Origin of the sequence: Vallitalea guaymasensis (assembly GCF_018141425.1) — a bacterium.
GTDB lineage: Bacteria > Bacillota > Clostridia > Lachnospirales > Vallitaleaceae > Vallitalea > Vallitalea guaymasensis.
This window is the reverse complement of the sequence record NZ_CP058561.1, coordinates 4902075-5363447: the sequence shown is the minus strand read 5'-3', so window position 1 is coordinate 5363447 and position 461373 is coordinate 4902075. Positions and strand designations below refer to the sequence as shown.

415 protein-coding genes, 5 pseudogenes, 3 riboswitches and 2 other annotated features are annotated in these 461373 nt (G+C 30.8%); of the genes and pseudogenes, 68 read left to right on the top strand and 352 right to left on the bottom strand.

Features of this window, described 5'->3' with window-relative positions; genetic code table 11:
* The first annotated feature begins 55 nt into the window (after window positions 1-55).
* From HYG85_RS23205 to HYG85_RS23180, 6 genes are all read left to right on the top strand, one after another.
* The gene (locus tag HYG85_RS23205; RefSeq protein WP_212691619.1) at window positions 56-2116 is read left to right on the top strand and encodes a cell division protein FtsA; all 2061 of its coding nucleotides are present in this window, start codon (window positions 56-58) and stop codon (window positions 2114-2116) included.
* A gap of 11 nt (window positions 2117-2127) precedes the next feature.
* Window positions 2128-3789 carry a sensor domain-containing diguanylate cyclase gene (locus tag HYG85_RS23200; RefSeq protein ID WP_212691618.1) on the top strand — a complete coding sequence of 554 codons (1662 nt, stop codon included), beginning with the start codon at window positions 2128-2130 and terminating at the stop codon, window positions 3787-3789.
* A gap of 97 nt (window positions 3790-3886) precedes the next feature.
* Entirely contained in the window at window positions 3887-4687 is an 801-nt protein-coding gene (locus tag HYG85_RS23195) for an MBL fold metallo-hydrolase (protein WP_113675003.1), read from the top strand.
* A 23-nt stretch (window positions 4688-4710) separates the two neighbouring features.
* The gene (locus HYG85_RS23190; RefSeq protein WP_212691617.1) at window positions 4711-4983 is read left to right on the top strand and encodes an ACT domain-containing protein; all 273 of its coding nucleotides are present in this window, start codon (window positions 4711-4713) and stop codon (window positions 4981-4983) included.
* Between the two features lie 36 nt (window positions 4984-5019).
* Entirely contained in the window at window positions 5020-6378 is a 1359-nt protein-coding gene (locus HYG85_RS23185; RefSeq protein WP_212691616.1) for a PFL family protein, read from the top strand.
* A gap of 54 nt (window positions 6379-6432) precedes the next feature.
* A complete protein-coding gene (locus HYG85_RS23180) occupies window positions 6433-7884 on the top strand; it encodes an aminoacyl-histidine dipeptidase (protein WP_212691615.1) in 1452 nt (483 codons plus the stop codon).
* Window positions 7885-7975: 91 nt separating this feature from the next.
* On the opposite strand, the gene HYG85_RS23175 is transcribed toward HYG85_RS23180, so the two are convergent.
* From HYG85_RS23175 to tyrS, 3 genes are all read right to left on the bottom strand, one after another.
* Window positions 7976-8734: a TSUP family transporter gene (locus HYG85_RS23175; protein WP_113675007.1), complete on the bottom strand. Its 759-nt coding sequence runs from the start codon at window positions 8732-8734 to the stop codon at window positions 7976-7978.
* A gap of 123 nt (window positions 8735-8857) precedes the next feature.
* Window positions 8858-11158: a discoidin domain-containing protein gene (locus tag HYG85_RS23170; protein WP_212691614.1), complete on the bottom strand. Its 2301-nt coding sequence runs from the start codon at window positions 11156-11158 to the stop codon at window positions 8858-8860.
* Between the two features lie 351 nt (window positions 11159-11509).
* Window positions 11510-12736: a tyrosine--tRNA ligase gene (gene tyrS / locus HYG85_RS23165; RefSeq protein WP_212693824.1), complete on the bottom strand. Its 1227-nt coding sequence runs from the start codon at window positions 12734-12736 to the stop codon at window positions 11510-11512.
* 222 nt (window positions 12737-12958) lie between these two features.
* On the opposite strand from tyrS, the gene asnB reads away from it, so the two are divergent.
* From asnB to HYG85_RS23140, 5 genes are all read left to right on the top strand, one after another.
* Window positions 12959-14800, top strand: a complete 1842-nt coding sequence (gene asnB / locus HYG85_RS23160; protein WP_212691613.1) for an asparagine synthase (glutamine-hydrolyzing) — start codon at window positions 12959-12961, stop codon at window positions 14798-14800.
* 56 nt (window positions 14801-14856) lie between these two features.
* On the top strand, window positions 14857-15132 hold the full coding sequence (locus HYG85_RS23155) for a hypothetical protein (RefSeq protein ID WP_113675011.1): 276 nt from the start codon (window positions 14857-14859) through the stop codon (window positions 15130-15132).
* Window positions 15133-15324: 192 nt separating this feature from the next.
* On the top strand, window positions 15325-17178 hold the full coding sequence (locus tag HYG85_RS23150; RefSeq protein ID WP_212691612.1) for a TIGR03960 family B12-binding radical SAM protein: 1854 nt from the start codon (window positions 15325-15327) through the stop codon (window positions 17176-17178).
* Window positions 17168-17842, top strand: a complete 675-nt coding sequence (locus tag HYG85_RS23145) for a TIGR03936 family radical SAM-associated protein (protein WP_212691611.1) — start codon at window positions 17168-17170, stop codon at window positions 17840-17842. The genes HYG85_RS23150 and HYG85_RS23145 overlap by 11 nt, the downstream gene beginning before the upstream one ends.
* A gap of 10 nt (window positions 17843-17852) precedes the next feature.
* Window positions 17853-19043, top strand: a complete 1191-nt coding sequence (locus HYG85_RS23140) for an Rne/Rng family ribonuclease (protein ID WP_212691610.1) — start codon at window positions 17853-17855, stop codon at window positions 19041-19043.
* Between the two features lie 176 nt (window positions 19044-19219).
* On the opposite strand, the gene HYG85_RS23135 is transcribed toward HYG85_RS23140, so the two are convergent.
* Complete coding sequence (locus HYG85_RS23135; RefSeq protein WP_212691609.1) at window positions 19220-19903, bottom strand: metal-dependent hydrolase; 684 nt, start codon at window positions 19901-19903, stop codon at window positions 19220-19222.
* A gap of 151 nt (window positions 19904-20054) precedes the next feature.
* Window positions 20055-20128, top strand: a sequence feature (ribosomal protein L21 leader region).
* 10 nt (window positions 20129-20138) lie between these two features.
* Here HYG85_RS23135 and rplU point away from each other — a divergent pair.
* From rplU to yqeK, 8 genes are all read left to right on the top strand, one after another.
* The gene (rplU, locus tag HYG85_RS23130) at window positions 20139-20450 is read left to right on the top strand and encodes a 50S ribosomal protein L21 (RefSeq protein ID WP_113675016.1); all 312 of its coding nucleotides are present in this window, start codon (window positions 20139-20141) and stop codon (window positions 20448-20450) included.
* Between the two features lie 8 nt (window positions 20451-20458).
* Window positions 20459-20785: a ribosomal-processing cysteine protease Prp gene (locus HYG85_RS23125; protein WP_212691608.1), complete on the top strand. Its 327-nt coding sequence runs from the start codon at window positions 20459-20461 to the stop codon at window positions 20783-20785.
* A gap of 2 nt (window positions 20786-20787) precedes the next feature.
* Window positions 20788-21072: a 50S ribosomal protein L27 gene (gene rpmA / locus HYG85_RS23120; RefSeq protein WP_113675018.1), complete on the top strand. Its 285-nt coding sequence runs from the start codon at window positions 20788-20790 to the stop codon at window positions 21070-21072.
* A 318-nt stretch (window positions 21073-21390) separates the two neighbouring features.
* Window positions 21391-22668, top strand: coding sequence for a GTPase ObgE (gene obgE / locus HYG85_RS23115; RefSeq protein ID WP_212693823.1), 1278 nt, complete (start codon window positions 21391-21393; stop codon window positions 22666-22668).
* 35 nt (window positions 22669-22703) lie between these two features.
* A complete protein-coding gene (yhbY, locus tag HYG85_RS23110; protein WP_113675678.1) occupies window positions 22704-22991 on the top strand; it encodes a ribosome assembly RNA-binding protein YhbY in 288 nt (95 codons plus the stop codon).
* Between the two features lie 54 nt (window positions 22992-23045).
* Window positions 23046-24764: a helix-hairpin-helix domain-containing protein gene (locus tag HYG85_RS23105; protein ID WP_212691607.1), complete on the top strand. Its 1719-nt coding sequence runs from the start codon at window positions 23046-23048 to the stop codon at window positions 24762-24764.
* Between the two features lie 30 nt (window positions 24765-24794).
* Window positions 24795-25406: a nicotinate-nucleotide adenylyltransferase gene (gene nadD, locus HYG85_RS23100; protein WP_212691606.1), complete on the top strand. Its 612-nt coding sequence runs from the start codon at window positions 24795-24797 to the stop codon at window positions 25404-25406.
* A gap of 41 nt (window positions 25407-25447) precedes the next feature.
* Window positions 25448-26416 carry a bis(5'-nucleosyl)-tetraphosphatase (symmetrical) YqeK gene (gene yqeK, locus HYG85_RS23095; protein ID WP_212691605.1) on the top strand — a complete coding sequence of 323 codons (969 nt, stop codon included), beginning with the start codon at window positions 25448-25450 and terminating at the stop codon, window positions 26414-26416.
* 82 nt (window positions 26417-26498) lie between these two features.
* Here the strand turns inward: yqeK and lexA are convergent, their stop codons facing one another.
* A complete protein-coding gene (gene lexA / locus HYG85_RS23090; protein ID WP_113675021.1) occupies window positions 26499-27110 on the bottom strand; it encodes a transcriptional repressor LexA in 612 nt (203 codons plus the stop codon).
* A 217-nt stretch (window positions 27111-27327) separates the two neighbouring features.
* Between lexA and HYG85_RS23085 the strand changes: the two genes are divergently transcribed.
* Window positions 27328-27624 (top strand): LysM peptidoglycan-binding domain-containing protein, encoded by a 297-nt coding sequence (locus HYG85_RS23085; protein WP_212691604.1) that lies wholly within the window; start codon window positions 27328-27330, stop codon window positions 27622-27624.
* Between the two features lie 4 nt (window positions 27625-27628).
* Here the strand turns inward: HYG85_RS23085 and HYG85_RS23080 are convergent, their stop codons facing one another.
* The 12 genes from HYG85_RS23080 to HYG85_RS23025 form a co-directional block, all read right to left on the bottom strand.
* A complete protein-coding gene (locus HYG85_RS23080) occupies window positions 27629-28693 on the bottom strand; it encodes a tyrosine-type recombinase/integrase (protein WP_212693822.1) in 1065 nt (354 codons plus the stop codon).
* Window positions 28694-28744: 51 nt separating this feature from the next.
* Window positions 28745-29461, bottom strand: a complete 717-nt coding sequence (locus HYG85_RS23075) for a tRNA lysidine(34) synthetase (protein ID WP_212691603.1) — start codon at window positions 29459-29461, stop codon at window positions 28745-28747.
* A 634-nt stretch (window positions 29462-30095) separates the two neighbouring features.
* The gene (locus HYG85_RS23070; RefSeq protein WP_212691602.1) at window positions 30096-30359 is read right to left on the bottom strand and encodes a hypothetical protein; all 264 of its coding nucleotides are present in this window, start codon (window positions 30357-30359) and stop codon (window positions 30096-30098) included.
* Window positions 30343-31956, bottom strand: coding sequence for a glycoside hydrolase family 43 protein (locus HYG85_RS23065; RefSeq protein WP_212691601.1), 1614 nt, complete (start codon window positions 31954-31956; stop codon window positions 30343-30345). The genes HYG85_RS23070 and HYG85_RS23065 overlap by 17 nt, the downstream gene beginning before the upstream one ends.
* Before the next feature lie 213 nt (window positions 31957-32169).
* A complete protein-coding gene (locus HYG85_RS23060; RefSeq protein ID WP_212691600.1) occupies window positions 32170-35388 on the bottom strand; it encodes a carbohydrate binding domain-containing protein in 3219 nt (1072 codons plus the stop codon).
* A gap of 363 nt (window positions 35389-35751) precedes the next feature.
* Complete coding sequence (locus HYG85_RS23055; protein WP_212691599.1) at window positions 35752-36672, bottom strand: hypothetical protein; 921 nt, start codon at window positions 36670-36672, stop codon at window positions 35752-35754.
* 63 nt (window positions 36673-36735) lie between these two features.
* Window positions 36736-37812, bottom strand: coding sequence for a uroporphyrinogen decarboxylase family protein (locus HYG85_RS23050; protein WP_212691598.1), 1077 nt, complete (start codon window positions 37810-37812; stop codon window positions 36736-36738).
* 73 nt (window positions 37813-37885) lie between these two features.
* Window positions 37886-38725: a carbohydrate ABC transporter permease gene (locus HYG85_RS23045; protein ID WP_212691597.1), complete on the bottom strand. Its 840-nt coding sequence runs from the start codon at window positions 38723-38725 to the stop codon at window positions 37886-37888.
* 31 nt (window positions 38726-38756) lie between these two features.
* Complete coding sequence (locus HYG85_RS23040; protein WP_244971250.1) at window positions 38757-39557, bottom strand: carbohydrate ABC transporter permease; 801 nt, start codon at window positions 39555-39557, stop codon at window positions 38757-38759.
* A 161-nt stretch (window positions 39558-39718) separates the two neighbouring features.
* Window positions 39719-41056, bottom strand: a complete 1338-nt coding sequence (locus HYG85_RS23035) for an extracellular solute-binding protein (RefSeq protein WP_212691595.1) — start codon at window positions 41054-41056, stop codon at window positions 39719-39721.
* A gap of 84 nt (window positions 41057-41140) precedes the next feature.
* The gene (locus HYG85_RS23030) at window positions 41141-42748 is read right to left on the bottom strand and encodes a response regulator transcription factor (RefSeq protein ID WP_212691594.1); all 1608 of its coding nucleotides are present in this window, start codon (window positions 42746-42748) and stop codon (window positions 41141-41143) included.
* A complete protein-coding gene (locus tag HYG85_RS23025; RefSeq protein ID WP_212691593.1) occupies window positions 42748-44514 on the bottom strand; it encodes a sensor histidine kinase in 1767 nt (588 codons plus the stop codon). The genes HYG85_RS23030 and HYG85_RS23025 overlap by 1 nt, the downstream gene beginning before the upstream one ends.
* A gap of 528 nt (window positions 44515-45042) precedes the next feature.
* Here HYG85_RS23025 and HYG85_RS23020 point away from each other — a divergent pair.
* From HYG85_RS23020 to HYG85_RS23010, 3 genes are all read left to right on the top strand, one after another.
* On the top strand, window positions 45043-45903 hold the full coding sequence (locus HYG85_RS23020) for a hypothetical protein (protein ID WP_212691592.1): 861 nt from the start codon (window positions 45043-45045) through the stop codon (window positions 45901-45903).
* 70 nt (window positions 45904-45973) lie between these two features.
* Entirely contained in the window at window positions 45974-46621 is a 648-nt protein-coding gene (locus HYG85_RS23015) for a hypothetical protein (RefSeq protein ID WP_212691591.1), read from the top strand.
* A gap of 141 nt (window positions 46622-46762) precedes the next feature.
* The gene (locus HYG85_RS23010; RefSeq protein WP_113675026.1) at window positions 46763-47464 is read left to right on the top strand and encodes a hypothetical protein; all 702 of its coding nucleotides are present in this window, start codon (window positions 46763-46765) and stop codon (window positions 47462-47464) included.
* Window positions 47465-47550: 86 nt separating this feature from the next.
* Here the strand turns inward: HYG85_RS23010 and HYG85_RS23005 are convergent, their stop codons facing one another.
* The 8 genes from HYG85_RS23005 to HYG85_RS22970 form a co-directional block, all read right to left on the bottom strand.
* A complete protein-coding gene (locus tag HYG85_RS23005) occupies window positions 47551-48660 on the bottom strand; it encodes a GerAB/ArcD/ProY family transporter (protein ID WP_212691590.1) in 1110 nt (369 codons plus the stop codon).
* A 16-nt stretch (window positions 48661-48676) separates the two neighbouring features.
* The gene (locus tag HYG85_RS23000) at window positions 48677-49861 is read right to left on the bottom strand and encodes a Ger(x)C family spore germination protein (protein WP_113675028.1); all 1185 of its coding nucleotides are present in this window, start codon (window positions 49859-49861) and stop codon (window positions 48677-48679) included.
* Between the two features lie 24 nt (window positions 49862-49885).
* On the bottom strand, window positions 49886-51397 hold the full coding sequence (locus tag HYG85_RS22995; RefSeq protein ID WP_212691589.1) for a spore germination protein: 1512 nt from the start codon (window positions 51395-51397) through the stop codon (window positions 49886-49888).
* A gap of 201 nt (window positions 51398-51598) precedes the next feature.
* Window positions 51599-52156, bottom strand: coding sequence for a 6-phospho-3-hexuloisomerase (hxlB, locus tag HYG85_RS22990; protein WP_212691588.1), 558 nt, complete (start codon window positions 52154-52156; stop codon window positions 51599-51601).
* Window positions 52157-52182: 26 nt separating this feature from the next.
* Complete coding sequence (locus HYG85_RS22985; RefSeq protein WP_113675031.1) at window positions 52183-53229, bottom strand: ABC transporter permease; 1047 nt, start codon at window positions 53227-53229, stop codon at window positions 52183-52185.
* 21 nt (window positions 53230-53250) lie between these two features.
* On the bottom strand, window positions 53251-54285 hold the full coding sequence (locus HYG85_RS22980) for an ABC transporter permease (protein ID WP_202975250.1): 1035 nt from the start codon (window positions 54283-54285) through the stop codon (window positions 53251-53253).
* 5 nt (window positions 54286-54290) lie between these two features.
* Complete coding sequence (locus HYG85_RS22975) at window positions 54291-55808, bottom strand: sugar ABC transporter ATP-binding protein (protein ID WP_212691587.1); 1518 nt, start codon at window positions 55806-55808, stop codon at window positions 54291-54293.
* A 77-nt stretch (window positions 55809-55885) separates the two neighbouring features.
* On the bottom strand, window positions 55886-56980 hold the full coding sequence (locus HYG85_RS22970) for an autoinducer 2 ABC transporter substrate-binding protein (RefSeq protein WP_212691586.1): 1095 nt from the start codon (window positions 56978-56980) through the stop codon (window positions 55886-55888).
* Window positions 56981-57226: 246 nt separating this feature from the next.
* Here HYG85_RS22970 and HYG85_RS22965 point away from each other — a divergent pair, with 246 nt between their 5' ends.
* Window positions 57227-58264 carry a LacI family DNA-binding transcriptional regulator gene (locus HYG85_RS22965; RefSeq protein WP_212691585.1) on the top strand — a complete coding sequence of 346 codons (1038 nt, stop codon included), beginning with the start codon at window positions 57227-57229 and terminating at the stop codon, window positions 58262-58264.
* A 172-nt stretch (window positions 58265-58436) separates the two neighbouring features.
* Here HYG85_RS22965 and HYG85_RS22960 read toward each other — a convergent pair whose 3' ends face one another.
* From HYG85_RS22960 to HYG85_RS22925, 8 genes are all read right to left on the bottom strand, one after another.
* Entirely contained in the window at window positions 58437-59807 is a 1371-nt protein-coding gene (locus HYG85_RS22960) for an MATE family efflux transporter (RefSeq protein WP_212691584.1), read from the bottom strand.
* 146 nt (window positions 59808-59953) lie between these two features.
* Window positions 59954-60553 (bottom strand): TetR/AcrR family transcriptional regulator, encoded by a 600-nt coding sequence (locus tag HYG85_RS22955; protein ID WP_212691583.1) that lies wholly within the window; start codon window positions 60551-60553, stop codon window positions 59954-59956.
* Window positions 60554-60875: 322 nt separating this feature from the next.
* Complete coding sequence (locus tag HYG85_RS22950) at window positions 60876-61808, bottom strand: alpha/beta fold hydrolase (protein ID WP_212691582.1); 933 nt, start codon at window positions 61806-61808, stop codon at window positions 60876-60878.
* 15 nt (window positions 61809-61823) lie between these two features.
* Window positions 61824-62597, bottom strand: coding sequence for an ABC transporter ATP-binding protein (locus HYG85_RS22945; protein ID WP_113675037.1), 774 nt, complete (start codon window positions 62595-62597; stop codon window positions 61824-61826).
* Window positions 62597-63631 carry a FecCD family ABC transporter permease gene (locus HYG85_RS22940; protein ID WP_212691581.1) on the bottom strand — a complete coding sequence of 345 codons (1035 nt, stop codon included), beginning with the start codon at window positions 63629-63631 and terminating at the stop codon, window positions 62597-62599. The genes HYG85_RS22945 and HYG85_RS22940 overlap by 1 nt, the downstream gene beginning before the upstream one ends.
* A gap of 4 nt (window positions 63632-63635) precedes the next feature.
* Window positions 63636-64709 (bottom strand): ABC transporter substrate-binding protein, encoded by a 1074-nt coding sequence (locus HYG85_RS22935; RefSeq protein WP_212691580.1) that lies wholly within the window; start codon window positions 64707-64709, stop codon window positions 63636-63638.
* 21 nt (window positions 64710-64730) lie between these two features.
* Window positions 64731-65180 (bottom strand): MarR family winged helix-turn-helix transcriptional regulator, encoded by a 450-nt coding sequence (locus tag HYG85_RS22930; protein WP_113675040.1) that lies wholly within the window; start codon window positions 65178-65180, stop codon window positions 64731-64733.
* A 28-nt stretch (window positions 65181-65208) separates the two neighbouring features.
* The gene (locus HYG85_RS22925) at window positions 65209-66204 is read right to left on the bottom strand and encodes a methyltransferase (RefSeq protein ID WP_212691579.1); all 996 of its coding nucleotides are present in this window, start codon (window positions 66202-66204) and stop codon (window positions 65209-65211) included.
* 226 nt (window positions 66205-66430) lie between these two features.
* On the opposite strand from HYG85_RS22925, the gene HYG85_RS22920 reads away from it, so the two are divergent.
* Complete coding sequence (locus HYG85_RS22920; RefSeq protein WP_212691578.1) at window positions 66431-67417, top strand: AraC family transcriptional regulator; 987 nt, start codon at window positions 66431-66433, stop codon at window positions 67415-67417.
* Between the two features lie 263 nt (window positions 67418-67680).
* On the opposite strand, the gene HYG85_RS22915 is transcribed toward HYG85_RS22920, so the two are convergent.
* From HYG85_RS22915 to HYG85_RS22905, 3 genes are all read right to left on the bottom strand, one after another.
* Window positions 67681-68124: a MarR family transcriptional regulator gene (locus HYG85_RS22915; RefSeq protein ID WP_212691577.1), complete on the bottom strand. Its 444-nt coding sequence runs from the start codon at window positions 68122-68124 to the stop codon at window positions 67681-67683.
* A gap of 17 nt (window positions 68125-68141) precedes the next feature.
* A complete protein-coding gene (locus HYG85_RS22910) occupies window positions 68142-68963 on the bottom strand; it encodes an EFR1 family ferrodoxin (protein WP_212691576.1) in 822 nt (273 codons plus the stop codon).
* 318 nt (window positions 68964-69281) lie between these two features.
* The gene (locus HYG85_RS22905; protein WP_212691575.1) at window positions 69282-71381 is read right to left on the bottom strand and encodes a choice-of-anchor J domain-containing protein; all 2100 of its coding nucleotides are present in this window, start codon (window positions 71379-71381) and stop codon (window positions 69282-69284) included.
* Window positions 71382-71699: 318 nt separating this feature from the next.
* On the opposite strand from HYG85_RS22905, the gene HYG85_RS24545 reads away from it, so the two are divergent.
* Window positions 71700-71831 carry a hypothetical protein gene (locus tag HYG85_RS24545; RefSeq protein ID WP_276515016.1) on the top strand — a complete coding sequence of 44 codons (132 nt, stop codon included), beginning with the start codon at window positions 71700-71702 and terminating at the stop codon, window positions 71829-71831.
* 101 nt (window positions 71832-71932) lie between these two features.
* Here the strand turns inward: HYG85_RS24545 and HYG85_RS22900 are convergent, their stop codons facing one another.
* The 7 genes from HYG85_RS22900 to HYG85_RS22870 form a co-directional block, all read right to left on the bottom strand.
* Complete coding sequence (locus HYG85_RS22900; RefSeq protein ID WP_212691574.1) at window positions 71933-73213, bottom strand: dihydroorotase; 1281 nt, start codon at window positions 73211-73213, stop codon at window positions 71933-71935.
* Window positions 73206-74138 carry an aspartate carbamoyltransferase catalytic subunit gene (locus HYG85_RS22895; protein WP_113675047.1) on the bottom strand — a complete coding sequence of 311 codons (933 nt, stop codon included), beginning with the start codon at window positions 74136-74138 and terminating at the stop codon, window positions 73206-73208. The genes HYG85_RS22900 and HYG85_RS22895 overlap by 8 nt, the downstream gene beginning before the upstream one ends.
* A gap of 99 nt (window positions 74139-74237) precedes the next feature.
* Window positions 74238-75854: an S-layer homology domain-containing protein gene (locus tag HYG85_RS22890; protein ID WP_212691573.1), complete on the bottom strand. Its 1617-nt coding sequence runs from the start codon at window positions 75852-75854 to the stop codon at window positions 74238-74240.
* Window positions 75855-76064: 210 nt separating this feature from the next.
* Entirely contained in the window at window positions 76065-77354 is a 1290-nt protein-coding gene (locus tag HYG85_RS22885) for a uracil-xanthine permease family protein (protein ID WP_212691572.1), read from the bottom strand.
* A 99-nt stretch (window positions 77355-77453) separates the two neighbouring features.
* Window positions 77454-77972 (bottom strand): bifunctional pyr operon transcriptional regulator/uracil phosphoribosyltransferase PyrR, encoded by a 519-nt coding sequence (gene pyrR / locus HYG85_RS22880; RefSeq protein ID WP_113675050.1) that lies wholly within the window; start codon window positions 77970-77972, stop codon window positions 77454-77456.
* 272 nt (window positions 77973-78244) lie between these two features.
* Entirely contained in the window at window positions 78245-78988 is a 744-nt protein-coding gene (locus HYG85_RS22875; protein ID WP_212691571.1) for an acyl-[acyl-carrier-protein] thioesterase, read from the bottom strand.
* Between the two features lie 147 nt (window positions 78989-79135).
* A complete protein-coding gene (locus tag HYG85_RS22870) occupies window positions 79136-80326 on the bottom strand; it encodes a MalY/PatB family protein (RefSeq protein ID WP_212691570.1) in 1191 nt (396 codons plus the stop codon).
* A gap of 186 nt (window positions 80327-80512) precedes the next feature.
* Here HYG85_RS22870 and HYG85_RS22865 point away from each other — a divergent pair, with 186 nt between their 5' ends.
* A complete protein-coding gene (locus HYG85_RS22865) occupies window positions 80513-80659 on the top strand; it encodes a hypothetical protein (protein WP_193774704.1) in 147 nt (48 codons plus the stop codon).
* A gap of 148 nt (window positions 80660-80807) precedes the next feature.
* Here HYG85_RS22865 and HYG85_RS22860 read toward each other — a convergent pair whose 3' ends face one another.
* Together HYG85_RS22860 and HYG85_RS22855 are read right to left on the bottom strand one after the other, a co-directional pair.
* Window positions 80808-81572: an alpha/beta fold hydrolase gene (locus HYG85_RS22860; protein ID WP_212691569.1), complete on the bottom strand. Its 765-nt coding sequence runs from the start codon at window positions 81570-81572 to the stop codon at window positions 80808-80810.
* A gap of 2 nt (window positions 81573-81574) precedes the next feature.
* Window positions 81575-81757 carry a hypothetical protein gene (locus HYG85_RS22855; protein WP_212691568.1) on the bottom strand — a complete coding sequence of 61 codons (183 nt, stop codon included), beginning with the start codon at window positions 81755-81757 and terminating at the stop codon, window positions 81575-81577.
* A 178-nt stretch (window positions 81758-81935) separates the two neighbouring features.
* Here HYG85_RS22855 and HYG85_RS22850 point away from each other — a divergent pair, with 178 nt between their 5' ends.
* Complete coding sequence (locus tag HYG85_RS22850) at window positions 81936-83252, top strand: helix-turn-helix domain-containing protein (protein ID WP_212691567.1); 1317 nt, start codon at window positions 81936-81938, stop codon at window positions 83250-83252.
* A 5-nt stretch (window positions 83253-83257) separates the two neighbouring features.
* Here the strand turns inward: HYG85_RS22850 and HYG85_RS22845 are convergent, their stop codons facing one another.
* From HYG85_RS22845 to HYG85_RS22745, 21 genes are all read right to left on the bottom strand, one after another.
* Window positions 83258-85549, bottom strand: a complete 2292-nt coding sequence (locus tag HYG85_RS22845) for a DNA gyrase/topoisomerase IV subunit A (RefSeq protein WP_212691566.1) — start codon at window positions 85547-85549, stop codon at window positions 83258-83260.
* A 16-nt stretch (window positions 85550-85565) separates the two neighbouring features.
* A complete protein-coding gene (locus HYG85_RS22840) occupies window positions 85566-87542 on the bottom strand; it encodes a DNA gyrase/topoisomerase IV subunit B (protein ID WP_212691565.1) in 1977 nt (658 codons plus the stop codon).
* 208 nt (window positions 87543-87750) lie between these two features.
* A complete protein-coding gene (locus tag HYG85_RS22835; RefSeq protein WP_113675057.1) occupies window positions 87751-87939 on the bottom strand; it encodes an H-type small acid-soluble spore protein in 189 nt (62 codons plus the stop codon).
* An 82-nt stretch (window positions 87940-88021) separates the two neighbouring features.
* Complete coding sequence (locus HYG85_RS22830; protein ID WP_113675058.1) at window positions 88022-88402, bottom strand: ribosomal maturation YjgA family protein; 381 nt, start codon at window positions 88400-88402, stop codon at window positions 88022-88024.
* Between the two features lie 264 nt (window positions 88403-88666).
* Window positions 88667-91021 carry a bifunctional glutamate--cysteine ligase GshA/glutathione synthetase GshB gene (gene gshAB / locus HYG85_RS22825; RefSeq protein WP_212691564.1) on the bottom strand — a complete coding sequence of 785 codons (2355 nt, stop codon included), beginning with the start codon at window positions 91019-91021 and terminating at the stop codon, window positions 88667-88669.
* Between the two features lie 218 nt (window positions 91022-91239).
* Complete coding sequence (locus tag HYG85_RS22820) at window positions 91240-91944, bottom strand: permease (protein WP_212691563.1); 705 nt, start codon at window positions 91942-91944, stop codon at window positions 91240-91242.
* Entirely contained in the window at window positions 91941-92417 is a 477-nt protein-coding gene (locus tag HYG85_RS22815) for a permease (RefSeq protein WP_212691562.1), read from the bottom strand. The genes HYG85_RS22820 and HYG85_RS22815 overlap by 4 nt, the downstream gene beginning before the upstream one ends.
* A 147-nt stretch (window positions 92418-92564) precedes the next feature.
* Complete coding sequence (locus HYG85_RS22810; RefSeq protein WP_212691561.1) at window positions 92565-93239, bottom strand: Crp/Fnr family transcriptional regulator; 675 nt, start codon at window positions 93237-93239, stop codon at window positions 92565-92567.
* 224 nt (window positions 93240-93463) lie between these two features.
* Window positions 93464-94507, bottom strand: a complete 1044-nt coding sequence (locus HYG85_RS22805) for a tyrosine-type recombinase/integrase (protein ID WP_212691560.1) — start codon at window positions 94505-94507, stop codon at window positions 93464-93466.
* A 501-nt stretch (window positions 94508-95008) separates the two neighbouring features.
* On the bottom strand, window positions 95009-95614 hold the full coding sequence (locus HYG85_RS22800) for a pentapeptide repeat-containing protein (protein WP_212691559.1): 606 nt from the start codon (window positions 95612-95614) through the stop codon (window positions 95009-95011).
* Window positions 95615-95641: 27 nt separating this feature from the next.
* Entirely contained in the window at window positions 95642-96559 is a 918-nt protein-coding gene (locus tag HYG85_RS22795; protein ID WP_212691558.1) for an RluA family pseudouridine synthase, read from the bottom strand.
* Entirely contained in the window at window positions 96559-97044 is a 486-nt protein-coding gene (gene lspA / locus HYG85_RS22790; protein WP_212691557.1) for a signal peptidase II, read from the bottom strand. The genes HYG85_RS22795 and lspA overlap by 1 nt, the downstream gene beginning before the upstream one ends.
* Window positions 97045-97055: 11 nt before the next feature.
* Window positions 97056-98135 (bottom strand): 3-dehydroquinate synthase, encoded by a 1080-nt coding sequence (aroB, locus tag HYG85_RS22785; protein ID WP_212691556.1) that lies wholly within the window; start codon window positions 98133-98135, stop codon window positions 97056-97058.
* A gap of 141 nt (window positions 98136-98276) precedes the next feature.
* On the bottom strand, window positions 98277-98825 hold the full coding sequence (locus HYG85_RS22780; RefSeq protein WP_212691555.1) for a DivIVA domain-containing protein: 549 nt from the start codon (window positions 98823-98825) through the stop codon (window positions 98277-98279).
* Between the two features lie 10 nt (window positions 98826-98835).
* Complete coding sequence (locus HYG85_RS22775) at window positions 98836-99603, bottom strand: YlmH family RNA-binding protein (protein ID WP_212691554.1); 768 nt, start codon at window positions 99601-99603, stop codon at window positions 98836-98838.
* Window positions 99604-99612: 9 nt separating this feature from the next.
* Window positions 99613-99885: a YggT family protein gene (locus tag HYG85_RS22770; protein WP_113675070.1), complete on the bottom strand. Its 273-nt coding sequence runs from the start codon at window positions 99883-99885 to the stop codon at window positions 99613-99615.
* A 37-nt stretch (window positions 99886-99922) separates the two neighbouring features.
* A complete protein-coding gene (locus HYG85_RS22765) occupies window positions 99923-100411 on the bottom strand; it encodes a cell division protein SepF (RefSeq protein ID WP_113675071.1) in 489 nt (162 codons plus the stop codon).
* Between the two features lie 6 nt (window positions 100412-100417).
* Window positions 100418-101119 (bottom strand): YggS family pyridoxal phosphate-dependent enzyme, encoded by a 702-nt coding sequence (locus tag HYG85_RS22760; protein ID WP_212691553.1) that lies wholly within the window; start codon window positions 101117-101119, stop codon window positions 100418-100420.
* A 58-nt stretch (window positions 101120-101177) separates the two neighbouring features.
* Window positions 101178-102647, bottom strand: a complete 1470-nt coding sequence (locus tag HYG85_RS22755) for an HlyD family efflux transporter periplasmic adaptor subunit (RefSeq protein WP_212691552.1) — start codon at window positions 102645-102647, stop codon at window positions 101178-101180.
* 115 nt (window positions 102648-102762) lie between these two features.
* Window positions 102763-103728: a TIGR01212 family radical SAM protein gene (locus HYG85_RS22750; RefSeq protein WP_212691551.1), complete on the bottom strand. Its 966-nt coding sequence runs from the start codon at window positions 103726-103728 to the stop codon at window positions 102763-102765.
* 129 nt (window positions 103729-103857) lie between these two features.
* A complete protein-coding gene (locus HYG85_RS22745) occupies window positions 103858-104808 on the bottom strand; it encodes a hypothetical protein (protein WP_212691550.1) in 951 nt (316 codons plus the stop codon).
* Window positions 104809-105044: 236 nt separating this feature from the next.
* Here HYG85_RS22745 and HYG85_RS22740 point away from each other — a divergent pair, with 236 nt between their 5' ends.
* Entirely contained in the window at window positions 105045-105749 is a 705-nt protein-coding gene (locus HYG85_RS22740; protein WP_212691549.1) for a type II toxin-antitoxin system Phd/YefM family antitoxin, read from the top strand.
* Between the two features lie 124 nt (window positions 105750-105873).
* On the opposite strand, the gene HYG85_RS22735 is transcribed toward HYG85_RS22740, so the two are convergent.
* From HYG85_RS22735 to HYG85_RS22705, 7 genes are all read right to left on the bottom strand, one after another.
* Complete coding sequence (locus HYG85_RS22735; RefSeq protein ID WP_244971249.1) at window positions 105874-106782, bottom strand: carbohydrate ABC transporter permease; 909 nt, start codon at window positions 106780-106782, stop codon at window positions 105874-105876.
* Window positions 106783-106795: 13 nt separating this feature from the next.
* Window positions 106796-107758 carry an ABC transporter permease gene (locus HYG85_RS22730; RefSeq protein ID WP_330619193.1) on the bottom strand — a complete coding sequence of 321 codons (963 nt, stop codon included), beginning with the start codon at window positions 107756-107758 and terminating at the stop codon, window positions 106796-106798.
* Between the two features lie 44 nt (window positions 107759-107802).
* Window positions 107803-109482, bottom strand: coding sequence for an extracellular solute-binding protein (locus HYG85_RS22725; RefSeq protein ID WP_212691548.1), 1680 nt, complete (start codon window positions 109480-109482; stop codon window positions 107803-107805).
* A gap of 128 nt (window positions 109483-109610) precedes the next feature.
* Complete coding sequence (locus HYG85_RS22720) at window positions 109611-111245, bottom strand: response regulator transcription factor (protein WP_212691547.1); 1635 nt, start codon at window positions 111243-111245, stop codon at window positions 109611-109613.
* Entirely contained in the window at window positions 111238-112896 is a 1659-nt protein-coding gene (locus HYG85_RS22715) for a sensor histidine kinase (protein WP_212691546.1), read from the bottom strand. The genes HYG85_RS22720 and HYG85_RS22715 overlap by 8 nt, the downstream gene beginning before the upstream one ends.
* A 140-nt stretch (window positions 112897-113036) precedes the next feature.
* Complete coding sequence (locus tag HYG85_RS22710; RefSeq protein WP_212691545.1) at window positions 113037-114431, bottom strand: endo-alpha-N-acetylgalactosaminidase family protein; 1395 nt, start codon at window positions 114429-114431, stop codon at window positions 113037-113039.
* Window positions 114432-115085: 654 nt separating this feature from the next.
* Entirely contained in the window at window positions 115086-117155 is a 2070-nt protein-coding gene (locus tag HYG85_RS22705) for a thioredoxin domain-containing protein (RefSeq protein ID WP_212691544.1), read from the bottom strand.
* A gap of 310 nt (window positions 117156-117465) precedes the next feature.
* On the opposite strand from HYG85_RS22705, the gene HYG85_RS22700 reads away from it, so the two are divergent.
* The 5 genes from HYG85_RS22700 to HYG85_RS24640 all read left to right on the top strand — a co-directional run bounded on the left by HYG85_RS22700 (window position 117466) and on the right by HYG85_RS24640 (window position 122660).
* Window positions 117466-118647 carry an agmatine deiminase family protein gene (locus tag HYG85_RS22700; protein ID WP_212691543.1) on the top strand — a complete coding sequence of 394 codons (1182 nt, stop codon included), beginning with the start codon at window positions 117466-117468 and terminating at the stop codon, window positions 118645-118647.
* 11 nt (window positions 118648-118658) lie between these two features.
* Window positions 118659-119456 (top strand): MerR family transcriptional regulator, encoded by a 798-nt coding sequence (locus tag HYG85_RS22695; protein ID WP_212691542.1) that lies wholly within the window; start codon window positions 118659-118661, stop codon window positions 119454-119456.
* 196 nt (window positions 119457-119652) lie between these two features.
* On the top strand, window positions 119653-120966 hold the full coding sequence (locus tag HYG85_RS22690) for an IS4 family transposase (protein ID WP_212691541.1): 1314 nt from the start codon (window positions 119653-119655) through the stop codon (window positions 120964-120966).
* 271 nt (window positions 120967-121237) lie between these two features.
* Window positions 121238-121702 carry a MarR family winged helix-turn-helix transcriptional regulator gene (locus HYG85_RS22685; RefSeq protein WP_212691540.1) on the top strand — a complete coding sequence of 155 codons (465 nt, stop codon included), beginning with the start codon at window positions 121238-121240 and terminating at the stop codon, window positions 121700-121702.
* A 4-nt stretch (window positions 121703-121706) separates the two neighbouring features.
* Complete coding sequence (locus tag HYG85_RS24640) at window positions 121707-122660, top strand: VOC family protein (protein ID WP_330619192.1); 954 nt, start codon at window positions 121707-121709, stop codon at window positions 122658-122660.
* 89 nt (window positions 122661-122749) lie between these two features.
* On the opposite strand, the gene HYG85_RS22670 is transcribed toward HYG85_RS24640, so the two are convergent.
* Both HYG85_RS22670 and HYG85_RS22665 read right to left on the bottom strand, forming a co-directional pair.
* The gene (locus HYG85_RS22670; protein ID WP_113675083.1) at window positions 122750-123049 is read right to left on the bottom strand and encodes a hypothetical protein; all 300 of its coding nucleotides are present in this window, start codon (window positions 123047-123049) and stop codon (window positions 122750-122752) included.
* Window positions 123050-123205: 156 nt separating this feature from the next.
* On the bottom strand, window positions 123206-124462 hold the full coding sequence (locus HYG85_RS22665) for a M14 family metallopeptidase (protein ID WP_212691539.1): 1257 nt from the start codon (window positions 124460-124462) through the stop codon (window positions 123206-123208).
* A gap of 195 nt (window positions 124463-124657) precedes the next feature.
* Here HYG85_RS22665 and HYG85_RS22660 point away from each other — a divergent pair, with 195 nt between their 5' ends.
* Window positions 124658-124867 carry a DUF378 domain-containing protein gene (locus HYG85_RS22660; protein WP_212691538.1) on the top strand — a complete coding sequence of 70 codons (210 nt, stop codon included), beginning with the start codon at window positions 124658-124660 and terminating at the stop codon, window positions 124865-124867.
* A gap of 537 nt (window positions 124868-125404) precedes the next feature.
* A complete protein-coding gene (locus HYG85_RS22655; RefSeq protein ID WP_113675086.1) occupies window positions 125405-125824 on the top strand; it encodes a twitching motility protein PilT in 420 nt (139 codons plus the stop codon).
* 101 nt (window positions 125825-125925) lie between these two features.
* Here the strand turns inward: HYG85_RS22655 and HYG85_RS22650 are convergent, their stop codons facing one another.
* From HYG85_RS22650 to HYG85_RS22430, 46 genes and pseudogenes are all read right to left on the bottom strand, one after another.
* Complete coding sequence (locus HYG85_RS22650; protein WP_113675087.1) at window positions 125926-126324, bottom strand: methylglyoxal synthase; 399 nt, start codon at window positions 126322-126324, stop codon at window positions 125926-125928.
* Between the two features lie 14 nt (window positions 126325-126338).
* Window positions 126339-127451, bottom strand: coding sequence for a rod shape-determining protein RodA (gene rodA / locus HYG85_RS22645; protein ID WP_212691537.1), 1113 nt, complete (start codon window positions 127449-127451; stop codon window positions 126339-126341).
* A 42-nt stretch (window positions 127452-127493) separates the two neighbouring features.
* On the bottom strand, window positions 127494-127757 hold the full coding sequence (minE, locus tag HYG85_RS22640) for a cell division topological specificity factor MinE (RefSeq protein WP_113675089.1): 264 nt from the start codon (window positions 127755-127757) through the stop codon (window positions 127494-127496).
* A 12-nt stretch (window positions 127758-127769) separates the two neighbouring features.
* Window positions 127770-128567 carry a septum site-determining protein MinD gene (gene minD, locus HYG85_RS22635; protein ID WP_113675090.1) on the bottom strand — a complete coding sequence of 266 codons (798 nt, stop codon included), beginning with the start codon at window positions 128565-128567 and terminating at the stop codon, window positions 127770-127772.
* A complete protein-coding gene (locus HYG85_RS22630; RefSeq protein WP_212691536.1) occupies window positions 128560-129315 on the bottom strand; it encodes a septum site-determining protein MinC in 756 nt (251 codons plus the stop codon). Before HYG85_RS22630 ends, minD begins: the two co-directional genes overlap by 8 nt.
* Window positions 129316-129379: 64 nt before the next feature.
* Window positions 129380-132196 (bottom strand): penicillin-binding transpeptidase domain-containing protein, encoded by a 2817-nt coding sequence (locus HYG85_RS22625; RefSeq protein WP_212691535.1) that lies wholly within the window; start codon window positions 132194-132196, stop codon window positions 129380-129382.
* Entirely contained in the window at window positions 132193-132708 is a 516-nt protein-coding gene (gene mreD, locus HYG85_RS22620; protein WP_193774708.1) for a rod shape-determining protein MreD, read from the bottom strand. The genes HYG85_RS22625 and mreD overlap by 4 nt, the downstream gene beginning before the upstream one ends.
* Before the next feature lie 30 nt (window positions 132709-132738).
* Window positions 132739-133569 carry a rod shape-determining protein MreC gene (mreC, locus tag HYG85_RS22615; RefSeq protein ID WP_113675094.1) on the bottom strand — a complete coding sequence of 277 codons (831 nt, stop codon included), beginning with the start codon at window positions 133567-133569 and terminating at the stop codon, window positions 132739-132741.
* 56 nt (window positions 133570-133625) lie between these two features.
* Window positions 133626-134663 carry a rod shape-determining protein gene (gene mreB, locus HYG85_RS22610; RefSeq protein WP_113675095.1) on the bottom strand — a complete coding sequence of 346 codons (1038 nt, stop codon included), beginning with the start codon at window positions 134661-134663 and terminating at the stop codon, window positions 133626-133628.
* Between the two features lie 181 nt (window positions 134664-134844).
* Window positions 134845-135546, bottom strand: a complete 702-nt coding sequence (gene radC / locus HYG85_RS22605) for a RadC family protein (protein ID WP_113675096.1) — start codon at window positions 135544-135546, stop codon at window positions 134845-134847.
* Between the two features lie 295 nt (window positions 135547-135841).
* On the bottom strand, window positions 135842-136432 hold the full coding sequence (locus HYG85_RS22600; RefSeq protein ID WP_113675097.1) for a Maf family protein: 591 nt from the start codon (window positions 136430-136432) through the stop codon (window positions 135842-135844).
* A gap of 17 nt (window positions 136433-136449) precedes the next feature.
* Complete coding sequence (locus tag HYG85_RS22595; RefSeq protein ID WP_113675098.1) at window positions 136450-136713, bottom strand: DUF4321 domain-containing protein; 264 nt, start codon at window positions 136711-136713, stop codon at window positions 136450-136452.
* 269 nt (window positions 136714-136982) lie between these two features.
* Window positions 136983-137789, bottom strand: coding sequence for an RnfABCDGE type electron transport complex subunit B (locus HYG85_RS22590; RefSeq protein WP_113675099.1), 807 nt, complete (start codon window positions 137787-137789; stop codon window positions 136983-136985).
* A 130-nt stretch (window positions 137790-137919) separates the two neighbouring features.
* On the bottom strand, window positions 137920-138495 hold the full coding sequence (gene rsxA / locus HYG85_RS22585; protein WP_113675100.1) for an electron transport complex subunit RsxA: 576 nt from the start codon (window positions 138493-138495) through the stop codon (window positions 137920-137922).
* 13 nt (window positions 138496-138508) lie between these two features.
* Window positions 138509-139126, bottom strand: a complete 618-nt coding sequence (rsxE, locus tag HYG85_RS22580) for an electron transport complex subunit RsxE (protein ID WP_113675101.1) — start codon at window positions 139124-139126, stop codon at window positions 138509-138511.
* 1 nt (window position 139127) lies between these two features.
* Window positions 139128-139700, bottom strand: a complete 573-nt coding sequence (locus HYG85_RS22575) for an RnfABCDGE type electron transport complex subunit G (RefSeq protein ID WP_212691534.1) — start codon at window positions 139698-139700, stop codon at window positions 139128-139130.
* Window positions 139690-140631: an RnfABCDGE type electron transport complex subunit D gene (locus HYG85_RS22570; protein WP_113675103.1), complete on the bottom strand. Its 942-nt coding sequence runs from the start codon at window positions 140629-140631 to the stop codon at window positions 139690-139692. Before HYG85_RS22570 ends, HYG85_RS22575 begins: the two co-directional genes overlap by 11 nt.
* A 54-nt stretch (window positions 140632-140685) precedes the next feature.
* A complete protein-coding gene (gene rsxC, locus HYG85_RS22565; protein ID WP_113675104.1) occupies window positions 140686-142005 on the bottom strand; it encodes an electron transport complex subunit RsxC in 1320 nt (439 codons plus the stop codon).
* Between the two features lie 350 nt (window positions 142006-142355).
* Window positions 142356-142916, bottom strand: coding sequence for an ATP-binding protein (locus HYG85_RS22560; protein ID WP_212691533.1), 561 nt, complete (start codon window positions 142914-142916; stop codon window positions 142356-142358).
* Between the two features lie 27 nt (window positions 142917-142943).
* A complete protein-coding gene (locus HYG85_RS22555) occupies window positions 142944-143285 on the bottom strand; it encodes a DRTGG domain-containing protein (protein ID WP_212691532.1) in 342 nt (113 codons plus the stop codon).
* The gene (locus HYG85_RS22550) at window positions 143282-144628 is read right to left on the bottom strand and encodes a [Fe-Fe] hydrogenase large subunit C-terminal domain-containing protein (protein WP_113675107.1); all 1347 of its coding nucleotides are present in this window, start codon (window positions 144626-144628) and stop codon (window positions 143282-143284) included. Before HYG85_RS22550 ends, HYG85_RS22555 begins: the two co-directional genes overlap by 4 nt.
* Before the next feature lie 39 nt (window positions 144629-144667).
* Window positions 144668-145084: an ATP-binding protein gene (locus HYG85_RS22545; RefSeq protein WP_113675108.1), complete on the bottom strand. Its 417-nt coding sequence runs from the start codon at window positions 145082-145084 to the stop codon at window positions 144668-144670.
* Window positions 145068-145436, bottom strand: coding sequence for a hypothetical protein (locus HYG85_RS22540; protein WP_113675109.1), 369 nt, complete (start codon window positions 145434-145436; stop codon window positions 145068-145070). Before HYG85_RS22540 ends, HYG85_RS22545 begins: the two co-directional genes overlap by 17 nt.
* A 59-nt stretch (window positions 145437-145495) precedes the next feature.
* Entirely contained in the window at window positions 145496-146749 is a 1254-nt protein-coding gene (hydF, locus tag HYG85_RS22535) for a [FeFe] hydrogenase H-cluster maturation GTPase HydF (protein ID WP_212691531.1), read from the bottom strand.
* Window positions 146750-146782: 33 nt separating this feature from the next.
* Window positions 146783-151090: a 2-hydroxyacyl-CoA dehydratase gene (locus tag HYG85_RS22530; RefSeq protein ID WP_212691530.1), complete on the bottom strand. Its 4308-nt coding sequence runs from the start codon at window positions 151088-151090 to the stop codon at window positions 146783-146785.
* 151 nt (window positions 151091-151241) lie between these two features.
* Window positions 151242-151889, bottom strand: a pseudogene (gene hisIE / locus HYG85_RS22525) (bifunctional phosphoribosyl-AMP cyclohydrolase/phosphoribosyl-ATP diphosphatase HisIE); the annotation flags it as partial.
* 50 nt (window positions 151890-151939) lie between these two features.
* Window positions 151940-152701: an imidazole glycerol phosphate synthase subunit HisF gene (hisF, locus tag HYG85_RS22520; protein ID WP_113675112.1), complete on the bottom strand. Its 762-nt coding sequence runs from the start codon at window positions 152699-152701 to the stop codon at window positions 151940-151942.
* 73 nt (window positions 152702-152774) lie between these two features.
* Window positions 152775-153494: a 1-(5-phosphoribosyl)-5-[(5-phosphoribosylamino)methylideneamino]imidazole-4-carboxamide isomerase gene (gene hisA / locus HYG85_RS22515; protein ID WP_212691528.1), complete on the bottom strand. Its 720-nt coding sequence runs from the start codon at window positions 153492-153494 to the stop codon at window positions 152775-152777.
* Between the two features lie 32 nt (window positions 153495-153526).
* Window positions 153527-154126, bottom strand: coding sequence for an imidazole glycerol phosphate synthase subunit HisH (hisH, locus tag HYG85_RS22510; protein ID WP_212691527.1), 600 nt, complete (start codon window positions 154124-154126; stop codon window positions 153527-153529).
* A 54-nt stretch (window positions 154127-154180) separates the two neighbouring features.
* Window positions 154181-154768 (bottom strand): imidazoleglycerol-phosphate dehydratase HisB, encoded by a 588-nt coding sequence (gene hisB / locus HYG85_RS22505; RefSeq protein WP_212691526.1) that lies wholly within the window; start codon window positions 154766-154768, stop codon window positions 154181-154183.
* A gap of 32 nt (window positions 154769-154800) precedes the next feature.
* Window positions 154801-155856: a histidinol-phosphate transaminase gene (gene hisC, locus HYG85_RS22500; protein ID WP_212691525.1), complete on the bottom strand. Its 1056-nt coding sequence runs from the start codon at window positions 155854-155856 to the stop codon at window positions 154801-154803.
* Window positions 155849-157144: a histidinol dehydrogenase gene (hisD, locus tag HYG85_RS22495; protein WP_212691524.1), complete on the bottom strand. Its 1296-nt coding sequence runs from the start codon at window positions 157142-157144 to the stop codon at window positions 155849-155851. Before hisD ends, hisC begins: the two co-directional genes overlap by 8 nt.
* A gap of 96 nt (window positions 157145-157240) precedes the next feature.
* Window positions 157241-157873: an ATP phosphoribosyltransferase gene (hisG, locus tag HYG85_RS22490; RefSeq protein WP_212691523.1), complete on the bottom strand. Its 633-nt coding sequence runs from the start codon at window positions 157871-157873 to the stop codon at window positions 157241-157243.
* Entirely contained in the window at window positions 157870-159138 is a 1269-nt protein-coding gene (gene hisZ / locus HYG85_RS22485; RefSeq protein ID WP_212691522.1) for an ATP phosphoribosyltransferase regulatory subunit, read from the bottom strand. Before hisZ ends, hisG begins: the two co-directional genes overlap by 4 nt.
* 200 nt (window positions 159139-159338) lie before the next feature.
* The gene (locus HYG85_RS22480; RefSeq protein ID WP_212691521.1) at window positions 159339-159869 is read right to left on the bottom strand and encodes a Holliday junction resolvase RecU; all 531 of its coding nucleotides are present in this window, start codon (window positions 159867-159869) and stop codon (window positions 159339-159341) included.
* A gap of 14 nt (window positions 159870-159883) precedes the next feature.
* Entirely contained in the window at window positions 159884-160984 is a 1101-nt protein-coding gene (gene queG, locus HYG85_RS22475) for a tRNA epoxyqueuosine(34) reductase QueG (RefSeq protein ID WP_212691520.1), read from the bottom strand.
* A 10-nt stretch (window positions 160985-160994) separates the two neighbouring features.
* Window positions 160995-161963 carry an RluA family pseudouridine synthase gene (locus HYG85_RS22470; protein WP_212691519.1) on the bottom strand — a complete coding sequence of 323 codons (969 nt, stop codon included), beginning with the start codon at window positions 161961-161963 and terminating at the stop codon, window positions 160995-160997.
* Window positions 161964-161977: 14 nt separating this feature from the next.
* Window positions 161978-162547 carry a hypothetical protein gene (locus HYG85_RS22465; RefSeq protein ID WP_212691518.1) on the bottom strand — a complete coding sequence of 190 codons (570 nt, stop codon included), beginning with the start codon at window positions 162545-162547 and terminating at the stop codon, window positions 161978-161980.
* A 48-nt stretch (window positions 162548-162595) separates the two neighbouring features.
* On the bottom strand, window positions 162596-163144 hold the full coding sequence (locus HYG85_RS22460; RefSeq protein WP_212691517.1) for a GNAT family N-acetyltransferase: 549 nt from the start codon (window positions 163142-163144) through the stop codon (window positions 162596-162598).
* Between the two features lie 150 nt (window positions 163145-163294).
* Window positions 163295-163837: a hypothetical protein gene (locus HYG85_RS22455; protein ID WP_212691516.1), complete on the bottom strand. Its 543-nt coding sequence runs from the start codon at window positions 163835-163837 to the stop codon at window positions 163295-163297.
* Window positions 163838-163919: 82 nt separating this feature from the next.
* Complete coding sequence (thiC, locus tag HYG85_RS22450; RefSeq protein ID WP_244971354.1) at window positions 163920-165227, bottom strand: phosphomethylpyrimidine synthase ThiC; 1308 nt, start codon at window positions 165225-165227, stop codon at window positions 163920-163922.
* 42 nt (window positions 165228-165269) lie between these two features.
* Window positions 165270-165854, bottom strand: a pseudogene (gene thiE / locus HYG85_RS24705) (thiamine phosphate synthase); the annotation flags it as partial.
* Entirely contained in the window at window positions 165844-166668 is an 825-nt protein-coding gene (thiM, locus tag HYG85_RS22445; RefSeq protein WP_212691514.1) for a hydroxyethylthiazole kinase, read from the bottom strand. The pseudogene thiE and the gene thiM, both read right to left, overlap by 11 nt.
* A gap of 4 nt (window positions 166669-166672) precedes the next feature.
* A complete protein-coding gene (gene thiD, locus HYG85_RS22440) occupies window positions 166673-167452 on the bottom strand; it encodes a bifunctional hydroxymethylpyrimidine kinase/phosphomethylpyrimidine kinase (protein ID WP_212691513.1) in 780 nt (259 codons plus the stop codon).
* The gene (gene thiW, locus HYG85_RS22435; RefSeq protein ID WP_212691512.1) at window positions 167449-167952 is read right to left on the bottom strand and encodes an energy coupling factor transporter S component ThiW; all 504 of its coding nucleotides are present in this window, start codon (window positions 167950-167952) and stop codon (window positions 167449-167451) included. Before thiW ends, thiD begins: the two co-directional genes overlap by 4 nt.
* 132 nt (window positions 167953-168084) lie before the next feature.
* Window positions 168085-168192: riboswitch (TPP riboswitch) on the bottom strand.
* Between the two features lie 60 nt (window positions 168193-168252).
* On the bottom strand, window positions 168253-169734 hold the full coding sequence (locus HYG85_RS22430) for an alpha-L-fucosidase (RefSeq protein ID WP_212691511.1): 1482 nt from the start codon (window positions 169732-169734) through the stop codon (window positions 168253-168255).
* A gap of 107 nt (window positions 169735-169841) precedes the next feature.
* Between HYG85_RS22430 and HYG85_RS22425 the strand changes: the two genes are divergently transcribed.
* A complete protein-coding gene (locus HYG85_RS22425) occupies window positions 169842-170678 on the top strand; it encodes a helix-turn-helix domain-containing protein (RefSeq protein WP_212691510.1) in 837 nt (278 codons plus the stop codon).
* A gap of 130 nt (window positions 170679-170808) precedes the next feature.
* Here HYG85_RS22425 and HYG85_RS22420 read toward each other — a convergent pair whose 3' ends face one another.
* The 9 genes from HYG85_RS22420 to metG all read right to left on the bottom strand — a co-directional run bounded on the left by HYG85_RS22420 (window position 170809) and on the right by metG (window position 184694).
* A complete protein-coding gene (locus HYG85_RS22420) occupies window positions 170809-171642 on the bottom strand; it encodes an MBL fold metallo-hydrolase (protein ID WP_212691509.1) in 834 nt (277 codons plus the stop codon).
* Window positions 171643-171821: 179 nt separating this feature from the next.
* Entirely contained in the window at window positions 171822-173828 is a 2007-nt protein-coding gene (locus HYG85_RS22415) for a glycoside hydrolase family 30 protein (RefSeq protein WP_212691508.1), read from the bottom strand.
* A 151-nt stretch (window positions 173829-173979) separates the two neighbouring features.
* The gene (locus HYG85_RS22410; RefSeq protein ID WP_244971353.1) at window positions 173980-176349 is read right to left on the bottom strand and encodes a glycoside hydrolase family 2 TIM barrel-domain containing protein; all 2370 of its coding nucleotides are present in this window, start codon (window positions 176347-176349) and stop codon (window positions 173980-173982) included.
* A gap of 26 nt (window positions 176350-176375) precedes the next feature.
* Entirely contained in the window at window positions 176376-177908 is a 1533-nt protein-coding gene (locus tag HYG85_RS22405) for a response regulator (protein WP_212691507.1), read from the bottom strand.
* A gap of 15 nt (window positions 177909-177923) precedes the next feature.
* Window positions 177924-179684: a sensor histidine kinase gene (locus HYG85_RS22400; RefSeq protein ID WP_212691506.1), complete on the bottom strand. Its 1761-nt coding sequence runs from the start codon at window positions 179682-179684 to the stop codon at window positions 177924-177926.
* A gap of 80 nt (window positions 179685-179764) precedes the next feature.
* The gene (locus HYG85_RS22395; RefSeq protein ID WP_212691505.1) at window positions 179765-180595 is read right to left on the bottom strand and encodes a carbohydrate ABC transporter permease; all 831 of its coding nucleotides are present in this window, start codon (window positions 180593-180595) and stop codon (window positions 179765-179767) included.
* Window positions 180595-181455 (bottom strand): carbohydrate ABC transporter permease, encoded by an 861-nt coding sequence (locus HYG85_RS22390; RefSeq protein ID WP_212691504.1) that lies wholly within the window; start codon window positions 181453-181455, stop codon window positions 180595-180597. Before HYG85_RS22390 ends, HYG85_RS22395 begins: the two co-directional genes overlap by 1 nt.
* 56 nt (window positions 181456-181511) lie before the next feature.
* Window positions 181512-182846 carry an ABC transporter substrate-binding protein gene (locus HYG85_RS22385; RefSeq protein ID WP_212691503.1) on the bottom strand — a complete coding sequence of 445 codons (1335 nt, stop codon included), beginning with the start codon at window positions 182844-182846 and terminating at the stop codon, window positions 181512-181514.
* 216 nt (window positions 182847-183062) lie between these two features.
* On the bottom strand, window positions 183063-184694 hold the full coding sequence (gene metG / locus HYG85_RS22380) for a methionine--tRNA ligase (protein WP_212691502.1): 1632 nt from the start codon (window positions 184692-184694) through the stop codon (window positions 183063-183065).
* Window positions 184695-184804: 110 nt separating this feature from the next.
* Window positions 184805-185067 (bottom strand) — a binding site (T-box leader).
* A gap of 200 nt (window positions 185068-185267) precedes the next feature.
* Here metG and HYG85_RS22375 point away from each other — a divergent pair.
* Complete coding sequence (locus HYG85_RS22375; protein ID WP_113675150.1) at window positions 185268-185543, top strand: DUF503 domain-containing protein; 276 nt, start codon at window positions 185268-185270, stop codon at window positions 185541-185543.
* A gap of 24 nt (window positions 185544-185567) precedes the next feature.
* On the opposite strand, the gene HYG85_RS22370 is transcribed toward HYG85_RS22375, so the two are convergent.
* From HYG85_RS22370 to ptsP, 12 genes are all read right to left on the bottom strand, one after another.
* Entirely contained in the window at window positions 185568-186365 is a 798-nt protein-coding gene (locus HYG85_RS22370; protein WP_212691501.1) for an HAD-IIA family hydrolase, read from the bottom strand.
* 77 nt (window positions 186366-186442) lie between these two features.
* Window positions 186443-188617 carry a beta-galactosidase gene (locus tag HYG85_RS22365; RefSeq protein ID WP_212691500.1) on the bottom strand — a complete coding sequence of 725 codons (2175 nt, stop codon included), beginning with the start codon at window positions 188615-188617 and terminating at the stop codon, window positions 186443-186445.
* Window positions 188618-188629: 12 nt separating this feature from the next.
* Window positions 188630-189967: an L-fucose/L-arabinose isomerase family protein gene (locus HYG85_RS22360; protein ID WP_212691499.1), complete on the bottom strand. Its 1338-nt coding sequence runs from the start codon at window positions 189965-189967 to the stop codon at window positions 188630-188632.
* 2 nt (window positions 189968-189969) lie between these two features.
* Window positions 189970-190821 (bottom strand): class II fructose-bisphosphate aldolase, encoded by an 852-nt coding sequence (locus HYG85_RS22355; protein WP_212691498.1) that lies wholly within the window; start codon window positions 190819-190821, stop codon window positions 189970-189972.
* 12 nt (window positions 190822-190833) lie between these two features.
* Window positions 190834-191832 carry a dihydroxyacetone kinase subunit DhaK gene (locus HYG85_RS22350; protein WP_212691497.1) on the bottom strand — a complete coding sequence of 333 codons (999 nt, stop codon included), beginning with the start codon at window positions 191830-191832 and terminating at the stop codon, window positions 190834-190836.
* 16 nt (window positions 191833-191848) lie between these two features.
* Window positions 191849-192481 carry a dihydroxyacetone kinase subunit DhaL gene (dhaL, locus tag HYG85_RS22345; protein ID WP_212691496.1) on the bottom strand — a complete coding sequence of 211 codons (633 nt, stop codon included), beginning with the start codon at window positions 192479-192481 and terminating at the stop codon, window positions 191849-191851.
* Between the two features lie 12 nt (window positions 192482-192493).
* Entirely contained in the window at window positions 192494-193339 is an 846-nt protein-coding gene (locus HYG85_RS22340; RefSeq protein ID WP_212691495.1) for a sugar phosphate isomerase/epimerase family protein, read from the bottom strand.
* A 180-nt stretch (window positions 193340-193519) separates the two neighbouring features.
* Window positions 193520-194827, bottom strand: coding sequence for a PTS ascorbate transporter subunit IIC (locus HYG85_RS22335; protein WP_113675158.1), 1308 nt, complete (start codon window positions 194825-194827; stop codon window positions 193520-193522).
* Between the two features lie 151 nt (window positions 194828-194978).
* Window positions 194979-195266 carry a PTS sugar transporter subunit IIB gene (locus HYG85_RS22330; protein WP_242986518.1) on the bottom strand — a complete coding sequence of 96 codons (288 nt, stop codon included), beginning with the start codon at window positions 195264-195266 and terminating at the stop codon, window positions 194979-194981.
* Window positions 195267-195308: 42 nt separating this feature from the next.
* A complete protein-coding gene (locus tag HYG85_RS22325) occupies window positions 195309-197339 on the bottom strand; it encodes a BglG family transcription antiterminator (RefSeq protein WP_212691494.1) in 2031 nt (676 codons plus the stop codon).
* Between the two features lie 43 nt (window positions 197340-197382).
* Window positions 197383-197652, bottom strand: a complete 270-nt coding sequence (locus HYG85_RS22320) for an HPr family phosphocarrier protein (RefSeq protein WP_212691493.1) — start codon at window positions 197650-197652, stop codon at window positions 197383-197385.
* Between the two features lie 26 nt (window positions 197653-197678).
* Window positions 197679-199394, bottom strand: coding sequence for a phosphoenolpyruvate--protein phosphotransferase (gene ptsP / locus HYG85_RS22315; RefSeq protein ID WP_212691492.1), 1716 nt, complete (start codon window positions 199392-199394; stop codon window positions 197679-197681).
* Window positions 199395-199787: 393 nt separating this feature from the next.
* Here ptsP and trhA point away from each other — a divergent pair, with 393 nt between their 5' ends.
* Window positions 199788-200444: a PAQR family membrane homeostasis protein TrhA gene (trhA, locus tag HYG85_RS22310; RefSeq protein ID WP_212691491.1), complete on the top strand. Its 657-nt coding sequence runs from the start codon at window positions 199788-199790 to the stop codon at window positions 200442-200444.
* A gap of 20 nt (window positions 200445-200464) precedes the next feature.
* Here the strand turns inward: trhA and HYG85_RS22305 are convergent, their stop codons facing one another.
* The 90 genes from HYG85_RS22305 to lgt form a co-directional block, all read right to left on the bottom strand.
* A complete protein-coding gene (locus tag HYG85_RS22305) occupies window positions 200465-201064 on the bottom strand; it encodes a thermonuclease family protein (RefSeq protein ID WP_113675164.1) in 600 nt (199 codons plus the stop codon).
* 96 nt (window positions 201065-201160) lie between these two features.
* Entirely contained in the window at window positions 201161-201922 is a 762-nt protein-coding gene (locus HYG85_RS22300; protein ID WP_212691490.1) for an SDR family NAD(P)-dependent oxidoreductase, read from the bottom strand.
* Window positions 201923-201939: 17 nt separating this feature from the next.
* A complete protein-coding gene (locus tag HYG85_RS22295) occupies window positions 201940-203856 on the bottom strand; it encodes a YgiQ family radical SAM protein (RefSeq protein WP_212691489.1) in 1917 nt (638 codons plus the stop codon).
* Window positions 203857-203858: 2 nt separating this feature from the next.
* Window positions 203859-204971, bottom strand: coding sequence for a sensor histidine kinase (locus tag HYG85_RS22290; RefSeq protein ID WP_212691488.1), 1113 nt, complete (start codon window positions 204969-204971; stop codon window positions 203859-203861).
* A complete protein-coding gene (locus HYG85_RS22285; protein WP_212691487.1) occupies window positions 204961-205656 on the bottom strand; it encodes a response regulator transcription factor in 696 nt (231 codons plus the stop codon). Before HYG85_RS22285 ends, HYG85_RS22290 begins: the two co-directional genes overlap by 11 nt.
* Before the next feature lie 48 nt (window positions 205657-205704).
* Complete coding sequence (locus HYG85_RS22280; protein WP_212691486.1) at window positions 205705-206376, bottom strand: HAD family hydrolase; 672 nt, start codon at window positions 206374-206376, stop codon at window positions 205705-205707.
* A gap of 107 nt (window positions 206377-206483) precedes the next feature.
* On the bottom strand, window positions 206484-207851 hold the full coding sequence (locus tag HYG85_RS22275) for an RsmF rRNA methyltransferase first C-terminal domain-containing protein (RefSeq protein ID WP_212691485.1): 1368 nt from the start codon (window positions 207849-207851) through the stop codon (window positions 206484-206486).
* Window positions 207852-207885: 34 nt separating this feature from the next.
* Entirely contained in the window at window positions 207886-208575 is a 690-nt protein-coding gene (locus HYG85_RS22270; protein ID WP_212691484.1) for a metallophosphoesterase, read from the bottom strand.
* Window positions 208576-208612: 37 nt separating this feature from the next.
* Complete coding sequence (locus tag HYG85_RS22265) at window positions 208613-209419, bottom strand: GTP pyrophosphokinase (RefSeq protein ID WP_113675172.1); 807 nt, start codon at window positions 209417-209419, stop codon at window positions 208613-208615.
* A gap of 92 nt (window positions 209420-209511) precedes the next feature.
* Entirely contained in the window at window positions 209512-210357 is an 846-nt protein-coding gene (locus HYG85_RS22260) for a M23 family metallopeptidase (RefSeq protein WP_212691483.1), read from the bottom strand.
* 137 nt (window positions 210358-210494) lie between these two features.
* Entirely contained in the window at window positions 210495-210974 is a 480-nt protein-coding gene (rnhA, locus tag HYG85_RS22255; protein WP_212691482.1) for a ribonuclease HI, read from the bottom strand.
* A 187-nt stretch (window positions 210975-211161) separates the two neighbouring features.
* Entirely contained in the window at window positions 211162-211269 is a 108-nt protein-coding gene (locus HYG85_RS24850) for a MetS family NSS transporter small subunit (protein WP_113675175.1), read from the bottom strand.
* The gene (locus HYG85_RS22245; RefSeq protein ID WP_113675176.1) at window positions 211269-212771 is read right to left on the bottom strand and encodes a sodium-dependent transporter; all 1503 of its coding nucleotides are present in this window, start codon (window positions 212769-212771) and stop codon (window positions 211269-211271) included. The genes HYG85_RS24850 and HYG85_RS22245 overlap by 1 nt, the downstream gene beginning before the upstream one ends.
* Before the next feature lie 94 nt (window positions 212772-212865).
* The gene (locus tag HYG85_RS22240; RefSeq protein ID WP_212691481.1) at window positions 212866-217188 is read right to left on the bottom strand and encodes a PolC-type DNA polymerase III; all 4323 of its coding nucleotides are present in this window, start codon (window positions 217186-217188) and stop codon (window positions 212866-212868) included.
* Between the two features lie 21 nt (window positions 217189-217209).
* Window positions 217210-218292: a flavodoxin-dependent (E)-4-hydroxy-3-methylbut-2-enyl-diphosphate synthase gene (ispG, locus tag HYG85_RS22235; RefSeq protein ID WP_276515015.1), complete on the bottom strand. Its 1083-nt coding sequence runs from the start codon at window positions 218290-218292 to the stop codon at window positions 217210-217212.
* A gap of 81 nt (window positions 218293-218373) precedes the next feature.
* Window positions 218374-219399 carry an RIP metalloprotease RseP gene (gene rseP / locus HYG85_RS22230; protein ID WP_113675179.1) on the bottom strand — a complete coding sequence of 342 codons (1026 nt, stop codon included), beginning with the start codon at window positions 219397-219399 and terminating at the stop codon, window positions 218374-218376.
* A gap of 32 nt (window positions 219400-219431) precedes the next feature.
* Window positions 219432-220574 carry a 1-deoxy-D-xylulose-5-phosphate reductoisomerase gene (locus HYG85_RS22225; RefSeq protein WP_212691479.1) on the bottom strand — a complete coding sequence of 381 codons (1143 nt, stop codon included), beginning with the start codon at window positions 220572-220574 and terminating at the stop codon, window positions 219432-219434.
* Window positions 220575-220695: 121 nt separating this feature from the next.
* Window positions 220696-221502 (bottom strand): phosphatidate cytidylyltransferase, encoded by an 807-nt coding sequence (locus HYG85_RS22220; protein WP_193774714.1) that lies wholly within the window; start codon window positions 221500-221502, stop codon window positions 220696-220698.
* Window positions 221503-221524: 22 nt separating this feature from the next.
* Entirely contained in the window at window positions 221525-222247 is a 723-nt protein-coding gene (locus tag HYG85_RS22215; RefSeq protein WP_113675182.1) for an isoprenyl transferase, read from the bottom strand.
* Window positions 222248-222362: 115 nt separating this feature from the next.
* On the bottom strand, window positions 222363-222917 hold the full coding sequence (gene frr / locus HYG85_RS22210) for a ribosome recycling factor (protein ID WP_113675183.1): 555 nt from the start codon (window positions 222915-222917) through the stop codon (window positions 222363-222365).
* Window positions 222918-222989: 72 nt separating this feature from the next.
* The gene (pyrH, locus tag HYG85_RS22205; protein WP_113675184.1) at window positions 222990-223694 is read right to left on the bottom strand and encodes a UMP kinase; all 705 of its coding nucleotides are present in this window, start codon (window positions 223692-223694) and stop codon (window positions 222990-222992) included.
* A 127-nt stretch (window positions 223695-223821) separates the two neighbouring features.
* Complete coding sequence (tsf, locus tag HYG85_RS22200) at window positions 223822-224742, bottom strand: translation elongation factor Ts (protein ID WP_212691478.1); 921 nt, start codon at window positions 224740-224742, stop codon at window positions 223822-223824.
* Window positions 224743-224938: 196 nt separating this feature from the next.
* The gene (rpsB, locus tag HYG85_RS22195) at window positions 224939-225673 is read right to left on the bottom strand and encodes a 30S ribosomal protein S2 (RefSeq protein ID WP_113675186.1); all 735 of its coding nucleotides are present in this window, start codon (window positions 225671-225673) and stop codon (window positions 224939-224941) included.
* Window positions 225674-225810: 137 nt separating this feature from the next.
* The gene (locus HYG85_RS22190) at window positions 225811-226365 is read right to left on the bottom strand and encodes a hypothetical protein (protein WP_212691477.1); all 555 of its coding nucleotides are present in this window, start codon (window positions 226363-226365) and stop codon (window positions 225811-225813) included.
* Window positions 226366-226379: 14 nt separating this feature from the next.
* A complete protein-coding gene (locus HYG85_RS22185) occupies window positions 226380-226925 on the bottom strand; it encodes a DUF6115 domain-containing protein (RefSeq protein ID WP_212691476.1) in 546 nt (181 codons plus the stop codon).
* Window positions 226926-226971: 46 nt separating this feature from the next.
* Complete coding sequence (locus tag HYG85_RS22180; RefSeq protein ID WP_212691475.1) at window positions 226972-227289, bottom strand: hypothetical protein; 318 nt, start codon at window positions 227287-227289, stop codon at window positions 226972-226974.
* 29 nt (window positions 227290-227318) lie between these two features.
* On the bottom strand, window positions 227319-228923 hold the full coding sequence (locus HYG85_RS22175; protein ID WP_212691474.1) for a DUF342 domain-containing protein: 1605 nt from the start codon (window positions 228921-228923) through the stop codon (window positions 227319-227321).
* A 19-nt stretch (window positions 228924-228942) separates the two neighbouring features.
* Entirely contained in the window at window positions 228943-229710 is a 768-nt protein-coding gene (locus HYG85_RS22170) for a FliA/WhiG family RNA polymerase sigma factor (protein ID WP_113675191.1), read from the bottom strand.
* A gap of 20 nt (window positions 229711-229730) precedes the next feature.
* Window positions 229731-230039, bottom strand: a complete 309-nt coding sequence (locus HYG85_RS22165) for a hypothetical protein (protein ID WP_113675192.1) — start codon at window positions 230037-230039, stop codon at window positions 229731-229733.
* A gap of 14 nt (window positions 230040-230053) precedes the next feature.
* Window positions 230054-230539, bottom strand: coding sequence for a chemotaxis protein CheD (locus HYG85_RS22160; RefSeq protein WP_113675193.1), 486 nt, complete (start codon window positions 230537-230539; stop codon window positions 230054-230056).
* A gap of 3 nt (window positions 230540-230542) precedes the next feature.
* Complete coding sequence (locus HYG85_RS22155; RefSeq protein WP_113675194.1) at window positions 230543-231166, bottom strand: chemotaxis protein CheC; 624 nt, start codon at window positions 231164-231166, stop codon at window positions 230543-230545.
* A gap of 73 nt (window positions 231167-231239) precedes the next feature.
* Complete coding sequence (locus HYG85_RS22150) at window positions 231240-231686, bottom strand: chemotaxis protein CheW (RefSeq protein WP_113675195.1); 447 nt, start codon at window positions 231684-231686, stop codon at window positions 231240-231242.
* A 14-nt stretch (window positions 231687-231700) separates the two neighbouring features.
* Window positions 231701-233758 (bottom strand): chemotaxis protein CheA, encoded by a 2058-nt coding sequence (locus HYG85_RS22145; RefSeq protein WP_212691473.1) that lies wholly within the window; start codon window positions 233756-233758, stop codon window positions 231701-231703.
* A gap of 1 nt (window position 233759) precedes the next feature.
* Window positions 233760-234833: a protein-glutamate methylesterase/protein-glutamine glutaminase gene (locus HYG85_RS22140; protein WP_202975253.1), complete on the bottom strand. Its 1074-nt coding sequence runs from the start codon at window positions 234831-234833 to the stop codon at window positions 233760-233762.
* A 13-nt stretch (window positions 234834-234846) separates the two neighbouring features.
* Window positions 234847-235518, bottom strand: a complete 672-nt coding sequence (locus tag HYG85_RS22135) for a flagellar brake protein (RefSeq protein ID WP_212691472.1) — start codon at window positions 235516-235518, stop codon at window positions 234847-234849.
* Between the two features lie 10 nt (window positions 235519-235528).
* Entirely contained in the window at window positions 235529-236416 is an 888-nt protein-coding gene (locus HYG85_RS22130; RefSeq protein WP_212691471.1) for a MinD/ParA family protein, read from the bottom strand.
* Between the two features lie 2 nt (window positions 236417-236418).
* Window positions 236419-237570, bottom strand: a complete 1152-nt coding sequence (gene flhF / locus HYG85_RS22125; RefSeq protein ID WP_113675200.1) for a flagellar biosynthesis protein FlhF — start codon at window positions 237568-237570, stop codon at window positions 236419-236421.
* Complete coding sequence (gene flhA, locus HYG85_RS22120) at window positions 237567-239609, bottom strand: flagellar biosynthesis protein FlhA (RefSeq protein ID WP_244971247.1); 2043 nt, start codon at window positions 239607-239609, stop codon at window positions 237567-237569. Before flhA ends, flhF begins: the two co-directional genes overlap by 4 nt.
* A 5-nt stretch (window positions 239610-239614) precedes the next feature.
* Window positions 239615-240745: a flagellar biosynthesis protein FlhB gene (gene flhB, locus HYG85_RS22115; RefSeq protein ID WP_113675201.1), complete on the bottom strand. Its 1131-nt coding sequence runs from the start codon at window positions 240743-240745 to the stop codon at window positions 239615-239617.
* 4 nt (window positions 240746-240749) lie between these two features.
* Entirely contained in the window at window positions 240750-241532 is a 783-nt protein-coding gene (fliR, locus tag HYG85_RS22110; protein ID WP_113675202.1) for a flagellar biosynthetic protein FliR, read from the bottom strand.
* 10 nt (window positions 241533-241542) lie between these two features.
* Window positions 241543-241815 (bottom strand): flagellar biosynthesis protein FliQ, encoded by a 273-nt coding sequence (gene fliQ / locus HYG85_RS22105; protein WP_113675203.1) that lies wholly within the window; start codon window positions 241813-241815, stop codon window positions 241543-241545.
* Window positions 241816-241854: 39 nt separating this feature from the next.
* Window positions 241855-242652 (bottom strand): flagellar type III secretion system pore protein FliP, encoded by a 798-nt coding sequence (gene fliP, locus HYG85_RS22100; RefSeq protein WP_212691470.1) that lies wholly within the window; start codon window positions 242650-242652, stop codon window positions 241855-241857.
* Between the two features lie 24 nt (window positions 242653-242676).
* Entirely contained in the window at window positions 242677-243042 is a 366-nt protein-coding gene (gene fliO, locus HYG85_RS22095) for a flagellar biosynthetic protein FliO (RefSeq protein ID WP_113675205.1), read from the bottom strand.
* A gap of 4 nt (window positions 243043-243046) precedes the next feature.
* Complete coding sequence (locus tag HYG85_RS22090) at window positions 243047-243409, bottom strand: response regulator (RefSeq protein WP_113675206.1); 363 nt, start codon at window positions 243407-243409, stop codon at window positions 243047-243049.
* Window positions 243410-243432: 23 nt separating this feature from the next.
* Complete coding sequence (fliY, locus tag HYG85_RS22085) at window positions 243433-244584, bottom strand: flagellar motor switch phosphatase FliY (RefSeq protein WP_212691469.1); 1152 nt, start codon at window positions 244582-244584, stop codon at window positions 243433-243435.
* Between the two features lie 3 nt (window positions 244585-244587).
* A complete protein-coding gene (fliM, locus tag HYG85_RS22080) occupies window positions 244588-245571 on the bottom strand; it encodes a flagellar motor switch protein FliM (RefSeq protein ID WP_113675208.1) in 984 nt (327 codons plus the stop codon).
* A 30-nt stretch (window positions 245572-245601) separates the two neighbouring features.
* Complete coding sequence (locus HYG85_RS22075) at window positions 245602-246114, bottom strand: flagellar basal body-associated FliL family protein (protein WP_113675209.1); 513 nt, start codon at window positions 246112-246114, stop codon at window positions 245602-245604.
* Between the two features lie 10 nt (window positions 246115-246124).
* Entirely contained in the window at window positions 246125-246946 is an 822-nt protein-coding gene (locus HYG85_RS22070) for an OmpA family protein (RefSeq protein ID WP_212691468.1), read from the bottom strand.
* Window positions 246939-247745 (bottom strand): motility protein A, encoded by an 807-nt coding sequence (locus HYG85_RS22065; protein WP_408647975.1) that lies wholly within the window; start codon window positions 247743-247745, stop codon window positions 246939-246941. The genes HYG85_RS22070 and HYG85_RS22065 overlap by 8 nt, the downstream gene beginning before the upstream one ends.
* Before the next feature lie 153 nt (window positions 247746-247898).
* Complete coding sequence (locus tag HYG85_RS22060; RefSeq protein WP_113675212.1) at window positions 247899-248090, bottom strand: flagellar FlbD family protein; 192 nt, start codon at window positions 248088-248090, stop codon at window positions 247899-247901.
* Between the two features lie 78 nt (window positions 248091-248168).
* The gene (locus tag HYG85_RS22055) at window positions 248169-249500 is read right to left on the bottom strand and encodes a flagellar hook protein FlgE (RefSeq protein ID WP_212691467.1); all 1332 of its coding nucleotides are present in this window, start codon (window positions 249498-249500) and stop codon (window positions 248169-248171) included.
* Window positions 249501-249582: 82 nt separating this feature from the next.
* Window positions 249583-249975 carry a TIGR02530 family flagellar biosynthesis protein gene (locus HYG85_RS22050; protein ID WP_113675214.1) on the bottom strand — a complete coding sequence of 131 codons (393 nt, stop codon included), beginning with the start codon at window positions 249973-249975 and terminating at the stop codon, window positions 249583-249585.
* A gap of 19 nt (window positions 249976-249994) precedes the next feature.
* Window positions 249995-250570: a flagellar hook capping FlgD N-terminal domain-containing protein gene (locus tag HYG85_RS22045; RefSeq protein ID WP_244971246.1), complete on the bottom strand. Its 576-nt coding sequence runs from the start codon at window positions 250568-250570 to the stop codon at window positions 249995-249997.
* A gap of 13 nt (window positions 250571-250583) precedes the next feature.
* Window positions 250584-251882: a flagellar hook-length control protein FliK gene (locus tag HYG85_RS22040; RefSeq protein ID WP_212691466.1), complete on the bottom strand. Its 1299-nt coding sequence runs from the start codon at window positions 251880-251882 to the stop codon at window positions 250584-250586.
* A 46-nt stretch (window positions 251883-251928) separates the two neighbouring features.
* Window positions 251929-252687 (bottom strand): MotE family protein, encoded by a 759-nt coding sequence (locus HYG85_RS22035; protein ID WP_212691465.1) that lies wholly within the window; start codon window positions 252685-252687, stop codon window positions 251929-251931.
* A 94-nt stretch (window positions 252688-252781) separates the two neighbouring features.
* Window positions 252782-253219 (bottom strand): flagellar export protein FliJ, encoded by a 438-nt coding sequence (fliJ, locus tag HYG85_RS22030; protein WP_212691464.1) that lies wholly within the window; start codon window positions 253217-253219, stop codon window positions 252782-252784.
* On the bottom strand, window positions 253219-254544 hold the full coding sequence (gene fliI / locus HYG85_RS22025) for a flagellar protein export ATPase FliI (RefSeq protein ID WP_113675219.1): 1326 nt from the start codon (window positions 254542-254544) through the stop codon (window positions 253219-253221). The genes fliJ and fliI overlap by 1 nt, the downstream gene beginning before the upstream one ends.
* Window positions 254545-254557: 13 nt before the next feature.
* Complete coding sequence (locus tag HYG85_RS22020) at window positions 254558-255310, bottom strand: FliH/SctL family protein (RefSeq protein WP_212691463.1); 753 nt, start codon at window positions 255308-255310, stop codon at window positions 254558-254560.
* Window positions 255303-256310, bottom strand: a complete 1008-nt coding sequence (gene fliG, locus HYG85_RS22015) for a flagellar motor switch protein FliG (RefSeq protein ID WP_113675221.1) — start codon at window positions 256308-256310, stop codon at window positions 255303-255305. Before fliG ends, HYG85_RS22020 begins: the two co-directional genes overlap by 8 nt.
* 7 nt (window positions 256311-256317) lie before the next feature.
* Window positions 256318-257913 (bottom strand): flagellar basal-body MS-ring/collar protein FliF, encoded by a 1596-nt coding sequence (gene fliF, locus HYG85_RS22010; protein WP_212691462.1) that lies wholly within the window; start codon window positions 257911-257913, stop codon window positions 256318-256320.
* A gap of 71 nt (window positions 257914-257984) precedes the next feature.
* Window positions 257985-258290: a flagellar hook-basal body complex protein FliE gene (fliE, locus tag HYG85_RS22005; RefSeq protein WP_113675223.1), complete on the bottom strand. Its 306-nt coding sequence runs from the start codon at window positions 258288-258290 to the stop codon at window positions 257985-257987.
* 37 nt (window positions 258291-258327) lie between these two features.
* Window positions 258328-258765 (bottom strand): flagellar basal body rod protein FlgC, encoded by a 438-nt coding sequence (gene flgC, locus HYG85_RS22000; RefSeq protein ID WP_212691461.1) that lies wholly within the window; start codon window positions 258763-258765, stop codon window positions 258328-258330.
* Between the two features lie 58 nt (window positions 258766-258823).
* A complete protein-coding gene (gene flgB / locus HYG85_RS21995; RefSeq protein WP_212691460.1) occupies window positions 258824-259198 on the bottom strand; it encodes a flagellar basal body rod protein FlgB in 375 nt (124 codons plus the stop codon).
* 319 nt (window positions 259199-259517) lie between these two features.
* Window positions 259518-260285, bottom strand: coding sequence for a GTP-sensing pleiotropic transcriptional regulator CodY (gene codY, locus HYG85_RS21990; protein WP_113675225.1), 768 nt, complete (start codon window positions 260283-260285; stop codon window positions 259518-259520).
* A gap of 201 nt (window positions 260286-260486) precedes the next feature.
* Window positions 260487-262562: a type I DNA topoisomerase gene (gene topA / locus HYG85_RS21985; protein ID WP_212691459.1), complete on the bottom strand. Its 2076-nt coding sequence runs from the start codon at window positions 262560-262562 to the stop codon at window positions 260487-260489.
* Between the two features lie 12 nt (window positions 262563-262574).
* The gene (dprA, locus tag HYG85_RS21980) at window positions 262575-263672 is read right to left on the bottom strand and encodes a DNA-processing protein DprA (protein WP_244971245.1); all 1098 of its coding nucleotides are present in this window, start codon (window positions 263670-263672) and stop codon (window positions 262575-262577) included.
* A 16-nt stretch (window positions 263673-263688) separates the two neighbouring features.
* Entirely contained in the window at window positions 263689-264918 is a 1230-nt protein-coding gene (locus HYG85_RS21975) for a lipid II:glycine glycyltransferase FemX (RefSeq protein ID WP_212691458.1), read from the bottom strand.
* Complete coding sequence (gene alr / locus HYG85_RS21970) at window positions 264918-266021, bottom strand: alanine racemase (RefSeq protein WP_212691457.1); 1104 nt, start codon at window positions 266019-266021, stop codon at window positions 264918-264920. Before alr ends, HYG85_RS21975 begins: the two co-directional genes overlap by 1 nt.
* 84 nt (window positions 266022-266105) lie before the next feature.
* Window positions 266106-267644: a YifB family Mg chelatase-like AAA ATPase gene (locus HYG85_RS21965; protein ID WP_212691456.1), complete on the bottom strand. Its 1539-nt coding sequence runs from the start codon at window positions 267642-267644 to the stop codon at window positions 266106-266108.
* A 497-nt stretch (window positions 267645-268141) separates the two neighbouring features.
* Window positions 268142-268543: a DUF6241 domain-containing protein gene (locus HYG85_RS21960; protein ID WP_212691455.1), complete on the bottom strand. Its 402-nt coding sequence runs from the start codon at window positions 268541-268543 to the stop codon at window positions 268142-268144.
* A 272-nt stretch (window positions 268544-268815) separates the two neighbouring features.
* Complete coding sequence (gene nrdR, locus HYG85_RS21955) at window positions 268816-269271, bottom strand: transcriptional regulator NrdR (RefSeq protein WP_113675231.1); 456 nt, start codon at window positions 269269-269271, stop codon at window positions 268816-268818.
* Between the two features lie 119 nt (window positions 269272-269390).
* Window positions 269391-269654, bottom strand: a complete 264-nt coding sequence (locus tag HYG85_RS21950; protein WP_113675232.1) for a YlmC/YmxH family sporulation protein — start codon at window positions 269652-269654, stop codon at window positions 269391-269393.
* Window positions 269655-269712: 58 nt separating this feature from the next.
* Complete coding sequence (gene sigG, locus HYG85_RS21945; RefSeq protein WP_113675233.1) at window positions 269713-270489, bottom strand: RNA polymerase sporulation sigma factor SigG; 777 nt, start codon at window positions 270487-270489, stop codon at window positions 269713-269715.
* 82 nt (window positions 270490-270571) lie between these two features.
* Window positions 270572-271291 carry an RNA polymerase sporulation sigma factor SigE gene (sigE, locus tag HYG85_RS21940; protein ID WP_330408070.1) on the bottom strand — a complete coding sequence of 240 codons (720 nt, stop codon included), beginning with the start codon at window positions 271289-271291 and terminating at the stop codon, window positions 270572-270574.
* A 142-nt stretch (window positions 271292-271433) separates the two neighbouring features.
* Window positions 271434-272351 (bottom strand): sigma-E processing peptidase SpoIIGA, encoded by a 918-nt coding sequence (spoIIGA, locus tag HYG85_RS21935; protein WP_212691454.1) that lies wholly within the window; start codon window positions 272349-272351, stop codon window positions 271434-271436.
* A gap of 240 nt (window positions 272352-272591) precedes the next feature.
* The gene (gene ftsZ, locus HYG85_RS21930; protein ID WP_212691453.1) at window positions 272592-273710 is read right to left on the bottom strand and encodes a cell division protein FtsZ; all 1119 of its coding nucleotides are present in this window, start codon (window positions 273708-273710) and stop codon (window positions 272592-272594) included.
* A gap of 191 nt (window positions 273711-273901) precedes the next feature.
* Window positions 273902-274657 (bottom strand): cell division protein FtsQ/DivIB, encoded by a 756-nt coding sequence (locus tag HYG85_RS21925; RefSeq protein WP_212691452.1) that lies wholly within the window; start codon window positions 274655-274657, stop codon window positions 273902-273904.
* A 10-nt stretch (window positions 274658-274667) separates the two neighbouring features.
* Entirely contained in the window at window positions 274668-275924 is a 1257-nt protein-coding gene (gene murA, locus HYG85_RS21920; RefSeq protein ID WP_113675238.1) for a UDP-N-acetylglucosamine 1-carboxyvinyltransferase, read from the bottom strand.
* Between the two features lie 164 nt (window positions 275925-276088).
* Window positions 276089-277243 carry an FtsW/RodA/SpoVE family cell cycle protein gene (locus tag HYG85_RS21915; protein ID WP_212691451.1) on the bottom strand — a complete coding sequence of 385 codons (1155 nt, stop codon included), beginning with the start codon at window positions 277241-277243 and terminating at the stop codon, window positions 276089-276091.
* A gap of 9 nt (window positions 277244-277252) precedes the next feature.
* The gene (murD, locus tag HYG85_RS21910; protein ID WP_212691450.1) at window positions 277253-278605 is read right to left on the bottom strand and encodes a UDP-N-acetylmuramoyl-L-alanine--D-glutamate ligase; all 1353 of its coding nucleotides are present in this window, start codon (window positions 278603-278605) and stop codon (window positions 277253-277255) included.
* A 20-nt stretch (window positions 278606-278625) separates the two neighbouring features.
* Entirely contained in the window at window positions 278626-279594 is a 969-nt protein-coding gene (gene mraY, locus HYG85_RS21905) for a phospho-N-acetylmuramoyl-pentapeptide-transferase (protein WP_212691449.1), read from the bottom strand.
* 44 nt (window positions 279595-279638) lie between these two features.
* The gene (locus tag HYG85_RS21900) at window positions 279639-281027 is read right to left on the bottom strand and encodes a UDP-N-acetylmuramoyl-tripeptide--D-alanyl-D-alanine ligase (protein WP_212691448.1); all 1389 of its coding nucleotides are present in this window, start codon (window positions 281025-281027) and stop codon (window positions 279639-279641) included.
* 27 nt (window positions 281028-281054) lie between these two features.
* A complete protein-coding gene (locus tag HYG85_RS21895) occupies window positions 281055-282512 on the bottom strand; it encodes a UDP-N-acetylmuramoyl-L-alanyl-D-glutamate--2,6-diaminopimelate ligase (RefSeq protein WP_212691447.1) in 1458 nt (485 codons plus the stop codon).
* A gap of 88 nt (window positions 282513-282600) precedes the next feature.
* The gene (locus HYG85_RS21890) at window positions 282601-284526 is read right to left on the bottom strand and encodes a penicillin-binding transpeptidase domain-containing protein (protein WP_113675244.1); all 1926 of its coding nucleotides are present in this window, start codon (window positions 284524-284526) and stop codon (window positions 282601-282603) included.
* A 97-nt stretch (window positions 284527-284623) separates the two neighbouring features.
* Window positions 284624-286504, bottom strand: coding sequence for a peptidoglycan D,D-transpeptidase FtsI family protein (locus HYG85_RS21885; RefSeq protein WP_212691446.1), 1881 nt, complete (start codon window positions 286502-286504; stop codon window positions 284624-284626).
* Between the two features lie 5 nt (window positions 286505-286509).
* A complete protein-coding gene (locus HYG85_RS21880; RefSeq protein WP_212691445.1) occupies window positions 286510-287043 on the bottom strand; it encodes a hypothetical protein in 534 nt (177 codons plus the stop codon).
* Window positions 287044-287988 (bottom strand): 16S rRNA (cytosine(1402)-N(4))-methyltransferase RsmH, encoded by a 945-nt coding sequence (gene rsmH / locus HYG85_RS21875; RefSeq protein WP_212691444.1) that lies wholly within the window; start codon window positions 287986-287988, stop codon window positions 287044-287046.
* Between the two features lie 33 nt (window positions 287989-288021).
* Entirely contained in the window at window positions 288022-288453 is a 432-nt protein-coding gene (gene mraZ / locus HYG85_RS21870; RefSeq protein WP_113675248.1) for a division/cell wall cluster transcriptional repressor MraZ, read from the bottom strand.
* 396 nt (window positions 288454-288849) lie between these two features.
* Window positions 288850-289020 carry a Spo0E family sporulation regulatory protein-aspartic acid phosphatase gene (locus tag HYG85_RS21865; RefSeq protein ID WP_113675249.1) on the bottom strand — a complete coding sequence of 57 codons (171 nt, stop codon included), beginning with the start codon at window positions 289018-289020 and terminating at the stop codon, window positions 288850-288852.
* A gap of 53 nt (window positions 289021-289073) precedes the next feature.
* Window positions 289074-289931 (bottom strand): prolipoprotein diacylglyceryl transferase, encoded by an 858-nt coding sequence (gene lgt / locus HYG85_RS21860; protein ID WP_113675250.1) that lies wholly within the window; start codon window positions 289929-289931, stop codon window positions 289074-289076.
* A gap of 276 nt (window positions 289932-290207) precedes the next feature.
* Between lgt and HYG85_RS21855 the strand changes: the two genes are divergently transcribed.
* A complete protein-coding gene (locus HYG85_RS21855; protein ID WP_193774716.1) occupies window positions 290208-290381 on the top strand; it encodes a hypothetical protein in 174 nt (57 codons plus the stop codon).
* A gap of 150 nt (window positions 290382-290531) precedes the next feature.
* The gene (gene ychF, locus HYG85_RS21850; protein WP_212691443.1) at window positions 290532-291629 is read left to right on the top strand and encodes a redox-regulated ATPase YchF; all 1098 of its coding nucleotides are present in this window, start codon (window positions 290532-290534) and stop codon (window positions 291627-291629) included.
* A 69-nt stretch (window positions 291630-291698) separates the two neighbouring features.
* Here ychF and HYG85_RS21845 read toward each other — a convergent pair whose 3' ends face one another.
* From HYG85_RS21845 to HYG85_RS21720, 26 genes and pseudogenes are all read right to left on the bottom strand, one after another.
* Complete coding sequence (locus tag HYG85_RS21845; RefSeq protein ID WP_212691442.1) at window positions 291699-292322, bottom strand: GyrI-like domain-containing protein; 624 nt, start codon at window positions 292320-292322, stop codon at window positions 291699-291701.
* A 90-nt stretch (window positions 292323-292412) separates the two neighbouring features.
* Complete coding sequence (locus HYG85_RS21840) at window positions 292413-293087, bottom strand: hypothetical protein (protein WP_212691441.1); 675 nt, start codon at window positions 293085-293087, stop codon at window positions 292413-292415.
* Window positions 293080-294522 carry a sensor histidine kinase gene (locus HYG85_RS21835; protein ID WP_212691440.1) on the bottom strand — a complete coding sequence of 481 codons (1443 nt, stop codon included), beginning with the start codon at window positions 294520-294522 and terminating at the stop codon, window positions 293080-293082. Before HYG85_RS21835 ends, HYG85_RS21840 begins: the two co-directional genes overlap by 8 nt.
* Window positions 294523-294524: 2 nt before the next feature.
* Entirely contained in the window at window positions 294525-295181 is a 657-nt protein-coding gene (locus HYG85_RS21830; protein ID WP_113675275.1) for a response regulator transcription factor, read from the bottom strand.
* A gap of 120 nt (window positions 295182-295301) precedes the next feature.
* Window positions 295302-295886, bottom strand: a complete 585-nt coding sequence (locus HYG85_RS21825; protein ID WP_113675276.1) for a DUF1062 domain-containing protein — start codon at window positions 295884-295886, stop codon at window positions 295302-295304.
* A 235-nt stretch (window positions 295887-296121) separates the two neighbouring features.
* Complete coding sequence (locus tag HYG85_RS21820) at window positions 296122-296400, bottom strand: CD3324 family protein (RefSeq protein ID WP_113675277.1); 279 nt, start codon at window positions 296398-296400, stop codon at window positions 296122-296124.
* Window positions 296401-296580: 180 nt separating this feature from the next.
* Window positions 296581-298272, bottom strand: a complete 1692-nt coding sequence (locus tag HYG85_RS21815; protein WP_212691439.1) for a BatD family protein — start codon at window positions 298270-298272, stop codon at window positions 296581-296583.
* A complete protein-coding gene (locus HYG85_RS21810; RefSeq protein WP_244971244.1) occupies window positions 298262-299224 on the bottom strand; it encodes a tetratricopeptide repeat protein in 963 nt (320 codons plus the stop codon). The genes HYG85_RS21815 and HYG85_RS21810 overlap by 11 nt, the downstream gene beginning before the upstream one ends.
* Window positions 299221-300207 (bottom strand): VWA domain-containing protein, encoded by a 987-nt coding sequence (locus HYG85_RS21805; RefSeq protein ID WP_212691438.1) that lies wholly within the window; start codon window positions 300205-300207, stop codon window positions 299221-299223. The genes HYG85_RS21810 and HYG85_RS21805 overlap by 4 nt, the downstream gene beginning before the upstream one ends.
* Window positions 300208-300244: 37 nt before the next feature.
* The gene (locus HYG85_RS21800; protein WP_244971243.1) at window positions 300245-301216 is read right to left on the bottom strand and encodes a VWA domain-containing protein; all 972 of its coding nucleotides are present in this window, start codon (window positions 301214-301216) and stop codon (window positions 300245-300247) included.
* Entirely contained in the window at window positions 301213-302004 is a 792-nt protein-coding gene (locus tag HYG85_RS21795) for a hypothetical protein (RefSeq protein ID WP_212691437.1), read from the bottom strand. The genes HYG85_RS21800 and HYG85_RS21795 overlap by 4 nt, the downstream gene beginning before the upstream one ends.
* Window positions 302001-302822 carry a DUF58 domain-containing protein gene (locus tag HYG85_RS21790; protein WP_113675282.1) on the bottom strand — a complete coding sequence of 274 codons (822 nt, stop codon included), beginning with the start codon at window positions 302820-302822 and terminating at the stop codon, window positions 302001-302003. The genes HYG85_RS21795 and HYG85_RS21790 overlap by 4 nt, the downstream gene beginning before the upstream one ends.
* Before the next feature lie 15 nt (window positions 302823-302837).
* A complete protein-coding gene (locus tag HYG85_RS21785) occupies window positions 302838-303791 on the bottom strand; it encodes an AAA family ATPase (RefSeq protein WP_193774718.1) in 954 nt (317 codons plus the stop codon).
* A gap of 233 nt (window positions 303792-304024) precedes the next feature.
* Window positions 304025-304144: an AAA family ATPase gene (locus tag HYG85_RS21780; RefSeq protein WP_212691436.1), complete on the bottom strand. Its 120-nt coding sequence runs from the start codon at window positions 304142-304144 to the stop codon at window positions 304025-304027.
* A gap of 121 nt (window positions 304145-304265) precedes the next feature.
* Entirely contained in the window at window positions 304266-304979 is a 714-nt protein-coding gene (locus HYG85_RS21775) for a M48 family metallopeptidase (protein WP_212691435.1), read from the bottom strand.
* A 9-nt stretch (window positions 304980-304988) separates the two neighbouring features.
* Window positions 304989-308126 carry a type I restriction endonuclease subunit R gene (locus HYG85_RS21770; protein WP_212691434.1) on the bottom strand — a complete coding sequence of 1046 codons (3138 nt, stop codon included), beginning with the start codon at window positions 308124-308126 and terminating at the stop codon, window positions 304989-304991.
* Between the two features lie 50 nt (window positions 308127-308176).
* The gene (locus tag HYG85_RS21765) at window positions 308177-309442 is read right to left on the bottom strand and encodes a restriction endonuclease subunit S (protein ID WP_212691433.1); all 1266 of its coding nucleotides are present in this window, start codon (window positions 309440-309442) and stop codon (window positions 308177-308179) included.
* Between the two features lie 15 nt (window positions 309443-309457).
* Window positions 309458-310976 (bottom strand): annotated as a pseudogene (locus tag HYG85_RS24845) (type I restriction-modification system subunit M).
* 170 nt (window positions 310977-311146) lie between these two features.
* Window positions 311147-312496 carry a glucosidase family protein gene (locus HYG85_RS21755; protein ID WP_212691432.1) on the bottom strand — a complete coding sequence of 450 codons (1350 nt, stop codon included), beginning with the start codon at window positions 312494-312496 and terminating at the stop codon, window positions 311147-311149.
* Between the two features lie 17 nt (window positions 312497-312513).
* Entirely contained in the window at window positions 312514-313416 is a 903-nt protein-coding gene (locus HYG85_RS21750) for a carbohydrate ABC transporter permease (protein WP_244971242.1), read from the bottom strand.
* Between the two features lie 12 nt (window positions 313417-313428).
* Entirely contained in the window at window positions 313429-314388 is a 960-nt protein-coding gene (locus HYG85_RS21745) for an ABC transporter permease (protein ID WP_113675291.1), read from the bottom strand.
* A 72-nt stretch (window positions 314389-314460) separates the two neighbouring features.
* The gene (locus HYG85_RS21740; protein ID WP_212691431.1) at window positions 314461-316122 is read right to left on the bottom strand and encodes a type 2 periplasmic-binding domain-containing protein; all 1662 of its coding nucleotides are present in this window, start codon (window positions 316120-316122) and stop codon (window positions 314461-314463) included.
* An 85-nt stretch (window positions 316123-316207) separates the two neighbouring features.
* Window positions 316208-317167, bottom strand: coding sequence for a helix-turn-helix domain-containing protein (locus HYG85_RS21735; RefSeq protein WP_212691430.1), 960 nt, complete (start codon window positions 317165-317167; stop codon window positions 316208-316210).
* Between the two features lie 104 nt (window positions 317168-317271).
* Window positions 317272-317616: a response regulator gene (locus HYG85_RS21730; protein WP_212691429.1), complete on the bottom strand. Its 345-nt coding sequence runs from the start codon at window positions 317614-317616 to the stop codon at window positions 317272-317274.
* Window positions 317617-317736: 120 nt separating this feature from the next.
* Window positions 317737-319488: a sensor histidine kinase gene (locus tag HYG85_RS21725; RefSeq protein WP_212691428.1), complete on the bottom strand. Its 1752-nt coding sequence runs from the start codon at window positions 319486-319488 to the stop codon at window positions 317737-317739.
* A 283-nt stretch (window positions 319489-319771) separates the two neighbouring features.
* Window positions 319772-320815, bottom strand: coding sequence for an amidohydrolase family protein (locus HYG85_RS21720; RefSeq protein ID WP_212691427.1), 1044 nt, complete (start codon window positions 320813-320815; stop codon window positions 319772-319774).
* 356 nt (window positions 320816-321171) lie between these two features.
* Between HYG85_RS21720 and HYG85_RS21715 the strand changes: the two genes are divergently transcribed.
* The 3 genes from HYG85_RS21715 (at window position 321172) to HYG85_RS21705 (ending at window position 322518) form a co-directional block, all read left to right on the top strand.
* A complete protein-coding gene (locus HYG85_RS21715) occupies window positions 321172-321762 on the top strand; it encodes a recombinase family protein (RefSeq protein ID WP_113675297.1) in 591 nt (196 codons plus the stop codon).
* Window positions 321763-322012: 250 nt separating this feature from the next.
* A complete protein-coding gene (locus HYG85_RS21710; RefSeq protein ID WP_113675298.1) occupies window positions 322013-322300 on the top strand; it encodes a hypothetical protein in 288 nt (95 codons plus the stop codon).
* A complete protein-coding gene (locus HYG85_RS21705) occupies window positions 322285-322518 on the top strand; it encodes a hypothetical protein (RefSeq protein WP_212691426.1) in 234 nt (77 codons plus the stop codon). Before HYG85_RS21710 ends, HYG85_RS21705 begins: the two co-directional genes overlap by 16 nt.
* A 120-nt stretch (window positions 322519-322638) precedes the next feature.
* On the opposite strand, the gene HYG85_RS21700 is transcribed toward HYG85_RS21705, so the two are convergent.
* The 4 genes and pseudogenes from HYG85_RS21700 to HYG85_RS21685 all read right to left on the bottom strand — a co-directional run bounded on the left by HYG85_RS21700 (window position 322639) and on the right by HYG85_RS21685 (window position 326682).
* Complete coding sequence (locus tag HYG85_RS21700; protein WP_212691425.1) at window positions 322639-323502, bottom strand: AraC family transcriptional regulator; 864 nt, start codon at window positions 323500-323502, stop codon at window positions 322639-322641.
* Window positions 323503-323710: 208 nt separating this feature from the next.
* Window positions 323711-323857: pseudogene (locus HYG85_RS21695) on the bottom strand (GntT/GntP/DsdX family permease); the annotation flags it as partial.
* 49 nt (window positions 323858-323906) lie between these two features.
* A complete protein-coding gene (gene ilvD / locus HYG85_RS21690; protein WP_212691424.1) occupies window positions 323907-325631 on the bottom strand; it encodes a dihydroxy-acid dehydratase in 1725 nt (574 codons plus the stop codon).
* 373 nt (window positions 325632-326004) lie between these two features.
* Window positions 326005-326682, bottom strand: a complete 678-nt coding sequence (locus HYG85_RS21685; RefSeq protein ID WP_113675303.1) for a FadR/GntR family transcriptional regulator — start codon at window positions 326680-326682, stop codon at window positions 326005-326007.
* Between the two features lie 288 nt (window positions 326683-326970).
* On the opposite strand from HYG85_RS21685, the gene HYG85_RS21680 reads away from it, so the two are divergent.
* Window positions 326971-328374 carry a sulfatase-like hydrolase/transferase gene (locus tag HYG85_RS21680; protein WP_212691423.1) on the top strand — a complete coding sequence of 468 codons (1404 nt, stop codon included), beginning with the start codon at window positions 326971-326973 and terminating at the stop codon, window positions 328372-328374.
* 423 nt (window positions 328375-328797) lie between these two features.
* Here HYG85_RS21680 and HYG85_RS21675 read toward each other — a convergent pair whose 3' ends face one another.
* The 8 genes from HYG85_RS21675 to HYG85_RS21640 all read right to left on the bottom strand — a co-directional run bounded on the left by HYG85_RS21675 (window position 328798) and on the right by HYG85_RS21640 (window position 336381).
* On the bottom strand, window positions 328798-329646 hold the full coding sequence (locus tag HYG85_RS21675; protein WP_212691422.1) for a patatin-like phospholipase family protein: 849 nt from the start codon (window positions 329644-329646) through the stop codon (window positions 328798-328800).
* Window positions 329647-329747: 101 nt separating this feature from the next.
* Complete coding sequence (gene hypE, locus HYG85_RS21670; protein WP_244971241.1) at window positions 329748-330785, bottom strand: hydrogenase expression/formation protein HypE; 1038 nt, start codon at window positions 330783-330785, stop codon at window positions 329748-329750.
* Entirely contained in the window at window positions 330751-331824 is a 1074-nt protein-coding gene (hypD, locus tag HYG85_RS21665) for a hydrogenase formation protein HypD (protein ID WP_212691421.1), read from the bottom strand. Before hypD (HYG85_RS21665) ends, hypE begins: the two co-directional genes overlap by 35 nt.
* On the bottom strand, window positions 331817-332047 hold the full coding sequence (locus HYG85_RS21660; RefSeq protein ID WP_212691420.1) for a HypC/HybG/HupF family hydrogenase formation chaperone: 231 nt from the start codon (window positions 332045-332047) through the stop codon (window positions 331817-331819). Before HYG85_RS21660 ends, hypD (HYG85_RS21665) begins: the two co-directional genes overlap by 8 nt.
* Window positions 332048-332049: 2 nt before the next feature.
* Window positions 332050-334302 (bottom strand): carbamoyltransferase HypF, encoded by a 2253-nt coding sequence (hypF, locus tag HYG85_RS21655; RefSeq protein ID WP_244971240.1) that lies wholly within the window; start codon window positions 334300-334302, stop codon window positions 332050-332052.
* Window positions 334303-334554, bottom strand: coding sequence for a hypothetical protein (locus HYG85_RS21650; RefSeq protein ID WP_212691419.1), 252 nt, complete (start codon window positions 334552-334554; stop codon window positions 334303-334305).
* Complete coding sequence (locus HYG85_RS21645; RefSeq protein ID WP_212691418.1) at window positions 334547-335008, bottom strand: hydrogenase maturation protease; 462 nt, start codon at window positions 335006-335008, stop codon at window positions 334547-334549. Before HYG85_RS21645 ends, HYG85_RS21650 begins: the two co-directional genes overlap by 8 nt.
* The gene (locus tag HYG85_RS21640; RefSeq protein ID WP_212691417.1) at window positions 335008-336381 is read right to left on the bottom strand and encodes a nickel-dependent hydrogenase large subunit; all 1374 of its coding nucleotides are present in this window, start codon (window positions 336379-336381) and stop codon (window positions 335008-335010) included. The genes HYG85_RS21645 and HYG85_RS21640 overlap by 1 nt, the downstream gene beginning before the upstream one ends.
* Window positions 336382-336705: 324 nt before the next feature.
* Here HYG85_RS21640 and HYG85_RS21635 point away from each other — a divergent pair, with 324 nt between their 5' ends.
* Window positions 336706-337497 (top strand): polysaccharide deacetylase family protein, encoded by a 792-nt coding sequence (locus HYG85_RS21635; RefSeq protein WP_212691416.1) that lies wholly within the window; start codon window positions 336706-336708, stop codon window positions 337495-337497.
* Between the two features lie 95 nt (window positions 337498-337592).
* On the opposite strand, the gene HYG85_RS21630 is transcribed toward HYG85_RS21635, so the two are convergent.
* From HYG85_RS21630 to HYG85_RS21610, 5 genes are all read right to left on the bottom strand, one after another.
* Window positions 337593-338417, bottom strand: coding sequence for a hydrogenase small subunit (locus tag HYG85_RS21630; protein ID WP_212691415.1), 825 nt, complete (start codon window positions 338415-338417; stop codon window positions 337593-337595).
* A 32-nt stretch (window positions 338418-338449) separates the two neighbouring features.
* Window positions 338450-338758: a cytochrome b5 domain-containing protein gene (locus HYG85_RS21625; protein ID WP_212691414.1), complete on the bottom strand. Its 309-nt coding sequence runs from the start codon at window positions 338756-338758 to the stop codon at window positions 338450-338452.
* Window positions 338759-339016: 258 nt separating this feature from the next.
* Window positions 339017-339853: a TrmB family transcriptional regulator gene (locus tag HYG85_RS21620; RefSeq protein ID WP_113675312.1), complete on the bottom strand. Its 837-nt coding sequence runs from the start codon at window positions 339851-339853 to the stop codon at window positions 339017-339019.
* A 94-nt stretch (window positions 339854-339947) separates the two neighbouring features.
* Window positions 339948-340253: an AzlD domain-containing protein gene (locus HYG85_RS21615; RefSeq protein ID WP_212691413.1), complete on the bottom strand. Its 306-nt coding sequence runs from the start codon at window positions 340251-340253 to the stop codon at window positions 339948-339950.
* Window positions 340246-340956, bottom strand: coding sequence for an AzlC family ABC transporter permease (locus HYG85_RS21610; protein WP_212691412.1), 711 nt, complete (start codon window positions 340954-340956; stop codon window positions 340246-340248). Before HYG85_RS21610 ends, HYG85_RS21615 begins: the two co-directional genes overlap by 8 nt.
* A gap of 354 nt (window positions 340957-341310) precedes the next feature.
* On the opposite strand from HYG85_RS21610, the gene HYG85_RS21605 reads away from it, so the two are divergent.
* The gene (locus tag HYG85_RS21605) at window positions 341311-341736 is read left to right on the top strand and encodes a hypothetical protein (RefSeq protein ID WP_212691411.1); all 426 of its coding nucleotides are present in this window, start codon (window positions 341311-341313) and stop codon (window positions 341734-341736) included.
* 188 nt (window positions 341737-341924) lie between these two features.
* On the opposite strand, the gene HYG85_RS21600 is transcribed toward HYG85_RS21605, so the two are convergent.
* The 4 genes from HYG85_RS21600 to HYG85_RS21585 are packed head-to-tail and all read right to left on the bottom strand — an operon-like array spanning window position 341925 to window position 344891.
* Window positions 341925-342917 carry an MBL fold metallo-hydrolase gene (locus tag HYG85_RS21600; protein ID WP_212691410.1) on the bottom strand — a complete coding sequence of 331 codons (993 nt, stop codon included), beginning with the start codon at window positions 342915-342917 and terminating at the stop codon, window positions 341925-341927.
* Window positions 342918-342919: 2 nt separating this feature from the next.
* Entirely contained in the window at window positions 342920-343330 is a 411-nt protein-coding gene (locus HYG85_RS21595) for a hypothetical protein (protein ID WP_212691409.1), read from the bottom strand.
* A 9-nt stretch (window positions 343331-343339) separates the two neighbouring features.
* Window positions 343340-344392 (bottom strand): DUF6064 family protein, encoded by a 1053-nt coding sequence (locus tag HYG85_RS21590; RefSeq protein WP_212691408.1) that lies wholly within the window; start codon window positions 344390-344392, stop codon window positions 343340-343342.
* 52 nt (window positions 344393-344444) lie between these two features.
* Window positions 344445-344891, bottom strand: coding sequence for a MarR family winged helix-turn-helix transcriptional regulator (locus HYG85_RS21585; RefSeq protein WP_113675319.1), 447 nt, complete (start codon window positions 344889-344891; stop codon window positions 344445-344447).
* Window positions 344892-345264: 373 nt separating this feature from the next.
* On the opposite strand from HYG85_RS21585, the gene HYG85_RS21580 reads away from it, so the two are divergent.
* Complete coding sequence (locus HYG85_RS21580) at window positions 345265-346617, top strand: hypothetical protein (RefSeq protein WP_212691407.1); 1353 nt, start codon at window positions 345265-345267, stop codon at window positions 346615-346617.
* A gap of 149 nt (window positions 346618-346766) precedes the next feature.
* Here the strand turns inward: HYG85_RS21580 and HYG85_RS21575 are convergent, their stop codons facing one another.
* Both HYG85_RS21575 and HYG85_RS21570 read right to left on the bottom strand, forming a co-directional pair.
* Window positions 346767-347510, bottom strand: coding sequence for a hypothetical protein (locus tag HYG85_RS21575; RefSeq protein WP_212691406.1), 744 nt, complete (start codon window positions 347508-347510; stop codon window positions 346767-346769).
* A 28-nt stretch (window positions 347511-347538) separates the two neighbouring features.
* Window positions 347539-347946, bottom strand: a complete 408-nt coding sequence (locus HYG85_RS21570; protein ID WP_244971239.1) for a helix-turn-helix domain-containing protein — start codon at window positions 347944-347946, stop codon at window positions 347539-347541.
* A gap of 179 nt (window positions 347947-348125) precedes the next feature.
* Here HYG85_RS21570 and HYG85_RS21565 point away from each other — a divergent pair, with 179 nt between their 5' ends.
* Together HYG85_RS21565 and HYG85_RS21560 are read left to right on the top strand one after the other, a co-directional pair.
* Window positions 348126-348347, top strand: a complete 222-nt coding sequence (locus HYG85_RS21565) for a helix-turn-helix transcriptional regulator (protein WP_212691404.1) — start codon at window positions 348126-348128, stop codon at window positions 348345-348347.
* Between the two features lie 68 nt (window positions 348348-348415).
* Entirely contained in the window at window positions 348416-348574 is a 159-nt protein-coding gene (locus HYG85_RS21560; protein ID WP_193774722.1) for a hypothetical protein, read from the top strand.
* Window positions 348575-348667: 93 nt separating this feature from the next.
* Here the strand turns inward: HYG85_RS21560 and HYG85_RS21555 are convergent, their stop codons facing one another.
* Complete coding sequence (locus HYG85_RS21555; protein ID WP_212691403.1) at window positions 348668-349054, bottom strand: hypothetical protein; 387 nt, start codon at window positions 349052-349054, stop codon at window positions 348668-348670.
* A gap of 93 nt (window positions 349055-349147) precedes the next feature.
* Window positions 349148-350473: a hypothetical protein gene (locus HYG85_RS21550; RefSeq protein WP_212691402.1), complete on the bottom strand. Its 1326-nt coding sequence runs from the start codon at window positions 350471-350473 to the stop codon at window positions 349148-349150.
* A 394-nt stretch (window positions 350474-350867) separates the two neighbouring features.
* On the opposite strand from HYG85_RS21550, the gene HYG85_RS21545 reads away from it, so the two are divergent.
* Together HYG85_RS21545 and HYG85_RS21540 are read left to right on the top strand one after the other, a co-directional pair.
* Window positions 350868-351761 (top strand): AraC family transcriptional regulator, encoded by an 894-nt coding sequence (locus HYG85_RS21545; RefSeq protein ID WP_212691401.1) that lies wholly within the window; start codon window positions 350868-350870, stop codon window positions 351759-351761.
* A 96-nt stretch (window positions 351762-351857) separates the two neighbouring features.
* Window positions 351858-352934, top strand: a complete 1077-nt coding sequence (locus HYG85_RS21540) for a hypothetical protein (protein WP_212691400.1) — start codon at window positions 351858-351860, stop codon at window positions 352932-352934.
* 37 nt (window positions 352935-352971) lie between these two features.
* Here HYG85_RS21540 and HYG85_RS21535 read toward each other — a convergent pair whose 3' ends face one another.
* The 3 genes from HYG85_RS21535 to HYG85_RS21525 are packed head-to-tail and all read right to left on the bottom strand — an operon-like array spanning window position 352972 to window position 356069.
* Window positions 352972-354309, bottom strand: coding sequence for an MATE family efflux transporter (locus HYG85_RS21535; protein ID WP_212691399.1), 1338 nt, complete (start codon window positions 354307-354309; stop codon window positions 352972-352974).
* A gap of 58 nt (window positions 354310-354367) precedes the next feature.
* Window positions 354368-355183, bottom strand: coding sequence for a MerR family transcriptional regulator (locus tag HYG85_RS21530; RefSeq protein ID WP_212691398.1), 816 nt, complete (start codon window positions 355181-355183; stop codon window positions 354368-354370).
* Window positions 355184-355202: 19 nt separating this feature from the next.
* Window positions 355203-356069 (bottom strand): AraC family transcriptional regulator, encoded by an 867-nt coding sequence (locus HYG85_RS21525; protein WP_212691397.1) that lies wholly within the window; start codon window positions 356067-356069, stop codon window positions 355203-355205.
* 169 nt (window positions 356070-356238) lie between these two features.
* Between HYG85_RS21525 and HYG85_RS21520 the strand changes: the two genes are divergently transcribed.
* Window positions 356239-358713 carry a glycoside hydrolase family 31 protein gene (locus HYG85_RS21520; RefSeq protein WP_212691396.1) on the top strand — a complete coding sequence of 825 codons (2475 nt, stop codon included), beginning with the start codon at window positions 356239-356241 and terminating at the stop codon, window positions 358711-358713.
* A gap of 89 nt (window positions 358714-358802) precedes the next feature.
* On the opposite strand, the gene hypD (HYG85_RS21515) is transcribed toward HYG85_RS21520, so the two are convergent.
* From hypD (HYG85_RS21515) to HYG85_RS21440, 16 genes are all read right to left on the bottom strand, one after another.
* Window positions 358803-361163, bottom strand: coding sequence for a trans-4-hydroxy-L-proline dehydratase (gene hypD / locus HYG85_RS21515; RefSeq protein WP_212691395.1), 2361 nt, complete (start codon window positions 361161-361163; stop codon window positions 358803-358805).
* A gap of 5 nt (window positions 361164-361168) precedes the next feature.
* Entirely contained in the window at window positions 361169-362068 is a 900-nt protein-coding gene (locus HYG85_RS21510; RefSeq protein ID WP_212691394.1) for a trans-4-hydroxy-L-proline dehydratase activase, read from the bottom strand.
* A gap of 234 nt (window positions 362069-362302) precedes the next feature.
* Window positions 362303-364396, bottom strand: a complete 2094-nt coding sequence (locus HYG85_RS21505; RefSeq protein WP_212691393.1) for a right-handed parallel beta-helix repeat-containing protein — start codon at window positions 364394-364396, stop codon at window positions 362303-362305.
* A gap of 73 nt (window positions 364397-364469) precedes the next feature.
* Window positions 364470-366923: a carbohydrate-binding protein gene (locus HYG85_RS21500; protein WP_212691392.1), complete on the bottom strand. Its 2454-nt coding sequence runs from the start codon at window positions 366921-366923 to the stop codon at window positions 364470-364472.
* Window positions 366924-366970: 47 nt separating this feature from the next.
* Window positions 366971-368503 (bottom strand): extracellular solute-binding protein, encoded by a 1533-nt coding sequence (locus tag HYG85_RS21495; RefSeq protein WP_212691391.1) that lies wholly within the window; start codon window positions 368501-368503, stop codon window positions 366971-366973.
* Window positions 368504-368582: 79 nt separating this feature from the next.
* A complete protein-coding gene (locus HYG85_RS21490; RefSeq protein ID WP_113675337.1) occupies window positions 368583-369476 on the bottom strand; it encodes a carbohydrate ABC transporter permease in 894 nt (297 codons plus the stop codon).
* A gap of 52 nt (window positions 369477-369528) precedes the next feature.
* Window positions 369529-370440: an ABC transporter permease gene (locus tag HYG85_RS21485; protein WP_212691390.1), complete on the bottom strand. Its 912-nt coding sequence runs from the start codon at window positions 370438-370440 to the stop codon at window positions 369529-369531.
* A 382-nt stretch (window positions 370441-370822) separates the two neighbouring features.
* Window positions 370823-372607 carry a sensor histidine kinase gene (locus HYG85_RS21480; protein ID WP_212691389.1) on the bottom strand — a complete coding sequence of 595 codons (1785 nt, stop codon included), beginning with the start codon at window positions 372605-372607 and terminating at the stop codon, window positions 370823-370825.
* Window positions 372597-374207 carry a response regulator transcription factor gene (locus HYG85_RS21475; protein ID WP_212691388.1) on the bottom strand — a complete coding sequence of 537 codons (1611 nt, stop codon included), beginning with the start codon at window positions 374205-374207 and terminating at the stop codon, window positions 372597-372599. The genes HYG85_RS21480 and HYG85_RS21475 overlap by 11 nt, the downstream gene beginning before the upstream one ends.
* A gap of 110 nt (window positions 374208-374317) precedes the next feature.
* Window positions 374318-375652: a diguanylate cyclase domain-containing protein gene (locus HYG85_RS21470; protein WP_212691387.1), complete on the bottom strand. Its 1335-nt coding sequence runs from the start codon at window positions 375650-375652 to the stop codon at window positions 374318-374320.
* Window positions 375653-375881: 229 nt separating this feature from the next.
* Complete coding sequence (locus tag HYG85_RS21465) at window positions 375882-376535, bottom strand: hypothetical protein (RefSeq protein ID WP_212691386.1); 654 nt, start codon at window positions 376533-376535, stop codon at window positions 375882-375884.
* A 17-nt stretch (window positions 376536-376552) separates the two neighbouring features.
* The gene (locus HYG85_RS21460) at window positions 376553-380488 is read right to left on the bottom strand and encodes a glycoside hydrolase family 2 protein (protein ID WP_212691385.1); all 3936 of its coding nucleotides are present in this window, start codon (window positions 380486-380488) and stop codon (window positions 376553-376555) included.
* Window positions 380489-380751: 263 nt separating this feature from the next.
* Entirely contained in the window at window positions 380752-382287 is a 1536-nt protein-coding gene (locus HYG85_RS21455) for an ABC transporter substrate-binding protein (RefSeq protein ID WP_212691384.1), read from the bottom strand.
* Between the two features lie 80 nt (window positions 382288-382367).
* Window positions 382368-383258 carry a carbohydrate ABC transporter permease gene (locus tag HYG85_RS21450; RefSeq protein WP_113675343.1) on the bottom strand — a complete coding sequence of 297 codons (891 nt, stop codon included), beginning with the start codon at window positions 383256-383258 and terminating at the stop codon, window positions 382368-382370.
* Window positions 383259-383276: 18 nt separating this feature from the next.
* Window positions 383277-384230 (bottom strand): ABC transporter permease, encoded by a 954-nt coding sequence (locus HYG85_RS21445; RefSeq protein ID WP_212691383.1) that lies wholly within the window; start codon window positions 384228-384230, stop codon window positions 383277-383279.
* 309 nt (window positions 384231-384539) lie between these two features.
* Complete coding sequence (locus tag HYG85_RS21440; RefSeq protein ID WP_212691382.1) at window positions 384540-386807, bottom strand: AraC family transcriptional regulator; 2268 nt, start codon at window positions 386805-386807, stop codon at window positions 384540-384542.
* Window positions 386808-387173: 366 nt separating this feature from the next.
* Here HYG85_RS21440 and coaBC point away from each other — a divergent pair, with 366 nt between their 5' ends.
* From coaBC to panD, 5 genes are all read left to right on the top strand, one after another.
* Window positions 387174-388370, top strand: coding sequence for a bifunctional phosphopantothenoylcysteine decarboxylase/phosphopantothenate--cysteine ligase CoaBC (gene coaBC, locus HYG85_RS21435; protein ID WP_212691381.1), 1197 nt, complete (start codon window positions 387174-387176; stop codon window positions 388368-388370).
* A 145-nt stretch (window positions 388371-388515) separates the two neighbouring features.
* Entirely contained in the window at window positions 388516-389418 is a 903-nt protein-coding gene (locus HYG85_RS21430; protein ID WP_212691380.1) for a Rossmann-like and DUF2520 domain-containing protein, read from the top strand.
* Complete coding sequence (gene panB, locus HYG85_RS21425; RefSeq protein ID WP_212691379.1) at window positions 389372-390220, top strand: 3-methyl-2-oxobutanoate hydroxymethyltransferase; 849 nt, start codon at window positions 389372-389374, stop codon at window positions 390218-390220. The genes HYG85_RS21430 and panB overlap by 47 nt, the downstream gene beginning before the upstream one ends.
* On the top strand, window positions 390217-391074 hold the full coding sequence (gene panC / locus HYG85_RS21420) for a pantoate--beta-alanine ligase (protein ID WP_212691378.1): 858 nt from the start codon (window positions 390217-390219) through the stop codon (window positions 391072-391074). Before panB ends, panC begins: the two co-directional genes overlap by 4 nt.
* Entirely contained in the window at window positions 391068-391418 is a 351-nt protein-coding gene (gene panD, locus HYG85_RS21415; RefSeq protein ID WP_212691377.1) for an aspartate 1-decarboxylase, read from the top strand. The genes panC and panD overlap by 7 nt, the downstream gene beginning before the upstream one ends.
* Before the next feature lie 135 nt (window positions 391419-391553).
* Here the strand turns inward: panD and HYG85_RS21410 are convergent, their stop codons facing one another.
* The 19 genes from HYG85_RS21410 to HYG85_RS21320 form a co-directional block, all read right to left on the bottom strand.
* Complete coding sequence (locus tag HYG85_RS21410; protein WP_212691376.1) at window positions 391554-395711, bottom strand: non-ribosomal peptide synthetase; 4158 nt, start codon at window positions 395709-395711, stop codon at window positions 391554-391556.
* 33 nt (window positions 395712-395744) lie between these two features.
* The gene (locus tag HYG85_RS21405; RefSeq protein ID WP_212691375.1) at window positions 395745-397115 is read right to left on the bottom strand and encodes a sensor histidine kinase; all 1371 of its coding nucleotides are present in this window, start codon (window positions 397113-397115) and stop codon (window positions 395745-395747) included.
* A gap of 16 nt (window positions 397116-397131) precedes the next feature.
* On the bottom strand, window positions 397132-397833 hold the full coding sequence (locus HYG85_RS21400; RefSeq protein ID WP_212691374.1) for a response regulator transcription factor: 702 nt from the start codon (window positions 397831-397833) through the stop codon (window positions 397132-397134).
* A gap of 139 nt (window positions 397834-397972) precedes the next feature.
* Window positions 397973-398431 carry a hypothetical protein gene (locus HYG85_RS21395; RefSeq protein WP_212691373.1) on the bottom strand — a complete coding sequence of 153 codons (459 nt, stop codon included), beginning with the start codon at window positions 398429-398431 and terminating at the stop codon, window positions 397973-397975.
* 77 nt (window positions 398432-398508) lie between these two features.
* The gene (locus HYG85_RS21390; RefSeq protein WP_212691372.1) at window positions 398509-399399 is read right to left on the bottom strand and encodes a damage-control phosphatase ARMT1 family protein; all 891 of its coding nucleotides are present in this window, start codon (window positions 399397-399399) and stop codon (window positions 398509-398511) included.
* Window positions 399400-399519: 120 nt separating this feature from the next.
* Window positions 399520-399834 (bottom strand): YbjQ family protein, encoded by a 315-nt coding sequence (locus tag HYG85_RS21385; protein WP_113675360.1) that lies wholly within the window; start codon window positions 399832-399834, stop codon window positions 399520-399522.
* Window positions 399815-400048 carry a hypothetical protein gene (locus tag HYG85_RS21380; protein ID WP_113675361.1) on the bottom strand — a complete coding sequence of 78 codons (234 nt, stop codon included), beginning with the start codon at window positions 400046-400048 and terminating at the stop codon, window positions 399815-399817. Before HYG85_RS21380 ends, HYG85_RS21385 begins: the two co-directional genes overlap by 20 nt.
* Window positions 400049-400146: 98 nt before the next feature.
* The gene (locus HYG85_RS21375) at window positions 400147-400977 is read right to left on the bottom strand and encodes a stalk domain-containing protein (RefSeq protein WP_212691371.1); all 831 of its coding nucleotides are present in this window, start codon (window positions 400975-400977) and stop codon (window positions 400147-400149) included.
* 146 nt (window positions 400978-401123) lie between these two features.
* The gene (locus HYG85_RS21370; protein WP_113675363.1) at window positions 401124-401522 is read right to left on the bottom strand and encodes a GerW family sporulation protein; all 399 of its coding nucleotides are present in this window, start codon (window positions 401520-401522) and stop codon (window positions 401124-401126) included.
* Between the two features lie 37 nt (window positions 401523-401559).
* Window positions 401560-402429, bottom strand: coding sequence for a DUF2953 domain-containing protein (locus HYG85_RS21365; RefSeq protein WP_212691370.1), 870 nt, complete (start codon window positions 402427-402429; stop codon window positions 401560-401562).
* Window positions 402430-402461: 32 nt separating this feature from the next.
* On the bottom strand, window positions 402462-403151 hold the full coding sequence (locus HYG85_RS21360; RefSeq protein ID WP_212691369.1) for a TIGR01906 family membrane protein: 690 nt from the start codon (window positions 403149-403151) through the stop codon (window positions 402462-402464).
* Window positions 403152-403193: 42 nt separating this feature from the next.
* Window positions 403194-403508 (bottom strand): hypothetical protein, encoded by a 315-nt coding sequence (locus HYG85_RS21355; protein ID WP_212691368.1) that lies wholly within the window; start codon window positions 403506-403508, stop codon window positions 403194-403196.
* Between the two features lie 185 nt (window positions 403509-403693).
* The gene (locus HYG85_RS21350) at window positions 403694-403864 is read right to left on the bottom strand and encodes a hypothetical protein (protein ID WP_212691367.1); all 171 of its coding nucleotides are present in this window, start codon (window positions 403862-403864) and stop codon (window positions 403694-403696) included.
* A 115-nt stretch (window positions 403865-403979) separates the two neighbouring features.
* On the bottom strand, window positions 403980-405407 hold the full coding sequence (locus HYG85_RS21345) for a hypothetical protein (protein WP_212691366.1): 1428 nt from the start codon (window positions 405405-405407) through the stop codon (window positions 403980-403982).
* Window positions 405408-406640 (bottom strand): ABC transporter permease, encoded by a 1233-nt coding sequence (locus HYG85_RS21340; RefSeq protein ID WP_212691365.1) that lies wholly within the window; start codon window positions 406638-406640, stop codon window positions 405408-405410. It abuts the gene before it with no gap.
* A 39-nt stretch (window positions 406641-406679) separates the two neighbouring features.
* Complete coding sequence (locus tag HYG85_RS21335; RefSeq protein ID WP_212691364.1) at window positions 406680-407891, bottom strand: ABC transporter permease; 1212 nt, start codon at window positions 407889-407891, stop codon at window positions 406680-406682.
* A gap of 1 nt (window position 407892) precedes the next feature.
* Complete coding sequence (locus HYG85_RS21330; protein WP_212691363.1) at window positions 407893-409470, bottom strand: zinc ribbon domain-containing protein; 1578 nt, start codon at window positions 409468-409470, stop codon at window positions 407893-407895.
* 271 nt (window positions 409471-409741) lie between these two features.
* Window positions 409742-411001: a 30S ribosomal protein S1 gene (gene rpsA, locus HYG85_RS21325; protein WP_242986529.1), complete on the bottom strand. Its 1260-nt coding sequence runs from the start codon at window positions 410999-411001 to the stop codon at window positions 409742-409744.
* A 130-nt stretch (window positions 411002-411131) separates the two neighbouring features.
* Window positions 411132-411290, bottom strand: coding sequence for a hypothetical protein (locus tag HYG85_RS21320; protein ID WP_193774729.1), 159 nt, complete (start codon window positions 411288-411290; stop codon window positions 411132-411134).
* A gap of 146 nt (window positions 411291-411436) precedes the next feature.
* Here HYG85_RS21320 and HYG85_RS21315 point away from each other — a divergent pair, with 146 nt between their 5' ends.
* Entirely contained in the window at window positions 411437-411616 is a 180-nt protein-coding gene (locus HYG85_RS21315; protein ID WP_113675371.1) for a hypothetical protein, read from the top strand.
* Window positions 411617-411632: 16 nt separating this feature from the next.
* Window positions 411633-411887: a spore coat protein gene (locus HYG85_RS21310; RefSeq protein WP_113675372.1), complete on the top strand. Its 255-nt coding sequence runs from the start codon at window positions 411633-411635 to the stop codon at window positions 411885-411887.
* A gap of 66 nt (window positions 411888-411953) precedes the next feature.
* On the opposite strand, the gene HYG85_RS21305 is transcribed toward HYG85_RS21310, so the two are convergent.
* From HYG85_RS21305 to HYG85_RS21295, 3 genes are read right to left on the bottom strand one after another with little or no spacing between them, the layout of a single operon-like run.
* Entirely contained in the window at window positions 411954-414110 is a 2157-nt protein-coding gene (locus tag HYG85_RS21305; RefSeq protein WP_212691362.1) for a DNA topoisomerase III, read from the bottom strand.
* An 18-nt stretch (window positions 414111-414128) separates the two neighbouring features.
* Window positions 414129-414806, bottom strand: a complete 678-nt coding sequence (locus HYG85_RS21300; protein WP_212691361.1) for a uracil-DNA glycosylase — start codon at window positions 414804-414806, stop codon at window positions 414129-414131.
* 21 nt (window positions 414807-414827) lie between these two features.
* Window positions 414828-416045, bottom strand: a complete 1218-nt coding sequence (locus HYG85_RS21295; RefSeq protein WP_212691360.1) for a mechanosensitive ion channel family protein — start codon at window positions 416043-416045, stop codon at window positions 414828-414830.
* 175 nt (window positions 416046-416220) lie between these two features.
* Here HYG85_RS21295 and HYG85_RS21290 point away from each other — a divergent pair, with 175 nt between their 5' ends.
* Both HYG85_RS21290 and HYG85_RS21285 read left to right on the top strand, forming a co-directional pair.
* Window positions 416221-416616 (top strand): hypothetical protein, encoded by a 396-nt coding sequence (locus tag HYG85_RS21290; RefSeq protein ID WP_212691359.1) that lies wholly within the window; start codon window positions 416221-416223, stop codon window positions 416614-416616.
* Window positions 416617-416778: 162 nt separating this feature from the next.
* A complete protein-coding gene (locus HYG85_RS21285) occupies window positions 416779-417090 on the top strand; it encodes a hypothetical protein (protein WP_212691358.1) in 312 nt (103 codons plus the stop codon).
* Window positions 417091-417114: 24 nt separating this feature from the next.
* On the opposite strand, the gene HYG85_RS21280 is transcribed toward HYG85_RS21285, so the two are convergent.
* The 4 genes from HYG85_RS21280 to HYG85_RS21265 form a co-directional block, all read right to left on the bottom strand.
* Window positions 417115-417474, bottom strand: a complete 360-nt coding sequence (locus HYG85_RS21280; RefSeq protein ID WP_202975256.1) for an MmcQ/YjbR family DNA-binding protein — start codon at window positions 417472-417474, stop codon at window positions 417115-417117.
* Between the two features lie 25 nt (window positions 417475-417499).
* Window positions 417500-419440, bottom strand: coding sequence for an endonuclease MutS2 (locus HYG85_RS21275; protein ID WP_212691357.1), 1941 nt, complete (start codon window positions 419438-419440; stop codon window positions 417500-417502).
* Window positions 419441-420150: 710 nt separating this feature from the next.
* On the bottom strand, window positions 420151-421236 hold the full coding sequence (locus HYG85_RS21270; protein WP_212691356.1) for an acyltransferase: 1086 nt from the start codon (window positions 421234-421236) through the stop codon (window positions 420151-420153).
* A 43-nt stretch (window positions 421237-421279) separates the two neighbouring features.
* Window positions 421280-422506, bottom strand: coding sequence for a glycosyltransferase family 2 protein (locus tag HYG85_RS21265; protein ID WP_212691355.1), 1227 nt, complete (start codon window positions 422504-422506; stop codon window positions 421280-421282).
* A 505-nt stretch (window positions 422507-423011) separates the two neighbouring features.
* On the opposite strand from HYG85_RS21265, the gene HYG85_RS21260 reads away from it, so the two are divergent.
* On the top strand, window positions 423012-423206 hold the full coding sequence (locus HYG85_RS21260) for a hypothetical protein (protein WP_212691354.1): 195 nt from the start codon (window positions 423012-423014) through the stop codon (window positions 423204-423206).
* 82 nt (window positions 423207-423288) lie between these two features.
* Here the strand turns inward: HYG85_RS21260 and HYG85_RS21255 are convergent, their stop codons facing one another.
* The 15 genes from HYG85_RS21255 to HYG85_RS21185 all read right to left on the bottom strand — a co-directional run bounded on the left by HYG85_RS21255 (window position 423289) and on the right by HYG85_RS21185 (window position 444577).
* Window positions 423289-425964 (bottom strand): discoidin domain-containing protein, encoded by a 2676-nt coding sequence (locus tag HYG85_RS21255; RefSeq protein WP_212691353.1) that lies wholly within the window; start codon window positions 425962-425964, stop codon window positions 423289-423291.
* A gap of 308 nt (window positions 425965-426272) precedes the next feature.
* Window positions 426273-427079: a rhomboid family intramembrane serine protease gene (locus HYG85_RS21250; protein WP_212691352.1), complete on the bottom strand. Its 807-nt coding sequence runs from the start codon at window positions 427077-427079 to the stop codon at window positions 426273-426275.
* 549 nt (window positions 427080-427628) lie between these two features.
* Window positions 427629-429113, bottom strand: a complete 1485-nt coding sequence (gene xylB, locus HYG85_RS21245) for a xylulokinase (protein ID WP_330619179.1) — start codon at window positions 429111-429113, stop codon at window positions 427629-427631.
* A gap of 35 nt (window positions 429114-429148) precedes the next feature.
* Complete coding sequence (locus HYG85_RS21240; protein WP_212691351.1) at window positions 429149-430327, bottom strand: ROK family transcriptional regulator; 1179 nt, start codon at window positions 430325-430327, stop codon at window positions 429149-429151.
* Window positions 430328-430508: 181 nt separating this feature from the next.
* Window positions 430509-431819 (bottom strand): xylose isomerase, encoded by a 1311-nt coding sequence (xylA, locus tag HYG85_RS21235; RefSeq protein ID WP_330619178.1) that lies wholly within the window; start codon window positions 431817-431819, stop codon window positions 430509-430511.
* A 209-nt stretch (window positions 431820-432028) separates the two neighbouring features.
* Window positions 432029-432646 carry a lactate utilization protein gene (locus HYG85_RS21230; protein ID WP_212691350.1) on the bottom strand — a complete coding sequence of 206 codons (618 nt, stop codon included), beginning with the start codon at window positions 432644-432646 and terminating at the stop codon, window positions 432029-432031.
* A gap of 103 nt (window positions 432647-432749) precedes the next feature.
* Window positions 432750-433316, bottom strand: a complete 567-nt coding sequence (locus tag HYG85_RS21225; protein WP_212691349.1) for a GNAT family N-acetyltransferase — start codon at window positions 433314-433316, stop codon at window positions 432750-432752.
* A gap of 254 nt (window positions 433317-433570) precedes the next feature.
* Complete coding sequence (gene ald, locus HYG85_RS21220; protein WP_212691348.1) at window positions 433571-434689, bottom strand: alanine dehydrogenase; 1119 nt, start codon at window positions 434687-434689, stop codon at window positions 433571-433573.
* Window positions 434690-434794: 105 nt separating this feature from the next.
* Window positions 434795-435256, bottom strand: coding sequence for an Lrp/AsnC family transcriptional regulator (locus HYG85_RS21215; protein WP_212691347.1), 462 nt, complete (start codon window positions 435254-435256; stop codon window positions 434795-434797).
* 455 nt (window positions 435257-435711) lie between these two features.
* Window positions 435712-437106 (bottom strand): dihydrolipoyl dehydrogenase, encoded by a 1395-nt coding sequence (gene lpdA / locus HYG85_RS21210; protein ID WP_212691346.1) that lies wholly within the window; start codon window positions 437104-437106, stop codon window positions 435712-435714.
* 24 nt (window positions 437107-437130) lie between these two features.
* Window positions 437131-438585, bottom strand: a complete 1455-nt coding sequence (gene gcvPB, locus HYG85_RS21205; protein ID WP_212691345.1) for an aminomethyl-transferring glycine dehydrogenase subunit GcvPB — start codon at window positions 438583-438585, stop codon at window positions 437131-437133.
* On the bottom strand, window positions 438586-439926 hold the full coding sequence (gene gcvPA, locus HYG85_RS21200) for an aminomethyl-transferring glycine dehydrogenase subunit GcvPA (protein ID WP_212691344.1): 1341 nt from the start codon (window positions 439924-439926) through the stop codon (window positions 438586-438588). It abuts the gene before it with no gap.
* A 29-nt stretch (window positions 439927-439955) separates the two neighbouring features.
* Window positions 439956-440333, bottom strand: a complete 378-nt coding sequence (gene gcvH / locus HYG85_RS21195; RefSeq protein WP_113675393.1) for a glycine cleavage system protein GcvH — start codon at window positions 440331-440333, stop codon at window positions 439956-439958.
* Window positions 440334-440403: 70 nt separating this feature from the next.
* Window positions 440404-441510, bottom strand: coding sequence for a glycine cleavage system aminomethyltransferase GcvT (gene gcvT / locus HYG85_RS21190; protein ID WP_212691343.1), 1107 nt, complete (start codon window positions 441508-441510; stop codon window positions 440404-440406).
* A gap of 320 nt (window positions 441511-441830) precedes the next feature.
* Window positions 441831-441905, bottom strand: a riboswitch (glycine riboswitch).
* A 3-nt stretch (window positions 441906-441908) separates the two neighbouring features.
* A riboswitch (glycine riboswitch) is annotated at window positions 441909-442010 on the bottom strand.
* Between the two features lie 176 nt (window positions 442011-442186).
* Window positions 442187-444577 carry a glycoside hydrolase family 38 N-terminal domain-containing protein gene (locus HYG85_RS21185; RefSeq protein ID WP_212691342.1) on the bottom strand — a complete coding sequence of 797 codons (2391 nt, stop codon included), beginning with the start codon at window positions 444575-444577 and terminating at the stop codon, window positions 442187-442189.
* Window positions 444578-444832: 255 nt separating this feature from the next.
* Here HYG85_RS21185 and HYG85_RS21180 point away from each other — a divergent pair, with 255 nt between their 5' ends.
* Window positions 444833-445138, top strand: coding sequence for a hypothetical protein (locus HYG85_RS21180; RefSeq protein WP_113675396.1), 306 nt, complete (start codon window positions 444833-444835; stop codon window positions 445136-445138).
* Between the two features lie 9 nt (window positions 445139-445147).
* Window positions 445148-446596 carry a spore germination protein gene (locus tag HYG85_RS21175; RefSeq protein WP_212691341.1) on the top strand — a complete coding sequence of 483 codons (1449 nt, stop codon included), beginning with the start codon at window positions 445148-445150 and terminating at the stop codon, window positions 446594-446596.
* Window positions 446597-446628: 32 nt separating this feature from the next.
* Here HYG85_RS21175 and HYG85_RS21170 read toward each other — a convergent pair whose 3' ends face one another.
* The 3 genes from HYG85_RS21170 to HYG85_RS21160 are packed head-to-tail and all read right to left on the bottom strand — an operon-like array spanning window position 446629 to window position 448470.
* Window positions 446629-447360: a class I SAM-dependent methyltransferase gene (locus HYG85_RS21170; protein WP_212691340.1), complete on the bottom strand. Its 732-nt coding sequence runs from the start codon at window positions 447358-447360 to the stop codon at window positions 446629-446631.
* 8 nt (window positions 447361-447368) lie between these two features.
* Window positions 447369-447734: a DUF4363 family protein gene (locus tag HYG85_RS21165; RefSeq protein WP_212691339.1), complete on the bottom strand. Its 366-nt coding sequence runs from the start codon at window positions 447732-447734 to the stop codon at window positions 447369-447371.
* A 31-nt stretch (window positions 447735-447765) separates the two neighbouring features.
* A complete protein-coding gene (locus tag HYG85_RS21160; RefSeq protein ID WP_212691338.1) occupies window positions 447766-448470 on the bottom strand; it encodes a DUF421 domain-containing protein in 705 nt (234 codons plus the stop codon).
* A 274-nt stretch (window positions 448471-448744) separates the two neighbouring features.
* Here HYG85_RS21160 and HYG85_RS21155 point away from each other — a divergent pair, with 274 nt between their 5' ends.
* Window positions 448745-450106 (top strand): aminotransferase class V-fold PLP-dependent enzyme, encoded by a 1362-nt coding sequence (locus HYG85_RS21155; RefSeq protein ID WP_212691337.1) that lies wholly within the window; start codon window positions 448745-448747, stop codon window positions 450104-450106.
* Window positions 450107-450145: 39 nt separating this feature from the next.
* Here HYG85_RS21155 and HYG85_RS21150 read toward each other — a convergent pair whose 3' ends face one another.
* Genes HYG85_RS21150 through HYG85_RS21140 form a run of 3 tightly spaced genes read right to left on the bottom strand, consistent with a single transcriptional unit; the run spans window position 450146 to window position 454742 of the window.
* Window positions 450146-452542 carry a PASTA domain-containing protein gene (locus HYG85_RS21150; protein WP_212691336.1) on the bottom strand — a complete coding sequence of 799 codons (2397 nt, stop codon included), beginning with the start codon at window positions 452540-452542 and terminating at the stop codon, window positions 450146-450148.
* 3 nt (window positions 452543-452545) lie between these two features.
* Window positions 452546-453220, bottom strand: a complete 675-nt coding sequence (locus tag HYG85_RS21145; protein WP_113675403.1) for an ABC transporter ATP-binding protein — start codon at window positions 453218-453220, stop codon at window positions 452546-452548.
* 13 nt (window positions 453221-453233) lie between these two features.
* A complete protein-coding gene (locus tag HYG85_RS21140) occupies window positions 453234-454742 on the bottom strand; it encodes an ABC transporter permease (RefSeq protein ID WP_244971352.1) in 1509 nt (502 codons plus the stop codon).
* A gap of 689 nt (window positions 454743-455431) precedes the next feature.
* On the opposite strand from HYG85_RS21140, the gene HYG85_RS21135 reads away from it, so the two are divergent.
* Entirely contained in the window at window positions 455432-457201 is a 1770-nt protein-coding gene (locus tag HYG85_RS21135) for a hypothetical protein (protein ID WP_212691334.1), read from the top strand.
* A gap of 242 nt (window positions 457202-457443) precedes the next feature.
* Window positions 457444-458119, top strand: a pseudogene (locus HYG85_RS21130) (transposase).
* A gap of 377 nt (window positions 458120-458496) precedes the next feature.
* On the opposite strand, the gene abc-f reads toward HYG85_RS21130, so the two are convergent.
* The 3 genes from abc-f to HYG85_RS21115 form a co-directional block, all read right to left on the bottom strand.
* Complete coding sequence (gene abc-f, locus HYG85_RS21125; protein WP_212691333.1) at window positions 458497-460425, bottom strand: ribosomal protection-like ABC-F family protein; 1929 nt, start codon at window positions 460423-460425, stop codon at window positions 458497-458499.
* A gap of 101 nt (window positions 460426-460526) precedes the next feature.
* On the bottom strand, window positions 460527-460673 hold the full coding sequence (locus HYG85_RS21120; protein WP_193774736.1) for a hypothetical protein: 147 nt from the start codon (window positions 460671-460673) through the stop codon (window positions 460527-460529).
* A 94-nt stretch (window positions 460674-460767) separates the two neighbouring features.
* Window positions 460768-461292 (bottom strand): hypothetical protein, encoded by a 525-nt coding sequence (locus HYG85_RS21115; protein WP_212691332.1) that lies wholly within the window; start codon window positions 461290-461292, stop codon window positions 460768-460770.
* Window positions 461293-461373: the final 81 nt, after the last annotated feature.

Genomic DNA, 461373 nt, shown 5'->3' with positions numbered 1-461373 from the left:
ATAAAGATATGTGTTTTAAATTTCTGTAATAAGCATTTGAGGTGATTTTTAAGCTATGACATCAGAAGAGATATTACATATTAACGAGTATGTTTTTGGACTAGATATAGGAACTAGAAGTATAGTAGGAATTGTAGGTTACATGGACAACGATAAGTTTAACATAATTGGTAATTATACAGCTTTACATAATACAAGAGCTATGATTGATGGACAGATACATGATATAGAAAAAGTTGCTGAAACAGTTAACTTGGTTAAATCAAAACTGGAAAAGCAAATAGGATTTCAGTTGAAAAACGTGTGCATCGCTGCCGCAGGACGAGTTTTGAAGACCTATCAAGTTCATGTGGAAGAACAAATGGAAACTAATCAAGTAATAAATAAAGACCATATCCATCTGTTAGAACTTATGGCTATGGAAAAAGCCCACGAAAAATTAAACAAAGAATTAATTGAAGGTAATGCATACCATTGTGTAGGATATAGTGTAATTAAATATTATTTAAATGATTATACATTCTCAAATTTGGAAGGGCATAAAGGTAATAAAATAGGGGTAGATCTACTTGCAACATTTTTACCTCAGGAAGTTGTAGATAGTCTGTATTCAGTTATTGATAAATGCAATCTAAAAATATCAAGTCTTACATTAGAACCAATTGCAGCCATAAATATTGCTATTCCCGAACAATATAGATTATTGAATATTGCTTTAGTTGATATTGGGGCAGGTACATCGGATATTGCTATTACAAAAGAAGGCAGTATAATCGCATATGGTATGATACCAATGGCAGGTGATGAAATCACAGAACAGATTGTACATGATTATTTAGTTGACTTTGAGACTGCTGAGAAAATTAAACTTAAGCTTAATAAGGTGAAGACAATAGTTTTCAAAGATATCATGGGAATCACACATAAAGTCAGTTCTGATGAGATTTATAACAAGATAAGACCAACTATGGACTCTCTTGCTGAAAATATAAGTAGTAAAATAATGGAACTTAACGGTGGAAAAACCACAAATGCAGTTTTCTGTGTTGGTGGTGGAGGAAGGCTTAAGAAATTTACTAATATATTATCTGAGAAACTTGAACTACCAAATGAACGTGTTGCTCTTAGAGGATATGAAGTTCTCAATAATGTATATTTCAAAAATAAAAGTTCCAAAAATCCTGAAATGGTAACACCTGTTGGTATATGCTTGAGTGGCATTAATAAAGATAATAATGATTTTATTAATGTTTCTTTGAATGGTGAGAAATTGAAGATATTCAACAATAATAATTTAACTTTAGTGGATATAGTAGCCTATAAGGGATTTAATCATAAAAATCTTATTTGTAGACGTGGAAAAGATCTGCACTATAAGTTAAATGGCGAAGAAAAAAAATTAAGAGGTACTACTGGAGAACCTGCCGTTATACTTGTCAATGATAAAGTGGTAGGTCTTAACCATCCTATTAGTGCTAACGATAATATTATACTTAGAGAAGCTAAACATGGAATAACACCAAAGTTATTGCTTATAGATATAATTGATAAATATGAACCATATAATATTTATATCAATGATACTAAACTTAATTTGCCTTATAAGATTCTGGTTAATAACACAGATAAAAATATGGATTATAGTATAGTTGATAAAGATGATATCAAGATCTATACAGATTATTCTATTGCTGACATATTAAAAATTGCGGATATAAGTGTAGATGATACTGATATCTATGTTAATGGTGACATCAAGTCTTTTCAATACAAAGTGAATAAAAATGACAGAATAACTATTAAAATTGAAGAAGAACAAGTAAAGGATACGGATGATGATATAAGTAATAATAGTGCTTCTATGAATGAGGCAGCTATTACACAAGAAGAAAAAGTGGAAGTGGACAATGCTTTACAAATAAAAGTTTATGTAAATGGCGATGAGATATTATTGGATGGGAAAAAATCCTACATATTTGTTGATATTTTTAATTACATTGATTTTGATTTGAAAAATCCACAGGGCAAAATTGTATGTTTGATAAATGGGAAAAACGCATCTTACATGGAAAAGATAGGTATAGGAGATAAAATTGATATATATTGGGACAAGTGAGGGGATAGGCCTTGGAACGAACACTAAAATATGAAAAGAAATTTATTTATATATATACTATAATAACGTCAATGATAATAATATATTTTTTAGTATCCAAGATACTATATAAATGCGATAGATATATTATATATGGATTGACAATGGTTATAGTAATATATATCATTAATATTATTTTTCACCGGTTAGACTATTTGAAAAATATTCGTGTGTTTTATTTTACCAAACTTGTTCAATTAATTATAACTTCTTTTGTTGTTTTAGAAAGAAACAGATTCCTTTCTAATTCAGCTTGCATCATGTATATTATGTTATGTGTTGAGGTTATCACCATCCTAGGGTTCAAGAGTAAACTTATAAGATATCATACATATGTTTTGGTTATACTACCTTTAGCGATTACCAGTATATATCGTGGAATCACAGGATATTTAAACTTCGTACCACTACTATTCATGTTACAAATTATAATAGTAATAATAGGGGTATACATAATTTTTTACGGGTCTACCGAAGACTTGAAGAATCAAGTAAATATCCAAAAAAAGCTTTGGTTAAGGGCTAAAAATAAAAATGAGGAATTAGTTGTATCAGGACAACAAATTCAATTAGTTCATGACCAGCTAGTTAAGCAGAAGATGGAATTGGAAGAAGCTAATGAAAGATTGAATAGATTTACTGCAGAAATGTATATCCAGAATGAATTACTTAGTTACATAAGTTCTGTTTTGGATATTGATGAATTGATGGAATTGGTTACTGATTCAATACTTGGTGCTATAGGTGTAGATACATGCTCATTAGTTATTTATGATGTTAACCTTAATGCATATCATTACAAAGTTAAATCTACACATGGGAAAGACTATCTAAAATCTTTTATAGACAATATGAAATCGGGTAAATTAGATAAATACTTTAGTATTCGTGACCCTTATATTGATAATGAGGTCATTAAAGGAAAGTACGATTTTACATCTGAGAGAGATGTTGGTTCTATTGTTATAATACCAATACTTAATGACAAAAATACATATGGATTATTAATTGCTGAACATACATCGACTCAAATGATAAATGAAAATAGCATTCAATTTTTTCAAGGTATAGCAAATCAGATTAATATTGCTATAAATAACGCTAATCTATATACTAAAATGGAAGAAATGGCTAAGAGAGATGGTTTGACTTGTGTATACAACAGGAACTACTTACAAAAAATTTTCCATGAGCTTTATGAAGATGCCCGTATCAATCAAAAAGTTTTGTCACTGGCACTTTTTGATATTGATAAATTCAAAAAGGTCAATGATACATATGGACATATATTCGGCGACCAAGTATTAAAAATCATTGCAGACATTTCAGAAAAATATGCCAATAGAAATGGTAGTATCGTTGGGCGTTATGGTGGAGAAGAGTTTGTTATAATATTTCCTAATAAAACGTTGGATGAAGCATACAAAATAATGGAAGAAATCCATAACAGTATTATTAATCAGAAAATATCCCATGATGATAAATTGATTAATATAAATATCAGTACCGGTATTTCTTCTTATCCAAAAGTTTGTAAGAATCCGAAAGATTTATTGAAAAGAGCTGACAATGCAATGTACATCTCAAAAGCGAATGGAAGAGGAAGAATAACTATTGATAATATTAATTTATAATGTATAATATAAGCTATAAACTTTATATGGTTTAAGCCTACTAATCTTTTCTTATAGTATTTAAGAATGAAGATAATATAGAGATAGGAGATTTCAAATGGCACTTAAAATATGTAGTATTGCCAGTGGCAGCAGTGGCAATTGTATATATGTTGGAACAGATAATGTAAATCTGTTAGTTGATTCTGGCATCAGTAAAAAGAAAGTAGAAATTGGTTTGAATGCAATAGGCGTAGATCCACATACTATAGATGGTATATTAATTACTCATGAGCATTCTGACCATATAAAAGGTATTGGTGTATACGCTAGAAAGTACAAAATGCCTATTTATGCCACTAAGAAAACATGGGACGCTACACTTAACTATAGTTCTTTAGGAAAAATTCCAGAAGGTTTGCATGTTGAAATTTTTCCCAATGAGGATTTCATGATAAAGGATATGACTATTCATCCTTTTAATTCATTTCATGATGCCATTGATCCAGTATGCTATACATTTAAGAGCGAAGATAAAAAGATAAGTGTTGCAACAGATTTAGGATGTTATGATGAGTACATAATAGATAATTTGAATGGTTCCAATGTATTATTTATTGAGGCAAACCATGATGTAAAACTTTTAGAAGTTGGAAAATATCCTTATTTCCTTAAAAAAAGGATTATGAGTGATGTAGGGCATTTATCTAATGAAACATCTGGAGAATTAATATCTACATTATATAATGAAACATTATCACATGTGATTTTGGGCCATCTTAGTTTGGAGAATAACTTTCCTGAGTTAGCCTATGAATCAGTTAAAACAGTATTAGCTAATTGTTCACATGTAGATTGTGATAAATTTAATTTATCGGTAGCTTCAAGAAGCAGTCATTCAGAACTAGTTGTAGTATAAGACAGAAAGGAGTAATTTAAGTTATGAAAAGAGGAATTATTACAGTAGTAGGTAAAGATAGAGTAGGAATTATATCGGAGGTTTGTAGCTATCTTGCAAAAGATAATATCAATATTCTTGATATTTCTCAAACAATTGTACAAGGTTTTTTTAACATGATGATGATAGTTGATGTCAATGATATAACAAAACCTTTTGGAGAAGTTGTAGATGAATTGGATAAACTAGGAAATAAGATAGGTGTAACTATAAAACTTCAACATGAAGAGATCTTTAATAAGATGCATAGATTATAACTATTAAATACTACCTGAGAGGATTGAGAATTTTACATGATTAATTCATTAGAAGTACTAGAAACGAATACAATGATATTAAAAGAAAATTTAGATGTCAGGACTATTACAATGGGTATTAATCTTATGGATTGTGCCGATTCTGATATTGATAGATTTAATGAAAATATTTATAATAAAATTACAACTAAGGCTAAAGACCTTGTTAAAGTTGGAGAAGATATTGAGAAAAAATATGGTGTTCCTATAGTAAATAAAAGAATCTCAATAACACCTATAGCAATTGCTGCATCAAGTACTAAGACTGATTCTTATGTATCTATTGCTAAAACATTGGATAAAGCTGCAAAAGAAGTTGGTGTCAATTTTATAGGTGGTTTTTCAGCTATAGTTAGTAAAGGTATGACAGAAAGTGATAAAAAATTAATTAAATCTATTCCAGAAGCTCTTGCTACTACAGAAAGAGTTTGTAGTTCAGTTAATGTAGGATCTACAAAAACTGGAATTAACATGGATGCAGTTAAATTACTTGGAAGTACTATAAAAGAAACAGCAGTTTTAACTAAGGATAGTGATTCAATAGGATGCGCAAAATTTGTTGTCTTTTGTAATGCGCCTGATGATAATCCATTTATGGCTGGTGCTTTTCACGGTGTAAGTGAAGCTGATGCTATTATTAATGTTGGTGTAAGTGGACCTGGTGTTGTCAAAAAGGCTTTGGAAACTTGTAGAGGTAAGGATTTTGAAGAACTATGCGAGACTATCAAGAAGACTGCTTTCAAGATTACTAGAGTTGGACAATTAGTTGCTAAAGAAGCATCTAAAGCTTTAGATGTTCCATTTGGTATAATAGACTTATCACTAGCACCAACACCTGCTATCGGTGATAGTATTGCAGATATTTTACAAGAAATTGGTGTAGATTATGTAGGTGCACCTGGGACTACAGCAGCCCTTGCATTATTGAATGACCAAGTTAAAAAAGGCGGGGTTATGGCATCTTCATATGTTGGTGGACTAAGTGGTGCTTTTATACCAGTTAGTGAAGACCAAGGTATGATAAATGCAGTTAACAAAGGAGCTTTAACAATAGAGAAGCTTGAAGCTATGACATGTGTTTGTTCAGTTGGTCTAGATATGATAGCTATACCAGGAAAAACCAAAGAATCTACAATTTCAGGAATAATTGCAGATGAAATGGCTATTGGTATGATTAATCAAAAGACTACTGCTGTTAGAGTTATACCAGTTATAGGAAAAGATGTTGGCGACCAAGCTGAATTTGGTGGTTTACTAGGTTATGCGCCATTAATGCCAGTAAATGAATTTGGTTGTGATAGACTTATTAATAGAGGCGGTAGAATACCAGCTCCAATCCATAGTTTTAAGAATTAAACTATTAATGGTAAACTTCTCTATGAGCTAAATTAGATTGGGAAGGTGAAAAGGATGAGTAAAATAATAGAAGGTCTAGAACCTAAAAGTGTATTAGAGTATTTTGAGAAGATAAATAATATCCCTAGAGGATCAGGAAATGAAAAAGAGATTAGTGATTATCTTTTGAGTTTTGCTAAAGAAAGAAATCTTGAAGTAATTCAAGATGAAGAACTAAACGTTATTATTAAAAAACCTGGAACAAAAGGTTATGAATCAAGTCCTACTGTAATTCTCCAAGGACATATGGATATGGTTTGTGAGAAGAATTTTGATGTAGAACATGACTTTTTGAAAGATCCTATTGAATTAGTAGTTGATGGAGACTATATCAGTGCTAATGGTACAACATTAGGTGCTGACAATGGTATTGCAGTAGCGTATTGTCTTGCAATTCTTGACTCTAGTGAAATTGAACATCCTCCAATTGAAGTATTTATTACATCAAATGAAGAAGCTGGAATGAATGGAGCTATTGGAGTTGATCCATCCAATTTTTCAGGTAGGATACTAGTGAACCTTGATAGTGAAGAAGAAGGAGAATTTCTAGTAAGCTGTGCTGGAGGTTTAAAAGCTTGTATAAATGTTCCTATCAAGTGGGAACAAGCAGAAGGTACTGCTTATAAAATTATGGTTAAAGGTCTAAAAGGTGGACATTCAGGTAGTGATATCGATAAGAACAGAGCTAATTCTAATCGTATCCTAGGTAGAATATTATATGATTTGAATGATGCTATGGATATTCATGTAGTTGATATATTCGGAGGTTCAAAAGATAATGCTATCCCACGTGAAGCATATGCTAATGTAATTATTCCTGATGGAGAATTTGATAAATTCAATGATATAGTTGATAAGATATCTTCAGATATCAAAAATGAGTTTAAGACAAGTGACAGTGGACTTACTGTAGTTATAACAAAAGAGAATATGGATGAAATTAAAGTAATGGCTAAAGATACTTTAAACAATCTTATTTTCTTATTAACATGCTTGCCAAATGGAATACAGACTATGAGCGCTGATATTGAGGGGCTAGTTGAAAGTTCTCTTAACCTAGGTGTTGTAGTTACTAAGGATGATTCTGTTAAATTAACTATAGCTGTAAGAAGTTCAGTAGGCTCATTGAAAAAAGTAATGGCATATCAATTAGGTTTATTTGCAGAATATGGACATTCTGAGTTTAAAGTAACTGGTGAATATCCAGAATGGGAATATAGAAAAGAATCTAAGGTCAGAGATATATTCGCTAAAACATATGAAGATATGTATGGAAAAAAACCATTAATCAAAGCAATTCATGCTGGTCTTGAATGCGGTGTATTCGATGAAAAGATAGAAGGACTTGATATGATTTCTCTTGGACCTAATATGTATGATGTTCATACACCAGATGAGAGATTGAGTATTTCTTCCACAAAGAGGACTTGGGAATTCTTATTAAATGCTCTAAAAAATATAAAATAGTAAAATATAAATAATAGTAGGGAATAGGATTAATCGTCTTATTCCCTTTATTTTTCTATAATATTTCCTGAACAAATATTAAAAACAGATATTATATTAAATGCAAAACATCTACAATCAATAACTTTAGTGATAGAAGTAAAGACATGGTTATAAAGATAGGTTTTATGATTTTTGCACCTTTTTTTAGAGCAAAAGAAGTTCCTAATCTTGCACCTAGGATACTGAATATTGCTACTGGTATACCATAGGTGAAATTTATTTTCATATTTATCGCAAATAAAAATAATGAAGTAATATTACTTACAAAATTCATTACTCTAGCATTAGCCGAGGCTCTGGTAAACTCAAAACCAAAGAGCTGTATCAATCCAAACATTAAAAAAGAACCTGTACCTGGTCCAAAGAATCCATCATAAAAACCAAGACATAGAGCTAATAATATAAGTAATAAAATTCTTAGTTTAGTTACTTTTTTTAGATTTTCTTTCATTCCTAGAGATTTAGAAAATAATGAATAAACTCCTATGATTAGTACCATTACAAGTATGATACTACTTAGTGTCTGCTCATTGATTTGAAGAGCCACAGTGACACCTATACATGCACCAACCAGTGTAAATGGAATAGCATATTTCAGCAGATTTTTGTTACCATGTCCACTTCTAAGGTATTTTATTGAGCTTGTCAACGAACCACATGCAGCTGAGAATTTATTTGTGCCAAGAACTATATGGGAAGGTAATCCTGCCATATAATATGCTGGTACACTAATTAATCCACCACCTCCTGCAATAGAATCAACAAAGGCTGCAATAAACCCAGCAAAACATAATAATACGATTTTCATTAGTTAAACACTCCTAATTTTAGCAATATAAGAATATTATAAATGATTATAGTAAATAAAGAAAGAAAAAGAATTCATTTAGTCTAATTTTGACTAAATGAATTCAATACATAAGAGATAAATTTAATTATAAACTTCAAATTCCCATATTGAATAACCCCACTTAGTTGCTCGTTCTATGCCTTGCATCTTGATATATCTTCCTTGTTGATTGATAGGTATAGTATCTAGACCACCATCACTGTCACTTTCAGTATATATATCTATCCAGTCAGTTGCATCATCTGAAATTTGTATTTTATATTTTTTACCGAATGCACTTTCCCAATGTATAAGTACCTTACTAATATCTGTTATTTCACCTAAATCAACATAGCACCATGAATTATCATCATAATCACTAGCCCATCTTGTAAGTTTGTTTCCATCAACAGCTAAAGATCCATTAAATGAAGTTGCTGGTTCTACACCTGATACAAAAAATGGCTTGTCTACAGCTAGATTCACAGGTTGATCTATAGTTTCATAAACACAGAAATCATATAAAGAATATCCCCAATTGGTTTTTCTCTCAACACCTTGCATCTTGACATAACGTGCATCTACTCCTGAGAAATCAATAATATCTTCATTTCCGTCAGAATCAACTTCGCTATAGACATCTATCCAGTTTATGGCATCAGTAGATACCTGTATTTTATATTTCTTTCCATATGCAGTTTCCCAGTGCAGTTTAACTTTATTGATATTATAAGTATCAAGTAAATCTACATATATAAATTCATTATCATTGTGATTACTGGACCAACGAGAAGAGGAAAAGCGGTCTACTGCTTTTTCAGGAGTAAAATATGTACCATCTTCTGTTGAAGATGCAGTAACAGGTTTGTTATAAGCTAGATTATTAGGGTCAATAGGAGGTAACTGTTCAGTAGGGGTAAGATTGATACCTGGCGCATTACCAACTTCAAGAGTTCTATTTACAAACTCCTCATAAGTATTAGAATTTTTACCACCCCACAGTTTTTCTGATAAAATCTTTAATGGAGGTTGAATCAGTTTGTCACAATCTTGTTGTGACACAATATTTCTCTTGCCATCTAACCAAATATGAAGTTTAGCACCTAAAAGTTTTTTATGGTTAGGGGTTAACTTATTAGTTTTTGCTCTATTAAAAATATGAGGCTCCCATTGCTCATAGAGAACTGGTAAATCAGGTAACCAGCTGGTATCAGGTACGATATATAGATAGTCGCCAGAAGAATTAATTAATTTGTTACCTCTATTCACATAATTATTTACATCAAAACCACCTTCCCAAACATCAATAATGATATCAGAGTCAGGTACAGTGGTTCCACTTTCGTGATGCCATCCAGTCCATACACGTACATTTTTACCTAGATTCTGAACATAATCAGCCATAGTATTATAGTACTGACGATATTTTTCACCGCCGCCATCATATTCATCACATCCAATATGGAAATCTGGTGCTCGAAATAGAGGGATATATTCATCATATATGGATTGCATAAAGGTATATGTATCTGGATTATGAAGATCTAGATAACGATCACCTTTTGCTGTATTAATTAGGTCAGGGCGAATCTTAGTATAGGGTCTAGCATGGGATGGGGAATCAAATTCAGGAGTTATGGTTATACCATATATATCTCCTAAATCCTGGAGAGCGATTACTTCCTGCTTTGTATAACTGCCATCTGTTGCTGTTATATTAGGATAAGTTGTACTTTCGATTCTAAAAGCCCAATAGCCATCATACCAGTCATCTGTCCAGTGAATATGAAAGTCATTCATCTTAAACCATGACATTAGTTTTACATAGTCTCTTAGGAAATCCATTGTAAAATATTTTCTGGATACATCAATCATAAAAGCACGTTCTTCATACATAGGGTAATCCCTAATATCACCTTTAGGAATAGAATCTTTTGTATTATCTGCCACTAATATTTGAAGAAGAGACCGTGTTCCGTAGAAGGCACCATCAGCTGTATTAGCTTTTATGGTCAATATATTGTCTATATCCATAAGATAACCTTCTGTACCAATATTTGTGTCCTGACAATCTAGAGTAATATATATGTCCGAATCAGTTGGATTATTAGAAGTTAGTATAGATAAATCTAAATCATTATTGATAAGCTTTATTTCATCTTTAAATGAGGTCATTCTAGTTAATAATTCTGTTTCATAATTTGGATCAATACATATACGTGATTGTGGGGTAAGGGTAAATAAACCTGTATTTCCAATCCATTCTCGTAGTGCAGGAATTACATTAGGTTGAGGATTGGTGCTGTTCGCTGATGTTGGTAGTGAATTGAATAGAGAAAAAACTAGTAATAGAATTAATAATAAGTAGGTATAACGTCTGGAAATTTTTTTGGAAAATCTCATATTATAATACCTCCATATAATTTTATATACAAAAACTGTTTTACAAAATGATTATAAGAATAAAAGTGGAGTATAATTTTGGCAGTAAAACAATTTTTGATTTTGTGTATAAATAAAGCATTAGCATTACATATATGTACAACATGGGTACATAATATATAAAGCTAATGCCTATAAATCATAGTAACACGCTTAGATATAATATTATTTATCTGTAATTATAAATAACCTATTGAAGTAATTTATAATTCTAAATATTAAGGTTTATATACTAAATCTACTATATTATTAAGATAGTGTCAAGAATTTTGTGTGAACAATTACTTAAACTTTTAGTTTTTTAGTAGAGTATTAGATTTTAAATTGGTGGAAACCTTTTTTACCTTTTTTAATTAACAAGGTTCCATCTTCTTTGAAATCATCCACTGTGATCATTCTATCTATACCATCAACTTTAATATCATTCACCCTAACGCCACCTTGTTGAACCATACGACGTCCTTCAGAACGAGTAGGTACAAGTTTCGCTTTTATAAGGGCTGATATAATATCCATTCCTTCACCTTCAAATTCATCTTTCATGACTTCAGTAGTAGGGATGGAACCGCTCTTAGCGCCACCAGTAAATAATGCTTTTGCTGCTTCCATAGCTTGTTTTGCAATCTCTTCACCATGTACTATTTTAGTGATTTCAAAAGCAAGAACTTCTTTTGCTTTATTTATTTCTGCGTCTTTTAATGCACCAAGACGTTTAACTTCATCCATAGGTAAAAATGTCAGAAGGCTAAGACATTCTTGAACTTTTGCATCTTCTACATTTCTCCAATATTGATAGAACTCATAAGGTGTTGTTTTTGCTTTATCCAACCATACTGCACCTTTTTCAGTTTTACCCATTTTTTTACCTTCACTTGTAGTAAGAAGTTTGAAAGTCATTCCAAATGCAGGTTTTTGCTCTTTACGTCTTATTAACTCAACACCACCTAGAATATTAGACCATTGGTCGTTACCGCCTAATTGAAGGGAACAGTTATATTCTCTATTAAGTGCCAAAAAGTCATAAGACTGCATTAACATATAATTGAATTCCAAGAAAGTAAGTCCTTTTTCCATTCTGGATTTATAACATTCAGCAGTTAACATTCTATTAACTGAAAAATTAACCCCGATTTCACGTAAGAAATCAACATAGTTAAGATCAAGAAGCCAATCAGCATTATTGACCATGATTGCTTTATCATCTTCAAAATCAATAAACTTGGATAATTGTTCTTTGAATCTTTCTGCATTACTATTGATTTGATCTTTAGTCATCATTTTACGCATATCAGATTTACCAGTTGGGTCACCAACCATTGTTGTTCCACCACCAATAAGAATAATTGGTCTATGTCCAGCTCTTTGCATATGAGCCATTGCCATTACTGGTAAAAAGTGACCTACAGTTAAACTATCAGCAGTTGGATCAAATCCTATATAAAATGTGACTTTCTCATTTTCTAACAATTCTTTTATTTCTTTTTCATGGGTTGTTTGTTCAATAAACCCTCTTTCCATTAACACATCGTATGCGCTCATTACGAATCCTCCTAATGTTTCTTTTTTCATTATTTATAATCCTATCATAAGTTATGTCATGATTCAAGTATTTTTAGAATACACTATAACTCATAAAAGCTGTACTTTTGCATATATATAGATAAAGAAAGTTAAACAAGTTATCTTATGAGATAAAAATAATATTTTATTATAGTTTTATTATTGATCTAGATAAGTATTGAGGTAAGAGGGGATGATTAGATGTGTGGAATTGCTGGATGGGTTAATTATAATAAGAATATTAGTGAAAAAAGAAGTGTTATCCATAACATGACAAACCAATTGGTTCATAGGGGACCAGATGAATATGGTTTCTATTATAAAACCAATGTCTTGTTGGGTCATAGAAGATTAGTAGTTATTGATCCTGATGGTGGCAAACAGCCAATGACCAAAAAAATAGGAGAACATGAATATACTATTGTTTATAATGGAGAAATATATAATACTAATGAATTAAGAGAAAAACTATCTCAAAAGGGTTATAAGTTCGAGTCTCATTGTGACACTGAAGTGGTTTTAGTTTCTTATATAGAATGGGGTGAAGATTGTACTACATACCTTAATGGAATATTTGCTTTTGGTATATGGGAAGAAAAATCAAAATCCCTGTTCCTAGCAAGAGACAGGTTAGGTGTAAAACCTTTATTCTATGCTTATATCAATGGGTCATTCATATTTGGCTCTGAAATAAAAGCTTTATTGGAATTCCCTGGATTAGAACCTGTAATTAATGAAAATGGGCTATTAGAGTTGTTCAGTCTTGGACCAAGTAGAGTACTTGGCAGTGGTGTTTTTAAAAATATCTATGAGTTGAAACCTAGCGAATTTATTATTTTAACTTCAAAGAATTTGTATAAGCATATATATTGGAAGCCAATAACCAGTTATCATACAGAAAATGATGAAGACACTTTTGAACATACAGCATATTTAGTTGAAGATTCAATAAAGAAACAACTTATTTCAGATGTACCTATATGTACATTTTTATCTGGAGGACTAGATTCAAGTGGTATTTCATCTATAGCCTCTGAGTTTTTTAAGAATCAATCTAAAAAGCTCACTACTTATTCTATAGATTACGAAGACAACGATAAGTTTTTTGTAGCCTCTGATTTTCAACCAAGCAATGATAATATCTGGGTTAAGCGTGTCAATGAATACATTGGTTCCCAGCATAAAAAAATCACTATAAATAACGATATGCTGGTAAAAGCACTACAAGATGCTGTTATAGCGTATGATCTGCCTGGTATGGCTGATATCGATTCATCGCTTATGCTATTCTGTGGCAAGGTAAAAAATGATCATACAGTGGCATTATCTGGAGAATGTGCTGATGAGATATTCGGGGGATATCCTTGGTTCAGGAAACAGGAAGATGTATATTATGATGGTTTCCCATGGAACAGATACATAAATGAAAGAAAATCCTTCCTATCAAAAGAATTAAATAAGTTAAAATTAGAGGAATTTGCCAATACTAAATATATGGACACTATCAGCGATATTGAATTCTTGGATAATGAAACAGAGCATGAGAAAAGAATCAAGAAACTTACATATATTAATCTAAAATGGTTTATGCTAACATTATTGACACGTAAGGACAGGATGAGTATGTATAAGAGCCTAGAGGTCAGAGTACCATATGCTGATCATAGAATAGTAGAATATACTTGGAATATACCTTGGCGAATCAAAAACCATAATAATATAGAAAAAGGTTTATTAAGAAAAGTTCTTAGCTCATATTTGCCAGAAGATGTAACCTATAGGAAGAAATCACCTTATCCTAAAACTTATAATCCTGAATACAGTAATTCAGTAAAATCATTACTAAAAAATATATTAGATGATAAAAATAGTCCTATTCATAATCTTATTGATACTAAAAATGTATATAATCTAATTAATAATGATGGAGAAACATTTATAACACCATGGTTTGGACAATTGATGAAAGAACCACAATTCATTGCTTACCTGATTCAACTTAACTATTGGCTTGAACACTATAAGATAAAAATTGATTATTAAACGGATTTTGAGATGATTAGTTAATTTGGTTGATATGTGAAGGGAATGAGATATAAATGAAAAAAAAGAATGTCAGAAGAAGGAACAACAGATATAATTCAAGAAACCGAAAAAAAGAAGACACCTATTCAAGTAAACTAGCTATAAAGATTTTTATATCTTTCGTAATACTGCTATCAACACTTTATCTAAAAAAATATGAAATAAAAATCGGTGAATTTGATGTAAACAGTATTTATGAAGTATTGTATTATAATGAAGACTTTGCTGAGTTATCAAATAAAGTGTTAAAAATCGGTGATGAAACTGCGGTCAAAGATTTTTTGAATTAATATTATAAGTCAAAATTAATTATAGTGGGGCTGCCTTAAAATACATTTATAATACCTATTAATAATAGATGTATTCTTAAGCAGTCCTTTTATATTTAAATTATAGTTGTTATATTTCGGGTTTTATTATATTATTATATAAGTTAAATAAACTAATATAATACTCATAGATTAAAGGAGTTAACCAATAAAATGGATAAAAAGTTAAAACTTACAGATGATATTTTACTTAGTGTGGAAAAACCTGCAAGATATTTAGGTAATGAAATTAATGTTGTAGGTAAAGATATTAATGACATAGATATTAGATTTGCTTTATGTTTTCCTGATGTCTATGAAATAGGTATGTCCCATGTTGGATTATCTATACTTTATGATTTCCTTAATAAAAGGGAAGATACTTTTTGTGAACGTGTATTTTCTCCTTGGGATGACCTTGAAAAAATAATGAGAGAAAAAAATATTGAGCTTTTCAGTTTGGAATCACAAGATGATATAAAAGCTTTTGATTTTCTTGGATTCACAGTTCAATATGAAATGAGTTATACTAACATATTAAATACCATAGATTTATCAGGTATGGCAGTGTACAGTAAGGATAGATCAGAAGATGATCCTATTGTATGTGCTGGTGGTCCATGTACTTATAATCCTGAACCAATAGCAGATTTTATAGACTTTTTCTATATTGGAGAGGCAGAGACTACATTATCAGAAATCCTTGATCTATATAAGATTCATAAGAACAATGGAGGTACTAAAGAAGAATTCTTAATTAAACTGTTAGATATAGAAGGGGTATATGTTCCAAAATTCTATGATGTCACTTACAAAGAAAATGGTGAAATCAAAGATTTTAAGCCTAATCATAAAAATGCTAAGGCTAAGATTAAGAAGCAAATAGTGATGGATTTAACTAATGCACCTTATCCAAGCAAACCTTTAGTCCCACTTATTCAGACTGTTCATGATAGAGTAGTTTTAGAATTATTTAGAGGATGTGCTAGAGGATGCAGATTCTGTCAAGCAGGTATGATATATCGTCCTCTAAGAGAAAAAGATGTAAATGTTCTTAAGAAACAAGCTACTGAATTAATTAAAAATACAGGACATGATGAAATATCACTTATTTCATTAAGTTCAAGTGATTATACAGGTTTAGAAGAATTAACTAATTATTTGATAGATGAATTCGGTAATGATAAGCATGTCAATCTTTCTTTGCCATCACTTAGAATTGATAAATTCTCATTAGATATTATGAGCAAAGTACAAGAGTTAAGAAAAAGCAGTATTACCTTTGCTCCTGAAGCAGGCTCACAAAGATTAAGAGATGTAATAAACAAAGGTATCACAGAAGAAGATATATTGTCAGGTTCTTCACAGGCATTTAAAGGTGGTTGGACAAGAGTAAAATTATATTTTATGCTTGGACTTCCAACTGAAAATTATGAAGATATAGAAGCTATTGCAAAACTTGGACAAGATATAGTAGAAGAGTATTATAAATTGCCAAAAGAAGTTAGAAAAAGAAAACCACAAATAGTTGTGAGTACATCTTTTTTTGTTCCAAAAGCTTTCACACCATTTCAATGGACAGCACAGGATACTTATGAGACTTTTATGGAAAAGCAAACATTTCTCAATAAGAAGATAAATAAAAAGAGTATCAAATATAACTGCCATGATGCAAAAACCAGTATGTTGGAAGGTGTAATGGCTAGAGGTGATAGGAAAATATCAAAAGTCATATACAGCGCATGGAAAAATGGTGCTACATTCGATGCTTGGTCAGAATTCTTCAGATTTGAAAACTGGGAGAATGCTTTTGAAGAAAATGATATAGATCCGTTATTTTACTCTTCAAGAGAAAGAGATTTTGAAGAAATATTACCTTGGGATTTCATAGATACAGGAGTTACAAAAGAATTTTTATATAGAGAATACTTACGTGCCAAAGAAGGAATCGTTAGTGAAAATTGTATTGATTCTTGTATGAATTGTGGAGCTAAAAGTTTTGGTGGAGGTATTTGCTATGTTGATTAGAATAAAATTCGCAAAAGAAGGTACAATGAAATTTATTGGACATTTGGATTTGATAAGAAACTTTCAAAGAGTATTCAAGAAAGCTGAATTTCCAATTGCATATTCAGAAGGGTTTAACCCACATCCAATTATGTCTATAGGAGCACCACTTTCTGTAGGTATAACCAGTGAGGCGGAATACTTGGATGTTAAGATTAAGGAAGACATTGATATAAATTATCAAATCAAAAATCTTGATTTACATGCACCGGAGGGAATTAAAATTCTTGATATTACTGTACTCCCTGAGAAAGCTAAAAGTGCTATGGCATTAATTGATGCTGCTAAATATAAGATTACCGTTAATAATATTACTATTACTGATGACATGATAAATAACCTAATGTCCAAGAATAATATAATTATTACTAAAAAAAATAAAAAGAATGTTCTAAAAGAAATAGATATAAAACCAGGAATCTTCAATATCGCATTAGGAGAAGATGGCGATTTATTATTGCTAATTGCTACTGGTAGTAGAATGAATGTTAAACCTGAAATCGTGTTGGATAATCTATGTAAGGTTAATGATATAGAGTACAATAAGTTTGATTTCAAAATTCACAGACAGGAAATATATTATATCAGTGACAATAAGTTTCTTCCCTTGGATAAGATATTATAGGAGTGTTAAAATGCCATATAAATTAGTTGTTGCAAAAGATGAAGATATTGTATACAGTGCATTATTGGATGGAAATAGAAGATTGATAGAGCTTGGTATAAATGAAGAAGACAGTAATGATCTTATTGGGAAAATATATATAGGTAAAGTCGTCAATGTAATAAAAGGTATGAATGCAGCATTCATCAATATTGGACGAAGCAAAAATGCTTATATGTCCCTTGATAACAGTTCAGATATATTTTATACCAAGAGTAATGCATCTAATAAGCTCTCAAATGGTGATGAGATAATGGTTCAAATAATAAAAGAAGAGCATGGTAGTAAGGGATGTGTTGTATCACCAAATATATCTCTTACAGGTCGTTATGTGGTGCTTACTAAAGGGAAAAATTTCATTGGATTATCAGGTAAGATAAAGGGAGAAAATGAAAGGAAACGTCTTAAGGATATATTAGAAAAATACGTTACGGAATCTTATGGTTTTATTATTAGAACCAATGCTTATAAAATACAAGAAGAGCTTATTGAAAATGAAGTGGAAGAACTAGTTACAAGATATAATTCTATCATAGATACTGCTAAGTATAGAACATGTTATACGGAGATATATAAAGGTATTAACTCGGTGCTGAAATTTGTTAGAGATATGTACGATATTGATATAGTCGAATATATATTTGATGATAAAGAATTATATCAAGAAGTTAGGTCTTATTTCGAAAAAACTAATCCAGAGCTGATGGATAAAATAAGGTTGTACAAAGATAAAAATCTTTCTTTGATGAATCTATATGGATTGAATGATAAGATTAGAAAAGCTTTGTGCGAAAGAGTTTGGTTAAAATCTGGAGGTTGTATCGTTATTCAGCCTACTGAAGCATTGGTTTCTATTGATGTAAATACAGCCAAATTCACTGGTAAAAAGAATCTTGAAGAAACTATATTCAAGACCAATATTGAAGCTGCAAAGGAAATAGCTCATCAGATAAGACTTAGAAACCTATCGGGTATAATTGTTGTTGATTTCATTGACATGAAAAATAAAGAACATAATCAACAGCTTTTGAGAGAACTAAGTTCATATGTTAAAAAGGATAGGAACAAAGTTTTTGTGGTAGGAATGACAGGATTAGGTCTTGTTGAGATGACAAGAAAGAAAACTAATAAACCTCTGTATCAACAATTAGCCAATAAATAAGATAAACTCTGTTTAGAGGATATATATAACATAATATCCCTAAACAGAGTCCTTATTATTTTACTTGCATTTTATATCATATAGTACAATAACACATATATGATAATAGTGTAAAATCTGATATGCAGATTATAAACCAGCTGTATTTATATTCATCCAATAGATATTCTTTTAATCTATATTGTAATGACTTGGTTGATATCCATTACCTTGACTTTACAAGAAGCTGATTCTTGAAATTTATATGGATCTGCCTTAATAGGTGGAAAAGTATTATAGTGCATAGGTATCGCCAAATCAGGTTTTACAAAGTCTACTGCTTTACAAGCATCAGGTATATCCATTGTAAAATTACCCCCTATGGGTAACAAAGCTGCATTGACATGTTCATCTTCTAACAGTTTCATATCTAGTGTGAGTCCTGTGTCACCTGCATGATATATTTTGATACCATCATAATTAATTAAAAATCCACATGGATTCCCTGCATAAATGATTTCTTGGTCAGTTGTGATTACACAGGAACCATGAAGAGCATTAGTCATTTTGATGGATACATCATCTATTATTGCACTTCCTCCAATATGCATAGTATGTACAGATATGTTTTTGTTGTTAAATAATAGATAGTTGCCTAATTCAAAATTGGTAATGATAGTTGCATTAGTCTTTATAGCTAGTTCAACAGCATCACCTAAATGGTCTCCATGACCATGGGTTACAAATATATGATTAAGATTTTTAAAGTCATCAACTGTAGCTGTACATTGTGGGTTATCTGTTATGAAAGGGTCAATTATGGCACTGTAATTCCCAGCTTCCATATAAAAAGCAGAATGCCCTAGATACTTTATGTTCATACTAATCGCTCCTTACTTAATTTTTAATAATATCTCCAAAATTTATTTTACCATAAAAATGTATTTATGACCTAAAATAATATAATTTTCCAGTTTTAAGCTTAAAACCGTAAAAATCCTTGACATTTGTAGTGAATTATGGTAAAGTTTTTGAGTGGTATAGCCGCACGAAGAGGTTATAAGATTTCTTAGGAAACACCGAATTCGGCGAGTCTTGATAAAAGGAGGTGCCAAAATGTACGCAATTATTGAAACTGGTGGAAAGCAATATAAAGTTGCTGAAGGTGATTCAATTAGAATCGAAAAATTAGGAGTAGCTGCTGGCGAAACTGTAACATTTGACAAAGTTTTAATGATATCTAATGACAATGGTTTAACTGTTGGTAATCCAACTGTTAGCAATGCTACTGTAACTGCAACTGTTGAAGCAGAAGGCAAAAACAAAAAAGTTATAGTTTACAAGTACAAAGCTAAAAAAGGTTATCATAAAAAGCAAGGTCATAGACAACCATTTACTGAAGTTAAAATCGAAAAGATTAACGGGTAATTATTATTATGATTGCTGTTAATGTATTTACGAGTAACGAGATAATAAACGGTTTTGAATTAAGTGGTCACGCAGGTTATTCTGAATATGGTAAAGATATAGTATGTGCTGCACTGTCAGTATTGACTATAAATGCTATTAACTCAATTGAGAATTTTACAGATGATTTATATGATTGTTCTACAGACGAACAGATAGGATATATGTCATTTAAAATATTGGATAAAGTCAGTGATGAATCTCATTTATTGCTGAAATCAATGATATTAGGTATAGAATCAATGATAGAAGAATACGGTAGTGATTATATAACTCTTGATATCAAGGAGGTGTAAGCATGTTAAGAATGAACCTTCAATTCTTTGCTCATAAAAAAGGAGTTGGTTCTACTAAGAACGGTAGAGACTCTGAGTCAAAGAGATTAGGCGCTAAAAAAGCTGATGGACAAACTGTAAAAGCTGGAAATATTTTATATAGACAACGTGGAACTAAAATTCATCCAGGTGAAAATGTAGGTAGAGGTGGCGATGACACTTTATTTGCATTAGTTGATGGAGTAGTTAAGTTTGAAAGAAAAGGCAGAGACAAGAAGCAAGTTTCTGTATATCCAAAAGCTCAATAAGTTTACTGAAAAGTTTCAAATGGTTTCATTTGAAACTTTTTTTTATGGTTTTATAAGGAAAATATATTGAACTTATTGAGAATGCTTAATAGATGTTTGAATTCAATATATAATAACAAGTTTTTTAGAATAGGTATATAGACAGTATAATTAATAAATACTATAATTAAAGGTAATTTAGTCTACAAAGTTAAATATCACTTTAAATTATAGTAATTTTATAATATAATACACATAGATTAATAAGTATTAAACTAAAATAAGATTAATAATTAAGACTCAATTAATTTTCCTAATGGGAAAGGATAGATGCAAATGATATTTGTAGATCAAGCTAAGATATATATAAAATCAGGTGATGGCGGTAACGGTTGTGTAAGTTTCAGAAGAGAAAAATATGTACCTAACGGTGGACCTGATGGAGGAGACGGTGGTAAGGGCGGAGACATTATCTTTCGAGTGGATAATGATCTAAATACACTATATGATTTTAGACATAAAAAACATTTCAAAGCCCGTAACGGAGAACCTGGCAAAGGTAATAGAATGCACGGCAAGAATTCTGATGATCTAATAATAAATGTACCACTTGGTACTATTATAAGAGAAGCTGAAACAGGAAAAGTAATTATTGATATGGCTCATCCTGGTATGGAAGAAGTTTTATTAAATGGTGGTCGTGGTGGTAAAGGAAATCAGCATTATGCCACTCCAACCATGCAGATACCTAAGTATGCCCAACCTGGTAAATCAGGCAGGGATCTTTGGGTCGTTTTAGAATTAAAAACAATTGCTGATGTTGGTCTTGTAGGTTTTCCTAATGTTGGTAAATCAACTTTTCTATCAAGAGTAACTAATGCTAGACCTAAAATTGCTAATTATCATTTTACAACACTAAACCCAAATCTAGGAGTTGTCGATATAAGTGATGGAAAAGGTTTTGTTATAGCAGATATTCCAGGTCTTATCGAAGGTGCTTCAGAGGGCGTTGGACTAGGTCATGAATTTTTAAAACATATTGAACGTACAAAAATCATTGTTCATATAGTGGATGTAGCTTCAACAGAAGGAAGAAATCCTGTAGAAGATATTAATAAGATAAATTATGAACTAAAAACATTCAATCCAGAGCTAGTTAAAAGACCAATGGTAATAGCTGCCAACAAAATTGATGTAATGCAAGATGATAAATATTTATTGGAATTAAAAGATGAATTTGAAGATAAAGGAATTAAAGTATACCCTATCTCTGCAGTTACAGGTCAGGGAGTGAAAGAGTTATTATACCATATTCATGACCTATTAAAAGGTTTAGATGATGAAACATTAGTCTATGAACAAGAGTATTTCATTGATAGTGAAGAAGTTAAGGAAGATGCATTTACTGTAGAGGTATTAGAAGATAATACTTTCCTAGTAGAAGGACCTAAAATAGAAAAAATGCTAGGATACACTAATCTTGAAACTGAAAAAGGGTTTGCTTTCTTCCAAAAGTTCTTAAAGGAAAATGGTATAATCGAGGAATTAGAACGCCTTGGTATAGAAGAAGGGGATACTGTTAAGATGTATTACCTTGAATTCGATTTTTATAAGTAGAAGAGAAATTACAAAAGGAGAATATGATGGAAAGAATAACAAGTAAACAAAGAGCCTATCTAAGACGATTGGCCAATGATATAGAACCAATATTCCAGGTTGGTAAGTCAGGGGTAACTCCTGAAATAACAGAAGCCATATCTGATGCATTAGAAGCTAGAGAATTAATTAAAATTAATGTATTAAAGAATTGTTTATACACACCAAAGGATATATGTTATGTTTTAGCAGAAAGAACAAGATCAAGTGTAGTACAGCAGATTGGAAGAAAGATTGTACTATATAGAGAATCTAAGGAAAACGCTAAGATTATATTGCCATAACAATTATGGTACAGCTGATTTTATACTAATGATTAAAAGAAACGAGGGGTTTACATGAAAAAATATTTAAGATTTATTTCGATAACAATGATGTTGTTAATAATAATTAATTTAAGTAATTTTTCTAGTTTAGCAAGACCGATAACCTTCAATGATATGGACATAACTCTTGCAAAAGTTGTGGAAGTAATTAGTGGTGAGGCCATCAAAGTAATTGAAGAAGATAGTAATTCTAACAAAACTGTTAAACTTATTAAAATGATAGGTATTGATACTGATTCTTCTACTGAAGCTATGGAATATACTTATAACCGTTTGTTAGGCAAACGAGTTATGCTGTTGCCGGATTCTAAGGATTCAACATTTGACAAGTTAGAGGGTTGGAGTTATAAATATGTTTATTTGCTATCAAGTAAATCTCTAAGTGAAGAATTATTGGAACAGGGATTAGCTAATTTGGATGATTCATATAATCAAGCTGAACAGTATAGTGATTTAGATAAAGCCATGCTAAAAGCAAAAGAAGAGAAAAAAGGTATTTGGGAAAATTATAATAACAAAAACGCTACTATAGGAGTTAACATCAATACTGCTACTTATACTGATTTAGTAGATGTATTGGAGGATACTACTAGTTCAATGGCATATTCTATTGTTAATTATAGAAAATATAATCCATTCAATTCTGTTGAGGAGATTAAGTTTTGTAACACAGCCTTTACGAAAGAATGGTTTGATAAAAATAGAAACAAGATGTCTGTTATAAGTAATATCAGTACAGCATCATTTGAAGAATTGAAATCATTGTTTAATGATACTGAATTAGGCGATAAGATGGCAAAGAATATTGTAGAATATAGATTATATAACCTAATTAATAGCCTATATGAAGTTAGAAGAATACCTGGTATGTATCATAACTATTCCAAGGTAGAAGAATTCATAGCTCTAAAACCAGTTAATGACTATGTGGAAAAAGAAATTAAAGTAGTTAATCTTAATACTGCTTCTATCAAACAGATTAGAAGAACTTGCTTTTTCTCAGTAAATAGAGCTGACCAAATAGTAAAAGAAAGAAATAATCAAAAATATATTATTAAATCTTTAGGTGAATTAGAGAAAAAAGGTTATATAAGCAGATACGAGATCAATCGCTATAGTGACAATTTTTCATTGCTTACCAATATTAATACTGCTAAAGAATATGAATTGGAATCTTTATTTGGTTTTATTGATATAAAGGAAGAAACAAGAGACAACATTGTCAAGCGTATAGTTGATAATAGACCATATACAGCCAAAAATGAAGTTGAAAGTATTATGACTTCAGCTTATTATGATAAGTTAAAACCTTATATATATGCTGTGGATTCTGAAATTCCTGAGTATATTAATATTAATATCACTGATAGATATAATGCAGTTGAATTATTTAATATGAACGATAAAGAAGCTGAAAAATATCTTAAAAATAGGATTAGATATACGTTCAGTAAGAACATCAATTTTGATTATGCTAATTACGTTTCTGACTTTTCGCTATTTACTAATCTGAATACCGCATCAAGATATGAACTGGAAAATATCTATGGAAGAGTGTGGAAAGACAGTAAATATCAATATGTTAGAATACCAAAAGAAATTATTGATGATATAATAAGCTTTAGGGAAGATCAACCATTCTGTTCTTTGGATGAAGTTTCAGAGATATTCTCTAAACATAAACAAAAGACTATATATAATAATATTAAAGATTACCTGGTATTTTATTAAATACAACTAATCTGATAGAAGGGTTTATTTATGAATAATGAATCAATCGGTATTATGGGAGGAACATTCGATCCCATACACTACGGTCATTTGATATTGGCTCAGCACGTATTAGATGAGATGGGTTTGAAAAAAATAATGTTTATACCTTCAGGTATATCTTATCTGAAATCAAACAAAGGAACATCTGATAAAAAGCATAGGTTCAATATGACTAAGCTTGGTATAATTAATAATAAAAGATTTGAAGTATCAACTATAGAGATTGATAGAGAAGGTAATACTTATACCGTTGATACTATTGAGGAATTAAATGAAAAATACCCCAATAACACCTATTATTTTATAATAGGTGCTGATTCTTTATTTGATCTAGTTAAATGGAAGAATTATAAAAGATTATTTGAAATCTGTAATTTTGTTGTTACTAATAGAGGTTCCACTTATACTGATGAACAATTACAACAGGAGATTCATAGATTGAAAAGCAAATATGATGCTACAATAAATCTGATTTGTATTCCAGATATTGAAATTTCTTCATCTGAGATAAGAAGAAGGGTAAAAAATAGACTATCAATCAAATATTTATTACCTGAAGATGTTGAAAAATATATTCATGATAATGAACTCTATATATAGTTTGCCTGTAACATTTTTATTGTAAAGAAGGGATAAATATCATGCAAAATAACTATAATATTACTGGAATTAGAAATCACCTACTAAAACAGCTTAGTGAAAATAGATATGAACATACATTAGGAGTAGAAAAAACAGCTGTTTCCTTAGCCAAGCTGTATAATGTAGATATTGAAAAGGCTAGAGTGGCTGCTCTGTTACATGATTGTGCAAAAAACTTATCTGATGATAAGAAATTGGAGTTATGTGAAAAATATAATATTGAAGTAACAGAAGAACAGAAAAAGAATCTTGACTTGATTCATGCTGAAATAGGTTCTGTAATGGCTAAATATGAATATGAAATTGATGATGAAGACATTCTTAATGCAATTACCTATCATACTACTGGTAAACCCAATATGTCCAATCTTGAAAAGATTATTTATGTATCAGATTACATAGAACCTGGGAGAACAAAAGCACCTAATCTAGATGAAATCAGAAGAGTAGTTATGAAAGATTTGGACAAAGCATTATATATGATTTTATCTGATACAATCAATTATTTAAAAACAAGTAAAAAGTATATAGTACCTACTACTATGGAAGCTTATGAGTACTATAAAAATATTTTGGATACTACAGGAGAGATAAATATGGAAAAGAATACAGACAATTCAATGGATCTATTAAAAACTGCATTGAAGGCTTTAGATGACAAACTTGCAGAGGATATACAAGTTCTTGATATAAGAGATCTAACAGTTATAGCAGATTATTTTATAATAGCTCATGGTAATAATAAGAGTCATATAAAAGCTCTTATTGATAGAACAGACGAAGTTTTATCTAAGAATGGTTACGAACCTAAACAAGTAGAAGGTTATAACTCAGCTAGCTGGATATTATTGGATTATGGCAATATCATTATCCATATCTTCAGTAAAGAAGATAGATTATTCTATGATCTTGAAAGAATATGGAGTGATGGTAAGAAAATAGACGTTAAGAGTTTAATTGAAGATTAGTTCTATCTACCTTAAGAAATAAAATTATTATCATAATAAGAGGTTTGCTATTACACACTTTAATAGCAAACCTCTTTTCTTATTAAAATCTTCTAAAAAGCCCTATTACTTTACCAATAATCTTTACATCGTCTACGATTATAGGAGTCATTGAACTATTCTCAGGTTGTAACCTAATATGGTCTGGTTCTCTAAAAAACCGTTTTACAGTAACAGAGTCATCAAGTAATGCAACCACAATATCTCTATCTACAGCTTGATTTTGTTGTTGTACCAAAATTAAATCCCCATCATAAATTCCTGCTTCAATCATACTGGTGCCATTAACATTTAGCATAAAAGTCTGTTTGTTGGGTATAAACTCAGCAGGTATAGGAAAATATTCTTCTATATTTTCTACTGCTAATAATGGTTCTCCAGCTGCAACTCTACCTACGATAGGTACACTTACCAATTCTCTTCTTGTAGGTGAAAAGGATTCATCAATTATTTCTATTGCTCTTGGTTTGGTCGGATCTCTTCTAATGATTCCTTTTTTCTCTAATCTCTCAAGATGGCCATGTACTGTTGATGTTGATTTCAAGCCTACAGCATCGCATATTTCTCTTACGGCTGGTGGATATCCTTTATTTAAAATTTCACTTTTTATAAAATTAAGTATCTTGATTTGCTTTTCGCTCAAGTCATTACTCATAATAATTCACCCCTATAATATTATTTACCAGTTATATGTATTGTAATTACATGCAAGTAAAATCTTTATTACTAAAAATAATGCATACATTTATTAACAATTATAGCATATTAACCTAATAATATCAAACAAATGTTCGGATAATTAAAAAATATTATTGACACAGAACATTTGTTCGGGTATAATAAATACAAACAAATGTTCGGGGTGATGATAAATGTATAGAAACAAAAGATTTTATGTCTTGGTAATATGTATGTGTGTATCGCTTTTTATTGTTTGTGGTTTTTTATTAGGATCAAATTATGTTAAGGGGTTAGAAATTAAACCTAACAAGATTTATATGTCTATCAAGATTGAGAAAAATGATACTTTATGGTCCATTTCAAGGGAAAATATGAATAAAGAGTATTATAACACTAAGGAGTATATAAAAGAGTTAAAACACATAAATAACTTGTCTAGTGATATAATACTTCATGGAGATCATATTATTGTTCCTATTATTAATTAGAAAACTAGTCTTTTCTTAACTTAATAACTTTTGCTGCTTGTCTTCGTCTAGCATCTTCTATTTGTGCATAATGCTTTTTAGTTGTATTTACATCCTTATGACCTAGAACATCAGCAACAAGGTATATATCACCAGTTTCTCTATATAGATTGGTTCCATAGGTACTTCTGAGCTTATGAGGGGAGATATTTTTTAAGTTAGTTACAAGCTTAGAGTATTTTTTTACTAGGTTTTGGACAGATCTTACACTTAATCGTTTATGTTGTAATGAAAGAAATAGTGCATCTTCATGACCTGAAACGGGTATAATATGTTTTCTATTATCCAAATATGCCATTAATGCACTTTCAACCTCATCTCCAAAATATATGATAACTTCGTTACCACCTTTTCTTACAATCCTAATACCATTAACATTGAAATCAATATCAGAAATGTTAAGACCAACGCATTCAGAAACACGTATACCAGTTCCAAGTAATAACGTCATCAATGCTAAATCTCTGTCTTTTGTTAATTTATGATATTTCTTTTGAGATTGTGTTAGCTTATCACCAGATTCAACTTCATCTAATAATCTAGCTACTTCATCAATTTCTAAACGTGTTATGTTTTTATTATGTATCTTAGGTAGATCGACCAGCAAAGCAGGGTTGTTAGTTATTTTTTGCTTTTTATAAAAATATGTAAAAAAAGACCTTAGGCTTGCAAGCTTTCTGGATTTACCTCTTTCAGTATTTTTATGTTCAATAATATGACCTTTTTTATCTTCTTTTTTATAATAACTTAGGTATTCTAAATACATTTCAATATCATCTGGTGTTATATATGAGAGTTCTTTTAGTTCTATGTGTGTTATATCTTTATCTTTGAAATCCTTGTGATACTCAAGTATAAATTCAAAAAACAGTCTAAGATCATATGCGTAAGCAATCCTAGTTTTGGATGAAGTAGTCTGTTCTATGCCTCTAAAAAATTCAAATGTAAAAGAGGGTAGAGAGTACATAATTTCTCTTAATATAACTGAGTTTTTAATATTTTGTTGTTCATGGTAATCATTATTTTTTATCATTAGTATACACCTCATTTACTTACCTTCATTAATGCCATATTATAAATATTAGAACTTCCAACCTTTGATATCTGAACCTTCAATAGCTCTATATAGCCTTTGTACCAAACCAGGGTTCTCTTTTTCTAAATTGGAGAGAAGATTTTTCATATATTCACGCTTAGTATTTCCGTCGGCAGGGCAAGGGCTCTTTACAACAGGTAGATTATATTTATTTTTAAATCCTATCAAATCTTTTTCTGCAACATACATAAAAGGTCTAATAGAATATAGTTTCATCCTGTCAAGATATGTCACTGGAGAAAATGTATAGAATCTACCTTCAAAAAACAATGACATCATCATAGTTTCAACAATATCCTCTTTATGATGACCAAGAGCGATTTTATTACATCCTAACTTATCTGCCATTTCATTTAAGGCACCTTTACGCATTTTAGCACATAATGAACATGGATTTTTTTCCTTTCTCTCGTTGAATATGATTTCACCAATATCAGTATCAACAATTGTATAATTTATATCTAATTCTTTGCATAGATTTTTGACTCCTGTTAAATTAAAATTATCAAAGCCAAGAGAAACAGTAATAGCTTCAACTTCAAATTTCTTTGGATAGAATCTCTGCAGTCCTTTTAACGCATAGAGTAGTGCTAAACTATCTTTTCCTCCGGAAACACCTATCGCTATTTTATCTCCATCATCTATCATATTGTAAGTATCTACAGCTTTTCTAGTATGGCTAAGTAGTTGTTGTAATTTCATTATATATAAACCTTTCTTATTTTTAGTATAGTTTTAACGAATATTAATAAATTGCAATATATTAATATTTGATTATTAATTAAATCTATATAATATAAATTATCCATAGTCATAATAATTAACTGGTATATATTTTATTATCATAATATAGCAATATAAAACCTTTTAAATATAAGTATAATATATATTAATAGGAGTTAATCTATATTATAGTAGAGCATAATTTAGTATATTATATCATAAAACAAATGGGTTAAATAGTGGTTAGTATTAATAATTTAGATTTATTATCTATAATGGATTATGCTGTAGTTGTATATAAAAGTTAATATTTTAGTTAAATGTCATATTATAATTATTTCCTATAAGATCTTGCAAAATAATAAGAATAAGATGTAATAATAGTGATATTGAACACAATATAAAACAAGAAGTATAAGAAGATAAAAATTATGAAAGTTTGTTAATATTTTCACGTATAGTATATATTACTTATAACATTTCGTTAAAGTTGTGTTTTGCGCATAGTTAAATTGAGTATTATAAGAAGTGTTCAGCATTATAACTATTATAACTTTTGTAAGAATACATAATTATCTACAAAGAATATTACAAAAAGTAGAGAGATATAAATCTAATCATATCTCTCTAGCTTTGTTAACAATATCTTATGTTCTATTATGTCAAAACCATCCGAATCCATTTCTCCACTAAACCCAATAAAGCTTTCTCTATCCTTAACCTCACCTACTTCATTTACATAAGCTAATTCATTAGGACAAACAGTATAGCTTCTAAAGGGACATTCATTATCAAAACAATAATAGCTTGGGTTAAAAGCTATGCGATTTAAATATTTTAAATCATAGTTGATCAAGTAATCATAAATTTTCTTCATACTCAAAATAATCGAAGTCGGCATTAATGTGTAATCCGGTCAAATCCTGACAGCATAAACCTACAAATGCGCCTGTAAATCTTTCTTCTTTTATATAAGTAAAATACTCATCCGACAATGTGCTTGCGTCAAAAACAGGACCTATGGCTTTCCAGTCAAAACCATCTCCCGAATAATAGAACTGTAGCTTGACATAATTTACTTCTACCTTTAAATAACACTTTTCATCTTTATGAATGGATATTCCCTCATCTATCGGGTAATCGAAAGTTCCATTATCACAAACGATAATTGTCAAGACTTTACCAATGTTTTCATTATGAGTAATACTTAGGTAATAAAAGTTCAAGGAGTCATACATACATATAAGCCCTGCCATCTGCTGAAATGAATAGGGGTCGAATTCAACACAGGTTACTGCAGTGTATTTGAAAGACTGCTGACGTCTCGCAATCAAACTTTGTTTATGCATTGAACTTAGTGATTCCCAACCTTTTAACCTGAGATAACCGGGGCGCTCTGTGAGTGAAAGCATATCCTCACCAAGAGGGATTCTAAGACTTTGAAAATGTATACTCAAGGTTTCAGAGTCAAAATTATCCCGAATACAGGATTTTTCCCATGGATGCTCCAACAAATCTGGAGACTTAATATTAACCAAGGGGGTATTCCCTCCGTTATCAAGCCTAAGCCAATAATCTTCGGTCCAGTCCATTTTTTGTATCGCTGTTTCTCTTCCAAGAATACACCGTCCTTTAGAAGGAAGTGGTCTTCCGCACAAGTGAACCATGTACCAGTCTCCATTTTGTGTTTCTACCAAGCTTGCATGCCCTGCTCTCTGCAATTCAAGCTTACAATCATACCTAGATGTAAGAATAGGATTTTTCGGGTCCACCTCATAAGGTCCTGTAATTGATTTTGATCTTGCCATGGTTACTGCATGATCAAGGAAAGTACCACCTTCAGCTGTAAGCAGATAATAGTATCCATTTTTCTTATATAAATGGGGTCCCTCCGTAAGACCTAACTCTGTTCCCTTAAAAATATTTGTAATTGGACCGACAAGGCGTTTTTTCTTCACGGAATACTCTTGAAGTAATATTCCTCCAAACCTGTTATTCCCTTTACGGTGATCCCAAATCATATTAACAAGCCATTTTCGTCCATCATCATCATGAAAAAAGGAAGGGTCAAACCCACTACTGTTTAAATATATTGGGTCAGACCACTCTCCACAGATGTTACTAGCTGTCACAAGATAATTATGAGCATCCTTAAAAATTCCTGAAAAGCTTTTTACATCGGTATAAATCAAATAAAATATACCATCATGGTAAGACAAGCATGGTGCCCATATCCCACCCGAGCTTGGATTACCTCTCATATCAAGCTGAGAGATCCTGTTCAATGGACGTGTAATCAGTTTCCAGTGTATCAAGTCCTTGGAGTGATGTATTTGCACACCAGGAAACCACTCAAATGTAGAAGTTGCAATGTAGTAATCATCACCAACTCTTAAAATCGATGGATCAGGATTAAATCCTCGAAGTATAGGATTATCAACCTCTTTCAAAACAACTTTTTTGATATCATGCATATAATAATTCCTCCATACTCAATTTGTTAGTGTAAAGTATTTTATTTTATCCTTTATTGCTCTTTTTAATTAAACTACTTCTAATTTTTTATAAAAGTAAAAAAAACGAGTATAATTGGAGCAGCTTATAACTAGAGCTGCTCCAATAGGACCCATTATGGTATCAACCACATCTAGGTGTTTTCTTTGAACAAGAAAAACATCGCCAATTATTTAATTAATCTTTTGTAAAGTACAATCATCAGCATATATATCCGCAGTCGAAGTATCGGTACATATGTAGAATTTAGCACTAGTTAGTGTTCCTGTCCATGTTACATTTACTATCCCTGATAGATTAGTATACGATGTATTATTAACTAAACCGCTAACAAAGAAATAATGTGTTCCTGAAGAATCTATAGTTTGAATGACTACATTACCAATATCACTTCCAGATGATAGTTGTACAAATGCCCCAATATCATAGCTTCCTTGACCGTTAGCATTAAGAGATGAAAGAATATCTTGTGATGGTCCATTCCAAGCTGCAGTCCTTCCAGAGTATATACCTGCTTTTGTACCAGAGTATACAGGTGAAGTTACTGTTGCAACTGAACCAGAACCAAATGATGCCCAAGATGCGGTACCACTTTCAAAACCATCATTTTGTAATAACTCTATCTCAGTCTTTTGTAAAGTACAATCATCAATATATATATCCGCAGTCGAAGTATCGGTACATATGTAGAATTTAGCACTAGTTAGTGTTCCTGTCCATGTTACATTTACTATCCCTGATAGATTAGTATACGATGTATTATTAACTAAACCGCTAACAAAGAAATAATGTGTTCCTGAAGAATCTATAGTTTGAATGACTGCATTACCAATATCACTTCCAGATGATAGTTGTACAAATGCCCCAATATCATAGCTTCCCTGGCCGCTAGCATTAAGAGATGAAAGAATATCTTGTGATGGTCCATTCCAAGCTGCAGTCCTTCCAGAGTATATACCTGCTTTTGTACCAGAGTATACAGGTGAAGTTACTGTTGCAACTGAACCAGAACCAAATGATGCCCAAGATGCGGTACCACTTTCAAAACCATTATTTAGTATTATCTCGTAATCTGAGTTTTGATCTTCACCAGTCCAAGTTTTCCATTGTTCAAAGGTCTTTGAGGTAATAAGATCAGAAAATGGTGCATCACCACTATAAGTATTATAGTCACAAGCAAACGTATTAAGCAAGTCAGACCAGTTTGGTATTTCAATCATATAACCACTTGCATCTTGAGTTATTTTATTGTTGTTTATATCAATATCCCTGACTCTATTTTTTTGTAATTTTACAACTGGAACAGCACTAAAATTATAACTATCATCTCTATATGCCCAATCCCACACATTTATTTGATTGCGTAAATTGTTTTCTATAACATTGTTTTGAATGGTTATATCATCACATAATTCAATAACCAATCCTCCTTCTTTAACAGAATAAGTACCTGATTTTCCTGTATTAGTATATCTTATTTGTGAATCCTTAATTAAAAATGGTCCTGGTGAATATTCAAAGAAAACACCTCTTAAGTAATTGTTAGCAACATTAACTGAATCAATAATTATGTCATAGTTATCTACATCCATCCATAATCCTGTTGCATAATTATCAAAAAAGTTTACATTGTAAACCTTACATATATTTGTATGCATGAATTTAAAGCCTCCACTTGCCCATCCATCCAAGTAGTCACACCATTTAAGCCTCCATACATTATACGATACTTCTGAGTTGCTCATCAATATATTTTGTACTCCATAAGTCCACATTCCGATATGACCATTGTAATTAACTTTTGTATTATTTACGGTAATATTTTTTGAGTAATCATATTTACCATTAGTTGAATTAATAATTTCTCCCCAATTTGCGCTAACACAAGTTTCTCCCCATATTGTTAATCCATAAAAATTAGAATAATTAATTTCACAATTATCTATTAATAAGTTGTCTGTCTTGTAGAAGTTGACTGCTCCAAAATAACCTGATGAATGCCTACTACTATTGTTTGCGTGTTGGAATACTATACCTCTTAAAACAATATTTTTTCTCCCTGGCATTACATCCAGAAGTTGATCCCTTTCGGATACCTCAACAGTATGCCCATTCAAATCAGACCATGAAGAAGGTATTTGTAAGTATATCCTATCATTTGCTTCGTCAACATAATAGGTTTTATCAGTCATATTCTCAAGAGACAGTGTCTGAGTATACAGCTCACCATCTACAAATAGCATTTCTCGTCTTCTTGAAAGCTCAGGGAATTGAGGTGCTCCTATACCTTCATATTCATAATAATATGCAGGAGCTGTTCCCCAGTCATAATTCCATGTAGCATAATATCTCTTACTTGTTCCATCCTGTGTCCAATTACTCCAAACATCTGATCCTGAAACTATTGCATTTTTTGCATTTTCCGCTTCAATTATAAGAGATGCTGATTGATCTACTTCTATATTTTTTGCCACATAAAGATCATATATACTTCCATTAAAATAACATTCCCATCCTGTTAAACCTCTTCCTATATATAATTCTCCATCAGATGCTACAGTTGAATCCGTATTGGTTACACTTCCAGCAGATGAAAGAATAATGTTATCGCTATCTTTATAATAGAAATCAACCTTACTGCCGTCATGGGTAATCTTAATTGTATATATTTTCGTATTATCCCATGTTATTGCATTACTTTCAATCCATTGTCCATTCCAATAAAGACCTATTTTTGAATTAGATCCTATTCTTACTGAATAAGGGGTATCATTAGCTGAACCTTTAAGTTTTTCAAGTATTTTCATATCACGATTTCCAATTGTTTCGTTAAACTTAACAGTCATATTTATAGTTATTTTACTGGTAATATCAAAATCATCACTGTCTGGAACTGAAACATATCCTGCTTTTCCATCAAATTCAAGTGCACCATCATTTGCATTCCATGTAGTACCACTAAATAAAGTACCACTGTTACCTCTTCCAGAATAATCAAATGCAGTATTTCCAGATCTATCGTCCATTCTATACCACGCAGCATAATTAGAGTTTTGTAATATTACTTCTTCATTATAAGTCCCATCTTTAAGTATAACTTTGGTATTATACCCTGCATCCTTTTTAACTACTGCTTTATCCAATGCTTTTTGAAAGGTTTTATAGGGATTTGAAGAAGAACCATTCCCATTTACATCATCACCATTAACAGGATCAGCATAATAAGTATATGAAACAACTTCAGATATTGTCGGTGCACCAGTGGCATCTTGGGGCAAATCAGGCGCAGCAAACACCTCTACTTGAAACATCAAACTTAATGTAAACATACTAATTAAAACTACTAATAAACCTACTAATAAACCTATTGTACTTTTAATCTTTTTCATCATAACAAATCCTTCCTTTTTAATTTGGTTTGTTTTATGTGTTTACCCAGTTCTGGCAATTACCCCTTTACTCTGCCTAATAGTCAACTAACAAAATATCTTTGTAAGAAAAGATATTTTGTTAATATTGGAGTTGTTGCAACCATTGTCATACTTGCATATATCATCCAGAGGTAAATGCGTATCCGAGTAATTAAAATCAATCTTTTTTTGGATCAGCCAGTTACTGAATCTCATTGATATAATTATCTTCATTCCAATTGGAGGTTCCGTAGTCTACGTGCTTAAAGACTTTCAATCTTACAATTTGAAGCTATTCTGTTGCCGCGAAAGTATCAGCTTGCCATACCGCTGAATTCTTACATTTTATATCTGTCGTTGACACATAAGATTATCAAACAAAGGCATTATACAAGTCATCACTTCGGACTCAGTTTTGGGATAAGGAATATTAGGAAATAAATACCAAGCTTCGGTGTGTGATGTTGATGACTTTGGATTAAGTGTCATATATGGACCAAGGCTTTCAAGTTCAAGTGTGTGCTCATTGACATATGTTTGATAGTCTGATGAATAATCTGCATAATCTGCATCATTAACAATATCATATTTTTTTATAAATAGTGTGTTGTGATTGTTGTAACCAGCAATCCCATGTGATGATGAGATACCAATTTTAAACTCATCCTTGATTATTGGATTGTGGTCCAGCAATATAATTTTTTTACCAAGATAAAACCTGCTATCACTAGGATTTGTAAAAGGCCAGAAAGCCAATGAATAGCTTGCCAATAAGCGACTGTCCACCTTGGGCAAAGGAATTATTTCTCTGCCACCAGGAGACATACATGTCAATGCCCATACGCATAATTTGATAGGCTGGCAACTGTGATTGGTTATTTTGTGATTAATAGTGACTTTAGCCAATTTGGGATCCATATTGATTATAATTTCTTTTTGAATACCTGTCGTTTTTTCAATTTCCTGAGTTAAAATTAGGGTGCTTTCTATGCATCTCCACTTTACAGATTGATTATCCGGATAGAGATATCTATCATCTATTTGTGGTCCATACCAAAGACGATGACCACCGTAGAAATGCCACACATCCCCTTTGGTATCATTGCAAGAAGGTGTTTCTTCATATAGCATATTGACCCCATTCACATAACTAAAAAGAATAATTCTAGGTCCAAAATCAGTTGTTGCAATCAACTCAATTTTCTGATTAGACAGTTTTATACACTTGCCCCAATTTAAAGTATTTATAACGTTTACTGATATCATGGTACATATTCCTTTCAGAAGAAATCAAATAATATGAGATATAACTAATGTTTATTTTTAGTTTCAATAATAACCTGACAGTAAATGTTCAAGGGCTTCGTAGTTCTTCGCTGCTGTATAATCGTCTATATAATTTGGATGAATAATTAATTTCAAGTCCGGATGCAACAAATCTTTAGCTTGCTCCAGCATAACATCGGTTTTCCCTGAAAGACGTGCATGTATAGCTATTCCTGAACCTGCCATTGCATCCCTGACTTCTGATGGGGTATTGGGATTTGGATCCCATGACTCATCAATTGCACAATCAATAGATACACATGAAGGCACCAATTCTTTGATAAAAGGCATGGTGTGGGTCCAATTTCCGCAGGAATGTATGGCTACTCCTCCCAAAGCTTGACCGATATGTTCATTGAGCGGTAAATTAAATTGGCGGTTAACTGATGGTGAGCCTACAGCCAAATTGTCATCTGAAATGGAGTAGCCTGAAAAATTATCTTGACAAAGCATTATGTGACCCGGTTTTAGCAAAGCATTTCCAATCAGCTCCGATTGGACTTGAGTGAATTCAATAACACATTGATTGATATCGTTCATAAATTGATACATGATCTCTGGCTCTAGTAGACAACCTATAAACACTTCACTTGCATCTAGCAGTAAAGTGGCAGTATCGCTCGCAGATTGGGTATCAGTACAAATAATGGGTATTGCATCACCTGTCTTGGATTTGAAGTATCTAATTGTATCTAGGATTAGGTGAGCTATTTCGCTGTCATTCCAATTGGGTTTTTTTAAGTTTTTAACTTCATCAATATTTGAGAACATATAGTGTGTTGCTGGTGCTTCCCCATCTCTCCATACATATTTACTTCCATACATATTGGCATAAACACCCGTTCCAAACCATGGTTCCAAAACAGGTAAGTGATCACTGGCAACAGTCAATGATGCCTCAATATACTTTATATTGGCATTAAAGCACTGTTCAGGTGTACGATTATCCCCCCATATATCACCATCTGGTGTTTGGAAGATCATATAGGGACGTTCATCATTTAAAAATTTTTTTGGTGCAGATTGACGATCAGTTCGCAATTTAATATAATTGTCAACTATTTTAGACAAATCCAACATTTTATTCCTCCTATCATTAGTCCAATTCAAAAAACATATATCTTTGACGTTATTCTCTAGAGAGTCTATTCATTTAACCTTTAACCGCACCAGCCGTTAAACTCTTTTGAATATCTTTGCTCATTAAAATATATGCAATAACCGTTGGCACTGTAGCAACAACAAGACCTGCTCCAATCGGTCCCCAGTTTGTAGAATACTGACCAACCATTGACATAATACCGACAGTTAATGTTCGAAATTCTTTTTTACTGACAAAGGTTACTGCAAACATCAGTTCATTCCATGAAGCAATATATGTAAATATTGATGCTGCAGCAAGCACAGGTTTAAGCAACGGGAGCATTATCAATCCAAATGTTTGATAGATATTTGCTCCATCAATTGATGCTGCTTCTTCAAGTTCTTTAGGTATTGTTGCAAAGAAATTCACCATTATGTTGATTGACAACGGCATTGCAAAGCCGACATACGGTATGATCAATGCCCAGTAAGAATTAAGAATGCCAGCATACTTTAACATTAGAAATAGTGGCAACAATGCAGCATGTATTGGCATCATTAAACCCAATGTGAAATACAAAAGTGTTACATTTCCATATTTCCAGTTCATTCTTCCGATGACATAAGATACCATCGAAGAAAGCAATCCGCTTATGAGTATTGTTGCACTTGTTACAATAACACTGTTACTAAAGTAAAGCCCCACACTGCCATTCACCAATGCGGATTGATAATTCTGCCATAAAAACCGTTGAGGTAAACCTAACACATTTCCTCCGAAAATTTCACTGTTATCCTTTAGTGAAAATAAAATTAGCCAAAAAAAAGGATATATTTGGATTACTGCAAATCCAATAAGTATAATGGCCAATATAACTTTATATAGTCTAGAAATTTTAATATGTTCCAAAATAACACCTCACCATTTTCTTGAAATCTAATTAGTATGTATATTGTCTGGTTTTGAAAGCTTTTTGCAAAATCAAAGTCAAAATCAAACATTCAACGATTATGAATACAGCCATTGAACTTCCATAACCATACTTGCTTTTGTGAAATATTGTCTGAAACATTAAAGTACTCGGTACTTCACTGGCATGCAACGGTCCACCGCCAGTCAAAAGATATACTTGATCGAATATTTTGAGTGCTCCTATCAAAGCCAAAGTAATACAGGTTTTAAGCATTGGTCTAATAAGCGGGATTGTTATTCTAAAAGATATCTGTGAATTGGAAGCACCATCAATATATGCCGCCTCATAGATATCTTTTGGAATTGACTTTATAGACGTATACAGCAATAGCATATGATAGCCAATGTATTGCCATATAATTGGCACTATGACGGCAACTAGGGCTGTATCTCGATTACCTAACCATTGATTGATTAAGTTTTCAAGCCCTATTTTTTCCAAGCCAAGATTTAACAATCCATAATGTGGATGATATATTTTCATCCAAAGCTGACACACAACTACCGTTGAAATAATAAACGGTATAAAATAAATATTACGTAACAGTGATTCACCTTTTATGCCTCTTGCTAATATCAGAGCAAAAAACAGACCAATTGGAATCTGAAACATAATGGATGATGCCGCAATAACCAGTGAATTGATGACTGCTTTAATAAATCCATCCTCAACAACCAAGTCTCTATAATTTCTAATCCCAACAAAAACAGATTCTCCAATACCATTCCATTCATTTAAACTGTAACATATTGTGAAAAAAATTGGCACAATAACCACTAGTGTATAAAACAACAACCCAGGTATTACAAATACACCAATAGCCACAGATTTTTGTTTATCTTTTTTTTTTTCATTGAAAGCTCCTCCTAGAAATCAAAGAATTAAAGATTTATTATCATTAATTCTTTGTGAATAGAATAAATATATTGTTACTCGTTCATTTTTTGCATTCCTTGAGCAAATTCTTCTGGTGTAATATCTCCAACCATTGCTTGCAATAACAAGTCCATATGATTTTCGCCATCTTCACCTTCAAGGAATGTGTTCCACCAAACCACAAATCCGGTTGAATCATCTAACAACTCAGTAATTTGATTTAGAATTGGATTAATATCTGAGGTATCATAATCCACTTTCCATGTCGGAAGTCCACCGCCGAACAAATAGAATTCTTTAGACAAATGTTCACACAAATATTTTTGGAACTTAATTGTTGCATCTAAATTATCAACTTTCGAATTTACCATAAATGTGTCTACTGCACCACCATAGAATTCATTTGGATCTCCATTGGCACCTTCTATAATAGGGAAGTTGACCACTTTGATTTTCCCTTTGACTGGTACACCATCTTTTTCTAGATCACCCGCAAACCAACTACCATGAAAATACATTGGTATCTCGCCAGCTTTAAATGGTTCTTGAGATTCATCTCTATTCAAGCCGAGAACACCTTCATCAAAAGCACCCAAGTCATACAATTCTTTCAATTTGGCTGCAGAGTCCACGATTTCAGGTGTGTCAAAAGATTCCATCTTGTTAAGTGCACTGTTATTGGCTTCTGCACCAGCAATCTTAAGCGCTAAGGCATTATGATAAAACATCACAGGCCATCTGTCCTTACCCCCTGCTGCAAAAGGTACAATGTCTTTTTCTCTGAACGCTATAACTGCCTCTTTTAACTCACTGTAAGTTTCAGGAATTTTGATGCCATGTTCCTCAAACAACTCTTCATTACAATACATGATTCCAACATTCAAAGTTAATGGTAGTCCATATATCTTGCCATCATATGTAAAGTTTGTTAACGCACCTCCAATCAGCTTGTCTGTTGTACCATCATGGATATAGTCGTCAAGAGGTAATACCATTCCAGATTCTACAAATGACTTAGACCATCCAGCTCCCCATGAAAAGAATAAATCCGGTGCTTCTCCTGCTGCAATAGCAGTTTTAATTTTAGTCTTATATGTTTCATTTTCTGTAGCATCAGCAATAATTTTAATATTAGGGTTCTCCGCTTCAAAATCAGCAATTACCTTACTTACAGCTTCTGACTGAGCGCCTGTTCCTTCTGGCCATAAATGCCAAAATGAGATTTCTATCATGTCATCACTCTGATCAGCCGTTTTTGATGCTTCAGCTTCTGTTTGTGATTCAATGACTTTGACCGTTTCTCCATCATTCTTCTCCCCACACCCGGTTAGACTAATCATCAGTGTTAAGGCTAACATGATAGATATCAATTTCTTATAACTTACATTCATTTTAAAACCTCCCTATGAAATAGTTAATGTTTACAATACAAGTATAGGTTCTTACTTGGAAAATATCAACGTACAGGTTTTACTTTAAGAAGTAAGATTTTTACTATTATTTCTATAATCACTGACAGAACAACCAACGTGCTTTTTAAAACATTTACCAAAATAGTTTGGATTTGGAATCCCGACTTTTTCACAGACTTCATAAGACTTCAGATCGGTAGAATTCAGCAATTCCAATGCTTTGTCAATTCTAAGCTTGGTTAAATATTCTATAAATGTTGCACCATATTCCTGCTTGAAAGCACGACTTAGATAACTTGAATTGAAATAGAATTTTTGCGCAACACCAGATAAGGAAATATTAGCATCTAACATATTTTCTTTTAAGTAAACTGCTATCTCATGAATTGTATTCTTAGACCTTTGATTTCTAGATTGTTTGATATAGGCTATACTCTTTGAAGTTATTGACTGCAAGTGATTAATCATATCCGGCAATGTTTCGATGTCCATGACAGACTTATAGTTAGCGATTTCATCTTCAATAAAAAGATTACCGTCATATCCTAACTCTTTTCTAGCATTATTGATTATTGTTATCATTTTTATAGCCAGAACTTTCATGTTCTGTGTAGCGTCATCGTTGCTAAAACTGTCCTTTCCAAATAATTCTTCTATTAGAACACTGGCTTTATCTTCCATCTCTGCTTTAATGCAAAGAGCTATTTCGTCCATTGGATCAAATAAAACTTCGCATTCATTATTCCCAAGCTTAATATCTTCATATCGAATCAATTGATTGTTTCCATATATTACTTTACATGCCAATGCTTCAATAGCTTCACGGTATCGACGATGGATATTTATCGAATAATGAATTGAATTGCTAATCCCTATAGAAACACTACAATTTTCAATGCACATTAATGTGTTCATAACCTTGTTCATATCATTGTAAAGATTGTTCGTTTTACTCATACTAACAACAACGATGTTCTGTAAATTATCTTCACACAGTACTACCGATTTGTTGTTCTTATAATATTCTTTTATGACATCTAATCCCAAAAATTTGACAATATAGCCTTCTTCTTCAGCCTTCACAACATTTGCATTCAGTTCAATGACCGCAACTTCAGCGTATTTTTTCAACTCATTCAAGTCAAAATAATTTAGCTGTTGATCAATCTTGTTAAAGTTGCATTGATTGTGTATCAATTGCTTAAGAAAATTATTTTTAAGAACAGGGTAACTATCTTCCAATCGTTCCTTCATCATTTGATAGTCATTTCTCGATTGTACCTCACTTTCTACAATTCCCTTAATTTTGATTAATGATTTTACAAGCTCACTTCTTTTTATTGGTTTTAATAAAAAATCCGATACACCCAGTTCAATACCTTTTTTTGCATAATTGAAATCATTGTAGGCTGTAAGAATCATTACTTTCAATAATGGATTTCTCTCGAGTGCATGTTTACATAGTTCTAGACCATCCATAAAATCCATTGAGATGTCTGTAATAATAAGGTCAGGCTTTAAATCCTCCAGTATATCAAGTGCTTCATGGCCACTGCTGGCCTCTCCAACTATTTCAAAACCTATACTTTGCCAATCAAGACAAAGTTTAAGTAACCCCCTTATCTTTTCCTCATCATCAACAATTAGAACTCTCAGCAACTTAACTTCCATTATGCGACTCCTCCATTCAAATATGGTATTTTTAATAGCACCATTGTCCCAATCCCTCTTTTACTGACTATATTAAATTCGCATTCCGAACCATAATATAGTCTTAACCGTTCAAATGTACCTCTTAACCCAAAGCTGCTTTTTTCACTGCTCTTGTCCTTATTCAAAATACAATTAATGGTTTCCTGGCTCATTCCAACACCATCATCTTCAATAATCAGTTTCACAAAACCATCAATGAGTCTAGCTGAAATCACAATTGTGCCCTGTTCGCCTTTATGCTTTATGCCATGCACAATAGCATTTTCCACAATAGGCTGTAATATCAACTTCAATGTATGAATATCGCATACTTCTGGATCCAGATCATAATAAACTTCAAACATATTACCAAAACGTATTTTTTGCATATAAATATACCCTTTAACGATATCAAGCTCTTCCTCAAAAGTAATGATATTACTCCCCTTACTCAAACTGGTTCTGTAGTAATTCCCCAGCACTTCCAATGCTTCATAGACTTCTATGCAATTATCACTCAGAGCCATGTAACCAATTGCATCAATTGTATTGTACAAAAAATGGGGTTTGATTTGTTCATACAAAACATTGAGCTCTATCTTTCTTTTTGACTTTTCGTCCGCCTTGGTTTTTTTTATTAATTCTTCAATTTCAAAAATCATAATATTGAAATCTTCACCCAACTCAATCACTTCACTATTACCTTTATCTAGAAGTATTTTGTCAAAAATGCCACTTCTTACTTTTTTCATTGACTTCACTAGTTTTTTTATTGGTCCTGCGATAAACTCAGAAATGAAAATTGATCCAAACAAAATAAAGATACAATTACCGATGATGATAATGATTGATAGATAATTAAAAGTATTCATTTCCTCTTCAAGTTCCTCAAAAGGAATTATACTGATAATTTTCCAATTGTATCTATCAAGTTTCAGATATGAAGTCAGCATATCTTTGTTGGAATCTCTCTTAATGACTGAATAATATTTCATACCTGCAGCACTTTGAGCAAACTCCCGTATAACTGTGGCATTATGAAACTCATCACTAACCAATGCATTGTTGTTGTCATCCAGCAAAAGTATATTCAATTTATACTCGCTATGTATTTTTTTGTAAGAGGCTTTTAGCTTGGATTCAGGTATATTGACTATGATAATCCCTAGAGGTTCCATCGTATCTAGATTATTAATCACTCTTATTACCGATATGTAATTAATTGTTTCATCACCAAATATGCCACCGGCATTTTTCACAAGCAAAGAACTGCCCTTTAGTTCTAATACTTCATTGTACCAATACGCTGAAGAAATATTTTCTATAGATAATGTTTTAACCATTACATCATCAACAGCATATTTTTTGCCTCTATTATCAAATATGTATATCGATGAAATTGTTGGCATTGTTTGAAGGGTATTTATCAGATTCTTATTAATTTCTTTTCGAACTAGTACATTTGCATCATTTATCCCGCTTAAGTCTTTCTGAAGCTGTTCATTTGAACTAATCATTTTGGAATACTCGTTAACATTATCAATCACGGTAAAAATATTTTCTTCAATGGAGTATAATGTTTGTTTAGAAGTACTACTGACTTTTTTTGTCAAAAAATCTTCACTTACACTCTTAAACAATAAATTAATAGTAATTATTGAAATTAATGATAACAACATATAGAATGAAAAAATTTGAGATCTAATCTTTAGATTTGAAAATGAAAACCAAATGATTCTAGCCATACGCTCCTCCAAACTCATATAGAACTATCTTCCTATGATTTTATTTAATATAATTATTATAGTATATCACACTTTTTTTGCCAAAGATACTGTTACCTTTTGTCAAAAGTTTAAATACAAAATGCTTGTTTCAAAGTAAGCGTAAAATAGTACACACATAGACCAATGATAAATATTATGCTCCTATTGTTCTGAACTCTTTTTGACAAATCTGCATGTCTTTGGGATTAACTTTACAGTTAATTTGTTTAATTCTAATATTTATAACATTTTTCTCCATATATTATTTATTAAATAAATAATATACAAAATATATTGACTAATTATTTTTATAATGTTAAAATTTATTTGATTATTTGATTTTGTTTTAAAATTTTTATTCTTTGTTCCGCTTTAAATATAATTTTTTCATTATATATTATTTATAGCTAATTATTTTCAACATATATTTTTCATGATTTAGTTCTCAATTTTATACTTATATATATACTAATCAATTATAAAATATATAAAAAGGAGGTGTTATTTATGAAAAAATTTTTTTTAGTTTTATTAATGCTATCTATCATAATCACAACTAACTATAGTAGTAGTTATGCTTATAGCTCTAATGTAAGTAGCTCAAAATTTAGAATAGTTTCTTTCTCAAAAAGTAGTAGTGGACAAGTTCTTAAGAGATCTACAATTAGATCTAATAATTCAAAATCAGAAGATAATATTATTACTGGTATTAAAAAATTTGAGAATACTGTAGATTCTAATCTTTATTTTAATTACTCAAAAGCTCTTAGTATAGCAAATAATGATCCACATTTAAAACTTGTCTCATCACTAAACAAAACTATAAAAAAAAGACATCCTGATGTTGATGGTATAACTAATGAAATTATGTATCTTATAACACAAAAATTAGGTACATCTATTCCAGCACATGAGCTTAATTTTTATCGTAATGCTGTTTATGAAGAGATTAGATTAGCTTTTTCAAATCTTAAAAAATCTAGCAGTGGTAATTTTATATTCTCAAGCAAAAAATCTTATAGCAAAAATAATTACTATAATTTATTTTTTGCATTTGAAAATGATTCCCAATTAACACTTATACCTGTTGGCTTAAATGTTAATGTATACAAAAAAGATAAACGTGTTTTTGGAATTAGAGTAAGCAAAAAAAGAGAATATAAAGCTACTGTTCAAGGTTTAAAAGTTGTGTATAGTTCAACACCAATAAAAAAACGTCCTGTAAGAAGACAACCTATAAGAAGGCAGCCTATAAGAAGACAACCTATAAGAAGACAGCCTATAAGTAGTCAGCCTATAAGAAGACAGCCTGTGCCTAGAAGATATGCACCACATGAATATTTAGATAATTATACATATAGAATGTAATAATTTATTATTTTTTCTTATCTATATTTCAAATAATTGCAATAATATATATTATACTGGAGGTATTAAAATGAAAAGATTTATCTTCATTTTTATTAGTACATTGATTTTATCTAACATAACTTCATTTGCTAAATCCAATACAAATGATAATTCAAATTTGAAATTTAATGAATATATTTTTGTATCTGATGGTCTTATTGAATCGGCAAAAACATTATCTTCTGATTTGCAGATGTTGGTAAATAATGATAATTTACAATTTCAAACAAAGAAGATGTTGAATTTCATAAAAGAACAAGAAAACTTAGGTTTGATGGGCACTTTGAAACATAGTATTGATGAAGAAAACATTAAAACTTCAGACCTAATAGAAAAAATTACACTTTTAACTATTGAAAATCTAAAACTTGAATCAAATGATACGAATGTAGAAAAATACAAAGCCATCATTTCAAACATATTTTTAAATTTAATAGTTCAAAATGATTGTGGTTGGTTAGTTATAGATTCAAACTACTCAGAATTTAATCCAATAACAACCTATACATATAATGTTTTATTTACAGTTGAAAAAAATGGCATTATATTTTCATTACCTTTAAATTTCAAAATTACAATTAATGGTTCTACAGATGATGTATTAACTATTTCTAATGACGATAAATTTGATTACAAATTAGAAATTAATGGATTAAAAATATTAAAGATTAAATAATGACCTATTGAATAACGTTTAATTATTTATTACTCAATTTACTCAATAGAAGTTAAGGATATCTATAATTAAATATGTCACTTAATTTTAACTATAGTTATTCTTAAAATTTATAAAATATTATTTTAGGAGGGTTTCACCATGAAAAAATTTTTAACAATCTTTATTTCTGCACTATTATTATTCAATACTTATTCTGTATCATTTGCTTCTGCTAATGCACCTGTAGTAAAATCTGATTCTTTAAACACAAGAAAAATGCCAGCTATAATACTCAAACAAAATGGCACAATAGAATTTCAAGACGCTTGGGATTTACCTTATGAGTACATAATGCCAGCTATAGAAATGTCTGATAAATTCACACCAGCTATTAATGATAAAACTTTAGAACTTAATTTTGCTGAAGCTTTATCTATTGTTAAAAGCGACAAGACTATGGGGCTTATCGGTACTCTTAATCAAAACATTCACCAACAAAGTGCTGATGTAAACTTAATGAGTTCTAAATTATTATCTCTCTTCACTAAAGCATTAGGAGTAACTTTAACTGGAGCAACTTTAGATAGTTATAAAGAAGTTATGAAACAAACTTTCACTAATTTAAGTTCATCAAATAGCGGATGGCTTTTATGGAAATCTTCTAGCGCTAGTAATGTAACATATCAGTATAACTTATTTTTTGCTGTAGAAAAAGCAAAAGGTATTTTAGTAGGTATGCCAGTAGGTTTAACTATAAGTGCTAATTGTTCGAAAAAAGAATTTCTAGGTATGACTACTTCTTCTAAGAAGAATTATAGTGTTAAAGTAAAAGCAATAAAAGTTATGAAACTTGTAAGATAATTTTCCATACTTTAAGTTATATATAAAAAGAGTTGTTTGTTTTTAATGTATGAAACGACTCTTTTTATATTTTTTACGCAGCACTTCTACTTTTTTTTCTTTTTCTTCCCCCTACCTTTTTTGAAAAAATGCACTATTAATGCTAATACAGGAAAAGTAATAAACAAATTAAAGAATATCCAAGGTGTTATATTCATTCCAATATGTAAATGATATGGATAATCTTCCGCAATAATTATGCTGGCTATAAATATCAATATACCAAATGGAATGGATAACCACTTAACTTTAGTATCTTTTATTTTCAATAATTGTGAGGTACCAAGCATCGCAGCGTACAAATGTAATGTTATCTTAAAGAATAACCCTACCATTAATGCAAGAATGGTTAAAATATCTATACGATCAATAGAACCTACTTTAACAAATCTCATTGTCTCTAGCAAAGGAAATAATGATGACAAAGCAAAATCCACACCAAGAGTCGAGATAATCATTATAGTATTAAAAGCCAATATGATACCAACAAAAATAACAACATATATAGTTGTTTTTCTTACTTTCTCAGGTTTATTTACAAAAGGAAATATCATTGTGAAAATAACACTTACTCCATATGGAAATTCAACTCCTAATGGAAATACTTCCATTAATATAGGTTTCATACCACTTTCAAAAACAGGTAATATATTATTTAGATTAACTGCACCTTGTGTCAAAAAAAGCAAGATATATTCTATAAAAAACAAACTAAGATATATTGGTAAAATTATTTGTGCCAATCGACATATAATCTCAATACCTGAATATATACTATAAGTGACTACAACAGTAATTATTAATATAATTATATATAGTGAAGCTCTTGGATTAACCGCTACAAGAGTAAGTTCACCAAATTCTCTCAAAATCCTTGCTCCATTATAAAAAAAACGAAGAATGTAAAAAACACAAATAACAGTTCCTAAATATTTACCAAATATTTTAATCATATAGCCAATAAGTGTATCATTAGGATATTTGTAGAATAATGAAGTATATAATATAACTTCAAATATCCCTACTGGTATACCAAAGATCAGAGCTAACCATGCATCTTGTCTTAACTTTCCTCCTAGCAAAAACAGAACGGCACTACCCATTAAAGATAATGTCATTGCAGAAAACAATTGTAATGCAGATATTTTATATTTCAAATTATTACCCTCCTCATCAAATAGCAGGTTTTGAAATTAGTCCTGGTCTTTTTATGCTTGATTTTACCTTAACTTCTACTAAAATATGTGGAAATATCTCATCCCATTCTTCTTTGATAACCTTCCAATGTTTTGGGTATTTTCTGTGGATGACCTCTCCAAAGTTAAAAATATCCACATCGTAGTCTTTTTGTACTTTTTTAATAACATTCTTAACATCTTCTTCTATGCGCTTATCAAGTACTTTTTCTAGTTCATCAAGCACCTTATGATCATTCATCGGATCATGTTCCCCAACCATACTTACGATATTACTCCGTTGAGTTATATCAAGCTTTATTGAATAGTTATTTCCATCAAATATAGGAGTTGTTTTACATTTTGAATCCAATATTTCTAAAGTGATTTTTTCTTTTTCATCTTCAGGAGAGTTAATAACTACATCTCCTGACTCAACTTTAGTCTTGATCCACATCAATGCCCTGGATTCTTCTTTATTTAGAAAACCTATTAATTTATCATCTTTAAAAATTGCTATCTCGTCTACTATAAATATGTTTCCATTGTGAGCTATGTCAGCTTCATCTGCTACATATATAACTCCAGTTGTAATACCAGCAGTTTTTATTGCTAGTCCATTATACATATCTTTAAGATTAGTTATTACTGTCAATCCTTTTTCAAATTGATTTATAATGATATTTTCAATAGTATTTGCAGGAATAGTATCCATAGGTGTTAACTGCTTAATAATTTCACTGGCTTCACCTTTTGCAACAAGTAAAGGTGTATTGGGTCTAACTTCATGTCCTCTGAGATTACTGTCAATAACCAAATCTATTCCTTTTTCAGCTAATTTTTTCCCTATGACAATAAACTTATTATGAGAAAAATAGGGTTCTTGACCTAATGATGATGTAAGATTATCATAAGCTTTGTTTATGGTTTCTCCTATACTAGTATAAATAACTACTTCAGAAGGTAAAGATTGTTTTTTATCCATACCATTTGTAGCGCCGCCTGTTTGTTCTCTTGAAATTTTTAATACCTGTATTGTAAGCTTATATTTGTTTTCTTCTGTAAAATCATATCCTGTGCTTAAGACCATAGCATATTTCTCAATATCTCTTTTTACATTTTTGCAGCCTGAGCATGATATCATTATTACAAATAAGACTATTATATATAGATATTTCTTCATCTCTAACCTTCTTCTATTTATTAATTATTTATTTTTTAACTTCTTCTTAACAAGGTTCATGAATCCTTTATTACTTTTATCTCTAGATATTGGTTTTCTATAAATAGTATCTTTTAGTTTCTCTGAATCCAATGGACCAAAAGGAGATAAATAAGGAACTCCAAAGGAACGTAGGGATAATAGGTATACTAAGAAAAATAACATACCTGATAATAAACCTATCAATCCGAAACTACCTCCCAAAAGAAGAAAAGCATATTTGGGAAATATTATACTTCTAGTCAATTCTACAGAAGGTATAACATAGGTAGCTATACCTGTTACAGCAATAACTATTACCATAGGAGTACTTACTAATCCAGCAGATACGGCAGATTGTCCAAGTACTAATGCCCCTACAACACTTATGGCCTGCCCTATTGATTCTGGCATCCTTATACCAGCCTCTTTAATGATTTCATAGGCGGCTAGCATAAAAAATGCTTCTACTAGAGTTGGAAATGGTAGTCCACTCCTTGTTTTTATGACTGTTACTACTAAAGATGTGGGAATAAGCTCATGATGAAATGTACTTATTGAAACCCAAAATGCTGGTAATAGAAGAGCTAATAAAAAGGAAATAAACCTGATTACTCTATCTATAGTGGCCAGTACATGATTATTGTAATAATCTTCCTGTGCTTGAAGATGTTCAATAAAAGTGCATGGAACAACTAAGACAGTAGGACTCCCATCTACCAGTATAGCAACTTTCCCCTGTAATATTTTCCTTGAAGCAGTATCTGGTTTCTCAGTATGAAATGCTGTTGGAATAAAATTAAAGGTACCACCATCAGATATACATTCCTCAACATTTGAAGTATCTACTATAGAATCTAAATCTATTTTTTTGATTCTAGTCCTAACTTCATCGACAATTTCTTTATCTGTGATATTATCTAGATAGACAATCTTCAGATCTGTTTCAGTTTGTTTTCCAATAATGAAATGCTCCACTTTCAAGTCAATATTTTTGATTCTCTTTCTTAATAAACAAACATTGATAGTCAAGGACTCGGTAAATCCTTCTCTAGGACCTCTTATATTAATTTCTATACTTGGTTCACTAATATCTCTTTTGGGTGGATTCTCAAAATTCAATACCAAAGCAAAATTAATTTTGTCTATTAATAATACGGCTTTACCTTGTAGAATTGATTTAAAAATAACATCCATTTCAGATGTTACATCTTTATCATTAATACCAAATAAATGTTTGAAATATTCTTTGCTTCTAATCTTGCAAGTACAATTGTTAAGCTTATTCATTATTGATAATTCAATTACCTCAGTATTAATCATTCCGTCTATATAAATAAGTGCTGCCTTTAGATTATATTTATCTCCAATACTTAAATCTCTAATAATAATATCATCGCAATTAACAAATCCCTTTTTTATAATATCAACATTAGAAATTATATTTTCACATAATTTAATATTATGGTTTAGGAATTTATTACTTGATTTAATTTGAGTGCTACTAATGTTTTCCATATTTTACACCATATTCTATAATGAATTCTAATAATAATATTACCCATAAATAATATTTTATTCATATCTGCTTATGTAAAACAGTCTTAATTTCCCTATTTTCCTATATTCTTGGAGATTTATCTAATATGAACAGACAAAATAAAAAAGCCTCTATATTTAAAGGCTTTGTATATTGGTATATCAGCTAATTCTACTTAATTATTCAAAGTTTCTATGTCTGACAGACATCTTTTTGAATGAATTATTTGATTTATCTACTAACATAATGATTATCATATCCAGTAATATGAATAATGATTGTTCAAATAAATTGCCCATGGGTTGTATAGATGGTACAACATTATCTTTACCTTTATAAACACTTGCTGGAACCCAAACTATAATATCTGCTAATAAAGCTGTTTTTCTATCTGGTACACCAGTCATCAAGGCTATAGTTGCATTAGTCTTTTTTACTTCTTCAACTACATAATGAATATGACCTATTTCACCAGAACCGGATGTGAATATAAATAAATCATCTTCTGTAACACTTGGAGTAGTATCATCCCAACACCAATGAACTTCTTTACCAAAATGCATTAATCTCATTGCAAATCCTTTAGTAGCTAATCCTTCACGACCTACTCCCATTAGAAATATTCTTTTATGTTTTTCTATGGCAGAAATTAAATCTCTAACTTGATCTAAGTTGATTCTATCAAAAACTTGATCTAATTCATTTAATATTGTCTTATACATATTATTATATTCCATGACAGTACCTCCATATTAAAATCATACTATTTTTTAGAAACTTCTTTGACAGCTACTTTTCTAGGCTTTCTTTCTTTATTTAAAAAATAATTTATGATCATGACAATAAGTAACATAGAACCCCATATCAGTTTCTTTGAATATGGAGTGAAATTTAATATAGTAAAAGCACTTTGTAGAAATTGTAGTAATGTAATACCTAAGACTACTCCTAGTACTTTTCCTTTACCTCCATTTGGATCATAACCAGCTAATACAGCAACTAGAATAGCCTGTAATTGATAAGTATCACCAAATCCCATACGAGCAGAATTTACACGTGAAATCATAATTAATGATGCAATACCTGATAAAAAACCTATAATCATATATATTCTAATAATTATTCTTTCAGTATTTTGTCCTGAAAATAATGATGCAATTTTATTCTCTCCAATTAGATATATTTGCTTACCTAATTTATGTTTGGACAGGAAAATGTTTATTAGAATCATAGTTATTACCATTATAATAAAAATATACGGTATTACCCCTATTGTAGATGTACCAAATTTCCAATAATCATCAACTAATAATCCTACACTTTCCCCATTAGTCAGTGCCATACCTATGCCATTAAATAATATCATTGTACCTAATGTTGCAATAATTGGAGGTACTGATATTTTGGCAATCAACACTCCATTAACTAAACCGCATAATATTGAATTGGTAATTGCAACTACTATTGCTAAAATAATAATGAACATTTGATTACTATCTGTAATGGGAATAATTTTACCTGACATTACAAATGCTGCTAGTACACCTGAAAGACCAGCATTGGATACTATTGATAAATCTATTCCACCAGTTAACATAGCAATAGACATTCCTAAAGCTAAAAAACCGAATTCACTTATTTGAAACATCATAGATTGAAAGTTGTTAATTGAAAAAAATGATTTTCCTAAAGTGATGCTTAAAATAAAGGTAACCATTATAGTTGCAATTCCTAAAACACTTAATCCTACATCTTTTTTTGAATATTTTAGAAGTATATCTATTCTACTTTTTAGTTGAACATTTTCCATATTTCAATCTCCTCTTTTTGATTATTGGTTACTGAATCTTAATTCTTTTTGATTTCTTAATTTCTCTTTATATGATATAATGCATACGCTAAAAATTAAGATGCATCCAATAAATAAATCGTTCCACGATGTTGATAAACCTAGGAAAACCAAAGTACTTTTGAATAGTTGAATTAATAATACTCCAAGTACCGTACCTAATATGGTACCGTGTCCACCTGTTAATTTAACACCACCAATAACAACTGCTGCAATAATCATGAGTTCTGAACCAACTAAAGTTACGGGATTTACTATTTTTAAATCACTGAAGTAAATAATTCCCATTATGCCTGACAACAGCCCCATATAACAATAAATGAACAATTTTGTCTGTAATATATTTACACCAATACGTTTCGCAAACTCTTCATTATTTCCAATAGCAATTATTTTTCTTCCAAGCATTGTTTTTTGCATTATGAACCATGTTATGAATAATAAGATCACAATAATGATAATAAATACTGATAAACCATAATTACCATGTTCACTTGATAGAGTCAATATATTTTTAGACCCAAAATCAACAAGACTACTTGGCATTTGAGCTAGAGGAATAGATTTTGTTCCAATAAATGTTGTCATAAACCCATAGAATACACTTGATGTACCTAGAGTTACAATTAATGTTGGCAATTTGAAAAAATAGATGATAATTGCATTAATAGAACCTAAAAATATCCCTATACTTCCTGATACTAAGAATGCAAAATAAATATTGTTAATATTGAATTTTAACATTAAATTAATAGCACAATATGCTCCAATGATTGCAATAGAAGTAAATGAAACATCAATCCCTCCAGATATAATCACAATCATTACTCCAAGTGCTAATATCATAGTTCCAGAACCACTTCTGAACATATCAAATAATGTTTCAAAACTTAAAAACATAGGATTGACAAAACTTACTAATATGATATATCCAATCATAATAATAAGTAAGTATTTTTCCATATCCGTCAATTTTCTCTTATTCATTTTTATATTACCCTGTTTTGTACTATCCATATTATTTAGACCTCCATATTAACTGGGTTATTTATTTGATTTATAAGTATTGTTTTTATATTAGGATCTTGCATTTCTTCTTCGTTATATGATTTAATAATATGACCATTATACATAACCAATAATTTATTTGCATTTGCTAAAATTTCTTCTATTTCATCTGATATTAGGATAACTCCCATACCTTGATTAGCATAATCATGAATCTTTTTATATATTTCAGCTTTTGAACCAATATCTATTCCAACTGTTGGAGAATCCAATATAAAAATTTTAGGTTCTCTGACTACCCATTTTCCAATAACAATTTTTTGTTGGTTTCCTCCTGATAGATTTTTGGATAATAAGTTTATATTTTTTGTATTAACATTCATGCCATACACTACATCTGTTGCATATTTGGTATTTTTACTCTTATTGATGAATCCAAAACTTGATTTCAGACTATCTAATATTGTTGAACTTACATTTTCTTTGATACTTTGATTCAGGAATAATCCTTGGGTATGTCTATCTTCAGGCAATAAGGCAATACCATATTCAACTGCATTTTCTGGTTTCTTAATTACAACTTCTTTTTTATCTATTAATATTTTGCCTTCATCAGGTTTGTTTAAACCAAATAATGATAAAGCGAGTTCTGTTCTACCTGAACCTAATAACCCGGTAATTCCTAGTATATCACCTTTATTAAGGGTGAAATTAATATTCTCGTAGTTATCTTTTTTAGTCAATTCTTTTACTTCCAGTAATTGCTTGTTTTCTTTTACATTTCTTATATATTTAGGGTATTCTACTTCTCTACCAGTCATGTAAAAACTTAAACTCTTCTCATTTAGTTCATTTGTTGCAAAATCTCCTACTTTTATTCCGTCTCTTAATATTGTAATTTGGTCTGCTACTTCAAATACTTCGTTAAGCTTATGACTAATAAAAACAATACCTAGCCCTTTTTTCTTCAGTTCAACAACAATAGATAATAAGCGATCCACTTCCGTTTTCGTTAAGGCTGTAGTTGGTTCATCCATGAATAAAATTTTTGCATTTAACATAAGTGCTCTAGAAATAGCTGTCAATTGACGGTTAGCAATAGATAAACTACCAACAGGTGCATCCAGGTCCAGATCAACACCAATCTGTTCTAATTGCTTAGAAACTAATTTTTTGACTTCTTTCCAATTCATATAATGCTTTTTTTCATAGATTTGCTTATTAAAAGCTATATTTTCTGCTACACTCATATGATTAAATAATGATAAATCTTGATATATGACTTGTATACCTTCATTGATACTTGTAATAGGATTCAATTCTTCATACATGTGCCCGTTAATTTGAATTGTACCAGAGTCCGCTTTATAAACACCACTTGCTATTTTAACGATTGTAGATTTGCCGCATCCATTCTCACCTGCTATACACCTAATTTCTCCTTCGTTAATGTTTAAATCAACACCTTTTAGAGCTTTTATCCCTCCAAATGACTTGTATATATTTTTCGCAATTAGTATTGGTTTTGACACATTAATTGCCTCCTTCAATTACATAAAATTGTAGAGACATTAACTGAGAACAATCTCAGTTAATGTCTTGAATCTAATTAGAAAGGATAATTTCCATCCTCATATTGACCTTCTTTAAGAATCATAGGAGCATCACCATAAATTATTTTCTTTTCTTCATCAATTACTATATTTTCATATCCAGGTGCCTCTAAATTAGTATCATTATCTATTGTATCACCTTGAAGAATTTTTAATGCAGCAGCGCAACTAGCATAACCTACATCTGCTGGTCTCCAACATTGTGCATGATTCATATAACCTTCATTTATGTAAGCGGATGAAACTGATGGTATACCTAAACTGACTACAGCTACATCTTTTCTATTTTTTTCTTTTAATACTGCAGCAAAATTACTTCCAGATGAAACTGATGTTCCAACAAAGCCTTTTATATCTGGATAAGCTTTTAATATTTCTAATGCCTTATCTCTTGCTATTGTATCATCATTTTTGTCTTCATAAGGTTGATCAGATACTGCTTCCATCTCTGGATAGTTTTCTGCAAGATATTCCATTCCTGCATTATACCATTCCATATGTGTTTGCATTGTTAATCCTCCAACCATTGCCACAAATTTTCCTTTACCTTCCATTGCTGTTGCAAGATTTTCAAACATAAGTCTACCGAAATCTTCATTTTTGAAAGCTTCAATATCATAATCTACAACATCTGTTAAATTAGTAGCTTCATGGCTAATAGTGATAATTCCTTTATCCTTAGCTTTTTGAAGTACCGGTTTCATTGATTGAGGGTCATTTGGAACTACTATAATAGCATCTACTCCTTGAGCAATAAGATCTTCAACCATTTGAACTTGTTTAGCTGGGTCGCCACCTTCAGGGGCAATTTGTTTAGCCTCAACCAAATCAGCATATTTTTCACCAAAATCATTAACGCCTAATCGCATATCATCAAACCATGGAATTCCTTCATGTTTAGCAACCATTACAATTTTAAATTTCTCTTTTTTACTAGTAGTAGTGTCTTTTGACTTATTGTCTTTGTTTTCTTCTGATTTACTAGCATTAGTATCATTTTTTGAAGTTTCATTCTTAGAGCAAGCCCCCAATATACTTACCATTAACATCATACTAACTATCAAACATAAAACTTTAAAGCTTTTTTTCATATTTTCCTTCCTCCTTTGGTCAATAATAATATTTGACGTCTCCGTTCACGTGCACGGATTGTGTATATTATACAACCATACCTATTGATTGTCAATAGTGTTTTATTTACACAAACACTTGCAAATTTATTATTTAATGCTATAATTTAATATGATAGTCAAAAACATTTGATATAAATGTTTTGTGTTATATGGATGATAGTTATGTGTTCTCGTACACGTAATAATAATTAAGGAGGCAAATTTATGGCAATTACTTCGGAACAAATAGCTAAACTTGCCAATGTATCTAGAGGAACGGTTGATAGAGCACTTCATAATAGAGGTGGCGTTAGTCCAGAAGTTAGTGCAAGAATTAAAAAAATAGCTGCAGAGCTTGGGTATACACCAAATACAGCTGCATCAGCATTAGCTAGAACAAAAAAACGAACTACTGTAGGTATTATAATACCTGCAAATCAAAATTATTTTTTTGATAATATGAAATCAGGTTTGTTATTGGCTCAAGAAGAATTCAGCAATTATGGTATTCAATTGGAGATTTTTCAAACCTATGGACTTGACGAATATAACCAACTAAAATATATAGAGGAATTAGAAAAAAAAGGTATGAATGGATTATTGATATCTCCAGTTAATACAGAAAAAATAAAAAATAAGATAATCCAATTGACTGAAAACAAAATTCCTGTTATTACACTTAATTCTGATATTGAAAAATCTAAACGCCTATGCTATGTTGGTCACGATTATTATCAAAGTGGGAAAACAGCTGAAGGCATGATGGCACTCATTAATAATAGAAAGTTCAAATTAGCAATTATTACTGGTTCTACCAAATCACTAAGCCAAAGTCAGCGTGTAGAAGGATTTATAAATAATGCCAAAAAAAGAAGTCACGATTTTGATATAGTTGAGATTTGTGAAAATAATGACGACGATATAGATTCTTATTTACAGACACTTAGAATACTCAAGGAGTATAAAGATCTTAATGCCCTTTACATAACAGGTAGTGGTATTTATGGAGTAGTTAAAGCATTGAAAGAATTAAAGTTAGAAAGAAAGATATGTGTAATAACTTTTGGTGATTTGCCAAGAACCCTTGAATATGTCATTGAAGATACTATTGATGCTACTATATGCCAGAATGTCTTTGATCAAGGTTATGTGTCTGCAAAACTTATGTTCAATTATATTATTAAAAATGAATATCCTAACAAAGATAAATATTACACTAAGATAGATATAAGAATAAAAGAAAATATTCTACCAAACTACTGATGATTTATGCTATATGATATAGATGAGGATTCTAATTGATACTTACAAAAGCTAACAAGAAAAACTGATAAGATTATTAAAAATCTATCAGTTTTACCTTTAATAAATATAACGTTTTTATTATCATTAAAATATAATTTGAAATAAAATCTATTAACTTTTATTACATATCTTATTTAGCTAATTCTGTCTTATACCCTTTTATCTGACGATTTAGAATTCCAAATTCTCCTATAGTGAAAATACCAGCTAAACTAATAGTCAAAAAGTCACCAATAGGCAATGATAACCATACACCAGTTTCTTTCATGAATAATGGTAAAATCAGTGATATTGGGATGAAGAACAGTACTTGTCTTCCCATAACTATCAATGCAGCTTTACCTGCTTTACCAAGTGCTTGGAAAAATGTGATAGCTGTAATCATGAATCCGTATAGTACAAATACACTTAAAAACATTCTAAAGCTATTGGCACCAGATGATACCAAAGCTTGGTCTGTAATAAACCAGCTTAGTATGAACTTTGGTAATAACATGAATAATAACCATAATACACCTGATATTCCAGTAGCTATCTTTGTAAATGATGAAAATGCTTCTTTTACCCTTGCATATTGTTTAGCACCATAGTTGGCTCCCAGTACCGGCTGTAATCCTTGACCTATCCCCCACATTGGTATAAAAGCAAACATCATTATTCTTTGAGCTGAACTAAGGACAATAATACTATCATTACCCCCATATGATGACATTAACCTAAGTAATATAGCTAATTGTATTGCGGACATAAATTGCATTAACATTCCTGAAAAACCGACACTTAATATCTTAGGCATAATATCCATGGAAAGCCTAAAACTTTTTTTCCTTAGCTTAATGACGCTTCTTCCAGATTTGAAGTAAATTAAATCACCTATCAAATATATGATTTGACTGATAACTGTGGCTATTGCAGCACCCTCTATTCCCATATCAAATACCTTAATAAAAATAGGGTCCAAGATAATATTGATAACCATACCAACAAAAACTATTGTCATTGCAGATTTCATCTTACCCTCACCACGGATAAGCATATTGAGAGCTGGTCCTATACCAGCAACTATGAATCCTAAAGAAATTATTTTTATGTATTTTTCACCTAAAACCAAGATATCATCTCTAGCACCCAAAAAATGCAGTATGGGGGTTGCAAAATTATAGACTACAAGAGTTAGTATTACTGATAATATGGCTACACCTATAAAAACATTTCCAAATAGTTTATCAATAGTTTCTTCATCTTTTTCTCCGATTGCTCTTGATAAAAGGGACATTGCTCCTGTTGCAAATAAAGTAAGTATAGCTTGGTTAACTAATACAACATTATAAGCCATAGTTATTGCTCCAACTCCTGCCCCACTTACAAACTGTCCTACAAATATTGCATCCACCATATTGTATAATCCTACGGCTAACATTCCAATAATACCTGGTACAGCAAGTTTCATGAATAACTTGCCCATGTTAAGTTCCAATAATGCTTTTCTGTTTTCGCTCATATAAACTTCCTCCTTCATTAAATAATCAACTGATTATAAGTAAAAATACTAAGTAATCATAAAAAATTAAATAACTATAAATATGTTGGTGACGTCAACGTCACTTAAAAAGCAAAAATTTTTCTACCTTAATTAAAGCTAGTTTTTTATAAATACTCATTATAAAAATCAAAGAATATTTTATGAAGATAATCCTTATTACTTTCTAAAATTTGTTTATCAGAAAAAAGAGCATGCACAAATAACAAAGCATTTATCAATCTACTCATAAAGAGTCTATTCATTTCTTGATTTTTATCCTTGAAAAAAGATATTTTATCACCAAATAAATTTTCCAGTTGTATAAAAGTCTGTTTTTCAAATCCTAAAAATATATTCTCTAGTTTTTTATCGTATAATATTTCATATATAAACATTAGATATAATTTTTTTTGTGGGGATGTACTTAATATTTTATCTAAAGATCTATCAGCTAATAAATTACAAATGTCCTCTTTGCTGTTAATTTCTTGGCGAATTTCTCTAAAGAATTTATTATCGACATCGTTACCATCTCGCATAATAGCAATCATTATTTCTTTAGGACTAGAAAAATATCTATATACTCCACCTTTTGAAAGGGTTGTTCCAGCAATAATATCTTCCATGGTTGTATTACGATAGCCTTTGTTAACAAATACATCCAGTGCTGCTTCTTTTATTTCTGTCTCTCTTTCTTGCCGAGTTTTTCTTTGGAATTTTGCCATTTTCTCACTCCATGTTATACTTTTTTGATAATATTAACATATATAATTATGCTTTTCAATAAGTGAGATGCAAAACTATTAATTATCAAGTTATAACCATAAAATATTATTAATAATGAATATCAATTTCAATACAAAGTATATCATATAAATTTATCAATGTCTATAATTACTTTTATATTTCTGTATCTATAATTTTATAGCACAGGATTGGTCTATAATATCAATCCCGTGCTATCTTCTTCAACTAAATATATTGAACTTAACAATTGATAAATTAAAACAAATAAATTCAATACTTTTTCTTTGTTTGACAGTAGTTTTATTGATTCAGATAATCAATTAACAGTTTATTGATTACCTCTGGAAATTCATAATGTGCTAAATGAGACGCTTTCTCTATCTCATGGTATTGTATTTTTGGAATTAACTGCTGTAATTTTTCCATGGATTCTTTTGTGTTTTTCTTATCGTTTTCTCCCCAAGTCAACAGAATAGGTATCTCTTGTTCTCCTAGTTTTTCATAGTAGATAGTAGCATCATCTATAGCATTACCTCTCATATTAGCTAAAACTGCTCTTTTTTTCCCTTTAAAACTAATCTGTTTCTTTAATTTATCAGTAAGTTCTTGTTTTTTCTCATCTGAATATAATACCTTTGAAGGGTCTGTCAACATTTTATCTCCACTTACATTCATCATATATTCACCTATAAATCTAGTTTTCAGCAGATTTACTCTGTTTTTGCCAGGAAAAGTATCAAAAAGCGGTGAAAGTAAAGCTACCTTCTCTACCTCTTCAGGGTGTGATGCTGCAAAATAAGTAGTTATGCAGCCCCCTTGAGATGTACCAATCATATAAACAGGTCCTGTTATGTTTAATTTCTCTTTTAGTTCAACCAGCTGTTCATCGTATAATTCTCTATCGTATTTCCTTAGCTTAGGTCTATCAGAATATCCATGACCATACACATCATATCTAAGAACTCTGAATCCAGCATCAGCTAGTGCATCTATATTGTTATCCCATGTAAAATATGGTGCAGCATTACCATGTACTAAGATAATGGTTTTACCGTCCTCAGGTCCTTTCAATTCATAATGAGTATATCCATTTGATAGCTCAATAAAACTTCCTTCTAATCTAGCCCTTGTTTGTTGATTCAATGTTTCTTTTTCTAAGTTACCTGTCAAAATAGGTATTAGAATAATAATTAATACGATTACACTTACTAAGATTAGGATTTTCTTTTTCATTTTTAACCTCCTCCATCAAGTACCTAAAAATACAAATGATGGTACATTTTTATTATTATAATGCAAGTCAATGAGTTTAGAATTAACATAAAAATATTCTTTCATTGTTTTTTCTGTCATTATACTACTGATATCTCCGCAAGTATATTTATCCTTACTTAAAACTAAGCACTTATTTGCAATCTTCATTACATTGTTAGGATAATGTGAATTAATTATTGTACTTATACCCTGCTTCTTAGCTAATTTACTTATTGTGTGCAATACTTTGAATTGATTATAAAAATCTAAATGTGATTCTGGTTCATCTAATATCAATAACTTTGGAAATGAGGACAAAGCCTTGGCTATGAACACCATCTGCAGTTGCCCACCGCTCAATTCATTGCAATAGGAATTTCTTATATGATAGATACCTAATTCATTTAGAATGTCATCTACTATATCGTAATCCTCTTTTTTTGGTGATTGAAAATAATTGTGGGTTCCATTTCTCCCAAATACAACCAAATCTTTTACTAAATAAGAAAATGGTAATTTCCTTGCTTGAGGTACATAACCAATGTCTTTTATACGGTCAGCATCAATAGTATTTTGTCCATTGAATATACAAGTTCCTTTATCCCATTTCAAAATTCCAGCAATACATTTCAACAAGGTAGTCTTACCTATTCCATTACAACCCATTATTGCAAGAATTTCTCCTTCATCCAAAGTAAAACTGATATCTTTTAGTATAGGAACATTAGGTTTATAAGAATAATAGCAATTCTTTAGTTTTAACAGCATTATATCTCACCTCTCTTGTACATAAATAAAAAAGCAAAAATTGGAGCACCTATTAAAGCTGTCAATATACCAATAGGTATTTCTGAAGAACTGATATTTCTTGCTAAACAATCAACTATTATTAAAAAAGCTGCTCCTGTTAAACCTGATAATGGAACCAAATATCCGTGATTATATCCAATTATCTTTCTGCATATATGAGGAATTACTAAACCTATCCATCCAATAATTCCTGCTACTGTAACAGTTGAAGAAACCATGACAGTACATAATATGATAATAATCCACCTAAGCCTCTTAGGATTAATCCCCATTGTAAATGCTTCATCATCACCTAAAGACAATATATTAATCTTCCATCTAAGTATTGTTAACCCTACGATTCCAATCATCACAGGTAATATGATAATTTTAATCTGGTCATAAGAAGCATTAGAAAAACTTCCCATAAGCCAAAAAGTTATAGCTGGCAATTTCTCTTCTGCATCAGCAACATATTTTGTTATTGATATCAAGGATGTAAATACAGAAGATACTATAATCCCACTTAATATGATTGATAGAATAGATTGATCTTTTCTACCTTTTGAAAACAGAAAAACTAAAGCCATACTGGTAATTCCAAATGCAAATGATAAAATCTGTATAGTGATTAAATTATTGGAGGTCAATATAATTCCAAGCGCCGCACCGAATCCAGCTCCTGAAGAAACTCCAAGAACATCAGGACTGACAAGGGGGTTTTGTAATAATCCTTGCATACAGGTACCTGCTATAGCAATACAAGCCCCTACCATTCCAGCTAAAATAATTCGTGGTATCCTTATATCCCATATTATGTAAGAAGAAATTTCTAACTTATCAGGTAAACTGGAGTTATTAATCTTGGCACTGAATATTTTAATGATATCACTTATTGATATGTCATAACGACCTACTAACAAAGATATACAACTCACTATAATCAATAATATTACTACTAGAAAAGCTACATTTTTATAAGATGTCATAGTACTATTTTTTTTTATATTCATTTCTTTATTTTCCTTTTACTTCTTTAGGTTTCAATATGTCCTCAACTAAAGTATCATTTAATTCTATATCATAGATTCTATTGTAATATCCTTTTAAGTAAGTGATGAAATCATCTCTATTCATTAAATCAGGATAAGTTTTTGAAATAAGCCATAATGGCATTACAGGTGAATCTGCACTTGGCGCACCCCAGGAATAAACCGCTTGTGGAATATCATAAATAGCTTTATCCTTATATGCCTGAATCAAGGACCAATCTTGATTTGTTGCTTTATTATTAATAATAGGTGTTGCAGGCATACCTAAAAATATGAAAACAATATCAGGATTCCATTCATAGATTTGTTCCATACTCACTTCTTTACATCCCTGTAGATCCTTAGCTACATTTTCTATTCCTGCTTTATTGAAGAAATTATCTCCATATGAGTTATTCCCACTTGCAGTTATTTTTCCATTTATGTAGCTAAATATATAAAGTCCTTTTTTCTTGGTAGAGTTATCTTTCAATAGTTCATCTGCTTTATTATTTGATCTCTCCCACTCTTTTTCTATAGTATTTTCATTAGAAACATCTAAAGCTTCTTCTAAATGTTTTTCCCATTGAATAGTCATCTGTTCAGGGTCTCTGTCTTTATTAATCATCATATCTACAGATTCAACATTTAATTTATCTAATTCATTCTTTTGATTATCTCCGTAATAGAATATAATATCAGGTGATAATTTTAGCAACTCCTCTGTATTAACAACAAATTCATTATTAATAAAAGAAGTGTTTATATCTTTATAACCAGGATATAATTCTGCAAGAACTTTCTCATTAGCTGTACTAAATGCTCTTCCATTAATGCCTACTACTGTAGTATCTTTTGGTGATGCACTAAGATAGATTGAAAATATGGGCGGAGATATTATAGTGACTCTAGTAATATCTTTGTCCTTTGATCCTGCTTCTTTATTATCTTCATTAACTGTTGTGGCTACTTTATTTTCATTATTAACAGAACAACCTGTTAATTGTACTAATACTAAACTTATTATTGTAATAATGGTTATCATTCTCATTGACTTCATAAAAAAAAACCTCCTCTATCCTTAGAAATGATTATCTATTAATTTATTTGAGTAATTAAGAAATTTTTGTATTAATTGTAATTCGTCTTCGTTAAGACTATCTAAAAAATCAAACAAAGCTTTATCAAAATTGTTATGATATTGTTCATGAAATTTGTAAGCTTTCTCTCCATCTTCAGTTAAAAATAATTTAGTCTTTTTCTTATCTGCCTCATCATTGACCTTAATAATCAATGCTCTTTTTTCTAATTTTAATACTGTTTTATAGACAACAGCTCTAGTTATACCAAATTTTCTAGCCATTTCCGAGCTATAGATGCCAGGATTATCTCCAATCATTTTAATCATATGTATTTCGCCTCGATAAAATTTCATGTTTTCACTACCAAAATCTAAAACATTGGTTTTACCGTTTGCAACTTTCTCTGTCATTGATATAAAAGATTCTAAAACATTGTTCTTGGCATTCATTTAATTAACTCCCTCTGCTCTTATGTGTTTATTTTTGGTAAACCTTTATGCTGTGATTACCACTTTTATCTTGTTTATATAGTCTAAACCCACTATCTGTCATTGCATCTTGAATAACCTTATCAGGTAGAAGTAAATTAAGACCATCCAAATGACTTGACAGCCATCCCAGTATAGTTTCAGAAGGTTCTAGATAATCTTCACTGAATCCATGGGTTATTAGATATATTATACCATTTTTATTAAGAGCGTCATATAGTTTTTTTACAAAATCCTGTAAATGGTCTTTTGCAAAGTCTATAATGCCTGAGGCAATTATTATATCGTAACCACTTCCAATGTCATCTTTTATGAAGTCACCTTTTTGCACAGATACTCTTGTACTTAGATTATTCTTTGAAATTAAATCTTCTGCTACTAGCGAAACTTTAGGTTCTTCAAAAATAACACCTTTTGAGTTAGGGAAAGCTTTACACAACTCTATTCCCATAGCGCCTGAACCTCCACCTAGATCTAATATTTTATTAGGTTCACTATCCTGATATATTGTATTCATAAGATTTATCAATGGTTCTATTCGCCATAGATATATCTCTGGGATGCTTACTTTTGCTAATTTAGTGAAATTATAGACTTTTTGCCCTTGATTATGTTGAGTAATAGCTTTATCTGGACCAAATCTTACTCTGTTCTCAATATTATCTAATGACATCATTTCATTCCTAAATAATATGGCATCTCCAATATAATATTTACTTGATTTTGATAGATAGAATTTCCCCTCCTCTGTATTAACAAACTTGTTTTCATGTTTTTCAATTAGATGTATGGATGCTAAAGCATTCAGTATTAATTTTAAGTTTCTTATATCATATGTACTTTGGTCAGCTATTTCTTCTATTGATATTTCATTATCTAAATATGAAAAAATATCTAGTTTTAATGCTGCAAAAAATAGTTGTGACTCTCTATGGTTGGTTACCATCTTGTAATATGTATTTGCTACCAACTTTTTATTATTCATTTTCTCACTCCTTTGTAACCCTAGCATACATTACGATAATAGTATATAACTAAACATGTTGTATGTCAAGCATACAATCAGCTTTATGATTAATATTCACTAACTAATTATGATTACTAGTTCATTGACATTAATATTCAGCACTGGTAAAATTTTAATAGACAATTGATACTGACACTCTCTATTATGATTTATTTGGTTTTAGTTATAATTTTGGAGGTAATATATGAAACAATATAGAATAAATGATATGAAAGATTACTACTCCCAATTTTCCAGTGATATTTTGTTAGAAAAAAAGAATACTTATACTAATCAATCACAATATAATTTATGTAATGACATCGGTAAAGGTAATTTCGAGCTTATTTCTTTAGATGGCGGTATAGAGGTATGCTTTGCTGATATGAAATTCAAGAACAAATTAGAATACGAGTATCAACTAGATTTTAACTGCTTTGAAATTATTTACTGTATAAAAGGACATATGAAATTTAATAATAAGAAAACGGACACATTACATACTATACAGAAAGAAGATATAAAGTTTATTAGAAATAGCTCCTATGGATGGGAAAGCTTTTCTACCAGCGATGATTGGGAATCTATTTCTATTATTTTTAATAACCAATTTTTTAATCAATTTCCCGAACTTACTGTAGATACTTTGGATGAACAAGCCCTTGAATCCCTTATAAATGATATGATGGTAGAAATCACTATTCCTGACGTCAAGGTTGCATTTAATCAGATACATAGATGTAATCTGCCAAAGGATTCTACATGCAGAATCTTATATCTCCAAAGTAAAGCTATAGAAATAATTTCATTGATATTAAAAGAAATGATTATCAAGAATGAACCTAACCAAAAGCTAATTCTCAAAAATGACGATATAGACAAATTACAATATGCAAAAGAGATCATTAATAATGATTATGTCAATCCATTATCTATAAATGAGTTATCTGAGCATATTGGACTTAATACATTCAAGTTAAAGGTTGGATTCAAACAAATATATAACACAACCATTTATGGATATATAAGAGATCTACGAATGGAAAAAGCTAGAGAATATTTAATTGAAGGTCAAAAAAATGTAATAGAAATAGCTAATATGGTTGGTTATTCAAATCCTAGTCATTTTTCAGCAGCTTTCAAGAAAAAGTTTGGTGTCAATCCCAGTGAACTTAAAAGAAAAACAGGTTAACTATATACTTGACCTGTTTTCCTTATTAAATATAGTAACCCACCCCGACTTAATATGTGAAGGATAACTATTAATAAAAATATCTAAGATATCTATATGTTATATTTTATACTCCCCAATAGTCCTTCACTAAAAAGATTATAATTCATATAATAACTAATATCTACTCTAATAAGTATTTTTTATACCCCTTCAAGTATTTAGCAATTTCAATACGAAATATAGGTCTAATTAATCTTTTATTATCACCTTATTAGCAACGATCATAAAATTCTAGGTAAATGTTCTTCACATATACCAATAAGACCCAAGATACCCTCAACCTGTTCCTTGCTTAACCTCTTTAGATACTCTATTACTTTATCATTAAGTTCCTTATGAAATAACTCGTGATTTTCATAAGCTATCTTACCTTTTTCAGTCAGTTTGAAAAGAACTTCTTTTTTGTTGGAGTCTCTTTTGTATTTTAGTATTAATCCCTTTTTAATCAATTTTTCTGCTACTTGTGTTACTGCTCCATTTGTGATATCTAGCTTTTTAGACAGTGTAGAAGCGTTGATATCTCCAACACCTATAGCCTCAATAAAATGTATTTCTGAATGATAAAGCATCTGGTCTGTACCAAAGCTTTTAGGTTTTCTGTCATTATAATTTATTCTATACTGTACAGCGGACATTCTCTCAAGTATTTCAATGTAATCGTGCATTTTGTCACCTCTCTGTTTTAAATATATATTTTACTTACCATTTTATCAATTCCTTCTTTTGTTGCTTTATGGAATTCTAGCTTTTGTTCCCAAGTATGGGATATATCATTAGTATGTAAAACTTGTTCTGGACAATTAGCTATACATCTAAAACATGCTATACAAGACTCAATATCAGCAATACCTTTTTTAGCGTCCATTGCCTTTGTGGGACATATGTTTTCACATAATCCGCACATTGAACAGGAATCAGAATCTCTTGTAGGAAGTTTAGTAATTACATGAAAACGATATTTCTCTGCTTGATCCAATTGATCAGAGCTGTATAATGGTTTATCATATTCTATAGGTTCATAAGGTTCATTACTGATAAATTTGTTTATTGTTTTAACTGTGTATTCTTCTGCAATATTATAATCTGATTTATTAGGACGATTTTCAGCAGCCAACCATCCGCTATAATTAAAAGTATGAGCACTTACAAATTCTGCTGAAGAAACTAATTTGAAGTTATGTACATCCAATAACTGTTTAATATAATAATGAGCTGGGTCCTTTCCAAATCCACCATAAGTAAAGAAAACTGAACACTTTTTGCCTTTTCCATCTATTCTTTGTAACCATTCTCTGCATATCCTAGGAGCTCTCATAGAATAAATAGGGAATCCAAAAAAAATACCATCATATTCATTAATTATCAATTCTCTTTGTCTACTTGAATAAGAAGTAATATCTAAACTAGTAACATCTACATCAAGTTCTTTTAGTTTGTTTTTAATTACAGTTGCTATTTTTTTAGTGTTGCCCGTTGCCGAAAAAAATGCAATCAATATTTTCAAAATTCATTCCTCCTTCAAATTACTAAGTAATATATTTTAGTAACTAAAAGATTATCACTGTTACTGGAATTTGTCAATATATTTTAGTTGCTAAAACATATTCAAAAGAGAATTTATGCCATTTTTATGCCTTATATGGTATGTTCAATATATGAACATATATTTATAATATAAAGTAATATCCTTTGTATACTTTGTATTAATTAAGAAATTATTAATATTAATTTATAATTAGCGTGTAAAAAGCCTACCAACACTATTGCTTGTTGATAGGCTTTATTTAGATAATAATATTTACTTATGTAAAACTATTATTAATTATCTTGTTTTGAATCCATCAAAAAACTTACTGTATACTATTTCATATGTGAAATCAACTGCTCCTTTTTTACCGATTGGTGCGGCATACCATACTATCATGTAAGTTGTACCATGTTGGAAGAAACAATTTAATTTTACAGAGTCTTGCTCAGTTATATTGAATGGATCAAGGTTATGAATGTTAAATGTTTCTAAATAGAATATATCCCCTTCATTACCAAATGTTTTCTTATTAATGAATGTAACACAATATTCTACTTTTATATCTAATATTTCATCAATACTTTTAAATCCTTCTAAAGAATTACAATCATGATTATAACCTATTTCTTCAATCTGAACATTATCTATGAACCAGCCTGATTCATTAGAAGCTGAATCTGTCATATAACGGAATGCAACTAATATCTCTTGACCAGCATATTGAGTTAAATCAAATTCTTCACTACCCCAAGCTGTATCTTGTCTTGAGAATCCAGGAAGATTTTCATATATTTGTGGCGCTTGTGAATTAAGTGGGAATGTATCTTTATCAATAGTATTATCATTAGCTAGACTTGTCCAAGTTTGTCCTTCATCTGTTGAAACTTGAACCATACAAGCATCCCATAAAGGCTCTGCATCTACAAATGTATCAAATTTCAATAATGGATTAACGGCACTAGATAAATCTGCTCTAAAGATTAATTGATTATCTATATTGTCACCATTGTTACCCCAAAGTACAGTTCCTCTGTTTTCTTTTGGGTCTTCCATTGCTTTCCAAGGATTTGGCATAAATTCAACACCATCGAATTTGATGTTACGTATTCTCTTAGAGTTATCTAATACTTTGTAATCAGCTCCCCATGCAGGTACTCCATCTTTATCATACTCAAGTGCTGATTCAAAATCTACATTAACATCTATGCTGTCGAAATTATAAAAATCGCCACCGAAAAGATCGGTATCTATTGCAGCAGCTATAGTAAATCTTCTAAATAATTCTTCAAAGTCTATACCTGTATTGAATTGATTAAGAACTTGATTAGTACTTTCAATACCATGGGATTCATTCTTAGCTAATGCTTGAATGAAATCATGTCCGAAATGATCGTTCATATATAATACGAATAAGTAAGCTTGACCATAGTCAGCTAACGTTTCTGGTCCTGTTGGAGCATCTACATGCTCATCCCATTCTATTAATGAATTCTCAGGATAATCCAAGAAAGCATTTACATGACTCATTGGATGCATTTCAAAGCATAAGAATTCAGCAAACTCAGACATACCTTCATTTAACCAAGTTGTTTCAGATGAATCATTATCATCATGAATTAAATGTTGGAATTCATGAGCTGTAGTTGGTAACCAGTTACTATCTAATCTATGTTCCCAATCTTTTGCTGATATATTGATAATATTTCTATCAGTATATTCTTCATACATAGGTGAGTAGAATCCACCAATAATCAAAGGATATGTTTTATCGTAGTAATTCACATCTCTGAAGTTATCAACTAGAAGAATAACTCTTTCAACTCCATCTTGAGATACATAATAATCAGCTGGTAAACCAACTTGTCCTGGAAGAGTTGCATTTATTCCAGTATGTGAATCATGCATTCCAAAGAAATCAGTATCTTTAGGATAAACGGTTTCATCAAATACATCTTTCATATGGTCAGCTTGTGCTTGAGTTATTACAGGGGCTTCTCTATCATCGATGTAATCTAAATTATCTGCTATCCATATTTCTACACTATCTCCAATACTTCTTAAAGTATAAGTTTTAAGATAATATCCGTTTTGTTCATCATATGATAGAAAATGCTTAGTTCCACCATTGAATGTAAAGTTAGGATCATCAGCTTCTAGGGCAAATAAGCGATTTTCTGCTAGATTCACAGTTCTTGCAAATTGCTTAATTTGATTAGCAACTTTTTCCTTATACTCATTATCTTTCTCTAATTCTCTGATTTTTGGTCCGATGTCGATAAGATCTCCATATCTTGAAGTATCCCAACCATCTTCTGCATATACTTCGGGTACATTAAAAGCGAAAGTTAGACAAAATACAAGAGCCAATAATGATGTTAATACTTTTTTCTTCATTAAAAAAACCTCCCTGTTTTTTGTTAGACAACCTGTATAAATATTCATATATCTATGATATTTCTTTCAATATTCAGACATGCCATCTACATTACTAGTATATAACATTTTATTGATAATTTCTACAATAATTGTTATGTTTTTGTTAATTAAAACAATTGTAAATAATCACTAATATTAATAGTATCGTATTGGTATTTTTGTCATATTATAATATTCAGAATTAAATATATACAATATTAATTTAACTGTATAATAATAACAAAAGTGTTTTATACTATTTATGTTTAATAAAATTAGATTTAGGAGGTAGTTATTTTGAGAGCATCTGGTCAAGAAAACGGTGAAAAAATCGAAAGAACCATAAAGAATAATGGTAAATATGATAATGATAGCAACATTAAGAAAGAAAAATATGATAAAGAGTCTAAAGATAATAATATAAGGTAATTAATCCAATATATTATATAAAAAACTTGATATCTGTTACTAGGTAAAACTAGAAGCATTATATAATCTTGTTAATGATTATATAATGCTTCTAGTTTTACTTAATCTTCATTATAATTGTAATGGTTTCCTTGAATGATAGTATTTGTTATATCTACCCGAGTTTCATATCCATCATATACGGAGTATTTTGCTTTTGACAAAAACTTTTTGGAATTTATCACATCTTTACTATTTATGTCAATCATAACTAAATCAGCATCGTATCCGGGGGTAATCTTACCTTTATTTATACCCAATATGTTAGCTGGATTATATGACATTTTATTAACTAATTCTTGTAATGTCAAAATACCGTTGTGAACCAAATAAGTATAGGATAGTTTAAATGCTGTTTCAAATGTTGACATGCCAAAGGAAGCAATATCAAATTCCAATAATTTCGAGTCAATTGTGTTAGGTTTATGATCAGAACTGATTACATCAATTGTACCGTCTTTCAATCCGTTGATTATACCCTCAATATCTTCCCTAGTTCTAAGAGGAGGACTTATCTTAGCATAGGTATTATAGTTATCAACATTGGATTCATCCAATATAAAATATCTAGGAGAAGTTTCCGCTGTAATACTAATCCCTTTATCTTTTGCAAGTCTAATTAATTCTACAGACTCTTTTGATGAAACATGTGTGATGTGTAAGTTAATACCATACTCTTTTGCTAAAAATATGTTTCTAGCTAGCTGAATTGTCTCAGCTACTACAGGAAAACCTTTTAATCCTAGCTTTGTAGCCATATAGCCTTCATTGATACCACTTTTATTGGAAATACTAGTATCTTCACAATGCATTATTATAGGCATATCAAACATACTTGCATAACGAAATATTTTTTTTACAACGCTATTATCTTGTATTGGAACATCACCATCAGATAATGCTACTATACCTGATAACTGCATTTCGCCATATTCAGTAAGTTCTGTCCCTTTACATTCTTTTGTCAAGCTTCCATAAGGAAATAAATGTGTAACTGCATCAATTTCTGATTTTGTTTTTATATATTCAACTACTGTTTTATTATCTATACTTGGTAATGTATTAGGACTACAAGTTATACTTGTGAATCCGCCCCTCGCAGCACTTAATGAAGCTGTTACAAGGCTTTCTCTATATTCATAGCCAGGCTCGCATATATCACAATGCATATCAATAAGTCCTGGAATAATAATCTTATCTGTTGCATCTATAGTGTAATAACCATCTATATTAATGTTAGGCATCACTTCACTGATTTTACCACCATCTATCAATATATCTGTATTCACCAATGTTTCTTCAGATGTAACAATCTTTCCATTTTTTATAAGTAAGTTATACATTAAAATTCACCCCACACTTAGATAATACATGAAATAATGCCATTCTCACAGCTACTCCATTGATTTGTTGCCTATTTATTATAGAATTATCTCCATCTATAACCTCTGAAGAGATTTCTATACCTCTATTTATAGGTCCTGGGTGCATAACAATTACATCTTTCTTAGCATATTGCAAGCGATTGACATCTAATTTAAATAACCTCATATATTCATTTATTGATGGTAACAGATTATCTTCTTGCCTTTCATTCTGAATTTTGAGGGTCATGATTACATCTGCATCAATTATTGCTTCTGTAGTATTATTGTGAACTTCTACATTATCTCCAAGGTTACTAGGTATTAGTGTAGGTGGTCCAGCGATTCTTACTTTTGCACCTAGTTTAGTAAGTCCCCATATATTACTTCTTGCCACTCTATTGTGCATGATGTCTCCTATTATTGCCACTTTCAATCCTTTGAATTTATTTTTGATCTCATAGATTGATAATAGATCCACTAACGATTGGCTAGGATTTTCGTTTCTACCATCACCAGCATTAATTACAGAAGCATTTACATACTTAGTAAGATAATGTGGTCCTCCTGACAAAGGATGTCTTATGACAATGAAATCAGCTCCAATCTGGTCTACTGATCTGCCAAGGTCTTTAAGTGATTCACCTCTATATAATTCCTTAGATGTAGTGAGATTAATAACTTTAGCATTTAAGTTTTGAGCTGCAAGTTCAAAAGATAATCTGGAACGAGATTGTTCTTCATAATATAAAGTTGCAACTGTTTTTCCTTTCAATAAAGGGGTTGTAGTGAATTTATTAGATTCTATGGTATATTTCATTTTTTGTGCTGAGTTAAGTATATAGTGAATCTCATCACATGATAAGGATTTCAAATCTAGAAAATGTTTAATATTAAGTAACATTTTGGTACCTCCAAGGGTGATTAATAAAATATATTGTATACCACTATTTGAATTAAATCAATAGCAAACATGAATATTAACATAACTATTACCAGAATATTACTCTATATAAATTGAGATCCTATTAAGGACACAAGCCATTTGAGCCCTTGTTACAGTATCTCTAGGTCTGAATGTATTCTCATCATATCCTTTTAATATACCAGCTGAATTTAAGGCTGTTATAGCCTCATATGACCAACTATTAGGACTTATATCCTTGAAGTTGTTATCTGCCTTTTGTATATCAATATTTGATTCTAATAGATTGTACAGCATTTTAGCCAGTTCTTCTCTAGTTATTGTACTATCTGCATCAAATATTTTTTTGTTTTTACCATTTATTATGTTGCATTTATATGCAGTTTCTATTTCTGATTTTGCCCAGTATGAATCTGGCACATCAACAAAATATGATGAGGTAGAATCTAAATCAATATCAAGGGCTCTAATAAGAGTAACTGCCGCTTGTGCCCTAGTTAAACTAGTATCAGGACAAAATAGTGTGCTGGATGTACCTAACATCCAATCTTTTTCATAGATAGTAGATATGTCTTTTTTTGCCCAATGATTAGATACATCGCTAAAATAATTGCCGTTTAACCATGATATGTAATATTTCCATATTTCTTTGTTTTCTTGACCTAAACTCCAGCTCCCTGTACCTTTTAGATTATACTTACTTACTAGCTTCAATTTCTCTTTTATAGTATAGTCATCGTCATACCATATTTCATAATTACCTACAGTCACTGGTACACCCCAACTATATAGATTCTTCTTTTCATCAGAAGTGTTAACGGTAAATGTAGCTTTCATGCTTTTGGATTCTTTATCATAGATGATACTTCCCTTGTAATATGCTACCAGAGCTTCAATAGTACCCGCAGTAACTCCTTTTCCAAGAATCTTATTATCTTTATCAGAATCATCCATATCATTTATATTCCATATTCTTCCGTAAAAAGGTATACCTAATACTATTTTTTCTGATGGTACACCTATATCAATAGCATTTTTGATAGAATTCTCTACGAATGACATACTTGCTACTGGTCCTGGTTTACTTCCTCTATAACTTTCATCATAAGCCATTATCATTAGATAATCTGCATAAGAAGCTAATGTTTTATAATTATACATACCTTGCCACCCTTTAGATGAACCATAAGGGTTAGCTGCTACCGATATTGATAACTCTTTATTACTATCAAGCTTTTCTCTTAGTAAACAAATAAATTCTGTAAATGGTTCTCTGCTTTGTTCATTCAACCCTTCAATATCAACGTTAATACCATCAAAATTATAGGTTTCTATTATTTTATTGATTTCAGTTGTTACATTTTCCATATCTGCTAATGCAAGTTCACCGGCTTCTCTATTCCAGTGATTACTTAAAAAAGGAGTAACCTTCATGCCTTTATCATGCATGGTCTTTATAAAATCAGTATCAATGTTATTTGTTTCAATATGTCCCTCACTATTTATGTCTATGTAATTAGGTGATACATTGTCTAGAGATTCTTCAGTATCATTAACATAATTTATGTAGGATTTAGGACTGCCGTAATGTAAATATGACATATTGAATCTATCTGTAGTGTAGACAGATGTTGTTGTAACTGTTAATAATGCAGTAAGTAAAATTATACCCAAAACTATTTTAATAATTTTCATTGGTTAATTAGATTCCTTTCTGTAATTTTCATTGGTATCATATTAAAATTAAGTTCAAATATATATATGAATATTTTAACAGATTTTTAGTACTTTTTGTCTAAGAAATTTAACCATAATAAAGTATTTGCTGTTCCATAGTCATATTCTAGTTTTCTTTTGAATCTAAAAAAGCCCCTATTAAGGGACTTTTCATAATCTATATTAAGGTTATATACCTTTTGGCAAAACAAGGTTTAAAATGACTCCAATAAGAGCTGCTATAGCTAATCCTGATATTGTCAATGAATCAACTAGAGGAAAACTATCAACACCAATACCAATTACTAAAACTATTGCTGATATCAATAAGTTTCTACTGTGAGTAAAATCAAGGTTAGAAGAAATTAATATTCTAACACCTACACTTGCTATCATACCAAATAATATGATACTTATACCACCCATAACTGGTCCAGGTATAGTTCTTATAACTGCTCCGAATTTACCGATCATACTTAAGAATATAGCTATTACCGCTGCAATTCTTAAGATAGCAGGATTATATACTTTTGTTACAGCTAAAACACCAGTATTCTCACTATATGTAGTATTAGCAGGAGCTCCCACTAAACCAGCGAATACTGTTGCCACACCATCACCTAGCATAGTTCTATGGATACCTGGATCTTCTAAGAAATTCTTACCAACAACAGCACCGTTAGTAGTTATATCCCCTATATGTTCAATAAATACTACTAGGGCAATTGGAGCTATAGCAATGATTCCTGACATTGTAAAAGATGGTAATGTCAATATCTGTTCTGTTATATGAGAATCACTAACTGAGAACCATGCGGCATTAGTTATTGCAGTTGTATCTAATAATCCAAAAGGGATACATAATAAATAACCGATCGTTACTGATATTAGTATAGGCACCATCTTGAAAAAGCCTTTAGCAAATATTGATACAACAACCATTGTTAATACAACTATTGTTGCAACTAATGCATGAGTACCGTTAAATGCTCTATCACCATTATCATTAATTACTGGGAAGAATGCGCTGTTAGTTGCAACAGTACATAATCTAAGTCCTATTACAATAATCATTGGCCCAGTCACAATTGGCGGGAATAATTTTTTGATTTTATCTACTCCCACAAAGTAAATTATGATAGCCATAGTTACATATACTAAACCAGCTACTATAATTCCACCTTTTACTAGAGAAAGATTATGTAAATATTCTGCTCTTGGCATCTTAGATACATCATCCAGCTGATTAGGATTGAGAGTTAAAGAAATTGCTCCTATAAATGCAAAACTTGAACCTAAGAAAACAGGTACTTTTCCTTTTGCACATAAGTGAAATAAAAGTGTTCCTACACCAGCTGCAAATAAGGCAATAGCTGGGTCAAGTCCTGTTAAAATTGGTACTAAGACTGTTGCTCCGAACATTGCTAAAACATGCTGTAAACCTAAAATTAGTTTTTTGCCTGTTGATATGTTCTCCATAATAAAATTTACCTCCTATTTTGTAATAGATATAAGTTATATTTTTCTAGAAAACTAGACTACTTTATATTTGGTACACACTTTTTAATATGGAAATCTTTAAATTATTTGAACAGTATCTTCGCCATCAACTTCTAATAACTTAACACGAACTACTTCGTTTTTTGATGTAGGTATGTTCTTGCCTATATAATCAGGTGTTAAAGGTAATTCTCTGTGACCTCTATCTATTAATGATGCAAATTGAATCTTATTGGGTCTACCTGTATCTATTACTGCTTCAATAGCAGATCTACAAGTTCTACCTGTATAGATGACATCATCAACTAATATAACATCTTTACCTGATACATCAAAATCTAAAGGATTGTTTATTACAGGTTGAGGAGTTTTCTTTTGTAGATCATCTCTATAGAAAGTGATGTCAATTGTTCCTACAGGAACTTCCACTCCTTCAAATGTTTTGATTTTGTCCGCAATCCTGTTCGCCAAAGGAACACCTCTAGTCTTAATACCTAGAATAACAACATTCTCTACACCTTTATTTTTTTCAATAATTTCGTGAGATATACGTGTTAGCGCCCTTCCAATAGCTTTGTCGTCCATTAATACTTTCATAAGTTCACCTCAAAATATTAATATTTTTATAGCTTGCAAATAACATATTATAAAAATCCGACATATGATAGTCAAATTTTTACATTAAAAAAGGCTTCAAGATACATTCAAGAAGCCATAGTTTACATAACTATGTTACGGTAAAACTTCTTACTAGCATCTCTGTACTAATTTAAAGAAATCTTTTTATTTAATTCTATAATAATCTATCACATTTTTTGATAAATGTCTACTCTTTTTTTATTTTATTGTGTATATGTTTTAATGATAGGTTATTTCTTGTCGGTCCATTTAATTAATGCTTGAAAATATTTCTTTCTACTGTCTTTATCTACACCTTCAACATAATAATTATCAGTTTCTTTATTGTAGCCTTTATGTAGTTCAATAGTTTGTCCATATTTACATTGGTTCAAAAAATTTATATGTAGAATTTGGGGTTGTTTATTTAGATAATAGTCTTCACAAAAACTATCTAATACCATTTCAACATATCTAACGTTGTTGACATGATGATTGATATCAATATCACAGTAACTGATATTTTTGTCAAATACATGTTCTTTATTATCAACGTCAAATATCTTTCCTGGAACTTCTTTTACAGCATATTCATCTTCTAGGTTATCTATTGTTCCATTAAGTATCTTAGGACGTTGTGGTCTCATCTTTTTCCAATCAACGATTACCCAATTGGTTGTAACATTAGCTATTACTCTATCAGATGAATATACTTTGAAATCCCTTAACACAAATATTTTGTCAGTACCTTTTGTCCATGTTTTTACTGTAATCGTATCACCTAATTTAGGGTATTCCAATACATCAATATATGCTCTGGACAAAATCCAAAACAATCCCTCTTCTGTCATCTCTTTTACCCCATAACTTTGACTGTGGGCATGGTTTATAGCACATTCCTGCATATAATTGAATATAGTACTCATTTTGATCCTATTTTCAAAATCAACTGCATAAGTTCCTAATCTGTAAGATTCTGTTCCTATTTTACTCATATATCTTATCACCCTTATAATTAAAAATTGTTAAACTTATAACATACTGTATATTATATCACTATCCAATTACAATGTCTAAAAATAATTTTTCTAGGTGATATTTGATATAAAAGGTATTAAAATATACTTTCTAATTCTTTAAGTTTATTGTAAAGTTCTATTATTAATTGCTGAACATATTCTATCTAAAGCTTCTTTTAATATTGCACGTGGACATGCAAAGTTGACTCTCATAAAACCTGAACCATTATCTCCAAACCAGTTTCCGCTATCCAGAGCAACTTTAGCTTTATGAAAAATCAGGTCTTCAAGTTTTTTATTGTCTTTTTCTATTAGTCTAAAATCCAGCCATGCCAAGTATGTTGCCTGTGGACGTATAAGTCTTACCTCTTTCATGTTATTAATTAAGTAGTTTTCCATAAAATTAAGGTTCTCCTCTAAATAAAGCAACAATTGTTCTAGCCAGTCTTCGCCTTCGTTATAAGCGGCTTTTAGTGCAGCTATACTCATGGGATTATGTCCTGATATAGAGTTTTTGATTAAAATGTGTTTATATTTATCTCTAATCTCTTTGTTTTTAATTATTATATGAGATGTTTCTAGTCCAGGTATATTAAATGTTTTACTAGGAGCAGTACAAATTATTGAGTTATGAGCAAATTCTTCACTAATGTTAGCAAATACTATATGTTCATTATTTCCTAGAATCAAGTCATTGTGGATTTCATCAGAAACAACTAGAACATTATTCTCTATGCATATTTTCCCAATCTTCTCTAATTCTTCTTTTGTCCATACCCTGCCAACTGGATTATGGGGACTGCATAAAATGAATATCTTAACTTCCTCATCTTTTGCTTTTTCTTCGAAATCTTCGAAATCAATATTATATTTTTTACCGTCATATGTTAAAGGATTGTCCACTACTTTGCATCCATTATTTATAATGGATTTTTTAAAAGGATAGTATACAGGTGTTTGGATAATAACTTTATCACCAGTTGAACAAAAGGCTTGAATTATATAATTTATAGCTGGAACAATACCTGGTGTATATACTATGCTATCTTTTTCTATATTCCAATTATGTCTTTTCTTTTGCCAGTTAATAACTGAATCATAATATTCATCTAACCTGACACTATAACCATATATACCGTGTTTTGCTCTTTCAACTATTGTATCAATTATTGGTTGGGGAGTCTTGAAGTCCATGTCTGCAACCCAGAGTGGCAACATATCTTCTTCTCCAAAAAACTCTTTTAACTTATCTGGCTCCCACTTTAGCGAATTAGTTCCTTTTCTATCTATGATAGTATCAAAATTATATTCCATTGAATTTCCTCCTTTTGGAACTGTAAAACAATATGAGTAGCTTAATTATTGTTAATATACTTTGACCTTATCATACTATTAAAAGTTATTCAAGAATTAAATGATAAATTTCTTAAGCTTGATATTTGGGAATAAAACCATTGAAGATAACAATACTATAACTATAACATTGAAAGGATTGATTACATGAAGAAGCAAGAAAATAACCAAGAGATAAAAGATAAGATTCAAAAAAATGATAAATATTCTACTGAATTCGGTAAATCAGAAATGCTGGAATATGAGCATAGAAGCAAACAGATTGATAGAGATGAAGAAAATACAGCATATTAGCAGTATCTATAATTAACATTAAGGGACTGTTCGTAATTCTTTTCATCAATAACATCTATAGTATAATCTTTTTATTAAAAATTATGAACAGTCCTTTATTTATATGTATTACTCCCCTGCATCAATTAAGTATTCAAGTGTTTTGTGGCTACTTCTTATCAATGGTCGCATGCAATATCTCTAATAATACTTTATAAAATTTATCTGGTTCATCCAATTCAGGAAAATGTGCGGAGTTTTCAAACCAAATACATTTTTTTGTAGGGCATTCTATCGTTTCACAATATTTTTCAGTCAATATTTGTGGTGCTACATAATCATATCTTCCCATACAGAAATATACAGGTACCTTCATATCCTTGATAGTTTCAAAAAAATTTATACCATTTTCATATATATCAGCAAATAAATGATTAACTGAAAATTCTTGTCCCTTCATAATGATATCCAATTCTTCTCTAGTACAATTATTAGAAATATATTCAAATACACCAAAGTTCTTTTCAATATATCCTAATAAGCTTAACCACTTTCTCTCTATGCCTATATCATGAATCATATCTTTATATGGTGGATTACCTATTTCTGATAATTCTTTTATAGCTTCAGTATTATTAAGTTTTTTTGCTTCATATAAGATAAGGTTATAGGAGACTTTTTCATTTTCAATAGTATCAACTATTTGTCCTGTACTAATATACCCATAGAACTTATCAGGGAATCTATGTACAGACATAAGTCCATATACACTACCAATTGATTGAGCTGATAAGAATAACTTGTTTTTCTTGTATGTATTCAGTAAATAATCTACTACTTCCATTAAATCAATTATAAATTGTTCTAAATTCATTGTATCTATTGGAATGTTTTCATTATATGATTTTCCTGCTCCCCTTTGATCCCAATTCACAACTAAAAAATCCTGTTCAATTTTTTCCTGAAAACAATCTGATATACAACTATAAGGTATACCAGGCCTCCGTGGATAAATAAAATTATAGGATTCTGTGGATTACCTCTAACCATTATATGCTGCTTTATACAACCTATACTAACTATTTCTGATACATCGATTTTTTTAGAATGTAAATTCATATTTTATAACCTCCTTAGATATAGTTTAATTATATTTAACTTTATTGATAGTATTATAGTATAGCACTCTAACATTGTCAAATATAAAGTTTAATATAATTTAACTTATTAATTTCATGTGTTGATTGTTTAACGAAATTATACTATAATAAATTAATGATGCTGGGAGGTAATTTGAATGTACACAACAATAGGAAATAAAATTAAACAAGTAAGAAAAGAATTGCATATTACTCAAACTCAATTAGCCGGACAAGATATGACCAAAAGCATGATTAGTCAAATAGAAAATGGTATGGCTACCCCTTCCATGAAAAATCTTATAAAGATTGCTGATAGATTAAATAAACCAGTTTCTTTTTTTCTAGAAGAAAATATGGACAATACCACATTACCCATTAAAAAAATACAAGCTAAAATGAATGAAATTACCATACTAATAGATAATCTTGAATATAATGAAGCTGTAGAAGAATTAAAGGATCTCCTTTCAGCCTATAACTTTTATAATCATGGTAAATTACATGGTGACATTTTATTTAAATTAGGTGAATGTTTAGGAGAGCTGAACTTATTCGACGAGAGCGAAAAACACCTTGACAAGGCTATAAAAATCTATGATGAAAACCAATTATATTCTGATTCAGCTATGGCATACATGGAAAAAATGAATAAATACCTAAATGATTTCAATTATGAAGCATGTTTACCTATTCTTGAAAATGCTATGGACAAGTACAATTCAACAATAATTAAAGATTATTTATTTGAACTAAGATTTTTGTTTGTTGAAGCAATGATTTATTCTGGTTTGGGTAACTTTAACTATGCAATTAAAAAGCTTGAAAATGCTGTATCACTTTCTGCTCAAAACCACATATATTATAATTCAGATACAATATATCAGACTTTGGCATGTATTAATCTTATATGCAAGAACTATAGCTCATTTCTATATAATATTAAAAAAGCAGAGCAATTTTCAATTTTTACAGAAGATACCTTTAGATTATCTCTTATATACCTTAATTATGCTGAATATGAAATTATAAATAATAATCCAGATAAAGCCCTAGAATATCTTAATCAAATTAAAGAGCCCCGTAAGGATTTGAAAGTATTCTATACTCTGGAAAAAGCTAAAGTAGCTTATCTCTTACAAGATTATGATGAATCTCTAGCTTTGTTTGAAAGTATAAACTATAAGGAAATAGATGTTAGAAAACTACATAAATATGATTATCTCTTTATGTGGTCTGCAAAAATATATCACGGTCTTACTCTGATGAAAATGGGTAAATTAGAAGAAGCATTGAAGCAAATGAATATAGGAATTTCCAAATTTGAAGTTTTCAGAAATTCCATTTATCATATATTTGCTTATAAAAGTATAAGTGAACTTTACAATCTATTACATGACTACAAAACTGCATTCAAATATTTAAAATTGGCTAATGATATGGAAGAATCTTTAGAAGGATTACCTTATAGGTAACTTCATTACTTCTTCTGAAGGAATCCAATTATATTTTTGCTGCTTGGAATGATTTGTTTACCTTTTGAGTTCCTCTTATGAATACCTATAGCAGATATATTTTTCTTATTAATTTGACCATCAACATCTACCTGTATAGTTTTCTGCTCTGAATCAACAAATGCAATATCAATTATATGGTCATTGTTGCCCAGTTTTATTAGATTAACCCCTTTAGCGTTCCGTTTTTGGTTAGGTATTTCATCGGTACTTATAATTAGTGCATATCCATTAGCTGTAATAGTTATTAATTTGTCTTCGTTGTTCGGTTTAATTATCTTAATTACACTGTCATTGTCATTTAATTTGGTTGCAGCTATTTTAGACCGGGAACTATTGAATTCTTTAGTATCTACATGTTTGATTAGACCATATTTTGTTACAAATAATAATTTATCATTGTCAAGTAGTTTATCAATCATTATTATGTGATCTTCGTTTATACTTGTTAAGACGCTTATAGCGGTTCCTTTATCACTTAATTTAGTTTTTGGTATATCATCAACTTTTATTTTATATAGATATCCTTCCTCATCAAATAGAGAAATTTTATCTTTGGTAGTAGCATCAATTACACATTTCATTTCTGACAGTATTTTCTCTTTATTCTTCTCAAAAATATTAGGGTCTACTGTCTTAATATAATTTTTATCATCAACAAGTACATAAACATCTTCTACTATATCTTCTTCTATTACATTAAAGGTCTCCAGGTTTTTCAACTGGGTTTTACGATTGGTACTGTATTTATCAGAAATTCTTTGTAGTTCAACTATTATAGTTTTGTTTAATTCTTTTTTGTTTCCTAATATTTTTTCATATCGTTTAATTTTTCTCATGATTTCTCTATATTGCTTTTCAACTTCTAATTTCTCAAGACCCACTAATTTATATAATCTCATTTCCAGTATAATTGTTGCTTGTCTCTCTGTATAATCAAATTTCTTAGCTAGATTTTCACTTTTTTTAGTTCTGAAATTAATATCTGTGGTATCCCCAGTCATCAAACATTTTTTTACTGCTTTTGCATTTTTGGCTCCTCTAATTGCTTCAATAATAATATCAATTTCATCATAAGCCCTGAGCAGTCCTTCTGTTCCTTCTTTTTTGTCCAACTCTTTATTTAGAAGGAATTGGTATCTTTTGGTATAGATTTCCTGCTGGAATTCAACGAATTTTTGTAAGCTTGATTTTAGATTGAACAAATATGGTTTTTGCTTATGTAATGCAAGCATATTGACACTAAAATTATCTTCTAATTTTGTTTTACTATATAATTTATTGACTAAGATATCAGGGTCTACATCTTTTTTTGTTTCTATAATTATTTCGATTTCTCCTCTAGAACTTTCATCTCTAATATCTTGTATACCATTTATTTTCTTATTCTTAACTAATTCAGCTAGGTTTTCTATCAGGTTTGATTTATTACCAATAAGAGTATATGGAATTTCTTTTATAATGATATGATGTTTTCCGTTACTATTCTTTTCAATATCTATTTTGGCTCTAATTTTGATTTTACCTTTACCTGTTGTGTATATATCTTCTAGCTGATTTTTATTAGCTATTACTCCCCCAGTAGGAAAATCTGGACCTTTAATATGGGTCATCAACTCTTTTACAGTAATATCTTCATCTTGAATATATGCAATAGTACCATCAATGATTTCACCTAGATTATGTGTTGGGAAATTAGTTGACATCCCTACAGCAATACCAGTCATACCATTTACTAAAGCATTAGGAAACTTGGCTGGTAGAACAGTTGGTTCCATCAATGTTTCATCAAAGTTGGTTTTCATTTCGACTATATCTTTATCTATATCCTCTAACAGCTCCAGAGAAATAGGCTTTAATTTAGCTTCTGTATACCTCATAGCCGCTGCTCCATCACCATCAATTGAACCAAAGTTACCATGTCCATCAATCAATTCTTGTTTATAAGTAAAATCCTGTGCCATTCTAACCATTGAGTTATATATAGAGCCATCTCCATGTGGATGGTATTTACCCATGGTATCTCCCACTATACGTGCACATTTACGGTAAGGTTTATCTGGTGTGACATTAAGGTCTTTCATAGCATACAATGTTCTTCTCTGAACAGGTTTCAGACCATCTCTAATATCTGGTAAAGCTCTAGCTGCAATAACGCTCATTGCATAATCTATATATGATTGTTTCATTTCGTCTTCATAATCAGCAATTAAAATATTTTGATTTGCAAGATCTGGTAGTTTAATGTTTTTCTTCATTATTAGTTTCCTTTCTCTATGAGTCTATATTGGCATTCTCTGCTTCAGCATTAATAAATTCTCTTCTAGGAGGTACTTTTTCGCCCATTAATAATGCTGTTGTTTCTTCTGCCTGAATAATATTTTCTATTTGTACTTTTTTAAGAGTTCTAGTCTCAGGATTCATGGTTGTATCCCATAACTGTTCTGCATTCATTTCACCTAGACCTTTGTAACGCTGAACTTCTATATTTCTTCTACTCATTTTTTTAAGTATTTTTTCTAATTCTCTATCATTATAAGCATATACTTCTTGCTTTGATGATTTTACCTTATATAGAGGGGGCATAGCCAAATATATTTTTCCGTTGATAATTAGATCAGGCATATGCTTATAGAAAAAGGTCAATAATAAAGTTGATATATGCGCTCCATCAACATCACCGTCAGTCATTATTATGATCTTATCATATTTTAACTTGTCTATATTAAAATCTTCACTGGATTTATTACCGAATAAACCATCACCGAATCCAGTTCCAAGTGCATTTATGATTGATACTATTTCTTTATTTTCAAGGATTTTACCCACTTTACTTCTTTCAGTGTTTAATACTTTTCCTTTTAGTGGCAAAATAGCTTGATAACGTCTATCCCTGCCTTGTTTAGCGGAACCACCTGCAGAATCACCTTCCACAAGAAATAATTCAGTTAATACACCTTTTTTTTCATTTAAGGATAATCTACAAGAGGCAAGCTTACCGTTGGAAGATACTTTTGATTGATTTTTCAATATGTTGTTTCTAGCATTAGCTTCTGTTTTTCTAATGTTATGAGACCTAATAGCACTTTCAACAATTTTGGTGATTGTCTTTTCATTCCTATCACAGTATTGTTCTAATTGTGAGAAAGTTATATCTGAGACTATGCCTTTTACTTCTGTATTTCCCAATTTAGTTTTTGTCTGTCCTTCAAATTGAGGTTCTGGTACCTTTACAGAAACAATAGCCGTCAAACCATTTCTGACATCTTTACCATCTAAAGTACCTTTTCCTTTGAAGATGGATAATTCTTTAGCGTATTTATTAACTATCCTAGTTAAAGCTAACTTGAAACCTGAAACGTGCATACCCTCTTCCTGAGTATTTATGTTGTTACAAAAGGAAAATATATTTTCTGTAAAATCATTAGTGAATTGAAATGCGATCTCGACTATAATACCATCCTTGGTATCTGATAAAAAGATTATATCTTCATGTAGACTGTTTTTATTATCATTTATTTCTTTTATGAAACCTACAAGACCATCTTCTTCATGATATACTATTTCTTCTTTAACAGGTGATACATTATCTTTATATACAATAGTTAAACCACTGTTAAGGAAAGCTATCTCTTTCAATCTCTTTTTTATTACATTAGGCTTGAATTTTATCGAATCAAAGATTTCCTTATCCGGTATAAAAGTAATTTTTGTACCTCGTTTTCTAGTTGTTTTAACAGGTGTTAATTCTCCGTTATCGAGAGCAGTTATTGCTTGTCCCCCATTTTTATATTTATCAATATATACTTTTCCACCTCTATATATTTCAACTGTAAACTTAGATGATAACGCATTAACAACAGAAGCACCTACTCCATGTAATCCTCCAGAATATTTATATGTATCTTGATCAAATTTACCTCCTGCATGAAGTACAGTAAATATTATCCTCTCAGTAGTTATCCCATTTGGATAATCAGATTTTGGATAATCTTTTGTGTTATCATGTAAATCTATAGGAATACCGCTACCATTGTCTTCAATACTTATAGAGTTATCCTCATTAAGCGTTATTGTTATTTGGTCACAAACACCTGCTAGATGTTCATCAATACTATTATCTAATACTTCCCATATAAGATGATGTAACCCTCTACTGCCGGTATTACCAATATACATCCCTGGTCTTAATCTAACAGGCTCTAATCCTTCTAGAACCTTAATGTTTTTTCCACTGTATTCTCTAGCCAATTATAAAACTCCTTTCAAAAACAATATTCCATATTATACTAATGACTAATATATCAAATAATCAACTAATTATCAATTTTTTTCTTATATATTAGGAGATTTTAACCATTTTTTTAATTTTAAACAGGTATCAGCCTCTTATTATGCAGTTATATGCGTAAAAATAAATGCAGAGCTAGAACCCTGCATAAACATGATATTTCAATTATTAATCTATAGTTCCTTCATGTAAATCATTAACACTTACAACTTGACTGTTTGATGGAGCATCCAATATTTCTATTTCAGCTGTTTGCTCTTCTTGATTAATATTTTTAATCCATACAGAACATCCATTATAATTTACATCTATAACTCCTTTTGATTCTAATATTTCACTAGCCCTTCCAACATTCATATTATCATGCCTTTCCTATTTAATAATCTTATTATTAGACACTTAGGCAAAAATATGCATTATCAAAGAATTATTATATGTATTAACTATATGATTCTTCCATCTTATTATCAATGAATTTCTTAATAAAATATCCTATAATAATACCTGCTAGATATGCTGCAAGATCTGACCATAAGAACCCTTGGCCTAATAAAATATGACCTATGCTTGTTTTACGGAAGTTGTCAATCCAAGGTCTATGATACAACTGGGTAATTTCAATTATATATGTAATAATTATACTTAAAATGAATATGAAAGAAGAATTTTTATTAAAGAATATAAATGCTAATATAAAAAATACCATCATCGCCCAAAAAATATCACCCATGAATAATGGAATTCCTTTAATTTCCCTAGATAATAAACCTAATATGATAATTATTATAGTTGTTATTATGTATATTATTTTTTTCTTCATAGATTGTACCTCCTATGTACATTGGATTAAATGATTTAACATAAGCTGTTGATGATAGTCACTATGTAAATGACTTATTTAGATGATATTAATTGCATACATAAAATAATTATATATTTGATTGAAATTAGTGTCAATACATATTCCCGACTAATATATATAATTATATAAAAAATCGCAAAAAGCAATTCCATCTATTGTTTTTTGCGATTTTATTTATTTTATTATTGTTATTATACGTTTTTTTAATTCAATATAATTTGTCTAATTGTCATAAGTATGGAATCCTAATAAATCCAATATTTTTTCTCCTAATTTTCTATTATCACCTATATATGGATAACAGTGAATATGAATAGCAGGATTAAAATTCAATTCGATGATTCCATAATTATTGAGAGCATCTCCTTTAATATCCTTAGTTATCAAATCAACACCTACTATAGATGCACCTACTGCTTTTGCAGCTTCTACAGCTATTTCTTTTAAGGAATCAGAGATATCATCAGTATAATCAATACTATCCCCACCTGTACTTATGTTGGAGTTCTCTCTAAGATATACTATCCTATCTTTTTCTAGAATAGAATCGAAATCAAGTTCTTGTTGAGCTAAAAACATTTTTTCTGGAGTACCTAATTTAATTTTCTCAAGAGGTTTTCTATACCCTTTTCCCCTAAGAGGATCTGTATTCTTTTTGGCAACTAGTTCTCTTATGGTACTACTGCCATCTCCTATAACATTAGCAGGAACTCTCCTAAGGACTCCAACTACTTCATTATCAATTACAAAAACTCTATATTCTTTACCTTCAATGAATTCTTCCACTAAAACAGTGTCATCTTTTTCAAATGCTAGTTGCAGAGCTGTTTCATAATCTTGCTCAGTATAGTTGTTCTTGAAAATAGTTATACCGATACCAAAATTAGTGGAGTTTGGTTTTATGACTATATCCATATCTTTGTACTTATAATAATCGTCCAAGGCATTTTCTATATTAGTGTATACATCTCCACCAGGTACTTTTATTCCTGACTTCTCAAGTATTTTTTTTGTTACTAATTTATTTTCCATAATCAATACGGTACTATACGTATCTTTTGATGTTTTTGTTGCTTGTTTCACATATTCTTTTTTGTCTTTATAAGATAATTCAATAAAGTTATCATTCCTATCTAATATATTGACTTTTACTCCTCTTTTTATTGAATTAAGCATAAGAATCTGTGTGGACAGTTCCATATCTTCATATCCAATAAAATTAAACTCTTGGGATTTACTATTCTCCAAGTACTTGATTGCTTTATCCAAATGGAATTTTATAAAACCTTGTTGTTTTATCTCTTTAAATAATATACTTGAGTATAGTTTTTCATGCTCTAATATCATTTCTTCATATTTATCAATGATACCATTTAGAAAATCTTTTTTGGTATCGATTACTGTAACTATTCGTCTTAGAGTATTGATGACCTCTAGGGATAAAGCTTCTACAGATGTATCTTGACCATCAAAAACAATTTTTAGGTTTTCCATCCTGCCTTTATCAGCTACTTTTTGATTGTTTTTAATAGAATCATTGAACAATGTTTCATCCATATAGTCATCATCTAACATTGCTGCAAATATCATGAATAAATGAATCAAATATAAATCGTCTATACTAAATCCTAACTTAAATAATGGATTGATATCCATTAAACGAAGTTCTAGGTAATCAATACCATGTTCCTCTAAACCACTTAAATTACCATTATTGCTCTTAGGACGTATTACACTATAATATTCTTTTGAACTAATTAGATCTCCAGATTCAATGAGTTTTCGAATTCCTTTTATATAATCATCCAGAGTATCTAAGGTAACATAATAGTTATCAATATTATTGTAGCCACATTTACCATTTCTGATAGATGCAGTAAAATTACATGGAGACTTATCTGATTTATTTTGTTTTGAGCATCTTTTACAATAGTCAATATATGATTCATGAATAGCTGGACTACTTCCTAATAGTCTAATAATGAACCAGCTATATTTTGTTATGTTTCTAACCATTTTCATATATAATCTATCTTTAAATTCCCTGAATGTTACATCCGAAGCTGTATTTTTATATAATTTCTTTAATATACCATCTTTGAACGAGAAATTATAATGAATTCCTGAAATCATTTGTTTTTTTCTGCCGTATTTATCAGCTAAATATTCTCTATATAGATTGGCATTATCTTTGACAAGTATTTCATCCGTATTATAATTAGCTAAAGGTATATCTTTTTCAGCTGGTAATATGGGCGGCAGGCTTTGTGGCCATAATAATTCATTCTCCAAGCTTAATGATACTATATTCTGCAAAGTCTCTAGATAGCTGTACACCTCTTCTAATGAATCAACAGTTGGTGTTATCATCTCAACTTGACTTTCAGAAAAATCTGTAGTTATATATGGGTTTTCAGATTTATCACCAAAAACTTTCGGGTGTGGTGTTATTGCCAGTTTCCCATCATAGTTTACACGTACATTTTCCTTTTCTATGCCAAAATTTCCAGATAATAAGTTTTTTCCCTGTTTATTAACTGTTATTAATTCTACCAATTCTTTGTTTAATTCAAGCATTATTTTCACTCCTTAATTAGGGGCATAAATAAAAGTAACTACTTCTTTTTTGTCTAATACTTTTCAGTATACGCCTATTTATGTATATATCTACCTTTATATATTATACATATATATTAATTTATATGAAAGGTTTTTTTGCTAAAAATTCGAATATATTAATATACCGATTATAGGCAAAAGAAAAGTGACTATCCCTAGCCACTTGAAAATATAATTTATTTAATTGCTCCCAAAGGACAACATGTTTTTAACTCTTCAATTTCATCTTTATTCATGAAATTTAGTTGGGTCTTTTCAATAATGACCTCTTTATCTTTTATCATATAGATATCAGGATATTTTCTAGTACAATTTCCACATAATACACATATATGTTTATCTATAATAATCTCTCTATTATCATCCGATTCCATGGTTTTCAAATCATCTTTTTTAATCCATAACTTCATGATCTTAGCCATAATGATGATTGCTATTAGCGTTAATACCCATCTTACAACCATATAGTTGACACCCATGAATTTTGCTTCATTTATAAGCATAGGTATTTTAATTACTGCCCAAGAACTAAGTATTATAACAATATTATCAATACTGGCTCCTTTTTTAGTAAGGGTTTTACATACTGGAAATGCTGCATATATAGGACCAGCCGATAAAGAACCAATAGCAAATGAAATCACTTTACCTCTTATTCCTGAACCATTCCCAAAATTATCTACAATGACTTTAGTTGGAACCCACGTTTGAATGAGAGATGTCAATATAAATATTGGTGGTAGTATTTGAATCATCTCCAAGAAATAATACTTACTTTCTTTTAATGCTTTAATTCCTATTTCGCTATTGATTATAAATACACAGATATAGCCAATAATAGCTATCAATAATATTTTGTGTTTGGATAGTTTCTTTATCATAATATTACCCCCAGACCTAAAGCTATTAAAATGGCAAAGATAAAACTCACTACATTTCTTTTAACCGCAAATTTTCTACCAAAAGTTTTGCTTTCCAAAGGAAATGTTACAAAACCTACCATAGTCAATGTAGTTAAAAAAGCTGTCAAAGTTATTATACCTGCTCCATTAGCCTTAAGTGACCCAATTAGAGGAAAAGCTACAAATGCTGGTATTAGTGTTATTGTACCCACAAGTGCAGCACCCAATGTAGCTAAAAAACCACTGCCGCTTCCTATTAAGCTTTCAATTTTCTCTGGTGGTACAAGAGATAAAATAAGTCCAATCAATAATAATACACCTATTATATCGGATAGCATACCTTTCATCATACCTTTTGCACTTTTTATGGAATTCAATGTTTTTGCTCTATCCTTCACTAAAGATATGATAAGAGCACCTATGGTAATAATAAATAGAATAACAGTAGTCATCGAGTATTCACTCCCTTAATTATCAGATATAAAAATTATAAGGGTTTTTATTTTAAATTACCGTAATAAATATTACAGCTCTCCAGAATATTTTCTAAAGAGCTGCAATGTCTTGATATAATGTATTAATCAAATTGAATCATATATCTATATTTCATCTTTTAATCTATTAAGATCAAGTATTTCTATTATATTGTTATCATATTTTATCAAGCCATCTTTTTTCATATTAATCATTTCATTGGATAAAGCAGGTCTAGTTACCCCTAGTGTCTCTGCCATTTCTTTCCTAGAAATAGATACTCTAATTAATAGACTTTTTTGATTATCATATTCTCTTAACAAATAATTAACAACCTTTTTTCTTATAGTACTGTAGTTAATCATTTTTATCTTATCACTAAGAAAAACTAATTGATTGGAAATTATCTTCAGAAAATTACTAAGTAATAATTTATTAGCATAACATAAGGCAATAATATCTTGATGAGATATAAAGATTATTGTAGTATCCACGCCAGCAATAAGGGTACTTGGATAACATGTTGAATCAGAAAAAACCAGTGCAAATCCAAGAAGATTACCCGATAACATTTGTTTTACATTCATTTGTTTTCCGTCTTGATATAACTTATTGATTGTTAAAGTACCAGACAAAACAATCCCTACATCTTTAGCTTCTTCACCTTCTAAAGCAATAATTTCATCTTTACCATATTCTTTAATATTATAATTGATATCTTGTAATAAATCTTCTATCTCCTGTAGGGTAAATCCATTAAATAACTCACAGCCAGCTAATTGCGTTATAATATTTTCCATAACAATTACCTCCCAATCAAATATTTTTATTACTATTACATCAATTACAAAATGCATAGTTTACATAATTAGTTTATGGTCAACTTACAACTGTATTTCGTTTCTATAATTATTATCAACTAATAATAATTACTGAACAAACTATGAAACGCTCATCATAGTTAACATAATGTATTTATGGTTAACCAGTAATTAAAACTATTATTATCACATTAAAACATATTTTAATATTCTAATTTTTCTATCTCATCAAACATTCTGTTTTTATTGATAATTTGGATATAATTATCAAAAGTAGTACTTGTTCGGCTGTGACCTAGAATATCACTTACAATTCTTACTGGTACACCACTATCTAATAGATAAGTCGCAAAAGTGTGTCTGAAACTATGAGGTGTTATCTTTTTACTATCGTTCCTTTTTGTATTAATCTCTGCTTTATCCAATAGATCTTTTATAATTATGGTAATCCTTCTAGTGGACATAGGCATATCATCATCAATTTTATATAACGATGGAAACAGATATACACTTTTATAAATTAATCTATTCAACTTAACATTTTCTCTGATTACTGCTTTTTCCAAGCGTTCTATGGCTGTTTTGTACTTAAAATACTCAAACATTAATTTACTGTTTAAAGGAATCCACCTTGTTTTATTTCCTTTACCTGTAACAGTCAATAGTTTACTTTCAAGATTAATATCATCCCACATGACTTTCGCAGTTTCAGAAATCCTTAGACCAGTATATAAAAACAGATTGAACAAAAATCTATTCCTTATCTTATAATATATATTATTATATTTGTCTTCTAGAATGTCATACTCTTTCCTAGTCTCAATACTAACTTCATTCTCTAGATATTTTAATATCTTATTGATTTCATCTTTACTAAGTACGGGTTTCTCTCTAGTTGCATCTACCTTAAGTGACTTCAACTTATGAGTCACACTGATATGTATCAATTCTTCCTCATTAGCAAATTTGAATAAACCAGTTAATGTATTTCTTTTGGCATTAATACTTCTTGTTTTATAATTATACTCATCCCTATCCAATTCTTCTAAAAAACTATCAATAATATTTTTGACATTATCTTCTTCAATATATTGTGTACCTCTACTCTCTATTATGAAATTCATAAATTGGTTAAGAGTAACCTTATAATTCTTTATAGTTGCATTAGACAATCTATTTATTTTTAGATGGTTTAAATATTTTTCTATTATCATTGTCATATCAATAATATTGGGTTCTAAATTCATGATTTTTTCTCCTTCATCTATATAAATCGCAACATTGTTTACATAATATATTTATGGTCAACCACATATCTTCCAAGGGGTATTACCATATCCATTTCTATTTTTCGTAGTTTTATGGCACTGTTCATATAGTAAATAATATAAGAACTGCTATAAAACTTCTAAAAACAGCATATTTACTACACTTAAGACTTATTCTTATAATATAAATATGCTATACATTAATCGAGTTCGTATATTTATCTTTGCCGAGTTCGTATATTTTACATTACTATTATCAATCCATTATTAAACACCATAGTTAATTGATATCTAAACATAAGCCATAATAACTCACATACAATAATAATTGACTAAAGAGCAAAAATAGTATAGGGGAATATGTAGCAGTGAGCCATGGACGGTGAACTCAGCCTATTAAACACGGACGTTTAACTGGCTGACGAAATATTCCCCTATACTATTTTCGCGACCGTTAACCAATCATTCAATTTACTCTTTTCACTCTACTTTAGCCCCAAACGATGTAGCCAACAAAATACACCCCGCTATATCCAACTTAACATTATGTAAATCTAACTCCGATAAATTTATTCCTTCAATAATTGCTTCTCTGAAATCACAACCACTCAACTTGGCTTTATGTAAATTAGTATAACTTAATTTTGCTCCATTAAATATTACTTTTTCCAAATTACATCCAGTAAGGTCTGCTCTAGTTAAATTAACCTCACTAAAATCCAACCCCTTGAAATCATGGAACTTCAGATTGGTATACGAAAAATCACCTCTCACTATAACTACCCCTAATAAATTGGATTCATCAAATGTTGAACCTACCATTTTACAATCTGTGAATTTTGCGCCAAATAAATCAGCAAAACCAAATTTACAATTTAGAAATGCTGAATTTTTAATATCAGATACATTTAATCTAGAAGATTTAAAATCACACTTTATAAAATCACAACTCTTAATAATTGATTCATCCAATTTAGCATTTCTAAAAGTGCAGTTAGTAAAAGAAGATTTTTGTATATCCAAAAACTCAAAATTACTATCGTTGAAATCAATATCTTCATATCTTGTGTTACTAGCTATCTTCATTAATTATTCTTTCCTCTCATATCTATGTTACATATTTCTTAATTTCTTTAATAAACCAGTAAAATAATTAGGCAAAGGTGCTTCAAACTCCATATACTCATTAGTAGTAGGATGTACAAATCCTAACACTCTTGCATGTAAAGCCTGTCCTTTCAACTTGAATCTATCACTTTTAGGCCCGTAAACAGGATCACCCAACAATGGATGATTGATACTTGTCATATGAACTCTAATCTGATGTGTTCTACCTGTTTCAAGCTGCAATTCAACGTAAGTATATTGATTAATCCTTTCTAGAACTCTATAATGTGTAATTGCTTCTTTACCATTGATAGGATTAACTGCCATTTGCTTACGATTGACTGGATGGCGACCAATAGGAGCATTAATTTTACCTTCATCTTCTTTTAGATTATTATAAACTATTGCATTATATTTTCTTGTTATTGTATGATCCTTCAACTGTTTAGCTATACTCTCGTGAGCCTTATCGTTCTTACATATTATCAAAACTCCTGATGTATCTTTATCAATACGATGAACTATACCAGGTCTCATTACTCCATTGATTCCTGACAAATCATCTTTACAATGATACATGATGGCATTAACCAATGTTCCTGTATAATGCCCTGGTGCAGGATGAACCACCATACCTTGAGGTTTATTGACCAGTATTACATCTTTATCTTCATATACAATATCCAATGGTATATCCTCTGCTACTATATCAAGTTCTTTCGGCTCAGGTATAACAATATTTATTTCATCCCTAGCTTTTAATTTATAATTAGATTTTATTTCACTATTATTTACAGTAAGATTATTTTCTTTTATCAACTTCTGTATAAATGACCTAGAATAATCAGGCAATCTATCTGAGATGAATTTATCTATTCTCATTCCTGCATCTTCTGCCTCAATCAAAAATGTATAACTGTCCATTATTTAGTACTCCTCTTCATAAAAGCAAAATCTTCGTCCTTATATTTAAAAATCATCAATGCTATCAATAGAATAGCCCCAACAACCACATAGCAATCAGCCATATTAAATACTGGAAAATCTATTAGTTTAAAGTATAACATGTCGACAACATATCTTAATCTAATTCTATCTACAAAATTCCCAATAGCTCCAGCTATAAATAGAATCATTGTGAATCTAATAGGATAGTATCTTTTCTCTTTTGGTATTTTAGCATAAAAATAAAAAATCCCAATTAAAATTATCGTAGTAAATATAATAAATAACCATATTTGTTCTTGTAACATACCAAATGCTGCCCCATTGTTTTTAACATAAGTCAAGCCAAAGACATCATTAAGTATTGGGATATATGTTCTTTCAGGAATATTCAATACTGTTAAATATTTTGTGAATTGGTCTAAACTTATAAGTAATATAACACTTATCAACATTACTATCATTACAAATCTCCTTATAAAATATATTTTATTGCTTTCATTATGTCTTCTTTATCCAAGTCATCCCTTATTTCACATGAGCCAACTCCATTTAATAGTATAAAGTTCAGTTCATTGTTTTTTGTTTTTTTGTCATGATATAGTTCATTATAAATGTCTAGTTCATTAAGTTTATCGATTTTAATTGGTAAATCAAAACTCTGGATACAAGCTTTTATATCGTCTAGTTCACTAGAATCAATCTGCTTCAATAGATAAGATAGGTATGCAGCTGATACCATACCTAGACCTACACATTCCCCATGTAATAGATTGAAATCAAATAGTCTTTCAACAGCATGACCTATTGTATGTCCAAAATTAAGGGTAGCTCTAACCCCTTTTTCTTTTTCATCCATTGAAACAACTTTACTTTTTATAACACAAGATTCATATATAAGTTGTTCCATAATTTCATTATCCAAATTCATTATTTTTGAACTATTGGCTCTAATATAATTAAAATATTCTTTACTGGCAATAAGTCCATGTTTAATTACTTCACCCATACCAGCACTGATTTCTTTTTTAGGCAATGTCATCAATGTACTTGTATTTATATATACTAACTCAGGTTGATGGAAAGCTCCAATAATATTCTTGTAGCCATCAAAATCTACTCCTGTCTTGCCACCTATACTACTATCAACTTGAGAAAGTAGAGTAGTTGGTATCTGAATAAATTTATTTCCTCTCATATACGTTGCTGAAGCATAACCTACCATATCTCCTGTAACACCGCCACCAAGCGCAATTAAGTAAGATTCTCTATCCAGTTTTTCTTCTATCATCTTCTTATAAATTGTGTTGATTGTATCAAGATTCTTATTAGCTTCACCATGAGGGATTACTAAATAAGATAGCTCATCAGTAATTTTAGATATTATATTACATAAATTATCTAAATATAATTTACTAACATTATCATCTGTTATTATGCATACTTTCTTATTGTCCATACCTACTTTTGATAGGTGTTCTTGTAAAGAATCAAAATTATTACTAATAATAATATTGTAGTTATTTGTTTTTGTATTCACTTCAATTCGTTTCATAGTTTAAGTCATTCCTTTTTATACACTTTAAGTGCATTATTAATAATTCTATAATAGTAAAAGAAAAGTCCTAGAGGACAGCCTCTCGAACTTTATTTTAGCATAAGAAAGTTAAATTTACTATAAGAAACATATTTTTTCTTATTCATTATCAATCTGTTTTACTGATATGTCACCTATTTTAGTTGCTGCAGCTTCTTCAATTGAAGTCTGAGCAAGAATATCATCTATATCGATTGGTTTATTTTCTAAAGTATTACTATTAGTCAATTCAAGTTGAGCTTTTAGAAATTGTCTAATTTGTATCTTAGACGCATCATATTGTTGAACAAGTTCCTCTTTCTTTTGACTGATTCTATACACTTCATTTCTAGCATCTTCCACTATTGTTTGAGCTTTGACTTCAGCTTCTTTTTCAATTATCTCTGCTCTTTTATGTGCGTTTGATTTGGTTTCTTCAGCAGTTTTCTCTGCTAATAACAAAGTATTTTGAAGTGTATCTTCAATTGTTTTATAATATTTTATACCTTCATTTAATAAGTTAACTTTATCCTTTAACTCAATGTTTTCTTTATACATTTTTTCATAATCTGTTAAAATTTCTGTTATTGCGTTTTTTACTTCAGATTGAGAATAGCCAAATAATGATTTTTTAAAACTTTTTCCCTCAATGTCTAAAGGTGTTAACATATTATTCCTCCTAAGTATATCGTTTTAATTCAATATAAATTCTATCTTTTTTAGTTCTGCTACCTATATCATGAAATTGGAATTTCCCCATCCCTCTTACTGATACTATGTCTCCCTGAGATAATTTACACGAAGGAGACAAGGTCAATTTACTATTTACATATACGTTTTTATTCTTAATCAACGTAATAGCTTTTCCTCGTGATAAAGGGAATGCTAGAGAAACAACAGAATCTAATCTAATAGACGAAACTGTTCCTTTTATAGGCTGAAAACTTGGAGTTAATATTTCTTGTGGTAAATCATGTATTATTTTAATATCAACTACTGTTTGTTTTACTTTTTCAAGATTAGATATTATAAAATCAGATACAGGTTTTATAACAAACACAATTGCGTAATTATCTTTTACTATAATATCTCCGATTTTAGTTCGTGTAATACCAAGATTCAAAATAGTGCCTAAAAAATCACGATGAGTCAAATTATTAGAAAACTTCTTATTCCTAGGAGAAATTTTCAAGACCTCTATAGGATAATCTATGTTATCAAAGTCAATATAATCTGGATAAAATGCTATAATTTTTCTTTCGCTATATTCGTAACCACCATAAAATATATGATTAATATTTGATAATTGATTTTTATTAGAAATAAATAAGCTTTGTTCATGAATGTTCAAAAAATCTGTAAACATACTAATTTGCCTTAATGATGCAAGTTTACCTTTATCAATAATCTTATTGACAATCAAAATATCTTCATTTTTATCTAACATAATTCTAACCTACTTCATTAAGTTATTTACTAGAGATTGTAAGATTCTAAGTAATAAAAACGCAATCAATGGAGAAAAATCCAATACATTTCCTTTTCCACCGAAGATTGATTTATCTATTAGTTTTCTTATTGGCGCCAATATTGGTTCGGTTATCTGTAATATAAATTTTGCAAAGGGATTATTATATGCTCTTGGAACCCATGATAATAGTACTCTTACTAAAATCAATATTTCTAAGGCATACAAAAATAATTCTATAGTTCTTAATGCGTAATACATGGAATTCACTCCTTAATCAGTCTATTTTCCCGAATAATTATTGTTCACTTTTCCAAGGTAAAATAATCCCATTAGACTTTAGTTCTTCTCCTAAATCACCAGCAATATCAACATTTTCAGGTGCAATCAAAAATATATTATTAGTAACTCTCTGTAAGTTACCATTTAAGGTATAACAAGATCCACTAATAAAATCCATTATCCTCTGTGCTATATTTCTATCCATCTTATCCAAGTTAATAATTACCGGTTTTTTAGATTTAATATGATCACAAATGTCTTGTGCCTCATCATATGTTTCTGGTTGGATAACTACTACTTCCATTTGAACGTTTGCTTGAAAATTTACTATATTAGTAGCATTGCTTTTCTTTTTTGAATAACTTTTAATATTTTTAAGATCCGAAACATTAGATGATGTAGCTGGTTCTTGGTTTTGTTCTTCATCATACTCATAATCTTCGTCATAATCATCATAATCATTTAATTTCATCATATCCATCATCTTATCAATAAATTTTGCCATTCTATATCACCTCTTATTATAATCTCTTTTGCCGAATATGCCTGTCCCTACCCTAACCATAGTTGAACCTTCCTCAATGGCTACCATATAATCGTTTGTCATCCCCATTGACAAGATGTCCATACTAACATTATCAATGTTTTTCCTTTTTATGTCAACAGCTAATTGCTTTATTTCTCTAAAAATATGTCTATTATCCTCACTATTAATTACATAAGGTGCTATTGTCATCAAACCCTTAATTCTAATGTTAGACAACTTGCTGACAGCTATTATAAAATCAGTCACTTCCTTTGTCATTAAGCCAAATTTGGTTTCTTCGTGTGCAACATTGAGTTGAATGAGAATATCCATTATTTTATCTGATTTTACTGCTTCAGCATTAATCTTCTCAGCCAATTTCAATGAATCTACAGAATGGATTAAACTTACTTTATCAATGATATATTTAACTTTATTAGTCTGCAAATGTCCAATCATATGCCACTTGACATTGTTACCTAATACATCATATTTATGTCTTATTTCTTGTACCTTGTTTTCCCCCATATTGACCAAACCATTTTTTAATGCTTCTTCAATACATTCCACAGGCTTAGTTTTTGAGACCGCTATTAAAGTTATGTCTTCTTTGCTTCTACCTGCTTTTTTAGCTGCTATTTCAATATTATCAAGAACAATCTTAATATTGTCTTTAATGTTTTCCATGTAACCGTCTTCCTTTCTTATGTTGCTATACCCTAAACTTTTTCTTAGTATTTATATGTCAATATAAAATTACATCCTCTTTTGCATTACTTGCATCAGCTATAACCCTGTCATATATTCTTATTCCATATGGTGTGTTGGTTTCAACGATAATATAGCTGTCAGCAGAATATATCTCATCAATCAATTTGAAATTCGTATATCCTTTATTAATTATATATACTCCTTTTAAAGACTTCTTTTCTGAAATTGTATAGTTATTGTTTGTGGAATCAACTAAAATATCATTTAACTGTAACCCTTCTTCACTGATAGGTACATAGTAACTCTCTTCTTCAATATGTTTAAAACCTATTTTAATGAATTCAACACTTTCTCCGCCGACAAAATTTTCACCATATGTTTTCTTCAATACACCTTCATTATTACCTTTTTTAGCAATACATGATTTGGGTATTCTTATAAATTCTTTTTCAGCTACTGCTGTCTTTGGAATTTTAATTCCATCATACTGTTCATATACAACTTGGAACTTGATCTTTCTATTTTTAATAAGGTCAAAATATCTGTCTATCTCTAAAATAAGATATTCTTTCTTGTTTTTTTGAACTATGTCATAGACTTTAGTTTTGATTGTTACATCTTTTTCAATTATATTGATAGATATATTATCCTTCCCTTGAATAAAATCAGTTAAATCATCTTTCATTTCACATACAACATACCATTTATCATTATCTATGATTTTAAATAGAGGTGAGTCTTTTTTTATGGTTTCTTGTTTGTATGTATATATTTCTTCTTCGCTTTTGAAATCAAACAAAGATTGGATATCAAGATTATCTATGCTAAAGTTTTCGTATCCATCAATTCTATATGATATTACTCCACTTTTCATTGCCTTTATTATACTGATATTATTGTTGATCTGTGATTCCAACAATTCTTTACTACGTATTGTATCCAGATCTAATTGATCATGTATATATAATGATTGAGTTATATTGGAAACTGTATCCTTCATGTTGTTTTTGAACTCATAAATGTTTCCAAAGGTATCATTATCATAATTCATTGTATATGTATACAAATTCTTTTTAATATCTTCATGTGAATTACAATTGTTTGCATAAGCTAATTTGTCATTTATGTAATTAAGGTCTTTTTTAATTTCAGCAGTATAATTTCCGTTTGAATCTATCATACATACTATACTATCTATATTTATCTTGTCTCCCTCTGGTACATAATAACTAGCCATTCCATCAGAAGTACTTTTGACAACAGTCTCATTTCTTAGTATTATTCCTTCAAATAATTCATCATTGTAAATACTGCCTTTTTCAGCAGAAACATAATTGACATCATTACTGATTAAGAAAGAAATAATATTATATATCAAATACAAGAATATAAAGAAATAAATGAATGTTCCAATCCCTAATCCTTTACTTTTAGGTGCTTTTCGTTTAGGTCGTCTATTTGTCGATCTATTTTGTTGTGCACTATTTCTTCTGTTTTGCTCCAAATTAACACCTCTTATCAAAAATGAATAAGTTTATAACTGTGAATAAATAACTATTACTTAATAATACACCTATTATTTACATAAAAGCAAGTCCTATTAATATAATCCAAAATGCTTATATACTGAATTTTTTAGTTAATGCTCTTCCATTTTGATAAGTACACAATCTGCCTTGGTAAGTATTATTTTCAACCATACTATTCTCAATACCATCTTTTATTTTCCACCAGCTTGTATTCCAATTACAAAATATAGTTTCTTCTTTTGGAGCTCTACTGGCTAATCGCTGAATAGCAATATTGGGGTTCGTATATTCTAAGAATGCAACTACCCTGTCTATATAATCTTCTTTAGAAATAATAGTTATCTTATTTTTATTATATAGTCTAGCCAATTCTGTATTCTTTGCTATATAAAGCGAATGAAGCTTGATTTGGTTAACTTCAAGTACTGTCAATATCTTAGCACCTTCCACTATATCTCTCATATTATCCCACGGTAAGTTTAAGATCATATGTGCACATGTATCAAAATCAAATTTCTTTATTCTAAGGACAGCATCGATGAATTCTGCTAATGAGTGACCTCTATTTATTTTATCTAGAGTATAGTAGTTAACACTCTGTAGACCCAGTTCAATTGTTATATTGACTTTATATTCCTTTTTAAGTTCATTAAGAATCTCTAAATAATCATCATTAATACAATCTGGTCTAGTGGAAATAGCTATTTCTACTATTTTATCTCCGATTGAATCTGTAACAGCATTCTTAAATTCTTTTATAGGCATATACGTGTTAGTAAAGTTCTGAAAATAAGCAATAAATTTTTTTGCATTGTATTTCTTTTCTATATAAGACATATTTTTTCCTAGTTGTTCACTAACAGACATTCTATTGGATAAACTCTCGAATCCGGTACCGACTTCACTACAAAATATGCAGCCATTGTAACCAATACATCCATCTCTATTAGGACAAGTCAAATCCATGTTTATAGGTAACTTATATATTTTTTCACCATATTTATTCTTAAGATAATCAGAATATTTATAGTATAATCGTTTTTCTGTATCAATCATATCTAGTTTGCCTCCAAAGTTAATCAATAAATCACTTATATTATATTGGATTATAAATATTATTTCAACAGTTATAAAGATGTACATTATAATAATTCAAATAATGTTAATAAATTCCTTTTATATAATTTATATTTTGTATAATAATCTCTGCAATCTCAAAGTGCAATCAATTTTTCTTTTTAATGGTACACGCCATGAATCTGATAATGGAAATTGGATATTATCTTTTGATACCTGTCCCATATCCCAGAAACCATCTTCCTGTATATTATCCAATAACCAATCCTTGAATCTTGTTAACTTACTTTTAGAATATGTATATTTACTTAATAATTCATATGCATTAATATATCTGTTAGCTTGTTTAGAGTTAAATTTGTCTGGTTGAATATTTAGAGGTCTATCATATATATAATATATGCCTTGTGTGCTATTCAATATATAGTCAATAAATTTTAACTCTATTTCTTCAGGTAACAATCTAGGTAATAATGCAACTATATAAAAGTTTGTAAAATTCAACATACATTTATCTTTTGAAACCTTATGAATATCATAATAGGCTTCTTTATAGTCACAAGAATTATATGTACTTGATGAGAAAGCACCTGTAATTACATCAGCCCAATCTTTAGCAACTTCGTAAGCAAGTTGATTATCAGGATCTATAATTCTTAACCAAGTTGCTACAATTAAATGAGTAAAAAGTGTCCAATTATGCTTTTTTTCTGGTCTGTCTTTCAATTCAATTTCACCAAGCAAATGTTTTTCCATGTATTCTACTATTTTTTTTATTGGTTTATCACTAGAATCAAGACCAAGTATAATTAACCTTCTTAAAGCTTGTTCTGTGGTCACTTTTGTGTTAATGTTTTGACTCATACTATGAAACGTTCCCCAAGACCCATCATTCAATTGTTGGCTGATAATATGATTGACCCACTTACTTTTCATTACTGCCTTCTTCAAACAGGTTAATTCTACATTATCTTTAGCAGTTTTTTCTAGGTCTCTCAAGATTAAATATTTAGGTATAACATCTAACTCCAGCTTTAATAGATCCACTTGTTTTATCATAATATTATTCTCCTAATATAATTTGATACTACCTTTAAATTATATCATTTTCACTAAGGATTTTATATAACATTATGATTAATTTTTAATTGATTAACTAATATAACCTTTAAGTCTCCATGTTATAATGATTATCAAAACTAATATTATTGATTAATTAAAAACATTATATTGATTAATATTAATCTATGTTATATAATTATATTAAACAATACAAATGATTAGGAGTGTTTATTATGGTAGTTAATTCTACAGATATTAAAACTAATTTTGGCAAATATCTTGACCTTGTACAAAAAGAAGATATAGTAATTACAAGAAACAAAAAACCTGTCGCCATACTAACAAAATATTCCAAGTATAGAGATATAATAAAAGATGGTAGTGGCGACTATATATATGATAACTCGGAAATTACATACGATGAATTTATTGAAGTATACAAAAACACTGATGGAAGGTTTGAATATCTTGATGGAGTCGTTTATCAACTGATTCCACCTAGCCATACACATCAGCATATTATATCCTGTATAATTGGTGAGTTTCATACTTATTTCAAAGATAAGAAATGCAAGCCTTATGTAGGACCATATGATATATATTTTAATAATTCTCCAACAAAAGATATTGTACAACCAGATATATTCGTTATGTGTGACCATGAAAATATACGAAGTGACAGATATTTCGGAATACCTGATTTGATTGTTGAAGTTACTTCTCCATCTACAAGAAACAATGATTTGGTGAAAAAGCTCAATCTATATTTACAATCAGGAATTAAAGAGTATGTTATCTTTGATACCAAAAATAAAAACGTTGTTCAATGGAATTTCAATAATAAGCAAGTTCAAAAATGTAATACAATAGATAAAACTGGTGTATATAGGTCAAATATCTTTGATGGGTTAGAAATCAGCCTATCTATGATCTTTTAATAGGAGCTTACACCACTGGCATTTCATATTTGTTTCATACAACTTAAATAGGGGCTATATAAGCCCCTATCTCAATAATAAGCATTTTATTCATTTATAAATTCATCATTACATATAACTAAGATTATGATTTTACGCTTCCCAAAACAAGTCCTGTTGTATAATATTTTTGTAAGAACGGATATATAATCATAATAGGAATAGTTGAAATAATTATCTGTGCAGCATTATTGGTTCTTCTACTTGCATTACCTAATTCTTGTAATTGATCAGCAGACATGAATCTGGTATCTGGCATAGTCAATATTTGTTGTAAATAAGTTTGTAATGGTATCTTCTCTATATTATTAATGTACATCAAGCCATCGAACCATGAATTCCAATGAAATACAAATATAAACAATACTAATGTAGCTAGAGCAGGTTTTGCAAGAGGTAAGTATATCTTAGTAAGTATAGACGTATGACCTGCTCCATCAATGAGTGCTGCTTCTTCTAATTCTTTTGGCAATTCTCTAAAAAAGTTCATCAATATCAATATATTAAAGACTGATACTGCACTTGGTAGAATTAGAGCCCAAATCTTATTCATTATTCCAGTGGATTTTACAATTATATAAGTTGGTATCAAACCACCATTAAATAACATTGTTATAATGAAAAACCAAACATAAACTTTTCTCGCTGAAAATTTATTCTTTTCCTTTGATAGAGGATAAGCCACTAAAATAGTACATAACAAACTAAAAGGAACCCCTATAAGTACACGTTTTACAGATATCATCAATGCTTTATAGAAACTGGTTTTACCTAATATTGATTCATAGGCCTTAAGTGAAAACTGAACAGGAAGTAAACCTACAAGACCACCTTCTGCCGCTTGTGTTGAACTAAAAGATAATGATATTATATGTATTATGGGAAGTATTGTTATAAAAGTTATTGTTATTAGCAATATAGTATTTATAGTTACAAACACTTTACGTGAAGTAGAATTTCCCATCAATATATCATTCTTTGTTTTCTGCTTCATGGTACTACCTCCTTTAAAATATTCTGTAATCACTATATTTGTTTGCAATCCAATAAGAAATTGTCAACATCACAAATGATACTACTGATTTGAATAATCCTACCGCAGTTGCTAACGAGAATTGTCCATTGTTTATCCCCATTCTATACGTATAAGTATCAATAATATCACCTGTTGAATATACTGATGGACCATACAAAACAAATATTTGATCAAAACCAGCATTCATGATATTTCCCAATCCTAATATAGCTATCAATACAACGATACTTGAAATACCTGGAAGAGTTATATGCAGAGTCTGTTTCAACCTGCCTGCCCCATCAATTGCTGCTGCTTCATACAATGTTGGATCTATTGAAGTCAGCGCTGCTAACAAAATTATAGTATTAAAACCTATATCCTTCCAAAGATCAGTAAGAACAAGCATATAAGGAAATGTTTTTGGGTCACCAAAGAAATATTTGGCTTCCATCCCAAAACAACCAATTATTTGATTTACAATACCCGTACGTGGTGAAAAAATCTCTAATAAAATACCTCCCAATATAACCCATGACAAGAAATAAGGTAAAAATGTTATAGTTTGTACTGATTTCTTGAACCAACTTCTTTTAACTTCATTGAGCAGTAGAGCAAATATCAAAGGGAATATTATCTTTGCAACTATTTTCATTGTAGCAATAAAAAAAGTGTTCCAAACTATAGATGGAAAATCAGGCATCTTGAAGATATATTTAAACATATCAAGTCCTATCCACTTTCCATTTATAAGTGAGTAAAAGAAACCTTTAGTAGATGGTACATAATCTTGAAATGATATTAATATACCTAACATAGGACCATAACAATATATAATTACTAGTATCACTGGAATAAGCATCATCATGTGTAAGGGTAATTGTTTCTTGAATTTACTCTGAGAATAATTTGATCTGTGAGAGAATCTGTTTGCATTTATTTTTTGTCCTATCAAATGTACTACCTCCTAATAAATAATTACCTTATAACTCTAATCTTTTATTTTAATGCATTTTGTACCTCTTCAGTAATTTTATCCCCGCCTAATTCGTTCCATTCATCAACCATCTTATCCCAATCACTAACAGGTGCATTATTGGTTATTATCTTAGTCATAGTTTCTTCAGCGAGCTTCTTGTAAATTGGCAGATATGATAACATTGAATCTGTTGGTAAAGCCCACCATTCATTTTTCTTAAGCATATCTGGCTTGTTAAGACCAAATGTTAAATACCACGCATGACCTTCTTCTGGATAATATGCATTCCAGAATCTCCATAACTCTGGATCTTTTGTATCAATATATTCCATTACTTTATCATAATTATCTACCATATATTTATCTATATTTGTTTTATCTTTCTTTTCCAATGCTTCAAATAAACTTTCATTAGATACTCTTTCATATGATGGATTAGTTATACCAATTATTGATGGACCAGATACAGTAGTATCTCTGAAATCTGGATTAAACATAGGACTTTCAGGATCAGTCATTGCAGTAGCAATATTTAACATTTTAATTACTGCTTCAGGATGCTTACATTTTTTTGATATAGCATATCCTGTATTAACTGGTTGAAATGCAAAGATTGGAGCATGAGAACCATCTTTTGTTGGCATATTCATTGCATACCATTCTGCTTTTGGATCATTAAGTATAGTTTTGTTGATTGCCCACATAGGAAGTCCTCTAACACCGAATACCATACCAGCTTTTCCGCCATTCAAATCTTCCATAACTTTTACCCCATCCATAGTTGGGAAATCTCTAGCAATAGCTCCTTCAATATATAGGTCTTGAAGTAATTGTAATCCCTCTTTAACTTCTGGTCTTGTTCCATCCCACACTACATTTCCATCATCATCCTTAGAATAGAACAACATACCATCATACCAAGTACAAGGTTGGACACCATAGCCACCAAAGAAGCCATATAATCCACCCCAGTCCATTATTAGATTGGTTTGTCCCATTATTGTTAATCCATATGTATCATTCTTGTTATTTTTATCAGGATCATTTTTGGTGAATTCTAATGCTACGTTTTTGAAGTCATCAATTGTTTTAGGTATTTCTAACCCTAGATTGTCAAGCCAGTCTTTCCTTACAAAAAGAGGAAAACAATTGTTTATAAGATCAGTTACATTAGTTGGTATAATACATACTTTACCATCAATGGTTACACTATCTAATGCATCTGCTCCAGCCCCTGTTGTTAACCATTTTTTATTAGTTGTTGATAGATAATCAAATACTTTACTCACATCATATACCATATCGCCTCTAACAAGTGTAGACATAGGTTGAGCTGATATACCTGGTAAGATATCAGGTATGTCTCCTGACGCTATCGACGTGTTTAATCTATTATCGAATTGACTTGCATCCGCTGACCAAGCAATTTCTACATTAATACCATACTCCTTGAACTTTTTATCCCACATTGACCCTTCAAAAGGAATTTGGTTAGTCCCAGCAGTTCTTATAGCTGCTGTAATAGTAACTGGTTCTTCATACTTACCAAAAGGATCAATTTCCTCTGTTACCTTTTTGTTGTCAGTATCCTCTTTGACAGTTTCTTTACCTTCTTCTTTTTTACAACCAGCAAATAAAGTAACCATCATGCAAGTAATAAGAACTAGTGAGATCATTTTAGTAAAAAATTTTCTACCCATTTTAAAACCCTCCTAATTTTTATAATTTTATTTCTCTACAATAAAATTATAGCAAGTTATATATTGAATACACAACGAGCATATGTTTACATTAGTTACCCTTTCTTTACTTACTTTGGAAAAGCCACTTATCCCCTATAGACTGTAGGTGTTTTTCCTGTATATTTTCTGAAAACTCGTGTAAAGGATGGTGCTGATTCATATCCAACTGCTATAGCTATATCTTGTATTTTTTCACCTGTTTTCAATAACATGTCTTTAGCTTTTAACATTCGCATATCTAATATATAATCATATAGATTATTCTGTGTATGACTTTTAAATAACCTTGATAAATAAGAAGGATTAAGATTTACCTGCTCTGCAAGAATAATTAGAGAAAGGTCTTTATTCAAATTTTCCAATATATATTTTTGTACTATTGCTATTGCATTATCTGACCAAATATATTCATTTTTGAAATGAGAATCAAATATTAATTGAGATAGATTTTTTAAGTATTCAATTGCTTCATGCCAAGAATCATGTTCATGTACATTGGTTAACTTACTAAGATTAATCAAAGATTCCAGATCATCGTTCATTTTCCATTCATTAATATATTTTAGAAGAACACAGGATATTCTATAATAAATTTCCAATGCATTAGTGTTATAAAAGTCATCAATATAGACTACCCTATCTGTCATTTTAGCTAATAGTAAAAAGAAATTATCCTGTTGTCCTAGCTCAAGATATCCTTCAAGTTCATTGATTCGATTAAGTTCTTTGGAGCATTTTTCAATATTTTCATTATAAGAACTAGTGGATTCTTTTTTATCATACTCTGCTAATGTGATTATGCTCTCATTGAGTTTTCTTGACCTATAACCCAACCTTCTTTTTATATTACTATAACATCTTGGTATATCATTTAGAGCTATCTGAGATGTTTCATAAACAAATGTAATAGTAATATTGAGATTTTTTCTTATAGTACCTTGAATATATTCTAATAGCCCATTTAACTTGACTTGCTGATTTTTTATAGGTAAACTGATATCTTTCTGTTGAAGCAGCCATATGGAGTATTTTTGCTCGGATATGTAATGTACGTTATTATAGTATTTACTAAAATATTTATCACTTATTGTTTTCAAAGAATATATATTCTTATCCAGCTGAGATAAACTAATATCTGTAGGCAAATCATCAAATATCCCACCTACCATAATTATAGTTTTATTAACCTCAATAGGTATCTCTAACTCCTTAAACCTTTTTTCAACCTCACTATATGAATCACATATTCCATATAGCAAACTTTCTATATAGTTGTTCTGCAATAATGGCAAAGCCTCTCTTATCTGTTTTTGTACTTTTTTCATCTCATCAATTTCTTTATAATTTTGTTCTATTTCTTCAATGACTTCTCTTACTGTGGATATTATTTTCGATGTTGGTTCTAGTTTTGTCAGATATCGAACATCTCTGTTTTGAATTGATTCATATACGTAATCAAATTCTAATACTCCACTTAAAAAGATCACTTTACATTTTGGCCAGCGTTTTTTTATTTCTTCATACATTTGTAATCCATTAATCTTAGGCATCTTTATATCTGATAGAATAATATCAATTCTTGTTCTGTTTAAACATTCTAAGGCTTGAGTTGCATTATAGGAAGTATAAACCTCTAAGGGCAGATTAGCTTTAACTTCAAAAATTCTACGAAAATATTCAGCTACATCTATCTCATCATCTACTATAAGTAATCTATACATTAGTTCCCACCTCGTTTCCTTCAATTGGAATTCTAATAGTTACCTTTAATCCTCCATATCTACTCCTTGAAAGAACCAGTCCATATCTGTCCGAATATATTAACTTCAGCCTTTTATGTATATTAATCATTCCTGTTACTTCAATATCCGTTCTATTTAGATTGTTTTCCATTTGAATAATTTTATCATCTTCTATTTTTCCATTATCAGATATGATAATATCTAGATATTCATCATTCTTTTCATATATCATTTCCAGAATACCCCCTTCTTCCATATTTTCTAGAGTATGTTCAAATGCATTTTCTAATATAGGCTGCAAGATTATCTTTGGTACAAGAAGGTTTTCAAATACTTTTGGAAGGTCATCTAACTTAATAGTCAATCTATTTGAAAAACGGGCATGTTGTATCTTGGAATAGGTTACAGCATGTTCAACTTCGTTTTTTAGGGGTACAATATCTTTTTTATTTCTAGTGATAAACATGAAAAATGAACCAAGCTCACTACAGAATTCAGAAGCAAATTCAATATCCTCAGCTTCAATTCTGTTTTTAAGCATGATAAAACTATTATAAAGAAAATGTGGATTTATCTGTGCCTGCAATTGTTTTAGCTCAGATTTCTGCACTAGAATTTTTTGCTTATACACTTGTTCTATGAGATTATGTAATTTGTAACTCATTTTATTAAAACTATCGTAGATATATTTGAATTCGTCCATTCTATGATGTTCTATAGTCACTACTGATTCTATATGTTCAATTTTATCAAAGGCATCAACAAGTTTTTTTAACGGTTCGTGGATAGTATTATAGAGGGATTTTGAAAATATTATTATTAGAAATATTGAAACCATGGCAAATATCCACATAATGATACTATATATATTAAGATCTCCAAATGCTACATTATCAGGTATGTATCTAACCAGTTTTATATCTTCTACACCTGTATCTGAATAGACTATTAGATATTTTTTACCTTTAATCTTTTCTGTAAGCATATAAGTATCTTTTACATATCTAGTATTAAGGTTAATCTTTTTGCCCTGCTCATCATCTATGAGTTCTTTTATCCTGTAATGTATATCATTATCGCCATTACTTCCCATTAACATCTCTCTACTATCACTGCATATAAAACCATTGCTTTCTTCGTGTATGCTCATATTATCTAAGAACTTATTGATATTTGATGTACTAATAGTTGCAAAGATTAAGAAATTAGGTTGTAACCCTCGTTTATAATATATCTGGGGGTACTCCGATATTAATAACAATTGATTGTCATAGTAAATAATCTGCTTATTATCCATATCTTTGTATGTATTGATTAGTTCAAAACAATCTGGTGTAATTTCACCAATGGTATTTGTTCCTATAGTCTTGTTGATTGATGGGACTACAACTTTTATCCCATCAATCAATTGACTACTTGTTTTAATTGCAGATATCTTATCCCTAACGTGTAAAACAACCTGAGATTTTTCATAGCTGTTAAAACTACCAATACCAGTACTAAGCTTGGTTAAATCCCAATCATTAGTAAGTTCATATTGTAAAGTAATTATTCTTTTGAGTTCATTATTAAGATTATAAGAGAAATTTTGATTGGTGACGCATACATTCTGTATAATCTCATCCCGCACTTTATTGATTCCCCAATTATAAACACTATAACCTATTAAAAAAAGTGTTAGTATAATAAAGAAGAATACAGTACATAGTTTAATAAATATTGATCTCCTAAAATGAATTCTCTCCATATTTTACACTTCCTTTTATTTAGCTACTCTTTAACCGGCTCAATTAAAACCCCTTCTTTTACCTCTAAACTCAATGTTAATAATCTATCTCTAATTGGTACTCTATTAATCAAAGAAATTAGCCCATCACCAGTAATTTTACTTACACTCACTTCTTCTACACTTTTCCAACTTTCAGGTAATCGCCATTGTTTATTTTTATACCCCTCAACACTGTAAGCTATTATTTCTTTATTAGTTGTCCAATACGTTTCCATAAAGATATTGGTGTCTTCTTTTATTACCATATCTCTACAAACAATTTGCTTCTCATTTTCTTTAACAACCACTTCATTATTATAATAAGCTAATCTATTAGGTACTACTCCCTTTACCTGTAATCTCTCTAACTGATTCAAAAAATACCATGGTATTACTTCTAGACAGAATGCTTCAATAAAATCATTTTCCCAATTAGGTTTTATAACTGTAAGGTCGCTTTCATTGATTAGCAATCCTTCTCCATGAATACTTTCACCAAATAGAATACCAAGTTTTTCATCATAATCTTTCAAATCCCTATTGATTCTACCACCTGTTAACAGTGTCGCTGGTCGTTCTAGGTAATCTAGGATATTTTGATTAATATGCCATACCATTGGAACTAAACCAATTAAATCATCAATACCCTTTTCCCTATATATGAATTCACTTGTTACATCAATTCCTTTATCTCTCCAGTATCTAATAATCTTCCTTCTATAAAGCTGCTCTTCATCTAATGAGATGTCATGTCCTTTGCTTTCTCTAGCAAAAAAAGCATCTATATGCACTGTACCAGCTTTTTTAATAGGTAACATTTCTAATAGATCATCAATTCTTTTAACCGCGTATCCACTTTCCCATTCATTCTTGTAACAAACCTGATATGAGTCTTTATGATTCCATGTACCGATTTTCAATAAGGAACCATCTTCATTCTTAGAAATCAAATCATTTTCAATATATGTATCCCATAATGGACTATCTTTGTATGCATCTGTCATATTGATATGTAAACTTACTGTAGTATTATAATTGAAAGCTTCATTCATTAACCATTTCAGACTATCAAATGAAGTATCATCTTCTTCCCTTTTCAAGTCTTCATTTACTTGTGACCAAGATGGATATTTGTCATCATGACCTTGGAACTGCCACCCAACAAGGTAAATTATTTTATCTATCCCTCTAGTAATAACATCTATTTTTTTAATTATTTCTAAGACTTCATCAAATTTACAAGCTACAATACTATTTCCTCTATTATCTGGTATAGAACAAAATAATTTCATTGTCAACGTTTTTGAATAGTTGTGAATATAAGGTCTTTCAGGTTTTTGGGTTTTCTTCCAGTCATAATAATCACCAGATACATTTTTCCAATCATTTTTATTCATAATAAACCTCCTCATAATTTTAAGTTGTCTTTTACTTTCTATAATTTATATGATATCTCCCTCCTGACCTATAGGTTATTCATAATAAATTTATATTAAAATCTATTATTTCCAGCTGAATAAAACTAAATAAAAAAGACATAACACTTGAAATCTATTCCACTTACAAGAAAATTGTTATGTCTTTCGTTATTATATTATCTATGAATATTCTACTTATTAGTCTTGAATTATAGGCATGTTATATAATAATATCATTATCCAATAATGTATTATTATAGGGTTAATTGTTTAATGTTTTTAAATCAAATAACATCTAAACGTTTTACTTTATTTATAATAACATCTAATACATATTTAGTCAATATTAGATATTTTAATTGTAAAATACTAATTTTTATAGTGAAATATGCTATATTTAGGTTGCATCTATTGCTCTTATCTAAATGCTACAAAATAGAACATTATAATTTTAAACATGATATTTTACAATATAATATACTTTGTGGCTAATTCTAATCACAAACAAAACGTTTAACCATTAAATATAGTAATAGCGAATTAAAACAATAAAACATATCCTATATTTATATTTTGAATGTATATAAATATAGGATATACTAGTATTCATACATAGGTAATATTGGTTACTGATTAATTGATACTTCCACCCATGATGTTTTCTTCTGTTATTTTTTCAACTGCTTTACTCAAGTCAGTTAAGGGAGCTTTACAGGAGTAATTTTCACATATATATATTGTGTTTTTATTATTTATTTTTATTTTATCTTTGATACCAGGATTTAATTTAGCAATGTCTTCACTACCATCATTAATCAGTACTGTAAAATAACTGTCATATACATCATTTATCTTCTCAATGAAATCTTTAACTTCATTATCTTCATAACTTCCACATATAACTATATCTTTATTGCTTTTTGCTAGTATCATAACCACTTGCAATATAAAAGTATAGTATCTAGGATAACTATTTATTTGAGCAGAAAAAACTTCAATAATCTTATTTGCTTTTTCTTCCAGAGACGAATCTCCAGTTAATCTGCTTAACTTTAATAAACAATAAGCAGCTACAGAATTACCAGAAGGCATGGCACCATCATATATCTCTTTTGGTCTTGATATTAATTTTTCATTTTTAGTACTGTATAAGAAAAATGCGCCTTCTACATTGTCCCAAAAATTATTTATCATATAATCTTTTAATTCAACAGCCCAATTTAAATAAAATATATTAAAAGTGGATTCATACAATTCTACTAACCCCCAAATCATAAAAGCATAATCATCTATGAATCCATCATTTTTTGTTTCTCCCTCTCTATATCTAACATATAGCCCTCCATCTTCTTTTCTTAAATTGTTATAAATGAAATCAACTGTTTTCTTCGCATATTCAATATACTTATTATTTTTCAGATAACGACCTGATTTAGCTAAAGAAGCTATTATAAGACCATTCCATGCGGTTAATATTTTATCATCTCTGTGGGGTCTAATTCTTCTATTTCTGTAATCAAATAATTTTTGTTTGCCTTTTTTAATTAATTCATCGTGTTCAGTTATCATAGATAATTCAGTATCAATCAAATTTAGGATGTTCTTATTTTCAAAGTTACCTTCATCAGTTACATTAAAAATACTACAAAATGTTTCACCATCTTTTATTCCAAGTACATCCAACACTTCTCTTTTGCTGAAAATATAAAACTTTCCTTCTTCCCCTTCAGAATCCGCATCTTCTGCTGAATAAAATCCTCCATCTTTATCCAACATGTCTCTGATCAGATAATTTATTGTTTGATCAGCTATTATTTTAAAATCTTCTCTTTTGGTACACATATATCCTGATGTATATGCCATTATAAGTAAAGCATTATCATAAAGCATTTTTTCAAAATGAGGTACTAACCATTCTCTGTCAGTTGAATACCTGGAAAATCCGCTACCAAGATGATCATATATCCCACCTCTATACATACCTTCTAATGTTTTCACACACATATTCAGCGCATGCTCATCTTTATATAACTTATATTTCTTCAGTAAATAGAATAAATTGTGGGGTGTTGGGAATTTGGGTGGATTATTAAATCCTCCATATCTCAAATCAAAGCCCTCCATTAATTCTTCATAAGCTGAATCTATTGTATCTTGTTTAATTTCAACCTGTTCATCGTTTTTCACTAAATTGATATGACGTAATATTTCATCACTCTTATTTATTAATTCCTGCTTATTGTCACACCATATCCTTGAGATATTATTAAGCAAATCAATAAAACCTACTCTCCCATACATTGAATGCTTAGGAAAATATGTTCCTGCATAAAAGGGTTTTTGTTCAGGTGTAATAAATATACTCAAAGGCCATCCACCGCTTCCAGTCAATTTTTGACAAACATCCATATATACAGAGTCAATATCCGGTCTTTCTTCTCTATCTACTTTAATAGATATAAAATTATCGTTTAAGATTTTAGCAACTTCATTATCTTCAAATGACTCTCTTTCCATTACATGACACCAATGGCAAGTACTATAACCTATACTAAGAAATATGGGTTTATTTTCTTTCTGTGCTTTTTCTATAGCCTCTTCTCCCCATGGATACCAATCTACTGGATTCATCTTATGCTGCAATAGATAGGGAGATTTTTCATTGGCCAATCTATTTTCTTTTAATCGAACAGTTTGTGACATATTATCCCCTTCCTTCATGCTATTTCTGTATAGTTTGCCACTGGAGAAGTTGGACTATTCATTGATTTCTCAACTACCACATAAAAATGGCAGTTACATTAAACCCCAAATGAATAAATATTTTTTTTGTTGACTTTAACATAATGTCATAGTTTATACTATCCTTAAGTGAGGTGATAAAAAGAATATAGAGATTGTATGTAATCAATATACTTATTACATGAAATTCATTAATCTTTAAACTAATTACAGTGACTTTATATTATTATATTGCTATAATAAATAATACGAATTATAGAAGGAGGACATAATGTATAATAAAATGATATTGTTAAGGTTTTTGTTAATTATCGGCATAACTAGTATGCTATGTATTGGTTGTGCAAAAACCACAAGTAATATAAATGAAAAAGAGTATGAGACAGGAGAAAAATCATTGACTAAACCAGTTAAAACACAAGATGTTGAATATAAGTTTCCTTTTGAAGATGCTAAACATGAAGGAACATGGTTACAATGGCCACATGAATATAACTATGGAAAAAGTTATATGAATAAACTTGACCCCATTTGGATAGAAATGACACGAGGATTAATAAAAGGAGAAAATGTTCACATAATAGTGTATAATGAAAAAGAAAAGAAACGTGTAATAAGTCTTTTAAGCAAAGAAAATATAAATATGGACAAAGTTGATTTTTATATCTACCCAACTGATGATGTTTGGATTCGAGATAATGGACCAATTTTCGTATATGATAGCGAAGATAATCTTGTAATAGCAGATTGGGGATTCAATGGTTGGGGGAATAAAGCCTCTTATAAAAAATGTATGGAAATACCTAAGAAAATTAGTAGTGATCTTAATATCCCTCTTATAGATATACATGATGTTGTTCTTGAAGGTGGAGCAGTTGAATTTGATGGAAATGGTACTTGCATGACTACACGAAGTGCAGTAGTAAATGAAAATAGGAATCCGGATTTGACTGAATCAGAAATTGAAGAATATATAAAAAAATATTATGGAGTAAATAACTTTATATGGCTAGATGGGGTTGCAGGTCTAGAAATTACAGATTTCCATATAGATGGATTTGCAAAATTTTACGATAAAACAACTATTATCACGATGAAAGAAGAAGACCTATTTGAATGGGCGTTAAGCGCTAAGGATATAGATACACTGTATGAAGCTAAAAATAGTGATGGAAATCCTTATAAGTATATTTATCTACCACTATCTAAGGATAACGTTGTACTAGAAAACGGAAAAGATCTAGGATACAAAGGGTCATATGTAAATTTTTTAATCGGCAATAAGGTTATTCTGGTTCCTAATTATAATGATGTAAATGATGAAAAAGCAAACGCTATTTTACAACAGCTATATCCTGATAAAGAAGTTATTGGAATTGATGTTAGGGATCTATATCAATACGGTGGAATGATTCACTGTGTAACACAGCAACAGCCTATCAATAAAAAATAGAAGGTGATTACATGTACTCCATAAGCCGATTTTCAAAACTTACAAGATTATCTCCAAGAATGCTTAGGCACTATGATAAAATAGGTTTATTGAAGCCTGAGACAACTGATACAATGAATAATTACAGATATTATTCTGATTTACAAATAGCAACAGCCATGGAAATAATAAAACTCAAAAAGTACGACTTCTCACTTGAAGAAATCAAAAAAATATTGAATAATGATGATATGTTCTTAAAAAAAATGATAAAAGAGAAAATCAATGTAATCAATGAATCCATAACAGTTAAAACAGATATACTTGAAGAAATGGAAATATACCTTCAAGAAGGAATTGAAAGTATGACCAGTGAAACCCCCTATTCCATTCTCTATGGAACAGTACAAGAGCAGTATGTCATCAAAAAGAACTGTTCAATATCAATAGACGAAATTGACACAGTTATTGATGAAATATTTGATTATGCTTTACAAAACAAACTTTTTCCAGTCAATACACCTGCAATAAGTTTTATTGGTGAAGATTTCAATGATGATGCATTGGATGTGGAGATATTTGTTCCCATAAAATCCAATTCTTTTGGAAAGTTTGATGGAATTCATAAAATACAATCTCATAAAATAGTATCAACTATTCACATTGGGAATTACGAAAGTATTGGTCTTGCCTATCTAGCAATAGAAAAATGGCTAGCAAAATCAAATTTTACTCCAACAGGATTCACCTATGAAATTTACTTAAGAAGCACTGAATCTCTAGTATCTGAAACAGATTACGTGACACAAGTGTGTTATGAAGTAAATTAATACGAAAGATCATAATCTTACAAAATACAGGTCCATTCTTTGGCAATGTCATTTAGTTAAGGAATTTAAGGAGAGTTTTATACTTGAAATAGTATAAGGCTCTCTTTTTTTCTGTAAAATTTTATAAAACCCTTGACAAATTACTAAAAAAATGTGGCGAAGCCCCTTAAATATATGATTTTAAGGAGGTTTCGCTATGAATAACTTTGCTACAGACGTTAAAGATACTTTAATTAAGCTGATTCATGATATATCAAATGTTTCTTTTCTATTTTGTAAAAATTCAAATACAGATTTTACAAGAAATAGAAAATTAAATTTTGAGACTATGATTCATATGATGCTTACTATGGAAGGTGGCTCTCTATCCAAAGAAATGCTTGAATACTTTAATTTTTCCACAGATACAGCTACGGTTTCTGCCTTTAATCAACAGCGAAAAAAGATAATGCCTGCTGCTTTTGAATTCCTTTTTCATGAATTTAACGCTCTTTATTTAGGCACTAAGAAATATGAAGGATACAATCTCATTGCATGTGATGGATCAGATATTAACATTTCTAGAAATCCAAGTGATATAGATACCTACTTTCACTCAAAATCATTCGGTAAAGGGTTTAACCAACTCCATTTAAATGCATTCTATAATATCCTTGAAAGGCGATATACAGATGCTTTAATACAACCAGCCAGAAAGGAAAATGAATACCGTGCTATGGCAACTATGATAGATCGCTCAAATATTAATGACAAAACAATTATCATGGCTGATAGAGGTTATGAAAGTTACAATATTTTTGCACATGCTGAGAAAAAAGGTTGGAATTACTTAATCAGAGTTAAAGATAAAAATAGTAGCGGCATTGTTTCAGGTTTTAAGATTCCAGAAGAAGGCGAATTCGATATAACCATCAGTACAATTCTAACAAGAAAACAAACAAGACAGGTGAAAGAGAATAAAAATACTTATAAATTTCTTCCAAATAACTCAACTTTTGACTACTTAGACTTACATACCAAAAAGTTTTATCCTATGACATTGAGAATAGTGAGGGTAAAATTGGCTGAAGACAGTTATGAATGCTTAATTACCAATCTTAGCAAAGAACAGTTTCCACCCAAAAAATTGAAGGAGCTATATCATTTACGTTGGGGGATAGAAACGTCTTTTAGAGAACTAAAATATGCCATTGGACTTACTAACTTTCATGCTAAAAAGGTGGCTTATATCATCCAAGAAATATTTGCACGCATGATAATGTATAACTTTTGTGAGTTGATTACAACAAATGTAATTATAACCCAAAAAGACACAAAACATTTATATCAAGTAAATTACACAATGGCAATTCATATATGCAGATATTTTTTCAAAATCTTAAAGGATAAGAAGCCACCTGATGTTAGCAAACTCATACAAAAATATATTCTACCTATTAGATTGGAACGAAGCGACCCTCGCAAAGTCAAAGTCCAAAGCTCAATAAGTTTTTTGTACAGAGTTGCTTAATATAAAAATAATATACTATTTTTTGGCAGATGACAATCTGTTTTTTTGTCATGCAAAAAAAGCACCTAAAGAACCACTTTGGCTCTTAGATACTTTTTGGGTACTGATTCTTTTTAAATACAATGCCTTAACTAAATGACATTGCATTCTTTGGGCTTGTTTTTTTATTTAACATTTAGGGATATTTATATATTTTCGTATCTTTTCTATTGACATGTTAAGAATTATATATTAATATTGTGTCCAAGGAAACAATATACAGGAGGCATATATGTCGAATTCGAAATTGTTGATTACTAAATTTACAGAGCTTTATGAAAAGCAGGATATGTTAACAAAACTAACTTCGAGAGAATTTCTCCATGGTTATGGGTATTCAGAAATTCATTGTATTGACTGGATAGGCAAATTAGATAATCCAAATGTAACAAAATTATCATCTAGATTATCAATGACCAGAAGTGCTATTAGTAAAATAATTAAAAAACTAGTTGCCAAAGGAGCTATTACAAGCTATAAGTGCAAAGATAATAAAAAAGAAATTTATTACAAATTAACTGACAAAGGTAAGCTTTTATTTGACGAACACCACAAACGTCACCGTGCATGGGAAGAAAGAGATAATAAGTTCTTTGAAAAACTTGATGATAAGGATTTAGAGACTGTAAATAGATTCCTGACTCAATTCAATAAATATCTTGAAGAAAAGATAAGGGAACTTAATTTTAAGGAGTGATAATATGTTAATTGATTTAAGCATTAAGGTAACAAAAGAATTCAATAAGAACGTATCAGATAGTGGAAAAAATATTCCATTCGGTCATCTTGGAACTCATTTTGATGTAATGAACAAAGAATTTCCATTAGAATTTACAAGAAGAGACGGTATAGTATTTGATGTAAGTAAAGTATCAGACAGTGATATTGATGTGTCAGATATTGACATTAATCTTGTCAATGCTCATATGTTTGTAGCTTTTTACACAGGTTTTATTGAGAAAGAACAATATGGTTCCAAGCTCTATTTTACATCACACCCACAGCTGTCTAATCAATTAATTAAACAGTTACTCGAACGTAAGGTTTCAATAATAGGTATTGATTGTGCCGGTGTGAGACGTGGTGCTGAACATACACCAAAAGATCAATACTGTGCTGACAAAGGTGTCTTTATCATTGAGAATCTCTGCAATTTGGGTAATATTTTAGATAATCATGATTCAGTTACTTTCATAGCTAACACCTATCCAATTAATTTTGCAAATATGACAGGATTACCTTGTCGAGTAGTAGCTGAGAAGATAGTGAAAATTGAACATGTTGCAATATGGACCAATAATCTAGAGAAACTCAAAGATTTTTATGTTAATTATTTTAAAGGAAATTGTGGTACAAAATACATCAATCCTAAAAAAGGATTTGAATCTTATTTCATAAAATTTGAAGATGGCTGTAGACTTGAATTAATGCAGATGAGCTCAATAGTCTCAAATACAACCGATATAAACCAACAATATAAAGGAATAAGTCATATTGCTTTTTCAGTAGGTTCTAAAACCAAAGTTGATGAATTAACAAAGAAATTTGCAATAGAAGGGTTTAATGTTTTAAGTCAACCAAGAACTACTGGTGATGGTTATTATGAAAGCTGTATTACTGATCCTGATGGTAATAGAATTGAGATAACAATTTAGAAAGTATATCCTCCCCTATTGTATTTATAATAATATTATAAATTATAATATTAAAGAGCAAATCCTGACTAACCGGATTTGCTCTTAGTCTACTTATGATTCTCTGTTTTCTTTTTACGGAATAATGATAATCCCCCAAAACCACTAATAACAGCGATATAAAAACCAAAGTCATACCACCAACCTGTATTCACCACTTCATAGATTCTCACATTCTCCTTGAATAATCCAACTATTAATGATATAGGTGCAATCCATCCATGCCAAACACCCCAAAAGAAACCAGCTGGGTCAGATACTGTGTATTTTGGATCTCCAGGCATACAACCAGTCATTAAAAATAATAACATAAGTATCATTATGCTTAACAACATTATTCTTTTTTTCATAATTACCATCATCCTTTACCTATTTTTTTTAATGTACCTTTAGTAAGAATCAAAATTCCAGTATATATATGCATACATAGTCATAATAAATATTATATCAAATATAAATATATATTACAAAAATATTTAATCAATTATATAAATGCCTTCATTCCATTAAATAATACTAGCTAGCAACAATAATTCTTCATTGTTTTCATAAATCATATCAAATTGATCAATTGGTAGAGGATTTTTCCCCTTACCCACTTCTATAGTATAACCTGGTTTTCGGAAATCCAGAATATACCAATCCTTATAGCCTGCAAAACTCTGACTTAAATCTTCTGAAGCTAACTCATATCCACTTGCTTTAGCAAATGTTTCTCCAATATACAAGCTTATTTCTGGCTGAAGATCTTTATAATTCCAAAAAATCACTTGACCTTGTGTATGATATGCCAAGACTAATCTAGTATCAATACTTCTAGTTAAATTAGCCATAGCTAAAGATTCAGGTTCTGATTCTGGTTTAGTTCCACCATATAAAAAAGGACCAGGTCCGTCTACACCGAACTCTTTTTCTAATTCTTTATATTCCTTCCATCCAGCATCATAATTTCTGTTGAGATCAACACCATTAATATTAGATTTCCAATCATTGAAATTTTCATTGCCAAAATTCCATTTTATTAGTTGATCCTTATTGGCAGTAATATTATCTACTCCATCAATAACTAATTCTACTCCATCTGGATTAACCATCGGTACAATATCGATTGTAGCATAATTCCAGATTTGTTCTGTATCATAACCTCTTATAGAGCCTTTTCTAGAATAGACTTCCGAAAAAACTTCTATCCATTTCATAAGCAATGGTGTTGTTATCCATTCATTAGCATGATGAGCACCATTATATATGACATGGTTACTACCATTACCGATTCTTATTCTATATAACTGTCTCCCATCCACACTATTACCAATACTGTCAAATCTCAAAAATGGATATCTTTTACTTAAGCCCATTATATTATTTTCCAATACATTATAGGTGTATGGAATATTAGTAGGTACAATCTGAAAATTCAGCGGTACAATAATACTAGTTCCGATAGTCAAATCAAAAGGATTCACATTTGGATTGGCTGTAATTATTCTCCACACCACTGTATTATATTTTCTTGCGATATCATATAATGTATCTCCATTTTCTATAGTATGAAGTACATATCCCGTCATATAATCATCTATTTTATCTATAGTCGATTGGTCTAATTCACCTGTAATTTTTAAATTGTTATTTTTTTGAAAATTTTTTATAGCATCTATTGTATAATTTTCAATAAAACCATCAATACTATAATTATAATAACCTAATTTATTTAATAAGCTTTGAATTTCTTTTATTTTTGACTTAGAAATATTGTCCAATTTTTATCACCTAAAAAATATTATTTTTATTTATCTTATTATTGCTTTAAGATAAATGTACCTTGTACCAAAATTTTACTAGTTATTTTTTAAAAAATTACAGAAACTAATAGTAAGATTAAACCTTAGAAAAAAGATATAACAACATATACTTTTTTAGGTTAATCATAAATACACATGTTAAGGAGGATGTTTATGAATACTAGAGGTATTGATATAGTTGCTCTCATTTTAGTAATAATCGGCGCTATCAACTGGGGTCTTATCGGCTTCTTTGAGTTTGATTTAGTTGCTGCAATATTCGGAGGAATGTATACAATAGCAAGTAGGATAGTTTATGCTTTAGTTGGTATTGCTGGTATATATTTGTTAACTTTCTTTGGAAGAATTAGAGGAGAGATGTAATAGTATTATAGAGATTATTTTACAATAATCTCTATTTTTTGTATATATCACTCTATAATCAACTGTTTTTAATCTTATATTATTGGATTTTTATTGAATACCACATATAGTATTTAGTGATATTATATTACTATAGATATTGTATTATTACTATTATTTTTTTTATAAATTATTAGGATTATCTTTATTTGTTTTAAATAATGAATTAATGCCAGTTATTTTTATATACTTAGATATTTTTCGAATTTATATAAATATTATTAAGTAATTTTCTAATAATATTTTCTTAATATAAATTGAGAATCTTATTGTAAATAATTCAAGAAAGTTATATAATAAAAGAGTAAAGTTATAATTTTTAAAGAATTTACTAGTATAGTTCTTTAAAATTTATCTTCTGATTGATATGATAACTATTTTCAATTTAATAATACTATATTAGTACATAATACAATATATAGATTAATCATAAGGTTAGTCAATGTATTTTGTAGATACTATCAATTAGGAGCAATAATTAAATAGGAGGAGATTGCTATGATAAGATTAGTTGCAGGTGATACTGGGGAAGGTAAGACAAAAGATTTAATTAAGATGGCAAATGATGCAATAAAAACCGCTAAAGGTCACATAGTTTATCTAGATGGCGACAGTAGTCATATTTACGATTTACACCATAATATACGATATATTAACGTTTCCGAGTTTCCTATTAATGATTATAAAGAATTTTTTGGGTTTATGTGTGGTATACTTTCTGAAGATAGTGATATTGAACAAATCTATGTAGATGGTCTTTTAAGAATGGCTCATTTACCTATAGAGAATAGTAATACAAAAGAATTGATTAGTAAATTAAAAAGCGTATCTGATAATTACAAAGTACGATTTATTATTAGTGTTAACTGTGATACAACTGGACTGCCAGTTGCTTTAAAAGAATATTTAGTTGCTTAAAGTAGAATATTAGCCACCTTTTCAGGTGGCTTTATTAGTTGTTATTTATTAAATTATTAATAATTCTACATTAATAGAAGGAGTATCATACTCCTTCTATTTTATGACCTTATTACACTTCGCCATTCTAAATCTCCACGTTCTAATGCCTTAATCAATAACTCAGCAGTAGCTAAATTAGTGGCAATTGGTATATTATGAATATCACATAATCTAATAACTGACGCAGGGTCAGGTTCATGCTGTTTTGGTGATAATGGATCTCTTAAAAATATAACCATATCAATTTGATTGTGTGCTATTTGGGCACCTAACTGCTGTTGCCCACCTAAGTGTCCTGCTAAATATTTATGGATGGATAGATTTGTTACTTCTTCTATTAATCTGCCTGTTGTTCCTGTAGCGTATAATTCATGCCTATTTAAAATATTACGATAAGCAATACAAAAATTTTGTATCAATTTCTTTTTATTATCATGTGCAATTAAACCAACATTCATAAGCTTACCCCCTTTTAGTAGTAAGTTGTCTTTCTATGCAAACTTATATTAAGTATCACACCAATTCCTATCATATTTGACATTAATGAGCTTAAACCGTAACTAATAAACGGTAGTGGTATACCTGTATTAGGTATCAATCCTGTAGTTACTCCAACATTTACAAATGTTTGAAATGATATTATAGCTACAAAACCACTAATAATAAGCATACCAAATAGATCAATAGAATCTTTAGCAATCCATAAACATTTTATAATTAAAAATAGAAGTAATAATAAAACTATACTGCAACCAATAAATCCAGCCTCTTCACCTATTACTGAAAAAATAAAATCTGTTTGTGGTTCAGGCAAATAGTTATATTTATTAATAGTTCCTTTATACCATCCTTTTCCATTAAGTTGTCCAGATCCAATTGCTTGAATAGAGTTATCAGTTTGCATTGTATCATATTTCTCAGGATACAAAAAACTCATTACACGTTCAACTTGATGGTCACTAAAAACAGTGTCAGGCTGCTGCATATACCACACTGTACCAAAAAACAACGGAACAGCTATGGCTAAAGCAATTAATACATATTTATAACTAATACCTGCTACAAATAGCAAAACAACCAGTATAACTAATAAAACTAAAGATGTTGATAAATCAGGTTGTTTATAAATCAATAATGTAGGTATTATAACTAGTATTCCAAGTTTTATCAAAAATAATAAATTATTAATTTTTTCTTTATTTTTATCAATATACTTGGCTAGGAATATAACCATCATAATTTTTGATAGTTCCGACGGCTGTAATTGTATCCCTGCAATATTAATCCATCTTACAGCACCTTTTACTTTTACTCCAAGAAAAAGAACTGCTATTAATAGTATAATATTAAATGCATAAATAAGCCAGTAAAATTTTCCTATAAAATGATAATCAATCAAAGAAATAATAATCATTAATGCAAAAGTAACAATAAAACCAAACAGTTGTTTATTTCTAACGTATGTAGATCCATCACTATTTATCTGAGTAGCACTACCAATTGCTTTTATGCCAAAAGAAACAAGAGCAATGACAATTAATATTAGGAAAATATCATATTTTTTAAAATTATAATTTCGAAACATTTTTGCACTTCTTTCTATATATATTGGACTAAACTTTATATACTAAGCTTTCTTCTTCATTTTTTTTATTGGTATATTAGCATATAATGCTGGTACTATAGCATCACTAATTTCTGATTTAGTATTACCCATTTTTATGTCTAAGCCCTCTTCATCTATTTCCATATACTTGCTTATGACATTAATGATATCAGTCTTTACCATTTCTAGTAATTCTGGAGAACAATTAGCTCTATCATGTATAAGGACAAGCTTTAATCTGTCTTTAGCTACTCTTTTGGATGTTCTTTTACTTAATAATGGCACATGTACCCCTCCTTAATTACCAAATTTTATCATGTTTCTAAGCTTACTAAATAATCCACCTTCATTATCAAAATTAAGTAATGGAATATCTTCGCCTAAAACTCTTTTTGTTATATTGGCATATGCTTTTCCAGAAATCATATTTCTATTACCAACAATAGGATCACCATTATTAGTTGAAATAACTATATTTTCATCATCTGGAATAGCTCCTAGTAAATCAATTGCCAATATTTCAACAACATCATCAACTGACATCATATCACCTTTTTTAACCATGTCAGTTCTGATTCTATTAATTATTAACTGTGGACTTCTAAGTTCATTAGCTTCTAGTAATCCAATTATTCTATCAGCATCACGAATAGCAGATATCTCAGGCGTTGTAACAACTAGTGCTCTATCAGCACCAGCAATAGCGTTTTTGAATCCTTGTTCTATACCTGCAGGACAGTCTATGACAATATAGTCGAATTCTTCTTTCAAAGTCTCGCATAATTTAAGCATCTGTTCTGGAGTAACAGCATTTTTATCTCTTGTTTGGGCAGCTGGCAGCAAATATAAAGTGGAATATCTTTTATCTTTTATCAATGCTTGTCTAAGTCTACAGTTACCCTCTATTACATCTATTAGATTATACACTATTCTATTCTCTAATCCCATTACAACATCTAAATTTCTTAGTCCTATATCTGCATCAATCAAACATACTTTTTTATTCTCCATAGCAAGTCCAGCACCTAGATTAGCTGTAGTAGTAGTTTTTCCAACTCCACCTTTACCAGATGTTACAACAATTACTTCACTCATTAGAAAATCTCCCCTTTTTATTATTTTTTGCCACTTCATTATTGTAGTATTCAAGTTCTTTATAAATATTATTATTTAATGCCTCAATACATATCCTACCATCTGCTACATATGCTATTTCAGCAGATGAAGTATCCATGGTTATTTCTTTATTATCTGGAGATCTTCCCATTATATCACCTATTTTTAATTGCATAGGCTTCATTGACAATGCAACCACAAAAGGATGTTTACCATCCAGTTCCTTTACATAAACTGTACCCTTTAAAGTACCCAAAACAATTACGTTACCTCTTGCAGTCACTTTTGCACCTGGATTCACATCTCCCATAATTATGACACTATGTTCCACATTCAATTGCTGCCCTGAACGTAAAGTGCCTTTATGAAATGCTGCCATAGGATCTCCCATCGTGTTACCCATGGGATTACCCATCCCTAATATATCATTTTTATCTACTTCATCCTTCTTGGCTGCTACATTTTTACTAGATGTATCAGTTTCATCCATAATACACGTAACTTCCATATCAGAAAAAGTAGTAATAATATCAACTAATTCCTTTTGTTCCTTATCAGAAAGGTATCTTCCAGTAAAAGTAATGGCTACTTTGGCATTTTTAAAGAATTTCTTAGCATCAATTATCTTTTTTTCTAATGTCTGCTTCAAAATCTTAAATGTCACATTCTCATCTAATATAATAGTAAGCCCATATTTATTACCTTTAATCAGTATACAATCGCTCATTATGAGCATCCTCCTAACCAATAAAAGTTATTCAAAATCTTTTGACTTACCCTAATATGTTACATTAATATTCCAATTTATTACTCATTGTAGTTGTTTCACTTGTTCCATATAAATCATAATAGCTACTGATTATCTCCTTAACAACCTTACCAGAATTTTGTGCAGTATATCCATAAGGTATAACTACAACTACTGCAATTTCTGGATTATCATACGGTGCAAAAGCCGTAAAAGTGGCATGGTCAGGTCTACTCTTGCTTTCTTGTGAAGTACCGGTTTTTCCTGCAACTTTTATAGGTATGTCTTTGAAAATACTATAAGCTGTACCTCTTACTCCATTTTGCTTAGTAGTTACCTTTAACATACCTGAATGAACTGTTTTAGTATTTTCAGGATCAAAATTACTCTGAGTAGCTATGTTAGGGGTTCTGTCTTCATATACTTCACCACTATGATTAGATATTTTATCTACAATATTTAATTCAAAATTAGTTCCTCCATTAGCTAAAGTACTAATATATCTAGCTAATTGTACAGGAGTATAGCTATTATTATCTTGTCCAATAGCTGCACGCACTGGATCTTTAGTAGGATTCTTAGGGGAATATTCGGATAACTCTATTCCTGATTTAGTATCTAATCCAAATTTTTCTACATATTTCATTAACTTATTGATTCCTTCAATTGGAATATAATTACCTTCATCATCTTTACCTAATCTTAATCCCACTTCATAAAAGAAATAGTTACATGAATCCCTAAGAGCTTCATCTACTGTCTCATTTCCATGAGTTGAACCATATGCTGTATATATCCAACAATTTGCTGAGGGATATATTTTATTAAATACACCTAAATCTCTAATGACGGTATTCTTATTTATAACACCCTCTTCAAGACCAGCCATTGCAGAAACCATTTTAAATGTAGAACCAGGAGCTCTACGTTCTTTTGTTGCTCTATGGACAAGTGGTTTAGTTGGGTCATTTATCAGTTTATAATAATAACTACTATCAAAATTATTTACAAACTTGTTGTTATCATAACTAGGATAACTTACAAGAGATAAAACTTCTCCTGTTTTAACATCTACTACTACTGCTGAACCAGTACTAGGGTCTAAAGCCAACTGACTAGGTTTAATGTCTAAATTAGTAATTTTACTTTTTATAAAATTAAGAGCTGAGATTTTTCCTCTTTTCAAATCAGACATTTCTTTCTCATTAGAAGTAACAATCCCTTGTTCAATGAGCATAAAACATAAGTCTCTATAATAGAATTTTTCATTTTCTGCCATAGTAGTATAAACCAAACGTTTAAAATCGTTAGTTTCTAATATTTTTGTATTTATATAATCTATTATATAATTATATATTTCTATATCAGAAGGGTTTTCTCCTTCTTTTTTATCAATAATTACACTTTTTTCTTTAATACTAGTGGTTAATAATTCATTTATACTTATTTCATTATTCTTATATTTTTGGTAGACTTCTATCTCAACTTCTGTTTCTTCCTCTTTTTTTCCATCGTCAGTATCTTTATTTTCAACTTTCTTTCGTGTTAATAATATACCATCAGAGACTAAATTGTCAATTATATAGTCTAAATACCTATCTTCTTCTGATAAATATTGATTAACATTGTTTGCTAAATCATAATTAATATCGTCCACTATATTATTATAATGCTTATTAAAAGTACTATATACATTGTTTTGATATTGTTCCTCACTGGAACTTTCTAATTGCTCTAACGATATGATACCATTATTGAATAATGAAGCAAATACATCTTTCAATAAAATAAAGATTCCTTTTTTAGCCGGTTGCTTAGTATACATCTTTTCTACTACAACATTTGCTATTTGCTTTTCTAGAGCATCATAGGTTTTCATTTGAAGTTCTTTATCAATAGTTAAAAATATATCTTTACCTGGTACAGGTTCTTCTGTATTAATAATATTTCTTGTACGTCCAGAAATATCAACATCAATGGTTTGTTTGCCATCAGTCCCTTTTAAGTATATCTCCATTTCTTTTTCTATACCTGCTTGACCAACAATATCTCTAGCATTATATCCATGAACCTTTAATTTTTCTAATTGTCCTGGGCTAATTGTTTTAGTATATCCTATAATATGAGAAAAATATGTTGAATCAATATATTGTCTACGTGGTTCAACAATAATCTTAGCTCCCGGAAATTTGTCCTGATTTTCATTTATCATCGCCAATGTTTTTTCTGAGATATTTACAGCAACTTTTAGAGGTTTGTACTTGGAACCTCTAGTTAGATATAATGCATATCTGATTGCACATATTTTAATGACTTCTTCATCTGAATATTTCTCAACAGGCATATCAAAAAAATCTTCTGACCTAATATATTTTATCATATCCTCAGCGGTTAAACTTTCTTGTACTTTAGATAATCTTTTATCACCAAATATCTCTTTTTTGAATCTTACTATAGATGAATTGGAACCTACAAATTCAAATTCACCCTCTTCATTAAGTTCTATTGGGAATGAAACAATAATACTATCACCATTCTCTTCTATCACATTAATCAAATCACGTATCATCACGCCTCTATCATCAACAATAATACTATCATCCAATGTAACAGAATAAGCTAACTCATTTACAGCAAGAGGTATTCCATTTCTATCATATATATTACCTCTAGTACCCTCTAATACAATATTACGTTTTATCCCTATACTAAATTCATTTGCCAACTCTTGTCCTTTAACAATCTGTAACTCAAATATTCTATTAATCAGTATCCAAAATATTAGTAAAATGCCTACTAATAGAATAAATAATCTATGTTTCACTATTTTCCATACATTCAACAGTAATTCATGAATCAATTGCTATTTGCCTCCTTTTTCTCTCGTGACTCCAATTTATTATTTATCAAATGGAAAAGTTTATAAACAATTACTGCTACAAGTGTTGTATAGACTAATTCTGGCATAATAATATTACCTAAATAATATACGAAATTGAGCTTTCCTCTAAACAAAAATGAAAATATGTATACATAAAGACCATATATAAAATCACAACCAGAAATAACTAATGTGGGTATTAAAATACTTTCTTTGTAAAAACTTCTATATAGATAACCACTAAAAAATCCAATGTACATGTAGATAAGAGCATAGAATCCTAATACTTTACCAAAGAATATATCTTGGAGAAGTCCACATAAAAAGCCAATGATTCCTCCTTCATATTTTCCTCTAAGAAGGGCAAAAGATACAGTAGTTATGACAAGTAAATTAGGTGAAACATTATTGATACTAATATCATTAATAATTGTTGACTGTAACACAATATTAATTATCAATACAATTATCATGATAATCACTCTACGCATACCATTACCTCCCTTCACATTTATCATTTTTTACTTTTCTTTCCATACTTGATTAATAACTAAAACTTCTTCTAAATGTTTAAAATCAACTACAGGCTCAATGACAGCAGATTTATTCAACTTATTAGGATTTTCTTGTATATCTTTTATGATACCTATCAAAATACCTGGTGGGTAGATTTCTGATAAATGTGATGTCACTATTTCATCACCCTTTATTATACTTGCTGATCCTTCAATAAAATCTACTTTACAACTTCCAGAATATTGTTTTTCCCCTTGAACTACACAGGTATCAGAGGTTCTTAATATCTTAGCACTTACCTTACTTGAATCATCAATAATAGATTTAACTTTGGCATAATTCTTACCTACTTCAAAAATGTGTCCAACTAGACCATTTCCTGCAATAACAACCATATTAACTTTTAAACCATCATCAGTTCCTTTATCAATTTCAAAGACATCATACCAATTACCTTCTTTTCCAATTACTGAAGCACCTATTTTAGGGTAACTTGGATACTTTTTATCCAATGCGTATAAATCTCTTAGTCTATCAAGTTCAATCTTATCTTGTTGAAGTATTTTATTTTCATAGCGTAACTTATCTACTTCATCTTGCAATTCTTTATTCATACTCTCAAGAGAGTTAATATTTTTTACAAAATTGACCTTATCAATAACCCAATCACCAAATACATTAACACCTTTTTGTATAGGTACTACAACACTTGCTATACTATTTTCTACAGGACTTACTTTTGAGCGGGATTCCCATGTAAAAATAATAAGAACCAAACATATCAGTGTCATCAATAACAGAATATACTTTACTGGAAACTTTTTCTTCTTGAGCATTTTTTACAATCCCTCCCTCTGTATCACTAAATAGACATATCATATTCATCATAACCCTATCTTAACTTATTTTCACGTTTTGATGATATTAATATCTCTTCGTATTGTTTCATATCTCTAAGAATTGTATCTATTCCATTTACAACACATTCTTTTGGATTTTCTACTAAATTAATTGACAGAGAAGTTTCATTTTTTATTAACACATCTAAATTTCCCAGAAGTGAACTTCCCCCAGTTAGATATACACCTGTTTCCAATATATCAGAAGATAACTCTGGTGGAGTCTTTTCTAAAATGTATTTAATAGCATCTATTATAACATTAATATCCTCTTTCAAAGCAATATCAATATCTTCATTTGTAACAGTTACTCTCTTAGGTAGTCCAGTAACTACATCTCTTCCAACTACTTCAGTAGATATAATTTCTTCTTCTTCATCTATAAAAACATATCCAATTTCTTTTTTGATTTTTTCAGCTGATTTTTTACCAATATAAATACTATATTTTCTCTTGACATAGTTTTTTATATCATCATCAAATTTGTTACCACCTACTTTTAATAATTTACTTATAACAATACCTCCAAGGGAAACAACCGAAACTTCAGTAGTACCTCCACCAATATCAACTATCATATTACCATAAGGTTTTAGAACTTCGATTCCTGCACCTACAGCAGCTGCTACTGGTTTCTCTATAAGATAAACCCTTTTGAATCTAAATCCTGAATGGACAAATAAATCGTATAAAGCTTTTCTTTCAACTTCTGATACATCATTAGGGACACTGACTATTGCAACATTATTAGAGAATTTTTTTCCCATTTTAAGATTTCTCAATTGCATTTTAAGCAGCTTACCCATGTTATCAAAGTCAGCAACTACCCCATATTGAACAGGGCTATTCATAATAATATGAGCTGGTGTCTTTTCCAACATTTCATAAGCTTCTTCTCCTACAGCAACAATGTCTTTTTTACTCTTATCTATAGCAATAATCTCAGGTTCATCTAATACAATGCCCTTATCTCTTTGACTGATATGCATAACTGATGTACCCAAATCAAATCCTAATTCTCTACTAAACATAAAAATCTCCTTTCAAATCCTTGCATCATCTACAGTTACGTTCTTATTATTCTAGTTATATGCATAGTTTAAAAAGCCCAAAATGCCATTTACTATGTATACTCTTTTATATTATCTCCAAATATGGTAAATTATTTTCTTAAATTTTGGTTTACACAGTTAAAGAATAGGACTATTTGTTTTAATTTTGAAATATGCCTTGCTCTTTTAAGCTGATATAATTACCATCTCCAATTATAATGTGGTCTAATAATTTTATTCCAATAATGTCTCCTGCATTAATTATTCTTTTTGTAATCAAAATATCCTCTCTACTAGGAGTCGGATCACCACTAGGGTGATTATGCAACAAGATCACATGTACTGCATTATGTTTTAGCGCTTCAATAAACACCTCTCTAGGATTAATTAATGAAGCATTAACTGTTCCTACTGTAAGAAATTTATCGGATATAATTTGATTTTTAGTATCTAGAAATACAATTTTCAAATGCTCTTGCTTTAGATATCTAAGCTCTTCCATAAAAATGGACGCAATCGTTCCTGGAGAAGAAATCTTGAATTTCGTAACTGCATTATTTTTAGAAATACGCTTTGACAATTCTGCAATAGCTTTGATTTGTATTGATTTAACTCTTCCAATACCAGATACTTTCTGTAAATCTTCTAAAGACAATTCGTATATTCCCCTTATACCTTGTTTTTTGATTCCCAGTATTCTTTGAGCTAATTCAATGGAACGTTCCTTTTTAGAACCACTTTTTATAACAATAGCTAGTAATTCTGCATCAGATAGTGAACCTGGACCACAAGTCTCTAGCTTTTCGTAAGGTCTCTCTGATAAAGGCAGATCTTTAACCCTCATCCTACTGTCGATTTCCATTATTAATACCCCCTAAATATAATAAAAAAATATGGTATTGAGTTAAGACTGTATTAAACTTAAACTATTAGTTTATACCTATTTCTTAACTAAGGAAAATCTATATTGAATAAACAATTTAAATATATATTCATTTAATTTAGATTTTCCTTAATTAATAATAACTTATTGTGTTGAATGTAATATTACACAATATATAAATAGAGTTAAGGTTAATAACTAACTCTCAACTCTAATAGATAAATTTAATTAAGATATATAGTATATAAATATAATTATCTACTTATTTTTTATCTTACTTAACAATCTGAAAATAATTAACCCCTAGTTTACTTAATCCTTTATATAATTTATTTAACGGCAATCCCATTACATTATAATAGTCACCATTTATCTTTTCAATTAAAATTGATCCTACCCCTTGAATACCGTATGCACCAGCTTTATCTAGCGGTTCGCCTGTGCTTATATAACAAGTTATCTCTTCCTCATTCAATTCTTTCATATATACTTCTGTAACTTCATGAGATATATAATTTTCATCAGAGTTCTTGTCCAATATAGCGATACCTGAATAAACTAAATGTTTCTTTCCAGATAATTTTTCCAAGTACTCCCTGGCTTGTCCAGTATCTCTTGGTTTTCCTAGTATCTTGTCTTCATAAACTACTACTGTATCACAACCTATTACCAAAGAATCATTATCAGCTATTTTAGAAACGCTATTAGCCTTTTCATATGCAAGCTTTTCAACAAATTTCCATGGTATATCTTGCTCAAAGCTATCTTCATCCACCTGACTTACTTTTATATCAAAATCTAAATTAAGTCTTTCAAGCAATTCTTTTCTTCTGGGGGATTTGGAAGCTAAAATAATATTTTTCAAAACCTTCACTTCCTATTTTATAATTTTCTATAAACAAGTATACCAGCAATTATACCCAAAATACTTGTAATAGTAATCTTGAAATTCAACTGTAAAACAAGTACTAAAACTTCTAGATTCAATTTTACTGGATTTTCCATCCCGAATTCTAGTCCATAATTAAGCCATCTAAGCCATTCGACATTCTTTGCAAGAGAACCCAAAAATCCTCCTAAAACGATACCAGCTAGTATGAGTAGAAATAGCGCCCATCCATTTTTATTAGTTCTTCTGTAACTCATTACATTCACCCCTTCAAATCTTGTTCAACACTAACTATATCCTTTATTAAGGAGTCCCTTAATGAGATAATTTTATCATATATAGAAAACTTTGTATAGACAAAAAACATTTTTTTTAGAACAATTTCCTAAAGTAGTAAAACCCAGGCTATATATATATTTATTTCCAATATTGTATTTTTTATTGATATAGGAAATAAATGTTGAAAATAGATTAATTTATTGTCTAATAGTAGTAAATTATTTTTGGGCAATAGAAAAGCAGGTATTTAAACCTGCTCTTTTACTGTAATTGCGTGTGTTGGACACTTTTCTACACATTTCATACAACCGGTACATTTATCATAATCAATTTTTGCTAAATTATTTTCAACACTTATTGCATCAAACTCACAAACCTTAGTACATAAGCGACAGCCGATACAACCAACGTCACAACTTAATTTAACATCTTTTCCTTTGTTATTGGAGTTACATTCAACTCTAATATTATTGTCATATGGTACAAGTTCTATCAAGCTCTTAGGACATGCTTCAATACACATACCACATGAAGTACATTTCTCTTCATCAACTTGAGCGATCCCATCTACAATATGAATTGCATCAAACATACATGCATTAACACAACTTCCAAGTCCTAAACAACCATATTCACATGCTTTTGAACCATTTCCTTGTAGAAAGTTAGCATTTTTACAATCCATAACTCCTACATACTCATATTTTTCTCTAGCTTTATCACATGTTCCTTGACATTTTACAAAAGCGACTTTTTTAGCATCATCAGTACTCTCTATACCAAGTAGAGTAGATATTTTTGCCGCAACATCTGAACCGCCTACAGGACATCCATTTGGTTTAGCATTACCTTCAACTACAGCTTTTGCAAATGCATCACAACCTGCATATCCACATCCACCACAGTTAGCACCTGGAAGTATATCTCTTACTTTAGGTACTTTGGGGTCAACCTCAACAGCAAATTTTTTCGCTGCAACTCCCAGACCTAAACCGAAGACAATACCTAGTCCCCCTATACTTAAGGCAGGATATAATATACTAGTCCATTCCATATCCGTATCCTCCATTTCTAATAATTAAAACCATATATACACATGAAACCAATTCTACTGAAAATGTTGTTAAGTTCTAAATTGAACCTTAAGCTTCTCTAATTAAATCACTGTTCATATACTATTACTATTATTTAATAAGACCTGAGAAGCCTAAGAATGCAATTGCCATTAATCCAGCTGTAATAAGTACTATCGGATAGCCTTTAAATGATTTAGGTATATCATTGAATTCAATTCTCTCTCTAATACCTGCTAGAATAACAATAGCAAGAGTAAAACCTACAGCTGTTCCAAATCCATTAATGATACTTTTGATTAATGAATATTCAGCTTGCATATTTATAACAGCAACACCAAGCACAGCACAGTTAGTAGTGATAAGTGGTAAATAAACACCTAATGCTTGGTAGAGTGATGGGCTACTTTTTTGAATAATCATCTCAACAAGTTGTACTAATGAAGCTATTACAAGTATGAATGCAATAGTATATAAGTATTCTATATGGAAAGTCACCAAAATGAATTTATATACTAAATATGATATTATAGACGCTAAAGTCATAACAAATGTAACTGCGAGTCCCATTCCAAATGAAGTCTCTACTTTCTTGGATACTCCTAGAAAAGGACATATTCCTAAAAACCTTGTAAGTACAACATTATTAACCAATATTGCACCAATAAAAAGTAATAATAATTCCATTTAATCCCCTCCTCTACGCTTTCTTAGAATCTTTGTCTTTTATTTTGTTGAATATAGCAAATAATAATCCAAGTACTATAAAAGCGCCAGGAGCTAAAATCATAATTGTAATTGGTTCATAACCTGCTGGCATTACATAAGTCTCAAGAGCAGTACCACTAAGTACAGTTCCAGCACCAAATAGTTCTCTAACGAATCCGATGATTGTTAAGGCAAATGTAAAACCAAGTCCCATTGAAACACCATCAACAATTGCTGGTAAAGCACCATTTTTTGCTGCAAATGCTTCTGCTCTTGCAAGAACGATACAGTTAACAACAATAAGTGGTATAAATAATCCAAGTGCATTATATAATGCAGGTACAAAACCTTGTAAGAACAAATCTACCATTGTAACAAATGATGCTATAATAACAATGAATGCTGGAATCCTAACTTTTGAAGGTATGATATTTCTAAGTAGAGATATTACTAGATTAGAAAACAACAATACCACTGTAGTAGCAAGTCCCATACCAATTCCGTTAAAAGCTGAAGTCGTTACCGCGAGTGTTGGACACATTCCTAATACTTGAACAAAAGTTGGATTTTCATCGATTAATCCATTTTTGAATACTTTACCTAGTTTCATCTTACTGTGCCCCCTTACTAAAATTACTATTAAAATAATCACTAGCTGCATTAACAGCATTAGTTACTGCTCTAGAAGATATTGTTGCACCACTTAGTGCATCTATCTCAGTATCAGTATCCGCTCCATCTTTAACTACAGTCAACTGTTTTGTAGGCTTTGCCACGAACTGATCCTTAAACTTGTCATTATCAGCATTAGCACCAAGACCAGGTGTTTCACTGTGTTTTATGATGTCGATGCCTGAAATGGTACTATCTGCATTAATACCTACGATTAATTCTATATCTCCACCGTAGCCTTCTTTAGTAACTAATTTAAAAGCATAACCAACAACTTCATCATTTCTACTAGCCTCATAGATCTCAGTAATAACTGGCTGCTTTGATAGATCTTCTTCAATCTGTTCAAAATCTGCATCTTTTATTACACTGTTAAGAGCAGCATCTCTAATTTTTATCTGCTGCATCGCTATAGGTTCTTTAGTCACAGTATATGTTAGACCAAGCAGTAAACCAGCACATACTGTAATAGCAAATAGAATCAAGGCATCTTTAACAATATTATTTTTCATTTTTAGCCACCTCCCCAAAAGCTTTAGGGATTGTAAATTTATCAATCAATGGTACAAAAAGGTTCATTATTATTATTGCAAATGATACACCTTCTGGATAACTACCATATATTCTTATAACCGCAGTTAATATACCACATCCAAGACCCATAATGATTTGTCCTGTTTTTGTCATTGGTGATGATGAATAGTCAGTTGCCATATAGATAGCACCTATCATAAGACCACCACTAAAAACTTGATAAGCAGCATAGTTCATATCAAATCCTCTACCACCAATAATTAAAGAAAGTACGAAGACTGAGCCAATATATAATACTGGTATTCTCCAATTTATTATCTTCCTAGCTAATAGATAGATACCACCCAATAATAAAGCTATTGCTGAAGTCTCTCCAATACAACCTCCTATAAAACCGAAAAATGTATCTGCAATGCTTGGAAGACTTCCTGCACCTTCTTTTATTATTCCTAAAGGTGTAGCTGTTGTTACTCCATCAAGTTCCCATCTAGTCATTAATCCTGCAAAGGATATAAGTAAAAATGCTCTTGCTCCTAGAGCGGGATTCATAAAATTCTGTCCTAGTCCACCGAATAATTGTTTAACGATTATTATAGCCACGACACTTCCTAAAACCGGTAGCCAATAAGGAACTGTATGTGGTAGATTAAGCGCTAGTAATATACCTGTTACAACTGCACTATAATCAGATATACTAAGCTTTCTCTTAGTTATATATTGAAATAGCGCTTCTGATGCAACACATGATATAACGCAAATTAAAACTATAATCAATGCTCTCACACCAAAATTATATATTCCAAATAAAGTTGCTGGCATTAAAGCAATAATTACATCCCTCATAATCTTATCAGTAGTCTTATCTGATCGAATATGAGGTGAAGACGATACTATATATTGATCTGTCACAACTAAACCCTCCTACTTAAAACATTAGAAATAATTTATTGATTCTATATATTTTTATTTCTTTTTCTTAGCCATTATAGTCCTTTTTGTTGTTCTTATAGAATGAGTTAAATGTCTATTGGATGGACATATATATGAACAAGCTCCACATTCTATACAATTCATACCTTTATATTTTACAAACAAGTCATCTTCATTGTTTATAGCAAATTTGTTAAGTTCTAAAGGTAATAGATTCATTGGACATATACTTACACACTTACCACATCTAATACAGTTGCTTTCTTCATTCACTACTGCTTCTTTTTTAGTCAGACATAGTATAGATGAAGAACCTTTTATTACAGGTACATCTAGTGAGAACAGTGCCAGTCCCATCATAGGTCCCCCTGAGATAACTTTGGCAGGTTCTTCCGTGAAACCACCAGCAGCCTCAATTAATTCTCTATAGCTAGTACCAATTCTAACCTTAAAATTCTGCGGTTCTTTTATAGCTCCCCCACTCACAGTAACAATTCTTCTCATTAAAGGTCTTCCTCTGAGAACTGCTCTATGAATAGCTACGACTGTATCTATGTTTTGAACAATACAACCAACATCAGCTGGTAATCCTCCAGCTGGAACTTCTCTCTTAGTTATAGAATAGATGAGTTGTTTTTCAGCCCCTTGAGGATATTTTGTTTTCAAAGTTGCAACGCTGATATTACTAATACCTTTAACAGCTTCTTTCATAGCTTTTATGGCATCTGGCTTATTGTCTTCTATTCCAATAACACCTTTGGCATTTGGAAAAAGATGTAGTATTATCTCAAGCCCTTTTACAACTCTTTGTGTTTCTTCAATCATAATCCTATGATCAGATGTCAAATAAGGCTCACACTCAGCACCATTAACAATTATATGATCAATCTTTTTCTCTGGAGGAGGTGATAATTTTATGAATGTTGGAAATGTTGCTCCACCCATACCTACTATACCAGCCTCTTTTATAATATTAATTATTTCTTCCCTTGAAAGGTTCTTATAGTCCTTTCTTTCTTTCATTGTTTCAATTTCCGTATATTCACCATCATTTTCAATAACAATTGCTTGTACTTTTGAACCATTAGGATGAAGTACATCTTTAATAGCTTTGACTGTACCTGAAACTGTTGCATGGATTGGTGAAGAAACGAATCCTTGAGGTTCTCCTATTTTCTGCCCCATTAACACTTTATCGCCTTTTTTAACTAAAGGTTTGCAAGGTGCTCCTATATGTTGTAACATTGGGAAAACCAAATCACCTTTTGGCATATAAATCTTAATAGGTTTCTTTTCTGTGGAATCTTTAGAATGACTAGGATGAATGCCTCTTTTAAAAGTCAATGCTCCCATTAGTATCCCCCTGTCTTTGTTTGTTTTTAATGAATAAATTATTTTTTTACACTTTAGATATATTACTAATAAATATAATTATTAGTATTTAATGTTGTAATAGTATCCATTTCCATATTAATAATAATACAATTACCGCAGTAATACAAGAATTGATAAAAAAAGTACAAAGTAGCAATTCTGTATAATACTATTAATATGGCACTATTGTTTATTGTATACAATATGCCTCCCTTCTTTTCCCCTTTAATTTACTAAAAAAAGTTATAATTATTAGTAAGTTTGTTAATTAGTTAACATTAGCTGAAATCTATAAGATAAAAAAGCTCAAAGATATAATGTTATACCTTTCAGCTTTTGTCTCCGTCGCTCTTAAGCTCATTAATATTTTCTTTTAAGAATTCCTTTAACCATTTGATAACATCTAAATTAGTTAATGGTACTTCATCACCCAAAACTTCTTTAAGTTCTTTTGTAGTTATATCAAATGAGTTCTCATTATAGTAATGCTTATATTGTATATCAATATCACCATTAGATGAAATAAGAGTTGCCATTGTTGCTACCATATCACCTATAGGTGGTCTATCAATATGATTATAATCCATACTGGCTTTTATATAAGTACCTTGTTTGCTAGATGAATCTATCTCCAATCTACCATTACAAATGTTACAAGTATTATCTAACAATGGTATTCCCAAGCCTACACGTCTCATTGTTCTTGATGTAGTGAAAGGATTACGAATGTCTTTTAATATTTCTTCGTCTATTCCTGTCCCATTATCTTTAATACTGAATTCAAAAATATTGTCTTTGATTAATTCTTTTACTATAATAGTAATTATGTTTGCATCAGCTCTTATACTATTCTGTGCAATATCAAGTATATGCATAGATAATTCTTTCATATTTAACAGATTCCTTTCATAAAACCTCTAAATATTTTTGATTCCCTTTGCTACAAGATCGCTAACCATTTCATAAGATGATTTTTTTGTAGTCAATATAGGTATATTTTCCTCATCTGCCTTTGCGATAGCATCTTCTTCAACCTTAAATCCTTCTGATACAATAATACACGCAGAACCAGTAAGTACTGCTACTGCTACTATATTAACATGGCTTTGAATTGTAATCCATACATTACCCTCTTTTGCTTTACCCATTACCACGCTTAATAAATCACCTACAAAACCGCCTTTTATTTCACCTTGTAACCCTTCTTTACCAGCAACCAATTCAAGGTTAAGCTTAATTTTTAATTCTTCAACTGTCATTGTGATGACCTCTTTTCTAATATCTTATTATTTATAGTTTCATTACTAATGGATGGTGGCATTTTTTGTGCTAATGTAACCATTTGTTCAGCCATTTCTCTTACCTTTTGTCTTAACATGAACACACAATCCTCTATATTGGCTTTACCACAGACTATATCTTCGGCTAATGCTCTGCAAGTCGGTGCCCCACAGGAACCACAGTCAATCTTTGGTAAGATATCATAGATTTTTTCTAAGTGTTCTAACTTTTCTATGGCTTTTTCTACATCATCATCAAGCTTCATGACTTGTTTAGTTTCTAATGGTTTAGACCAATACAGATCAATTTTTTCATCAAATAATGGTATATCCCGTTTTTTGCCTTCACCACTATTGTATTTCTTTATTTTATCCATCCTATTACTGGAAACAAAGCAATTCTCTACAGTTAGGGGACCACCAAGACATCCACCAACACATGCTAGACATTCAATGAAATTAACATCATCAAGTTTACCATTTTCTACTTTCTCCAGTATTTTGATAACATTTTCAATACCATCTACAGCTATATGATTCTCAATACCAGATGCATATCCTTCACCACCAGTATGAGCCCAGCCTATACCTGTATTACTACTCATTTGTAGTATCTCAGGTTCTTTTATCGTCTTTATTACTGGAACTAGTTTTAGATATATCTCTTTTAGTGAAATAACACCATCTACATAGGATTCATCAATAACTTGTGGCTGTTTACTATTAGTAACTTTTGCAGCACAAGGTGATATAAAGAATACTCCTATATCTTCTTTTTTGATTCCTTTACCTACCAAGTATTTTTTAGCATATCTTGCCATAGCCTCTTTTGGTGATATGATTGGTAAAATATTAGGTATTAAAGAAGGAAATCTAATTTGAATAAGTTTTACAATTGCTGGACATGCAGAAGATATAACTGGTTTAAGTAAATTACCTTTTTCTAGCATTTTTTTACTTTCTTCAGTTATAATCTCAGCTGCCCTTGCAACTTCAAAAACCTCATCAAAACCTAGTTTTTTTAATCCTGTCAAAATAATATTAGGGTCAACAATACCTCTAAATTGTGTATACAATGTAGGAGCTGGTATAGCTACTTTAAATTTATAGTCGTTTATTTTATCTAATGGTTCTGTTATTGCTTTTTTAGCATGGTTACGACAGACTCTAATGCACATACCGCAATCAATACACCGCTCGTCCATAATATGTGCTTTCCCATTTCTAACTCTTATGGCTTCTGTTGGACAACGCTTAATACAATCTGTACAACCAATGCATTTATCTATATCTAACCTTACAGAATGTAGTACTTCCTCCATACTTAGCCTCCTTAAAACCATTTATTAAATTAATACCTTCTAATTTTTTATGTTAAAAGTTAGTTCAAGTTTTGTTCCTTCTCCCAATTTCGTCTCTATTTCCATGTTATCACTATGTTTCTTTATGTTAGGTAATCCCATTCCTGCACCAAAACCCATTTCTCTAGCTTTTCTTGATGCAGTAGAGTAACCTTCTTGCATTGCCAAATCAATATTTTCTATTCCTGGACCTTCGTCGTTGATAACAACATCTATGGTTTCTGGAGTTATCTCTACATCAATAACTCCTCCATTAGCATGAATTACCATATTTATCTCTGCTTCATACATACATATGGATACTTTTCTAATAATAATAGGAGATATTCCAAGTTGTTTTAAAGTCTTTTTTAATTTACTTGATGCAACTCCTGCAGAAATAAACTCGCCACCTTCAACATCATAATGAATCTTCATCGTGAGCTATCTCCTCTCCTTCTAAACCATTTTTATACAGTAAGCCACATGCTGTAAATAAAGTATGTTTAGTTGTTAACAAAATAATGTTTTTCATTTCAGCCATACGTATCAGTTCACTGCTAGGTCTTTTACCTCTCACAAAAGCTATAGCATTAATATCTAACATCTCAGCTGTTCTAATCACCTGAGGATGAACAAGTCCTGAAAGTAATATGATATCATTTCTGACAAATGCCAATACGTCACTCATTAGATCGCATCCATAACCGTAGTCTATATTCAAATCCAACATGTCTTCCCCAGTCAATATGTCTGCATCTAATATTTCTCTAATTTCACTTACGAGCACTTTACCACCCCCAATTTATTATGTAATATTCATTTTCACATAGATATTATAACAAATTGTTATGAATTTGACAAACTAGACTTCGCATCTTTTAACATTTTATTTGCTATAGGGAATGGTTCTGTAACTCTTTCTAATATACCTTTTACATAAGCAATAAGTACACCATAATTAACTATAGGTATATTATTGTCTAGTGCCACTTTGATTCTATGTTGTACTTCTCTTCTATTCAACATACATCCACCACAATGAACTATTAGGGAATAATCCTTCAGGTTATTAGGATATTTGAATCCACTGGAAAATTCAAATTCTATATCTTTACCTGTATATTCTTTAATCCATCTAGGGATTTTTACAGTACCGATGTCATCTGATTGTCTATGGTGGGTACAACCCTCTGCTATTAATACCTTATCTCCATCTTTTAAAGATTCTAACTTCTTAGCACCTTCTATCAGCTTGATTAAATCTCCCTTGTATCTTGCAAATAATATGGAAAAGGAAGTAAGCATTATATTATCAGGCGTATCCTTTGATACTCTCTCGAAAACTTGAGAATCAGTAATAACAATTTTAGGTTTCTTGCCAATGTTTTCAAGAGTCTCTTTTATTTTGTATTCCTTGGTCACAATAGAGATTGCATCATTATCTAATATATCTCTTATAACTTGCTGTTGAGGTAAAATAAGTCTTCCTTTTGGTGCAGCTGTGTCAATAGGAACTACTAATACTACAAAATCACCTGATTCAATAATATCTCCAACCAATTCATGACCTTTATCATTATCAGGAAGCAGTCTAATAATTTCATTCTTAAGCTCTTCTATACCTTTATTCTCTATGGCTGATACTGGAATTAATTTAAGGGATAACTCTTTTTCCATTGATTTCAATTCATCTTTTGATATATTTTTGATGTCTGTTTTATTGACTACACCTGCCACAGGTATTTTTTTATCTTTTATGCTCTTCAAAATACCTTTTTCAAAATCTGTGATTCCTGATTCTGCATCAATGGTTAATATTGCTAGATCCGTCTTATTAAGAACGTCCAGTGTCTTTTTCTTTCTAAGTTCTCCCAATTCACCTTCATCATCCAGTCCAGCTGTATCAATAATCACAACTGGACCTATTGGAAGTATTTCCATAGCCTTATATACTGGATCTGTAGTAGTTCCTTTTACTGATGATACTAATGCTATATCTTGATTGGTTATAGCATTAATAATACTGGATTTTCCTGCATTCCTTTTTCCAAATAGCGCAATATGCACTCTATCTCCTCTAGGTGTCCTATTCAAACTCATAACCTGCCTCCTTGTGTCCAATATGGATTATATCTATAATGCAAGTAATTCTTTATCGTCTTTCTGTTCTTTGTCCTTCTTGTCTATATATTTATCAATAACTTTACCTTCATTTTTTTCTTCAAGGTTACTCTTAGCTACAGATAACATTAATTTTATTCTATTAAGTTGATTTACTTCACTAGCACCTGGATCATAATCAATAGCTACTATATTAGCTCTCTTATATTTTTTTCTGATTGGTTTGATCATTGATTTACCTACTACATGATTAGGCAAACATGCAAATGGTTGAACACAGACAATATTTTCTACGCCTTCTTTAACTAATTCTACCATTTCTCCAGTCAAGAACCATCCCTCACCAGTTTGGTTACCAAGAGATATCAATTCTTCTGCATATACTGCTTTTTCATCAATTGAAGATGGCGCTCTGAAGCGTTTACTGTTTTCTAAGGCTTTCTTAGATGTTTTCCTGTACATCTCAATAACTTTTATTGCTATTTTACTGAGAGTCCAACCTTTTTTGGTTCCGTTTAGCTTCTCATATTTGAATTTATTGTTATAAGCACAATACAAGAAGAAATCTAATAAATCTGGAACACTAGCTTCAGCACCTTCTTTTTCTAGAGTTTCAACTAGATTGTTATTTCCAATTGGATGATACTTAATAAGTATTTCTCCGACTACTCCAACTTTTGGTTTCAATATATCTCTTATTGGGAGTTCATCAAACTCTTTGACAATGCCTTTCATATTCTTCTTGAATTCATGTATTCTGCCGTTTTCAACATTTTTGAGTGCTTTTTGCTTCCATTTATCATATAGTTTATCAGCTGATCCTTTTACTTTCTCATAAGGTCTTGTTGCATATAGCACTCTCATTAAAACATCACCGTATATTGTTGCTACAAGAGCTCTATGTATCAAAGGTATAGTAAATTTGAATCCTGGATTAGTTTCCAGTCCTGATGCATTAATTGATACAACAGGAACGCTATTAATGCCTAAATCATCTAAAGCTTTTCTTATGAAACCTATATAATTAGAAGCTCTACATCCTCCTCCTGTTTGAGTAATGAATACGGAAGTATTATTCAAATCATATTTACCTGATTTTAATGCCTTTATGATCTGTCCTACAACTAATATAGATGGATAACATGCGTCATTATTTACATGTTTCAAGCCTTCCTCAACTGCACCTGGGTCCACATGTGGAAGTATAACCACATTATATCCCATCTTCTTTAGACCTACTTCAAAAAAGTCAAAATGCATAGGTGACATTTGTGGCGCTAATATAGTATGGTTCTTCTTATCTTCTTTAGTGAATACTACCCTGTCATGGTTAATCTGTTTTTTAACAGGTTGGATACCACTCTTATCCCTTTCATCTAGGGCGGCTTTTAGTGAGCGCATTCTTATTCTTATAGCACCCAAGTTATTACCTTCATCTATCTTGATTAAAGTATATATTTTACCATGCTCGCCAAGTATATCGTGAACTTGGTCTGCTGTAACTGCGTCAACTCCACAACCAAAGGAGGTTAGCTGAACAAGTTCAATATTATCTTTTTTACCAACAAATTCAGCAGCAGCATATAATCTTGAATGATAAGCCCATTGATCCAATACTCTAAGAGGTCTTTTAACATTACCTAGATGACAAATAGAATCCTCTGTCAGTATAGCCATACCTAAATCTGTTATTATATTAGTTAATCCATGATTTATCTCTGGATCTATATGATAAGGTCTTCCAGCTAATACAATTCCTCTATTACCTGTTTCATCCAGATATTTTACAACTTCTTCTCCCTTTTTCCTTATGTCATTTCTGACATTCATCTTTTCTTTCCAGGCTAAACCAGCAGCTTCATAAATCTCTTCTTTGCTAATACCACTGCCTTCTAATTCTTCTGCTAACCTTTCTGCTAGACGTTCTTCCTTATCCATAGGCAAAAATGGGTTAAGAAACTTAATATTTTCATTTTCCAAGTCTTCTACATTATGTTTTATGGTTTCAGGATAAGATGTAACTATTGGGCAATTAAAATTATTGTCTGCACCTTTTATTTCTTTCTCTTCATATGGTACGCATGGATAGAATATAGTTTTAATACCTTTTCTTATAAGGTGCATAATATGTCCATGTACAATCTTAGCTGGATAACAAGCTGATTCTGATGGTATTGTTTCAATACCTTCCTCATACAATTTTTTAGTTGAACGAGGTGATATAATAACCCTATAGCCCAGTTTAGTAAAGAAAGTGAACCAATATGGGTAATTCTCATATAGATTAAGTACTCTTGGAATACCTATAGTACCCCTTTTAGCTTCTTCTTCACTTAATGGTTTATAATCAAATAATCTTTTATATTTGAAATCATATAGATTAGGGATATTCTTGCTTTTCTTCTCTCCCCCAGCCCCTCTTTCACATCTGTTACCTGATATATGTTCTCTTCCTCCTGGGAATTTGTTGATTGTAAGTAAACAATGGTTATTACACAAAGGACATCTTTTCAGATCTGTTTCAAATGTAAAGGAATCTATCTGATTTGCTTCTAATAAAGTACTTTCTAGTCCGTTATCTCTTTCTTTTGCGATTATCGCAGCACCAAAAGCACCCATTATTCCTGCTATGTTCGGTCTTATAACTTCTCTTTCAGATATTATTTCAAAAGCTCTAAGTACTGAATCATTGTAAAAAGTTCCACCTTGTACAATAATTTTTTCACCCATTTCCTTAGGATCTCTTATCTTAATTACTTTTTGTAAAGCATTCTTTATAACAGAATAAGATAATCCTGCAGATATATCATTGATAGTAGCTCCTTCTTTTTGAGCTTGTTTTACTCTTGAATTCATGAATACAGTACATCTTGAACCTAGATCAACTGGATTCTTGGATTCTAAAGCTGATTTTGCAAAGTTTTCAATATTCATATTTAATGATTTTGCAAAGGTTTCTAAGAATGAACCACACCCAGATGAACAAGCTTCGTTCAATAGAATATCGTCTATTACACCATTTTTGATTCTAAGGCACTTCATATCCTGTCCACCAATATCCAATATGAAATCTACCCCCGGTAAAAAGGTATTGGCAGCCTTATAATGTGCAATTGTCTCTATTTCACCAATATCCACTTTTAATGCTTCTTTTATTAATGCTTCTCCATAACCTGTTACAGTAGAATTAGCTATCACTGCTTTGTCAGGCAAAATGGAATATATAGTCTTTATGATATCTACAGTCTGCTTTAATGGCTTTCCACCATTACTTCCATAATATGAATATAGTAATTTTCCATCTTCATCAATCAATGCTACTTTAGTAGTTGTAGAACCTGCATCAATACCAAGATAACACTTACCTTCATATGTTGATAGTTCTCTTCTTTCTACGACATTTTTACTATGTCTTAACATGAATGAATCCAATTCTTCTTTATCTTTGAATAGTGATTGTAATCTTGCTACTTCATTAGTACCTGTATCAATAAGGTTTTCCATTCTTTCTAAAATGGATTTGAAAGGTACTGGTTCTTCTTTTTTAGACTCTATAGCTGCACCTAATGCCACAAAAAGTTGTGAATGAGGTGGTATAATTGATTGTTTACTTGTTAAATTTAAGGTTTCAATAAATCTCTGTCTAAGCTCAGATAAAAAGTAAAGTGGTCCACCTAAAAAAGCAATATTACCTCTTATTGGTTTACCACATGCCAGACCACTTATAGTTTGATTAACTACTGCTTGAAATACAGATACAGCAATATCCTCTTTGGCAGCACCTTCATTCAGTAACGGTTGGATGTCTGTCTTTGCAAAAACTCCACATCTAGCTGCTATTGGATATACTACTTTATGTTTCTTAGCAAGCTCATTGAGACCCATTGCATCTGTTTCTAGTAAAGAACTCATCTGATCAATAAAAGCACCAGTTCCACCAGCACAAGTTCCATTCATTCTTTGCTCAATCGTGTCACCTTCAAAATATGTAATCTTAGCATCTTCGCCACCTAATTCTATGGCTACATCTGTATCTGGTATTTTTAAGTTGATAGCTTTTGTACATGCAACTACTTCTTGTATGAAAGGTATATTAATCCATTTAGAAACAGCCATTCCACCAGAACCTGTCACCATTACGGTAATATCTGAATCACTAAAATGAGAGTAAGCTCTTTTTATTAACTTACCAACTGTTAATCGTATATCAGAAAAATGCCTTTTATATTTACTATATAAAATTTCTCCTTGTTCATTTAATACTACTATTTTTACCGTAGTTGAACCTACGTCCAATCCAACATTTAATATGTTATTCATATATTCGCAAAAAAATGCTTCGCCTCCTATAACTCGTTGTCTCCTATAACAATAATGATTATTATTATATTATACCATTTTACCATAACATTCAACTTAATATTTTATTAATATTAGTCAAAAGTAAAAGTGTGCCAAAGCACACTCTCAATTATCTTCTCTTATTTAATTCCTTACATATGTCTTCCCAAGTAGTATTTTTCTCAACCATCAATACTGATAAATGGTATATTAAATCAGATATTTCATAGATAATTTCATCATTTCCTTCATTCTTGGCTCCAATAATTACCTCTGCAGATTCTTCTCCAACTTTCTTAAGAATTTTATCAATTCCTTTATCGAATAAGTAATTTGTATAAGAACCTTCTTTTGGATTTTCTTTTCTATCTGCTATGACATTATATACCTCTTCAAATATCTCAAATACGTTTTGTTTTTTCTGTTGTAACTCACTGCTTTCCAGGACTTCTTTATTATCTATATCTATGTTTTTGTAAAAACAAGAATAGTTTCCTGTATGACATGCAGCTCCTTCTTGCTTAACTTTTACCAATAAAGTATCATTATCACAATCCAAAGCCATACTAACTAAATGCTGATAATGACCTGATGTCTCTCCTTTTAACCATAAGCTTTGTCTGCTTCTGCTGAAATAATGTACTTTCTTAGTCTCTATAGTCTTATTGAAAGCCTCTTTGTTCATATATGCCACCATCAACACTTCGTTACTGGAATAATCTTGAGTAACAACTGGTAGTAAACCATCTGAATTTAATTTTAATTTGTTGAAATCCATTCTATTCATTCCTTTCGTGAAATTATTCTTCTATTATATAAGTTATATAGTTATAATCTTACAGGTATTTCATTACTGTCTAAGTATTTTTTTAGTTCAATAATCTCTATTTCTTTAAAATGAAACAGTGAAGCCGCAAGAGCAGCATCAGCCTTTCCAAAAGTCAATACATCCTTGAAATGTTCCATATTCCCAGCACCGCCTGATGCAATAACTGGTACATCAACTATTTCACTAATTTTTTTAGTTAGTTCTATATCATAGCCTGATTTGGTCCCGTCTTTATCCATGCTTGTAAGTAATATTTCTCCTGCACCACGTCTACATACTTCCTTAGCCCACCAGATAGCATCAATATCAGTATTTATTCTACCACCATTGATATAGACATCCCAACTATTATGTTCTTCGTTTCTCTTCGCATCAATTGCAACGACTACACATTGATTACCAAATCTATTAGCAGCCTCATTGATAAGTTCAGGTCTTCTTATTGCCCCTGAGTTGACAGCAACTTTATCAGCTCCAGCCCTAAGTATTTTCTTGAAGTCGTCAAGGGTCTTGATACCGCCCCCAACCGTTAATGGTATAAAAATTTCCTTAGCAGTTTTTCTTACTACATCTACTATGGTATCTCTTCCTTCATGAGTAGCAGTAATATCCAAGAATACAATTTCATCTGCCAAACTCTTATTATATATTTTAGCTACTTCAACAGGATCACCTGCATCTATTAAATTAACAAAATTAATTCCTTTTACAACTCTCCCCCTATCAACATCTAAACAAGGGATGATCCTTTTTGATAACATATAAACACCCTTTCTTACATATAAAGAACTCTATTTTAGTTTTTAATATCATTAATTATAAAAGTAAGTCTAGTTAGTTCTCAAACAATGAAATGGCTTCTTTTAGATCAATTTTATTGGTATACAGTGCTTTTCCAATTATAGCTCCCTCAGCGTTAATTTTTTCTACATCTTTAAGGTCTTTTATAGAAGATACACCACCAGATGCAATAATATCAAGACCTGTTTCATCTATTAGATATTTTGTATAATCTACATTAGGACCAATGAGCATACCATCTTTTGAAATATCTGTATACACGATTGTTTTCACACCGTATCCTTTCATTTGTTTACACAAATCAAGAGCTGACACGACACTTAGTTTTTCCCATCCGTTAATAGCGACCATACCATCTTTTGCATCTATCCCAACAACAATTCTTTCTTTGCCAAATTTCTTAACAGCATCTTTTACGAAGCTAGGATTTTTTACTGCCAAGGTTCCTATGATAACGCGAGTTATCCCAACATCTAGTCTCTCTTCAATATCTCTGATTGATCTTATTCCTCCACCTGTTTGAACAGGTATGTGAACACTGTCAACTATTTTTTTAATAGCCTCTTTATTAGTCCAATTACCATCAAGTGCACCATCCAAGTCAACAACATGGATATATGATGCTCCATTACTTGCCCATTTCTCAGCTATTGTATATGGGTCATTGGAATAAACTGTCTGTTCATTGAATTTTCCTTGTTTCAACCTAACACATTTACCATTTTTAATATCTATTGCTGGATATAATCTCATAACTTTCCTCCATCCGTATTACAAAACATCTATTATAAAGAAACAAAATTTCTAAGTATGGAAAGCCCTATAACTCCACTTTTCTCAGGATGAAATTGCAAAGCAAATATATTATCCTTTTGTGCTGCTATCTGAATCTCTTTCCCATAGTTAGTTGTTGCACAAACAATGTCTTCTGAAGTTTCCAAATGATATGAATGAACAAAATAAACATGTATATTTTTTGGTAATCCTTTAAACAAAGGCTCTTCTTTAACAATATTTAATTTATTCCACCCCATATGTGGTACTTTTAGATTAGTATCAAATCTAACGATATCTCCATGTAATAGTCCCAAACCTTCATGTGAGCCATATTCACTTGATGAGTCAAACAATAGCTGCATTCCTAGACATATCCCTAGAAGCGGTTTGCCTTTTTTTACACTATCATGTATGAATAAATCGATCTTTTTTTCCTTAATAAGATTTATAGCATCTTTAAAAGCACCTACACCAGGCAATATAAGCTTATCTGTCTTTTCCAATTCCTGAACATCAGAAGATATTATATAGTCTACACCAATATATGAAAGTGCATTAGATATACTTCCTAGATTACCCATTCCATAATCAATAATACCAATCTTCATCACATCCACCCTTTCTTAAAGTACTTTTTCATATGATTCTATTATCTTATAATTTTAAAGAACCCCTTTAGTAGTAAGTGCACCTTTTATCCTAGAATCTACTATTGTAGCTTGGTCAAGTGCATTTCCAAATGCTTTGAATATACCTTCAACGATATGGTGATTGTTCTTACCATCCAACAATTTGATATGTAGATTCATTTCAGCATTCATGGATATAGCTCTAAAAAACTCTTCTACCATTTCTGTATCCATAGTACCAATTCTATCTGTAGTAAGTTCAACATCAAAATTCAGATATGGTCTTCCAGATAAATCTAATGCACATAATACTAAGGTTTCGTCCATAGGAATAATAGCAGAACCATATCTTTTAATACCTGTTTTATCTCCAATAGCTTCTTTTATGCATTTGCCAAAAACAATACCTATATCCTCTATTGTATGGTGGCAATCAACCTCCAAATCACCTTTGCATTTGATATCAAGGTCAAATAACCCATGTTTGGATATATGAGTCATCATATGGTCAAAAAACCCAACACCTGTATCAATATCATAATCTCCAATTCCATCTATATTAAGTTTTAGACTAATATCTGTTTCATTAGTCTTTCTATCCATCTCACTTATTCTCTTCATCCTATAAACTCCTTTTTAATTAATGTTAAATATCAGTACTTTTTCATGACCTTTATTAATTGTTCATTTTCTTCTTCAGTACCTACAGTAACTCTGATACAATTAGCCAATTCCCCTTGTTCTCCATAACCTCTAACTAGAATCTTATGTTTTTCTAGTTTTGCAGCAATATCAGCATCTGATACTTTTATTAATAAATAATTAGCATGTGAAGGATATACCTTATCTACATAATATATTTCTTTCAGATTATCAATTAACCATTTTCTATTATTAATTATTTCTTTGATTTTCTTATTATATTGTTGACTATTTTCTATTACGATCTTAGCTAAAAATTGAGACAATGCATTAAGATGATAAGGTGGAATTACAATATTAATCGTATCTACCATACTCTTGGAAGCAATACCATACCCAACTCTAAGACCTGCTAATCCATAAGCTTTTGAAAAAGTCTTTAGCACAATAAGATTATCATATTTTCTGAACTTACCTATCATTGTATCATCTATATATTCACTATAAGCTTCATCAATAATAAGAGGACACTCAATCTTTTGCAATAGTTTTTCAATGTCTTCTATAGTCATAATGTTGCCTGTGGGATTATTAGGTGTACATATAAATACACATTTTGGTTTAACTTCATTGTATAAATTAAGTATCTTATTTACATCATAAGAGAAATCTTCATTTAATGTAAATTCAACTGGAATACCTCTATTCAATTTTGTTGCTAGTTTATACATACTAAAAGAAGGTGCTGGCATTAATACCTTATCTCCTGGTTCCAAAAAGACCTTCAATATGCAGTCAATCAATTGGTCAGAACCAACTCCACATACTACATTCTCTTTTTCTACTTGCCAAAACTTAGCTAAAGCATTTCTTAATTCATTACAATCAGTATCTGGATATCTTCTGATATTATTACAGTCATCAAGCCACTCTTTTACTTTATTTATAACTATTTCATCATGAAGATAGGGATTTTCATTAGCATCTAATTTGACATCATATTCTTTTAAAGGAGCATGGTATGGCGTAAAATCTTTTAAATCTCTTCTTATATAATCTTTAATCATTTTCAAATCTCACCTTTATCGAATTTGCATGCGCTGTTAATTTTTCAGCATTAGCAAATTTTATTATATCTTCTTGTAATTCTCCCAGTGCTTCCCTGTCAAAAGAAATGATACTTGATTTCTTAATGAAATCATCTACACTTAATGGTGAAAAGAACTTAGCTGTTCCATTAGTAGGTAAAACATGATTAGGTCCAGCCATATAATCACCTAAAGGTTCAGGACTATAATTTCCTAAGAAAATTGCACCAGCATTTTTAATCTTAGGCAGTACCATAAAAGGTTCTTTCGTACAGATCTCCAAATGCTCTGGTGCTACCATATTACTCAGCTTAACAGCATCATCTATTGATTTTACAACTACTATTGCCCCAAAATCGTTAAGTGACTTTTCCAAGATATCTTTTCTACTTAAATAATCTGTTTGTCTTATTAACTCTTTTTCTACCTCTTTTCCTAAAACATCACTGTCAGTAACTAAAATAGCTGAAGCCAATTCATCATGTTCTGCTTGTGATAATAGATCAGCTGCAACATATTTTGGATTAGCGCTTTCATCTGCTATAACTAACACTTCACTAGGACCAGCTATAGAATCTATGCTTACATGTCCATACACAGCCTTCTTAGCAAGAGCAACAAATATATTACCAGGTCCAACAATCTTATAGACCTTAGGAATAGTTTCTGTCCCAAATGCTAACGCAGCCACTGCCTGGGCTCCACCTACTTTGTATATTTCATCAACACCACATTCATTAGCCGCAACTAATGTAACAGGATTCACTTTCCCATCTTTATCAGGTGGCGTCACCATTACTATCTGTTCTACCTCTGCTACCTTAGCAGGCATAACATTCATTATGACAGATGATGGATAGACAGCTTTCCCTCCTGGAACATACACTCCAACCTTCTCTATTGGTGTAACCTTCTGTCCCATGATACTGCCTGAATCACAACTATCAAACCAACTATACTTCTTCTGCTTCTCATGATACTCCTTGACCCTCTTCTTGGACCTTCTTATGATTTCAACTAATTCCTCATCAACCTGCTCATAAGCCTCATCAATCTCTTCTTTCGTTACCTTCAAAGATTTCTCATCCAATTTTACATTATCAAACTTCTCCCCATATTCAAAAATGGCTTTATCTCCATTATTCTTCACATTATCAACTATACTAGCCACTATCTGCTCATACTTCCCATAATTATCAGGCGCTCTATCAAACAACATCTTATATAGTTCATTATCTGAACAATCACTATAACTAATATATCTCATACTATTATCACTCCTTTATTGATCACTACCATATTAACTTTTACTATAGCCTAGTAGGTGAATATATATACAAATAAAGCGATTTTTAAATATTTTCTAATATAAACTTCTCAATCCTTTAATTATCTTAGATATCCTCTCATTCTCCATCTTCATACTCACTCTATTAACAACCATTCTCGCAGACAATGGACAAATTTCCTCTAAAACAACCAATCCGTTTTCCTTTAATGTAGTTCCTGTTTCAACTATATCTACAATAACTTCTGATAAACCAACCAAAGGTGCAAGTTCTATTGACCCATTAAGTTTGATTATCTCTACTGTCTGATTCTTTTTATTATAGAAATAGTCTTTAGCTATATGAGGATACTTGGTAGCAACCCTAATAAAACTTCCTTTATCCAATACTTCTTTCATTTCACTAGGTCCAGCAACAATCATCTTACACTTACCAAAATCCAAGTCCAATACTTCATACAAATTTTTCTTCTCCTCAAGTATAGTGTCTTTACCTACGACACCTATATCTGCAGCTCCATATTCCACATATGTAGGTACATCACTGGCTTTCGCTAAGAAAAATCTTAATTTAAGTTCTTCATTTGTGAATATAAGCTTCCTTGTATCACTTTTCATCTCATCACAGTTAATTCCTATTTTTTCAAATAACTTTATGGTCTTTTTGGCTAATCTTCCTTTAGCTAATGCAATTGTAAGATATCTCATGCTTTTTCACCTCTATCTAGTAGTTCGTTAATTGCTACGACTGTTTTATCCATAGTTTGCAAATTGACTAATACAACCTCTTCATTATTATTAAAACTCATGATACCGCCAATTCCATGCTTTTTACCATATTCAATATTATCTTCTAAAGATTTTTCCAATAATCCAATCTGTACATTCATTCCTTTTGACCTGAATTCTTCGGATATGATAATAGCCTGTTTTCTAGTTTGTTGATTATAGACTATCAATGTATCTATATTAAATTCTGGTAGAGAAATCTGCTGTCTTTCTATAGCAAGCATTAATTCGTCAATAACGATAGCGAACCCTATAGCTGGCACATCTTTACCGAATTGTTTTAGAAGCGTATCGTAACGACCTCCATCAACTATTGAAACACCAGTTCCGTATGTGTAACCTCTAAATATAATACCCGTATAATAATTTAGACAATTAACTAGCCCAAGGTCAAAAGAAACATAATTTTCAACACCGTAATCACATAGTATTTCATAAACTTTTTCTAATCTATCAAGAGAATTAATAGCTTTTGCATTATTGGTTAACTTTCTTGCTTTTTCTATAACTTCCACAGAACCAAATAGTTTGGGAAGATCTAAAAATACTTGTTTTAAATCATCTGACATATTGCATCTAGTAAGCAGTTCTTCTACAGCAATAAAGTTTTTCTCATCTACGAAATTCCTAAGTTCTTCCTCTTCATTGGCATCAAGTCCAGCTTCTTCAGCAAGACCTTTGAAAAATCCTGCCTGTCCTAAATCTATTTGAAACTTTTCAAGTCCAGCTATACTTAAACTATTGATAATCAAAGCAATTATTTCAGCATCAGCATCTTCACTATTTATACCAATTAATTCTACACCGGCTTGTGTAAACTCTCTTAACTTACCTTGATAACTTTTACCATTTCTGAAGGTGTTACCAACATAACAAACACGTACAGGGTTTTCTTCATTCTTATAATATGTAGAAACATATCTTGCAATAGATGGTGTTATATCTGGTCTTAGTGCTAAAATATTTCCATCTCTATCAAAAAACTTATACATTTCTCTAATATCTACAGTTCCACGTTCATGATTAAAAACATCATAATATTCAAAAGTTGGAGTTTGAATATCCCTAAAACCATATCTATGAAATACAGAACCTATCCTGTTTTGCAATTCAATTTTTTTGGACGTTTCTTTAATATTGAAATCCCTAACGCCTTCTGGCGTATGTAACAAACAATCTATCATACCGACTACTTCCTTTCTAAAAATATTTTTATGTATATTGAAATAAATTATTCTAAATCTCTTATATATTAAATAAAATATACTTTATTGCATTAAAGTGCTAATTCATTAAACCATCTAATTATTGTAATATTATATGTTAATTTGCTGTAAATGTCAACATCAAATAGCAAAAAACATTTTTTAAAATTTAGGGTAGATTAATTATTATCTATATAGTTTTTGATTTGTTCCAAATAATGAAGATAAATACCATTTTTATTAGATATTATGTAAGACCTATCCATCTCTTTGTAGGGTATAGATTTTCTACCACCTGTCTTAGCTTTATCCCAATAACATTTAATATTTTGATAAGGCAGATAAAAGTATTCGTTATATTTTGAGAAATAAACCAAGAAGAATGCAATGCCTCCCTGTTTCTCATAATCATCCATAAATACCATTTGATGTTCATGTATATTTTGTAAAGGAAGAATATCTTTAGTAGTTTCTTTTGCATCAAAACATACAGCTATACCTTGAACAACGCCAATATAATCAACAGTACTTTTTTGTTCAAAGTATGCTAAGGATATGTGTCTGGTTTTCTGGTCAATCTTTATAGGTTTTATTGGAGTTGGAATCTTTTGAATTAAGGCTAATCCATTCTCTCTATATTTTTTATTGGTAAAATTGATAAGTTCTTCAAGGGTACTTCCTCTCAGTCCTCTTGAATTCCAATATGCCATATTACCCCCACTTTCTATTTCTCACTTAATTTCTTGATTGCATCATCAATTAATATTTGTAAATCTTTATCATTTTCTTTCGTTTTCATTTTTTCTAATATATCTATACCTTCATTGAAAGAAAGTCTAACTATAGAATCTACAATTTCCTTTCTAATATCTATTCTTACGTCATCTATATTATTAGCTAATATAGTTAACGCTTCTTTACTTTTTGAATTTCCTAGAGCGATTATTGCATTTCTCTGCAATATTTTTTTCCCTCTCCATCCAGAAGATGATATACCATAAGTTTTTTTGAATTCTTTATTGCTCATGTTAAGCATTGAATCATATTCAGGATAAGGGTCAATAACATTTGGTATATCTTTATTTATGACATTGTTATAAGGACATACCTTCTGACAAACATCACAGCCATAAATTTGTTGTCCCATTTTTTTCTTGAGTTCATCATCTATATGTCCCTTATGTTGGGTCAGATAAGAAACACATATATTACAATCTATTTCATTATTTCCTATTATTGCTCCTGACGGACATGATTTAACACAGTTATTACAACTTCCACAACCAATTGAAATTTCATTTTCATCTGGCTTAATATAATAATCGGTTAGTATATAACCTATAAATACTCTAGAACCATATTTCTCAGTTATCAACATGGAATTCTTGCCAATGAACCCAAGACCAGCTCGTCTTGCAACAGCTCTATCTGAAAACGGACTAGTATCTACAAATATCTTAGTATTACAACTTACTAAGCTATGAAGATGCTCTTCCAATAATCTTAACTTAGCTGATACAATTTTATGATAATCTCTGGTTACAGCCGCCATACTGATATTACCTCTTAGAGTATTATCATTCTGCTTTTTGGGGTTATTATTATATGTTTCCAATATTACTATGAAGGACTTTGCATTTTCTAGAGTAAGCTTGGGATATATTTTTTTATTGTAATCTTTAGATTCTAAATTACACATATACTTACTGCAATCTCGATTGAATAAAATATCTTCAAGTTCATAAAAAGGTTTTGCTAAGCAAAACCCAATTTCATCAACATTAATTTCTCTACTATATTCTATTAAATCCTTTTTTATATCCATATTTTCACCTTCAATGGCTAAACAGTGTATCAGCTATTTTTTTGAATCTTCCATGTATATCTGTAATAAATTCTTTATTATCCAGATATAATAGATATCCATCATCATCTATATTAAATCTGATCTTATATGCATGAAGCAGCTGATGTTTTAATCCATATCTATCTTTAAAGATATCATTTATCTTTTTGTCACCATACTTATAATCACCAATAAGAGGATGTCCTATACTAGATAAGTGAGCTCTTATTTGATGTGATTTACCAGTAACTATCTTTACATCAAGCAACGTATATTCTTTACCAATTTTAAGAGGTTTATATATTGTCTTAATATAACTTCCCATATCTTCATTATCTGAAATAGATACCTTATTACTGATACCATCTTTAGTTAGATAACCTTCAATAGTATTGGTTGTAGACAATATCCCCTTTACTATACACATATAATGCTTATCCAATTTATTATTGGCTATAAGCCTATTTATCTCTTGTAAAGACTTAATGTTTTTACCAGCTATTACTATACCACTAGTATTTCTGTCTAATCTATTACATATACCTGGTCTGAAACCTCTGGTGGCTTCGGGGTCGTATTCACCGTTATTAACTAAGTAAGTTATTATTTCGTCTACTAATGAAACACTATCACTATTATTTGGCTGTGATAATAATCCAACAGGCTTATTGCATATTAGTATGTTATCATCCTCATAAATTACCTTATGAGTTATAGAAACGTGTTTACTTATGCTATGATTACTGAATTTCTGTATAGTCTCAGTAGACAAATATATTTGAAACACATCATTTGCCTTTAAAATTTCATTTCCTATTATTCTTTTCTTATTAAGCTTTATTCTCTTTTTCCTTAGCATTTTATACAAAAAACTCTTTGATGATTTATTAAAATATTTTAATAAATATTTATCAGCTCTTTGATTGCTTTCATCTTTTGATACTATTATTTCTTTCATATGAGTCTCCGATTTTAAATTGAATTGTCTAATAATACATTTGCTAAAGCTACTTGATTTTCTGTATCAACATTATTCAGTAGTGTTGATAATTGCGTTATAACATATGAATACATGGCTTGTTCGTCATTGTACACTTTTACTTGAGCTAAGTAACCTTTTGGCTTTATTAATTTTTCAATAAGTTCCTTATACTCAAACACTTGTTTCCTGGTTTTCTTTTCATCAATCAACAATATGATTTCTTTATCACTTACAACTGCTATTTGATAGAACAGTGTTTTTTTACCTCTTACAACAACTAGACTTGATAAATAGACTAATCTATCACTTATCTTTTCGAATTTACGATAAACTTCTTCCTTGCCTTCCTTATACTGTCTATATAAAATATATTTAACTAGAAATTGAGCTTCTGGCAAAGCAAGCAATACAGTAATCAATAATAGTACATTACCTTTTGTAAATACATACCTATCAATAATATAAAGTGTAAGTATAATTAAAAAACCTATAATCGTTAATAATAAGTAACTTCTTTTTTGTGAACCAATGTATCCATATTCTCCCTTTGGTTGTCTCATGTTAATTTCCTTTCATATAAGCATTTGTCCTGTAGATTATACCACAAATTAGTAATATTGAAAATATCTTTCTCTGGTCATGACATAACGTACATAATCAATATTCGCACCACTTAATATTAGGGCATTCTTATTAATTCCTTTTTGTTCAAAATGTAACCTTTCAGGTATAGCTCTGCTTTTTGTATTTTTTTCGGCTACATAGACATAAACAACATTTAATTTTAATTCATTGAATATGATAGCAAGAAAACTTTTGCAACACATAGTCATTATACCTCTTCCCTGATAATTTTCTGCAAGCCAGTAACCTAGTGAAGTGGATTTTTCTGACCAATCTATATTATGTGTTCCTAATCTGCCAACTATTTTACCTCTATATATTACATTACATTGAAATCCATTATTACTTGCATATTGATGCATGGCTTTGTAAGCCTTATATTTGCAATCATTTGCACTTTTAACCAAATCTACCCAAGTAAGCCATCTCTTTAGATGATTTCTTGAAGAATCTATGACTTTGAAAACTTCCTCAGCATCCTGTACATTGGATAACCTAAGAGATATATCATTATTAACTTTATATTCAAACATATAAAGTTTTCAATCCTTTCTATAATGAATAACATTTATTCCTTTATAATTATTATACGCTTTTATGTAAAACTATTTCATATAAATTTGATATTAAAAAAGATTCCATGAGATATCTCACAGAATCTTTTACTTATAATCATTTAAAACTTATTGAACACCTAAGATACCAGTTAAATCGCAACCTTCACTAATAACCCATTTGTCATCCACAAGTTTTAATTCAATTACAGCTTCAGTTTCTTCTGTAGCAATTTCTTTATCCTTTGTTACTTCGTCAAGAGCTTTCTGTAACATGTCTTGACCTTTCTCGATACTGTCCCCAGCTTGGTCACCAAGATTACTAAGATCTACTGAAGACATAAGAGATGCAACGATTTCATCAAGTTTTGGATGTGTAACCTTAATCTTGACAGTTGCAGTATCCTCTTTCATCTCTGAACTAACAACCTCATATTTTAATTGACCGAATAATAAATCATTCATAGGATTATTCTGTATCTCATCGAAGAATTCATCTTCAACTTTTGTCTCAAGGTTATCATAAGCTTCCTTGAAGTTTCCTTCAACTAGATTATCCATAAAAGATGAGACTGCTTTTGTAGCTTCGTTGTCTTTAGATGAAGATTTACTACATCCTTGAAACATAAGCATGGATAATATTACTACTGTTACTAAAAAATACTTTTTCATTTTTTTCACCCTCATTTAAAATATTTGTATAATTACGACCTTAATTATTATACATATATAATATATAAATGTAAAGTGTAATTTAATCTCTTAATATATTTATATCTTCACCATTCAATACTTTGTTTAGATTACGTACTGCACACATCTTACCACACATTGAACAAGAATTCTCATCTTCTGGTTTTGAACTTTCACGATATTTTTTGGCTTTAACTGGGTCCATAGCCAATTCAAACATTTTATTCCAGTCTAGTTGCTGTCTAGCATAGCTCATACTATTATCCCATGCTCTTGAGTTAGGTAATTTTTTGCCGATATCACCAGCATGAGCGGCAATTCTAGTGGCTATGATTCCTTCCTTCATATCATCAATACTAGGTAGTCTTAGATGTTCTGCTGGAGTTACATAACATAAGAAATCAGCTCCACTCGCAGCTGCAACAGCTCCACCGATAGCTCCTGTGATATGGTCATATCCTGGTGCAATATCAGTTACTAAAGGACCTAATACGTAAAATGGCGCACCATGACATAGTTTTTTCTCAAGCAACATGTTAGCTTCAATTTCATTTATAGCCATATGTCCAGGTCCTTCAATTATAACTTGGACATTCTTAGCCCATGCTCTTTTTGTTAATTCACCAAGCACTATTAATTCTTTGATTTGACTTGCATCTGTTGAGTCAGCTATTGCTCCTGGTCTACATGCATCACCAAGACTGATTGTTATATCATATTTAGCACAAATATCAAGTAATTCATCATAATGTTCATAGAATGGGTTTTCTTTTTTATTTAACTGCATCCATGCAAACATAAGAGAACCACCTCTTGAAACTAGATTCATAAGTCTAGGGTTTCTTCTGAATGTATTGGCTGTTTCTCTATTAATTCCAGCATGGATAGTTACAAAATCCACACCATCTTTACCATGTTTTTCAACAACATCCAAAAACTCTTTTTCTGTAATATCTTTTAATTCCTTATCATAGAAACCTAATGCATCGTATACAGGTACAGTTCCTATCATGGCAGAGGACATATCAATAAGTTTTTTCCTGAATTCCTCAGTTTTACCATAGTTACTAAGATCCATGATTGATTCTGCTTTCATATCAATAGCTACTTTTACTTTTTCAAGCTCTCTATCTATATCATAACTGTCTTTTGATATACCTAAGTTAACATTGATCTTGGTTCTTAATCCATCACCAACACCTTCTGGATCAATGCTTTTATGGTTTTTATTAGCTGGAATAACAACTGTACCTTTTGCTATTTTATCAGCTAGAACATTAACATCCATATTTTCTTTTTTTGCTACTATTTCCATTTCCTTTGTGATAATACCTTTTCTGGCAGCATCCATTTGTGTAGTATAATTCATTGTATTCCTTCCTTTCAAAAAAGCGTCTTTTAGTTTTTTTATAGCATCCTTTATATTTTTTGAATCATAAATCTCAGAAATTACAGCAATTGAATCTACATTCTCATTAATTTCTTTTGATAGATTTTCCGCTGTAATACCTCCAATACCAACAATGGGTATAGGAACAGCGTTTTTAATATCAATTAATGTTTTAAGCTTAATCTGTACTGCATCAAGTTTAGTTGGTGAAGGAAATAAAGCACCCACTCCAAGGTAGTCTGCTCCTTCTTCATAACATCTTACGGCATCTTCAACAGTTTTGGCTGTTGCTCCGATAATAACATCTTCACCAAGAATATCTCTTGCTTCTTTTATACTGGTATCATCTTGTCCAAGATGAACACCATCTGCTCCTACTTCTTTTGCAATATCTACTCTATCATTTATTATAAGAGAGGCATTGTATTTATCACATAATTCTTTTATTTTTATAGCTTCATTATGTAATAGATCTTTATTCTTTTCTTTACTTCTATATTGAAAAATATAAATTCCCTCTCTAAGAGCTTGTTCTGTCTTCTCTAGTAGAATATTAAAATCTGGATATTGTTTTGAAATCAAATATAATTCATTTTCAAATTTCATTTACAATTACCTTCTTTCCATCTATCAAATTCTTGTTTTTCATATTATAGATACTATCAAATAATTTTACTTTAAATGTCCCCGCTGATTCTTGGTCTTTTAAGTTATTTTCTACTATATCAGCTGCTTGGTCCATAGCTGATATACCATAAATGCTACTTAGAAAGGCATCACAAGATTTGGCTAATGATACTGCTATCAATGGTGATATCATACATCCTGTTCCAGTTATTGAAGTAAGCATCTTGGAACCTCCATTAATCTTAGCAACATACCTATCACTACAAACCGTATCAATTTTTCCTGTAATTGCAGCTATGGTATTATATGTCTTAGCAACTTTCTGTCCAATAACGCCGATATCCTCTACATCTATTTCTTCTGAATCCACACCCTTTGAATTGGTCTTTAATCCAAGGAGTGCTTTTATCTCAGATGCATTGCCTTTAATTACATCTATTTTGTAATTATCAAGTATATGAAAAACTATTTCTTTTCTATAACTTGTAGCAGCTACACCTACAGGGTCTAAAATTACAGGTATATTATTATCATTTGCAACCTGTATAGCTTTTTTTATTGACTGTACCTTAATAGACGTAACAGTACCGATATTAATTACTAGACAATTGCTCATTGAAGTTATTTCTTCTATTTCTTCTATGGCTTCAGCCATGATTGGACTTCCTCCAAAAGCAAGAGTCATATTTGCTACATCATTAGATGTTACATAGTTAGTGATATAATGTACTAACGGTTTCATTGAATTTTTATATATTTTACCAAAGTCAAAAGTGTCAATATAATTATTCATAATATTACCTCTCTATGAAGTGATTAACCGGTCCATCTCCTGAACCAATGGAAAATCCTCCTGCTATTGCTTTTGTAATATAATCTTTTGCCATTCTAACTGCATCAACAGTGTTTTGCCCCTTACTGATATTGGCTGCTATGGCAGAAGATAATGCACATCCAGTTCCACGGGTATTAGGGTTGTCTATTCTTTTATGGTTATAATATGTGAAATCATTACCATCAAATAAAACATCACATGCTGTATCTCTCAGATGTCCACCTTTTACCAAAACATTTTTTGAACCAAGCTCATATAATTTTCTACAAGCTGTTTCCATATCATATGTATTACTTATGGGTGTATCAGTCAATCGCTCTGCTTCAAGTATATTTGGAGTTATGAGATTACATAATGGAAACATATCTTTAACAATACTTTCTATTGCATCACCCTTAAGTAAAATCCTCCCTGTTGTTGATATCATTACAGGGTCTAAAACTATCTTAGGTAATTGATAATGTTTAAAAGTATTAACGATAGCTGTTATTATTCGCTTGTTGAACAACATTCCTATCTTGATACTGTCCACTTTTATATCATCAAATATAGCTTCTATTTGTTTGGAAATCGTTATAGGTTCAAGTCCTTGTATGTGTGATACTTTTGTTGTATTTTGAGCAGTTACAGCTGTAATAACACTCATACCATACACTCCATGAGCAGCAAATGTCTTAAGGTCTCCTTGTATTCCTGCACCACCACTGCAATCTGAACCTGCAATTGTTAACGCTGTTTTCATTGTATAGATACCTTCTTTTTCATTACTAATTTTTTTAATGCTGTAAGTTCAAATAGTAATACAGCTATTACAGCTCCTGCAAAAGAACTAATAATAAATGGTATTACTAGACCAAATATTGCAGCTTGTCTGCCCATAAATAAAATACCTACTGGATATGCTATTATTGCTCCAATAATCCCTGTTCCTATTACTTCACCTAGAGCAGCAAGATATGTATTAGCAAATTTCTTGAACATTAGACCAGCAAATAAAGCACCAAAAATACTACCTGGGAATGCTAATAATGTTCCCATAGCAAAAATATTTCTTAGTGTGGATATAACTATTGCATTAATTACTGCGTATACAGGTCCTAATAGTATTGCAGATATTACGTTGATTAGATGTTGCCACGGAAAACATTTTGCAGCACCAATAGGAATATGATACGGACTTAGTACAACACCTAGCGCAATAAGTACACCAGATAAAGCTAATTTTCTAGTTTCTAGTTTCATGTAATCATTTCCTTTCATAAAATTAATTAACTCGTTGATAAGATAATTAAACATTTTAATGAGGTTTATTGGCGAAGCAAACCTATAAATAACAAAAAGGCAATCCGAGGATTGCCTTAATACCATATCAATAAATATTACGATAAGCTTCCCTCCGCTGGTACGAACCAGATCAGGTCAAGGGTCAAAGAATATCGTTCTTTATCTCAGCTAGCTATACTAGCCCCCCTAGCCAATGTTTAATTTTATATTCGTGTATATGGTAACATATTTAATTAATATAATCAATAGCTTTTGAATTTAATTAATGTTTATCTTAATACAAACTGGATAAGTTGTATTAATGGTCTTAGAAGTAGTTACTATCAACCCTTCTTGGTCTTGTTTATAATTCAAGTCATCATCATAACCCAAAATTTTAACGTCCATTATATCACCTGCAAAATATTTACTTCCTTTTTGTAATGATTTAATTACGACTTTATCATTATCAGGCCATTTTAATACATTAGCATAGATATATGGAGCATTATATGTAAATCTTATATCTTCACTAGTAAAAGGTGAACGTTTTTCATCATTGAACGCCCCTTCTATGACTTCTGTTGGTCCCTCACCAAAAGTACTCCAATATTCAGTATCATATATTGATTCACCATTGATTCTTAACCATTTACCAATACTTCTTAATACATTTTCCTCTTCTTGTGTAATTGTTCCATCAGATTTCGGACCAATATTAAGTAATAGGCAACCATTTTTACTTACTATATCAATAAGGTCACATACCACTGATTCAGGAGTCTTGAAATCATTGTTCTCAGTATAGCCCCATGAATTTTTTGCTATTGCTGTATCTGTCTGCCATAGTCTAGGTCTTATAGAAGCTAATTGACCTCTTTCTACATCAAATATTGCAGTACCTTTTGCAAAAGCATCAAATTTATAGTTAATGGCTACGTCTTCTCCCCATTCTGCAGCTCTATTATAGTAATAAGCCGCAAATTTTTTTAGATAAGGTTTAAAGGCTACATTTTGTATCCACCAATCAAACCATACAATCTTGGGCTGATATTTATCTACAAGTTCACAAGTTCTAACAAGCCAATTATCCAAATGCTCAGTAGATGGTCCTTGACTATGAATATTATGAGTAGTCTCATGCAAATCATCATTCTCAAATAACTTAACAGCATATCCATAAGGCTCTTGAAACTGAATATCTTCAAGTCCTGAATCAAACTCCCTAAGTCCTGACATGAACCAATAATTCTCTGCTCTATGACTTGATGCAGTAAAAACTATATCTCTTTCTTCTGCAGCTTTCTTTAATGCTCCTATTATATCTTTTTCTGGTCCCATCTTTGCTGCATTGAACCCTGATAGTTCACTATCATACATTTGAAATCCATCATGATGTTCTGCAACAGGCATAACATATTTAGCTCCAGCATCAGCAAAAAGCTCCATCCATTCATCAGCATCAAATTTTTCACCTTTGAACATTGGTATGAAATCCTTATATCCAAAGTCTTTATGCTTACCATAAGTCTTTATGTGGTGCTCATATTCTTTTGACCCTTCTATGTACATATTTCTTGGATACCATTCATTACCATAGGCTGGTACGGAATAGACTCCCCAATGGATGAAGATACCGAATTTTGCATCCTTATACCACTTAGGTTCTTTATATTCCCTTAATGACTCCCATGTATCTTCATAAGGTCCTTTATTTATAACCTGGTCAATAGTCTCAAGATAATCTTTTATATTTTTCATGAAATCTTCTCCCTTCCCTAATATATTTATATATTAATTAATCTGTGATATAATATAAATATAAAATACTAACCTATTTTTATAATATTTATATTAAGGAGAAGAAGATGTCAAAATCACAGGATAAAATGATTTCAAAATATATGTCTTATCTTAGAGTTAATTTAATAATATCAGCCTACAATCAAGTTCCTCTAAGTTGGAAAGACACCCAAAACAACCTAGGTTATTGTAAAATATATTTTATTGAAAAAGGTTACGGTGTAGTTTACATTGATGATATTGCATATTATCCAAAAGCAGGAGATTTAATGTTTATACCAGAAGGTTGTACACATGGATATTCTACAATAGGTCCAAAAACTTATACTAAACACTGGTGCCACTTCAATGCATATATCGGTTCAATTCCCATATCAGATTTTCTAGATATACCCTACATAAAGACAATAAAAAATCCCCAAAAGATTATTTCACTTTTTGAGGACTTGACTGCTTACTATAATAGTGATAATCCTTTCTCACCATTGAATGCTCAAGCAACATTAATGCAGCTATTATCTACATATTTTTCAGAGATTTGTAAAAATGATATTACTCTCAAAACGCAAATGACAGATACTAAGCTAAATTTACTACTAGATTTTATAGAAAAAAATCTCCATAATAAAATAACTATTAATGTACTTGCTGACTATATGAATCTTCATCCTAATTACTTGATAAGGTTATTCACAAGTACTTTTGGTCTGTCTCCTATGGAATATATAAACAGACTGCGTATCGAAAGAGCTAAGGAACTATTAACTATTAATAATGAAAGTATAAAATTGATATCAGAACTAGTGGGATTTAGCACTCCATATTATTTTTCCCTTGTTTTCAAAAAACAGACTGGATTATCTCCAAAACAATATAGACAGTTGACCTATAAAAAAATCTGAATAAACTGTCCTACAATTAAAAATAAGGAGCTATCGTATAATACATTTTTAACGTCAATATCAAGGAAGATAGACTTGTAGCCATCTACAAAAATGTATTATCCGATAGCCCCTTATTTTATAGTCAATATTAAACTTCTATTTTCATTCCATCATAAGCCATTATTAAACCTTTATTCTTAAATGTATCTTTATCTCTATCATAAACAACAAGTCCATTATGTGAAAAATGTTGAGATATAACTGTACTTTTTTCATCTAATGCATTGTTTTCTCTTAATATATGTACAATCCGTTCATTATCTTTCAAGCACATATGAGTTGAATTTTCATTGATTTCACCAAAACCACATGTACAATCTAATATGGCTAAGTCAAAATAAAGATTAGTTATATGCTCAATAACATTGTCAAAATAATAACCTGAATCCAAACCGTACAACATCCTTTTACCTTCATGTTCAATTATATATATTAGACACTCTTCTTCCTTATACATAGTACTATGTTTAGCAGTTAATGGTGTTATCTTATAATCTTCGATAAAGAATGTTTTGAATGGCTCAGCTCTATTAAGTGTAAAATGTTCATTAATATCACCTGAGAAATCCTCAAACTGGTCTAATATATCTAAACATGTTTGATTAGCATAGATATTCAACTTTGGATTACCCTCATTTCTATAACATGGTAATTTGAATTCTAGATCATAATAATTGAAATGGTCACTATGAGAATGTGTAATCAACAAATATTCTAATCTAGAATAGTCTATCCCATAGGTATGAACATGATGCATTACATCATTAGTGAAATCAATAACTATCTTATCATCAATAATGATACTTGAACGTTTTCTAATATTCTTTCCTCCAAGTTTTTTGGATTCCATACATATTGGACAATTACAAAATAATGCAGGTATGCCTTCAGCAGCCGCTGTTCCCAAAAATTGTACTTTCATAAATTTTACCTCCATGTAGTTATATAAGTTATTAATAATTTCAACTTCAATATACTCCCTTGGATAATTTATGTCAATAATATAATAAATCATTTTATATATACATACCTATATTTTTTTTGTATTTAAATGTATACTTTTTGATAGTCTGTCAAAAATTGAATATTAGTTGATAATAATTACTCTGTACATCTATCTACTCGTATAAAACTAATCATTGCATCTGCATTATTATCAATAATATGCTTACATCTATCTATCTCTATTGTTAATATCCCATCATTAACTTCAATACCCTTATAACTCTTTATTCCTTCCCAACGAGGTGGTACATATCTCCAGGTTTTCAAATCCCCCTCAATTGTAATATCCATTTTACGATAAGAGTGAGACCAAGGGTCTCTAAAACCAAGGTCAATATTATAAAAACCATTTGGCACCTCAAATTTATATGTGATTCCCCGGCCGCCTAATAAGCTTTCATCTGTTCTTATACTAAAGAACATATCATCTATATGAGGCACTACAGTTGTTCCTCCATCTGTTTCGTAACCCCAAGAATAATTGCTTATAGTATCTATTCCATAAGCTTGGTCAGGTACACTATTTCTTAGATTATTATTAGATTCAATATTAGAAAAAGAATTACTATGTTCTACATTACCACAATCAACATAGTACATTATATTATCATTATTATGATAGTCAGCATCAACGACCATAGTAGTAACTGATTTAGCTGGTAATGATATTTCTAGGATATCTTCAGTTATAGCAAAGTTTTCAATCTGTTGAAGATCCTCGTTAATACTTGTTCTATAAGCTTGGATATCACCCAAAGTATCAAATCTTGATAAATCATATCTGTATGTTTTTAAATTATTTGTATCATTATAAGCCACAAGAACTAGTTTGTTATCATTTTCCCCATAGGCTGCTAATGTTTTTGAAACACCATTATATATTATTTTATATCCTGGACGAATGAATTTACTGTATTGGGCCATTGTATAATATTTTTTAGTTAATATGTAATTATCATTATCTTGATTGAATGGTGTATGAATCAATCCAAAACTATGGTCACATTCTACGGCTCCTGTCTCATCTTCAACAGCTTGCCAGAATACCCAAGCTTCTGCTCCTATATCATAAACATCATAATATATTTTTTCTGCTAACCACATAGCTTCTTCCATTGCATGCTCGCCGTGATGATCATGAGCGCCACCGCTAAGTGGTAATGTAGGTGAACTGTCTGTTTCTGACATCCATATTTTTTTATTCATGAATCTAGCTAGACTTTTAACTTCTGGTCTTTTAGTCCCATGATAAGAATGAGTATTAATCTGCCATATACTATCTATGACATCCTGAGAATAATCTTCCATGTTAAGAGTCCAATCAAGATTAGTCTCTTCATTACCTGAGATCTTAATTTGATTAATAAGCCCTTTTTGAACTAAACTATTGTACAGCTCTCTATAGATCTTTTCTTGACTTTCCTTAGACCAATCACAGCCTTCTTGATTATTAAAAGCTTTCCATCCCAAACCAGTGGATGGTTCATTAATTGGTGATAAAGTCCTAAAAGTAATACCCCATTCATCCCTGAAATGTTTAACTACCTCAGTTAAATAATCAGCAAAATCATCAAAACAATCTTCTTTCAGGTTATCATCCCATGGAAAAGTATTTCCTGCTGAACAGCCACTATAAGTCATCCAATAGGGTGGACTATTGGAAAAAGCTTCTAATATATCAGCACCTCTTTCAATAGCTTCATCAAGAATCTTACGTTGATTCGCATCTTTGGTCCAATCATAGCTACCACCTTCTATTGGTAAATATCCAGGTACATCTCCACCAATCCTCATATGTGAATGAGTAGGATTGTCCCCACCTCCGATATTATACCTTGCTACAGTAAAACCTAACCCCTCTGTTGGTGAATAGAGCAAATCCATAACCTTGTCAACATTTTCTTCTGACCAACCCCCAATTATATTAGCCCACCAGCATAAGGTTGTACCCCAGCCTTCAAAAGTTTGTCTCTCACCAAAAGGATCAATTACGATAACATTGTCTTCATTTGCATAAGTTACTTTGCTAGCATTTGCAAATAGTAGAAAAGTAATTAACATAAACGTAAAAAATATTTTGTTTTTGCGGTTAAATAATAACATCCCTCTTCTCCTTTATAGCTATTTTCAACTAACCATTAAATACCTTGATAAAATTAATAGCAGTTGAATTGTATAATAACATAATAATTATAACATCAGGGAAGAGGGAATAAATTTAACTATTCTACTATTTACTTAATTATTCTATGATTTATTTTACTTGTATTTCAATCTTATCAGATTCAAGACCTTTAGAGGAAGCTGTAACATATATTTTGCCAGGTGTTATTGATGGTCTTATATAAGCAATCAATCGTCCATTATTGGTTTTTCTTGTTTTACTCCTATAAGGAGTTAAATCATCACAACATCCATTTTCCATCCCAAGGAATTCACATTCTCCATCAATATCAAGGGTTATTTCATTGTCTGAGTATGACACTATATTATTATCTTTGTCATAAATATAAATCTCAATCTGAGAGATATCTTGACCATCTGCATTTAATATGGTGCTAAGTGGATTCATTTTAATTTTATTTGGTGAAGATACAGTTTTTAGCTCAGTGCGATACTGCTTTCCATCAATGGTTTTACCCACAGCTTCTAGTACACCAGGTTTATATTCAACTTCCCAATCTATATAATGATTCGGATAATCTTCCAAGTTTTTTACTCCTAATGATATGTCATTGAAAAAAAGTTCAACTTTTCTACAGTTAGTAGTACATATTACTTGTATTTTTTCATGGAGATTCCAGTTCCAGTGTTCATTGTCACCTGACAGATCTTCAAGTTTTTCCTGTTTGAAATCTGTTGATTTCATTGTTGTTATATGTAAAACGGGTTCAGCACTCCATAAACTCATTCTTTGGTAATAATTACTTTTTTCAAATCCTGCCGTATCAAGAAAACCTGTTGGAGATACTCTAATAGGCCAGCCTAAAGCTTCTCCAAGATAATCTACTCCAGTCCATAGAAATTGTCCACATATGAAATCATTATTTTCTACAACCATCCATTGTTCAGTAGTCTTACTATTCTCGCTTCCATACAGAACTCTATCTGGATATTCTTTATGATGTTCATCATATAGATTTTCTTTATAATTGTAACCTACCACATCTAACTGATCCGAATAACCAACTAGGTTAGATAATTCTGGGAAAGCGAGTGCAGCTGTAACAGGACGTGTTGTATCACATTCTTTTACATATCTACATAGCCTTTTTGATATGGATTTAAGTCTATTGGCTTTTGGTTTATTAGGGTCATATTGCATTTCTTCTTTAGGTTTATTGGAATCATTGTTACCTTCCATCATCTTAAAATATGGATGACAATATGGATCATTGGGATAATCAATTTCATTACCTATACTCCACATAATGATACTAGGATGATTTCTATCTCTCAATATCATGGATTTTATATCCGTTTCACCCCATACAGGAAAATCCTTTCCATATCCAAAATGTTTTGGTGGATATACATTATGACCTTGCCACCATTTATTTTTAATGCCTTCCCATTCGTCAAAAGCCTCTTCTATCACCAAAAATCCCATTTTATCACATAACTCTAAGAAAAATGGCGCTACTGGATTATGACTTGTTCTTATTGCATTACAACCCATCTTTTTAAGTTTTTCCAGTCGTCTTTTCCATATTACTTCAGTCGCAGCAGCACCAAGGCATCCTGCATCATGATGCAAGCAGACACCTTTTAATTTGATATTTTCATCATTTAGATAAAATCCCTTACTACTATCAAATCTAAAATCCCTTATTCCAAAATCAATATCAATATCATCAATAACCTTTCCATCTAATATAATCTCTGAATGCAACTGATAAAGAAAAGGATTGTAGGTAGACCATAGTATAGGATTATTGACTTTCATATGTATAGTTTTAATAGTTTTACTGTCTCCTATAGCGGATAAGCTTTCTTCTATAACTTCATTGGACTCACTATTGACAATAGTAGTTTTTAGAAGAATATTAGCATCTTTAACCTTATTATTTGATATTGCTATATCAGCTTCTACAACAGCTTCAGATTTATTTATACTAGACGTCTTAACATATACATCATCCATATCAAAATGTATATTATCTGTAATAGTCAAATAAACATTCCTATAAATTCCAGAACCCGTAAACCATCTTGAATCAGCTAAGTCAGAATGCTCAACCTTCACAGAAATGATATTATTTTTATTCTCAACAAAATCTGTAATATCCATTGTAAAAGTGCTATACCCATTAGGACGATTGCCTAGATTATTAGAATTACACCATATCCTAGAATTATTATATATACCTTCAAAGGTAATATAGACTCTTTTATCAGTTATATCAAAAGGGAAATCAAAGGACTTACGATACCATCCTATACCACCGCATAGATAACCAGTTGCACTTGCGTAAGATTTATCAAAATCGTATTCAACTGACCAATCGTGTGGAACCGTAACAGCTCTCCAGTCACTATCATCAAAACCTCTATATGAAGCCTTTGGTTCATCTCCCTTATAAAATTTCCATCCATAATTTATGTTCATCTTTTTGCGTATCACCAAGTAAATCAGACCTCCTTAAGCATTTATATGGTCATTTTCCTATCTTGACTCATATATTCTTTCACAGTTAAACCACATTTTCTTTTGAATATGGTACAAAAATAAGTAACATTGTTGAACCCTACATCATAAGCTATCTCATATACTTTCTTATTACTGCTTCTAAGCAATCTTTTAGCCTCTTTTATTTTAAGATTATTGATATAGTCAGTTATCTTTACACCTGTTTCCTTTTTAAAGATAAGTGATAAGTAATTAGGAGTTATATCATGTATATGGGCTATTTTATCCACGGTTAAATTAGATGATGTATAATTATTTTCTATGTAATTGACGATTCTTTGTATTCCCATACTATATTGTTTATTTTGCACTGTTCTACATAATTGACCATAGCTATGTAAATATTTTTCCTCCAATATCCTTACATCATTAATCTGATCGTTTAATAGTACTTCCATTACTCCTAATTTATCATTAGTTTCTTGCTGTAATTCTTTGGATATATTATTGTACATGATATATAAATCCAATAATACTTTTTTCAATTCTCTTTTAGACAACTTATATTTACATATGAAGCCAAATATATTATTTATGGCTTTTCTTACCTTATCAATATCTCCACTGATAGTATTTTCTTTCAGATGATTCAATAAAATATCCAGTTTTTGATTCTTATTTGCAATAAGGTCATTGGAATAAAAGAAAACTTTCTTATTCTTTTCGTAGAAACTATACTCCAATGATATTACTGCCTGTTTAAAATAAACCTGATACCTATTGATATCATTAAAGATATCACTGATTCCTATTTGACAATTGGATATATTATTTTTATTCAATTCCTCAATAATATATTTACTTAACTCTTGCAAAAAAGTATGAATCTTAAATTCGCTTTTTACATCTCTTATGTCTAATAGAATACAGCATTTATTTTCATTAATTCCTAGAATGTATTTTGATTCCTTACCATCCAAAATATTATGAAACAATAAATTATTATCCTGTTCTTTGCTTGATGCTAATTCCTTGAACTTAACATTCATTACCACTCCAGGGGAAAAACCTTTCTTTATCTCTTTTAATCTTTCCTTTATGTCTCTTATTTCATTTCCTGTTATGATATCATTAATTAGTTGATTTTCTTTTATAGTAACTTTGGTATGTCTTTCTTTTTCAATATCTTTCTTAATATTATCAAGTAGATTAACTAATTTCTCCTTTTCTAGTTCATACTTCAAAATATAATCCAAAGCTCCAAGGAGCAATGCATCTCTAACAAACTTATAATCATCATAAGAGCTTAGAACGAGTATCTTAATGTCTGGATAATTCTCTTTAACATATTTAATTAGAGAAATACCGTTAAGCTCAGGCATACTTATATCTGTAATAAGAATATCTGGTTTATTGGCACCTAACTTAATGATAGCATCTTTTCCGTTAATGGCTTCATCCATAATAGTAAAGCCATACTGTTCCCAATTAATAACTGTTTTTAATGCATAACGATACATTACATCATCTTCAACAATCATAACATTCAACATAATAGTCCCCCACAACTAATCATCTAGATCATATCTGTTTTCAATATATGGCAAAGTAATTGATACTGTTGTACCTTTACCTAATTCACTTTTTATTGTAATACCATTAGAAGTACCAAAATACATTTTGATCCTCTTATCCACATTAGCTATTCCTATACTATTCAATCCAGAATACTTGGTATTATCGTCACTGATGATTTTATTATACTGTTCTTCTGTCATACCTACTCCATTATCAATGACCTCTAGAATTATGGATTCATCTTTTTTAAACCCATTTATAGTAATAATCCCATTGCCTTTTGATATTTCCAACCCATGATAAATAGCATTCTCAACTATAGGTTGCAGAATGAATTGTAATACATAACAATTCATTATATCTGTGTCAATATTATATACCATCCTGAATCTATCTTCAAAACGAATCTTTTGTAGATCAATGTACTTATTGATATATAATAATTCATCATTGATTGTAATATATTTATCACCTTTGATGGATACTCTTAATATGTAGATAAGCGAGTCTACCATGTCTTCTATTTTTTTCTCACCTTGCATTCTAGACAACCATTTTACACTACCTAATGTATTGTAAAGAAAATGAGGATTAATCTGAGCTTTCAATACCTCAAATTCTGCTTCCTGTTTTTTAATCCTTTCAACATAAACTGTATTTATAAGTTCATTGATTTTTTTCATCATATAATTGAATCTTAGAGAAAGTAAACCTACTTCATCATATGTACTTGGTTTGACCCTAACATTAAAATTACCATCTTCTACTTTTTGCATGTTTTTCTCCAATAACCTTATGTTTTTGGTTACTCCTCCAGCAATAATATATGCAATAATTAATGCCAACATTGATATGACAATGCAGACTAAAGTAATTATTGTTCTTAAATGATTAATGTTACTTAATAATTTTTTTTCTGATATGATTGATATGACTTTCCAGTTCTTATTTTGTATTTTAGTACTGACAGCAGAGTACTTCACACCATTATCCTCTATTGAAAAAATTCTTTCCTTTCTAGAGTTGATATCCTGTAGAATTTCTTCTTTTCCCAGTATATCATCTTTTATCAATACTTCGTTATTTCCTTTGATAATAGCAATTTGGTCATTACTTATACTAGATGTTTTATTATCTAATGTTAGAAAATAATCTTTATTTATAAATAGAATAATATATCCATGTGATATAAGAGTATCTGGAGAAACCATTTTGGATACAAATATAATTGTTTCATTATTTTCTGTTGGCATCCAAAAAGAACTTTCTTCTTGGTTTTTAAGAAGCAGAATAGTCTTTCTGATATAATCATTATCTATATAATATTTATTAACATTATCCTTATGTCCCCAATAAAAATAACCATCATTGCCTGTAACACAGACAGCCTCAATGTAATCATTAGAAGATGACCGATATTGACTAACCATATCGTTGAGCCTTCTATTTATCAAAACTTCTATATCTCTTATATACATATTATTATCTAGAGAATTATTCTTAACAAATTCCTTACTAGCTTGAAATGCAGTTTCTCTTAGAGCTTCAGTTTTATTATATATGTTTTCAGCATATTGATTAAGAAGTTCAGTAGTTAATTCTATAGTGTTTCTTTTTATCAATTCTTTTGATGCATTAAAAGTTAGTTTGCCTATACATGATGATAAAATTAGAATTATTAACAGCATACCCAGCATGAATTTCTTTTTTATTTTTAAGCTAAGGAAAAAATACTTGATTCTATTTTTCATCTCTATTCCCCATTTTTCATAACATAGTTTTAACTACATTATATCTTTTTCAGGTAAGATATTCAATAATACCAAATGAATCAGCCTTTAACTGCTCCACTCATCAAACCATTAATTAAAAACTTCTGTGCTATGATAAAAAATATTAGTATAGGTATTATAGCTATACAAGCAGAAGCAAATGCTAAATTAAGGTCAGTTGTATATTCTCCAAAGAAATAGAATTGTTGTATAGGTATAGTTTTCACATGTTCTTTTTGAAGCACTATAAGAGAAATATTGAATTCATTCCACATCCACATAACATGTAGAGTGGCTACTGTTGCTGTAATAGGCTTCAGTAATGGAAAAACTATATTCCAATAAGTCCTATATATACCACTGCCATCAATAGTCGCTGCTTCTTCCAATTCTCTAGGAACTAATTTGACAAAACCTATGTATAGAAAAGTGGAATATGGTATACTGGTACCCACCAAAAGTATAATTAGCCCTGGTAATGTATTCATCATATTTGATAGCTTCAACATCTTATATACTGGTATCATTATAACTTGAAATGGTACCATCATTGCTCCTAGAAGTATAGTTTCACATAATCTGTATTTAAATTTATTAATATTCCTAGCAATGATATAACCACACATAGAACTGCATACAACAATAAAAACAACTGAGCTTGTAGTAGTAATCAAGCTATTGATGAATGATCTGCTGAAATTAGTTATTTCAAGAGCTTTGGTAAAGTTCTCCCAATGAAGTTTGGTTGGTAATGCCAATACGGCTTGAGCTGTTTCCATAGGGGTTTTAAAAGCAGTTACAATACATATATAAAATGGAAATAAAAATAATACAGCTATTATTGTAGCTATTATAAAAACCACAATCCTACTTATCTTTTCACTTTTCATTACATCTCAACCTCCCTTTTTCTAAATATGGTTGAAACTGTTTTCCCAATAATAAGCAAGAAAACCATAAATACAATTGATATTGCCTGACCATAACCTGCCTTGCTATATTCAAACAAATGTTTATAGATATACATTGCTATTGTCTCTGAAGATCTGGCAGGTCCTCCACCTGTTGCTATCATGGGTACTGAGAATTCTCTAAGCCCATATGTTAAAGACAATGTAACACATGTTGTAAAAGCTGGACCAATCAATGGCACCGTTACGTTTCTAAACCTTTGGAATACATTTGCTCCATCAACTTTTGCCGCTTCATATAGATTTTTGGGAACATTGATAAGTGCAGATAAATAAATCAGCATATTTATGGCTACTCCATTCCACAATGATATAATCACCAATGCAGGGATTACTGTTTTCATATTACCAATCAAACTATTAATGCCGAATACTTGGTAAAACACTTCTCTATATAAGAATTTCCAAACAAAACAAGCAAGAACTGTACTTAGACATGTAGGTATAAAATATATAAGTCTAAATTTGGAATTTCCTTTGAATTTCTTATTCAATATTAATGCCAATCCAAGAGCAACAGCATTATTGAAAATAGTTATAAGAATAGCAAAATATATTGTATTTTTCATTGGTTGCAATATATCAGAATTACTAAATATATTTGCATAGTTTTGTAAACCTATATAATTCATTTTTTGACTAATTCCATCCCAGCTAGTAAAGGAAACCTGTATTCCTAGAAGAAAAGGTATTAACATTGATACACCAAAGAAAAAAATTGCTGGAACTAAAAAGCCAAATTTCAATAATGATCTTTTTATATTCTTTCTTTTATTCATATAAACTCCTCCATTATGAAATCAACCCCTCGGCTGATGCCAAGGGGTGTTAAACATTATTGTCTTTTAGCTATTTTATCAAACTCTTTATCAAGAGCTTCAATACATGCGTCTTCAGTCATATCTTCCAACAAGTACAGTGAAATCTGGTCTATGAATGCATTTCCAAATTCATCTTGGAATGATGATAATAGATAGGACATATCTACTACCTGACCATTGTTCTGATATTCAACTAATGTATTGAAACATGAATCAGGGTCTAATTCTACTCCTTCAACTGTTGATAAAGCTACTTTTTTCTCTTGATATATTTTAGCCATGGATTTTGAGAATATATGATTAAAGAAATCATATACAACCTCTTTGTTTTTAGCACCATTATGTACAGTAAGACCACCTTTAACACCTAATACAACTTTATTTTCAGCTGGTTCATCAAAAACAGGTAAAGCCATTACACCTAAGTTTACATCTGGATTCTTGGCTTGCACTCCACCAACTGTCCATGTACCATTAATAAGCATACCTATTTTTCCTGTTGCAAGTTTGTCTTGAACTGTATTCCAGTCAGTTCCAAAAGGATCACGATTAACGTATTGATATCTTTCTTTTAATCTTTCCAATACCTCTTTGAAGCCATTTTTGTCATCTTGGAATTTTAACTCTCTGTTTTGAACTTTTTTAATCCATTCCTCATCGTAATTACCTAAAATGCTGACAACATAATCATTTTGTAATTCCCAGTCAAGAGTCCATCTATCTTGGTATGATGCTCCTATTGGGTCAACACCTATATCTTTTAATTTCTTAAGAGCTTCTTCAAATTCCTTTTTAGTAGTTGGTGCCTTTGATATTCCTGCTTCTTCAAAAACATCTTTGTTATAAGTAACTACAGCTCCCCATACATCTAGTGGTATTGCCAATACTTTTCCATTACCTAACTTCTTAACACTGTCTATAACACTTGGTTGTATATTAGGTATGAATGGTGCATCAGTCAAGTCAGATAGATAATTGTTATCAATAAATTCTTGGTCAGCAATTAAATCCACATCATAAATATCTGGAGCATCATCACTAGCAATCTTAGTCTTCAACAATGTATAATAGTTGTCTCCTCCTGCTGCAGTAATTTCTATATCAACATTTGGATGAGCTTCCTCATATGTTTTCTCTAGTTCTTCCAACCATTGTCTTACGCCTTCCTCACCCCAGTGATGCAGCCATTTGATTGTTACTTTTTCTTCTTTTGCTTTCTTTTCATTATTATCTTCATATTTTTTGTCAGGTGTAACTTTTGTGTCTGATGTTTTTGTCTCTTTACTACATCCCCCTAATAAACTCATTAAAAGTACTACTGTAAATAAACATACTAATATTTTTTTCATAATTTTCCTCCTTAAGATATTATACAAAAATAATACCTTGTTTTTCATCATTAATAATTAAATATATCTATAAAATATTATACAAATCTATAATTCATAATTTCATTATAATAATAAACGTAAGAAAAATGAAGTAATAAAATTGAGCAGTCTTACTTCAGATTATAGTAAGACTGCTCATTAATTGTAGAAAACCGTAATTAAATTGTTATATTATTAATTAATATCTTTGATATTCAGCTTTTCAAGTTCTTCATGAATGATTTTTTTATCTATTCTCTCAAATAACTTATCAATACTATTGATGCTTTTTCCACTTTCAATCAGTTTAAAATCCCATGTATCATTGATTCCAAGCCATTTTATAACCTTATTGGATGAAAATGGTATAAATGGTTCCAATAATACTGCTGTATTAGCTATAATTTGAATACAGTTATATATAGTATTTTCACAATCTTTTTGATCTGTTGTTCTAGTTTCCCAAGGTTTCTTTGTATCAAAATATTTATTGGCATTTCTAAGTAGATTGAAGATTTCTTCTAACCCTGCTCTCAGATTTCCTATCTCTATGTTTTCCCCTGTAGTCTTATATATACTTTTTAACTGTGCCTCTATATTTTCATCAATACTGCCATCAGGTATTTTATTATTGAAATATTTCTCTATAAAGACAATTGTACGATTAATGAAATTACCATAGGTACCTAATAATTCTCCATTATGGCGATTAATCAACTCCCTAAAGGAAAAATCTGTATCTCTTTTTTCTGGACCATTTGCTATAAGAAAATATCTTATTGTATCTGGGTCATAACGATTGATTATGTCTTTTATCCAAACAGCATAATCTTTACTAGTTGATATTTTCTTATGTTCCAGCGTTAAATACTCACTTGATATAATTCTATCTGGAAGATGATAATTTTCTCCATTGGCTAGTAACAATGATGGAAGTATTATAGTATGAAATGGTATGTTATCTTTTCCATGCACATAATAATGCAGTGCCTCTTCATTTTTCCAATAGTCATTAAAATCTTGATTTTTTCTCGTGGCTACGGTACTGGAAGATAAATAACCAAGTACATTCTCAGCCCATATATATATTTTCTTGTCGCTGTAACCTTCCTTTGGGACTTCAATCCCCCACTTAAGATCACGTGTCAGAGCTTTATCTCTAAGACCTTCATCCAAATAGCGATTAGTGAAATCTATAGCATTTTTTCTCCAATATCTTGATTCATTTACTAGTTTTCTTAATTCTGCTTCATAATCTGATAACCTGAGATATAGATGTGTGGATTCTTTAAAACCTATTTTTTGACCACATAATGCACATCTACCTTCAATTAATAATTCTGGTTCAAGTACTCTTCCACAAGCATCGCATTGGTCACCTCGGGTTATTTCTCCACATTCAGGACACTTACCTTCAACAAATCTATCTGGTAAATATTCTTCACAATCAACACAATATGCTTGTTGTACTTTCTTTTCAATAACACTTTTACTTTTATATAATTTTCTATGAAAATCCTTAACAAATTCATTATGTTCATTACTTATTGTTTTACCATAATAATCATATGAGAATCCTAAGGCATTAAAGCAATCCACAAATTCTTTATGATAAAATTCAGCTATTTTAAGTGGTGATTTACCTTCTTTTTTTGCTTTAATAGTAATTGGAGTCCCATAACAATCACTTCCTGAAACATAACATACATCATCACCTTTTTGTCTATAATATCTTGCAATGACGTCACCTGATATAAGTGAAGCCACATGTCCTATGTGCAACGAACCATTTGCATAAACCCAAGCACCACTAATTATTACATTCATTTTATTACCTCTTTCTATTTTTATTAATAACTATCAATCATGTACATACTATTCAATTATTATATCTGTCAGAGCAATAAATAAAGCACTCACCTCCCGGAAATATTATTTCCGGGGACGAGTGCTTAAAATGCATCATCGTGGTACCACCCCAGTTTATCTGTATTTCACAATACAGATCTCATCAAGTACGCCTAGGAAATGACCTAAGTTATACTCTATCGCGATAACGGGCGATCCCGTCGCAGCCTAAACCAATGCATCGGTGCGCAACTCCAAGACCATGTTCAATAATTTCATAAATCCCCACTCTCACCTATATGGGTTCTCTGTAAAATAATTCATTACCTACTCTTCTTTTCTAAGTCTTTCAGGGTATTAAGTTATAATCTATTATATTATTATTTTAATAAATGTCAATAATTATTATAATTTATTGTAAAGTATATGTTAAATTAATATATATTTGTCATTTTTTATTTACAAACTAATTAATTATATGATAATATAAATTTGCTATTATAATAATTACTATAATTAATCATACTACTAAAAAATAAAAGGGTGATGTCAATGAATGTAAAAACTGTAACTATAACTATATTAATATTAGATTCTAATTCATTAAAGGATAAACGTAGTGTTATAAAAAGTATTATCCATAAAACTCATAACAAATTCAATGTTAGTATTGCTGAAGTAAAAGATAATGATATCCTCAACCAAGGTGTACTAGGTTTATCAATCGTTAGCAGTAATACTCAAACTACTGAACAGATTTTCTATAGTATCATTGATTTTATTGAAGACGATTATCCTGTTGAAATTGTTGAAATCTCTGATTACTAATATTTTAGCTAATATTGTACATATTTATTTTATTAAATCTTCACCTATTTCCTTAAGTGATGGATAAACAAAATCAGCATTTATATCTGACTTTTCATAATCAGTTATACTTGTTTCACCAGATAGAACTACTACAGTAGCTATATCAGCATTAATACCCGTTTTGATATCAGTATATAACCTATCACCGACCATAGCAATTTCTTGCCTGTTGTAACCATATTTATCGCAGATAACACTAATAATATCAGAATTTGGTTTTCCAATTACATGAGGTCTTCTACCAGTTGAAGCAGCAATAAAATCTATCATTGCACCTGCATCTGGCATGAATTTTCCTCCCTCAAGAGGACAGTTATAATCAGGATGCGTAGCAATATATGTTACTCCATCTCTTATATAATCACATGCTATCCATAATTTTTCATATGTAAGGGTAGTATCAAACCCTAACACAACATAATCTGGAGATTCATTTCTATCCTTAACCAACTCAAAGCCTGCATTAATGAATTCTTCCTCTAGAAGAGGTGTCCCCAGTAAAAATACCTTTGCTCCTGGTTTCTCATTCTGTAAATATATTGTTGTTGCTTCTCCAGAAGTAAACACTTTGTCAGGTTCTACGTCGCAACCTAATCTCTTTAATTTTTCTACATATGCCATTCTATTCTTGGATGAATTATTAGTTAGAAATAGAAAATCTTTATCCTGCTTCTCAAGAATTTTCAAGAAATCCATGGAACCATTAATCAATTCATCACCTAAATAAAAAGTACCATCCATATCTAATAAGAAACATTTTATTTTATGTAAGTCTCTCATCTACAGTCACCATCCTTTTAATTGATTAGAGACGTTTCATATGTCAAATTCATGAAAAAGGAAACGTCCCCATGTCTTTAAGTTAATTTTATTATTTTAACTTGGTCTTTTATTATTTTTGTTTCAAGTAATATACAATCATTTTCTTTTTGCATATCAATGGTTTCTTCAGTCATTATATCAATCGCTCTATGATATTGTCTATCTGTTTTCATAGAAATTCTAACATATTTTTCACCATTTATAAAGAAGCCTGAATGTTTTTTATTGACATAATTAGTTATAATGAGATATTCCTCTTTTTCATTACCCAAATAGTGTACATCAACCTCTTTAACACTTCTATTTGTGTAATCCACACTAATCTTAGGACTTAACCCTTTTGGTAATAGAATATCATCTATAATATCCCATAATAGATTTGATTTCTCTCCTAGATAAGCCACATCTGGATGAGTAGCAAAATATACTGCTTGACCTTTTCCATAATTATTAATTGTTACTGCCGGTTTATCATCATTGAATCTTGCCAGTATATCAACGTTCTTATCATTTATTTGTAAAACTTCCTTGTGCCAATATCCAGTATAGTTTTTCATACTATAGGAAACATTAGGATTAATCCCTGCTTCTACTTCTGTTGCCTCAACTCCAAATACATCACTTAAGTCAAAGCAAGGTATTTTATGATTATACCATCCATATTGACCTAACATTCCACATCTAGCGGTTCCTATTAGTGTACCACCTTGACTAACATACTTGTCAAGTCCCTTAGCTAATTCATCATCAATAACAGACATGAAAGGCATATATAATACAGGATACTTATTGACATAGCCGTCTTTTACCAAATCTTCATTTACAAATTCTACATTATACCCTTTTTCCCAGAAAGTTGTATATGCACCTCTTAAAGCTTTTATCAAGAAATCCTCTTGTCCCATACCGTTTAGGACAATAGCATTTTCTTTAGAGATTAATATTCCGATTTCGCCTTTATTGTTATTGGATTTCACAAAAGATTTTCCATATTCATTAAGTACTGTACCTATCTTTTTGGCAGCTACTGTTCTTTCAGTTTTTCCACCATCCAAATCAACGATAGCTCCCCAATGCAGAGGTTGGAAATCCCATTCACGCCATCCTTGATATAATGTCAATTTCGCATCATGCCCTACTGCCTCAAATACATTTCTTATTAGATCAAAGCCTTTTACATTTCTACTTGGACCTAATACCCAACCATTGATAGGACCACTTTCAGTCTCTAACAACCAATAATCTTTTCCTAATGGTTTTGAAGTGCTTTTTGCCATATCCAAAAACATAGATGCAAATTCAGGTTTCTTCTCTAGTTTATTACCACTGCCAGGGTATAAGTCATATCCAATTATATCTACAACCTTTGCCATTTCAAACTGGTCAAGAGCGGTTAAAACACCAAGAGGGTCTTGAGACTTCAAGAAGAAAATATTTGTAGTTGTCAAATGCTTGGTATCATATTTTTTTATGATATCATTCTGCCAACTAATGAATTTTACGAAATTATCCATCCAGAATAAACGAAAATCTAACCACCTAGTAACACTTGACCAACTAGTCGGTTTAGTTTTTGGAGGTTCAACTTGTTCCCATGAAGTATGACAAGTATTGGTTGCACCCCATCTATATGCATAATTCAAATTATCCAAGGTTTCATATTTATTTTCTATCCATTTCCTAAAATTCTTCTTAGTATGGTTGCAATAGCAATATATATCTATATCTCCCTCTTTTAATGGCATAAAAGGGAAACTTACTTCATTATGAATCTGATAAGCATATAATGCTTCATGATCTTTATATCTATCAATCAATACAGTTAAATATCTTTCTACTTCACTTATATATCCTGGATTATCTATACATGCCCAAGTATATGAAACATTATTAGGATATTGTTCTCCATGATTATTAAGTATATTTACATCTGGATATAATTCATGTAGCCAATAGGGTGGTGATGCAGTTCCAGTCCCTAGGAGAATCTTTATATCATACTTGAGGCATAGGTCAAAAAATTCATCTAAAAACTCAAAATTGAATTTACCTTTCTCAGGTTCTATTCTATCCCATGTATTAAAAAGTTCAGCAGTTCTTATCATATTGATACCAGAATCTTTCATTAACTTAAGATCTCTGTCCCAATCTTCTTTATCATGCATTAATGGATAATACCCAGCTGCATAAATAAAGTCATCTCTATCCATATTAATGCCCTCCTAACAATCTATTACTTCAATTCCCATCCATTTACAAGTTTCTATTAATATGTCTTTTATTTCACTATATACTATAGCGTAATGATGTTCTATTCCATTAGCCATTATTGTATCCAGCACTTTGTTTATTGGTGAATCAAACCTTATATCTGCCTGATTTGCTACTAACACTCTATCTTCTTCTATGCCTTCACCTGTAGCAATGAACATCTTATATCCACCTTTAGCTTCTTTTAACTTTATCATTGTAAGTCTTCCCAGCTTCATCTTGAACTGAACTGCGAATCCCATTCCTTGTTTTATAGTTGGATGTTCCAAGTACTCAGTAGTCTCTTTATCTCTTGCCAAAGATAATGGAGCAGGTCCACAATGCCAAGCTTTTGCAACACCTTCCTCATTAATATTAACTAGATCAGCAAAGAAACATGGCTCTTTTGTGATGAGATTCTGGATGTACATTGTTGCAAGTCCAGTAATATCACCCTCACAGGATGTAGCTACTCCAATATTATTAAGTCTTGAAACAACACCACAAACACTACAGCCCATCAATTCTTGGAACTCAGGCCAACACTTAATAGTGAAACCGTCAATATTATTCTTTTCTTTGTAATCTTGTATTGCCAAATATATTCTTGCTGATTTTTCCAGCATCTCATTAGTTGTAGTAACTTTGGCAGCTTCTCCTACCATTATTTCTATTTCTTTTTCAACTCGTTCAGATGAGATGTTTTTAACATCCTGAATTAATGCTGCTAGAGAATAATATACTATTTCAGGACCTATCTCATGACGAAATCTTACTTCATCAACATTGGATAGATAAAATCCTGGTACTCTTCCACCAATAATACAGAATTTGCTTCCTTTCATCTTCATCTTTATTTCAATTGCTCTTATTGTATTTATTACCTTGTCATAAGTAGACTCATCTTCTACTTTTCCATATACATAACTATATTTCTTGTCTACTTTTTCCAAGAAACTACCATACATATTAAGCCCACATAAAGAATTCAGTGGAAGACCATAAAATCCCTCTATAACAGGCTCAGGGAATCCCCACATCAATAGTGGTGTATGTTCAAACAACTCAACTATCTTCATCATGCAGCTACCATATGAATATGTACCGCATTGTAAAATTAACAAATCAATATTTTTTTGTTTTAGATTAGATAATTCTAAGTAGATATCTTGTTCATCAATAAGTGTCTTACCGCAACATAAGATTTCATAATTGCTGTTATCCAGTTTTTCTAGAGATTTCTGTAAATATTCATTAGCGATATCATATCTAAAATTAGGGAATCCTACTGAAATCAATCCAATTCTCATATCTATTCCTCCTCAACATTTTTGCAAATACGGAGTTTCTTCTCAATTTCTCGCATCATATATTCTCTTGCTTGTTCTTGAGCGTGCATCATATATATGTTTTTATTACCTGTATATGCATCTACAAAACCTTTAACAAAAGCTCTATCTACTTCTGTGAAGATATTAACTTTCCTTATTCCTTTTGAAATAGCCTTCTTTATATCAACATCAGGTATTCCTGTACCGCCATGAAGAACCAAAGGTATACCGGCTTTTTCATATATTGCACTTAATCTATTAAAATCCAGTTTTGGTTTGCATTTATATTGTCCATGAGCATTTCCTATAGCTACAGCCAGACAATCCACACCAGTCCTGTTTACAAATATTTCTACTTTACCAGGGTCAGTCATATAACCTTCTTCAGTACTATCAGAAGCCTCTGCACCACCAACTTTTCCTAATTCAGCTTCTACTGTGACATTTTTTCCCTTAGCATAATTAACAACTTTCAATGTGTTTTCTATATTAGTATCAAAATCCACCATAGAACCATCGTACATTACCGAAGTAAAACCAGAATCTATGGCTTTATAACAATCTTCTACATCAACAGCATGATCCACATGTATGGAAGTCTTTATGTCATAATCTCTTCCAAAAAGCTTTATCATCTCTACTATCTGAGCATAAGTTATTTTCTGAGCTTGAATCTGCATTGGTGATATCTGCAAGATAATAGATGATTCCATTTTCTGTGCTGTTTCTAATAACCCAGTTATTGTTTCCATATTACTAACGTTTATCGCTGCAACAGCTGAGTTATTAGCCTTAGCTTCCAATAAAAGCTCTTTCATAGGTAATAACTGCATATGAATCCTCCTTTATATATGAAAACCAGGGGCATCAGTTGTTTTTGACCACTGTTTCTTCATTTCTTCATCAAGCTTACAAAATGCTAAAGCAATTCCACCCATTTCTTGAGTAGTAATATAATTTCCAATAGCAGGTTTATAAGTTTTAATTCCAGCTTCTGATAATATTTTTTCTACTTCATTATAGAATATCAATAATTCCATATAAGTAGTTTGTCCGCATCCATTGACTAATACAGCTACTTCGTCACCTTTTTCATATGGTTTATCTTCTATCAATTTCTTACACATGACCTTTGCAATCTCTTCTGCTGTACCAATCTTCATAGTATGTGCTGCTGCTTCTCCATGAACACCCATACCTATTTCAATTTCATCATCTGCTATCTCAAACATCTTATAGCCAGTAATAGGTGAAGTACCTGGTACAGTCGCTACAGTTAATGTTCTTGTATTATCTCTAACCTTCTCTGCCATTTTTGCTACTTCTTCCAAGTCATGACCATCTGCAGCATATGAGCTGGTAATTTTATAGTTGAAAAGAGTTCCTGCTGTACCTCTTCTTTCAATCTCTTCTCCTTTTGGGGCAGAAGCTATGTCGTCATATAATATTACACCTTTGCATAATATGTCATCATCATCTGCCATATCTATTGCCATTTTTGAATTGATAACATCACCAGCATGATTAGATATCAAGACACATACACCTTTACCATTTTCAGATGCTTCTATCGCATCATATAATGTATCTGGACTTGGAGCAGCAAATACTCCTCCATATGCATTAGCTGTCAGCATGTTTTCTCCTACAAAACCTATACAAGCTGGCTCGTGACCTGAACCATTACCAATTATTACACTTACTTTACCTTTTTCCATATTTTTTCTTATTACCACATTACTATTAGGCAATTTCTCAATCTTATCTTCATATGCTTTTACAAAACCCTCAATTGTATCACTGACAATATTATCTGGGTTATTTATGATCTTTTTAACTATCATGACATTCTCCTCCTTATTACATATCTTTCAAGTATTCATAGATTGTTTTAATAAGATAACTAAAAGAAGTTGCCCCTGCATCTTGATGTCCAATAGCTTTTTCTTGTAGATATCTTGAACGACCTCTTCTAGCAATTAATGGAATAGTGCTATTAACACCCTCTTCAGCTGCTTTTACAGCTAATTCAAATCCATTTGCTAAGTCTTTTCCCTCTTCATTAGCTTTCTTTAGTGCTTCTACTGTAGGATGTATGGAATCTACCATGGTCTTATCTCCTACCTTGGCACCGCCTAACTCCATTACCTTTAATAATCCATTGTTAAAACCTTCTGATAATTCATTTAAGGATACTTCCTCTTTACCTTTACAAGCTTTTGAGATTTCTAGGAAAATGCTTCCATAAAGAGGTCCCATAGCACCACCAAGAGTTGATACTAAAGTTCTACCAAATGTTTTGAAATAATCTCTGCAGGTTCCATCTTCTAATTCAGATACCTTTATTTTAGCGGCTTTTGAACCTCTAGCCATAGTAACACCATGGTCACCATCACCAATTACAGCGTCAAGTTTTGATAATTCATCTTGCTTTTCAATATACATATCTGCTATCTTTATCAATAATTCTTGAATTTGTTTTGCACTTAACATATTGTTCCTCCTTTAAGCTCTTTTAAATAGTTCTTTCATGAATTTTATTCCTTTTTCAGCGACTGCAAGACCGCTTTCATCTATATCTCGCCATATGAAAACGTCATTGCCTACTCCGCAATTAGGCATAACAAAATTTTCTAATGTAATCCATCTATCATATTCAATTGCTTCCAATCCTTCTTTTACTTGTTGCCAATTTATCTGTCCTGTACCAGGTGCCCCTCTATCATTTTCACAGAAATGGATATGATATATATCTTTACCGCCTTCTATTAGGGCATTCTTGATTGATTTCTCTTCAATGTTGGCATGAAAAGTGTCAAAATGAAGTTTAACATTATCATTACCTACTTTATCTATGAATGCTAATCCATCTTGCACTGAATTAATTACATATGTTTCATATCTATTAATCATCTCAAGAGCAAGTACAACACCTTTTTCCTTTGCATATTCTCCGATTTTTGATAAGTTCTCTATACTTCTTTTAATATTGTCTTTTCCTGTTTCCCTACTCATACAAGTACCCCAAGGTGCATATAAAACTCCTCCGAGGCAATCTGTTTCCAGCTCATTGCATATATCTAAACATTTTTTCAAATGATTGATTCCGTTTTTATTAATAATACTGTCTTCTGCTGAAATATCTCTCTGAGGATTCATACCAGTTCCACATGTACATTCTAAAGAATACTCTTTTAACAATTTTTTAGCTTTATCTACCTTAAAACTGTCTGGATCCATAAGTGGAAATTCTACTCCATCATAGCCATATTCTTTTACTTTTCTTATGTATCTAAAAATATCTTCATCCCATTCATTAGTAAAAGTAGATAAATGTATACCAAATTTCATGTTTTCACCAACTTTTCAAATTATTTAATATATATATCAAACTTGATTATCTATACACCTATTTCAATATGTTCAATATATTTGATATTTTAAAAATGATACACATGATAGTACATCAAACAATATATCACCATGTGTATCAAATCACTGTTACGTTACCATAAACTTATATACAATTAATTAAAATATTTTACCTATCAATGAACCTATAGCTGACCATAATGAGAAGTCATTACCACCAAATAATTGGTTGAATCCAGCTACTGTATTGAATAATGCAGGAATTGAAACTGCTACTAATAATACCATCAAGACACCACTTACAATACTTGCGATAACTGCACCTCTACGTCCACCTGTTGCATTTGCAAAGATAGCACCTGGAGCTACATCAAAGAAACAAGCTACTGTCAATGGTATAACAGCATAAGCTAACAATCCTGTTGAAGCCATTATAACTATAGTTAAGATACTTGTTACCATACTTACTATAAACCCAATCAATAATGCATTTGGTGCAAATGGGAATACCATTGGAATATCAAGTGCTGGTATTGAGTTTGGAATAAGTTTGTCAGAGATACCTTTGAACGCAGGAATTATTTCACCAAGCATTAATCTTACACCTGTTAGAAGAATTGTTAAACCTGCTCCAAATGTTAAACCAGCCATTAAACTAAATGTGAATAAATCGTATTGCATACCACCAATTGTATTAAGAGAACCAATTGCTCCACCGAATATCTCAACTCTTGCATCTGGACCGATAATTAATCCAACTACGATATAAGTTGCAAATACTATAAGTGATGTAGCGATTGTTGTATCTCTAAAGAATTCAAATGCTTTAGGTATTTTTAGATCTTCAGTTGATTTTTCTTTATTTCCAACTAATTTACCAATACCTGCTCCAAGTAGACAGAAGATAGACGCACTATGTCCGATAGTGAAATCATCAGAACCTGTAACTTTTTTTACAAAAGGTCTTAGTAATGCTGGAACTACAATTATATATAAAGCTAAGAATAAAGTTGCGAATATTGTGAGTGCTGTACCAGTTAACCCTGCTTCAACCCCTACAGCTACAAAGATATATGACATCCAGAAGAATATATGACCTGTCAAGAAAATATTTTTTATAGGAGAGATTCTAGCTACTAATAAGTTAATTATAAAAGCAAGTACTATTACTAAACCTATTGTTGAACCATACTCACCTAGGAAATTAAGCCAACCCTGTGGATCAAACTGATTGCTTGCAGGTAAATCATATAATGTGGAAAATGCTCCTGAAAGTGGAGAAACAGCATCCCCAATAATGTTAACCCCTTTGAATAAAATAATTACTCCAATAATAGTTTTAAATGTTCCTTTTATTACTTCACCAAAACTTTTCCTTTGAAGTAATAAACCAATTAATGCTACTACACCTAAAAACAAAGATGGTTGCTTGAAAATGTTTGAAGTTAAATAATTAATAACTGACATATTATGTAACTCCTCCTTTTATTATTATTTTATTTTAGAGATATATTGCTTACTTGGTAATTACCCTGTTTAATCCTCTAACACAACATCGTATTTTGACTATACCTAAACATTGTGTTAAAGAATTAAACTATAGGTTTATAGGACCTGGTTACATGAGTCCTTTGATTACTGGCATTCCTTTTTCTTCGATCTCCTTATTATTCATAAAGTTATCAATTTGAATAAGTGGTGCTTTTGATTTTCCTTGAAGTTGTGAATATAACTCTTTTGAAGTAAAAATTACATCTGCATTGATTCCTGTAGCAGTAGTAATATCAGCATTAGTTACCTCTGCGTCAATTCCATTTTGCTTAAGAACCTTTTCAATGTTCATTTTAAGAATTAAACTTGTACCAACTCCAAAACCACAAACTGCTAAAACTTTGATTTTTGCCATTAATTTCACCCCCTTGCTTAGTATAACTTAATTTATAGGATGTTATACTGTTTCTTCATCAAGTAATTTATCTAGTATTGTTTGTTTATCATTGACATTCTTCAATAATTCTATATTCTCTTCCACAGATAGAAATCTAGCTAAATCTTGTAATGCAACCATATGCTCATTACTATTAGGTGCTGCAAAAGCAAATACAATGCTTACTGGATCATTTTGTTCACTACCAAAATTAACTGGTTCTTCTAGAGTTATCATACTCATACATGTAGATTTTACATTCTCATCTGGTCTAGCATGTGCAAATGCTACACCTGGCATTATTACAATGTATGGTCCTAAATCTTTTACTGCTTGAATCATATTATCAATATAGGCTTGTTCTACATTTCCTTGTCTAACAAGAGGTTCTCCAGCTTTCATAATAGCTTCTTCCCAATTGTCTACACTGACTCCTAATTCAATGACTTCTTCATTCATTACATCTTTTAACATGACGATCTTACCTCCTAATACCCTGTCACTTATACTATACTTATAGATTTGTTTGAATTTATTCAATCTTATAATGAAATTTCTTACATCATATATTTCATCATTCTCCAAGAAAGGACTTACTTTGATTACATCAACATTACTTAATTTGAATTCATTGGTTGTGATTACAACATCGATTTCATCCTTATATTTCTCATAGTCATAGATTGAACATGTTTCTATGATATTTAGTTCTGGTAATACTTTTTTAAGCTTTGTAGTGAGCATACTAAGTATTGATACTCCCTCTGTGCATATTACAAGAGCCGAGGCTGAATATCCTTTGTTGGATAACCTTTCATAAGCTGACCTTATATGAAGGGTTATATAACCAATCTCTTCATCATTAATCTTTATTTCATAAGTTTTTTCCAGATAACCAATACTTTCTTTTGCAATCTGAAAAACCAAAGGATATTTTTCTTTTATTGAATCAATGTATTTATTAACAATCTGCTTATTGTTCTTGATTCTATTTAACGCAGATTTCAAATGAAGAGCTAAACCATTAACCAATTGTGTATCAGTATGAAAATCTACTTTTAGTTCTTTTTCAAAATATTTTATGATATGCTGTGTACAATTAATTATTTCTTTATTGAAGACTTGTGTGAATTTCATACTTTTTAAATCATTTATAGTATTATAAGATTTTGATTCTATTATATAAGCTGCTATTTCATCTATTTCTTCTTTATTAAATACAACATCATATTTCTTTAATCTATCAGCTATTATATTTGCTATTTTATATTCTCTCAGTTCTCTAATTTGTTTTCTTTGTTTTTTGATTATGTGGTTATTTTTAATACGATTAATTGATATTGTAAGGTAAAAAACTAATCTGGTAAGTGCTATATCTGTTAAGTAAAAACTATGGGTTTCCTCTATATCCTTCAATATATCAAATATTTGTTCTACTTCATTAATGCTTAATATTCTGTAATTGTTTTCCCATAAAGTAATTAATTCTTTATAGTTGGATTTGTTTTTTACTGTTAGTATGATATTATTGATACTTAGTGTCTCTGAGAATAATTCTAATAAAAGGCTTCTTTTGTCAACTTCATTACCAACGATTCTTATTCCTTTTCCATAAACTTTTTCTGTTTGCAGTTTGTTGTCTTTTAGATATCTCTTAACATCTTTCAAGATCTTAATAACAGTATTCTTACTAAGATATAAACGGCTGCTTATATCTTCTATGGTAAGCTCTTTTTCTGACATCAATAACTCCAGAACAATATATCTTACTCTTTCTCTTTCAGATAATACCCTATTTTCTATGGATAGGAATTTGAGTTTTTCCAGTAAAAGCGTTTTATCAGTTATTACTTTTAGTTCAATGCCTTTATTAGGTATTTTTACTAAAGTTGCTTTGTTTTCATTTAACCAGTCATCAATTAGTTCAAGGTCATACCTTATAGTTCTAATACTAACATCAAATTTAGCTGCGATTGTTTTTACAGAAACATATTTATTTTTATTAATTAAATATGTAATAATTTCAATTTGACGTTTATTTAAGTAATACATAGCTAATACCTCGTATATCCTTTGTTAGTTGAAAGTTGCCTTCTTATTCATCTTCACCAAACTTGTTCTCAACTAATTCTCTTAGTTTATCTATTGCAGCCTTTTCATCTTCCCCTTCAGCTTCAATAGTAATCATTGTACCTTTGGTTGCTCCAAGAGTTAATAGGCCTAAAATACTTTTACCGTCTACCTTTATACTATCTTTAACAATTTTTATATCACTCTTGAATTTTTGGGCTGTTCTAATAAATGTGTCGGCTGGTCTAGCATGTAGCCCTGCCTCATTTAATAATTCAACTGTTACACTAGTCATAATAATCCTCCATATCTCTCTTTTTATTATTTTCTAATATTGGTAATTTTACTAATATATTTTTGTATTTGTTTACCTTTTTGCATCTGCAGTATCTGTGGCAGTTCTTGTTTTATATCATTTACAGATAATTGACTTATTAGGTATCTTGCTTGTAATAAGGAACTTGCATTCATACTGAATTCATCTAATCCCATAGCTAAGAGAATAGGTATTAATTCTGTATTGGAAGCAGCTTCACCACACATACCAACCCATATTCCTTCATTATGAGCATTTTCTATTATTGTATTAATTAACCTTAAAACAGCTGGGTTGAATTCATCGTATAGACTTGCTATCTTATCGTTACCTCTATCAACAGCAACTGTATATTGAATCAGGTCATTACTGCCTATACTGAAAAAATCAACTTCTTTTGCGAAAATATCTGACATTATAGCTGCTGAAGGTATTTCAATCATCATACCTATTTCTATATTTTCGTTAAATAGTATTCCATTATTTCTTAAATCTACTCTTATTTCCTCAAGTATTTTTTTTGCTTCTTGTATTTCATCTATATTGGATATCATAGGAAACATTATCTTAAGATTTCCATAATTACTTGCTCTTAATAATGCTCTTAGTTGTGTTCTAAACATATCTTGTCTATCAAGACACATCCTTATAGCTCTATATCCAAGGAAAGGATTCATTTCTGCAGGTAAACAAAGATATGGAACTTCCTTGTCTCCGCCTATATCAATAGTACGTATTACAACAGGTTTATCCCCCATCTTTTGGACAACTTCTTTATATGCTTGAAATTGCTCTTCCTCAGTTGGAAGTCTATCCCTGTCCATGAATAAGAACTCTGTTCTAAATAATCCAATACCCTCTGCACCATTATTCAAAACACCTTTTATATCACTTGGCATACCAATATTGGCTACTAATTCAACATTGATTCCATCTTTTGATATGGTTTTCTTGTCTTTATACTTCTTATATACTAGTAATTGTTTTTCATACTCACTTTTTTTCTTTTCATATTCTTTAATGACTTCATTATCTGGATTGACTATAACCTGTCCAGAATTCCCATCAATTATTAGGAAATCATCATCTTCTATTTTTTGTAATAAATCATTTATTCCTGTAACAGCTGGTATTTCAAGAGTTCTTGCTAAAATAGCAGTATGAGATGTTTTTCCACCAAATTCAGTTATAAAACCAAGAACTTTGTCTTTATTGAAACTTGCTGTATCTGAAGGTGTCAGATCCTTGGATACAACTATTACTTCTTCTGTCATGGAATTGAAATCACATTGTTCTATACCAAGAAGATTGTATATTACTCTCTCGGATACATCTTTTATATCAGATGCTTTTTCTTTCATATATGCATCATCCATATTATTGAAGATTGCAATAAAATTATTGGATACTTCTTTTATGGCTGACTCGGAATTAATTAAGCAATCTTTTATTTTATTAATGACTTGATCTGTGAAAGTGACATCTTCAAGTATTAATTCATGTGCATCAAATATCCTTGCTTCTTTTTCTCCTATTTCTGCTAAAGTTTTATCACGTACTTCTTTTATTTGTTTTTTGCTGCATTCTATGGCTTCATGAAATCTATCTATCTCAGCATTAATATCCTTAATACTTTCTCTAATGATTTCTATATTATGTTCTTTTTTTACTTTTGCCTTAGCTAATACTATTCCTGGTGATATACCAATGCCGCTTAACATTTAATCACGCTCCCGTTAATTTGAACAATTTTTATATTATAATAATAGAACCATTATAATAATTATACAAGTGCAAATGATTGCACCAATAGTTGCAAAAAAATTATATATAATATGCCAACCTTTTTTCATAACAATCTAGATATATTAACAATAATAATTATTTCTGATATTTAATATGAAAAAATTACTAAAAACGGTCTTGAACTATGCCAATACATATGTTATCATATATACATCGTTACATGTAGTTATTAATACTACATAACCCGACCAAGTTAACTATCTATTGAGACAGATAATTACACAGACTATATACTCTATTTTTGACATATTACTCAATACTTATTATTAATATAATTACAATGTTTTATGATGAAAGGAAGATTTTTTATGAAGTTAAAAGTAAAAGACCCAATAAGCGCATTAACACATTTCATTGGAGCGGTTGTTTCTCTACTAGGTGTCATCTTGTTAGTATGGAAATCTTGTCATGTGGCTACTATATGGCATACATTATCTTTTTCTCTATTTGGAGTGAGCCTAGTATTGTTGTACACAGCCAGTACTGTTTACCATATAATTGATAAGCCAAAGTCATTAAGTGTTATTCTTAGAAGAATAGATCATATGATGATTTTTGTATTGATTGCAGGAACATATACACCTATTTGTCTAGTTCCTTTAAGAGATGGTTTTGGATTTACATTACTTACTATTGTTTGGTGTACTGCAGTAGCCGGTGTTCTATTAAAAATATTTTGGATTAATTCACCAAGCTGGTTTTCAGCAGCTATTTATATAATTATGGGATGGTCAGCAGTTCTTGCCATGGGACAAATAAAAGAAACATTACCTCCTAATGGATTCATGTGGTTACTGATAGGTGGAATCATATACACTATTGGAGGTATTATATATGGACTTAAATGGCCTAATTTCAATTCAAAGAAATTCGGTTTTCACGAATTATTTCACCTATTTGTGTTAGGTGGAAGTGTTTGTCATTTTATAATGATGTACAATTATATTATGGTAACAAATTTATAGCTAGCCCTAATCGGGCTAGCTTATTTTTTAGATTTCCATAATCCAGTTTTATTATTTCTTGCTTTCTCTTCAATCTTCACAAAGGTTTTTGAGTATTTCACATCAGGTGGATACGTCATTACACTAGCATATCCTTCTTTTAATAATATAGCATTGAACATTGTATCTTCAAGCTTGCTTTTATCTGGTTCTTCTAACCATATGTACCGTAATAATCTGCCATATTTATCAGTATCACTGACATCTTTTTCTAGATAGACTTGTTTTCCATCTAGTTTCTCTTTGGTAAACTTGCTTGCTTCTTTTCCATAGGGTTGGGGATTTTTTGCATAACGTCCTACAGATTCAGGAGTATTGACTCCTACAAGCCTTACTTTCTTATCTACTCCACCAACTGTAATAACTACAGTATCTCCATCAACTACTCTACTAACTACTCCAACCTCATAATTAGTGTCAATGGTAATGCTATAGAACAAGCTTTTAACAGTCTGGAATAGATCTTTTGCCATATTGACGTTTTTGTCATTAACGTCTACTTGGAAAAAGAATAGGAAAGCCAGTGCAAGAATAGAAGCTACAATCCCCTTAAATTTAATTTTCTTTTTTTTCTTTCGCATATATTTTTATCACTTCCATAGTACAGTCAATATCATATATAAATATTATACCAGAATAATCAATTAATGATATAGTAATATAGACAAGCAGTATAATTATTTAATGAATTTTAATATCAAGCTATGTGGTACAACTTTAGATAATATTTGCAAAGCCTTCATGCTCTTTCCTTGTATAGATATATAATTACCTTTTCTGGAATCATATAGGGCTTTACTTACAACCAAATGGGCTGGTTCAAAGAAAAACTTTTTAAATGATTTAGGCTTTTCGTTATTTGATGCAACCCTAAAAAATTCTGTTTCAACAGGTCCTGGACATACTGCAGTAACATATATTCCTCTACTTTTCAACTCTCTTTCAAGTGCTCTTGAGAAACTGAGAACATAAGATTTGGTAGCTGCATAGACCGCAAACTTAGGTTGAGGTAAAAAAGCGGCAGAAGAAGCTATTTGAATAATCCTTGAAGATTTTTTCATATACTTTAATGTTTCCTGAGTTATATAAGTAAGAGCTTTTATATTAACATCTATCATATTCATATTATCATTCAAATCAATTTCCTCAAAATTACCAATTTTACCAAGACCAGCATTATTGATGAGTAACCTGACATTAGGATTTTCTTCTTGTAATATTTGACTATATTTCTCTAAGCACTCTGTTTTTGATAGATCCAATTCTAATATCTTGAATGATTGTTTATGATATTTTTCTGCTAACTTCTCTAATCTTTCTTTTCTCCTTGCTATTATCCATATTTCATCGAATTTATACCCTTTAGACATACATATCTGTCTAACAAATTCTCTTCCAAACCCTGATGAAGCACCTGTTATAACAGCTATTTTTTTCATTGGATTACACCTTACTTTCATTTTTTCTTTTTATGGACATTTCTAATTGTTTTTCTTTTCTTCTTTATCTTATCATTCTTGTTGGATTTCTTCTTAGTATTACCATAACTATTTTTATTATTATAGCCTATATTACTTCCTTTTGGTCTTATTAGACACTCCTTGTCATAACCAATTAAATCTTCTCTGCCTGTTATAATCAACGCCTCATGTACTAATCTATAATTTTTAGGATTCCTATATTGTATCAACGCTCTTTGCATTGCTTTTTCATGAGGAGATTTTGGTACAAATACTTTTTCCATTGTTCTTGGGTCAAGTTCTGTATAATACATACATGTAGATAAGGTAGAAGGTGTTGGATAAAAATCTTGTACCTGCTCAGGCATATATCCCAGATCTCTTAAATAAATTGCAAGGTCAACTGCTTGGTTAAGGTCAGACCCTGGATGACTTGACATAAGATATGGAACTAAAAATTGTTTTTTATTTAATTTTTTATTTATGTCATTATATTTTTTAACGAATTTATTGTATACGTTAACCTTAGGTTTACCCATTTTTTCTAATACTTTATCGGATATATGCTCTGGTGCAACCTTCAACTGCCCAGATACATGATGTTCAACTAACTCCTTGAAAAAAGTATCATCTTTATCTTTCATCAAATAATCGAATCTGATACCTGAACGTACAAAGACTTTTTTAACCTTTGGCAGCTCTCTTAGCTTTCTTAACAGAGTTAAGTAATCAGAGTGATCTACTTTTAGATTATTACATGGCTCTGGAAACAAACATTGCTTATCTTTACAAGCACCATATTTTAATTGCTTTTCACAAGCAGCATGTCTAAAATTGGCAGTTGGACCACCTACATCATGAATATAACCTTTAAAGTCTTTATCCCATATAATATCCTTTGCTTCACTTATTATTGACTTATGACTTCTCGTTTGTACTACTCTTCCTTGATGGAATGTAAGGGCACAAAAGCTACATCCTCCAAAACAACCTCTATTACTTATTAAACTGAATTTTACTTCTTTGATAGCAGGGATTCCTCCATCTTTTTCATATATAGGATGATAATCTCTCATATATGGTAAAGCGTATATACTATCCATTTCTGATTGGTCCAGTGGCGTAGAAGGAGGATTCTGTATAATATACTCATTATCTTTATATTGTTCAACCAATCTCTTTCCATTATAGAAATCAGTATTATTATATTGAATCATAAAACTTTCTGCATATTTTTTCTTATCTTTCATAATTTCTTGATAAGAAGGCAATTCAATATAATCATACGCATCTTCAAGATTTTTTGATTTATATGCTGTCCCTTTTATATAAGTTATATCTTTGATGTCAATACCACTATCAAGAGCTTCTGCTAATTCTATGATCGATTTTTCGCCCATTCCATATAATAGAATATCTCCCTGTGAATCAAGTAGTATTGAACGCTTGACTTTGTTGCTCCAATAATCATAATGAGCTAATCTTCTTAAACTAGCCTCTATTCCGCCTAATATTATAGGAACATCTTTATATGCTCTTTTTATCAGATTTGAATAAACGATTGTAGCTCTATCAGGTCTTTTCTCAATTACTCCACCTGGTGTATATGCATCCTTTTGTCTTCTTTTCTTTGCTACACTATAATGATTAACCATAGAATCAATATTACCAGCCGAGACCAAAAAACCTAATCTAGGTCTTCCAAAAACAGTAATATCCTCGGTAGTATCCCATCTTGGTTGAGGAATAATTCCGACTTTATAACCGTAAGCCTCTAAATATCTGCTTATGATTGCTACTCCAAAAGACGGATGATCTACATATGCATCTCCACAAATAAATGCGAAATCAACCTCTTCCCATCCTCTTTTTTCCATATCTGCTTTACTTATCGGTAAAAAATCTTTTGTCATTTTTATCTATCCTTTACTAGGCTTTTATCTATTTTGTTGAATGTTACAGTAAATATGGTCTTATTTTCTTTACTGCTAACACTGATATCGCCATCATTTAATTCTACTATTGTCTTTGCTATGGCAAGACCTAATCCAGAGCTATCTGAGTCATGCGCCCTTGATTGTTCAATCTTATAAAATCTATTGAAAATGAATTCCTGTTGATACCCAGGTATTATATTATCATAATTAATAAAATGAATATATATCTTTTCACCTTCTGATTCAAGATTTATATCAATATATTTACTGTTTTCACCGCTATAACGTACCGCATTTGAAATTAGATTCTCAAATACACGGAATAATAATTTACTATCTGCTTGAATCTCATATTTCTCTTTTCCAAAATGTAATCTGCACTCTAGATCCTCTTTCAAAAAAAATGGATAGTATTCAACTACTAATTGTTTTAATAATTCTTTTACATTAATATTAACTTTTTCAACTTCAATGCTGGAAGAATTATACTTAGTATAATTAAACAACTGTTCTATCATGTTCTTTAATTGAATGGTCTTCTTGAAAGCTATATCTGTGTAATATCTAAGTTCTACTTCGTCTTTATAATTATCATTATTAATCAATTCAAGATAACCGTAAATAGAAGTTAATGGGGTTTTTAAATCATGAGATAATCCTGTTATCAGATAATTTTTACTCTCCGTTGCTTCCTGTTCTTCTCTAATCAATGTTTCAATCTGATCTGCCATATTATTGATATTATTTGCAAGTTGTCCTAATTCATCTTTGTTTATCTTTTCAATTTTGGCATCAAAATTACCCTTTGCTATTTCATTTACATTATAGGATATTTTATCAATATACTTGATTATCCTAGAAACTAGAATCAGCAAATATACTATAAATAATATTACTCCTGCAAAAATTATTGCTTGTTGGATTGTAATATACCTAGTTATGGTATTATATAGCTTTCGTACTGGAGATTTGTATCTATTATTATAAATTATTTTATACATTATATATAAAGTAATTACACTCAGCAAAAAACTTTCCACACAGATAATAACTACTTTGAATCTAATACTTTTGAGTAGTCTATTTTTCAATTTTATAACCTACTCCCCATATAGTTTTTATATATCTTGGATTCTTGGAATTATCGTTCAACTTTTCTCTTATATTCCTAATATGAACCATTACATTATTGTTAGCCTCATAATATTTGTCATCCCAGATTTTTTCAAATATTTTTTCGCTACTATAGACTTTACCTCTATTATGGGCTAATAGAACTAATATATCATATTCTGTAGGTGTCAGTTTTATTTCATTATCCCCTATTGATACAACATGGCTATCAAGGTCTATTAAGAGATCATTCACTATAATAGTATTGTCTTTGTCAATGCTAGTATTATTTAGATACAAGTATCTCCTAAGTTGTGAACGAATTCTAGCAGTTAATTCCATCATATTGAAAGGCTTACATAAATAATCATCTGCTCCAATGCTTAATCCAACTACTTTATCTATATCTTGTGATTTAGCACTTAACATAATTATGGGCACATTCTTCTTCAATCTAATCTGTCGGCAAACCTCTAAACCATCCATATTGGGTAGCATAATATCCAATATGACTATTTGAATATCTACACTCAATGCCATATCCAAGCCAATCTGCCCATCATAAGCTTGATATATATTAAATCCTTCATTCTCCAAGTTTTTTTTAATCAGTTCTGATATTTCCTTTTCATCTTCAACAACTAATACATTAATATCTTCCATTTATAATCCCTATCCTAATAATCTTTTGTATAACCTTGTATTATGCTATTATGCATCCTTTTTATCTCTAAACGAGGATAATAACTCATTATAATCATTGATATAATAATCAGCCAAATCTTTCTTTTCATCATCCATATTTTTTGAATAGTCATCATAGATAGTACATACTTTCATTCCTGCTTCTTTTCCAGATATAATACCTTTTGGTATGTCTTCAAAAACAAGACATTCCTCTGGTTCTACACCCAAATCTTCTGCTACTTTTAGATAGATATCAGGAAAAGGCTTACCCCTGTCCACTTCACATGATGTTCGTATTGAAGTAAAATAATCAGCCATATCATACTTATCAATAACAACATTAACAAGGTCTTTTGAGTTGCTTGATCCAATACCCATTGCAATATCTTTCTGGGATAGGTAATCAAGAAAATCAATAATACCTGTTTTTAACTCTACTTTATTAATATAATAATCCCATGCCATATCGTTCCAAGTTTTCTTTATCTCTTCAATAGATTCGGGAATTTCAAATGTCTCCTTGAAATAATGAGCAGTTTCGGTAAAACTCATACCTTCTATTTTATCTTGCAAATCATCTGGAAGTTCTATATTATATCTTCCAAGATATTCTATATCAATAGATTCCCAGAACCACATTGAATCAACCAAAGTCCCGTCAAGATCAAATAACACAGCTTTTATGTTTTTTAGCATATTTATCACCCTTCTATATAAAATTTTGATTTCAAACTAATATTATTCAATTATAGCATAACCGTGAACAACATTCCTATATCAAAATATTTCAATTCCAAGTTATCTTACATATATCTCCAGCCTGGGTAATATTTGTTCTTAAGTAAATTATTAGCCTTTTTTGCGAATCCCAAAGGATAATTTTGGGTGCATACTAAATTCCATCCTTTAGCTCCTTCTACCTGCAATGTCTCTCCTTTCAGATACCTTATTACATTATCGTACATTATATCCAAGTTCACAATGTTTTTGAATTGCTCTCTAGTCAATGAACAGGCAAATGCTTGAGATGGTTCAAATCTATTCTTTTTTATATCTCCCATATATAGTCCTGTCCTAAGCAAACGAAGTCCCTTAAGTACAGGAATTTCTTTTGGCATATAATATAGTTTTTCATTTATTACTTGAAGCCTGCTCCTATCAAACTTAACATTGAGGTATTCTTTTTCAAAATCTACAAATACGGAATATTCCTTTTCTCTAGTATCCATTTTATATTTTTTGAATATCTTTGTTGTTTCAGATTCTTTTTTATATAATAGCGCTACAAAATGACCTTCACCTTTAATCTTATGGGGCCATAATCTTACCGTTTTGCTTAAATCGTACTTGTCACTAGAAGACCACTCAGTCTTTCCTCTATCAAATCCATCAAAATCAGGTAAGTTAGCTAGTTCAAAATCCTCATGTTCATCCAAAAACTTACTAATTGTCTTTTCATTTTCACTAGGGGAAAAAGTACATGTAGAATACATCATGTATCCACCAGGTTTCAACATTTCAGCTGCAAATGGCAATATACCATTTTGAATATCACTATAGTATTCAACAGATTCTTCACTCCAATTTTTAATCATTGAATTATCTTTACGAAACATCCCTTCACCAGAACAAGGGGCATCTATTAAGATTTTATCAAAATACTCAGGAAAATAATTACTTAATTTTTCTGGAGTCTCACTAAGCACTATACTATTACTGATACCTGCTAATTCAATATTCTTAAGTAAACTTTTTGCTCTAGAAGCACTGATATCATTAGATACGAGGACGCCTGTACCCTTAAGTTTTGCTCCTAATTCTGTACTTTTACCTCCCGGTGCAGCACATAAGTCAAGAACTTTGTCATAGGGTTCTATACCAAAAAGTTCTGCTGGTGTCATGGCACTAGGCTCTTGCAAGTAGTAAAGACCTGCATAATAATATGGATGCTTGGAAGGCAAATCCTCCTTTGCATAATAATATCCATTGGAAATCCAATGAATTTTATCTAGATGAAAAGGTGCAATTTTACCAAATTCCTCTGTATCTATTTTTAAGTTATTAACCCTTAAACCATGCAAGCGTTCTTCATTGAATGATTCTATATATTCTTCATATTCATCCTTCAATAACCCTTTCATTTTTGCTATATATTTATCAGGTAAATTCAAATCCAGGTCTCCTTTCTATGTCAAATATAAGGAATTATTCTCTATCTATTATTTTTAACTTGAAATCCAAATAATCGCATGATACCAATATATATTCTATATCATCTACAACACCTTGGAGTCCCATTTTAAAACTTTCTTCTCCATGTAAATGACCATATATGACTTTATCAACGTTATATTCGTTATATAATCTAGTGAAATCAGAAGGTTCCAATTTGTCATTGGTTGGAGGAAAGTGTGACATCACATATATTTTATTAACTTGCTCTCTTATACTTTTCAGGGCTATCTCCATACGATTGACTTCTCTATTGTACAACTTTTCGTCATCCTTGGTGAACTTAGTCTCATTAGGGCATATCCAACCCCTAGTTCCACAAATAGCAATATTATTATATATAATACTGTTATTCTGTATGAAATCCAACTCCTTATACATTGTTGATACTTTGCTTAGAGAGTTCCACCAATAATCATGATTTCCTTTAACCAATATTTTCCTGCCTGGTAACTGTGATATGAATTTTATGTCTTCACTTGCTTCCTCTAATTTCATTGCCCAAGATATATCACCGGGAACTAGAACAAGATCATCATCTTTCACTCTTTTTTCCCAATCATTCTTTATTTTAATATAATGTTTGTCCCAATGTTGTCCAAAAACTTTCATAGGCTTATCATTACTAAAACTCAAATGCAAATCACCTATTGCATAAATCATATAAACATCCTTTCATAAATGCTGCAAACAAATACTGTCAAATCAGACTTTGAGCTTTGTATCCAGCAGCTAGCATATCCAATCTCTTATTAAATTTATCTAGCTGTTCAAAATTACCTTTATCCCATAGATCATAAAATTCTTCTTGAATATGTTCTACTTCTTTTATATCGTCACATACTTTATGCAGATTCTGAATATTATTCAATATATCCGCAATAACACTAGACTTGAGCTGGAATAGATTCTGTGCTTTTATTATCTCATTTCTTATTATAGACATTTCTTGGTCTAATTTAAACGCTGCTTCAGCAGCATTAGTCAATCTCTTCTGAATCTCTTCTGGAATGTTATGCTCATATTTGTACTGCAATGAATGCTCAATGGTAGCCCAGAAATTCATAGATAAGGTTCTTATCTGAATCTCCGCCTTTATCCTCTTGGCACCTAGCGCTGTATGAACATCATAATATACTATCATATGATAGCTTCTATAACCACTTTTTTTAGTATTTGATATATAATCTATTTCATCTTTGATCTCCATATCTTTTCTGCTTCTTATTATGGCTACTACCTTATCAATATCCTCAACGAATTGACATAAGATCCTGATACCTGCTATATCTTCAATCTTAGCCTCTATCTCATTGAGGGGTATGTTTTTTTTCTTAGCTTTTTCTAGTATATTTGATATCTTCTTAACTCTGCCAGTAACATATTCTATAGGTGAATATTGTCCTAATCTTCTATTTTCATGTACTATACTAGCAAATTTAACTTTTAATTCCTCTACTGCTTGCTGATATGGAATTAATATCTGCCTCCATAATTGAATTTCCAAGATGCACCACTCCTTGTAAATATTTAAATTTACTCCATAAAAAACCAGTATCATTAATATTATACCATACGTAAACAAAAAAATAGACTTAATTAAAAAGTTTTCTCTATTTTATTCTCTTCCATATATCTTAGTATCCAATAAGGGTTTATCCAAAATTCATCAGAAATATTTTTTATAGGTAAAGATATCCCTAAGTGAAGATGAACTTCAAATTTTCCACAGGTACCTTCCTCACCATAACCGCTATTGCCCATATACCCAATAATATCACCTGCTTTTACTTTACTTCCTTCATCTATACCTTCTTCATATTTATCAAGATGAGCATAATAAAAATATCCTCCATGAGGGGCTCTGATTCCTACTCTCCAACCTCCTAATTCCAGCCAACCGATTTTTTCTACATCTCCATCAGTCATGCTGACAATGGGAAAATACCCTCGTTCATCTTTACTGTCAATTATATCTGTACCATAATGCTTTCTTTCACCACCATATGATCTATCTGCTTTCCATGAATTACAGTACCAATAACTTCTTGAATCTTCTCTCTTATTCTCTGGTATAGGAAAATATTTTATATCAGATAAAACCATACTGTATAATTTCTGTACAGCGCTTATATCATGGACTTTATCATAATATTTTTCATCATAATCAAAAGTGACGCTATCTACTTCATAATTATTATATTTCATATATGAAGAGAAAAATTTAATGAAATCTATGTTGTTATCTTCACAATAAGTTTTAATTTCTTTAATGGATTCATCAGTTATATTGAATTCAGCTATCTTATCTGCTTCATCCAAGGATTCAATTTTAATATGTTCTATTTTCTTATTATCTCTATTATATAATCTTTCTAATAACATTGAATTAAAAAAAGCGATAATAAAAATAAAGATCAAAAGTTTATATATAGTATTTTTCATATACAATAATTAATCCTAGTTTTTATATAATATATGATTTGGGAAAGTTAAAATATAACTGTTAAGATAAATAAGCTGCTTTATAATATCATAATAATGTATTATAAAACAGCCTTATATACGAATAACTACATACTCTATTCTCTTTCATCTACGATTAGGTTTGCTCCATCTGCTGCACTTGTAGCTAAACTGTCACATCTTTCATTTTGAGGGTGTGAAGCATGTCCTTTAACCCAGTTAAAAGTAACATCATGATTATCTTTTGCAGATAATATTTTTTTCCATAGGTCTACATTCTTGACATCTTCTTTCTTTTTCCCCCTCTTCCAATTATTCTTTATCCAATTACTCAACCAACCTTCGTTAAATGCTTTTACAATATATTGAGAATCTGTATATAAATTAACCTTACATGGCTTTTTTAGTGCTTCCAATCCTCTTAGAACACCCATTAATTCCATTCTATTATTTGTTGTTTTTTTATAACCACATGATAATTCTTTAACGTGTTTATTTCCTTGCCCATCAAAATATTCTAAAACAACTCCATAACCTCCAGGTCCATCTGGATTTCCTCTACAAGCACCATCAGTATAAATATTAACTTCTAACATAATTATCCTCCAAAATAGTATTCTATGTAATACTATCTAATTTTTATAACCTCATTTTAACATAATTTACTAAAAGTGTATATAAAATTATAATCTTGTTAGAAAAAGTCTTCTATTATTCAAAAAACCCTCTAAAAATAAGAGGGTTTTAAGGCATTATATCTTTAATAGTTTAATCTGGTAAATTCTAACTGTCAAATTTATTATTCTTTAAAGCAATTCTTAAACAAAAGCCAAAACCACCCCATAAGAACAATATACTGAATATGCAAAAAATAATTGAATCAACACCCATTACTTTTCACTCCTTTTCTTTAAAGATGATTCAAAGCTGCTAGAGCCTTTGAATGAAGATATTATTAAACCAACAACTACTGTCATTATAATAACTCCAACTCCATATGTCATTAGAGAAGCAAAAGAATAACCTTCATATGGTTTCTGAATATCTTCAATAATCTTGAATACTGTCATAATACCTAGAAGGAGTGGTGTAATAACCTTAATACTCACTTGCCACCAATTACCAACAGCAAAATCCGATATTGGATTAACGTATTCTCTAATACTCTTAAGATTGAAGAACCAACCTACTAAAATAGTTTCTATCAAACCTGCTACAGCCACACCATAATTATTCAAGAAATGGTCTGCTATATCAAGAACATATAATCCAGCACCTGTGGCAAAGATAGTTGAAATTATGAAACCAAAACCACAAATGATTGCTAATGATTTAATTCTTTTTATATTAAATTTATCTGAAACAGCAGATATTGTTGTCTCAATAATTGATATACTTGATGATACTCCTGCAAAGAATAATGAAACAAAGAATAATACACCAAATATATGATTAAAATTAGGTAACCCGTTTATAGCAGCTGGGAAAACCACAAATGCAAGTCCAACTCCACCATCTGCAACATCTGCAACTGCTTGACCATTATTGAAAGCCATATTTCCAAGAATACTGAATACTGCTATTCCTGATAAAAGACTGAATGAACAGTTTCCAAATGCTGTAATGAATGCATTGTTGACAATATCAGATTTCTTAGGTAAATAACTGGAGTATGCTAACATTATACCGAAACATATACTTAATGAATAGAATATCTGTCCATAAGCAGCTACCCATACACGTCCATCCAGTATTTTACTAAAATCTGGCTTGAAGAAATAATTTAGCCCGTCAAATGCACCTGGTAATGTAAGTCCTCTTATAGTGATGATAACAATTGAAATAAATAAGATTGGCATAAATACTTTATTAGCTTTTTCTATACCTTTTTTAACTCCTAGTGCCAATACTATGAAGTTGACAGCCCATATAGCTAATAATGGTACTAATAAGTCAAGATGTAATCCTCCTAAATCAAATGGTGAATCAGATAAATGTAGAAAACTGTAAAAGAATGATTTAGTATCTTCACCCCATGATAGATTGAATGAAAATAATACATATCTTAAAGTCCATGCAATAATAGCCATATAATAAACTGCAATGGCAAATGCAATCATAGTCTGCCACCAACCTAATTTTTGCCATTTAGCATTTAATCTACCAAACACACCTGGAGCAGATGTTCTCATCTTATGTCCTAAACCGAATTCTAAAATAAGAAGTGGTATACCTGCTGTAATCAATGCTATGAAATAAGGTATAAGAAATGCTCCTCCTCCATTTTCTGCAACTGTATAAGGAAATCTCCATATATTCCCTAATCCTATTGCTGAACCTATGGCAGCTAATATAAATCCTACCCTAGATCCCCATTCCTCTCTTTTTGCCATGTTATAATCTCCCTTTCTGTATATAACTAGTATATCTATTTATTCTTTATATATTATACTAATACTATTTTAATTCAGATAGTTATATTGATTATTAAAATAAACTTAATTGATTGGATTGTGGCATACCATCCAATATATGATTTTGTTTCATAATCTCAATAACTGTTTTACTAATCTTAGTCCTTTGTCTAAGCTCATCAATGGATAGGAATATACCATCTTTCCTAGCATTTACAATATTATCAGCAGCTTTTTCTCCAAGACCCTGTATAGCACTAAGTGATGGCATAATGCCTTCATCCAGTACTTGGAACAATTTTGATTTAACCTTATATAAATCAATAGGTACGAAATTAATCTTTCTTGCATACATCTCCTGGACAATTTTCATATCCTTCAAGGTATCTTTATCTTTTTTGGATAATTCGTTAAATCTTGATTTATAATCTTTTATGTATGTATCTACTTTCTCTTTTCCATGACACATTAATTCATAATCAAAATCTGATGCTCTGATACTGAAATATGTTGCATAATAAGCCTCAGGATAATATACTTTGAAATAAGCAATTCTATATGCCATCATAACGTATGCAACAGCATGGGCTTTCGGGAACATATATTTAATTTGCTTACATGACCATATATACCAATCAGGTACACCATTAGATGTCATAATTTCTTCCCATTCAGGCTTTAGACCTTTACCTTTTCTTACACTTTCCATTATAGTAAAAGACAATTCCTTATCCAATCCCATATTTATAAGATATACCATGATATCGTCACGAGATGATATTACTTCACCAATTGTGGCTTTTCCATCTCTGATTAATTCTTGGGCATTATTCAACCATACATCGGTTCCATGGGATAGAACGGATATTTTACATAACTCTGAAAAAGTTGTAGGTTTTGTATCAAGCAACATCTGAATAACAAAGTCAGTACCAAACTCTGGTATTCCAAGAGAACCAAGGGGACAACCATCTATATCTTCTGGTTTTATAGAAAGAGCTTCAGTGCTTGTAAATAGTGAAGCAACCTTAGGTTCATCCAATCTGATTTTCTGAGCATCCAATCCAGTAATATCTTCAAGCATTCTTATCATCGTAGGATCATCATGACCTAATATATCTAATTTTAATAAGTTATGGTCAATTGAGTGATAATCAAAATGAGTTGTTATCGTCTTAGTTGTCATATCATTAGCTGGTCTTTGAACTGGAGTGAATTTGTATATTTCCTCACTAGTTGGAACAACAATAATTCCACCCGGATGCTGTCCTGTTGTACGTCTTGCCCCTGTACAACCTGCTATAAGTCTATTAACTTCAGCATTTCTGACATTAACCCCTTTTTCATCAAAATACTTCTTAACAAAACCATAAGCAGTTTTTTCAGCCAAAGTTCCAATAGTTCCAGCTCTAAAAACATGACCTTTTCCAAAAATAACCTCTGTATAATCATGTGCTTTACTTTGATATTCTCCTGAAAAGTTAAGATCTATATCAGGCTCTTTATTCCCTTTAAAACCTAAGAAAGTTTCAAAGGGTATGTCATGACCGTCTTTTATTAGATCAGCCCCACATTTAGGACATTTTTTATCTGGTAAATCACATCCTGAGTTACCAGCATTCTTCTTAACTATCTCAGAATCAAAATCACTGTACTTGCAGTCAGGGCACACATAATGAGGCGATAAAGGATTTACTTCAGTAATACCTGCCATAGTAGCTGCAAATGATGAACCAACTGAACCCCTAGAACCAACTAGATATCCATCCTCGTTGGATTTCCACACTAATTTTTGGGCTATGATGTACATAACCGCAAAACCATTGGATATTATTGAATTCAATTCACGTTCAAGACGTTCTTCAACAATTTCTGGTAATGGGTCTCCATATATGGACTTAGCTTTAGTCTCACAGATATTCCTGAGATCTTCCTCAGAACCTTCTATGACCGGTGGGTATTTATCTGGAGGTACAGGGTCAATTTTTTCTATCATATCTGATATTTTTCTAGTGTTGTCAATAACTACTTCTCTAGCTTTTTCTTCACCTAGATAAGCAAATTCCTTTAGCATTTCTTCAGTAGTCCTAAAATATAGTGGCGGTTGTTCATCAGCATCTTTAAATCCTTGGCCAGCCATAATAATACGCCTATAGACTTCGTCACCAGGATCAAGAAAATGAACATCACAAGTAGCAACTACTAATTTATTATGCTCTTCACCAAGTTTAATAATCTTCTTATTGATTTCTATAAGTTCTTCTTTACCATCTACTCTTCCATTTCTTATCATGAACTCATTGTTCATCAATGGTTGAATCTCTAGATAGTCATAAAAATTAACAAGCCTATCAATTTCTTCCTTTGGTCTATCCTCAAGAACAGCTTTGTAAAGCTCACCTGCTTCACAGGCAGAACCAATCAATAGCCCTTCTTTATATTCTAGATAAACACTCTTAGGAATTCTTGGCTTTCTGAAAAAATAATCTATATGGGATTTAGAAATCAACTCATAAAGATTTCTAAGTCCTACAAGATTCTTAGCTAATATAATGGCATGATAATACTTCAACTTTTTGACGTTTTTAGTTGCTTCATGAGAATATGTTTCCAATTCTTCTAGGTCATAGATATTCTTATTTTTGAGCATACTGATAAACTGTATAAAAATCTTTGCTGTTGCCATTGCATCATCTACTGCTCTATGATGATTATCAAGTTTTATACTTAATTTTTTGGTAATAGTATTAAGCTTGTAGTTATTCAAATCAGGAAGGAGCACTCGTCCAAGTTCCAGTGTGTCAAGTACTGTATTATCAACACTAATATTAATTTCCTTACAGAAATACCTAATAAAATTAATGTCAAAATCAGCATTATGGGCTACTAGGACTGAATTACCAATAAAGTCCATAAACTTTGGTAGAATTTCCTTATATTTAGGTGCCTTAGCCACCATATCATCGGTTATGCCTGTAAGCTTAACTACTTCCTCGGGAATCATCCTCTCTGGATTAACAAAGGTACTGAATTCATCAATAATCTCCCCGTTTTTTACTTTTATTGCACCGATTTCAGTTATTCTGTCTTTCCCAGGATAGAATCCAGTAGTCTCAAGATCGAATACTACATACTCATCATCTAAACTTTGTTTATTAGAATTTTGTACGATAGATTTCAGGTCATCAACCAAATATGCTTCTACACCATATATAATCTTGATATCATTACCACTAGCAGTATGAAAAGCCTCAGGAAAAGCTTGGACAACTCCATGATCCGTTATTGCAATAGCATCATGGCCCCATGCAATAGCTTGTTTAACTAAAGCTGTTGCACTTACCACACTATCCATATCGCTCATTTGAGTATGAGCATGGAGTTCCACCCTTTTGTCTTTACTTAAGTCAAGACGTTTGATTCTAAAATCATTAATTTCCATGATTGCTCTTGCCATAACAGTCATTTCTTTTGAAAAAGTATCAAACTGTAAGTTGCCTTTTACTCTTACTGATTTTCCTTTTACTAGTCTATCACTTACTTGCTCTTCAAATTGGTCTTTCTTGATAAAACATTTTGCGGTTATTGAATCTTTATCGTTAGTTAAATCGAATGCTACTATATACTTATCATTCTTTATTTCTCTACTCTCAACACTGATTATGATACCATCAAAAATCAGGTCATCAATCTCATTGTCTATTTCCTCAATAGGAGTAATCTCTCCACCAAATTTTCTACCATATATCATTTTACTGTCTTCTACATTTTTTGATGCTTGCTGTTTTTTATCACTTGTTGAAGTACTATTTGGATAAGGAGCATTACTTAGTATTTTAGTAACAAATTCTTTCTCTCTTTCTTCTCTCTTCTTAACGAATTTTTTATTATTCTCTATAGCTTTTTCGTTAACCTTAAAAGAAACAGAAGTATTAATGTTAAACCTGCCATTAATTATCTCTTCGATTCTTTTATCTACTTCTTTGTCTTTCAAAAAGTCTATAGTATTATTGTTTAGAGTAATAATTACATTATCATCTTCAACTTCAATATCTGCTTTTCTTAAAATACCAAAGCAAATAGGACTGAACTGTTTTAACTCGTATAAAATACTATCCCCATACAGTAATAATAATTTATTCAAATCATATTTTACGTTATACTCACATATGATTCTGACTGTTAAATCAGAGTTAGCACATAAATTATTTTCTATCTGTTTTTCAACTTGGCGTATAAATTTTATATGAACTATGTTGTTGAAAACTACATAGACCTGCAATTCTTTTACCTTTGTGTTAATGACAACACGTTTCACCAAAGCATTATCAAAATACATAGCTATACTATCATTAAGATGCATATCGTCAAAAACTTCTACAAAACATTTGCTCATATAAAATCAACTCCTTACGTGTTACTTCGTATACTTTTCAATTTCTATGGCAAGTTCATCAATCAATCTATCCTCAGGTACTTTTTTTATAACTTCACCTTTTCTAAAGATGAGACCAACCCCTTTACCACCAGCTATACCAAGGTCTGCCTCTTTTGCTTCACCAGGACCATTAACTACGCAGCCCATAACAGCAATTTTTATCTTCTTCTCAAGATTACCGAATCTTTTCTCAACCATGTTAGCTAATTTAATAAGGTCTATCTGTGTCCTTCCACATGTGGGACATGACACAATTTCTATGTGATTTTTCTCGCGCAGGTCAAGTGTTTCTAAGACTTTTTTAGCTACTCTGACTTCTTCTACAGTATCTCCTGTTAATGATACTCTTATTGTGTCACCTATTCCACCAGCTAATATTACACTAAGTCCAACTGCTGATTTGATAGTACCAGACCATATGGTACCAGCTTCTGTTATACCTACATGCAAAGGATAATTGACGGCTTCTGCAACAAGTTGATGAGCCTTGATTGCCATAGGCACATTTGAAGATTTTAACGATATGACTATATTATCATATCCCATATCTTCTATTATCTTTACATTGTTAACAGTGCTTTCCACCAATCCTTCTGCAGTTACATGACCATATTTATCCAGGATATGTTTTTCAACTGAGCCACTATTAATTCCAATTCTAATAGGAATATTATCAACTTTAGCTCTTTCAACTACCTTATTGACTCTTTCTAGATTACCTATATTAGATGGATTAATTCTTATTTTATCAGCACCATAGTCCATCGACATCAAAGCTAGTTTATAATCAAAATGAATATCTGTAACTAGAGGAATATGTATCCTTTTTTTGATCTCATAAACTGCTTTTGCGGCTTCCATATCTGGTACAGCAACTCTTATTATATCACAACCTTCTTCTTCTAAGGTAAGGATTTGTTTAACAGTTGCTTCTATATCATGGGTCTTGGTATTTGTCATAGACTGAATAAGTATGGGATTACCTCCACCAATGACCTTATCACCTATTTTTACTACTTTTGTATTATCTCTATACATTATATCCCTCCTTTTTTTAGACATAAAACACAAGGGCTTTCTCAATATATATTACATCAATATTAAGATAGACCCTTAGATTATTTATACAGATTATTATTCTATTTAAAATACATTACTAAAGTCATTAAATAACATAAATACCATCAATACCATTAATAATACAAATCCAATAAAGTTGACATATGCTTCTTTTTCTCGATTAATAGGTTTTTTCCTTATTGCCTCTATTAGTAGAAACACTAGTCTTCCTCCATCAAGAGCTGGTAAAGGTAATAAATTCATAACCCCAAGGTTGGCACTTAACAAAACAATATAGGATGATATAGTCATGAATACTTGTTTTATACCATATTTAACGCTTTCAGTATAACCTTTACTTATCTCTGAAATGATTCTTACAGGTCCACCAAAGTCCTGTCTAGTCACTTCTCCTCTAAAAATCATACCTAAACTTATAAATACTGTCTTAATCCAGAATATAACTTTAATAAATCCATATTTTATGATTTGGAGAATATTACCTTGATTCATTTTGGCAGGTGAAATACCAATTAAATGTCTACCGTCTTGTTCAACAGGCTTTATATTAGCTACGTAAGTCTTTCCATCTCTTTTATAGGTTATATCTAGATTCTCACCTTTTTTCAGATTTATATATAAACCTATTTCATCGTATGATACAATATTATGATTATCTATTTTTACTATCCTATCTCCTGGTTGCATCCCTGCTTCATATGCAGGGGAACCTTCTGTTACCTTATCAACAGTAGTAGTGTAATCACCCATATTACCAACAATTATACAAGCGAAAAGAAAAGCTAATAAAATGTTAAAAGCAGCACCAGCTACAACAACGACAATCCTTGCTCCAACTGATTTGTTAGAAAAGGCTCTAGGATCATCTTCAACCGCTTCATCTTCACCAAGCATTTTACAATACCCACCAAAAGGTAACAACCTAATAGAGTATAACGTATCTCCTCTTTTTATACCGACAAGTTTTGGTCCCATACCAATGGCAAACTCTTCAACAAGTATGCCATTTTTTCTTGCCGCAAGGAAGTGACCTAACTCATGTACAAGAACAAGCAACCCAAATATCAAGATTGCAACAACAATATTCATATAACCATTCATTCCTTTCCATTATTTACTCTCTATCCCCATTTACTTTCAATAATCTCATAAGTTTCTTTTTCTGCTTCAAAAATATTTGTTAGTGATGGATTTTTTATATTACAATGTTTATCCATAGCATATTCAATTATTTCAGGAATTTCAAGAAATCTTACTTTGTCTTCTAAAAATTTTTTTACTGCTAATTCATTAGCTGCATTTAATACTGATAGTATAGAACCACCTTCTTCAAGTGCTCTATAAGCTAATTCAAGACATCTGAAGGTTTTGATATCAGGCTCTTCAAATGTCAAACTAGCTACTTTAAATAAATCAAGTTTCCTAATATTATTCTCTACCCGCCTAGGATAATTGAGAGCGTATTGTATTGGAATCCTCATATCTGGAACACCTAATTGTGCAATCACTGAACCATCATTATATTCTACCATTGAATGAATAATGCTTTGTGGATGCACAACAACTTGAATCTGATCAGGTGCTACATCAAAAAGCCATTTTGCTTCTATAACTTCTAGTCCTTTATTCATAAGTGTAGCTGAATCAATTGTTATTTTAGGACCCATTGACCAATTAGGATGATTAAGTGCTTGCGCTTTAGTTATATCCTTTAATTGTTCTGTATTTTTCCCTCTGAATGGTCCTCCTGAAGCTGTTAACAAAATTTTGCTAACTTCTTTTTTATTCTCTCCTTTTAAGGATTGAAATATAGCAGAATGTTCACTATCCACTGGAAAAATATTTACTTTATATTCTTTTATCAAATCCATAATTATTTGACCAGCTGTAACCAATGTCTCTTTATTAGCTAAAGCTATATCTTTGGATGCTTTTATGGCTTCAACCGTAGGTCTGATACCTATCATACCTACTACAGCTGTAACAACTATATCAACCTTCTCTAAGGTAGCAACTCTAATGAGTCCATCCATTCCGCTTAATACTTCTACTTTGCTTCCAATCTTTTTTTTGAGTATAGAAGCTTTTTGTTCATCCATTACTGCTACTACTTGTGGTTTTACCAATTCAATCTGTTTCTCTAATAAATCTATATTGGTATTTGCAGTCAACCCTAATATCTGTATGTCATTCTGCTTACAAACAATATCAATTGTCTGTTTACCAATTGAGCCAGTGGACCCTAGAATAGATATCTTTTTCAATTTATTCTCCTCTTCCAAATAACCTACTATATTTGATTTATATATTTAATATATTTTTTTATATAATTAATTATTTCTTTTAATCCAATAATATTATAAAAAATTGATTAGCACTTAAAAACTACATAATAAAAAATTTCATAATATAATATACAAAAGGTGCCGTGAAGATTATACTATCCAATCTATCTAATATACCTCCATGACCTGGCATAATAGTACCAAAATCTTTTATGTTGTTCTGTCTTTTCATAGCTGATGCAGCTAAATCTCCTATTTGTGATAATACAGAACCAATTCCTCCAATAAATATAAAAGGTATTAGTTTTATAGGATCTGTCAATTCACCAATATTAAGTAATATGATACCATAAATAACTGAAAAAACCGTAGCTCCAACAATACCGCCAATAGAACCTTCAATACTTTTTTTGGGACTCAGTTTTTCTGCTAACCTATGTTTACCAAAATTAACTCCAACAAAATAGGCCACTGTATCACTACCAAAAGCAACAATAAATATTAACCATATCATCCAAGAACCATAAGCCTCATTGCTTCTTACTAATAATATATATGATAAAAGATAAACTACATAGAAAAAGCCAATAAAAATAGTCATAATATCTTTCAGATCATATTTGGGATAAACAAATACATAACTTATTAATAACATTAAGAAGAATATTCCATAAAGTTCACCCAGATATTCACTTCTATCAAATATTAATAATAAATAATACATCAGCGATGCAATATATCCAAATAACTTAAGCCCTAAGCAATCAATTTTATATGCTCTATAAAACTCATAAAGACCTAGCAATGATACTAAAAATAATACAAGTATTAGTATTTTACCTCCAAATATTAAAGGAATCAATAATATAGGTAACGCTATAATAGATGATATTATTCTCGTTTTCATTGTACCCATTCCCTTCTTTCTATTATTCTTTGACTTTGCCATACCTTCGTTCAATATTACTATAATACGCTATAGCATCTTTCAAATCTTCAATAGTAAAGTCTGGCCAATGTTTTTGAACAAAGTAAAACTCTGTATATGCTAATTGCCAAAGCAAGAAGTTACTTATTCTCATTTCACCACTTGTTCTTATTAGTAGATCCGGGTCAGGTATATCTCTTGTATCAAGATACCTCTCTATTGTTTTTTGATTAATGGTATTTATATTAATGTTATTATTTTCAAAGTCAGAAACTATCCTTTTTGTCATTCTTACAATTTCATCACGTCCACCATAATTCAGAGCAATCTGTAATTGTAATCCTGTGTTGTTTTTTGATCCTTCTTCCAATCTTTCAATACTAGTGATAATATCATTATCTAGTCCATTTTTATCCCCTATTACTCTCACTTTTATATTATCTCTGCTAGCATTTTTCAAACTACTTTTTAAGTACTGCCTTAACAAATTCATCAAATTATCTATTTCTTCTTTTGGTCTTGACCAATTTTCAGTGGAAAAAGCATATACTGTTATATACTCTATACCTATGTCATAAGCTTGCTTACAAATAGTTTCTAATGTTTTAGAACCTTGTCTATGACCGTATTGTCTTTTTTTTCCTTTTGCCATTGCCCATCTACCATTACCATCCATTATAATTGCTACATGTCTTGGAACATTATAGTTACTGTCAACTACCATAAACAACAATTCCTCTCATTCAAAAGAATCTTTTTCTATATCATATACATAAAATCATGACTTTCCATAAGATTAAAAACAACCCCTCATATAGAGGGGTAAACCAAAACAGTCTCTAAACTGTTAATATTTCTTTAGTCTTATTTTCTACATGTACATCTATATCTTTTACATATTTATCTGTTAATTTTTGCATATCAGTTTCATAATCTTTCAAATCATCTTCTGTTATTTCATGATTCTTAAGCTGCTTTTTGAATTTGTCTAAAGCATCTCTTCTAATATTTCTAACAGCTACTTTAGCTTCTTCTCCTTTTTTCTTAACGTCTTTAGTTAGAGATTTTCTTCTTTCTTCAGTAAGTTCTGGGAATACTAATCTAATAACTTTACCGTCATTGTTAGGAGTGATTCCTACATCAGATGCAAGTATCGCTTTTTCAATTTCTTTCATCATACTAGAGTCCCATGGTTGTATTTGAATCATTCTAGGCTCTGGTACAGAAACATTTCCTACTTGTTGAAGAGGTGTTGCCTGTCCATAATATTCAACAGTAATTTTATCAAGTACATGTGGATTAGCTCTTCCAGCTCTAATTGCATTATACTCATTCTCTAATGCTTTAATGGTCTTTTGCATTTTGTCTTCGTATTTTTTAATTTCTTCTAACATTTTATCTCCTCCTATTATTATCATTAGTTATACTATATAAATAGCAGGATATTGACTATTTATGGGTATAACTTATACTGTTATAAATGTACCTTTTATGTTATCTTCCATAGCATTCTTAATGCTGTCTTCTTCAGCTAAAGAAAATACAAGCATTGGAACATTTTGCTCCATACACATTATCGCAGCTGTCATATCAATGACATTTAATCCTTTTGAAACTACATCATTATAAGTTAATTTATCATATTTCTTAGCATTTGCGTTCTGATTAGGGTCACAATCGTATACACCGTCAATATTTTTGGCAAGCAATATAACATCACATTCCGTTTCAATAGCTCGTAAGGCTGCTGCTGTATCTGTTGAGAAATATGGATGTCCCGTACCTCCTGCAAATAAAACAACCTCATTATTTGTTAAATGTTCTAGTGCTTTGTCTTTAGAAAATTCTTCTGTCACTGTTCCTACTTTAAAAGGTGTTTGTACAACGCTTTTCATGCCTAGGGTTCTTAGTATTTCTGCCATATACAATGAATTCATAACTGTAGCCATCATCCCAATTTGGTCTGATTTAGTTCTATCCATATCCCTGCTGCTTCTACCTCTCCAGAAGTTACCTCCACCAATTACTATAGCCACTTGATTACCTTTACTTACTATGTCCTTGATTTGGTTAGCTACCATTAATACTGTTTTTTCATCGAATCCTGTGCCTTTTCCACCAGAAAGGGCTTCTCCGCTTAATTTTAGTAACACTCTGTTATACTTTGACATATAAAAACACCTCTATCTATTAATTTATCACAAACTAGTAATTTTTACTAGTATAAAATATTCATTTCTTTAAAAAAAGGAAACACTAAGTGTTTCCTTTTATTTAACTTACATATGAAAATTCATATTATTGCATTTGCTTAGCAACTTCTTCAGCAAAATTTTCTTCTCTTTTTTCTAAACCTTCACCAGTTTGGAAACGTACATATCTCTTAATTGATAATTCTACTCCAGTTTCTTTTGCAACTGAAGCAATGTATTTAGAAACATTTAAGTCGCCATCTTTTACATATTGTTGGTCTAATAAACAGATTTCTTTCATCATCTTATTAACACGACCAATAATCATTTTTTCAATGATATTATCTGGCTTGTCAGGATTTTCGTTCTTAGCTTGTTGTTTTAAGATTTCTTTTTCTTTTTCAATGTAATCAGCATCTACTTGATCTCTTGAAATGTATTTTGGAGATACAGCAGCAATTTGCATTGCAATGTTTTTAGCACATTCTAAAGTGGCTTCATTAGCTTCTCCATTCATTTCTACTAATACACCAATTTTTCCTCCAGCATGGATATAAGATGTAATAAAACTTCCATCAGCCATGTACTTTTCAAATCTTCTGATATTCATATTCTCGCCGATTACTGCTATTTGCTCTGTTAAAACATCTTTTACAGTTTTGCTTGTATCATTTACCCAAGCATCATTTAAGAATCCATCAATATCTTTTGCTTCTGTGTTAGAAGCTGCAGTTGCAACATCTGCAACATAACTTTTGAAAGTATCATTTTTAGCAACGAAGTCAGTTTCACTGTTAACTTCTACGATTGAAGCAACTTTATTATCTTCTGATACATATGCTGCTACTAATCCTTCTGCTGCGATTCTTCCAGCTTTTTTAGCTGCTTTTGCTAATCCTTTTTCTCTTAGGAATTCAACAGCTTTTTCCATATCTTCATTATTTTCTACTAATGCTTTCTTACAATCCATCATTCCAGCACCAGTTCTTTCTCTTAACTCTTTTACCATACTAGCAGTTACTGCCATGTTTACACCCTCCATATTCAATTTATTATATTCGTACTTTTATCGCATTTTATTAATACCATATATATTATAATTTCAATAATGCATTGTTTTTACTATTATAAATTATTAACATAATAGAGATACTCAATACATATTTTGAAATATACAATAAATGCTTCAACCATAGTAGCTGGTTGAAGCATATTATTAATTACTATTTTTCGTTTGCTTCTGCTTCTTTTGCAGCTTCTTCTATATTATCTTGTGCTCCTTGGTTAGCTTCAATAACAGCATCTGCCATCTTAGAAACAATTAACTTAACCGCTCTAATAGCATCATCATTACCAGGGATTACATAATCAACTTCTTCAGGATCACAGTTTGTATCTACTATTGATACAATAGGTATACCTAAGATATGAGCTTCTTGGATAGCAATTTTTTCTTTTCTTGGATCAACTATAAACATAATGTCAGGAATATCTTTCATTTCCTTGATACCACCAAGGTTCTTTTCAAGTTTTTCCATTTCATGCTTTAACTTAATAACTTCTTTTTTAGGTAATAAATCAAATGTACCATCTTCTTGCATTTTCTCTAAGTTCTTAAGTCTTCCAATTCTTGCTTGAATAGTTTTGAAGTTAGTTAACATTCCACCTAACCATCTTTGGTTAACATAGAACATTCCACAACGTTCTGATTCAACCTTAATTGCATCTTGAGCTTGTTTTTTAGTACCAACAAACAATACATTACCACCATCTGCTACTACTTCTTTGATAGCATTATAAGCATCGTCTACTTTACCTACTGTTTTTTGTAAATCAATGATGTAAATTCCATTTCTCTCAGTATAAATATACTCAGCCATTTTAGGATTCCATCTTCTTGTTTGATGTCCGAAATGAACACCAGCTTCTAACAATTGTTTCATTGAAATAACGCTCATGTTATACCTCCATAATTTTGGTTTTTTTCTTCCGCATTCTTCATCTTCTTAGAATACCTGTTAGGCACCTTTCTAAAAATCTGAATACGTGTTTTTTCACGATTGCTAGTATATCACAATACAAAAAATTAATCAAGCTAATTTGTAAAAATTTTCATTACTTCTTCATAAGTACTGTCTATTTTGAAATCATATGTACCTATCTTTATTCTATGAGCCAATTTGTTTTGCATTAGAAATTTGTCAAACTCCAAGGCATCATCTACAACCTTATTATCAAACAATAATTCTGCTACTTCATCTGAACCCATTCCATACTTTATTTTTATCTTAACAGTATCACTCTCTTGTGATTCTTCATCATTCTCAATTTCTTTTTGTTCCTCTTCTTCAATTTCTTCAGTTCCTTCATTTACTACATCTTCTTCATTGCAGGCTTTATCGGTTTCTTCAAATACCATGCCTAATTTAGTTGCTCTATCAATTATTTCTTTATCTGTCAATTTTTCTTTTTCAGTATCCATCTGTCCTTTATCTATCATGCCTAGTTCTTTGGCTCTTAATATTATTTCCTCTTCAGTTATGACTTCTGTTGTTTTCTTAGTGATGTTTAATCCTACAAAGTAGAATATTGATGCAGTTATTATTAAAGTTATACCCACACCTCTAAAAAAATATTTATGTTTATTCATCTAAGCACCTCAAGTTAATTTTTGTTTTCTTTTGTTACACCCAATTCTAATATTAATTTCACTTCTCCTCTACCTAGTCCCATAACTTTTGCTATATCTGTTACAGAATATCCATTTCTATGTAGATTATGTATTTCATCATTTTTATCTCTTATATCCTTTGATATGTTTTTTGAATCTAATTGTTTTGGAGTATCTACAATAACCTGCTGGTGTTTCTCTTCTTTTTTTATATTATTGATATTTGATAGTTTTTTCATGTTTTTTTCTTTTTCATTTATCAATTGATATAAAAACAGTAATTCCTTATGTTTATCATTCAATTCTTGCTTAATAAAGCTAGAATAATCATTCAGCTCTAGGATTTTATTACTTATCTCTTCCATCACCTGATCTTTATCAAAGTCTATTTTTTCTGCTTCTTCGTCAGTTGATACAAGGTCTTCAACTTTATCATCAGTTTCATTTTTCTCCGCTTTATCTTTGAATACAAAACTCAATATTATAAATATGATTCCTATCATTATAGAAATTATCACAAGTATGTTTATGTTATCCATGTAGGTTTACCTCTTATTATTTTTTATATTACGCTTCATTTAATGATTATATCCTAATATCTATTTTTGTTCTTCCAACATGATTTTTCTTGCCTTTATCAGAGCCTTCTTTTTTATTATCTTTTTTCTTCTTATTATTTTGGTACTTGTTATTACCTTTTTTCTTGGCATCTGGTCTAGAGTATGCCTTTTCATTTTCATTGGATTTGACAACATTTTTAGTCTCATTCTCAACTTTACTCTCCATGGAATGAGCTATATTGTGTTGATTTATATTAGCTTTCTGCTGGTCAAGATGTTTAATATTTGCAATCTCTTGAGTCTTAGGTAACATGACTTGCATATCTAGAGGTCTTATTGACATAGTATTACCTCCTCTTATATCTTTCTTATTTAATTATAACTTGCAACTTTTATATCGGCACCATCTTGATACATAACACAATATTTAATATCTTTTCTTACATAATATTTCACATTACCAATAGATACCCTGACACCAGGATAAATATTACCTATTACTTTAACTTTACCTATATTCTTATTATCAATATTGTCAACCATCTCACCGTATCTTTTCCTGCTGGTAGCTAATTTGTTACTTACAAATATTTTACTTCTAGTAGCTGATCTTAACATCTCTTTTTTTTCTTCATCAAGATTTCCGCTAATCCTTTTTTTCTTATTCAACAGATTTATTATCTGAGTCAATTTAAGTTCTTCTTTTGTTAATTGCTTAATATCTTTTTGTAACTCGTTAAATTCATCAATATATGTCGGGTCAACACCTACATCTATGGTAGTTACTGTTCCCATATGAGACCCAATCACTTTAGCACTGACTTCTACACCTGATCTTACTGTTCCGCCTGATATCAATCCTTTTTTACCATCTACTAAAATATTACCTTTACAAGAAACCTCACTGTGTAGAATAGCATCAGAGTGTATGCATCCACCTGCTGTTACTTTGCTATTTTCAATATATTTAGCCATAACGTTACCTTTTGCTTCAATAATCCCTCTATCCATTCCTTGTATTCCTCTATGGAGAACAATATTACCATCAGCAACAATATGTGCACCTTCAACTACGCCGCTAACTTCAACATCACCTTTGGCTTTAACAGTATATCCAGTAAGCACATTACCACGTACAAGAATAGTACCAAAAAATTCAATGTCTCCAGTAGAATTATCAACATTACCAGGAATCTCAAGATAATCTAGAACTAATACTTTTCCATCATCAAGTTTAACTTGTCCATCTTTTATGGCATATAATGTATTCTCTCTTACTTTTGTATTCTTACCAAAATATAATTTTTTAGCTTTTACTTTTGGTGGTTGTATTTCATCTCCGTATACATTTTTACCAATTATCCCCTCTTCTTCTGGTATTAACCTTGCCAATTCATCTCCACTAACAACATTAGTTATGAGATTAAGCTTATGGTAATCTACAGTACCATCATTATTCATATGAGGTTTTAATTTTTTCTCTGTATCAAATAGATATTCTATTCTGCCATCTTTTCCTTCTATAGGCTTTAATCCTTTTGCTATTAATATATCTTGATTGTATTTCTTGTTATTAGCAATTAATTCGATTTTTTCATGCTCTATTCCAAAAACAATGTTTTTCTCTTTCAATTTCCTAGCTATATCTTCACTTGATAGAGTTTTCCCCTCTCCGACAGGATGATAAAATCTAATATAAACACTTAATTTATCCATAGAAACATTTATATCCATAGTCTCATTAATTGTATCTATGATAGAATCGGATATTTTGAATTCTTTTGTTTCTTCTAAAGAATTTAATTCTTTCATTAATAGATCTTTATCGAAGTTAATTATATTCTTGTTCTCCAAAGTTGTAACTATGTCGTCTAGTTCTATGTTCTTTCCATTATCCTTACTTGGAAACAACTTAATATACAAACCATCTTCTTTGTTTAATAAATTAAAATATCCATCATAAATATTGGTATCCATATTATCACTCCCCCAGAAACTAGAAACCTGCTAAAAGTTCCATGTTATTACCCAACTTTATTTTTAATTTTTTTAGTGCCTTAGTATGTATCTGAGATACCCTTGACTCAGATACCCCTAAAATCTGACTTATTTCTTTTAACGTTAGTTCTTCAAAATAGTATAAAACTATAACCCGCTTTTCATTTTCCAATAAATTATCAATAACCTCAGCTAGAATTTCCTTAAGTTCATTTTTCTCAACAACTCTTTCAGGCTGCGTATATCTAGATTTGTTCATAGGCTCAATTCTAATTTCGCTTCCTTGCTCAATATATTCTTCAAGTGATGTTAAGGTCAATAACTTCGTTTGATTCAACCACTTTTTATATTCTTTTAGAGTTATATCAAGCTCACAAGCTATTTCTTCATCAGTAGCTAATCGCCCTAGATCATTTTCCAATTTGGAGTTAGCATTGTCTATTAATTTTTGTTTTTTCCTAAGTGATCTTGGAATCCAGTCCATACGTCTTATGTTGTCTAATATAGCACCTCTAATTCTAAGTGAGGCATAAGTCTCGAACTTGACTCCCTTTTCAAAATTAAATTTGTCTATTGCATCAATTAGACCAAAAACACCATAACCTACAAGATCTTCGTATTCAACATTATTACCAAGATACATATTTAGCCTACCAGCCACAACCTTAACCAATTGTGCATATTCTATGATTAACTTTTCTTTTATATCAAATGATTTTTCTTTTGAATACTTTTGCCATAATATTACCCTACTCTTCTCATCCATTTTAGCCTCCGTTAAAGTTTTTAGTCTATTTTATCATCTTCTACGGGTTCATTATCATCTTCTATTTCTTCATTATCGTCATCTTTATTATCGATTTCTTCTAATTTTTTATTTAGTTCGTTAAGCTTCTTTTCTTTCTCTCTCTTATCTACCTGTGCATATAACCTATTGATTATTTTTTGTATGATAGAACCTAAGATGAAAAATATAGCTAAAACGATAATCATTGTAATAGTTAGTGTTTTGATATCATATCTATTCATTAAACCTAGTATACAAACAATAATACCTGCTATAAGCATTATTATGATACGTAAATTTCTAACCATGTTGCTTACCATCCTTATATGATTTTTATGTCTTTACCAATTGTTTTAATTAATAAATCTCCGTTTTCTGTATAAAATTCTATTGTTCTACCATAGTTTTCACCTGTATCCTGTGAAAGGACCTTGATTCCTAACGTTTTCAACATCTTAACTGACGCCTCAACATTTCTTTCACCTATTCTCATCAAATCATTGCTGCTCTTAAATGAGAACATCTGTGCTCCTCCTGCCAACTTTGCTACAAGTCGATTCTTGTTGGCACCTAATCTAGTCATATCATCAATTAATTTTTTTATACCAGTGTCCGCAAATTTAGCCAAATTGCTATTGTTTTTTATCTGAGTACTATCGGGTAGCATAATATGTGCAAGTCCTCCAACCTTCTTGATTGGATCATATAGCACAATACCTACACATGAACCTAGTCCAAGCGTTGTCAGTATACCTGGGGAAGCACAGACATTAAGGTCTGCCATCCCAACCTTTATTTTCTCATCCATATATTATTCTGTTATCCCTAGAGATTTTAATATTGTCCCATAGGATTTAACATCAGGAATCAATATAAAGTTACCGAATACTTTATCCTCACCTTCGCCAAATTCTGTTTGTATTAATAATGCTTTGTCCCCAATTTTACCGAATTCAATAGCAGGTACGCTCAGTATTGCTCCAGCCATGTCAATAGCCATATATGGTATAGATGATATGATTTTCAAATTAGTTAATGATGATAATGAATTTAAGTATGCACCAGTTATAATATTTCCTATTTCTTTCAAAGCGGATAAATCTATTTCAGTAAAATCTTCAAAAGTATTTAGTTCTTTTCCCATAAGAATATTAACTAAATTATGTGCCGATACTTTCTCAAGTACAAACATCATCATTCCATTGATTTCACCTTCAACATTAAGAAGTATTCCAACAACTTGATTTTCAGCACCGCCTAATACCTCTGATAGTTCCTTGAATTCAGATATATTAACCTTAGGTACTCCCATATCAATTTTTTTGTTAATCATTTGAGAGAGGGCAGTTGTAGCATTACCTGCCCCAATATTACCAATTTCTCTTAAAACATCCAGCTGTATATTATCTAAAGTATCAATATTAATATTATCCATTAAAATATCCAATCCCTTCACATAAGACATGAAACATTCATTTTTGTCTATTATATCTAGTCAGTTTAGTCGTTTAATCATTAGTATTTATTAAGCCATCAATATTAAGTAGTGTTACTAATTCTTTTCCTATCTTACCAACACCTTGAACATAATTTGATTTCTCGTCATTGGAATCTTTTGATATTTTTTCAATATCTTCTTCAGTCAAGTTTATGACTTCTTTTACTTCATCAACAATAAGTCCCATTGGATTACCATCTAATTTTACTATAATGATTCTTGTGTTATTGGTATACTCATCTGGTTCTAGCCCAAATTTCAACCTTAAACTCATTACAGGAATAATATCTCCTCTTAGATTAATAACACCTTTTATATAGTATGGTGCTTTTGGAACTCTAGTAACTTTCAACATTCTTTCAATATTATGTACAAATTGTATATTAACTCCGTATTGTTCATGACCAATTTTTGCAACTATAAATTGTATTAACTCTTGATTTTTATTTTCTTCCATTTTAGGCCCTCCTATTATACTAATGAATTGACATCCAAAATTAATGCAACCTCACCATCACCAAGTATAGTAGCTCCTGCAATCAATTTGATATTAGTTAAATATTTACCTAGTGTTTTAATTACTATCTCTTGTTGTCCAATTAGAGAATCAACTACTATTCCTGCTTGTTTTTCTCCTTTATTTACAATAACTACTGTTAAAGAATCTTTTTCTGCATCAACACTTGGAATATCTAATTTATCATGTAGCCTTATAATTGGTATTACATGACCTCTAAGATTAATGACCTCTTGGTTTTGAATGTATTTGATATCAGAAATTAATACATCTTCTATATTTTGAATAGTGTTTAGAGGTATTGCATATTTTTCTTCACCAAGATTAACCATTAGAGCTTGTATAATAGCAAGTGTAAGAGGAAGTCTAATAATAAACTTACTACCCTTGCCAAGTTCAGTCTTAACTTCAATATCACCACCAAGAGCCTCTATTTTAGTCTTGACTACGTCTAGACCTACACCCCTGCCAGATACATCTGATATTTTTTCTGCAGTACTGAAACTAGGTCTGAATAATAATTCAATTATCTCTTGGTCGCTCATACTATCAGCTTGTTCTGCTGATAGAACACCATTACTTATAGCTTTATTCTTGATCTTACTTACATCAATACCATTACCATCATCGTTAACTTCAATAATTACATTATTTCCATCTTGATAAGCCCTAAGGTCAATATTACCTACTGGATCTTTGCCAGCTTTCACCCTTACATCTGGAGTCTCTAATCCATGATCTCCTGCATTTCTTAATAAATGAACTAAAGGATCACCTATCTCATCTATAACTGTTCTATCTAGTTCAGTTTCTTCACCAGACATATGTAATTCAATCTTTTTATTAAGTTTTCTGGATAAGTCACGAATCAATCTTGGGAAACGATTAAATACACGTTCTATTGGAACCATTCTGACTTTCATTACAGCATCATGTAGATTAGTCGTAATCCTTTCAAGATATTCTATTTGTTCATTAAAATTCTGGCTGGTATTTTTTAATTCTATAGTTTCTAAGCCATTTTTTATAATAATAAGCTCACTTACCAAATTCATAAGAGTATCTAGTCTTTCTATATCTACTCTTACAGTTCTATTTGTCTTTGGTTTAGATAAATTGGTTTTATTAGAAGTATTATTCTTCTCTTTATTAGCTTTTTTATCATTACCTGCTACATTAGTCTGTTGTTCTACAACCTCTTGTTTTTGTTCACTAGGGATATTAATTTCATCTGTTAACACTTCTGTAACTTCAGCGATGGAACTTAATTCTTTTATAATATTAGAAGAATCCTCTTTAGTTACTATGAAGGTAGAGAAATTAGTATCAAATTTTTCATCTTCAATGTCTTGAACTGCAGGATAGGACTTTATAACTTGTCCTAATTTTTCAAGGGTTCTAAATACAATAAAAGCTCTAGCTGATTTTAATACACAACTTTCACTTATATAAATGGTTATTCCATAAACCTTAAAATCTTCTTCATACGCTTTACTGATTGCATTTTTTTCAAAATCAGTAAAATTGATATTTAGATGTTTTCTTTTTTCTGAATCTGATAATGTCTCTTCTTTTGCAGATGTATCATTAGTACTCTCCGTATTATTAGCAGTATCAGTCTCTTGAACCTCATTATTCAAGATCATATTAAGCTTATCAATAATATTTTGATTATCATTGTCTCCTTCTGAACCAGATTCAACAATTAAATCAACATATTGTTCTAATGCATCTAGACATTGAAATAGTACATCTAGTAGATTAGCTTCTACTTTTATACTTCCATTCCTAATTTCAGATAACACATTTTCCATATCATGTGTTAATTTCTGCATCCGTTTATATCCCATTGTAGCGGCCATACCTTTCAAAGTATGAGCAACTCTAAAAACTTCATTAATTAATTCTACGTTATCCGTGTTCTTTTCCAGTTCCAATAACGATTCATTTAAACTTTGTAAATGTTCCTTTGATTCTTCGATAAATATTTCTAGATATTGGCTTATATCCAAATTAAAGCACCCCCACTTTCTTAAGTATTGAGTCTGATATTGATTCTAATGGTACTATTTCATCAGCAATACCCTTAGCAACAACCGCTTTGGGCATTCCATATACAACACATGTTTCTTCATTTTGAGCGATTATATGAATCTTATGGCTTTTTTTAAGATTATCAAGACCTTCAGTTCCATCACTTCCCATACCTGTCATGATTACACCTGTAAGATCTTTGATATTAACGTCAACCAAAGAATTCATCATTACATCTACAGCTGGCCTATGTCCTCTAAGAGGTTCATCTTTTGATAATCTTATAATCATCTTGCAATTGCTATCTTGGATTACCTTCATATGGTAATTACCTGGTGCAATATAAGCTGTACCATTTTCAATCACATCACCATCTTCAGCCTCTTTTATGTGTATATCACTCAATTGATTAAGTCTATCAGCTAGAGACTTTGTAAATCCTGCTGGCATATGTTGTACAATAATAATCCCTGCATCTAAATTACTAGGTAAATATGGCAAGACATACTGAAGTGCCCTAGGTCCACCAGTTGAACAACCAATAGCAACTATTTTATTTTTACATAAACAGCCTTTTTTCCTGGTTTGATTGAATGGTTTTGACCTTTTTTCAATTGATTCAATAGGTTTTAATTGAGCCATTCCTGAATTATTAATATTAACTGCCATTAATAATTTTTCAATTAACCTATTTTTCATTTCCTCTGTATTGACTTTGAATATGTTTTGAGGTTTAGTAACAAAATCAATTGCTCCAAGTTCAAGTGCTTTAATAGTCTCCTGTCTTCCTTCAATAGCTAAAGTACTCATTACAATTACTGGAACATTAAGGTTAAGAACTTTTAGTTGTTCTAGCATCTGTAAACCATTCATAATCGGCATTTCAATATCAAGGGTTACAACATCTGGATTTAACTCCTTTATCTTTGCAATCCCTTCTTTTCCATTTTTTGCAGTTCCTATTACCTCACACCTAGAATCACTTTTAATTATATCAGATATAACTCTTCTCATGAATGCAGAGTCATCAATAACGAGTATTTTTTTCTTCATTATGCCCATATCATCACAGTCCTTTTTTTCGCTTTCGTCTCTTGCGCTCTTCTTCAAAGATAAATTTAATTATCTTTTCTCTGTCCTCATTTGAAATATCATCAAACATAATTCTTGTTTCATATTTCATTGTCTCAAAGTCTACTATATCAGATAATATTACATTACCTTTAAGTTCTATAGTATCTACTTTGCTTTTACTGTTTAAGTTTAATTTACATTTTAATGTAGATCCAGCTTCCATCTTCTTTTTAGAAGTAAATCTTAACCCTCCACCACTTATATCTACAATTAGTCCTTCACTCCATGTATCTTCATTTATATCTGCAAAAAGAATTGAAAGAATGCATTCCAACCTGAAATATTGTCTTCTTTGGCTTTTCTCCATTGCAGAGTTAACTTCCATTGTAATCAAATGTAACTCTTTTTTCTTATACCTATTCTTAACTGAAGACTTACATTTATATAATCCACCTTTAGTATATATAGATAAGATATAAGATGCTCCTACCTCTAGAGGAATAATTTTTCCATTTTCAACCGGAGCAGATATTATTATTTCATCGTCATTAATATCTTGTATAATACTAACATATACTTTTTCATTCTTATAAGTTTCATTTGTATTAAATTTCAATCTTGATACTTCAACCTTATCTCCTAATGCTAATGCTTTGTGAGTCATATTTACCACCTTATTTGTTCTTTTTAAATTTCATTAAATTATTAAAAACACTTCTAAGTCCAACATCCTGTTTAGCTTTATAAGTGCTATGGTTCAATAAATTTCCAGCTACAACTTCAAAAGCCTTTGCTACTTTTGATCTGGGGTATAATATAGATACAGGTTTTTGTTGGATAACTGCTTTTGTTAAGTAACCATCTTGTGGCAAAAACCCTATATTATTTAATCCTATACCTAAAAATTTATTGGTGACCTTATTAAGTTTGTTGTATATTTCTAGTCCTTCAGATTCGCTGGACACTCTATTAACTAATAAGTTAATATCTGTAGATTTGTATTCCTCTCTTTTTCTATTTTTCAGCGCTTTCAATACAGCATAAGCATCAGTTATTGAAGTCGGTTCTGGTGTAGTTACCAAAATAACTTCATTGGAAGAAACGATAAAGTCTAATACTGAATCTGATATACCTGCGCCTGTATCAATTATTATGATATCTGCTAAATGGTCTAGTTCCAGTAATTTTTCATTCAAGAAATTCAATTGGTCTTTGGATAAATTAATTAACTCTTGCACTCCTGAACCACCTGATATGAATTCTATTCCAAGGGGACCTGAAGTTAAAACTTCTTCTATACTCATACCATTATAGATCAAATCAAAAAGGTTGTATTTAGGTATAATCCCAAATATCACTTCTATGTTAGCAAGTCCGAAATCTGCATCAAATATAACCACCCTCTTACCCATCTTCTTGAAATTAATAGCTAGGTTAACTGATACATTAGATTTGCCTACTCCACCTTTTCCACTAGTTACAGTTATTACTTTAGAAGAACTTTTATTACTGAATGACTGCTTTTTTCTCATCATATTCCTTAAGTTAATAGCTTGATCCATAGTTATCCTTGTCCCCCTAATAAACTTTTTGCAATGTTATGTGGATTAACTTCTGTTATATCATCAGGTACATTTTGTCCAAATGTCACATAGGATAACTTTACTCCTAACTTATACCTAAAATTAAGTATGTTACCTACACATATTGACTCGTCTAATTTAGTAAAGATAACTTTAAAATCTGTTATATTCATATAACTCTCAGCAATACTTATCAAATCTTTATATTTAGTTGTAACACTTAAGACCAAATATACTTCATTCCTAGGAATAAGACTTAATAGTTCTTCCATATCGTCTAGTTTTTCACTATTTTTATGAGATCTTCCTGCTGTATCAATGATTATTAAATCTTTATCCTCAAATCTTTTAATGGCGGATTTAATATCTTCATTATTATAAACCACTTCAACAGGTATATTCAATATTTTTGCAAAAGTTCTTAATTGTTCAACTGCAGCAATTCTATATGTATCAGCAGTTATTAATCCGATGCTTTTATCATTATTAAGTGCAAAGTAAGATGCAAGTTTTGCTATTGTTGTTGTTTTACCAACCCCTGTAGGACCAATAAAAGTGATAATCTTAGGTCCTGTACCAGTGAAATCAACAGTTTCAATATCCCCTAATTCATTTATTATCCTTTTATATATTATTGAAACTAAATCATTCATCTTTATATTACCTTTTGATAAAGATTCATTCAGTCCAAACATTATTTTGTTTGCAACTTTTTCATTGACTTCATTCTTAATTAATTGACTATAAATCAGATTTATCAACGGTATGTTTTTTTCAGATACTTGTTCTTTTTCAATGATTAGATTATTATCTTTTTCACCATTTCTAATAATCTGTTCAAGTTTATTAAGTTTATCCTCAATATTTTCTATTGATTTGGAATGATATATATTATCATATTTTTCTTCTGTTTCTAATACTGTTTTGTCTATAATTTGTTTCTCATTTGCTGCCGCAGCTTCTTTATCTTCAAGTGCTGCTGTAACTTGAACACATGGATGTTTAAATAATTTAAAAATCCCTCTTGGTTTAATGTTTTTTACACTTACTATTAAAGCCTCTTTGCCGAATTCTTCTTTAACCTGTAACATAGCTTCTTTTTCTGTATTTGCTTCAAATTGCTTTATTTTCAACCAATACTCACCATCCCTACTGATTGTATTTCTGCATTAGCATCCAATTCATTGTAAGATAATATAAGCAAATCTGGATATTGCTCTTCTGTAAGGCGTCTAAAATAAATTCTTACAATAGGAGAAGTTAATAATATAGGGGTACGACCTATTGAACTTAATTTATTGGTTTCTTGCTCGACAGAATTAAATATCTTAGCAGTAATTTCTGGATCTAACGCCAAATATGTTCCTTGTTCTGTATTCTTTACACTATCCATTATCTTTTGCTCTAAACCTGGGTCCAAAGTAATTACACTATTACTTTCGCTTTCATCAAAAAATGTGGATGATATTGCCCGTTTCAGACTTTGTCTAACATATTCAGTCAATATATCAGTATCTCTGTTGGTAATAGCATTGTCAGCTAATGTCTCAAAGATAGTAACTAAATCCCTTATTGAGACTCCTTCATTCAAGAGGTTCATAAGAACTTTTTGTACTTCACCTACGCTAAGTAATTTTGGTACCAATTCATCAACTAATGTAGGATTGCTTTCTTTGACATTATTTATTAGAGTCTGTACATCTTGTCTTGTCATAAGTTCATCAAGATGTTTCTTGATTACTTCAGTAAGATGAGTAGCAATAATTGATGGGGGATCAACTACTGTATACCCAATAGTTTCTGCTCTTTCTCTCTGGTTTTCAGTTATCCATAAGGCTGGTAGATTAAATGCAGGTTCAACTGTTTCTATTCCGTCTAATTCTTCTTCAACAAAACCTGGATTCATTGCCATATAGTGATCAAAAATAATTTCTCCTTCAGCAACTTTAATTCCTTTTATCTTTATTATATATTGGTTAGGGTTCAACTGTATATTATCTCTTAATCTTATAATAGGAACGATAGTTCCAAGTTCAAGAGCTATCTGACGTCTAATCATTACTACTCTATCTAATAAATCTCCACCTTGATTTACATCGGCTAGCGGAATAATCCCATAACCAAATTCAAGCTCTATAGGATCAACTTGTAATAAAGAAACAACATTCTCCGGTTTTCTAATCTCTTCCGCTTCAATATCCTCAGTAGATATTTCCTGATCCACTGCCTGAATTTGCATATTGTTCTGCATTTTCCAAGCTGATACAATTGCTAAAATACCTGCTACAGATACTATGAAAAAAGGAAGAGGTGTAAAAATACCTAAAAACACTAATACACTTCCACTAAAATATAGTACTTTTGGAAGTGAAAATAATTGTTGCATTAGCTGGTCTCCAACTTCTGCCTCTTTGGAAACTTTTGTAACTAATATACCTGTTGCCAAAGATATTAATAGAGCTGGAATCTGACTTACAAGTCCATCTCCGATTGTAAGGATTGTATACTTTTGGAAGGCTTCATTTATACTGAGACCTCCTCTGGTACTACCAATGACTAAACCACCTACAATATTGATAAATGTAATAATCAAACCTGTTATTGCATCACCTTTTACATATTTACTAGCACCATCCATTGCCCCATAAAAGGATGCTTCATCCTGAATTTTTGTTCTTCTTTCCTTAGCCTGCATTTCATCTATAAGTCCAGAGTTAAGATCTGCATCTATAGCCATCTGTTTACCAGGCATAGCATCCAAAGTGAATCTTGCGGATACTTCTGATACTCTCTCTGAACCTTTGGTTATAACTAGGAATTGAACAATAATTAATATGATGAACATTACTATTCCTACAACAATATCATTTCCACCAACGAATCTACCAAATGTTTCAATAACATCACCAGCTTCACCACTAGTAAGTATTGACCTTGTAGAAGAAAGGTTCAATGATAAACGATAGATAGTAATAAAAAGTAACATTGTTGGAAAAGAAGACATATTCAATGCTTCTTGTGCAAATAAAGCATTAAATAATATAATTAATGCTAATGTAATATTAAGTGTGATTAATATGTCTAGTAGGAGAGTGTTCATTGGCACTATCATTATAACAATAGCAAGAATAACAAATAGTCCTAATGCAATGTCCCCGACTTTTATCTTCATAATGCCTAGCCCTCCTTATTTTTCTTAAGATTGTAAACAAATGCTAATACCTCTGCTACAGTCTGATATAACTCTGCAGGTATTTCGTTACCTATATCAACTGTATAATACAAAGTCCTAGCTAACGGTTTATTCTCAACAATTTCTATATCATTATCAATAGCTACACTTTTAATCTTTGCTGCTAATATATCAACACCCTTTGCTATTACCACAGGGGCTAACGACTCTTCACTATCATATTTTATAGCAACAGCAAAATGCGTTGGATTCGTAATAATTACATCTGCATTAGGTAAATCTTGCATCATTCTCTTCATTGAAGCCTCTCGCATTTTCTGACGAATTTTTGATTTGATTTCTGGATTACCTTCTGTTTCTTTGTACTCCTGTTTAACTTCCTGTTTTGTCATCTTCAATTGTTTTTCCAAAGAATATCTTTGATATATATAATCAACTACAGCAACAATAATATAAAATGCTCCTACCTTGATACCAATATCAAGAGCTAAATCAGTCATCAGTTTTAATCCATCAAGCAAAGATAAATCATACACTAATAGTATAAGATCTTCTTTCCCTTTGATACTGAAGTAAACAATAACTATAATTATGCTTATCTTAAGCAATGCCTTTAACAATTCCATTAGTGACCGTAATGAAAACAGTCTTTTAAAACCTTGTAAAGGACTTAATTTATTGAATTTCGGCTTCATTGTTTTTGCTGATGGTTTCCATCCAACTTGAAGGAAATTACCAACTAGACCAATGGCTACTACAATAGCAAAAAAGGGAAGCAAGATTTCTAATATACCAGTAAGAGTATATTTAACTATATCTACAGCAAAATTTATAGTCAATTCATCAGTAGCTAGTTTAAATTTAGAGTATACATGTTTATACATATTTTGCAGTTTTTCATATATATAAGGAGTAAATAACTTAATCGCAGAAAACATTATTACTAACATTAGTGCAGTTGTAACTTCCATGCTTTTTGCAACTTGTCCTTCTTCTCTAGCTTTTGTCCTTTTACGTTCTGTTGGTTTTTCAGTTTTTTCTCCACCGTCATTACTTCCAGCAAAAAATTGAAGATTATAATCTATAACCACTTTTTTTTCTAGAAAAAAGACCATCTTATTAACTCATTCCTTTTATAATCAGATCAACAAAACTTAACATCCTATCAAATATCCACCCACTTACATTTGGAAATACCGATAATGTAACTAATAGAACAACTAATCCTACCATCAACTTAAGTGGAAGTCCGATAACAAACATATTCATTTGTGGCGTAGCTCTAGCTAATATACCTAGTACTACGTTTATTATAAGCATAACACCAATCATAGGAGCAGCTATTTTTAGAGCTATGACAAAGTACTCTGTAAAAAATGATAGAACAGATGTATATAAGCCAGGTCTAAATACTGCTTTTCCAAGTGGTATCCATTTAAAACTTTCTGTTAAAGCTTTGATGAGAAAAAAATGCGTGTTTGTTGCTAACATCATCAATAATAATAAGTAGTAATATAGATTACCTGTAATTGTTAACTGAATTTGGCTTAATGGGTCAAAAACATTAACCATTGTAAATCCAATTTGATAGTCAATTAATTGTCCTGCTAGAGTTATAATAGAAAAAGCTAAATAAGCTCCAAAGCCAATAAGCCATCCTACTATGAATTCCTTAATGACTAGCAATGCATAAGGTACAACACTAGCACTTGTAACATCAATCTCCATAGGATTTAGATTTATAATAATAACAGCCATGAAAAATGCCATAGTTATCTTGGCTGTTTTAGGAATGGTTCTAATACCAAACAAAGGTACTGATATAAAAAAGCTAATCATTCTAACAAATATAAGTAAAAATATATCTAAATATGTAAAAGGATCGTTTAATAGTAACTCCATAGCAAATCTCCTAATTAATTATAAATGAACCAAACTTAGAGTATAAACTTGTAATTAGTGTTAAAAGTTTATTAAGCATCCAAGGTCCAAATAAAACCAATCCAAGAAATACAGCTAATATTTTAGGTACAAAAGCTAATGTAGGCTCTTGTATAGATGTAACCGTTTGAAATATACTTACTAATAATCCCACTGTCAAAGCCAATAATAACAACGGGCCTGCTACACTTATAACTGTTAGCAAAGCTTCCCTAGCTACATCTATAATCATATCTTGGTTCATACTACAACCATCCTTTCGATATTACGCCAAAAACATTCATCATAGTCTAATGGTTTTAACTAATTCACCAATAATTAAATTCCATCCATCTGCAAGTATAAAAAGTAATAATTTAAAAGGTAATGAAATCATAACTGGCGGAAGCATCATCATACCCATGGACATCAGTGTAGATGCTACAACCATGTCTATAACTATAAATGGTATATATATTAAAAATCCAATAATAAAAGCAGCTCTTAGTTCACTAATAATAAAAGCAGGAATTAGAACGCTTGTTGGAATATCTTCGATTTCAGTAACACTTCTACTCTCTGCAATATCTAAAAACAGCGCTAAATCTTTATCATTTACTTGATTCAGCATAAATTTTCTTATAGGCTCCAACCCTTTTTTAATAGCTTCATCTTGGGAAATCTCTCCCGCAGAATAAGGTTGTAATGCTGTTTCATTAACATCGGACATTACTGGTGCCATAACAAACAATGTAATAAATAATGCTAACCCTATCAATACTTGATTAGGCGGCGTTTGTTGAGTAGCAAGTGCCGATCGTACAAAGTGTAAAACAACTATTATTCTAGTAAATGATGTCATCATCACTAAAATAGAAGGTGCTAATGCAATTAAAGTTAATATAAATAAAATCTGTAAACTGCTAACTACATCTTTTCCATTCTCTGCTGCACTTACATTAAGATCAATAGAAAATGGAATTGGACTATCAGCAGTAGCAAATACTTTAGTATTGTTAAATGAAGTAACAATATAGATAATACTTACTAATAAAATAATTTTTGATATCTGTTTTATGTGTTTTAATTTAATATGCCTCATTAAATCTACTCCATTATGTACATTTTATTTCTTACCTAGAAATTTCTCAAGTTGCTTGTTAAATGGAGTAACTTGAGCAATCTTCTCTTTATTATATTTACTTAAATCAATATTGTCTTTATCTATCTCTTTAAGAAATGTAATCTTATCTTTAGTAATACCTATCAAGATATATTCATCACCAATTTTTATTAATTGAATAAATTTTTGAGGTCCAACTGAAATAGACTCAAGCTGATGTATATTTTGGCTAGACCCTTTTTTGATCTGAAATCTTCCAAATAACCTTGTTACATAGTAAGCTCCAACTAATACTAAAATAAATAATACCAATAAAACTATAACTTGCCACCATTCACTTTGTCCTGAATACAGATAATATGTAGTCATATTATTATCCTATAACTTTTGAAACAGCTTCAATAACACGCTCTGCCTGGAAAGGCTTAACGATAAAATCTTTTGCTCCAGCTTGTATAGATTCAATAACCATAGCTTGTTGTCCCATTGCAGAACACATTATTATTACCGCATTACCATCATTTCCTTTGATAGTCTTAACAGCTTCAATACCATCCATCTCAGGCATTGTGATATCCATAATTACTAAATCAGGTTTAAATTCATTATATTTTTCAACAGCTTTGATTCCATTTTCTGCTTCTCCAACAACATTATAACCATTCTTAGTTAAAATGTCCTTTATCATCATTCTCATAAAAGCAGCGTCATCAACGATTAAAATATTCTTTCCCATAGAAATCTCTCCTCTTAATAATATTAATTAATTATGCTTTGGTGGTTGTTTTTAATGATATCGGTAATTCTAATACCAAAATTTTCATCAATAACAACTACTTCACCTTTTGCAACATTTTTTCCATTGACTAATACATCAATTGGTTCGCCGGCTAGTTTTTTAAGCTCAATTATTGTTCCAGGTGCAAATTCTAGTATTTCTTTAATTGGTTTACTAGTTCTTCCTAGCTCAACAGTAACCTCTAATGGTACATCCATTATTAAATCAATATTTTCTTTTTGTTGCATTACAGCATTAATATCAAAATCCTGGAATTGAGCCTGCTGCACATCAATATTTCTAAATTGATTTTCTGAACTCTGATTATACATATTACTATATCCACTCATCTGGTTAGGCATTTGCATTCTTTGATTAGACATCTGCTTGTTAGGAGTAGGTTCAACAGGTTTTTCTTCTGGTATTTCTTCTTCTACCTCTTCTTCTGCCGCTGCTACTTCTTGACAAGCCATAAAATTCTCATATATGTCTTTTGCAAATTCCATTGGGTATAACTGCATCATTTCACTATCAACCAAATCACCTATTTGCATTTTAAAAGATACCTTAAGGAATTCTTTATTAAGAAATTCAGCAAATTCTTCTGATTCTTCTACATTGAAATCCACAATATTTGATGAAGGAGGATTAATATCTATTTTCTTAGCAAACATAGAAGACATGGAAGTTGCTGCTGAACCTATCATTTGATTCATAGCTTCACTTATTGCGCTAAGATGAAGATCTGATAATGGTGAATCAGTAACTATACCTTCACCACCCATCATTAAATCTGCAATAATTTTCACATCATCCTCGTGAAGCATTAATAAATTAGTTCCTTCTAGACCTTCTTTATATACAATTTGAATAGCAACACATGGCTTAACAAAATCCTTAGATAAATCTTTCCAGTTAGATACTGAAACTGTTGGTGTAGTAATTACAACCTTTTGATTAACTAAAGAAAATAATGTTGTTGCAGCAGTACCCATACTTATATTTGATATTTCACCAATTGCATCTTTCTCAGCATCATTTAAGTGATACTCAGATCCTTCACTACTGCCACTTGTATCATCTAATCCCTGTAAAAGGGCATTTATTTCCTCTTGAGATAACATTTCATCCATTGCTTATTCCTCCTCCCTAATAATAGAAGTTATTTTTATGGCATTTTTATGATTAAAAATACCAGGTTTTCCTTTGAACTTCTTGATATTTCCTACGTAGACTTCCATTTCAGTATCTACTTTGTTGTTAAGTTTAATAATATCTCCTTTTTGAAGATTAACAAAATCATTTACTGATATACTAGATTGACCAAGAACTGCTTTTATTGGTATTTTAACATTATCTATCTGATGTTCAATGATTTCTTTATATAATTCTTCATTGGTATTTTGTATTGTTGAGAACCAATATTTTGTATTTAACTTATCCATAATCGGTTCTAAACATAAATATGGTATACAAAAATTCATTAAGCCTTCTACTGGGCCTATTTTCATACTTAATGTAATAAGAGCAACTACATCAGTTGGAGATATTACCTGAGCAAATTGTGAATTAGTTTCTATCTTCTCTAATCTAGGAGATAATTCTACAACATTCTTCCACGGCTCTCTCATATTTTGTAAACAAATAACTAATATTTTTTCAATCAATAGTACTTCTATCTCTGAAAAATCTCTCTCTCTATCAAGTGGTTCTCCCTTTCCACCAAGCAATCTATCAATAATAGCATACCCTATATTTACTGATAAATCAACAACAAATGACCCCTTTAACGGCGAAAAGTCAACAACTCCTAACAATATAGGATTTGATAATGCATTTGCAAACTCAGAATACGAAATTGCTTCAGAATTTACTACATCCACTTGCGTCGCAGTTCTTAAGTATGCAGGTAAAGTCGTAGAAATTAATCTTGCATAATGTTCAAAAATTATTTCTAATGTTCTTAGCTGTTCTTTTGAAAATTTTGATGGTCTAGCAAAATCATAATCTTTAATTTGTTTTTCATTAGCATTAGAACGATATTCATCTACGTCTAATTCACCAGTATTTAATGCATTCAACAAATCATCAATTTCGTGTTGTGATAAGACTTCACCCATATCCTCACCTCCTACAGTAAGTGTCTTAATTTATCTATATAGGAAATCTCTAATATATACTTCTACAAGAGCATCTGTATCTAATATCTCTTCCATCATTGCAAATATTTCATCTGATAACATTTGTTGACTATCTTGTTTTAACATATCTTCTGAATATTTACTGCTTAATAATGTTGAAATTCTAGATTTTATGATACCTTTGCTTTCTTCTAGTAGAGTTTTTGTATCTTTTAGATCTTTGCTCTTCTTATCTAGTGCAAAACCTACATAGAAAGTAAAACTCATTCGTTTATCTGGGTTATCAATAGAAGGTAATATGACCACCATATTTTCTGTTTCATAACTTTCTATTTGACTTAGAGGTATCTTGTCGGGATCTTTTACTTGTTCTGCTTTATCTGAATTCCCTGAAGGCTTCAAAATAAATACTGAAATACCTAATAGAATTACAGAACAAACAATCAAAATTACTCCAATCATTAATACTAACTTTCCATTATCTTTTTCACTTTTCACTTTAACTTTCTTTTCCTTTGCCATTAGTTCACCTCTATTCTACTTCTTCTACTTCGTTAAGCTCATCAATATTTTTATACTCCTCACTAACAAGCTTAATTTCTACTCGCCTATTTATAGCACGCCCTTCGGGTGTACTATTGTCTGTTAATGGACGGTATTCTCCGTAACCCGTAGCGGCAATTTTAGAAGGGTCAATATTATGTTCTTTTATCAATCTATATCCAACTGCTATGGCTCTAGCTTGAGATAGTTCCCAGTTGCTAGGATATCTAGCGGTATTGATTGGTCTATTATCTGTATGACCTTCTATCTGTATCGTTTTATCTGCTAATAATTCTTTTACTTTTACAGATATAACATCTACTAATTTAATAGCATCAGGAGTTAATTCAGCATGTCCACTCTCAAATAATATCTCACCTTCAATAGTAAGCTTAATAATATTTGAATTGTACTCTACTTCAACTTCGTTTTCATATCCTTCTTTTTTTAAGTATTCGTTAATCTCTTCTGCATCTTTTTTAGCTTCTTCCAGTTTACTCTTAGTTAAGTCTGCATCTTCTTCGCCTTCTTCTTCTAACGGTACTTTGTTATCAAATATAGTCTCAAGACCATTTACCTGACTTATACCATTAGATATCAACTCATCATCTGTTAGTGAAGTACCTCCAGGCATAATATCTATTTGATTCCTAAAAGAGCTCATTGCAGCTTTAAATTTTGCAACATCGATACTTGACATGGAAAAAAGTAAAACAAAGAAACAAAGTAATAGCGTAACTAAATCTCCATATGTACTCATCCAAGCTGGTGAACCAGATTTGCCTTCTTCTGTCTTTCTTTTTCTAGCCATTTATCTCACCCTCTTCACCATCTTGGTTTTTACTTATTTCATTTCTTAAGCTAGGTGCTAAGAAAGCTTTTAATTTTTCTTCAATTACTCGAGGGTTTTCTCCTGCTTGAATAGAAAGTAATCCTTCTATTGAAACTTCTTTTAATAGTATTTCAGATTCACTTATAACTTTCATTTTATTTGCAAAAGGTAATGCAATAAAATTGGCTAGTAGAGAACCATACAATGTAGTTATCAAAGCAACTGACATATTACCACCAATTGTACTTGGATCATTCATTGTTTTTAACATGGCGATAAGTCCAATCAATGTACCTATCATACCCCAGGCAGGACCGAATTCTCCAACTTTTTCCCAAAAGCTTTGAACATTTTTATGTCTGCCTTCAATAAATACTAGCTCTGTTTCAAGTATGTTCCTTACCAATTCAGGGTCAGTACCATCAACAATAAGTAGAATCCCTTTTTTCATGAATTCATCATCAATAGATTCTGCAGCTTCTTCTAACGCAAGTAATCCTTCTTTTCTAGCAATATTAGATAATTCTATTATTTTCTTTATTATGTCTCCTTCATTAAGCTGTTTACTCTTAAATACTAATGATGCAGCTTTGATGGATTTAATAAAATCAGAAAGAGGATAAGATATTAAAGTCGCTGCGAATGCTCCACCGATAGTAATCATTACAGAAGCCGCATCAGTGAAACTTGATATTTGCCCTTTCATAAGTATAGAGCTGAGAATAAAGAAAATACCTGCGACCAAACCTCCAATAGTAGCTAAATCCAACGTTTTCACCTCACTTTAATGATTCTTGTTAATAGGCAATACTTTTTACCCATTTAATATAGAAACTTAATTGCCTATTTATTCTATACTAAGTAAGGTTATAGATTAGTTTAATATATAATAACCTACTAAAGTAACAATAAGCATTTATGAATAATTGGTTTATTGAATCTCTATACCAATTGTTCTTTTATATGTAATAACCTTATCTATAATATCTTTAGATGAATCCTTTGTTATGATTTTTTTACCAGTTGTCAGAGTTATTATAGTATTAGGTGTTTCCTCTATGACTTCTATCAAGTCCGAATTAATAACTATTTCCTCATTATTAAGCTTTGTAACATATATCATACAATCACCTTTTAATAGTTTTTATTAGTGGCTAGTGCTAAACCAGCCACTAATGTATTAGTTATTCATTAAATATTATTATCGTTTAAGATTAACAAGTTCTTGAAGCATTTCATCTGAAGCAGTAATTATTCTTGAGTTAGCTTGGAATCCTCTTTGGGTAGTAATCATATCAGTAAATTCCCTTGATAAGTCTACGTTGGACATTTCTAGGACTCCACCGTTGAGGCTACCGCCGTCTTCTGTAACTTCTTTACCAATACCATCAAACTCTCCTGAGTTAGATGTAACTTGGAATAAATTATTACCTACTTTCTGAAGACCAGCAGGATTTTGGAAATTAGCTACTGCAATTTGTCCAAGGATTTTAGTTTTACTGTTAGAATATTTACCAAGGATTTTCCCATCTGTTCCAATTTCAAATGATGACAGTTTTCCAGCTGGTGCACCAGCTCCTAATCCATCTTCATCACCACCTACAGCTTCAACAGTTGTTTTTCCATCAAACAAAGTTAAGTTTGAAAAATCAATCTTTATAGGAGTTGAAAATTTTGAAAAACCTGTCGTAGTAGCACCTAATGTCAATTCTAATCTAGTATCCGAACCATCAGCTGCTGATGATACTACTTTTCCCGTATTCACATCAAATGTAGCCGTTTTATTTGCGTCAGTTGCTGGTATGGGATTTGAAGCTGAACCAATTTTATTACCATCTTTATCTTTTAATGAATTTGCCATTATTCTTATATCAAATTCATTTGCTGTTGCAGTTTGACAAATCTTTAAATCAACAGTATATTTATAACCTAAACTATCGTATATTGGCACCTGTCTATATACGCCTTTTGCAGAATCTAGGTTTGGATCATTTTTTTGAATATTACCACTCACTGTAGCATTTTTTGTCATGCTAGGGTCCGAATACATATTTTCAGGTGATAAAATTTTAATCGAATTAACTTTATCTTTCACTATATTACCTGTAGTAGGATCTGTTCTCCAACCCATTACATTTAATCCTTCAGGATTACACAAATTACCGACCTCATCCAATCTAAAAGCACCAGCTCTAGTAAACTTGAATCCTCCTCCATCTTTCACTATAAAGAATCCATCACCCTCAATTTTCATATCAAGAGGATTATCAGTTCTCTGTGCAGCACCTTCAGTCATTAATGTATCGATAGATGAAATATTAGCACCAAGTCCTACCTGCATAGGATTTCGGCCACCTATAGATTCACTAGCCCCACTTGCACCTTGCAAAGTTTGACTGAATATTTCATTAAACGTTACTCTTCCTGACTTAAAACCTGTTGTATTAACATTTGCAATATTGTTACCTATAACATCCATTCTAGTTTGGTGTATTCTTAATCCAGAAACACCAGAGTACATAGAACGCATCATAATAATAACCTCCTTTTTTTCGTGCAGTCATATAATCTCATCTGTCAGTCAGAGATCAAAACCCCCTCTATTGAGGTCCAGTTTATATAATGACGGCACCATCGATATTAGTAAAAACTTTATTGTCTTGTTCCGATTTTTCCATGGCTGTAACAACAGTCTTATTCTTAATATTAACAACTAAAGCTACATCATCAATAAGAACTAATGAATCTTTAATCCCTTTTTCTTTTGCTTCATCTATGCCTTTATTAATTCTTTTTAACTGCTCATCAGAAAATTTTATTTTCCTAGAATTAAGACGCATATTAGCATGTTTTGAAAAATTCAGTTCACTAGTCTTACTTAGTTTCTCTTGTAAGACCTTACTGAAATCATCAACCTTGGAATTAAAATTACTATTAGTTTTAAGTTGATTTTTATTTACTTTTATCTTATTAGTTGAAACATTATACATAGAAGGATTAATCTTCATGTCATTCACCTACTAGCATCTAATTAGTTTCTTCAGATTCGTCAACACCTTCAGAATCCTCTTCATCAGAATCATCATCTTCTCCTGGAGCATATTTCTCTTGTATTTTAGCAATGTCCTTACTTATCTCTTCTACTTTTTTATTCAATTCTAGTAAATCTATTGGAGCCAAAACACCTTCAACTTTTTCAAGTGGAACATCTACGTCACCAACTTTTAGAAATACCTTACCATTTTGCATGAATACTCCCCTAACTGTTCCTGCTACAGGGGTTATCTCTAAACTAACAGGATTAACAATATTAGCAAAGATATCTTTATTCATTAATTCATATGCTCTAGACATTGAAGCACTTGTATTTAAGTTCTGCATTTGCTCTAAAGCTGAGAATTGTGCCATCTGCGCCAAGAAATCTTTATCTTGTGTTGGATTAAGAGGATCTTGGTATCTCATTTGAGTTACTAATAAGTTAAGAAAAGCATCTTTATCTAAATCATTAGTCTTCTTACTTGTTTTCATAGTATCAATACCATATTTATCCATGATATCTTTAACAACATTACTTTGAGTGTTAGTGTTTGAAATATCTGCCATAATATATCCCTCCTTATACCGAATAATCAATCGAATTATTATTTTCAATGTTGGATGATATATTATCATCATCTTCCATTAAGTCTTCCACAACTTCCCCATCCAAGCCATTATTAATTTTCATCATCTTAGCAGCTCTTCTTTTTTTATTGTTGTTTTCATTAAATTGCTTAGAATTGTTGTTTTCATTGAACATATTATTATCGGCTACTACTACTTCTAGCTTGTCTACAACAACCCCTTGTTCTTGTAGTGACATTCTGAGATTTGCTAAGTTAGCTTCTATTAATTCTTTTACAGCTGGATTTTCAGCCATGAAATTAGCAGTAACAACACCTTCTTGGGTTGTAAGTGAAAAAGCAAGTTTTCCTAGATGTTCAGGTCTAAGTTGAATAAACATCTTGTTTACATCGTCAGTTAGATTGACTTTGAAACTAGACACAATCTGGTCAATTACTTCCTCTGTGTTAATGTTATATGTAAGAATGTGTTTCTCACCACTTTGGTCAACAACTTCTACTTTTTGTACGTTTTGATTGATTGTTATGTTCTGTACATTGTCAGGAATTTCTTTACTACTATTACCTACAGCTTCAACTTTTATATCGTCTTTTGCCATATCACTTTTTTCAGTTCTATTATCTGTGATATCTATCTCTGGCATTTTATTCTTTTCATTATTCGATTCTTTTTCTGTCGAAGCAACTTGTTCCTTAGAATCATTTGTATTGTTTACTTCTGATACTTGATCAGTAGTGGTTTTAATATCATTTTCTTGATTCAATTCTGCTATAATCTTTTTGATGTCTTCTGTTTCTAAATTGCAATCTTCACTTATATCACTAAGCTCTGTTTTTAATTCTTTTATATTAGCTGTATCAGGTAACATCAATAACTCAAGTGAATCTTCAACATTGTACAAAGCCATCAGAAACGTATTAAGTTTGTCAGGTAAAAGCAAATCAAAGATAGTCATGTTAAGCTGGGCTAACATTTCATTTAATTGTTCTTCTGTGATGTTCAACTTATCAGTTACTTGATCAACAATATCTGCTTCTAATTCCTCTAAATCAACTTTATCTTCGGGCTTATCCTGCACTGGCTTTTCAGTGTTATTTATCTTATGCTGATTATTATTTGTAGGTTTAACCTTAGTGACAGGTTTTTCTACATTTTCCTGTTTCATTTTATTGTTTGATTGTTGATTAAGTATTTCATTAAAATTACTGTCAGCAGCTTTTCCATTGTTAGTCTTGACATTACTTTTAACCCCAACTGCTAAATCCATTTTACTGGCAACCATTGTAACCATTCTTTTCGCCTCCTTCCTTTAACTAGAGAAATCGTATTGACATCTCTTATTTTTTCGGAAACATATATTCAGTGATTTTTGCCGCTGTCTTTGTGTCCATAGCACCGAGTATTGCTCCCCGCTGTTCGCTATCTATATTATTAAGGATTTGAACAACCATTTTCATTTTGGAAGATGTAGTTGTCATCTTCGCTAATATGGCAGCTGCATTAGCAGCCTTCATCTGTCCATATGATGATGCTATATCTAGAATTTCTTTGTCATATTTCTCTATTTGGATAGCTTCTGCATATATTTTTGCAGCATTTTCTGGTTTCATTTCTTCATAGAAGCTAATAAAATTACTGATATCTGGAACACCTTCGCCAAATACTACTAATTCATCAAACTCTTTTTTCTTTTCGTCAAAAGCTGCTTGATTCTCTTCAAAAACTTTTAACCTTGCATTTTCGTCTTGTAATAATTTTAATTCTTCTGAGAGTTTTTCTACTTCAATTTCTTTATCTTTCAAAAGAGTTTCTGTAACTTTCAATCGTTCAACAGCTTCATCAACGTTTTCGAATGCATAATTATCATCTGCTGTCATATCTTCACTTAATGTTTCTTCAGCCACATTTGGTAAGATATTATTTACTACAGGTATATTCTTTAGAACAGGATAAGCATATTTGCTTCCAATATTACCTATATCTAGCTTTATAACAGCACAGATACCACCTATTATTATAATTAATATAATTAATACTGCTATGATTTTACCAAAACCTGATTTACTTTCATTAAATTCAATACTTTCGTTTTCCATGAACGTACATTCCTTTCAGTCCACTAAAACTTTAATGGCTTTATTAACGTATGTTACTTTGAAACAGCGAAAATATCACTGTTTTTTAGTCAATTTATTTTCTATACTTATAACTTACTATTTCATCCAAATGCTTTTGTTCTTCTTTACATTCTTCTTTGTAATACTCTTCATAAGCATTTTCTTTCAACTTTTCATACATTTTTTTTTCAATTAGAGCTTCTTTTAATTCATCTCTAATTGATTCAACCCTGCTATTTGCCTTAGTAACAGTAATATTTTGTTCTAAGACTACATTAGTGTAATATTTGTTTTTTTCTCCAAAATCTCTAATATCTTTTACTGTGATTCTATCACTAACCATTTTTTTATATAGGTTATTATTGTTGTCTCTTAGAGTAATTAACTGTGTTAATCTTCTTTCTTCTATTTCAAGTAATTGATTAGCATTGCTTAATTCCATACGCTTTTGTTCTTCAAATTTCTCTTTTACACTTAAGATATTTTGTAACCTGAATTGAAATTTAGCCATTACTTATCACTACTTTCTAAAAATATCTCTTCCATTTTATCTATCTCTTCATCAAAATTAAACTTTTCTTCTGTTTTTTGTTTCAAGTAATTGTTAACAAGTTTAATCTTGTCAATTGCATAATCAATATCTTCATTACTACCTCTAGAATATGCACCAATATTTATAAGATCTTCTACGTCTTTATAAGTTGCTAAAACAGTTTTCATACTGTTTGCAATATCTTTATGTCTATCATCTGCAACTTCTGACATAACTCTTGAAACACTTTGTAGAATATCAATCGCTGGATAATGATTTTTGTAAGCCAATTTCCTGGATAGAACGATGTGTCCATCAAGAATACCTCTTGCCGTATCAGTAATTGGCTCATTCATGTCATCACCATCAACCAGTACTGTGTAAAGCCCCGTAATAGATCCTACCTCTGCATTTCCAGCTCTTTCTAATAGTTTTGGCATTACAGCAAATACAGATGGAGTATATCCTCTACTAACAGGCGGTTCCCCTATAGCTAGTCCAATTTCTCTCTGAGCCATAGAAAATCTAGTTAGGGAATCCATCATCAGCAGAACATCTTTTCCTCTATCTCTAAAATATTCAGCTATTGCTGTAGCTGTACTAGCAGCCTTTTGCCTAACTAAAGCAGGTTTATCAGAAGTAGCAACTACTACCACTGACCTTTTCAACCCTTCTTCGCCTAAATCCCTCTCAATAAACTCTTTTACTTCTCTTCCTCTTTCACCAATTAGTGCAATGACATTAATATCAGCACTTGTATTTCTTGCAATCATACCTAACAATGTACTTTTTCCAACGCCGCTTCCTGCAAAGATACCTACTCTTTGTCCCTTACCGATAGTCAATAAACCATCAACAGCTTTTACACCAATAGGTAATACTTCTTTAATTCTTTTTCTTTTAAGAGGTTCTGGAGGTTCATTATGTATACTGTAATCTGTATCAGTATAGATTATTTCTTTATCATCTATAGGATTACCTAATCCATCTAACACTCTACCTAATAGTTTATCACCAACAGCTACTGTAAGAGTTTGTCCAAGAGCCTCAACTGTACTTCCTAATCCAACACCTTCTAAATCCCCTAAGGGCATAAGCAATATTCTATTTTCCTTAAATCCAACAACTTCTGCTAAAACAGATGCTTTATCAATACCCGAATGAATAAGACATAATCCTCCCATCCGAACCTTTGGACCTAATGATTCAATAGTCAATCCTACTACTCTTGTAACCCTTCCTAGATGCCTAATATAAGAATTACTTTTAAGTGTCTCATATTTATTAAAATCAATACTTTCCATAAGTTTCATCCTCTTAAGAATTTAAACTATTTGCTATAAGCTTCAAATCTGATGTTAAACCGCTTAGTCTAGTGTCAAGGCTGCAATCTAAATTTCCTAACTTAGTTTCTATAAAGCAATCGTTAGACTCTAATGCATTATCTTTAATAATTTCAACATTAACAGTTTGACTTATTTCTTCGCATAACTTGTCTTTATTTTCGTTAACATAATCAAAATCATCGGGTGATACGTGAACAATCAGGTCATCTAATGTCTCAATTTCTGAAAAACCTTTTTTAATTAGATAAAGAATTATATTCTCTTTTTCAATAACATAACCTGTTAGGTTTTTCACTAATTCAATTAAGATGTTAGCCATCTTAGGTTCTATATCACTAAGTATTTTTTCTTTTTCGTCATACGCTTGTTGTAATACTTGGTCAGCTTCATTTTTTAATCTTATTGCTTCTTGTTCACCCTTACTAATACCATCTTTATATCCGTCCTCTAGTGCCTTTTTGTAAGCTTCTTCAGTAATATCTATTGCACTTTTCTTAGCATCTTCAACAATACACTGAGCCTCTCCCATTGCTTTATTTATAATGTCATTTGCAACTTGCTCAGCTTGTTTTTTTTGCTTTTCAATAGATTTATTAATCTTAGCAGCACTAATATGTATATCTTCTTCGTTATTCTCAGAGATGTTATTTTTATTATTTACGCCAATAATCTTCTTATTATTGGAGGCGTAATTTATAAATGGTGATTTGATAATACTAGACAATTATCTCGTCACCTCCACCTCTAGAGATAACAATTTCACCAGCATCTTCTAATTTCCTGATTATACCAACAATCTTTTGCTGTGCTTCTTCTACATCTTTAAGTCTAACAGGTCCCATATATTCCATATCTTCTTTTATCATAGTTGCTAAACGCTTAGATAAATTATTAAATATAGTATTTTGTACTTCTTCTCCTGCACCTTTTAATGCTGTTGCTAACTCATTATTATCCACATCACGAAGTATAGTCTGAATTGATCTGCTATCAAGTGATAAGATATCTTCAAATACGAACATTTTCTTCCTGATTTCTTCAGCAAGTTCTGTATTCTCGATTTCTAATGTTTCCATAATGTTCTTTTCTGTAGATCTGTCAACAGAATTTAATATCTGAACAATAGAATCGACACCACCGACAATTGTATAATCTTGAGTAACTAATGAAGATAGTTTTCTCTCTAACACGTTTTCTACATCCTTTATGACATCTGGCGATGTTCTATCCATTTCAGCTATTCTCCTAGCTACGTCTGCTTGTTTTTCTTGTGGTAACGAAGCAAGTATCATTGCTGATTGAGCAGGACTTAAATACGATAAGATAAGTGCAATTGTCTGGTTATGTTCATCTTGAATAAAGTTAAGAAGTTGACTAGGTTCAGTCTTTCTAACAAATTCAAAAGGTCTAACTTGTAATGATGCAGTAAGTCTTCCAATAACCTGTTTCGCTTTATCAGAACCAAGAGCATGTTCAAGAAGCTCTTTGGCATAACCAATTCCACCTTCTGCTATATATTGTTGAGCTAAACATACCTCATAAAAATCTTGTAATACAGCTTCTTTGTCTTTTGGAGAAACACTTCTCGTATTTGCTATTTCAAGAGTCAATTGTTCAATTTCCTCTTCTTTTAGATGTTTAAAAACTTTTGATGATTTCTCAGGACCTAAAGCAATTAGCAATATAGCTGCTTTTTGTAATCCTTTTAAATCTCTATTAGCCATATTATTATCACTCCCAATCTTCATTCAGCCAGTTTCTAAGCAACTGTGCTACTGCATCAGGTTTCTCATCAACGAATTTCTCTATTTGAACTCTTGTATCTGATTTATCATCAAATTCAATTTCCTCTAGATCTTGTTGTTCTCTGGTACTTGCCAACATATCTTCAACAGATAATTCAGGTTGTATCTCAGTAACTTCCACTGGTTCAGTACCTTTATAAACTGCATATCCTAGCAACGCTATCATAATTACGATAATAGCTATAAAGATATAATCTGTAATAGGTTTTTTCTTAACTGAAATAGGAATGAATGAAGGAACCTCATAACCTATTATCTCAACCTTTGAACCATTAGCAGCATTCTTGACAAGTGATATAAGGTCATCATCAATAGCTATTTTCTTAGATTCACTATTCTGCGCCTTGTATTCTTCCCATGATATGTTATCTAAAACACCCTGTTTTTTTAGAAGTGCTTGATCATATATCTTATATTTTTTAGCTGATATTGATACAGATGATTCATTATATTTTATATTTCCAATATGTTTTGTTTCATTTGTAACAGTTTTACTTACATCATAATCTACTTTATCTATTTTGGTACTGCTATCAGAATTACTGTTGTTTGGTACAAGGTAATCAGTAGTTCCATTATTAGAATCAGTTCCTGGAACACCAGATGGTGTCTGATTTGAACCTTCTGATTCATAATGATACTCAGATGAAGGTATTCCCTTTGATTGACCTTCTGGAGTAGTATATTCTTCTTTTATAGAAGACTGAGCATCAAAATCAATAATCAAATCTGCTGTTACTACAGCATCATCAAATTCTCCTAATAATATAGATAAAACATCTTTTTCTATTTTATTTTCCATTGTTACTTCATAATTGATTTTCTTGTTTAAACTTGATCCGTTATCATCAATATCTTCACCATAGTACAACATTTTACCAGAATTATTAAGTATTCTTACATTTTTAAGATCTAAGTTCTCTACAGAAGATGCTAAAAAGTTAGCAATACCAACTACTTGATCATCTGTTAGTTCATGTGATGTAGTAAGTATAGCAGATGCTTTAGCCTCCTTGACATCATCAAATATTGTTCTATCTTGATCTGGTGTAACTAATTTAACTACGGCTGACTCAACATCCTCAATAACTGATATTTTATCTCCTAGTTCATTTTCAAATGCTAATTTGTGTTTTGCTCTTTTTTCTGCTTCAGTAGTACTAAGACTAGAATTAAAAGCCTCTTTGTATGTCATACCAGTATTTGATATGATACCCATGCTATCTAATGCCATTTGAGCATCTTGCTTTCTCTTTTTGTCAACATACACCGAAGAAGCATTGTCTCGAACTTCATATTTGATCCCTTGTTCTTGTAATAAAGTTTTAACTTGGTTAGTAGTTTTTGGTTCCAATCCTGAAACAAAGGGAACCATTTTAGTTTTATTAAGTGCTATTGTCAATATACTCAATGCAATAACCGTAACTACCACAGCTGCAATTATTTGCAACTTCTGTTTTTTGTCAAATTTGTTCCAGAACCCGGTTATTTGGTCTGAAATTTTACTTATAAAACCAGGCATATGTACACCCCTTTAACATAAATCACACATCCATTTTCTAACTTAGTTTAGGTTTGACATCTAAATATTATTTAGACTTGCATACGCATTATTTCATTATATGCATCAAGTAATTTATCTCTTAATTTTACTGTGTATTGTAATGCTACTGAAGCTTTTTCTGATGCGATTAGAACATCAACAAAATTATCAGTTTTTCCTGCAGCAAAATCTGTAGTTACTTGTTCGGATTTTTTTTGCAACTGATTAGTATCATCTATTAACCCAATTGCTGCTTTGTAGATATCCTCAAATAATTGTCCAGATTCTTTTTTTGACTTATTTCCGCTGGATATAAGATTATTTATGCTGCTAATATCCCCAATCTGAATTCCCATTTTGCATCTCTCCAATCATCTCAATTATGTTAATCTCTTATTTGCCAATTTCTAAAGATTTCATTGCCATTGATTTTGTCGCATTCATCGCAGTAACATTAGCCTCATAAGAACGATTGGCTGAAATCATATTTACCATTTCTTCTATTGTATTAACATTAGGCATTAATACATATCCATCATCGCCAGCTTCTGGATGACTAGGATCATATACTCTTTTTAATGGTTTTGTATCTTCGATAATCTTGGATACCTTAACTCCTGAAGCCTTATAATTATCAATAGAATCATTAAGCATCGAACCGAAATTGTTGCTTTTTTGTTCTTCAAAAAGTAAAACTTTTCTTTTATATGGTCCACCATCTTTTGTTTTAGTGGTATTTACATTAGCAAGATTTTGTGAAATAATGTCCATCCTTAGTCTTTGGGCAGTCAAGCCGGTTGCACTAACATTCATTGAATTAAAAAAAGACATTTACATTTACCTCCAATCATAATTAATGTTTATATAACATATTACCTCTTATTTCTAATTAACGACTTAAAACTGTTTTAATTCTACTAAAATTATTAGATACTTGGTCAACTAAAACGTTGAATTTAATCTGATTTTTTGTAAGTTCTGTCATTTCTGTGTCAATGTTTACATTATTACCATCTAATCTATAACTTAGATTTGCTTTATCGACAACTACCTGTGGTGTTAATGCATTAGTATCTATATCTGACAATTTATTATTAGATAGTAATGCTTCTTGTAATAATCCTTCAAATTTAACATCTTTCCTTTTATAACCTGGTGTATCTTCATTAGCAATATTTTCTGAAATTACATTATGCCTCATTAAACTTGCATCTAAAGATTTGCCTAGAATATTAATTCCATTGTACATATTATTACTGATCATAATTCCACCTGCCTTTTTTATCCATTAATATTAATTATAATTTATATGTCGAAAATTGCAAGGCTTTTGTAATGAGCAATTAGACTTAATTTACACTAATCTAATAAATAAGACTTAATAATTAATTTAAGTTATTTAATACTCAATTATCTCTTCCAAAAAAATACTTTTATCCTATATATTGTATCAGTTTATGTCATAATATACAATATATACTTAACAATTTTTGAAAAATCTCCCTAGAATTTACAGTAATAGTTTTTTTTGTAATCAAAAAAGGGAAAGCTCTTATCGAGCTTCCCCTCCTTATTATAAAATCTTATAGTTTCCTGAGTTCTTCAATCAATACGTCATTAAGAACCTTAATATAAGTTCCTTTCATACCTAATGAACGAGATTCAATAACTCCTGCACTCTCGAATTTTCTAAGTGCATTAACAATTACAGATCTAGTTATTCCAACTCTATCAGCTATTTTACTTGCAACCAATATGCCCTCACTACCATTCAATTCCTCAAAGATATGAGTAATCGCTTCTTGTTCTGAGAATGATAATGTACCAATTGCAGATTTAACGATAGTAGTCTTTCTAATTTCTTCTGTGTTTTCTTCGTTGATTGATCTCATGATTTCTAGTCCTACAACAGTAGCACCATATTCACTTAATATTATGTCCTCAATGTCATAGGAAGCATTATTCTTATATAGGAATAAAGTTCCAAGTCTTTCTCCCGCAATATCTATTGGAATAATAATTCCAATATAATTGTTTGCGTTTACGTTTGAAGAGAACCCTAATGTTTCAAGATTAACATTTTCTTTTGTTGATAAAACATTTAATAGTCTTTCGTTTAAATTTTCATCAATACATGCTCCTAGTTTATCTTGTAACAACTCTTCAATAATACCAATCTCTTCCCTGTTATGAAGTCCTAGTAATTTGCCCTTTTTACTAATGACTAATGCATTAGAATATAAAATATCACTAAGCACTTCACATATGTCGGTAAATATTACCCTTTGTGTACCTGTTCTTTGTAATAATCTGTTGATCTTTCTTGTTTTATCCAGTAGTTGTACACTCATTAAATTTTTCCCTCCTAAATTATTATGCTATTAAGCTAAAAGCATCAACCAAGTTGCATAGTTTATTATATTACGAAGCTTCTAAATATTCAAGTATATATTTTAAATTGACGCTATAACCTAGCTTTTTTTAACTCCAAAGTAACTGCCCTAGAATTTTATTTCTAATTACTTTGACATCTTTCATGAATAACAAAATTATTATTCCTGTTCTTCTTTTTCCTTGAGAACGCTATAATTACATTCTTCGTTGTTACATTTTAGATATTTGCCCTTTTCAACCATAATAGTTCCACACTTTGGACATATTTCCTTAGTAGGTCTATTCCAAGTCATAAAATCACATTCTGGGTTATTTTCACACCCATAATATCTTCTGCCCTTTTTAGTCTTTTTAATAAAGACTTCGCCACTACATTTAGGGCAAGATACACCTTCAACCTTTTCATATAAAGGTTTTGCGTTTCTGCATTCTGGAAAACCAGGACATGCTAAAAACTTACCGTATCTACCTATTTTGATTACCATGTTTCTACCACATTTATCACATAGAACATCAGAAACTTCATCCTTTATTTCAATTTTGCCTATTTTTTCTTCAGCGTATTCAATTGTTTCGTAAAAATTAGGATAAAATTTTCTAAGTACTTCTTTCCATTGTATATTTCCAGTCTCAACTTCATCTAGTTCTTTTTCAAGCGCTGCTGTGAATTTAACATTTACTATATCTTCAAAATATTTTTCCATTATCTCGTTAACTATTTCTCCTAGCTCTGTAGGAAAGATATTCTTCTTTTCTTTTGAAACATAGCCTCTTTTTTGAATGGTAGATATAGTCGGTGCATAGGTACTTGGTCTACCAACACCATTCTCTTCTAATGTCTTTACCAATGATGCTTCTGTATATCTAGGTGCCGGTTGAGTAAAATGTTGTTTTTTGCTCAAATCTATTAAATTTAAATTAGAATCTTTATTAATATTCCCAATTTTTTGGTTGTCTTCCTTATCATCTGAGATATTATATACTTTTAAAAATCCATCGAAGATCAAAACAGAACCGGAAGCGTTAAATCTGTAATCTCCTCCATTAATTTTAATTGATTTTGTAGCGTATTTAGCGGGTTTCATTCTACTTGCAACAAATCTGTTGTAAATCAACTTATATAATCTCAATTGATCCCTTGATAGTGATTCTTTTATATCATCGGGATAAATATCAACATAAGTCGGTCTTATAGCTTCATGGGCATCTTGAACATTACTCTTTTTATTGCTCGAGATTTTATTATTATTTACATACTCTTCTCCAAAACTACTTGAAATGTATTCTTTTACAGCTTTATCTGCATCATCAGATATACGAGTTGAGTCAGTACGTAGATAAGTAATAAGTCCTACAGTACCTTTTCCCTTTACATCTATACCTTCATATAACTGTTGAGCTATTCTCATTGATTTAGAAGTTGTAAAATTAAGTTTCTTAGCAGCTTCTTGTTGAAGAGTACTCGTAATAAACGGTAGAAGTGGTTTTTTTAGTCTTTCACTTTCTTTAACATCACTTACAATATATTCTTTATCCTTTAGGTATTCAATTATTTCATCAACCTGCTCTTTTGAAGATATTTTCATCTTTTTGCTCTTACCATAGAATGTAGCAGTGAATTTGTCTTTTGAATCCTTATCTTGCAACTTGGCATCTAATGACCAATATTCTTCCGGTATGAAGCTGTTAATTTCTTCTTCCCTATCACAAATGAGTTTTAGAGCTGTTGATTGGACCCTTCCTGCACTGAGTCCTTTTTTTATTTTTTTCCATAGTAGCGGGCTAATCTTATATCCGACTATTCTGTCGAGTATCCTTCTAGCCTGTTGAGCATCAACCAAATCCATGTTAATTTCTCTAGCTTGTTTTATCGAATTCTTAACTGCATTTTTTGTTATTTCATTAAAAGTTATTCTGTAGAATTTTTTGTCTGCTAAATTCAGAGAAAATAACAAATGCCATGATATTGCTTCACCTTCGCGGTCAGGGTCAGTAGCGAGAAAAACTTTGTTAGCCTTTTTTACTTCTTTTCTAAGATGTTTTAGGAGTTCTCCTTTACCTCTTATAGTAATATATTTCGGTTCAAAATCATTTTCTACGTCTACCCCTAACTGACTTTTGGGTAAATCTCTTACATGTCCCATTGAAGCTTCAACTTTATAATTGCTACCTAAAAATTTTTTTATAGTCTTTGCTTTTGCAGGCGATTCAACTATTACTAAATTCTTTGCCATTTTTACCCTCCACTACAATTTTCTAATAAAATATTTGTTTGGCAGTTGTTTTATTACGCCCTTAAGTTCCAGTTTTGTTAATATCAACCCAAGTTCATCAATTGGTATGTTTGACTTAATATGTATATCGTCAATAAATAAAGGTTCTAAACTTAAACAAGAATACACTATTTTTTCAATTTCTGCAAGTCCTAAAGTAATATTTTCTGAATTTTTTTGTTTTTCCTTGGTGAAACTCACAGAAATTTCATCTAAAATATCATCGATATTGGTTACCATTTTAGCACCCATTTTTATTAAATTATTAGTACCTTCACTTAGCTTATCTGTTATCCTGCCAGGGATACTATAGACATCTTTTCCTTGTTCCAATGCTTGGTCTGCTGTTATTAGAGAACCACTTTTTCCTGCAGCTTCTATAACTAGTACTCCATCACTTATTCCACTAATAATTCTATTTCTTAGAGGAAAATTACCTGGTTTTGGAATTTGATTAACTGGAAATTCAGATATTAGAGCTCCTTTATGACTAATGTCATCCATTAATTTATAATTTTCCTTAGGATAACATATGTTAACACCTGATCCAAGAACAGCGTAAGTTCTGCCACCACCTTCCAGTGCACCTATATGAGCAGCAGTATCAATGCCTCTTGCCATCCCACTTATAATTATAATTCCCATTTTTGCTAATTCTCTTCCAAAAAGTTTTGCAACTTCCCTACCATATTCAGTACATCTTCTAGCACCAACTACAGCTATGATGGGAGAATCATCTTTTATATCTCCTTTTACATAAATACCATAGGGATAATCATAAATATTTTTCAAGTTATCTGGGTACAAATCATCATCAATAGAATAAAAATTGATGTTACTCTTTTTTATTCTGTTATAATATTCTATTATCTTATCCTTATTTCTAGACTGGATAATTGCTTTTCTATCAATTTCTCTTAAGCCTTTAACTTCACTGAGTTCATCAGTGGCTTCCCAAATATACTTTGGTTCATCAAAATAATTTAATAGATATTTTATTTTTTTAAGCCCAATACCTTTTATGTTGTTCAACCATAACCAATAGTGCTCCTTTTCCATAACACTCCCCATACGCATCATCCTTTAGTTATTTTTTCCTAAGTTTTCTAATTAATCTTTTTACTTTTGGCACCCAAAATTCCCATAGATTATAATAAAATTTACTAACCACCAAATCAAACTCGCCTATATACTCAACAAAATCACCATTAAATCCCTTTTTAAACCTGTATAAACCATATAGGTGATGATTTGGGTCAAGATTACCTGAAATACCTCTAAAATCATATAATGTGCAGCCACAATCCATAGAATATGCTATCATATGCCATTGCAATAAATAATTAGGCATTAGATTTCTATATAAGTTGTCACTTGCTCCATACAGATACCATGCTTTTTTCCCATTCAATAACACAATTGCTCCAGAAACAATAATTCCATCTAGATTTTTACTAGCCAACTCTGTCATCTCCGGAATTTCTCTTTGGAGTTTATTAATCCTATCTTCGTTTGGTTTTTTTGAGTTTTCTTCTTTCTCCAAGTCACTGATAGCTTTATCTAGTGCTTTTTTAACATTATATTTAGCCATGAACAGCTTCATTTTACCTTGTTTTTCCATAGTGTTATACATATCTTTAAAATACTTTAAAGGTCTCGTAATAAAGCCGTCTCTAGAGCCTGTAACTCGCATGATTCTTTCAAATTCTTCTAGGTCGTCTATACTTCCTTCATATATTTCAATACCCTTTTTTTCTGCAAGTCTAATATTGTACCTTGTTTTATGATGAAAACTTTTGAATAATGTATCTTTATCCTTATCAACATCTAACTTGAATACAAATCTAGGCTGAATTCCCTCAAAATCAAGATTTGTTCCCTTGTGTGCATAACCCATATTTTTCAATGATTCTATGAGCTTAGTGTTGTCTATACCATCTTCTTTTATGTCTCCATCTATAGTTCTTTCCTTATATATTATACATGGGTCAATTTTCACAAAGATCGCCTTTGTTTTTTTAGCATATTGCTTTAATTCTTTTGTGAATTCTTTAACTAAGTCAATATTTTCATAATCAAGAACATATCCTCTTGGAGCATATAAAATATATCTTGATAAGCCAGGTAATTTTCTTCTAAGGAGCATAGCTGATGCTTGCAAATCACCACTACCATCTTCTAAACCAACTAATTCCTTAGTCCACTCTCCAATACACTTTAGGTTTCCCCATTCTATAGATTGTAGAGCATGTCCGTTAGGATGGTTTTCATTAAATAAAGTAAATTTTTTTTCATCTATGTGTGTAACAAATTTCATTAACTCTTTACCTCCGAAATGTATGTCCTTTTTATATTCTCTTTTACAAAAATAGGCGAGATCTTTATCTCAACCATAATCTCATCAGGGTCATCTAAGCCTGTAATATCAACAATAGTGTATTGCATATTAGGTCTCCCTAATATTTCTAAAGGTTTTCCTTTATAGAATATTACTGTTTTATTCCTGAATAGATATCTATATATTTCTTTTAGATAATATATAATAACTGAACCGAATTTGGAACCTATAGGTTTCTTAATCAATCCCATTCCACAATAAAATCCCATTGGAACTATTCCTATAGTTTTATCCTGTTTTGATTTATAACTATTGCCATAACCTATATGTTCTCCGGCTTTAATACTTTTAGAATATATGATTTTGGCTCTAATATCAGCAATCTTTTTGAGTCCTATTCTTTTCTTACTATTACAGGGACCGTATAAAGCATTACCTAATCTTACCATATTATAATGAGCTTCTTTATAGTCTATTGTATTTTCGCTATTACATATATGATAAATCAAGCCATTGTAATGCTGATTAAAGAAAGTTATATATTTATCAAACTTTTCTTTTTGTCCTAATACATAAGACCTATTATTTTTATATGTTGTTGCAAAATGAGAATATACCCCTTCTAGTATGGCACAAGTAGCTTTTTCACATAGTGACTTAACTTCTTCCAATTGGTCGTAATCTATACCAAATCTATTCATTCCAGTTTCTACTTTTAAGTGAAACTTAATCGTTTTTTTATTGTTTTCTGTCCAATCAATCAGTTTTCTTAATTGATTCAATGAACAGATACTCATAGTAATATTATTCTCATAAACTATATCAAACTCTTCAGTGGGTCCCATTAGAAAAATAGGTAGTTCTAAACCGTTTTTTCTAAGTTCAACACCTTCGTCCAATAATCCTACTCCAAAATAATTTACATCACCACTTAATGCTTTTGCAATTTCTACACTTCCATGTCCATAAGCATTACCTTTTACAACTGCCATAATCATGGTATCATTACTTAATTGTTCTTTTATTTTGGATAGGTTATAATAAAGGTTATGAAGATTAACTTCCAAATAGATATCAGACAATTGTCTTCCTCCTCAAATCATTCTATTAATTTCCCTAAGTTAACATTATAAACAGTTTATGGAATAATATCAAGTTACTATTTATTAATCAAAGTAGTTACGGTCAAGAGATCTATACTGAATTGCTTCTGCTAGATGTTTTTCTTCTATGTCATTTTCACCGTCTAGATCCGCTATTGTTCTTGCAACTTTTAATATTCTATGATATGCTCTAGCACTCAAATCCAGCTTCTCGAAGGCTAACTTCATCATTTCTCTGGACTTATCATCCAACTGACAATATTTTTCAATCTGAGCAGCACTTAACATTGAGTTAAAATATATCTTAGAATCTTTATATCGTTCTTGCTGAATCTTATGAGCTCTCATTACTCGTTCTTTAATATCCTTAGACGTTTCCATTTTCTTTTTATTATTAAGTTCATTGTAATTAACATTATTGGCCTCTACATGCAAATCTATTCTATCAAGTAGTGGTCCAGATATTTTATTAAGATATCTTTTTATTTGTAATGGAGTACAGCTGCATTTTTCTCTGTCGGGATAATATCCGCATGGACAAGGATTAAGAGAAGCTACAAGCATAAAATTAGCTGGATATGTAATTGTTGCATTCACCCTAGAAATTGTTACTTTACCATCTTCTAGAGGTTGTCTCATTACTTCTAATACATTTTTGCTAAACTCAGGCATCTCATCTAGGAATAATACCCCATTATGAGACAAACTTATTTCTCCTGGTCTTGGAATTCTTCCTCCACCTGTCAACGCTGAGTTTGAAACTGTATGGTGGGGAGCCCTAAATGGTCTCTTAGTGACTAGAGCCTGATCTTTTCTTAACAATCCAGCTACACTATATATCTTAGTTATTTCTATACTCTCTTCAAAAGTCAGATCTGGCAATATGGTAGGTAATCTCTTTGCCATCATAGTTTTACCAGAGCCAGGAGGACCTATCATTAGAACGTTATGAGCTCCTGCGGCTGCTATCTCTAATGCCCTTCTAACATTTTCTTGACCCTTTATATCACTAAAATCAATTATATTTTCTTCATTATCCCATGATTCATGGAATAGCTTTTCTATATCAATTCGCTTTGGTTCTATTTTAACATTGTTATTTAATAATTTAACAACCTGAGACAAGTTACTAACACCGATAACATCAATACCTTCTACTACTGCACCTTCATCAACGTTATCTATAGGAATGATACATCTTTCAAAACCATTCTTATATGCACTGTAGACAATTGGAAGTATACCATTTACTTTCTGAACTTCTCCATTAAGAGATAATTCCCCAATAATTAAGGTTTTATCCAATGAGTTGGTATCTATTAACTCCATACATGATAAAATGCCAATAGCTATTGGTAAATCAAATGCAGGTCCTTCCTTTCTTATATCAGCTGGAGCTAAATTTACTGTTATTCGCTTACAAGGAAACTGAAATCCTGAATTGTTGATAGATGTTCTTACTCTTTCTATAGATTCTTTAACGGCAGAGTCTGGTAATCCAACTAAATCAAGCCTAGGAAAACCGCTTGATATATCTACCTCCACCCCAACCATGTATCCGTCAATGCCCATTAACGCAGCACTATAAACTCTGTTAAACATGTTGTCCCCCTTGTCATATGTATATTTGGTCATGCAATAAAATGAAATGTTAAACAATTTAAGAATTTATTATGTCCAACTTATTAAAGCATTAACCTTATTAGTAATTTTTAGTATATAAACAATCTATATCATTATATCATAAAATAATCATATTATTAATAACAAATTAATATTTCAATTAAATATAGTTAAAAAAACGTACTAAAACACTTCATTTTTAATCTGTTACTTAGACTAGGACGAACTATTATAATTAATATATTAAAACTAGTTCTCTATTAATATAGAAGAAACTAGTTCGACCTCTCCATAACGAAATAATTAATTATGAATAATAATTTATTGTCCACTTCAAAAATACGCCGAAATTAAGCCCTTAAAGACAAAAGGGTATAATTATATGCCTCCAACGCCGAAAATCCATTTAAAGCTAATATATGCAATTACAGGAAGATAATCATTCTTCTTTCATAACGAATTTAATTCCAAATTGACTATTCTTTTAATTTATAAGCTTTTCCAACACTTCCACCTAACATATCCCACAGATAATTATGCTCATCTACTGCACAGGAAAAATCTTCGTTCTTCCAGTTATACAATATAGTCAAAAGCCTTTTTTTATCAGGATACTCAGATACAAGAACTTCGGTAATCAAGTAATCTACTCTTTCTTCAGTGATTTCAATCTCACCCCATATTTCATCAGCAACAATTTTAGTGTTTGCCATCATGTGCATTTCCTCCCATACTTCTTTTTCATCTCTAACATATACTTTAGTTAGTTCTGTCGTTTGTATGAGTTCTTGATACTTGGTATCGTCAATCTGTTTGATCTTATTTGAACATCCAGTTATAGATACAATGATTAATATTAATATAAACATCCTCTTCATTTTCAAGTCTGTCACCTCTAGCTAGTTGAATGTTTTTACATGGTATAATTAGAATAAGTTCCCCTTTTATACTAGCTTTTCCAATCTGAATTAGGATTATTATATTCATACTAAACTAACAAGTGTTATATTATTCCATACTTGAAATGTCTTCCGTAGGAAGTTTCAATCGTTAGGAAAGTTTCCTTATAGCATATGAAAATGCTTCTGTTTCATATACTTTATTAGTATAACTCTTCTATATGAACAAAATAGGTTTCCCACTGGGAAACCTATTTATCATTCAATATTTTCTTCAACTCATCCATAAAAGTATTAATATCCTTGAACTCACGATATATAGATGCAAACCTGACATATGCTACTTCATCAATGGTCTTAAGTTTTTCCATTACCTTCTCACCGATATCTTTACTTTTAATTTCTTTTTTTAATGAATTATATAAACTATTCTCTATTTCATCTACTAATCCTTCAATTTCACTCATTGACACAGATCGTTTATGACAAGATCTAACAACACCATTCATTAACTTATTTCGATTATACGGTTCTCTTGTCTTATCTTTTTTAATAATGACTAAAGGTATTGTTTCTATCTTTTCATAAGTAGTAAACCTTTTGCCACATGCTTCACATTGTCTTCTTCTACGTATTAAATTGTTTTCGTCTGATGGTCTTGAGTCAACTACTTTAGTATTATCCTCATTGCAAAAAGGACATCTCATAAGTTATTCTCCCTACTTTCCGCTTATAGCCACTATTTTAGTCATATTATAAGTTATAAGCAGAAAAAGGTCAACCTTTGATTTTAAATACTTATAATTATTTAAAATAATTTTAATTATTAGTATTCTGATTCAACTAATGACTTATCAACGTTGATATCAACCAGAATAATATCTTCACCTATCTTTTTTATACTGTCCCAGGGTATTTGATATTCCTTGCCTCTACCAAACATTCCAAATATCTTAGCTGGTCCTGGAACGATCAGCTTAATCAATTTACCTTCCTGTAAATCAACCTCAATATCACTTATAAATCCTAATCTAATACCATCGTTAGAATTTATAACCTCTTTTTGTTTCATATCATATATTCTAACCATACTAAATTCCCCCTAAAAGCTGTCCTTACTTAGATTCATATTCAAAATAATTTACTAGTTAATTCAAGTATCTTTTCATATGTCTTATAGCTGATTTTTCCAGTCTTGATACTTGTGCTTGAGAAATACTTATCTCACTAGCAACTTCCATTTGTGTTTTACCTTCAAAAAATCTAAGCTTCAGTATATTAAACTCTCTTTTAGGGAGTTTTTTCATAGCTTCACCAAGAGCTATTGATCTAACCCATCTTTCCTCTTTATTCTTTTTATCACTTACTTGATCCATTATATATAAGGAATCGCCCCCATCATTATAAACTGGTTCAAAAAGTGACACAGGATCTTGAATAGCATCAAGAGCAAAAACAACATCCTCTTTTTTCATATCTAACTCTTTTGATATTTCCATAATAGTTGGTTCTTTATTATTCTGTCGCAATAACTTTTCTTTTGCTTGTAAAGCTTTATAAGCTGTATCTCTAAGAGACCTGCTTACCCTTATACTATTATTGTCTCTTAGATACCTTCTTATTTCCCCTATTATCATTGGTACGGCATATGTTGAAAATTTAACATTTTGAGTAATATCAAAGTTATCTATCGCCTTAATAAGTCCTACACAACCTACTTGAAACAAATCATCTACCATTTCCCCTGAATTACTAAATCTCTGGATTACACTTAATACCAATCTCAGATTACCGTGAATATATTCATCACGAGCAGCAAGATCTCCATCAAGTATCCTATTAAATAATGCTTCCTTTTCTTTATTCTTCAATATGGGTAATTTAGATGTATTCACACCACATATTTCAACTTTGTTCAATGCCATACTCTACCTCCAGTAATCATTTTGTCATATATTTTTTCTTATACTAAAATGATTGCCAGTGGTAATATATTTATACCTTTTTTTATTGCATTCTAATAATTTCCTTTTGTAATCTTTTTATGATTTTCTTCTCAAGCCTTGATATATATGATTGTGATATGCCTAACATATCAGCAACTTCTTTTTGAGTTTTTTCTTCGCCATCTGCTTTCAGTCCGAATCTAAGTTCAACAATAACTCTTTCTCTATTTGACAATTTGCTAAGAGCCTTTTTTAATAATTCCTTATCTACTTCTTCCTCTATATTTCTATAGATAACATCTTCCTCAGTACCTAGTATATCCGATAATAATAGTTCGTTTCCGTCCCAATCTACATTAAGGGGTTCATCAATAGATATCTCTAACTTTGTTTTATTATTTCTTCTTAGATACATAAGGATTTCATTTTCTATACATCTAGAAGCATAGGTGGCTAATTTGATTTTTTTATCAGGTTTGAAGGTATTTATGGATTTTATCAATCCTATAGTACCAATAGAAATCAAATCTTCTACTCCAATACCAGTATTTTCAAATTTCTTAGCTATATATACTACAAGTCTTAAATTATGCTCAATAAGTATGGATTTCACTTTAAAATCGTTTTCACTACCAAGCATAGCAATAATCCTTGATTCTTCTTCATTCCCAAGTGGAGCAGGCAATATCTCACTACCGCCAATGTAGTGAATCTCTCCATTATCCCACAAAAATAATTTTCTAAATCTCTCAATAAGTTTTATGCTAAAAATATCTAATATGTTTTTACTTTTACATACCAATTCTATTCCCCCTATTATATATCTCTTGCCTTATATTAGAATTAAAACAAAAGATATTTTCCTTAGCTTTTATGTTATTTTTTTGTGTTCTACCACATTTTCTTGTAAAATCAATAATACTCTAATGTACACTAATTAATTCGGGATGTATAAGGACTTGGTAACTGTTGTCATTTGAAAGCTTTTTATCATAAACAGCAATTACCACATCTCTATAATCTTTTGTTTCATCACCAAGGTTAATACATATATTATCCGCAACAATTCCTAGTAACATTCCATTTTCATTCCCAAGTGAGGAAAATGGAATAAGCCTTAATTTCAAATTACTGTTTTCACCAAAATCAGTAAAATTAGATATGTTATATAAATCACCTGACATATTCAGCAACTTATCATAACAATCTTTTTTTAGTAAATCTTTTAATAGTTCACTTTCTGCAATAAGAACAGGATTTTTTGTTATTGGATCGTATAGATTATTACCTGTATCCAATAAGCCATTAACCTTAATCTTAGAATCATCAATATAGATTTCAAGTCCAAATAAATTTTTATTCGCCCTAATTGTACTAGACATTACTTTTCTAACGATTCTAAATATGATAATTGCAATTATTCCAAAAATTACAAATAGTCCTACTCTCAAATTCATATTGTATGTACCATTTATTACTTTGCTTACAGCAACTCCAATAAATGAATAGTAATATAATGCAAACATCAAACCGCCAAGCATGATTGCGCTTAAATACATAATAATTGTTAATTTAACAAATTCGCTTAATCTTTTAGGTCTGAATGATATGTATATCAATAATATACTAGTTAACAAATATCCTACGATAACATTGAAAAAATAACTATCATAAGGAAGTATGACTATGATACACATCATTAATGCTCCAACCATAGCACCAATAAATAACCTAATCTTCTTGGTATTTTTCTTAGTTAGAATTTTAACTATCCAAAGTATAATATAGTCCATTATCAAATTAATAATGAAGACTATGTCAATATAAACTTCTAAATACACGCCCCCCCTCCTTTACAAATTTGTAATAAATCAAGGCTTTCTTGGTTTTGTTATATGAATACTATAGTATATTTTATTCACATATTATTTAAGCTATGCTAATTATAGCATGGCTAATTGGAATAATTTGTCAAAAACAATAAATGATTTCTGTTTTTTTTCTTATATTTTTCAACAATAAATATTTATACAAAAAATAAAGAGGCTACTCCCGAAGGAATAACCTCTCACTTAAAAATATTATCTATTTCTTTTTCTTTGTAAAAATGGTGGAATATCTATAGGTTTTTCGTCAATATGTATATCTGTCTGAACTTTTTGCTCTGGCTCAGTAGTAGCACTAACCATTTCACTTGTTTTAGAACTTATCTTACTACTTGTATCAGTTCTACTCTCTGAAATAGGTGCTTCAAAGCCAGTTGCAATTACAGTTACTACCAACTCATCCTCGAGAGAATCATCGATAATCTGACCATAGATTATATTTGAATCATTTCCTGTAGCTTCCTGTATTAATTGAATTGCATCATTAGCTTCGAACATGGACATATTTGAATCACCACTAATGTTAATAAGTATGTGTTTCGCTCCATCAATAGTTGTTTCAAGCAATGGACTTGAAATAGCCATTTGTGCAGCTTCCTCAGATTTATTATCACCTTTAGCTTTTCCAATACCGATATGTGCAATACCTTTATTGGACATTACAGTTTCTACATCAGCAAAGTCAAGGTTAATTATACCTGGTGTATAAATCAAATCAGAAATACCTTGTACACCTTGTTGTAATATTTCGTCAGCTTTCTTGAAAGCATCTTTTACAGTTGTTCTTCTATCAATGATAGATAATAATTTTTGATTAGGTATGACAATTAATGTATCCACTGATTTCTTTAATGCAGTTATACCTGCATCTGCATTCTTCATTCTAACTCTGCCTTCAAAATCAAAAGGTTTTGTTACAACACCAACTGTAAGAATCCCCATCTCTTTAGAAATGTTAGTAATTACAGGGGCTGCACCAGTACCAGTACCACCGCCCATACCGGCAGTTACAAAAACCATATCTGCGCCTTTAATAGCTTCAGATAGTTCTTCTTTGCTCTCTTCAGCAGCTTTTAAACCAACTTCTGGATTAGCTCCAGCTCCTAGGCCTCTAGTGAGTTTTTCACCTATTTGAATTTTAACAGAAGCTTTTGAACATTGTAGAGCTTGTACATCTGTATTGACAGCTATAAACTCAACACCGTTCAATCTATCTTCTATCATTCTATTAACAGCGTTATTTCCACCTCCGCCTACTCCAATGACAACAATCTTTGCCACACTTGCCTTTTCATTCATCTTAATTTCAAGCAAAGTAGTTCCTCCTAACAAATCTTTCTTAATCTATATGCATTTAAGCGATTTTATTGACATAATCTCTTACACATAATAATATATTTTTTTGGAAAATTAATCAATATAAAAATTGAAATTTTCATTATTTTTTTTTCATCTTTAAGTAAAAATAAAATTTATTTAAGTTTTTGCTTATACAAACCTAGTCATTATTTACTATTATAGGGAGTAAATATTATATTTCTTTTATCTGCGTCAGTTAAGTTAATTGTTCCATCCACACCTTCAGGCAATTTGCCTATTAAGTCCTTTAATAGTTCAAATTTCCTATTAATGTCATTTATGTTGCCGATTGATATAGATATTTTGTCGATTTTTATTATAATTTGTTCTGGGTCATTATAATTAAAATCTATATAATCTATTTTGAAATCAAATTTTTTCATTTTATGTGAAATTTCTAAAATAGATTTGAAAATGTCAGTATCATCTGTAAATAGCTTGTCCCCAATTACAAAATGGTCAAAAGATAGCCCGTGCACAATAGGTATATTAACCTGCAAATCATTTGTATAATCAATAACAGTACCGTCTTTACTAAGACATAGATATTTACCCATATATGGAATATAGGATATTACACTTTTTTCATTTACCACAATATCTACATTGTTAAAAGAACGGTACTTAATATCTATATTCTCGATATATGGATATTCTTCCAAATTCAATTCTTTAGAAGCTAACTTATATACAAATAGATTTGTCTTTTCATGAATACCTACTATATTTTTTATTTTCTCTTCACTATATATTTTATTTCCTATAACAGTAATGATATTTACATTAATAAGTTGAAAGGCAAAAATAACTAGGATAAACACTAAGCAAATTATTAATAAGACAAATTTACCTGTTTTATTTTTACGCTTTCTAACTTTTTCCATCGAAATAACATTAGACATATTATCACCTTTAATCTGAAGAGTATTTTATCTTGGCTCCCAACAAGCTTAAATCTTTTTCCAAATTCTCGTATCCTCTTAAAATATGACTAGCATTATTAACAATAGTTTTACCTTCTGCTCCTAGGCCTGCTAGTACTAATGCTGCACCACCTCGTAAATCTTCCGCAAAAACTTCTGCTCCGTTTAATCTGTTAACTCCCTTTAATACTGCTATTCTTCCATCTATAATAATATCTGCACCCATTCTGACTAATTCTGCAACATGTTTATACCTTGATTCAAATATTGTTTCAGCTATGATACTTGTTCCGTCAGCTGTAACAAGACAACTCATTAACTGGGCTTGCATATCAGTAGGAAAACCCGGATAAGGTTGTGTTCTTATGAGATCAAGCGACTTTAGTCTTTCAGGCGCTTTTATTAATATACTATCTTCAAATTCTTTTGTAAAACATCCCATCTCATTAATTTTAGTTATTGTTGAGTTTAGATGTTCTTTACATACGTCTTTCAGTAGGACTTCTCCTCCAGCAGCAGCAACTGCACACATGTAAGTACCTGCTACTATTCTATCTGGCATTATCCTATATTCAACTGATTTTAACTTATTAACACCTTTTATGGTAATTGTATCTGTTCCTGCCCCTTCTATCTTAGCTCCCATTTCACATAAAAATTCTTGTAATTCTACTATTTCAGGTTCTTTAGCAGCATTATTAATAGTTGTAATTCCTTCTGAGAGTACTGCTGTCAACATTATATTTTCAGTAGCTCCAACACTTGGATAATCAAGACTAACCTTATTGCCAATTATTTCGTTAGTACTACATTCAATAAATCCATGCCTATCTTTTATATCTACATTCATCTGCTTTAAAGCTTTCAAGTGCAAATCAATTGGACGAGTTCCAATAGAACAACCACCTGGGAAAGATATCTTCACAGTTTTTAATCTTCCAAGAACAGAACCTAATAGGATAATGGAAGATCTCATCATCTGAACATATTTTTCTGGTATTATATGAGTTGTTATATCGGAAGAGTCGATTATCAATACATCGCCATCCCATTCAATAGTACACCCTATGGAAGTTAATATATTTAGCATATTATAGACATCTAATATTTTTGGACAGTTATGAAAATATGTCTTCCCTTCATTTAAAACAGTAGCTGCAAGTAATGGGAGAACTGCATTCTTTGACCCTTGCACTTTTATTTCGCCACTTAGACTGTATCCGCCTTCTATAATATATTTACCCATGTACTGCGACCTCCGCACAAATAGCAATTCTATATAATTCATAGTATTCATTTAATCCTTTTATGTTACTATATAACTTATCCCTTAATCAATTACAGCAACATAAAATTATTATAATAATAAATGATTAATCATTGTAACGTACGGGTTGTTTTATGTATTTTCTATCCCGCCTTACTAATCTTTGATCTTCTAGCTATACCAAGCACCATTCCTATCTCAACCATAAGAAATAGTAATGAAGAACCTCCATAACTAATGAATGGCAGCGGCATACCTGTTGCAGGTATTGAATTAGTAACTACTGCGATATTAATTATTACTTGTAATCCAATCTGTGCCATAACACCAACAACAATAAGCAAACTATTAAGATCAGAACAATTACTAGCTATTACCATACATCTCCATATAAGTAAGATAAACAAAATGATAAGCGCCAAAGCTCCGAATAAACCTAATTCTTCACATACTATTGAAAATATGATATCGTTATGTGCCTCAGGGATGAAACCTCTTTTTTGCATACTTTGACCTAACCCGGTACCAAATAAACCACCTGTACCAATAGCATATAAGGATTGAATAGTCTGATATCCTTTTCCAAGGGGATCTGTCCACGGTCCTTCAAGCCATATCTTAACTCTATCTGCTCTATAACCAGCCAGTAATATTCCAAGTACAGCACCTACAGCACCGGGCAGAGCAGTAATCAACATCAGTTTGTAGACTTTGGGTACTGCCACAAATAAAATAGCCACACCTATTGCAAAAACTACAATAGCAGTACTCATGTTGGTTGCACCAACCAACGCTGTTGGAATTCCTATAATAAATAATATGAACATCATCAATCTATATTTATCTAAGTGACTAACCATTTTCGATGCAATATAAGCAATAACAATAATAATCATCAACTTGGCAAACTCAGAAGGCTGGAAATTGACAGGTCCAATAATCAACCATCTCTTAGCCCCTTTTATTTCTTTACCAACAAGTAATACCAGAACCAAAAAACCTAGAGACATTATGTAAATTAACAAAGCAAACCTATTAAATATATGAAAGTCTATTCTTGATACAATCATCATTACGACAATTCCTAGAACACCCCATACAATCTGCTTCTTAAGGTAATGAGTACTATCATTGTACATGTCAATACTATAATAATAACTAGAGCTATATATCATAATGATACCAAAAACAATAAGAATAACCACTATTGCAACAAGAGTAAAATCTGTCTGATTTTTTTTCTTCTTTAAAAGCGACCGCTTCTTACGATGTCTCTTGATTGTTTTTTCATGCAACATAACCCCTCCCTATTGCTTATCTAATTCACTTACATATTGCTTGAATAAATTACCTCTTTCTTCAAAGTTTTTGAACATATCCCAGCTTGCACATGCAGGTGATAACAAAACATTGTCTCCACTTTCAGCTAAAGTATATGCCTTATCTACTGCCTCTTTCAGGTTATCTACTTGATATATTGATTCAAATCCATTCGCTCTAGCAGCATCCTCAATCTTGTATGCTGTCTCACCAAATAGAATCAAACCTTTTACTTTATTATCGAATGCTTGTATCCAGCTATCGTAACTTCCACCTTTATCCATACCGCCACCAATTAATATTGTATTACTTTTCATTGATTTTATTCCATTAATGGCTGCGTCTTCATTAGTTGCCTTGGAATCATTAAAATACTTAGCACCTTCAACAGTGGTTACATATTCAACTCTATGGGCAACTCCTCTAAAATTCTCTATTACTTTACTAATCACATCAATAGGAACCTGCATACATATTGTAATCGCTACTGCCGCCATAATGTTTTCAACATTGTGTTCACCTAACTTATTTATATCTATGACTCTTTCTTCTGCTCCATGAACATTAGTACAAACATAACCATCTTTTAAATAGATCCCTTTAGCATCTATCTTAGATTTGCTAAAATAGAAGATATTACATGGAATCCTATCAGCCAACCCTCTGCATATTTCATTATCATAATTAATGATACAGTAATCGTCTTTTGATTGATTTTCAGTTATTCTAAATTTTGCATCAATGTAATTATCATATGTTTTATGCCTATTAAGATGATCTGGAGTTATGTTTAGTATAGCGCTCACTCTTGGAGCAAACTCATGTATTGTCTCAAGCTGAAAACTGCTTATTTCAGCTACTATTTTCGAATCTTTGTCCGTTTTATCAATTATCTGGGAAAAAGGAATACCAATATTACCAACAACAAAAGTATTATTATAATAAGTTTCCATTATTTCACCAACAAGTGTTGTTGTAGTCGTTTTTCCATTAGTTCCAGTAATAGCTACAATAGGAGCATCACAAAATCTATAGGATAATTCTATTTCACTCCATACAGGAATACCTAACTCAAAAATCTTCTTCATGAAAGGAAGATCAAGAGGTACACCAGGACTTACTATCACCAGCCAGATATTATCCAGAATACTGTAATCAAAATCTCCAAAAACAAATCTTGGTTCTTTTCCATCAAATAATTTTATACTGTCTACCAATTGCTCCTTGCTTTTTCCATCATATACTGTGACATCAGCTTTTTTTTCTAAGCATAATTTAGCTGCACTTATACCACTTAATGCCATTCCAATAACGAGTATGTTCTTATCCTTTAATTCCATTCTAGCAGCACTCCTTCATCCTAAAAAAATCCATTAAAAGCTAATAGTCCTATTAGACTTAGAATTGCTGTAATTATACAGAAAACCACAACAACTTTTGTCTCATTCCATCCAGATAATTCAAAATGATGATGTATAGGCGCCATTTTAAAGAATCTCTTTTTAGTAAGTTTAAAATAAAATACTTGAATCATAACTGATAAAGCTTCAACAACATAGATTAATCCAACTATCAATAAAAATATAGGCATTTTCAAGTATATGGCTGTAGCAGCAACAAAACCACCTAAAGCAAGAGAACCTGTATCTCCCATGAATACTTTAGCAGGGTAAGTATTGAATAATAAGAACCCTAGCAAACTACCTACAGCAGCACATGTAATAGGTGTAATCTCACTTTTTATTCCTATACTAACTACTGTAAAAAATGTAGCAACCAATACTGTAACACCAGAAGCTAAACCGTCTAATCCATCTGTTAGATTAACACTGTTCACTGTACCAATCATAATAATGAATATCAATGGTATGTAAGCCCATCCAAGGTCAATTGCCAATCCTCCTGTAAAAGGAAGATAAATCTCTGTACCCAGTGAAACTACATTGAACATGTAATAACAGTATAATCCAGTTATTATTAACTGAGCTATAATTTTTTGATAAGCTTTCAATCCTAGAGAACGTTTCATAACTACTTTAATAAAATCATCTAGGAATCCTATAATACCGAAACTTACAGTTATGAATAGTATAGGTATAATATCAGGATTGCTTCCAACATAAATCAATGATGTCAAAAGTATTCCTGCCAGTATAACTACACCACCCATAGTAGGTGTTCCCGCTTTCTTCAAATGAGTTCTTGGTCCATCATCCCTTACGAATTGACCGAATTTCAGTCTAGCCAAAAACGGGATAACAATTGGACACAGCACCACACTTATAAAAAATGAAATCAGTACTGGTATTATATAGGATGTATTTGTCATAAGTTCCACCTCTTCAATTTCTCAACTTTCGTTTTAACTTTTATTTATAATGATTTTAACTTTTCTACTATCTTCTCAAGATGCATTCCTCTAGATGCTTTTATTATAATTGTGTCATTGTTGTTAACCAAATCATCAATATCATCTATTAGATTTTCTTTTGAACCATAATATAATATTTTATCTTTATCCATTCCACGAGTAGCAGCACCATCAAAAATATATTTGGCATCTTTACCTACACATATAAGCAGATCGATGTTTTTATTAGCTGCTTCTTCTCCTATTCTGCTATGAGCGTCCCTAGACCTTTCTCCCATCTCGAACATATCTCCTAGAATAGCAACTTTTCTGCCACTAGTATCTAAGTTAGCCAAGGTCTCGAGAGCAGACTTCATAGAGTCAACACTAGCATTATAAGCATCATTAATCACTACTATATCATTATCAAGAATAATTTTATCCATTCTCATCTTATAAGGTTTATAATTGCAGGCACCTTGTTCAATTTCACTTACAGTCATATTTAGATGATTCCCAATTATAATCCCTGGTAATATATTATACAACATATGTTTACCAAGTGTATTTATTCTGATATCAAACTCTCTGTTATCTCCTTTTACTGTACCTTCCAGTCCATCCCAACCTAATATTTTATATTCATCTATATAAAAATCATTACTGTCATCAAAACCAAAAGTAAGTGTCTTGAATGATATTCTATCCTTGAGTTTTCTAAGATAAGGATCATCACCATTTAATATTACTAGACCATCTTCCTTAAGGAAATCCAGTATTTCACTCTTAGCCTTCAGAATGTTGTCTTTCGTACCAAAGTATTCAATATGTGCTTCACCAATGTTGGTAATTACAGCTATATCTGGATTAGCAATCTCACTGAGTCTATGAAGTTCACCATAATGGTTCATACCCATTTCAAGAATAACTACTTGATGTTTTTCTTCTAACTTGAATATAGTCAGAGGAAGCCCTATCTCGTTGTTAAAATTCCCGCTGGTCTTATGAACAAGATACTTAGCACTCAGAACAGACCCAATCATTTCTTTGCAGCTGGTTTTTCCAACACTGCCTGTTACAGCTATAACAGGTATTTCAAACATAGAAAGGTAATACTTGGCAAAATCTTTTAGAGCTTGCCCAGTATCATCTACCAATAACCCTAAGCGATCAGAAGGTATCTTTGCTTTATCTTCCGTAAAACATATTATAGCACCTTTTTCATATGCCCCTAATATAAAATCATGACCGTCAAAGTTATCTCCCTTTATAGGTATGAATATATCGTTTTTTTGTATGGTTCTTGAATCAATGGAGACATTATTATATTCAATATGTTGCTGTAATAGTTCTTTACCTATAATACTCCCTTTGACTACTTCAGCAATTGTCTCTATATCTACTTGCTTCATTAATAAATCATTTCCTTTCTTAGGCAATTATTCTTCTGTCATAAAATAATTCAATACTACTTCAGCATCATCAAAATGAATCACTTTATCATGAAGTATTTGGTAATCTTCATGACCCTTGCCCGCTATAAGGATTAAATCTCCTTCTTTTGCCATAGAAAGGGCTGTGTGTATACCTTTTAATCTATCAGCTACTTTAACATATTCACAATCAGTCTTTTTAATGCCTATTTCAACTTCATCAATAATAGAAACTGGATCTTCAGTTCTTGGATTATCAGAAGTTATTACACAATAATCGGAATTATTACCAGCGATTTCCCCCATTATAGGTCGTTTGCTGGTATCTCTATCTCCACCACAGCCGAATACAGTAATAATTCTAGCTTTTGCAAATTCTTTCATGGATTGTAACACATTAAGCAATCCATCAGGTGCATGAGCATAATCAACAATTACTGTATAGCCTTTACTGCTTGTGAAAGACTGAAATCTCCCTCTGATCCCTTTATTCTTTTCAAGTCCATTTATAACTACATCCATAGGTACATTTAGAGCCAAACAAGCTCCCATAGCTGCTAACGCATTATAAACGCTGAATTTTCCAGGTGTATTAAGAGTTATCTTATATGAATTCCCTTCATAGACCACATTGAAAGTAACTCCACCTAGGTCAATACTCAACTGGGTAGCATTCAAGTCTGCTTCTTCATTTTCAATACCATAAGTAAGATATCTTTTGCATGTGCCATTCTCCATCATGTATGGTCCATACTTGTCATCAATATTTATTACTCCTGTATCACACATTTTGAATAATTTCAACTTGGCATCTCTGTAATTTTCCATTGTCTTATGAAAATCTAGGTGATCTAAAGTAAGATTGGTGTATATACCTACGTCAAATTTGCACGCGTCAACTCGATGAAGAGCAAGTGAATGAGATGATACTTCCATTACTACAGCATTAACATTTTCCTGAACCATATTATAGAATAATTCTTGTAGATCAAGTGATTCAGGTGTAGTCCTACTAGCCTTAAGAACTTCATCTCCTATTCTATTCTCAATTGTACCAATAATTCCAGTTTTTTTATTGAATTCCTCAATAATACTCTTTGTAAGATAAGTAATTGAAGTTTTTCCATTAGTACCAGTAACACCAATCAGCCTAAACTTATTGGATGGATGATTATAATATCTTTCAGCAATATATGCTATAGCTTTTCTTGTGTCACCAACTTTAAGTATAGCAATATCCTTATCAATTCCTTCAATATCATCTTCTACCAAAATAGCTTTTGCACCTTTTGATACTGCACTCTTTGCATAATTATGTCCATCTACCTTAAAACCTTTTATGCAAACGAATAGACTGGCATCAGTCACTTTTCTTGAATCATACTGTATATTTGATATATTGATATCTTCATTTCCTTGTAAAACTTCATAATCTATATTCTTTAATAGTCCTTGTAATTTCAAACTATCTCCTCCAAACTGAGAGAATTATATAATGCCTATTATGTAATTCCCAAAACTATAATTTACCATTAATATTACCATAATTTTTTTAATCTGCAAAGAGTATTAATTTACTGTCTCTATTAACTTTATCATTTGGTAACGGAAACTGCTCTGTTATAGTTTCACCATTACCAATATTTACTATCTCTAATTCTATATCTTTTAGTATTTTTTTTGCTTCATCTATATTTTCCCCTAATAAATCAGGTATAGTAATCTCTCCAACTTTGAATTCATCAAAATCTCTTTGGACATATTTTGGATTAATGCCCATATATGGTAAAATATTTTCATATAATTCTCTAATTACAGGAGCTGCAACAGTACCTCCATAATATATTCCTTCTGGTTCATCAACTAATACAAGAGCAATGACCTGTGGATTATCCGCTGGTGCAAATCCTAAGAAAGAAGATATATATTTGTTACTGCTTCTAGGAAGTTTTTCTGATGTAGCTGTTTTGCCTCCAACTTTGTAACCGGGAACATAACATCTTCTACCTGTACCTTCTGAAACAACACTTTCTAATAAATTAGCCATGGTATCTGATGTTTCCTTACTGATAGCTGTTTTCGAGTTGTCATATTTCAAGGTTTCAATAGGTTCTCCATCTTGATTAAGAATCTCTACACCAAAATGAGGAGTTATGAGTTTCCCTCCATTAACTACTGCTGAACCTGCTCTGACAAGCTGCAATGGGGTTATCTGAAAAGATTGACCAAATGACATGGTAGCAAGCTCAACAGGTCCTATATTAGCCTTTTTATGCATTATACTTACCGCTTCACCTGGTAAATCAATTCCTGTCTTGGTCAACAAGCCAAATTTGTCAAAATACTTGAGGAACTTATCTACTCCCAGTCTCTCAGCTACAGCCATAAAAACTGGGTTACAGGAATTCTGAACACCTTGAACAAAAGTCTCTGAACCATGTCCTCCTGCCTTATGACATCTTATTCGTCTATCAGCGACAATACTATAACCAGGACAGAAAAAAGTATCGTCAAGTTTAACTACTTTTTCTTCCAACCCTGCCGAAGCAGTAACCACCTTAAAAGTGGAACCTGGTTCATAAGTATCATTAATACAATAATTTCGCCATATTTGATTGAGTATTTTTTGTTGTTCTTCACTTGATTCTATTTGTAAATCCCCAAGATCGAAAGGTTCATTAAGATTAAAGTCCGGTTTATTGGCCATAGCATATATCTCTCCGTTTTGAGGATTCATTACTATGATAGAGCCTCTATTAGCATTCTTGGATATAAGCACTTTTTCAAGTGCTTGTTCTGCATATTTCTGAATGTTAACATCCATACTTGTAACCAAATGATACCCTGCTACTGGGTCTTTTCTGCTTTCTGCTAAGTTTTCAATTTCAATACCTTTTGCATTGGTCCTTGTTAATATCATACCTACTTCCCCTTTTAAGTATTTATCATATTTTACTTCAAGACCAATAATTCCTTGATTATCCTTTCCAACAAAACCTATTACATGAGAACCTAGAGTTGAAAACGGGTAGATTCTTTTGTAATCTTCATCAATGATGATTCCATCCAAGTCATACTCTCTTATCTCATCTGCAACCTCTTTTTCTACGTTCATCTTAATTCTTTCAAGAGCTACTTTGTTTTCAACTTTTTTCTTAACTAAATCATAATCCATTTCTAATTTGTCACATAGAACTTCTATAACTTTTTCCTTATCAGTGATCTGGTTATGTATAACAGAAACACATGTGACAGATTTATTTACTGCAATAGGTATACCATTTCTATCAAGTATACTACCACGTTCAGCTTTTATGACTCGTTCTCTGTTATGAAGTTCTTCTGCCTTTTCTTGTAAAAAATCAGCTCTGCATATCATTATATAACCAACACGAAAACATAATATGAAAAGTAGCAAAACATAGACGGAACATATAAAAAACGTTCTTTTTCTATTATGTGTTTTTGTTCTAAACATTATTTCACCATAACATTAACTTTTATATAATTCTATGAGTTTTCATAAATGTTATGCTTAATTTAAAGGAAACTTAATAATTAATATAAGCCGATTCTTATATCTCGGGTTCAATATTTTCTTCGGTCTTCTTATCAGTAGTTGTATCAGCATTGACTTTTGGTTTATCTACTGTACTATTTCCTTGTTTCTCACCTTCTATACGAGGATAGATATTCATATATGGAAGTGTCTTTTCCATTATGCTCTTAAAAATGTTCTGTGCAAATATACTTGTTGGTTTTGGTGATTCAGGTTCATCTACAATTACCAACAACGCTATCTTTGGATTATCCACTGGTGCAAATCCTAGAAATGAGACCATGTATTTTTCTGCTGATCTAGGTAATTTCTCTGCTGTACCTGTTTTACCCCCAATATCATATCCTTCAATAGCAACTCTCTTACCTGTACCATTTTCAACAACAGAATGTAAAGCTTCTTTTATTGTCTGAGCTGTTTTTGATGATATGACTTGTCTTACTCGTTTATCATCATTTACTTTTACAACATTACCATTTTCATTGACAATCTTTTTCATCATATGAGGTTCATATAAATATCCACCATTAATCAATGAACCAAAAGATGTTATTAATTGAAGTGGAGTTATAGTAAAACCTTGTCCAAAAGAACAAGTAGCTAGTTGAACAGGTCCAAGTCCATCCAAATCATAGTACTCTGAATCTCCCTCACCTATTAAATCAATGTTAGTTCTTGTTCCTAATCCGAATAACTGCTGATATTCATAAAATATGTCTTTACCTATCTTCGCTCCTATATCCATAAAAGCTACATTACAAGAATTTTCTAGTGCCCCTACAACCGTCAAATCTCCATGTCCTTCAGATTTCCAACATGAAATACTATGCCCGTAAAGTTTTTTACTACCACTACAATGAAATGTTTCAAATAAATTCACTTTCTTTTCTTCTATAGCTGCTGCAGCCACAAATGGTTTGAAAGTTGAACCGGGTTCATAAGTATCACTAATGTTAAAATTACGCCATAATCCATAAAGGAATTCCGTTCTTTTTTCTAGAGGCATATTCTTAATTTCTTCTTCAGTAAAATATGCAGTCAAATCATAAGGATCATTCAAGTTATAATCAGGGTAACTAGCCATAGCAAGTACTTCTCCATTTTGTGGATTAGTAGCAACTACATATACATTTTTAGGATTACTTTCCAAGTTAGCCTTTATAGCTTCTTCTACATAATATTGAATAGTTTGGTCTATGGTAAGTACTACATCATTACCGTTTTTAGGTTCTATGTATTTATTTTCTATGTAATTACCATCATTGATAACACCAAATTCTCTACCTTCTTCTCCTCTCAGATAATTACCATAAGTCTCTTCAACACCCCATCTACCTTGATTACCCTTATCCACGAATCCTAATACGTCACATAGCATATTATTATTAGGATATAGTCTCTTATATGCTTCCTTTAGATGAAGTCCTTTATATTTCCTTTTTCTTATATCATCAAATTCATTTTCAATTTCACTATAATTAAGATTAGAGGCTAAAACCTCATAATTACTGAAAGCTCTATTTTTCAATAAATCCTTGAGATCCATCTCTTTAAAATCATAAGTATTAACTAAAAAATTAATAGTCTCATCTATATCTTCTTCATCACATTTAGCTAATACTCCTGGGTCAAAAATCAAGTCATATACTTTTTTACTCTCTGCAAAAACTCTACCGTTTCTATCATATATTGTCCCTCTCTTAGGTTCTAGCAGATTATTATACCTGACACTATTGTTAACTTGTTGAGACAATACACGTTTCTTATAATTCAAGCTTTCTGCATTAACTATGGAATATACTCGAAAACATAATAAAAGAATACATGTAATAAAAATAAAGAAAAGGAAAACTAGATTCCTTTTCGCTTTGTATGTATAATCTTTCGTGTTATTCAATGAAATCACCTTCCCTTTGTTAGAATAAAACTTACGATATTGTTAAAATCATTATTCTGTTGGGTTGGTTGTGTTATATCAGTCAATTGTTCTGTATAACTGTTCTGTGCCACATCTAATCTATTTATTTGGTTTTTACTAGGTACTACCATGCCAAGCTTAGTGGTTGCTACTTCATATATTTTATTAAGGTCAATATTAGTATTGATACTTTCTTCAATTAATTTATTGTTCTTCTTGAGATTGTTGAGTCTATTTTCTAACGCTGCAATATTATCACATCTATCTGATACGGTAAATTGTGTTTTTATCATGATTAAGCACATAACCATGGTAAGACATAGTATAAGTGAAAATTTCAACTTATATTTGTATCTCTTGACAACTCTTCTATGCGCCTTATTCCTTCTAACTTCATTCAAATTATTTTCATTGATTGAATCACTGTTATAAGCATTGTAATCTCTATCCAATTTGGTTGCATTATTCCCTATCACATAGAATTGATTATCAGTATTATAATGTTGTTTTTTGCTCATCTACTTCACCTCAACTTTCTCAAATATTCTAAGCTTAGCACTTTTAGATCGGCTATTGCTACTTAATTCTTCTTCAGTAGCTATAATTGGTTTTCTAGTTATTATCTTACCTTTTGATTTTTTGTTGCACACACATATAGGAAAATCTGGAGGACATGTACAAGGATCAAAATTATCCTTAAATGCTCTTTTAACAATTCTATCTTCTAATGAATGAAATGTTATAATGCATAATCTTCCTCCATCATTAAGTCTATCTATCATATCATTCAATGTATCTTTCAATACATTCAATTCTTCATTTAATTCAATCCTAATAGCTTGAAATGTTCTCTTGGCAGGATGTCCACCTTTTTGCATAGCTTTGTTAGGTATTGATTTTCTAATGATGTCAACTAACTCTAATGTAGTTTCTATAGGTTTCTCTTGTCTAGCTGTTGCTATGTTTTTGACAATTCTAGAAGCCCATTTCTCTTCTCCATATGTTCTGATTACTTTATATAATTCTTCCTCATCATAGTTGTTTACAATATCAGCTGCTGTAGTTGTTTGTCTTGTATCCATACGCATATCAAGAGGTGCTTCCTTCATATATGAAAATCCTCTTTCCGCAGTATCAAGCTGATGTGATGAAACACCAAGGTCCAATAAGATACCATCTACTTTTGGAATCTCTTCTTCATTAAGGACTGATTCAAATTCTGAAAAATTAGCACGATGAATTTTAACAATACCTTTATATTCTGCTAGCTTTTTCGTACTTGCATCAATAGCATTTTCATCTTGGTCAATACCTATTAGCAATCCGTCTTTATTAAGTTTTTTACATATTTCATAAGAATGTCCTGCTCCACCAAGAGTTCCATCAATATAGATACCATTTGGCTTAATGTTAAGTCCTTCTATACATTCTTCTAATAGTACTGACTTATGTTGAAATGCCATTTTTACTCCTTCTTTCTATTTATGTCTATTAAACTATATGTCTAGGTCTTCCATGTCTTCTGCTAATTCGCTTATATCAATATCTTCATCAGCATTATAATCTTCCCAATTCTCTTTAGACCAAATCTCTACCCTATTGGAAACACCAATCAGGATGACTTCTTTTTCAAGCACTGAATATTCTCTCAGGTGTGATGGTATCAATATTCTTCCCTGCTTGTCCAGATTACATTCATTAGCTGAAGCAATAAAGAATCTTTGTATTCTTCTTGCATCTTTTTTCTTCATAGGGTTATTATTCAACTTCTCGATAAATTTATTCCATTCCTCTTCTGTATATACCATCAAACAATTATCGAATCCTTTGGTTAGGTAAAAAGTCTCGCCTAGTAGAGCCCTGAATTTTGCAGGTACTATTAATCTTCCTTTATCATCAATTGAATGTTTATATTCGCCTATAAACATAGCATTCACCTGCAATTCCCCAGATAGTTAGACTATCATCCACTTTCTACCACTCACTACCACTTTCTACCACCTATATCCATATAATAGTATATATGAGAGAGTTTTTCAAGTATTTAGACAAAAAAAAATAACAGACCAATACAACTAATCTGTTATTTTATATAAATTTTTATTAGATTTTTATACATTATTACTACTTTTACAATGCTACTACTATTTAAAACGAATGCATTTAATTATTTTTTATAGTTTTTGTATACTATTTCTATTTATTTTATACAAATTTTTATTTAAATTTACAATTCAAACTATTTCTGTACACCTATAGTAATTAACTCTCACTTCCCTTAATTCATAAGTACTAATACCCATTTTCTTTATTTTCAAGGAAAGTTAATTATTTATTTTACTGTACTGTTTTTCTGTCATATTTGCTTTAACATAATAACTTTCAATAAGTTTGTCGAGTTCAACACTGACTCTATAAATTTCTTGCTGATCAGCTTTGCAAGCGATCATTTCGTCAAGAATTTCCCTTAGCTGCTCAATATTGTAATTCTGCATTTCTCATTCCCCTTAGCTTTTAAGCTTCTTTCAATATTTGTAGCATTCGTTTTCTATCTTGTTCTCTTCCTCCTCATGATTATTATAAACACTAATGACACAACTATAAGGACCCCTGCAAGTAATTGTGAAACTGGAATACCCGAACCGCCAATTATTAATTGGTCTGTTCTTAGACCTTCAATCCAAACTCTTCCTAAACCATATCCCAAAAGATATAGTGCAAATATTTCTCCGTTGAATTTTCTTCTTTTGAAATAAATTAACAATAGAACTAAAACACCTAAATTCCATAGTGATTCATATAAAAATGTTGGTTGGACTTGTATATACTCCACACCGTTTACCGTTTTGATTTTATCAAGTAGTTGTGCAGGAATATACTTAGCCTTAGTAGTTTTCAACATCATAGCCAGATGATTCTCGGTGTAACCGCCAAATGCTTCCATATTAACGAAATTACCCCATCTACCAATAATTTGTCCAAGTATCAGGCCTGGAGCTGCAGTATCTGCAAAATTCCAGAAATCAACTTTTTTACGCTTTGAAAATATGATTAGAGTTATTACTGCTCCAATGATTCCTCCATAGATAGCTAGTCCGCCTTCTCTGAATGCAAATATCTTTACTAGATTATCTTTATATTCATCCCATGAAAACATAACGTAAAACAATCTAGCTGAAACTACTGATACGATAAGTGCATAGATTAAAAAATCAGGATATAAGGCTTCGTCTATACCATTTCTCTTGCCTAATTGAACTGCAACAAATAATCCTGCGAGTATCCCAAATCCGATTATCAAACCATACCAATATACATCTAAACCAAATAGGCTAAATGCAACCGGGTCGATACTATTTATCTCTATACCTAGATTGGGAAAAATTATGTCTGGTGCTAAATTCATTTTTTCATTCCTCCATAAAAAATCATATTACAAATATAATATAGTATATTCTTAGAAAATGCAAACTTTTCGTCCACATTTACCATAACAATTTTTTATACGACATATACAGACAGAAACCTCTTGGACATTAACTATATATCAGTGTTATTGTAGTATATTAACTTAATAAAGCAGTTAAATATATATTATTGATTAATTTTATCATATTGTGTTATACTAATATATAATTATAATATAAGAACATATATTAGATGAAATAAAGGAGGAACTATAATGAATAGACCTAATCATAGAAGACCACATCATAGAGTAGGCGAAAAACAAGTACAACAGCAATCTCAGGAAAAAAGCATAATGGAATTTGATATCAAAAAAACTTCCATTATTATCGCTATCTTTTGTTTTATTCAAGGTTGGTTAATTGGACTTGCAATGAATAGAAAATAGCTTATATATAATTCCTAGGTTAATAACCTAGGTTTTTGTTTGTATATATAGATGATTAATTTCAATATATATAGTTGACAATACTGCTAGATAATATTTATAATAACAGCAGTAAAGAATAATATTATTAATTAGGAAGGAAGACGACCAATGAAATTAGGAATTGTAGGATTACCAAACGTTGGTAAAAGTACGTTATTCAATTCATTAACTAAGGCTGGAGCAGAATCTGCTAACTATCCATTCTGTACTATTGACCCTAATATAGGTATCGTTACAGTCCCAGACCCAAGACTTGATGAATTAACTAAATTATATGATTCTAAAAAAACTATACCTGCAGTTATAGAGTTTGTTGATATCGCCGGATTAGTAAAAGGCGCAAGCAAAGGCGAAGGACTTGGTAATAAGTTTTTATCCAATATAAGAGAGGTAGATGCTATAGTTCATGTAGTGAGATGTTTTGAAGATACTAACGTAGTTCATGTAGACGGTTCTATCGACCCTATAAGAGATATTGAAACCATCAATCTTGAATTGATCTTCTCTGATATTGAGATATTAGATAGAAGGATAGCTAAGACAACTAAATCTCTAAAAGGAGACAAATCCCTTGCAAAAGAAATAGAAGTCTTAAAGAAATTAAAAGAGGAATTAGAAGAAGGTAAATCAGCAAGAAACGTGGAGTTTAATTCTGAAGAAGATATCAAATTCGCCCAATCCCTTAATCTTCTTACATATAAACCTGTTATCTATGGGACTAACGTTACAGAAGATGATCTTCCAGATGATGGAGCTAGTAATCCTTATGTACAATTAGTAAAAGAATTCGCTAAGGAAGAAGCTTCTGAGGCTTTTGTAATATGTGCTAAGATAGAAGAAGAGATTTCTGAACTTGACGATGATGAAAGAGCAATGTTCCTAGAGGACCTTGGCATAAAAGATGCAGGTCTTGAAAAATTAATAAATGCAAGCTACAGTCTTCTTGGTCTTATCAGTTTCCTTACTGCTGGAGAAAAAGAGACAAGAGCTTGGACTATTACAAAAGGTACAAAAGCTCCTGGTGCAGCTGGTAAAATCCATACCGACTTTGAAAAAGGATTTATCCGTGCAGAAGTAGTCAAGTATGAAGACCTTATCGCATGTGGTAATTATACTGCTGCAAAAGAAAAAGGATTAGTTGGAGTTGAAGGTAAGGAATATGTTGTACAAGACGGAGATGTAATGTTGTTCAGATTCAACGTGTAAATAATATTATCATACAAAATGAAAACCTCCTACTGATGATTATTTCACCATTAGGAGGTTTTATTATACCTATTTATTCTGCACCCTATATCTCAAAACCGTCTTCAATTTTGATTTCTCAGTCTTTCTTACATCAGAAAGATAAATCTCTCTATGTCTCAGTGTTTTTATCTCTAGATCATTTTCTTCAATAAAATCCTTCATTTGTCTAAAAGTTTCAGGTTCATCATCATATGACCCAACATGCATCATCTGAACAGATAACCCGTCTTCCATAGTATCAAAAGTTATTTCATCTAATAAAGGGTGTGGTTTCTTCTTCTTGACATTCTCCAATGCTATATCAACTACTTCCCTAGTCACAAATTCAGGTTGTCTAATCATGATGGTATATAATAATTCATCTTTATCCAAGCTATCACTTAGTTTACCTTGCTCTGTCAAATCCCATACACCTTCAAGGGGATAGACAGTATACTCAAAATACCCTTCGGGAGTATAACCTTTCTTAGGCATCATCCTTACTGCATATGCCATAGAATATAGAACTCCGATTTTTTCAGCAAATTCTTCACTATTAGGATTCCCTTTACCACTTATCATGAAGAACTTTTGTTCAGGTACAGTTACTAATTGTGGTTCAGCCTTAGGAACATATAGATTTTTTTCTGTCTTTCTCCATTCGTATTTCATATTATCTCTTCTTTCTTACATTAATATATAGAATAATACCATATATAATATGACAACATTCATGTCATATTAAGAAATATTATGGAAAGATTATTTATCATGTTTATCATAAATAGTGTAAAAAGAAATTATCTCACCAGTTTTTTTATTAAGATAAATGATTGTAACTATTCCTGGATTTTTAACATCTTCTATTAATAGAGCATACATGTAATTGTTAACGGTATCAATTATTTCAGGTTCTTCTATTTGATTGATATTATTTTTCTGAATAAAATCTAATGCTATCTCATTTAAAACTTCTTCGGATAGATTTTCCTTATCACTTGGTTCAGACGTTTGTGAATGATGAGTATAATCACTTATATTACCATCCATTGCATTAATCAAAAAAGAAAATCTCTCATCTACTTCCGGTAACTCGAATTTTATAGAATATAATCCTAATTCTAGGTTTATAAGATTTTCCTCACTGATATTCTTGTAATCTTTTAATATATCCTTATCTTCGTACATACATTCTATCTTTAATTCATTCAGATAAAGTTTTCTATCCAAGTTATTTTCTAAGAATTCCAAAGCATATACAAGTGCTTCATCTTTTGTCATTTTATCACTTTTTTCCTCTGTATCCAACTGAAGGCTAGATAGATCATATTCTTCTTCATATAGAGTATCTTTTTTGATCTTAGTACTAATTCTACAAGAACTAAGGAGTAAATTTGCTATCAATAATATTATAAGGAGTATTAATTTTTTATGCATCCTGGTTACCTCCTTGATTATTATTGAATGTCAACACTATAGAAGTTCCTTTGTTCAACTCACTCACTACATCTATTTTGATATGATGAAATTCAGCAATCTTAGTACATAATGCAAGTCCTAATCCAGCTCCATTCTCCGAACGGGTTCTTGATTTATCAATCATGTAGAAGGGTTCAAAAATCTTATCAATATTTTCTTGGTCCATTCCAATACCATAATCTGTTATGGTAACTTGTTGATTATTACTATCAATTGATATGATTATCCTTGAATCTTCATATGATGCACGTATTGCATTCTCTATAAAATTAATAAAGAATACTTGCATCAAATCCTGCTCCATATAACACTCGAAATCATCGCCTATTAATTCTATATCAATTGATTTTTCTAAGATCTTTGGTCTTAGAGTTCCAATGGATTGACTACAAATATCTTTGATTCCATATTTTTGAAATTCAAATGAATCTTTTTTTATCAGTAATAGATCCATAAGTTTAAAAGATAATTGCTGCAATCTCTGCCCTTCCTTATGAATATATTCTAATCCCTCATAGAATACCTTCTCGTCATATTTTGAACGCTGCAAATAATCTGCATAACCTATTATAGATGTAAGTGGAGTTCTAAGTTCATGTGTCAAATTTTCAATGAAACGCTGTTTTTCATTATTCTGTTCTTGCAGCTTGTCAATTTTAGTGGATATCTCATCTGCCATATGATTAAAATTATCAGCCAATATACCTATCTCATCCCCAGAACGGACTGACACTCTTTCGGAATATTTACCTTTGGTAATCTTTATTGTAGCTTGCGTCAACTTGGATAAAGGCTTAGTCAAGAAATTACTAATAATAAACATTAAAAACATGAATACAACCAAAAAGCATAAATATAGTTTTAACGTAAAATTATATTGTTCACTACGCTCATCATAAATATTAGTCAAATCATAGATATATGAAAAATAATAGTTGTCATCACTGAATTTTAGAATACTGGATATGAAGATATAACTTCTATCCCCAATATCCTTAATTATATATTGACGGGTATTAGGTTTTAGATTATTAAGATCTTCTCTAGATATATTATCAATGAAATTTGTATTACTGAAAATAACTTCTTGTTTATCGTTATAGAGTTCCAGATAAAAATTATCAGAATTATAATTACTAGCATATACATTAAATGAGGATACTAGGGTTTGAGTACTGGACAGAGTATCTCTAGAATATCTTTGTAGTTTTTCATAGGCTGGTATATCCATATTTATACCATTATATATATTTTGATGTTCATTAAGACTGTTGGTTACTTGTTGTGTGAGTGTATTATTATGAAATGTTTCAATAATAACAAATACTGTAATCCAAAAGATTAAAGAAAATAAGATTATAGAGAATAGATACAGTTTAAACCAAATCTTCAATGTTATTCCTCCAAGCGATACCCGATTTTATAAACAGTCTTAATGTTTTCCTGTAAGTCCAGTTTTCGACGAAGTGTGCCAATATGCATGTCTACAGTTCTTGTTCCACCTAAATAATCAAAATTCCAAACTAATTCTATAAGTTTTTCTCGTGAAAGCGCAATATTTTTGTTTTTCACAAGTATACATATGAGTTCATATTCTTTTAGGGTCAAATCAATTATTTCATTATTCTTACGTACAATATGTTCTGATACATTTATTTCAATATCCTTGAATCTTAAGATATTATTTACTTTATTAAAACGTCTAAGAATAGTTTCTATTCTTGCTAATAACTCTATAGCTTCAAAAGGTTTAACTATATAATCTTCAGCCCCCAATTTCAGTCCCTCTACTCTATTAATAACGTCTGATTTGGCAGTCAAAAATATTACTGGAATATCTAAATGTTCAATCTTTTGCATTAATGTAAAACCATCTATCTTAGGCAACATCACATCTAATAAAATTAAATCATAAGTATTTTCTAAAATAAGTGCAAGAGCTGTTTCACCATCATAGGCTTGTTCCGTATAATACCCTGCTGATTGTAAATTAAGTTTAATTAGATTGGATATTGCTGCCTCGTCTTCAACAATTAGTATGTTCCTTTTCAAGATATAACCTCCCTGTAAATATGTGTCTTATTTTATATCACAAATAAATGAAGGTCAATAGAAAAGCTGTTAATTTACAACTTCTTTACAAATAAACAGAACTTATTATATATCATGGGTTTATATTAATAACATAATTCTATCTTTAATCTTTTGTTTCATCAAATTTTTATTATTTTCACCAATAACAACTGAATCCTTATATAATTTTTTTACCTTTTCCCTTGAAATACCTAGCTTCTTACTTAAAACTCTATCCACCCTCAAATCAAGTGGATATTTACATATAATATCAAGAATGATTTTATTTTCCTCCGTAAAATCATTTTTGATTAAATCTATATCTTCACCAATAATTTCATATTCAACATTCTTAAAATCAAGCTTGACCTTATTTTTATTATGGATAGCAATATCAAATCCATATTCTTTTGCAAGCTCAATATCATTACTTAAAAATAATTCATATTGCTGTGGATCTATATCAGCAGGTGTTATTCTTTCATATATCCCCATATTCCAGGTAGATTTACATTTCTCACATTGATATATAAGCCATATATCCAGCTTATTCTTATTGGCATTTACTCGAAATTTTCCACTACTTCTATAAACAGCATTATTACCGCATTTTGGACAGTTCCTTATTACAGCTGGGATTGTTAAAGGAACTATTTCCCACTTTATGTTTTTTAAATAGCTCATTTTGCTCCTCCTATATATTTATCTCTAGGATTACGCAAAGGCTATTTCACAATATTTGATTTATCATGCATAGCCTTTGCTAAGCATTAATAATAAGTTTTCTCATAAAAAAATCCTCCTTTTAATCAATATGTCACTTGGATATTATACTAATGTTTATATAAAACTACTACCTTATTTTCTTTTCAGAAATAAAAATAAGCCTGAATCAATATACTGAAACAGGCTTATGTATCTAACAATATTTCTTTTTTATATTTAAAATAATTCTTTGAATACTTTTTTGTGATAAATAAAATTCATCTGCAAGTTCCTTGACTGAATGACCGTTACTATATTTCTCGTATATACTCATATTCCTATCAGCTAGATCAGCTTTAGTCGTTGTATTTGCTCCCCAAGCTTTTTTATTTTTTTCCTTCTTGGGTATATAAATATATTCACCATCAATATAATTCTGAATTAATTCTACCAAATCCTTTGGTAATAATTCCGCCGCCTTAATATAGCTCATTTTGCTCCTCCTAATAGATTATTTTTTAGGATTATGCAAAGGCTATTATCTATAATTTTCCAATGCAATAGCCTCTGCTACGCATTTATAACATATCTTCTCATATATAAACCTCCCGTGAATAAATTGTATTCCCTCAATAACATATTAATCAATTAATGAGAAATTTGCAAGATATTATTATTTAATCTTATTATATATCTCCTTAATTTTCTCTTTTAGATATCTATTATCTCTATTAGCGCTATCCTTCTTATTTTCCATATAATTAATGATTTCCACTACAATATCAGCAACTTCATGCTCCTCAATACTACCTCTTATAAAGTCTTTGGAATTAGCTTTTAAGCTTATATTATAATGGTGCTTTATCATGTCATTTAGAATATTGTAGATTTCATTTTCATTATCACTGTTCTTTAATCGCTTATACAGATTATTAAGCTCTTTGTCTTGTTTCTTAGCATACGCCCTTAAAACAATTAAGAATACAGCTAATAGTATTAAGATAATGAGTATAATAAAAGCTATCAACAAACCTTTCTTGCTCATTTTCAGTGTAACGTAATCCTGATCAGTCATATTGTAACTGACCTGATTAATTTTAATCTTTTGAGAAGTTGCATATTCTTTGTTATCTGTTTTATCTCCATTATTGGACTGATTATTGGACTGATTATTTTCTGGGACTTCACCAGTTACGGTAATAGTCTTTCCAGGTATCTCAGCTTTTTTATAAGTTCCTGATACAGTATCAAAGTAGGATATGTAGATAGGATCAATCTTGATATCTCCGTTTTTTTCTGGAACCAATATTACTTCAAATTGCTTTTTAGCATTATATTGATTATTTTCAATGCTTTCATCCATACCTTTTACTGTTTCGTAAACTGAAAATCCGGGTACCCCATCTTTTATTATCTTATCTAGAATCTCTAAGTTACAATTACCAGAAGCTGTAACATTAAGAGTCAGTGAATCCCCATATTCTAACTGGTCTTTATTAAACTCAGCTTCTATTTTCAAGTCACCAACCAGCCCCGAAAAATCATCAGGCTTATTTTCCTCTGGCAAAGGCTTAATAGTTATCTCTTTTTCAGTTGTCCCTAAGTATACTGGTTTAGATGAATCAAAAAAATTCGATGTAGCAATATTAGCTTGAAATTTATATGAAGGTATTGTTACCTTACCTGTCTTTATTGGTGATAAATACATCTTCTTAGCTTCGTATTTAACATATTTATTACCATCAACATAAACATAGTTACCTTTTAGGTCATCATTGGCAACTTCATTAACCATAAAGTCATCAAAACCTATTTGATCTGCAAAACCATAGCTTTCAATGCTATAACGTGAATAGAGTTCATAAGTCAAACCAATCTTTTGCCCAAAATAAATTTCGTCATCAGAGATTAAAGTCTTTAAAAATATATCTTTGACCTCCTCATTATGAACATCATCATTCCTTTTGCTGACATTTACTTTCAATGAATTGGTTTTACGTATATCCCCCTTATAGTTGATACTACCTTGAAGAGTGAATTCTCCTTCTTTCTTTGGCATCAACACATAAGTAACATCAATCTGACTAGTTGTATCTCCATTTATAATTCTAGTAGATGTTGATTGACTTGTTGATAATACATCAAAATTATCTAATCCATCTATTGCCAGATCCTTACATCCATTAGCATTTATTATTGAAAAAACTAGATTAGTACTGACCCCTTCCTCTAGATTAAGACTGTCGATATCAAGACGAAACTCTGCCTCTTTTTTTGCTAAAACGCTTCCTTCTGTAAGTAATATAAGTGTAGTTATCAAACATAATATGAAGGAAATTCTAACTTTCATTCTTTTACCAGTCATATTTCTCCTCCTTACCACTGTTTTTTACTTGTTGATTATTTTTCAAACTACTCTCTTCTTGTTTCTCCAACATCTGTAGTACCTGCATTATGTCTTTATCATTTTGTTCTCCTTCGGAGGTATCTTCCTTATTCATGCTGCTACCATCTTCTTTATCCTCATCAGATTTTTCGCCCTGTTCTTGCTGATTCTTCTTATCTTCGTCTTGATTTCCTTCTTTATTCTTGGATTGCTCACTTTCTTGTTCCTCTTCCTTGTTTTCATCTTCTCCATTTTCGTTTTTATTTTTGTCCTCACTACCAGATTCATTGTTTTGATTATCTTGGTCCTGCTGTTGTCCTTGTTTATTGTCCTCATTTTCCTGATTGTCTTTATTATCCTGCTGGTCGTTTTTACCATCTTGATTATTTTTGTTATCATCTTGTTGATTTTCTTTGTTGTCCTGTTGATTTTCGTTATCTTGCTGATTCTGATTATCTTTGTTCATCTCATCTATTTTACTTTTTACAAGCTCATAATTATATTTCAACTCTACATTACTAGGGAAATTGACCATACCGTTTTTATAAATTTCCAGAGCCTTATTATAGCTCTCCATTTTCTGGTTCATGTCATTACTGCTATCAGCTAGCTTATAACTGCAATTCCCTTGGTGTAAATATTTATCTACTTTGTCAGAAGCTTTATCATAATGTTCAATTGCCTGTTCATAATTATTCAATTGATATGATGCTTGTCCAGAGTTATAGTTAAGTATAGCATCTTCAGAATTCTTTTCTAATGCCTTTCTATACACTTCTAGAGATGTGTCATAGTCTTTTGAAGCATATAACTTATTACCACTGGCTATGGATTTTTTTATTTCATTATTGAAATCAAGTACTCCTGTCAAAAAAAGTAATAACATGACTACTATCAATGCTCCAGATATAAAAGAAATCTTTTTCATCATAACTTCCTCCTTTCTGGAATGAAATATGCTAGAATAAATAATAATATCCCTGCACCTAAAAAGTATTGATATAACAATCTATATCTCTTCAATTTCCTAGTTTTCAACACGTCTCTTTTTAGATGGCGAATATCATTCGTAAGGGAATCAATCTCTTCACCAGTTAATGATGATTGATAATATGCCCCATTACCACTAGAAGCTAAACTTTTCAATATATCCGAATTCAATTTTGACATTACTGGCTGCCCATTTTGGTCTTTTTTATAATCTATGACATTATTAGTAGCAGGGTCATATACAGGTATTAAACCGCCTTTATCTGTACCTATACCAATAGTAAACACTTTCAAGTTATCATCATTGATCTTTTTAAGTACTTCCAAACTGTTGGAATCATGTTCTTCTCCATCACTCAAAACTATTACAACTTTATCTGCACTAGAAGTTTGGTCAAAAGATTTATCAGCTAGGCTAATTGCAGTACCAACATTACTGCCTCCTCCTCCAATCATATCCGTATCAATTACCTTAAGAAACATCTTAGCCAAGTCATAATCATCGGTCAAAGGCATTTGAACAAAAGCTGATGATGAAAAAGGAATAAAGCCTATCCTATCTCCTTTAAGATTATCAATTATATTCTCAACTATCTTCCTAGCTCTGCTAATCCTATTAGGCTTGATATCTTCAGCTAGCATACTCTTGGAAGTATCAATGAGAACATATATGTCAAGTCCTTCTCTATTTACTTCCGTAAGCCCTTTCAGCTTCTGAGGTCCAAGAAGAGAAAATACTATTAAACCAATAGCAACAGTCATTAAAATGATTTTGACAGATATAAATCTCACCTTAGCATCAAACTTCAACAAATTCAATATTTTTTTCTTTTTATAATATCCTAGTATAAAAACAGCCAAACACGCTATCAGAATTATGATATATATTATATTAAAAGGATATCTAAATTCTAAACCATTCAATAAAATAACCCTCTTTCTATCTTAGTTACTGCATACATTATGGAATTTGAATATAAAAATAACGGTCAAGGAAAATACCTAGCAGCAGCAAAATAAGAGCTACTTTAATTAAATCAAAAGCAAGTTCTTTGTACTGTACAAAATCATCCCTATCAAATTTTGTCTTCTCTAGTTCATTTATATCTGAAAATATCTTAGACATTGCCTGGGGATCTCTTGCTCTATAATACTTGCCACCAGTTTTTTCAGCGATACCTTTTAATAATTCTTCATCAAGTCCACCTTCATATCGCTTATATCTAGTTTGTCCAAATATATCTACTTCTGGATATATGGTTTCATCTGTTCCTACACCAATAGTATATATTTTAATGCCTAATTCTTCTGCCAAATCAGATGCGGTATTTGGCTTAATGGCTCCTGCGTTATTTTCACCATCAGTAACTAATATCATAACCTTAGATTGTGAATCACTCTTTTTCAGTCTGTTAAGTCCAACAGAAATAGCCATGCCAATAGCTGTACCGTTATCATTAACTGATTCTGTGGTTATCTCTTCCAATGACTGCTTTACAATGTTATGGTCAAGTGTCAATGGTATTCTGGTGTATGCAGTTCCAGCAAATATTACCAATGCTAATCTATCTGAAGGTCTTTCTTCTACAAAATCCTCAATGGTTTTCTTAGCAACCTCAAGGCGATTAGGCTTGAAATCTACAGATTCCATTGAACCAGATACGTCTAGTACCATTGCAATATCTATCCCTTTTTCCTGTATGGTGTCTGGTTGGCTGGTCAACTGAGGTCTAGAAAGTGCTACAACCAATATTATTAAACTCAAGCATATCATGTACTTACTGATTTTATGCTTATAAGTTTTTTTAAGCCCAGAACTTTTTAGCAACTTAACACTAGAAAATTTTAATGTAGTTTTGTTTTTCTTGATTATGAAAATATATATAATTAAAGGTATAAACAATAAGAAATACCAATTCGCTAATCGTATCATACTTCTACCTCTTTTGCTTGTTCTATTTTTTCCACTATTTCTACAAGTCTTATAAGTAATTCTTGTTTTTGTTCTGTGGTAACCGCTACTCCTGTGAATTTGTAATAATCACACATCTGAAGCCAAGATTTGATATCAGGTATATAAGGCTCCAAAACAATTATTGATGAAATCTCGGCTATTATTTCATTACATGTCTTACCTCTAATAGAACATGAATACTTTGTCTGCAGATAATTCTTCAGATTCAATGTCATAGTAACAAAACAATCACGTTCTTCTAATGAAATCTCATCTGTTGCTTTTTTGAAAATAATAAAAGCACTTACTGGACCTGTCTTTCTTCTTTTCATGTATTGCCATAGACTTATACATCCTGTTATCAAAAAGATACCTATCAATAGATAAAATATATAACTATAATTAAACGAGAATCCATAACTCTTTGTACCCTCATCACCTTCATATATTTTATCTCTATCAATCTCTTTAAGAGTTGATTTAATCTCTATCTCTATTTCATTATTATCTATCTGAATAGTTTTCTTACCAGTTTCAAAACTGCGTAAAGTCAATAAATATCCTTTGTCAGTATCCTTTATATCAACTATTTCAAAATCCTTGAATTTATCTCTTATATCATCTTCACTATATAAATTTGTTTCAATCTCTATATTAATCAAATCACCAACGTATATACTTCTTTCCTCAGCTAATATAGTCATAGATGAAATAAGCAACAATAAAGATATTAAACTAATTAAATATATAACTTTTCTTTTTCTCATCTATTACCCCTTCTTCTGAAAAATTGTTTTAACGGTTTATAATAATCTTCGTCAGTGTATATGTTAATAATGTTTTTTCTATACATCTTAAAGTTATTATCTAATTTATATTCTTTCTTAAGATTATCCAGCGCTATTATCTCTCCTGTCTCCAAGTCTTCAAAAGTAAAAATAGCACCAGCAGGAATCAGTTCTTCCGTTCTATCAATAACACGTACCATAACTAGATCATGACGTCCAGAAGTAATTTTAAGGTCTTTTGCATAACCTTCATCAAGGAAATCTGATATAACAAAAACCACACTTCTCTTTTTCTCAATTCTATTAAAATATTGTAGTGCTCTCCCAAGATTGGTTCCCTTATTCTTAGGTTTGAAATCAAGAATATTTTCTATAATTGATAAAACATGCTTTCTTCCATTTTTGGAAGGTACGAATTTTTCAACTTCATCAGTAAATAGAATCATACCAACTCTATCATTATTTTTACTTGCTGATAGAGCTAATGTTGCACCGATGCTTGCTATCAATTCTTTTTTGTTACCAAAATCACTTGATTTTGACATATCAATAATTAGAAACATGTTCAATTCCCGTTCTTCGCAGAATTGTTTTACATATGCTTTGTTATGACGAGCTGTAACGTTCCAATCAATATTTCTAACGTCATCACCATGATAGTACTGTCTGATATCGTCAAATTCCATTCCTTTACCCTTGAAGCCAGAACGATATTCGCCTGAAAATATTTCTTCAACTATTTTATTGGACTTTATTTCAATTTGTCTTATCTTCTTAATCATTTCTCTTGAAACCATTGTTTAACTCCTTATCTATGGTAAGTTAACCTTTTCCAAAATTCCAGCTATTATATCTTCAGAAGTAATATCATCAGCTTCAGCTTCATATGAGAGTAATATTCTATGTCTTAGAACATCATATGCCATAGATTTTATATCATCTGGTACTACATAATCACGCCCTTCTAAGAAAGCTCGTCCTTTTGCAGATTTTATAAGACCTAAACTAGCACGTGGTGATGCACCGCAAGCTATATAATTAGATTTTTCTCTAGTTTTCAGAACTATGTCAAGTACGTAGTTCTTAACATTATCATCTATATAAATACCGTTTATTTGTTCTCTTAGATGTAATATATCCCTGCATGATAAAATCTTAGTAAGGTTAGGTTCATAGTAATTATCCATAGTAAAACGATCAATGATTTTACTTTCTTCATTCCTATCAGGATACTTCACTTTAAGTTTCATCATGAATCTGTCCTGTTGTGCTTCAGGAAGTGGATAAGTACCTTGTTCTTCTAGTGGGTTCTGTGTAGCAATTACTAAAAATGGTCTTTCCAACTGGTAAGTAGTATCACCTATTGTTACTTGTTTTTCCTGCATTGCTTCTAGTAGAGCTGATTGCACCTTAGCAGGGGCACGGTTTATCTCATCAGCAAGTATTAGATTACTGAAGATAGGTCCTTTCTTAATAATGAATTCACCATTCTTTTGGTTATATATCTCTGTACCAAGGATATCTGCTGGTAATAAGTCAGGAGTAAATTGTATCCTTTTGTAATCAACTCCACTTACCTCAGCTATAGTACTTGCTGTCAGGGATTTTGCTAGACCTGGGACACCTTCTAATAAGATATGTCCTCCAGTCATAAGACCAATGAGTATTCTGTCAACCATATAGTCCTGTCCAACAATCACCTTATTTATTTCATCTTTTAGTGAATATATTATCTGTTGTTTATCAGATAAACTTGTTATTTCCATTTCTTAATCCTCCTTAGTAATACAAATATGATATTTAATGCAATACCAATAAATACTATTTTATATTTATTTTTTGAATTATATATGAATAAATTGTTAATTATAGCAAAATATTTGATTTTTTTTGTTTTACTACTAATAATCCTTATAATGTCAGTGCTCTTTGTGAGCAATATCACCATAAAAAAAGCTGCTAAGATAGCCAGCTTAAAATTAATCGTTTTACAATTTAACTATGTACTTATAACAGTTTTTCCGCTTGCATTTGCACCTACCATGATTGTCAACTGTTCAATATCTAAGGTTGTCTTATCAAAGCTTTTAAAATTTTCAAATGTAAAATTCCTAATCAAATAAATCACCTATTCATAGAGATTATTTCTCCTTTATTGATAACTAAAACTTCTATCCATTTTCTAACATAATTTTATTATATATTAACTAGTCCAAAATTGCTATAATATATTTTTATGGTTACAAATCCATTCTAACTCCAAACTTCTTCAACCAATCTTTTCTAGATTCATAGTCAGGTAAAATGGAAACAACCAACTCCCAAAATTCATTTGAGTGATTAGGATATATCATATGACACATTTCATGTACAACAATATAATCCAACACATTAGATGGTGCCATTACACAACGCCAGTTGAATAATAATTCATTCTTAGAAGTGCAACTTGCCCATCTCTTCTTTTGTTCTTTAACCTTAATATTAGAAGGTTCAACCTTAAAAAAATGCTTATAATATTCAACTCTTTCAGTAACTTTTTCTAATGTCTTAGTCCTATACCATTTCTCCATTAATCTTTGAAGTACAATTTCTTCTTTGGTATTAGAAATAATATATAACTTGCCTTGATATAACTTAACTTGATTATTCTTAATATTTTCATCTATTAACAATTGCATCGAATAATTTCTGCCTAAGTACATAAAACTTTCCCCTGAAACATATTCTTTGTCAATCTTTCTATACTCTATATCTCTAAACTCAAATAATCTCTGTACTATCCAAGATGCCTTGCTATACACTTTTTCTTTAATGACTTCTTCATTTGTATCTATAGGAGCAACCACCTTCACAATATCTGGTGCTTCTACACTTATTTCTAGACTCTTTCTATCTCTATACTCAACACTAAACTCAATAACCTTTGTTCCATATTTAATTTCTAGTCTCATATTTTCCCTCTAATCTATTACTGAAAAATGTTTTTTAGCTAACTGTAACAATGGTTGTATTAGTCTATTTCTTGCTTCTATATTAATTTGTCTAAAATATGCTGTAGTAAGTTTTAAGTAAATCGCTCTTTTTATATCATCTGTTTTTGTTGGATTAGTAGCCCAATCTATCATGTACTTATTTTTAACTATCTCAGCAACATCTTTTGCTATATTTTTTGATAAAATAACTACATCATTAGATACATACTCCGCTGTTGCTTCCTTACCTAAACTAATGCCTGTTTCATCTTCTATGTCATCATTTAACTGCTTTTTCACTGTTTCAAAAAATGCATACTCTTCTTTGGATAAACCAAGTAACTCAGCCTCTTTTGACTCTCCTGTTTCAATATCATTATCAATGAACTCTTTTAACTTTTGTTTTCTTGCTATCCAATTATTAACTGTTTCATCAAGAATATGTTGAAGCTTTTCTAATAATGATGTATAGTAAACAGGGTTATTATCCATCTTTACATTAATAACATGTTTTATGGCATGCTCCATGCTTGATGCAACTGCTTCATCTGATTTCTGTGAATTAATCTTAGTCTCAAAATTAGGGTCGAATAACGTTATAGGTTCTATCCACTGCCTAACACCTTTTGACTGTAGATGCTCTGATATCAATTCTCTTACTTTGTTGCCACAACCAGCAATATCTAATTTATTTTCTGGCTGAAATCTTGCTTTTGCTGCTGCTCTTATATAGGATAACCATTTCAGATCATTAATATTTTCAGTTGGTACATGTGCAGGTAAAATCTGTTCCATATAACTAGCAAACCTTTTATAGGCAAGTTCAAATTCTGACCTCTTATCTTCCGGTTTAATTCTGTTAACCAAACCATCCAAATCACTTTTATCTATACCTTGAAACATATTCATAACTGCTTCCCTATAAGAAAGCATCTGTTTATAAATAGATTCTATAGATTCCATAGGCTCACCAAGTTCTTCTTTATCAAATGTTTCTAATGCTTCCTCCAAGTAATTGGATATACCATAATAATCTACCACATACCCGCATTTCTTCGATTCGTCATAAGTTCTATTAACCCTTGCTATAGCTTGCAATAAGGTATGTTCTTTTAGAGGTCTATCTAGATACATCACCTGTTCTACAGGTGCATCAAAACCAGTTAAAAGCATATCTTTTACAATGATAAAACATAATTTATCTTCTTTAATAGGCTGTTTGAATCTTTTTATTAAGTTTTCCTGCTCTGTCTTAGTTGTAAAATGTTCTTTTAGGTACTGCTCGTCATTAGGACTACAGGAAAATATTATCTTAACCTCAAGATTTTCTCCCATTATATCTTTCATATGTTTAGTTAGCGCATTATAATATTTTACACATGCTACTCTTGAAACACATACAATCTGGGCTTTAAACCCATTAGGATATATTTGTTCTTTAAAATGAATCAACATGTCCTTAGCTATATCATCAATTCTATCATCAGCTTCTATTATAGCTCTTTTATTAGCATATTTCTGCTTAATTGCCTCTTTTTCCTCTTCATTTCTACCATCAAAAGTTTCATTGAATAACTCTTCTAGGGTATCTGCCTTAATCTGTAAATCTGGTTTTCTGCCTTCATATACAATTTTTACTGTTGCACCATCTGCCACAGCATCTTTAATTCCGTATTTATCAATATATGAACCAAAAGTTCTTTTGGTAGACTTATCTTTTTTATCTATTGGTGTACCAGTAAACCCTAGAAATGCTGCATTAGGTAGTGCATCTCTCATATTTTTAGCCATACCTTTATATTGACTACGGTGAGCTTCGTCAGTAAGTATTATAACGTTTGTTTTAGTCGTTAGTACTGGAAACTGTTTATCATATTGTAAGTTACTTATCTGTTTATCATCTTTTAGGATTTCTTTTTCTTCTTTATCACTTTGGAACTTATGTATTGTAGTCATAATAATCTGAGGTCTAGCAAGTTCTAATAACTCTTTTAATTTAGCTACACTATCTGCTCTAACTGGTGTAGTAATGGTAGATAAAGTCCTTATAAAAGTTTGATATATCTGCTTATCCAAATCCACTCTATCAGTAACCACTACAATAGTAGAATCTTTTAATTCCTTAATCCTTCGTATTTTTCTTGCTAGAAAAACCATAGTCAGACTTTTGCCCGACCCTTGAGTATGCCATATAACTCCGCCTCTGCTAATAGAACTCTTACCACTTATAAGTCTTGTCAAAGCCTTATTAACTGCTCTAAATTGCTGATATCTACATACTTTCTTGATTCCACCTTCAAAAAGAAGGAAGTTTCTCATGATATCCAACAAGTTATTTTTTTCTAGAACACCTTGTAAAAAAGTGTGCTGTCCATTATCTTCTACCCCTTCTATGTTCTTATTCATAAAAGGGTATGGGTCTTTCCATTCTTGATAATATTGATAAGATGAACTTATTGTTCCTAGGTAACCATGATATTTATTAAGGATTCCAGTAATGAAGTTAGTGTAGAATAAACGTTCTGCTCCTTCAATCATATTACCTTTTCTTAAGTTCATATATCTGCGTAGTTGTTCAAAAGCTTCCTGTTTCCCCATGTTTTCATTGTTGTTTTTTTCTAAGAATGGAGATTTACATTCAATAACTACTACTGGTATACCGTTAATGAATATTATTAAGTCTGGGATAATATTTTCTTGGGGTCCATGAACTTTGAACTGTCTAGTCACTAGGAATTCATTATTATCTATGTTGTCCCAATCTATAAACTTAACTGTATGATATTTTTTCTGACCGCTGCCATCTATATCTTGGTCTAGTGAGTAGGACAAGTTAACAATAGCATCATATATTTTTTCATTGATTTCATATAAGTTAATACCTAAGTTTTCTGGTCTAGTTAGGTATCTGATTGCTTTAGTTATGTTGCTGTTATTCATCCATGGATTAATTCGTTTTAGTGCTTTTTCTAATCTATTGGTTAAGATTACTTCTGTCATTGAATCACGTTCACCATATTCGGGTGTAAGTTGTTGTCCATGAATAAAGTTGTAATTTAAATTATTTATTAAATATTCTTTTGCTGGTTGTTCTACTAAGGTTTCTTCGTTGCCTAGTATAGACATTTATTTCACCTCGAATTCTATAATGAATAAAATTATAATTATTGTGGTAATTAAATAACTCGTTTTTTTCCTGTTAGTAGTTGTTGCATTAGTCCTTTTTTTAAGTATTGAAGTTTTTCTTTCTTATTGTTATATTCTTCAATTTCATCATCAATTACCAATAATATTCCCCCTATTTTAATTTGTTCTTTCAATGGTGGATATTGTATTTTCATATTTTCAACTTCTTTTTTTGATATTTCTAAGAATGTACTTCCACTTGACAAATTTATTAATCTAGGTATTAGTGTATCTATCAAATAATATAGAAATTCATTATTTAATGATTGTTTACATACAAAAGATTTAAAACCTTGATTGGTAGCTATAGGTACTGTATTTATAGATTTTTCACCTATAGTAGCTCTACTTGTCATCAATATACTTCCTACAGGCAATAAATTTGCAGAAGAATTCTTTAATCCGTCATAAGTAATATTTTTATTTGTTTCCCTAATATATTTACTTCTAGATGTTATATCAGTTGGAGTAGCCCAGGGAATATTTCCATCTAACCAAAATGTTTGTTTATTAGTACTAGGTGTTCCCCCACTCACCACTTCAGATACTTCTCTTAATTTTTTTACTTCCCACTCAACAGGTATCTCTCCCACTTCCGTCTTTTTAAATTCTGTATGTCCAATTCCTTTAGTAAGAAGTTTTCGCATTAATCCTATTTTTAGTTCTTTTGTCTTTTCAATTAATGCTTCTGTTTCTTCAATATGTTGGTCTACTGTTGATAGGATGAAAGCTATTTTTTGTTGTTCTGGTAGGGGTGGTACTGGAACTTGTAATAAACTGTACTCCTTACTATTAATACCCGGTTGACCACTTCTTAAAGACATTCTTTTTACCCATTTCCAATAATTTGTTGATTGAACATAATATTTCAAAAATTTAGCATTATACATTTTACTATCAATGGAAAATTTAATTAAAAATCCTGCAAAAACTAATATACCATCTTTTTTATTATATAAATAAGATTTTCCTGTTGTATTTCCTGTTCTTGCAAATACTATATCCTTTTCTTTTAATATATATTTACATATGTCTGATTCATTAGCATTAACTGTTTTTATTTCTTTATTAGATAAATTATAATTATTATTTATATCTGTTATCCTTAAATATCTAATACTACCATTTTCAAATTCTTTTGCAGCTGCATTAATTCCATATTCACAATTTCCTATGCATATTTCTTTTAATTGTTTAACTTCCCAATCAACAGGTATTTCCCCTAACTCTGTATTTTTATATCCTTCTTTCACCATCTCACCAACTTTCTACTATATTGTCTCAAACCCTAATTCCACCAAATACTCATTCAACTTACTCTCCGTCTCCCGAGACTTCTCCTTAATTTCCTTAATTTCCTTAATAACTGCCTCAATATCCACCTCAGGCTCTGGCTCAGCAGTATCCACATACCTGCTTATATTCAAATTATAATCATTCTCTTTTATACTCTCGAAACTAACCAAACTAGCAAATTTCTCAACATCTTGATAATCGTCATATACCTTTGTTATTTTTTCAATATCTTCTTTTCTTAACTTATTCTTATTCCCATCTTTCACAAATCCTTGACTTGCATCTATAAATAAAACCTTTCCTTTTCTCTCTAATGGTTTATTCTTATTAATAATTAGCAATGCCGCAGGGATACCAGTACCATAAAACAAATTAGCTGGCAGTCCAATAATAGCCTCAATTAAATCATCTTTTAGTATACCTTTTCTAATCTTGCCTTCTGCTCCACCTCTGAATAATACACCATGAGGTACAACAGTTCCCATCTTACCTTTTGAGTTAAGACTAGCAATCATATGTGATACAAATGCTAAGTCTCCATAAGATTTTGGTGGTATACCATAGACAAATCTATGATATGGGTCAGCCTGTGCTTCTTCAATACCCCAATTTTTTAGCGAAAATGGAGGATTAGCTAGAACTTTATCAAATGTTTTTAATGTACCACCTTCAGAATGCATAGGTGTTCTAATAGTATCACCTTTTTTTGATATCTGCTCCTCTGGCATCATGAAATAACATATTCATCTTGCATATAGCCCAAGTAGATAGATTTATCTCTTGTCCTGCAAGTGATACGTTTTTAGGATTACCACCATGTTTCTCAATATAGTATGTAGAATTGATAAGCATACCACCACTACCTACTGTAGGATCGTATATTCTATCTCCTTCTTTTGGTTTAACTATGTTTACTAATAATTTTACAACTTCTTCTGGTGTATAGAACTCTCCACCTTTTTTACCACCTTCATCTGCAAATTGCTTTATAAGGTATTCATATGCATTACCTAATAAATCTTTATTCTCTAGATAATCATTAGAAAGATTTATTGTATCAAATAGTAATAATAGTTGTGAAAGTTTTTTGTCTGGAACTCGTTCTTTATCGTTATAATTGGCTGTTGTAAGAACACCAATCAATTCACTATTTTTAGGTTCATCTTCAATAGCTTTGAAAGCTTTGTCTAATTCTGGACCTATGTTTAGATTAAGGTTTTTAAGGTTGTCCCATCTTGCTCTAACAGGAACAAAAAAAGCTTCATAAATGGATGGTTCTTCAAGTATTATATCTACTTCATTTTTATCCATTCCCTGATCTAAGAATTCTTCTTTCTTAGATATTCTCTCTACTTCAAATTGATCATTCATTCTCTTAAGGAATAATAGACCAAATATGTAATCTTTATATTCAGCAGCATTCAATTCGCCTCTTAATATATCAGCAGCACTCCACAGTGTTGATTCTAATTTTTGCAAAGTTAACTTTTCCATTAGTGACACTCCTCTAGTTTATATATGTGTTTTTTACATTAATCGACTGTATATAATTATAACATATCATATATATAACATAAATATATAAATCAAATAAAATCTCCCTCCTAGTTCATTCTACAACCAGAAGAGAGATTCTTTTATTGCAAATTAATCATTTAATTCATTTATATAACTCTAATATTATATTCACAACCCTCTTTAACAAGTAAAGTAACATAACTATACTCTTGCCCTAATGAATCTTTCTCATATATCATCATATAAGGTTTATCATTTACCCATACCTTATCTTTTCTACCTCTGAAAATAGCTTTCCAGTATAAAGGTTCACCAGATATATTTTTAAAAGTTGATGAAGAGCTACCTTTATGATGGATACTTATATGATTATTGAATACTGGTACGTTCTCAAGTTTCCCATATCCAGTATCATTCAATTGGCTAATAGTAGATACTGTTCTATAAGAATAATCTGCTTTCACACCCATAACTCCCAATACAATGGTAGCTATAACACTATAAGATACCTCTGGATAATCACGCCTTTTTAGCTGAGGGTCACTTAATTTCAATAGTAGTTCATAACCTTTTTTAGTTGAACCATACTTATAGAAAAGTTCTGGGAAATAGGATAGTTCTTCAACGTTATAAGCACCTTTTTCATAAATATAGTCTAATACTCCTTGTATGTATGGAGTATCAACTAAATCAAACCTTAATGGCATGGTATTACATATACCTATATAAGTATCAGTATATATCCCATCTCTATTTTTAATACTGTAAAAACTTTTTGTATTCCCATTATACCAATCATTATTATATATCTCTTTGATTCCTTTTGCTTGCTCTTGATAGTCATAAGCCTTTTCATAGTCATGATTCAGTGACAATATTTTTGAATAAGTTGATGCCCCTGTGTACTGAGCAGCTAACATATCTGCTATTAATAGAGCATCTTGATTCTTCTTATCTTCGTTATATGATGCTATACCTCTTCTGCCGTTGACCTCATTAAATTCAATGAAACCATCACCATCTTTGTCCCAATGATTGATATAATCATTCAATGTTTTATTATAAAAATATAAATAACTTTCTCCATTAATATAATCCAAATTTCCAGTCCATAAATATTGGTTATAGCAACAATTGATAAGTTCAAAATTGGCAGGCAGGTTATACCAGAAATCATCATCATTAGTATAATCCACTTGACATGGTTCGTTATTTAGATTAATTTCCCAATATGTACACCAATCTCTGCTGCTGGATATATTCTCAACGAATTTATTCAACATATTTTTGGTGATATGTTGAAGCCCTAGAAAATGAGCACCCATACTTTGATGAAACACATCTCTCATGCAAAAACTCTTCCTATTCGGTAACGCTGCTTCGTACCAATCACCTACTTTGTCTTCATAATTCACATAACTAAGAGCTTGTTCCTTAGCCCAATTGAATGCTTCTGTTAATTTTTCATCTGATGAATTAAATGTTATTCTAGTCAATTTACACTTCCTCCTCACTAGCCTTTTACTGAACCCATTGTAATTCCACCAACAAAGTATTTTTGGAAGAATGGGTATACAAATACGATAGGCAATGTAACAACCATAGTAGTAGCCGCACGCAAAGTAATACTACTTACATTTCTGAATTCACTAGCTTCATTTTTAGATGCTACATCTTGAATTTTTTCCAGAGCTTCTACCTCAAGCAATATCCTTCTCAGATATACTTGCAAAGTATCCAAATCTCCTGATGGATTATAAATCAAACTATCAAACCATGAATTCCAATGGTTAGCACATAGATATATTGCAATAGCTGCAAATACTGGCTTACATATTGGAGCTATAATCTGAAAGAAGATACGTATTTCACTACATCCATCAATCCTTGCTGATTCTACTATACTATCAGGCAATCCCTGCATATACGAAGAAATGATGAGCATATAGTAGACATTAACTAGTGATGGCAACCATAGTACAGTAAAGGTATCGTTTAATTTCAGATTCATAACCAATAAGTAAAAAGGTATTAATCCACCGCTAAAATACATTGTAAATATGAATAGTACTCTCAAGAATTTACGCCCTGAGAAGTTTTTAACCGTTACAACATAAGACAATAACCCTGTAGCCAATAAACTTGTAGAAGTACCCACTAGTACACGAGCTACCGAAATCAGAAAACCTTTTGTCAAATTAGTATTTTCAAATAGCATCTTATAGTTGGTAATGGTAAATACTCTAGGCAATAAATAAATACCACCTCTTGCTGCATCTACACCATCATTAAGAGATAGTATAAATTGGTTGTAAAAAGGATAGATCATAATAATTGCAAAACTAACCATAAATATAACATTCAATAAATCAAATACCCTGTATACAGTTACATTAAGATATTTACGATGTTCCAATATACTCACCTCCTAAACTATAGATGTATCTGAATACTTCTTAGCGATTTTGTTGACTGTGAACACTAGTGTTACTCCTATTACAGATTTCATTAAACCAATAGCTGTTGCAAAAGAATAATTACCAAGCTGAATACCGTATTTATACGCATAGGTATCCAATACTTCATAATATTGTCTTGTTTGAGGATTACCAATCAAAAGTTGTTGTTCAAAACCTGCATTAAGCAAACTGCCCATACCAAGTATCAGTAACAAGATGATTGTTGTACGAATACCAGGTAAGGTTATATGCCAAATCATACCGAACCTTCCTAATCCATCTACCGCTCCAGCTTGATATAATTCTTTATCCACACCTGCAATAGCTGATAGATATATGATTGATGACCAACCCACTCCTTTCCAGATATTTAATCCTGTAATGACACCCCAGAAATATTTCCCTGTACCTAGAAAGGAAATAGGCTTATCAATAATTCCTAATGATAAGAGAATATCATTAAGAAGGCCTTCATTCCCTATTATAGTGAAAGCAATACTTGCAGTAACTACCCATGAAATGAAATGAGGCAAATAGGATGTAGTTTGAATGAATTTCTTGAACCTCAAATTCTTTAATTCATTGAATAATAAGGCTAGTATTATAGGTGCCGGAAAACCAATAATGATATTCAGACCGCTAATAGCAATGGTATTTCGCATGACCATACTGAATTCTGGCGAAGTAATGAATTGCCTAAAATGCATTAACCCAACAAATTCACAATCTGTAATAGCTTTACCTGGTATATAATTCACAAAAGACATTAATACACCATACATAGGATAATAACTGAATACCAGCACCCAAATAATCAAAGGAATACTGATGAGCCAAAGTTGATAATCTTTCTTGAAGATTTTTACGAACCTGTATAATTTATTTTTTTTCTTAGTAGTATATGTATTATTAATAATGCTTTGCTGCATGGTTTAACCCACCTCCCATATGTGATATGCTGAAAGAAAGAGAAGAAAATTATATTCTCCTCTTTGTACTGATTATTTGTAGTAACGTTCAAGATTGGCTTTATATTGTATAGTCACAAATTCTTCAAGCTCTTTTATTCCTACATTACTTAGCTTATCTCTTAACTCGAAGAATTTTGTTTCACATTCTTCTTGTGAAGATGCTGTTACGACTTCAGCCCAACCTGATAAAAGCATATCTTTAACTTGTTGTTTGATGAAAGTTGCTCGTTCTTGAGGAGGAAAAACTATTCCTTTAAAAGCAGAATGGTCGTATATAGTATCTGCTAAATTATCATTCATAAGTTTTTTCCATTTAGCTAAATCATTGAAATTCTGGTCAAAATAATAGGTTGTTTTGTCTTCTTTCAAACCTGTTCCGCCAACCAAACAAAAACGACCGCCACTTACTGTTTCTTGAAGGTTAGTATAATCAAGAGTACTATTGATAACATCCTGCTTCTTCTCTTCAACAAAAGACCATTCTGTGCCATCTGTATTCCAAAGAGAATTTTCTGTATTTGGTACACCCCAACCCATAAGTTTTGTTCCCATATCTGAGATCTCAAAGTTAAACCATTTTATTACAGATTCAGGGTCCTTACATTTATCAGTTATGATAGTATAACTGCCTCCAGTAGTATTAACTGGTGTATAATAAGCCTCATCAACATTCTCTGATTTCACTTTCACTTGGATGAATCGTTTTTCTTCAGTCCAGTTCTCGTCAGTTTTTTGCCATACTTCATGACCTGCATTCCAAGTAGTCCACCAACCACCAATATGACCTAGAATTCTTTCGTTGGATGTTTTTGCTTTCCAATCCTCGAATTTATTGATAAAACTATCTGGATCAAGCATATCGTTAAGGTGAAATTGATTAATCCATAGAGCCATTTCAAGACCTTCAGGTGTATTTACCCAATGTGTCAGTTCATGGTTGGTATTTTCTTTATAACCATCTTTTATTCCCCATATACCTGCTAATGTATTGAACGTATTATTCCATCCTCTAGTAGATAGAGCGTATACCTTTTCACCATTTTCATTAGTTGGATGAAGAGCCTGCATTTGTTTAAGTACATTGAAATACTCTTCTGGCGTAGCAACACTTGGTTCACCTAACTCCTTCCAGTAATCATACCTAATATGTACAGCATAGTCTGGAATAGGCAAGAACCCCCATCCACTGCTTAAATAGTATATTTTACCCTCTTTGTCTGTAAAACGATTCAATATCTCACCATATTTATTAGACAATTCACTATCTGATTCTATATATTGAGACAGCTCTATTGCCTTACCAAGATCAGCCCACTTTTTTGCTTCTTGTAAACTTAACCCTGTAATGATATCCGGATATTTGTTTGAAGCCAACATCAAATTCAAACGTTCATTGGAATCCGTATCATAGACGATTTTATTAAGCTCAACATTAAATTCTTTCAATAGATAATCCCTCATTGCCTTTGTCTCTTTTTCAGTTTTATCAGGATTTTGAGCAGAAGCATAGAAATGGGATATTTGGATAGTCTCATTAGGTATTTCCCATCCGAACATATTTTTTTCAAGCTCTTCCCTATCACTCATATTTTTCTCTTCACCTGTTTTATTCACAGCTTTTTCCTTATTACAACCCACAAACAATGTTGTAGCAAAAACAAAACATAAGGTTAATACTAAAATTTTTTTCATCTTGTAAAACCTCCTCCTTTTTTTATATCTTTACTTTTTTATTATAAAATTTGCTATGTCTGATTACAGTCTCCTATTTTTTGTTTTAGTGGAATTTCTTTCGATATTGGAGGGGAGTCATTCCTTCATGCTTTTTAAATAGTTTATAAAAATATTTATCATCATTAAAACCCACTTGATATGCTATCTTATATATTTTATAATCAGTTTTTCTTAATAACTCTTTTGCCTTAGTTACTCTAAGATTTTGCAGGTAATCAATAAAATTTATACCTGTTTCCTTTTTGAAAAGAAAACTTATGTAGGAAGTATTCATATCTGTATATTTTGCTACTGTTTCCAATGTAATATTTTCAGCAATATGCTCGTCCAAATACCTTAGGATGCGACTAATACTAGGTTGATAATCCACTTTTTCTGTTGAACTTGGGTTTGAAAATACTGTAGACTTTATTTTAAAGACAAACATATCCAATGAGTCACTTTCAACATATAATTGGTCGATATCAACTTCATTTGTGATAATATTTTTAACTACATCTTTTAAAAGTTTCTTAAAATAATATGGAGCATAGTCCATTACCTGCAATTTTATCTTATCCAATGCTTTTGAAAAGTATATACTTCCCTCTTTATATGCATTTATGAGCATTTCTTTATAATAATGACTTGTTGGTATATCTTTTTGCAACCACTTAGCTAACTCTTTATAATAAAATATTTTTTCATTGCTGTATAAGCGAAATTCAAGACTATAAGATGCATCATAATAGCTCTGTCTTACATCTTTTAGGTGATTAATTGAATTGCTAATACCCATTTTGCATATTGCCTGATATTCCTTGATGAAATTATCCAATATTCTTGAGTTAATAACCACTAATAATCTGTTCTTATCTATAGGGAAACATGATAAAACATTATCATGCCTTAATTTTATATGGGTATTATCATATCCTTCGTTAAAGTGCATAATTACTAGATGATAATCTGCACTAGGATATGCCACCTTGAACTTATTATTATTTTTTTCTATATGATTCATTTGATGAATAGATTCTATAAGAGACTTGAATAAAAGATTACGATAATCAATGTTCTTAATATCAATAGTATTAGAATTTTCTTTTACGTTATATATAGTAGATATTAGAATCTTCTTGAGGTATTCTGTATCAATGGGTTTTTTATGTAGTCAACAACCTTATTACGTATTGCACGTTGAGCATAATCAAAATCAGTATATCCACTAATGATAATAAAATGGACTTTGTCACCTATACTTCTTACATATTCAATGAAGTCAAGTCCTGTTATTTCACCCATTTTTATATCAGTTATTACAATATTGGGTCTATGTTCTAGATATAAAGTAATTGCTTCATCACCACTTTCCGCTTCTAGAAAAACTTCAATTGGTAAATGCATTTTTTTAATTACTTTTATTAATCCTCTACGAATATTATTGTCATCTTCAACAACAAGCAGACGCATTCTATCACCTACATTCATATTATTATTTTTAGTATAAATCTTAAGACTGTATAATTAAGTGTTGATTCTTTAGATTTAGTGGAATATATTTGGATTATAAAAGCTGTACCCATGTACAGCTTAGCTAATAACCGGCAATTTAATTACTACACGCAATCCTTTCTCTAATTGTATAACCTCTATACCGTAAGCTTCTCCAAAGTAAAGTTTTATTCTCTTTTGAACATTAATCAAACCGATGCTGATATTCTTGTTATATTTCATTTCTAATAAGCTGTTTTTTAATTCTATCAATCTGTCGTTATCCACACCAAGTCCATCATCATCTACAGTGATTTGTAACATCTTACCGTCCGTTTTTATACCCATCGTAATATTCAAATCATATCCACTGTTGAATCCATGAATTATTGAGTTTTCTAGGATAGGTTGTAATATCATATTTATGATTTTTAATGATTCTATGTTTTCATCTACATCAACCTGAAAATGAATTCTATTATTATGAGTAATATTTTCTACTGTGATATAGTTCTCTACTGTCTTTATTTCATCTTTTATGGTAATAAGGTCTTCTGAACTATGGTTCTTAGAACGAATCAACTGTCCAAGTGCCATTAACCCTGAAGATATTTCCTCTTCGTCATTAATCTCTGCTAGCATTCTTATACTTTCTAGGGTATTGTAAATAAAATGTGGACGAATCTGTGATTGTAAGGCGAAAAGCTCGGCTTGCTTTCTTTCAATTTCAGATACATATACTTTATTGATTAAATCTTCTATTTTAGTTGCCATGATATTGAAGTCATTAGCCAACATATCAATCTCATCTTTTCCTTTAACAGGAATATGTATTGAAAAATCTCCTTTTTCTACTTGCTTTATTGCCTTTTGTACAGAAACAATTCTACTGGCAAAACTTCTTTGAAAGATGATTGCAAGTCCTATGATAATGATTACGAATCCAGATAAAAAATACACTATATTTTTATTAACAGGTATTAGATTCTTGATTTCCTTTTCAGGTATAATTGTTATAAGATAACTTCCTGTGATGTTAGCTTGATTAAAAAATGCTTCGTAATCTATATCTTCATAATTGAAATGGTAAATACCTTTTTCATTTTCTTGTAAAGCTAATATAAATTCTTGGTTAGTTCTTAGATAATTTAATATTGGGTCATCCTTTAGAAAACGATTAAGTGGAAAGTCATAGATTGTTATATAACCTGATTTGCTGATAGAATAATCTTTTAAACTGCTAAAAAGTATGTTAGTACTGATCTCAAATTCAATAAGTGCTTTATTATCTCCTATTTCATACCAGTAAAACAATGAATATACATAACCATCACTTGAATTTACTTTTAGATAATCTCTGTGTCTATGCATCTTATCCCAATAGGTCTGGTATAATTGTTGTTCTTGTACTTCCTCTGGAAACCAACCTTCTTTCATATATTGATTATAATTAAAGAAATACCCTACATCATGAATATGTGTGTTGGTTGTAAACATATTTATCCTGCTTATTTCGTTATTAGATTTGACTATCCAATCTAATAATGGTTCAACTGTATTACTATAGTTATCAGTGTACTCTTTATCACTGTATGTACTGGCACTCCTAATGAATTCATTCAAAGTACTATTAACAGAAATACCTAGTATAATACTTTCCATATGAGCAGTAGTTTCATTTAAACTAGTTGACTCACTATCCAATATCTCAAATACAAAATTAGCAGTTTGCTGATCTAAGGTCTTATAGAACTGGTCATAAATGAAAGCAGCACTAACTATAATGAATAAACAGATAATGACTAGATAACTAATCAGTAATTTGGTACTGAATCTTTTAACTCTAAACATAGCAATCACTCATTTTTTTATCCCACCCTTTGATATATTATTTTTTTGAGTATAATTATGTAAGTTTAAAAGTCAATATATTATTATAACATAATAGTTTTTTTAAAAATTTTATTTGATGATAAAATAACTAAGGATAATTAAAAATATATTTGACATTAAATAATCAAATAATAAAATAGATGTATCTCAAATTTCTTAATGAGATACATCTATTTTAAGTTTATAAATTTATGACAATATTATCAATACACTTTTCAAGAAAAGTTACCTCTGCCTCTTTTCACTCTTCACAATTAAAAAATATCTTAGACAAATCATTATTTAATATATTTTGAATTTCATAATTAGCTAGAGGTAGATAAGTTTTCATATATTCCAAATAACCAGTTTGAGTTTGATATTGGTAATCTGTTCCGAATACAATATTATCTAATCCCCATTCTTTCAACATCCTAGCTAGTTTTTTTAAATCTTCTTCAGTTGTTACATCCAATCCTAATTCTTTTTCTCTATCAGTTACAATTACTCCTGAAATATCAAAATAAATATTTTCTTTTTTTAGATAAGGGTTTGAATTATATTTTTCAATAAATGTAGCAAATACTTCTTTAGCGGATCTATCAAAACTACCCCATCCCCCCAAATGAGCAATCTGTAGCTTTAAATTAGGAATTTCAGATATTACATTATCTATTAATATCTCAGCATCTTCCTTTCCAAACTCTGGACTTCTACTTCTGAAATGTAATAAAATAGGGATTCCTTTTTCTGAAACATGTGTGAACAATTGTTTTATTTTTATAAGATGCTCTGGATTCCTTAAATCAACATCAGAATTTGTAAAATGTAACTTTAACCCTGATAATCCTAATTCATCATAACATCTATCAATCTCACTTATAGCATAATCTTTTAAAGGATTAACACTAAAAAATCCTATTAATCTGTCAGGATATTTTGCAACTTCATTAGCTAAATAATTATTCTCTTTTTTAACATTCTCATATTCATTAGAATCTTGAACTTGATCCATACCATAAATATAACTATTAGATAGTACAAAAGCTTTATTCATATTTGCTTCATCTAATAAAGATACTATTTTTTCACCTGAAACTTCTTCAATAGGAATATCAATATATGTATCAGTACCCAACAATGTTTTAAATACTTCTGAGAATTCCTCACTCATCATATGTACATGATGATCTGTATAAGCATGTAACGGTTTTGGATTACAGTTAGTATCATGAGCATAAGTCACAGTATTGTTAATATTAGTAATTAATAAGATTAGAATAAGTAAAGCAATATTTTTCTTCATTATATTTTCTCCTCATCATATAAATTTTATATGATAATACTACACAGAAATTGTTTTGTAAATACAATAACAAATAATATATAGCATATAATAAATATTTTATTATTTTATAAAGTATATTTGTTTTTTTCAAAACAATGTAATTGTTCATAATTAATTAGCCGTTTCCATCAATTATTTCATATGCTTAAAAAGCATAAATTAATTGCTATTATATTAAAAATAATAAACATTAAAACATTGTACATAATTACATAAAATAATGGTAAAATATAGTTTTATAGGTAAATAATACTACTTTAACTTCAAATTAAAATTATAAAAAATTACATAAATAATTTTAAAGGAGGATTTTTATGAATAATCAAATTTACGGATATGTAAGAGTATCTACTAAAGATCAGAATGAGGAACGTCAGGTAATAGCCATGAAAAATTTTGGATTGTTAGCTGATCGGATAGTAATCGACAAACAGTCAGGAAAAGATTTTAATAGACCCGGATATAAAAAGTTGTTAAAAAAACTTAAACCAGATGATACTCTAGTTTTAAAAAGCATTGATAGGTTAGGTAGAAATTACGAGGAAATACTTGAACAATGGAGAATTATTACCAAGGAAAAATGTGCTGCTATAGTAGTCTTAGACATGCCCTTACTAGATACAAGAAAAGAGAAAGATCTTACAGGAGTACTAATTTCAGATATCGTTTTGCAATTGCTTTCTTATGTAGCACAGACAGAAAGAGAGAGAATTCGCCAAAGGCAAGCAGAAGGAATTGCAGCAGCAAAAGCACGAGGAGTAAAATTCGGACCACCACAACTAGAGATGCCAAAAGAGTTTTTTAATCTGAAAAAGCAATGGAAGGAAGGAAAAATATCAGCTAGAAAAGCTGGTAAAATATTAAATATAAGTTACCAAACATTTTTACGTCGTGCAAAACAATGAAATGGCAAAATTTGCCACATAATGTAGACATTAAGTATCAGCTGTGATATACTAAAAAAGGGTATAAAATAATCTGTTTTGTGATAAAATTCAATCAAATTCGATATTATTTTCGATGAATTATCCTTTAAAAACTATGTAAACATATTTCGACTTATTGATACACTATTTCTACTTTGTGTAACAAAAGATTATTTATACCTCTTTTTAGATATAACTATTTATAGTTTTATGCGAAGGAGGGCAGTTTATGAAGAAAACGACTAAACCAAAGGAATTATTGGAGGTTATTGCAGAAAGGTTGCATTGTGATTATATATCAGATCTCCAATTAAAAAAGTTTCACAAATACTTGCAATTCTATCTACCTTTACCAGATGAGTTTAGTGAATACGAATGGAATGACGCAGTAGAGTATATTATTGGTATTAAAACAGACAAATTAAGTTCCAAAGAATCATATTTACTATTAAAGAATTTCTCGAAAGATCCGTCTGGACTGAATAAAGGGATGGTGATAAGATGCAGATCATCATAATGCATATGATTGATATAGACTTTGATAGTAAACAAAATTCTAGATTACCACACTGTGTCAATAATGAACAATTAATAGAAAAAATGCATTATGATAGAGAAATCTTCAATCTAAAACAAAAATTCAAAAAACAAAGAAAAACCATACCAAATAGTATCCATAAAAAAAATGCTGTCAAGAATTATAGATTTGGTTCAAAATTTTCTAAAACAGTCTAAATTATGATTACTATTCAGAGCCAACCCAAACAGAGCTGATTAAGTTTATCTCATTTAATCAGCTTTAGATATATTATTTAATAACATGGTCAAGACTTCCATTATTTATTAATAATCATATTAAGCTCTTCTTTGATTCCACAAAGAAGGCGCACACCCCATACACTTCTTGAACTGCTTAGAAAAAGAATACTGATTAGGATAACCTAGATAATTAGAAATCTCTTTTACGCTCATTTCAGTTTCCTCTAGTAAAAATGTTGCATACCTTATTTTAGACTTTATTATATATTGATATGGTGATATTTTGTATTGCACATTAAAAAGCCTTGTAAACTGTTTTTTTGATAGATTAGCCAACTTAGCTAAATCATCAATAGTAAACACGCTACTAGGATTCTCATCTATGTAGATTTTAACACTTTCTATTCTACTGTCTTTTTTATACTCCTTATCACATTCATAATCATTGACCAATTCATAAAATATCTGGGTCATTATACTATTACACATTTCATCTGATAAGTCACTGTCACCATTAGCTATCTGATATAATCTCTCAAATAGTTTCTGATACTTAATAATATCATTAGCATGAAAAGCATATGAAAAAGGATGTGAGAAGTAATTTTCTCTCTGGCATAAAGTTTTATTATCATATAATCCGAATCTAATAGGCATAATAGAAGGCAAATTAGATTTATCAGGTATTGCACTATGGGGAAAGTCATTACTAACAAAGATAACCTTACCTCTTTTCAATTGCTCTTCCTTACCATTAAGATAATAATAACCATTACCACCTTTAATAAATATTATATGAAAATCTTTATTTCTTCTATTGTCTTCAATTTTCCATGTCAAAGGTACTTCATCAATATTATAAGCGGTATGTATTTTAAAATGGTATTTGTAAGGTACCTCACTAAATATGCTTTTAATATTTTCTATTGGATTATCAGTGATTATATCCTTCTTTAACATATAATTCATCCCTTTTGATATTTTTGAATTTTAATAATTCCTAATTATCACATAAACTTATTATACATTGATAATAAACATTTTCAATTAAAATATAAAATAATACTTAGCAATAAGCAACCGTTATAAAAAAATATTACTTTTCTATGGAATAGGATATAAAAATAGATGATACAATAACTAAATATCATATCATCTATCATGTAGGTATTCCTATGATAAATCCAAATAAAATAACCCATCCTAGATCAGCACTTACTATCTCGGCTACGGCTACAGGTCCAGGAGTTGGTGGTATGAAAGTATGTGTTACAGCTAAACTAGCTAATAGTGGTATACCATAAAATAGAACTGTTGTATTTGACATCGCTTATGTCCTGTCCTTAATCTACCTTCTAGATAATTTATCTACAGTCCATATATCCACCCTTCATAGGGGATACCGCAAGGGCTGTATATGCTCCTAATGCTCCTTTTGTATATTTAGGTGCTGGCTTTTGCCATTTATCTTTTCTCATTCTTAGAATTTCTGTCATTTCTTCTTCAGATTTTTCTACTCCATTTACTCCAATAATGCTTAAAACTCTGTTTGGAATATCTATCTTAATCAAATCATCTTTTTCTACTAGTGCTATTGGTCCACCTTCTGAAGCTTCTGGTGAAACATGACCTATGGCTGGTCCTCTTGTTGCTCCTGAATATCTACCATCAGTTATTAAAGCTATTGATTCTACTAACTCCTCATCTGATGCAATGGCTTCTGTTGTATAGAACATCTCAGGCATACCTGTACCCTTTGGTCCTTCATATCTGATGAATACAGCATCACCAGGTTGTACTTCTTTTGTTAGAACCGCTTTTATAGCTTCTTCTTCACTATCAAAAGGTCTGGCTTTTAGAATTACCTGCATTAGTTTCTTGGATATTGCAGAATGTTTCACCACTGCTCCTTCTGGCGCTAAATTACCTTTTAAAATAGCAATGGCACCCTGAGCTTGAATTGGATTATTTTTATTCTTGATAATCTCTTCAGGCTTGATATTAAGTTCTTTCAAATATTCGTGACATTTTTCATAATATCCGTTTTTCTTTAATTCTTCTAAGTTTTCGCCTAGAGTTTTACCTGTTACTGTAAGAACATCTAAATGTAAATATTCTTTAACTTGTTCCATTACTCCTGGCACACCACCTGCATACCAGAAATACTCTCCTGGATAAAATCCACTTGGTCTTATATTTAATATATAAGGTACTCTTCTATGGATTTCATCAAATAATTCTGGTGCAATATCAATTCCAACTTCATGTGCTATTGCAGGAATATGAAGTAAAGTATTGGTAGAACCGGCTATTGCAGCATGAATAACAATTGCATTTTCAAATGCTTCTTTAGTCAATATAGTTGATGGTTTCAATCCCAACTCAGCTAATTTTAGAGCATGTTTACCTGCTCTTACGGATACTTCTTCTATCTCTTCTCCCACTGCTGGGATTAATGATGTCCCTGGTAATGCTAAGCCTAAGGATTCTGCCATTATCTGCATAGTACATGCTGTCCCCATAAAAGAACATGCTCCACAACTTGGACATGCATTATGCTTATAATAAGTATATTTTTCTTCGGTTATTTCATTTCTTTGATACATAGCACTATAAGTACCAATCTGCTCTAATGTAAGTGTATCAGGACCAGCTTTCATGACTCCACCTGGTAATATTACTGATGGCACATCCAATCTAGCAATAGCCATTAAATGTGCTGGCACGGATTTATCACAACTTGCAATGAATACACCTGCATCAAATGGTGTAGCCTGATATTGTATCTCAATCATATTGGCTATCATTTCTCTAGATGCTAATGAATAGTTCATTCCATCATGTCCTTGGGCTTCTCCATCACACATATCTGTTACAAAATATTTTGCTGGACGTCCACCTTCTTCATATACACCTTCACATACACCTTTTACCAGTTTATCTAAATGCGCACTTCCTGGGTGACTGTGCCCATAACTGCTTTGAACAAAAATCTGTGGTTTATCTAATTCTTCTACTTTCCATCCAGAACCAATTCTAAGAGAATCCAATTCTGGCGCTAATGATCTTAATTCTTGACTCTTTAACATTTCAACTCCTCCAGTTGTATTACAACTTATTTAATTGTTATTTATCAAATCAAAGTTCAAACTTTAATAATTGTACACTATGCACAATTTGTATTACAAGTTCATTATAAAACACTAATATTTTTCTGTCAATCCCTATTTTGGATAATTTTAGCACTTATTTGTAATACAATTTAACCAATCCCCTACTTTATATTTGTTATACAACTTATCAGTATTAACAGCAATCTATTTCAATGGCGGGATAAATCAACTACAACTTATACATTGGTTTATAATTATAACTTTACTTAAACATAAAAAAAACAGCATATGATATCATTTATCATATACTGCCCTTACTTATACTTAATCAAGGATTTTCAATAACCGATTAATCAATCCTAGTGTTTTTAATATCCTCTATAGTTCTTTCTATATGTCTTCTCATATATATTGTTGCTAATTCTTCATCTCTATTCTTTATGGCTTCAAGCATCATTTTATGTTCTTTTATACCGCCACCTGGTCCTAATTCCTTATACAATCTCTTTTGATGATATCGTAATATCTCTCCCAAAACCTCACTAACCTTTTTTAAGATTGAATTATTAGCACCTTCAACTATAAGCATATGAAACTTAAGGTCTTCATCTGTAAATCTTTCTTCATCTTGCTCATATTTAACCATTCTATGGTAGCATTCTTCCAGCTCTTCTATTTTATCATCAGTACATCTTTTAACACATAATCCCATACTTTGCGTTTCAAAGATAAGTCTGAACTCTAATATTTCCATATAGTTATCTCTATCTAGTGTAAGCATGGGTATAAGAGAATTAAAATATATTGATGGCTGCAAATCATTGACATATGTTCCTCCACCCTGCTTTTTACTTAATATATTCAGAGCCGCTAATTTCTCTATAGCTTCTCTTACTGATATTCTACTAACATTCAGTTCACTGGCAAGTTGTGTTTCTGACATAATTTTTGTACCTGAAACCCATTTGCCGCTTATTATGTTTTCTTTTATTGTTCTAAAAACAATATCACTAGCTCTTTCTTTCATTACGATTTCCTCTCTTGTGTATTAGGAATACTATACATATAAAATTTTATTTACATCTTTATAGTATCATCCATCAATAAATAATAATATACATCTAATATTATATCATACAACAATATTTTTCACACAATCCTTTTTTCAATTAACAATAATAAATCATAAAAATGTCCCTTTTTAACATTCTAATCATCCCTTTTGATATTTCAATAAACAAGATAAGTTGTTAAAATCATTTCTATAAGACAATTTACACTAGCTATTTAATAACAAAATAAGGAGAGGATTATTATGAAACCGAACATATTGTTTTTCTTAACTGATGATCAACGATTTGATACTATTTCTGCTTTGGGAAATAAAGAAATTCATACACCCAACCTAGATAAATTGGTAAGTAATGGGGTGACTTTTACACATGCTCATATTCCATGTGGAACCAGTGGAGCTGTTTGTATGCCAAGCAGGGCTATGTTACATACTGGAAGAACTCTTTTTCACATAGAAAAAGAAGGACAAAATATACCTGATAATCATATTACATTAGGTGAACATCTAAAAAATCAAGGCTACCAAACATTCGGAACAGGAAAATGGCATAATGGAGTTAAGTCATATGCAAGAAGTTTTACTTGTGGAGATAATATTTTCTTTGGTGGAATGGATGACCATTGGAACGTTCCTCTAAATCATTACGATCCAACAGGTAAATATGAAGGTAGATTAAAAAGAACATATAGTTTTATGACTTCTAATCAAACTCGTATATCCATAGGCGATCATGTTGAAGCAGGCAAACATTCTAGTGAGATTTTTTGTGATGCATCAATAGATTTTCTAAATAATTATGATAGTGTTGACCCATTTTTCTTATACATTGCTTTTATGGCACCTCATGATCCACGAACCATGCCAGAAAGATTTATGAATATGTATGACCCTGATGATATATCCCTACCAGATAATTTTTTACAAGAACATCCTATAGATTATGGTATTAAAGGAATAAGAGATGAAATACTGACACCTTACCCACGTACTGAAGAAGCCATTAAAAAACATATTGCAGAATACTATGGTATGATAAGCCATCTTGATCATGAATTAGGCAGAGTTATAACCGCTCTTGAAGAAACAGGTCAGTATGATAACACTATAATAGTCTTTACTGGAGATAACGGACTTGCTCTAGGTCAACATGGATTGATGGGTAAACAAAGTTGCTACGAACATAGTATACGAGTCCCATTAATATTTTCTGGTAAAGGAATACCCACCAATGAAAGAAGGGATTCCTACGCTTATCTGCTTGATATATATCCTACCCTATGTGATTTAGCTGGTATTGATATCCCTGATACAGTTGAAGGTAGAAGTTTATTAAGCTCAATTCAAGATAATAATCATATAACAAGAGAAAATCTATATTTTGCATATACAGATACAATAAGAAGTGTAAAAGACGAAAGATACAAGCTTATAGAATACGTCAGTGGAAACTCTAATGAAACTCAACTTTTTGATTTGATAGATGACCCATTAGAAATGAATAATCTTTATTCTGATAAAAACTATGAAGACATAGTAATCAAACTTCGTAATGAAATTTTTAAGTATAGAGATAATTGGGATGATGTTTCAAGTCATGAATCTGGTGAATCATATTGGGAGAAATATGAAAAGTTAAACCATTAAAATACCCATTTTATTAAAGTTATAGCTGCTAATTATACTTCGTTATAATATATGGAAAAAAATAAAAATTAACAAAAAAATAAGCACTCTATAGTACTCATGTTACATGTACTATGGAAGTGCTTTATATTCTTTCTTAACACAATTTTATATTTAAAGTTATTACCTTATAAGCAACCATAACGAATAGTTAATTTTATCTCTTAGGTCTGCTACGATTTCCGTCATGCAGATAGCCACTTAGAAGACACCATATTCCTATTCGCTTGACCCACTAGAAAATTTCTTTGGGAGCGACCCCTTATCTTTTAGAATAAGACTAGTATAAGGCTGGTTTGTGTTGAAAATTGTAAGAAATATTATATTATATCTTCAAACAAAAATCAAGTGTAAATATTGACAAAAAAGAAATAATTTTCCATTTTATTTTATGTATTCTAACAATGCTGTATAATTCTTCTTCCCATCCTCATAACCATGATTATAGAACTCATTAAGCTTTTCCACACTTTTTTCAAATCTAGAAACAGGAGGAAGTGTTGGACGCATAACAAAAATATCTCCCTTTTTCTCAAGTTCATCTATATAATCCATTGTTTTGTTATATACTTTATATCTATTTTCCAAAGCAGATATGAATTTTGGATAAGCCGAATATTTTCGTTTGCACAATCTTAACATAGTTTTTGAAGGTGCTTTTTTACGATAGCCCTTGTTTCTTGTTAAAATAACTATAATCTTTTTATTTCCCAGCTCCATTGCTCTATCTATAGGTACAGAATCAGCAATACCCCCATCAAGATATGGAGTATCATTAATCCATACCATAGGTGCAATCAAAGGCACACTACTGGAAGCTCTGCATATGGACATAAGTTCTTCTTTTTTATGAGGTTTCATATACTCTGCTTTTCCACTTACACAATTAGTTGCAACTATTTCACAATCTGTATCAGAATCAAGAAAAGCATCATAATCAAATGGAAATACTTTATTAGCAAAATCATCAAATAATAAATCCATATCTATCAATTTGCCTTTTTCCACAAGCTTTCTAATCCCATAATACACATTTTCTTTCTTAGTAATAATCATACAATCCTTAGATCTTCCAATTTGTCCAGAAATATAATCCACACAATTACATGAACCTGCTGAAACCCCTAATATATTGGACACCTCTAATTCCTGCTCCATAAAGTAATCCAAGATACCTGCTGTATATACGCCTCTAGTAGCGCCACCCTCTAACACCAATGTTGCTTGATACATTACATAATACACCACCTTATAATTACATACTAATGATTTTGACTTATAAACATTGTTATAATTATAATACAAAACATTTATTTTTTCAATTATCTTGTAATTCAACAAATCCTAGGCAACATGCTATTACTTAAAGCATACAACCTTCTTTTACCTCCTATGGTAGTTCTTAAACAAACTATCCCTTTTGATTTATCCACTACTCTTCCGATTAATACAGCATCTTTTCCATTTTCTAACTTATTTATTGTCTTGACAATCTTCTCCCCATAACCTTTTTCTGAAATCAATATCATCCTGCCTTCACAAGCCAAATAATAAGGGTCTAATCCTAATATCTCTGTCACACCTTTTACTTCATCAGCTATAGGAATACTATCCTCCTCTAATAAAATTTCTATTCCCTGTTCTTCTGCAATCTCATTAAGACTAGTAGCCATACCTCCTCTTGTTGGGTCTCTCATCATTTTCACATGTGGCAAAAACTTCTTAATCCCTACCAAAATATTAGTAAGCGAATCACAATCACTCTTGATATTACCTTGTATATTAAGGTCATATCTTCTAATTGCTATAGCCGTGCCATGCTCCCCAATACCACCTGTAATTATTATCTCATCACCTATACCAATAGGATCAGGATTATAATTGTCATAGATACTTCCTATACCCGATGTATTAATGAAAATGCCATCTACACTACCTCTATCAAGAACTTTTGTATCACCTGTCACAACCAACGTATTTGTTTTACTGCAAACTTCCTGCATTGAACTGACAATCCGTTCCAATTGTCCTATATCAAATCCTTCCTCAATTATAAAACCTGCACTAAGATATAAGGGCTTAGCTCCACTAACTGTCAAATCATTAATAGTCCCGCAAGCTGCTAATTTTCCAATATTTCCACCTTTAAAAAAAATAGGTTTAACAACAAAGCTGTCTGTCGAGTATGCCAATCTTCCTTTACTCATTTCAAAAATTGCCGAATCTCTTCCTTTCAGCAATATAGGGTTACCAAAATATCTGTAAAAAATATCATTAATCAGCTTACTAGTATGAATTCCTCCATCCCCATGACGAAGTTGAATGGTTTTACACAAGTTACCCCTCTTTTCTATATCTATAATAAATACCACAAGTACCTTCTGACGAAACCATGCAAGGTCCTACAGGATGCTGTGGTGTACATTTGTTACCAAAAAATCTGCATGAAGTAGGTATTTCCTTCCCCAAAAGAATATCTTTGCATATACAATTATCCTCTATGACTTTTGGTAAATCGCTAAAACTGAAAACTTTCTTTGCATCAAATTTTTCATATTTCTTATTTATTACCATTGCAGAATCAGGAATAATTCCAATACCTCTCCAATTACCATCTTCATGTACAAAGACTTCCTCTAATATTTTGCAAGCTGTTTCATTTCCTTTTTCTTTTACACATCTCTTGTATAAATTTTTATCATGATTATGTATCTTACCTTTACACTGTTGTACTATGAAATAAATACCGCTGATTATATCTATAGGTTCAAATCCGCTTACTACAGTTTTAATATTATTATCATCACTAATGAATGAAAAATAATCCGCACCTTTTATTACAGCAACATGACCTGGACATATGATACCATCTATACATTGATTCTTATCCTTAAGTATTTCTTTCAATATTGGTTTCATTAATTTCAGACTGGTCAAGAAGAAAAGGTTATTTATATTTTCTTTTTTTGCCTTCATGACCATTTTCCCAATCAAAGGAGCTGTTGTTTCAAATCCTACAGCTAGAAAAACCACTTTCTTATTAGGATACTCCTTTGCCAACTCAATACTCTGGATAGGAGAATAAACAATCCTTATATCCTTCCCTTTTGATTTTTCCTCAGACAAGCAAGATTCTGTACCTGTTACCTTCATCAAATCCCCAAAAGTGGCGATTATCATATCTTCTTTTTGGGACAAGGATATAGCCATATCTATATATCTCTTATCAGTAACACATACTGGACAGCCTGGACCTGAAACCAATTTGATACGATGGGAAATTATTTCCCATATCCCATATTTAGCTATACTCTGAGTATGTGTACCGCAGATTTCCATAATTACAACATCACTCTCTACATCTTTATTTATTTCTTGAACCATTCTGGCTATTAGTTGTTTTTCATTCATACCCATCACATTCCTCTAATAGATAGCTCATTATTCTCTGTAATTCAACATACCCATCTTTATCAATCTTTTCAATAGCAAAACCGGCATGTACCAAAATATAATCACCGATTCTAGGTGATTCAATAAGTTCTATGTTCACCCTTTGAACGACTCCTAGATACAAAACATCTCCATAAGCTCCTTCAATTGATTTAATCTTTGCAGGAACTGCTAAACACATTTTTACTTCCCTCCTCCAAACTTATCATCTTCTATTGCTATTTGTCCTAAAGATAGTCCCCCATCATTGATAGGAATCATTTCATTAAAATATGTATTGTAACCTGAACCCTTTAACCTTCTATATATTCCACTCAATAAATATGAATTTTGGAAAACTCCTCCACTCAAAACAACATCAACAATTCCTGATTCCTCAGATAATCCATCTACCATATTTATTGTAAAATCAATTACAGTATTATGAAATTTGCTACTTATAATAGGTATACTAATTCCTTGTTCCATATCATCAATAATCCCTTGTATTATTTTGCTATAATTTATAAGCCACTCACTGTTAATATAATCTATATCATAACTATATAATTGAGTAACACCAGGTTCTGTATTGTTTTCTAATATTATTGGGGCTTCTCCATCATAGGTATTGTAATTACATAATCCAATAAGTGCAGAGATTCCATCAAAAAAACGTCCCATGCTAGATGATTGGAAACAATTAAAATCGGAATTAAGAGCTTCCTTCAGTAATTGTATCCTATCTCTATTAACCCCTTTAATGTATTTCTCAGGTTCAATTCCTGAACTAACTAAAAAACTAACCCCACTCCGCAAAGGTTCTTTTACAGTAATATCTCCGCCTTGTAATGTCACATATTTGAGATGGGCTGCTCTCTTATAACTTTTCCTGTCACCTATAAGAAATTCCCCTCCCCATATAGCTCCATCATAACCAAGTCCTGTCCCATCATAGATTACACCAATGACCTTTTTATTTATGTTATGTTCTACCATGCAACTTAGCATATGTGCATAATGGTGCTGTACGCCTATACTTCTAATGGACTGTTCATGGGCATATCTTGTTGAGTCATACAATGGGTGTAAATCATGAATTAATCTATCGGGTATTGTTATATATATATTCAGGATATTATCTATAGTTTTCTGATACCTTTCATATGTATCATAATCGCCTAAGTCACCAATATAGTTACTAATCACAGCATACTTATTTTTCAATACACAGATAGTACTTTTCTGCTGGCCTCCTAATGCCAATATTTCCTTATTACTATCCATTTTCACATGGTATGGAGCGTATCCTCTTGCAAGTCTAATTACCATTAATTTGTCTTCTATGACTTTCACGACAGAATCATCTATAGGCATATGTATTTCTCTATTATGAGTCAGGAAATAATCGCATATATTTCCCAATGATTTTATTGCTTCATTATTCTTATAAGCTAAAGGCTGTCCATTGAGATTACCACTAGTCATAACTAGATATTCTATAGATTCATCAAATAAAAGATAGTGCAATGGTGTATATGGCAGCATTATTCCTATATATCTCTGGTCAGATGCAATATTGGATGGAAGTATATTGGACACTCTTTTTTTTAATAAGACTATAGGTTTTTGTCTGCCTGTTAAAATTTGTTCCTCTTTTGTATTAATATAAGCTATCTTTTTGGCTGACTCAAGATTCTTAGCCATTATGGCAAGGGGTTTATTAGGTCTTTTTTTCCTAATCCTAAGAGTATTGATAGTATTTTTATTAATTGCATCACAGCATAAGTGAAATCCCCCTAATCCTTTTATACCGACTATTTTACCTTGTTTTATCATAGAGACTGCTGATTTTATTGGATTATCATATTTCTTCTTATTATCTGAGTCGATAAATTCAACCTGTGGTCCACACTCTTTACAACAATTGGGCTGAGTATGAAACCTTCTGTCACCAGGATTATTATATTCTTTTTCACATTCTGTACACATAGGAAACATTGACATAGTTGTATTCTTTCTGTCATAGGGTAACTCTTTAATAATAGAATAACGAGGACCGCATTGGGTACAGTTAGTAAATGGATATCTATATCTTCTAGACTCAGGATTCAGCACTTCTTTCATACATTCATCACAAGTAGCTATATCTGGAGATAGAAAGCATATGGTTGGAGTCATACTAGTACTAGGAAGTATGCGAAAATCTTCGTATCCTTTAACTTTACATGGTTTAATCTTTATTTTCTCAATATAGGCTATAGAAGGTGGATTATGGACGATATCTTTGATAAAGCATTTTATATGATTTTTTTCTCCTTCTATCATGATTACCACTGTAGATTCACAATTATTGACCCACCCTTTTAGGTTGTATTCAAGTGCTTTGTTATATACAAAAGGGCGAAATCCTACGCCTTGAACTATGCCCATAATCTGTATTTTATAACCTAGCAACTAATTTTCACCTTCTACTTTATATATTATTGCTGTCAAAGCTTCTATTTGTTTATGCTCAACATATATCTTTACCTTATCAGAAAGATATTCACCTATACTCACCCTCAGCTCTTCCATCAACGTATCTTCAGTAACATGGCTATCATGATTTACTACTACAGTAAGACTAGTTAATTTGTTGATGTTCTGTTCTTCACATAAGTTCTTAAGATAGTCTGATATTTTCTTGAACAAAAATGTATCATGCATTAATACTCCCCCTTAATATTTTATTAATTTCTTCTTTCACATTGTCACATATACACATGAATCCCCTTTGTAATATATCGCTTAACTCAAAACCATATTTAATTGTATTAATTTCTATACCAATGAAATACCCTTCAACTTTCTTACGATAAAGTGTCAAACCTTTTAATATACTCATCTCATGTTGTGAGTAACCGCTTCTATAATCGTCATCCAATTCTCTAATAGGACAGGTCGTTACATGACAAGGCTCATAGCCTAGATTGGTAGCATCAATTATTATAATGAAATCCCCGTCAACTATATAATCCATACAATAATCCATATCTGTTTCACCAATGATAATTTCTATCTCTTTTTTGATTAACCATTCTTCTAGCTCTTTTACTACTGAAATACCTACTCCATCATCCATCATGATAGGATTGCCGATAGCTATTATTTTCACATTCATTAGACTATCCTCATTTCTACCGCATTATATTGACCTCGTACATGTGTTGCACATGATACACATGGGTCAAAGGACCTTACGATTCTTCCAATCTCTACAGGATAATCTATATCTTCAATCTCAGTTCCTATAAGTGCATCTTCAATAGTACCTCTAATACCTTTTTCATCTCTTGGTGATAGGTTCCAGCCAGATGGTGTTATGATTGTATATCTTCTTGTTTTCTTATCGTCTATTAGAACCCAATGACCTAACGCACCTCTTGTTGTATCAATCAATCCTTTACCAGCAGCTTTTTCTGGAATATCATATATTTTCTGTTTACTATCTTTTAATCTAATACCTTCTAATAGTGATTCCATTATCTCAATGATCTTCTTAGCTTCCAAAGCTCTTGCTATGGTTCTGTCCATCAGAGATATACCTCTTCTGTAATATCCACCTAACCACATCCTTGCCAGAGGACCTACTTCCATTGGAAGACCTTTATATCTTGGTGCTTTTATAAAAGAATAAGCATTTTGTTTCCTTCGATTTGGTCTGTCATCCTCATACCATGCATAATAAACATTTTCCGTAATATTTTCTGGTCTGAATGCTTCTTCTCTGCCATTAATCCATACTTTTGGATATACATAGGTTCTGTCTTTTTCTTTGTATGTATCGAAACATCCGTAGGTCATCAGATTTTTATATCCTACTCCTTGATGAAAACATTCTGGATAATAGTAACCGACAGTCTCTACATCTTCTATCATCACGTTGACAACAAAATCCTTTATTTCCTCCAATATAGATTTTACTTTTATGTACTTTGAAATATCCATATTTCCTGTAGTTCCACCAACAAAAATACCATGGTTGTGAGGTGCTTTGCCACCTAGTTCAGCAAGCATTTGATGAGCTAATCTGCTGTACCTCATAGATACAAGATAATGTTCAGCAATTTCTTTATTTACTTTTTTAGGTAGTTTAAAGTTATTATGTGAAACAACGTATACAGGGTTGATATCTGGTCCTTTCACAAAATCAGGAAATGTATATTGATATATGTGTCTTATATGATTCTGTAAGAATTCACATCCATGCATAAAATCCCGAATCATCTTATCATTATCATCAACTTTTATATTAAGCGCTTCTTCTAGAGCAAGACTTGAAGCCATACTGTGAGCAGTAGAACATATCCCACAGATCCTTTCAGTAAAATAAACTGCATCTAATGGCGATCTCCCTTGAAGCATTTTTTCAAATCCTCTAAATAACATGCCGCTGCTCTTGGAATCAGAAATTCGATTATTGGTTATCTCAACTTGGATTTCTAAAAAACCGCTAATTCTTGTAACTGGATTAATGGTTATTCTTTTCTTCATTATTATTCTCACCTACTCCCCTTATCTAATTATATATATTCAAAACATGTACAAGTTATTATACTTAACACAAAATGTTATAAATATTTTATTAAAAGTCTATTATTAAATAAATCACTATTTAAACTCTATCAAACAAATATCAGTTTATTCTTATATTTTTTGACTTGTATTGATATTTTTATCCATATGTTATATAATAAATTGTTATATTTATCCAACAAATAACTACTTATAGGATATAATTTCTTGTTTATTTATTATCACTATAGTAGATATTTTATAGTCATTAGCAACGATATAGTTAGAAATAGAGGTTTTATAATGAAAAGATTATTAGCAGTAATTTTAGTTCTATCATTATTAAGTTTTGGTTCATATTCATTAGGAGCAAATAATAATATAAATAATGTAATTGTATTGATGTATCATCATATCTTACCCAAAAAGGATATGGTTGGTCCTTGGAAGAATAATAGTGCTGTTTTAGCTTTAGAGGATTTCCAGAAACAAATGATGTATTTATATGAAAATGGATATACTATCCTGACTCTTAAAGATTTTAAAGATTATATTTATGAGGATAAACCTATTCCCAGTAACAGTGTATTAATTACATTTGATGATGGATATAAGAGTAATTTTGAATATGCTTATCCCATTTTGAAGAAGTACAATTTTAAAGCTACAATATTTCTAATATCATCCCAAATCCAAAATTATTACGAGAAATTTGACCCTAAAAAGTTACAATTTTGTTCTATCGTAGAATTAGAAACTTGTAGTGATGTATTTACATATGGAGACCACACATATAATTTACATAGAAAAGATGGCGAAACGAATTTACCTTATATGAAATTTAAGTCATATGAAGATATTAAAAACGATATTACCATAAGTGAATCAATATTATCAAAATATATTGATATAGATACCAAAGCTCTAGCTTATCCATATGGAGCATATACAGATACTTCACAGCAAATATTAAAAGAAAAGGATTACAAGCTTGCATTCCTTACTGCTAAAGGGAAGGTAACCAAAGTTACTAATCCATATTATATTAGAAGATATGGAATCTCAGACAATGAAAATTTCTATTCATTATTTTAATAATAATAAAAATACAAAAGTGCTAAAATCAAGTTTTAACACATCTATAAAACTTAATTTAGCACTTTTTATATTTACAATAGATTATATTAAAATTAGTACCTAATGAATGGCTCCATTTTATCTGGAAACCCCTCTTGGGCACAACCTATACAAGGTGTATTAGCACCTATTGGCCAATTGTCAGTATTGTTCCACCGTCTTATTGGACAATCTGTCTTAGTTACTGGTCCTCTGCAACCTAGACGAAACATACACTCTTTATCCCCTAATTTCTTAGCGAATATTTTATTATCAAAGTAAGAACGTCTTGGACACCTATCATGTATCGTAACACCATAGAATATAATAGGTCTTCCTTGTTCATCTAGTTCAGGTTTCCCAAACAACATTAAATGTGCGATAGTACCAGTAATCCAATCTGGATTCCCTGGACAGCCAGGGAGATGAATAACTTCTTTCTCAACAAATTCTTTTACTGGCTTACATAATGCCAGATTAGGACTGGCAGCTGATATTCCACCATATGAAGCACAGGTTCCTACAGCTAGTATGTATTTTGCTTTTTCACCAGCATTTTTCACTGCATCCATTCCAGTTATATACTGTCCCTTGTATCTTGCAATCACATTATATAGACCGTTATCTTTTGTTGAAATCGCTCCTTCTACCACCAAAACAAATTCTGTCTCCAGAGTTTTTAGAAATTGTTCATATGCAGCTTCTCCTTCAGCAGCCATTAGACTATTACTGTACATGAGGTTAACCATTTCTTTCAAAAAATATACAGCATCTGGATTATACGCATTAAGTAAGGATATGATATTACCTGAACATCCTGTAGTTTCCAGCCATATGAGATTAATCTTATTCAGTTGTGATTTTTGTTCTGACACCATATCCATCAAAGTTCTTGCCATTCTGTTTTTAGTATCTATTATGGGACAATTGTTTACCCTTCTATTATTTTCCCCACGACCTCCAATTGAGTTAATACATTCTCACCACCATGACATTTATTAAACTCATCTGTTATATCTTTTCCTGCTATTACACCAAAATGAGTTCCACCACCCCAGCTTGGATTATAGGTTACATCATAGACTACACCATCTACTGCAATATAAGCAGGTTTACCTTTTTCTCCATTATATTCTTTTAATTCTTCTATGGTAAATGTCCTATTAAGTCTTTTTTCACTTGTCTCATTAATTGCTATATTCTCAAGAAATATATAACATTGTTCAAGTAACTTATTCAATACAAACAGTTCTTCTTCGATCTTGCTTACGTAATACATTTTATTTTCTATAAAAGGAGTCCTAAAAAATGAAATCCTGTTATCATTTATTTTCATACTCAGTTTATAGATTTCATCATGCAACACTTTAATATTAATAACAAACTACCTCTTATATATTTAAGTTTATATATATATATTCAATCTAATGACAAGTTAGTATTTTTACTTTAATTATGTTAAGGATATATAAAAACCTCTATATCTTCTTAATAAAAATCATATTTTGAAGTTATTAAATTCCTCATCACTAAATCCATAATAATCTTTTCTAACTTTATCGGAATATGCTTCAAATTCTTCTCTTTGATCCTCATCAAGTTTTTTAGAATATAGATTAACCATTACATCATGAGCTATATAATCTTCACTCATATCAACAAATCCAGCATCTTTTGTCCAAGTGACTTGGCTATCTTCTCCTCTAGATATTATCCCAGATACAACTTGAATCCCATCAATGATAACTATCATATATCTTTCACTTTTCTCAGAAAGGTATCTTTCAATCCTTCTGTGAGAAACGATGTCTTTATATGAATTGTTTTTACCAAAGTATATTCCTTTTACAGTAACTCCTCTTTTGATAGCAGCATCAAGCATGGCTCTCATATCATTTATTTCTTCTTCCCATATGGAAACAGCAATTCGCTTATTGGCTTGTGAGATCAAAGTGTTGACAAAATCAATAATCTTGTCCCTTCCTTTGATAACTATCAATTTATTATCATTTTGCTGTTCATAGTATACTTTTTTTGTGTATTCGTCTACGTTATTCAAAATATCATCAAAGTTGTTTTTTAATTTACCTATTAACAATTTTGGTTCAAGTGGATAATATTGTGTGGTGTCATTCTCTACTTGTTCAAATACAATCTGCTTATTTTTCAAGTTGTCCAATACTTCATATATTCTTGACCTTGGAATACCAGAATTCTTACTAAGAACATAGCCATTCACTGGATATTCTTCTAATAGATTGAGATAAGCTTTTACCTCATATTCGCTTAATCCCAGCTTCTTCATATCCTCTATAATCGATATTTTTTTATCCATGTAATCCACCTCTATTTATCTTCAATATGTTATTTTATATCTAATATAAAAACGTATGTACATTATCTCATATTCCATGAGAAAAACAAAGCTGTTAATTAAGTAAAAGAGTTATGAATGTTACTATAATGGAGCCTATAACAGGTATTATTATACCGCCTTTATACCATGCATATATAACACAGAAACCTATACCAACCAACGAAGCCTGTGGTAATTCTGGAGTAGCTGAAAATACTCCTGGAATAATTAATGCTCCAAGTGCTGTATACGGTATATACTCTAAAAATTTCTTTAGATTAGGTTTTATTTCATTATCTGACATTATTATAAAAGGTAATAATCTAGGTATGTACGTTACTATCATCATTCCTATAATTAAAATCATTATATTATTCATATTCTTTCACTTCCTGTTCTCTGAATAAATATACTCCTAGTAGTGACACAAGGACAATGGATATAACAATGCTCCATCCTTGAGGAATTATAAGAATATATTTACAAACTGTATTTGTTACACCTGATAAACATGCTAGAATTAATGCTTTGTTTGATTTCTTGACCTCAGGAATTAATATAGCGGCAAACATAGCATATAATGCGACACCCATACTTGCCTTGACTATATCAGGCAAAATACCTCCTACTATATATCCTAAAGCAGCCCCTCCTACCCATGAAAGATATGCTATGAATTCTAAAGACAGCATATACTCTTTAGTCAATGTTCCATGTTTAAAAGAACTTACTGAGAATGTTTCATCTGTTATACCAAATGCAATTAGTGGACTCCATTTCTTCATATCTTTTGTCAATCTTGAAGCTAGAGAAGCACTCATAAGCATATGTCTCATATTCACTAGCAAAGTAGTTACTATGATTTCTCCTATACCAGCACCTACCATTAATAGATTAAGGGCAATGAACTGACTTGCTCCTGCAAATACTAGTACAGAAAATAATATTCCCTCTAATAATGAAATACTGCAGGTTTTTGCTAATATACCAAATGTCATAGCTATAGGTACAAAACCTATTACTATGGGTAAACCATCAATAAATCCATTACTATAACTATATTTTATTCTTTCTCTTTTCATCTATATCACCTGCTCTTATAATATAGTAACTACCAAAATAACTACTATATAATTGATTAGTAATTATTATAGTAGCTACTAATAATTTTGTCAAGAATAATTACTTTTCACATAAAAAAATTAAGGTTTTATGATCTATAGTTATGGAAAATAATATTTCTTGATATTTTATAGTAATTAAGATACTATATTATTAAATAATCAATAACCAAATGTCATTTGTAACTGAATCTATATCTTGAAATTAAGATAAAGGAGTGGTAGTCAATGGATGTCCCTTTCTATTTAGGTATAATCTTTATCATAGTAATATATACGATATTTTTAATCATGGTTTACCGAGAAGTAAAATTAATGCGCAATCTAGGAAAAGTATTAATAAATTTCAAGTGGACTTTTAATTCTAATATAATATATTTATTATTAATTATCGCTTACATCATTATTAATACAGTTTTACGATTGAGTTTTTATGCAATACTATTTATCATACCTTTTATTTTCTATCTTGGAAAATTCGCTAGGAATCAAAAGTTTTATGAATCAGGCATAGAATCATACCACAAGATTTGCAGATGGGACAGAATTATTTCCTATGAATTGATATACTCTTCAGATAATGAGATCGTTGAAGGTGTCATCTTATATATGAGACCGTATAATCCTAATAAAAATGAAGAAATGGCAACCTTCTACTTTCCAGAAGATGAAACAGAAAAAGTAGTTGCTATTATGAAAGAAAATAATATAACTGAATGTATGTCAAATATTGACGATTAAATTTAATGGGGCTGTTGAAAAATCTATTTTCACAGCCCCTGATGCTTCTTCAAAAGAATCTATATCCCATCACTTATCTTTAGGTTCTATAAGACTTTCCATCTATAATATTATTTCTAGTTCATACTAGTTAAGCATGTAACGGCAATAATTGCATGTCTCTTCCTCCTTGTGTGATTTTTTATTTGTCAAAAAGAATAACTCTCTCCTGCCTTTAGCACATAGGTTTTAGCCTTTAACCCTTCTTTAAATACCTCTAATGCATAATCACATGTATCATGTGGTGATAAAAAAACTTTCTTGACTTCACATTCATTAATTGCTTTTATAGTTCTTTGAATATCTTCTCTATTAATACTTTCCCATGGTTTTTTACCTGTTCCAATTATCCTTTGAGCCTGAACGCCAATATAATTTCCTCGTCCCTTCTTAACTGGAAAGTGCAACCCACCTCCTATTGCATATATAGGAATATCTGATATTTTTCTTACCATGTCTATAATTATTTCTATCGTTGGGTGTCCACATCCTGTAAAAATAACTAATCCCTTGTCTTTTATATTAATGACTAAGGCTTGCTCTTGTGTCAAACCATAGAAAAACAAACTCCTAGCCAAAGGTCCTGTTGATACAATTCCTCCACTCAATTCTTGAGGTTTTTTAATATAATTTGATTTCATTGAAATTACATTTCCTTTTTCAGGAACATAGCAAGTTTTTTCTTTCATCTTATTACTCATTGTTTTTGGTAGTTTAATGTATCGCCCTTTTGATGCTTTCATTCCTCCGCAATGATCTGGATGAAAATGAGAAATTGCTAATGCATCAATATCATCAGAATGTATATCTAAGGCTTTTAGATTGTTTTCAAAAACATTTGTACTTGCCCCAAATCCAATATCATATAATAAATTCCCTTTATTGGTAGTAAAAAAATAAGAAACACCAGGTTCACCTTTATAACCTTGTTTTGCATAATATTCAACTATTACCTTAAGTTCTGCATACTCTACTTCTTGTAGCTGTATTTTGGACGCTTCTTTGATTTGTTTTTCATTATACTTAGCAGCTAATTCTTGATTTTGTATAAACTTTTTGTTCTTCATAAATAACATAGGCATTGTAACAGGTGTACTTAAAATAAGTGCAGGCCATAACAACGGATTTATTTTATAGCTCATGTTCATACCTCCATTTCAACTTTCTTTCCTGCATATTTACCAGGTGTTACATGATAGATCGCTTTGATATGATAATTGATGAAGGTAATATCTTTGCAATTTACCCCTCTATTCTCTAAATAGTTTTTATAACTATCCAATGTAACTTCATATCCGTTTAACTGTTCTGTTATCTTAACTCCCTTTATTTGATATCCTTTAATTTTATCCCACATTGTTATTGCAATCTTATGATTTGACAATTTATCAAATTCTTTTAAATCTTTGTCTTTTAAACCTATTATAAGCGTATCTTTTTTCATATTAAAAAACTTAATACTAAACACCTGAAGATAGTTTTCATCTCCTAAAAAAGCTGCAAAACACTTATTGCATGAATTTATATAATCAGCTATCTCTATTTTACTTTTCATCTTTTCCTCCTATATATTCTCAATCCTAAATTTATTCACTTTCATTAGTATGATGCCTTTACAGTTGATTTTGATATTTTTATTAGTTGCATTATTCTTCGCATACTTTTTTGCTCCTCTAACCGCCATTGCGTATAAAAATCCAGAGGTTTTGTAGATACATTTACCTCCCAATTTATAAATCTTCTCATTATCCATAATTGATAACGTTACATATGGATTATTCATTACATTTCTCTTTGTTTTATCCATGAACTGATCACTAATCAAAATTTTATCTATGGCAATCAAATGTTTTGAATGAATAGGTACGATATTTACAATCCCTTCATTTGAAGCTGTTGCTAATACAGTATCTTTTTTAATTTCAAAAATCTCCTTATGCAATTTTAGATTTATATTATTTTCCCATGTCTCAGAATTACCTTTTTTAGTAATTATATCTTTTATAAAAAATACTAATCCTATTAACCCTAAAATAAACATAATTCCATCCTCATACACATGATATTTTGGTATTTGTACAAGTGGCGGAAAGGGTACCGCCCATACCAATAATAAAAAAAATAAAAGTTTGTTATTTCGCCTTTTTGCAGTAATAAAAAGCAATAAAGTATATGCAGTTGTAGGACAAGGAAGTGTTCCTGGCATAATCCAGTAACGCATTTCTTTTCCAAGAATTCCACCAACAAATGGATAAATCATCATCATAATAATACCTATAACAAAGAATGCTCTCTTCCATCCTTTTTTCGGAAACTGAAATTGCAATTTGTTATTCTTGATATCTAGACCAATGAGTAAGGCAATAGATAAGAACAAAATTCCTTGACTTATTCTTAGTGGTAGAGGAAATCCTTCACTTAGAAAAAAGAATCTGATTCCTATAAACACATTTATGGTAAGTAAAGTTGCTTTAATTATGATGTTTGCTTTTTTCCCTTTTTCAAACATCAAATATCCCGTAATACATACCATTACTAGTAAACCAATCCATTGTAACGGAAAAATACTTTCGTTATATGTGGCGATGACTTCCCACCATTCGATTTTAGATAACATAAAATCCTCCTTTTTGTATACCAAGTATACTATGATTTGTTTTTTTGCCGGCTTACTCGCCGGCAAGTAATATTTCGTTCAATTTAGTTAAGAAATCCTCTAATACTTGAAGTTCTTTTTCTTCCATAGCATCCATTACATCATAGATTTTCCCAAAACGCCTTTGTTCAAAGTCTTCATGCATCTTAAATGCTATATTTCCCTTCTTAGTTAAACCAAAGATAACTTCTTTTTTGTTATCAGGCAAATGTGTCTTGTATATCAAATCTTTTGCTAGAAGCTTCTTTGTGAATTTCTGCACTCCTCCTTTTGTTATATCCATAATCCTTGCAATCTCTGTCATGTTAGACCCTGGATTTTTACCTATTGCTACAATAGTATGGATTTCAGAACCATATAATAAATCACCAGTTCCAAAATCTTTAGGAGTTTTTTTAATTTCATCAAAAGATTCCATAGATGAAAAATATAGTTTAATAATATTTTTATAACTCTTCATGTAATCACCTACATTTATAGTATACCAAGTATATAATATTGCCAAGAACTTTTTTCATCGTGTCAATCTACATTTACTTCTATATTTCGATACCTGCTTTGCTTATCAAATATCATAAGCTGCTTCAAAAATTAATTATTGATATATATTTCAACTTAAAAACTCCAAAATTTTATCCAAATGAATAATTTTCTTATTTTTGTAAAGAGTCTAGTTCCACAACGGTTTTCTACATTCTTTTTGAATATTCAATGATATACTTGGTAGTATCGAAATATTCAAACTGGAGGTGATAGAAAAAATAATATTTAAGTCATTTTGGTAAGATATATTTTTACAAATGTAAGAAAAATAATAACCTAGGAGGAAAAAGATGTATAAGAAAATAATTAGTTTAGTATTAGTTGTTAGTATGCTTATGATTTCAACTGTTACAAGTTTTGCAATTGAACCTGATAGAGACGATGAGTTTCTTACTCAACAAAAATCAATTTACATAAATGAAATGAAAGATATTAATACTGAGAATAAGTTTAAGGAAGTAAATGTTTCATTTGATACGAATGTAAATATTAATGGTAAATTAATAATTAACGATACTAAGTATGAATTACAACTTAATGGATTATTCTATCCGTTTAATGAAGGAGTATATAACAAAAATTTAGTTGTAGGTGATTTTTCAAGTTCATCTCCAGATTTTAAAGTTATAAATGTTAAAGTTGATACTTCTGTAAGTGAACCCACATTAATTATTGTTCTTATGGAGACATTAACTAGTAATTATTTTGAACTTAAGAGTAACATTACCAACAAAGAATTTGAAATGATCTATAATCAGTCTGAGACAAACTTAAAAGAAGTTTCTATTTCTGAAAACGATTTAGATAAAAAGTTATTATCATTATATAAATATGATATAGAAGATAATCAGCCTGAAACATTAAACATAGAATATTCTAGCAATACAGTAAGACTTATGTCTGCCCCAAGAATGAGCAGAAGTGATTTAACAGCTTTTCTTACGGCAATGAATAAATATGGTGAAGTTAAGTTATCAGATTATGATATACCTACTTCTCTATTTACTGATACAGGTTGGGATCACTATCACTACACTAATGAAGAAAATAATCCTTTTGCATATTCAGTATATGCAAGTAAAAATGGTAGTGATGAGTATTTGGCTCAAATTACTATGCTTGATACAACAGTTCATGATGAAGATGAAAATGTTAGCGTTCAATTGGAATACTACGATGGGATGGTTATGTCATACAATATCTATACCAAAAAAGCTAAAGTCATTCAATATGGACTCGGTGGAAATGTATCCAATATAAAATTAGCACTATATCTAAAAGCTAGTAATGATAATATATTCACTAGCAGATGCTTAAATGGTAGTCTAAAATCACAATCTTCAGTGAAGGGGTTAATCGGGTTACTACCACACGGTGGAACAGTACTTACTCTTTGGGATTATGCAAATGATGAATGTATTACAAATGCAATAACTCAAGGAAAAAAAGATTTTCCAGACACAATTCAAATGCAAAAGGATAAGTATGGAGACGATAATATTATAAAGGCGATATATGGTGAATCTGGTAAAGCATATATGAGTAGAAAAGATGTTCATTATTTCCAACTTGAAGGAGAAGTTAATAATAGTTCTAATAATGTTGATTGGTCATATAAATATCAGATTTCAAAACATCTATAAATAAATCACATTATTTTTTTTAAAAACAATTTTAATGTAATTAAAAAAAGATGTATCTCCAAAAACAAGCTATCTTTGGGATACATCTTTTTTTATACTTAATGAGAAAATTATACTGATTCTTTAATAAAGTCTTGTACTTTAGTCTATTAACTAAATACATTAGGAAAAAGTGCCAATATCATTAAAACAACACCTACTATAGGCATTACATACCATGATATCTTTTGCATAAAGACATAAAAATCAGATGGTTCTGGATCTCTCACTGATAATATATGCTTCATATTAAAAAAGAATAATGGATAGCTATAGTCAAAAATAGTAATACCAAATAGGAAAAATGCTAGAAGTACTAAATAACCTACACCACGTTTTTGTTCATTGTCACGTAACGAAAACTCTACTACATTGATTAACGATACTTTATAATCAGCATTAAATGGTGATTCATTATTATACGTTACTCTAATCAAACTATTATCAATTGAAATCTCACCATTATTGTCTCGTAAAAAAGGACTGTCTTTTTTATATTCTCCGTTAAACACAACTTTATCATTTTCTTTTATTTCTATGTCTGAGTTGTAGTAAGTTTTTTTATTAAATGCTACTGTATATTCTTTATAGATGTTATTGGGCAAATCAAAAGTTACATTAACATCATTACCTTCTTCAGCTTCTCCATTTACAATTACAAGCATATCACCATATCCATTGTTTCCTTTATAATGATATTCAGAACCTACAACTTCCTTTTTCAAAAAAGCATCTTCAAAATATACTCCACGAGTAAAGAAAATCTTAAAATAAAATATTAGAATAATACTTATCAGTACTAAGATAATTATTTTCTTTTTTTTAGTCCACTTTTTAGTTCCTTCTAGAGCCATATTTTGTCCCCCTATTATACACAGACTATTACTTCTTAGAATTATCACTTACAATACTGTTGATCTCCCCTGCGATATCACATGTATTTGTAATCATCTTTATCAAGAAATTCCTTGTCTGAGTGTTCATTTGCTTATTATTAAACTTCAAATTTTTACTATTAGATATTTCTTCTATTAAGTCATTTAACTTTTCATCTACCTGCTTATCTTGTAAAAATGTTTCAATTGGTACTGGAATATCTGTTCTACCTAACATGTAATCTGTTGATACATTGTAATAATCTGATAATGTTTTAAGTGTATTCATATCTAAATTACGTTTACCCTGCTCATAATAGCCATATGCACTAGTAGTTATATTTAACAACTTAGCTATGTCTTTTTGTTTTAATCCTCTATCTTCCCTTAACTGTCTAAGTCTTTTAACAAACAAACTAATCACACCTTTCATATGAATTTTACAACTTAAAGTTGGAAGTGTAAATAAATCAAGTCATAATGTTGTTTATATTATTGACAAACATCATATTGTTGTATAAAATATATATAGAATTATTAATATTATTTTATTTCATCATATTATTAGATTAGATTTAATAACGAGGTGTAATCATGATACGAATTAATTTAATTAAAAAAAGAGGCGACAAATCACAAAAAAGTGTTGCCGATTCCATAGGGATAACCACTAGCTATTATGGAATGATTGAACTTGGTGTTCGAAATCCCAGCTTAGATGTAGCTATGGATATTGCTAACTATTATAATACTTCCATTGAAGATTTATTCTTTGATAACATTTCTTCAATGAAAACCGGACATGTACATAAATAGAACTTTTCATTTACATAATCATCATGCTTGAAATACATCATATTGATATAAATATCAGGGGGCTTTAGATGTTATTTTTACATTTCGTAATTGGTTTCTTAGTTGGTTCTATGGGTAAATATTTAATACTGGAATGTATTTCGTACCATACTAAAAAGAAGATATGGAGAAAACTAAAGAAAAGTATGGAAATGGAAGATTTTTTTGAAGTAAATCATAAACAATAATTATGCCACTCCAATTATACTTACATATATACTAAAACACACCTCAATACAAATAAACGAGGTGTGTTTTAATAATTAGCTACATGCTATGATTCAATTATTCTCAAATATTGAATATAAATCTTTAAAATTTATGTCTTCTGATTTTATGTATGTATTATCATCTAACTCTATAATACCATTTTCATCAATATTCAATTTAGTCTTTCCATTCTTATTATAGAAAATTATGTTTAAATATGGTAATTTTATAGCTGTATCAGATTTAGTAAATTCTGCTTTATTGAATAACTCCTCTAATTCTGAAATGTCTTCTTTGCTATCAATCTCTGCCATATGACTGCTATAACCATATCCTATACAAACGCTAGTAGAATTATGTATTTTTTCTAGTGGTGAATTCTGTAACTTGAATAAGTATAATACTAATATTACTAATATCAAACATGCAAAAAAGTACGGTACATTCTTCTTCTTCATCTTATCACCATTTACATAATATTTTTATCTTTTGTCATATACCATTATAACACATCTGATACTTTTAGTTTAATAATATTATACTACAATTAATTAATTCAGCTTAAAGATAAATATATCACTACCACCACTAGGAGCTATCTTACCTCCAAGAACATATCCTGAATCGCTTGTTTGATATACATAGGATGGATAATCAACATCAGATATATTATATGTTTGAATCCACTCAGTATTTCCAGAGGAGTTAACTTTAATTAATGCTATATCATATAAAGATTTACTTGCAGCAGAATCATAATAACTAGCTGTTCCAGTTATAGCATAACCACCATCATTAGTCTGGCTTACATAACTAGCATCTTGATAACTATCATATCCATTGACAAAAATATTTTTCTTCCAACTGGAATTGAAAGAAGAATCTAATTTTGCTATAGACATCTTGCAAACATATTCACCATTTTCATATTCTGAATCTCTACCAGACATTATGAAACCTCCATCACTAGTAAGTTCCATATGTTCTACGATACCATTCATAATATCATTATGGATTTTGCTCTGAATCAAATTACCAGTATTACTTATCTTCAATAATTTGGTTTGGTCATTACTTAGTTCTGTACTATGTGTCCTAACGATTATATTACCAGTTGATGGCTCTAACATAGTCTGTAGACCAAACTCATCTCTTGTAGTTGTTGTTAAAGTAGTACCCCATTGTATATTTCCAGTTGAATCTGTTTTAATCAATAATGGTTCATAATGTCCGTCACCATATGATTTGGATGTTCCAATTATAAAATATCCGCCACCAGTTGTTTGGATAACGTCATTACCATTATCAGATTTATCCCCACCAAAAAGTTTAATCCATTCAAAATTTCCAACAGAACTAAATTTTGCAAGGAAAACATCCTCATTTATTTCTCCAGTTACAATATATCCATTATCAGCAGTTTGGCTTAAACCATTTACAGCCCAGCTATTGCCTTGACCATAGACATATGACCATTCAATATTACCAGTTGAATCAATTTTAGTAAGCCATATAAGGCTATCTCCAGTAGTAGCCCCCATCATGAATCCACCATCTGAAGTATTTTCGTAAAGTTTACTATTATTGTAGTCATATCCTTGATAGTTTAATAGATGCTGCCACTCTATAGCTGAAGGTTGTACTGAAGCAGGTTCATTAACTGCTTTATTATTTATTAAATTATTTATTCCATCTTTCACATCTAATTTTACATCTGTCTTCGATAATTCCATAACAGTAGATTTATCAGTTATATTGTCATTCATAACTAGTTTATTTTCAATTACAGATTTTGCAAAAGAACCATTTGTTCCTACTACTAAGCACATAATTAAAGTTAACATTAAAGAAATCGTAAATTTGTTTTTTCTAAACATACTAATCACCTTTCTCCTTTGCTAATTTCAGAATCTATTTGTTTTTGTATGCTGAAAACGGATTAAAATATAATCCGTTAACTCTCCTCCTCATCATTTATTTTTCCAACAAATAGAATCTTCTTAAACATTATATATTTCGCATTATTTTTTGTCAATTAAATAATATCTTGTTATTTATTAATTAATTCTAGATATATTACAATTATTTTCATCTTTTTACATACAACACAAGCAAATTCAAAGGAATTGTAAGTATTAAAGAGGAAAATTATAGGAAAATGTTTTTTAAACCTACACACTATTATTTTTACCATATATATTGTTTTATTTCTAATTGATGATATACTAATCTTAATAATTTTATGTAGATATGAGAAGGGTTGGTTAGATTATGAAAAAGATAGAAACCGTTAATACATATTTCAATGAATATACTATAGATGAATTAACCAAGTTCATCAATGATTTCAAACTAACTCCAAAAGCCTTTGGAAAGCAGACCCCCGAGAATTATGGTATTTGTGATTGGCGTATAATAACTGACATAGAACTTATCTATAATATATCCGGTACCACATATGTAGAATTCAACGACAAGACTTATGTTCTATCTGAAAGCGACTTAATAATAGTTCCATCCTTCACTCCCCACAAGATCTATACAAAAGATGAAGATATCCATACCAATTATTGGCTGCATTTTTCAACTTCTCCTTATTATAAGCAATTTGAATTATTCAACATACTGACCAATGAACAAAATTCAATAATACACATAGGAGACGATTATCTGTTGAGTCTATATGAAAAGCTGTCAACAGAGCTTAGTACCAAGACACCAGGTCATTTTCTAGTCTTCACTAATGTACTTATGGAGATCATCTTATATATAATTAGAACAAACTGTCTAACAACTAAAAAAATATCAGACCTATGTTTGAACAGGTTTGATAGTGACCGATTTCTAATAGAGAAATGTCAATCTTATATCTATAGTAACTTGTCCAAGAAAATTACTATAGATGATTTGTGTACCTTTTTATGCATAAGTGAATCTAAGTTGTACAAATCTTTTTCAAAGCTCATTGGAATAACACCAAACCAATTCATATTGTATTCCAAATTAAAAGAATCTGAAATATTATTGCTCTCTTCCAATCTGTCTATACAAGAAATAGCTTCATCCCTAGGTTTTTCATCACCTTATTACTATAGTAATGTTTTCAAGAAACACTACGGCTTGTCTCCCATCTCTTATAAGCACAAAAACTTAATTAACGGATAAATACAGGATTTCATATCTTTTATACAATCCTCTCTATTCTAAGCTGGTGGAAAATTAGATATCATTGGTATAACAAAAATTATTGGAGGTTATACTATGAATTTTTCTCTCAAACCTGATTTTGAAGAAAGTTATAAGAGATATGAGGCTTTTTTTGAAGGAACAATTGACGATAGACCATTAGTATCTATTATTCTACCAAAAGATAATTGTATTGAATTCCCTAAGAAGAAATATGATTCATATAAAGAGCAATGGCTAGATATAGATTATAGAGCTGAACAGATTGCACACCAATTGAATAATCAAATATATCTAGGTGATGCAATGCCTGTAGCTTTTCCTGATATGGGACCTGAGTTTTTTAGTGCATTATGTGGTTGTGACTATTCATTCTCAGAAACAACAGCTTGGTCGGAACCATGTATCAAAGACTGGGCAGAAGATTACGATACAGCAATATTAGACACATCCCATCCCCTACTAGAAATAGCGCTCAAATTTACTGATAATCTCATTGATCTTGGAAAAGATACATTTATTACAGGATTACCAGATTTTCATCCAGGGGGTGACCATTTATCAGCTTTACGTGACCCAGCAAACTTAGCAATGGATGTTATTGAAAACAAGAATTACATAAAGAAGAAATTATCTGATTCACAAGGAGAATTCTATAAAGTATATGATATGTTCTACAATAAAATCCATGGTGCTTCCAATCCTGCTTCTACTTGGTTACCTCTCATATCAAAAGAAAAATACTATGCTCTGAGTAATGATTTTTCTTGTATGATAAGTACATCTGATTTTGAGGAACTTTTTCTGGATGGTTTAATTGACGAAACTTTGTTTTATGATAAATCCATATATCACTTAGATGGACCTGGTGCCTTAAGGCATTTGGATACTATACTTTCAATGAAAAATCTAAATGCAGTACAATGGGTTCCAGGCGCAGGACATGATAATTTCAAAGATTGGATCGACGTATATAAGAAAATACAAAAAGCTGGAAAAGGCATAGATCTTCATTGTATAGATATCAGTGAAATTGATATGCTTATTGATAATCTTTCACCTGAAGGTATTTTCTTGAGAAATATTACAGGAGTTGACTCACTAGAGACAGCTCGAAAACTTCTAAATAAATTATATACAAAATGGAAATAGCATAGTGGGGTTGGCTTATGAACCAGCCCCACTACTTTTATATACTTTTATACATAAAAACAGTAATTCCCTTTTTATTAGAATGCACATCTGCTTTTTTAATAAATAGCTGTATTAAGAGCAAAGTACATATCTCACCAAGAATAATAGAAATCCAGATTCCAATATTTCCAATCATAGAAGGAAGAGCTAACAAGAAAATAATTGTAAATACCATTCCTCTACTAGCTGATATAATATTAGCAGTCTTGGAATTCTCTGTGGATTGATAGTAAGTGACATTAACTATATTGATTGAAGCAATAATAAAGGAAAAACTATAAATTATTAAAGCATCATAAGTCAATTTTATAAGTTCTGCATTACTATTGAAAACACCAATCACTTTTTGTCCAACCAATAACATGATTGAATAAATAACAATAGATGAAATCAAATTAGTCTTAACACCCATCTTGAATACCTTATTAACTTTTTCCATGTTTCCCTTACCATAATTATAACTTATCAATGGTTGAATCCCTTGTGAGATACCCATGAATAGTGCTAACAGAACAACACTTATATAACCGATGATACTAAAACCTGCAACTCCAATTTCTCCAAGCCTTCTGATTATGACTTGATTAAATGCAAATATACAAACTGCTGGTGATATTTGATTAAGGAATTCTGGTGTTCCTACCTTAAGAATTCGCTTAAGCTCTTCTTTCTTTAGCTTAGGTACATATAATCTAAGCTTACCTTTTTTTCTAATAAAATGTGTCATAAGCAGAAATACGCTGGATAATTGTCCTAATCCTGAAGCTACTGCCGCACCAGCTATCCCTAGACCAAACTTAAATATAAATAAATAATCTAATATTATATTTGTAATAGCGCCTGCTATAAGTGCAATCATAGCTAGATTAGGATTACCATCATTTCTAATAAAAGCACTTAATGCCAGACTTCCAGCAAAACCAAGACCAAACATCATATAATAACGAAGATAATCAGCAGTTCCTTTCACCAATTCATCACTAGCACCTAATAATCTAGCTATTTGTTCTGGAAAAATAACACTGATTATTGATACTACACCTGTTATAGCTACTATAAGAAATAAGCTTTGCAAGAATATATTATTACCTTCTTTATGCTTATTTTCACCAAATTTTATTGACATGACAGCCGCTCCACCCATAGTTACCATCATACTGATTGCAATCATCAAGGTTGTAACTGGTAAAGCAACATTTATTGAAGCTAAAGCATTAGCGCCTACTCCTCTACCAACAAATATTCCATCAACAACAACATACAGGGCTGAAACCATCATACCTATTACTGATGGTATTGCATATTTTGTAAACTCTTTCCATAGTGACTTCATTTTCATCCCTCCTGTGGAAGATTATAAAGTCTATACCATGTATAGAGTCAATAGTTTTTTATAATAAAATTTGTAATTCGTATAACAAATTATCATTTTCCCATTGCCTAAGGGTATTGAATAACTCTGCTTGCATACAGATACCTTTGTAATTGATATTATTATCTTTTATATATGACCGTAATTTATCTATGGCTTCTTCTCTTTCATGATTATAATAAGCTATACATATATATCTTCCTCCCGGTATCTCTTTAACATCTATATTCTTACTATTAATATTATCGTTGTATAAGGTCGTATAGATATTTTGGTAGACCATTTTTCCTTTTTCTATAATTAAGTTCAAGTCAACAAAATACCCAGTCTCTCCTTCAAATAATATATCATTCTCTTCCAATATCTTATCTAGTTTTCTTATCTTTATTTCAATATCACTTTCTTTGTCATCTTTTTTAATTTTCTTTTTTACGATAAATCTTTTATTTATATCTCTATAATATATTTTATTGGTTTCTTTGAGGTCCATAACATATTTTATTTTGCTTTCAATATTACCCATGGCTATATTTATATTTTTTAATCTGTCAATCTCTTTCTCCACTATATCTTGTTGTTTTTGGATAAATGACAGCAAGGTAACAATATCCTTTTTCTGCAAAACATCGCTAAGCTCTTTCAACGGTGCTCCTATATGTTTGGAATACTTGATCAAGTCAATATATATGAACTGATCTATTGTGTAATATCTATATTTACTCTCTGGGTCAACATATGCAGGTTTTAGAAGCCCCATTTTATCATACAACCTTAAAGCTTGAATGGATACATTATTTATCTTGGCTGTTTCTCCTATAGAAAAGTATTTGTCCATGTATGCCTCCTGTACATTATCATGATATTTTTGAAGGTAATATACCTTTATATCTTTTGAATTGTCTTGTAAAATAACTTAAATTTTCAAAACCAACTTCAAAGGCTGTTTCTGTTATTGTACAATCTGATGTTCTTAGTAATTCTTCAGCTTTGTTTATTCTTATCATATTAATATATTCTATTGGACTTAGTCCCGTATATGTTTTGAACAATCTACAAAAATGATATTTACTTACATTTATTACTTGTGCTAGATCTTCAACAGTAATCTTCTGAGTATAATTCATATCAATATAACTCAATACATTCTTTATTCTCTGTGTATTCTTCTTGGTAACCGTAGAAAGGGTTACAGGAATTAATAATTTATTTTCAATATGTAGAGATAAAAATAATAATAAATAAGCTTTTGTAGCTAATTCATATCCAACACTCATACTATTATTTTTATCAATAATTTTTTCAACTATTCCAAGTAGTTCCTTGCTAGGTGTACTTTCTCCATCAATTAGAGAATTTAGATTATACTCATTAAAACATAAGGGATTAATATAATTTTGTTGGGAAATATCTCTACTAGGCAGCTCTAATAAACATGTATTGAATACAATAGCAAAATAAGAACAACCACTCTGATTTTGTGTATATGCCCAGTGCAATTCCCCAGAATTAATAACTATAGCTTGACCTTGGTGTACCTCATAATTAATATCATTAATTCTAAAAGTTGCATTTCCTCTATTTATGTATATGATTTCTAATTCATCATGCCAATGACATGGGAGTATCTGCTGATTACACTCTCCAAAATCCACTTTATAAATTGCAAATGGATATTTATCAGTACCATGTATTATATTCTCTTTCAGATTATGTTTCATCATATTAGACACCTCTATTTTAATATAATACAAAAATATAAAAACATCAACAAAAAAGCAATATTGTGTTATTTGTCAGCAAAATGTTATTAGTATCCTTTTTAATATAGATATATAATTATCTTAATCATAGAATCCATCATTAAAATGTTAATAGTAAGGAGCTTAGAAAATGATAATAACAAGTTATAAGAAGGTTAATGAATATCTCTTACTAAATACTGATTGTGGGAAAATTAGACTTATACCATATTCAGATTCAATTGTCAGAATTACCTATAGTCGAGAAAAGCATTTTTCCCCTAAAGATAGTCTCATGATTATATGGGAAGAAGATACTTGTGCAAACTGGTCATTAAAAGAATCTCATGACAAAATAACATTCATCACAAAAGCTTTACAAATTGATATTAATAAGCATACAGGAGCATTCACCTATTATGACAGCTTAGGGAATCTGCTAACAAAAGAACCTGCTCATGGTGGAAAAAGTTTGGAATCAATTGATGTTGTAAAAACTGTATTTGATGAATCAACACAAATAAGAGCTACACAAAGTGTTGATGGAATCAGATCCAATGCAACTGATTATAAAAAAATAATTGACCGTAAAGCCTATCATACTAAATTAGAATTCATTTGGGAAGATGGAGAAGCTATCTATGGTCTTGGTTCCCACGAAGAAGGAATCATGAACCTGAGAGGTCACCATCAATATTTGTATCAGCAGAATATGAAATCTGTTGTTCCTATGTTAGTTTCTACAAAAGGATATGGCATTCTAGTTGACAGCTACTCATTAATGACATTCCATGATGATATGTATGGTTCTTATATCTGGACAGATGTGGATGATGAAATGGATTATTACTTTATCTATGGTCCTGAATTTGATGAGATCATAAATGGTTACAGAGAATTAACTGGAAATACTCCTATGTTACCTCGTTGGGCATATGGTTATGTTCAATCCAAAGAGAGATATAAAACACAGGAAGAATTGGTCTCAATAGTAAAAGAATACAGAAAGCGTAAAATACCTCTTGATTTGATTGTCCTTGATTGGCGTTCTTGGACTGATGGACAATGGGGGCAAAAATCTTTTGACCCTGAGAGATTTCCTGATCCTACTGAAATGATGAGTCAGCTTCATGATATGAATACAAAACTTATGGTTTCAATATGGCCTATTATGGCATCTGGAAGTAATAATCATTCAGAAATGTCTAGTAAAGGATTTTTACTGGGGAATCAAGCCAATTATAACGCCTTTGACGAAAAAGCACGTAAACTATATTGGAATCAAGCTAATGACGGTATATTTTCACATGGGACAGATGCTTGGTGGTGCGATTGTACTGAGCCTTTTGAAGCTGATTGGAAGGGCGAACTAAAACCCGAACCAGAAGAGCGAATGAATATAAATACCCAGGAAGCTAAAAAATATCTTGACCCAGAATACATAAATGCTTATTCCTTATTACACTGTAAAGGTATATATGAAGGTCAAAGAAACACAACTGACCATAAGAGGGTTGTCAATTTGACACGTTCTGCTTACGCAGGACAACATAGATATGCTGCTATAACATGGTCGGGAGACATAGCTTCAAGTTGGGATACATTAAGGAAACAGATACCAGCAGGTCTTAATTTCTGTGTAACCGGTGAGCCATATTGGACTCTTGACATAGGCGCTTTCTTTGTTGGTGGAAAGAGCAAATGGTGTCGATGGTGCGATGATAAGAATATTCCAGCACCTTGGTTTCTTGCTGGTGAATATGATAATGGATGTAACGATCTTGGATACCGTGAATTATATGTACGCTGGTTTCAATATGGAGCATTCTTACCAATGTTTCGCTCCCATGGAACAGATACACCAAGAGAAATATGGCAGTTCGGAGAACCTGGTTCCATATTTTATGATACTCTAGTCAAATTTGATAATCTTAGATACAGACTTATGCCTTACATATATTCCTTAGCTGGAAAGGTCACATTTGATAACTACACAATAATGAGGTCATTAGCCTTTGATTATAGAGATGATAATAATGTGTATAATATAGCTGACCAATTCATGTTCGGTCCATCTATTATGATTAATCCTATAACTAAGCCTATGTATTATGGAAAAAATTCTAAAAAGTTGTCAGGTATAGAAAAAACTCGTGAGGTCTACCTTCCAAAAGGTTATGATTGGTATGATTTTTGGACTGGAAAACAATATCAAGGTGGACAGATTATAGAATCTAAGGCAACATTAGATATTATGCCTATCTATATACGTGCTGGCTCTATTATACCTATGGGACCTGTTGTTCAATATACAGATGAACAATTAGATGCTCCAATAGAATTAAGGATATATATTGGTTCTGACTCTTGTTTTACTGTTTATGAAGATGAGGGAGATAATTACAACTATGAAAACGGTTCTTATTCACTCATTAATTTAAAATGGTTAGATGATAATAAAACATTAATCATTGGTAACCGTGAAGGCTCCTATAAGGGAATGTCATCATACAGGCAATTTAAAATAGTAATTGTATCAAAAGGTCATGGAACAGGTATTGATAAACAAATAAATACAGACAAAATTATTAATTATGATGGTAATGAAATACAGGTAACTTTCTAAATAAAAAGGGCTGTCGGATAATACATTTTTGTAATGGCATGATTATCCGTAAGCCCCTTACTTGATTTCTAATCCTTTAGAACAATCATCTAGAAAGATTGTTCTGTTCTCTCTATAATCTCATCTTGCAACGCTTTACTAAGATTACAGAAATAATCACTGTAACCTGCAACCCTTACAATAAGATTCTTATAAGCATCTGGATTCTCCTGAGCTTTTAAAAGGGTTTCCTTACTTATAACATTAAATTGAATATGATGACCATCTAGTCTAAAATAAGCCCTTACCAGATGTGCTATATTATCTAACCCCTCTTCTCCTTCAAGAAGGGATGGTGTGAATTTCTGGTTTAATAATGTTCCTCCTGTTATGACATGATCCATTTTAGAAGCTGACTTAATTACCCCAGTAGGACCATTTGTGTCCGCTCCCTTTGATGGTGAAATACCATCTGCAAGAGGTTTATTGGCTAATCTGCCATCAGGTGTAGCTCCCATAACTTCACCGAAATATACATGGCATGTGGTTGGAAGCATATTTATTCTATGAACGCCACCTTTACCGTTAGGTCTGCCTGTAACTTCAGCATAATAAGCATGGAAAACCTCACTCATGATATTATCAGCATAATCATCATCATTACCATATTTAGGTGTCTTATTCTTCACTAAGTTCAATATACCTTCATACCCTGTAAAATTGGCTTTTGTAGCTGCTAAGAGCGCATCCATAGTCAATTTCTTGTAATCAAATACATTGTACTTAATAGAAGATAATATATCTGTGATATTACCGATACCTACTCCTTGAATATATGTGGTATTATATCTTGCACCACCTGAGTTATAATCTTTTCCATTTATTATACAATCATCTATGATAACCGATAAAAACGGTACAGGCATTTTTGTAGCATACAATCTCTCTATTACTCTATTTCCTTTTACCTTTATATCTACAAAATGTTTTAGTTGTTTTTTATAAGCACCCAATAACTCTTCATAGCTTTCAAAATCTGTTGGATCCCCTGTTTCAATACCTAGCTTTTTGCCTGTCATTGGGTCTATACCATTATTCAATGTAATTTCTAATATTTTAGGCAGATTCATGTATCCAGTAAGAATATATGCTTCTTTTCCAAATGCTCCTGTTTCTACACAACCACTAGTACCACCATTTCTTGCATCTTCTACAGTCTTCCCAGCACGCAGCATTTCCTGTATGACTACATCTGTATTAAATAGTGAAGGTTGCCCCCAACCCTTTCTAACTATTTTTAGAGCTCTTTTAAGAAATCTTTGTGGTGTTTTCTTACTTATTTGCACATTGGAACTTGGTTGTAATAATTTCATTTCATCTATGACATCAAGTAATATGTAACTTACTTCATTGACACCATCTGAACCATCTTCTCTTAATCCTCCACAATTGATGTTAGCAAAGTCTGTATACGTTCCACTTTCTTTTAATGTAATACCAACCTTGGGTGGAGCTGGTTGATTATTGAACTTTACCCAAAAACATTGTAAGAGTTCTTCCGCTTTTTCACGGCTCAAATTTCCTTCTTCAATCTCTTTCTTATAAAACGGATAAAGATGTTGGTCCAGTCTACCAGGGTTAAAAGCATCCCAAGGATTGAGCTCGGAAATAACACACAGATGTACGAACCAATACATTTGCAGAGCTTCTTCAAAGCTTCTTGGTGCATATGCAGGAACATGATTACATGTATGAGCGATATGCAGCAGTTCCTCTTTTCTCACAGGGTCATCTTCTTTATCAGCCAACTCTTTGGCTAATTCACCATAGCGTTTACCCAAAATCATGATAGCATCACAAGCAAGGCTCATACCCATAAGTTGATTTTTCTTATCTAGAGCCTCATCATCATTATAAAAGTCCAGTTTACTTATTGAATCTTCTATCTCTTTCTTGAAATCCATAAAACCTTTTTTATAGATTTTACCATCAGCAACTGTATGTCCTGGTCCTCTTTGTTCCATAAACTCTGTGAAAATTCCTGCTTCATAGCATTCTTTCCACTCTTGTGTCATGTTGTTTATGATGTGATGGCGCATAGACCTTTTTTCCCAGTAAGGAATAATAGTTTCCTGCTGTATCCTCCTAGACTCTTCTGATGTTTTGAATGTGATTTTTTCTCGATCATTCATAACCTGAAAATCTTCCACAGTATGACAACATAGTTCTGGATATGTTGGTGTTCCAGCAGGTTTTTCCCCTCTTTCTCCAACAATAAGTTCTCCGTCATTGATACAAAGTTTTTTATGAGTCATTAATTCTTTCAATACCATACCTCTTAGAACTGGTATTGATACACTTCCTTCATACTCTTTATAAACCGCATCAACTATTTCTGCCCTTTCCATTGAGATATAAGGTATTGCATTTACGCTTTGCTCTCTAAGTTTTCTTACTCGTTCTGTTATCATAATATTTACCCTCCTATCTTAACCTTTATACCAGCTTTATCAAATTTCATTGCTATATCATTCATTCTAGTATCTGAAGGTCTTTCCATCCCTGTTAATCTATATTGTAATCCAAGGTTTTTATATTTATCCATACCCATTTTATGATAAGGGAGCAGATTAACTTGTAGAATACGAAGACCTGATAAGAAATGAATGGAAGCACTAATCTGTTCATCATCATCATTGATGCCTTTGATAATGGGCATCCTGACAAATATGTCTGCACCTGCATCAGATAATCTTCGTAAATTATCAAGTATCTCTTCATTATATATACCAACGTACTTCTTATGTCTCTGATTATCAATTAATTTGAGGTCATATAAAAACAAATCAACTTTGTCTAATATTTTACTGAAATCCTCCCATTTACCGTAGCCGCTTGTGTCTACAGCTGTATGTATATCCTTCTCCTTGCAAGCTCGTAACATTTTATCAAGAAAATCTGATTGAACCATTGGTTCTCCTCCTGAGAACGTAACACCTCCACCAGATTCTTCATAAAAAACATGATCCTTTTCAATTTCTTTCATGAGGTCTCTGACAGTTATATCCCTACCCACATATTCTAGGGCATTATTAGGACAAAAATCTGTGCACTTACCACACAAATCACATCTTTCCTTATCAATGATTACCTGTAAATCTTGTATTATAATAGCTTCCTTGGAACATGTTTCCTCACAAATTCCACAAGCAGAACATCTATCTTTGAAATAAATTATTTCATGTTTATACTTTTGACTCTCTGGATTATGGCACCACCAGCATCTTAATGGACATCCTTTTAGAAATACTGTTGTTCTAATTCCTGGACCATCATGAACAGAGTATTTTTGAATATTCATTATAGTACCTGTCATTAAATCACTTCCTTATAACAAGAATCAGACTATACTATTCCTATTTATATATATGCCATTATATCATGTTTACAATAAAAATCTATGGATATTTATATTAATCTCCAAAAAGAATAAAACTTAATTATTTTTAGCTGATCCCCTTATTTTAATTAAATAAAAGGGCAGTCTTACCATAGATAAATTCTAGGTAAGATGCCCTTTGCCTTGTTACATCAATAATTCAATTATAGCCTAGTTACTTTTATTGATTTCTGGAAAATCTTCCTTTAATCCTATATTACAGAAATCAATGTCTTCATAACCTAGTTTATAAGCTGGAGAGTTTGGTGAAAGTCTGAAATCTTTATTATTGATATCTCTAAATTGTGGATTACCAATTATTGAATGAGAATCAAATTTATCATCAAACATTCCTATCCATTTTTCCAGACTGTAAGTTTCCCATTTTATACTCTCAACACCACCTAATTCTTTGTTACCACTCTGTACATCTCTTATTTCATTCAATATTCCATATCTGCCTTGTGTACTGTAGAAAAGGTTATAGTCACATTTGGAAAATCTCTTGTCATCCCAGTTTTGGAAATAATATATATCTCCAGATTCAAAAATTATATTCCGTTCAATCTCAATATCAACATTAGGATATACCATTTCAAAAGTACCTATAGCTGCTCTAAAGACATTGTTATTTATTATAACGTTATTGATAATCCTATCATTCAAGCCTTTTGCATATATGGCATATAGAAGTTTACCATTACCTTTTTTCTGAAGTCCTTCAATAATATTATTCTCTACAAGACAGAAATCAGCCCGGTCATCAAGATATATCCCAAACCCAAAAGAAAAATTAACATTACTATCATGAATGTAATTATTTCTTATAATGTTCCTAGAGCCTCCACCCCACATTTCAATGACACCTGTATCTTGTGAATCAGTGTTAGCATGTGCTAGATCATTATACTCAATAATATTTTTGACATTATATCCTGAATATAATGTATTATCTTTTGTCTCATATGAATTACTTAACTCGTCTTCAAGTATTGATATTGATTTCAGGCTGATTGAATATCTTGGTGTGTTTCTTATTCTATTATGAGCGATTGTATTTTCTCCACTTTGATATAATTGTATCCCTGCACCATGTCCAACATTTTTTCCAGTATCACTAATATCATTGTTGACAATCTGATTATTTCTGCTGACAAAATATTCAGGCTTTCTAATACCTTCTATGTATACACCAGTTTCACCGATATCATTGAACTTATTTCCATAAATCAAATTCTTTTGAGCATAACCCTTTAAATAAATACCATGAGAACCAGTATTACATATTCTGCAATACTTAATTTCGATATTTTCTCCATTCTCAATGCATATGGTTCCATCATTATTGAAACTATCTGAAGTTACTACTTTAGTAAGCTGTTCTTTTCTGTCAGTATACCTGATTTCAATATTTTGCAAACTAATATTCTTTACTGTTTTATCAATGGATTCGCCTTGAAAACTTATGATTTCATTCATAACCGGTATGACAATATTTTGTTCTTCTATAGGTGCAGTATAGGGATAATAATATAATCTGCCCTCTTTCTTATCATAATAAAACTCTCCTGGTTCACTTAGCAGATCCAATGCTCCTTGGATATAATATCTTGAACCAGTTCCAAGTTCATATGAAGCAGCTTCTTGTAATTTGATAATTCTATTCTTTTCGTCTATAGAAGAAATATTAATTGTATTGGTAAACCAATTCCAATCTCCTTCCATACCACCTGGCCATATATATACCTGTAGATCATCTTTATCAAGGATTGTAGGCAAATCCTGTTTCCCATATTGAAAACTCTCCATAGGAGCATCTTCCCACATGATGGCATTATTATATCCATTCTTCGGATATCTAGCATATATACATCTTCTACCATTTTCAAATAGAGAATATGGACAAATATCTTTTCCTATTTCTGCAACATAAATATTGCCTTTGTAGTGCTGCCAATTACTAACCAACCTTCCCCCACTTAGAACTGGTTTCTCTTCATCATAGTTTTTATATATTATTCTATAATCTTCTGTACCTGAATCTAATTCGTTATAAATAAGGGTTTCATCAAGATAGTAATTACCTCCTCTAATGTTAATGATGACATCTGAATTAAGACCATCTTCAATTAATTGTCTAACAGAATCCTTCGCTGCCTTGATTGTTCGAAATGGACCTTCATCATCCCCAGAAAATACAGGTCTACTTCCATCCCATGAATCATTACCATCACAAGAAACATAATATTCATTTCTTTGACTCATTATAATATTCCTCCACTAATCTCTGAAACTCTTGATTATCTTCTCTCTAACTATAATCAAAATAATTAATATGTTAATCAATAAATCTGAATCTATCTAAATTACATACTCCATGACCACCTTTAAAGACTAGATAAACATCATGAAGCCCTATCACGCCAGATATTGATGTGCTTTGCTCTACATAAGTACCCCATGAACCTGTATCAGTCACAGTCAATGTACCTATATGCTTACCATTTATACCATCTAGTCTGATTTCAATATCACTACCTGCAAAAACAGGGTCAACAGCCACATTGGCGATAAAATGACTCATTGAAGATATACCAAAATCTACATTATCATATCTGACCCAATCACCATCATCACATTCACCGATGCAAGTACCTCCATTTAATATACCCCGATCAGCACTATAATCCTCTGCTTCTATATAATCATCTAAACTTCTCAATGCCCTAAAATTAAACCAGTCTAAGTTGCATACACCATGCCCACCTCTAAATACCAGATAGACATCACGAACCCCTTTTGTACTTCTTACAAATATACTTTGTTGATTAAAATTGCCCCATCCACCTGTATCAGCTACTGTTAACGCACCTATTTTCTCACCATTAGCATGGTCAAGTCTAACTTCAATCTGATTACCTGCGAAAGCAGAATCAACTGCTACGTTAGCTATGAATTCCACAGCACCAGTTATTCCAAAATCAACATTATCGTAACGTATCCAATCAGAATCGTCGCAGCTTCCTATACCAGTAACATTATCCTGCACACCATCTAATGCCGAATAATCTTCTGCTTCTATTACAGAATATGCATTTCCAGTGAGCATAGGTGTACCTACTGTGATTATCTTTTCTGCTCTTGATGCTCTTCCATTATTATCCCAAACCACCAAAGTTACACGATAATAACCTGATTTATCATAGGTATAAGTATCATTTGTGGAAGTAGATGGAACGCCATCTCCAAAATCCCATAAAACATGGCTTATATTTCCGTCAGTATCATAAGAATCACTAGAAAATTGAACTTGTTGACCAACATTTCCGAAATCAGAACAATTTATTACAGCTACTGGTTTCTGATTATTGAAATTCTTTTCTGAAGGTATTCCATTGGAACTGTTATCATAAATTGAATTGTTATCAAACTCCAATGAATTATAACCTCCATAATAACCAAAAGCCTTTCCTCCATTTCCATATATATTACAATTAACAAAGCTTAATTGATCGTTATTGTAACTTTGGAATTGTACACCATCACTTGCATTTCCTCCAATATTACAATCTTCAAAATTAATATATGTATTGTTTCCATTAAACTTCACACCAACACCTGCACTTGATGGCCATAGTGAAGTACTATCCTTTAATGTTCCAATAAAATTAGTTCTATAGAAATATAGATATTTAGCATATAAGTCTTCCCCTTGAATCTGCACTCCTGCTTGATTACAATTAATAATTGTATTATATCCAAAGAAGGAATATCTCTTTTCATGATTATTAGATATTGTTATACCTATATTTTGTCCTTGGTCAACTAGATTATCTGTTAAAACACAGTCTCTTGAACCAACAAATTCTAAACCGCCAAATTTATAGATACCAGAAGTATCACTAACAGTATTTCTCCTGACAGCAACACCACTTGCACCATCAATACTGACCCAGTGGTCTACATTGTTATCTTCAACAAGTGAATTGTCACAACCTGACCATAATTCTATCCCTAGCCCTTCTGCTTTTTGACCTGAACCGGTAATAGTGTTATTCTGTATAACTAAATCACTTGAACCATTATTACATAGTATTCCTCCACGTCCTGTATTGGAAATAGTGTTATTAAGAATTTTATTTCCTGTTGAACGCCATGCAATTCTCATACCTGCTCCCCAAGTATTATCTATTCCAATATTATCAATATTACAATCTGAGATTATACTGTTACCCACACCATCTATTAAAGCAGGGTCATTATATCCTGTAAAAAAAATACCATGAGGACCAAAAGCATCAGATGTATCAGCAAAATCCCTTATTGTAATATGATGAATATTTAGATTGGTACTGTTCTCTCCATATATACCATTGTTAGCATAATGATTATTATTACCATCTATGGTTATATAACTTATTTCATTGTTTGTGTTATCTATAAGAGAAATCATACCATAATGTTGAATAGTATTTCCTTGACTATCTTTTCTTAGATACGAAGGCTCATGGGTACCTATATATTTAATAATAGTTCCTGTTTGACTTTCTCCAATAATATGTATACCACTCTTTAGTTTGATTGGACTGGATATATTATATGTACCTTCTGGCAAATACAAAGTATCACCTTCCACGGCTGCATCTATAGCTGCATTTATTGCAGCTATATCATCATTGCCATCATTTGCAGTTGCACCATATTGTGTTACATCTATGGTTTGTGCATAAACATGATTAGAGAAAAATAGAGTTGATACAATAACTAACACTGACATAACAAATTTTTTCATTTGCTCCACCATCCATATTTTATTTTTGAATCAACATAAAAATACTATTACTTGTTCTTACTCCACTCATCAATTTGTTTCTGTAATTCTTCAACAACTTCATTATAACCAGCTTTTTCAATTTTTTCTTTAGCTTCTTTTAATAAAGTATCATATTTATCTTGTTCATCTACATAAACAAATTCAATATTTCTAAACTCATCACTTACTGCAGCAACCTGTGGAAGAATATTTTTAATTGAACTAAGGTCAGCTCCAAAACCTCTCAATGGGGATACCTTTGACTCTGTATTCATTTTTTCAGTTGCTTCCCATACTCCATCATCTTGTCCTTGAACATAATATGAATTGAATACGTTTCCGAACATCCATGATGAATTAGGGAAATATTTTGAATCCTCTACAGTCTCAATTCTATTCTCTGCCACTTTTTTATAATGTTCTCCTTCAATACCAAAACAAAGCATATTATAGATTTCTTTATCTGTATTAAGTATCTCTAAGAATTTGAGTGCAGCTTCAGGATGTTTTGAATTTCTACTGATTGCATTCATGGTAGCATCTCCAGCTCTTGCAGCAATGAAAGGAATTCCTACTGGAATAACTTCGCAACCAATTTTATATTTATTTTCTGCTGCTGATTTTGTTGTTGGACTATATGGTTCCCACCATACTGCATATTTCAAATTACTCTTATCTGCTCTATCTTCTTTTTTGATTGTTGCTACATCAGGTCTTAGATAACCTTTTTTGAACCACTCACGGTATAGATCACGATAAGGCTTAAGTACTTCAATCATTTCTTCATATGTAAGCACCTTAAGTTCATCCGAACCTGATTTAATCGTTGCATTAGTACCAGGAATCCACTCTGTCACTAATTGAGTATATGCTCCATTGGCTTCAATTGGATAGAGGTCTTTTTCATTTTCTTTGATTTTTTGTAAAAATGGCTCTATCATTTTCATTTGTTCATGTATATCAGTAGTTGTCTTGAATTGTTCCAAATCCAATCCATATTTATCAGCTAAATCCTTCTGTACTGTCAAACTCCATTGAGTGAAAATAGATTGATAGTTAGGAATTGCATAGATTTCTCCTTGATATTCTGAGGCAGTCAATAAAAATTCTGGAAGTGCTTTCACTAAATCCGGTACTTCATTTTTCAACAAATCGTCAAGTGGTAAAAATGCTCCCTTAGAAACATTGTTATAAAAATTATTAGACCAGTTGGCAGTGAAACAAATATCAAATTCTTCATTTGCAGCAATAGCCATTTTAATTTGCTCATCATATGCTGCCCAATCAAGTCTTTTGAAGTCTACTTTGATATTATGTTTTTCTATTAATAATTCATTAATTTTATCCCATACTTTTTGTTCGTCTTCTTGCTTTTCACCTGGATAATACCATGAAATCTCTACAGGTTTCGTTTTTTCACCATCTTTTTCTGCATCTGTTTTTGTAGAATCTGTATTAGTCTTAACACTATCTGTTTTACTTTTACATCCACTAATTAGAGTACTTGCAAATAGAGTAACAACTAATAGTAGTATCCCATATTTTTTTAATTTTCCCATCTTAAAATCCTCCTTATATTTAATGTTAATTATTTTATATTTAAGCTAATAAGCTGAAATATCTATTATATCAAATTTTCTATCCTTTAACAGAACCAATGGTAATTCCTTTAACAAAATATTTCTGGAAGAAAGGAAAAATGAAGACCATAGGACCTGCCGCCAAGATACACATTGCCATTCTCATACTTTCCCCTGGTATCTTTAATGAATCTGCCATACCTGCTGGTGCATTCTGAGCATGATCAATCAAGAATTGTAAATCCATTAATATTCTTTGTAAAAGGTATTGAAGAGGGTACAATTGTGAATCTCTTATGTATAATAATGCAGTAAACCAATCATTCCATTTAGCCAAACATGTGAACAATGCTATAGTTGCTATTATTGGCTTAGATAATGGTATAACAATCCTAATAAATATCTTGTACTGATTAGCTCCATCAATTTTTGCAGCTTCAAATAAGGAAACTGGTATTCTTTGTAAGAATGTCCTCATTATTATAATGTCCCATGCAGACACTAATTGAGGTATAATCATAACCCATATAGTATTATCTAGGTTTAGATATTGGCTTATCAGAATATATGATGGAACTAGACCACCATTGAATAGCATAGTAAAGAAAATAAAGAACATGATTACTTTTCTACACTTGAATGCTTTTTGAGATAGTGGATATGCCGCAAGTAATTTTAAAAACACACTGATAACAGTAGCTACAACTGTTATGAAAATGGAAACCTCATACGACCTTATAAGTTCTTTTGAATTTTCAAAAACGTATTTATAGGCTGTAAAATCTATTTTATGAGGTATCAATCTATATCCATAATTCAAGATATCTTGTTCTGAAGATAATGAAACAGATATAAGCAAGATGAATGGTAATAAACAAGTAGCACTGATAATTATTAATACAGCATGAGTAATTATTTTTTGAACCACTTGTCCATTTTTTGATTGAATCATTTCTTATGCTCCTTTCATTAATTAAGGGTTTTATTATCGTATAGTCTTCCATCTAGAACATGGCACTATCTTTATCAATTTTTTTAACTATGGTATTTGCTACAATTACAAGAATGAATCCTACAAAGGATTGATATAAACCAACTGCAGATGACATACCAATGTCACCAAATTTTCTCAATGCCCTGAAAATATATGTATCTATTACATCTGTTGTTTCATATAGGAGTGATGAATTTCTTGTAATCTGATAGAACATTCCAAAATCAGCACGGAATATGTTTCCTATTGCCAATATAGTCAAAATCGTCATTACAGGTACTAGAAATGGAATAATTATCTTAGTGGTGACCTGCCATTTATTAGCACCATCAATAGCTGCTGCTTCCAAATATTCTTTGTTGATTCCCATTAGCGCTGCATAGTAGATGACACTTCCCATTCCAACGGTTTTCCAAATATTTATCAGAGGTAATATAAAAGGCCAATACTTTGGAGATGTATATACATTTACTGGTTCAAAACCCATAGAAATCAACATTTGATTAAGTACTCCATGAACTGGATTCAGTAAAGCATATGTCATGAAACCAACAACTACAAAAGATAAGAAATGTGGTAAAATCATAGTTGTCTGATAGAATTTAACAAACACCCGATTGGTCAACTGATACATTAATATGGCTACAACTACACAAACAATCAAATTAGTTATTATGAATATTATATTCATTAGAACAGTATTTCTGGTTACTCTCCACGCATCCTGAGATGAAAAGAAGAACTTGAAATTCTCAAATCCAATCCACTCACTTCCAAAAATACCTTTATCATATCTAAAATCTTTGAATGCTATTATTATCCCAACCATAGGTATATAACAGAATATGAAGATATGAATAATCACCGGTAAGGTCATACTAAAAAATTCGACTTGGCTTTTAAACTTATTTTTCTTAAACATTAATAACACCACTTTCGCTGCCTGATTTAGTTAAATTACTCTTATTATTATACTGATTCCATATGTAAAACCAATAACACTGTAATGATTTTTAGTATACCTAAAATACCTACCTGACTATGCTGTGCACTTATAATGACTTTCATATCATATATAATGACTTTATAATATATTTGATTCAACCACTTGATAATGTTCAACTGGATCTAATAAAAAAAGGGCTTTCTCTCAATACAATTTATCTATAGAGTACAATGGGATTGACTCTATTTAGTAATAAGCAAGGCTTATTACCATAATAATGTATTGCAAGACAGCCCAATATTTATTTCATAAAATATCTTCAATTCAAGGAGAATCCTATTAATCTCTATCATTCTACTTATAACTGTGCAGGTAATTTAATATGTAATGAAGTACCTACATTCTTGGTGGATTTTACAGTAATACCGTAATCATCTCCAAATATTAATTTAATTCTTCTATTTACATTGATTACTCCTATATGAGTATCTTCAATGAAATCATCTGAAGGCTTATATCTATTAATCTTTTGTTGAATACTAGGATTCATTCCAACACCATCATCAATAAGTTCTATTATAATCTGGTCTTTGATTTTGTATCCCCTTATAATAATTTTCCCTTTGCCTTCTTTTGGTTTTATACCATGATAAATTGCATTCTCAATCAATGGTTGAAGCGTGATTTTCACTATTTTATACTTCATTATTTCCTCATTGATATCCCAATGTATATCCAGTTTATCTTCATATCTAATTTGCTGAATCTCTAAATATAGTCTTGCATGTTCAACCTCTTCAGCGATACTGGTTAGAATATCATTTGTTTCTATACTGATTCTCATTAGTCTTGATAAATATGTAATCATCATAGAAACCTCATTATCACTTTTAGTCAATCCTATAGCTTTCCATTTTATTGTCTCTAAGGTATTATGTAAAAAATGAGGATTAATCTGGGATTGAAGTGCAACCATCTGTGTTTTTCTTAATAGAAGTAATCTTCGTTTCAACTCTTTTCCCAGTTTTTGATTATTATCAATATATCCTTTTATATTCTGTACAATATACTTTATTTCATTTAATTTTGATGTATCATCAACTGTTATATCATCAATGTACTCATCCGAATCTTCAATAACAGATAAGATTACTTTTACTGGTTCAAAAACATTGATAGAGATAATAAAAGATATTATTATTGCAAATACAAAAGTCAATACAATTACCATGATAATCAAGTTTCTGAAATTATCGATTTTGTCTTGGTAATGTTTCAGTGGTATTGCTAGAATATATTCAAAATCGTTATATGGAGAATGATCTACTAAAACTATCATTTTATCCTTGCCCTTTGTTAAAGAATACCTATCGTTATCCTCAAGTTTAAGGTCGTCAAAAGTTGGTAGAACATTAATATTTTTATTAGCTGAGTCCATATTGTTGTTATTGAATAGGATTCTACCACTTTTATCAGTTAGAATAATTGTTTGATTAATAGTTCCATTAGTTATTTCCATTAATCGTTCAATATTGATATTATATGCAATGGTTCCAGAACAATCTGGATAATCCAAATATACATTTTTGAATATTGTCAAATAGTTAGCATAAGAATCTTCCATCCCATTTTGCCTTGACATTCCCCAAAGATTTTTGATTTCCTTATTTTTTTCATATTCTGCACACCATTGATTATCTGCAAATAACTCAATCATTCGTCCACCATAAGGTGAAATAACATATTCATTTTTTTCAGCATATAAATATATATTATCCATATAGACATAGTTATTTACTTTGTTAATGGTATTAAATATTGAATTATTTAACGCCACAAAATTATTCAATTGATCTCTTCCAGAATAGAAAAATGTTATAACATCATCATCCACCAATATCTTGGTTGATATCTGGTACATTTCATTGAACATGTTGTTGAAAATATTAGATATCCTGTATAGCTCATTATTACTGGCTTCCTTTATTTCCTTTTGCACTCCATTATCAAAATGTTTATAAAGTATTAAATCCAAAGCACTAAGAGGTGATAATATTATGATCAAAATAATAATAAGATTCTTAAAAAATAAGCTGTTAAATCTATAACTTCTGATGTAATGCCAAAATCTTTTATTCTTCATCCTCTTCCCCACTTACCTTTATAAGCTTTTTTCTGTACTCTGATGGAGTAAGTCCTGTATTTCTTTTGAATAATTTTGAAAAATACCTGCTATTCTTATATCCTACTTTTTCACATATTTCATATGTCTTAAAATGAGGATTTTTGATTAGTTCCATTGCTTTTTCAATTCTAATTTTTATTAGATAGTCTGTGAAACTTTCTCCTTCAATCTTTTTAAATAATCTACTGAAATAAGCAGAGCTCAGAAATACTTTATCCGCTACTTGTTCTAATGAAATATCTAGATTATAATTATTATTTATATATTCTTTGGCTTGTTGAATTATCTGGGCTTGTGATGATTGCTGATACTTAGAGACTATATCCATAATATCTCTTAGAACTTGTTTACACCATGATTTTATCTCCATCATACTTTTCATGGACATTATTTTGTGATAGTCAACTTGACCGTTATTTATAGAATATAGGTCAATGCCTAACTCATGGAGATTGAAGAAAAACCTGGAAAATAGATCTGTTATGAAATTTTTCACATATGTAATATCAATATCCTCTAATTCTTTCATAACGCTATCCATTATGTTACTTACATATTCAAAATTACCTATATTCACATAAGACATCATCAACTTTTGCTGTTCCATAAGTTTTAGGTAATCACTATGTCCTATTGGCAGACCATTATTTCTATTATCGTAAGAATGTGTTTTTTTCACCAATCTATCATGCTTAGTGATATCTAAGATTGTTTTGTATACTCCACTTATGTCAATATCCATATCAACACTAAGCATAGAATTAATGGTTTTCATAATACTTTTAAGATGAATGGTTACACTTTCTTGAAATTTCTGGGTGTCATCATAATATGAGGATAATCCTATTATCTTGATTATCTCTTCTTGATTATAGATTGTATAGAATTGAATATGATTATGTTCTCCTTGAATAAAATTACTTATGGCAGCAAAGAATTGATTCTTATCGTATTTCCATTTTCCTATAGTATTCTTTTTTATAAGTACATCAATTGTACAACAATAAGTTGTATCTGGATCAATGTCCAGTTTAATTAACTGTAGTCTATCCATAATTAAGTTACGTTCTATCAACCCTCCCAATACTAGATCCGTGAAAAATTGTTGAATCAATAAAGGTCTCACTTCCTCGAATCTGCTTACTTCCTCTTCTATATTATTTAACTTTTCAAATTCTTTATCTAACTCATTTTTGATAGTTGAAAATGTCTTAGCTATTTCTTCTAATGACATTGGTTTTGTTAAATAATGCAATACTCCGTAGTCGATTGCTTTTTTAGCGTACTCGAATTCTTTGAAACCGCTAATCAATACTATTTTAGCATTACATTTATTATCATGTATATATTTTGCCAACTCCAATCCAGACACAAAAGTCATTTTGATATCTGCCAATATTATATCAACTTGTTGATTGTTTTCTATATACTTTATGACATCTTTGCCATCAGAATAAGCTCTGACTACTGTAAAACCCATGGAATTCCAATCTACCAAATTAGCCATTCCATCTCTAATTACTTTTTCATCATCTACAATAATAAGCTTGTAGTTCATACAATCCCGCCCTTTTACATTAATGGTCTAATAAGTAAGACTACTGGCAAGTTTAATCTTTTCAGTAGTCTCATTACCAAATATATAAATCTGATATTACTCATATCACATTATTTTGTTAACCTTTTTTCTTCATACATCCTGGAATCTGCAACATTCATGATTCTTTCCAGAGTTTCACCATCTATTGGATAAGTAGCAAGCCCAATACTAGGTACAACCTCAATATCAATATCTTGATGTTTGAACCTGAATAATGTCTCTGCCCTAATTATTCTAAAAGCATATTCTAAATCTTGTAATTTATCTATATTGGAAACTAAGATAAGGAATTCATCCCCACCTATTCTAAATCCTCTTTTCTTATTAATTCCAATAGCTTGGATTCTCTTTGCGAATTCAATCAAGACTAAATCGCCAACCTTATGACCATAATTATCATTTATGGCTTTGAAATGATTAATATCAATCAAAAACAGACCAATAAATTCATTATTCGCTTCTGCTTTTTTTAATATAGTTTGATAATAGTACTCCAGAAAATATCTATTGTTCAATCCCGTTAACTGATCATTCATGGCTTGATAGTTCAACTGGTACCTAGTATTGAAGATCATAAGGATAAAGGCACCAATTATTAGGCTGATTAATATACTTAACCCTCTAAAAGCCCAAATCATTGTTTTATTCTTTTGCCATCCTTGTAATGGCTCAATAACCACTTTCCATTTGTTATTAAGAATTTCAATATTAAGAACTAAACCATCTCTGTCAATTATTTCGCTGTCACCATGAAATGACTTCATGGGAAAATCCTCCATATTATATATGGCTACATTAAGTTTTGATTCTTCTGCAATTGTATCCATATATTCAAGATACTTGTCCCCATCCAAAACAATACTAGTCTGTCCCCAATAATCACCATCAATGATTATTGGTAAACGAGCTATGAACCCTACTCCTCCTTGTACTAGATTTACAGGTCCAATAAATAAGCGTCTTGATGTTACTTTCACCTTAAGTATATCATCCCTCTGACTAGGAATTGCAGTCAAATCTATACCTATAACTTTATCATTACCTTCTTTGGGATAATTCCATATAATTGTAGTATCCTCCATAATCCCAATATTTCTTATAAGTGTTTCTTTTTGTGATAATAGATCCTCTAGATATTTATTAGAATCTTCTTCAGAAATATCTGGATTGATTTTTATGTATGTCATATACCCTTCCAATAAATTGATGCTCTCATTAATGGTAGCCTCAGCTCTTGATTGATATCTAAGAAATCTTTCTAAAACTTCTAACCTCTGCCTTTGATTATCTTTATTTTCTATAGTATCAATAGCTAAAAAAAGTAATATCATAATAATTGCGCTTATGGTGACACCTATACTTATAGAGTAGAAAAAATGTTGTCTCTTGGTTTTTAGATTCAAGTATTGTCCCTCCGTATTTATCAGTCTACAAACAAGTTAAAGAGAATCATAATAATTTTGCTCTATTAAGAATAAACATCATGATCTTTATGTCGTATTATGTAGATATTATACCATAAAACGGATATTAATTCTATGTTTTAGGTTACTCCATAGCAATTTTTCATATTAGATTTAACTTCTCATCATACATATTTTGCTATTCATTTTATAATAATAAGCTAGATAATTACAAGTAAGTAATAGTTTCAATATATCTCCAATACCTCTCTTCTTCACTCACATCTTCCCAACTCAAAAAATGCTCCTCCATAAGTTCACTCCAATTACTTGGTGTATGAGTTGTATTCAATTTCCCCTTTTGAATTGCCGCTTCCTCATATGTAGGATACTCAGTATAAAAAAACAGTAGATTTTCATATATTCCAATTATCCCATATTTATCACCATCACCAGGTTTTTCTTCTTGATATTGATAATGATAATATATATACCTGCTTAATGTCTCAGGTTTTAACTGCAATATTCTCCCAACACTCTTTTCTGGCTTAGTTTTCCTTCTCCAATGTTCAACACTCACAGGACTATTATAGTGGAAGATATCAGCCATAGGCACCCAATATCTTTCTTGTCCCATTACCCCCGGTAAAATTTCTAAAAAGGATTCTACTGTTTCACCAATGAGGTCTTTGGGTTTTATGTAGTTATCTTCTATGGATTCATAATATAGAAATAAGGTCTGATGAAATCTAAATATACTGATAGTCATTATTTTTTGTTCTCTTATCATTTGGTTCAAAAAAGTTTCCCTATCCCTAATGAATTCAATAACAGGTTTTTCCATACCTTTTTTTATATGTGCTTTGAATATATGTCTTTTCATGTACTTCTTCCCCTTAATCAATCTAGTGTAAGTAAATATTTTAAACCATTCATATAATCACCATACTTGTTTTTGAAACATATATTGAATTTTATATCATTGTCTTCACTTTTACATATCATACACATTCTATTTATTCCTTTATCAAGTACTACATCATCTATTTTAATGGAATTCGTATCTTCTTCTACTATTGGATTGTCATAACTTTTACCATTAACAAAAAGTTTGAATGAACAGTTGGTATCTACATAAAGATCAGGCACAATACTGCTATCTGGCAGTTCACCATTCCCTCTCTTTTCAGGATCACGATTAATATTGGATTCAATGAATAAGGTTATAAAATAGGTCTTTCCAGTACTATTGGATATACTGATGAAACCATCTTTTTTCTCAATCCTCTTCATCCATCCGTATACCCCTTCACCTAAGTTGTTGAGCAGATAATCTTTATCACTGAAATATTTCACCATCTCATTATAATCTTGATGCTTTTCTTTAGGTAATGCCATGACTGACTGTATACCATAATCTTTTTCTTCTTTTTCATAAGTCAATATTGTTGTATCTATTTCAACTCCAAGATTAGATAATAATCTTGAATAAATACGTTTGATCTTATCATTATTATCAATCATATTTAATTGTATAACAGCTGCTTGTCCTTTACCTACATCTTGAATAATGCCATATGAATTAGTTACAAAATCAGTTTCTTCAACTATATCACCAATAGATATTTTCATGAACTCTTCATCAAATCCATTAACGAAGAACTCATGCCAAGGATTCTTTATGCTTTCAAGAAAAGGTATTCCACCCTCACTATAAATAGAATAATCACAGATTATTAAATTATTTTTATCGCCAGGAGAATAAGTGACTTTTTCATAATGGTATAGGTCATAATTAGAAATCCCCTTAGTCAACTTATTGCTAACAGGTTTTAATTGATACACAGGTCTTGCTTCAATCTCCACATCATTACCAAGAATATCTTGCAGATTATTTTTTTCATCTATTCCAACAGGAAGAATCAATAGCTTTCCACCTTGTTTAGCATACTCTGTAAGTGAATTGATTTCTTTTTCTTTTAAGCCTTTTAGATCAACAATCAATTGTGAATAATCTTCTATTCTTTCCATCGCAGATACAACTTCATATTCAACTCCTACATCAGCAAGGAATTTACAGCTTTTTGAATCATTAGAAGCTAATAGACCAGTCAAAGGTTTATCATTATCTTCAATGAATCGTCTCTTATCTGCAAAATCAATACCATATCTGATCATATTACTTAACATTAAACCTGCTTGTGGTGTCTCTTCAAACTGCTTAATTATATTAAGCTGACTAAGCATGACTCTTCCTTTTCCTACAGAATATTCAACTAGAGGTGACCACAATAATCCGCCCCATCCGAAATCTCCTTCTCCACATTCTAAAAGGATATTCAGATCACCCTGTACAGGCTTGTTAAATCCATTAGTTACTACTGGTGTATAATTAGAATCATTGACATTCTCAGACCCCCAGAATAATAGATCTTCTTGTTCTATACCATCAAAAACTGGATGTCCTTCATCATTTATGAATGCACTAAAGAATTTCTTACCAGAAAGTGTAATTTCACCTGGTACAAAACTCTCTTGTTCAAGTATCAATAGATATCCCCCATCATTTACAAAGTCTTGTAAAACAGGTTGTAGCTTCCTTACATTGTTTGTACAGTTATTGCCAATAATCAATAGGTCTAATTTATCTATATTCTCTTTTACACATTCATCAATAATCTCTACTTTTTCAACTAGCTTAGCAAGTGCTTTATACCCTTCTTCTTTTCCAAGATATCCTACTTTCTTACAGTTAATATCTAAGAGGTCTATCTTGGAAAGAGATGGATATACCTTATATTTTTCTTCCAAATGATTCATCCATCTATCATTATGATAAAGCTCCAGCTGTAAGATTAATGTTGTTTTCTCTGATACTGCTGGCAGGTCTAATATCAGTTCCCACTCCTGCTTTTCACCTACAGACTGGTTAAATATATATTCGTTATCAAATAATATATCACCATCTTTTGTAGTTAACTTATAATTCACCTTAGCTTCTACGTCATTTTCACAATCATTATATATGTTAAAACTTCTCTTGACGCTTCTATTATCATAGAATGAGTGATTATATTCATTAGGAATTATCGCCACTGGTTTAAAAGCATCCTTAAGATGTTTCCATGAGGAATTAGGATAAAACAACTGTTCTTTTTCAAAAAACCCATTACTAATAGAAGTTGTATGAGCTTTAATAACCTTTGGTCTAACTTCTTCTATGTTCATTGATTCTGGTATGATGATATCCTGTTGAGGCTGCATATGCATAGTGTAGTTAATCATGTTAAAAGGTGAAATACCTGTTACTTCTTCTCTTCTGGCATACTCAATGAAATGCTTTTCCTCTAATCCAATACTTTCAATACTCTTTTCAAAAGAAAGGTATACATCAGAACCTTTCATAGCTGTACTTACCTGTGGGGAAACATAATGCCACTTTCCATGTTCACCAAAAATAAGTGGTTTTTCTTTATCCCAATCACTTATGGTTCCATCAATATTGTAATGCATACTAACTATTTCCATATCTTCTGGATCAACTAAACGATTGTCACCATCGTAAGCTATGGGTCTTGTACAATCAAGAGCTTTTATTGTTGCAGAAAGATCCTTCATGGCTTGTTTATAACCATCTCTTCCGTCTACCCACCTCATTTCATTCTGCATACTCCATATAATGACACTTGGATGATTCTTATCTCGCTTAACCAATTTGATAAGGTGATTTTTACAGTTACTTATAAACTGTGGATGATTAGCTTGAATTCTTTTTGCTGAACCATAAATAGCGCTTTCATCTATAATAAGCATACCTTCCTCATCTGCTATATCCAAATATATCTTAGGATAAGGCATTCCATGAAGACGAACAAAATTTATTCCTGTTTCTCTACATGCTTTATACCAGTTTCTCACATACTCCTTAGTTTGTTGAACAAAACCTTGATAATGCCATGCATCTCCTCTAAGATTGATTCTTTTCCCATTAAGATATAGTTTATGTCCATCTGCCCATATTTCTCTAAATCCGAACTGAACTTCATATGTATCAATAATCCTCCCATCACAAGTAAGATCTACCTGCAGAACATATAAATGTGGATTCTCTGGAGACCAATATATTGCATCTTCCCACAATTCTTGAGTAGCAAATTCAACATTACCTAGATGAACACTATTATTACTGAGTTTCCATTCTTTGATTACTTTCTCATCTTTGTAAACTTTTGCAATAATATTCATAGTCTGATTATATTCATTTATAATATTGGCTTTTATGTCAATAGTCTTATTTCTAGTTGAAGTGCTAACAGTCACATCATCAATATACTTATTCGGTCTATATTCTAAATAAACATTCTGCCATATTCCTCTAGCCATATTTGCATACCAAGTGCCATCAGGTGATAATCTCTTAAGTCCGGTTTCTGTATTAATGGTATCATATGGTCCACACCATACTTTTATCTCATTTTCCTCACCATTAATCACATAATCCGTTATATCTATTTCAGTTGTTAAAAAACTCTCTTCTGTTTCTAGAACTTTTATATCATTAATGAAGACCATGTATTTTTGAAACACACCTTCAAATATAGCAAATACCCTATGGTCATCTTCACTATCAATTACAATCTTCCTTGAAATTATACCAGCCTGTGCTTTATTCCATTCTCTGGGATAATCAAACATATCATATGGTTGAAACTGGGCTTTTTCATTTATGACCCACCTCCAAGTTGATGGTACCATAATCTTATCTTGTCCACTATCTATCCCCTCATAATCGGGTAGAAAGAGCCATTCACCACTCAAACATTCTCTTTTTCTCATGTCATATCACTCCTTATTAAGCTATCAAACTAATTGTTATAACTAAACAATAAGTATGCATTTTGTTACTAATAACCTGCATACTTATTGTTTCATCTCTATAACAGCTAAAATCTATATCAATTATAAGCCGTATCTTCATATAAAAGAAGAATACTATTATGTTTTTTGGTACATATGATTTACTTGATTATCATAACTGTCACTTTTGATGATATTTATATCATTAATTATGCTGTCTCAATTATTGATATCAACAATCATTATTTTGTTTTAAGCCACTCATCAACTTGTTTTTGCATCTCATCTATAATTTTTTGTGAACCTGCTTTTTCTAATTTATCCAAGAATTTTGGTAAGTATTCATCAGGAACAACTGTTCCAGTATCAAGACTCAATATGAATTCATCAACTACAGTAGTACATTGTGCAATCTGCATACTTACAGGCTCTTGATTGAAGACGAATCCTAAGATAGGTGATGCTTCAGAATTCATATTAAAAGCTTGTGTATCATCAAAAGTCTGTTGGGATTGTCCTGGAAGAAGATATGCATTGAATGTATTTCCGAATATCCAATTTGTATTAGGCTTATATTTGCTATCTTCAACAATCTCAATAGAATTGTCTCCTGTTTTATTATAATGTGTTCCCTCAATACCATAACATAACATGTTATATATTTCTTTGTCACTGTTCATAAGGTCAAGAACCATCATTGCTCTTTCTGGATTCTTGGAAGTTCTACTAATTGCATTAAGAGTAGCGATAATTGAACTTGTCAATAAATATGATTCAGAAGCCTTGACATTAACATATTCCTCACCATATGATGCTGACATCTCAGCATCTGCACCTGGTTTATAGTTTCCACCCATGCCACTTGCTATTTTACCAGCTTCTATATCTCCCTTTGGATCTTGAATTGCTAGAGCATCATCACGTATATATCCTTTTTCATACCAATCATGCATTTTAGAAACAAAGCTCTTAAATTCATCAGAAGCAAATTGATTAATAACTTTATAGGAGTTGTCAGTCAAACGAACAACACCAGGGATATTACGTCCCCCAACTTCATCAAATCCATAATTAACAAGCATACGTCCCCAGTTGCTTCCGCTCTCAGCACATATAGCTGTAGGAATTATCTGTGGTTCGTTCTCTTTTATAGTCTTAAGATATACTTCCCATTTATCTAGAGTATTCAATTCTTTGTAATCAACTTTATATTTGTCAATCAAGTCTTTTTTGAACCAGAATCCATTAGTCATAGTTGATATTTGATAGTTAGGTATACCATATATTTCACCTTTTATTTTTGTAGCACCCCAGAATTTTTCTGGAATACCTTTTAAGATATTTGAACCATACTCATTCAATAGATCATCAATTGCTATAAATGCTTCTTGAGAAACATTCTTTTGATAATTGTTCATCCAATTGGCAGTAAAACAAATATCAAACTCTTCTGATGCACCAATCTTGACTTTCATCTTTTCTTCAAAGCTACCCCAATCTACAGGGTGAAAATTAACTTTTGTATTAATTTTCTCTTTTAGAAGCTTATTTATTTCTGCAAATACCACATCTTGTTCTGATTGTGGTGAACCTGGGTAATACCATGATAGTTCAACAAACTCTAACTCTTTTTCTTTCTTTGGTTCATTTTCACCAGCTGTTTGCTGATTACCATTTTCGGTATTAGATGTTTCTTTTTTATCTTTATTTCCACACCCTACCATAGTACTTGTAATCATTAAAACTGTAATCACTAATACAAAAATTCTTTTTCTCATTTTAATTCCTCCTCTTTTATTGTTTATATATATTATATCTAGTAACCAACTAACATATGGATTAACTAGATTTAATAACCTTATTCTTTAACTGCTCCAACAGTTAATCCTTTGACAAAATATTTTTGGAAGAATGGGAATAAAAACAGCATTGGTCCTGCTGCAATGATACACATTGCCATTCTAGCAGATTCGTTGGGCAGGTCACCGACTTTTACTGTAACTGCACCTGTTTGCATTTGTGTTGTCAAGAATTGTATGTTGTTCATTATTCGGTAAAGCATATATTGTAGTGGAATCAATTTTTCTTTTTCAATATACAACAAGCTTAACCACCAATCATTCCAATAATGAAGTATAATAAATAACCCTATTGTGGCAAGAGCAGGTTTTGACAACGGTAAAACTATCTTGAAGAACGTTCCAAATTCACTTGAGCCATCTATCTTAGCTGATTCAATTATTGACTTGGGTATTTTACTGAAATATGTACGAAGCAATAATATGTACCATGGTATAGCTATATAAGGTAATATCAATACCCAAATGGTATTCTGCAAATGCAGATATCTTGTGATGACTATATACCAAGGAACTAAGCCTCCATTAAAAAGAAGGGTAAAAAACACATAAAATGTTAACTTCTTTTTATAGATGAAATCTTTTCTGGATAATGGATAAGCTATCAGCGAAGTAACCAATAAACCTAATGCTCCTCCAACTGCTGTAATAGTTATTGAAACTAAATAAGAATTAAGTATTTGTTTTGGATTCTTAAATATGATACTGTATGCCCTTGTGGTTAATCCCCTAGGAATTAAACTATAACCTTTTAATGCGATATCTGTTTCATTTGATAAAGATATAGAAATAATTGCTATAATAGGGATAATGCATAAAATTGCGAAAATCATTAAAATGATATGTATAATAATCTTTGATATTAATTGTGAGCTTTTGTTCTCAATCATTACTAAGTTCCTCCTTATCTAAAACAATGCATTATCTTCATTGAATTTCCTTACCATCCAATTAGCTATAACTACTAGTAAGAAACCTACAATAGATTGATAGAACCCTACAGCAGAAGCCATACCTATATCACCTGAAACTCTAAGTGCTCGATATACATAAGTATCAATAACATCTGTAGTAGCATAGAGAGTACCTATGTTTCTAGGCAAGAAGAAGAACATACCAAAATCTGCATAGAAGATCTTACCTATCTGCAGCAATACCATAACAGTTATTACTGGGGATAATAGAGGTAATGTAATTTTTCTTATCATCTGAAATCTATTTGCACCATCTATAGCAGCCGCTTCGTAATACTCATGGTTTATGCCCATAATTCCTGCATAATAGATAACGCTATAATAACCAACATTCTTCCATAGGAAAGAAAAAGTCAGTATGCCAGGCCAATAACTGGGTTTGTTATACCAGTTGATTGGGTCTATCCCAAATATCCCTAAGAAATTATTAAGCATTCCTAGATTAGAGTTTAAAAATGAAAATAACATGAATCCAACTACTACCCATGATAAAAAATATGGGAAGAAGAATACTGTCTGATAAAACTTTACGAATGCCCTTTTAGTTATCTCATTTAACATAATTGCAAAAGCTACTGATATAATAAGGCATCCTAGGATAAATAAGAAATTCAACCCTACAGTATTTCTAGTTATTCTCCAAGCATCTTGAGAAGTAAAGAAGAATTTGAAATTATCAAATCCAATAAAAGGGCTGCCCCATATACCCTTTGCAGGTTTGAATTTTTTAAAAGCTATAACAATACCTATCATAGGCAAGTAGTTAAATAAAAAAATTGCAACAACTGCTGGTAAACACATTATTAATAATGGAGAATTTTTTTTGAATCTTTTAGATCTGCTACTTTTTATCTTTTTTCTTTTTTTAGTACAAATACTATTCGCCATTAACTCCCTCCTTATATTTGTCAATTGAATGCTTCATGTGTTTGTAATTAACACTATAAGTTCTCATATTCAACCTGTAAATGATAAAATCAAGTGTCCACTCCAAAATTGTGTAACTTACTTATTTAAAATCCTGTAATCTATTTAAAATAGGTAACTAAAGCTACTAATAGCCGTCCAAAACTAATATAAAATAGTATTTATACTCTGTAACTTCATCTTCTCTATTATGCATTTTTATAAGTTTCATATAGAAAAGCATTATATATACAAGTTAGAATTGTACTATATAATGCTTATATTGACCCTTTATTTATTCAACTCTTGTTTTGCTTTCATCCTGTAACCATTTGCTGTAATACCATACTCTTTTTTGAATAATGTATAAAAATAACTGATGTTCAAGAATCCACATTCTTCAGCAATCTCACTAATGGGTTTTGATGTTGTTTCCAACATAGCTTTGATTTTCGTAAGCCTTGTTCTATTAATGAATTGTGAAACAGATACTGATGTATGTTTTTTAAAAATCCTATTCAAGTAATTAGCTGTCATATTATATCTGTCTGCTATTATGCCAACAGATAAGTTCATATCTTTATAATTTTCATTAATCATTTCTATTATTTCATTAATTAACTGATTATGTTTTATGCTTTTATTCTCTTCTATTATCTCATCAATCTGATCAAAAAAGCCCAAGAATTTCATATTCACCTTTTCTATTGTTTCCAACTGCCCTATTTCTGTAAATAATGAATTAAAATTAAAAGGAAATTTACAATGATAATTTTTCTCCATTCTATTAAATACTTTACTCATAGCTAGACTCATTTGCAAAAGTACTTGATTCATAGAATAGTAGGAATAATTTAATGTCTCGTTAATTATTTTCTCATAGTAAAATTTGGCATCTTTTATCTTTCCAAGCATTAGTGAATCAATCATCTGCTGTTCTTTCTGTACAGGATATTCATAATCTTTTTCCTCTAATTCTTTTAATTCATCTTCATATAGAATGCTCCTATGTCCGAAATAAAATCTATATTGAGAATTATTTAAAGTATCTATATACGTATTATAGATATTACTTAATTCATCTGATACAGAACTTATAGTTGCTGATATTGATAGTTCAAAATACTCATTCATAGCCGATTGCACTTTTTCTATAATCTCTCTAATATCATTAACCCAGAAAGACAACTGATTTTCTTCTACATTCATAATCAATACCACATTATCTTCCTCTAGATTAATACACTCATGATTGTATTTATGACCACACATTTCTGATGCTATGTTCATGATAGCGAATTTCAGAACTTCTCTATCCTTATAATTATACTTATCTTTTATTTCAATGAAATCATCAATTTTGAAAAGTATCAATGCTATAGGAGTCTCACGTTTCAGTTTTATATTGAAATCATTGAATAGCTTGTCCAGATTATCGATACTGATACTATTTTTATTTTGAAGCATAGCCTTCAGCATTCTGTTTTTCAACACATATGTACTCTCTCTTTTGTGTTTTTCCAACTTGTTCATCTTATTAAGTATTTTTTTGATTGGCTTCCATAACCTATGTGACATGAGAATTGAACATGCTATACCTAGAATTAGTATGAACATGCAAACCAATAAGGTTAAATATTTCATTTTACTTACTTTATATTTGATACTTTTATAAGGAGTGATACTTATGAATTTCCAATCAAGGGAATTGGACTTATTATAATGTATAACACTTTTTTTACCATCTACCTTATCTAAGAAATATCCTGTTTCCTTATCTGAATTAAGTATTTTTTGAACAAACCTTTTATCTGATATATTGGATTTCATAGAATATGTATTATTCCCTGTTACAACCACACCTTCATTATTGATAATAAATATCTCTCCATCTGTATTAATCTCCATTGTCTTAATCATATTTTGTAACCATTCTTCAGTTACGTTTACAATTATTGCAGATTTCAGTGGTTTATCATTTGTTGGTTTGGTGTAATAGATGAATGTATATACATTTGAATAGTGATTTTCATCTACAGGCATTAAAGGCATAGGACTTTTCCTAGGTATTGGATAGAGAATTTTATAATCTTGATAATTATTAAGAATTTCCACTAATTCCTTATCAAAAAAATCGTTATTATTCTCCACTCCTTCAGATGATATAGTAGTCAAGAAAGTATTATTCTTACCATTATATATATAAATGGAATGAATGAAAGGTCCTGTAGCTTTATAGGAGATCAATTCATCAATACTGGTCTTGACCTCTAACATGTCTACAGAATAATTGTACATGAATCTTTCTATATTTCTATTAACATACAACTGCATAACCAATCTACTGGCTGATGTCTTCATATAAGTGGCACTATAAGTAGTCTGAGCAAGTTTATCACTTTCATATTTATGTATCATGGATAATCCAAAATTTTCATAGCTCTTATACAAAATGGATGAAGTCAAAACTATAGCCAATATTATAGAAAATACAATCATCATCAACAATTTAATATACATCTTATTCTTTCTTTTATATGTATACAACAATCTTTTCACTCTAAAACCACCTTTTCCCCAATTATTTCAAAAAAAAAGTTTGCAAATATTATATAATAACTATTACCATATTTCACTAACCATCCTAAAACATGTCATAATAAGTATTCACAAAAGCATCAAAACAACCACAATTAATATTTTTTTATAAATATTAAATAGCCAATAGTTATGCAATTAGAAGAAAAAGTGTTTTATGATTATATTAACGGGTACTGGCGAAACATATACATATACTATTTTGCAAAAACCAAGTCAGAACAAAACACTTTTTCTGACATACTTGCATTATAATTGAAATTTAATATTGATTTTTACTTTTTCTAGTGGTATATTGAAGATACTACACCGAAAGGAGATTTCCAAATGCTAAAAGGAAAAACTATCGTTATTGGTGTAAGTGGTGGAATTGCAGTATACAAGGTATGTGACCTTGTTAGTAAACTGAAGAAATTAAATGCGGATGTACATGTAATTATGACTGAATCAGCAACAGAATTTGTTGCACCCTTGACATTTGAATCACTATCATTGCAACCTGTGATTGTAGATATGTTTGCAAAAATAGTTAAATGGGATATTGAACATATTGCTTTAGCCAAGGCTGCTGATTTGTTCTTAGTTGCTCCTGCTACAGCTAATATAATAGGTAAAATAGCAAATGGAATAGCAGATGATATGTTATCAACAACCATCATGGCAACTAAAGCACCTAAAATTATTGCACCTGCTATGAATACCAATATGTACGAAAATCCTATAGTACAAGATAATATCAAAAAATTAAAGAATTATGGCTATAAATTCATTAAGCCAGATTCAGGAAGATTAGCATGTGGTGACTTAGGCATAGGAAAACTAGCCAATGTAGACACTATTATTGAATCAATTACCATGAATTTAATAGAAGATAAACCTTTAGCTGGGCAAAAAATATTAATAACAGCTGGACCAACAAGAGAAGCTCTTGACCCGGTTCGTTATATGACTAATCATTCTTCTGGCAAAATGGGTTATGCTATTGCTGAAGCAGCAGCCGTAAAAGGAGCAGAAGTCACTTTAATATCTGGACCTGTTACCTTGGAAAAACCCAATAACCTAAAAAAATATATTCAGATTGAATCTGCAGAGGAAATGTTTACTGCTGTAAAAGACAATCTGAAAGACCAGAATATAATTATTAAATCTGCTGCTGTAGCAGACTATCGTCCAGAGGTTTATGTAGATAAAAAAATAAAGAAATCAGACGAAGATTTCAAACTTACTCTAACCCGTAATCCAGACATACTAAAATGGATCGGCATGCACAAAACCCCAGAACAATTAATAGTGGGATTCGCAGCTGAAACCAACGATGTTATGGAAAATGGAATTAGTAAACTGAAGAAAAAAAATATTGATATGATAATAGTTAATGATGTCACTAGGGCAGATGCAGGTTTTGGCACTGATACCAATTGTGTAACATTAATTGACAAAAAAGGTAATAAGAAAGCCTACCCAGTTATGCCTAAAAAACAATTAGCCCATAGTATACTGGATTATATTATAGCTAATTTCTAAAATTTAATAGATAATATCTGCTTTGATTCATTGAACAAAGACAGTATCAAGAAAAAACAAGGTATATTAATTATGATATTCTACCTTCTTGGACGCTGTCTAAGAAGGTTTTTTTAATGTAGCTTATGAAAAATGGGAGGTTGTAATGTTTGGATTTATAGGAGCTGGAAAAGTTGGAACAACATTAGGTATGTACTTTAACAATATGCATCTGCCTATCAGCGGTTATAATAGTAAGTCACTTGCATCAGCCAAAAAAAGTGCTGCTTTAACCAATAGCAAGGCTTATGAAAATATTACCCAATTAGTTGATTCCTCAAAATATATCATGATAACTACTACTGATGACGCAATAGAAGATGTTGTTGGTCAGTTAATATCAATAAATGCAGCATGGGAGGATAAAGTTGTTTGTCATACAAGTGGTACTCATCCCTCCACTATACTTGAACCTCTTTCCAAGCTTGGTTCAACTACCCTATCACTACATCCTATGTTATCATTTGCTGATATTAATTATGCATTAACCATGTTACCGCAAACACCACTTACATTAGAAGGTAAAGGAAATCTGATTGATGATTTCAGAAAAATCCTGCTAGATATTAATTTTAAAATACACAGCATAAGTTCAGAGCAAAAATCTCTATATCATGCAGCTGCTTGTATAGTATCTAACTATATTGTTACTGTAATTGATACAGGAATAGAAACTCTTAACCGAATTGGATTAAAGCAGGAATCATCATTAGAACTAATAGAATCCTTAGTAAAAGGAACAATGAATAACATTTTTGAAAAAGGGACTGTGAATTCCCTTACTGGACCTTTAGCTCGAGGTGATGTCCAAACTATCAAGACACATATACGAGCTTTATCTAGAGAAGATAGAAGCCTTGAACAATTTTATTGTTTACTAGGTGATAGAACTCTAAGTCTAGTAGAAAAACAAAACAAATTAAACGAATACACTCTAAATACTTTAAAGGAGGTATTACAAGATGAAAACTGTAACTACACAAACAATAAGGAACAAGAAAAAGAATAACGAAATAATAACAATGTTGACAGCATATGACTACCCTACAGCAGCTATACTGGATGAAGCAGGTATCGACATAATATTGGTTGGCGATTCATTAGGAATGGTTATCTTAGGTTATGAAAATACTACAGAGGTAACTATAGAAGATATGCTTCATCATGTAAAAGCAGTTTCTAGAGGCAGCAAACACTCATTAATCGTTGCTGACCTTCCCTTCCTGACTTACCACACAGGAAAATACGAAGCTGTGAGAAATGCAGGACGTCTTGTTCAAGAAGGCAAAGCCAATGCTGTAAAACTTGAAGGCGGAACAGAAGTAATTAAACAAACCAAAGCAATTATAAATGCAGGAATCCCTGTTATGGGACATATTGGACTAACCCCTCAATCAATTAATCAATTAGGCGGTTATTATATTCAAGGAAAATCCGAAGAAAAAGCAAAAAAATTACTTGAAGATGCAATGGCTCTAGAAGAAGCTGGAGCATTTGCAATCGTACTTGAATGTATACCAACGGAATTAGCAAGACTGATTACAGAAAAGGTAGAAATCCCTACTATAGGTATCGGTGCAGGTTCTGACTGTGATGGTCAGGTATTAGTTACCAATGATATATTGAACCTATATTCCAACATGGTACCAAAATTCGTTAAGCAATATGCTAATCTACAAGATGAAATCATGAAAGCTACCAGCAATTATATAAGAGACGTAGAACAAAAGGCTTTTCCTAGTAAAGAACATGTTTTTCATATAAAACAGGATGTAATTGATTCAATATATGGTGGAGGGAAAAAATCATGAAAATATTCAATGATATAAATGAACTGCGAAAACATCTGGAAATCTATCGTACAGAAGGCAAGACTATAGGTTTAGTGCCTACTATGGGATATTTACATAAGGGACATATCTCTTTAGTACAAAAATCAGTTAAGGATAATGATATAACAGTACTAAGTATCTATGTGAATCCCACTCAATTCGGTCCTACTGAGGATTTGGATAAATACCCTAAAGATCTTGAAAATGATAAAAAGCTTGCCAAGGAAGCTGGAGTAGATGTTATTTTTATACCAACCAACTCAGTAATGTACCTAGATAATCATGCTACTTATGTGAATGTTGACAATCTAACAGATAATCTATGTGGTAAATCGAGACCTACTCATTTTAGAGGTGTAACAACTATTGTAACTAAATTATTCAATATAGTTCAGCCAAATGGAGCTTATTTTGGACAGAAAGATGCTCAACAGGCTATAGTCATCAAGAAAATGGTTAAAGACCTGAACATGCCTATTGATATAATCATCTGCCCTATTGTAAGGGAAAATGATGGTCTAGCATTAAGTTCTCGTAACACATACCTAAATACTGAAGAGCGCAATCAAGCTACTATTTTATATGAATCACTCCAAAAATCAAAAGAGTGTATCAAAAACGGTGAACAATCAGCCACAATCATAAAAGATATGATAAAAGAAATGATTGAAGAAAAACCTTCAGCGACTATAGACTATATAAGCATTGTTAATGAAGATACACTTGAAGATATAGATTATATTCAGGGTAATATTCTCATTGCCCTTGCTGTTAAAATCGGTCAAACAAGATTGATTGATAATCTAAGAATGGAGGTAAATCTAATATGTTAATTGAAATGATGACAGGAAAACTACACAGAGCAACTGTAACTGATGCTAACCTTAACTATGTAGGAAGCATCACCATTGATGAAAACCTAATGGAATTAGCGGATATATTGCCTGGACAGAAAGTACAGATTGTCAATAATAATAATGGTGCTCGATTAGAGACTTATGTTATAAAAGGAGAACGTAACAGCGGTACCATATGTCTTAACGGAGCTGCTGCCAGACTTGTACAGCCAGGTGATATAATAATCATTATCGCCTACGCCTTAATGGATAAAGAAGAAGCGAAAGACTATAAACCAAAAGTTGTTGTTCTAGATAACAATAATCAGATTATTGGTTAAACATAGATAAGTGCTAAATATACTATATTATAAGATGACTCTTCAATACTGAATAGTTTTGAAGAGTCATCACTATACTTTCGTCGTCTTCCAATAATAGGATTTGTCTCACTGTTATCACTCTTTCTGTATTGACTACAAACTATCTCTTAGTTCTATATTCTTAATGAATGCTCTCAAATAATCTTCATCTATCTTATCCCAAGTAAATCCTAAATTCTCCAAATAATTGGTTGTCAGATAATTATCAACTGCTATATTTTTACTGACATGTGCATTTTTATTCCTTATACTTAATAAATGTTTCAGCTTTTCTTTGCTATGAGATATAAGAGTAGTAATATTATCCATAGATACTGGTAATATCTTATACCCCATTTTTTCAATGATATGCAAAATAGATATAACACCAACTTTATTAGGGTTATATACGTGATAGATTCCAGTATACTCTGGTTCACTCTTAATAATTTTAACTATTGCATCACTACATTGGTCAACTGGTGTCATCTCAACTTTTTGATTCAATAACTCCTTTGGCATCTTTTTCAATATGAGTAATTCTCTTAGTCTGCCATAGAATCCATTGTCTTCTATATTCCTTTGAAATTTGCCATCACTTGTACGTTGAGTCAGATTGCCTACTCTCATGATAGAAGCATCTAATCCGTTTTCTATCTCTTTTATGATTTCACTCTCTGCAAGGAACTTACTAAATATATACTCGTTCTCAGAAAAACGCTGTCCTATATACAAATCTTTCTCTGTAAAGCTACCTTTTACCTTATGGTGTTGCAGCATATATTTACCACTTATAGATATTGTAGACATATGATAAAGTTCTGCATTCAGCATTTTTGTCATGTGAATGATATTTCGGGTACCTGTTACATTAATATTACGTAAGATATCTGATTTACCATGATATTTAACATAAGCTGCAGCATGGATAATCGTTTTAATCTTATCTTTTATGATATTATAGTCTTTGTCACTTAGTCCTAGTCTATCTAATGTAATATCTCCTCTTAGAATCTTGATTCTTTGTTTTTCTTCATGTGTCATATTTGGAAAATAGTAAGCAAATACCTTTTCCATTTTTTCTTCCGTATTATTTCCTCGAACAATACAATATATATTATCTTTCGTCTCTTTTAATAAATCATTTACTATATGGATGCCTAACCATCCTGTTGCACCTGTAATTAATATATCTCCCGATTTCTTTCTTTTAATTTTATTGGGGATAATATCTATTGTGTTTTCATATTTCCAAAAATCCAATTCTGAATCTTTTTGAGTAATTTTCCTTATGGTAGGATAATTATAGACATCTTTTATCTCTAATCCTATTCCTAATTTATCTGCTTCTACAATTAATTCCATTGCTTTTAGAGAGTCACCACCTAATTCAAAAAAATCATCAGTCACTCCTGCTCTTTTTATATTCAATACTTTTTCATATAAAGATACTAATTGTTTCTCTAAACTGGTTTTTGGCTTAACATAAACCTTATTAGTTGATTTATTCTTATTTAGTTTCTCCATATCTATTTTACCATTCACCGTTAATGGAAATGTCTCTAATCTAATTATCTGATTAGGTATCATGTAAGCTGGTAATGATTTTTTAAGTATGTCTCTAAGTGTGTTGTCTTCTATTGTTGATGAAATATAATAACAAACTAATTGCTTTGTATCTTTCGTTTTTACGCAAGTCATTACACTGCTTTTTACCCCTGTCACTTGATTGATTTTGTTTTCTATTTCATCCAATTCAATTCTGTTTCCTAATATTTTAACCTGACGGTCTAATCTCCCTTTATATTCTATATTACCATCTACGAGGTATCTTCCTTTATCACCTGATTTATATAGAATATCACTTTCATTGAATGGTGATTTGATGAATTTCTTTTCAGTAAGACTACTATCATTATAATAACCTTTAGAAACACCTATACCACCAATTACTATTTCTCCTTCATATCCTATGGGCATTAAATTTTCATATCTATCCATGATATAAACTTTATAATTACTTATAGGTGAACCGATTAATGAAACATTACCCTTATTACATTTGTTATAGGTAGCACATACTGTTGTTTCGGTAGGTCCATAGGAATTATATATATCAATATCTTTTTTTATCAGATTATCAACATGATTATTTTTAAGTACATCTCCCCCACTAATAATGATTTCAAGGGATTCAGGAATAATCATATGTTTATTGAGCATAGCTACTAATGATGGTACACTACTGATAATTTGTACTTCATTATCCCTTATTACACTTATTAACCTTTCAATGTTAGTAACCGTTTCTCGTTCCACAATCACTAATGTCCCACCTGAAACAAGTGTTGGAAAAACTTCTTCAGTAAATAGATCAAATGTATAAGATGATTGTTGAAGCACAACCTTACCTTCTATATTAATTTCTTTTAGTAATGTATTTACATAACCCACAACATTTTTATGGGTCGTCATAATTCCTTTTGGTCTACCTGTTGAACCAGATGTATGCAATATATAAGCCAAGTCATCTACTTCATTAACGTTATCTATATTATCAGTTGAATTATTAAGCTGTCCTGCTATTGGAATAACCTGTTCTACAACATTCAAAATATCGGCTATATCTTTTTTTGTATGAACTATTATTTTATTTACATTACAATTTTTAATTGTATCAATTATTCTATTTGCTGGCTGATTAATATCTAGTGGAAGATAGGTTCCACCAGCCTTTAAAATTGCAAGAATACCTATAATCATTTCGATTGATGGCTCTGCAATAACTCCTACTATAGTATTTCTTCTGACACCTTCATTCTGTAGAACGCTTGCTAATGAATTGGATTTTTCATTAAGCTCTCTATAGGTCATAGATTCCTCTTTATATATTACTGCATTCTTATTAGGTATTTTTTTTACCTGTCCATAAAACAACTCATGGAGTGCTTTTGTATCATCATACACTGTCTCTGTATCATTGAATTCATTAAGTAGAATGTTTTTTTCTTTATCTGGCATTATATCTAATTCTCTCAGTTTTTTACTATGGTTGCCTATAACATCTTTAATAATAACATCCATATGAGAAAGAATCTGGTCAATATTGTTATCTGTGTATTTATTGATTTGATAGTCTATTTCATATGTAATGCTAGGTTCACTATCTCTATTGCTGATATTTATTTCTAATCCATCCATGGCACATTGATTGAATATCCAATTAGTATTGTAATCCTTATAATCAACATTTTTAGCATTTTGATAAGATAATACAGTATCAAAAATTTTCTTGTTGGTTCCGAATTCAGCTGTAAAGGCTTCACGTATCTTTATATAAGGATACTTTGAATGTTTGAGTGTATTGAAGATCTCTTTTTTGACTTCCTTTAATAATTCATAGAAAGTCCACTCCATGTTGATATTGATTTTTAGTGGAACCATATTGACATAGTAACCTAGTGAAAATTTTTCTCTTCCTTCTCTGCCTAATACTGGTGTACCAATTATTACTTTATCCTTATGATTCATTCTTGCCATATAAATGGCTAGAACAGCAACATGAAATGCAAACAAACTTATAGAGTTATTCTTACAGTATTGTTTTATATGTTCTTCATTAATCTTAATACTTTTTCTTCTGGCTTTTATATCTTCAACTGTACCAATACAGTCATTATTTAATTTTATGGCTGAATCATCAAAATCACTTATTTTATCTTTCCAATAATTTTCATCTTGTAAATATCTATAAGAAATCAGGTATCTATTATCTCTAGTTAAATATTCTGTATAAGAAATTCCTTTATCCAGGGTGGTTGTTTTATCATTTCTATAATAATAATTGATTCTACTTCCTATCAGTACCATTGTCCAAGCATCAGATATAATATGATGAAGTTTTATAATAATACCAGTTTTACCATTGTTATATAGAACAATCCTAAAGGAATACAGCTTATTCTTTTCTATTTTCTCTTGTGTGTAATTCTGTATTATCTTATCTGATTCTTCATTTGCTTTCTCAACTAAATCTATTATATTAACCTTATGATAATAAAAAGGTTCTATAGTCTCTTTGTCATCATCTATTATTGATGTTCTTATGATATCATCTGATTCAATCAGCTTATTTATAGCCCTATCCAGTTTATCAATGGATATGTTATTATCTTTGAAAATCATTTCCCCAATTATTAAACTTGGAATACAGGATTTATACATTTTTCCTATATCCCACATAGCTTTTTTACCTTTTGATAATGGATACATATCTATACTCTTCCCCCATTACTTAAGATTATTTTAAGTGGCTAACTTGAATTTTATAGTAAATGTAGACCCTTTTCCAAGTTCAGAGTCAACTGTTATTATACCTCCATGTGCTTTCACCAATTCCTTAACTATGGACAATCCTATACCAGCACCGCCTGTCTTCCTACTCCTTGATTCATCACCTCTATAAAATCGTTGAAATACATATGTTAAATCTTCTTTTCTGATTCCTATACCAGAATCAATAAATCTAATTATGGCTTCATCTGTGCTTTTTGTCAATGTAACTTTTATACTGCCTCCCCTATTAGTATATTTATAAGCATTGGTTAGCAGATTTACGAATATCTGTTTCAATCTATCTCTATCTCCATTAATAAATATATCTTTTTCTAATTGACCCATAAGCTTTATATCTTTACTATCCATCAGTGGTATGAATCCTTCAATTATAGTTGACAGCTCATTTTCAAGATTTACCTTACTGGTATTAAGTCTTAGGTGCTCACTCTCAACTATCACTAATTCATTGAGGTCGTTAATTAGTTTGGTCATTCTCACAATCTCATCATTCAATTTGGCAAGTCTCTCTGGTGATGGCTCTAGAACACCATCCATCAATGCTTCTATTTGGCTCCTAAGTACTGCCAGAGGACTTCTAAGTTCATGGGAAATATCGTTGCTCAGTCTTTTTCTCAGTTGTTCTTGTTCACTGAGTTGCCTTGCTAATTCTTCAATAGAAGTTGCCAATTCGTTTAATTCTTTTGTATCAGTTTTTATTGATTTTACACGTTCATAATTGCCTTTTGATATATTATGGGTGCTATCCTTTATCTCAATAATAGGACGTGTAAGTCTTCTTACAAGTAATAAGCTTAAAAAAATAGCAAGCAGCACAGCTATAAAAAATGAGATTACATATAATATGTTAATCGTATATATGAAATCATTATCTTCTTTTGCAGTGATAATGTTTTTATAATGGCCTATACTGAGATATCCGATTGTTTCACCTTCATAACTCAATTGTTTCTCCAAATAGGTATAGTCTTCCTTAAAAGACTCTTTATGCATAGCGTTACCCATTCCCATGCCTTTACCCATTCCCATACTGCTGACAAATATAACTTCCCTATCTATATCTTGCAAAACAATCTCCACATTCTTAAAATGTGCTTGCTGTTTCAGATAGGATAGCTCTCTACTATCAATAATGCCATCATTCTCAATACTAGTATTAACATAGGTTATTATTTCTTCATTATCAACTTTGTTTTGCTCCAATACGTAATCAGTAAAATAATATTTTATTCCAATATTAGATAATATGATAATAACTATTACTGTAATCAATGATATCACTATAGAATTTTTCATTATTCTCTTACTGAGACTTATCATTATCTCACACCCATTTCTAGTCCTGTTTGCCTTTAAACTTATAACCTACACCATAAACAGTCAAAAGATATCCAGGTTTTTTTATATCATCTTCCAGTTTTTTACGGAGGTTTTTTATATGTGCATCAATAGTTCTATCATAGCCTACAAATTCATAACCTAGTGCTGCATCTATTATTTGAGATCTAGTGAAAACTTTGTTTGGATTTCTAACAAAAAGTAATAGTATTTCATATTCATTAGGAGTAATATTAAGTACATCTCCAGCTTTTTTAACAATGTGCTCTTCTTTATCAATTATTATATCTTTATTATTGAATGATATGATATTATCATTATTAATATTAGTTTTTTTATAAGTACGTCTAAGTATTGCCTTAACCCTCATAACCAATTCCCTAGGACTGAAAGGCTTAGTCAAGTAATCATCTGCACCAAGTGCTAACCCTCTTATTTTATCATCTTCCATACTTTTTGCAGTAAGCATTAGTATAGGTACATCTGATTCTTCCCTTATTATTTCACAAATCTTTTCACCAGATAAATCAGGAAGCATCAAATCTAATATTATAAAATCCGGGGCTATATTTTTATAGAGGGATAATCCTTCTTTTCCATTATCAGCAGTAAAAACCTCATAACCGTCTTTTTTAAGATATGCTTCCACTACTTCCAACAATCCATGTTCATCATCTATAACAAGTATTTTTTCTTCCATCTTTTTTCCCTTTCATATAGTCATCAAGTCTTTGGATGTTAATAGATAAATAATACTTTTATTATATTCTATCAAATTACCTTTATATATGCAAAAAAGCAGCTATAAGCTGCTTTTTGCATCTTTTGAATTAAGTATATTATTTAGCTCCTCTTCCATAGCCTAATCCTCTACCGCCATTGCCTCTGCCATAGCCATTACCAGTACCATTACATGCACCTCGACCATTTCCCATTCCACGGCCTAGACCAATTTTCTGTCCTAATCTCTGTGGATTACTTGGATCACAATTACCAGCATTTTCTTTTAGATTTGCTATAAATTCGTCAGCTTCTTCTCTAGTTAACTGACCTTGCTCTACTTTCTCTTCAATCAAGGCTGTTTTTTCGTCTACCATCTTCTCTACAAATTCATCATAGACTTCATTTTCCTTAGCTAATTCACCGAAAGTTTTACCTTCTTGTCTTAATTCATAAGCTTCTTCTTCTGTCACTCCAGTAAGCTCTGAATAAATTTGTGCTGGAGTAGCTGCAAATGCTGCCATTCCTACTAATAGTGATCCTAACAAACCGAATGTGATTAATTTTGTTTTTTTCATATATATTTCCTCCTTTTTGATTTGTTATTGTAATTATAAAATAACAATATGAAAAAGTTATGAAGAAATAAGAAAATCTAAAATAAAGTTTTATCGATATCCTTTTCGTATAAGAACATTGCTGATAACTTATCTATGTTGAGTCTCTTAGTTATCATGTCACATTTACATAAGAATAAATAGAAAATGTTATGACCGCTACCAGATAATGTCTCAAAATTACCTTGTCCCTTGGAGATAATCATATCTGCTTTATTATAAAATACCTCTTTGAAATCGTCAGACACTTCATCTAAATCTGTACCAGGAATATCTGTACCATTATTGATTATTTTAGCATGTTTATCTATACCAACAAAATAGGCATCTTCTTCAATAGCATCATTAAGTGCTGGTTTACCTCTTGTTGCAAAATAGATTGTTATATCTGGAAATTCTTTTTTAAGTTCTTCCATCAAGATTTTATCAAAAACAATTTCGCCTGTATTATCTCCTAGATATAATATTTCTTTTGCATTAGATAATTCCTTATAGAATTTATCATAAACCTCTTTGTCAATCTTACTATCCATCGTTCTTTTGATGATATCTTCAACAAGTTCCATAGTAATATTGTCAAGAGCTCCAAAATCAACTATATTACCAGCCATAGCTATTCTTATAGCATCTAGGAATCTATGGTCGGAATCATCAAGCATTGCCTTAATATTATCTTCCATAGCTAATAATTTTTCATTGAAAAGTTTCTTCTCTTCTTTATAAAAGTCATCAACCCCTGTAAGGTTATGTAATATTCTCATTACCTTAGTGCTTATGTAAGGTGCTGTTTTTTCATATTCAGTATCAGCCACTTCCAATAGAACCTTGTTCATGAATTTATATTTCTCTTTTTTGTCTTCAATATATTTGTCAGCCAGTTGATTAGCTTTATTAATTATACAAGCTATACAATCTACATGTGAGTACATAATTTTCGTATCCTTTCTACTAAAATTTCGTTGTTTTACAAACACTTATGCTTTATAGGCTTAAAAATAAGGACTACCCTATAATATAAGAAAAATCTAGGCAAGATGCCTAGACTTATATTATTCTACGAATTTAACTGCTGTTCCATATGCAATAACTTCAGCAGCGCCTTGCATGATAGCACTAGAAGCATATCTGATATTAACTATACCATCTGCATTTAGAGCTGTGGCTTCTTCAACCATACGTTTTGTAGCTAAAGCTCTTGCTTCATTCATCATTTTATTGTAAGCACCAAGTTCACCACCAACAATTGTTTTAAATGAACTCATAATATCTTTACCAACATGTTTAGATTGAATAGTGGAACCTTTGACGATTGATAGTGTTTCTAGTTGTTTTCCTGAGATGTAATCAGTATTTACTAAGATCATCTTCATTTTCCTCCTTTAATTCGTCTAGTCTTCTTATAAGATTTACTATAAGTGCAATAATCACCCATATTATACCTATAGCAAATATTACTCCAATAATTTGAACTATTAGAATGCCTGAAATGATTGCATTAAATGAAAAGCCATATAACATGAGCACATTTATCAGACATAATAATACTGTTATAAAAATAGGTGCAAACTTCTTACTCATATTGACCACCCCTCTGTAAAAAATATGTTATGGGTTTACATATTATAACTATATCTAATTGATAGGCATCATAACACCTATTTATTATACCTCTTATATTAATAATAGAAATACTCAGTATCTATTTTTTTATAAAAGTCTTTTGATTTGGATTTGAAAGGTCTATGATTGAAAAACAAACATTTATCTATGTTATTTACTCCCTCTAAAGCCATTTTAGCCGCAATGATACAATCTGTTGTTGGTTCTTTCTCTGCAAAACTAGCTTTGTGAGCTGGGGGAAATTGTACACAATATGTCTTGTCATAGATAACGCCTTTTATTGTACTAGGAAACTCTGGATTATTTTTTCTGTTTATGACAACATTAGCTACAGCAATCTTAGCATCAAAGCTTATATAGTTAACCTCAACAGTGATTATCTTGGCTAATAAAATCAAGTCTTCGTCTGTATAACCTCTGTCAAGGAGGCTAGTAGCTGGAACCACAAGATTTTCTCTAAGTATTTCTACAGTATATACTTTCTTGTTCCAATTTACTGTACAGTTCATACCTTCGGCAAAAAATCTGATAGGAACCATAGTTCTATCATCTACTACTGGTGGTGCAATTTCAAGTTCATATTGCTCACCATTAATACTTGCAATATTAGAATCTGTAGATAACTCAATCTTATTATCTGCTTCATTGATTGTTATCTTATGTGTATCGCCATCCCATAGAACCTCTGCACTTAGAGCATTGGCTACGGATCTTAGGGGTACATACACGGTATCATTCATCATGATTGGTTCAGTATCCATGATAATATAATTATCATTAACTTTTACTGATATTGGGGGAACTTTATCTATCGCTAATACTGGAACGTTGAATAAAATAATGGAACTCATACATAAACATATTAATGTTTTACATAATTTTTTCATTAGAATTTTCTCCTATATATATTGAACTTGAACATCTATATATCATTGCAATAAGTTCAATACATTTTCCTTGATTTAATAAGCCTAATACAACTAAATACTGCTGGCTCTATAGCAATTATTTAATTAGGCTTATAATATAAATATTATTCCTCATCTTCTGGATATTCTTCTTTTGTTATTTTTTCTTCCTTCACATTATCTTTCTTTTTTGCAGTAAATTTATCCATTATGTTAGGAACCATGTCAATTATTTTAGTTAAGCTATCTTGATTTTTAACATTAACTAATCTTGTTTGACCATCTTGTATTACTAGAACAGCACTTGGACTAATCTTAGCACCTAAGGCTCCTCCACCAACACCTTTTGTTTTTTCTTTTGCTTCTTCAGAAGCCCCTGCACCTACACCAAATGAAACATCAACCAATGGTAATATTATAGTATTCCCAATATTAATGGCTTCGCCCACTACTGTTTTTGTAGAAACGAAATTTTCCATTCCATTAAATAATGATTCCACAGTTTTTTTAAAATTTGATTCCATTTATTTTCCTCCTTAAGTTCATTAGATATACTATTTTTTATACCTTATATGTTTTATATATTTTTCTTACTCTTTTATCTAAAATAATACTTAATGTATTTTTTAGCAGCACAATTAAATATATTTTCCCTTTTCCATAAAAACATCCTTGAAATATTTTCTCATTGAAATCAGGGACAACCTTTAATTTATTACCAGTAACAGTATATAATATACTTACTGCACCTACTACATATCCTGTTGAAGCTGGATCACCAGTACCAATAATCAACTTAGACTCGAATTTCTTAGGTAAAATGTGTTTTATCATTTTTAGAACTTTATCTTTTATCATTTTAATGACAGCCCGATTTTCTTCATCTTTGATAAAATCTTTTATGGTACTGTATATTTGTTTCCATTTACTTGCTACCTTGTCTTTACCTTTACTATCTTTATTCTTTTTCTTCTTTGTCTTTTTTTCTTTTCTTTTACTACTTTTTTTAACTCTCTTCTTATTTAATTCTTCACTTTGTTGATTAACCTTGTCATCTAACTTTACTTTGTCATTGTTGTCTTCTTTTATTTCATTATCTGATTTAACTCTAATGTCTTTTTTCTTTTGTTTTTTCCTACTCTTTTTATTATTAACTTTTTTTACCTTTTTATGTTTCTTTTCTGCCATAATGTCTTTACCAAAAATTTTTAGGCTCATTTTGGTATCTTCATCCATATGATACTTAAAGGATATGATGTGAAGCAACCAATTAACTTTCACATCCAGCTTTATTGTATCATATTTTTCACCTTGGGCACTATATCTTATTGGCACAAACAGTATAGTTAATATACATAATACCACAAATAGTATTATAAACAATATTATATATAAAAAAATTTTTAATATTCCAAGTAATATAGCTAACATAATTAACCACCTGTATACCTTATTTTATATTCTTAATGATAATGTCTAATCAATTTTTTCTTTGCTACTTCAATGATAACAAGTGTTACAACAACACTTACAACAAAGATTCCTAATATAATCATAGCTGTTTGGAAGAAAAATATTTCTGGCACTATATTGATTAGAATATCTGTCTTAGGATCCAATAACCATAAATCATTAGAGAAAAATATTTCATGAAATATAGTAAAATATTTATTGAAATCAATTAATAATAAACCACTTAGTATTAATATTAACATAATTATTACAGCAAATACATATTTAACCATAGAAAATGTAATGGTAAGCAACTTCTTATTTCTGAAAACCATATAACCAATGGCTATAACAAGTATAATAAAACTAATGTTTCTCATATATGTACCTATAACAAATAACTTCTTAACATCAACCATGTGGCTTTTTTCACGTTCGCCAAAAACCTCTTGTTCTTTCCCATCTATAACAGCTTTCATATCCAGTGTTTTTCTAGAGTCTTTTAGATAGGCTATCATATTTTTAGTAACTTTAGTTAGTTCGTCGAGACTCATGTTTGTTTGTTCTGGAATGTCATGTCTTTCATACTGCCATTGATAATGATTAATATTATATGCTATAACTTCTGCTGAAGTAAATAACAAAACAAAAAATAGTAAAACTCCAATTATAATACTAACACCAATATTCAAGCATTTCATAGAATCCCCATTCCTTTATTTATCTTTTATCGTGATATAATATCAGCTTGTCTTAAAATACGATTTTAAGTTAACAGTAGAAGAGCTGGTGTATACATCATCATATATGTCTCTTACTAATTCAAATGCATTATCCCTGCCCTTAGCAATACCTATTATTAATATATCATTACCCTTATCTTCCAATCTATATAATTCAGTTGATAATAATATTTCCATAGGATTTTTTGATTCTTCTATACACGTCAAAAAATAAACATCCCTAATATGTTTTCTTCTTTTTAGTTTCTTAAATATTTTATTTGTTTTTTTATCATTGATCTCTTTACTTATATATATGTTATCTGCATATTCCATATAAACACCCTTTTGAACTATTAACTCTATACGATGCATTATCAATGCACCAAAATAAACTTATATTAATAGTATAGCAAAAAAAAATTATAATACAATATTTTTTTGGTATTAATAGGTAATAGTATTAAAGTACAATAAAAATCCTTCCATCAAGTGTAAGCTTAATGAAAGGATAACTTTTATTAGCCAAGTGCTTTTTCAAGCTTAGGTATCTTATTAACAGGAAAAGCTCTAAGAAGCTGCATATATTGATTTTCTGATAAATCTTGTGTAGAACAATATAATTCAATTTTTCTATCTACATCAGCATGTTTATAGTTCTCAAAGAACTTAGTAAATTGTTTTTGCTCCATTGTCGTCTACCTTTCTTGTATAATTGTTAATCAATCATAGTTGATAATAATATTATACCCATAAAAAAATATAATATTATGTTAGAAAAGTATTTTTTTATGCAGCTAATTTAAATTATGCTAAAGGCGATAGATCATCTATAACCTGTCTCAATAACTCCTTAGAAACATTTTTTTCATTTAAATCAGAACATTGTTCTAATGAATTAACAATATAACTGTGAATTTCTTGTGGTTTCTTGAATGTCACTGGCAGATAATATAGTAATCGAGACATGATTGCTCGTCTGTACAATTGGGATTTATCCTTTAGATATTCATCAATACAAGAAATCAATTCCTTCTTGGTTTTTGCTAAAGTAAAATCATCTACTCTATCATCACCCTCTGTCATATCCATTTTTTCAGGATTCATAAAATAACTTGACGTAGCTGACATATAATCTAGTTTTTGTATGTTTTTATATGAAACAGCTAAACCATATTCTTCAATAGCCTTATTATATTTATTATTAGCTGTCTCTATTATAGGTGCATATTTTTCTATATCAACCAGATTAGTTTCTATAACACCTTCAATTCTTTCAAGTGAATTGAAAAGTTCATCGTCAACACCAATCTTTTCACCTTTGATTTTAATTATATGAAATAATTCATCTACTATCTCTAAATCATCATTTTCAGCAAATGAACTAAACCTGTCACAATAACTGATTTCTATTAAGTTGTTTAAGATACTAGCTCCTAAAGTATATACTGAATAAATCTTCTCTATTTTATCTGCTATATCCATTTTGATATCAACAACATTATCATATTGTGGTTTTTCAATATTCTTATAATCCGTATTTCTAAGAATCTCTATACTTTCCCATATGTCTCTATTAGACCCTTTATATTCTTGTCCAAGGATTGCAGTACCTTTTAACATTCCAATAAAATTATTTAAGTCTGAGGTATAAGCACCTTTATATAGTTCAAGTGAATTCTCTATATATTCATGGAATTTATTCTTAGTTATTCTTATAGGAAGCTGACTTAATACTAACTTTATCTTTTCATTTATTACTATATTCTCATCTGTTTCAAAGATGAATTTTATAAGATTACCAGCGAAACTACTATCATCCTCTAAATCATAATAGTCTTGAATGAATCTACCTTCTATTCTATTCAAAATATATTCATATGTTTCAACTTCATCTGTATAATATGATAGTATCTCAATATTTGACTCAATCTTATTTCTTATTTTCATTAAATCTTCTCTATCAAATACTAGACTTTCAAGATTTTTGTAGTTGTCAAATATTGATATAATAGGTTCAATTATTTCCTTGGACCTATTATCTTTTAATAGGTTATTATTGTTTTTTTCATCATCCAGCATCTCGAGAAAAGTAATACAGTTAAATAATAAATCATAAACAGCTACTTTATATTGTCTAAACTGATAATTTACCGCTAACTGATCTAATGTGCTTTCCAGATTCTTATTAGTTCTAATATTGTTTTTTATGGTAGAAAAATTCATTGTTTCCATTTATCTTATCACCTTTCTCCTGTATTTATTAATAGAATATGTTATTAATATCATTATAACTGTATACACTAACATTATTCCCATGTACTTCAATAAATCAATGCTATCAAATCCTTTAGTAATAATATCTGTCAGATAATTTAATGTCCAATAATTAGGAATTAAATAGCTTAGACTTTTAATACCTCCAGTAAGCAAATCAATACTGAAAAAACTACCGCTGACAATTCCCATAATCAGTATAAAAATTGTGAATATCATCGTAAATGTAGAAGTCTTGTCTATTACACTAGTAAAGAACATAATCAATGATGATATACTTATTACAAACATTAGCAGTGCAATAAAAGTACCAAAAAATATTTTTAGATGATTGTCTGCAGCATATACACTATTGATTATGGAAAAGATCATTCCTATGATACTGCCTGAAACAACTAGGCTCAGATAATTCCCCAATATGATAGTTGCATTATTAGTACTTGTTATCTGTATTTTTCCCAGCATACCATTCTCTTTATCTTTGACAATGCTAATGGAAGCAAATAGTAAGAAAAAAGATGTAAAAGAAATGATTATACCTAAAATCATTTTTTTATATATCAAATCATTATCTAAAGTATTTGCATCAATACTGGATTTGTCACTATCAACAAATTCAACGTTTATATAATAATGCTTGTCATTACTATAATCTTGCATAGAAATCCCATATTCATAAGCTTCTCTTAGAATAGAATCTTTGTCATCATAATCATTTTCTTCTAAAGCTCTCTCAAGTAGATTTATACTTTTAGTCAGACATAAATCCCTTAGTACTTTTTCAGCAAATATATCTCCTACGAATTTTGCAACATTACTGCCTCTTATATAATAGACATCAATAATCTCATCATATTTCTCATTGATAATATTGTCTTTAAGACCTTTTTTTAATATGTATACAGCTTCAATCTGTCCATCTTTCAATTTGCCCATTGCTTCAGTTTCAGTACTATGGAAAACACGCAAAGTCTTATCATCATCCAAATTATCCAATATGTTCTTAGACATATCAGTACCATCCTTGTCCACTACGGCTACGGGTATACTACTACTCTCGTCAGCATTATGATATAAGGTACCGACAAGCATACCAAATAAGCTTATCATTATAATTAATAATATGATAATCATCTTACTTTTAAACAATAACTTCAATCTGCTTTGCAATATGTTAAATAACCTGTTCATAGTATCACCATATTCTATACTTTATTTCTTTTTGGTACATTAGTTGTTATTCTTGTATCTTAAAAAAGATAAGTATGTAAGCAATATACTCATTAAAATGAACACACTCATAATAATAATGCCATACATAGGTTTATATCCACTATCTAGATATAACATTCCCTTAATCATCCAATAATTAGGAGTAATCACAGCTATTTTTCTAAGTACATCAGGCATGTAATGTATAGGAATTATACTACCACCTATAATGGCATTTATGAAAATATATATATTACTTACTAATATGACATTCTCATCTCTTTTGAACAAGCTGGAAATAAACATAGCAAAACTCACTGCAAACAATATGCAGCTTATAATATATAAAACTATATATCCTAGATTATTATGAATGGTTAGATTGGTAGTGATTGATATCATTAAAAACCATACTATTACAATAATAAAAATAAAAACAGTAGAGCTTAGTAATTTACTTAATAAGTATCTAAAAATTGATATCCTAGCTACTTTTAATCTTTTGAAACACATATGCTCTCTTTCTCTAAGTAAATCTATAGCTGTAAATATAGACATGTACATTAAGAACATCATTATTATTGCAATAAAAAAGTAATTAACTGATGTGGTAGAAGGAATATTGACTAGTCCCCTATATCTAAAGAATCTATTTCTTCCTACAGAAGTCATAACTAATTCATAGGAGATTTCATTGTTATACAATGAAATCTCCTCATTAGTCATAGACAGTTCTTCCATTTTATCATATAGTACTTCTACTCCTACTTGAACAGAAGTAATAAAATTTTCATAGCTTTCCATAACATTTTTAAACAAAATTGCTTTCATAGGATCCTCATAAGCAATTTTGACCTGTACTGGGTCTTCTTCAAATCTCATCAGACTATCAGCAAAATCTTTGGGAACTTCAACTAATGCATCGTATTCTCCTTGTTCAAAAGCTTCTTTCAACTCATTATTTCCAACGCTTATATTGATAAAGTCAGTAAATGACTCATTACCTTTATAAGCTTCAATAAGAGCTGAACTGTACAAGCTTTTATCATTATCAATTATACCTATGCTAATAGGTTTAACAAATGATTTTTCTACTTGGCTGTTGGTAAAGAACAAGAAAACAAATACAAACATAGCTATTGGTAGAACAAACAATAAAACATTTCGTTTTTTTTCTCTTATCAACTCTTTGAAATTTTTATTAAATAGTCCCCAAAAAGTCATTATCATTTTAGTACATTTGACCTCCACTGAATTGTCCTATTAATTGACTTAAGAATGGGTGAGTCATTACCTTACCCATTATTGTACTTTGCATTTCAACAATTAACTCTTCAATCTGTTGTTGATCAAGTTCAATAGGATTAACACCTTCTGATTTGTCAATACCATTAAATTTAAGTTTCTTATTTATTGAGTTGATTACACATTCCATTTTTACTCCCATTTTCATGTTTGTCTGAGTATCACTAATTTCTTCGATGAAATCAACTTTTCTTATGGTATTGTTTTTATCAACAAAAACATCCGCCTTGATGTTAATTCCTGCTTCCATTAGATCTGGTAAGGTATTAATATCAAATCCTTCTTCTTCTGCCATCTTCTCCAAGATTGATTTACCGTCTAATTCATCTAACATATCTTCATAATTATTCTTGAATTCTTCAATACCATTTTTGAATTCTTCTTCAGTAATATCAAAATATGTATAATCTTCATTTGCAATAATTTTTTCTGAAACTTTATCAACAACTTCATAAATAAATGCTTTGGCATCTTCGTCAGTTACCATTTCATCCATTATCTTGAAACCAAATTCCATTATTTTAGCATAATCCAATTGTAATGGATATTTATCACAACTAATATTTTGATCACCGATTCTTACTGATTCTTTAGTTACATCTCCTAATATTTCTTTAACAAATTCACTAGCTAATTTATTATATTTACTTTCATCAATCTTTTTAGCTGATGGATAATTTTCTTTGTCTAATAGCTCTAGATAATCTTTCCAATTAATACTTACATCTGTTTCATCTTTAATCTTGTTGAATAGACTGTCCCATGTAACATAGAAAGTCTTATCATATATAAAAGGTATATTTATTCCCACTAATTCTTTATCAACATAGAAATCAGCATTCATTAGTTTATTGTTTTGCATATTAATGTTAATATCGCCTTCCATAATATGCTCTTTTCTATCCATTTTTGTATTTACATCAAAACTAAAATCTTTTATCATATTTGCAACAAGTGCTGCTTGTGGATCACTATTGTCCATACCTTGAATATCTAAATCAGTAAAAGAAAAGTTATATGCCATGTCTATAGTATTAGCTTTTAATAATTTTTCATAAGCATCTACTAATTTCTCTTCCTCGCTCTTTTTACTAAATAAGTCTTTTCCAAATATTAATACTGTAGCTAGAGCTAAGACTGCAACTATAAGTCCAACAGCTACTCCAGCAATTACTTTATTTCCTTTTCCTTTATTCCCTTTATCATCACTATTGTCTTCTTTGATAACGTTAACTTCTTCTGTACTTTCTTCAACAACTTCATAAATGCCATCATCCGTTACGTTATTATCAGTAAAATCATTATTAACATCTGATTTTTCTACAGTACTGTCTTGTATAGTCTTATCGTCGGTTTGATTAAGTTGCTTGTCGTCATTTTCCATAGATAAATTCTCCTCATTAATTATTTCTGGTTCAGTATTATCCGTAAATTTATACCCACAGATACCACAAAACGTAGATTCTTCTAAACATTCACCATTACATTTTGGACATTTCTTCATAATTCCCTCCTCAGTTTATATTAATATTCTTATTACTTTTATTTTATTTGCTATATTTAAAATAATGAATAAAAATAGGAAACTATTTCAGATGCAATGTTAATTTTAACTACTGTCATCGTTAAATAATTATGACATAAAACAAGAATATTTTCAATATAATTTTATTTCCTTTTTATATAAAAAGAACATTCCATGTATTTATAATGATACCTTGGAATGTTCTTCACATTTCATTTATAGAACTCTTCAACATATGTCCTTATCAAGTTTACTCTTTAAAGTTATCCATTATTCCTTTAAAAACATCTTTTAAACTAGTTGATATCTCTGAGTCATCATTAAATTTATTGAATTCTTCTTTATTAACATCGTCTTTAGCTTCTTTTATACTAAGTTTTATTTTTTTGCCTTTCTCATCTATACCTAGTAATTTTACAGTAACTTTATCGCCTATTTCTAGAACATCTTCTGGTTTTTCTATTCTTTTGTCAGCTATTTCTGATATATGAACTAGTCCTTCAATACCACCATCTAACATGACAAATGCTCCAAAACTTAATAATCTTACAACAGTACCTTCATAGATATTGCCTTCAGTATATTTTTCTTTTATATTAAGCCATGGGTCATCATTAACATTTTTTAATCCTAGTGAAATTCTTTCTCTTGCCTTATCAACATCAAGTACATATACTTCAACATTGTCCCCTACATTTACTACTTCTGAAGGGTGTTTAACTCTCTTCCATGACAAATCGTTAATATGTACAAGTCCATCGATACCGCCTATATCAACGAAAGCTCCAAAATTAGTGATTCTCTTAACTACACCAGACATTCTATCATTTTTCTTAATGCTCTGAAGTAATTTATGCTTTTTCTTTTCTAATTCTTCTTTTTCTAGTTCTTTTCTTGATAAAACAACATTTTTCTTTTCTACATCTAAATCAATTACTCTTGCTTCTAGTTCTTTACCTACAAACTCATTAAGGTCTTCTACATAATTAACAGATAATCTAGAACCAGGCATAAAAGCTCTTATACCTTTTATAACACACTTGATTCCACCTTTAACTGCTTCTTTTGCGATTACCTTAACTGTAGTTTTATTCTCAAAAGCTTCTTTCAATTCATCCCAAACTATGATTTGTTCAGCTTTTTTTATTGAAAGCAGTACATTTCCTTCACCATCATGTAGGTCTGTGACTTGTGCTTTGATCATGTCATTTTCTTTATATAAGTCTTTTAGACTTACATCTTCATCGTGTATTATTTCTTGCGCAGGTACAATACCATCAGAAATATATCCTATGTTAACAAGTATTTCTGTATCAGTTACAGATAATACTTTACCTTCAACAATATCACCTTCTGTAAGTTTAACAAAAGTATTATCAATCTCCTCAGCATAGTCTTCCATTGAAGGTGTGTTCTCTACTTCTGTTTCTTTGATTTCTTCTTTTACTTCTTCTTTATCCACAGCATCTACGATTTCTGCTGGAGATTTCTCAGTAAATTTTTCGTCCATTTTTACTTCTCCTTTCTAATAACTTAACTTTCGTAGCCACAAGAATACTACGAAAGTTATTTTATAAATATACCTTATTATATAATACATTAAAATTCCAATATTGAAAAGGTTTTTTGTATACAAATTACTAATCAATTATGTTTTTCGCTTTTTTATTGCCTGTCTTAGCTTTTCCTTGTATTTCTTGTACAATTCTCATATCATTTTTAGGGTCTCTATGTTTTCTATTGCTTTCTGTTCCATGTGGTTCTTCTGTGTCAGGTCTTCTCATACCAGCTTTTGCCATATTAATTCCTCCTCTTTAATTATTTACACTTATTATGGTATGTAAACTTAAATATATTATTAGTTTTTAAAAATAAAATTGTGATGAATATTTTACTAAATTTGTATAATAATAATTATACAATCAAATTTTTATAGGAGGTTATTATGACAACAAAAGAATTATCTTACATTAATGATGTTCTAACACAAACAAAAGTATTGATTGACAAATACCGAGATTATAGTACTCAAGTACAAGATGAAAGTCTTAAAAATCTATGTAATCAAATGGCTACTAAGCATATGGATTGCTATAACGGTATATATAATCAATTAAATAGTTAACCAAGGAGGTTTTTTTATGCGTAAAGACGAAGATTTATTAAATGATTGTTTAGTTTCAGAAAAACAACTCTGCTCTACATTATCAACAGCTGTTACAGAAGCTGCTACCCCTAATGTTAGACAAGAATTTGAAAACGCATTGAATAATTCATTCTGCACTCAAGACAATGTGTATAAAGAAATGGCTACTAAGGGATGGTATAAGACTGAAGCAGCACAACAAAATAAAATATCAGAAGCTAAAACAAAATTTTCTAATAAACCAATGTAATAAATTTTAAAGGGACTATCATGATTGAAATCAAATCAATCATGATACGTCCCTTTTAACATAGTGTTAAAACTTAAATTTTGATAGTGAATCTGCAAAAGCATTATTCAATGGTTTGTCAGCATCTTTTTTCATTTTATTCATATAATTCTTCACTTGTTTTTTATTCATCTGATTGGATTTTCCTTCTTTTTTCTTGTTCCAAGAAGTCAGCTTTTCTTTGAAACCGCAATTATTGCATATGAACATCTTTTTGTCTCCCTCACCAACCATTATCATTTTCTTATGGCACTCGGGGCATCTTGCATTAGTTGCTCTATTGAGCATTCTCTTGTAGCCGCATTCTCTGTCTTTACAGACTAGCATCTCGCCTTGTTTATTATTGACTTTCAACAGATTACTGCCACAATCCGGGCATTTTTCACCAGTTATATTATCATGTTTAAAAGTTACATTATCTTTTTTTACTTTCTCCACAAGTTCTTTTGTATAGTTTTTTATATTTTCCGTGAACTTGATTTCTTTTACGTTGCCTTTACTTATACCAGTCAATTCCATTTCCCATTTTGCCGTAAGTATAGGTGATTTTATATCTTCTGGTACTAATTCAACCAATTGTTTACCTTTGGAGGTAGGATGTATTTTACCGTCTTTGTTTTCTATATAATAGGTATTATATAATTTCTCAATGATATCTGCCCTTGTTGCTACAGTGCCTATTCCTCCAACACTTGATAAGGTTTCTTTCATTTTGCTTTCTTTTACAAACCGCTTAGGATTTTCCATGTCTGCTAATAACAAAGCTTCAGTATATCTTGAAGGTGGTTTTGTAGAACCTTCATTATAGAAAACTTTATCTATCTTTACTTTATCATCCTTTTTGAATTTTATCTGCTCATTTTTAATATCTTCATTATCAGAGCCTATCTGTTTCCATCCTTGATTAATAATATTTTTATATGTTACATTGAATAATTCATCTTTTACACTAAGTTTTACTTTTATTTCCTTATATTCACATGGCTTGGAAAGAACTTCTAAGAATCTTTTTACAATAAGATCATATATTTTTCTTTCATCTGAGGATAGATCATTTAAAAATACTGTTTGTTCTGTAGGAATGATAGCATGGTGGTCAGTTACTTTTTTATCATCTACAAATCTACTTGAAATATTTAATTTCGTTCTAAGTAGTGCTCTCGCAAAGCCTTTATATGAACTGGATGTTATAGTTTCCAATCTTTCTTTTAACGTAGGCACTATATCTTTGGATATATACTTGGAATCAGTCCTTGGATAAGTAACCGCTTTATGGTGCTCATATAATTGCTGCATTATCTGTAAGGTTCTCTTAGCAGAAAAACCATATTTATTATTTGCATCTATTTGTAGTGTTGTCAAATCATAAGCATACGGAGCATTTATTTTCTTAATCTTTTCTTCTACACTCTTTACAACACCATCTTCATTTTTCAACTTATCCAATAAGCTATCTCTTTTTTCTTTGTTGAATATTCTTGAGTTACCATCCTTACCCAATAGGTTAAATTCAACATTTTTTGCTGAACACTTTATTTCCCAGAATTTTGCTGGAACAAATTTATTAATTTCTTCTTCTCTTTGAACAATCATGTTAAGAGTTGGTGTCTGAACTCTACCAGCTGATAACTGCACATTATGTTTGCAGGTTAATGCTCTAGTCAAGTTAAGTCCAACGTACCAATCTGCTTTTGACCTTGCAAATGCTGACCTATATAGATTCCAGTATGCCTTTCCGTCTTTCAAGTTTTTAAATCCATCTTTTATTGCTTTATCTGTTTGTGATGAAATCCATAATCTTTTTATAGGCTTTTTAACTCTTGCTTTCTCTATAATCCATCTTGCTACAAGTTCACCTTCTCTTCCAGCATCAGTTGCAATTACGATTTCCGTTATATCTTTGCTGTTCATGAGATTCTTAACTACATTGAACTGTCTGGAAGTTTTCTTGATGACCACTAATTTCATCTTTTCTGGAAGCATGGGCAAGTCATTCATATTCCAACTCTTGTATCTTTCATGGTAACTTTCTGGATTTGCCAAAGTAACTAAATGTCCAAGTGCCCAAGTCACCACATATTTATCTCCATATAATGCTCCATCTGATTTTCTTTTACATGAAAGAACCCTTCCTATTTCTCTACCAACAGAAGGTTTCTCAGCTAATACTAACGTTTTACCCATTTTTTATCCATCCTTTTTTTATATCTCATCTATTTGCCAGTCTATTTCTTCTTTATTAATACTTTTCAAAAACTCATTTGCCTTAGAAAATGGTTTACTGCCAAAAAAGCCCCTGCTTGCTGATAATGGACTTGGATGAACAGATTTTATAATATAATGTCTATCATTGGTAATAAGTTTTTCCTTGGAAATTGCATAGTTCCCCCATAAAATGAAAACAACAGGTTCCTCTCGTTGATTTAGCAGAGATATTATTTTATCAGTAAAAATCTGCCATCCTATTTTACTGTGAGAAGAAGGCTTGGAAGCTCTTACTGTCAATGATGCATTCAGTAATAGTATACCTTGCTTAGCCCACTTAGTAAGATTACCATGACTTGGTATTTTACAGTCCAAATCATTATTCAATTCTTTATATATGTTTACTAGGGAGGGTGGTATCCTCACACCTTTTTTCACTGAAAAACTCAACCCATGTGCTTGATTAGGTCCATGATAAGGATCTTGACCTAATATAACAACTTTCACATTTTCATAGGATGTGTAATGCAATGCATTAAATATATCGTACATATCAGGATATATAGTGTAATTACTATATTCATTCTTCAACTGATGTCGTAATTTTTTATAATATTCTTTATCAAATTCATCATTTAAAAGTTCTTGCCAATCATTTTCAAATATTTTTTTCATCTAATTCCATCCCCTTTATTTTTACTTAGCCAATTTCACAAAATCTGAACCTGATGGATTTTGATATACTTTCAAATCAAACTCACTAATTATTGCCAACAGATGGTCAAAAATATCTGCCATGATTCCTTCGTAGTTAGCCCATGCTGTATCATTAGTGAAGCAATATATTTCTATTGGTAATCCTGTATCAGTAGGAGCCAATTGTCTTACTAGTAAGGTGAAATCATTATGTATTTTGGGATTTCTCTTGAGATACTCAATTACGTAAGCTCTAAATGAACCAATATTAGTAAGCTTCCTACCATTAACATTGTTGACCATGTTACAACTCTTATTATAAGCATTAATATCACATTGTTTGCTAGTCAAATAATCTTTTAACATGTCTACTTCCATTAAATGGTCATATAGCTTATCATCAAGAAATCTAATAGTGTTAATGTCTATATGTATTGCTCTTTTAATTCTTCTTCCACCAGCGTCTGTCATTCCTCTCCAATTCTTGAATGATTCATCTATAAATTTATAAGCAGGAACGTTGACTAAGGTTTTATCCCAATTTTCCACAGTTATATTAGTTAATGATATATCAACTACTTCACCATCTGCACCAAATTGCTGCATTTCTATCCAATCACCGATTTTTAATAAGTTATTAGTTGATAATTGAATCCCTGCGACAAGACCTAATATGGAATCTCTGAATATTAGAATAATGATTGCCGACATTCCTCCAAGCCCACTTAACATAGCCCAAGCTGCAGAATCACTTGTGAATATTGCAACAATGAATACCACAGCAAATACACATATTATAATTTTTATAACTTGTATGATTCCTTTGATTGGTCTACTCTTAGAAAACTCTTTAGTTCTATATATTTGTTGTATTGAATCTAATATCTTAAATAAAGTTAAAGTAAGTATAAGCAGGATATATGCATATACAATACTCTGTATTATCTCCCTTGATTCAAATGAATTAGAGAATATGTATATTATAATTGCTGGAGCTATATGTGATATATTATGAAATACTTTTTTCTCATATAATATTTCATCAAAGACATTATCTGTTTTATTAACTATTTTCTGGATGATATTAAGTATAATATATTTGGTTATTTTCTGGACTATAATACAAATCAATAAAATTATAATTATAGATATAGCAACGCTTACCCATCGATTATATATATCATATCTCTCTAACAACATACCAATACGGTTTACCATTCTTATTTACCTCTCTAACTTAATCGGATTATCATAACAATCATAATCATGCCGTTTTTCTATAGCATAAAAATTATAGCATATAAATAAAAATTTTTCTATTTTATTTTTCACACATTAGGACACCTAGACATACTATATACTAGGACAAGATAATAAAAGGAGGTTAGAATAAATGGCTGACGGTTATGGTTTCCATCATGATCTTGGTAGATTAATAGGTCAAACAGTTACTATTTTTACAACAAGTGGAGGCGCATCAGGTTGTGGTTTTACTGGTATAGTTCTTGCTTGTACAGAGTGCTTTATTAAGTTATTAACTTGCCCAGGTGGAGCTCCTACTTATCCAATTCAAGGACCATGTGCTGCATGTTGTGGTCAAGGTTGCAACACTTGTAAAACTAATCTTAGTGGCTGCGGTTGCGGTTGCGGCGGCGGAAGCGGTTATGGCAGTGGTGGCGGTTGCTGTGGTTTTGGTTACAGTGGATATGGTTGCTACAATAATTTAGGATCTGTTACTTTAATACCTTGTGACAAGATTGCATCTTTCGTACAAAACGCAGTTCAATAGTAATAGAAAAAAAGCAGGGGAATCCCTGCTTTCTTCATATAATAATATTTATTATAAATATATATGAGTATACAACTCTCTATCAGTAATAATTATACTAACATTCTAATATAATTAATCACATAGATTTCTTCTCTCTATAGTTAAACTATAGAGTACAATATGGTGATTAATATGGTTGATAATATATTCTCAGATAACTTGAAAAAGTTCCTTTATAAGACAGTTACGATTCACACTGTTGGGTGTAATGATAATAGCGTTGATTTTACCGGAACACTTGCAGCAATCCATGAAGATTACGTTACATTAATCCTAACGCTAGGGGTAATAAAAAAGCATGACGAATCACCAAAAAATATGATTAATTTCAATAGAACCTTTAATAACTCTCCCCCTTGTTTGTATAAACCTGGCTCTATTGCCGATATTCCCATTTCCAAAATAGCAGCAATAATTCATTATCCAGTATAATCAACGTATCCTTACCCCATATATTCATTTTTTATCTAAAATTTCTCTCTCACTTTTCTTAAGTTTACTATAGACAAGCATATATGATTTATCAATCAATTCTGTAATCATAGAATCAGGTAAACTACCATCTATAATAACCGTATTCCAATGTTTTTTATTCATATGATACCCTGGTATGATAGCTTCAAAATTATCTCTAAGGTAAAGAGCCTCGCTAGGGTCACTTTTCAAGTTAACCCTAAGCTCATCATTACCACTGTTGAAAAGACCAAACATCTTGTTGCATACCTTAAATACTGGTACATCGTCCCCGAAAGGATAATCTTCATAAGCACCTGGTTTACTTAGTATATATTTTTTCACTTCATCACGTGTCAACATATTATTCCTCCATATCGTTTTTCTTTTACTCGATTTCTCTTACCATATCTTTTACATATTTCCTATTCATAGTCTTCTTTTTCTTCCTATTTTCTTTTGTTTCAAATATGATATCCATATCATAATCTTCTGGATATAGATCTTTACTATCTAAGAATGGTGATAACCTTTTAATCTGAACCAACATCTTTTTATTCCTTACCATCACTCCGACTTCGCCTTTTTTATTTACCTTCTCATAGACTACTCCTTTTTGTTTAACAGTATGGACATAGACTACATCTCCAATATTATATTCTACTATAGATTTCTTATTCTCCTCAGTCAGTTTTTGTCTATCTAAGGATTTTGGACGTTTTGCTTTTGTATAGTAGTTTACTTTTAATTTTTCCTTGTTGGTTTGTTCATTGGATAGTAATGATTTGTAATTCTTTTCTTCATTATAAGTTATTTTATGTGCTCTTTCAATAACATCTGTTTTCATACCTAGTCTAAGGGCTATTATAAAAGCATTACTTTCTCCAGCTTCTCCTATCACTAATTTGTACATAGGTTTTAATGTTGCTATATCAAATGTCATTCTTCCATTGTTGAATCCTTCATGTTCTGTTGCAAATGTTTTAACTTTGCTATAGTGGGATGTAGCTATAATTGTTGATCCTCTATCATATAGTTCCTCTAGTACAGATACTGCTAACCCTTCTCCTTCAGCCGGGTCTGTTCCTGCACCTAACTCATCTAGTATTATTAATGTGTATTTAGTGGCAGCCTTCATTATCTCTATTATATTCTTAACATGTGCCGAAAAGGTACTAAGAGACTGTTCTATACTCTGACCATCACCAATATCAACTAATATATCACTATATATTGAGAATTCGCTTCCCTCTTGGACTGGAACATGTAATCCAGATTGTATCATTGCTGTAAATAATCCTATAGTCTTAAGTGCTACTGTCTTACCTCCCGTGTTAGGTCCTGTTATCACTAATGCACTATAGTCATTGCCTACTTCAAAATCTAGTGGAACTACATCATTTCCAAGCATTGGATGTTTACCACCATTAATCTTGATATAACCATCAAAATTCACATTAGCACTTCTCCCATTGATACTTTTACTGTACTTGCCTTTTGCAAATACATAATCATAGTAAGCCATGGTTTCTATACTAATGTTTAATTCTCTGCTATAAGATTCAACCATATAAGTCAAGTATATTAGAATCTGATATTCTTCCTTTTCCTCATCTATTTTCAGTAGATCCAGTTCACTTTGTAATTTTCTTACCGCCTGGGGTTCTATAAATAATGTGGAACCTGTAGAGGATTTATCAATTACACTACCAGCTATATTATTTCTATATTCACTTTTTACAGCTATGACATGTCTTCCGTTTTTAATGCTAACTATATTTTCCTGTAGATATTTTCTATGAGCAGGGGATTTTATTATATCATCCAATTTCACCTTCACTCTATTTTCTGCAATATATATTTTTTTCCTTATTTTTTCTAGTTGAGTACTGGCTTTATCTACGACACGACCATTATCTATACATCTATCTATTTCTTCAATGACGTCACTTAGTTCAAACATGGAAAAAGCATAATTACTTATTGTAGGTGCAATATACTTCCTTTCTTCCATGAATCTTTTCAACTTTTTGGTACTACGAAGCAATCCTAAGATACTTTGTAAATCCTCTGGATTGAGAGCCGTTCCTTTTCCCAACTTTTCTATGACATTTTCAATACCTACAAGATTCTGAATAGGTACTGCTGAACTTTTATCCATGATACTTCTTGCTTCTGTTGTTTCAATCAATTGATTCTTAACCCTGTCTATATCATCGCTGGGGTTTAATTCATCAATCAACTTCTTACCTAATTCTGATACTGCTAACTCTCTTACATTTTCTTTTATTTTATTATATTCTAATAGCTCTAAAGCTTTTATATTCAACGGTATTACCTCCATTTGTCTATGTTAAAGTTTATTATTGATTTCAAGTTCCATAAAATTATTTATTTTTAAATTAAAAAAGCTGAAAATGAACATAATCATTTTCAGCCATAATTACACAAATATTTTATATATGAAACGTATATAAATATGATAATTACAGTATATAAATGTTCTATTAAAAAATCTAATAATAAGTACAATTATTAAACCTATCATATAGGTATAATCAATACTTACTAAGGCATATCAAAAAAGCATAATAATTCTACCAAAAAGTAAGATTATTATAATTTTATCATGCCGCTATTAAATTAGATTAGTTAAAGAACACCTTCGCCATAAACGTACCTCTCACATTCATATACTTAAATTATCTAATTTCATATTACTAGATAATCTAGTCTTTGTCAATGGATAATTATTTTTAGGAGTTTTCTTTAAATATATTCAGGTAAGTCAGAAAAAATATTTTGTTCTGACTTGGCGTTTGCAAAATAGTATATGTATATGTTACGCCAGCTACTTGCTCGTCCTGAGCAAAAAGCTGGGTTCGGCGTCCTGCCTCACTACTCCACATATACATATACTATTTTGCCCCTAGTAACTTAGAAATTATCACAAAACACTTTTTCTTCTATATAGTAAACTAGTAGCTATTTCAGTTTTATTTAATTATATTTTTTAAAAAAACTTAAATATATCTATTATTATGGGAATAAATATTTCTTTAAATATTTATTTAATCTTCCTAACATAACGATCAAATAGCTGATTATATATGTTAGTATGACTCTTGCTATTACTTTGATGATTGTATTTATTTCTTTTGGAATGATATCATTAACTATATTGCCTAGAACCAGCATATGCACTAAGTAGATGCCGAATGTTGCATTACTCATTGAAACAATTAGTTTTTTCATATTTACTGGTATTATATTATCAAAGTTCTTATATCTAAAGAAAACAAACACTCCTATGGTGATGAAAAAAGTTGTAATCATGAAATGATTGTAAAATTGTTCGTTGAGTTTAGTTTTTCCTATGCTAGTAGAGTATATTAGTATGGGGATAAGTATAAAACTTAATCCAGCAATAAAATAAATGATTCCCCTTATTTTTTTAGTTATCTCAATTTTATTAAGATAGTAACCAAGAACAAAATAACCTATAAATCCACCAACCAATGGTATATCTAATATTCTGATATAAGAAGATCTTTCATGTAGGATACAAGTATATATACTGTGATATGTATAACTCCCTATAGTTGATATAAACCACAAAATTAGCAGGTATCTGATTTCTTTGATATTAGAATGTTTTATAATCTTTCTCAGAAAGGGAGTAATCAAGTAAATGGTTATAATAACATATATAAACCAAAGATGATAATATGCTCTATCAAAAATTATATCAGTCAATAATATTTTAGGATATGTAATAATTTCAGGCTTGTCCATTTCTATAAAATAATGTTTGGCAATTGAATATATGATAGACCATACGATTAATGGAATACCTATCTTTCCTATTCTTTTTTTTAGAAAATCTGATGTACTCTCATTGTTTTTAGGGTTCAGCAATAGAACTCCACTCATCATAAAAAATACTGGTACACCCCATCTAGAAATTGAATTGAATATATTCGATACCCACCACTCAAAACTTCCAATATCCTTCACTTTGATTATATCCATTGCCGTTACATGAATTGTAATAACTGCAAATATAGCTAAAACACGTAATATATCCAAATACAGAATTCTATTTTCCACCTGTTGCTTATTCAAATAATCTTCCTCTCTAAAATTATAGTTATAAAATAGTTCACAATTATGATATTGAAAATTCTCCAATCCTATCTGCACTACCCCAATGATGATCATTGAAGAAATACGAGATAGTACCAATTATTGTAAATACCATTCCTAATGGTCGATAAATCAAAACCTCAAATGGTAAAAACAATATTATCTTAACATAATCCACCTTGGAGTATACAAAACCATAGTGGGCACTTACTGTTAAGCATAATATATCTTGTGAAATAGCAATAAGGGTTGTTATCATAAAAAGAATGATCAGCATATAAGTATTGATTCCCTGTATTGCCATATCGAGAGCTATAAAAATAGTAGAAAAAGCAGTTAAAGTCCCTATGATGAATGAATCTAGTAAAAAATAATAAGAAACTATTCTATTAAAACCCTTGAATAGCAAATCCCAATATTCCACTACACAATCAATAAAGGCTCTTTGCCATCTTAATCTCTGTTTATATAGACCTCTTAGATTAGCAGGGCATTCAGTATAACAAATTGCTTCTGGAATGTATAATAAACGAAGTTTTTTTGTACTCTTATTTATATATTTCTGTAATTTTAGAGTTATATCCATATCTTCCCCTACTGTACTTCTATATCCATCAATCTCAAGTAAAATACTTTTTCTAAATGCTCCAAAAGCACCAGCAATAACTATCATGGATCCAAATTTAGCTTGAGTTATTTTTCTTATAAAAAAACTATCTAGATATTGTAGGACTTGACACCTAATAAGAGGCTTAATTCCAAAATTAGGTAATATTTTCCCTTTTTCTTTTTTGATTCCTTGAGCAATATGCACTGTACCACCTGCTGCTATAACACTTTCATCTTCAAATTCATTGTTAATATAATTCAGGGAGTCTTTTTTTAACATGCTGTCTGCATCAATGGATATTAAAATCTCATTATGTGCATACTCAATTCCAGCGTTTAAAGAATCTGCTTTTCCACCATTTTCTTTATCTATAACATATATATTTGGATATTTTTTTGATTGTAAAACATTATGAATTATTTTATGTGATAATTGATTTGATTTCGTTCTTTCGGTTACTTCCAAATCAAGATATGTACGTAGAATCTGTAAGGTATTATCAGAAGAACCGTCGTTTATTATAATCGTCTCATAATTACTGTACTCTAAATTAAATACTGCATCAATGCAATTCTTAATCACTAGTTCCTCATTGTATGCAGGTATCAATATAGAGATTCCTTGTTCTTTGTTTTCCATTCTTTCCTCTTTTGATTTTTTATCATTCCACATAGTTTGTATGGGAACAATGAAATACAATATTTGAAAAATTACATATATACAAAATATAATCGTGGCAAATATCGTCACCCTCTCACCTCTTCTATTCTTTTATTTGATATTACTGTAGCCAAAACAAAAATATATATTTTATATTTGCTATTAGCAATAGAGCTAATACATAGAAATTATAATCATTTTCACTTTTTTGTCAATTTTTTATATTATTATATAATTTAAAGGTTTAATGCTTTTATTGTTATATGTTACAATTTTAACAATCCTATACATGCTAATTTTATGTATTATTATTATATAAAAAATTATTTCTTTATACTTCATATAAACTTATCACTATATTTTTTTAAATTGACTTATATTTTTTCTTATATAATGATTAATTTATATTTTTTAGGACAAGGTGTAACCATATTAATGGTACAAGCATATATTATAGTAGAACAAGCTCTAAAGGAGGTTTGACATGAAACGTTATAGTAAATATGATTATGATTGCGACTATGACTACGATTATGATTGGGATTACGATTGTGATGATGATTATGATTGGGGTAAAAAATGTTGCCATTGTAAACCAAAATATGAAGAGTATATATGTAAGTGCTATTGTATATGCAAAAAACGTAAACCTAGAAAAAAACATCATTGTTGTTACTAATTAATAATTTTATATGAATCATCCTGTAAAAAAAATAGTTCTGTTTATCAGAACTATTTTTCTGTGTAGCTATTTAATTACATTACTCAAAAATCTTAAATTCTTTGATACTAGCCCAACAATCATCTTCTAAACCTGTAATAGTTATTCTAACGTATCTTGCATTTGCTGTAAAATTATCTTCCTGTATTTGGATATTTGAAGTATTGTTGGTTTTATCTACTACATTGACCCAATCACTGTCATTAGTAGAGACATCTATTTTATATTTATATACTACTCCGCCATATTCCCATACAACTTGTGTCTTAGCAATATTATAATTATCTCCCAGATCTACTTTCCACCAATGATTATTATCACCATTGCTAGCACACCATCTAGTAGACATATTTCCATCATTGGCTTTACAAGGATAATTTTTATGGAAGATATTTTGTTCACTACTAGCACTGCAGTGTTTACCAAGAGCCAAATTTTGTTGTATAGGGTCTGAAGTAGTAAAATAATCACTTGCTTCAATTCTATATGTATCGTCATATGCTAAAATGAACTTATATCGTCTATTTGCTCTATATCTGTCTTTATTATCAACAATGATATCTTTTGGGTCAAAAGTAATTGTTCCTTCTCCATCTGTAATTCCTAAGTCAGGTAATTTTGCCCACCAAATTGACACTGGGTTACCATCTGGAGTCTCACCCTCTTCGTATAATCCTATCCAATCATCTGTATGTGTTGGATCATTGCTCTCAGTAATTGTTATATCAATTGTTTCATCAAGTGCAAATGTATCTTTTGAAAGGATTAGGGTAGCAGGAGTTATATCAAAACCGCTACTTGCTTGAATATCATATGTGTCATCGTATGCAAAAATAAATTTGTATCTTTGTCCACTATGATATCTACTTCTTTTATCAGATGGAATATTTGCTGGGTCAAAGGTGAATGTACCATTATCACTTGTGATGCCTAATTGAGGTAATGTTCTCCACCATATTGAACTTGGGTCACCATCTGGTGTTTCATTTTCTTCATATAATCCTATCCAGTCTTCATTACCTGGAGTTTTTCTTCCATTATTCAATGTAACTTCTATTGTTCCATTAATATTTACTGCACTTTGTGATAGAGTTAAAGTGGGTCTTACTGCAATCCCTTTTAATGGCTCTAAACTCTCTTTGCCAAATGAATCTAATGCTGTAACTATGATTTCATGCTCCACATTGCTGGATAATCCATCTATATCAAATGATAGTTTATCTGGCATAGGATAATTATAGAACTCTGAAAAAGCTAGAACCTCTTTCTCAATGTTGCCATTTGCTTTATTCACTGCCTGAATTTTATAAGAATGGACCATATCTTCATCTTTGGCTTGGTCAAATGTAATTCTTACAGTATCTGGCTGTATATAATTGAGTTCAAGTTGAGCTATATCTTCAAAGTATGGATTTTCACTACTATCTGCACGATTGTCTGTGTATATGTATTTTGTTTTATCTGATGGATCTTCAATTACCCAATCATCTTTTATTACTCTGTCATTATAGAAATCCATACGTTTTAAAGTTACCTTATTAGTGGTTTTATCAACATTCATCAATAATCCCTCACTGAACTCTTTACCCCCAGGTGGTACACTCCCTTGTATTTTTCCTCTTTCTAATTCCATATAGTTTGTAGAAGCTGTACCTATTGAAGTAAAATCTCTTTGATGAATTGATCTTTCATCATCTATTGCATAATGGGAATGACCTGAAAAAGTTATTACCTGTGGATAATCGTCCAATACATCATATAATGCAGGATTTCCCCATTCATGGCTTCCGTATACAGTATTAGAAATATGCTGATGTACTGTGACAAAAATAGGTTTTAATGGATCATCAGCAACAGACATTTCTAGTTGTTCTCTTAGCCATACTTTCAATGAATCGGTGAATTTTCCATGTGTTTCTCTTCCTTCTGTACTTACTTGTATAAAATGATATCCTTCTAATATTTTATGAGAATGTATTTTTTCACCTGTCTTACTTTCAAATCTATCTTGTGCATGAACAGGTAATAATCCATTCCAATAATCATGATTACCCATCACCCATAATCTTAATGCATCTTGAGGAGCATACTGATTATAAACTTCCATAAAATTATCGTATTCACTACTATGTCCAGCATCTGTAAAGTCACCAGCTATAAGTATTCCATCCATATTGGTCAATAGTTCCTCTGATCTAGTTAATACTTTCTTGAATTTTTCTTTCGCTATTGAATCTCCAATATGTACGTCACTCACTACTAGTACTTCTAAATCGCCAACACCATCTCTGATATCGTCTACTAGGGTGATATTAACACTTGCATCTATAGGATATCCTCCTATATCATCATTGAATAGAACAAGTTTATATCTAGCAGAAGGTCTGAACCTGTCACTGCCGATACTGGATAAATCTAATGTAAATGTTCCATTACCATTATTAACGCCTACCTCTGACAAATACTTCCACCAAATTGATGTTGGGTCACCGTCTGGTGTTACATCAATCTCATATAATCCAACCCAAGCATCATCTCTAAGGCTTCCATTTTCTATTGTAACTTCTAGCGAACTGTTTAGTGTAACATTAGTCTTAGATACCGTAATTGATGGTATACCCTGTGCTGTAGATTTAATAGGATTAAATACCATAGTTGCCATCATGGCAGCAATTAAAATTGTAGCAAATGATTTACTGAATACTTTTTTTAACATATGTGCTCCTCCTTTTTATCTTAAGAATTGTAAACACCAAACAAATACAACTCTTTTTTAATAAAATATGTTAATACAAGTATAATATTACACATATTCACTTATAATATACCATAAAACCAACTTATTACACAAGTATACAAACATCAAACAATATTATATTTAGTTAAATAAGGAAATATATTACATTAAGAAAGTAAATTAATAGAAACAGACAAAAAAAGAATAAAAACTCCAAGATTTAATTGGATATTTTTATTCTATATATTTTATCTTTATATTATTTTAATTATATATATTATTTTAAATTAATTATCTTCTTTGATATGCTCATGATCATGAAGGTGGTCCATGCAATATTCATGATAGCCATGGCATTTTGAACAATATCTGAATTCTAAGTTTTTGTCATCTAGTTCAGTTCTTCCACAAACAGTACATTTATGAACATACGCTTTTTTATTACTATTTAATCCTGCATTATATTGTTTTTTTCTATAATAACTGGTTGTGGTATTTCTTGTTCCAGTAATTATTTCTTTTCCAAAGAATATAAAGAAATTAATTAGTGCCATTATAGCTGCTAATCTGGCTGAAGAATCACCCATTAGTATTATATAAGCAAAATATGCCCAGTCCAACCATGCCAACCATTTTATCTTTACTGGTATAATAAAGAATAATAATACTTGGTAGTCTGGATATAGTCTAGCAAATGCCAAGAACAATGATAAATTAATATAGAAGGAACTGAATACTGGTGTATCTGTTATGAATGCTCCTACTATAGCTCCTATGACTCCTAATAAATAATAGATATTGAACTTGAAGCTTCCCCATTCATGCTCTAGAGTACTGCCAATCATATAGTAAAAGTATAATACGAATACTAAGAAGAACATACTGGTGGTAGGTGGAAAGAATACAAAAGTAACTAGTCTCCATATTTCACCTTGTTTTATTAGTTGTGGTATTAGTGCTAAGTTTATTGTTGTTTGCATGGGAGCAAAATTCATAAAGATATATACAAAAGCGTTACATAATACTATATATAACATTAGATTTCTTATTGCAAATCTACCTAGTTTTCTTTCTAATCTATTTAGAAATTTCATTGAATACCTCCTTGCCTTATTTATATTTTAGTCAATATATATGTAATTTATTATGTATTTAATGTAATATGATAAATTACATAATTATAGTAATTTTACTCCTTTGTTAATGGGAAGTCAAATAAAAAATTGGATGTAAGAGATATTAGTGCAAGTGAGTCAGAAGAAGTTTTTTGTTCTGACTTGGTTATTGCAAAATAGTATATGTATATGTTTCGCCAGCTACTTGCTCGTCCTGATCTCAATAAATAATAATGGACATCGAGTCCATCATTATTTCTGACAGTCCAGTAGGGCTGTCAGATTAAAAGCTGGGTTCGGCGTCCTGCCTCACTACTCCACATATACATATACTATTTTGCTTTAAGTATCCGTCAATGTAATTACAAAACACTTTTTCTTCTTTATTATATAACTGATGGCTATCACTTGTTATCATTTTCATTAGAGATAAATACACAATTGAAAAAAAACAATATAAAGCTCTAGGATACCTGTTAGATAATTAGCTAACAGGTATCCTAGAGCTTAAACAGTAACTCCTAAAGATTATATTTTGCTTATTTTACTAAAAGTATTTTTTAGGGTACTGTACAGTTCATGGTAGACTTCATATGTTTTGTTGTACTGTTTTACATTTTCTTTTATAGGTTTTATTGTATTGGTGACTTTAATTAATTTGTTGCATACTTGTTCAACAGTATCGTATTTGCCTGTTGCTACACATCCTAGTATAGCACCTCCTAAGGCAGGTCCTTGATTGGTGTTAATGGTATTGATGTTGCAATCAAAGATATCGGCTAGTATTTGTCGCCATAGATCACTTTTGGCTCCGCCACCTGATACTCGGACTTCTTTAATTGGTACACCTAGTTCTTTAAGTATTTCAAGGGAATCTCTTAGTCCGAAGGATACACCTTCTAGGATAGCTCTTGTCATATGCGCTCTTGTGTGTGTGATGGTGAGACCGACAAAGCATCCTCTTGCGTCTGGGTCAGGATAAGGGGTTCTTTCTCCCATTAGATATGGTAGAAATATAAGTCCATTGCTTCCTGGTTCTATTTTGGTGGCTTCTTTTAATAATTCGTCAAAGGATATATTTTTGTTAACTTCTTCTACCCACCATTTTAGGCATGAAGCTGCTGAAAGCATAACTCCCATGCTGTGATATTTGTTATTGGCGTGACAAAATGAATGTACTCTAGCTTCATCGTCAACAGCAAACTTATCGTGGGCTGCAAAAACAACTCCTGAGGTACCTAATGCCACTGAGATTGTACCTTCTTCTACAACTCCAGTCCCTACTGCTCCTGCTGCTTGGTCACCAGCACCAGCGGCTACGACTATATCTGAAGTGATACCTATTTCTTTTTTTAGGTCGTCTTTTAAATTACCTACGCTATTAGATGATTCGTATAGTTTTGGGAGCATTTCTTCCTTGATACTTAAGAAATCAAGAACTTCTTTTGACCATGTTCGATTTTTTACGTCTACTAGTAGCATACCTGATGCATCAGAGACATCAGTTGAGAAATTTCCTGTAAGTTTATAATTTATATAATCTTTTGGTAACATGATCTTATTTATTTTATTGAATATTTCAGGTTCATTTTTCTTGACCCATAGGATTTTAGGGGCTGTAAATCCTGTTAAGGCTTTGTTAGCTGTCAAGTCTCTTAATTTATCTTTTCCAAAGTGTTCGGTTATCTCGTCACATTCTTTTTGTGTTCTTTGGTCACACCATAATAGTGCTGGTCTGAGAACATTATCATTTTCATCTAATATAACAAGCCCATGCATTTGTCCGCTAAGACCTATGGACTCTATTTCATCTACTTCAACATCTATCTTATCAACAATTTCTTTCAGTGCTTCTTTTGTAGCAGACCACCAATCTTTTGGATTTTGTTCTGCATAGTTTAATTGGGGATAATATATAGGATAATCCCTTACGCTTTCGCCTAATATATGCCCATTTTCATCAACAGCGATAAGTTTAACCGAAGATGTACCAAGGTCTATGCCTAAAAACATTATAAATCACTCCTCTGTTGTTTTGATAATCTTATTTATAACGTTGTAGCTCCTGTCCTGATTAATTGATAGACTGGCAATAAACCAGCTCCAAGTATTGATGCACGTCCCTTTAATAATGAATAACCAATTATAGATTCTTCAATTGTATATAGTATACTTTCTCTATTAATATACTCTACCAAGTTCTTTTCATATAAATTATGATACTTGCTTATTTTTCCTCCTATGATTATCTTTTCTGGAGACAGAGTAAGTATAATATTTTCTATACCCACAGCCAAATATCTGATGTAATCATTAAAGACTTCACATGCTATAGGGTCTTTTTCTTCGATTCTTGATATGAGCTGACTTACTGTACTAACTTTTGTAGTTGCTTTATCATTATATTTTTTTAATAAAGCTGTTTCTGAAGCATACATTTCCCAACAGCCAGTACGACCACAGTTACACTTTATATGGTCATCAGTGATTCTCATATGTCCAAATTCTCCAGCTCTTTTGTTTGTACTTTTATATAGTGTGTTCTGAATGATTATTCCTGTACCGATACCTTCTGTGATTGATACGAAAACCATATTGTTATAATGTGATGATATACCTAGCTCCGATTCACCTATAGCGGCAACATTAGCTTCATTTTCTATATATATGGGGAACCCAAAAAACTTCTCATAGGGTCCAAAGTCAAATCCTTTTACATTTATATTTGGTGCATTTTCTAAAATCAGATTTTCTTCATCTACTATTCCAGGTAAAGAGAATCCAATACCTAATATTTTATTTCTATCAATTTTATTTTCTATAATTATGGATTCAATAATTTCCTTTGTTATTGATAAAATCTTGTCAAATGAGCAAGAAGCATTATATTCTGTCGATTTTTCAACTAAAATCTTTGCATCAAGATTCATTAAGGCTATACTGATTCTCTTAGGAGATATGTTTATTCCAAAACTTAATCTGGATTCAGGTACAAATCTTATTAGAACTGGTTTCCTGCCTCCTGAAGATTCAGCTACGCCGCCTTCCTTGATTATACCTATCTCTATTAACTCATTGACTTTAGAGATTACTGTAGGAATACTTGTACCTAATTCTTTTGCAATATCCTTGATTGTTATCTCTTTTTTCTCTCTTATCAATTTCAGTATTCTAGCTCTATTGGTTTCTTTAATTATTTGTTGATTTATTGTATTAAGCAATATCATATAATCACCATCTTTGTTATCTTTATTGTATGCTATGATTAATAAAAACAGTTAAGTATGACTATCCCTACAAAATAGTATAATTAACATTTATTATCCTGTAGTGAATATAGTCATACTTACTTCTTTGATTTAATCTTGTTATATGATTATAACATACTTATAATATTAAGATATATGTTTATGCATTATAGATATAATCATTGACTATAGTTTCTAATAGTTCTTGGCGACCAGATTCATTAACGATTTGATCATTTTCAAGAGCATACTCTGCCAACTCTTTCAAACCAACTTTGCCATCTACGATATCTTTTCCAATACCTTGTGTATAACTCTTGTATCTCTTATCAACATATTCTTCAAGAGCATTTTCTTCTAATAGTTTAGCTGCTGCTAACAGACCTTTTGCAAAATTATCCATTCCAGCGATATAACCGTATAATAAATCATCCAACTCAAATGAACCTCTTCTTAATTTGGAATCAAAATTCAATCCTCCAGGAGCGATTCCTCCATTTTTAAGTACTTCATACATAGCTAAAGTACTATCGTAGATATTAGTTGGGAATTGATCAGTATCCCATCCAAGTAGCATATCACCTTGATTTGCATCAATGCTTCCAAGTACATCATTAATTCTACAAGTATGAAGTTCATGTTGGAAAGTGTGTCCTGCCAAGGTTGCATGATTAGCTTCTATATTCATCTTGAAATATCCATCTAAGTTATATTTTCTTAAAAACGCAAGTACTGTAGCAGTATCAAAATCATATTGATGCTTTGTAGGCTCTTTTGGTTTAGGCTCAATTAAGAATTGTCCAGTGAATCCTATTTCCTCGGCGTAATCAACAGCCATTTTTAAGAATCTGGCTAAATTGTCAAGTTCTAATCCCATATCAGTGTTGAGTAGTGTTTCGTATCCTTCACGTCCACCCCAGAAAACATAATTCTCTGCACCAAGACGTTTTGCTACTTCTAGCATCTTTTTAACTTTTGCTGCACAATAAGCAAATACATCTGCATTACATGAAGTTGCAGCTCCGTGTACGAATCTTGGATGGCTAAACATGTTAGATGTAGCCCATAATAGTTTTACACCTGTTTCTTGTTGAAGTTTTTCTAGGTAATCCACCATTTCATCAAGATTATCCAATGTTTCTTGTAAAGTTTTTCCTTCTGGAGCAACATCTACATCATGAAAACAATAATACTCCATCCCAAGGATCTCCATTAATTCAAAACCTGCTTTAGCTCTCTCTTTAGCAAGTTCCATTCCTTCTAATCCATCCCATGCTCTAACATACGTTCCTAATCCGAATGGATCTGAACCATTTGCTGCTAGAGTGTGCCAATAGCTCATAGCAAATCTAAGATGCTCTTTCATTGGTTTACCAGCAATTACTTCATCCTTATTATAATACTTGAATGATAATGGATTCTTAGATTTTGGTCCTTCATATTTTACATTTTCTACATTGAAATAGCTCATTTTCATTTCTCCTTTTTTATGTTTTATAGTTTTTAAAATCACTTTAAAAAGTTCCCAAAAAAATATAATTGAATTGTCTTTTTTAATTTAAGTAAATTATAGCATATCAAAAAAACTTTTTCAACCCATATTAAAAAGTTTTTAGGGGACTATCCTTTAATACGTTTTGAATGTTAATATGTCCCCTATATTTACCTTGATTTCCTTCACTAATATCCTAATTCCTCGTCTACAATTAACACTTTCAATCTATCTTTATCTTTTTGACCTTGTATGATTGTAAGGTAATTGCATATTCTCTCGCTAGATGTACAATCCACACATTTCTTCAAATAAACACAAGGTGGTTTATAGTCTGCTCTTATTGCATTATTGGGAGCAGCTATATTCTTGGCTCTGTTTATTGCTTCATCAAGAGTACTAACTACTTTGTTAACACCAATAACTAGAATTACTTTGTCAGGTCCGTACATAATAGCTGCAACTCTATTACCACTATGATCAATATTTACAATCTGCCCGTCCATTGAAACAGCATTGCTTCCACATATGTACCAATCTGCAGTAAGGGATTCCTTCTTGAACTCCTTGATTTGCTCTTCGCTTTTTGCTGATGACTTATCTATAACTTCATTTCCTCTATTACTCAGTTGATTAATCACATCTAATTGTTCTAGAGTATTGGAATGTCCAACTCCAACAGAACCTTTTAGTGGTATTAATTCTAAAATTCTCTGGTTCGTCTCTTCTATTGTATTATAAAATTCTGCCTTAATATTTCTTTGCTTAAAATTATCAATGATTACTTCTTTTGTTACATTGTCCATTTTAACCTTCCCCCTAAGCATTATTTTATAAATTTATACATTTCATTTAAAAATCAAATTGTTATATTTTCTTCAACTGATTATTAATAAAAGAATTCGCCTCCTATTCATCCTTCCAATTATTATTGTATAGGTAACAATAAATTATATCTTCCCATTTTCCATTAATCAGCATGTAATTTTTTATTAAATTATTTCCCACAAAACCTGCTTTTCTCATAACGTTACCGCTTTTTTCATTGCTCTTACTATAGCCTCCGCTTATTCTCATAAGATTAAGCTCTCGAAACACATAATCCGTACCTAATTTCACAGCCTCTGTCATATAACCTTTACCTTGTTCATGCTCATCCATACTATAACCAATTTCACATGAACACATAGGTTTTTTCATGATAAACTCAAAATTCAATTCTCCAATAACTCTTTTATTATCTTCTTTTCTAAAAATGAATAGTCTTATAGCTTTACCTTCTTCAGCATCTTTTAGACTTCTCTGATTTAATTTTTCCCATCGTTCTCTTGTATAATATCTGTCATTATGTTCCGGTTCAAATGGAGCCAAGTAATCTTTGTTCCTCAAATGATATTTATATACTTCATCTGTGTCATTCTTTTCAGCTAACCTAAGTATTATCCTATCACTTGCTATGTACGGTTTTTTATACATTACTGCTTTCGCCTCCTTACATATAATTATAACATATTAACATTAAATATGATATAAAAACAAATATTATATCAATACTTAATTTGCTATATAATTTTCAATATGTTAAGAGACAATAATGTTATAACAAAAAGGAACTGCTCACAATACATTTTATAAAAGATGACCTAGTAAAACAGCTAATCAATATCTATCTTACTGGCAATTAATTATCTAAAAAATGTATTATGAGACAGCCCCTTTTTATTGATTTATTATTTCAATAAAGTTTCAGGATCAAAGTATTCTAGATTTAATCCTGTTGCTACATTATCATAAGTTACCTTTCCATCATAAGTATTAAGACCTAATAATAATCTCTTATCTTCAAGTAGAGCTTCTTTCACACCTTTATTAGCCATTTTTACAAGGTATGGAAGAGTTACACCTGTTAAAGCATAAGTAGAAGTTCTTGGAACAGCTCCTGGCATATTGGCAACACTATAATGAATGACTCCGTGTCTTTCATAACATGGATTGTCATGAGTAGTTATATGATCTATAGTTTCTATAGAACCACCTTGGTCAATAGCTACATCAACTATAACAGAACCTTTCTTCATTGTCTTAACCATATCTTCTTTTACTATCTTAGGAGCTTTTGCACCTTTTACAAGTACAGCACCAATCAATAAATCGGCTCTTTTAACCATTTGGCAGATATTATAATCGTTACAGATAAGTGTTGAAACTCTTCCACCAAATATATCATCTAATTGTGCAAGACGATGAGCATTGATATCAAGTATTGTTACTCTAGCACCAAGACCTAAAGCCATTTTTGCAGCATTGGTACCAACGATTCCTCCACCTATAATAACAACTTCTGCTGGTAAAACTCCTGGAACACCACCAAGTAGAACACCCATTCCACCATTATACTTTTGAAGTAAATGTGCACCAACTTGTGTTGACATTCTTCCTGCTACTTCGCTCATAGGAACCAATAATGGTAAAGAACCGTCTTTTTCTTCAACAGTTTCATAAGCTATACCAGTAACTTTTTTCTTAAGTAAAGCTTTAGTAAGAGGCTCATTAGGAGCAAGATGTAGATATGTATATAGTGTTTGACCTTCTTTGAATAGGTCATATTCACATTCTAAAGGCTCTTTTACTTTTACTATGATATCTGCTGTATCGAATATATCAGTATTCTTTTCTTTTATAACCCCACCAGCTTCAACATATTCTTCATCAGTTATACCACTTCCAAGTCCTGCCTTAGTTTCAACATATACTGTGTGACCATTTTTTACTAGAGCACTTACACCTGCAGGAGTTAATCCTACTCTGTTTTCATTGTTTTTAATTTCTTTTAATACACCTATAATCATAAATTTCCTCCTCCTTAAATAATTTATATATACTATACAGTATGATAGCTTTAATCGGTATTAGCTAAGAACTGTATACTACCAACAGGATACTAATGAATATTTCTATTTGGACGTCTCCATTGATGGAATGATTGAGTGTGAATTCTTGACTGTGGATAAAACTACGTTTGTTTTAGTTTTTTTGATGCCTTCGATTGCTTTTATTTTATTCAATAGTTGCTCTAGAGAAAATGTATCCTTAGTAACAATCTTTAATGAATAGTCATATTCACCAGCTATATACAGACAATCGAGTATTTCATCTGTTTCTTGAATAAAGTTAATGAAATCATCAGTATACTTAGGTCTATCAATAGCAATGAACATGATTGCTGTCAATCTTTTATTCAGATAATTAGGGTTAATAATTGTTGTATATTGATCTATGATACCTCCGGATTCAAGTTTTTTCAGCCTATCACTTACAGCTGATATAGACAAATTGATCTGGGAGCTTATTTCTGAAACAGTGGATCTTGCATTTTTTTGCAATAATCTTAAAATACTAATATCAATCGAATCCATATAGCCCTCTTTTCTAATAATTATATTGGCAGTAACTCTTTTTTGCATTCTATTCCTTAAGTATAATATATTCACGTATTACAAACTGTATTAGTAATTTTTAAGTTCAGTCATGATACCTAACAAAATAATTCTTGTATATATGTATTTATACCTGAATAATTAATATGTGAAATGTCTTATAATGTCAGTATATACTATGGAAAACCATTTTTAAATATTTTTGATTTAATTCAGTAATATTTTTTGTGATTTAAATATTCATCTTTAATATTTTTTTCCATTTTTTTGATTGGCTTATTTATATTTATATTGATAATAAATTAACTAAGTAACATACACCAAATATGTAAACCAATTATATCAAAAGTTAAAAAATACATCTGTTAATTATTATTAATATACAGATGTATTTTCTTTTATTTAATAAAGCATTTATTCATTATTGCTTAACATTATTTCTTTGGCATTATATGTATTCCCCTTTTTTGAGTATCTAAGGCTGCTTCGTGTATAGCTTCTCCAAGAGTTGGATGAGCATGAATTGTCTTAATAACATCCATAGTCTTTAAACCATTTTGTATGGCTAAAACTCCTTCATGTATTAAATCAGATGCATGAGGTCCTAATATATGCATACCTAATATTGCATCGTCTTCTTCACGTGCAATAATCTTGACAAATCCTTCATCTTCTCCTAGAGCCATTGCTTTTCCATTAGCTGAAAACATGAATTTGCCAATTTTTACATTAATGTTTTCTTCTTTTGCTTGCTGTTCTGTCATACCTACACAAGCAATCTCCGGAAAAACAAATATACAGCTTGGTACCACTTGAGAACCTTCATCAGAGCCAACACCCATTATATGATCAACTACTTCAATTCCTTGATGAGAAGCCGCATGTGCAAGCATTATCTTACCGTTTACATCGCCTATAGCATATATTCCTTTTACAGATGTTTCATTATTTTCATCAACTTTGATACCCTTACTATCATAATCAATACCGATTTCAGTTAAACCTATATTTTCCAGATTAGGTTTTCTTCCCACTGCAACCAATACCTTATCTGCCTCTACTATCTTTTCTTTATTTTTGCTTTCATAACATACTTGCATTTTATTGTTATCACTAATAATCTTAGTGACTTTTGATTTAGTCATTATATCAATATTTTTTTTCTTCGCCATTGATTTAAAACGTTTTGAAACACCTATATCCACACCACTTAAAATATTAGGAAGAAACTCTATTACAGAAACTTGTGACCCAAAAGCATTGAAGATACTAGCGAATTCCATACCAACAACGCCACCGCCTATAATCACTAATTTTTCTGGTATCTCTTCACACTCCAATATTTCTTTGGTTGTAAGGACATTTGGTTCACAGATTCCATCAATAGGAGGTTTTACAGGCATTGAACCTGTTGCTATTATTATATTTTTTCCTTTTATAATCTCTGTATCGCCGTTTGTTTTGATAACTTCTACAGTTTGCTGGTCTTTTATTATACCTGTACCATCTAGTATCAAAATACCGTTATCATTCAATAACTTTTCAACACCACTGACTAATTTTTCTACTACGTCATCTTTCCTTTTTAGTACACTCTTATAATTGATGTTATAGCTCTCTATGTCGATACCAAATTCTTCACTTCTACCTAGGGTATTTATTATCTCAGCATTTCTATATAGAGCTTTTGTAGGTATACAGCCTCTATTAAGACAAGTGCCACCAAATCTATCCTTCTCGATTATACAAACTTTAGCACCAAGCTGAGCGGCTCTTATGGCTGCCACATAACCTCCAGGTCCACCACCTATTACAATAATATCCTTCATTGATTCACCTCCCATTTATTCAGATTATTTTGTGTAGCGCAATATTGGTTTTCTAGCTGCTGTAACTTCATCAAATCTTCTGATACAAGTTTTAAATGGAGCTTTTTTCAATTCCTCTGGATTACTAATGGACTCTTCTTTTATCTTGATAAGCGCCTCTATAAAACCATCCATATTTTCCTTGCTTTCAGTTTCTGTAGGCTCTATCATCAAAGCACTATCTATTATAAGTGGAAAATATATTGTAGGTGGATGATATCCATAATCCATAAGTCTCTTGGCAACATCCAATGTTGTTACGTGACCTTCATTTTCTCCTAATCCACCTAAAACAAATTCATGTTTACATACTTCATCAACTGGCAATATATAATCTTCTTTTAATCTTTCCTTCATATAATTAGCGTTAAGTACTGCTAACCTGCTTGCCTGTCTCAAGCCTTCTCCTCCCATAGTAAGAATATAGGTATAAGCTTTTACAAGCACTCCAAAATTACCATAGAAGTTTTTAACTGCTCCTATAGATGTCTCTATATCATTTTTAAGAGTATAATTGTCGCCTTCTTTATCTACTATTGGTCTTGGAAGGAATGGAGCTAATTCTTTAACCACACCAACTGGTCCACTTCCTGGTCCTCCTCCTCCATGAGGTGCTGAAAATGTCTTATGGAGATTAAGATGGACAATATCAAATCCCATATCCCCAGGGCGTGTTATTCCCATATTAGCGTTCATATTGGCACCATCATAATATAGTAACCCTCCTACCTCATGAACCAGCTCTGATATAGTGAGGATATCCTTTTCAAATAGACCAAGTGTATTAGGATTAGTAAGCATAAGTCCTGCAACATCTTCATCCAATACTTCTTTTAGCGCCTCTATATCTACAATTCCCTTATCATTTGATTTGATTTCAACAGATGTAAAACCTGCCATACTAGTACTGGCTGGATTAGTACCATGTGCAGAATCTGGGATAATGATCTTTTTCTTATTATGATTACCATTATAATCATGATATGCCTTAACTATCATAAGTCCTGTCAACTCTCCCTGAGCCCCTGCAGCAGGCTGTAAAGAAACTTTTGACATACCAGTTATCTCTTGTAGACTTTCTTGTAGGTTATACATTAGTTCCATTGCTCCCTGTACTGTGCTTTCTGGCTGCAATGGATGAAGTTTTGTGAACCCATCTAGGGAAGCCATATCTTCATTTATCTTTGGATTATATTTCATTGTACAAGAACCAAGAGGATAGAATCCAGTGTCTACACCAAAGTTTTTATTAGATAACAATGTAAAATGACGTATTACATCTACTTCACTTACTTGTGGCAGCTGTGCATCTTCTTTTCTAAGAAATTCAGCTGGAATAAGTTCCTCTATGTTAGTATCAGGTACGTCACACTCTGGAAGGCAATAACTTTTTCTACCATCTTTTGATACCTCGAAAATCAATTTATCGTATTCTATCATTTACATCCCCTCCATTATGTTTACTAAATCATCTATTTGTTTCTTTGTTCTTTTCTCAGTTACACATAGGAGTATATCATCATTATAATTACTGTAATCCCCTCCTAGTTCATAACCTCCAAGAATATTGTTATGTAGAAGCTCTTTGTTGACTTTTTCAGGTTTTATACTGCTCTTAACCACAAACTCCATGAAAAATGGTTTATTGAACCTGAGTTCGTATTTACTGGACTTACCTATTAGTTCAGCAGCATAATGAGCTTTCTTTAGACAATTCTTAGCTACTTCTTTTAATCCTTCTTTTCCGAGAGTACTAAGATATATAGCAGCAGTAAGAGCATTAAGACCTTGGTTGGATGTAATATTGGAAGTTGCTTTATCACGTCTTATATGTTGTTCTCTAGCTTGTAGAGTCAACACAAAACCTCTTTTTCCATTTACATCTTCTGCCTGACCTACTATCCTGCCTGGAAGTTTTCTCATCAATTTTTTAGTACAGGAAATAAATCCTAGATATGGACCTCCAAAATTAAGTGGATTTCCTAGACTTTGACCTTCACCAATAACTATATCAGCACCATATTCACCTGGAGTTTTTAGAATAGCCAGTGATATTGGGTCTGCATTAATCATTAACAGTCCTTTTGAATCATGGGTAATTTTTTCTACTTCACTCATATTTTCTATAATTCCAAAGAAGTTAGGATTTTGGACAATCACTCCTGCAACATCTTTATCCATCTTATTTCTTAAATCATCTATATCAGTAACGCCATCATTTTCTTCTATTTCAATAAGTTCTATTCCCTTATATTTTGTATAAGTCTCTAAAACTTTTCTTGTACCTGGACTCACAGTCCTAGATACAGCAATTTTATTTCTTCTTGTGGCTCCACATGCCATGAGGGCTCCCTCTGCTGTAGCAGTAGAACCGTCATATAATGAAGCATTGGCTACATCCATACCTGTCAATTCGCATATCATGCTTTGATATTCAAATATAGCCTGTAATGTACCTTGGCTGATTTCAGGCTGGTATGGAGTGTAAGCAGTATAGAATTCAGAACGTGAAGTTATATGTTTTATAATTGATGGTATATAATGGTCATATGCTCCTGCTCCTAAGAAACATATCAGATCGTCTACACCTTTATTACTGTCAGCAAACTTTTTCATGTACTGACTTACTTCCAATTCACTCATTGGTTCATTAATATTCAATAATTTCTTTAACCTTATTTTCTCAGGCACATCATCAAATAAAGCATCTATGCTTTCTACCCCTATAACTTCTAACATACTCTTTATATCTTCTTCGGTATGTGGTAAATATGGAAACATAAGCTACCTACCTCCTTACATTTTAATTTTTATTTATCGCAGAACTCTTCGTATTCTTTTGCATTCATTAGACCTTCTATATCATTTTCATCAGTTAATTCAATTTTACAGATATAATTAGTGTATGGGTCAGTATTAATTAATTCTGGCTCATCATCCAAATCTTCATTAACCTCTACTATTGTACCTCCAACAGGCATATATATGTCTGATGCAGCTTTTACTGATTCTACAACACTAAATGCATCTTCTTTAGAGAATTCATCATCTATTTCTGGTAATTCCACATAAACTATTTGACCCATAGCATGTTGCGCATAATCTGATACACCTACTATTGCAGTATTCCCATCTACTTTAACCCATTCATGATTTTTAGTGTAATAATAACCTTCCATAATTTTCATTGTCAATTCCTCCTAAATTTATTTTATATTATTTAGTGTAGATATACGAGGCATAGCCTCTTTTGTTTAACTATTTGGAATAATTTTTCTTATAGAATTTTTTGCTTACAACCTTAGCTGGTACTTGTTTTTTCCTTATCTTAACACTTACATCTGTACCCATTTTAGTATAATCTATATCAATTAAACCCAGAGCTACAGTTTTACCTACTGATGGTGATTGATAACCTGTAGTTATAACTCCTATCTTATCTCCATCAGGTGATAAAATATCATAACCATGTCTAGCTATACCTTTTCCAAGTAATTCAATACCCACTAGCTTTCTTGATAGTCCTTGCTCTTTTTGTTTAACCAATACATCTTTACCTATAAAATCTGTATCTAATTTAATAAAATATCCTAATGATGCTTCTAATGGAGTTATGTCCTTATCTATCTCATTTCCATATAAGGGTAATGCAACCTCGAATCTAAGTGTATCCCTGCAACCTAACCCAGCAGGTTTTAACCCTTCATCTTTACCAGCTTCCATTATTGCTTCCCATATATTGACTATATTATCTAGAGAAGTATATATTTCAAAACCATCTTCTCCTGTATATCCTGTTCTTGATACAATACATTTATTATTATTGACTAACACGTTCTCATTGAATCTGAAAAATGTTATTGTCTGTAAATCAGTGTCTGTCAATTTTTGGAGTATTTCTTGTGCTTTTGGTCCTTGTAGTGCAACTTCTGCTACATCATCGCTAATATTTTCTAAATCAACATCAAATGAACCTTTTTGCTCTACCATCCAATTGTAGTCTTTTTCAATATTGCTTGCATTAATTACAAGGAGATAGTCAGTGGTATTATATTTATAGACTAACAAATCATCTACAACACCACCGTCTTCATAGCACATGAGTGTATACATGACTCCATTATCAGTAATGACTGATATATCGTTGGTAACTAGATTCTGTATGTAGTTTTCTGCCTCTTCTCCCTTAACTGTAACTTCGCCCATATGACTTACGTCAAACATCCCTGCATTATTTCTTACAGCATTATGCTCTTCAAGAATACTTTCATAATATAATGGAAGTTCAAAACCTGCGAAATCTACTATATTTCCATTATATTTCTTGTGAGTATCGTATAAAGCTGTTCTTTTACTTTGTTCCATATGTAAACCTCCCTTTATCTATATATTGAACTTAAAAATCTATACACCCATTAAATAAGCTCAATATATTTTACTTGATTTCATAAGTCTAATTGATCTAAATAATTGGCTATATAACAATTATTTAATTGGACTTATATAGAATATATTAGTATTATGATTTAAAAACCATATAGCATAACGGTCGTTCAGATAGTATAGGGGAATATTTCCCCTATACTATCTTCACTCGGTAATCTAGCCATATTTTTAAGCATTATTGAATATACCGTTAAAATAATAAAAAGGATAAGAGAGCATTTTAATGTAAATGCCGTCTTATCCTGTATTTTTACCTGAGAGATTCTATCATTGAGATATTGCTCCTTCGGTGCTTTCAAAAAGCTTTCCAGAATTCCCATCCAATTGCGATCCTTTTGCCTGAAAGATTCGATAGAAATATGGCTTATTTCTATGTTGCTTCTTCGGCTCCTTAAACAGGTATCTCTCGCAATTTTCACATAGGATTCATTATATAATTATTATTCAAATCATATTTATATACTAATATATATGTTAATGAGTTTAATAAGTTACACTCATCATTTATAATTTCATATTAATGTATTATCAGAAATTTTTCAAGTGTTTTTATAAAATATGTTAATAAATATTATTAAAAACAAATACCTGATATCTAATCGTTAATCATAAAGGTGATTACGCCAAAACTTTCATCTTTCATTCTGTTAAAGCTTTCTCGTGCATTAGTTGTTTCAACAAGGTCTAGAGTATAGCAGTATTCTGTTATACCTGATAGATCCATTTTGAAATTAGTTTCCCATGTATTATTCATAATCCATGAGTACACATCTCTTTTATTGTTTTCTTCCTTATTGTCACAAAGAACTATTGGATGATGTTTTAATTCTCCCATATATATAAGTGGTGTGTCTTTTGTTTGGATTAAGATAGTATTCTTGTCTGATTCATATATCAAGCCGTTATCAACAAGATAATATTCCATACAAGTACCTGGAACCTGATCGATACCTGGTCTCATTACAGCATCACTTTTATCAATATATTTAGTTGCATTAAGGTTGTCAAGTGTTAATGGTAGATATACACTTTCAATATCTGTAGATAATGTTTTAGCTATTTTGTATTTAAACTCTAATTTTGGTAGAGTATTGTATAGTTTTATGATTACAGAACTAAAATAAGTACCTTCCAATTCATATATAAGTTCAACAGTTGTAAATATCTCACCATTATCAATAATCTTAATATCAACTAATTTTCCTATATATTTTTCAGCATGAAGACCGCGTATATTTCTACCTAATAATCTTCTTTCTTCATATACATCAGTTTTTACTGGTGTTTTTTCATAGATAGGAGTAAAGAAAGCACTATCTCCTTCTTTTAACATCTCAACTTTATCAACCTTATTATAGAAGGAAGTTACTCCTTTACCTATTTCATAGGATATTTTGAAGTAATCATTTTCTATTCCATAAGGGATTTTATAATTTGTTGTATCGTAATCATTAACGATATCTTTTACTCTTTCTGCTCCTACATAAGCAACTCTTGTATTAACAATTTCTTTTTTAAAAACTTCTTCATAGCTGTAGACTTTTTCTTCATTAGCTTCAAAAGTATCTACAAAGCTGATTAGTACACCTCTTGGATGAGAAGACATCTGAGCCTTCATTTCTTCACCTGTGGATTCACAAATAACTTTGACACCTTGATATTTCCATACTTCTATATAGAATTCTACAACGCTTTTAAGTCTTTTATTTGATGGATTGATTGCTTTTATCTTACCACTTAGGTCATAATAACGAAGTTTGTCACCTTTTTTATGAGTAATTCTATTAAGATCTTTAGCTGAAGCCTCATGTGCCTTAGATGCATAGCTTATATTTCTGATGTCCAGATTCTGTACCATTGTATCATAAGGATTAGTAATTGTAGAAGAATGACCCCAAGTATGTTCAGCAAATAGTAACATGTTGTCTTCTGCTTCTCTTACTAATTTTTCATTACTTATATTACCATCTCTATCTAATCTTTTACATAAATGGTACATTCTTTGAGCTTCTTTGTAATGTTTTACTGCATATGGTGTACTTCCCACACCATTAGCCCACCAATCTGTTAAATCACCTGTGTACACTGGTGCATCTTTTACTTGGTCTTTAATCTTATCATAGAATTCTTGCACTGTTACCATTTGAAGTTCAATCTCATCACCATAGACATCATTAAACTCTTTTATGGTTCTTATAATATCTGTATTTGGTGGAGCGTTATCACTGAACACACCTGATACACAGGCAGGAATAAAGTTATAATCATATCCATTTTCAGCGCATTGTTCAAGATAATTATCTATATTATGCTTAAGTGCATCAATATGATTTTGAGGCTGAGTTTTGCCGAAATAGTTTTCTGTCATGAAATTAATGTTTTTATTATAGATTATACCTAGTGCATTACCCAAGTTGTAATGTTCTCCGCTGAATACCAATAATCTTTTACCGTCTTTATTCTCCCAATAATAAGGTTTTTGATTTTGATAAAGAGGGTACATTCCATGATGAGTATGAATGTTAGTAAATAAAAATTCAATATTATTATCTAATAATACATCAAATGTTCCAAGGGAAATTCCATTTACATCCGCATTCATGGCTACTTTTACATCAATTCCCTGTTCACCAAAAATATCAACCATCTCTTTTGTTCTTTTGTTCAATACTTCTTTATCAACTAAATCATTAAAATTCAAATAGGTAGCAGATAATCCGATATTATTAGATTTTACTACATCATAGAAATCATTTTTTTCTTGTTCTGTAGCTTCCTCCAAGAATCTTTCTACACAATAGTATGTTTCACAATTCCATTTGAAGTCTTTGTCGATTGTTCCATTCTTATAGCCTTCTTTGATTGTGTTTACTGCTGACTTGATGTAATCAACATGAGTATAAATAATTCTTTCTTGTAAATCAGTATAACCTATGTCAGTATGTGAATGATGCAGAATATACATGGTCCATTTTCTATCTAGCATAATATAAAAGCCTCCTTAACATTGTACCATTAATAATATACTTCCAAATAATGATATACCAATACTTCTATAAAATATTGTTTAATCTTGTTTATTTTTTGTTTTATTTTGTCTTGTTAATTTACATATTATCCTTATTTTTTTATAAATATTTTGTCCTTATTTTACTTTTTTGCTAAAACAACATATATGAATTAGAAATTGGTAATACTTATTATATGATTATATAAAATAATTAATCGAGGAAGTGATTAAATGAATTTAAATAATTCTATACATTGCCCTGTTTGTAATTCCACCAATTTAATGGCAAAACATCAAGCTACCTTTACCTATTCTTATAAAATAGGTACAGATAATAATATACCCCAAAATGATAAGAATGTATCGTTTGAATTTGATACCAGGGAAAACGGAGATTCTTTTCAATATATCCAATGTGAAAATTGTGGCACCAAATTCCCCTGTGATTTCAACCTCAATCCTGACCAATTCGATTTTACTATACTCCAAAAAGCTGTACGCTCTGACCACACAAGAAAACCTGAATTCTTAGGATAGGAGATTATAATGAAACTATCTAAAAACCTGACAAAAAATATAGATGCAATCAATAAAATACTACCTATCAAAAAAAGTTTTGATATCATTGGACGAGACCTTACTTTTGGAAATACAAAAGGGTATCTTGTCTTTATAGATGGATTTGCAAAAGACGATATAATGTTATGGTTACTAGAAAACCTTCAAAATCTGCCTGCAAAGGATACAAATATCAATGATTTGAAACAATGGATCTCAAGTCATATTGGATATATAGAAGTTGAAATCTTCCATGATTATGATACTATTAGAGATTCTGTACTATCAGGAGCAGTTGGGTTAATATTAGAAAATCAATCTGAGGGTATAATAATTGATGCTAGAACTTATCCTGCAAGAGGTCCCGAAGAACCTGATCTTGAAAAAGTAACACGTGGTTCTCGTGATGGATTAGTTGAAACAGTTATCTTCAATACTGCATTAATAAGAAGAAGGGTAAGAGATTCTAGATTAATCTTTGAAATGACTACTGTAGGAAAACGTTCTAAAACCGATGTTTCAATCGGTTATATTGCAGATTTGGTTGATGACAAACTACTTGAGGACCTTCATAAGAAAATGGATAACATTCAAGTTGAATCTCTTATAATGGCTGAAAAATCTCTTGAAGAACTACTGATAAAGAAAAAATGGTATAACCCAATGCCACAAGTACGTTTTACAGAAAGACCTGACGTTGTGGCAGCTCATCTTCTTGAAGGTCATATTGCTATTATAGTAGATACATCGCCTAGTGTAATTTTGCTTCCTACAACCTTCTTTCATTTCACTCAACATTCGGAAGACTATTATCAAAATCCGTTAGTGGGAACATATATAAGATGGATAAGGTTTCTGTCCATTTTTATAGCTATGGTATTATCACCACTTTGGCTTTTATTCGCATTAAATCCATCGTATCTACCTGAAGCTCTAGAATTCATTGGTCCAGAAGAAGTTGGTAATATCCCCTTGTTCATTCAATTCATCATATTGGAGTTAGGTCTTGATATGTTGAGGATTGCATCAATTCATACCCCTAATACCTTATCTACTTCTCTAGGTATAATCGGTGGTTTGATTCTTAGTCAATTCGCTGTAGATGTAGGTTGGTTCATACCAGAAACCATATTGTACATGGCAATTGTGGGAATATGCACCTTTGCTTCTCCAAGTATTGAATTTGCACTAGCAATACGCTTATTTAGACTATTCCTATTATTGCTGACTGGTTTATTCAATGCATATGGATTCTTTGCCGGTATAATAATCATACTTATCATTATCGGAACCACCAAAACCTTTAGTGGTATGCGATATACATGGCCTCTCATTCCTTTTAATGGGAAAGCCCTTTCTAATATACTCCTTAGAAAACCTATAATTGAAATCAAAAGAAATAACAAAAAATACAAAGATAACAATAAATCTAGTTAATTGATTATAATAATATATTTTCTACCTGTATCTTATTCATCTAATGATGCCTCTAAAACCAAAGGCAGATGATTATAAGATGCAGGTTCTCTATTAAAGTTCTTATAGAACCTAATATTACGAAATCCTAGCTTTTCAAGATAATTATTCAATTGTTTTTCCAATAAAGGATACAGGTATATTTCATTTGAGATTATCTCTCCTGTGTCTTTTATAGTTAATCTTGTCTCAAAAATTAATCTTTCATCCCTTATTTGTTCAGAATAGAATCTTTCAAATTTGATATACTCATTTTCTATGATAGGTAACTCTCTGATACTTTTATCTAAGATATACTGGTAATTCAATATCTGAATCAAAAGCTTACCCTTAGCTTTTAGAATGGCTTTCATATTTTTTAACGCTTCAAATATTTCCTCTTCATTAGTTAAGTGAACCAATGTATTACCAAAGCAAGTAACTATATCAAAACTATTGTTCCCCCATTTTTCTTCTATTTTCAACATATCCATAACTTGAAAGGATATATTGTCCTCTTGAAAATTTTTGGCTGCATATTTAATCATTTCAGAATCAAGGTCGATCCCAATAACTTCAACACCCTTTGCACCTATAGCCCCAGCCATATGTCCAGTAGCACACCCGATATCCAATAATCTACAGGATGAATAATCTGAAATACTATCTAATACATAATTGACCATACCTGCTTTCAAAGGAAATATGTTATCATAAGATTTTGATATACTTTTATAAAAACTCATTTATCCACCTACTCTTCTAAGTTATTCCAATATGATATCAGCTCTTCATATCCAATTAAGGATTGTTCTTTGTTTTTACCACGTATTGAACCTTTAAGCCTGGCAATAGATAGTTCAATACCCATCAAATTATTTCTTTCAACACTGAATTGAACTCTTTTGCTCACCATATCCCATGCATCTTTTAACTTTTCTATATCTTCTTGTCCCTTTTTCCAATCACTCTCAACTATATCTTCATTCAAATTCCTCAATAGTGTCTCAACGTCATCTCCATCCATAAAAGACTGTTTCAATAAACCACCAGAATTCATTATTAGAATGAATATTCCTAGAAGTATACAAGTACATGTGATTATCATGACCTTTTTCATTTTGTGAACTTTCCTTTCCATTATAACCATTTTACAAAGATTTGTCATCCATATGATCTTTATATAAATCAATATATAACTCACCTGAAGTATTAATAACTGCCAAATAGACTTCCAGTGGATTTTTGATTCCTCTAGTCTTCAATTGACTATCAAGCCATTTCTCATCTAAATCTATCTTTTCAAGATTATGCTCCATGACCACACCATTGTAGATTAGTTCCGTGCTAAGTCCCATATAATCTGTTGATAAATTCATATCTTTTGGAGTCAAAGATTGAAATTGAGATTTTTTTAACACTGTTAATTTACCATTGGTTTCTAGTACTGCAAACTCAACTTGGTTAATATCAAAGATGTTATTCATCCTTAGCTGTTCCAACAATTCAAAGAGATTATATCGTAATTTTTTCAAGTTTTTTTCTAATATTTTTCCATTCGCTATCAATACCCTAGGTTTTCCATTAATATATTCTGAAATAACAGGAAATTTTAATGTAAGTACTTGAACTAAATATACAAGTGTTGCCCATACTACCAATCCTACCCAATGGGGCCATGCAGCAGAACTTAAATCAGTAGTAAGTGTAGATGCCATTGACCCAATAGTTATTCCTAAAATATATTCAAACAGTGTTAATTGACTGACTTGTTGTTTTCCCAGTAAACGTGTAAAGATCAACAATGAAAAGAAACCTATTACACCTCTTACAATGACTACAATACTCTCATTCAAACTTACCACCTCCTACAGTAGTATTTACTATTTCCACCAATAATATGTTATAACTTACCATGCAAAAACTAAGTAGGTTTACATTTTCTTCACGTATTCAAATAGATGGCATATTATATTAAAAAAGGTTTTTACTATCTAACATAGATATTATTTTGATTATTAATGATTAGCTTTAATATAGTTAATCATTGATATTTTTATAGATCTTCAATCCGTGATAGGGATAGACTCTATCGCGGATTGAAGTAATAGATAAATGAGGTGGATTTTTATGCATTACTACTCTTCTCAACCAAATTATAAATATCTTGTAGTAGGTACTGACGTATCAATTCCTTTATCTAACGGTAAATACACCAAAGAAATTAACTTTGATAATGCTGCAACTACACCACCATTGACATCTGTTATGAAAGCGGTAAATGATTTTGCCCCATGGTATTCATCTATACATCGTGGAACCGGCTATAAATCTAATCTATCATCAGAGATATACGATGCTACAAGAAAAACTGTAGCTGATTTTGTTAACATGGATAGGGACTATTCTACAGTCATATTTGTTAAGAATACTACTGAAGCGATTAATAAAGTTTCCAATAAATTATCACAAGTCATTCATAATGGGATAATATTATCCTCATTCATGGAACATCATTCCAATGATCTGCCATGGAGAAAAAATTTCAACATGGACTATATTAATTTGGACAATAAAGGAAATCTATCTCTAGAAGACTGTGAACAAAAGCTAAAAAAGTATAATGGTAAAGTTAGGTTAGTAACCATTTCTGGTGCTTCTAATGTTACTGGATACAAAACTGATATTCATGCATTTGCAAAGCTGGCACATAGGTACGGAGCCAAAATCCTTATTGACGGCGCACAGCTTATTCCTCATTCACCTATAGACATGAAACCATCTTATTCAAATGACCATATTGACTATCTGGTTTTCTCTGGTCATAAAATATATGCACCTTTTGGTACAGGTGTCCTTATAGGTCCTAAGAATGTTTTCAAGTATGGTTCACCTACCCAAGTTGGTGGTGGGACTGTAAAAATAGTTACACCAAAAAGTGTTATGTGGGATGATGTACCATATAAAGAGGAAGCAGGAACCCCTAATATCATGGGAGTAGTTGCTCTGAATGCTTCATTAATGGAAATGAATAAGTTAGGTATGCACAACATAGAAAACATGGAATTGAACCTGACTGAATATACATTAAATAAATTAAACAGAATTAAAGACATTATCATATATGGTAATGAAAATGATTGTGACAATAGAATAGGTATAATTACTTTCAATATAAAAGGACTGCATCATTCTGTGGTAGCTAATATTTTATCAAAAGAAGCAGGTATAAGCGTAAGAAGCGGTTGTTTCTGTGCTCAGCCTTATGTACAAAAATTATTGTACCTAACCAAAAATGATATCAATGAACTGAAAAGAAATCCCCGTTATCCACGTCCTGGGATGGTTAGAATAAGCTTCGGTCTGTATAATGATTATTCAGAAGTTGACATATTGATAGAACTCCTAGAAAAAATAGTAAAAAACAAATCATATTACTTAAAAAAATACCCTTCTAAACATCATAAAATTTCCAGTTCTGCGAGATATTAAAATATAGAATAGAGGAACCCATGAGGCTCCTCTATAGTATTATTCAGCAACTCTAATTTTAATAAAATCTTTCTTACTAATTAATTCTCCACTTTCTGGCTCTTGACTAATAACCTTGCCACTGCTATATAATGAATCTTCAACAGTTTCAAAAATGATTGTCAAGTCATTCTCTTCAGCAATATCTTCTATTTCACTAACTGAGTATTCCGAGAAATCAATCACACTATATAGTTCTCCTAGAGAAACTACAACCTCAATATCAGTATCCAAATCTGCATTAGTCTGATTATATATATTTTGAGAAAAAATCAATCCATAATCTAGGTCTTGAATATGTAATTCAGTTTTGGTTATTGTTAACTGAGCACCTTTACTATTTTGTTCATCAACCCATTGTTGCAGTTCAGTAACTGGTCTATCAACAAATTTAGGTATGTTCAAGGTATCTCCCAAAGAATAATAAACTGTGACATACGTGCCTTTATTGACTTTAGTTCCTGTTTCAATTGATTGTGAAAGGAATTTTCCTGCACTAGTTCCCTGTTGATACATTTCTACAACCTCTACATTAAGGTCACTTGTTTGTGAATAGTTATTTGCTTCGCTCTTACTCATATTCATAAAGGATGGAACTGTTAATCCTGATGATATTGTAATTTCTATATCAGAAGACAGGTCTATATCATCATTATAAATATTTTGGGTTATTATCTTTCCATATTCTAATCCTGTACCTGCTTGTTCATTAACAATCAAATCAATATTTGCCCCATTATCATTAGCTTCTTCAATCCATTCTTCTAGCTCCTGCTTCAATTCATCTATGAAGCTAGGTACAGTTATTCTATCTCCTAGAGAATATTCTACCCTTATCTCCATTCCTTCTTCAACTACTTCTTCTGCCCCGATTGATTGAGATAAGAATTCTCCTTCTCTAGTGCCCTTAACATATTTCTCTATGACTTTAACTTCTATTGAATCATCATCATATTCTTCTGCTTCAGTTACCGTTAATTCACTGAAATCTGGAACAACTATCTCTTCCCCTTTAGAAACGATAAAATTCAGTACCTCATCACCTACTAATTCATCTCCATCAGGAATACTCTGATACATTATTTTATCCTTTTCATAAATGGAATTATATTCATAAGTATAATTATAGTCTATTCCATTGCTCTTAGCCCATATATCTACATCAAGTAATGCCCTATTAAGGAAATTATCCATAACTATGGTTTCTTCCTCTTCATCTTCAGTACCTTTTGAAACGATGAAACTTACTGTATATCCTTCTTTTATTTCCTCATCCGCTTTTATGCTTTGGTATGAAATGCTATCTTCTGGATATATATCGCTATATTCGAAAGAATAAGTATATCTTATCCGATTATTTTTAGCCCATATGTCAGCATCAATAATAGTTCTGTTCAAGAAATTTTCCATTATTATTGTATCATTTTCATCTCCAGTTGATATGACAAATGAAAATACCTCATTAACATCCATCTCTTCTCCAGACTTAACACTTTGATTGATTATAATATCTTCATCATATAAGGAACTTTTCTCGTATGTATAAGTATATTCAATATCATTATTTTTTGCCCATATATCTACATCAATCATAGTTTCATTAATAAAATCCGGCACGACTACTGTATCAAAGGTCTCTGTATAACTAATAGCAAATTCTACTTCCGAACTCCTGACGAAGGTGTCATTGGTAGCACCTATCAACTCATATGATATCAGATAATTAGATGGCACATCTTCACTTTCAATATTATTGAATTTATAATTAATAATACCATTCTGCTCTACCCAATTTTCAATACTTGTTTTGGACCAGCTAGTATCAAAATCTGGAACTACAATCTTTTCATAAGGATCTTTCCCTTTTGAAATGGATAATTTTACAGTTGAATCTTTCCCTATCTTTTCTCCTGGTTCTATATTCTGGGATATAATATAATCTTCTTGTATTTCATTGCTGTATTCTTCTTCATAAGTAAGTATAATGTTTCTATCATTAGCCCATGCTACTGCATCTTCATAGAGCATATTAGAAAAATCTATCAAAATTGTTTTTCTGTTTACTATGAAATATATACTTATTACAGCAATTGCTAGTATTATTATTTGGATAATCCACTTCTTATAATTACTTGTTTTCTGGTATGTAAATTGTTCTTGTTCAAAACTAGCATTCTTAGTCTCGTTAAGATTAGATAGAAAATTGCTTTTACTTTTATCGTCTTCAATATTAACTACTTCTTTTATAGTATCATTGTCTATCTTAGCTTCATTATCTATTTCTTCCTCATGAATTTCTTTATTATGAACCTCTTCATTAGTTTCTGGTTTCTTTTCTTCATCTAGATTGAAATTGAATCCGTCTTTGAATATATCCTTGTTTTTATTACTATCCATGTGCTACATCCTTTCAGTAAGCTTACCTTCTACTAACTTTAACTGAATATCACTAAGACCTGCTATACTATCAGAATGAGTAACAACAATAACACATTTATTATATTCTTTTGCTAACATCCTCAATATCTTGATTATCTCTTGTTCCGTAGCAGTATCCAGATTACCAGTAGGTTCATCAGCCATTATTAAGTCAACATTAGTTGCAAGACCTCTGGCTATTGCAACACGTTGTTGTTCTCCACCAGATAGCTTATAGATACTTCTTTCAGCTTTTGTCTTAACTATGCCAAATTGGTCAAGTAAATTCAGCGCAGTGGTATAATGAGGTTTTGGAACCTGATTATTGGTTATTTCCATTACATTGACTACATTTTCAACAGCTGTAAGATATGGAATAAGATTGAACTGTTGGAATACAAAAGATAGATTATTTCTTCTGTATTTTCCAAGTCCTATATCATTGACATTTTTGCCTTCAAAATAGACATTTCCTTCTTGTGCTTTCTCTAATCCACCTGCAATCGCCAGTAAAGTTGTTTTCCCGCTTCCTGATGGTCCTAGTATAGAATAAAATTTTCCTCTTTCAAAAGTATAATCAAGATTATTTAGAATCATTCTTTTATTATTACCATCTATATATCCATAAGATATATTTTCTAATCTTAATATGGACATTCTCTCATCTCCTTTAAGTCCTATTGATTAAAATCTGTTTTGGATTGAATCGCATAACATATAGCGACGGTATTATGGTACTTATTATGGACATAAGTAAACCTAAGCCAAACAATTGTACTAAAGCGGTTATATCAAAGTTTATATCTACTTTATTATTTTCTAATGAAAGCTTATCATTTTTTTGCATCCTATCAGAGCTTATGTTAAATTGACCATCTTTCATTTTTGGAGATTTATCAGAAACTATACTTATTTGACTTCCTGGTTTCATCATGAAACCTTTATCATTACTAGAGTCGCCGATGATGTCACTTTCTAATACTGCTGAACTTATTTCTTCTCCAATGACAGAACCGGTAAATGAAGATAGTAAAAATGCTATTATTGCTATTATTGTTACTTCTATAACAAACTGCACCACTATTTTTATTTTACTTTCGCCTACAGCTAACATGATACCTATTTCTTCTTTACGTTCATTTACTGTAAGCGCAGTAATTAACCCTATTATGGCAGCACCGGCAACAGCAATAATGATGACCATGATTTTTGCAATTACACCTAATTTTTCAATAGGTCCCATCAAGCTGTTGTATAAAGCATCATTAGCATCTAATTTACCATAATTGAATTTTATTTTGTTCTCTGCTTCTAATTTATAATCGTCAGTATATAGAGGATCTTTTAGATTGATAACATTAGATGTAATCAATAGATTATCTAACTCTTCATCTGACAGACCTATGGATTTGAGGATATTAAAAGGAACATATAAACGGTTTTGAGGTAATAATGAAGCTCCTCCTCTACCAATTAGTCTTTGCTCCACTTCTTCATTAGTTTTATATATTCCAACAATTTTTAATTCCAACTCTACATCTTCATAATCCAGCACAGAAACAGTAGTAGTTATTGTATCACCTATTTTCAAATTATTGTTGGAAGCTACTGTTTCTTCAACAAGTACAACATTCTCACCAGAAGTGATTTTATCTATGGATGGAAATTCACCTTCCACAAGTTCTGCATTACCATTACTAAAATCAGTTGGTTCTACAGCACTGAATAGCTTAATATCAAAAATATGATTAGAAGTATTAGCTCCCCCAGTATCTTGGGTATAAGCTTCTAGTTGTTGGCTATCAGCCTCAAAAGATATTGATATATCATAGCTGTCCACATACTCTGAATCAACTACTTTCATAATATTAGTGTAAGTAGGACCACCTTTCTCTGTCAACTTCTCTGAAGTAACAATTCCACCCATGAAACTGGCTTTAAGTATTGATGAATCTTCTTTATTGAGTACTCCTTTTGATGAATCTCCAATAATTCTTTCATTATCAATAATATATTTTACTTCTGCACCAATACTTTCTCTCGTCTGTTCTTGGGCTTTTACTGTAGCATTATAGACCAGTAAACCTGCTAGAACGAAATTGGCTATTATCAAGAAGATAATACCTAACAACAAAGTTTTTCCTTTCTTGTTTTTTATGTATTTTAAGGCTCTTTTCATAAAATACACTTGCGAAAACCTCCCTTAACAAATTTAGTAGGTTAATTCTACCAATAAATATTGGTGATAATATGTATTAATTATGTGAAATTATGTGAAGATTTTCATTTTAGTAGTATAAGTCATTAACCATAAAAATAGATTATACCCATAGATTATTGCAAAAAAATAAGACTGTATATTAACCAATGTCATTTAGGTAAGGTATTTAAGGAGAATTTTATACTTGAAATAGTATAAGGCTATCTTTTTTTCTGTAAAGTTTTATAACCCTTGACAAATTACTAAAAACAAAAAAATGTGGCAAAGCCCCTTAAATATATGATTTTAAGCTATCTGGTAATATGTCAAGATGCAAATTCAAAAGATTTTTAGAGAGAAGCATAAAAGAGAGTTATGACAAATAAGCGGAGCTATATCATTTACGTTGTGGGATAGAATATAACCGTAGACACTAACTTTAAAAAGAATTACGGATGAAAAGTGATTTCTGCCGAGAGTGTATTTAATGAGACAGCAACTCCTATTTTTTATCATTGAAACATTGTAAAATAATGTCGGAAATGATAAAATATAGATAAACATACTATTTTTCACAAAAAGAATTATCTTTTTTTGTAACTATTTAACATGGAATTTAGGTAAGCAATTTAGACAAAGGAATTTAAAAAAATAGGAGGTTCATTACCATGACTAGAAAACTTGTATCTAAGAAAATATTTATTTTTTTATTTCTTTTTATTAATGCACTAAATCTCATATTGACATTTCCTTCATTTGCAGTAGTAAACACTCAATATGAAAATCAAGCCCAACTTCTAAAAAAAATCAATGTATTTGTAGGTACCAATCAAGGATTTGAACTTGATAGAGCTCCCACCAGATTAGAAGGTGGAATTCTTTTCGTAAGACTATTAGGTGGAAATGATGAAGCTTTAACTCAAAAATATTCCCATCCATTTAAAGATGTTCCTACTTGGGGTGATCCTTATGTAGGATATCTATGGCATCATGGTTTAACTAGAGGTGTTTCATCAACAGAATATGGATCAACTCTACTTATGCAAGGAAAATCCTATTTAACTTTCACTTTAACTGCTTTGGGATATGTAATCAATAAGGATTTTACTTGGGCTACAGCAGTTGATAAGAGTTTAGAAATTGGATTAATTGATAATAATCTTTATCAAGAATTATATAATTCTACTTTTTTAAGAGATCACGTGGCTAAACTATCTTATGATGCCCTAAAACAATCTATAAAAGATAATAGTGACACTTTAGCAGATCAGTTAATTGATACAGGGGCTATAGATGTTAAATTAGCAAATGAAATTGGAATAACTACAGAAGATACTAATTCAATCACTAATATTCATGCTGTAAATAGCCCTGTTTCCAAATTAACTACTGAAGATATTAAGCTCTTAGGTGCTAATGGATTTACTGGTTCTGAGACTGAAATTGCTGATGCTATAAAGCAATGGCAAATAAATAACATGATCTATGCTTCGAGTACTGAAAATTATCCAGACGTTTCTTATTCTATGCGTTGGAATTATGCTTTTCCTAAAACCTATACTGTAATGGATATGCTATCTAATATGAAAGATGGTAATAAATACTACGGTATATGCTATCACTACGCAACTATTTATGCTGCTATCGCCGATTATTATGGGTTAAACGTAAGAATTACCAATACCACTGTAAAACCGAGTGATGTATCTAATAATTCTTTTTACGAAGCTACTTCTAAAGGCCTATCATTAAAAGAATTTGAACACTTCACTAACTGGATTACTAAAAAAGGATTATCTATTATAGATTATCCATATGAAGCAGTACGACTAGTTATGGGAGAAACCGCTCTACATTACCGAGCTGAAGTCAATATAGATGGAAGTTGGATTCCTCAAGATGATTATAACTCCATTACAAAAGGGTCTTCTAACTATGACTATATAGTTACTAACTGGAATGAAGGATATCAAAAAGAAGCTTTCAATGATTATGTAAATCGTTTAAAAAATGGAGAAGATCTAAAAGGTGAAGGATACTCTTCAGCTTATGAAGAATTTCTAGAAGGACGATTAATAAAAATCGAAACTGGCGAAGCAAAAAAATATATAGGAATAACTGATGAAGCTAATCAAACTAAAAGAGCATCTAATATAGATGAATTGTTACAAGGCTTAGGTCTAGTTCCTTATTTTGATACTAAAGAAAAAATAATCGACTTTTTCCAACAAGCGGATTGGGTAAAAGAAGAAATTGATGAGGCTTTTGAAGTCAAAGAAAAAATTGAAACTGCTACAGGTCAGCGCTTTTACATAATTTGTGATTTAATGATCTATTCTGAAGTAGAAACCATAGAATATTCAACATATTCTGAACAATACTTAGCCTTTTCAGGTGAAGAAATAAACGAAGATACTTTTAACAACTATATAAAATAGAATATTTAAATTCTTGACAAATTACTAAAAAAATGTGGCGAAGCCCCTTAAATGTATGATTTTAAGGAGGTTTCGCTATAAATAAAAATAGAAAATAAAAGTTTGAGAATATGATTCATATGATGGCTTACTATTAGAAGGTGGCTCTCTATCCAAAGAAATGGAGAATGTCCTAAAAAGTGTGTAAAATATCTCCAACCTGGCTAAAATCTAAATAAAAATGCCAGGAAGGAGATTTTATTATGGCAAATAACCTTATTACTAAAGAACAAGCACAATCAATAATTGAAAACAATGATATCAAAACTCCACAAGATATTATGGGTGCTCTAAAAAATATGTTTAGGGATGTTATTCAAGAAATGCTTGAAAACGAGATGGATGAAACTCTAGGCTACGAACGTTACGATCATGACCAACCTAAATCCAACTATCGAAATGGTTATTCTCAAAAGAAAGTTCATTCTTCTCTAGGTGAAATTGATATTGATGTGCCAAGAGGTCGAAATGCTGATTTTGAGCCTAAGATCGTTCCTAAACGGAAAAAAGATATTTCAGATATGGTAAGTAGAATAACGGATAAGCTAATACCAACAATTAACGAATGGCAAGGCTTATGTGATCATTGGTGTTAACCTAGATGGTATGAAGGATGTATTAGGTATCTGGATAGGTGAAAACAAAAGTTCTAAATTCTGGTTAAACATTCTTAATCAATTATCTTCTCTTAATAGACAATATCGTAAAGTAACAAAGAGCAAATGTATTTTTCCAACAGATACATCCTTACAAAAAATGCTTTTTTTAGCTACAGATAAAGCTACAAAAAAATGGACACAAAGGTATCGAGGTTGGGATAAAATACTCAATCAATTAACAATTTTATATAATGAACGCATAACACCTTACATTGGCTAACTACCGTTCACTTTTACGAAGTAAAGGTAGTATAAATCTCCACCTTTACTTCGTAAATTTTACATGCATTAAGTAAGTGCTGATGGGACCCAAAAATGATACTATTATAGTATTGTCATAATACAGCTAAATTATGGGAATATTATTAATAAATGTAAAAATAACCACCCCAGCCGTACATAGCTAGGATGGATTTTTACACACTTAGTGTGACACTACCGCTTTTGAATTCCTTTTTCATGAATTTAACGCTTTTTATTTAGGCACTAAAATATGAAGGATACAATATAACTCCACCTTTGACTACTTAGACTTACATACCAATAAGTTTTATCCTATGACATTGGTATATGAACAGCCCATTTTTTTTACAGCACCTACCTTAAACTATCAATATATTCACTGATAATTTCCCATTCTTCTAATAGTTTACTTAGTGCTTCTTTCTTATCATTTTGTTCCATGGATATTTCATTGAGTTTACCTGCATCTGTACTATTAATTAACATCTCTTTGTCTAACTCATCAATAGATGTTTCTACCAATTCAATCTCCATTTCTATTGCTTCTAATTGTTTCTTCTTTCTTTTTATTATCTTCTCATTATCATCTACTCTTTTACGATTATAATTTTTATTACTACTTCTATTTGTTTGTTCCCTTTTAGGGACAATACTATCAGCTTTTTTCAGTAATTCATTTTTATAATATTCATAATCTCCATTATAGAATTCTAACTTCTTATTTTCTATTTCCCCTATTTTAGTAGCTATTTTATTAATAAAATAACGGTCATGGGATACAAATAATATAGTACCCTTGAACTCAAGTAAAGTCTCTTCTAGTATTTCCCTTGAATCAATATCCAAATGATTCGTTGGTTCGTCTAATATCATGAAATTAACTTTTTCGTACATGAGCATACATAATTTCAATCTGCTTTTTTCTCCTCCAGATAAAATACTTATTTTCTTGAATACGTCATCTTTAATAAATAATACCTTAGCCAATTCTGTTCTTGCCTCACCTATTGTGATGTTATACTTATATTGAAAAGCTTCAAGTATAGATATATTTTCATCTTCAAAATTAACCTCTTGAGGCAGATATCCAATATTTATGTTTGACCCGTATTTTATACTACCTTTATCACTTTCCAATACTTCCATGACAATCTTTATCAATGTGGATTTACCAGTCCCGTTATCACCAAGTATGGCTAAACTATCTTGATAGAACAATGTTAGGTCAAGACCTGAGAACAGTGTTCTGCTTTCAAAACTCTTTTCAACATTTTTCAATATCAAAACTTCTTTTCCTGTTCTATCAAATCCTTTACTAGACAATTTAATTTTAGTTTTCTCAAGAACAGGTTTATCCAATTTATCCATCTTAGCAAGTCTTTTTTCCAGTTCTTTTGCTCTGACATACATCTTATCGCTGTCACGCATTTTTCCCCAGATACGATACCTTTTAATCTGCTCTTCCATCTTACTGATTTTCTTCTGGTTTTCCTTATATCTATTGTATGCTTCAATAAACCGTCTTTCTTTTTCCATTAGATAATATGTGTAGTTACCATGATATATTGAAGCACCATTGTAGTCTAATTCAACTATTTTATTAACGACTCTATCCAAAAAATATCTATCATGAGATATTATCAATACTGAACCTTTATACTCTTTTAAATACTCTTCCAACCATTCAATTGATTTTAGATCAAGATGATTGGAGGGCTCGTCAAGAAGCAACAGCTCAGGTTTTTCCAATAATATCTTACCAAGCATGATCTTAGATTTTTCACCACCGCTTAGATTAGCAAACTTCATCTTCTGTATGGAGTCAGATATCTGAAGACCGATTGTTACCTTACTCATTTTCTCATCAATGTCATATCCTCCTAGAAGCTCGAATCTTTCTTGAAGCTGACCATATTCCTTCATGAGTCTATCAATATCATTATCCCCATCAGTCAATGAATGTTCAATCTTCATCATCTTCTTTTTGATATCATATACATCTTTAAATGCAAGATAAAGTACTTCCTTAACACTATAATCTTCTTCAAAGACAGGTATTTGGTCAAGATATCCTAGAGTGACGCCCTTACGATAGAAAACTTCACCTTCATAATCTTCATGCCCCATAAGAATTTTCATTATGGTTGTCTTACCTGTTCCATTCCTGCCAATCAATCCAACTATTTCTCCTGTTTTTATATCAAAACCAACATTTTCAAATATTTTATTAGCTCCAAAACTCTTTGATAAATTATTAATCCCCAATTCTATCATTGTAATCATACCTTTCAATTCTAATTTATTTTTAAACGCAAAAAATCCTAGACATTAGTCTAGGATAAATAAACAATCATATCTATATATGCTATACTTGCTTACCTTATCTAGGTATCAGTATTCTCATATATACATCCTTCAACTAACTTATTGTATAATGGATATTTAAAAATGGACGCACTTGTAGTAGGACCATCTAAAATTGCTGTTATATTTCTTTTAAATACCATCCATAAATCAGTTGATTGAGTCATTTTTTAACACACCTTTTCTTAATTATAAGCTTGTATTTCTAACATTAAATCTTTCTTTTCTTAATAGATTCTACAAATATAATAATACTGCTTATCAGTTATTTATTTTATCATAAGATAGTCTTCTAGTCAAATTATCAAATATGTTAATTCCAAATAATACTAAGGCATTGAAATAGCTCATATTCAATAAAAAGATTGCAAGATCAAATTTCTTATTTATTGTATTCAATCCTAGAAGAAAAGCTATTACAATTAAAGATATTTGTCCAAATACCATGATAAGTTTCAGATTACCTGAAATCACCTTTTTACTAAAAATAAATATCACTATAGCAAGAGCCAATATAATGAGTGTTATAGCTGCTAATATCAAAGAATAGTCATAAAATTTTACAGAAGCCCACTTTATGAAATCTTTATCTACTCTATGTGATCTACCAAGTCTAACCATGAGATAGCTTGGTAAAGTAAAAGAACCTAGCAAACCGTAAATAAATAAAATAATATTTACAGTAATTTTCATCTTTTGCATCTTTTTTGTTATGCTCAATATAACTAATGCAATAATTAATATGATTGAGCACCATGTACATATATCGCCATATAAAAAACTCATCTTAATTCTCCCTGGTTACTTATATATTTTTATTATGTATCTTTTTAACATATATCTTATTAGTTTATCCGATAATCAAAG

What these genes read in the sequence shown, in the direction of transcription:
- HYG85_RS23035 (WP_212691595.1), bottom strand. Translation starts at nt 41,056, where the DNA reads ATGAATGTAAGTTATAAGAAATTGATATCTATCATGTTAGCCTTAACA.
- HYG85_RS21540 (WP_212691400.1), top strand. Translation starts at nt 351,858, where the DNA reads ATGAATTTTTCTCTCAAACCTGATTTTGAAGAAAGTTATAAGAGATAT.
- HYG85_RS21465 (WP_212691386.1), bottom strand. Translation starts at nt 376,535, where the DNA reads ATGAAAAGACATATATTCAAAGCACATATAAAAAAAGGTATGGAAAAA.
- HYG85_RS23140 (WP_212691610.1), top strand. Translation starts at nt 17,853, where the DNA reads ATGCCATATAAATTAGTTGTTGCAAAAGATGAAGATATTGTATACAGT.
- HYG85_RS21355 (WP_212691368.1), bottom strand. Translation starts at nt 403,508, where the DNA reads ATGGAATATGCAGATAACATATATATAAGTAAAGAGATCAATGATAAA.
- HYG85_RS23170 (WP_212691614.1), bottom strand. Translation starts at nt 11,158, where the DNA reads ATGAGATTTTCCAAAAAAATTTCCAGACGTTATACCTACTTATTATTA.
- hisD (WP_212691524.1), bottom strand. Translation starts at nt 157,144, where the DNA reads ATGAGATATATTAGTTATAGTGATTGTTCAGATAATGAACTATATAAG.
- HYG85_RS22760 (WP_212691553.1), bottom strand. Translation starts at nt 101,119, where the DNA reads ATGGAAAACATTAAAGACAATATTAAGATTGTTCTTGATAATATTGAA.
- HYG85_RS22185 (WP_212691476.1), bottom strand. Translation starts at nt 226,925, where the DNA reads ATGGATAACATAAACATACTTGTGATAATTTCTATAATGATAGGAATC.
- HYG85_RS21430 (WP_212691380.1), top strand. Translation starts at nt 388,516, where the DNA reads ATGTTTGGATTTATAGGAGCTGGAAAAGTTGGAACAACATTAGGTATG.
- HYG85_RS21185 (WP_212691342.1), bottom strand. Translation starts at nt 444,577, where the DNA reads ATGCTAGATAGAAAATGGACCATGTATATTCTGCATCATTCACATACT.
- HYG85_RS21255 (WP_212691353.1), bottom strand. Translation starts at nt 425,964, where the DNA reads ATGTTAAAAAAAGTATTCAGTAAATCATTTGCTACAATTTTAATTGCT.
- HYG85_RS21545 (WP_212691401.1), top strand. Translation starts at nt 350,868, where the DNA reads ATGAAAAAGATAGAAACCGTTAATACATATTTCAATGAATATACTATA.
- trhA (WP_212691491.1), top strand. Translation starts at nt 199,788, where the DNA reads ATGAAGTTAAAAGTAAAAGACCCAATAAGCGCATTAACACATTTCATT.
- HYG85_RS22875 (WP_212691571.1), bottom strand. Translation starts at nt 78,988, where the DNA reads ATGAGTAAAATAGGAACAGAATCTTACAGATTAGGAACTTATGCAGTT.
- HYG85_RS22140 (WP_202975253.1), bottom strand. Translation starts at nt 234,833, where the DNA reads ATGAAGAAAAAAATACTCGTTATTGATGACTCTGCATTCATGAGAAGA.
- HYG85_RS22655 (WP_113675086.1), top strand. Translation starts at nt 125,405, where the DNA reads ATGATAAGATTAGTTGCAGGTGATACTGGGGAAGGTAAGACAAAAGAT.
- HYG85_RS21135 (WP_212691334.1), top strand. Translation starts at nt 455,432, where the DNA reads ATGACTAGAAAACTTGTATCTAAGAAAATATTTATTTTTTTATTTCTT.
- HYG85_RS21495 (WP_212691391.1), bottom strand. Translation starts at nt 368,503, where the DNA reads ATGGGAAAATTAAAAAAATATGGGATACTACTATTAGTTGTTACTCTA.
- HYG85_RS21725 (WP_212691428.1), bottom strand. Translation starts at nt 319,488, where the DNA reads ATGTTTAGAGTTAAAAGATTCAGTACCAAATTACTGATTAGTTATCTA.
- HYG85_RS21360 (WP_212691369.1), bottom strand. Translation starts at nt 403,151, where the DNA reads ATGAAATGCTTGAATATTGGTGTTAGTATTATAATTGGAGTTTTACTA.
- HYG85_RS22960 (WP_212691584.1), bottom strand. Translation starts at nt 59,807, where the DNA reads ATGAGCGAAAACAGAAAAGCATTATTGGAACTTAACATGGGCAAGTTA.
- flgC (WP_212691461.1), bottom strand. Translation starts at nt 258,765, where the DNA reads ATGTCTTTTTTTAATTCAATGAATGTTAGTGCAACCGGCTTGACTGCC.
- hypD (WP_212691395.1), bottom strand. Translation starts at nt 361,163, where the DNA reads ATGATAACAGAACGAGTAAGAAAACTTAGAGAGCAAAGCGTAAATGCA.
- HYG85_RS24640 (WP_330619192.1), top strand. Translation starts at nt 121,707, where the DNA reads ATGTTAATTGATTTAAGCATTAAGGTAACAAAAGAATTCAATAAGAAC.
- ilvD (WP_212691424.1), bottom strand. Translation starts at nt 325,631, where the DNA reads ATGTTAAAGAGTCAAGAATTAAGATCATTAGCGCCAGAATTGGATTCT.
- HYG85_RS22320 (WP_212691493.1), bottom strand. Translation starts at nt 197,652, where the DNA reads ATGACTAGTGTAACAGTTGAATTATTAAATGAGGCAGGGCTACATGCT.
- HYG85_RS22740 (WP_212691549.1), top strand. Translation starts at nt 105,045, where the DNA reads ATGGTAGTTAATTCTACAGATATTAAAACTAATTTTGGCAAATATCTT.
- rpsB (WP_113675186.1), bottom strand. Translation starts at nt 225,673, where the DNA reads ATGAGCGTTATTTCAATGAAACAATTGTTAGAAGCTGGTGTTCATTTC.
- HYG85_RS21890 (WP_113675244.1), bottom strand. Translation starts at nt 284,526, where the DNA reads ATGTTTAGAACAAAAACACATAATAGAAAAAGAACGTTTTTTATATGT.
- minD (WP_113675090.1), bottom strand. Translation starts at nt 128,567, where the DNA reads ATGAGTGAAGTAATTGTTGTAACATCTGGTAAAGGTGGAGTTGGAAAA.
- rplU (WP_113675016.1), top strand. Translation starts at nt 20,139, where the DNA reads ATGTACGCAATTATTGAAACTGGTGGAAAGCAATATAAAGTTGCTGAA.
- HYG85_RS22350 (WP_212691497.1), bottom strand. Translation starts at nt 191,832, where the DNA reads ATGATAGTTAAAAAGATCATAAATAACCCAGATAATATTGTCAGTGAT.
- HYG85_RS22035 (WP_212691465.1), bottom strand. Translation starts at nt 252,687, where the DNA reads ATGGAAAACGAAAGTATTGAATTTAATGAAAGTAAATCAGGTTTTGGT.
- HYG85_RS21650 (WP_212691419.1), bottom strand. Translation starts at nt 334,554, where the DNA reads ATGCATGATACATTTTTGTTCAAGAAAATATCAGACTATCTTAAGAAC.
- HYG85_RS22180 (WP_212691475.1), bottom strand. Translation starts at nt 227,289, where the DNA reads ATGTCAATAAGACCTCTAGATATGCAAGTCATGTTACCTAAGACTCAA.
- HYG85_RS21455 (WP_212691384.1), bottom strand. Translation starts at nt 382,287, where the DNA reads ATGAGAAAAAGAATTTTTGTATTAGTGATTACAGTTTTAATGATTACA.
- fliG (WP_113675221.1), bottom strand. Translation starts at nt 256,310, where the DNA reads ATGGCTAATAGAGATTTAAAAGGATTACAAAAAGCAGCTATATTGCTA.
- HYG85_RS21445 (WP_212691383.1), bottom strand. Translation starts at nt 384,230, where the DNA reads ATGGCGAATAGTATTTGTACTAAAAAAAGAAAAAAGATAAAAAGTAGC.
- ispG (WP_276515015.1), bottom strand. Translation starts at nt 218,292, where the DNA reads ATGTCTAAAAAAAGGAGGGATATAATGTATAGAGATAATACAAAAGTA.
- xylA (WP_330619178.1), bottom strand. Translation starts at nt 431,819, where the DNA reads ATGAGCTATTTCAATGTAGAAAATGTAAAATATGAAGGACCAAAATCT.
- HYG85_RS21840 (WP_212691441.1), bottom strand. Translation starts at nt 293,087, where the DNA reads ATGCATAAAAAATTAATACTCCTTATAATATTATTGATAGCAAATTTA.
- HYG85_RS22905 (WP_212691575.1), bottom strand. Translation starts at nt 71,381, where the DNA reads ATGAAGAAAAAAGTATTAACATCATTATTGGCTCTTGTATTTTGTCTA.
- HYG85_RS22130 (WP_212691471.1), bottom strand. Translation starts at nt 236,416, where the DNA reads ATGGATCAAGCTATTAACTTAAGGAATATGATGAGAAAAAAGCAGTCA.
- HYG85_RS22700 (WP_212691543.1), top strand. Translation starts at nt 117,466, where the DNA reads ATGTATAATAAAATGATATTGTTAAGGTTTTTGTTAATTATCGGCATA.
- fliY (WP_212691469.1), bottom strand. Translation starts at nt 244,584, where the DNA reads ATGGATGAAATGTTATCTCAAGAGGAAATAAATGCCCTTTTACAGGGA.
- HYG85_RS22340 (WP_212691495.1), bottom strand. Translation starts at nt 193,339, where the DNA reads ATGAAATTTGGTATACATTTATCTACTTTTACTAATGAATGGGATGAA.
- HYG85_RS22690 (WP_212691541.1), top strand. Translation starts at nt 119,653, where the DNA reads ATGAATAACTTTGCTACAGACGTTAAAGATACTTTAATTAAGCTGATT.
- HYG85_RS21915 (WP_212691451.1), bottom strand. Translation starts at nt 277,243, where the DNA reads ATGTTGCATGAAAAAACAATCAAGAGACATCGTAAGAAGCGGTCGCTT.
- HYG85_RS21595 (WP_212691409.1), bottom strand. Translation starts at nt 343,330, where the DNA reads ATGAAAAGTAAAATAGAGATAGCTGATTATATAAATTCATGCAATAAG.
- HYG85_RS22385 (WP_212691503.1), bottom strand. Translation starts at nt 182,846, where the DNA reads ATGAAAAAAATATTAGTATGTTTATTTACAGTAGTACTTTTAATGAGT.
- HYG85_RS21845 (WP_212691442.1), bottom strand. Translation starts at nt 292,322, where the DNA reads ATGAAATACGAATGGAGAAAGACAGAAAAAAATCTATATGTTCCTAAG.
- HYG85_RS21510 (WP_212691394.1), bottom strand. Translation starts at nt 362,068, where the DNA reads ATGACAGGTACTATAATGAATATTCAAAAATACTCTGTTCATGATGGT.
- HYG85_RS21645 (WP_212691418.1), bottom strand. Translation starts at nt 335,008, where the DNA reads ATGAATGTGAAAATAATAGCTATCGGCAATCCTATCATGATGGATGAT.
- ptsP (WP_212691492.1), bottom strand. Translation starts at nt 199,394, where the DNA reads ATGTTAAGCGGCATTGGTATATCACCAGGAATAGTATTAGCTAAGGCA.
- HYG85_RS22870 (WP_212691570.1), bottom strand. Translation starts at nt 80,326, where the DNA reads ATGGAATATAATTTTGATACTATCATAGATAGAAAAGGAACTAATTCG.
- HYG85_RS22835 (WP_113675057.1), bottom strand. Translation starts at nt 87,939, where the DNA reads ATGAATGTTGGAAGGGCTAGTGAAATATTAGAATCAAAAGGAGTTATA.
- rsxC (WP_113675104.1), bottom strand. Translation starts at nt 142,005, where the DNA reads ATGGGAGCATTGACTTTTAAAAGAGGCATTCATCCTAGTCATTCTAAA.
- lpdA (WP_212691346.1), bottom strand. Translation starts at nt 437,106, where the DNA reads ATGAAGGATATTATTGTAATAGGTGGTGGACCTGGAGGTTATGTGGCA.
- HYG85_RS21310 (WP_113675372.1), top strand. Translation starts at nt 411,633, where the DNA reads ATGCGTAAAGACGAAGATTTATTAAATGATTGTTTAGTTTCAGAAAAA.
- murD (WP_212691450.1), bottom strand. Translation starts at nt 278,605, where the DNA reads ATGGAATTAAAGGATAAGAACATACTCGTTATTGGAATGGCATTAAGT.
- HYG85_RS22295 (WP_212691489.1), bottom strand. Translation starts at nt 203,856, where the DNA reads ATGACAAAAGATTTTTTACCGATAAGTAAAGCAGATATGGAAAAAAGA.
- HYG85_RS22800 (WP_212691559.1), bottom strand. Translation starts at nt 95,614, where the DNA reads ATGAAGATAGCTAGTAACACAAGATATGAAGATATTGATTTCAACGAT.
- HYG85_RS22480 (WP_212691521.1), bottom strand. Translation starts at nt 159,869, where the DNA reads ATGGCATATTGGAATTCAAGAGGACTGAGAGGAAGTACCCTTGAAGAA.
- HYG85_RS22530 (WP_212691530.1), bottom strand. Translation starts at nt 151,090, where the DNA reads ATGAATAACATATTAAATGTTGGATTGGACGTAGGTTCAACTACGGTA.
- HYG85_RS23185 (WP_212691616.1), top strand. Translation starts at nt 5,020, where the DNA reads ATGATTAATTCATTAGAAGTACTAGAAACGAATACAATGATATTAAAA.
- rsmH (WP_212691444.1), bottom strand. Translation starts at nt 287,988, where the DNA reads ATGGCATTTCAACATAAGTCAGTACTATTAGAAGAATGTATAGAAGGA.
- HYG85_RS23195 (WP_113675003.1), top strand. Translation starts at nt 3,887, where the DNA reads ATGGCACTTAAAATATGTAGTATTGCCAGTGGCAGCAGTGGCAATTGT.
- HYG85_RS21460 (WP_212691385.1), bottom strand. Translation starts at nt 380,488, where the DNA reads ATGAGAAAAAGAGAATGTTTGAGTGGTGAATGGCTCTTTCTACCCGAT.
- HYG85_RS21405 (WP_212691375.1), bottom strand. Translation starts at nt 397,115, where the DNA reads ATGATAAGTCTCAGTAAGAGAATAATGAAAAATTCTATAGTGATATCA.
- HYG85_RS21560 (WP_193774722.1), top strand. Translation starts at nt 348,416, where the DNA reads ATGTTATTTTTACATTTCGTAATTGGTTTCTTAGTTGGTTCTATGGGT.
- mreB (WP_113675095.1), bottom strand. Translation starts at nt 134,663, where the DNA reads ATGTTTAGTAGAGAATTAGGATTTGATTTGGGTACATCAGTTATGCAT.
- HYG85_RS22460 (WP_212691517.1), bottom strand. Translation starts at nt 163,144, where the DNA reads ATGTTTGAATATAAAGTTAATAATGATATATCTCTTAGGTTATCCAAT.
- HYG85_RS21320 (WP_193774729.1), bottom strand. Translation starts at nt 411,290, where the DNA reads ATGGCAAAAGCTGGTATGAGAAGACCTGACACAGAAGAACCACATGGA.
- HYG85_RS21880 (WP_212691445.1), bottom strand. Translation starts at nt 287,043, where the DNA reads ATGAGCAAAAAACAACATTATAATACTGATAATCAATTCTATGTGATA.
- dprA (WP_244971245.1), bottom strand. Translation starts at nt 263,672, where the DNA reads ATGGGGAGTGTTATGGAAAAGGAGCACTATTGGTTATGGTTGAACAAC.
- HYG85_RS21410 (WP_212691376.1), bottom strand. Translation starts at nt 395,711, where the DNA reads ATGTATCCATTATCAAAAGGTAAAAAAGCTATGTGGGATATAGGAAAA.
- gshAB (WP_212691564.1), bottom strand. Translation starts at nt 91,021, where the DNA reads ATGCTTGAATTAAACAAAGAATTGGTAGAATTAATAACAGTTAATAAA.
- HYG85_RS21630 (WP_212691415.1), bottom strand. Translation starts at nt 338,417, where the DNA reads ATGGCAAGAACTTTGATGGATATGGTGTCAGAACAAAAATCACAACTG.
- HYG85_RS23055 (WP_212691599.1), bottom strand. Translation starts at nt 36,672, where the DNA reads ATGATATCAGTAAACGTTATAAATACTTTAAATTGGGGCAAGTGTATA.
- HYG85_RS21865 (WP_113675249.1), bottom strand. Translation starts at nt 289,020, where the DNA reads ATGCAGAATTACAATATTGAGCAGCTAAGGGAAATTCTTGACGAAATG.
- HYG85_RS21140 (WP_244971352.1), bottom strand. Translation starts at nt 454,742, where the DNA reads ATGAAAAGAGCCTTAAAATACATAAAAAACAAGAAAGGAAAAACTTTG.
- fliE (WP_113675223.1), bottom strand. Translation starts at nt 258,290, where the DNA reads ATGGGAATTCAGATTGGGGATATTAGCAGCATAAATAATCTTATATCC.
- coaBC (WP_212691381.1), top strand. Translation starts at nt 387,174, where the DNA reads ATGCTAAAAGGAAAAACTATCGTTATTGGTGTAAGTGGTGGAATTGCA.
- ald (WP_212691348.1), bottom strand. Translation starts at nt 434,689, where the DNA reads ATGATTATAGGTGTATTAAAAGAAATTAAAAACAATGAAAACAGAGTA.
- HYG85_RS21550 (WP_212691402.1), bottom strand. Translation starts at nt 350,473, where the DNA reads ATGTTTAGAAAAAACAAATTTACGATTTCTTTAATGTTAACTTTAATT.
- HYG85_RS21520 (WP_212691396.1), top strand. Translation starts at nt 356,239, where the DNA reads ATGATAATAACAAGTTATAAGAAGGTTAATGAATATCTCTTACTAAAT.
- HYG85_RS21375 (WP_212691371.1), bottom strand. Translation starts at nt 400,977, where the DNA reads ATGAAAAAATTATGTAAAACATTAATATGTTTATGTATGAGTTCCATT.
- rseP (WP_113675179.1), bottom strand. Translation starts at nt 219,399, where the DNA reads ATGAATATTGTTGTTGCAATCTTGATATTTGGGTTGCTTGTTCTTGTA.
- hisA (WP_212691528.1), bottom strand. Translation starts at nt 153,494, where the DNA reads ATGAGATTATATCCAGCAATAGATATTAAAAATGGTAAATGTGTTAGG.
- HYG85_RS23015 (WP_212691591.1), top strand. Translation starts at nt 45,974, where the DNA reads ATGAAAAGATTTATCTTCATTTTTATTAGTACATTGATTTTATCTAAC.
- HYG85_RS21335 (WP_212691364.1), bottom strand. Translation starts at nt 407,891, where the DNA reads ATGATAATGACTTTTTGGGGACTATTTAATAAAAATTTCAAAGAGTTG.
- aroB (WP_212691556.1), bottom strand. Translation starts at nt 98,135, where the DNA reads ATGAAACGAATTGAAGTGAATACAAAAACAAATAACTACAATATTATT.
- hisC (WP_212691525.1), bottom strand. Translation starts at nt 155,856, where the DNA reads ATGATTAAAGATTATATAAGAAGAGATTTAAAAGATTTTACGCCATAC.
- HYG85_RS21640 (WP_212691417.1), bottom strand. Translation starts at nt 336,381, where the DNA reads ATGAAGAAAAGAATAACCATTAATCCAGTTACAAGAATTAGCGGTTTT.
- hypD (WP_212691421.1), bottom strand. Translation starts at nt 331,824, where the DNA reads ATGAATGAAAAACAACTAATAGCCAGAATGGTTCAAGAAATAAATAAA.
- pyrR (WP_113675050.1), bottom strand. Translation starts at nt 77,972, where the DNA reads ATGAAAGTATTAATGGACGACAAAGCTATTGGAAGGGCGCTAACACGT.
- codY (WP_113675225.1), bottom strand. Translation starts at nt 260,285, where the DNA reads ATGAGTGTACAACTACTGGATAAAACAAGAAAGATCAACAGATTATTA.
- hisH (WP_212691527.1), bottom strand. Translation starts at nt 154,126, where the DNA reads ATGAAGATTGGTATTATTGATTATGGAATGGGTAATCTAGGAAGTATA.
- HYG85_RS21790 (WP_113675282.1), bottom strand. Translation starts at nt 302,822, where the DNA reads ATGGTTTCAAGAGAAATGATTAAGAAGATAAGACAAATTGAAATAAAG.
- HYG85_RS21575 (WP_212691406.1), bottom strand. Translation starts at nt 347,510, where the DNA reads ATGGCTCTAGAAGGAACTAAAAAGTGGACTAAAAAAAAGAAAATAATT.
- fliM (WP_113675208.1), bottom strand. Translation starts at nt 245,571, where the DNA reads ATGGGTGAAGTCTTATCACAACACGAAATTGATGATTTGTTGAATGCA.
- radC (WP_113675096.1), bottom strand. Translation starts at nt 135,546, where the DNA reads ATGGAAATCGACAGTAGGATGAGGGTTAAAGATCTGCCTTTATCAGAG.
- HYG85_RS21165 (WP_212691339.1), bottom strand. Translation starts at nt 447,734, where the DNA reads ATGAAAAAGGTCATGATAATCACATGTACTTGTATACTTCTAGGAATA.
- HYG85_RS21345 (WP_212691366.1), bottom strand. Translation starts at nt 405,407, where the DNA reads ATGGAAACAATGAATTTTTCTACCATAAAAAACAATATTAGAACTAAT.
- HYG85_RS21685 (WP_113675303.1), bottom strand. Translation starts at nt 326,682, where the DNA reads ATGAAAGAAAGAGCTAGTGATATTGTTTTTAGAACAATAAAAGAAAAC.
- HYG85_RS21765 (WP_212691433.1), bottom strand. Translation starts at nt 309,442, where the DNA reads ATGGTGAAAGAAGGATATAAAAATACAGAGTTAGGGGAAATACCTGTT.
- ychF (WP_212691443.1), top strand. Translation starts at nt 290,532, where the DNA reads ATGAAATTAGGAATTGTAGGATTACCAAACGTTGGTAAAAGTACGTTA.
- HYG85_RS22885 (WP_212691572.1), bottom strand. Translation starts at nt 77,354, where the DNA reads ATGGAGAACATATCAACAGGCAAAAAACTAATTTTAGGTTTACAGCAT.
- HYG85_RS23065 (WP_212691601.1), bottom strand. Translation starts at nt 31,956, where the DNA reads ATGCATGATATCAAAAAAGTTGTTTTGAAAGAGGTTGATAATCCTATA.
- HYG85_RS22165 (WP_113675192.1), bottom strand. Translation starts at nt 230,039, where the DNA reads ATGGTTAGAAATTTACGTATCATAATAATGCTTATAGCAGGTATTATT.
- tyrS (WP_212693824.1), bottom strand. Translation starts at nt 12,736, where the DNA reads ATGAGCGCATACGATGTGTTAATGGAAAGAGGGTTTATTGAACAAACA.
- HYG85_RS21280 (WP_202975256.1), bottom strand. Translation starts at nt 417,474, where the DNA reads ATGTTGACACGTGATGAAGTGAAAAAATATATACTAAGTAAACCAGGT.
- fliF (WP_212691462.1), bottom strand. Translation starts at nt 257,913, where the DNA reads ATGCCTGGTTTTATAAGTAAAATTTCAGACCAAATAACCGGGTTCTGG.
- HYG85_RS22415 (WP_212691508.1), bottom strand. Translation starts at nt 173,828, where the DNA reads ATGTTATTATTTAACCGCAAAAACAAAATATTTTTTACGTTTATGTTA.
- flhA (WP_244971247.1), bottom strand. Translation starts at nt 239,609, where the DNA reads ATGAAGATAAAAGTCGGGGACATTGCATTAGGACTATTTGTTATTCTT.
- HYG85_RS21585 (WP_113675319.1), bottom strand. Translation starts at nt 344,891, where the DNA reads ATGAAGAGTTATAAAAATATTATTAAACTATATTTTTCATCTATGGAA.
- HYG85_RS22935 (WP_212691580.1), bottom strand. Translation starts at nt 64,709, where the DNA reads ATGAAGTCAATGAGAATGATAACCATTATTACAATAATAAGTTTAGTA.
- HYG85_RS22055 (WP_212691467.1), bottom strand. Translation starts at nt 249,500, where the DNA reads ATGATGCGTTCTATGTACTCTGGTGTTTCTGGATTAAGAATACACCAA.
- HYG85_RS22305 (WP_113675164.1), bottom strand. Translation starts at nt 201,064, where the DNA reads ATGCGAAAGAAAAAAAAGAAAATTAAATTTAAGGGGATTGTAGCTTCT.
- HYG85_RS22820 (WP_212691563.1), bottom strand. Translation starts at nt 91,944, where the DNA reads ATGATAAAGAAACTATCCAAACACAAAATATTATTGATAGCTATTATT.
- HYG85_RS22395 (WP_212691505.1), bottom strand. Translation starts at nt 180,595, where the DNA reads ATGAAAAGTGAAAAGATAAGTAGGATTGTGGTTTTTATAATAGCTACA.
- HYG85_RS22050 (WP_113675214.1), bottom strand. Translation starts at nt 249,975, where the DNA reads ATGAAGATTAATCCTTCTATGTATAATGTTTCAACTAATAAGATAAAA.
- thiM (WP_212691514.1), bottom strand. Translation starts at nt 166,668, where the DNA reads ATGAATAATTATATTGACACTTTTGACTTTGGTAAAATATATAAAAAT.
- pyrH (WP_113675184.1), bottom strand. Translation starts at nt 223,694, where the DNA reads ATGTCAAAGTATAACAGAGTGTTACTAAAATTAAGCGGAGAAGCCCTT.
- HYG85_RS22325 (WP_212691494.1), bottom strand. Translation starts at nt 197,339, where the DNA reads ATGTATTACTTAAATAAACGTCAAATTGAAATTATTACATATTTAATT.
- HYG85_RS22270 (WP_212691484.1), bottom strand. Translation starts at nt 208,575, where the DNA reads ATGATTTATGCAATAGGTGATTTGCATTTGAGTTTTAGTAATGATAAG.
- topA (WP_212691459.1), bottom strand. Translation starts at nt 262,562, where the DNA reads ATGGCAAAGAATTTAGTAATAGTTGAATCGCCTGCAAAAGCAAAGACT.
- HYG85_RS22470 (WP_212691519.1), bottom strand. Translation starts at nt 161,963, where the DNA reads ATGAAAGAAATAATAGTATCAAAAGATGAAAGCAATCAAAGAGCTGAT.
- HYG85_RS22815 (WP_212691562.1), bottom strand. Translation starts at nt 92,417, where the DNA reads ATGACTACTGTTATTCTATTTATTATTACCATAGGTGCTCTTATCATA.
- HYG85_RS22370 (WP_212691501.1), bottom strand. Translation starts at nt 186,365, where the DNA reads ATGAGAGACTTACATAAAATAAAATGTTTCTTATTAGATATGGATGGT.
- HYG85_RS21600 (WP_212691410.1), bottom strand. Translation starts at nt 342,917, where the DNA reads ATGAGCTATAAAATAAATCCGTTGTTATGGCCTGCACTTATTTTAAGT.
- HYG85_RS22590 (WP_113675099.1), bottom strand. Translation starts at nt 137,789, where the DNA reads ATGGAATGGACTAGTATATTATATCCTGCCTTAAGTATAGGGGGACTA.
- HYG85_RS22660 (WP_212691538.1), top strand. Translation starts at nt 124,658, where the DNA reads ATGAATACTAGAGGTATTGATATAGTTGCTCTCATTTTAGTAATAATC.
- HYG85_RS21815 (WP_212691439.1), bottom strand. Translation starts at nt 298,272, where the DNA reads ATGACTGGTAAAAGAATGAAAGTTAGAATTTCCTTCATATTATGTTTG.
- tsf (WP_212691478.1), bottom strand. Translation starts at nt 224,742, where the DNA reads ATGGCAGTAACTGCTAGTATGGTAAAAGAGTTAAGAGAAAGAACTGGT.
- rpmA (WP_113675018.1), top strand. Translation starts at nt 20,788, where the DNA reads ATGTTAAGAATGAACCTTCAATTCTTTGCTCATAAAAAAGGAGTTGGT.
- HYG85_RS21370 (WP_113675363.1), bottom strand. Translation starts at nt 401,522, where the DNA reads ATGGAATCAAATTTTAAAAAAACTGTGGAATCATTATTTAATGGAATG.
- HYG85_RS22245 (WP_113675176.1), bottom strand. Translation starts at nt 212,771, where the DNA reads ATGGCAAAAAGAGAGGAATGGGGATCTAGGGTAGGATTTATATTAGCT.
- HYG85_RS22950 (WP_212691582.1), bottom strand. Translation starts at nt 61,808, where the DNA reads ATGAAAAAGAAAATCCTAATCTTAGTAAGTGTAATCGTATTAATTATT.
- HYG85_RS22400 (WP_212691506.1), bottom strand. Translation starts at nt 179,684, where the DNA reads ATGAAAAATAGAATCAAGTATTTTTTCCTTAGCTTAAAAATAAAAAAG.
- gcvT (WP_212691343.1), bottom strand. Translation starts at nt 441,510, where the DNA reads ATGGAACAAAGTAAAAGAACAGCTTTATACGATACTCACAAGAAATAT.
- gcvPA (WP_212691344.1), bottom strand. Translation starts at nt 439,926, where the DNA reads ATGTTTCCATATTTACCACATACCGAAGAAGATATAAAGAGTATGTTA.
- HYG85_RS22695 (WP_212691542.1), top strand. Translation starts at nt 118,659, where the DNA reads ATGTACTCCATAAGCCGATTTTCAAAACTTACAAGATTATCTCCAAGA.
- HYG85_RS24850 (WP_113675175.1), bottom strand. Translation starts at nt 211,269, where the DNA reads ATGGGTGTTGATTCAATTATTTTTTGCATATTCAGTATATTGTTCTTA.
- HYG85_RS22240 (WP_212691481.1), bottom strand. Translation starts at nt 217,188, where the DNA reads ATGAGCAAATGTTTTGTAGAAGTTTTTGACGATATGCATCTTAATGAT.
- lspA (WP_212691557.1), bottom strand. Translation starts at nt 97,044, where the DNA reads ATGATAGTAATGTTGATAAGTGTTATATTACTTATAAGTTTAGACCAA.
- HYG85_RS21365 (WP_212691370.1), bottom strand. Translation starts at nt 402,429, where the DNA reads ATGTTAGCTATATTACTTGGAATATTAAAAATTTTTTTATATATAATA.
- HYG85_RS21225 (WP_212691349.1), bottom strand. Translation starts at nt 433,316, where the DNA reads ATGTATAAAAAACCGTACATAGCAAGTGATAGGATAATACTTAGGTTA.
- HYG85_RS21820 (WP_113675277.1), bottom strand. Translation starts at nt 296,400, where the DNA reads ATGAGCTATATTAAGGCGGCGGAATTATTACCAAAGGATTTGGTAGAA.
- HYG85_RS21500 (WP_212691392.1), bottom strand. Translation starts at nt 366,923, where the DNA reads ATGAAAAAATTTGTTATGTCAGTGTTAGTTATTGTATCAACTCTATTT.
- HYG85_RS21555 (WP_212691403.1), bottom strand. Translation starts at nt 349,054, where the DNA reads ATGAAGAAGAAGAATGTACCGTACTTTTTTGCATGTTTGATATTAGTA.
- HYG85_RS22955 (WP_212691583.1), bottom strand. Translation starts at nt 60,553, where the DNA reads ATGGCAAAATTCCAAAGAAAAACTCGGCAAGAAAGAGAGACAGAAATA.
- hxlB (WP_212691588.1), bottom strand. Translation starts at nt 52,156, where the DNA reads ATGGAATATAATAATATGTATAAGACAATATTAAATGAATTAGATCAA.
- flgB (WP_212691460.1), bottom strand. Translation starts at nt 259,198, where the DNA reads ATGATCAGTAATAATATGTACAATGGAATTAATATTCTAGGCAAATCT.
- HYG85_RS22090 (WP_113675206.1), bottom strand. Translation starts at nt 243,409, where the DNA reads ATGGGAAAGAATATTTTAATCGTTGATGACGCTGCTTTTATGAGAATG.
- HYG85_RS21680 (WP_212691423.1), top strand. Translation starts at nt 326,971, where the DNA reads ATGAAACCGAACATATTGTTTTTCTTAACTGATGATCAACGATTTGAT.
- HYG85_RS21390 (WP_212691372.1), bottom strand. Translation starts at nt 399,399, where the DNA reads ATGTACTCACATGTAGATTGTATAGCTTGTATAATTAATAAAGCTAAT.
- HYG85_RS22685 (WP_212691540.1), top strand. Translation starts at nt 121,238, where the DNA reads ATGTCGAATTCGAAATTGTTGATTACTAAATTTACAGAGCTTTATGAA.
- thiW (WP_212691512.1), bottom strand. Translation starts at nt 167,952, where the DNA reads ATGAAACTAGAAACTAGAAAATTAGCTTTATCTGGTGTACTTATTGCG.
- HYG85_RS22335 (WP_113675158.1), bottom strand. Translation starts at nt 194,827, where the DNA reads ATGTCAGTTATTAATTATTTAACTTCAAACATTTTCAAGCAACCATCT.
- panB (WP_212691379.1), top strand. Translation starts at nt 389,372, where the DNA reads ATGAAAACTGTAACTACACAAACAATAAGGAACAAGAAAAAGAATAAC.
- fliP (WP_212691470.1), bottom strand. Translation starts at nt 242,652, where the DNA reads ATGAGGCATATTAAATTAAAACACATAAAACAGATATCAAAAATTATT.
- HYG85_RS21705 (WP_212691426.1), top strand. Translation starts at nt 322,285, where the DNA reads ATGCAGATCATCATAATGCATATGATTGATATAGACTTTGATAGTAAA.
- HYG85_RS21300 (WP_212691361.1), bottom strand. Translation starts at nt 414,806, where the DNA reads ATGAAAAAAATATTTGAAAATGATTGGCAAGAACTTTTAAATGATGAA.
- HYG85_RS22155 (WP_113675194.1), bottom strand. Translation starts at nt 231,166, where the DNA reads ATGGATAATATTAATATTGATACTTTAGATAATATACAGCTGGATGTT.
- HYG85_RS23150 (WP_212691612.1), top strand. Translation starts at nt 15,325, where the DNA reads ATGGATAAAAAGTTAAAACTTACAGATGATATTTTACTTAGTGTGGAA.
- thiC (WP_244971354.1), bottom strand. Translation starts at nt 165,227, where the DNA reads ATGAATTATACTACACAAATGGATGCTGCCAGAAAAGGTATTATCACA.
- HYG85_RS22285 (WP_212691487.1), bottom strand. Translation starts at nt 205,656, where the DNA reads ATGGAAGATATTAATGTATTAGTTGTTGAAGATGAAAAGGAAATATCA.
- HYG85_RS21730 (WP_212691429.1), bottom strand. Translation starts at nt 317,616, where the DNA reads ATGCGTCTGCTTGTTGTTGAAGATGACAATAATATTCGTAGAGGATTA.
- HYG85_RS21340 (WP_212691365.1), bottom strand. Translation starts at nt 406,640, where the DNA reads ATGAACAGGTTATTTAACATATTGCAAAGCAGATTGAAGTTATTGTTT.
- HYG85_RS21795 (WP_212691437.1), bottom strand. Translation starts at nt 302,004, where the DNA reads ATGAGAAAAAGAAAAGTTATATATTTAATTAGTTTAATATCTTTATTG.
- HYG85_RS22555 (WP_212691532.1), bottom strand. Translation starts at nt 143,285, where the DNA reads ATGACAGTTGAAGAATTAAAAATTAAGCTTAACCTTGAATTGGTTGCT.
- HYG85_RS21525 (WP_212691397.1), bottom strand. Translation starts at nt 356,069, where the DNA reads ATGATGAAACATAATCTGAAAGAGAATATAATACATGGTACTGATAAA.
- HYG85_RS21610 (WP_212691412.1), bottom strand. Translation starts at nt 340,956, where the DNA reads ATGAAAAGAGAAAGAATAAAATATAGTTATAGTAATGGATTTATTGAT.
- HYG85_RS22575 (WP_212691534.1), bottom strand. Translation starts at nt 139,700, where the DNA reads ATGAAAAATAATATTGTTAAAGATGCCTTGATTCTATTTGCTATTACA.
- HYG85_RS21230 (WP_212691350.1), bottom strand. Translation starts at nt 432,646, where the DNA reads ATGGACAATGTAACAAAAGAAGTAATCATTGATAATTTTAAGCAAAGA.
- HYG85_RS22455 (WP_212691516.1), bottom strand. Translation starts at nt 163,837, where the DNA reads ATGAAAAAGTATTTTTTAGTAACAGTAGTAATATTATCCATGCTTATG.
- HYG85_RS22670 (WP_113675083.1), bottom strand. Translation starts at nt 123,049, where the DNA reads ATGAAAAAAAGAATAATGTTGTTAAGCATAATGATACTTATGTTATTA.
- HYG85_RS21505 (WP_212691393.1), bottom strand. Translation starts at nt 364,396, where the DNA reads ATGAGTCAAAGAAATGAATATTATGTTTCTTGTGATGGTAATGATTCA.
- HYG85_RS21260 (WP_212691354.1), top strand. Translation starts at nt 423,012, where the DNA reads ATGAAACGTTATAGTAAATATGATTATGATTGCGACTATGACTACGAT.
- queG (WP_212691520.1), bottom strand. Translation starts at nt 160,984, where the DNA reads ATGGATATAAAAAAGGATTTAATAGAATATAGTAGAGAAATTAATGTT.
- HYG85_RS22330 (WP_242986518.1), bottom strand. Translation starts at nt 195,266, where the DNA reads ATGGCAAAAATCAAAGTTTTAGCAGTTTGTGGTTTTGGAGTTGGTACA.
- HYG85_RS22710 (WP_212691545.1), bottom strand. Translation starts at nt 114,431, where the DNA reads ATGAATAAAAATGATTGGAAAAATGTATCTGGTGATTATTATGACTGG.
- HYG85_RS22075 (WP_113675209.1), bottom strand. Translation starts at nt 246,114, where the DNA reads ATGGCAAAGGAAAAGAAAGTTAAAGTGAAAAGTGAAAAAGATAATGGA.
- HYG85_RS22780 (WP_212691555.1), bottom strand. Translation starts at nt 98,825, where the DNA reads ATGTTAACACCTTTAGACATTGAGGGAAAAAGTTTTAAAAAATCATTA.
- HYG85_RS21170 (WP_212691340.1), bottom strand. Translation starts at nt 447,360, where the DNA reads ATGAGTTTTTATAAAAGTATATCAAAATCTTATGATAACATATTTCCT.
- HYG85_RS21480 (WP_212691389.1), bottom strand. Translation starts at nt 372,607, where the DNA reads ATGAAGAATAAAAGATTTTGGCATTACATCAGAAGTTATAGATTTAAC.
- HYG85_RS22465 (WP_212691518.1), bottom strand. Translation starts at nt 162,547, where the DNA reads ATGAGACAACCAAAGGGAGAATATGGATACATTGGTTCACAAAAAAGA.
- rsxE (WP_113675101.1), bottom strand. Translation starts at nt 139,126, where the DNA reads ATGAAACTAGGTAAAGTATTCAAAAATGGATTAATCGATGAAAATCCA.
- HYG85_RS23020 (WP_212691592.1), top strand. Translation starts at nt 45,043, where the DNA reads ATGAAAAAATTTTTTTTAGTTTTATTAATGCTATCTATCATAATCACA.
- HYG85_RS23135 (WP_212691609.1), bottom strand. Translation starts at nt 19,903, where the DNA reads ATGAACATAAAGTATCTAGGGCATTCTGCTTTTTATATGGAAGCTGGG.
- HYG85_RS21710 (WP_113675298.1), top strand. Translation starts at nt 322,013, where the DNA reads ATGAAGAAAACGACTAAACCAAAGGAATTATTGGAGGTTATTGCAGAA.
- HYG85_RS22765 (WP_113675071.1), bottom strand. Translation starts at nt 100,411, where the DNA reads ATGGCAAAATTTATTGATAAGATGATGGATATGATGAAATTAAATGAT.
- HYG85_RS22280 (WP_212691486.1), bottom strand. Translation starts at nt 206,376, where the DNA reads ATGCTAAAAAACATAAAAGCTGTGTTATTTGATCTTGACGGGACTTTG.
- HYG85_RS21150 (WP_212691336.1), bottom strand. Translation starts at nt 452,542, where the DNA reads ATGGATAGTAATAAAAACAAGGATATATTCAAAGACGGATTCAATTTC.
- HYG85_RS21720 (WP_212691427.1), bottom strand. Translation starts at nt 320,815, where the DNA reads ATGAAGAAAAATATTGCTTTACTTATTCTAATCTTATTAATTACTAAT.
- HYG85_RS23155 (WP_113675011.1), top strand. Translation starts at nt 14,857, where the DNA reads ATGAAAAAAAAGAATGTCAGAAGAAGGAACAACAGATATAATTCAAGA.
- HYG85_RS22795 (WP_212691558.1), bottom strand. Translation starts at nt 96,559, where the DNA reads ATGGACAGTTATACATTTTTGATTGAGGCAGAAGATGCAGGAATGAGA.
- HYG85_RS22965 (WP_212691585.1), top strand. Translation starts at nt 57,227, where the DNA reads ATGGCAATTACTTCGGAACAAATAGCTAAACTTGCCAATGTATCTAGA.
- HYG85_RS22420 (WP_212691509.1), bottom strand. Translation starts at nt 171,642, where the DNA reads ATGAAAGTACAATTTTTGGGAACAGCGGCTGCTGAAGGCATACCTGCA.
- HYG85_RS23010 (WP_113675026.1), top strand. Translation starts at nt 46,763, where the DNA reads ATGAAAAAATTTTTAACAATCTTTATTTCTGCACTATTATTATTCAAT.
- HYG85_RS21115 (WP_212691332.1), bottom strand. Translation starts at nt 461,292, where the DNA reads ATGAGTTTTTTATATGGCGATATATGTACATGGTGCTCAATCATATTA.
- HYG85_RS22805 (WP_212691560.1), bottom strand. Translation starts at nt 94,507, where the DNA reads ATGAATTTAGAACCCAATATTATTGATATGACAATGATAATAGAAAAA.
- HYG85_RS21925 (WP_212691452.1), bottom strand. Translation starts at nt 274,657, where the DNA reads ATGTCTAATGTTATTTCGATGGAAAAAGTTAGAAAGCGTAAAAATAAA.
- HYG85_RS22060 (WP_113675212.1), bottom strand. Translation starts at nt 248,090, where the DNA reads ATGATATATGTTACAAAGCTTAATAATGAGGAAATAGTTATTAATTCG.
- HYG85_RS21675 (WP_212691422.1), bottom strand. Translation starts at nt 329,646, where the DNA reads ATGTATCAAGCAACATTGGTGTTAGAGGGTGGCGCTACTAGAGGCGTA.
- flhB (WP_113675201.1), bottom strand. Translation starts at nt 240,745, where the DNA reads ATGGTCTTTTTTCTAGAAAAAAAAGTGGTTATAGATTATAATCTTCAA.
- HYG85_RS22545 (WP_113675108.1), bottom strand. Translation starts at nt 145,084, where the DNA reads ATGAAGATTCATTATGATGTTGAAGGTGGCGAGTTTATTTCTGCAGGA.
- HYG85_RS22365 (WP_212691500.1), bottom strand. Translation starts at nt 188,617, where the DNA reads ATGGATAGAGATGACTTTATTTATGCAGCTGGGTATTATCCATTAATG.
- HYG85_RS21950 (WP_113675232.1), bottom strand. Translation starts at nt 269,654, where the DNA reads ATGGTTAGAATATATGATATGAAACAAAAAGAGGTTATAAATTCTAAC.
- rodA (WP_212691537.1), bottom strand. Translation starts at nt 127,451, where the DNA reads ATGTTTCGAAATTATAATTTTAAAAAATATGATATTTTCCTAATATTA.
- HYG85_RS21180 (WP_113675396.1), top strand. Translation starts at nt 444,833, where the DNA reads ATGAATTTAAATAATTCTATACATTGCCCTGTTTGTAATTCCACCAAT.
- HYG85_RS22890 (WP_212691573.1), bottom strand. Translation starts at nt 75,854, where the DNA reads ATGAAAATTATTAAAATAGTTTTGGGTATAATTTTACTTACTGCATTA.
- HYG85_RS22390 (WP_212691504.1), bottom strand. Translation starts at nt 181,455, where the DNA reads ATGAATAAAAGAAAGAATATAAAAAGATCATTATTGAAATTTGGCTTT.
- hisF (WP_113675112.1), bottom strand. Translation starts at nt 152,701, where the DNA reads ATGTTATCAAAAAGGATCATCCCTTGTTTAGATGTTGATAGGGGGAGA.
- HYG85_RS22705 (WP_212691544.1), bottom strand. Translation starts at nt 117,155, where the DNA reads ATGTCACAAACTGTTCGATTAAAAGAAAATAGATTGGCCAATGAAAAA.
- HYG85_RS22190 (WP_212691477.1), bottom strand. Translation starts at nt 226,365, where the DNA reads ATGAATAAACATAAATATTTTTTTAGAGGTGTGGGTATAACTTTAATA.
- HYG85_RS21775 (WP_212691435.1), bottom strand. Translation starts at nt 304,979, where the DNA reads ATGAGACTAGAAATTAAATATGGAACAAAGGTTATTGAGTTTAGTGTT.
- HYG85_RS22135 (WP_212691472.1), bottom strand. Translation starts at nt 235,518, where the DNA reads ATGACTCACAAAGCATTAGCATTAGGAGATAAGGTTGAAGTATCAAGA.
- HYG85_RS22810 (WP_212691561.1), bottom strand. Translation starts at nt 93,239, where the DNA reads ATGGAAAATATTATAACGCAATTAGCTGGCTGTGAGTTATTTAATGGA.
- HYG85_RS22425 (WP_212691510.1), top strand. Translation starts at nt 169,842, where the DNA reads ATGTCAAAATCACAGGATAAAATGATTTCAAAATATATGTCTTATCTT.
- fliR (WP_113675202.1), bottom strand. Translation starts at nt 241,532, where the DNA reads ATGGAGTTACTATTAAACGATCCTTTTACATATTTAGATATATTTTTA.
- HYG85_RS23060 (WP_212691600.1), bottom strand. Translation starts at nt 35,388, where the DNA reads ATGATGAAAAAGATTAAAAGTACAATAGGTTTATTAGTAGGTTTATTA.
- HYG85_RS21700 (WP_212691425.1), bottom strand. Translation starts at nt 323,502, where the DNA reads ATGTTAAAGAAGGATATAATCACTGATAATCCAATAGAAAATATTAAA.
- HYG85_RS22560 (WP_212691533.1), bottom strand. Translation starts at nt 142,916, where the DNA reads ATGAAAGAATTATCTATGCATATACTTGATATTGCACAGAATAGTATA.
- metG (WP_212691502.1), bottom strand. Translation starts at nt 184,694, where the DNA reads ATGAATGTAATAATTAGTGGTGCTTGGGTTTATGCAAATGGTTCGTTG.
- HYG85_RS22550 (WP_113675107.1), bottom strand. Translation starts at nt 144,628, where the DNA reads ATGGAGGAAGTACTACATTCTGTAAGGTTAGATATAGATAAATGCATT.
- HYG85_RS22920 (WP_212691578.1), top strand. Translation starts at nt 66,431, where the DNA reads ATGAAACAATATAGAATAAATGATATGAAAGATTACTACTCCCAATTT.
- HYG85_RS22070 (WP_212691468.1), bottom strand. Translation starts at nt 246,946, where the DNA reads ATGGCTAGAAAAAGAAAGACAGAAGAAGGCAAATCTGGTTCACCAGCT.
- abc-f (WP_212691333.1), bottom strand. Translation starts at nt 460,425, where the DNA reads ATGATTACAATGATAGAATTGGGGATTAATAATTTATCAAAGAGTTTT.
- HYG85_RS21615 (WP_212691413.1), bottom strand. Translation starts at nt 340,253, where the DNA reads ATGAATAATATAATGATTTTAATTATAGGAATGATGATAGTAACGTAC.
- HYG85_RS22720 (WP_212691547.1), bottom strand. Translation starts at nt 111,245, where the DNA reads ATGTATAGATTACTTATAGTAGATGATGAGATAGATGTAGCTGAATAT.
- hydF (WP_212691531.1), bottom strand. Translation starts at nt 146,749, where the DNA reads ATGAGTTTGAATAGGACACCTAGAGGAGATAGAGTGCATATTGCGCTA.
- HYG85_RS22745 (WP_212691550.1), bottom strand. Translation starts at nt 104,808, where the DNA reads ATGATAAAACAAGTGGATCTATTAAAGCTGGAGTTAGATGTTATACCT.
- HYG85_RS21490 (WP_113675337.1), bottom strand. Translation starts at nt 369,476, where the DNA reads ATGATTCAATCAAAAAATGGACAAGTGGTTCAAAAAATAATTACTCAT.
- HYG85_RS21620 (WP_113675312.1), bottom strand. Translation starts at nt 339,853, where the DNA reads ATGGATAAAAAAATATCGATTATAGAGGATATGAAGAAGCTGGGATTA.
- lgt (WP_113675250.1), bottom strand. Translation starts at nt 289,931, where the DNA reads ATGAATTTAGCACCAGACATAATTTTTCCCAATCTAGGTATAGAGATA.
- HYG85_RS21715 (WP_113675297.1), top strand. Translation starts at nt 321,172, where the DNA reads ATGAATAATCAAATTTACGGATATGTAAGAGTATCTACTAAAGATCAG.
- HYG85_RS22260 (WP_212691483.1), bottom strand. Translation starts at nt 210,357, where the DNA reads ATGAAAAATACTATATATAAACTTTTGATCTTTATTTTTATTATCGCT.
- HYG85_RS22980 (WP_202975250.1), bottom strand. Translation starts at nt 54,285, where the DNA reads ATGGATAGTACAAAACAGGGTAATATAAAAATGAATAAGAGAAAATTG.
- HYG85_RS21965 (WP_212691456.1), bottom strand. Translation starts at nt 267,644, where the DNA reads ATGTTTAACAGAGTTTATAGTGCTGCGTTAATGGGCATTGACGGATAC.
- fliO (WP_113675205.1), bottom strand. Translation starts at nt 243,042, where the DNA reads ATGACTACATATTATCTGTATTCAGGACAAAGTGAATGGTGGCAAGTT.
- HYG85_RS21590 (WP_212691408.1), bottom strand. Translation starts at nt 344,392, where the DNA reads ATGTTATCTAAAATCGAATGGTGGGAAGTCATCGCCACATATAACGAA.
- HYG85_RS22040 (WP_212691466.1), bottom strand. Translation starts at nt 251,882, where the DNA reads ATGGTTACAATGGTTGCCAGTAAAATGGATTTAGCAGTTGGGGTTAAA.
- HYG85_RS21315 (WP_113675371.1), top strand. Translation starts at nt 411,437, where the DNA reads ATGACAACAAAAGAATTATCTTACATTAATGATGTTCTAACACAAACA.
- HYG85_RS22985 (WP_113675031.1), bottom strand. Translation starts at nt 53,229, where the DNA reads ATGGAAAATGTTCAACTAAAAAGTAGAATAGATATACTTCTAAAATAT.
- HYG85_RS22945 (WP_113675037.1), bottom strand. Translation starts at nt 62,597, where the DNA reads ATGCTGTTAAAACTAAAGAATTGCTATTATTCTTATAAACCTAATGTT.
- panC (WP_212691378.1), top strand. Translation starts at nt 390,217, where the DNA reads ATGAAAATATTCAATGATATAAATGAACTGCGAAAACATCTGGAAATC.
- HYG85_RS21825 (WP_113675276.1), bottom strand. Translation starts at nt 295,886, where the DNA reads ATGAGCTATTTAAAAAACATAAAGTGGGAAATAGTTCCTTTAACAATC.
- HYG85_RS21660 (WP_212691420.1), bottom strand. Translation starts at nt 332,047, where the DNA reads ATGTGTTTAGCAGTTCCTGCAAAGATTAAATCAATTGAAGGAGCTTAT.
- HYG85_RS21785 (WP_193774718.1), bottom strand. Translation starts at nt 303,791, where the DNA reads ATGGAAATAACAAGTTTATCTGATAAACAACAGATAATATATTCACTA.
- HYG85_RS22735 (WP_244971249.1), bottom strand. Translation starts at nt 106,782, where the DNA reads ATGAAGCAGAAAACAAAGAATGATATATTGATGGGAAATTCTACTTCA.
- HYG85_RS22970 (WP_212691586.1), bottom strand. Translation starts at nt 56,980, where the DNA reads ATGAAAAAAAGCTTTAAAGTTTTATGTTTGATAGTTAGTATGATGTTA.
- rnhA (WP_212691482.1), bottom strand. Translation starts at nt 210,974, where the DNA reads ATGTTAGAAGTTAATATTTATACTGATGGTGCTTGTAGAGGAAATCCA.
- yqeK (WP_212691605.1), top strand. Translation starts at nt 25,448, where the DNA reads ATGCAAAATAACTATAATATTACTGGAATTAGAAATCACCTACTAAAA.
- HYG85_RS21535 (WP_212691399.1), bottom strand. Translation starts at nt 354,309, where the DNA reads ATGAAGTCACTATGGAAAGAGTTTACAAAATATGCAATACCATCAGTA.
- HYG85_RS22220 (WP_193774714.1), bottom strand. Translation starts at nt 221,502, where the DNA reads ATGAAAACGAGAATAATATCATCTATTATAGCGTTACCTATATTATTG.
- HYG85_RS22865 (WP_193774704.1), top strand. Translation starts at nt 80,513, where the DNA reads ATGAAGAAGCAAGAAAATAACCAAGAGATAAAAGATAAGATTCAAAAA.
- HYG85_RS23145 (WP_212691611.1), top strand. Translation starts at nt 17,168, where the DNA reads ATGTTGATTAGAATAAAATTCGCAAAAGAAGGTACAATGAAATTTATT.
- HYG85_RS23180 (WP_212691615.1), top strand. Translation starts at nt 6,433, where the DNA reads ATGAGTAAAATAATAGAAGGTCTAGAACCTAAAAGTGTATTAGAGTAT.
- HYG85_RS21635 (WP_212691416.1), top strand. Translation starts at nt 336,706, where the DNA reads ATGAAAAGATTATTAGCAGTAATTTTAGTTCTATCATTATTAAGTTTT.
- HYG85_RS21855 (WP_193774716.1), top strand. Translation starts at nt 290,208, where the DNA reads ATGAATAGACCTAATCATAGAAGACCACATCATAGAGTAGGCGAAAAA.
- HYG85_RS22630 (WP_212691536.1), bottom strand. Translation starts at nt 129,315, where the DNA reads ATGAGCGATTGTATACTGATTAAAGGTAATAAATATGGGCTTACTATT.
- HYG85_RS22215 (WP_113675182.1), bottom strand. Translation starts at nt 222,247, where the DNA reads ATGGTAGTTGACAGTAACTATAATGTTCCAAGACATGTAGCAATTATA.
- fliJ (WP_212691464.1), bottom strand. Translation starts at nt 253,219, where the DNA reads ATGGCTAAATTTCAATTCAGGTTACAAAATATCTTAAGTGTAAAAGAG.
- HYG85_RS21450 (WP_113675343.1), bottom strand. Translation starts at nt 383,258, where the DNA reads ATGATTGAGAACAAAAGCTCACAATTAATATCAAAGATTATTATACAT.
- gcvH (WP_113675393.1), bottom strand. Translation starts at nt 440,333, where the DNA reads ATGAAAATTATGGAAGGTTATTATTACACTAAAAATCATGAATGGGTT.
- HYG85_RS21155 (WP_212691337.1), top strand. Translation starts at nt 448,745, where the DNA reads ATGCATTACTACTCTTCTCAACCAAATTATAAATATCTTGTAGTAGGT.
- HYG85_RS22160 (WP_113675193.1), bottom strand. Translation starts at nt 230,539, where the DNA reads ATGGATGAGAAAATAAAGGTTGGGATGGCAGACCTTAATGTCTGTGCT.
- HYG85_RS22830 (WP_113675058.1), bottom strand. Translation starts at nt 88,402, where the DNA reads ATGAAGAAAAAAATAATATACATAATAACAACTATAATAATTATCATA.
- HYG85_RS21475 (WP_212691388.1), bottom strand. Translation starts at nt 374,207, where the DNA reads ATGAACTACAAGCTTATTATTGTAGATGATGAAAAAGTAATTAGAGAT.
- HYG85_RS22915 (WP_212691577.1), bottom strand. Translation starts at nt 68,124, where the DNA reads ATGCACGATTACATTGAAATACTTGAGAGAATGTCCGCTGTACAGTAT.
- panD (WP_212691377.1), top strand. Translation starts at nt 391,068, where the DNA reads ATGTTAATTGAAATGATGACAGGAAAACTACACAGAGCAACTGTAACT.
- HYG85_RS23190 (WP_212691617.1), top strand. Translation starts at nt 4,711, where the DNA reads ATGAAAAGAGGAATTATTACAGTAGTAGGTAAAGATAGAGTAGGAATT.
- HYG85_RS21740 (WP_212691431.1), bottom strand. Translation starts at nt 316,122, where the DNA reads ATGAAAAAAATTTTAGTATTAACCTTATGTTTTGTTTTTGCTACAACA.
- HYG85_RS23000 (WP_113675028.1), bottom strand. Translation starts at nt 49,861, where the DNA reads ATGAAGAAATATCTATATATAATAGTCTTATTTGTAATAATGATATCA.
- HYG85_RS23050 (WP_212691598.1), bottom strand. Translation starts at nt 37,812, where the DNA reads ATGTTGGATTTGTCTAAAATAGTTGACAATTATATTAAATTGCGAACT.
- fliQ (WP_113675203.1), bottom strand. Translation starts at nt 241,815, where the DNA reads ATGAACCAAGATATGATTATAGATGTAGCTAGGGAAGCTTTGCTAACA.
- HYG85_RS23030 (WP_212691594.1), bottom strand. Translation starts at nt 42,748, where the DNA reads ATGGAAGTTAAGTTGCTGAGAGTTCTAATTGTTGATGATGAGGAAAAG.
- HYG85_RS21380 (WP_113675361.1), bottom strand. Translation starts at nt 400,048, where the DNA reads ATGAGTAAGAAGTTTGCACCTATTTTTATAACAGTATTATTATGTCTG.
- HYG85_RS23085 (WP_212691604.1), top strand. Translation starts at nt 27,328, where the DNA reads ATGTATAGAAACAAAAGATTTTATGTCTTGGTAATATGTATGTGTGTA.
- HYG85_RS22925 (WP_212691579.1), bottom strand. Translation starts at nt 66,204, where the DNA reads ATGAATAATAAAAAGTTGGTAGCAAATACATATTACAAGATGGTAACC.
- HYG85_RS22940 (WP_212691581.1), bottom strand. Translation starts at nt 63,631, where the DNA reads ATGAATATAAAAAAAAATAGTACTATGACATCTTATAAAAATGTAGCT.
- mraY (WP_212691449.1), bottom strand. Translation starts at nt 279,594, where the DNA reads ATGACAAATACATCCTATATAATACCAGTACTGATTTCATTTTTTATA.
- HYG85_RS21175 (WP_212691341.1), top strand. Translation starts at nt 445,148, where the DNA reads ATGAAACTATCTAAAAACCTGACAAAAAATATAGATGCAATCAATAAA.
- HYG85_RS22150 (WP_113675195.1), bottom strand. Translation starts at nt 231,686, where the DNA reads ATGGAAGAAAATAAAAATCAAGAGTTAATACAATTTATAGTTGCAAAA.
- mreD (WP_193774708.1), bottom strand. Translation starts at nt 132,708, where the DNA reads ATGCGTAGAGTGATTATCATGATAATTGTATTGATAATTAATATTGTG.
- HYG85_RS21735 (WP_212691430.1), bottom strand. Translation starts at nt 317,167, where the DNA reads ATGAATCATATAGAAAAAAATAATAATAAGTTCAAGGTGGCATATCCT.
- HYG85_RS21215 (WP_212691347.1), bottom strand. Translation starts at nt 435,256, where the DNA reads ATGGATTCGATTGATATTAGTATTTTAAGATTATTGCAAAAAAATGCA.
- HYG85_RS22650 (WP_113675087.1), bottom strand. Translation starts at nt 126,324, where the DNA reads ATGAATGTTGGTTTAATTGCACATGATAATAAAAAGAAATTGATACAA.
- gcvPB (WP_212691345.1), bottom strand. Translation starts at nt 438,585, where the DNA reads ATGATAGAATACGATAAATTGATTTTCGAGGTATCAAAAGATGGTAGA.
- HYG85_RS21250 (WP_212691352.1), bottom strand. Translation starts at nt 427,079, where the DNA reads ATGAAATTTCTAAATAGATTAGAAAGAAAACTAGGTAGATTTGCAATA.
- HYG85_RS23105 (WP_212691607.1), top strand. Translation starts at nt 23,046, where the DNA reads ATGAAAAAATATTTAAGATTTATTTCGATAACAATGATGTTGTTAATA.
- HYG85_RS21580 (WP_212691407.1), top strand. Translation starts at nt 345,265, where the DNA reads ATGTATAAGAAAATAATTAGTTTAGTATTAGTTGTTAGTATGCTTATG.
- HYG85_RS22595 (WP_113675098.1), bottom strand. Translation starts at nt 136,713, where the DNA reads ATGAGTTACAGAAGAACTAATAAAAATGGATGGGCGCTATTTCTACTC.
- HYG85_RS22175 (WP_212691474.1), bottom strand. Translation starts at nt 228,923, where the DNA reads ATGGATACCAATATTTATGATGGATATTTTAATTTATTAAACAAAGAA.
- HYG85_RS21400 (WP_212691374.1), bottom strand. Translation starts at nt 397,833, where the DNA reads ATGGAAGAAAAAATACTTGTTATAGATGATGAACATGGATTGTTGGAA.
- HYG85_RS21530 (WP_212691398.1), bottom strand. Translation starts at nt 355,183, where the DNA reads ATGGACAAATACTTTTCTATAGGAGAAACAGCCAAGATAAATAATGTA.
- HYG85_RS22405 (WP_212691507.1), bottom strand. Translation starts at nt 177,908, where the DNA reads ATGTTGAATGTTATGATTGTTGAAGATGATGTAATGTATCGTTATGCA.
- HYG85_RS22300 (WP_212691490.1), bottom strand. Translation starts at nt 201,922, where the DNA reads ATGAAAAAAATAGCTGTTATAACAGGTGCTTCATCAGGGTTTGGAAGA.
- HYG85_RS21295 (WP_212691360.1), bottom strand. Translation starts at nt 416,045, where the DNA reads ATGGTAAACCGTATTGGTATGTTGTTAGAGAGATATGATATATATAAT.
- HYG85_RS22430 (WP_212691511.1), bottom strand. Translation starts at nt 169,734, where the DNA reads ATGAAAAATATAAAAGATTATCTTGAGACTATTGACCAGGTTATAAAT.
- HYG85_RS21745 (WP_113675291.1), bottom strand. Translation starts at nt 314,388, where the DNA reads ATGCAGCAAAGCATTATTAATAATACATATACTACTAAGAAAAAAAAT.
- HYG85_RS21145 (WP_113675403.1), bottom strand. Translation starts at nt 453,220, where the DNA reads ATGTCCATATTAAGATTAGAAAATATATCTTATGGATATATAGATGGT.
- HYG85_RS23175 (WP_113675007.1), bottom strand. Translation starts at nt 8,734, where the DNA reads ATGAAAATCGTATTATTATGTTTTGCTGGGTTTATTGCAGCCTTTGTT.
- dhaL (WP_212691496.1), bottom strand. Translation starts at nt 192,481, where the DNA reads ATGTTAAGTGCAAAACAAATTCAAGAATTATTGATAAAGATAGCAGAT.
- HYG85_RS22170 (WP_113675191.1), bottom strand. Translation starts at nt 229,710, where the DNA reads ATGGATGAGAAGAGTAGGGTAATATTATGGCAAAAGTATTCAAAAGAA.
- HYG85_RS21350 (WP_212691367.1), bottom strand. Translation starts at nt 403,864, where the DNA reads ATGGAGCAAAAACAATTTACTAAGTTCTTTGAGAACTATAAACATGCT.
- HYG85_RS21395 (WP_212691373.1), bottom strand. Translation starts at nt 398,431, where the DNA reads ATGAAAAAAACAAAATTAATCACATTCGGTTTGTTAGGATCACTATTA.
- HYG85_RS22375 (WP_113675150.1), top strand. Translation starts at nt 185,268, where the DNA reads ATGAATGTAAAAACTGTAACTATAACTATATTAATATTAGATTCTAAT.
- HYG85_RS21605 (WP_212691411.1), top strand. Translation starts at nt 341,311, where the DNA reads ATGCGCAATCTAGGAAAAGTATTAATAAATTTCAAGTGGACTTTTAAT.
- rpsA (WP_242986529.1), bottom strand. Translation starts at nt 411,001, where the DNA reads ATGGACGAAAAATTTACTGAGAAATCTCCAGCAGAAATCGTAGATGCT.
- nadD (WP_212691606.1), top strand. Translation starts at nt 24,795, where the DNA reads ATGAATAATGAATCAATCGGTATTATGGGAGGAACATTCGATCCCATA.
- lexA (WP_113675021.1), bottom strand. Translation starts at nt 27,110, where the DNA reads ATGAGTAATGACTTGAGCGAAAAGCAAATCAAGATACTTAATTTTATA.
- HYG85_RS22900 (WP_212691574.1), bottom strand. Translation starts at nt 73,213, where the DNA reads ATGTATAACTTACTTATAAAAAATGGAAAGATTGTTACATCTGAAGAA.
- frr (WP_113675183.1), bottom strand. Translation starts at nt 222,917, where the DNA reads ATGTTAGAAGAAATTAAAAAATACGAAGACAAAATGCAAAAGACCATT.
- HYG85_RS22895 (WP_113675047.1), bottom strand. Translation starts at nt 74,138, where the DNA reads ATGTTACTTAATATTAAACATTTTCTAGATTTGAAATCCTTATCATGT.
- rsxA (WP_113675100.1), bottom strand. Translation starts at nt 138,495, where the DNA reads ATGGAATTATTATTACTTTTTATTGGTGCAATATTGGTTAATAATGTT.
- fliI (WP_113675219.1), bottom strand. Translation starts at nt 254,544, where the DNA reads ATGGAAAGTATTGATTTTAATAAATATGAGACACTTAAAAGTAATTCT.
- HYG85_RS21385 (WP_113675360.1), bottom strand. Translation starts at nt 399,834, where the DNA reads ATGATCTTAGTAAATACTGATTACATCTCAGGAAAACAACTAGAAACA.
- HYG85_RS23070 (WP_212691602.1), bottom strand. Translation starts at nt 30,359, where the DNA reads ATGAAGAAAATTTATGATTACTTGATCAACTATGATTTAAAATATTTA.
- nrdR (WP_113675231.1), bottom strand. Translation starts at nt 269,271, where the DNA reads ATGAGATGTCCTTTTTGCAATGAGGATAATACTAAAGTAGTTGACTCA.
- asnB (WP_212691613.1), top strand. Translation starts at nt 12,959, where the DNA reads ATGTGTGGAATTGCTGGATGGGTTAATTATAATAAGAATATTAGTGAA.
- thiD (WP_212691513.1), bottom strand. Translation starts at nt 167,452, where the DNA reads ATGAAAACAGCGTTAACAATTGCAGGTTCAGATTGCAGTGGTGGTGCA.
- HYG85_RS21485 (WP_212691390.1), bottom strand. Translation starts at nt 370,440, where the DNA reads ATGTTTAAGAAAAATAAGTTTAAAAGCCAAGTCGAATTTTTTAGTATG.
- hisZ (WP_212691522.1), bottom strand. Translation starts at nt 159,138, where the DNA reads ATGATAGATTGTTTGTTACATACGCCAGAAGGCGTTAGGGATTTCAAT.
- mraZ (WP_113675248.1), bottom strand. Translation starts at nt 288,453, where the DNA reads ATGTTTATAGGCGAATATAAACATTCAATTGATGATAAAGGAAGATTA.
- HYG85_RS23075 (WP_212691603.1), bottom strand. Translation starts at nt 29,461, where the DNA reads ATGAAATTACAACAACTACTTAGCCATACTAGAAAAGCTGTAGATACT.
- HYG85_RS23205 (WP_212691619.1), top strand. Translation starts at nt 56, where the DNA reads ATGACATCAGAAGAGATATTACATATTAACGAGTATGTTTTTGGACTA.
- HYG85_RS21960 (WP_212691455.1), bottom strand. Translation starts at nt 268,543, where the DNA reads ATGAAGAGGATGTTTATATTAATATTAATCATTGTATCTATAACTGGA.
- HYG85_RS22855 (WP_212691568.1), bottom strand. Translation starts at nt 81,757, where the DNA reads ATGAATTTACATTCTAAAAAAATCGATGTATCAGAAATAGTTAGTATA.
- HYG85_RS21810 (WP_244971244.1), bottom strand. Translation starts at nt 299,224, where the DNA reads ATGATGAAAAAGATTTCTTTTATATCTGGAGCATTGATAGTAGTCATG.
- HYG85_RS21975 (WP_212691458.1), bottom strand. Translation starts at nt 264,918, where the DNA reads ATGAAATTTGTTACACACATAGATGAAAAAAAATTTACTTTATTTAAT.
- HYG85_RS21900 (WP_212691448.1), bottom strand. Translation starts at nt 281,027, where the DNA reads ATGAAGCAAGTAGATATAGAGACAATTGCTGAAGTAGTCAAAGGGAGT.
- HYG85_RS22995 (WP_212691589.1), bottom strand. Translation starts at nt 51,397, where the DNA reads ATGGAAAACATTAGTAGCACTCAAATTAAATCAAGTAATAAATTCCTA.
- HYG85_RS22770 (WP_113675070.1), bottom strand. Translation starts at nt 99,885, where the DNA reads ATGTATTACGCATTAAGAACTATAGAATTATTTTTGTATGCCTTAGAA.
- HYG85_RS22850 (WP_212691567.1), top strand. Translation starts at nt 81,936, where the DNA reads ATGTACACAACAATAGGAAATAAAATTAAACAAGTAAGAAAAGAATTG.
- HYG85_RS23025 (WP_212691593.1), bottom strand. Translation starts at nt 44,514, where the DNA reads ATGGCTAGAATCATTTGGTTTTCATTTTCAAATCTAAAGATTAGATCT.
- HYG85_RS21290 (WP_212691359.1), top strand. Translation starts at nt 416,221, where the DNA reads ATGGCTGACGGTTATGGTTTCCATCATGATCTTGGTAGATTAATAGGT.
- HYG85_RS21330 (WP_212691363.1), bottom strand. Translation starts at nt 409,470, where the DNA reads ATGAAGAAATGTCCAAAATGTAATGGTGAATGTTTAGAAGAATCTACG.
- HYG85_RS22045 (WP_244971246.1), bottom strand. Translation starts at nt 250,570, where the DNA reads ATGGCAGATATTTCAAACACTAACACTCAAAGTAATGTTGTTAAAGAT.
- HYG85_RS22725 (WP_212691548.1), bottom strand. Translation starts at nt 109,482, where the DNA reads ATGGGTAGAAAATTTTTTACTAAAATGATCTCACTAGTTCTTATTACT.
- xylB (WP_330619179.1), bottom strand. Translation starts at nt 429,113, where the DNA reads ATGTTTTTAGGCATAGACCTTGGTACATCTTCGGTTAAACTTATCGCT.
- hisG (WP_212691523.1), bottom strand. Translation starts at nt 157,873, where the DNA reads ATGAGATATCTTACAATTGCATTAGCTAAAGGAAGATTAGCCAAAAAG.
- HYG85_RS22930 (WP_113675040.1), bottom strand. Translation starts at nt 65,180, where the DNA reads ATGAATGCCAAGAACAATGTTTTAGAATCTTTTATATCAATGACAGAG.
- HYG85_RS21770 (WP_212691434.1), bottom strand. Translation starts at nt 308,126, where the DNA reads ATGTCTATACTAGGCAACGAAGAAACCTTAGTAGAACAACCAGCAAAA.
- HYG85_RS21120 (WP_193774736.1), bottom strand. Translation starts at nt 460,673, where the DNA reads ATGACTCAATCAACTGATTTATGGATGGTATTTAAAAGAAATATAACA.
- hisB (WP_212691526.1), bottom strand. Translation starts at nt 154,768, where the DNA reads ATGAAGAGAATAAGTGAGATGGATAGAAAGACTAATGAAACAGATATT.
- HYG85_RS21240 (WP_212691351.1), bottom strand. Translation starts at nt 430,327, where the DNA reads ATGATATTGCTTAATACAATAAATCAACAAATAATTAAAGAAACCAAT.
- HYG85_RS21305 (WP_212691362.1), bottom strand. Translation starts at nt 414,110, where the DNA reads ATGGGTAAAACGTTAGTATTAGCTGAGAAACCTTCTGTTGGTAGAGAA.
- HYG85_RS23125 (WP_212691608.1), top strand. Translation starts at nt 20,459, where the DNA reads ATGATTGCTGTTAATGTATTTACGAGTAACGAGATAATAAACGGTTTT.
- HYG85_RS21285 (WP_212691358.1), top strand. Translation starts at nt 416,779, where the DNA reads ATGGTGATTAATATGGTTGATAATATATTCTCAGATAACTTGAAAAAG.
- mreC (WP_113675094.1), bottom strand. Translation starts at nt 133,569, where the DNA reads ATGCTCAAGAAGAAAAAGTTTCCAGTAAAGTATATTCTGTTATTGATG.
- sigG (WP_113675233.1), bottom strand. Translation starts at nt 270,489, where the DNA reads ATGGCATTGAACAAAGTTGAAATATGTGGTGTGAATACATCTAAATTA.
- murA (WP_113675238.1), bottom strand. Translation starts at nt 275,924, where the DNA reads ATGGGTAAATATATTATAGAAGGCGGATACAGTCTAAGTGGCGAAATA.
- HYG85_RS21265 (WP_212691355.1), bottom strand. Translation starts at nt 422,506, where the DNA reads ATGGAAAACAAAGAACAAGGAATCTCTATATTGATACCTGCATACAAT.
- HYG85_RS22355 (WP_212691498.1), bottom strand. Translation starts at nt 190,821, where the DNA reads ATGCAGTTATTACCTATGAAAGAGCTTTTATTGGAAGCTAAGGCTAAT.
- HYG85_RS22750 (WP_212691551.1), bottom strand. Translation starts at nt 103,728, where the DNA reads ATGATTGATACAGAAAAACGATTATACTATAAATATTCTGATTATCTT.
- HYG85_RS21800 (WP_244971243.1), bottom strand. Translation starts at nt 301,216, where the DNA reads ATGATACGATTAGCGAATTGGTATTTCTTATTGTTTATACCTTTAATT.
- HYG85_RS22775 (WP_212691554.1), bottom strand. Translation starts at nt 99,603, where the DNA reads ATGTTAGATAAAAATGAAGATATTTTGATTGTCAATAAGATTATTGAT.
- HYG85_RS21565 (WP_212691404.1), top strand. Translation starts at nt 348,126, where the DNA reads ATGATACGAATTAATTTAATTAAAAAAAGAGGCGACAAATCACAAAAA.
- HYG85_RS22845 (WP_212691566.1), bottom strand. Translation starts at nt 85,549, where the DNA reads ATGAAGAAAAACATTAAACTACCAGATCTTGCAAATCAAAATATTTTA.
- HYG85_RS22360 (WP_212691499.1), bottom strand. Translation starts at nt 189,967, where the DNA reads ATGAGAATTGGATTGATTTCAGTAGGATTCCCTAATTTTAGATATGAT.